Below are 461,373 nucleotides of genomic sequence, written 5' to 3'. Positions count from 1 at the left end.
TATTTGGAAGAGCATAACGTTTTCCTTTTTCACCAGCTGCGAGCAAGAATGCACCCATAGAAGCAGCCATACCGATACAAATGGTAGATACCGGTGCTTTAATGAATTGCATTGTATCGTAAATTGCCATACCTGCTGTAATAGATCCGCCTGGGCTATTGATGTACAGATGAATCTCCTTCTCAGAATCTTGAGATTCTAGGAACAACAGCTGTGATACGATAGAGTTTGCAACGTTATCATCAATTGCGCTACCAAGCATGATAATACGATCTTTCAACAGACGAGAATAAATGTCATACGCGCGCTCACCGCGGTTTGTTTGTTCAATAACTGTAGGAATTAAATTCATGGATAGGCCTCCTTTGTAATAGCGTGTTTCAAGTAATGCAGCGGAGTAATCCGCTCTTCTTGTTTCTATAATACAATTATGGTCAGTAAAGGTCAAATAAAACCATTTGTATTTACTTTTTTCTTGACCTATGGCTATATATTCGATGAGAATGACGTGTTCCCTTCACAGCATAACCGCTTCTTATGAAATTAAACGTGTTGATTTTCACACCTTGTATGGTATAATGTCTATATGACTATGTGCGCTCGTAGCTCAGGGGATAGAGCGGTGGTTTCCGGTACCACGTCATGCGGGGGTTCGATTCCCTCCGAGCGCGTCGATGAAAGCCTGTGTGCGAATGCACGCAGGCTTTTTATATAGAAACAAAATAGAAGGCTGTGTTAAAGCCCAATGTTGATCATTTGCACTTGTTGATTGGAGTGAAGGTGGTAAGACTCCTGCGGAAAGCGAACCCCCGTAACGGAAATCAACAATGAACTTTAACAGAGCCAGATAGAAAGAAGGAAACGAGACTGGTTTGTCATGGTCTTACGGGGCATGTGCGCTAATCCAAACTATACATCGCTTGACTAAAAATATATGAGTCTGTCATCTTATATCTGAAACTCGATTTTTCTTGTCGTATTCTCCCATTCTGCTTAATAAAAATGAAATAACGAATACTGGGTGGGTTTTACCATTCAATTTACGCATCAATGTATTGTACAATAGAGGCTAAGGGGGAGATTGGATTGAAGGCAAGTTTGGTACAGGAACAGTCACTTCGTTTGGCGATGACACAAGAATTGCGCCAGGCTATTGCGATGCTGCAGTATAATGCACAAGAGTTAACAGAGTTTTTGTATGAGCAGTCGCTGGAAAATCCGTTAATTGAGCTAAAGATCCGAGAGGGTGGGCGCAAAACAGAAAACCAGATGGAGATTTACGGTTCGCATAGTGAAACATTGCAGCAGCATTTGCTGGAGCAGCTTCGCATTCATAAAGCGGCCAATATGCGCGCATTGCGCTTTATAGTAGATAATATAGATGAAAATGGATATTTGCGAGAAAGTGATGAAGAGCTAGCGGCACTTCTCAATATACCGATTGATGAAGTACGGGCTTGTGTGCATGTCTTGCAAGATTTAGAGCCGGCGGGGGTTGGGGCACGCACTTTACAAGAATGTTTACTTCTTCAGTTAAAGCGCTTACAAAAAAGATGTGGTCTAGCTGAACAGATGATTGCCTATCATTTTAACGCGTTTGCCAAAAAAGATTGGAAGCAATTGACACAGGCACTGAAATGTCACGGTGAAGAATTACAGCAGGCAATGCGTGTCATTGTTTCATTACAACCGAAGCCGGGTCTTGCGTTTTCATCTGAAAAGCCGTTGTACGTTGTACCTGATTTAGCCGTTCACCGTAAAAATGGTGAACTTATCATTACCGTAGAACAAACGCATTTGCCTAAGATTGAGATTCATCCAACCTATAGTGCGATGTTGACAACAGAAGCAGAACGTGATGTGGCATCCTACTTAGCACAAAAGCAGCAGCATGTGCAGTGGCTCTTAAAAAGTTTAGAGCAGCGGAAGATTACTTTGCTTCGTGTAATGGAGGTTATTGTAGCAAGACAATCTGCTTTTTTTATGCGCGGTCCGTTATTTGTACAGCCGCTGGCATTAAAGGAGGTCGCTACAGAGCTTGGATTGCATGAATCAACCGTTAGCCGCGCTACAAGAAACAAATTTGTACAGACGCCGTATGGTCTATTTGAGATGAAGTATTTCTTTAGCAATGCTGTATCAGAGGAAGATGTATCTGCGCTACGCGTCAAGGAACTGCTAAAAAGCATGATTGAAAAGGAAGACAAACGCAAACCATTGTCCGATCAAAAGATTGTACAATGGTTAGAGAAGGAGCATGGAATCGCAGTATCGAGACGAACGGTTGCTAAGTACCGGGAGCAGCTCAAGATTCCTGCCTCTTCTCTCCGCAAGACAATGTAAAGGCTGGGTGGCTAAAATGAACGTGTTACTATATGGAAAAAAAGATTGCTGTCTATGTGAGGATGCAAAAGCTATTTTGCATGAATTACAGCAAGAGCATGATTTCACATGGAAAGAAATTGACATTTATAATGATAATGTGCTGTTAGAAAGGTACCAAATTATGATTCCTGTCATAGAAATAGAGGGAGAAGAGGTGCAAGCGGGTATTATTCAAAAAGATGTCATAAGTAAGCGCTTAACAAAAAGTTCTTGACTTGAATAAAAAAATATATCCTGTTACAATACTACATGTAGCAGGAAATTTTTTTTACAACACGCGGGACATAATGTGTCTCTATGGGACGTATATTGACCCACAAGAAAGTGAATGATAGTGAGGGAAGAATGATGCGTTCATGGATTGATTATGCAAAACGATTATTGCCCGATCTGCTACCTGTTATGCAAACACGCATGCAAATTCTGCAATACATACGACTTACGCAGCCGATTGGCCGCCGGAATTTGTCTGCTAGTTTAAACATGACAGAACGTGTGTTGCGAAGTGAAGTACAGGTTTTAAAAGAAGAGCACTTGATTCATGTAGCTTCCGCCGGTATGACGCTAACAGAAAGTGGTATGGAGGTTGTCACAGCATTAGAAGAATTTATGCGAGAAATTTCCGGATTAAAGGTTTTAGAAGCACAGCTTAAGGAAACATTAAATCTGGAGGAAGTTTTCGTAGTAGCAGGTGACAGCGATGCTTCTCCTTGGGTAAAGCAAGAGCTGGGCCGTGCCAGCGTAGCGTGCATAAAGAAGCGGCTGGGCGCGAATAATATCGTTGCCGTAACCGGAGGTACAACGCTCGCGGCTGTAGCGGACATGATGAAATCGGACTTTAAAAATCTGGATATACTGTTTGTCCCGGCACGAGGTGGCATTGGTGAAAGCGTCGAAAATGAAGCGAACACCATTTGTGCCAAAATGGCTAAAAACACAAACAGCAGCTACCGTCTTCTATACGTTCCGGATCAAATTAGCAGCGAAGTGTATGCATCCATTATGACAGAGCCATCTGTGAAATCTGTGCTGGAACTTATTCAAGCTTCCAACATCGTGATTCATGGTATCGGTGATGCACTTAAAATGGCGCAAAGACGTAAAACCGCTGAAACAGACTGGAATAAAATTGTAGAAGGACACGCGGTAGGAGAAGCATTCGGGTATTACTTTGATGAACATGGTAAGGTGGTACACAAGGTACTCACAGCAGGCATGCAACTTGCAGATTTACGCCATATTCCGCATGTGGTGGCTGTAGCAGGCGGCGCTTCAAAGGCAAAGGCTATTCGCGCAGTCGTTAGACAAGGACACACATCACTATTGGTGACGGATGAAGGCGCAGCAAAAGCGTTACTAAGGGGAAACCCTTAACATAAAATTTGATCCATATTTGAGGAGGACTTTCAAATGGCAATTAAAATTGGTATCAATGGTTTTGGACGTATTGGACGTAATGTATTTCGTGCAGCTCTTAACAACAGCAATGTAGAAGTTGTAGCAATTAACGATTTAACAGATGCAGCTACTTTAGCGCACCTATTGAAATATGACTCTGTACACGGCACTTTGAATGCAGAAGTATCTGTTAATGGCAGCAACCTTGTTGTAAACGGCAAAGAAATCGCAGTATCAGCAGAGCGTAACCCTGCTGAGCTTGCTTGGGGCAAATTAGGCGTAGACATCGTAGTAGAATCTACTGGTTTCTTCACAAAGCGTCAAGACGCTGCAAAACACTTAGAAGCAGGCGCGAAAAAAGTTATTATCTCTGCACCAGCTACTGACGAAGATATCACAATCGTTATGGGTGTTAACGAAGACAAATACGATGCTGCGAAGCACGATGTAATCTCTAACGCTTCTTGTACAACAAACTGCTTGGCTCCATTTGCAAAAGTTCTTCATGAGAACTTCGAAATCCGTCGCGGTATGATGACAACAATTCACTCTTATACAAACGACCAACAAATTCTTGACTTGCCGCACAAAGACCTTCGTCGTGCACGTGCAGCAGCTGAGAACATGATCCCAACTTCAACTGGTGCAGCGAAAGCAGTATCTCTAGTATTGCCTGAGCTAAAAGGTAAGTTGAACGGTGGCGCGGTTCGCGTTCCGACTTCTAACGTATCTCTAGTTGACCTAGTTGTTGAGCTTGGTAAAGAAGTAACAGTAGAAGAAGTAAACGCAGCACTAAAAGCAGCTGCTGAAGGCGAGCTAAAAGGTATTCTTGCATACAGCGAAGAGCCACTAGTATCTCGTGACTACAACGGCTCTACTGCATCTTCTACAATCGATGCATTGTCCACAATGACTATGGAAGGTAACATGATTAAAGTTCTTTCTTGGTACGATAACGAAACTGGTTACTCTAACCGCGTTGTTGACCTTGTTGACTACATCGCTTCCAAAGGTCTTTAATTTAAGAACGGGGAGAGAGGGCATGTTCCCCCTCTCCTCCTCTTATGTATGCTTGCAATAGGCAAGGTTTTCCCTTGGGGGAAAGATGTGGTAATATGAAATTGGTTTTGTCAATCCAACCAAATCGGAGGTCAATCGAATGAACAAGAAATCAATTCGTGACGTGGATGTAAAAGGCAAACGCGTATTTTGCCGCGTTGACTTTAACGTACCAATGAAGGACGGGCAAATTACGGACGAAACACGTATCCGCGCGGCTCTTCCTACAATTCAGTACTTAATGGAGAAAGGCGCGAAAGTGATTCTTGCTAGCCACTTTGGTCGTCCAAAGGGTCAAGTTGTAGAAGAAATGCGTCTTACACCAGTAGCAAAGCGCCTTGGCGAATTGCTCGGTAAAAACGTTGCAAAAACAGACGAAGCTTACGGACCAGAAGTACAAGCTGCTATTGCTGAAATGAATGAAGGCGATGTATTGGTTCTTGAAAACGTTCGTTTCTATCCGGGCGAAGAAAAGAACGATCCAGCACTTGCAAAAGAATTTGCAGCACTTGCTGACTTGTATGTCAATGACGCATTTGGCGCGGCGCACCGTGCACATGCTTCTACTGCTGGTATCGCGGAATATATCCCGGCAGTATCCGGTCTATTGATGGAAAAAGAAATTGAGGTATTGGGTAAGGCATTATCCAATCCAGAGCGTCCGTTCACAGCTATTATTGGCGGTGCAAAAGTAAAAGATAAAATCGGCGTAATCCGTAACTTGCTGGACAAGGTTGACAACCTAATTATTGGTGGAGGTCTTGCTTATACATTTGTGAAAGCACAAGGCTATGAAATCGGTAAATCTTTATGCGAAGACGATAAACTTGATCTTGCCAAAGAGTTTATGCAAATGGCAAAAGAAAAAGGTGTTAACTTCTACATGCCAGTAGATGTTGTTGTTGGTGATGACTTCTCTGAAAATGCAAACACACAAGAAGTAGGTGTTGATGCAATCCCTAGCGACTGGGAAGGGATGGACATCGGGCCAAAAACACGCGAAATTTATGCGGATGTCATTCGCAACTCCAAGCTTGTTATTTGGAACGGACCGATGGGTGTATTTGAAATGGACAAGTTCGCAAATGGAACAAAAGCAGTAGCAGAAGCTCTTGCGGAATCTACGGATACATATTCCGTTATCGGCGGCGGCGACTCTGCGGCAGCGGTTGAAAAATTCGGTTTAGCTGACAAGATGAGCCACATTTCTACAGGCGGCGGCGCATCTCTTGAGTTTATGGAAGGCAAGGAACTTCCGGGCGTTGTACGTCTAAACGACAAGTAATTTAAAGGACGGTGTACCGAATGCGTAAACCTATTATCGCAGGAAACTGGAAAATGCATAAAACGCTATCCGAGGCGGTTAGCTTTGTTGAAGAAGTAAAAGGAAACATTCCTAGCTCGCAAGCAGTGGACTCTGTTGTGTGCTCTCCGGCACTATTTTTAGAGCGACTTGTAGCGGCTACGGAAGGCTCTGACCTAAAGGTTGGCGCACAAAACATGCACTTTGAAAACAGCGGTGCGTTCACTGGGGAAATTAGCCCAGCTGCACTGAGCGATTTGAAAGTAAGCTATGTTGTACTTGGTCACTCTGAGCGCCGTGAAATGTTTGCGGAAACAGATGAGACAGTAAACAAAAAAACATTGGCGGCATTTGCAAACGGCTTGACCCCGATTGTATGCTGCGGTGAGACCCTGGAAGAGCGCGAAAGCGGCAAAACGTTTGATCTTGTAGCGGAACAAGTGACAAAAGCGTTAAATGGCTTAACAGCAGAACAAGCAAAAGCAACAGTGATTGCCTACGAGCCAATCTGGGCAATCGGTACAGGTAAATCTTCATCTGCAAGCGATGCAAACGAAGTATGCGCACACATCCGTAAAGTTGTAGCGGAACAATTTTCAGCAGATGTGGCAGAAGCAGTTCGTATTCAATACGGCGGCAGCGTAAAACCTGAAAACATTAAAGAATATATGGCACAGCCTGATATCGACGGCGCATTAGTGGGCGGCGCAAGCTTGGAGCCAAACTCTTTCTTGCAGCTTTTGGAGGCTGTAAAGTAATGAGCAAAAAACCAACAGCTTTGATTATTCTAGATGGCTTTGCTTTACGTGAAGAAACTTACGGCAATTCAATCGCACAAGCGAACAAGCCAAACTTTGATCGCTACTGGAACCAATTCCCGCATACGACGTTAAAGGCGAGCGGCGAAGCGGTTGGTCTTCCGGAAGGTCAGATGGGGAACTCAGAGGTAGGTCACTTAAATATTGGTGCCGGCCGCATTGTATACCAAAGCTTAACGCGCGTAAACGTTGCGATTCGTGAAGGTGAGTTCAATCAAAACGAAACATTTTTAAAAGCAATTCAACATGTGAAACAAGCGGGGACTGCACTTCACTTATTCGGATTATTATCTGATGGTGGTGTACACAGCCATATTGACCACATGTTTGCCTTGCTTCGCTTAGCGGCGCAGGAAGGTCTGGAAAAGGTATATGTACATGCCTTCCTCGATGGCCGTGATGTAGGTCCGCAAACAGCGAAAAAGTATTTAGATGCGACTTATAAAGTGATGGAAGAAACGGGTACAGGACAGCTTGCTACTGTTTCTGGACGCTATTATTCCATGGACCGCGATAAGCGCTGGGATCGTGTTGAAAAATGCTACCGCGCTATGGTGTACGGTGAAGGACCAACTTACAAAGATGCCTACGAGTGCGTAAACGATTCATACGAAAACGGAATCTTCGATGAGTTCGTCTTACCATCTGTTATGTTAAAAGAAGACGGTACGCCGGTTGGAACGATTAACGATGATGATGCAATCATCTTCTATAACTTCCGTCCAGATCGTGCAATTCAAATTTCACGTGTTTTCACAAATGAAGATTTTCGTGAATTTGATCGCGGTGAAAAAGTACCGCGCATTCCTGAATTCGTCTGCATGACGCAGTTCAGTGAAACGGTTGGAGGCTACGTTGCCTTTAAACCAACAAACCTTGACAACACGTTGGGAGAAGTTGTGTCTCAAGCAGGCCTAAAGCAACTTCGCATTGCGGAAACGGAAAAGTATCCGCACGTAACGTTCTTCTTCAGCGGTGGACGCGAAGCGGAATTCCCAGGTGAAGAGCGCATCCTAATTAACTCTCCAAAGGTTGCGACATATGATTTGCAGCCTGAAATGAGCATTTATGAAGTAACAGATGCCCTATTGAAGGAAATTGAAGCAGACAAGCATGACATGATTATTTTAAACTTTGCAAACTGTGACATGGTAGGTCACTCCGGTATGATGGAGCCGACCATCAAAGCTGTAGAAGCGACAGATGAGTGCCTAGGAAAAGTTGTGGACGCTATTCTTGCCAAAGGCGGACAAGCTATCATTACGGCAGACCACGGTAACGCGGATGAAGAGTTAACGCCGGATGGTCAACCAATGACAGCTCACACAACAAATCCAGTGCCATGCATCGTAACAAAGCAAGATGTAACACTTCGTGAAGATGGTATTCTTGGTGATCTTGCCCCAACAATGCTTTCATTACTTGGAATTGAACAACCGAAAGAAATGACAGGAAAAACATTAATTCAAGGATAAAAGGAGAGATTTTATATGCCAGCTATTTTAGACGTTTATGCTCGTGAAGTATTAGACTCCCGTGGTAACCCAACGGTAGAAGTAGAAGTATACACAGAGTCCGGTGCATTCGGACGCGCAATCGTACCAAGTGGTGCATCCACTGGTGAGCACGAAGCAGTTGAGCTTCGCGACGGCGACAAAGGTCGTTACCTTGGTAAAGGTGTACAAAAAGCGGTTGATAACGTAAACGAAATCATCGCTGAAGCAATCGTAGGTATGGACGTAACAGATCAAGCAGGTATCGACGCTGTGATGATCGACCTTGATGGTACAGAAAACAAAGGTAAATTGGGTGCAAACGCAATCCTTGGCGTATCCATGGCAGTAGCACACGCTGCAGCTGACTACGTGGGTCTTCCATTGTACCGCTACCTTGGCGGCTTCAACGCGAAGCAATTGCCAACACCAATGATGAACATCATCAACGGCGGTTCTCACGCAGACAACAACGTAGACTTCCAAGAATTCATGATTCTTCCTGTAGGTGCGCCTACATTCAAAGAAGCAATCCGCATGGGTGCTGAAGTATTCCACGCATTGAAATCTGTATTAAGTGCAAAAGGCTTAAACACAGCTGTAGGTGACGAAGGTGGTTTCGCACCAAACCTTGGTTCTAACCGTGAAGCACTAGAAGTAATCATGGAAGCAATTAAAAAAGCTGGCTACGAAGCTGGTAAAGACATCCTTCTAGGTATGGACGTTGCTTCTTCTGAGTTCTACAACAAAGAAACTGGTAAATATGACCTTGCAGGCGAAGGCCGCACAGGTTTAACTTCTAAGGAAATGGTTGATTTCTACGAAGAGCTGGTAAATGAGTTCCCAATTCTGTCTATTGAAGACGGTTTGGACGAGAACGACTGGGAAGGCCACAAGCTTTTAACAGAGCGCATCGGCGACCGTGTTCAATTGGTGGGCGACGACTTGTTCGTAACAAACACGAAGAAGCTTGCTGAAGGTATCGAAAAAGGTATCTCTAACTCCATCCTAATCAAAGTAAACCAAATCGGTACTTTGACTGAAACATTTGAAGCAATCGAAATGGCAAAACGCGCTGGTTACACTGCAGTTGTTTCTCACCGCTCTGGTGAAACAGAAGATGCAACAATCGCTGACATCGCAGTTGCAACAAACGCAGGCCAAATCAAAACAGGTTCTATGAGCCGTACAGACCGCATTGCGAAGTACAACCAACTTCTTCGCATCGAAGATGAGCTAGGCGATCTAGCTGTTTACGCTGGTCTAAAATCTTTCTACAACTTGAAGAAGTAATGACGAAGACCTCCTGCCAAGTTTGGCGGGAGGTTTTTTAATCCTACTTGTTCAACAGGGGTCTTTATGATACAGTTAAACTAACTCAAAGTGTGTATAGGAGGTTCATCACGTGAATACATTTCTATCGGTCTTATTGATTATTGTATCTGTAGTGTTGGTTATCCTTGTTCTGTTGCAGTCCAGTAAAAGCGCTGGTCTTTCCGGCGCAATCTCGGGCGGAGCGGAGCAATTGTTCGGAAAGCAAAAAGCGCGCGGTCTTGAAGCAGTTTTAGAAAAAATGACAGTGGTATTCGCTGTACTCTTTTTCGTGTTAGCAATGGCCGTAACTTACGTGAACCTAGCTTAAAACAAACAAAAGATTCATCTGATCAGATGAATCTTTTTTGTGCCCGAAAGCTTTGGGAGCTCCATAAAGCCTTGAAACACATGAATGTTCGTGACTTATGATACACTATAGAGAAACCGCCTAATGGTGGATGCAGAATTACGGAAGGAAAGAGGAGAGATCATGAAAGTAGTTGCACCCAAACCATTTACATTTGAAGCTGGCGAGCGCGCTGTTTTATTACTACACGGATTTACTGGTCATTCCGCTGATGTACGTATGCTTGGCCGCTTTTTAGAGAAAAAAGGCTATACATCGCATGCCCCTATTTATAAAGGTCACGGTGTGCCGCCTGAGCAGCTTGTCCATACAGGGCCAGAGGATTGGTGGAGCGATGTAATGAACGCCTACAATCATTTAAAAGGGCTTGGTTACGAAAAGATTGCTGCGGTTGGTCTATCACTTGGCGGCGTATTTTCGCTCAAGCTGTCATATACAGTTCCTGTTGTCGGTGTTGTGCCAATGTGCGCGCCCATGTACATTAAAAGCGAAGAAACGATGTATGAAGGAATTTTAGCATACGCAAGAGAATATAAGCGCTATGAAGGCAAGTCACCCGAGCAAATTGAGGAAGAGATGAATGCGTTTCGTCAAACGCCAATGAATACACTGCGCGCTCTGCAGGACTTAATCCGTGATGTACGTAATAACATTGACATGATTTACAGCCCAACCTTTGTTGTACAAGCACGCCACGATGAAATGATTAACACGGACAGTGCTAACATCATTTATAACGGCGTAGAATCACATCTAAAGAAAATCAAATGGTATGAAGACTCAACGCATGTCATCACACTAGATAAAGAAAAAGATGCATTGCATGAGGACGTCTACAATTTCTTAGAGCAACTGGATTGGTAATTCAGTTGCGTCTTTTTTATCAAGATTAGGAAACAATAAAATCAGCTAAAAGAGCCGGCTCTGCTTTTCTTATTGTCTAGCTCCGCCGGTTAGGCACTGCCAGCAGAGAACCTCCGCCCATAAAGGCAAAAAGCGCCTTTGTGGTCGGAGAACCTCTTCTTCGGTGCCTAAACGAACCGGCTCCGCTTTTCTTATTGTCTAGCTCCGCCGGTTAGGCACTGCCAGCAGAGAACCTCCGCCCATAAAGGCAAAAAGCGCCTTTGTGGTCGGAGAACCTCTTCTTCGGTGCCTAAACGAACCGGCTCCGCTTTTCTTATTGTCTAGCTCCGCCGGTTAGGCACTGCCAGCAGAGAACCTCCGCCCATAAAGGCAAAAAGCGCCTTTGTGGTCGGAGAACCTCTTCTTCGGTGCCTAAACGAACCGGCTCTGCTTTTCTTATTGTCTAGCTCCGCCGGTTAGGCACTGCCAGCAGAGAACCTCCGCCCATAAAGGCAAAAAGCGCCTTTGTGGTCGGAGAACCTCTTCTTCGGTGCCTAAACGAACCGGCTCTGCTTTTCTTATTGTCCAGCTACAGCGGCTAACTCCTCCAGTCAGAGAACCCCATCCCATTAAGGCAAAAAAGCGCCTTTATGGTATGGGAACCTCTGCCCTATGGAGTTGAACGAGCCGCTTCCGCTTTTCTTATACATACTTACTTTTTAGGTAAAGCTATATGATATGAAGTTTGAGGGAGGAATCTATTTGGAACAAGGTATTCAGCAAAATATGGATAGGCTGCTTGCGTTCATGAAAGAAGAAGCGTATAAGCCTTTAACTGTTCAGGAATTAGAGGATGCATTCGGCATTGCTGAGGCAGCTGAATTTAAGGATTTTGTAAAAGCGTTAATTTTAATGGAAGAAAAGGGGTTAGTTGTGCGAACGCGCAATAACCGCTACGGTTTGCCGGAAAAGATGAACTTGCTGCGTGGCAAATTAACAGGTCATGCGCGCGGCTTTGCGTTTGTCTCGCCAGAAGAAGCGGGTATGGATGATATTTTTATCCCGCCAAATGAACTGAATGGCGCCATGCACGGTGATATTGTGTTGGTTCGGGTCAGCTCTGAGTCGAGCGGCAGCCGCCGTGAGGGCTCTGTTGTTCGCATCGTTGAGCGCGGCACAAAAGAGATTGTCGGTACATATACCGAATCAAAAAACTTTGGCTTTGTGATTCCAGACGACAAGCGCTTTGTTGGTGATATTTTTATTCCGAAAAATGCGGCTCAAGGTGCGGTCGAAGGGCATAAGGTTGTTGTGAAAATTACTGCCTACCCAGAAAATCGTATGAGTGCGGAGGGTGAGGTTATTCAAATCCTCGGTCATAAAAACGACCCGGGTGTGGATATTTTGTCTGTCATTCACAAGCACGGCTTGCCGCAAATGTTTCCTGCGGATGTGCTTGAGCAAGCGAACAATGTACCAGATGAAATTGATGAAGCAGATCTTAAAGATCGTCGTGATTTACGCGATCAAGTAATCGTTACAATTGACGGTGCAGATGCAAAGGACTTGGATGATGCTGTTACAGTTACAAAGCTTGCGAATGGTAATTATAAGCTAGGTGTTCATATTGCTGATGTGAGTCACTATGTAAAAGAAGGGTCACCAATTGACCGTGAAGCGGCAGAGCGTGCAACGAGTATTTATCTTGTAGATCGCGTTATTCCAATGATCCCGCATCGCTTGTCAAACGGTATTTGTTCCTTGAACCCAAAAGTAAATCGCCTTACATTATCATGTGAAATGGAAATTAACCGAAATGGTGAAGTGGTAAAGCACGAAATTTTCCAGAGCGTGATTAAAACGACAGAGCGCATGACGTATACGGATGTAAACAGTATTTTAGAGGATGAAGACGAAGCGCTAATTGAGCGCTACGAGCCGCTTGTCCCTATGTTCAAAGATATGGCGGAGCTCGCGTCAATTTTGCGCGAAAAGCGAATGAAGCGCGGCGCTATTGATTTTGATTTTAAAGAAGCAAAGGTTCTTGTGGATGAAGACGGACACCCACAAGATGTGATTTTACGAGATCGTTCTACCGCTGAAAAGTTAATTGAGGAGTTCATGCTAGCAGCAAATGAAACGGTGGCAGAGCATTTCCATTGGCTTAACGTACCATTTATGTACCGTGTGCATGAAGACCCGAAGGAAGATAAGCTAGAGCGCTTCTTTCAGTTCATCACAAATTTTGGTTACGTGGTAAAAGGAAAAGCAAATGATATTCATCCGCGTGCCCTGCAGCAGGTGCTTGAGATGGTACAGGGGCAGCCGGAGGAAATGGTAATCTCAACTGTCATGCTTCGCTCTATGAAGCAGGCGCGCTATGATGAAAAGAGTCTTGGTCATTTTGGGTTATCAACAGAGTTTTACACACATTTCACATCACCAATTCGTCGTTATCCAGATACCATTGTGCATCGCTTAATCCGCACATATTTAATTGAAGGCAAAATGGATGCAGAGACGCAGGCGGAATGGAAGGATAAATTGCCCGAGATCGCTGAGCATTCTTCCAACATGGAGCGCCGTGCAGTAGAAGCTGAGCGCGAAACAGATGAGTTGAAAAAAGCGGAGTATATGCTAGATAAAATCGGCGAGGAATATGATGGTATTATTAGCTCTGTAACTAACTTCGGTTTGTTTGTAGAATTGCCGAATACAATTGAAGGACTTGTTCATGTAAGCTATCTAACAGACGATTATTATCGATACGATGAAAAGCACTTTGCGATGATTGGAGAGCGTACAGGGAACGTCTTCCGCATCGGTGATGAAATTGCAATTCGTGTTGTAAATGTTAATAAAGATGAGCGTGCCATTGATTTTGAAATCGTTGGCATGAAGGGCGGCGCTAAACGTGACCGTAAGCCGCGCGCGATGGTCATTGAAGGCGGTGGTGGACGTCGCAAGCGTAAAGAAGGCGAAACGACGCATAATCGCCGCGGCAAAGCACCGCGCAAAGATGGGAAAAAGAAGCGGGCGTTTTTTGAAAACGCGCCGGTGTCTAAGCGAAAAAAGAAAAAGAAACGATAAGGGTGCGCATATGCGCACCTTTTTTAGCTAATACAAAAGTAATAACAATAACGCCAGCTTTGTTAGAATAAGATATAGGAAAAAGGTTGACGATTTCACATCTCTAACTTCTCATGTAGCCCTTTAATAAAAGTAGAAAGCAAGCGGCGCAAACTTTCATCACGGTCAAGAGACAAGCCGAAGCCTCTCTTTTGTTCTAAAGAAGAAAAGCCGTGTACAATACTGCGGAACCCTCTCACAAGGTGAAGAGCATCTTCTTCCTCTAACTGATATTCTTCGAGAACACGCAGCAGTAGACGAACTAAAGCGTCGCCGGCAGCCTGTATTTCCTCGTCATGTGCGGCGGCAGGCAAGGTAGCTTCATATAAACCAGGATGCTGACGCACAAACGTGACATACGATAAACCGATAGACAGCAAGGCTTTGTCGCCGGCTTTTCCGATAGAAGCTTGTGTTAGTACTTCTGTAAGCTGACGAATACCGTAAAGGGCCATTTCTTTTCGTAAGCCTGCGAGACCATCTACGTGATTGTACAGAGATGGTGTTTTGATACTAAGGCGCTGTGCAACGGCCGCCAGCGTTACAGTATCTATTCCTTGTTCATCAGCAAGCGCCGCTGCTGTTTCGACAACGAGTGCTTTATTGACTTTCATGTTGTAATCGCTCCTAATTTGATATTTGCCTCAGCAATCGCTTGTTTCATATGCGTGACAGGCGCTTCTAACATCTTACCATGTCCTGTTGCCAGTAAGGAAGGGGATAAGCCAAGTAGCTTTTCTGCACTGGCAATGGCAGTGCTTTTATCCCATGTGCCAAAAGCCGGAAACGGAAATAATATATTGATTTTACCTGCTACGGCCAAGCCGGCGCGTGTTTGGAACGCATCACCTGCAATAAGAGCGTTGGTACGGGTGTCTAAAAAGGCCATTGAACCAGGTGTATGTCCAGGCGCGGCGACAGCTGTGAGCGAACCGATTGTATCCCCGTCATGAAGAAGGACATCAGGGCGTGTTTGCAACGTTTTTGGCACCCCTCCTTTAATTGGTGTTTGTGGTTCGTTTGACCGCAGTGACAAATCATGCGCCATGATGCTGGCATCTCGTTCTGAAATAAATACCTTGGCGTTTGGTAAGGCACGCTTTAGGGAATCAAGTGAACCTACATGATCTTCATGGGCATGCGTCAATACAATGCGTGTAATCGGCTTGCCGATATTTTGTGCGGTTTCTAAAATTCCCTTATGGCTATAGGGCAGTGCTGCATCAATTAATGTTAATTCATGTTCTTCCTCTACAAGATAGCAATTCACAGGAAACAGACGAGGTAAAAATGCTAATTGAAATACATAACCGTTCTGTGTGATACGCATAGATAATCGACTCCTTTACTAATGTTAATAATATTATAACTAATGTTATTAGTTTTGTGTATGAAATATGTGTAAAGATTGTGAAGATGTGATGTTTTTGATAAAATAATGTGATACAAAGGAGTGACAAGCACAATGCCAAAAGGACATGGAAAGGTCGTTGCACAAAATAAAAAAGCGTATCATGACTATTTCATTGAAGAAACGTATGAAGCTGGTATGGTCTTGCAAGGAACGGAAATTAAGTCAATTCGCGCCGGACGTGTAAATCTAAAGGATGCATATGCGCGCATTCAAAACGGTGAGATTTGGATTTTCGGGATGCATGTCAGCCCATATGAGCAAGGGAATCGTTATAATCACGATCCGCTGCGCACACGCAAGCTGCTGTTGCATCGCAAGGAGATCTTGAAGCTGATTGGTTATACGAAAGAGACGGGATATACAATCGTGCCGCTTCGTATTTACTTGCAGAATGGATTTGCAAAAATGCAAATCGGCGTTGCTAAAGGTAAGAAGAACTACGATAAGCGTGAAGACCTGAAGAAAAAAGAAGCCAAGCGAGATATTGAGCGTGCATTCCGCGAACGTCAAAAAATGTAATACAGTATTTTACAATTGCAAAGTTCGCGACATATGATATAATGGGTTATGTAATCGCCAGTTGCTCTTTGAGAAACAGCTCGATAGCTTACTTCTCGTAATTTTCCTATATGGGGACGTTACGGATTCGACAGGGGTAGTTCGAGCTTAAGTTGCGAGTCGAGGGGATCGGCCTCGTTAAAACGTCACAGCCAATAACTGGCAAAACTAATTACGCACTAGCTGCTTAATTAAAGTAGCTGCTCCTCCCTCCATCGCCCATGTGGTAGGGTAAGGGGCCCAAACTTAGTGGGCTACGCCGGAGTTCGCCGTCTGAGGACGAAGGAAGAGAACAACCAGACTAGCGGCTTGGACGCCTGTCGATAGGCATAAAAGTCCGCGAAACCCGAGTATATCGACTACACTCGTAGAAGCTTAAGTGCCGATATTTCTGGACGTGGGTTCGACTCCCACCGTCTCCACCAATACATACTGTTGGTGGTTTTTTTATGCCTAAAAAAGGAGTGGTCGCCAAATTTTGCTTCAAACTGGACAAATTATTTATAAAAGCCGCCAGATTCCTGCCAAAGAGGTGATGAGATGATTAAAAAAGAGCGTAAGCCGCCGCTCAAATTGCAAAAGCTTGAAGCGCTACTACGAAGATTACCTGCTTCTCATCTAAAATATAAAGAAGTAGAAGTCGAACTTGCCAAAAGTCGTGCTGGATATAAAGGAGAGCTCTCGCTCGACTATCATATCAACTCCTTTGCTTCGCCGCAGCACCTCATTTTTCACGACCTTCGTTTACCCCACAAGCAGTACTTCTTTCAAATGGACACTCTCCTTGTTACTCCTTCTTATCTATTAATTCTGGAAGTCAAAAACATGAGCGGTACACTGTTTTTAGATCAGCAGTTTCACCAGCTCATTCGCAATCAAAATGGTGAAGAGCATGTGTTTGCAGATCCTATTTTACAGGTACGCAGACAAGCCTTTCAGCTGCGGATGTGGCTGGAGGCATATAAGATCCCCACTGTTCCTATGGAGTATTTAGTTGTTATGACAAATAGAAATGCTTTGTTAAAGAGTCATAAATCAGAGCCTTGGTAATTCACAGTGAGGCTCTGCATGAAAAGTTACAGGATTTTGATAGAAGATATAAGCAGCCTGTGCTTTGTAAAAAGAAACTGCGTAAGCTTTCATCTTCTCTTATAAAGGCTGATACCATGCAGCAATTAGATGTTCTCAAACAATTTTCAATTCATTCTAGTGAGCTAATAACAGGCGTACAATGTCCACATTGTGGAAAATTTGCGATGAGGAGAGTGTATGGGACATGGAGATGTGATAAATGTCATGAAAAATCTAAAGAAGGGCACACATTGGCGCTAGTAGATTACGGACTTTTAATAAAACCTTGTATTACTAACCAACAGCTTAGAGAATTTCTTCATATTGCTTCTCCTGATGTGACGAAAAAGCTGTTGACTGCAATGAAGTTATCTTATGTAGGAGAGACAAAGGGGAGAGTGTATGATTTGACCGAATTATTGTGCAAAGTGACCGGAATATTTCAAAAGTAGCCGAAATAATTGCTAAAGTGACCGGAATATCTTTAAAGTGACTGAATTCCCCAAAAAACAGCATAGCTCCCTATGCTGCCTCGTTACGATTTATATAAATCATGTCTGTTTACAGGCTGCGGTGGCTGTTCGAGCCAGCCGCGTTCAACCATGACGTTAAAGCCTTCGCTACTGTAGCTGATAATTTCCGCAATAATTTTTAAATAACGAGCGGCTAAATCCTTGCGCATAGACGTTCCAAGTGCGCTTGCGAGCGAGGAGATACCAGCTGCTGTTGTGGCGGTAACCAGGAACATAATTAAGTGATCAGAAAACGGCGGTGTCGTAGAATTTGTGACCTCCATGCTGAGGGGGATACACCCTAGTTGTTCATCCTCTTTTAGCATTTTGTTGAATACTTCAATTTGCTTTTCCGCTAATGTTTTGCCTTTGATTAAATACTCTTTGATGTTTTTGTCATGTGTAACCTGAATAAGCCCCATCATGAGAAGAACGCCGATGTAATTACGTTCGATTGCAAAAAACAATTCACTTAGCTCAATGACATTCATAGGTTGCTGCTCACCAAACCAAGAATCGAGAAAAGAATGACCTTGCGTCATAAATTGCACGTCCAGCGGATAGATAATTTTTGGTGGGCGGTCATAGATACCTTTTGCTAACATCAGGTGCAGGCACTTTTCATAGATAACGGTTGAAGTGGTTAAAAACTCATGAAACAAGTCAACTAAATCCTTACGCGCCACCTTGGTTAAAAAGGTAGCGTAGCTTGGCAATGACATTTGTCCAACGCGATAAATAAAGCTAAGTGAAAAGAGATCGGTGTATAAAGCAGGTGCCGATAAATCAACATCTTTGTCGCTAAAGCCGCGCGGGACTGGAAACTGCTCCGCTTCAAAAATGCTTTTGATTTTGGCTAAATTACTCTCTTCAAATTGCAAAATCTCTTCAATAAGCGGTCGAATTTCGTTGTCTTGAATATGCTGCAAGAAATGCGTATAAAAGCATGTAGTGGCGCTGTTTTGAATATATGTAGTCCAGAGTGCTGTAATCTCGGGTGTAGTCAATAAAATACGTTCAGACATGGCTGCTCCTCCTTTTTAATAGGTTGTGCAGTAGGTTGCTTTATATGTAGTACTTATGTATAATTAGAAAAATCAAACAAAAGCAATGACGAGGAAAAGTAGCATGATGTTATTCTTTACAGAGAGCTCCGGTAGCTGAAAAGGAGTAAGAATGCACACGTGAACAATGGCCTCCGAGCTCCGTGCTGAACGTATAGACTAGTAGGTGTCGGCGAGATTTGCCCCTCGTTATCAAGGTCACAGTATCGAGCAATAGCTCCGTACATGTTGAGGCCGATTTTTTCGGTGAATTAAGGTGGTACCACGGGATACAAAGCCCCGTCCTTATCTATTTAGATAAGGACGGGGCTTTTTTACTTTAAAGGAGGAATGGGACATGAATATTTTTATCGGCGGCGCTTGGCCGTATGCAAACGGATCGCTTCATCTTGGTCACATTGCTAGTTTATTACCAGGAGACGTGTTAGCACGTTACCATCGTTTAAAAGGAGATAACGTATTGTATGTTTCAGGCAGTGACTGCAATGGTACACCAATTGTGATACGTGCAAAGCGGGAGGGAGTAAGTCCTACAGAAATTGCTGACCGCTATCATGAGGAGTTTCATGCCTGCTTTACAAAGCTGGGATTTACGTTTGACCATTATACACGCACAGACGCAACACATCATCATGAAACGGTTCACAATATTTTTTTACAGCTGCTTGCAAATGGTTATATCTATCAAAAAGAAATACAGCAAACGTACTGCGAAACATGTGCACAGTTTTTGCCCGACCGTTATGTAGAAGGAAATTGTCCGCATTGCGGCCAGCATGCACGTGGTGATCAATGTGACTTTTGCTCTACTATCCTGGATCCAATGGATTTATTAGATAAAACGTGCCAGCTATGCGGCACACAGCCAACTGTACGTGATACAAAGCATTTTTATCTTGCATTGCAGGCTTTTCAGGAGCGGCTAGAAAAATATGTGGAGGACTATAAGCAAAATTGGCGTGATAATGCAGTACAGTTAACGGAACGCTATTTACGAGAGGGATTGCAGGATAGAGCGGCGTCCCGAGATTTGCCTGTGGGTGTGAGCGTTCCTGTAGCTGGATATGAGGAAAAGAAAATCTATGTGTGGATTGAGGCGGTATCAGGTTATTATTCAGCTGGTAGGCATAATCCACAGTTTTGGCAAAGCGATACGAAAACCTATTACGTGCACGGCAAAGACAATATCCCGTTTCATACGATTATTTGGCCCGCTATTTTAATGGGAACGGGGAACTCCGCGCTCCCGCAGTATATCGTGTCTAATGAGTATCTTACGCTTGAGAAAAAGAAAATTTCTACAAGCCGCAATTGGGCCGTATGGGTGCCAGATGTATTAGAGAGATATCACCCGGATTCTCTTCGCTACTTTTTAACGATGAATGCACCAGAAAACCGCGATACCGATTTTTCGTGGCGAGAATTTATCTATAGTCATAATAGTGAATTGCTTGGTGCTTACGGTAACTTTGTAAACCGAACGTTGAAGTTTGCTGAAAAGAACTATGGGTGCGAGCTTCCGGTAGGCCAAGTCGATGCTGCTATCAAAATGAGGATAGAAGCGCTGTATCCGTTAGTAGGAGGCTTAATTGAAGAAACATCCTTTAAGCAGGCTTTGGAGGAAATCTTCTCTCATATTCGGGGTGCCAATAAGTATTTTGACGAGCGTGAGCCTTGGAAGCACGTTGGAAGTGAAGGGTGTGCAAATACAATTGTGACTTGTATGTATCTGATTGCCAATTTTGCGCAGCTGTTGCACCCGTTTTTGCCGTTCTCGAGTCAGACCGTGCAAGGCATGCTTGGATTAGATGAATTAGGCTGGGGCGCTATTGAACCGCCTGCTCACATTCATCATGTACAACCGTTATTTGCACGTATTGATGTCAAACAAATAGAGGAAGAGCTGCAGAGGCTGCATCACTCCTCCATAAAGTCATAAGATGACCAGCAGCGATTCATTTGTATGCCTTTTTCTTCAGCATATAAATCGCCCCATTTGCACATTTCAAACAGAGTTGGTTGAATCTTTTTGCCAAGGTCGGTTGTTGTATATTCAACACGAGGAGGTACCTCTTCGTATACAGTACGCATGACAAGGCCATGGTCTTCCAGCTCGCGCAGCTGCTGGGTCAGCATCTTTTGGGTAATGCCGGGCATGGCGCGTTTTAGTTCATTAAAACGCTTCGTGCCCTCGTTTAAATTCCAGAGAATGAGAACCTTCCATTTACCGCCGATAATGTCGATAACCATATTAATTGCACAGTGGTATTCTTGGTTTAATTGCTTCATGCTCGTTCTCCTTTAGTATCCAAATGGAAACCAGTTACAAAATAGTGCCTACTTGTTTCCTTTTCTTCTAGTATATATTATATACCATGTAAGACAAACTACATGTAAGCTTACATTAAGGAGCTGATATAGATGAAAGCATTGTTACTTCACGAAAAAGGACAATGGAAAGATATGAAAATTGAAGAGGTGAGCGCGCCAACGCCTCAAAAAGGGGAAGTATTGGTTGAGGTGCATGCTGCAGGCTTAAATCCCGTTGATTATAAAACAGGCACAAACGGCAATCCAAACTGGGTATATCCACATATTTTGGGCTTAGATGTTGCAGGTGTAATCGCAGAAGTCGGCGAAGGTGTGACGGAATGGAAGAAAGGCGATCGTGTTGTATATCATGGCGATTGGATTCGCCCGGGCGGTTATGCACAGTATTCCATTACAACAGCACAAACGGTGTCTCGTATTCCAGACAGCGTTTCGTTTGAGGATGCCGCAGCTATTCCAACTGCGGGCTATACGGCTTATCAAGCACTATTCCGCAAACTGCCGCTTAATCGTATTCACACAATTTTGATTCACGGCGGTGCCGGCGGTGTAGGCGGATTTGGCGTACAGCTGGCGAAATTGGCAGGTAAAACAGTTATTTCCACAGCGTCTGCTCATAATCATGAATACGTCAAATCACTGGGCGCGGATTATGTCATTGATTACCGGGAAGAAAACGTAAAAGAAAGAATTATGGAGATTACAAACGGCCGCGGTGTCGATGCGGTTGTCGATGCGGTAAGCAGACAAAGTGCAACAGATTCACTAGACATGCTGGCATTTATGGGACACATCGTATATATCGCCGGTACACCTGATTTTGCACACATCAAGCCATTTACCAAAGTGGTGTCTTACCACGAAATTGCCCTTGCGGCAGCACATCAAGCAGACTTCGAATCTCAAAAGGATTTAGCGGTTATGGGAGATGAGATGCTTGCATTACTGGCGGAAGGTAAAATCTCTTCTTTGCTGGAAGAAGTTATCTCTTTTGAAGAAGTACCAGCAGCCCTTGCTCGTTTGTCTGAACGTCACGTGAAAGGCAAGATTGTAGCAAAAATTAAATAAAATCATAAAACGAGGATAGGTCACGCTATCCTCGTTTTTACTACCTGCTGTTGTGCAGGCACAGCATTGACGACTATCCTGAACAAACTTATAATTGTATGTACAAACAAATATTTAAGGAGAAGGAGCATGAAGCGAAAAATTGCAATGGTAACAGGAGCAAACAGAGGAATTGGTTTTGAAATTGTCAAGCAGCTTGGGCGTTCTGGTATCACCGTTGTTATGACGGCTCGAGATGAGGAAAAGGGAAGAGCTGCGTGTGAACAATTGAAGCAAGAAGATTTGGATATTCACTTTTTCGCTTTAGACGTAACAAACGAAGTCCGTATACAAGAGGTTGCCTCTTACGTACAGCAGCAATTTGGTATCCTTGATATTTTAATTAACAATGCAGGTATTTATATAGATAACAATGATAGCATTTTAGACATAGCCTTAGATACCATGCGGACAACTGTGGAAACCAATGTCTACGGCCCTCTTCGGCTTGCTCAGGTGCTGGTGCCTTTGCTTAAGCAAAGTGAAAGCGGGCGTATTATCAATGTGTCGAGCGGAATGGGAGCACTCTCGGATATAGGAGCGTTTTATCCATCCTATGCGCTTTCGAAAGCAGCTTTAAATATGATAACTATGCAGTTGGGAGATGCCTTAAGAAAAGATGATATATATGTAAATGCCATGTGCCCAGGCTGGGTTCGCACGGATATGGGGGGACGCAGCGCTCCGCGATCTGTTATAGAAGGTGCTGACACTGCAGTATGGCTGGCGACAGCGGATATCAAGCAATCGGGTAAGTTTTTTAGAGATCGCAAAGAAATTTCATGGTAAACATATATGTTGCAGAAGTAGCATAAAACGCAAAGGCTTATGTTCTTCAGTCGGCGCTCTAAGTTAAGGTAACAACGGCAGGGCTCTTGTGAAGTTCTGCTATTGTTTTAGAACATGTAGATAATTCCAGTTGAAAAGCAAACATAGTGAGCTTTATTTGTGATACGATATGTAGGATGAATGCAAATAGCGGGAGTTGATTGAATGGAACAATATTTTTGCGGGTGTTTATATTTTACTGCGAATCACCTGGCAAGATTGATGAATAAAATGGCCGAGGAAGAATTTACACAGCTTGGTCTCTCGCCAACATATGCTTTTTTATTAATGGCTGTCCATGATAAACCTGGTATCACACAAACAGAGCTAAGCAATACATTGCATATCGCACCGTCTACGACAACCAGATTTGTTGAAAAGCTGGAAGTGAAAAAGCTGGTGGAGAGAAAAAATGAAGGCAAATTAACGCTTGTGTATCTGACAGAAAAGGGAGCAGACATACAGGCTGATATTAAGGTGTGCTGGAAGAATCTGTACAACCGATATGCGGACATTTTAGGAGAAGAAACAGCAAAACAGCTAACAAATCAAACGTCTTTAGCTGCTACAGAGTTGGAGAAGCATAAATAAAAGTTTGTATGTACACGCAATATCGATTTTTAAATAAGGGCTGTGTTCATTTTACGCTCTCTGACTGCCGTACTCCCGTAACGGAAATCAAAATAAACTTTATCAGAGTCAAAACAATAGAAGCTAGACCATCGCGGATTTGTAAGCGATGGTCTTTTTTATGGATGTATGGTATAGAGTGCAGAATTCTGATACAAACTACATACTAAAGGGAGGTATGTGTGCAATGAAACATGTTATGATGTTACTCATAAAGTTTGGGATTTCTACAGTGGCGTTCGCAATTGGTTTGGACTTATTTTTTGATGCTACAATTGTAGACATTTTATCATTTAGTGTATTTGTTACGATTGTAACGTACGTATTCGTGGATCGTGAAATTTTACCGCGTCTTGGCAATACAGTGGCATCGATGACGGACTTTTTGCTCGTGTATTTAAGTGTATGGATATTTGGTAGCTATTTATTTGAAGGCTATCTGCAGGTTGCCTGGGGTAGTGGTATTTCTGCTGTGATCATTACGGTGGCTGAAGTGTTTGTCCACCGCTATTTACTAGGTGGCATCTCTGAACGCGTAAAGCGAGAAAGAAGCATGTCATTTAACCGTCGTTTTGCTTATGAGTTTGCAGAGGAAAACGAGATACATAATCCTAAAAAAGAAGAGTAAAACCGTTGCCTATTGGCCGCGGTTTTCGTTTTGAATCCAAAAGCGCTTTACGGCATTGTCATCGTCTTCTATGAACATAGATTCGAAGACGCCGCCATTTTTTAAAATGGTTCGTTCTGATCCGATATTGTCTTCGTCACAACATACAAGCACACGATCAATGCCAAGCTCCTTTGTCTTTTCAAGAGCTAACGCTAGGATACGACTTGCATATCCCTTGCGGCGTTCCGATGGACGAACGCCGTAGCCGATATGTCCTCCGCAGTTTAACAGATGTTCTGTCAGCGCATGACGAATATTTACTGCACCGACAACTTTTTCTTCATCTACCACAATATGTAGAGGCAGGCACCCAGCCAGGCGGCAAGCATTCTGCTAGTTCCCCCTCTCTTAAAAAGCGCAGCATCTCCTCAAAATCGGACGGGTCTTTGCTGATGACCCAAGGCACCATCGTTTCGCCGCTTGCCTTCCATTCTTCGTAAAAAGAAAGGTAGGCAGCTTGTAAATCACGAGTTGGTTTTACTAAACGCATATGTATCCCCCCTATTTCTACTATACGATAAAATCACTATTTTGTATTTTAAGTAAAAAAATTATTATTTTAAGTTTTTTGCTTTTTAGAAAGAAATCCGTATAATAGAACTATCCTATATGCGAGGAGCAAATGTGTATGTTGCAAGCTGACAGATTGGCAGAAATTAAGCGCGTACTGCAGTTGCAGGGAGAAATGAGCTTAGAAGAAATGATGAAGCAATTTGGTGTGTCACGTGATACGGCACGGCGTGATTTAGTAAAACTATCGGAGGATAAGGACATTCTACGCGTTAAGCGCGGGGTGGTTTTACGTTCACCAAGCAGCTATCGTGACAGACCAGCGACGCCAGCAAAAGAAGCAATTGCAAAAACAGCCTGCGCATTGATTCAGGCTCATGATACGCTGATTTTTGATACATCAACAACAATTGAGTTAATTGCGCGTTTTATGGGGAATCGTCCAGTGTCGGTAATTACAAATTCTATTGATGTAATGAATGTGCTGAGTGAATACCAAGATGTAGAGCTATATGTGACGGGTGGCAAATTGCATACCTATCACCGCAACTTCGTAGGCCCTGGTGCGGCGGAGGAAATGCGGAAATACAGCGCGAATAAACTGTTTATTGGCGCCTGTGCGATTACAACAAAAGGATTAACATCTCCTGATGAACAGGAAGCACACGTAAAAAAAAGTATGATACAAGCGTCAAAACAGGTTATCGTCGTGACCGAGTATACAAAGTTTGAAAAAGCATTTTTGCACAATGTATGTAGTCTAAAGGAAATTGATATCATCATTACAGATAAAATGCCAGGAGAAGAAATGCTGCAGCATTTACAAGGCATCCAATTACTTATAGCAAAAGGAGATGGAGAGTATGAAGAACATTAAAACCGCATTGGTAGGATACGGATTCTCAGGTGTCACATTTCACGCCCCGTTTTTACAGGCAATGAAACAATTTGATGTGATAAAAGTAGTATCCAGCAATGAAGAAAAAGTAAAGCAAGATTTTCGGGACGCAGCGGTAGTACCACAACTGGAGGATGCGCTTCGTGACTCTAGTGTAGAATTGGTTGTGATTACGACACCGAATACCCTTCACTATGACATGGCTAAGCAAAGCATACTGGCAGGTAAGCATGTGATTATTGAAAAGCCGATGGTCGTTGAGCCGGCAGAAGCAGAAGAGCTGATTGCGCTTGCCAAGGTGCACGGTGTGATGCTGAGCGTGTATCAAAACAGACGCTGGGATAATGATTTCCTGACGATCAAGCAATTGCTTGCGCAGAATAAACTGGGTGATATCATGACGTATGAAGCGCATTTTGATCGCTTCCGTCCGCAGGTTCGTGACCGCTGGAGAGAGCGTGAGGGCAGAGGAACGGGGATTTTATACGACCTTGGCTCACATTTAATTGACCAAGCGCTGCATTTGTTCGGCATGCCGCAGTTCGTAGTCGCTGACGTGACAGAACAAAGAGAAGGTGCGCAAACGGATGATTATTTCCATATTGTAATGGGGTACGGCAAACGCCGCGTCATCCTACATGTTGGCTCCATTGTACCTGGGCAAGGTCCAAAATTTTTGGTGCACGGTACAAAGGCGAGCTATATTAAATATGGTCTTGATGGACAGGAGGACGCTTTAAAAGCGGGGAAAAATCCGCTTGAACAAGGGTGGGGCGCAGATCGTCCAGAATGGTATGGAAAGCTGCTGACAGAAGAGACAGAAGAAATCATTGAAACTGTACCAGGCTCTTATAGTTCATATTATCAAGGAGTATACGAGCATATTCGCGGCGGTGCACAAAATCCTGTACCAGGTGAAGATGGACTGCGCACGATTCAAGTTATTCGTGCAGCCTTAACAAGCAGTATAGAAAAGCGTTTTGTATATATGGACGGTGAGGCGCGTGGATAAGCAATTATTACAAGAAAAGCTGGGGCAGCTGCAGGTGGAAGAAGCGGAGCTGCAATTCCAGACATTTAACAATGAAACAGCGTTTCAGCTCGGTATGCTGATTGTGCAAGCAGCCAAACAAAATGGACAAAGGATTGCGGTAGATATTACACGAAACGGGCAGAAGCTATTTTATCATGCGATGGATGGCACAAGTCCAGATCAGGAAAGCTGGATTGCCCGTAAGTCAAATGTCGTGAAGCGTCATCATCATAGCTCCTATTATATGCGCGTTTATAATGAACTGAAGGAGCGTTCCTATTTTGACGCATACGCTGCAAGTCCGGCTGAGTACGCAGTGCATGGCGGCTCATTTCCGATTATTTTAAAAAATACTGGTGTTATTGGAACAATTACCGTTTCTGGGGCATCACAAGAGGAAGATCATACGCTAATTACGAATGCGCTTCGCATGCTTCTTATCAAAACTTCTGTGTAGTCACAGGAGTTTTTTGCCGTTTTGCCTAACATTTGTAATGAACTCTTCATACAAAGTTCACGACAATTTCATATGAATGTGATACAGTATCTCTGTCATCGCAAAACAAAAGAAAAGGTGAACAACATGCAAACAATGCAAGAACGAATTACAGAATGGACAAACTTTTTATTTATCTATAAATTTGCTTTAGATGAAATTGATACGAAGTTAACCATACTCAATGAAGAATTTCAATTTGTGCATCAGCACAACCCGATTGAACATATTAAATCGCGTATTAAAAGTCCTGATAGTATTAGGGAGAAGCTCGAGCGCAAGGGGCTTGAGGTGACTGTTGAAAATGCCCGCGAGCATATTCATGATATTGCCGGTATCCGTGTGATGTGCTCCTTTGTATCAGATATTTATAAAATCTTTGAGATTATCAGCAACCAAGATGATTTACGTGTGCTACGCGTAAAGGACTATATTAAAAAACCAAAGGGAAACGGCTACCAAAGTCTGCATCTAATTGTGGAGGTGCCAGTATTCTTATCTAACCGCATGGAGAAAGTGAAGGTCGAAATTCAAATCCGCACAGTGGCGATGGACTTCTGGGCAAGTCTTGAACATAAGATCTATTACAAATTTGATAAAACAGTGCCGAAACACTTAACTGACCAGCTCAAGGAAGCGGCGGAGATGGTAAAATATCTTGATGAAAAAATGAAGCGTTTAAAAGATGAAATGGAGCAATTTAAACAAGAGGAAGATACGAGCGTTGACGACGTGCAGCCATTGCTTCAACTATTATAGGAAAAGTGCCGGAGATGTCCGGCACTTTCTTCATGAACAGGAGGAAACAGCTATGAAAAAAATCATCATCATCGGTTCTCCAGGTGCCGGTAAATCCACACTGGCAAGGCAACTAGGGGAATTCCTCCACATGGATGTATATCACATGGACACTATATTTTGGATGCCAGGCTGGAAAAGTATTTCAAGAGACGAACTGATTGAAAAACAGAAGGAGATTATAGCAACGGAAAGTTGGGTTTTAGACGGCGATTATCATTCAACGTTAGAGCTGCGGCTTGCAGCGGCAGACACCATTGTGTTTCTCAACATGTCTCGTCATCGTTGTTTGTATCAAGTGATAAAACGACGCTTTCAGTATAAGGGGAAATCAAGACCAGACCGTGCTGCAGGCTGCCGCGAACAACTCGAATGGTCATTTTTGAAGCTAGTGTGGCAATATCCGCGTACAAAAGCACCAGGCATTGTAAAACGACTGTCACAGTTGCAGCCCAATCAAACTGCAATTATCCTTCGTTCCCCAAAAGAAGTAGCCGCATTTTTGCATCATATGAAATCATCTTGATATATACCTGTTACAGATTTGACCTCTTTTTTGTTTCCTTGAGACACTCGTTGTTCAAACTCAATATTCGTTGCAGAAACTAAAACGCACGAACGCTTTTCATTCGTTACACTACATACATAGCAGTAAAATCGTGAAAAGTAAAAGAGATGGAAACGGATAAAAAGGAGTTTTTACAATGGATCAACTCGACTTAAAGAAATATGAAAAAAAGATTATTATTCGCAATCTTACATTTAAAGATATCGATAGCATCATCGAATTGCAGGCCTCTTGCTTTCCTGGTATGGAGCCGTGGACGCGCAAGCAGCTCAGAAGTCATTTGGAGCACTTTCAGGAAGGACAATTTTGTGCAGAGTTTGAAGGAAAAATCATTGGCTCGTGTTCTAGCTTGATTGTGAACTTCGATGAGTACGATGACCGTCATACATGGGATGACATTACCGATAACGGATACATTACAAATCATGACCCGGACGGCTACAATATGTACGGCATTGAGGTCATGGTACACCCTGAATACCGTCGTATGAAAATTGGCCATCGTTTATATGAAGCGCGTAAGGACTTGGCACGCCGTTTAAACTTAAAAAGTATCATCATTGGTGGACGCATTCCGAACTATCATAAATATGCGCATGAAATGTCACCGCGGGAGTACGTAGAACAAGTGATGCTGCATAAAATTTATGACCCTGTGTTATCATTTCAGCTGTTAAACGGCTTTACGCTAATGCGTATCAATCCAGGATACTTGCCAGATGATAAGGCTTCTAATCAATATGCAACATTAATGGAATGGAATAACGTCGATTATCATGCCAATACAAAGCGTTTTTACAGAACTTCCTTTCCGGTACGTATTTGTGCCGTACAATATAAAATGAAGCAAATTAATTCCTTTGAAGAGTTTGCGACGCAGGTTGAATATTACACAGATGTAGCTTCTGATGCGAGCTCTGACTTTGTTGTGTTTCCGGAGTTGTTCACAACGCAGCTCATGTCGTTTTTACAGGAGCGTTCACCAAGCCGAGCGGTGCAGCGCATCACGGAATTTACAGAGGATTATATCAACTTATTCACTGATTTGGCGGTGAAATATAATGTTAACATTATCGGCGGTTCTCACTTCGTAGAGGAAGAAGGGCGTGTGTATAACATTGCTTATCTATTCCGCCGTGACGGTACGATTGAAAAGCAATATAAAGTGCATATCACACCGAATGAACGAAAGTGGTGGGGAATTAGCGCGGGTGATTATATTAAAGTATTTGATACAGATTGCGGCAAAATTGCGATTCAAATTTGCTATGACATTGAGTTTCCAGAGATGGCACGCATTGCCACTGAAAATGGTGCTAAAATTATTTTTACGCCATTTTGTACCGAAGACCGTCAAGGTTATTTGCGCGTGAGATATTGCGCGCAGGCACGTGCTGTGGAAAATCAAATCTATACAGTTATCGCTGGAACAGTCGGTAATTTACCGCAAACAGAAAATATGGATATTCAATACGCACAGTCCGCCATTTTTGCACCGTCTGATTTTGAATTTGCGCGCGACGGCATTGTGGGCGAGTGTAACCCAAATATTGAAATGGTTGTTATTGGTGACGTAGACCTCGAAATTTTACGGAGGCAACGTCAGTCCGGCACGGTTCGCCAATTGAAAGACCGCAGGCGTGATGTGTATTCCGTTCAATATAAGCAATAAGAGAAAACAGTCCAATTAACCGGACTGTTTTTTTTGAAAGGAATTTTTTTACATGAGGAGAATAGATAAAAGAGAGAAATAGGAGAGGTGGCAAAATCATGAATAACAATGGATTGTTCATGCAACTGCAAGAGAATGTAAGCAGAAGAGCAAAAAAGGGATATCCCATCCTACTGGCGGGCGCGTTGTTTTTTGGCAGAACTAAAACAAGAAGTACATACAGATACACAACAGATGATGTAAAGCTGCGCTCAGGACGAGTACAGCTTTTTTTATCGAAAATAGGTGGTCTTCAAGGAACGAGAAGGACGAGGCCTAATGAGTAAGTGGTGGTAGTTCAAAACGTTTATCTTTATAAAAAAACAGACATAACTGTAATAAGTGATAGCGTAGTACTTATAGTAAGAGAGAGAAAGGGGACATAAAATGGAGTTTCCGTTGCCGAAGGCGCTTCAGCAGGCAGGAAATTGGTGTGTATTTGATGAGGATTTTCCTTGGAATCTTTATGAGGTGAGAGAAGATGTGTTTGGATTGGTAGGTCAAACTGAAGTAGCGGTTCTCTTTTGTGATACCTGTGAGGCGAATCAGATTTTGCTTCACATGGGGGAAGAGGAAGAGGAGTTTTTGTTTCCACTTTACGGTTATTATCATCAGCGCAGCAAAACCATTTTTATTTTTATGTGGGAAGACTATGAGCGCATGCTGGAAACGATTCTACATGAAATCCGGCATGATATGCAATTTCAGCAAAGTTTAATTCGTCATGTATTTCATGCGGAAAGACATTTGCCATATGAGGAGCGTTGGATTGAAAAAGACGCGCGAGAGTTTGCGAGAGAAAAGATGAGAGCGTACAAGCGAAGGAAGGCATAAGCCTAGGTGCTTATGTTTTTTTATGTAGAAAAGAACGAGTGACGTACTAGTAACAAAAGGATGGGGCGAACAGCTCTTGCATATGTTCAAAAGAGCGCCATGCGAAGTTTAATGAAAAAACAGACTGAAAATTCTATAAATAAGGTTGAAGTAGCCGCCGAAAGATGATTTAATTAAATAAACTGAACAGTCATTTTTAATTAAAAAACAGGTGAATATGAACAAGAAAACGTTTCTACGCTGGAAATGTAGGGGGATATGAAAATGATTACATTGAAACGAATGAGTGATTGTACATGGAATGAAGCGATGCAAGCATGGAATGAAGGATTTCAAGGCTATTTTGCCGATATGACGATGACAATGGAGCGCTTTACAGGCCGTTTTGGGCTGGAGGGATTGTCACCTGCGCTGTCTGTAATTGCATTTGACGGCGATATACCGGTTGGTATGATTGTAAACGGCATAAAAGAGATAAAGGGAGAAAAGGTGGGATGGAACGGTGGTACTGCTGTGGCCCCGGCTTATCGGAAGCAGGGCGTTGGCAAAGTGATGATGGACTTTGTTTTGGATGTGTATGCGGAAAATGGTGTGACGGTCGCTACGTTAGAGGCAATTCGTGAAAATGAAAAAGCAATTGCTTTATATGAACAAAAGGGCTATCGAATGTTTGATAGATTGGTACATTTGAAGCAAAACGGCAAACTGCATCTGCCGGAAGTAAAGAATTTTACTATCCAAACTGTGCACCCTGCACAAATTGTGACGCTCTCCTTTTACGTACAGCACGCCCCGTGGCAAACACAGGCGTTAAACGTACGAGACGCCGAAGCTGCCATTGCATATGAAGGGAATGAAGCAGTCGGTTACGCATTATATAAACATATGTACAACGAACAAGGAGAGCTAACGCATATTTTGTTGTATCAATGTGTAGGCATGGGAGCACAGGAAAGAGAAATTGTAGCCTCACTGCTTCATCATGTTCTACGGTCGGATGTAGAATGTGCAAAAATGGCTATCAATCTACCAGAAGAAAGTACCGCAGCTGCATTGTTACAGGAAGCGGGCTTTATGGTGTACGTTTCACAGGTACAGATGAGAAAAGAAATGTAGGGTGATGAGAGATGGAGGAGATTCGTAGGCTAGAAACAGAGACAGAGCTGCGGCGCTTGCTTGCTATTGCGACTGAGGCATATCCAGGCGCGTACCCGCAAGGAAATACAGAACAGGTTTGGCCATCTTTCAAACGTCAGGTGGAAGAACCGAGTATTACCATGTATGGCTTGTATCGTAATGATCTTATGGTCGGCGGGATGAGACTGCATGACTTTTCGATGAATTGGAACGGTATCGGATTAGATGTCGGTGGTGTTGGTATGGTATGTGTGGATTTTCATGCTTTGTGGCGCTACGGATTGTTGCAGCTTTCTGATGAAGCGTATGTAGGTGAGCTGCAGCAATTGTTTCGTATACAGCAAAAACCGCTGTGCGTGACAGCATTTTAAAAGGAAATGGTACGCAATCTATAGTCATCCAGTTGATTAAAGCAAAAATGGTTTCCTAGTCTGGAAACCATTTTTGTACTTGACTATACGCTGTTACCGATTTGTTTATCACGTTTACGTAAAGAGATGAATGGTTTTTCTTCTAGAAATAATGATTTAGATACGTACCTAAAACAATGAAAGCCCTACCTCTCTTTCATCCTTACGGCTCCTTGTCCGCGCCAGTGTGAATTAAGGTTGCAAAAATCAAGTAAGCTATTTGAAGAATTTTTAAATGTGCATAAAAGAAATGTAGATAACGAAATTAGAGTAGATTGTAGAAATAACAAAAGAGGTTAAAGCTATTAAAAGTAGTTGAAGAAGTTAGATGTCTTAGAAATAATTTTCTATAATAATCGCCTTACTAGAAAAATCTGGATACTTTTTGAGGGGTATATACCTATAACTAGTCTTAACAAAAACTTTTTATTTGAACTTCAGTGATGCCTTTAATTAATTCCAGTTCACTAATCAAAAATTCATATGCATTATCCAACATCTTTTTTTCACTTGCATTAAGTGCCTTTTCTTTCTGCATCCGCATTAAATCACGTACAACCTCAGCACCTTCTTGTATTTCACCAGTTTTAATTTTGTCTGTGTTCAACTTATACCTTTGTTTCCACGGTAGTAGTCGATCTGATTCTCCATGGTGAAAAATGTGTATAATGTGTTTTAATGCAAGTAAATCCGTAACGGGTCGTATACTTGAACTCAACATTTTGCTTGTTGGAATCATCACTTGCATATTACTAATTGACATTTTTATGACATAATACTGTTGTGTTTCCCCTGAAAATTCTTTTTCTTCTATCGCTTCGATTATACCTGCTCCGTGCATTGGATATACAATGTTATCGCCAACCTGAAACATATCATTCACCTCCATATATGGTAACCTTTTTAAGTTTATCACATATGGATTTTTTTATCAAATAATTAAAAATATCATATTTTTAATTTCGTGTCAATGATTTTTGTTTAAAATTAGATGAGATAAAAGTGACATCACATTTGTTGTAAGTCTGGTCATATATTGACTCTGTTAAAGTTCGGTGTTTATTCTCTTTATGGGAATTCGCTTTCCGCGAACAGTCAGGGAGTCTCCTCAGCGCTATGCGCCTGCGGAGTCTCCCTTTGACTCCCTTTTCTCTCAAGAGTCTCACTCCCACCAGCAAGTGCAAAGTAGCCGGGATTCCTATCTAAATGAAGTGCTTGTGATGTATTTAGGCAAGATGTAAAGATTGCTGTAAAATATCGCCGACAATTTGCCGTGCACTTTCTTGCCGGTGAACTTGACTGAGTGCCTGGCGCATCTCTGACAACCTATCGCCATGCTGCAGTAAATGCAGAGCTTCTGTAACAATGCTTTCTTTATCTCGGACGGTAATGGAAGCACCAATTTTGCAAAAGTATAGAGAGTTTTCCTTTTCCTGTCCTGGCACTGGGCGGTACAAAATGGTCGGTAGCTTTGTCGCAATGGTTTCTGACAGTGTAATACCACCGGGTTTGGTAATCATAATGTCGGCGAGCTCATATAATTCGTGCACATCTTCCATGTAGCCAAATAGCTTAAGTTGATTGTGATAACGTAGTTGTAGCTTATGAAGTTGGTTATAGAGCTGCTCGTTTTTGCCGCATACAATTACGAGTTCCATATCGCTTTGTTCCAATAGCTGCGTGGCAATCCACTTGATATTTTTGACAACGCCTTGTGCGCCGGCCATAATGAGCAATCGCTTTGCCTGTGGATTGAGGTTGTACTTATGTAACAATTGTGATTTGCTTTGCTCTGTTTCAAATGCCTTACGGATAGGGATGCCGCTTACATATACTTTGTCACAAGGCACACCGCTTGCCATAATCTTTCCCTTCACATCCTCTGTTGCCGCGTAGTACCGATCAATCTCAGGATGCACCCAGGTGCTGTGCAGGCAGTAATCTGTAATGACGGTATAAATCTTAAAGTTTCGTCCTGAGCGTCTGCGCCATTCTGGCACAGTGCTGACAGGAAATGTGGTAATTATAATATCTGGTTGTTTCTCTTGAATGATGGCCTCTAGCTTTTTTTCTCCGATCCGGCAATATAATTTTCCCGCTTTTGTACTGTAAACACGATCCATGCCATAAAAGAACATTTTATAGAGAGAAGAACCAACGGAAAAGGATTGCTTATATAAAAACTTTGCTGCTTCATTCCAATACGGATATGCTTCCGCATACAAATCATAAATATCAACAGTTCCGATGCCAAACTCCTGAAACGTATGCTTTAACGCATGAGAAACTTGATTATGCCCATTGCCAAAACTTGCAGTAAACAGAAGTACCTTTGGTTGCGTCCTCATATGTCTTCCTCCAGCGCCCAAATTTATCGTTTCAGACCATATTATAAAGAAGAAAACTAAAGGAATTGTAAGAAAAGTCTTAAGTTTTTTTGAAGATTTTGTAACCTATGTTTTGCATCATGTAAATAGATATTGCTAGGCACCTATATAAGTCTACATGATTCTTTCGACAGATAAACAGCGAGAAAATCACAGCGCCAGAACGCCTCTCTACGTATGTTCTTACTTGACACCCGTCTCTTAGGCCCCGACTGCAACCATACATTGCCTGTTCTTCTTTCCCATCCAAAAAAAGAATGTCGGTTTTTCTAGTAGTACTTATATAGCATCTTTGTGAAGCAGCAGTTCAGAATGGGGGACTTTACATGTGGAAGTATACAGCTATTTTAGTAGGCTCTTCCAATACCTCTGAGCTACAAAATGGCAGGATTGTAGATATACATATGAAACAAGTAAGCGTATGGCAAATGAACTTATTTTTACATGGGAGCAGGAAGCGAGTCAGTGAACAAAATGACAATAAGTCACAAAAGTCAGGAACTTTTTCTGACTTTTTATAATGGAAAAATATGACTAAACTCACTACGGAAGGATTTTATATCCGTCTATACTTAACTATAGATGCAAAATGTAAATCAAACGAGAGGGAGTGAACAGGTTGACGAAATGGATTCAATTTTCGTTAAAAAATGCCGGTGTGATTTTTATTGCCATTCTTATGATATTGGCAGGGGGATTGTATTCGGTACAAACAATGAAGAAAGAAGCAATGCCAAATGTTGATATTCCGTATATGCTTGTACAAATTCCATACGTGGGAGCAACGCCTGAGCAAGGTTTGGAAGATGTTGGTAAGCCGCTTGAAGCGGCGCTGTCAGGACTGAACAAAGTAGAAAATTTATATATCGAGTCCCATAGTAACTTTGTAATGGCTATTTTAGAGTTCAATATGAATCAAAAAATGGATGATGCCGAAAAAGATGTAACCACTGCAGTTGCAGCTGTTAAACTGCCAGAAGGAACAGGAAAGCCGGTCATTCTAAAGGACGGTCCTGCGTCTGCACCGGTGCTGATGTTTGCACTGGCTGCGAAAGGAGCCAATCAATCCGACTTAACGCAGTATGTAAACGATCGTGTAAGGCCAGCGCTTGCAACAGTTGAGGGTGTATCTAAGGTTGATATCTCCGGTGAAGCGGAGAAGCAGCTTGCAGTTACATTAGATCAAGATAAAATGAAGGAAAAGGGCGTTACGTATGAGCTTGTAAAACAGGCATTTCTCTCGCATAACTTCTCATTTCCAGCCGGTCAGGTGAATGTAAACGATAAAACATTAAATGTGCAGGCGGACTTCAAATTAAAATCGGTTCGTGATGCGGAAAACATTGAAATACTCACACAGACCTCAAATGGTTTGCAAAAGGTAACATTGTCTGAGGTGGCGACGGTTACCTATAGCGATAAGAAAGAAACAGTGTATACACGCTTAAATGAAGAGGCGGCTGTTTTGCTTGAGTTGAAAGCACAAGCAGGAGAAAATGCGGTAGAGGTTGTTCGTCAAGCGAAGAAAAAGCTGAAAGCTCTCAATTTGCCAAGCGGCTATGAGTTCACAATGCTGTATGATAGCTCGAAGTACGTAGAGCAATCGGTTAATAGTATGCTTCGTGAAGTGTTACTGGGTACGCTGTTTGCAGTCATTGTAACGTTTGTATTCCTACGAAACGTTCGTGCTACGATCGTAGCGGTACTATCCATTCCGCTGTCCATTTTAGCAGCGATGATTACCATGAAATATTTACAGTACACGTTGAACATGATGACACTAGCTGGTATTGCGGTAGCGGTCGGCCGTGTCATTGACGACTCCATTGTGGTAATCGAAAATATTTATCGTCGTACGTTAACAGCAGCAAAGCGTGACGAGCATATGATTTTGACAGCCGCAAAAGAAGTGGGAGGAGCGGTTACATCCTCTACACTAACTACAATGGCTGTATTCGGACCATTGTCTTTTGTACCGGGTATCATCGGTAAATTTTTTGCGCCGTTCGGAATCACTGTCATTGTTGCGCTGGCGTTTTCACTCATCGTTTCTTTAACAGTTGTACCGTTGTTGGCAAAGTTGTTCTTGCTGAACATTCCCCATAAGGAGCCGAAAGAAGGAGTATTAGAACGAATATATAAGAGAGCAATTGCTTGGACTCTGCAGCGCCGCGTGATGACGGTTTTACTGGCAATAGTAGTGTTTATCGGTTCACTTGCCCTTGTACCGCTCATTCCAAAAAACTTTATGCCGGAAGAAAAGGCGATTATGTTTAATTTAACGGCAGATCTACCGGTTGGTACATCTCTTGCTACAGCCAATGAAACAGCACACGACCTAGAGACAATTATTAAGAAAGAGAGTCATGTAGAGAATTACCAAACCATTGTAGAAGGTGAAAAAATTCGTATTTCGGTGAATTTGAAAGAAAGTGTGACAAAGGAACAAAGTACGACATTTGAAGACAATGTACGAAAGGAATTGAAGGAAGTTCCTGATGATGTTGAAGTTGCATGGACGCCGATGGGGATGACAGGCGGCGGTCAGTTTATGTTGATTGTAGAAGGCAGTAACAAGGATGATTTGCAAAAAGCTGGAGAAACAATCGTTGATAAATTACAGCATACAGAAGGGCTCGGTAACGTAAGTACAAACCTATCTGGTGTAAAACCGCAGCTTAGTCTAGAGATTAGTGGGGAAAAGGCTACTGAAAAAGGCTTAAATCCTATTATGATAGCAGGCTTTGTACGCAGTTTAATTTCCGGTGAAAGTGTAACAAATGTTCAAATCGAAGGTAAAACAACCGCTGTAAATCTTGGCTTTAAAAACGAGGGCTTACAATCCATCGATGCCATTGCGGCACAAACAATGACAAACGCGATGGGGCAACCAGTGAAGCTTTCAGAAGTAGCAACGCTATCAGAAAAGCCAGGTCCAACAGCATTATATCGTTTAAATCAACAGGAATACGTACAGGTAACAGCACGTTTTACAACGGATAACGTTTCCGGCGTACAGGAAGCGGTAAACAAAAAGTTAAAGGATATCGAACTGCCAGAAGGTGTGACATATCGCTCCGAGGGGCAAGCAAAAGCCATGAGCGAAGGATTCCAAAATATGGCCATTGCGATGGTGGTTGCAATTGTGCTTGTGTTCCTTGTGATGCTTGTGACATTCGGAAACATGCTGATGCCGATAGCGATTCTATCTTCACTTCCGTTTCTATTTAGCGGCGGCTTGCTCGGATTGTATCTCACCAAGCAATCGCTCGGCATGCCGGCTCTTGTCGGCTTCCTGATGCTAATTGGTATTGTGGTAACAAATGCTATCGTACTCATGGATCGTGTGATGCAAAACGAGAAAAAAGGGATAGAATTGCGCACTTCTCTATTAGAGGCAGGTGCTACACGACTTCGACCAATTTTAATGACGGCTCTTGCAACAATCGGTGCTTTATTGCCGCTTGCGCTGTCAACAGAAGGCGGCCTCATTTCCCGCTCGCTCGCCATTGTCGTTATCTCAGGTCTGCTCACATCTACACTATTGACGCTTGTCATCGTACCAACCACATATCATATCATGACGTCTATCAAACAGCGTTTTTCTAAGAAGCCAACGGCGGTAGAGCGGGGTGAATCAGCATAAAAAAGAGGACCGAGGTCCTCTTTTTTATTATAGGCTCTGTTAAAGTTCGTTGTTGCTTTCCGTTACGGGAGTTCTCTTTCCGCTGGGTCTCTCTTGACTCGCTTTTCTCGCAGGAGCCTCACTCTCGCGAACAAGTGTCCGTTATCAAAATTAGGCTTTAACACAGCCTTATTATAAATGGGGAATATACCTCACCTTGACAAAAACGCACCGATTTGGGGCACAATACCTCAAAAGGAGGTGACTGCCGTGGCGTTTGCGATAAATCCATTTTTGTCAGAGCGTGATCGACAAATCTTTCGGCGCGAGCGGCGATTGTTTTTAATTGCGGTATCGTCTGGGACGCTTCTGAATCCGTTAAATTCGTCCATGATTTCTATGGCGCTGCACGGTATACAGGAGACATTTCATCTAACATTTGCCGCCGCATCATGGGTTATTTCGGCATTTTATCTCGCCAGTGCGATTGGACAGCCCGTGATGGGACGATTAGGAGATGTGTTCGGCAGAAAAGCAGTATTTCTAACGGGGCTTCTTATTGCCTTTATTCCAGCGATTACAGCGCCCATCATTTCATCATTTGCTGCATTGGTTATACTGCGTATTATACAAGCCATTGGCACGAGTGCGATTTATCCTTCAGGCATGGGACTTGTACGTGCACACATTCACTATAAACAAGGATATGCACTTGCTGTCATTTCCATATTTTCTTCCGTCACAGTTGCCCTTGGCCCCACAGTGGGAGGCTTCGTGATAGCACTAGGGGATTGGCCTGCAATTTTCATGATTAACATTCCATTTCTGCTTGTCAGTTTTTTATTGGCTTGGTTTATGTTTCCTAAAGAAACGCATGAACGTCATTCCTTACGAGAAGTTGCTCATTTCTTAGATATACCGGGTATTCTGTTGTTTGCGGCTACGCTCATTACATTACTTATATTTGTTCTTTCCTTAAAAGCAGAGCCGCAGTATGTTATGGGACTTGTTGGTGTAGTTACATTACTTCTATTTATAAGACACGAGTGGAAGACAGAAGCAGCGTTTATTCCGCTTCGTATGTTTTATGAAAATCGATTGCTTACGTATGTAAACTTTACTTTTGTTTTGTTAAACATATACAACTATGTGCTATTGTTTGGTGTACCAGTATATCTTCAGGATCATTTGCATCTCAGCTTATCTATGAGTGGCTTGCTGATGCTATTTATCGCTGGCTCCGGCATTGTGGTCACACCTATTACAGGAAGATGGACGGATAAGGTGGGGGCGGCACCTGCGCTGATGTTGGGGGCAGGTTTTATGCTTACCGGTGCAGTACTACTCGCCTTTGTATTTACAAAATTGCCTGTTTACGGTACCATCCCTGTGTTGCTGTTGCTCGGTATGGGGTATGGCTTTCAAAATATCAGTTTGCAATCTGCTATGCTAAAAGCGGCACCTCCTGAACAAACGGGTGTGGCATCTGGATTATTTCAAACAGCGAGGTACATTGGTGCAATCTTCGCATCAGTCTTGCTCGGGAGTTTATTCGGTCACGAGGTGACAGCGAGTCATATGCGCATGCTGGGTATCATTCTAATTGGTTTAGCGTTCGCCAGTATATGGATGAGCAGAAAGCTTCGTCACCTATAACAAAAGAGCACGCCGCCGCGTGCTCTTTTGTTAAGCTGCTTTTTTCTCTTCTGCTTTTGTAGAAAGACGCGGGAAATTAAAGACAATTGCTAATGCACCGCAAATGGCAATTAGCATTGGATAAAAGCAAAACGGTAAAATACTAAGCGGAGAAATTGATGCAAATGCCGCTGCCGTCAGCATTTGTGCGCCGTACGGTACGAGACCTTGCACACAGCAAGAGAAGATATCCAAAATGCTTGCTGATTTACGTTTATCAATGCTGTATTGATCTGCGATGTTCTTTGCAAGCGGACCAGCAAAAATAATAGAAATCGTATTGTTGGCAGTCGCCAAGTTTGTTGCACTTACAAGGCCGGCAATACTGAATTCTGCCCCTTTTTTCGAGCGAATGTTACGCGTCATGATATTTAGAATAAATTGAATGCCGCCGTTGTATTTAATCAGTTCGACCATACCGCCAATTAGCATTGCAAGAAGCGCCATTTCCATCATGCCATTCATGCCATCCGCAACAGCTTTGAACAGCTTTGCGATGGTATAGCTACCGTCAAGCAATCCAACTACACCAGCAAATACAGTTCCGCCCACCAGTACAGCAAGTACGTTTACGCCAAGCAGTGCTGTAACTAATACACCTACATAAGGAAGAATCTTAATCCAATTAAAGTCCTTAGCCGCTACACTACTTTGATTGCCAGATGTGATAAGAACTAAAATAATAATTGTAACAATCGCTGCTGGCAATACAATGAAGAAATTTGTTTTGAATTTATCTTTCATCTCGGTTTGTTGGGAGCGGACTGCCGCAATTGTTGTATCCGAGATAAAGGAAAGGTTATCACCGAACATCGCACCACCAATAATAGTAGCCATAGAAAGGGCCATTGAGATGTCTGTTTGTGTACTAATACCCACACCAATCGGTGCAAGTGCTGCAATCGTTCCCATGGATGTTCCCATTGCTAACGATAGAAAAACCCCGATAATAAATAAGCCTGCAATTAAAAAGTTTTGCGGTAAAACAGATAAAGCCAGGTTAACTGTGGAATCAACAGCGCCCATCCCTTTTGCTGTTTGAGAGAAGGCACCAGCTAAAATAAAAATAAGCACCATAATCATAATATCTGTATGTCCGGCACCCTTTGCAAACCGTTCTACTTTTGTACCTAGTGTTTCTTTTGTATTCATCATAATGGCGATGGCTGCTGCAATGGTAATGGCAACGAGCACCGGCATTTTATAAAAGTCTCCTGTAATTACGCCTGAACCTACAAATAAAGCTAAAAATACACCAAGCGGCAATAAAGCCAAAGCACTTCCCTTCGGATTTTCCAATCTTTGCACCTCTTTCTAAAATAATAAAAAACCTCTTCTTATCTAGTAAGAAGAGGTTTCATGTATACGAAACACCCCTCTTATCTCTCAAGCAAAATGCTTGCTGGATTTGGCACAGCACTCTATAAGAGTCCGCTGCCGAGGCATCAACGGGCCAGTCCCTCCGCCTCTCTGGATAAGTGGAATATGAATTTTCAACAAAGACTAGATTACTTTATAGCGTTTTGCTGGAAATGTCAATGGAAAAAAAAACAGGTGGTACAGCAACATCCAGTAGGCATGTTCTATTTCGTATTTATAGGTATACATTACATTTTTGTTACAGAAAAAACACGGTTGCAAGAGAGAAGAAAACTAAGGATGAACCCGTTTCTTTTATAGGGTTCATCATAAAAATTTTTATAAAACTACTAGAAAAACTATTGCAGATAAAAAATAGTTATGTTACATTTATGTTACAAAAGTTACAGAGAGAAACTATAAAATTATCAACCATAATATATACATTAAATATAAATGAACGAACCAAAGGAGATAGACAAGATGGAAAACAAAACAGTACAAATGACAAAAGCAGATGTAGTAGGATTCGGCGGTGCGGCAGCAACTTTATCGGCTATTATTCTAATGTTTGCAAGCTTTCTAGGATAAGAGCAAATAGCTTCTATTATAAAATTTATACAGGATACAGGCGCATCTGATAAGGTGTGCTTTTTTAATGCGGAAAATCTGTGAAATGAGGTAGAATAAGATGGAAATGAAAAGGAGGCACACACGATGGCAATTGTTGATATCAGTATTATTCCGATTGGAACAGGTACACCGAGCGTAAGCTCATACGTAGCAGATATACATAAAGTGTTACAGAAGCATGAAGGACGTGTGAAATATACATTAACACCGATGAATACCATTATAGAAGGAGAGCTTCCTGTTTTGCTGGAGGTGATTCAAGACATGCATGAAGTTCCTTTTACGAAAGGAGCGATGCGCGTAGCAACCAATATTCGTATTGATGATCGTCGTGACAAGGAAAGCACGATGGAGAACAAGCTGGCTTCTGTGCGTTCTAAGCTATAATTAGAAAAGGAGAGAAGCGTAGTGAATGAAAATTTTCCAAAGCAATTTGATGCACTATTTGCAAAATATACAGAACTGCTTTTAGGGGAAAGTACACCTGAATTGCAGGAGCAGGTAAAATTGTGGGCATTGTATTCGCAAATTGCAAAATCGATGCCGGCACTGGCGAAGCACTGGAATGAAACGTATCCAGAGGCTAAAGCCGATATGATGCACGTTATTCAAAATATTAAACAGCTAAATGATGCACATCGTATTAAAAAATAAAGTCATAAAAGACCTTGCAGTAGCGAGGTCTTTTTGATATCTTCTAAAATGTATGTATTCTAAATTGTTTTAAAAATTATTTGTGTCAAATAATTTTTAAAAGTGATATAATTTATAGAGAAGAAGCAGAGAAATAATATTTACGTAGGGGTGAAGTACAATGGAACAACTTATGCGTAACTCATTTTTATTTTTATCAAAAAATAAAGCGCTAACAAAATTAGCAAAGCGTTATGGTTTACGTTTTGGTGCTGGCCGCTTTGTGGCCGGAGAAACGATTGGTTTAGCAACAGAAGCAATTAAAGATTTAAATAAAAAAGGTCTCGTTGTTACAATCGATTATTTAGGTGAATTTGTGGACAATGAGCGTGAAGCGAATCAAATGGCGGACGAGTCTATAGAGGCAATCAGAGCAATTGGCCGTGAAGGATTAAACTCACAGCTTTCTTTGAAGATGACATCTATGGGTCTTGATATATCGGAAAATCTGGTAATGAATAATATGCGTCGCATTTTAAATGCTGCAAAGGAAAACGGTGTATTCGTTACGATTGATATGGAAGACTACACTCGCTGCGAGAAGACAATTGAAATTTTTAAATTGCTCCGTGAAGAGTATGACAATGTCGGCACAGTAATTCAAGCGTATTTGTACCGTACGGAAAAAGATATTGATGATTTAAATCGATATAAGCCGAATTTGCGTCTTGTAAAAGGTGCATATAAAGAGCCAGAAACAGTCGCATTTCCGGATAAAGCAGATGTGGATGAAAACTTCAAAAAGATTATCAAGACGCATATGCTAAATGGCAATTATACAGCAGTCGCATCTCATGATGAAGCCATTATTGAATATACGAAAAACTTAGCGAAGGAATACAACATTCCACGTACGCAATTTGAATTCCAAATGCTATACGGCATTCGCCCGGAGCGTCAATTGGAACTTGCAAAAGAAGGCTACACAATGCGTGTATACGTACCATACGGCAATGACTGGTACGGCTACTTCATGCGTCGCCTAGCAGAACGCCCAGCAAACGTAGCGTTCGTACTAAAAGGTATCTTCAAAAAATAAAGAACACAACATCCTGTTGTCAGTAGACAACAGGATTTTTAGATTGTAAATCTATTCGGCCGATAGAAGAGAGAGTTCGGCCGGAATTCAGTCAAGCACATAGGCTGTAATCTTTTTGGCATCTTTATAAGCATTCTCTTTATTGCTTTGCAAAACAACGGTAATAATGCGGCGGCCGTTTTTCTCATCCACAGTTACCAAGGTGTAGCCAGCGCGCTTAGTATGGCCGCTTTTGCTTGCGATGGCGTACGGGTCGTGGTACAGCTCTTTTCGACCATTATTATGTATTTCGGTTTGCTGCGCAGATGTTTGAACGGTTGTTGAAACAGCGTGCATAGCAGACAAAACAGCTGGATAGTGAACAGCTTCTTTTGCAATCACTGCAAGATCATGCGCTGAAGCATGATGATGTTTGCCATCCGCACCGCTGGCATTATGAAAAGTTGCTTGTATCCCAAGCTCTCTTGCACGCTCGTTCATCAGGACAGCGAAGTCTTTTCCTGAACCGGAAATGTGTTCGGCGATAGACTCTGCTACGTAGTCGACACTAATGGTAAGCAACAGCTTGATGGCTTCATCTCGTTTTAACGTTTCACCAACACGTAATGAGATTTTAGCCGAGCCTGCTTCTGTATTACGAGCCTGCTGTGTGATGACGACTTCTTCATCTGGCCTCACTTTCTCCATAACAAGCAATGCCGTCATGAGTTTAGCGAGGCTGGCAGGGGCAACGGGAATATCCGCATCTTTTTCATACAGCACCTCACCTGTGGCAGCATCTAATGCAACCGCATATCTTCCTTTAATAAGCGGCATACTCCTTTGTGAGAGTGCAGAAAGTTTTACAGAGGTTGTGATATAGGTGACGCCAGTAATTAGAAATGTGATTGAGAGTACATGTATCCATCGTTTCAACATAAACAGCTCCTTGCTAGAATAAAAGAGCGCTACTCATGGCTCTTCTTATATCATGCCATGTTTAGCGCGCTCTCTCATCATACATATTCAGCCTTCGCTCATATTTTGTTTGCCGTATTGCTCATTGTTGCCGTGACGACCCTTTTCCGGCAGTTGATTGCTATCAGCACTACCCCTTGCGCTAGCTGCACTCACAGCACCTTTAGAAGGATTTTTCTTTTGCTTACCCATGTTTATCACCTCCGTTTCCTAGCTTTTCCAAATTTAAAGAAGTCATGTAAGTGCAAATAAAAAAGAATCACCTTAGCGATTCTTTTTTGCTCTGTATAAAGTGGTTGTTGATTTCCATTTCTTTCAATCCTCTATACCAACCAACAAGTACAGATTATCAATTAACAAAGCTTATTTTTCAAATGTATAGTTTAAATCCCAAATCACGCCAAACGCGTCCTGTACCTTGGCAAATTTAGCTCCCCAAAATGTATCTTGAAGCTCCATAAATACAATGCCATTTGCGCTGAGACGTTTGTAGAGCGTTTGAATCTCTTCTTCACTTTCCAATTCCAGAGCTAAGGAAATATTGTTACCTTGATGAACAGATTGATTTAAAAACGCATCGGACACCATGAAAAATAAATCATCTTTTTTAAATTGCGCGTGCATGATTTTGTTATCCATCTCTGGAGGTGTCGGAAACTGTGCTTCTCCAAACGTTTGCATGCCGATAATTTCTCCTTCAAATACTTCCTTGTAATACGTCAATGCTTCGCGCGCGTTGCCCCCAAATGTTAAATACGGTGTTGCTTGATGCTTCATCCAAATCTCTCCCATCGTTATGTAGTTGGTTCATATCTATTATAAAAGATGCACATTCAAAAAACAAGAACATTTGTTCTGTTTTAAAAAAGCCACCGACACGGTAGCTTCCGCTGTCTATATGAAAGGCAATGATGCAATATGACAAAATGATAGCAGTGTAAATTTTTATTTTTAAATTTATTGCGAAAATTCATTCAATATCATATATTTAATAGTAGGAAGCTCATTCAGCCGTTGGGAGAAGTTTGCGTAAAAATTGAATGAGCATTCATTCAAGAATTAAGGGGGAGAATGGAATGTTTCAAATTAAAAAAGCAGCCGTTCTCGGATCCGGCGTCATGGGGTCAGGAATTGCTGCACATTTGGCTAACATTGGAATTCCAACACTATTACTAGACATCGTACCGAAAACGCTTACAGCAGAAGAGGAAGCAAAGGGCCTTACGCTAGAAAGCAAAGAAGTCCGCAATCGATTCAGCCACACAGCCGTGCAAAAGCTGTTTAAGCAAAAGCCGGCACCTCTTACTTCTAAAGAAAATGCAGCTTTAATTCAACCCGGTAACTTTGATGACGATTTCTCTCGTCTTGCAGATGTGGATTGGATTATTGAAGTGGTGGTTGAGAATCTTGAAGTTAAAAAACAAGTTTTTGCTCGTATAGATGAAATTCGTAAGTCAGGTACGATTGTTAGTTCCAATACATCTGGTATTTCAGTAGAAAAAATGGCAGAGGGGCGTTCCGAAGATTTCCGCAAGCACTTCCTAGGCACGCATTTCTTCAATCCCCCGCGCTACTTAAAGCTACTTGAGGTCATTCCAACGCAAGACACGTCCACAGAAGTACTAAGCTTCATGAAAACCTTCGGTGAAGATGTACTCGGTAAAGGTGTTGTTGTCGCGAAGGATACACCGAATTTTATTGGCAACCGCATCGGCACATATGGCTTACTTGTCACACTGCAGGAAATGCTAAACGGCGGTTACAGCGTCGGGGAAGTAGATTCTGTGACGGGCCCGCTAATTGGTCGTCCAAAAAGCGCGACATTCCGCACGCTTGATGTGGTAGGACTGGATACATTTGTTCACGTTGCCAACAACGTATATGAAAATGTACAAGAGGAAGAGCGCGAGGTATTTAAAGTACCGGCATTCATGCATGTGATGCTTGAAAACAAATGGCTCGGAAGCAAAACAGGGCAAGGCTTTTTCTTAAAGCAAGGAAAAGAGATTCTAGAATTGAATCCGGAGAACTTGCAATATGAGGCACGTAAAAAACTAAAGGCGCCTTCTGTAGAACTGAGCAAGCAGGAAAAGGGCCTTAATAATAAATTGAAAACGCTTGTGTATGCAAAGGACCGTGCAGGTGCATTACTTTGGAATATTTTAACACCAACTCTTTTATACGCAGCAAAGCTGAACAAGGAAATTGCAGATGATATCGTTGCGATTGACAACGCTATGAAATGGGGCTTTGGCTGGCAATACGGTCCGTTTGAAACATGGGATGCGATCGGTGTTCGCAAGTCTGTTGAAAAGCTGAAGGAACAAGGAAAAGCTGTTCCAATATGGGTACAAGAGATGTTGGACGCAGGCTTTGAAACATTCTATAAGCGCGAAAGCGGCGATGTATTGTATTACGATAACGGTGAATACAAGCTACTCCAGCAAAATAAAAAAGCGATTAGCCTAAAACAATTAAAAGAAAAGAACGGTGTGTTAAAGAAAAATAGCGGCGCAAGCCTTGTAGACTTAGGAGACGGTGTACTTTGTCTAGAGTTCCACTCTCCAAACAACGCAATCGGTATGGATATCACGCAAATGATCAACTATGCGATCGATGAAGTGGAAAAGGGCTATAAAGGTCTTGTTATCGGTAATCAATCCAAAAACTTCTGCGTCGGTGCAAACCTAGCGATGATTTTAATGGAAGCGCAGGATGACAACTATTTCGAGATTGAGTGGGTTGTGAAGCAATTCCAGGATGCAATGATGAAAATTAAATATAGCGCTAAACCAGTCGTTGTGGCTCCTTATGGTATGACACTTGGCGGCGGTGCGGAAATTTGTTTACCGGCTGCAAGCATTCAAGCATCTAGCGAAACGTATCTTGGTCTTGTGGAAGTTGGGGTTGGCTTAATTCCAGGCGGTGGCGGAAACAAAGAGCTGTATATTAAACACCTAAACAAAATGGCAAAAGGTGTGGAGTTCGACCTGCAAAAGGTTGCCAATAAAGTATTTGAGACCGTTGCAATGGCGAAGGTGTCTACTTCCGCACAGGAAGCATTTGAAAACAATTTCCTTGGCGATAAAGATGGCATCAGCATCAATGGCGACCATCTGTTATACGATGCAAAACAAAAGGTCATCGAATTGTTTGAAGCAGGATACAAAGCGCCGATTCGCAAAAAGGTGCCGGTTGTTGGTGAAACAGGATACGCCACGCTTGTTCTTGGTGCACAAGCGATGCATTTGTCCGGCTATATCTCTGAGCACGATTTAACGATTGCGAAAAAACTGGCTTACGTTATTGCTGGAGGTAAAGTACCGTACGGAACAGAGGTAGATGAGCAATATTTACTTGACCTGGAGCGCAAAGCGTTTTTAAGCCTTGTGCAGGAAATGAAGTCACAGGCAAGAATGCAGCACATGCTTGTAAAAGGAAAACCGTTACGTAACTAAGAGGAGGAAAGAACATGAGAGAGGCCGTAATTGTAGCAGGAGCAAGAACACCGGTCGGCAAAGCGAAAAAAGGTTCCTTGGCGACTGTTCGTCCTGACGACTTAGGTGCATTGGTAGTAAAGGAAACATTAAAGCGTGCAAACAACTATGAAGGAAATATAGATGACTTAATTATTGGCTGTGCGATGCCGGAAGCGGAGCAAGGTTTGAATATGGCGCGCAATATTGGAGCGCTGGCAGGATTGTCTCATATGGTGCCTGCTATTACAATTAATCGTTATTGTTCTTCAGGTTTACAAAGTATTGCATACGGAGCAGAGCGCATTATGCTTGGTCACTCTGATGCAGTAATTGCCGGCGGTGCGGAATCTATGAGCCTTGTACCGATGATGGGGCATGTGGTTCGTCCAAACAGCCGCCTTGTTGAAGCTGCGCCTGAATACTATATGGGTATGGGACATACAGCGGAGCAAGTAGCTGTGAAATATGGCATTAGCCGTGAAGAGCAAGATGCTTTTGCGGTGCGCAGTCATCAGCGCGCGGCAGCTGCTTTGCAGGCAGGCCGTTTTGCGGATGAGACAGTACCAGTGGATGTAACGCTGCGCGGCGTGGGTAGTGACAACAAGCCGTATGAAAAATCCTTCACGTTCTCTCAGGATGAAGGTGTGCGTGCTGATACAACGGCGGCAGTGCTTGGTAAATTACGTCCAGCGTTCAATGTGCGCGGTTCTGTAACAGCGGGTAATTCTTCGCAAATGAGCGACGGTGCCGCAGCAGTATTGCTGATGGATCGTGAAAAAGCAGAAAGCGACGGTTTGAAGCCGCTTGCAAGGTTCCGTTCTTTCGCGGTAGCGGGCGTACCGCCAGAAGTAATGGGAATTGGACCGGTAGCGGCGATACCTAAAGCGTTGAAGCTCGCGGGTCTTGAGCTTTCTGATATCGGTTTGTTTGAATTGAACGAAGCGTTTGCCTCTCAATCTCTTCAAGTCATTCGTGAGTTAGGTCTTGATGAGGAGAAGGTAAACGTAAACGGCGGCGCAATTGCACTTGGTCATCCACTTGGCTGTACGGGGGCGAAGCTGACATTATCTCTAGTACACGAAATGAAGCGCAGAAATGAGCAATTTGGTATCGTCACAATGTGTATCGGCGGCGGTATGGGCGCGGCGGGCGTATTCGAATTATTGTAATCATCCGAGCCCTCCTCGGAGGGCTTTCATAAGCATAATGAAAACAGGAGGCATTTCAAATGGAAAAAACAACAATTGGTAGTGCGGTAAAGGGCGGTAGCTTTTTAGTTGATGAAATTACATTCGAGCAAGTGTTCACGCCAGAAGATTACACAGATGAGCATAAGTTAATTGCCAAAACAACAGAAGAATTCGTAGTAAATGAAGTGTTGCCAGAACTTGAGTATCTTGAAAAGCATGAGTTTGATCGCTCTGTACGTTTATTGAAGGAAGCGGGCGAGCTGGGTCTTTTAGGTGCTGACGTTCCAGAAGAATACGGCGGCATCGGTCTTGATAAAATTAGCTCCGCATTAATTGCTGAAAAGTTCTCCCGCGCGGGCGGCTTTGCAATTACGCACGGCGCGCACGTTGGTATTGGTTCACTTCCAATCGTATTGTTCGGTAATGAAGAGCAAAAGCAGCAATATCTTCCTGCTCTTGCAACAGGTGAAAAACTGGCGGCATATGCATTGACTGAGCCAGGCTCTGGTTCTGACGCGTTAGGTGCAAAAACGACAGCTCGTTTGAATGCAGAAGGCACACATTACGTATTAAATGGTGAAAAACAATGGATTACAAACTCGGCATTTGCAGACGTATTTGTTGTATATGCCAAGGTAGACGGCGAACATTTTACAGCGTTTATCGTAGAGCGTGACTTCCCAGGGGTATCTACAAGCCCTGAAGAAAAGAAGATGGGTATCAAATGTTCTTCTACACGTACATTAATTTTAGAAGACGCACTTGTTCCAAAAGAAAACGTACTTGGTGAAATTGGCAAAGGCCACGTAATTGCATTCAATATTTTGAACATTGGTCGTTATAAATTGGGTGTAGGTACAGTTGGATCTTCCAAGCGTGCACTTGAAATCTCTGTACAATATGCAAATCAACGCCAGCAATTTAAGCAGCCGATTGGTCGCTTCCCGTTAATTCAAGAAAAGTTGGCGAATATGGCTGCGAAAATCTATGCAGCAGAGAGCTCTGTATATCGCACAGTAGGTTTGTTTGAGGCTCGTATGAGCACATTAACAGATGAAGAAGTGAAGAATGGTAAAGCAGTAGCTGATTCTATTGCTGAATATGCGATTGAGTGCTCTTTGAATAAAGTATTCGGTTCTGAGGTTCTTGATTACGTGGTGGATGAAGGTGTACAAATTCACGGCGGCTACGGCTTTATGGCAGAGTACGAGATTGAAAGAATGTACCGTGATTCCCGTATTAACCGTATTTTTGAAGGAACAAATGAAATCAATCGTTTGATTGTACCTGGCACATTTCTTCGTAAGGCAATGAAGGGTGAACTTCCGCTGCTTCAAAAAGCGCAGCAATTGCAAGAAGAGCTTATGATGCTTATGCCGGAAGAAGTGGGCGATGAGCCATTGGCACAAGAAAAGTACTTGGTGCGTAATGCGAAGAAAATTGGCTTGATGATTGCCGGCCTTGCAGTACAAAAGTATGGCAAAGCGCTTGATAAAGAGCAAGAAGTACTTGTGAATATTGCTGATATCGTTAATAACCTGTACGCCATGGAATCTGCAGTCCTTCGTACAGAAAAAGCGATTAAAACAACAGGTTTGGAAAAGAGCAACCAAAAGCTGCTTTATACACAGGTATTCTGTCAAGAAGCGTTCAACGAAATTGAAGCGCATGCAAAGGAAACGCTAATTGCAACAGAAAGCGGCGATACACTTCGCATGATGTTATCAGCATTACGTAAATTTACACGTTACACACCAGTAAACGTAATTGCGAAGAAACGTGAAATTGCAGCGAAATTGCTAGCAGAAGAGAAATACGCTCTATAACAACAAAGCCCCCTCAGCCGAGGGGGCTTTTACATTATCGTCCTAGCAATACAAATCCAGATGGCAATGAGCTATTGATTAAAACCTTTGCTTCGTCCGCCCGTTTATCACAGTAAGAGGAGAGGCGGCGCAATTCGGCGTCTACATATGCTGGATGGCACATGATCTCAATGACAGAACCTGTTGTACTCTCAAGCTTGTTGAAATAATCAAGTGTTACGCCGTCGCCGTAAAAATCGGTACGGAGTTCGTCTGACAGCCGATTGATTGCTTTTTCTGGAGAAAAGCCGTTGCGAACCGGTAGACCGTATTTTTGGGATAGGCGCTGAATAACAGGAAAAAGCGGCTCCCAGCAGTGAATATGATGGTGACTATCCAAATGAGATGGTTCTAATCCGTAAGAAAGAAACTTGTGAATTTGTGCCTCCCATTCTTGTTCAGCAGCAATCACATCCACCGTTTCGTCCCCGTAGCGATTAGAAAGGCGAAATGTACCGTCTGCTTTAGTCAATGATGGCGCATCAGAAACAGGCTTTCCGCATGTAAGTGTTAGATGAATGCCAACACGAAGACCAGGATTCGCTTTTGCCAGCTCGGCGGCATGTGAGGCAGCAGGCATGTTGACCAGCATAGTAGTAGAATTGACCAGCCCATAGCGGTAGCAATCTATAATGGCATGGTTTACACCGCGTGTGAGCCCAAAATCATCTGCGTTTACCAATACTTGAATCACTGTGTTTCCTCCCCCTAGTATGTTCGTTCAATTACGAAATTCGCTTTGTCTCCTCTAAAAAACGTTTTAGAGTATTCAATAATAGATTCATCCTCCAAATAAGCAAAGGTCTCAATGTAAAAACAAGGTGCATCGACCGGTATATCAAGTTTTTCAGCGATATCCTCGTCCGCCATGAAGAGTTCCATATGTTCCACGGTACGCTTTATTTTTAAGCCAAACTGTGTATCAAGCAATTTATATAATGATTTTTCGCATTCTGCTTGATTTAGACCCGGCGTTTTATGCCAAGGCAAATAGGCAATTTCATATTGTAAAGGGGTGCCATCGGCGTAACGAACGCGCTCAAGCTTGTTAACAGGATCACCTTCCTTTATATAAAGGTGCTTTTCAAGAACAGAATCTGCCGGTATTACTTCTAAACTAAGAACGTGAATGGATGGACTGCGCCCCTGCAGGGAGACTTGTTGGTTAAAATCGCCGGATGTGGCGGTTAATGTTTGTTTAATTTTATTCTCAGATACAAATGTACCACGTCCCTGCACACGGTATACGTACCCCTCTACCGTCAGCTGCTGCAAGGCGGTACGGACAGTTGTTCTGCTAACATTGAATGTATCACAAAATTCCGCTTCTGTTGGTAATTGTGTATGAGGTGCGTATTCTCCTTTTTTAATTAGGTGAATGATTGCGTCCTTTACTTTTGAATGCAACGCTTTGCCTTCCTCTATATCCTTCAAATGAATCATCTCCTTTAATCCAACCCTTTCCTGAATCACCTTTACGTTTGAAATGAAGTACCGTGTTACAGCGACTACATCTCATTTTCTTCCATATTGTTACATTGTATCATCATTCTTCATTTTACCACAAACAAATTGAAATTTGTAACAACAAATTAAGAATAAAAGAAAGTCAATACGAATTAATTGTTATTACAAATATATATAGACAAACAAAAATTTGTATGATACATTTTGTTTAAGTAATCGCTTACAAAAAGAAAGGGGTCTTGGTATGAAGCTCAAAGTAGTCATCATTGGAGGCGGCTCAAGCTACACACCGGAAATTGTCGAGGGCTTCATTCAGCGTCATCGCACCTTTCCGGTTACGGACTTAGTACTTGTTGATATCCCGGCAGGACAAGAAAAGTTGGAAATTGTAGCTGCATTGGCACAACGTATGATCCATAAAGCCGGCGTTCCTATTCGTTTATCGTGGACACTAGATCGAAGAGAAGCACTTCTAGATGCGGATTTTGTTTCTACGCAAATCCGCGTTGGTGGTCTTGCCGCACGGGAAAAGGATGAACGCATTCCGCTTAGTCACGGTGTAATCGGGCAAGAAACCAATGGTCCTGGTGGCGTGTTTAAAGCGCTTCGTACAATTCCTGTACTTTTGGATATTTGTGCGGATATACAAGACGTTTGTCCGAATGCATGGTTGATTAACTTTACTAATCCAGCGGGAATCGTGACAGAAGCCTTGTTAAAGCATAGTAAACACAAGCGTGTCATTGGTGTATGTAACATTCCATTCAACATGAGAACCGGGGTAGCGGAAATTTTAAGCTGCGATGCACGTGATGTGGAAATTGAATTCATTGGTCTGAACCACTTTGTGTTCGGCAAGCGTGTATTTGTTCGAGGCGAGGACCGAACCAAGGAGGTACTCAACAAATTGCTGGCGAAGGAAATGGATTATTCACCGGCCAATATCGTTTCGCTTGGCTGGACCAAGGAATTTATAGAGTCTCTTGAGATGTTGCCAAATCCATATCACCAATATTATTTCCAAAGAGACGAGGTGCTAGAGAAAGATATAAGAGCCTTCCGTGAAAATGGGACGCGGGCAGAGGTTGTGCAGAAAGTAGAAAAAGAGCTTTTTCATAAATACAAAGCTGTAGAACTGCAAGAGAAGCCGAAGGAGCTAGAACAGAGAGGGGGTGCATATTATAGCGACGCAGCATGTAATCTCATGAACAGCATTTATAACAATACAGGTGATGTGCAAACGGTCAATGTGCAAAATAACGGAGCGATTGCGGATTTACCTGCAGATGCGGTGGTGGAAGTAAATGCAATTATAACTAAACATGGTCCTAAGCCCATCGCGGTCGGAAGGTTGCCGCTCTCGGTTCGAGGTATGATTCAAAACATGAAAGCGTTTGAAGAACTTGTGATTGAAGCGGCTGTTACAGGAGATTACTTAAAGGCCTACAAAGCAATGGTAATGAATCCATTGGTGACAAGTGATAAAAAAGCCAAATTAATGCTGGATGAATTGCTGGAGGCGCATAAGGAGTATTTACCGCAATTTCAGCATAGTCGCGCCTATGTACAAAACAGATAATGCTAGATAAGTAGGGAGGAAAATTCGTGAATATTTTGTTGGTGTGTTCTGCAGGTATGTCAACGAGCTTGCTTGTTACGAAGATGGAGGAGGCTGCTCGTAATAAAGGGATTGCAGCGAAAATTTGGGCTGTTTCAGGTGATGCAGCTAGAGAACATATAGAAGAGGCTGACGTTCTTTTGTTAGGTCCACAAGTACGCTACTTGCTAGGAGCTATGCAAAAACTCGGCGCAGAAAAAGGGGTAGCGGTTGATGTTATCAACACGATGCATTACGGCTTAATGAATGGTGAAGCTGTATTGGAGGCTGCTGTAGCATTGTGCAATTCATAAGAGGAATGGGAGAGCACGCAAAACAGAAGAGGGGGAAAGGGAATGATGGGATTTATTGAAAAATATATTATGCCGGCAGCTGTAAAACTGGGCAACAACCGTCATTTGTTAGCAATTCGTGATGCACTAATTGGGATGATTGCCATTACGATGATTGGTTCCTTTGCCGTATTGTTCAACAACTTAGGCGGCGCAATACCTGGTTATGATAAGTTGATGTTAACTGTTTTCGGTGAAAACTGGAAAACGCTCGGCGGCGATATTTGGTGGGGCACATTCGCGTTTATGACAGTGTTTGCAGTTATCGGAATTTCTTATAAACTGGCGCGTTCTTACGGTGATGATGGCTTTGAAGCCATGCTCATTTCGCTTGCTACTTATTTTGTTCTTGTGCCGCAAATCGCGAAAGTCACATTAACAATTGATGAGAAGCCAGTTTCTGGTGACGCTTGGGGCTTGGTACAATGGTCATACTTAAACTCAACAGCTTTATTTACAGGTATTATAGTTGCTATCATCGCAACAGAGATTTTTGTACGACTAGCAAAAGTGAAATATTTAGTGATTAAATTACCGGACGGTGTTCCTCCAGCAGTATCACGGGCATTCGCTAAGCTGTTACCAGGGATGATGACGATTTTCCTATTTGGTCTGTTCGGTGTACTATTCCGTATCGCAACAAACGGACAATACGTAAACGACTGGTTGAACAAAGTATTGGTTGCACCGCTGACGAATGCAGCTGATTCACTGCCATTTGCGTTGTTGCTTGCCTTTTTGATTCATGGCTTCTGGATGCTTGGTTTACACGGAACCAATATCCTAGGCGGCATTACCACACCATTATTTACGCAGCTAGGTAATAAAAATATTGATTTAGCAGCTCAAGGTGTGAAGGATCTTGATAAATATGCTATCATGGCAGGCCCTTACTTTGATGCATTTGTATTCCTTGGTGGATCAGGAGCGACAATTGGTTTATTGATCGCTTTGTTTATCGCATCTAAAAAACGCAGGCAAATCGTAGCACTTGGAACGCCTCCTGGTTTGTTCCAAATCAATGAACCCGTGATTTTCGGTCTACCAATTGTATTAAACCCTATCTGGCTCATTCCATTTGTAGCGACACCTATGGTATTGACGGTTACATCTTATTTGGCAATTGACTGGGGTCTTGTGCATCCAGTCGTAACAAACATTCCTTGGGTAACACCTCCTATTCTAGGTGGTTACTTAGCAACAGGAGGACATGTGTCGGGAGCGGTAATGGCTGCTATCAATTTAGTAATTTCTGTTGTCATTTACTTACCGTTCGTTATGATGCAAGAGCGCCTTGACGCAAAAAAAGTACAAGAAACGCAAGTGAACGGTACAAACTTTACAGCATAGGAGGATTTGCAGGTGACAGAACTTAATACAACGCAGCAAGCCGCATTTCAACTTATTCTGTATAGCGGCAATGCGAGAAGCTATGCGATGGAAGCAATGCAATTGGCACGCCAGGGTGCATTTACAGAGGCGCGTACCAAGCTTGAAGAAGCGAAAAGAGAGCTCAAAGAAGCGCATCATGCACAAACTTCTTTGATTCAAGCTGAGGCGAGGGGAGAAAAAACAGAGCTTTCTGTGCTATTGATTCACGCACAAGATCATCTCATGAATGCCATTACCGTGAAAGAGCTGACAGAAGAGATTATTTATTTGCATGAGAAAATGGAGAAATAAAAACAGGCCGGTTTCGGCCTGTTTTTGTGCTATTGAATACCAACGGCATCAAAGGCTTGTTTCACAGAAGAGACTTCTGCTGAGCTTGCGCCATACAAATCAGCTGCCGCTTGCACAACAGAAGCGCGCGCTTGGCTGAAGTTTGTAGATGACGTGAAGTATGCGGTGTTGGCGCGATAGAAAATTGCACCCATCTTTTCACGACCAATGCCTGATACCCTCACACTATAATGTGTGCCACCTTCTGCTAGCAGGTAAGCAGCTTTATTGATAATACCGCTATTGATATGGACACCGCCATTATCTTGTGTGCCCGTATAACGCTTAGAGTAGTGATCAGGATCTCCGTACTTCGCCGGGTTGCTCATAGAGCGTAAAGCGTCTCCTTGTGTTTTTGGTGTGTATACATCCTCGCCGATTTCATAATCTGGATTATTGTTATCGTAATACTCTACGAGCGTTCCGAAAATATCAGATAGTGCTTCGTTCAAGGCACCTGACTCGTTTTGATAGATTAGGTTGGATGACTTTTCTGTTACAGCATGCGTCAATTCGTGCGCGATAACATCAAGTGCGCCGGAAAGTGGAATGAACGTTGTCCCATCACCATCGCCATACACCATACGTTGTCCATCCCAAAAAGCATTGTTGTAATTTCTTCCATAATGAACAGTAGAGAGTAAAGCAGCTCCTTTGTTATCATAAGAGTTGCGATTGAAGACACTTTTATAGTAATCATACACTTTACCAGCGTAATAATGCGCATCTACTGCTGCCCGGTCATAGGTGGCATTTAGGATTGCATCGGCGTCGGTCCATAACGTACCTGGGAGGCGTGTTCGGTTTTTGGCATCGTATGTGAATACACCTTGCCCTCTTGTGTTATCTTGCAGATAGTAAGAGGAACCGGACTGTGTCATATTTAAAGTTCTTGTGATGCCAAGCAAGCTGGTTCCTGTTCCTGTTACGTTTGTACCTGTAACGTGGTGAATCTTATTGAATTTGTTTAATATCTTTCCAGTACTTGCGTCTACAAAGTAGTCATAATTACCAGGCTCTGGATGTAAAAAATGCAGGTTAACATGATATGCATATACAGCCTCTTCGCCATTTGTATATATAACAAGTGCTGCTGTCGGTTTGCTTTCGTATTCGGGCTTTAGCCCAAGGTCTTTTTCGGCCGTAGCAATTGCCTTAGTAGGGCTAACTCCTTTGCTTGTTAGTTTTAACGTTTCTTTCTGATGAAGATTACCAGCAACTGTTCCGGCTACCACCGTGAGTACACCTTTGCTGTTTACGTGCGCGACTTGTGTTGAGCCCCAAACGGGCAAGCCGTTAAACATTTGTTGTAGGTAAAGAATTGTTGTATTTGTTTGATCGGTCTCGGAGCGAATGATTTTGAAGGAGTTCTCTGCGGAATCACTGATATTGTAATTAGCTTTTTTCTGGTTGAAGTAATCCATAATAATGCGTTCCGGCTTTTTTGTGGAAGGAGATGAAAGTTGTCCGGATACAAACTCAGGTGAACCAACTGCTTCATTGAACTTTTTAACAGACAATACATTCGGTGCGAGATAGGATGGGGAATTTGCAGCACTGACACCGGAACCTAGCGCACTTAAGGCCAGTCCCATTGTTAAGGTGAAGCACAAATGTTTCTTTTTCATTGAAATGCCCCCTTTAATATGTAATATCTAGCACACACATCGTATAACGAGAGAGAACAAATGAACATAAAAAGAATTCTTGTGTTTTTTACAAATACTGATATATTTGAGGGGGAAGAAAGTGACAAGTAATCAAAGCTTGTATCTTTTTAAAAGAATGTAACGAAAATCATCGAAAAAAAACAAGAATCATAATAATGTGTTTTTTTTATGTTGGTTTTCACAGTTATAGCTATTAGCTGTATGGAAAATATAATTTTTGCAGGATACATGAAGAGTGTGACGAATGTATATAAAGTTTGGATGTAGGATATGAAAAATGTATAGCTCTGTGTTAAAATAGGGCATAAAGAAGAAATGGGTGAAGAGATGACAGTAACATTTTATACATATCCCAAATGCGGAACATGTCAAAAAGCAAAGAAATGGTTGGATGAAAAGGGTGTTGCGTATGAAGTAATTCATCTGGTAGAGAATCCACCAACGAAAGAAACACTTGCGATGCTGTACGCAACAAGCGGCTTAGAGCTGAAGAAGTTTTTCAATACAAGCGGTATGAAATATCGCGAGCTTGGACTAAAGGACCGTTTAAAGGATATGAGCGAAGATGAGATGCTCGCTCTTTTGGCTTCTGACGGTATGCTAATTAAGCGACCGATTGTGTCTAATGGTGAAAAAGTAACTGTTGGCTTTAACGAAGAGCAATTCGAGAAAATGTGGTTATAAGGGAGAAATACCGATTTGGTATTTACATAATAATAACACTCACATGGAGGGGACTTACATGAGCATTCCTAAAGAATTACGCTATTCAGAAGAACACGAGTGGGTTAAAGTTGAAGACGGTAAGGTAATTGTTGGTATTACTGATTTTGCACAACACGAGCTTGGCGATATTGTATTCGTAGAGCTTCCAGAAGTTGGGGCGGAAGTAAAAGTAAACGAGCCGTTCGGCAGCGTTGAATCAGTTAAAACGGTATCTGAGCTGTATGCACCTGTAAGCGGCAAAGTAGTACAGGTAAACGATGCGCTTGGAGATAGTCCTGAGCTTGTAAATGAATCACCGTATGGAGACGCTTGGATGATCGTGCTAGAAGTATCCGACATGAGTGAAGTAGAAAGCTTGATGAATGCAGAGCAATACGAAGAAATGACAAACCAAGGCTAACGCCTACAGGCCCTACCGCATCGCGGTAAGGGCCTTTTTAAACTGACCGGAATAAGCATGAAACTGACCGGAATAAGCATGAAACTGACCGGAATAAGCATGAAACTGACCGGAATAAGCATGAAACTGACCGGAATAAGCATGAAACTGACCGGAATAAGCATGAAACTGACCGGAATAAGCACAACTTGCATAAAGAATGCCTATTTTTCGCACAAAAAGTGGATATTTGTTTTTATATGAAAGCGGGAAAGCTACAGAAAAGTGTCGCATTCCACAACAGACAGGAAACAAGACGAAAGTACAGAATATACTATATACTAAAGTTGTATCATAGTCCAAATGAGTCAGGTGATGCCGAGTGATAGAAGTGGAAAAAGTGATAATTGTGGAAGGGAAATCAGATAAGAAAAAGATTGCGACACTTATTAAAGAGCCTGTAGAAATTGTGTGCACCAACGGCACCATCAGTTTGTCTAAGCTAGATGATATGATTGAACAGTTTTTTGATAAAGAAGTGTACGTCCTTGTCGATGCCGATGAAGCCGGGGAAAAGCTTCGCAAGCAATTTAAACGTGAATTTCCACATGCGGAGCATCTGTATATTGACCGCTCGTATCGTGAGGTGGCGACAGCGCCTGTGCAGCATCTTGCCAGTGTTCTGTTAGGAGCGGACATTGATATTTACACCGAGTATTTGTAAGGATGGATAGCATGATAGAGTGGACGGAACAAGAAGCAATGAAACGGGCAAACGAGCCGAGTAAGACAGTGTTATATGCGCATACGCCGCTTTGCGGAACATGTCAGCTTGCGAAAAAAATGCTGACGGTTGTGGAAGCGGCTTTGCCTAGTTTAGAAATTGGCATGGTAGATCTCAATTATGCGCCAGTTTTGGCGCGTACATACGAAATCGAAAGCGTACCTTGCTTATTGGTGCTACATGAAGGAAAAGTGTACAAGCAAATTTATGCGTTTCGCTCAGTGGATTATTTATATCATGAGCTAAAATGACAGCTCGACATATTTCTTGGGAAATACAAGGGAATTTGTCGAGTGGTTAGACAAGGAACAAGCTGCACGAATAGGGAATAAGTATTAAAAAATCGTGCGGGAGTGATTCGAGTGAAGGAGCGATTGTTGTCATTTATTGAATATGTCAATGCACAGGATTATGTAGGACCTTTGTTACCGATTCAGGAAATTAAGGTGCGTGTTGATATGGGAAACGAAGCTTGTACGTTGCATATTTCTAAGACAGGGCTGCATATTTCAGAAGCATCCGATGTGAGAGATTGTCTCCAATTTGTACATGAAGATGATTTACGATCGCTTACAACGGGTATGCGTCTGCAGATGCTCGTAAGAATGAAAGGAGCAAGGTATCAAGGGGCATATCGTACATTATTACTGCTTGAATCACTCTTTTATCTGTATCGTCCCGCAGCATAAAATCCGGCCGTAGCGCCGGATTTTTCTATATATATTGCTAATAATTAGTAAAAATAAAAAAATCAGAAAAAATAACTATTTTCCTATTGACAATATAATCAGACATTGATAGAATTCAAAACATGTTATGAAACAATATTATTTTCATACAATAAATCGGATGACTATGTCCGATTTCTCTTATCAAGAGAGGTGGAGGGACTGAGCCCTGTGAAGCCCGGCAACCGTCAACAATCGTGTTGAAATGGTGCCAATTCCTGCAAAGCGTATGCTTTGAGAGATGAGAGAAAGGCTTATTGACGAATGCTCAAAACCTTTCTGCTCACGCGCGGAAAGGTTTTTTTCATGTAAACAGGTCACCAAAAGCCAGCTGTAAGCAGGACGTTTCGGGGCAGATTATAGACGTATAAAGAAAATGGGGTGAAGACATGATCGTACTTGAACAGGTACAAAAAATATATCGTGCCAAGCATGGCAATGTAACAGCTGTGCAGGATGCGAGTTTTACGATTAAAAGCGGTGAAATCTTCGGAATTATTGGGTACAGTGGTGCCGGTAAGAGTTCCTTAATTCGTATGCTGAATCAGCTTGAGAAGCCAACAGCAGGACGCATTTCAATTGGCAATCGTGTGATTTCTGCAATTACAGGAAAAGAGTTGCGCGAGGCGCGTCAGGAAATTGGAATGATTTTTCAGCACTTTAACCTATTATGGTCTCGCACCGTTCGTGAAAACATTGCATTTCCATTAGAAATTGCAGGTGTTGCTAAAGAGGAGCGTCAAAAGCGTGTTGATGAACTTATTCGTCTTGTTGGTCTAGAAGGTAGAGAGAATGCCTATCCGTCACAATTGAGCGGCGGACAAAAGCAACGAGTGGGAATTGCACGCGCTCTTGCCAATAACCCAAAAGTATTGCTTTGCGATGAAGCAACTTCGGCACTAGATCCGGAAACAACAGATCAAATTCTGGATTTGCTTTTGGACATTAATAAACGTTTAGGACTAACCATTGTTTTAATCACGCATGAGATGCACGTTATCCAAAAGATTTGCGGTCGCGTCGCAGTGATGGAACAGGGACGTATTGTTGAGATGGGCGAAGTTCTTGAAGTGTTCCGCAATCCACAGCAAGAAATCACCAAGCGCTTTGTCAAGCAAGTAACAGATGTTGCCGATACGACAGAAGCAATTGAGCATCTAACAGAGAAGCATCCTGGCGGCCGGATTGTTCGTCTGAAGTTTACAGGGGAGTCGATCGAGCAGCCATTCTTGTATGAGATGATTCGCAACAATAATTTAGAAGTGAACATTTTGCAAGGGAAAATCTCACAAATGTCAAACGGCTCCTACGGCAATTTAGTTGTACAACTGAATGGTGCGCAGGAGGAGATTGATAAGGCAATTGCCTTCATGAAGGAAAGACGTGTAGATATGGAGGTAATTACAAATGGATAAGTTATTTCCAAATGTAGATTGGGCGGAAATGGCCCTTGCTTCTTGGGAAACGTTATATATGACAATCATAGCGGCTGTGGCAACCTTTATTCTCGGCCTTGTGCTAGGTCTGCTGCTGTTTATGACGGGCAAGGGAAATCTTTGGGAAAACAAGCCGTTAAACACAATTATCGGTGCGTTTATCAACATTTTTCGTTCCATTCCATTTATTATTTTAATTATTTTGCTGCTGCCATTTACTAAGGTGGTTATTGGCACAATTTTGGGTGCCGATGCTGCGCTCCCTGCTTTAATCATCGGATCTGCACCATTTTATGGTCGCATGGTGGAAATCGCACTTCGTGAGATTGATAAAGGTGTGATTGAGGCATCAAGAGCGATGGGAGCAAGCACAAGCACAATTATCTTTAAAGTATTGATTCCAGAATCTATGCCCGCACTTGTATCTGGTATTACCGTTACAACAATTGCGCTTGTTGGCTATACAGCCATGGCCGGTGTAGTAGGAGCAGGAGGACTTGGCAACTTAGCATATTTAGAAGGCTTTCAGCGTTCGAACAATGATGTGACCCTAGTTGCCACGGTGCTGATTTTGGTTATTGTGTTTATTTTGCAATTCATTGGCGATCGTATTACAGCCCGCCTTGACAAGCGATAGAATACTTTGGTGCTCTGCACCGAAGTTTCTTATAAAAACAAAATTCAAAATTTTTAAAAAGGAGATAAAGAGACATGAAAAAAGTACTATTCACAGCTTTTACTGCTGTATTCGCGTTTTCACTTGCTGCTTGCGGAGGAAAAGAAGATAAACTGGTAATCGGCGCATCTAACGTACCGCATGCGGAAATTTTGGAGAAAGCAAAGCCGATTCTTGAAGAAAAGGGTGTTGATCTTGAAATCAAGAAATTCCAAGACTACATTTTGCCAAACAAAGCACTAGCTGATAAAGAGATTGATGCAAACTACTTCCAGCACATTCCTTACTTAGAGCAACAAATGAAGGAAAAAGGCTACAAATTTGAAGTAGCAGGAAAAATTCACATTGAGCCAATCGGTATTTACTCTAAAAAATATAAAAACTTAAAGGATCTACCTGAGAACGCAGAGGTTATTATGAGCAGCTCTGTTGCCGACCATGGTCGTGCATTGTCTCTACTGCAAGAAGAAGGGTTGATTAAAATCAAAGACGGTGTTGATAAAACAAAAGCAACTGTAAAAGACATCGCAGAAAATAAAAAGAACTTAAAGTTTAAAACAGATGTAGAAGCAGGGTTACTTCCAAAAGTGTATGAAAACAAAGAAGGCGACATTGTTCTTATTAACACAAACTATGCAATTGATGCAGGCTTAAACCCACAAAAAGATGCAATCGCGTTAGAAGGCTCTGAGTCTCCTTATGTAAACATCATCGCAGTACGTGAAGGTGACAAAGACAAAAAAGGTATCAAAGAGCTGGTAGAAGTACTACATTCTAAAGAGATTCAAGATTACATTAAGAAAGAATATAAAGGTGCGGTTGTACCTGTAAGCGAATAATCAAAAAGAGGTGGCATTGTCCGCCTCTTTTTGTCTTTATTGCACGTCTGTTGTAGAAAGTGGCGAATTGTTGCCAAGAGTAGCCGAATTCTCGCCGAAAGTGACTGAATTGATAAAGAAGAAGTTTTCTCTGCTTATAAATAACAACAAATGCAAAAGATAGTAGATGTGAAAAAATTGTTACATTTTAAAGCTGTTTGATATATCATTTTATTTGATATAAAATAAGAATGAGAATAAAATGAGAATGATAAGTTTTCAGGAGAAATTCAAATTTATATAGAGAAAACTGGAGGTATAAGAATGGCTGGTTCTACTTTAGTAATCAAGGACTTACATGTATCCATCGACGACAAAGAGATTTTAAAAGGAGTTAACCTGGAAGTAAAGGGCGGCGAAATCCATGCAATCATGGGACCGAACGGAACAGGTAAATCCACATTATCTTCTGCGATCATGGGTCATCCTAAATATGAAGTAACATCTGGAAGCATCACGCTTGATGGTGAAGATGTATTAGAAATGGAAGTAGATGAGCGCGCGCGCGCAGGTCTGTTCCTAGCAATGCAATATCCAAGCGAAATTAGCGGGGTAACAAATGCGGACTTCCTGCGCTCTGCAATGAATGCACGCCGTGAGGAAGGCGATGAAATTTCTTTAATGAAGTTTATCCGCACGCTTGATAAAAACATGGAATACCTAGAAATGAATCCGGAAATGGCACAGCGTTATTTGAACGAAGGCTTCTCCGGCGGTGAGAAGAAGCGTAACGAAATTTTACAAATGATGATGATTCAACCGAAGATTGCTATTCTTGATGAAATTGATTCCGGTTTGGATATCGATGCGTTGAAAGTTGTTTCTAAAGGTGTAAATGAAATGCGCGGCGAAGAGTTCGGCTGCTTAATCATCACACACTACCAACGCCTGCTTAACTATATCACACCTGACTATGTACACGTAATGATGAATGGTCGTGTTGTGAAATCCGGTGGTCCTGAGTTGGCGCAACGCCTAGAAGCGGAAGGATACGATTGGATTAAAAAAGAATTGGGCATCGAAGACGAAGCAGAGCAAGAAGCGTAAGCGAGGGGGATATAAATGACAATCGGTACACTACCATTCGACCAAGATTACATTCGTCAATTGGCCGGCAATGAAGCGGCATGGTTGACAGAATTCCGCTTACAAGCACTTGCGCAAGCTGAGACGCTGCCAATGCCGACTCCTGACAAAACAAAAATTGACAAGTGGGATTTTGTTGGTACAGGTCGCACGGCGACGCAAGAGCCTGTTCGCTCCCTAGAAGAGCTTCCGGAAAGCATTCAAAAGCTGTTAACGGAAGAAACTAAGAATGTTCTTGTACAGCGCAGCGGTACACGCGCATACACAGAGCTTTCACAAGAAGCACAGGACAAAGGTGTTATTTTTACAGACATCATTACAGCTGCAAGCGAGCATGCAGACCTTTTACAAAAGTACTTGATGAAAGATGGCGTAAAAGTTGACGAGCATCGTCTGACTGCACTTCATGCAGCACTTATCAACGGCGGTGCATTTGTATACGTACCGAAAAACGTTGTATTGGAAACGCCTTTGCAAGCAATCTATGTAATGGACGGCGAAGTGAACGCGTACAACCACGTATTGGTGGTAGGAGATGCAAACAGCTCCTTTACCTACGTGGAAAACTATGTAGCGGATGAAAATGCGTCCGGTATTGCTAACATCATAGCAGAAGTTATCCTAGAGCCGGGTGCACAGGTTAAATTTGGTGCGGTTGACTTGCTGGCAAAAGGCATGACAACATATGTGAACCGCCGTGGTTTCATCGGCCGTGACGCACGTGTAGAATGGGCGCTTGGCTTGATGAACGAAGGAAATACAATCTCTGAAAACATTACGAACCTGATTGGTGACGGTTCTTTTGCAGATACAAAAACAGTAACAATCGGACGCGGTGAGCAAACACAAAACTTCACAACAAAGGTTGTTCACTTCGGTAAGCACTCCGAAGGCTTTATCTTAAAGCACGGCGTACAAAAAGACAGCGCAACATCTATTTTTAATGGTGTGGGTAAAATCGAGCACGGCGCTTCTAAATCCAACGCACAGCAAACATCTCGTGTATTGATGCTGAATGAAAAAGCACGCGGTGACGCGAACCCGATTCTTTTAATTGATGAGGATGATGTAATGGCAGGTCACGCTGCTTCTGTTGGACGCGTAGATCCTACACAGCTTTATTACTTGATGAGCCGCGGTATTCCGAAAAGAGAAGCGGAGCGTCTTGTGATTCACGGCTTCTTGGCACCTGTTGTAAATGAACTTCCAATTGAAGGAGTTAAAGCGCAATTAGTAGAGATTATTGAAAGGAAAGTTCGCTAATGGATATTCAAGAAATACGCAAACAGTTTCCGATTTTGCATCAGCAAGTAAACGGCAAACAGCTTGTATATTTGGATAACGCTGCGACATCTCAGAAGCCCATTCAAGTGATTGAGGCTTTAGATCAATACTATAAGGGTTATAACTCCAATGTGCACCGCGGTGTTCATACGCTCGGTACGAAAGCGACCGATGCGTATGAAGGTGCGCGTGAAAAGGTTCGCAAGTTTATTAATGCGAGCTCAATTGAGGAAGTTGTATTTACGCGCGGTACAACAACGGCGCTGAATATGATTGCCAGTAGCTACGGTATGGATAACCTAAAGGAGGGCGATGAAATCGTCATCTCTCATATGGAGCACCATGCCAATATTATTCCTTGGCAGCAAGTCGCAAAGAAAACGGGTGCGACATTAAAATATATTCCTCTTCAGCCAGACGGCACCATTTCTCTAGCTGATGCAGAACAAACGATTACACCAAGCACGAAAATTGTTTCCATTATGTATGTGTCCAACGTACTAGGAACAATCAACCCAATCAAGGAGCTAGCGCAAATCGCTCATAAAAACGGTGCAATTATGGTAGTGGATGGTGCGCAAAGTGCACCGCATATGAAGGTTGATGTACAAGATTTGGACTGCGACTTTTATGTGTTCTCCAGCCATAAAATGTGCGGACCTACGGGTGTTGGTGTAATGTATGGTAAAAAAGACATTCTAGAAAATATGGAGCCAGCTGAGTTTGGCGGTGAAATGATTGATTTTGTGGATTTGTATGAATCTACATGGAAGGAATTGCCGTGGAAGTTTGAAGCGGGTACACCGATTATCGGTGGTGCCATCGGTTTGGGCGCGGCAATTGATTTCCTAGAACAAATTGGCATGGATAACATTGAAAGACATGAGCAAGAGCTCGCGCAGTATGCGATGGAACGGATGTCAACAATTGAGGGCATTACGATTTATGGACCAAAGCATCGCGCTGGTCTTGTGACGTTTAATATTGATGATGTGCATCCACACGATGTGGCGACAGTGCTTGATGTAGAAGGGATTGCAGTTCGTGCGGGTCACCACTGCGCGCAGCCGCTTATGCGCTGGCTGAAGGCTTCGGCAACGGCGCGTGCGAGCTTTTACATTTATAATACCAAAGACGAAGTCGACACATTTGTTGAAGCACTAGTCAAAACAAAGGAGTATTTCACAAATGTCTTCTAATAATCTAGATGCATTATATCGCCAGGTAATCATGGATCATTATAAAAAACCTCGCAATCGCGGCGTTTTAGAAAATGACAGCGTGACAGTAAACTTAAACAATCCGACATGCGGCGACCGCATTCAGCTAACGATGAAGGTGGAAGACGGCGTTGTCCAGGATACAAAGTTTGAAGGAGAAGGCTGTTCCATCTCTATGTCCTCCGCTTCCATGATGACACAGGCTATTAAAGGTAAGAAAATTGAAGAAGCATTAAGGCTTGCCAAAATTTTCTCCGATATGATGCAGGGCAAAGAGTACGATGACAGCGTAGATTTAGGCGATATTGAAGCATTGCAGGGCGTATCCAAGTTTCCAGCGCGCATCAAGTGTGCGACACTGGCGTGGAAAGCGATGGAAAAGGGTTTGAACGAACAGCAGTAATGCTTTAGAAGGAGGGAAAACGAAATGGCGAAACAAATGCCTGATATTGGCGATTATAAATACGGCTTTAAGGACAAGGACGTGTCCATTTTCCGTGCAAAACGCGGTTTGACAAAGGAAATCGTAGAAGAAATCTCCCGCATGAAGGGTGAGCCGCAATGGATGCTTGATTTCCGTTTGAAATCTTTGGATCATTTCTACAAGCTTCCTATGCCGCAGTGGGGCGGAGACTTGTCTGACTTAAACTTTGATGAAATCACATATTACGTAAAGCCTTCGGAGAAGTCTGAGCGTTCTTGGGATGAAGTACCAGATGAAATCAAAGCAACGTTTGATAAGCTTGGTATTCCGGAAGCAGAACAAAAGTACTTGGCAGGTGTATCTGCACAGTATGAATCTGAGGTTGTGTACCACAACATGAAGGAAGACCTAGAAGAGCTAGGCATTGTCTTTAAAGATACAGACAGCGCTTTGAAAGAAAACGAAGATATTTTCCGTGAGCATTTTGGTAAAGTAGTACCGCCAACAGACAACAAATTTGCAGCGCTGAATTCCGCTGTTTGGTCCGGAGGCTCTTTCATCTACGTACCAAAAGGTGTTAAGGTTGATACGCCGCTACAAGCGTACTTCCGTATCAACTCTGAAAACATGGGACAATTCGAGCGTACGCTTATTATCGTTGATGAAGATGCACATGTTCACTACGTAGAGGGCTGTACAGCTCCTGTGTATACAACAAACTCTCTTCACAGTGCGGTTGTTGAAATCATCGTGAAAAAAGGCGGCTACTGCCGTTATACAACAATTCAAAACTGGGCGAATAACGTATACAACCTTGTTACGAAACGTACAGTATGCGAAGCGAATGCGACAATGGAATGGATTGATGGTAACATCGGTTCTAAGTTAACGATGAAATATCCGGCAGTTATTCTAAAAGGGGAAGGCGCACGCGGCTTGACATTATCTATTGCAATTGCAGGTAAAGGTCAGCATCAGGATGCCGGTGCGAAAATGATTCACCTTGCACCAAACACGTCTTCCACAATTGTATCAAAATCAATCGCAAAACAAGGCGGTAAGGTAACATACCGCGGTATCGTTCAATTCGGTCGTAAAGCAGAGGGCTCTCGCTCTAACATTGAATGTGATACGTTGCTGATGGATAACGAATCTACATCTGATACAATTCCATATAATGAAATCATGAATGACAACATCTCTTTAGAACACGAAGCGAAAGTGTCTAAAGTATCTGAAGAGCAATTGTTCTACCTCATGAGCCGCGGTATTTCTGAGCAAGAAGCAACAGAAATGATCGTAATGGGCTTTATCGAGCCATTCACACGTGAATTGCCGATGGAGTACGCGGTTGAAATGAACCGTCTAATCAAGTTTGAGATGGAAGGTTCTATCGGTTAATGAAAAAACGCCTGCGATAGCGGGCGTTTTTTTGTACAATAAAGAAAATGCCTATAATGAAGTGCACCTATTGCGCATAGGCTAGAAATAACACCTACAAGCTGTTGCCGCAATATATGTACAAGCTACCGATGTTGTGCGAGAGGAGCGGATTACTTTGGTAACAATTCATTTGTATCACACAAACGACTTACATAGTCATTTTGAAAATTGGAAGCCCATCGCTGGATTTATGCAGCAGGAGAAGGAACGCCATCGTGCTAGTGGTAGCCCTGTATTTGTATTGGATATTGGCGACCATGTGGATCGCTATCATACGATTTCAGAGGCAACTGCAGGTAGAGGGAACGTTGAACTCCTAAATGAGGCCGGCTATGATTTTGTCACTATTGGCAACAATGAAGGTATTACACTGCCAAAAGAAGAGCTGGAACGTTTGTATACAAAAGCTGAATTTCCAGTGCTGGTCGCCAATTTATTTCATCAAGATGGTACAAGACCGCATTGGGTGCGCCCGTATCACATAGAGGAAACAGCTGGTATCACCATTGCGTTCATTGGCGTAACTATAGCTTATCCAGACTTTTATGCAAAACTGGGGTGGTCCATTACCGACCCGATTGCCGCGCTAGAGCAATGCTTGCAAAAAGTACGAGAAAAAGCTGATATAGTCGTACTTTTGTCGCATTTAGGTCGCAATGAGGATGAATACATTGCCATGCATTATGATGTTGATATCATATTAGGTGCACACACGCATCACTTTTTTGAAAAGGGCATGCTCGTGAATGATACGTTACTCTGCTGTACAGGAAAATGGGGACAATATGTGGGACATGTGCAGCTTGAGATTGATGCAGATTCCAAGAAAATACTGCAAAAGCGTGCTTCTACACTAGCTGTGAATCAGCTAGGCGGCTATCATGCAGACACCTGCTTAGACGCCCTGCAAGAGCAAAGCCGGCTCATTTTGCAAGAAAAAGTTACAGTTTTACCACATAAACTACCAATCGATTGGTTTGCTGAAACAGAATTTACAAACCTGCTTGCATCGTCTTTAAAAAAATGGTGCGATGCAGAAATCGGAATGGTCAACGCAGGTGTTCTGCTAGAGTCTTTACCTGCAGGAACGGTCACCAAAGGAGATATTCACCGCATTTGTCCGCATCCAATTAACCCCTGCCGTTTGCTTATTACAGGAAAGACGCTACGCGACGTAATTATAAAAGCGATTCGTCCGCAAACAGAGCAAATGGAGGTCAAGGGCCTTGGCTTTCGCGGAAAAATTATGGGCAAAATGATTTTTGATGGGGTGCAAATCGTTCAAGATGATATACCTGGTAACAAAAGGCTACTGGAGGAAGTTCTTATTAACAACGAGCCGCTTGACCTACAGCGCATGTATGCGGTAGGAACAATAGATATGTTTACCTTTGGTTATATTTATCCAGAACTGGCCTTAGCGCCGGAAAAACGATATTACATGCCAGAGCTTCTGCGCGATGTGCTAGAAGACACGCTTGTACGTTCCTCTGTAAATTCGTAACCATCGCTTCCTTACCTTCATACAGATAAAAGAGGGGAGGGAAGCAATATGATGCATGTAGAACCTATTGTGATTGAAAACCATACGTTTATCGCTGTAAGTGTGCAGCTGCCGAAAACGAATTTGCTTGCGGTGATGAGTGATAAAGGCTATATTATGTGCGGTGCGCTTGATATTGGGTTGTTAAATGAAAAACTAAAGGACCGCGGGATTATTGCTGGGAGAGCTGTTGGCGTTCGGACGATTGAGCAGCTGCTCAATGCACCGCTTGAGTCTGTTACCCATGAAGCAGAACGATTAGGTATTACAGCTGGCATAATCGGCAAAGATGCACTGCTAAAAATGATTTAGATATTGTCCTCCTTTCTTGCATACATATGAAAGTAAGAAAGGGGGATTTTTTTGCGCAAATTTAAGACAACACGTTTTCGGCGAGGGCCGCTCCCGTTTCGGCACGTTTTGCTCATCTCCGCTGTTATTTTCGTGGTGTTGGCGCTACAGGGCATATGGCTCGTCAACAAAAGCATTGAACCGACACTCATGACATATGCTCAAACACAAACGAAGCGCTTAGCCAATGTTATTATTACAAAAGCAATTAATGAGCAGATGGAAGAGGGAAGCGGCAACGCACCTATGTTTACGACACGAATGGACAATCAAGGCAAGGTATCGACTATTGAGTTTAGTGCCGATGCAGTAAACCGTACGCAAAATGCAATTACAAAAGCAGTGGAGCGATATCTGCATATGGCAGAACGCGGTGAAATAGACAAATTAGGCATTCGTGGGGAGCCAAAAATCAACTTGGCGAAGAGCTTGGAGGATGAAGGAATTCTATTTGCGGTTCCACTCGGACAGGTGACGAAAAATGCACTTTTGGGAAACTTAGGCCCAAAAATACCGGTTACATTTACCACAATTGGTGATGTAAAAACCAGTATTAAGCGTGAAGCTAAAACGTACGGTATTAATAATGCACTTGTTGAGGTTGTGGTAGAGGTAGAAGTCACCATGCAGGTCATCATCCCATTTGAGACAAAGGAAACAGTTGTGAAAACAGACATCCCAATTGCATTAAGTGCCATTCAAGGTGAGGTGCCTGATTATTACAATGGCGGTCAAAATGGAGCTGTACCAGCCTTGCCTCCCGCTAAAAAAGAACGCTAAAGAGTGGGTCTCTTTAGCGTTTTAATTTTGCCCATTCTTGCCGTTCCCAATTGGCAAGATGAATATAAGGATCAAATGCCCACTCGATACGTCCATTATCTTTATACATACCGTAATGCAAATGAGGTGGGAATTTGCCGGAAGTACCCGGTGGTCCGTAGCCTGAGCTACCCACAAAGCCAATTACTTTTCCAGGTTCTACAATTTGTCCTATCTGTACATCCTTTGAGAAGCCCCCAAGATGAGCATAGTAGTGATAGTTATTTTGTAAATCGCGAATACCGATGCGCCAGCCGCCGAGTCGGTTCCATCCCTTTAGCTCAACAATACCATAGCAGGTTGCGCGAACCGGTACACCATAGCCCGCAAAGATATCTGTCCCTTCATGCATACGTCGTCCGCCAAAGCTGCGGCGATCACCGAATGTACTACGATAGCTGTGGTTACTACGAACGGGCATGGGAAATGCATTCCCGATTACATCAAGACGTTTATAATGCTTAAACATCTTTGCATATCCTATAATCATATCAACTGTTTTGGCACGCTTGTAATGCTCCCACAGCATAATTTTGATATGTTCACGGTCATTGCCGAACTGCCCGAGAACAGTGGACATTGTATATAGAATGTCTTTGTCGTTGTTTCGGTCTGCATAGCCATCACCATCACCATCTCGACCCATACCGCCGTACAAGCCTATGGTATATGGATTTTTATCCTCCAGATTTGGATTGATATAGCCACCCCACCATTCCGGTGTGAAATAAATGGAAATTACACCGTTTTCCTTTTTCGGAATATCACGACGTACACTACGAACATTGCGTTCGTACTGATCAATTGCCGCATAATACTCCCATGGAATAAGGGAGAGGGCTTCCATTTGTTTATAAAGTGTCATGCGTTCTTTATAAATTTCTTCAAGTTCAGAAGCACCGGAGACAGCCTGTAAGTTTTGATCAAGCTCGGCTATGCGTTCCTCGCGTTCCCCGTATACTTTTCCGAGCGGAAGAAGCAAACTAACAATTAGAAATGATATGAAATATTTACACACGAAATTGTCTCCTTTCCATGCTACTATGTATAGTGTGGGATTTACGCGCCGTTTCATAATAGTAAATCAATGGTAAAAAACCACATTTGAGCATTTCCTTTTGTTTCATTTCGGGAGATATGATAAAGTGGAGAAAGTGGAACGAGCTTATTTTAAAGTGCGGAGTGATTAACATGACAAAGACAACCGAGCATATACGCAAACCAGAGTGGTTGAAAATTAAGTTGAACACGAACGAAAACTATAATGACTTAAAGCGCATGATGCGCTCTAAAAAGCTGCACACCGTGTGTGAAGAAGCAAAGTGCCCGAACATTCACGAATGCTGGGCGGTTAGACGTACTGCGACATTTATGATTTTAGGGGATATTTGTACGCGTGCCTGCCGCTTCTGTGCGGTTAAAACCGGCTTACCAACGGAACTTGATTTACAAGAGCCAGAGCGCGTTGCAGATTCTGTTGTAGACATGAATCTAAAGCATGTTGTTATTACAGCAGTGGCACGTGACGATTTAAAAGACGGCGGTGCAGGTGTATTCGCTGAAACAGTACGTGCAGTACGACGTAAAAATCCATTCACATCCATTGAAGTTTTGCCATCGGATATGGGAGGGGTATATGAAAATTTAAAAATGTTGATGGATGCACGTCCTGATATTTTAAACCATAACATCGAGACGGTTCGTCGCCTTTCCGACCGTGTTCGCGCAAGAGCGAAGTACGAGCGCTCACTTGAATTCTTGCGCCGTGCAAAAGAAATGCAGCCAGACATTCCTACAAAATCAAGCATTATGATTGGTCTTGGTGAAACGAAAGAAGAAATTATTGAAGCGATGGATGACCTTCGCGCAAATCATGTAGATATCTTAACACTTGGACAATATTTACAGCCTTCTAAAAAGCATCTACCGGTTGTGAAGTATTGGTCTCCAGCCGAATTTGCAGAATTGAAGGAAATTGCATTAAGCAAAGGCTTCAGCCACTGTGAAGCGGGTCCATTGGTACGTTCTTCCTACCATGCAGATGAACAAGTAAAATCGGCACAAGAAAACGTTAAAGCAAACTAAACAAGAGGATGTTCCGTAACGGAACATCCTCTTTATTACTATTTCATCTTGGTGTGCATCATATCGTCCTGTTGGTTGTTGATATGTGGATTCTTTTGCATCTCACGAATTAACATATCCACAGTTCCCGCGTACTCTTTATCCGTTAAACGGCCTGACTTCAAGCCTTCCATTTGAGACATGATTTTTGTATCATCGGAAACGTAGACATGATAGTAGCTAGGCACAACGGAGAGCGCTGTTTTTTTCACTTGATCTGCAACTAGCTTTGGATCTGTCGTATTGGCGCGGTATGAGACAAATATCTCATCATCTGTTACAAGTGTAGCGGCATCCGTGACGTCTGGCAATTTTACTTCCATATCTGTAATGATATTAGCTAAATTTTCACGGTTGACGTAAGCGACGCGGCTTGTATCGTTAGCACCTGTTAGGTTGCTTTTTTGCTGACGAGAATAGCCAAGCTTTGTTGTATTGTAATCCAGCTTTCCATTCATGGAGCGCTGCTCATAAATATCCTTTTTATTGGACAGCAGCACGCTACCGCCTTGGTCTTCTGGAATTGCATTTTGCGGCTTCATTTCAGCAGCATTGTTCATTTGGCAGGCGCTGAGCAATAATAAACCAGTGAGTGCTGGAAACAAGTATTTTCGCAATGATTCCACCTCCTTATCCTTATCATTTGTCAACTGATGTTTTTTCAACTTAGAAATTGTTGGTTGCCTTCGTTTGTGGTAGGATTAGGATAATACTGTGCAGAGAGGACCTTTTGGATATGGAAAAGCATGAGGTGAAACAGACCGTTTTAATAAATAACATGACATATGAACTTATTCAAGATTATCGAGAGGGCTTTAATGAAGAAGCCTTTAAGGCGCGGTATGCGGAAATTTTAAATAAATATGATTACATTGTGGGAGATTGGGGCTATAGTCAGTTGCGCTTGCGCGGTTTTTTTGAAGACCAAAACCAGCGTTCTACGTATGACACCCGGATCAGTACATTGTCCGAATATTTATATGAATTTTGTAACTTCGGCTGTGCCTACTTTGTGCTGAAGAAAGTAAAAAAATAAGCGTGCTGCACAGTTGCGGCACGCTTATTTTCACATGATTTCATATAGAAACTGTCGAAGCTCTTCAGCTGTTTCTTCGTCCATTTTATAGGCGTATTCAAGATAACCTGGCTCGTCTAAATCATCACGGCCAATAATTGCAAACAGGTTGCGCAAAATATCAAGGACAAGTACTTTGCCATAATACCGATCTGAAAACACCAAGGCTAGATCATGTCGTTGATTCTCCCCGACGAAGCTGACAAATCGTGTTTGTGTTGTTACAGTTTCATCGTACAAAAAAAAGCGCTCTGACATATATTTCACTCCTTAACGAAATAGTAGTTAGTATCACTATAACAGAGAACGCTTGTACAGTCGTTAAAAGTATCGATTTTTTTACGAGAAAGCAGTACAATACAAATGAATGTTGTAAGTGCTTTAATTTCCAGATAGAAGGTGAAACGATGTATTTTGTTGATCGCAAAAAAATAGAACAAACCTTGCAATGCCTAGAGCAAGTCACAACGGTATTTTCACAAACTGAATCATATGAAACGCAGCTTCAAAAATATGCATTAGAGCGTATGGCTCACTTGATGATTGATGCGGTGCTCGATGTAGGAAACGCATTAATTGACGGCTTTATTATGCGAGACCCTGGTAGCTATGAAGACATTATTGATATTTTAATGGATGAAAAAGTGGTTAGCACGGAAGAAGGTGGACATCTTAAGGATGTGGTGCGCTTGCGTAAAATGCTGGTGCAAGAATACATTACGATGGATCATGAACATGTGCTTCGAGTACTAAAAGATAAACTATCTATCGTACAGGCATATCCGAAGCATGTGCGCCGTTATTTGGAGCAGGAGCTTGGTCCAGTTTCTGCGTTCAGTAATTCGTAAGCAGCGAGAGGAGAGTCAGCATGAAGCGTTATAAAGCGTATTTAATTGACCTCGACGGTACGATGTATCGAGGTGAAGAAAAAATTGAAGAGGCAAGTGACTTTGTTAAGCAACTGGTCGCGATGAATATTCCGTATTTATTTGTAACGAACAATTCATCCAGGCGTCCCGAGCAGGTGGCGGACAAGCTTCGCAGTCTAGATATTCCTGCAGGTCCTGAGCATGTGTTTACAACGAGCATGGCTGCGGCGAATTATATGTATGCCGAAAATCCCGAGGCTTCAGTATATATGATTGGAGAAGAAGGACTAGAAGCAGCTTTAAAAGAGAAGGAGTTTCGTTTTGAAGATGAAAATCCGGATTATGTCATTATGGGTATTGACCGTGATATTACATATGAAAAGCTTGCGAAGGCTTGTTTAGCAGTGAGAAAAGGCGCAAAGTTTATTTCTACAAATGGTGATATTGCATTACCGACAGAGCGAGGACTTATGCCAGGTAACGGATCGCTTACGTCTGTTGTTGCGGTATCCACACAAGTGAAACCATTGTTTATTGGAAAACCGGAACCAATCATTATGGAGCAGGCACTTAAAGAAATTGGGATTGCGCCTGAGGATACGCTGATGGTCGGCGACAACTACGATACCGACATTTTAGCTGGCATCCGCGCTGGTGTTGATACCTTGCTTGTTCATACAGGTGTTACTACACCAGAGATGCTGACAAGCTATAAAACACAGCCTACTTACGTTGTTCATTCGTTAACGGAATGGATGGATAAAATATAACATCATATTGTACAATATCCACGTTGAAATAGAAGATGATTGATATATCTTCAACACGGATTGAAAATAAGAAAGGAAGAGTGCACAGGCTACTCTTCCTTTCTTATTTTTATATAAGTCCATTCTTCTCTGCACCTGAGCAAGCCGCTTGCGCTTTTCGTGTTCAGCTCCAGCGGCTAGCTCCTACGGTCAGAGAACCTCGCCCCATAAAGGCAAAAAGCGCCTTTTTGTGTCGAGAACCTCTGCCCTATGGAGCTGAGCAAGCCGCTTGCGCTTTTCGTGTTCAGCTCCAGCGGCTAGCTCCTACGGTCAGAGAACCTCGCCCCATAAAGGCAAAAAGCGCCTTTTTGTGTCGAGAACCTCTGCCCTATGGAGCTGAGCAAGCCGCTTGCGCTTTTCTATTGTCTAGCTCCAGCGGCTAGGTGCTGCCACCTAAGAACCGCGGCCACAAAAAGGCCAAGAGCGCCTTTTAGGGCCACGAACCTTAGGTTCTGCACCTGAACAAGCCGCTTGCGCTTTTCTATTCTTGATGTGCGGCTCTATGGGCGAGGCGGCTTGAGGCTGCTGCAGCGATGGCGCCAATAATGTCGTCAAGGAAGGTGTGAACGTAGCCGGTGGATTTGTCATTGAGAAACTGGAGGATGCCTGGTTTCATCTTATCAATGTAACCGAAGTTGGTAAATCCGATGGAGCCATAGACATTGACGATGGATAAAGCGATTACTTCATCAATCCCGTACAGACCTTCATCTCGTTTTACGATGCTTTGTAGAGGCTCGTCAAGCAGTCCTTTTTCGGCAAGCACATCAAGCTGAATACCGGTGACAAGGGCATTTTGAACTTCTCGTTTGGCTAGAACGCGTTCCACGTTGTAACGACATTCTTCCATCTTGAGGTTAGGGTGATATTTCTCCTGCAGGAAAAATACAAGATCTGCGATATCTTCTATTTTTACACCGCGTTGCTGCAACAGTTCTAAAGCTTTTTCTTCGATTTGATTGCCTCTGTTCATTACATCACCTTTTCTTTTTTAATATTGTATACGTTTCATAGCGTTATTATGTGAAATGCTTACAGCGAAAAGGCTGTTAAAGTGAAAAAGCGCTCATATATATAAGCTAGAGAGAAAAATTTCGATAACAAGAGAACGAAATAAGCCGTTGCTGGCATGCTGTAATAGATGGAGGTGCTTGGATGAAGGAACTGCTATATGAGCAGTATGGGATACGACCGAGCGAGCTATCGATGCTTGGCCCTTATCAAAGCTTTTGGGTGCGCAACAAGGTGTATATTCTTATTCCAATCGGAAAGCGAAAAGAAGAAGAATTGATAGAAATGAAGCAGCTTAGCGATTTTATGACTGAGCAGGGAGATGTGTCGGTGGCTACATTTGTTCCTACTGTACAAGGGTACTATGTAAGCGAAATGAAGGAAGTAAACTACTGTTTATTACGAGCTGTGCGCCAAACAGAGCGAAGTATGAATGAAGGACGGGAGCTTGGTATGTTTCATCTTCGGGGACGTCTATATCCTGGTGAAATTAGTGAGCTCAGTCGGATTGGCGAGTGGCGGGAGCTATGGGAGAAACGCCTCGATCAATTGGAGAAATTTTGGTATGGGCGCCTCACGAATCATCCTACTACTTCTTTCGAGAAATTGTTTATTGATTCCTTTCCGTATTATCTAGGACTTGCAGAAAATGCAATTCAATACGTAGTAGATACAGAACTGGATGCAGAGCCGCAAGTCGCGGATGCGGCCACGATTTGCCAACAACGCTTTACCGATCGCCTTTGGCACCAAACAAATCGTGTGAAAGTGCCAATTGATTGGGTATTTGACCATCCGAGCCGGGATTTGGCCGAATGGGTTCGTCATATGTATGAAGAAGGGGAACATGCAGAAGAGAAAATTATGACCTTTCTTGGTGAGTATGAAGCGGTTGCACCTCTCTCTGCGTTCGGATGGCGCTTATTATTTGCCCGTCTTCTATTTCCACTTCAATATTTTGAAACGATAGAAGGCTATTACTTAAGCGGCGGCGGAGACCAACCGTTTTATCAAGATCGTATAGGACGAATTTTAGAGAGAACAAATGAATCAGAGCGTTTTTTGGCAAATTTTTATCAAAGCATTCGTTTGCCCACAGAAACCCTCGGTATACCGAAGCTAGATTGGTTCACGTAAAAAGGAGACCTGCGAGAGGTCTCCTTTTCTATACATTAAAATACTTGTTCTACTTCAACAACGCCTGGAACTTCTTCCAATAGAGCGCGCTCAATACCAGCTTTTAATGTGATAGTAGAACTTGGGCACGTACCGCAAGCACCCATTAGGCGAAGCTTTACAATACCTTCTTCAATATCTACTAATTCCACGTCACCGCCGTCACGAAGTAAGAACGGACGTAATTTATCAAGCACTTCTTCAACCTGTGCAAACATTTCTTGATCTGCCATTGTTATCGACTCCTTTCCTCAGTTTTATTATAATCATTATAAGGAGAAAAATCTATTGTATACTACTGGGGTTTTTTTAGGATATAAAAAGGGGGAACACATGTGGTTAAAATTAGTGTATACGGAGCAAAGGTAATTTGTGCGAGTTGTGTGGGAATGCCATCTTCGACAGAAACATTCGAATGGCTACAAGCAGCAATTGACAGAAAGTATCCTGATCATTCATTTGAGTTTCAGTATGTAGATATTTTTGAAGAGCAAGATAATCAAGAGCAAAGAGAATTTGCAGCGCGTGTGATTGAAGAAGACTTGTTTTATCCAGTTGTACTAGTAAATCAAGAAATTGTAGGAGAAGGAAATCCGCGTTTGAAGGATGTTTATGCAGAGATTGATAAGTACGTAAAGTGACCTTACATTAAGGTCATTTTTTTATGGATCAACAATAACAAATGACAAAAAATGAAATTTGTCATTTGTTATTGCTTGTGTTATATTCATTTCATCATTAATAGGAGGTATACGTAATGAAACTTCGTCAACTTGGTACAAATGGGCCAACTGTTTCGGCTCTTGGTTTAGGATGTATGGGTATGTCTGATTTATATGGAAATGCAGATCGCAAGGAAAGTATTGCAACAATACATGAAGCACTGGAGGGAGGCGTTACGACGTTTGATACGGGAGACTTTTATGGTGTGGGACACAATGAGCTACTGCTTCGAGAAGCACTGCAGGGAACAAAGCGAGACAATGCATTTATCGCGGTCAAATTTGGTGTTATGCGCGCGCCGGGGGGCGGCTGGATTGGCGTAGATGGTCGCCCACAAGCCGTAAAAAACTTTTTGGCTTACACGTTGCAGCGTCTCGGTGTAGATTATATTGATTTGTATCAACCGGCTCGTGTTGATCCTAATGTGCCGATTGAAGAAACAGTAGGGGCTATTGCGGATATGGTGAAAGCAGGATATGTACGTCATATTGGTCTATCGGAAGCGGGCGTAGAAACCATTCGTCGCGCACATGCCGTACATCCAATTAGCGCGCTACAAATTGAGTATTCTTTATTTAGCCGCGGCGTTGAAGCCGAAATTTTACCGGCTTTACGTGAACTGGGTATTTCTCTTTCTGCTTATGGTGTATTGTCGCGCGGGTTGCTGAGTGGCACATGGACAAAAGACCGTACGCTTGGCGCATACGATTTCCGTAATCATGCACCTCGCTTTGCTGGGGAGAATTTAGATCGAAATCTTACTTTAGTAGATGCATTGCGTGAAATAGCTCATGAAAAAGATGCCACAGTGGCCCAAATTGCGATTGCTTGGGTGCTTTCACGCGGAGCAGATATTATGCCATTAATCGGCGCCCGCAAGCGTACACATTTACAGGATGCGCTCGGTGCTCTTAAGCTGGAGCTCACTGCTGCAGATTTACAAAGGATTGAATCTATTGTTCCTGCAGAAGCGGTGGCTGGGGAGCGCTATGCAACAGACCAAATGAAAATGTTGGATAGTGAACGTTAATGGCTCTTACAAAAGAAATGATCTTAGATACAACCGAGCAGGTGCTGCGCCGTTTTGGTTTGGAAAAAGCAACCGTTGTCGATGTGGCAAGAGCGCTTAATGTAAGTCATGGTACGGTATATCGCCATTTTCCAAGCAAATCAGCATTACGCGAAGCGGTTGCGAAAAGATGGCTAGAGAGAATTTCATCGGCAACCGCCGCAGTTTGTGATGAGACAGAAGATCCTAAGGAGCATTTGCACAATTGGTTTGAAAATTTAATTACATTAAAGCGAAACAAAGCATTAGAGGATCCGGAGATGTTTGCGGTGTATCATGCACTTTCAGAAGAGTCCGTGGAAGTGATTCGTGCTCATATAGAGGAACTGATTTTACAGGTAACAGAGATTGTAGAAAAGGGCATGAAAACGGGACAGTTTAAACAAGGACAGGCGCACACTGTCGCCTCAGCTGTTTTTTATGCGACAGCTCGCTTTCATCATCCTGCCTTGGCCAAAGAATGGGTATTACCTGAAATAGAGCAACAATTTCAAGAAGTATGGCAATTGATTTTGACAGGTCTATTAGAATAAAAAAGCTTCGCCGCGTGGCGAAGCTTTTTATCCATTATGGTGTTTATACATCCATAAAATACCTGATTTTAATAGGCGTGGTACACGTCCCATTAACGCTTGGTTTGCAAGTAAGCCAAAGCCGTGCTTTTTGCCTAGTGACCCCAAAACCCCTTTAAGCTTAATCACAGGCATCGTTTCCGGCAATTCTTCTTGTTTCCACCGCTTTTGTAAAATAGTAACAATTTGTTCGGCTTGCCCTTCTGCGAGCTGTGCAGATGGTGCGTGAGGTAGACTTGCACAATCGCCCAGCACGTATACGTTTTCATAATTCGGTATATTATGATGGTTTGTCAGAATCACACGACCGCTGCTATCCTTTTCAACTGGAAGCTGTTGCACGACTAAGCTCGCTTGAATACCTGCTGTCCATACAATGGCATCGCATGGAATCGCTTCCTCATGGTTGTAAAGAAGGTGAGGCTCTACCTTTGTAATGTTAGAGTTACGTATAATAGTAACGTTATGCTTTACAAACCAGTCTTCAACATAAAGGCTTAGCTTTTCAGGGAACATAGAGAGGATGCGTTCACCGCGATCAAATAGCAAAATGTTTAAATCCGGTCTGCTTTCGCGTAGTTCACTCGCAACTTCTACACCGCTAAGACCTGCTCCAACAATACCAACGGTTGCATGAGGTGCAAGACCGTTCAATTGTTGATAAGTTTGTCTTGATTTTTCAATTGATTGCACACTGCATGTGTACTCTTTTGCACCAGGTACATTGTGATATTTGTCTTCACAGCCAAGGCCGATAATGAGATCGTCATAGCTTACAGTTTCCCCATGCTGTAACTCTACTAATCTCGCATCAATATCAATATTGACAATTGTACCGTATTTCACAGAAAGATTGGGATGCTCTGGAAACGGAATACGAATGTGTGTTTCCGAAATAGTTCCCGCTACCAATGCATAATACTCTGTTTTAAAGCAATGATACGGCACTTTGTCGATAAGTGTAACTTGTGTGTCATCCGGAAGGTTAGGAAGAAGACGTTGTAAAATTCTCATTCCACCGTATCCGCCACCGAGAATAACGAGGTGCTTCATGATGGATTACCCCTTTGCTTGTAAAATGATCCGTAATATAATGATATATTAAAAAAATTTTCTAAACTTTACCCACAAAAAATTATATCGAATTTACGAATAAATAACAATGTATATCTGTGGTATTTATGCGGAAAACAAACATATTGACGCTATATGTAAAAACGTTTACAGTTACGATAGAGAGGTGAAAATCGTGATTAAACCGTTAATAGAATTTTGTGTGAGCAATTTAGCGAACGGCTCGCAGCGTGCGATGGCAATACTAGAAAAAGATCCGAATGTCGATGTGATCGAATACGGTTGTCTTGGCTACTGCGGTGTATGCTATGAAGGTCCGTATGCAATGGTCAACGGAGAAGTTGTCACCGGTGAAACGCCTGAGCAATTGGTTGATCATATATATGAATACCTAGAAGAAAATCCAATGTTTTAAGCGCCTTTTTGGCGCTTTTTGTTTTTTATGACTAAAAGTGGCACCGTTAGAAAAATCTAAACAGGACTATAATAACCGAGGTGATGGTATGAACGTACTTTGGGGACTCGAAGGCAGCGCTGTCCTATTTTTTCTAGCATTTATTTTATGTAACGATAAAAAAGCAATCCGGCTTAGGCCGATACTTGGCGGACTTGCAATTCAGTTATTGTTTGGGCTTCTCGTTTTAAAGTGGAGCGTGGGCAGATAAGCGTTGAAAAGTGTGACCCAGGCTGTGCAAAAGGTGATAGATTTCGCCAACGACGGCATCGTATTCTTGTTTGGTGGCTTGGGAGATCCGGGGCAACCGACGGGATTCATTTTCGCATTTCGTGTTTTGCCCATTTTGATTTTTTTATCATCGCTTATCGCGGCTTTATATTATTTGGGAATCATGCAGTGAGTGGTTCGTATCATCGGTGGCGCTTTGGCGAAGCTTCTTGGCACGAGTCAAGCTGAATCTCTATGTGCTACCATTAATATCGTTCTCGGTCAAACGGAAGCGCCTTTGGTAATTCGTCCTTACGTAGCCCGCCTGACAGGCTCGGAATTGTTCGCTGTCATGGTCGAGGGATTGGCGTATGTATCGGCATCCACCATGTTTGGGTATGCTGCGATCGGGGTTCCGCTTGAGTATTTGCTTTCAGCAGCTGTAATGGCCGCGTCGGCAGGGCTTGTCATGGCGAAGCTTTTTTTTCCGGAAACAGAGGAACCGGAAACGCGGCATACTGTGAAAATAGAAAAGGATACCGAAAACACTAATGTAATCGATGCAGCGGCACGAGGCGCGTCCGATGGATTAATGCTCGCGCTGAATGTTGGAGCGATGCTGATTGCATTCATCGCAATCATCGCCTTGGTGAACGGAATTGTGGGATGCATCGGCGGGCTGTTCGGATTTCCGGACTTATCCCTGCAATTAATATTAGGATATATATTCTCGCCGCTCGCTTTTTTAATCGGTGTTCCGTTAAATGAAGCGGTGACCGCAGGAAGCTTTATTGGCCAAAAATTAATTGTGAACGAGCTTGTGGCATACACGGATTTCGTGCGGTGATTGCTGGGACAATGGCTAATCTGGTAAGTGCGGCCATCGCGGGAATGTTCAGTTAAACAAAAAAAAGAAAAGCCAGCGGCTTTTCTTTTTTTATGAGAAACGGGGGATGTTCCTATTGTGCTCAAAGAGTGTCCATTTTATACTTGAAACAATTCATTTTTTTGAGGTGAAAACCGATGAAACAACTTTCTTTTACAAAAATGCATGGATTGGGCAACAATTATATTTATATTAATCTGTTTGAAGAGCAATTGGCAGAAGCAGAACTGCCAGAGCTTGCTCGTAAGGTCTCAGATATTTACAGAGGAATCGGTTCGGATGGAATGATTTTGATTTGCCCATCTGAAAAGGCACCTGTAAAAATGCGTATTTTTAACAGAGACGGATCAGAAGCAAAAAGCTGTGGCAATGGTCTGCGCTGTGTAGCAAAATATGCGTTTGAACATAAACTGGTACAAGAGCCTGTGTTTCAAATTGATACCATCTCGGGTCCGGTGACGGCTGAGGTTACTGTCAAAGATGCGCTAGTAGAATACGTAACAATTAATATGGGACAGCCGCGCTTACGCCGAACGGATCTTCCTATGTATGGTGACGCAGAGACGTTTACATTTGCGGATAAAACCTATGCACTAACGCCTGTGTCAATGGGAAATCCGCATGTTGTATTATTTGTAGATGATATCGAGGCTGCGCCGCTTACAACACTTGGCCCGATTTTAGAAAAACATCAGATGTTTCCAGAAGGGGTAAATGTAGAGTTTGTGAAAGTGCTGAATGAGACATCCATGCATTTTCGTGTATGGGAGCGCGGATCGGGTGTGACGCAGGCATGTGGCACGGGTGCTTGTGCTGCTGTAGTGGCTGCGATTTTAAAGGGACATATGCAAAGAGGTAAAGAAATTACAGTGCATTTAGCGGGCGGTGATTTGTTTATCACCTGGACAGAATCTGGAGAGGTTATGATGAAAGGCCCTGCCGAAGTGATTTGTACCGGTGTCTATCAATACTGAGACTGCGAATTTGAGCAAGTATGTGCAAAGCGTTATAATAAACAGGATAGTATGTGATGTGTACGCGATACGTAATTGATATAGGAAAGGAAGTGTGACAATGATTGTAGTAACAGAGCAAGCGGCATTGCAAATTCAGGATATGATTAAGCAAGCTGACGAAGGTGAGCAATTTGTACGCCTCGCGGTAAAAGGCGGCGGCTGCAGTGGTCTTTCCTACGGTCTTGGCTTTGAACCAGAAGCTAGTGAAAACGATGAGATTTTGACGTTCCATGGTGTAAAGTTTATCATTGATAAACAAGACGCCCCTGTTTTACAAGGTGTAAAGATTGATTACAAGCAATCCATGCTTGGTGGTGGATTTACCATCGATAATCCGAATGCAATCGCAACATGCGGCTGTGGTTCATCCTTCCGCACTGCGACAAATCAAGGAACACCGGAACAGTGTTAGCTTAAAAGCACTTACAGTGAACTAATAGAAGAAAAAGGAAGAGCGGCTGCTCTTCCTTTTTAGTTGAAATTTCTTACTGTCGGTACGCGCAGGGCGACAAACAGTGCAAATAAAACGATGGCGATGGCGCCGCTTTTTAAAATAACGACAATTGGTATGCCAAACGTGAGCAGCATGGAGGTAGCAGCATAGGAAAGTGGGATAAGTCCCATTGAAGAAAGCATCATCAAGCTCATCACGCGTCCCATCATCTCTTCTTTTACTGTAGATTGGATGACAGCCATCAAAGGAAGTGCCGCCATAGCGAGCGCTATACCGAATAGGCCGCCTGCGAGAAGTGCTTGCCACACCACATCGCTTTGTGTAATAAAGAAAAATGCAATGCCCGATAAAAACAGCATGATGATACAAAAAAGGCCGCGGCTGCGCTGAATATTCAACAGACCGACTGTAATGGCGCCAATCGCCATCCCTCCACCTACTGATCCTTCTAAATAGCTGAATAACACCGAATCACCATGAAGTACGTTTTTTACGAAAATTGGAAAACCGACCTGCATGGGACCAATGAGAAACAGATTTAAAAATGCGCTGCAGATGAGCAGAGTCGTTAAAAACGGTGATTGCTTAACGTATAAGATTCCTTCCTTCATAGAAGTAAGCATGGACCCGTTACGCATTTCCTGTTTAGTCCCGCTTTTAATGTGGTGTACAAGAAACGCTGCAGCGACGAGAAGAACAATTGCTAACGCAAATACAGCTTCATAGCTGGTGACCTTCAGTAAAAAACCAGCTAAAACAGGTCCTAAAATAAGTGAAGATTGATTTGTCATTTGTGTAATGGAGTTAGCCTGTGTTAAGCGATGCTTTGCCACGAGCTCCGGTAAAATAGAACCATCTGCTGACCAAAAGAAAGCATCTGCCAGTCCGAAACAGAGCGCAAAGATTGCAAGTGTGTATAAGGTAACGTCACCTGCGACAAGCCAAAGTAATAAAATACTCACGAGCACAATCCGAATCACATTTGATACGAACATAATATTCTTTTTGGGAAACTTATCTGCAGCTGCACCGCCTACAATCATAAATACAAGTCTTGGGACACTCGAGGCAAGCAGTACAAGACCGAGTGAAGCTTGCAAATTTAAGGTGTTGACGATATACCATGTTTGGGAAAATGTGAATAGCGCGAGCGCGAAGCTTGAAAATAAGGTAGCGCTCCATAAGTACAGAAAGTTGCTGTTGCGAAACAACGAGGTACTTTTGCTCGAAGCCGCTATTATGTGAGATTGCCTGATATTTTCCATCATATAATCTCCTTGCTTTAGAATACGGGTTCAATCTATGTACAGTATGACAACTTGTTCCAATTTTGATACCCTTTTCTCATTGTAGACAATGCGGCGCGAGTTGTACAAGGGATTTTTTATACAAAGGCTGTGTTGAATCATCGGCACTTGTTAAGTGGAGGGGACGGGGGAGATTCCCTGGCTACCCGAGGAAAGCAAACAAAATTAACAGAGAACGCTAACACAACCTATACAAAAAAAGAGCCGATTTCGGCTCTTCTTAAAATAGGCTTGTACTGTGCAATGGCTGTACTCTTGCTTTTGGGTCAATGTAAGCCTTCGCGTTATTTACAGCAGTCGGTGCTTCACCGAAGCCGGACGCGATGAGCTTTACTTTTCCGTCATACGTACAAATGTCACCAGCTGCGTAAATGCCCGGGATATTGGTTTCCATTTTGGAGTTTACTACAATGTTGTTTTTCTCAATTGTTAAGCCCCAATCTTTAATTGGTCCCAAAGAAGAAACAAAGCCGTAGTTGACGATTACATCGTCTACATCCAGAACGACCTTTTCTTCTGTTTTTACTTCTTGAATCACAACTTGCTTAATGTTGTCGTCACCGATTAATTCTGCTGGTACGTAAGGTGTTTTAATATCCACGCGTGAATTCATCAGTAGCTCAACGCTATGCTCATGCGCGCGGAATTTATCGCGGCGATGGATAAGTGTAACCTGTTCAGCAATCGGTTCAAGCATAAGCGCCCAGTCTACTGCAGAATCGCCGCCGCCAAATACAACAACGCGTTTGCCGGCAAACTTGTTCATATCGTCTACGAAATAGTGTAAGTTTTTCTTTTCGTATCGTTCTACGTTCTCAAGCTCCAAGCGGCGTGGCTGGAATGCACCGTTTCCAGCTGTAATAATGACTGTTTTGGAATAATGTGTATCTTTATTTGTCACAAGCTTAAATACGCCGTCTGCTTGCTTTTCAATGGTTTGTACAGCCTCTTCTAAGCAAACTGTCGGCTCGAATTTGCTCATTTGTTCTTTTAAATTATTTATCAGCTCTTGTGCGCGAACCTTTGGAAAGCCGGCCACGTCGTAGATGTATTTTTCAGGATATAGCGCGGAAAGCTGACCGCCAAGCTGCGGTAGACTTTCAATGATTTTCACGCTTGCTTGTCTCATCCCTCCGTAGAAGGCTGTGAACAATCCTGTTGGTCCTCCGCCGATAATGGTGATATCGTATACCTTTTGTTCTGTCAAAGCGATCTCCCTCCAAATCAAATTGTAATAGTTCTCAATGTACGTCATACAAGTGAAACTGCTCACAAAAAATCATACCATAATTTCATGAAAAAAACTTAGAAAAAGACTGTATTCCAAGACTTCTACTGTATATATTCAATGAAACAACAAAAAATAAATGCCAAATAGAAAAAGAAAGCACTTTCAATAAATTCGTTACGGATTATGTGAATAACTGCACTTGAAAAATGGCTGGAAAAAGCATAATATAATGTAGGTGTATGTTTCGTTTTTGTGACAAATTTTTTACTTTTTTGTGAATTGTCGACAAAGTTCGACTACTAATTATATTGCATACTTATTTTATAGAGAAGGATTGTGATTAGGGTGAGAAAGCCGAAAATAGTTATTCTTGGTGCCGGGTACGGCGGTATGATTACCACTGTCCGCCTCCAAAAAATGCTGTCTGTAAGCGAAGCGGAAATTACGCTTGTAAACAATAACAGCTATCACTACCAAACAACATGGTTGCATGAGAATGCGGCAGGTACATTGCACCATGATAAAACGCGTCTTGAAATTAAAGATGTAATTGATTCTAGCAAAGTAAACTTCGTACAAGATACAGTTGTAGAAATTAAGTCTGCTGAAAAGCGTGTTATTCTTCATAACGGTGAGCTTGAGTACGATTATCTTGTAGTGGGCCTTGGTTTTGAATCCGAAACATTCGGCATCAAAGGCTTGAAGGAGCATGCGTTTTCTATCGCTAACATTAACGGCGCGCGTCAAATTCGCGACCATATTGAGTATATGTTCTCTCTATATCCAACACAAAAACGCGATGACCTATTAACAGTTGTAGTTGGCGGTGCTGGTTTTACAGGTATTGAATTCTTAGCCGAGCTTGCGAATCGTGTTCCTGAGCTTGTAGCTGAGTATGATGTACCTCGTGAAAAAGTGCGCATTATTTGCGTAGAGGCTGCACCAACAGTATTGCCTGGATTTGATCCTGAGCTTGTTGAATATGCAGTGAAGTTTTTAGAAAAGCGCGGCGTGGAATTCCGCATCGGCACAGCGATTAAAGAAGCTACAGAAGAAGGCATTATCGTAGCACAAGGTGAAGAAGTAGAAGAAATCAAAGCAGCAACAGTTGTATGGGCAGCAGGTGTACGCGGTAACGCACTTGTTGAGCAATCTGGCTTTGAAGCAATGCGCGGTCGTATCAAAGTTGATGAGTACATGCGCGCACCTGGTCATGATGATGTATTTATCGTTGGTGACGCGGCATTAATTTTTAACCCTGAAAATGATCGTCCTTACCCGCCAACTGCGCAAATCGCAATTCAAGAAGGTTACACAATTGCGCAAAACATTGCAGTTATGGTACGCGGCAAAGGTGAAATGAAGAAGTTTACATTCGATAACAAAGGTTCCGTATGTTCACTTGGTCACGATGATGGTATCGGTGTTGTAATGGGCAGAAAGATTGTCGGATGGCAAGCTGCTTTCATGAAAAAAGTAATCGACAACCGTTACTTGTTCCTACTAGGCGGTCCATTATTAGTATTGAAAAAAGGTAAATTAAAGTTCTTTTAAGATAAGATGAGCAAAAGCCGGTGCGCTTTTGCTCTTTTTTTAAATGTAGGCTGTGTTAAAATCTGATGCTGCTAATCGGCACTTGTTGATTGGTGAGAATCCTACGGGAAAAGCACTGCTCCCGAAAGCAAACGCAATCAACAACGAACTTTAACTGTAAGTCAGAACGAAGGAGCGGGGGAACATGAGCAAACGAGGTAAGGTTTGGCTAGGCGTGAGCGGTTTAGTCATAACAGCAGATGGGAAATGGCTTGTGGTGAAAAAGAGCTATGGGGGGTTAAAGGGCGTATGGTCACTTCCGGCTGGTTTTGTTGATGAAGGGGAAACGCTTGATCAAGCGGTGCAGCGTGAAGTTCTAGAGGAAACAGGGATACATACAGAGGTTAAAGGTGTGATTGGGATTCGGTCTGGCGTGATTAGAAATGAAATCAGCGATAACATGATTATTTTTAGTTTAGCGCCACTGCATGAACGCATTGTAATAAAAAGCGATGAGCTAGAGGATGCTCAGTTTCTACACCCATACCAGTTTGCGAATGATGAAACGGCTTCGGTGTTATTACGTTATTTGGTTCAAAGTATTTCCCAACAATCTTTTCCGTTACGAAAAGATGTGGACCCAGGAGCTCATTTCGGATATACAGCCTATCATGTATTTCTTCCTGAAAACAGAAATTGACGACCTTGCGCGCGTTTTGTACACTTAAGACAGCAAGAGGGAAAAAGGGGAGAAATACATGAGTATTCCAGTACTGTTCATTTCAATGATGTTGTTTTTTGTATTATTTTTCGGGATTGGCTTTTTGTTAAATATGATCTTACGTAAAACATGGATTATGGCAATCCTGTATCCGCTTATTTGCGTTGCTATTATTGATAAGGTCAGTACTTTTGATTATATCAATAATCCGTCAGAGGCATTTGCTTCTTTAACAGAACATGCCACATCCCTAGGTCAAGCAGACATGATTATTCTAACAACCGGTTTAGTCGGAGCTATTCTTTCCGGCATCATTATTAAGACACTTCGTCAAAAAGGATATCAAATGTTCTAAACCTCGCTGCCGCGAGGTTTTTTCTATAATCAGCTGTAGAGACTTCTGATAAAAGTTGAATTTGTCCGATAGAGTGTGAACTTGGCCGATAGAAGAAAGAATTCGGCCGATAGGAGAGAGAACTTGGCCGATAGGACTGCTAAGTTGGTCTTAACCTCAGATACAAAAGGATGAAAAAGAGAGAGTTTGTCGCATAAAAATGATTGTCATGGCCAACACTAGTCGTAAAGGAGTGTTGAAATAAGCATGACAATACGAAAAGTTGCGATTCGCTTGTTGATGACGAGTGCATTTCTTTGTGCGCTTGCTGTTACTGTGTTTGCAATTACTGGGTTGCGCGTAGAGAACTTTGTTAAAAAAACAAGTCAATCTGTCGCAAGCGTAAAAGCTGAGGAGATACCATCAACTACGCTAGAAGAATTTGAAGATTGGGATCAAAAATATCCTTCAGTGATGGTAAAGGCAACGGGCTATACAGCAGGTGTAGAATCAACAGGAAAACGGCCGAATCACCCGCAATACGGCATTACTTATTCTGGTGTTCGCGTAAAGCGGGACTTATATTCTACTATTGCTGCAGATCTTAACGTGTTTCCAATTGGAACTGTTTTGTTTATTCCAGATTATGGTTACGGTGTTGTGGCGGACAAAGGTGGAGCTATTAAAGGAAACTCGTTGGACTTATACTATGAAACGGTGCAGGATGTATATAAGCAGTGGGGGAAAAAAGAATTAAAAGTATATGTGGTTAAGATGGGAAATGGGAAGTTAACAGAAGAAGATATGAACCGCCTCAACGAAGATAAGGCGATGCAGGTGTTCCGCCGACAATATCAAAAATAGCTCGGGCAAATTGTCCGAGCTATTTATATTGCACGGAATCTTCGCATTTTTCAACAAATACAGCTATAATAAAAACATATACTTGGAGGTGTTAGGATGTTTCATATACAAGAACAATTAGGTGCACATGAGGTTGCCATCATTGGTATTTTTGAAGGAACAACAGAGCTAGAATTCGGTTTAAATGGACAAGTAAGTACGCTTGTAGCAGAAGGTGATATCTCTGCTAGAAAGAAGTCTGTATCTAAAATACATGCACTTGGGCAAGGGGATGTAAAGCGATACGTATTCGCTGGTCTTGGCAACGCTGATACTTATACAACAGAACTGCTGCGCGAGACAATGGGTAAAGTATTTCAATCTGTAAAGGGTATAAAAGCAGATAATATCGCAATCAATCTGGATTCATTTGTATCCGGTCATATTGATGTATTAGATGTAGCGCATATTGCCGCAGAGTCTTATTATCTGGCAACCTATGAGCTACAAACATATAAAACGAATAAAAAGGAACAAAAACCAACTCCATCCCTTGTGTTCATCACAAAAGCCGATGCCCAAGAAGTGCAAGCTGCTCTTGCTGTCGGTGCTGTGTATGGAAAAGCAACAAATACGGCACGTACGCTTGTAAATATGCCGCCAAATAAGCTAACAGCGAGCGATCTTGCAAATCATGCAATTCAGTTGGCGGAAAAGTATGGTATGGATTATAAAGTGCTGGAAAAAGAAGAAATACAAGAGCTTGGTATGGGCGCGCTTTTGGCTGTTAATCAAGGTTCTGTTAACCCGCCTAAGGTGATTACAATCTCTTATCAAGGTAAGGAAGAATGGACGGATGTAATTGGCCTTATCGGTAAAGGTATTACATATGATACAGGTGGGTACTCCCTAAAGCCGCGTGAAGGCATGGTCGGTATGAAAGGAGATATGGGCGGTGCTGCAGCTGTTTTAGGGGCTATGGAAATCATCGGGGAATTGCGTCCCGAGCAAAATGTCGTAATGGTCATTCCATCTACAGATAATATGATTAGCGGCGATGCGTTTAAGCCGGATGATGTTATTACATCTATGAGCGGTAAAACAATTGAGGTACTGAATACAGATGCGGAAGGACGCTTGGCGCTTGCGGATGGTATCACGTATGCAAAGCAGTTGGGAGCAAATTATTTGATTGATGTAGCTACGTTAACAGGCGGTGTAATTGTTGCGTTAGGTAATCATACGACAGGTGCGATGACAAATGATGAAGGATTTTACGAGCAAGTATTGGAGGCAGCTCTAGAAACCGATGAGCCAATTTGGCAATTACCAATTTTCGAACGTGACAAAGAGCGCGTACGCGGCAGTAAATTTGCCGATTTGAATAACTCCCCAGGACGCGATGGCCATGCAATTATGGCGGGGGCGTTTTTAGGTGAATTTGCGGAAGATACACCATGGGTACATTTGGATATTGCTGGTACATCTGAAACAAAAGCGGCGCATGATCTTGGTCCGGCAGGTGCAACTGGTGTAATGGTACGCACATTAGCAACACTTGTGGAACGCTTTTCATCATAAGTAAAGAAAGAGGGAGAAAAGATGAAACGAGTTAGAAAGGCCATTATCCCTGCAGCGGGTCTGGGAACACGCTTTTTGCCTGCAACTAAAGCAATGCCAAAAGAAATGCTTCCGATTGTTGATAAGCCAACTATTCAGTATATTGTAGAGGAAGCTATTCAATCGGGCATTGAAGATATCATCATTGTAACGGGAAAAGGAAAACGGGCGATTGAAGATCATTTTGACCATGCGTTTGAATTAGAGCAAAACCTATTTGAGAAGGAAAAATATGAGCTTCTGGAAAAGGTACGAGCTTCTTCTAAAATGGTGGATATTCATTATATTCGTCAAAAAGAGCCAAAAGGACTGGGACATGCAGTATGGTGCGCGCGAAAATTCATCGGTGATGAGCCGTTTGCTGTACTGCTTGGCGATGATATTGTGCAAGCTGACAAGCCATGCCTGCGTCAATTAATGGATGAGCACGAGCGGACATTTTCATCTGTAATTGGTGTACAAACAGTTGATGAAAGCGAAACGCATCGTTATGGTATTATCGATCCGATTGAAAGAGATGGCCGTCGTTATCAAGTCCGTCAATTTGTGGAAAAGCCAGCAAAAGGTACGGCACCTTCTAACTTGGCGATTATGGGTCGCTATATTTTGACTCCTGAAATTTTTATGTTTTTAGAGGAACAGGAAATTGGCGCAGGTGGTGAAATTCAGCTAACTGACGCAATCCAAAGGCTAAATGAAATTCAGCGTGTGTTCGCATATGACTTTGACGGAAAGCGTTATGATGTAGGTGAAAAGCTTGGCTTTATTCAAACAACAATCGAAATGGCGCTGCAGCATGACGATTTACGTGAAGATTTACTGCAGGTTATGCAGCGATTGTTAGAAGAGAACATCGTAAAAAGCACGCTGGAATAATTAGTGTATATACAAATACATATAAGAAGAGGAGCAAATCGCTCCTCTTCTTATATGTTCAATCGCATGGAAAGGAGCATTAGATGGATAAAAAACGTCAGCTATATAACTACTTATTTTTAGGTGCTTGCGCAAGTGTATCCAAAATGGTTATATACTTTTTTATCTTAACGATGCAAGAGGATGCAGGTCGTATGTGGATTGCGCAAAGCATGGCATGGACTATCTGTATTCTTATCTTTTATATCACAACTAAGCAGTTTGTGTTTCAAACGAAGCGAGCAGATATACAAAGTGGAGCCAAAGAATTTGGTTTATTTATTGCTGCATCACTCATCAGCATGGCAGTAGCTGTTATCTTTTATAATGGACTTGTTTATCTTGTGAACATTAAGCCATTATGTGCGGTAATTGTGAATATAATTGGATTTGGCACACACTTTTACATAAGTAAGTACTTTGTTTTTGCACCGACAAGTCAAGATAAGCAAATCCAAGAAAAAATTGCTGCAAATTAAAAAAGCACGGAAAAATCCGTGCTTTTATGCTGTACGAGAATAAGCTGTTCCAGAGCTGGTAATCGCACGGTAGATACGAGGGGCGATGACTGCTCCTAAAATGGTAAATGCTAAATCTTTTACCATAAACCACATCATGATTTTCCAAGCTGTTGCGTACTCCATGTCTGCCTCTAACCATACATTTGCAGCAGCGTACATATAGTTCGTGCCAATCACATAAATAAGAGCAATACCAACTAAAGAGGCAATCAAAAAAGTAAAGAAGGTCGGGATTATCTTGCTTTCGACGATTTTTCCAGTTACGTAGGCAACAACAATGTAAGAGAGAATAAAACCGCCAGACATGCCTAAAACAGTATCAATTCCTGCGCTAAATTGAGCAAATACTGGTGCACCTGCAATACCAACTAGCATGTAAACAGTCATAGACAGTGCACCTACTCTGCTACCAAGTAATAATCCGGCTAGGATTGCAAAAAATGGTTGCATTGATAGAGGGATACCAGCTACTTGTAAAAAAGGAGCCCAAGACGTGATGTTTGCGCCAATTGCCATAAGCGCAACAAACATAGCAGCTAAAGTTAAATCAAGTGTACGAAACTTGCGCATTTTATGTTAACCTCCAATGTTGTTTTGGTTAACAATATCGTAACGGGACACGCATCACTTGTCAATCAAAATTTTCTGATACTTGTCTTTCAATTGTTCTTGCAGTAGCGTGTACGGAATGCGGAATTCTGGAATGCCAGAAGAATAAGGAGCGAGTTCATACAATGGGAAATACACAACAAGATTTTCTGCCTCTAAAAAGAATTTTAATTCACTAATCTTATTAATTTTTTCAGTTGCGTCTGGAAAAAAGCTGTCCTTATTTTGTTGAATTTGTTTAACGATTTCTTGCCGAATCATTTGTTCATAGCCTGTTCCTGTAAACATTTCTGTTAGCATAAGCTCTTTTTCTAAGTCAATATCAAACGTATTCGCTCTCCACTCATACATACCGTGCGCGCCGCCGGTATATTGATAATAGCTTGTATACAAGCTCAGTAACGGCTTGCGGTTATAAGTAATTTTATAGTCTGTACTGGCCACATAGGGATGAACACTAAGTGCCCCTTTGTTTTCATCGTAATATTGCTTGGCCTCTTTTTCTAATTTACGCTTGAACATCATCATTTTTGTACTGTAATATTCATTCAGCTTCGTTTGGAACACTTCGTTTTTTAAACCGCTAAAACGAGGAATACGCAGTTGATATTCAAAATACTCATTTTTCCCTTCTTTTTTCTCTTCTTCCGCAAGAAGCGGTGCATGTGAGGGCAACACAGGACGATCCGCATAAGTGTGAATAGGAAATAGAAAAACGAACAGTATCAACCACAAATAACGTAATTTCATATGTAATCTCCTTATATACAAGTTGGTTCATATCGTATGTCAAATTCATATTCTTAAAAAACCATACATGCTCGTAAAATATTCCTGTTTATATACAGTTTGCGAGGAACGCGTTATAATTATGCATAATATGGAAATGTGAATCTGATATTTATAAGGGAGCTGATGATAAATGGCAAAAACATTGATGGAAGCTTTGGGAATGAAGATGAAAGAATGTACACCTGAGCGAGTGGTGATGAGCATGCCAGTGAACGGAAGTACACATCAACCGTTCGGCTTCTTGCACGGGGGAGCGTCTGTAGCGCTGGCGGAGACGGTGGCCAGTGTTGGTACATATGCACTGATTGATTCAGAAACTCAGCTGTGCTTTGGGCTAGAGATTAATGCGAACCATATTCGTTCTAAACGGGACGGCGTCGTAACTGCCATCGGGACGCCTTTGCATAAAGGAAAAACAACCATGGTGTGGGATATTAAAATTGTGGATGAGGAAGAGCGATTGCTTTGTGTGTCGCGTTGCACGGTCGCTGTTACAGATAAACGCTAACCAGAGAAAATCGGCATATACAGAAAATGGTTTACATATTTTTGCTTATATTGTAAGATATATGTATTAATAGTATATACTCCAAAGGGGAGTAGCGTCAGGTATATCCTGAAACAAGGTCGTCATTCCGTGAGTGCTCTCACCGGCTTTGTTGGCATATGACTATGTCTTGCAAGACCTTTGCCACCTTTAGTGGTAGAGGTCTTTTTGTATTTTGGGGAGAGGGGACTAAAGATGAAAAAGACAAAATTAATGATGTTAGGTATTACAACAGCTTTTGGGGGAGCGATGGCAGGATGCGGAGATGAAGATTTACCTCCGAAGCCACAAGATCCTTATTGTTCACAATTTGAGTACGACCACGGTGATGAGGAATGGGAATGTGACGAACGAGGTTCTCGTCATTATGGCTATTACTATATTGGTAACACAGCGTATCCAGATACTGATAGCGGGAAATCATCTGTTAAAGCGAAGAAGGGATTTGGTAGCGGCAGCACATCGACAGGATCATAGTTGCCAAATAACTTAGCAAAGTCGCCAGAACAAGTGCCAAACTTGCTGAATTACGCAACAAAAGGGTGTCGCGTTGACACCCTTTTGCTATTAGAAGTTAATTTTACTTTCCAAGAAGCTCTTTAATTCTTCGATTGGCATACGAACCTGTTCCATTGTGTCGCGGTCGCGCACTGTCACTTGGCGATCTTCGACAGAATCAAAGTCAAATGTGATACAGAACGGTGTACCAATTTCATCTTGGCGGCGGTAACGTTTACCGATAGAACCTGTTTCGTCAAAGTCTACCATGAAGTGCTTAGCCAACTCGCTGTATACCTCCATCGCATCGTCAGACAGCTTTTTAGAAAGCGGTAGAATTGCCGCTTTGAACGGTGCCAATGCCGGATGGAAGCGTAATACCGTACGAGAGTCGTTTTCTAGCTGCTCTTCTTCGTACGCGTCACATAGAAATGCTAGTGTAACACGATCTGCACCAAGAGAAGGCTCGATGCAGTATGGTACATAACGCTCGTTTGTTTGTGGATCTACATAATTGAAATCCTCGTTAGAGTGCTCCATATGACGTTTTAAGTCAAAGTCCGTGCGGTCAGCAATGCCCCAAAGCTCGCCCCAGCCGAACGGGAATTTAAATTCAATATCTGTTGTTGCGTTGCTATAGTGAGACAACTCGTCTTCACCGTGATCACGCAGGCGCATGCTGTCTTCCTTCATGCCAAGCGCAAGCAGCCAGTCGCGGCAATAGTTACGCCAGAATGTAAACCATTCCATATCCTCGCCTGGTTTACAGAAGAACTCAAGCTCCATTTGCTCGAATTCACGCGTACGGAATGTAAAGTTACCCGGTGTAATTTCGTTACGAAAGCTTTTACCGATTTGGCCGATACCAAATGGAAGCTTTTTACGCATAGAGCGCTGTACATTTTTAAAGTTGACGAAAATACCTTGTGCCGTTTCTGGACGCATGTAAATTTCATTTGTGCTGGATTGTGTTACACCTTGATGTGTTTTAAACATTAAGTTAAATTGACGGATTTCTGTAAAGTCATTGCTGCCGCAATCTGGACATGTGATGTTATGTTCTTTAATCAGCGCAGCCATTTGATCAAAGGAAAGGCCGTCTACAATCATTTCAATGCCTTTTGCTTCCAAGGCATTTTCAATTAATTTATCAGCACGATGACGCGCTTTACACGATTTACAGTCAAGCATTGGATCGTTAAAGTTGCCAACGTGACCAGATGCCACCCAAGTTTGCGGGTTCATCAAGATCGCTGCATCAAGACCTACGTTGTACGGAGATTCTTGAATAAACTTTTTCCACCATGCTTTTTTTACGTTGTTTTTCAGCTCAACACCTAGCGGACCGTAATCCCAAGTGTTTGCTAAACCTCCGTAAATTTCAGAACCCGGGAATACAAAGCCACGGTGCTTTGCTAAATTTACGATTTGCTCCATTGAAGCCATATAAAAATCCTCCTCTAAAATAAAATACAAAAAACGCTCATCCCACGGCGTAATGCCTAGGGACGAGCGTTTGCTCGCGGTTCCACCCTAGTTGACATGCGAATGCATGCCCACTTTGAAACTGTATTGCTCGGGACTGCCGTTTCCTTGCTCATATCAGGCTCACACCATCCCTGAATCGCTTTGGTTGCAAGTACTTATAGGTCCGTCATTGCTACTATATAAAAGATGCTAACATTTTAACATGTTCTATCGCAAACGACAAGAGATACTCTAGTATATGCATCTGCTCTAATTGGAAACATGTCTTTCTTTTATACAATCTGTCCTTATGCTTTGTTTTTTATACCAATATGCTTGAGCGCTTCTCGTTTGCTAAGAGGTGCAAGTTCATGATTTTGAATGAACTGCCAAACGGTATCGGCATTGGTCTTGGCATATTCACGAAGCACCCAGCCGATCGCTTTTTGAATGAAAAATTCTTTAGAATGACTGAGCTGCTGGATGAGAGAAAAGAGAAGCTGTGTGTCTGTTTTTTGTTTATATTTCAGCTGAAATAAAAGTGCTGTTCGCTGCAGCCATATATTACCGGACTGCATCCACCGTGCTACATATTCATTAATGTGTTCGGGAGAAATTGTGAAAATGGTTCCGACAAGCCGAGGAGCAATATAGTCAACAGTGTCCCACCAAGACTTTGTTGTAATGATTTCTTCCATGAGCGGTAAAAAAGAAGCGTTTATATGCTTAATGTTCTTTTCTAGCAAATCTAGAGCAACAATTGCGTATTCGCGCTCGGGTAACTGCCATAATCCCCGCACAATTGTAGGTAAATCCTGCGGTGGTGGTGCCCCGTATGCAAGTAAAAAATGTTTTAGCAAAGCTTTCCGTTCCGGGGATTGGATGCCGAGAAAGGGAAATTGATCCTTCATATAACGGCTCATAGCTGCCGCTTTTTCGATATTGCGATGCGGTTCAAAATGTGCCTGTAATGCTACAACAAATGAATCCATGATAGTTCCTCCTTACTATTTTTTACAAGTATAACACGAACTTATGTTCTTTCGGTAAGAAAAAAAGAAAAGCCGTAGCTTTTCTTTTTTCAGAGTGTTGAGAAACCTAAAAGGTTTCTTAATACTCTGTCCCTAGTTTCAATTTTTATGGAAACTATGTCTGAAATGAAGTAAAAATAAACAGGAATTGCCCTTCATCTGACCTGTTTGGTCAGATGAAGGGCAATTTTTTTCATGTTTTGACAAGCTGCGGTGAGAAAAGCCTGCATTTGGACAGACTCCCGCCCTCGAAAACGTGCATACCGGTAGCCATGAAGTTCTTTCGCATCGGCAAAACTGCGCTCAATTGTAGAACAACGTAGCTTGTACAGACGCTTACCGGCACTTGTCTTTTTGTTGGCGCGAGCCAAGTCCTTATAATCCTCCCAAATATGTCGAGTAATGGTACGCGTTTTTTGTTGTTTAGAAAAACACTTGGGACGAAGAGGACAAGCCGCACAATCATCTGGATTCGATTTATATTGTCGATTTCCATCACGGTCTGTCGTCACATAAGATAAGATACAACCCATCGGGCAAGCAAAGCGATTTGACTCTTTTACATAATGAAAAGAACGTTTTGGTACCTCTTTATTTGTTTTTCCGAATCTACGATATCCCATGACCATAAAAATGTTTTGTTTCGCTAAATTTTTACAAATATGACCTGTAAAGTATCCCGCATCTAGTGCCACAGCTTCTACCTGAAATCCAAAGGTTTTTATTTGCGCTTTAAGACGTGCCAAATACGGCCCAGAATCGGATACATTCCCGGCCGTAATATATGTGTCTGTGATGATATTGTATTTTGCATCGACAGTGCGATGATCGAGGTAGTGAAACCCATTTGGTTTTCCGTCTCTCATTAGAAATCCACTGTCAGGGTCTGTTGTACTAGAACGGATATAAGTAGGTTGTTTGGCTTCGCCTTCCTTTCGAGGTTTTAGTTCTTTTTTCCGTTTGTTTGCCGATCCTCAGTTACAGCCTTTTCTAATTCTTCTAGATAGATTTTGGGCTGTTCTTTTTTTAGCTTTTGTACATACTTATTTTTATTTGCATTCGCCTTTACGTGCGTAGAATCTGTCATTAGAGCGCGACCGCCCACCATGCGGTGGGATTGAGCTTGTCTGACAATCTCTTGAAAGATGTCTTCAAAAATGGTTGTGTGAACAAAGCGAGTACGTCGGTTCCAACTAATAGTAGAGTGATCAGGAACAGGATCTGATAAAGAAAAGCCTAAAAACCACCGATACGCTAGATTCATTTTAATTTCTTTCTCTAACTGACGTTCGGAACGGATTCCATAAAAGTAACCGATAAAAATCATCTTGAATAAAGTGATGGGATGAATGGAAGGACGCCCATTATCTTCGCAGTAATACGGGCGAAGCTTTTCCTCAATAAAAGCAAAATCTATTGTGGCTTCTACAGCTCGTAAAAAGTGATCTTGTGGAACAAGCTCTTCGATTGAAGTCGTAACACGCTCATCTCGGTGATTTTTCAGTGCACCCATCATATCAAATCTCTCCTTCTCTCCTTTTTAATCAGTTTGCACAGTGGAAAGAAGTCATAAACATAAAAAACGGCTGTGGAGAACACTTTCTCCACAGCCTGAAAAAAGAAAAGCCGTAGCTTTTCTTTTTTACATCAAATAACGCAAGTAAATATAAGCGTGAGAAATTAAGAGTGACACAATCATGATTGGAAAACCGAGCTTTAAGAAGGTCATGTAGCTAAAACCGTGTCCTTCGCGACTTGCGATCCCTGCTACAATTACGTTCGCTGATGCCCCAATTAATGTACCATTCCCACCTAAACAAGCGCCTAGAGCAAGTGACCACCATAATACGTCGATTTCAGCAGCGGATGGTGATAACCCAAGTCCGATTGCCATGTCATTAATAAGTGGAATCATAGTTGCTACAAATGGAATATTATCAATGGTTGCCGAAGCAATTCCTGACACCCATAAGATGAGCAAAGAGGCAAAACCGATATCGCCGCCTGTAATGTCTAGAACTTGCTGGGCTAGTGTTTTAATCAGACCAATATCAATTAGACCGCCGACCAGCACAAAAAGGCCGGCAAAGAAAAAGATTGTTACCCATTCTACATGTGCAAACACTTCTTCAATTTCATGCTCTTTTACCCCAATAAGCATGAGAATGGTTGCGCCTGTCATCGCAATGACAGCGGCATCAACATGAAGAATGGAGTGAAGGACAAAGCCAAGAATGGTTAAGCCTAAGACTGTTAATGATTTTATCATCAACTTACGATCTTTAATGTAACTGTTTTCATCTAAATCCATTAACACTTTAATTTGCGCTGCATCTGTTTGTAACTGCTTACGATAGATAAAGTAAATCATAAGTGCTGTTACGCCAATGATGACAGCAACAACAGGGGCCAAATTGAACAAAAAGGCATTAAAATCCAGATGCTTATTGGCAGACCCGATCATAATGTTTGGTGGGTCGCCGATAAGTGTTGCGGTACCGCCGATGTTAGAGAAAATAACCTCTGACATTAAATATGGAACCGGATTGACCTTTAAGATGCGTGTGATGGATAAGGTAACTGGCACAACAAGGAGCACCGTTGTTACATTATCTAAAAATGCAGAGCCTAGCGCTGTTAGCAAAGATAAGATAATTAAAATCCGAATGGGATTTCCTTTTGCTTTTTTAGCGGATTTAATGGCAACGTATTGGAAAACACCAGACTTACTGGTGATGTTAACAAGAATCATCATACCAATCAAAAGAGTGATTGTTCCCCATTCAATATGGTGTGTGAATGCTTGATGTAAATCTACGATGCCAAATAAAACCATCAGGGCACCGCCCAGCAAGGCGATTACCGCACGATTCAGTTTTTCTGAGATGATGATGGCATATGCAATTAAAAAGACTGCAATAGCAAAATAGTATTGAAAATTAGAAATTTCCGTAGTTGTTTCGTGCAAAATCTCTGCTCCCTTCCCGGTACTATACCGACTGTTTTTCTAATGTGGCAAAAAGCACACCATTTCATTATAAAAGAGGGGAGGAAACGGTGTAAATGAATATTACTTTTGAGTGTATAAAGTAGTACTTCAACATTTTTTTGAAATTCTGTTCTTGTCAATGTTGTTTTATGAAAATATTTGTTATATTGACACATATACATAAGGTACACACTTATCAAGAAAAAACTCGCAGCATGATATAATGAAGAGAGAGGAGGGATTAAATGGAGGGAACTCGACTATTATTTCTGGATTTCGAGTTTACCATGCCGGAAAGCAAGCGAAAGCCGCATGGATTTTATCCAGAAATTATTGAAGTTGGCGCAGTGTTTGTACAAGAAGATGTGCAGGATACATTTTCGTCATATGTAAGACCCATGCGTTTTCCTCTTTTAACAGAACGCTGTAAAAGTTTTCTGAATGTGTCGCAGGAAGATATTGATGGCGGTATTTCATTTTTAGAATTGATGGTGGCACTGCGCCAATATGAAGGTGCAACGCTTATTACATGGGGAAATATGGATGTACGTGTATTGCAGCAAAACTGTGCAGCCGCAGGCATTGTATGCCCATTTCAAACCCATCGAGACTTGTCATTAGAATACAAGCATTTTTTCGGCGATCGAAATCAGACAGGACTTTGGAAAGCGATTGAATCGTATGGTAAAAAAGGAACAGGCAAACATCACCGGGCGCTAGACGATGCATTAACCACATACAATATTTTTAAGTTGGTAGAAAAGGATAAGCAATATTTAGTAAAGCCGGCACCACCTACAATTGGAGACCGAGTAGACTTTAGCAAGCTACTGAAGCGTGTAAGCACAAACTAAAGGCCAAATTACTTTTATAAGGTAATTTGGCCTTTGGTTTTTTATAACTTGTACTCCTTTTGTAGGACAGCTAAGTTTTCCAGGCAGCGCTTTGCCCAAGGAGAATTTTCTTCTTGTAGCTCGACCATTTGCTGCTCCAGCGCAAGGCGTAATGATTCTTTATAATCAGGGACTTCTCCTTCATATGGTTTGACCATGTGAAGGGGAATATTTGTTTGTTCTCTGTATGCTAAAGCACGACGCTCGTGAAACAGTGGTACATCAACTTGCTTTATACTATGTAAATCACCTTGGGTAGGGTGCTTTACAACTGCAAGCACTTTTACAAGATAGTGCTGCGGACGCACCGCAGTAATTTCCCCAATATATGTACCAGTTTTGTAAAAACCCTTTACTATTGTACCAACTTCCACAAAAACCCCTCCTTTTCTTTCATCCTACAAAAGGAGAAAGGTAAAGGCAAGGCTATCTTTTTGCGTTATAATGGATATATACGTGTCCAAAAGGGGTGTAGACATGCCATTTTTATATTTTCCTGAAGATAAAACCGAGTACATTCCAGCATTTATTATCTGTGTCATCTTCTTAATCGGCGCTATATTAACATGGCGACTGTTTCAAAGGATTTCAAAGCGTGACGCAGAAAAGTTTAAAGAGCTTGAAAAAACATTAATGAATGCGAATCAGAAAGACGGGGGACCTGCATAAGCAGGTTTTTTTTGTGCCGAGAACCTCAGCCCTATGGAGCTGAACGAGCCACTTCCGCTTTTTTTCGATCCAGCTGCGCCTCCTAGGCACTGCCATCTAAGAACCTCAGCCGCAAAAAGGCAAAAAGCGCCTTTTAGGGCTGAGAACCTTAGATTCTGTGCCTGAACAGTCAGCTCCGCTTTTCTGATGTCCAGCTGCAGTGGCTAGCTCCTCCGGTCTGAGAACCTCGTCCCATAAAGACAAAAAGCGCCTTTTTGTGCCGAGAACCTCAGCCCTATGGAGCTGAACGAGCCACTTCCGCTTTTTTTCGTATGTTTCTCTTTTGTAGGGACAATATAAGAGGAGAATATATGTTGGAGGATATGGTATGTGGAAACAGTTTGTTGTAGGTGTGTTTCTTGTAGTGACAGCAGCATGTAGTCAGGGGAATCCGAAGGAGGTAGAGGTTAAGCTTCATAATGCGGCGGGAGATGAGGTAGGGACGGCTACGATGTTAGAGCAACCTGGTGGCGTGAAAATCCAGGTGAAGGCCAAAGGGTTTGAGCCGGGACCGCATGGCTTTCATGTTCATGCGGTAGGAGAGTGTACCCCCCCAACTTTTGCCTCAGCCGGTAACCATTTTAATCCGGATGAAAAAGAGCACGGCTTGCTGAACGCAAAGGGTGCTGAAAACGGTGATCTCCCCAATTTGATGGCGAACGAACAGGGAGAAATTAAGGCTGAAGTTATGGCACCTAATATTTCTTTTAAAGAGGGTAAAAAAACGATGTATCGAAAAAGTGGTACAGCACTTATTATTACAGAAAATGCCGATGATGGTATGACGCAGCCTACAGGAAATTCAGGAAAGCGTCTGGCATGTGGTGTAATTACCAAAAAAGTGAAGGGATACAAAGAGTAAACGTGGGGCTTCCTCACGTTTTTATATATAAGAGGGATATGTTACATGCGAGGCAATACCTAAGATTTGATTAATCACGGATATCTGATGAGCCATTTTTGTACGTCCTTACAAGTAGTGCTTTATGTTAAGAAAGCTACTTGCAATAATATATGATAATATAAAAGAAAATAGAGTAGGGGGCATTTTCATGGACAGCGCATATGTAAAGATGGTCCAGCATGTAAAAGAGTGGGATCCGTTTCGGTTTGGTCCGGATTTTTACGAAACAGAAGCGAGCGATGTGGTGCAAGTCGTGAGTGAATTTGATGATCCAGATTATATTGCTGCAAAGATTCAACATATTTATTTTATGTCATTTGAAGAAGTGCTCGATATTAAAAAATGCAAGGAGCTTGCAAAACAATTGCTTGCGATGAAGGAAACAGACCGCTGTCAATTTTAAAAAGAAGGTGGCCCAAAATGGTTCACCTTCTTTAGTGTAAATAGAACGCTACAAGTAAGTCTATCATATGCTCGCAAATTCCATAATATTTTCGTATACGTCAAACGGTTTTTCTTCAGGCAGGAGGTGTCCTGTCTTTTTGTATGAAATAAACCGCGAGTTTTCCAAGTCCTGATGAAGTCGTCGTCCAACATCAATAGGGACAACGCGATCCTCTTCTCCCCAAATTAACAGAGAGGGTGTTTTTATCTGCTTAAGCTCTAGTGAAGGCAAATCACCTTCCCGATCGCGAATCATCCGCGTAAGTGCTTGAAAAATACGATCGTCATAAAAAGGGGCTGCATATCCTGCCATCATTTCCTCATCAATTAGTGCTGCATCATGTACAACATTCAATAAATTATGCAGTACGCCTTTGCGAACCAACCAGTTTTTTACATACAAATAAAAGAACGGTAAATAGGAAGAGTAAATCAGAGATGGGTTAGCTTTAGTCAAGTAGCTTGAACTGCAAAGGAGAACGGTTTTATCAACTAAATCTTCTCGCAAGCGGCTTACATATAAAGAAATTTGTCCACCCATGGAGTGACCAACAAGAATCACCTTTTTCAGCTGAAGATGCTCAATCAATTGAATGACAAGGTTAGCCAAGTTGCGATATGAATACGTAAAGCGCGTTGACTTTTCGCTTTTACCGAACGGCGGCAAATCAAGTGCAATGACAGTCCCTTTTTGTGCTAATAAGGGAATGAGTCGTCGGTAGCTAAAGGTAGAAGAAAGAAAGCCATGAATCAATACATATGTTGGCTGCTCTGCGCCAGGATTGTAATTGTACAGCTCGTAATGAACGGTAATGTTGTGAATGGAGAAGGTGAAGTGAGAAGGAATGTCTGTTGTTTTCATAGTCATCACTCCGTTGTTTTTAGTTCATATCATCTCCACTTCATAGCCTTCTATCCCCGCCAAAAGCAGGAAAGAGATGCCGAAGCATCTCTTTTAACGTAATTCATTTACGAGATAAGGTGGGGTTTCACCTGATAGCGCCGCAACTAAATTTTCCGCTGCGGTCATAGCCATTTTGCGTCTTGTTTTAAGTGTAGCTGAACCGATATGGGGCAATGTGACTACATTTGCCAAACGTAGCAGTGGGTTATCAGCAGGTGTAGGCTCTTGTTCAAATGTATCAATACCAGCAGCGTAGATTTCTCCGTTTTGCAGCGCTGCAATCAATGCTGCTTCATCAACGGTTTGCCCACGTGAAGCATTAATGAACACAGCCGATGATTTCATTAGCTGAAATTCGCGCGTCCCAATGAGGTGATAGGTAGCTTCTGTTAGGGGTGTCATTAATACAATAAAATCGGATTGTGTTAACACTTCATCTAATGAGCCGTAGCGCGCGTCAAATATACGTTCAGTCTCCGGTTTTCGTGAACGATTGTGGTAAAGAATATTCATATTAAAACCAAATCGTGCCCGTTTCGCAACAGCTTCTCCAATTCGTCCCATGCCAATGATTCCTAGTGTAGCACCGTGTACATCCAGACCGAAATGCTCTTTTCCAATTTCTTTTTGCCAATAACCGGCTTTTACATAGGTATCAAGCTCGCAAATACGGCGGGCTGCGGTTAACATGAGACCGAAAATTAAGTCAGCCACCGTTTCATCCAGAACATAAGGAGTGTTGGTACCAATAATTCCTCGATTCTTCATAGCCGCCAGATCGAAGTTATCGTAGCCGACAGAAATGTTGCTAACAGCACGTAGTCGTGGTGCTGCACGAAGTAGTTCATCGTCAATTTTGGCACCGAAATTCAGCAATCCGTCTTTGTCACCAATACGCTGTAATAGTTCTTCGCGAGAGATTTTTCCTGGTCCTCTCCACTTTTCGTAGGTACAGTGCTGGGCAAGATATTCCTCAACCTTCTTCGGTATCGCCTCTGATATGTAAATATGTGGTTTCATTTTTCCATCCCCTTTCCCTTTTATTTTTACATAAACAATTGGAAAAGTCTCATTCCCGATAAGAAAACAGAAATTTTCAAATTGAAAAAATATATGTATACTGTGAAGTGGTATATGCCAAAAGAGAAAAGGGGTTATTATATGAACGCAAAAGAGTTAGAGCTACTGGAGTGTTTAGAAAAAAATAGTCGTTTACCTATTGATGTATTAGCGAAAATGCTGGACACGAGTGCGGAAGATGTACAGCATATGATGAGAAAATTAGAACAGGAGCAAGTCATTGTAGATTATGTCACACTGGTTGACTGGACAAAGGTAAAGGAGCAGGAAGGACTAACCGCAATGATTGATGTAAAAGTGACACCAAAGCGCGGGGTAGGGTTTGATGAAATTGCCGAAAAAATTTATCGCCATCCGGAAGTCAAATCTGTGTATTTAATGTCAGGTGCGTATGACTTATCTATTGTAATTGAGGGAAAAACGATGTCTGAAGTAGCCTCCTTTGTGGCGCAAAAATTATCAACATTAGACTCTGTTGTATCTACCACCACACATTTTATCTTAAAAAAATATAAGCATGACGGCGTTATTTATAATAATCATGATGATGATAAACGAATTGTGGTGACACCATGAATTTTACACTATCACATACTGCACAAAATTTGCAGCCGTCCGGCATTCGTAAGTTTTTTGATCTGGCATCTGGTATGGAGGGGGTAATTTCTCTTGGTGTGGGCGAACCGGATTTTGTTACGGCATGGCAGGTTCGTGAAGCTTGCATTCGTTCTTTAGAAGAAGGCTATACAGCTTATACAGCCAACGCAGGATTGCCGGTCTTACGCCGTGAAACCGCTAAATACTTACAGCGTCGATTTGATGTAACCTACAATCCTGATACACAAGTGTTAATCACAGTTGGTGCAAGCCAAGCGCTCGATGTCGCACTCCGCACCATTATAAATCCCGGCGACGAGGTTATTATCGTTGAACCAAGTTTTGTATCCTATGCGCCGCTTGTTGTGCTAGCGGGCGGGGTACCTGTTCCAATTTCGACCAAGCCGGAAAATGGGTTTAAGCTGCAATCGGAAGAGTTAGAGGCTGCGATTACAATACGAACAAAAGCAATGATTTTATGCTCGCCAAATAATCCAACAGGAACGGTGTTAAGTAAAGAAGAACAAGAGCGTATTGCCGCTGTTGTAAAAAGGTATAACTTGATTGTTTTATCCGACGAAATTTACGCGGAGCTTGTGTATGACGAGCCTTATACAAGTTTTGCTGCCATTGAAGGAATGTATGAGCACACAATTTTAATTTCAGGTTTTTCTAAAGGCTTCGCAATGACAGGGTGGCGCTTAGGTATTGTAGCTGCACCTGAATTTTTCTTAACACCAATGCTGAAAATTCATCAATATACACTGATGTGTGCTCCGACAATGTCACAATTCGCAGCGGTTGAAGCACTCCGCAGCGGTGAACGTGATGTCAAGGAAATGAAAAAAAGCTACAGACAACGGCGTAATTTCATTACAGGGTCATTCAATGAAATGGGATTATCCTGTCATATACCAGGAGGCGCCTTTTATGCATTTCCATCCATCACGACAACTGGCTTGTCTTCTGAACAATTCGCGGAGCAGTTGCTGCTAGAAGAAAAGGTTGCCGTTGTGCCGGGCTCTGTATTTGGAGAAAGCGGGGAAGGGTTTATTCGTTGTTCTTATGCAACGTCCATGGAGCAGCTGATAGAGGCAATGAACCGTATCGCGCGTTTTGTACAAAAAAAAGACAAAACGCAACGCGCTTTGTCTAAAAAAGGGGGGGAATACTAGAAAGCCATGTGCTAGTATTATATCCATACAATGTCATATTTATACATGCTAAAGAGAATTAATGTATTTTGAATGAAATAGGCGGACGTGGTATAATTTACTAATAGGGAAAATAGGTGCAGTTATAGGAGTGTTACTATGCCACGAAAATATGAGTGTGGAGAAATTGTGACAGGAACGGTGACCGGTATTCAAGCATACGGTGCATTTGTTTCCTTAGATGATACGACACAAGGATTAATTCACATATCGGAAATTACGAACGGATATGTGAAAGATGTAGGCGATTTTTTAAAAGTGGGCGATGTTATTGAAGTTCGCGTTCTGTCAACAGATTATGCAAACGGTAAGATTAGTTTGTCTTTAAAAGCTGCACATGAAGAGCAACCGATGCGAAGGCAAACAACAATGAAGGTGCCAAAACCAGCTTCAGATGGATTTAACACACTGCGAAAGAAATTAAACGAATGGATTGAGCAGTCGCAGCGACAAAACGCGACGAAATAAAAAAGACAGGGAAATGGTCCCTGTCTTTTTTATTTAACGGACGTGTCGTGCTTCCGGATGTGTACCCAATTCTTCCGAAGGCTTAAACAGAAGTCCTAAATTTATTAATCCGGCTAATCCGACAAGACCGTATACGATGCGAGCTAACGCTGCATCTTGTCCGCCAAAGATTGCCGCTACTAAGTCAAATTGGAAAAAACCAATAAGTCCCCAATTCAATGCCCCGATTACTGTTAATACTAAAGCAATTCGCTGCAAAGTACTCATGAAGGTTACCTCCTTGTTGTTCGTTCGAGTATAGGATGAGTTATTTGATTAATTCTTATGCAAATATTTTTTGTAAATGAGATTTTTTTGGTAAGGTAAAGATAAGACATGAAAAGGAGGAAGATATATGCAAAACTTTGCGTTTTATAACCCAACCAAATTGATATTTGGGAAAGGACAATTAGAGAAATTAAAAACAGAGGTACCAAAGTACGGCAAAAACGTATTACTCGTTTATGGCGGGGGTAGTATTAAACGCAACGGTCTATATGAAGAAGTCATGAATGTACTGCAAGAGATAGGGATAACAGTAACAGAATTAAGCGGTGTTGAGCCGAACCCGCGTATTACGACGGTTCGAAAAGGTGTAGAGCTTTGTAAAGAAAAGGGTATTAACTTTATCTTGGCTGTTGGCGGCGGCAGTGTAATTGACTGCGTAAAAGCCATTGCAGCCGGCGCGAAATACGAGGGTGATGCATGGGATTTGGTAACGAAAAAGGCATTCGCGACAGAAGCACTTCCGTTTGGTACGGTATTAACGTTGGCTGCAACAGGTTCCGAGATGAACGCAGGTTCTGTTATTACGAATTGGGAAACCAATGAGAAATATGGCTGGGGCAGTCCTGTTACTTTCCCGACATTTTCAATATTAGATCCAACGTACACGTTTACAGTGCCGCGCAATCAAACTATTTATGGCATTGTAGATATCATGTCTCATGTCATTGAACAATATTTCCACCAAGATACAAACACACCTCTTCAGGATCGTTACTGCGAATCGTTGCTGCAAACTGTAATGGAAGCAGCACCGAAGCTGTTAGATAACCTGGAGAGCTACGAGCATCGCGCAACAATTTTATATGCAGGTACAATGGCATTAAACGGCACTTTATCCATGGGTGTGCGCGGTGACTGGGCTACGCACAATATTGAGCATGCAGTGTCTGCTGTGTATGACATTCCGCACGGCGGCGGTCTGGCCATTTTATTTCCGCACTGGATGGAGCATGTGATGGACGAAAATATCGCACGTTTTAAACAGTTTGCTGAGCGTGTATTCCACATTGATAGCGCAGGTAAGGATGACCGTGAAGTGGCGCTTGCAGGTATTCAGGCACTACGCGCGTTCTGGACTTCCATTGGTGCGCCGGCACGCCTTAGCGATTATGACATAGATGATTCACAATTGGAGTTAATGGCGGAGAAAACGGTTGTATACGGTCCGTTTGGAAACTTTAAAAAGCTGACAAAAGAAGATGTACTGGCGATTTACCGAGCTGCTCTTTAAGGAGCAGCTTTTTTTATGGAGCTAGAAAGTAAGGCTTTATGCTTTTTTGGTCAAACTATCGACACGTGTTTACGCTTACACTTTACTGTACGCTTGATTTAGCGCTTTTGTTTCGTTAAAGTGTAGTAGGAATGATTTATTTTACAATGGAGGGACATGTATGACGCATATTCAATTTGATTACTCAAAAGCGTTGGGATTTATCAGCGAGCATGAGCTTACATACTTACGTGATGCAGTAAAAGTATCACATCACGCAATTCATGAAAAAACAGGGGCAGGTAATGATTTCTTAGGCTGGGTAGATCTACCGACAGCTTATGATCGTGAAGAATTTGTACGCATTCAAAAAAGTGCAGCAAAAATTCAAAGAGATTCCGATATTTTATTGGTAGTCGGCATCGGTGGTTCTTACTTAGGGGCACGCGCGGCAATTGAAATGCTAAACCATTCATTCTACAACATGTTGGCAAAAGAGGATCGTAAAGCACCGCAAATCATCTTTGTTGGTCAAAATATCAGCTCTACTTACATGAGAGATTTAATGGATGTGCTAGAAGGGAAGGATTTTTCCATTAATGTAATCTCTAAATCCGGTACAACAACAGAGCCTGCAATTGCATTCCGTATTTTCCGCAAAATGCTGGAAGAGAAATATGGTAAAGAAGAAGCGAAACACCGTATTTATGCAACGACAGATCGCGCGCGCGGTGCGTTAAAAACATTGGCAGATGAAGAAGGCTACGAAACATTCGTCATTCCGGATGATGTGGGTGGACGTTTCTCTGTATTAACAGCGGTAGGCTTATTACCGATTGCGGCAAGCGGCTTGAACATTGAAGAAATGATGAACGGTGCAGCACAAGCGAGCGAAGACTTCAGTGCATCTGAACTAGAAGACAATGCAGCATATCAATATGCAGCAGTTCGTAATGCTCTTTACAATAAAGGAAAAACAATTGAAATGCTAATCAACTACGAGCCAGCATTGCAATATTTTGCTGAATGGTGGAAGCAATTGTTTGGCGAGAGTGAAGGAAAAGACCAAAAAGGAATTTATCCTTCTTCTGCAAACTTCTCTACAGACTTGCACTCTTTAGGACAATACGTACAAGAAGGACGCCGTGATCTATTTGAAACAGTAATTAACGTAGAAGCACCTCGTCATGCATTAGAATTGCAGGAAGAGCAATCCGATTTGGATGGATTAAACTACTTGGCAGGTCAAACTGTTGACTTTGTGAACAAAAAAGCATTTGAAGGTACCTTGCTAGCGCATACAGACGGCGGCGTACCAAACTTAATCGTGACAGTACCGCGTCTCGATGAGTATACGTTCGGCTATCTTGTATACTTCTTTGAAAAAGCTTGCGCAATGAGCGGCTACCTCCTTGGTGTAAATCCGTTTGATCAGCCGGGTGTAGAAGCATACAAAAAGAATATGTTCGCATTATTAGGGAAGCCAGGCTTTGAGGAATTAAAAGCAGAATTGGAATCTCGCCTAAAATAAGCAAAGCGCAGGAGCAATCCTGCGTTTTTTGTTTGGGAATTTGGGGAAAGATAACGGCAAAGAAATTAGAAAAGAGGGCCGTTTATGATTGCGTTAGAATCAAAACTTGAGGGACAAACCTATCAATTGTATAAGCTAGAGCAAATTTTAAAGCCGCTCGGATATGATATCGGCGGAAATTGGGACTATGAAACAGGCTCGTTTGATTACAAGATAGATGACAAAGAGGGGTATCAATTTTTACGTTTACCTTTCGAAGCAGTAAGCGGACAATTGGATGCAAAAGGAACGATGGTGCGCATTGGTACACCATATCTACTTTCTCATGTGTACCAAGAAAACCTGGATGACAATGTAAACACGTTTACAGCAGGTTTTACATCACTCGATCAGTTTTCTGAGCCGAAGGACCCAGATGGAAAAGTGGACGAAAAGTATGTTGATGTCGGTAAAGCCCTGCTTCGTGAATTAGAAGATGCACTCATTACTTCTTAACGGTAATGAGTGCATCTTTTTCTTGTAGCAAAAAAGTGAATCCTGGGTTAATGAGTTGTTCGGTATTACGCTGAATTCCAATTAGAAGTTTGTCATCTTTCAGCAGAGTAATGGCCAAATCCCCAAAGGTACGCCCTTCTTGACCTGGAAGTGAAGAAAGAATGCAAATCAAATGGGGTGATAGGGTGTTTTCTTTAATTAAATGGGCTTTTTTCATGAAAGTACTGCTAATGAGCTTATTTGCCTCAATAACTTTATCAGCGCCTGCGCGTTTTGCATTCTCTACTTGTGCGGTCGTCAAAATTTCTGCGATGCAGTATAAATGAGCGTTTAAACTTTTTGCTGTTAGTACATGTAAGATAGTTTGTGCATCTGCCTCTTTTTCTTTTTTTTCCTTGTCAGCTGTTACAATAATAGTTGTTGCTTTAGAAATGCCTGCACGCATCAAGGTTTCATCGTGGTGAGGGCAGCCCTTGATAAAAAAGAGGTGCGAATAATCTTTGGGCAACACAGACAATGTTTCATCAACTAATACAATCGGATTCTTTGTTTGTTCCACAATGAGTTTTGTACGTTCATTCCAGCCAATGAGGATAAGGTGATTTTGAAACCCACAAACACCTTGTCCTTTCTGTTTCATATATTGTCGACTAACTAGTTCTGTAGCAAATGAAATCATATAGTATGATCCAAATCCTGTTCCAATCAAAATAAGTAAAATTGCAGTCGTTTTTCCTGCTAAGGTTTTAGGAACAAGGTCTCCGTAGCCCACTGTAAATACAGTAACAATTGCCCACCAGATTCCATCAAAAAAAGTGGGGAAAACAGAGGGTTCAATATAATGAATAATAATACCAAATCCGATAATGGTAGAAATCAATATAGTTGAAATGCGAATAAGTACTGATAAGCGAAAGATATTTAAAACGGATGTATTGTTATCCAAAGGCTTTCCCTCCAAAAATAGGGCTAACCTCTATTGTATCCAAACTTGTTATTGTACAAACTTTTTATACGCTTTCGACCTCTGCTTCTGTTACATTGACGATAGATTGAACAGAAAAGTAAATATCGGCAGTTCGTACATTTTGATGAACAGACAGTTTAGCTTGTAAAAAGTGCGCCCCGTTGTGTAAGGTTTTGAGTTTCATATTCTTCACTTTTATTTCCATACTTTCGATTTGTTCCATGACCTTTGGGATATTTTCAATATTATCAATAACAAGTTTTAATCCTAACTCTCTTTGTCGCAGTTGTTTAGGACCAATTGCTTTCATCACTAGCGGGATAATTTCTACGCTGAGTATAAGAAAAACCATACCTGTGAAGGCTTCTACGTAAAAGCCAGCTCCTACTGTAATGCCGATACCGGCAGCGCCCCAAATCATAGCGGCAGTGGTTAAGCCAGCTACGCTATCATTGCCGCGGCGTAAGATGACGCCGCCGCCTAAAAATCCAATACCAGATACAATTTGCGCTGCAAGTCTAAGTGGGTCTGTACGAATATGATCGGGAGCTGGTAAGGTATAGGATGCTTGAATAGACACAATGGTTAACAAGCAACTAATAATAGAGATGACTAAGCAGGTTTTTAATCCTAAAGGTTTTTGTCGTAATTCCCGTTCCAGACCAATAATGAATCCCAATAAAGCAGATAGTCCAAGTTTGATAAGTGCATCGTGATAATCCACATTCATCTCTCCTGTTCATGCATATCGCGACCATGTAGATGATTAAAATAAGAAGTTGTAGTCCATGTATATGGGAAACCAATAGAAATTTCCCATAAAGATAAAAAATATAAAAAAGGTATTGCATCAAAAAACAAGGCATGATATATTAATCTTCGTCGCCGATGAGCGAACAAAAAATAAAAACAAAAAAGAATTTGACTTTGTTTTTATGAAATGATATTATGATGAAGTCGCCTTGAGCGGCAGATTAGTTCTTTGAAAACTGAACGAAGTACAAAACGTCAACATTTATTTTAGCTAGACAAACACTTTTATGGAGAGTTTGATCCTGGCTCAGGATGAACGCTGGCGGCGTGCCTAATACATGCAAGTCGAGCGGACCTCTTCGGAGGTTAGCGGCGGACGGGTGAGTAACACGTGGGTAACCTGCCTGTAAGACTGGGATAACTTCGGGAAACCGAAGCTAATACCGGATATGTTTTTGAACTGCATGGTTCAAAATGGAAAGATGGCTTCGGCTATCACTTACAGATGGACCCGCGTCGCATTAGCTAGTTGGTGAGGTAACGGCTCACCAAGGCGACGATGCGTAGCCGACCTGAGAGGGTGATCGGCCACACTGGGACTGAGACACGGCCCAGACTCCTACGGGAGGCAGCAGTAGGGAATCTTCGGCAATGGGCGAAAGCCTGACCGAGCAACGCCGCGTGAGTGATGAAGGCTTTCGGGTCGTAAAACTCTGTTGTCAGGGAAGAACAAGTACGAGAGTAACTGCTCGTACCTTGACGGTACCTGATTAGAAAGCCACGGCTAACTACGTGCCAGCAGCCGCGGTAATACGTAGGTGGCGAGCGTTATCCGGAATTATTGGGCGTAAAGCGCGCGCAGGCGGTCTTTTAAGTCTGATGTGAAAGCCCACGGCTCAACCGTGGAGGGTCATTGGAAACTGGGAGACTTGAGTGCAGAAGAGAAGAGCGGAATTCCACGTGTAGCGGTGAAATGCGTAGAGATGTGGAGGAACACCAGTGGCGAAGGCGGCTCTTTGGTCTGTAACTGACGCTGAGGCGCGAAAGCGTGGGGAGCAAACAGGATTAGATACCCTGGTAGTCCACGCCGTAAACGATGAGTGCTAAGTGTTAGAGGGTTTCCGCCCTTTAGTGCTGAAGTTAACGCATTAAGCACTCCGCCTGGGGAGTACGGCCGCAAGGCTGAAACTCAAAGGAATTGACGGGGGCCCGCACAAGCGGTGGAGCATGTGGTTTAATTCGAAGCAACGCGAAGAACCTTACCAGGTCTTGACATCCTCTGACAACCCTAGAGATAGGGCTTTCCCTTCGGGGACAGAGTGACAGGTGGTGCATGGTTGTCGTCAGCTCGTGTCGTGAGATGTTGGGTTAAGTCCCGCAACGAGCGCAACCCTTGATCTTAGTTGCCAGCATTCAGTTGGGCACTCTAAGGTGACTGCCGGTGACAAACCGGAGGAAGGTGGGGATGACGTCAAATCATCATGCCCCTTATGACCTGGGCTACACACGTGCTACAATGGACAATACAAAGGGTTGCGAGACCGCGAGGTGGAGCGAATCCCATAAAATTGTTCTCAGTTCGGATTGCAGGCTGCAACTCGCCTGCATGAAGCCGGAATCGCTAGTAATCGCGGATCAGCATGCCGCGGTGAATACGTTCCCGGGCCTTGTACACACCGCCCGTCACACCACGAGAGTTTGTAACACCCGAAGTCGGTGGGGTAACCGTAAGGAGCCAGCCGCCTAAGGTGGGACAGATGATTGGGGTGAAGTCGTAACAAGGTAGCCGTATCGGAAGGTGCGGCTGGATCACCTCCTTTCTATGGAGACATCAATGAACGCTGTTCATTGTATGAATACGTTTTGACAACTTCGTTCAGTTTTGAGAGAACTATCTCTCAAACATGTACCTTGAAAACTGGATAACAATACAAGTGTAATTCAAAAAGTGTAAACTTTTTAATGGTTAAGTTAGAAAGGGCGCACGGTGGATGCCTTGGCACTAGGAGCCGATGAAGGACGGGACTAACACCGAAATGCTTCGGGAGCTGTAAGTAAGCTATGATCCGGAGATCTCCGAATGAGGAAACTCACCATTCGTAATGGAATGGTATCCTTATCTGAATACATAGGGTAAGGAAGGCAGACCCAGGGAACTGAAACATCTAAGTACCTGGAGGAAGAGAAAGCAAATGCGATTTCCTAAGTAGCGGCGAGCGAAACGGAATTAGCCCAAACCAAGAGGCTTGCCTCTTGGGGTTGTAGGACGCTCTATACGGAGTTACAAAGGAACGAGGTAGACGAAACGGTCTGGAAAGGCCTGTCATAGAAGGTAACAACCCTGTAGTTGAAACTTCGTTCCCTCTTGAGCGGATCCTGAGTACGGCGGAACACGTGAAATTCCGTCGGAATCCGGGAGGACCATCTCCCAAGGCTAAATACTCCCTAGTGACCGATAGTGAACCAGTACCGTGAGGGAAAGGTGAAAAGCACCCCGGAAGGGGAGTGAAAGAGATCCTGAAACCGTGTGCCTACAAGTAGTCAGAGCCCATTTACGGGTGATGGCGTGCCTTTTGTAGAATGAACCGGCGAGTTACGATCCCGTGCAAGGTTAAGTTGATAAGGCGGAGCCGCAGCGAAAGCGAGTCTGAATAGGGCGACATAGTACGTGGTCGTAGACCCGAAACCAGGTGATCTACCCATGTCCAGGGTGAAGTTCAGGTAACACTGAATGGAGGCCCGAACCCACGCACGTTGAAAAGTGCGGGGATGAGGTGTGGGTAGCGGAGAAATTCCAATCGAACCTGGAGATAGCTGGTTCTCCCCGAAATAGCTTTAGGGCTAGCCTCAAGTGTGAGAGTCTTGGAGGTAGAGCACTGATTGGACTAGGGGCCCCCCTCGGGTTACCGAATTCAGTCAAACTCCGAATGCCAATGACTTATTCCTTGGGAGTCAGACTACGAGTGATAAGATCCGTGGTCAAAAGGGAAACAGCCCAGACTGCCAGCTAAGGTCCCAAAATGTATGTTAAGTGGAAAAGGATGTGGAGTTGCTTAGACAACTAGGATGTTGGCTTAGAAGCAGCCACCATTTAAAGAGTGCGTAATAGCTCACTAGTCGAGTGACTCTGCGCCGAAAATGTACCGGGGCTAAACATACTACCGAAGCTGCAGATTGATACCGATGGTATCAGTGGTAGGGGAGCGTTCTAAGGGCTGTGAAGTCAGACCGTAAGGACTGGTGGAGCGCTTAGAAGTGAGAATGCCGGTATGAGTAGCGAAAGATGGGTGAGAATCCCATCCACCGTATGCCTAAGGTTTCCTGAGGAAGGCTCGTCCGCTCAGGGTTAGTCAGGACCTAAGCCGAGGCCGACAGGCGTAGGCGATGGACAACAGGTTGATATTCCTGTACCACCTCTTTACCGTTTGAGCAATGGAGGGACGCAGGAGGATAGGAGATGCGCACCGCTGGTCGCGTGCGTCTAAGCAGTTAGGCTGATGAGTAGGCAAATCCGCTCATCGTAAGCTGGCTGAGCTGTGATGGGGAAGCCCGTATGGGCGAACTCTCTGATTCCACACTGCCAAGAAAAGCTTCTAGCGAGGTAAAAGGTGCCTGTACCGCAAACCGACACAGGTAGGCGAGGAGAGAATCCTAAGGTGTGCGAGAGAACTCTGGTTAAGGAACTCGGCAAAATGACCCCGTAACTTCGGGAGAAGGGGTGCTCTCTAGCGAGAGCCGCAGTGAAAAGGCCCAAGCGACTGTTTAGCAAAAACACAGGTCTCTGCGAAGCCGCAAGGCGAAGTATAGGGGCTGACACCTGCCCGGTGCTGGAAGGTTAAGGGGAGAGGTTAGCGCAAGCGAAGCTTTGAACCGAAGCCCCAGTAAACGGCGGCCGTAACTATAACGGTCCTAAGGTAGCGAAATTCCTTGTCGGGTAAGTTCCGACCCGCACGAAAGGTGTAACGATTTGGGCACTGTCTCAACCAGAGACTCGGTGAAATTATAGTACCTGTGAAGATGCAGGTTACCCGCGACAGGACGGAAAGACCCCGTGGAGCTTTACTGTAGCCTGATATTGAATTTTGGTACAGCTTGTACAGGATAGGTAGGAGCCTATGAACCCGGAGCGCCAGCTTCGGTGGAGGCGTCGGTGGGATACTACCCTGGCTGTATTGAAGTTCTAACCCGCGCCCCTACATCGGGGCGGGAGACAGTGTCAGGTGGGCAGTTTGACTGGGGCGGTCGCCTCCTAAAATGTAACGGAGGCGCCCAAAGGTTCCCTCAGAATGGTTGGAAATCATTCGAAGAGTGTAAAGGCATAAGGGAGCTTGACTGCGAGACCTACAAGTCGAGCAGGGACGAAAGTCGGGCTTAGTGATCCGGTGGTTCCGCATGGAAGGGCCATCGCTCAACGGATAAAAGCTACCCCGGGGATAACAGGCTTATCTCCCCCAAGAGTCCACATCGACGGGGAGGTTTGGCACCTCGATGTCGGCTCATCGCATCCTGGGGCTGTAGTCGGTCCCAAGGGTTGGGCTGTTCGCCCATTAAAGCGGTACGCGAGCTGGGTTCAGAACGTCGTGAGACAGTTCGGTCCCTATCCGTCGCGGGCGCAGGAAATTTGAGAGGAGCTGTCCTTAGTACGAGAGGACCGGGATGGACGCACCGCTGGTGTACCAGTTGTTCTGCCAAGGGCATCGCTGGGTAGCTATGTGCGGACGGGATAAGTGCTGAAAGCATCTAAGCATGAAGCCCCCCTCAAGATGAGATTTCCCATAGCGTCAAGCTAGTAAGATCCCTGAAAGATGATCAGGTTGATAGGTCAGAGGTGGAAGCGCGGCGACGTGTGGAGCTGACTGATACTAATCGATCGAGGGCTTAACCAAAAAGCAGAAGCGAGCGTTTAGCGAGCTGGAGCTAGATTATGCACTTGTTATCCAGTTTTGAAGGAACATGCCTTCAAAAGAGCGTAGCTCTTTAAAAAAACATGTTGACATCTCATGAGAAATCATTATAATAATGATTGTCTCTAAAAAAAGTCTAGTGATGATGGCAAAGAGGTCACACCCGTTCCCATACCGAACACGGAAGTTAAGCTCTTTTGCGCCGAGGGTAGTTGGGACCTTGTCCCTGTGAGAGTAGGACGTCGCTAGGCAATGGAGGATTAGCTCAGCTGGGAGAGCACCTGCCTTACAAGCAGGGGGTCGGCGGTTCGATCCCGTCATCCTCCACCATATGCCGGCTTAGCTCAATTGGCAGAGCAACTGACTTGTAATCAGTAGGTTGGGGGTTCAAGTCCTCTAGCCGGCACCAGATTTATGGCGGTCGTGGCGAAGTGGTTAACGCATCGGATTGTGGCTCCGACATTCGTGGGTTCGATTCCCATCGATCGCCCTTTTAAATATTGCGGGTGTGGCGGAATTGGCAGACGCACCAGACTTAGGATCTGGCGCCTTTGGCGTGGGGGTTCGAGTCCCTTCACCCGCACCAATATATGCGGAAGTAGTTCAGTGGTAGAATACAACCTTGCCAAGGTTGGGGTCGCGGGTTCGAATCCCGTCTTCCGCTTATGCCGGGGTGGCGGAACTGGCAGACGCACAGGACTTAAAATCCTGCGGTAGGTGACTACCGTACCGGTTCGATTCCGGTCCTCGGCACTTAAATATGCGCCCGTAGCTCAATTGGATAGAGCATCTGACTACGGATCAGAAGGTTATGGGTTCGAATCCTTTCGGGCGCGTTATACGGGAAGTGGCTCAGCTTGGTAGAGCACCTGGTTTGGGACCAGGGGGTCGCAGGTTCAAATCCTGTCTTCCCGATTTCATGGGGCCTTAGCTCAGCTGGGAGAGCGCCTGCCTTGCACGCAGGAGGTCAGCGGTTCGATCCCGCTAGGCTCCACTTTTATTATGATGGCGGTGTAGCTCAGCTGGCTAGAGCGTACGGTTCATACCCGTAAGGTCGGGGGTTCGATCCCCTCCGCCGCTACCATAAAAGGACCTTTAGCTCAGCTGGTTAGAGCAGACGGCTCATAACCGTCCGGTCGTAGGTTCGAGTCCTACAAGGTCCACCAAAGCTTCATATCATGGAGGAATACCCAAGTCTGGCTGAAGGGATCGGTCTTGAAAACCGACAGGCGGTGAAAGCCGCGCGGGGGTTCGAATCCCTCTTCCTCCGCCATTATTTTATGAAGCAAATAGAATGAATTATCGTCGCGGGGTGGAGCAGTCCGGTAGCTCGTCGGGCTCATAACCCGAAGGTCGCAGGTTCAAATCCTGTCCCCGCAACCAAGGTCCCGTGGTGTAGCGGTTAACATGCCTGCCTGTCACGCAGGAGATCGCCGGTTCGATCCCGGTCGGGACCGCCATTTTGGCTCGGTAGCTCAGTCGGTAGAGCAGAGGACTGAAAATCCTCGTGTCGGCGGTTCGATTCCGTCCCGAGCCACTTCTTATTTTATAAAGATTTGATGCCGGCTTAGCTCAATTGGCAGAGCAACTGACTTGTAATCAGTAGGTTGGGGGTTCAAGTCCTCTAGCCGGCACCATTTGTTTATAAAGCAACATCATCGTTAGCCATTAGCTCAGTCGGTAGAGCACGATCGAATAAGCTTCGTAGCATAGACTACAGCGTACTCATCGAGCTGCGACTTGAATAAGCTTACTGAGATGAGGACGTCATATACAAAGGTATAACCCTTGTATAAATTCTTTTATTGTTATGAGCCATTAGCTCAGTCGGTAGAGCATCTGACTTTTAATCAGAGGGTCGAAGGTTCGAGTCCTTCATGGCTCACATTTCATGCGGGTGTAGTTTAGTGGTAAAACAAGAGCCTTCCAAGCTCTGGTCGTGAGTTCGATTCTCATCACCCGCTCCAAGGGCCTATAGCTCAGCTGGTTAGAGCGCACGCCTGATAAGCGTGAGGTCGATGGTTCGAGTCCATTTAGGCCCATTTTTAATATAATTGATTATTCCGCAATAGCTCAGCGGTAGAGCAATCGGCTGTTAACCGATAGGTCGTAGGTTCGAATCCTACTTGCGGAGCCATATAGAGAAGTACCCAAGTGGCTCAAGGGGCTCCCCTGCTAAGGGAGTAGATCGCGATAGCGGTGCGAGGGTTCGAATCCCTTCTTCTCTGCCACGGCCCGTTGGTCAAGTGGTTAAGACACCGCCCTTTCACGGCGGTAACACGGGTTCGAATCCCGTACGGGTCATACTGAAAACGTCAGCGAATAGAGTCGCTGGCGTTTTTTGTTTTATATTTTTAGATGGATGAGGAGATTAACCTTTTACAACCCTCATTGTTTATAAAACCTTTCTTTCTATAATCTTATGTGAAAAAGTTCACAAATTAATCATATATGTGAATTGATTCACAAACTTAACGTGCTACAATATAAATGTAAACAGCAATGATGCACATATACTTAATACAAATACGCACCGAACAAAGGAGAGCGAGTGACAATGAGAGAAAACATTAATCGTGTAGTGTTAATTGGTACAGGAGCAGTAGGCTGCAGCTATGCGTATGCGATGTTAAACCAAGGCATTGCCGAAGAATTGGTGTTAGTGGATGTCAACGAAGCAAAAGCTGAAGGGGAAGCGATGGACTTAAAGCACGGTATTCCATTCGCCCCGTCTCCAACAAAAATTTGGGACGGTAGCTATGCAGATTGTAAAGACGCAGACCTTGTCGTTATTACCGCAGGTCTTCCACAAAAACCAGGTGAAACTCGATTAGATCTCGTTGAAAAAAACACAAAAATCTTTAAGCAAATTGTACGCGGCGTCATGGACAGCGGCTTTGACGGCATCTTTTTAGTCGCGACAAACCCTGTTGACATTTTAACATACGTAACCTGGAAGGAATCTGGTCTGCCGAAAGAGCGTGTTATCGGTTCTGGTACAACTTTAGATACAGCGCGCTTCCGCTATATGCTGAGTGAATACTTTGAGGTAGACGCTCGAAACGTGCATGCCTATATTATCGGTGAACATGGCGATACAGAGCTACCGGTATGGAGCCATGCTTCCATTGGTGTACGTAAATTAGAAAAGTTTTTAGAAGACCCAGACTACAGACAGGACGAATTGGATGATATTTTCGTAAATGTGCGCGATGCAGCGTATCATATTATTAATCGTAAAGGCTCCACATACTATGGGATTGGGATGTCTCTCGCTCGCGTAACAAAAGCAATTTTAAATAATGAAAACTGTATTTTGACAGTGTCTGCGTATCTTGAAGGAGAATACGGTCAGCAAAATGTATATATCGGTGTTCCGGCCATCATTAATCGAAGTGGTATTCGAGAGATTATGGAGCTGGAGTTGAATGAGGAAGAACAAGGAAAATTTGAGCATTCTGTGAAGGTATTGAAGGAAACGATGGCACCGGTGTTGTAGGTTTAATGTATAATGGCTTGTTGGAAGGAGAAGGCGATAGCCTTCTTCCTTTATTTTTACCAAAAAGAAACTTTCTTGGTTAAGAAGAATGAATTGACATGCTACAATAACAACAGAAAACTTCCATACATATTTTCCTCAAACCAAACACCCGCTCCTCGAGTGTTTTTTACAAACAATTTTCCTCACAGCTACTTCTTCTTTACAAAATTCACCTATCATTAAAACCAGCACCTTCTTTTCGACAAACATTTTTGCACGAAAAAGTATGTCATGAATGAGCATCAAGGATTACTTATTTTCTGATTAATCAAAATAATATAACACTATTTTAGAATAAAGCGTTTACATTTTAATATTCGTCAAAATTTGATGTTTATTGTCGAAAAGTTATTGTTTCTAGTAAGTTTTTCACGAAAAACCGTATAATTTTTTGTTTTTTAGAAGGATTCTTAATATTTTTGTAGAATGATAATAACGAGTTAGATAATTATGTTTGTTTTGTGAGGTGAGAGTGATGATTGTGACACATCCGACAGAGTATGATTTACATTTGTTTCATGAGGGAAGTTTGTATGCGTCTGAGGAAACGTTTGGCGCACATGTGACGCAAGAGAATGGCATAGCGGGAACACGTTTTACCGTGTGGGCGCCGCATGCGATTTCTGTTTCAGTCGTTGGTGATTTCAATGATTGGAGGGGCGGTGAGTATGCGATGGAGAAGCTAAATAACGAGGGTGTATGGTCGTTGTTTATTCCTGCCGTTGGACATATGACATTGTACAAATATGCGATTGAGACAAGTCGAGGCGATGTAATTTTGAAGGCAGACCCATACGCACGCTATGCGGAGGTTCGGCCCCAAACTGCTTCTATTGTCTATCAAAGTGCACCTTATGCTTGGAATGATCAAAAATGGATCCGCAGCAAGAAAAGAAAGTCCATCTACGAGGAACCTGTAACTATATATGAGCTTCACTTTGGTTCTTGGAAAAAGAAAGAGGACGGCTCGTTCTATACGTACCGGGAAATGGCGGATGAATTAATTCCGTATGTGCTGAGTCATCAATTTACTCACATTGAGATTATGCCGTTAATCGAGCATCCGTACGATCGTTCTTGGGGCTATCAGGGCACCGGCTATTATGCTCCGACAAGCCGCTATGGTAAGCCTGAAGATCTTATGTATTTTATCGACCAATGTCATCAAAATGGTCTTGGTGTCCTGCTTGATTGGGTGCCAGGTCATTACTGCAAGGATGCGCACGGTCTCTATATGTTCGATGGCGAGCCAACGTTTGAATATGCAGATGAACAAGTTAGGGAAAATGCAATATGGGGGACGGCCAACTTTGATTTAGGCAAGCCCGAGGTACAGAGCTTCCTCATTTCCAATGCGCTGTATTGGATGAAGACGTATCACATTGATGGATTCCGTGTGGATGCGGTTGCCAATATGCTGTACTGGAACAAAGAGGGGCAGCATGAGAAAAATGAACATGCGGTTTCATTTTTACAGAAGCTAAATACAGCAGTATTCGCAGCAGATCCACATGTCTTGATGATGGCAGAGGACTCCACGGATTGGCCGCTTGTGACAGCGCCTGTTCATGAGGGAGGACTTGGATTTAATTATAAATGGAATATGGGCTGGATGAACGATATGTTAACATACATGGAATGTGAGCCGGAGTATCGAAAGCACATTCATGATAAGGTAACGTTTTCGTTGTTGTATGCCTACTCGGAAAACTTCATTTTGCCTTTATCGCATGATGAAGTGGTACATGGTAAGAAATCGTTGCTGAATAAGATGCCAGGCGATTATTGGCGCAAGTTTGCGCAGCTACGCCTATTATATGGTTATTTTATCGGGCATCCTGGCAAGAAGCTACTGTTTATGGGCGGTGAGTTTGGCCAGTTTGATGAATGGAAGGATCTTGAGGACTTAGATTGGATGCTGCAGGAGTTTGAGTCACATCGACTTATGCAGGTATACTTTAAGGATTTAATGAGTATTTATAAACGTTCTAAGGCGCTTTGGGAGCTTGATCATGATATGGAGGGCTTCTCATGGATTGATGCGGACAACCGGGAGCAAAGTATCTTCTCGTTCATTCGCAAAGGAAAAAAGGAAGAAGATATGCTTGTGATTGTCTGTAACTTTACGGAGCATGTATACCACGACTATAAAGTCGGAGTGCCGCCGCACGCAAATTATAATGAAATCTTAAATAGTGACAGCGTGGAGTACGGAGGTTCCGGTCAAGTTAATAAAAAGTTAAAAGCTGTATTACGTCCTTATCACAATCAAGAAGCCTATGTCGAGATGACGATTCCGCCGTTTGGGGTGTCCATTTTACGACCGGTGAAAACAAGAAAGGGGAACAAAAGCAATGGTACAAAAAAAGAAGTGCGTAGCAATGTTGTTAGCAGGGGGAAAAGGTAGTCGTTTAAGTGCCCTTACCCAAAATTTAGCAAAGCCCGCTGTTTCCTTTGGCGGTAAATATCGCATCATCGACTTCACATTAAGCAATTGCACCAACTCCGGCATCGAAACAGTTGGTGTGCTTACGCAGTATCAGCCTCTTTTCCTGCATTCTTATATTGGTATCGGCAGCGCTTGGGATCTTGACCGCAACAACGGCGGCATAACCGTGCTCCCTCCATACGCAGAATCCTCCGGCGTAAAGTGGTATAAGGGTACAGCAAGCGCGATTTATCAAAATCTAAATTACTTAAAGCAATATGAACCGGAATATGTTCTGATTTTGTCCGGCGACCATATTTATAAAATGGATTACTCTAAAATGCTCGACTATCATGTGGAAAAGGATGCGGATGTGTCCATCTCTGTTATTGAAGTGCCTTGGGATGAGGCAAGCCGCTTCGGTATCATGAACACGAATGAAGACATGGATATTGTGGAGTTTGAAGAAAAGCCGCAGTTTCCAAAAAGCAATCTTGCTTCCATGGGAATTTATATCTTTAAGTGGAGCGTTCTGAAGGAATTTTTGGAAATGGATGCGAGAAATCCGGAATCCAGCAATGACTTTGGTAAAGATGTCATCCCATTGCTTCTTGAGGAGAACAAAAAGGTTGTGGCGTATCCATTTGCTGGCTACTGGAAGGATGTAGGTACAGTGAAGAGTCTGTGGGAAGCAAATATGGATTTATTAGACGAGGAGTCTACATTAAATCTGTATGACCGCGACTGGCGCATCTACTCTGTAAACCCAAATCATCCGCCGCAATATATTGCACCGACCGCAAATGTAGAGGAGTCTCTGTTAAATGAAGGCTGTGTGGTAGAAGGAGAAGTGAAGCATTCGGTACTATTCCAAGGTGTAACAGTTGGAGAAAACAGCCGGATTATAGATTCCGTTATTATGCCGGGTGCGAGCATTGGTAAGTATGTAACAATTGAACGTGCAATTGTGGCACCGGGTATGGTCATTGAAGATGGCAGTGTAATTAAACCGCTTAAAAATATGGAAGATGTTGTATTAGTAGCTGACAATCAATAATAGAGGGAGACTGAGTGAGATGAAAGAATCAATGTTGGGCATTATTAATGCAACGAAGGAATTTTCTTCTTTAAAAGAATTAACAAATCATCGCTGTTTGGCGGCTCTTCCGTTCGGCGGAAGATATCGCCTCATTGATTTTATGCTGTCTAACATGGTCAATTCTGGCATCAATAGTGTTGCGATTTTCACTGGTCATGAAAATAGATCGTTAATGGACCATTTAGGTTCCGGTAAGCAGTGGGATCTGCATCGTAAGCGCGACGGGTTATTCGTGTTTACCCCGAATGCACAAGGTGAAGGCGATGACTTTGGGTCGTTTCACCACTTTGCGAAAAACATTGATTATTTCTTGCGCAGCAAGCAAAAGTACGTGGTAATCACAATGTCGCATATTGTGGCGTCCATTCAATTCGAGCCAATATTGAACCGCCATTTAGAAGTTGGCGCGGACATTACAGAAGTTCGTCATGCGGGGCGTTCCTTGCAGACGTACATTCTAGCAAAGGACTTATTGCTTTCTTTATTTGAACAATACAAAGACAAAGGCTACTACAGCATTATTGATGTCGTAAAGGATAACTATCAATCTCTTCACATTCATACGTATGAGCATACGGGCTATGTGGCAATGATTAATTCTACAGAGAGTTATTATAAACATAGTTTAGATATTTTAAAGCCTGAGGTGTGGAAGCAGCTGTTTAGTGCAAATGAGCCATTTTACACAAAGGTTAAGGATGAACCGCCGACGCGTTATGTGAAAGGTGCAAAGGTGAGCCATTCGGTTGTCGCCAACGGCAGCATCATTGAAGGAGAAGTAGATAACAGCATTATCTTTCGCTCTGTAAAGGTAGGAAAAGGCGCGGTCATTCGCAACAGCATCATTATGCAGAAAACGCAGATTGGCGAAAACTGCATCATTGATGGTGTGATTCTCGATAAGGATGTAAAAATTGAAGCTGGCACAGTGCTGACAGCGAATGATTCACCTTATGTGGTGGAAAAAGGTACGGTACAAGGAGCGTTGATGAATTCGTGAATATTTTGTTTGCAGTATCTGAGTGCGTCCCGTTTATTAAATCCGGAGGGCTTGCCGATGTGGCGGGCGCACTTCCTAAAGAGTTAAAAAAACTAGGCAATGATGTGCGCGTAATGCTGCCGAATTACAGTTTAATTCCGGCGGCACTTCGCGACAAAAGTAAGCTGAAACAAGTGATTTCTGTACAGCTTGGCTGGCGCAATCAATATTGCGGTATTTTAGAAACCGAACATGAAGGAATTACGTATTATCTCATTGACAATGAATACTATTTTAAAAGAGACTCGCTGTACGGTCACTATGACGATGGCGAGCGCTTTTCCTTTTTCTCAAAAGCAATTTTAGACTGTATTCCGCATCTTGACTTTACACCGGACGTGCTGCATTGTCATGATTGGCATACGGCAATGGCTAGCTTTTTGCTGAAGGAGCAGTATGCGCATCAGCCGATGTATCGTGATATAAAGAGTGTATATACCATTCATAATCTCCAATTTCAAGGGGTATATCCACGTGAAATGGTACACGATATGCTTGGACTAGGGCCGGAGTATATGACGGAGGACCGCCTTGCGTTTTACGACTGCGTCAATTTTATGAAGGGCGGTATTGTATCTGCCGACAAGATTACGACGGTAAGTCCGACATATAAGGAAGAAATACAGTACCCGTTTTTTGGAGAAAAGCTCGACGGTTTGCTTAGATGGCATGAAGATAAGCTTGTCGGGATTGTAAATGGTATTGATGATGTGTTTTATAATCCGGCTACCGACCGTGATATCACGGCAACGTACGATGCGGATTCTATTGAAAGCAAAGCGGAAAACAAAGCTGCCTTGCAGCGCCGATTTGGACTGCCTGAAAAAGAAGACACGCCTATCATTGCAATGGTTACGCGTCTCACACAGCAAAAAGGGATTGACTTAATCCGTCACGTGCTGCATGAGATACTAGAAAGCGATGTACAGTTTATTGTCGTCGGCTCCGGAGACAAGGAGTATGAGGAGTTTTTCTCTTATATGTCTCATTTATATCCGGATAAAGTCAAGGTATACATAGGCTTTAATGAAGCGCTGGCGCATCATGTATATGCAGGGGCAGATTTGTTCTTGATGCCATCGCTATTTGAACCGTGCGGGCTAGGGCAATTGATTGCCTTGCGTTACGGTGCGCTTCCAATTGTCCGAGAGACAGGTGGCTTGAACGACACGGTGCAGTCGTATCAGGAGGAAACAGGTGAAGGAAATGGATTTAGCTTTGCCCATTTCAATGCGCATGACTTATTATATACAATGCGCCGTGCGCTTCATTATTATCAAAAAAAGGATGTATGGCGCACATTGGTAAAACGCGCGATGACACAGGATTATAGCTGGAAGCAATCAGCACTACAATATCAGGAGTTGTATGAGGAATTGACCGACAGGGGTGAGTAACATGTTTTCAAGTAAAGAAAGCTTTAAAGCAGCTTTTCTAGAAAAATTGGAAATGATGTACGGCAAAAGCTTCAAGGATTCCACTGTGCGCGATCAATACAACACGCTCGGACATATGGTGCGCGAATATATTAGCTCTCGTTGGATTGCAACAAATGAGAGAAATCGAACGGAGAATACAAAGCAAACGTATTATTTATCGATTGAATTTTTATTAGGACGTTTATTAGGCAGTAATTTGCTCAATTTAGATTTGCTGCAGGTTTGTAAGGATGGGCTAGAGGAGCTTGGTATCAATCTTGATGAGCTTGAGGAAAGTGAAGCGGATGCTGGGCTTGGTAACGGCGGGTTGGGTCGCTTGGCCGCTTGTTTTTTGGATTCGCTAGCTTCACTAGATTTGCCAGGACACGGCTGCGGTATTCGCTATAAGCATGGCCTGTTCGATCAAAAGATTGTCGATGGTTATCAGGTTGAATTGCCAGAGCAGTGGCTGCGTCATGATAATGTGTGGGAAATTCGCCGTCATGACCAAGCCGTTGAAGTAGGATTTTGGGGACAGGTAGAAGCAGTCAATGTGAATGGTCGTTTAGAATTTCGACATGTGAATGCTGAAACAATTATGGCGGTTCCGTACGATATGCCTGTCGTTGGCTATCAAACCGATACTGTTAATACGCTGCGGTTATGGAATGCCGAGCCAGTTCCATTTCCGCCAAATAATAAAAATGTGCTTGTGTATAAGAGAGAAACAGAGGCGGTTTCTGAATTTTTATATCCGGATGATACGCACGACGAGGGGAAAATTTTGCGTTTGAAACAGCAATATTTTCTTGTGTCTGCGAGCTTGCGCAATATTATCAGGCTGCATAAAGAACGCAACGGAAATTTGCATAATTTACATGAAAAGATTTCCATTCATATTAACGATACGCACCCGGTTTTAGCCATTCCAGAATTGATGCGCATTTTGCTAGATGAAGAAAAAATGGAATGGGAAGAAGCTTGGCATATTACGGTTCACACGATTTCGTACACAAATCATACCACATTGTCAGAAGCGCTTGAAAAGTGGCCAATACATATTTTTCAACCGCTTTTGCCGCGTATTTTTATGATTGTAGATGAAATTAATGAGCGCTTTTGTAAGCAATTGTGGGATGCGTATCCATATGACTGGAAGCGAATCGAAGAGATGGCGATTATCGCGCATGGCCTTGTCAAAATGGCGCATCTGGCGATTGTCGGCAGCCATAGTGTAAATGGTGTAGCGCATATTCACACTGAGATTTTAAAGCAACGTGAAATGCATTTGTTTCATGAATTTTATCCTAATAAATTCAATAACAAAACAAACGGCATCGCACATAGACGCTGGCTTTTTAAAGCAAATCCGCAGCTGACGGATTTAATCTGCCGCACAATCGGCACAGATTGGATGAAGCAGCCGAACGAATTGCGCGCACTGCTTTCTGTAAAAGATGATCCGGCATTTCAAGAGGAGTTTTACCGGGTGAAGCAAGGTAATAAAGAGCGGCTTGCGAGCCGTATTTACCAGCAAACCGGCATCTCAGTTGACACACATTCCTTGTTTGATGTACAGGTCAAACGGTTGCATGCCTACAAGCGTCAGCTGTTAAACGTACTGCATATTATGTACTTGTACAATCGCTTAAAGGAGGATACCAGCTTTGTCATGCAGCCGCGCACTTTTATTTTTGGTGCTAAGGCATCTCCGGGCTATTATTATGCGAAAAAGATTATTAAACTCATTAATGAAATCGCAGCTAAGGTCAATCACGACCCGCAAACAAAAGATGTTCTTCGTGTAATCTTTCTTGAAAACTATCGTGTATCATTGGCGGAAGAAATTTTCCCGGCAGCTGACGTAAGCGAGCAAATTTCAACAGCAAGTAAGGAAGCTTCCGGCACAGGAAATATGAAGTTTATGATGAACGGTGCGATAACGGTTGGGACGATGGACGGTGCCAATGTAGAAATTCGTCAAGAAGTAGGAGATGAAAATATTTTTATTTTTGGTCTTACTGCGGATGAGGTGTTGAACTACTACAAAAACGGTGGTTATCGTTCTACAGATTATTATCATCATGATTGGCGTATTCGTAAAGTCGTGAATCAGCTTGTTAGTGGATTCTTTCTGGATGTAGGTGCGGAATTTGAGGCGATTTATGATTCATTGCTCATTCAGAATGATGAATATTTTGTGCTCCGCGACTTTGCGCCGTACGCCGATATACAGGAGCAGGTTGGCAAAGCGTACAGTGATAAACGACGCTGGCTATCCATGAGCATCAGCAATGTCGCAAGCTCTGGCTTTTTTACGAGTGATCGGACAATTGCGCAATATGCAAAGGATATTTGGCGTATTGAGCCGGCTGGTGTGCTAGGATAAGAAAAGGTGTCACGATTATCGTGGCACCTTTTTACCATGCGGTGACAGCATCTAAGTACGTGGAGATATTGTGATTTTTAACGACAGAACCGAGGTTCGAAGCGAAGGTGAGGCTGTTGGGAACATGTGTATATTCCCATTCCTTTTGCGCAATTTTTTCAAGCTTTACTTTACGCGGCGGTAGAAGAGGAACGACATCAAATAAGTTTACAAAGCGAAAGCTATGGGCGACATGCAATTGATAAAAATTTCGAAAGGCAAGGTCCCCGACCTTCGGAGCGCCGAACGTGTACAACGACACATCAGAAAGAGATGTGTTTAAACGTGCATCGAGAATGTGAAGCGTTGCCAGCGCGCCACCGAGGCTGTGGCCGGTCACCAGGAGTGATTTATTTGGCAGGGTTAATAGCGTATCCATAATGGTATCGCGGCATGTCTCATAAATGGACAGAAAGCCATGATGAACAAGACCACTGTTTGTACCGTATGAGAAGGCACGCTGATTAACAAGGGAATCTGACACCCAGTTCGGATCGGACTGAGTGCCGCGAAACGAGACGATAATCTTGTTTTCAGACTCTAAAATGAACCCAAACCACTCCTTTTGTCCGATGGAATTTGCTTGAAAGCTTTTCACACAGGTAAAGCCCTCTGGAACCTGAAATACACCATTTTGGTCAAATTGCTCATACGCCAGTGCACAGCATGTCGCAGACAGCGCGGCAGCTTCTTTCTTCATGGTAGCTCAGCCCCCTTTTCTTCATAACATACTGTATGAAAAGGGAGAGAGGAATGTGCCTATAGAAAAAGGAAGGAGAATTCTCCTTCCTTTTTCTCAGTCCAGCAGCCTTCCAATACCGCCAAGAACACTTCCTTCGTCTGTTTTTACACCACTGGCGCCGACGATGCGCTGTGCCAAACGGCTCAGTGTCAGCGACTGAATCCAAACAGTTCCTGGTCCTTCCAGCGTTGCGAAGAACAGGCCTTCACCGCCGAACAAAGCTGTTTTTACATTGCCAACAAATTGAATATCATAATGAACGTTTTTGGTCATAGCGACAAGGCAACCTGTGTCGATACGCAATTTTTCGCCTGGCTGCAATTCACGCTGATAGACGGTACCACCTGCGTGGATGAATGCTAGGCCATCACCTTCTAGCTTTTGCATAATGAAACCTTCGCCTCCAAAGAAGCCAGAGCCAAGTTTTTTTGTGAATTCAACACCCACGCCTACACCTTTTGCTGCGCAAAGAAATGCATCTTTTTGACAAATAATTTTCTCATCATATTGTCGTAAGTCTACAGGTATAATTTTTCCAGGATAAGAAGCGGCAAAGGAAACGCGGCGTTTTGTGTGACTTGTGTTTGTAAATACAGTCATAAACAAACTTTCTCCTGTGACCATACGCTTTCCAGCACCAATCAATTTGCCAAATAGCCCTTTTTGCTCGCTGCCGTCGCCAAAGATGGTCTCCATAGAGATGCCATCTTCCATCATCATCATTGCGCCAGCCTCAGCCATTACGCTTTCCTGTGGATCTAATTCAATCTCTACAAATTGCATATCATCACCATGCAATTTGTAGTCAATTTCATGTGCCTTCATTGGGGGCCACCTCACAATTTTATAAAATATGGAATACTTTTTTATTGTACAGAAGATAGGAAAAAGAAGGAATATCTATTTTTTAAATGTTTTGAATAAAACATTTTTAGTTTGACGCTTTCAGATTTTTCATGATATAGTTAAGTAACTAATGAACTGCATAGAGAGTGAACGGAAATAAGGCAGGTCTCTCGTGTTGCACACATGCTCGTCTAGAACCACCCTTTTATCTCCTTCTTCATATGTAGAGTAGTTAGTTTTATTTTTCTCTATTATTAGGAGGTAAGACAATGCAACTTGGTAAAGTAAAATGGTTTAACAGTGAAAAAGGTTATGGATTTATCCAAGCTGAAGACGGTAAAGAAGTATTCGTACACTTCTCTGCAATCCAAGGCGAAGGATTCAAAACTTTAGAAGAAGGTCAAGAAGTGTCTTTCGAAATCGTTGAAGGCAACCGCGGACCTCAAGCTGCTAACGTAGTTAAAAAGTAAGCAGATACAGAGCGTTCCCCCTAGGGGAACGCTCTTTTTTATAGAGATAGGTATACATATACCGTTTTTTGTAAATCCGCCCCATGTAACAAGTTAGACCCTGGCAACTTATTTTTACGGTCTTGGGCTGTATTCGTCTGGTCCGAGCTCGCCGGCAAAGGTTTGTGCTTCGTAGTAATCGAGCATGTCCTCATATTCTTCATGGGATTGTGTCGCATAAACCTGTGGGTTTTTCCCGTACATATCGGTGCCGATGAAGTTTTCAAATTCCTCCACATAGCCGCGCGGTTCATCACCTTCATCGTACATATGATCAAAGTCTTTGGTGTCACGACGCTCCAAATCGGACGGCGTCATGGACGAACCGTACCAAGCAGCGTCTTGCCAAGAATCTTCGGCGTCGTACCCAACTGCGCTGTCCATATCGTATTTACCAAACGGTGGGTCAAGCAACTCTTCCTCAATGGGGCGCGCACCCATCATTAACTTATTGTGCGTATGCTCTATACATGTTGTCGCGGTTGGTATGGCTTCTAATCGCTCTAGCGGAATTTCTTCTCCAGATACTTCACAAATACCGTATTGACCATTTTCTATTTTTTCAAGCGCATGATTCACGTCATTCAACTGTTTGTGCCAAAATTCCATTAAACCCAAGTCTTTTTCGCGCTCAAACAGCTCAGTCGCCATATCGCCAGGATGGTTATCATATAACGAAAGTTCACCAGACGCTTCACGTTCTGATGCGCGCTCATATTCTTCACGGTTGGATAAGGTTTCTTCCAGCTCTTGTTTTTGTTGTAAGAGAAGCTCTTTAAATTTTGCGGTTTGTTGTGGGGTAAGCATGTTGTTCACCTCTCGTTTTGAAGTTTATCTTTTGTAGTATGAGCAAGTTGGGTGAAATTATAAGATAGAAGCGGGGATAAGGGAAAACCGAAAACTGAAAACCAAAAACCAAAAACCAAAAACCAAAAACCAAAAACCTTTTTATTTTGTATGGGAGAGGTGCTCGTGCGGTGCGGAGTAGCGGTTTAAACCAGATAGAGAGCGTTCGGAGCGTGCCCGTGTTCTTATGGATGTAGGTTATAGATGGTAAGAGAGGTTAAGCCGTTGCGCCGCTACGCTTAGAGAGATGAGTGTAATAGCAGTCTAACCTGGGTCGAGAGCGTTCGGAGCGTGCCCGTATTCTTATGGATGTAGGTTATAGATGGTAAGAGAGGTTAAGCAGTTGGGTCGCTCGCTTAGAGGGATGAGTGTAATAGCAGTCTAACCTGGATAGAGAGCGTTCGGAGCGTGCCCGTGTTCTTATGGATGTAGGTTATAGATGGTAAGAGAGGTTAAGCAGTTGGGTCGCTACGCTTAGAGAGATGAGTGAGCGAGTGTAATAGCGGTCTAAGCCGGATAGAGACGGATATGTAAAGAAAGCCCCTGCTGCATTTTGTTTGCGCAGGGACTTCTCTTTTATAGGAAATAATTTAGCAGTAAGCCAATCGCGAATAGGAAGCCAAAGATGGTGTTGGTTTTTGCTGTTGCCACCATAGAAGGCATCATGGTTAATGGTGTGTTGTTTTGCAAAAATCCTTTTACGGCGCCAATCGGTTTTGGGAGGCTGACGAGTACAATGAGCATCCAAATGGAGGAAATGTCTGTCCAAATTAATGCAATGGTCCACGCGTAAGCGATGAAGAACATAGCAGCTAATACACCCACTGCACCGCGTTTTCCAACCAAGATGGCTAATGTTTTGCGGCCATTTTCTTTGTCGCCGTCCAAATCGCGGATGTTATTCGCAAGCAAAATGGCACCAATAAGAAGAGAAGCTGGTACTGATAAGTAGGCGATATCTGCTGACACGTATCCGGTTTGAATAAAGTACGAAATAGCGATAATCACATATCCCATGAAAAATCCAGCTGTCAATTCCCCGAACGGTGTATAGGCAATTGGAACAGGACCACCTGTGTACAGATAGCCGGCTGTCATAGAGATGATACCAATTAAGGCAATCCACCAGCTGGAGTTCATACAGATGTACACACCAAGTAGCATAGCCACGGCAAAGAAGCTGTAGCCGATGTGAAGTACGGTTTTTGGTGCAACACCTTCTCGCACGATGGTACCGCCGATGCCAACGGACCCCTCGTGATCTAGGCCGCGCTTATAATCAAAGTATTCATTGAACATGTTCGTGGCTGCTTGTATGAGAATGCAGGCAAGAAGCATGATAAAGAAAAGGGGAAGATCTATGTTTTTGGCGCCTTCGATTTGCATCGCATAGGCCGTTCCGATAAAGACAGGAACAAAGGCGGCCGTAAGCGTATGTGGTCGAAGCAGGTTCCACCAGACGCGCCAACCGGGCTGTTTTTTAAGGCCGGCAGAAGGAGCGTGCTCTATTTTAACTTCCATTGTAATCCTCCTGTTCACATAACATACACAACTAAGTGTAGGAAATGCGGGGGTTAGTGTCAATGCTTATTTTCTAGAAGTTTTACAGCGATTTTCTCAGAAATGCTAAAGATTGACACAGCTTTCATTTGGGGTGTATCTTAAACTCAAGGGTAATTTTGACTATTTTCGCCTAAGTAAGGGGGAGATACCGATGATTCGAATAGAACAACAAGGCTTGCATCAATCGCTCCTTACGGCTTTGGAAGCTCGCATGGAAACCATTATAAGTGTTGTAAAAAAAGTGGAGTGGATCGATCCGTTGTTTTTTTATGCAGCGGGAAAAAGGCTCGGCTTTACAGAGCGCTTTTATTGGTCGGACACAACACAGCGTGTGACAATTGCGGGGGTAGGTACCGCTTTTACTATAGCTGACTCATCAAAACAGCGCTTTCAAAATATTCGTGCCGTTTGGGATAAATATTTACAAAATATGATTGTCCATCGTTCGAGCTACGAATTTGGAACAGGACCATTATTATTTGGGGGCTTTGCTTTTGATCCATTAAAGCCCCGTACACCGCTTTGGGCAGAGTATGACGACGGTGTAATGTGGATACCGTCACATATGGTCACATTAAAAGATGGAGAAGTGTGGCTAACAACTAATTATGTCGTTCATACTACTGAAAATGTGGTCGATTTGCAAGAAAAAATGGAAGAAATGGAAAGAAAATTATTACAGCAAAGTAAGCACCCTCTTGTGGACACAGGCCTTTCCTTTGTCTGGGAGGAAGAAGTGAAGCCGCAAGAATGGATACAGTCCATTCCGATTGTGCAGGAAGAAATGAACGTCCGAGATGTTAGCAAAGTGGTGCTAGCACGTGAAATGCGGCTACGTGCCAAGAATCACATTGATTCCGCGGCTGTCCTGCAGGCGCTGCGCATCGGACAACCGGACTGTTATATCTTTGCCTTGGATTATAAGGGTTCTTGTTTCCTTGGGGCAACGCCGGAGCGATTGATTCGTAAGGAAGCCGATGTATTTACTTCAATGTGTCTAGCAGGTTCTATTGGCAGAGGGCGAACAGAACAAGAAGATCACGCAAACGAAGAAGCCCTGCTTCAGGATGAAAAAAATCGTACGGAGCACGCGTATGTTGTTGATATGATTCGGGGTGTCATGAATGCATTATGTGATGAGGTGCAGATTCCGTATGAGCCCGGACTTATGAAAACAAAGCATTTAATTCACTTGCATACACCTGTGCAAGGAAAAGGAGACACACATTTGCTTGAAATGGTGGAGCGTTTGCATCCTACACCAGCACTTGGGGGTACACCACGTGATGAGGCGTTGGCGCTGATTCGAGAGCATGAAGAACTTGATCGCGGCTTTTACGGCGCGCCTATTGGTTGGCTTGATTATGAAGGAAATGGGGAATTTGCGGTTGGATTGCGCTCAGGTCTCATTAAGGGTGCGGATGTTTCCTTATTTGCCGGTTGCGGAATTGTAAGTGAATCCGATCCAAGCCTAGAATACGAAGAAACAAAGATGAAGTTTAAACCTATGCTAACAGCATTGGGAGGATACAAGCTATGAGCCATATACATGCAATGTCTTACTATTTAGGGGCGTTTGTTGACGAGCTGGCACGCGGCGGTGTGCAGGATGTTGTCATCAGCCCTGGCTCTCGTTCTACCCCGCTGGCTTTATTGCTCGCGGAGCATACGAGCATTCAAAGCTATTTACATGTGGATGAGCGGTCAGCGGCTTTCTTTGCCTTAGGAATTGCAAAGGCAAAGAAGCGCCCCGTTGCTTTATTATGTACATCTGGTACTGCAGCAGCCAACTATTTTCCAGCTGTAGCCGAATCCTATCATTCTCGTGTGCCGTTGCTTGTGCTAACGGCTGACCGCCCCCATGAACTGCGAGATGTGGGGGCGCCGCAGGCCATGAATCAAATGAATTTATTTGGATCGTTTGCGAAAACGTTCATTGAAATGGCTTTGCCCGAGGAAAAACTTTGCTCTTATGCACGTGCTACGGCTACCCGAGCCATCGCTACTGCCGCACATGCGCCTGCCGGGCCTATACATGTAAACTTTCCTCTTCGTGAACCACTGTTGCCGGATTTAACATTGCCAGACTTGTGGGATAGGGGAAGTCGTTCGTTTGCCTATACACTTGTTAATGAAGGCGTACGTCATGTGGATGAAATTGCATTGTCACAGCTTTACGGAAAATTGCTTGAAGCAGAAAATGGGCTCATTATTGTCGGAGATAACAACAATGATGAGCTTGCGTGGGCTGTAACGCTGCTTGCGGAGAGGTTGCAGTATCCAGTGCTCGCCGATCCCTTATCTGGTCTGCGTAGTGGTTCTCATGATACATCCTATGTATTGGATTGCTATGACACGTTTTTACGTACATCGGCACTACAAAACAAAAAGCCTGATGTGGTCATTCGTTTAGGCGCGATGCCAGTTTCTAAGGCGTTAACACAGTATTTAAAGAAGCATGATGATGCTTGGCAAATCGTTGTTGATCCTGGTGCCGGCTGGCGTGACCCGGCGCTGACAGCATCTCAAATGGTCTATATGGACGAAGTAGCGTTCTGCCGTGCGCTCGCGGGAACAAAAAAAGCAGAGACAGTATGGATACAAACCTGGCGCCATATTAATGCTTTTACGAAACAACATCTGCAAACCGTACAAACGTATGACGAGATGTTTGAAGGTCGTGTAATTACCGACATGATGCAGATATTACCGGAGTATGCCACTCTGTTCGTTAGCAACAGTATGCCAGTGCGTGATGCAGACACATTTGCATTTACCAATGAAAAGAACATTACCATTGCTGCCAACAGAGGAATTAACGGCATAGATGGAATTATTTCGACTGCGCTTGGGATGAGTACGGTACAAAAGCCACTTGTCCTGATCACTGGAGATTTGGCATTCTATCATGATATGAATGGTTTGCTTGCGGCAAAGCTGTATGGTCTTCATGCGATAATTGTTGTTGTGAATAATGATGGCGGCGGCATTTTTTCCTTCTTGCCGCAATACGGAGAGAAAAAGCACTTTGAGGCTTTGTTCGGGACACCTCTTGGTCTTGATTATGCACATGCTGCAGCTATGTACGGTGCTACATTTGAAAGACCGTCTTCATGGGAGGAGTTTGCGGTAGCGATACAAAGTGGACTGGCAAATGAAGGTCTTCATATTGTGGAGATACGAACGGATCGTGAGGAGAACCTGCGCATGCACCGTGCGCTGTGGCACAAGATTTCAGAAGCAATTGAAGCGGAATATGGCCATGAAGGTTGAATTGCACGGGCTCGTCTATGCATATGAAATGTACGGGGAAGGAGAACCTCTTCTCGTCTTGCACGGATTTACTGGATGTAAAGAATCGTGGCGTTCGTTTTCCTGGAAAACAGATTATCGCGTCATTGCCGTAGATTTGCCAGGGCATGGTGAAACAGAGACGCCTTCCCATACAGAACGGTACGCAATGGAACAGGTTGCAGCTGATCTTGCCGAACTTTTAACGATTCTCAATATTGATAAAGTGCATGTGCTCGGATATTCCATGGGAGGGAGGCTAGCAATTGCCTTTGCATGTTTGTATCCAGAACGCGTACGTACACTTGTACTTGAAAATTGTACGGCTGGGCTTGAGACAAAAGCAGAGCGGGAAGTGCGTATGCGAAAGGATGAAGAGCTGGCCAAAACGCTGTTACAAGATGGTGTAGCGACGTTTATTGAAAAGTGGGAACGCATACCGTTATTTGCCTCGCAAGATTTTCTACCAAAAGAGCGCAAGGAGCAACTGCGGCAGCAGCGCTTACGCAACAGCGCCGCTGGTCTTGCGGGCAGTCTTCGCGGAATGGGAACAGGTGCACAGCCTTCCTTTTGGGAAGAGCTAAAACACCTGCGCATGCCAGTGCTGTTACTGAGCGGGGCATATGATGAAAAGTTTTTTCACATCCTATCTCGTATGAAAGAAAGGTTGCCTTATGGGCAATTTGTACAAATTTCTGACGCAGGTCATGCAATTCATGTGGAACAACCAGAAAAGTTTGATACAATAGTAAGGGAGTTTCTACAATCACATAAGGAGGGTATATCATGACAAGAGAATGGATTCAAGTAGGAAACTACGAAGATATTTTATATTCTACATACAATGGCATTGCGAAAATCTCCATCAATCGTCCGGAAGTACATAATGCGTTCCGTCCGAAAACAGTTATGGAGCTGATTGATGCATTTGCCCGCGCGCGTGATGACAAAGATGTTGGTGTTATTATTTTAACAGGTGAAGGCGGTCGTGCATTCTGCTCCGGCGGTGACCAAAAGGTTCGCGGCCATGGCGGCTATGTGGGAGAAGATGAAGTACCTCGCTTAAACGTGCTTGATTTGCAACGTTTAATTCGTGTTATTCCAAAGCCAGTTATTGCAGCGGTAGCAGGCTATGCAATTGGCGGCGGTCACGTATTGCATGTTGTATGTGACTTAACAATTGCAGCGGAAAACGCAGTGTTCGGACAAACAGGTCCGAAGGTAGGAAGCTTTGATGGCGGATACGGCGCAGGTTATCTATCACGTATTATCGGTCATAAAAAAGCACGCGAAATCTGGTATTTATGCCGTCAATACGGCGCACAAGAAGCGCTTGACATGGGCTTAGTTAACACAGTAGTACCACTTGAGCAACTCGAAGACGAGGCTGTGAAATGGGCAGAAGAAATTTTGGAGAAGAGCCCGATGGCAATTCGTTTCTTGAAAGCAGCATTTAATGCGGATACAGACGGACTTGCTGGTATTCAACAATTGGCAGGTGACGCTACGCTTCTATACTATACAACGGATGAGGCGAAAGAAGGTCGCGATGCATTTAAAGAGAAGCGCACACCTGACTTCGGTCAATTCCCGCGTTTCCCTTAATATATGTTTTGACCGGCACTCATGAGGGTGCCGGTTTTGGTGTATATTCAGGTGATGGAAGGAGAAAAAACCAATGAATATCATGCCAAACTGGCTTCGTCAACGCGCTTTTTTAACGCCAAATCGTACTGCTCTCGTATGGGAAGATGATGCTTTATCATTTTTGCAGTTGTATGAGCAGGTTGTAGATATAGCCGCTAAGCTAACAGCACTGGGTGTGAAACACGGAGATCATATTGGAGTATTGATGAAAAATAGCCCCGATATGGTTCGGGTGATTCATGCTCTGGCTGACATCGGTGCTGTGGCAGTATTGCTTAATACGAGATTGGCAACTGAAGAATTGGAGTGGCAGCTACAAGATGCAGATGTGCGGCTTCTAATTGCTGATATGCCGTTCCCTACAAGTATACCTGCATATTCGCTAAAGCAAATGAAACAAGCGCCTTCCAAGTTATATGTGTCCCGAACGGAATTCTCATTGGATGAGACAATGACAATCATTTATACATCCGGTACGACAGGAAACCCTAAAGGGGTGCTTTTAACATATGGGAATCATTGGTGGAGTGCCATAGGTTCTGCTTTGAACTTAGGTTTGCATGAACGGGATTGCTGGCTTGTTTGCTTGCCATTCTTTCACGTAGGCGGTTTGTCGACACTGATGAAAAGTGTGATGTACGGTATGACAGTAGTGCTACAAGAAAATGCACATGCTACGCAGCTTAATGAAGCAATCCGCAGGCATGAGGTGACGATGGTTTCCGTTGTCACAAAAGTGCTGACTGATATGGTACGTGATTTAGGAGATAACATGTACCCAGATACGCTGCGTTGTGTATTGCTTGGCGGCGGACCGGCGCCAAGGCCATTGCTCGAGCAATGCGTGCAAAAGCAAATTCCAGTGTATCAAACGTACGGTATGACAGAAACAAGTTCGCAAATTTGTACGCTCGCAAAGGATTATATGCTTGAAAAAATCGGATCAGCAGGAAAACCGTTATACCCTTGTCAGCTGCGCATTGACGGAGATAGCGAGGGTGAGATTTTAGTTAAAGGCCCCAACGTGGCAGCTGGTTATCATAAACGGGAGCACAGTCTAGAGGACGGATGGCTGCGCACTGGTGACATCGGTTATTTAGATGAGGATGGCTTTTTATATGTGCTCGATCGCCGCAGTGATTTAATTATTTCAGGCGGTGAAAATATTTATCCAGCGCAAATTGAAGAAGTGTTATTGTCTCATCCGGCTGTTTTAGAAGCGGGTGTGGTCGGACAGGCAGACGAGAATTGGGGACAGGTTCCTGTTGCATTTGTAAAGGCTCATGCAGTAACAGAGACTGAATTGCTTCAGTTTTGTGCAACCAAGCTCGCACGCTATAAAGTGCCGCGTCGCATTATATTTCAAGACAGCTTACCGCGCGGTGCCTCCAATAAGCTACTGCGAAGGGAGCTAAAAAAGCTATGCGAATAAAGCACGTATACTTGTATATAACAGAAATGAAGCTGCGCTATCCGTTTGTGACAAGCTATGGTACGTATGAAAAGCGGCAAAGTATTTTGCTAGAAGTACAAGATGACGATGGTCGCACGGGATGGGGAGAGGTGGTAGCCTTCTCAGAACCGTGGTATACGGAAGAAACCATTCAGACGGCATGGCATATCCTAAAGGATTTCCTTATCCCTACGCTTAAAGATAAAGAAATTACACATCCGAATGAGGTGCCAGCACTTTTTGCACATGTTAAACGCAATCATATGGCAAAGGCAGGGCTTGAGGGCGCAGTTTGGGATTTGTATGCGCAGCAGCGCGGTGTATCGCTTGCAAAAGCCCTAGGCGGTACACGCAGTGAGATTGAAGTGGGGGTTGTAATTGGCATCAACCCTCTTTCTCATATGCTAGAACAGATTGCGGCTTATCAGGAGCAGGGTTACGCACGCTTTAAAGTAAAAATAAAGCCAGGTCAGGATTACGATATGTTAGCTGGGATTCGCAATGTCTTTCCAGATATTCCACTTATGGCGGATGCAAACTCTGCATACACCCTGCAGGACATGAAGCTGCTACAGCGATTGGATGATTTTAATCTTATGATGATTGAGCAGCCTCTTGCTGATCATGACTTTTTGGATCATGCGCGTCTGCAAAAGGAACTAAAAACGCCAATATGTCTAGATGAAAGCATTCATTCGCTAGAGGATGCTCGTGTTGCTGTGACACTTGGTAGCTGCCGCATTGTGAATATTAAAGCCGGTCGTGTTGGAGGACTAACGGAATCTGTTCGCATTCATGATTACTGCAAGCAGCACAATATTTCGGTATGGTGCGGAGGCATGATTGAAACAGGTATATCAAGAGCGCAAAATATCGCACTTGCTTCGCTTAATCACTTTACTATTCCGGGAGATATCTCAGCATCAGAGCGGCATTGGGAACGGGATGTGATTATCCCGGCAGTACGCCTGCACCATGGCAAAATTTCAGTTCCAGAGCAAATCGGGCTCGGTTTTCAGGTTGATAGAGAGTATCTTAATTATATAACAATTCAATCACAGCATATGTAAATATGTATAGGGGGAAACGAATCATGCGTATCATGGATGAAATTTTAACGTACAACAAACAGTTCGTAGAAAAGAAAGAGTATGAATCATTTGCGACAAATAAGTTTCCAGACAAGCGCTTGGTTATTATTTCTTGTATGGATACACGTCTTGTAGAATTGCTACCAAAAGCAATGGATATTCGCAATGGTGATGTGAAAATCATTAAGGTAGCAGGTGCGGTTATTGCGCATCCTTTTGGCAGTATCATGAGAAGTGTTTTAGTAGCGATTTATGAACTGGGAGCAGATGAGGTTTGTGTAATCGGTCACTATGATTGCGGCATGGCAAGTTTACAGGCGGCAAGCACGATTGAAAAAATGAAAGAGCGCGGCATCTCTGAAGAAAAGCTGGACACGCTCAAGTATTCTGGGCTAGATCTTGAAAAGTTTTTGCGTGGCTTTTCAAGCGTAGAAGAAAGCGTGAAGCACAGTGTTGATATTATTCGTAACCATCCGCTTATGCTACCAGAACTGCCGGTGCATGGTCTGGTTATTGATCCGAAAACGGGTCGCTTAGATGTAGTTGTGGATGGTTACGAAGACTGATTCTTCTTTTCGGGCACAGGGTCAAAGCCACCAGGGTGAAATGGGTGACATTTTAAAATGCGCATAACCGTCAAATACGTTCCCTTCCATGCGCCGTGCACACGTAGCGCTTCTAAGCCATAATGAGAGCATGTGGGATGAAAGCGGCAGGAAGGTGGTTTGAGCGGCGAAAGAAAGCGCTGATAAAAGATAATAAGAAGCATTAATATTTTTTTCATGAATGATATCCTCGCTCACATATGAATAGTAATAGTGCTTCTATCCTAACATAATTTGGTGTGTAAAATCACGTAACATAATGCTTTACTATTGGAATGGTTCGGTATATCATATTAAATATATCGGAATTACCCCTTATTAAGGGCAAAGGGAGAGATGAACATGCCATCAGTAGAAAGCTTTGAACTTGATCATAATATTGTAAAAGCTCCGTATGTAAGACATTGCGGTGTTCATAAAGTAGGTAGCGACGGTGTTGTAAATAAATATGATATCCGTTTTTGTCAGCCAAACAAGCAAGCCATGAAGCCGGATGTGATTCATACGTTAGAGCATTTGCTGGCGTTTAATTTACGTAAATATGTAGAAAAGCACAGTCATTTTGATATTATTGATATTTCCCCTATGGGTTGCCAAACAGGCTTTTATCTCGTTGTGAGCGGTACGCCAACTGTACGTGAGATCATTGAACTATTAGATGATACAATGAGAGACGCTGTACAAATTACAGAGGTGCCAGCTGCGAATGAAACACAGTGCGGGCAAGCAAAGCTACATGATCTTGAAGGTGCAAAGCGCTTGATGAACTTCTGGTTGTCTCAAGACCATGCAGAGCTTGAAAAAGTATTTGGTTAATCTTTAGGTTGTTGATAAGGGCTATCTTCGGCACGATCTACGGTGTGCTTGTAAGAATAGCCCTTATTTACTGTAAATACAGAAAGCAATAAAACGACAACTACAACAAGTACAGCTACAATTAATATAACCGCCATATGTGTCCCCCTTTACCGCCATCGTATCACAGCGTTTGGTATATTTCTAATCTTCCGGCGCAAAATGAACATAAAGAATGCGTTAAGGGGGATTTATCATGGAAAAGCAAACATACTACATTTCAGTAGGAGAAGGCAGTATTTCAAGAAGTAAAACTGCTAATACGTACAGCTTTGAAATTCAAGCGACAGATGAAGAAATTATTAGACTTCGTCAATTATTTGATAGCGCATATGTAGAAGATATCCGTTCGTTTTGGCGTTCGCATATTCCGTTTTTAGAGTATCATCATGACCATGCGAATGATAAATATGATGCGCGTCTACAGGAAGCATATCGTATGATTTATGAGCTTGGTGATGGTGAGGCAAGGGAGTTAATTGCACAAATGGGGATTATTGACGGTCTGTAAAAGTAGGCAAGCCTTCGCAGAATATGCTACAATTTGGGGTAAGAAACGGTTAGTTGGGAGCAGGTTCATGTACACATTTACAGATTACTATCAAAATAAGGTGGAGTTGTCATTTGATAATCATCCTTTTTCACGCACACCTAAGCATGTTTGGGTAATCTGTCGCTATCAAAACCAATGGCTGTTGACTCATCATCTACGACGTGGTCTTGAATTTCCAGGAGGTAAAGTAGAGGACGGGGAAACACCTGAGGAAGCGGCAGTCCGTGAAGTAAAGGAGGAAACAGGAGGCATTGTTTCTTCTTTACAATATATTGGACAGTATAAAGTGTCAGGTAAGGATAAGATTATTATTAAAAATATTTACTTCGCCGAAATTAGCGATGTGCACGAGCATACGCATCCCGATGAAACAAAAGGGCATGTGCTGCTTGAGAAGCTTCCAGAGAATATAAAAGAAAATCGCAAGTTCAGCTTCATTATGCGCGATGATGTGCTCGTGCACAGCTTGGCACAGGTGCGAAGCTTGCAGGATATCAAATAAAACCAAACCGACGGCGGTTTGGTTTTATTTGTATCTTTTTGAAAGGAAAAAACAGATATAGTCTAAACTTGCTCTATGCGTTAAACGCGTTTTCGTGTGACAAATCGTTCAAACCATTCGACAAATACGTACATCACCGTAGCGCATATACAAGTGAGCAACACACTCATTAGTACCAGAGTAAAGTTAAATACTTGAAAGCCGTAGCTAATCAAATAGCCAAGGCCTTGCTTGGAAACGAGCAGCTCTCCAAAAATAACCCCAACCCATGCCAGCCCAACGTTTACCTTTAATGTTGAGACAATGGCTGGAAGAGAAGCAGGTAAAATAACTTCCTTATAGGTTTGCCATTTCGTTGCTCCGAAGGTTTGCATGACTTTTAGATAATTAGGATCGATTTCTAAAAAGGCGGCATAAATGACCAAGATGGTAATAATCACAGAAATAATAACACCCATTGCAATAGAAGATGTAATATTTGGTCCAAAGATAACGATAATGATGGGGCCGAGCGCTACTTTTGGCATTGCGTTTAGTACAACTAGATAGGGGTCAAGTGTTCTCGCGAGAATAGGCATCCACCACAGCAAGGTGGCGATGATTGTACCGAGCAAGGTACCGAGCACAAATCCAAGAAACGTTTCAAATACGGTAACAGACAGATGAGGAAACAAGCTTCCATCCCTTATTTTTTCAGACAAGAGGCGAAAGATAGCAGAAGGAGAGCTGAATAACAACGGATCAATCCAAAGCCATCTGCTTGCCACTTCCCAAAGACCGAAGAAGCTGATTACAATCACCGCTTGCAGCAATCGTACAGTTCGGCGCGTTCGCTGTTCTTGTTTTTTATGAATTTGATGTAATTGTTCTAAGTTAAGATTGCTCAAGCTGCTCCAGCTCCTTCCATACAGATTGGAACAACGCAGTAAAAGCGGGATGACGACGTGCAGCAAACGGTGATAAGCGCCGGACCTCTTCTGGTACATGTACAACCTTAGCGATGCGCCCAGGCTTTGCTCGCAGCAGTACAATTCGATCGCTCATTGCGATTGCTTCCTCAATATCATGTGTGACGAGGACAGACGTTTTTCGAAACTCCTTTAATAGCGAAAATACAAGCTCCTCAAGCTTTAGCTTTGTTTGATAATCAAGCGCAGAGAACGGTTCATCTAACAGTAAAAGCTTTGGGTTTGCACCCAACGTACGAACAAGTGCGGCACGTTGCCGCATCCCCCCGGACAGCTGTCTGGGATATAAGGATTCGGTCCCCTCAAGCCCTACCTGCGACAAAAGATGAAGTGCATTGTTGCGCCTAGCGGTATCATAAGTGTTTGTGATCCGGAGTCCGGTCATAATATTTTCTTCAATGGTTTTCCACGGAAACAGATAATCTTGCTGCAGCATGTAGCCAATATCACGGCTTGGTGGTTCACCAGCGAGCAATACCTTACCTTGCAGCGGGGTTAAAATACCGGAAATGATAGACAGCAATGTAGTCTTTCCGCAGCCGCTCGGCCCAAGAAACGAAATAAATTCTCCTTCTTGTACGTCCAAATTAATATCAGAGAGCACAAGAGATGCCTCTTGTGCTGAAAAAAAACAATGAGAAACTTCCTGAATGGTTAAAAATCCTGTCCCCATGACTTATTGTCCAATCGCTTTTTCAGCAATTTTTGTGTTGACCAGCTCAGCATGCGGCACTTGCTTTGGCAACTCCCCAGCTTCCTTCATAATGCTTTGCAAGTTATTCCACTCTTCTTCATCTAAAATCGGGTTTGTCGCATAGGAGTTTTGATTTTTATAGCGCTCAATAACCTTTACCATAATATCGGATGGTGTATCCTTAAAGAACGGGGCAGTGACTTCAGCAATCTCTGCCGGAGAGTGGGTGTCAACCCACTGCTGTGCTTTATAAATCGCTTTTGTAAAAGCTTCCGCTGTTTTTGCGTCGTTCTTTAAGAAGCTTTGTTTTGCCATAAACGTTGTGTACGGTACTTTACCTAGTTCAGCACCGAAGGAAGCAACAATGTGTCCTTTGCCTTCTTTCTCAAAGATGCTGGCAGTTGGTTCGAATAGCTGTACGTAATCACCTGTGCCGGATGCGAAGGCATTAGCGATATTAGCAAATTCAATGCTTTGAATCAAATTTAAATCCTTTTGCGGATCAATGCCATGTTTTTTTAATACAAACTCGCCTGCCATCTGCGGCATACCGCCTTTACGCTGCCCTAAAAATGTAGTACCCTCAAGGTCGCGCCAGCTGAAAGAATCAACCTTTTTACGAGATACTAGGAATGTACCGTCTGTTTGCGTAAGCTGTGCAAAGTTGATAACAGGGTCTTTGGCACCTTGACTGTGTACGTAAATTGTTGTCTCAGAACCAACCAATGCGATATCAATCCCGTTTGACAATAGAGCTGTCATTGTTTTGTCACCGCCGGCAGTTGTTTGTAAATCAACATCTAAACCAGCTTCTTTAAAGTAACCTTTTCCAATGGCCACATATAGCGGGGCATAGAATAACGAATGTGTTACTTCACCAACGCGCACTTTCTCCAATTTTTCTGTTTGTGTACAACCTGTAAAAGAGAAAAATGTAATTAAAAAAATAGTTAGTAAAATAAGACTTTTACGCAAGGCTCCCACCTCCCACGATAATTTGGTATACTATATGTGATAATCCTATATAGTGTGAATGCCTAGATTAGGGAAATCAAATGCGCTGAATTGTAGAAAAATGTCGGAATATTTATTTTTATGTATATACCTAAGAGACTAGAAATATGGTAATCTATTTATGGGATTATTTTATAAAATAAAAATCGGAAATTGTGAAAGGCAAACTTGTTGAAAAGCAAGGACGCAAAGTCACGGGTCTAAGGTAGAAATACTATGATGGCTGGGCTGCCGCTAACGGAGGTAGCTAACTATGAAACAGGCACAACCAACTGCGGTACATCAAGAAAACAATTTAGATCAGGAATGGCTGGATTTGATGATAGAGGCTATTGATATGGGAATTTCAGCGGAAGAAGTTCGAAAGTTTTTAAGTAACGTCTCTATGTAGAAATGAAAGCGCAAATAAAACTGGATATCCGATAAGATTGGCGGTCGATATGACTGCCTTTTTAATCCCAAAAAAAACCTTGTACTGATTGGTACAAGGTTTTTTGGTGCTTTTTTAAGCAATTGGCCCGCCATATTTGATAATGCTGTCCGCGATACCATCAAATTTCTTGAAGTTTTCTTTGAATTGATTTGCGAGCTCCAATGCTTTTGCTTTGTAAGCATCTTGATCTGTCCATGTTTTTATTGGTGTTAGCACTTCATCAGGAACACCAGGCACATGAAGTGGGATTTCCAGGCCAAAAATATCGTCTTTCACTGTTTCTGTAAGTTTTAATTCGCCGTTTAAGGCAGCCTGCACCATTGCACGTGTATAGGCGAGGTTCATACGTTTTCCAACGCCATATTCGCCCCCAGTCCAGCCGGTATTAACAAGGAATACCTGTGCATTGTGCTTATCAATTTTTTCACCCAGCATTTCTGCATAGCGAGATGCCTGTAGAGGCAGGAACGGCGATCCGAAGCATGTAGAGAATGTTGCTTGCGGTGATGTAATGCCGCGCTCTGTACCAGCTAGCTTACTTGTGTAGCCGCTTAAGAAATGGTACATCGCTTGCTCTTTTGATAGCTTGCTGATTGGAGGTAACACACCGAATGCATCGGCTGTTAAAAAGATAATCGTATTGGGATGACCAGCAACACTTGGAAGAATAATGTTATCAATCGCTTCCATCGGATAAGCAGCCCGTGTATTTTCTGTTAAAGAGACATCGTTATAGTCTGCAATTCTTGTATTCTCGTTTACTACAACATTTTCTAAAACGGCACCAAATGTAATTGCGTCAAAGATTTGCGGCTCTTTCTCACGAGAAAGACTTACGCATTTTGCATAGCAGCCACCCTCAATATTAAATACCCCATTTTCAGACCAGCCGTGCTCGTCATCACCAATTAATTTGCGGGTTGGGTCTGCAGACAATGTTGTTTTGCCTGTACCAGACAACCCGAAGAATAAAGCTACATCACCTTCTTCTCCCACATTTGCAGAGCAATGCATGGATAGAATGTCTTGTTCTGGTAGCAAGAAGTTCATAATAGAGAAAATAGATTTTTTCATTTCACCGGCATACTCTGTACCACCAATGAGGACAATGCGTTTTTCAAAAGAAATAATGATAAATGTTTCGGAGTTTGTGCCATCTATCGCTGGGTCCGCTTTAAATGTTGGAGCCGATACGATTGTAAACTGTGCCTCATGATTAGCAAGATCTGTTTGCGTTGGACGAATGAACAACTGATGCGCAAATAGATTGTGCCATGCATATTCGTTCACAACTTGAAGCGGTAGGCGATAGCTATGATCAGCTCCTGCAAATCCCTTGAATACAAAAAGCTCTTCTTTTTCTTTTAAATGCTCTAACACTTTTGTATATAAATGATTAAAATGTTCTTCAGAAATTGGGCGATTGACAGAACCCCAATCAATTTTATCTGCAACCGACGCTTCTTTTACAATAAATTTATCTTTAGGGGAACGTCCTGTATATTTACCCGTTGAAACAGAAACTGCTCCTGTCGAGGTCAGCGTGCCTTCGCCGCGCATCAGCACTCTCTCAACCAGCTGTGGAACGCTTAATTGCACGTGTGCATTGCTTCCGTTCAATAGCTCATCTAATTCGATTTGGACATTCACAGTACTCATATACATACCATCCTTTGTTTATTTTATGAAAATTTCTCATATACCCAATAAGAGTATAACACATTCATATAAATAATGTATACTAATTGTTATGAATTGTTTGTGTATTTGTAATGAATAGGCTTTCTTTTTTTTTATGTTTACGTTATTTGTACAGGTAGGCACTACTATAGTGATTATACATGATAAGGAAAGAAAGTTGTAACATTTAAAGAAAGTAAAAAAACAGCATGTGTGCCAAGGATTATACGTTGACAAAACCATAGTATTTCGATAGTATATCTGTTGGACGGATACTCTCTTATCCCGAGCTGGCGGAGGGACAGGCCCTATGAAGCCCAGCAACCTCACATACGTGAAAGGTGCTCAACCTGTGCAAGGCGCTCAAGCCTTGAACGATAAGAGTGAAAGGCAATTAAGAGCAAATTCAACCTTTCCTCAAAAGGGAAGGTTTTTTATTTTGACATATTGGGAATTTTAAAAATGTCGTATGACATCTAGAGAGATGAGTTCCGTACATAAATGAACAGGGAGGTTTACCAATGACAACGAAGCGTCGTTTATTTACGTCTGAGTCCGTAACTGAAGGACATCCAGATAAGATTTCTGATCAGATTTCCGATTCCATCCTAGATGCGATTTTGGAAAACGATCCAAATGCACGTGTAGCTTGTGAAACAACAGTAACAACAGGTTTGGTATTAGTAGCGGGAGAGATTACAACTTCTACGTATGTAGATATCCCAAAAATCGTTCGTGAAACAGTTCGTGAAATCGGCTATACACGTGCGAAATACGGATTTGATGCAGAGACTTGTGCTGTATTAACATCTATTGACGAGCAATCTGCGGACATCGCTATGGGTGTTGACCAAGCATTGGAAGCACGCGAAGGTTCTATGACGGATGCTGAAATTGAAGCAATTGGTGCTGGTGACCAAGGCTTAATGTTCGGTTATGCATGTAACGAAACAGAAGAGTTAATGCCTCTTCCAATCTCTCTTGCGCATAAATTATCTCGCCGCTTGGCAGAAGTACGCAAAAACGATACATTAGAGTACTTGCGTCCAGACGGAAAAACGCAAGTAACAGTTGAGTACGATGAGAACAATCAACCTGTACGCATCGACACAATCGTTATCTCTACACAACATGCACCAGAAGTGACGCACGAGCAAATCGAGCGCGACTTGAAAGAGCATGTAATCAATCCAATCGTTCCTGCTGAATTGATTGATGAAAACACAAAATACTTCATCAACCCAACAGGTCGTTTCGTAATCGGCGGACCACAAGGTGATGCTGGTTTGACTGGACGTAAGATCATTGTTGATACGTACGGTGGTTACGCTCGTCACGGCGGCGGTGCATTCTCTGGTAAAGATCCTACAAAGGTTGACCGCTCTGCGGCATATGCAGCGCGTTACGTTGCGAAAAACATCGTAGCTGCTGGTCTTGCTGACAAAGCGGAAGTACAACTTGCATACGCAATCGGTGTAGCACAGCCAGTATCTATCGCTGTTGACACATTCGGAACAGGCGCTGTATCTGAAGATGTATTGGTTGAACTAGTACGTAAAAACTTCGATCTTCGTCCTGCAGGCATCATTAAAATGCTAGACCTTCGCCGCCCGATCTACAAGAAAACGGCTGCTTACGGTCACTTTGGCCGCAACGACCTTGATTTGACTTGGGAGCGTACTGATAAAGCTGCTACTTTGAAAGAGCAAGCTGGTCTATAAGAAAAAAACCCGCACATATGCGGGTTTTTTTTATTGTTGATAAAATCTTCTTAACCACCTTTTAATCTTTGAGCGTGGCTTCTACAAAAGTATTTTTTACATACCATTGTGTTTGCTTGCAGAAAGTTATTCACGGAATTATCTAATCCATTTTACGACATCGTTCATATCTTGACGTACTTTTGGGCGTGGATCACGAACGCGATAACCGAATGCAGCCATGACTGCTACATCAAAGTTTCCACCCTCTAGAGCACCTGCTTTTTCTAAAATATCGTGCACTTTTTCTTGATCAAACCCCTCAATTGGGCAAGAGTCAATACCAATCTGAGCGGCAGCTGTCATCATATTACCTAGCGCAATGTATACTTGTTTTGCAGCCCAGTCGAACATCGCACGGTCATTCCCAAGAAGCTTAAAGTCTGATTCTAAAAATGTTTTATAAAAACTGCTAATTGTATTGTATGCTTCTTCTGGTAGCTGTTTTACATCTTTTTTTATATGCTCAATGTAATCCGAATTGTATATCATATCTTCTGCTGTGCGTGCTAGTAGTACAACATAGTGACTGGCGGTGGATAACTGCTTTTGCGCTCCCCATGAAACTGGACGTAATCGTTCACGAAGCTCTGGATCTTGGATGACGACAAAGCGCCAAGGCTCAAATCCAAATGAACTTGGAGATAGTCGTGCGGTCTCTAAAATAAATGCAAAATCTTCATCAGAAATTTTCTTCTCTGGATCAAATTCTTTTGTTGCATGTCTAAATTGATATGCCTCTAAAATCTCTTGTTTTTTTGCTTCTTTATTCATATTGATCTCTCCTTTGATGGTTTGTTCTATAAAGTGAAATATTGTTTTTTTGCTCCTGCAAGCTCTATTATAAAAGTAACCAATTAAAATAAAAGTACGCACATTTTTGTGTTATAGTATCATTTTTTATACTAAAGGGGATGTTAATATGACAGCTAAAATTGATATTTCTAATTGGGAATCTCACGGATATGCATGCCCTGTTGAAGCAACGCTCGACATTATCGGTGGTAAATGGAAAAGTGTGATTCTATATCATTTATCAAATCAAACATTGCGCTTTAATGAGCTAAAACGGCTTATTCCTGATATTACGCAGCGGATGTTAACGTTGCAGCTACGGGAATTAGAAAGAGACGGCATTGTTCATCGTGAAGTATATAAGGAAGTCCCGCCGAAAGTAGAATATTGGCTAACAGAATTTGGCCAAACGCTTACACCTATTATTCACCTCATGTTGAAGTGGGGTGTTGAAAATACGGATAAGATTATTCAGCATCGAGAACAAGCTGACGTCTAACAAAAAGGAAGCATTATTGGCTTTCTTTTTTTGTCAAGCAGAGATATTTGCATTCTACTGTCTTTGCTTTTCTTTAATCCAGCTACAGCGGCTAGCTCCTCCGGTCTGAGAACCCCAGCCCTACGGAGCTGAACAAGCCGCTTTCGCTTTTCTTGTCGTTTTATAAGAACCTTTGACGGCATGCAGGAAACAAGGGGGAGTCGGGATAATATGTACAACAAGAAAAAACGAATATAACCATCATCAAATGAATAGAAAGGAGGCGCCATATGATGAACCGAGATATTTTACATCAAATTGTACAAGATATCCCTGACGGCATTATTCATGCTTCGGACAAGGAACTAGAGGAACTGCAAAAAATCTTACAGGAGGCGTTAAAGCTTAGAGAGGGTCATAAAAATTTACAAAAACTCATTCAAGGATTCTCTGGAAAAGGTATGACTGGATGATGACCGCTGATACAATCAGCGGTTTTTCCATGCTCTTTTATGATATGCAAGATAAATCGGTCACTTTTAGCCAGATATCGGTCAGATTTAAAATAAATCGGTCACTTTTGACGAGATACCGGCCAGATACAAAATAAATCGGCTACTTTGAAGTCTAATGACATCTCATTACAATAGTAAAACGTTCATGTGACAAATGTACAAAATTCGCCTGACTTCTGTGACAATCATGGTAATATGGTACTGGCTTATGCATATGTATAAGTCATGATATTACATAAAAGCAGGTGTGGTATGAAGTTTTCATTTCGTAGAGTAATACATCACATGGTGGTATTTTTCATATGTGTATTAACATCGTTTATTATAATGGAGCATTATGTGGATGATGCGGTCAGTAAAATGATCCCTTATGCATCAATTGCAGTATTTCTGCTCATTCGTTTTATAGGAGCGTCTTTGTTATATTTTGTTTATGTATGCGTGTATTCCGTTATACGATACCGCAAAATCCGCCTTTTCAAATGGTTTATAGTATATTTTAGTTTGTTGTATTTGCTGTTGCTTGGATTCATGTTGTTCGCCCGAGAACCAGAGGCAGGAAACGTAAAGGACAATTATATTCCGTTTCATACAATTGATTTATACCTCAATAACAATGTCGCACCGATTTATATTGCAACCAACTTGCTGGGCAATATCATTTTATTCATTCCTGTTGGGGCATTTTTATGCTACATCGTGCGCAACCGTCATGCTGCATCATTTTTATCATTATTTACAACCATCGGAATTGAAATGGCACAAAAATACTATACGATTGGTAGCTTTGATGTGGATGATATCTTGCTGAACTTTATTGGCGCATGGGTAGGGATACTATGTTGTAATGTGAGCTTGAAAAAAAGGCGAAGACCAAAATAGTCTTCGCCTTACTGGGAAGGGTCAATTATTCGTAATACATCAATGCCTTTTTCAGTCAATTTTTTCGTTTTCATATCATGACACAAATTCGTAAGAACAAGCAATTCAGTGCGTAAGTGTAAAATGACGCTGGTGAGAATATAACCAATGGCTAGATTTTCCTGTCGGTATTTCTTCTCGTATACCGTTTCCATTGTTGTCAAATACAATTTCGTTTCAGCAACCTTCTCTTCAAGCTTGGAAATCATCGGCTCAATATCTCCATATTGAGCGAATAACAGTGCTTCATGGATAGCACGCTGCATATTTTCCTGTTTTCCAATTTGTTCTAATAACAATTGATTAAATTCTTTCACGCCATTCTCCGTTACCCCGTACACTGTTTTTTCAGGTCTTGGTGTATCCGAAATAATATCTGTGACCGCTATGAAGCCCTGTTCCTCTAGCCTCTCAAAATTGTAATATAAAGAACCCTTTGTGATTTTCATATAGTATTTCATATGACTTTGCTGCAGGATTTGCTGAATTTCATAAGGGTGTCTATTCTTTTCCATAAGAAGACCGAGCACCACTAGCTTTACATTCATCGGCTATGCCTCAATATTTACATTTTCATCTTTCTTCACGGAAACCCGTGCATTTCCCATCCATACAATCGCAATAGCTGATAGTACAAGTGGGATTAGGGAAAGGGCAAAGATATGTGTAATAGAAGATGACATAGCATCTACAATTTTATCTAAAATGGGAGCCGGAATTTTTGCGCGTGTGGCAGGTTCAAAAATAGACTTTAAATCCCCCATATTGCCTAGCGCATTTGTTCCCCCGTTCATTCCAGCAAAAGCATTCTTTAAATTCTCTGTAAACGTAGTGTTTTGGATGGTTCCAAAGATGGTAACACCTAACGTCATACCGAGCGAACGGAAAAAGGAATTCGTTGATGTTGCAGAACCACGAAAACGCGGATCTATATTATGAACAGATGATGTTGGTAACAGTGAGAAGGAGAAGCCTACACCAAACCCTACCAATATCATATATAAAGTTACCATCATGCGTGTTGTTTCTGGTGTCATCGTACTTAAAAAGATTGTGCCCACCAGGAAGGAGGCAATGGATAATAACATCAGATTGCGATAGGTGGTTTTCGTTTGAAAAATACCCGCAATCGCGCTACCTGCAACAGAACCGAGCATCATTGGCATTAATACAAAGCCTGCGCTTGTCGCAGAACCACCGTAAACAGCCTGCACGAAGATGGGAATAAACACTGTTGAAATGACAAACGTTGCACCATAGAAGAATGCGATGATTTGTGAAGTTGCAAACACGCGTTGTTTAAACATCCAAAATGAAATAATAGGATCTTTCGCCTTTGTTTCAATAACTAAGAAGGAAATAAAGAAAATAACAAACACGCTGAACAAGCCAATAATTTGTGCAGAGCTCCATGCGTATTCTTTTCCGCCAAGCTCTAGCGCAAACATAACGCTGACCACGGCTACAATTAAAGTAATAGCACCTCCCCAATCAATATACTGCTTTGTGGTAGGAGCTGTTTCCTTATAAGCTTTGACGATACAGAATAAAGAGATTAAACCAATTGGAATGTTTACATAGAAAACCCAGTGCCAACTAATATTTTCTGTAATATAGGCACCAAGAAGGGGACCAAATACACTAGACATCCCGAATACGGCTCCTAGCAAGCCAGTCATTTTGCCGCGCTTTTCAACAGGAAAAATATCAAAAACAATTGTAAAGGCGATTGGCATTAATGCCCCGCCACCAATGCCTTGAATAGCACGGAAAATACTGAGCTGCACGATGTTTTGGGCCATTCCGCATAGCACAGAACCAAGTAGAAATACTAATAAGCCAAATATATAAAATCGTTTTCTGCCATACATATCGGATAACTTCCCGAAAATGGGCATACCAGCCATTACAGCGACCATGTACGCTGATGTGACCCACACAAACTTATCAAGTCCGCCTAAATCGGAAACAATTGTTCCAATAGCTGTTGCTACAATTGTATTATCCATAGCTGCCATCAAGATTCCCAGTAGCAAACCTATTATAACAAGGCGAATATTACTTTCTTTTGAAACCATAGTTAAGCTCCTTTCTTTATATGGGATATATAGTTTAATTAAACCATATACATTTATTATAGTCTAATTAAACCATTTGTATAGATAATCTTTCCGCCTTTTTTCGCAAACTAATAAACATCTTTGCCACGTAAAAATCCCCGTTCATTTGAACGGGGAACATTTATGCCAATAGCTCTTCTTGTGGCGCTTGAATGGCATCTTCATAATGCTTCAGAAGGTTTGTAAAGATAGAATCCCAGCTTTGAGAGAGGGCGTATTCTTGCGCATACAGTCTCATTTCCTGTCGTAAATTGGAATCGTCTAGTAGAGTTTCTGTCGCGTTTACAAACAAGTCCGCTTGCTTAGGGGAACATAGCATGCCGTTTTTTCCGTGTGTAATAATATTTTTCACACCACCTGCATCCGCACCGATTACCGGAGTGCCGCAGGCTAACGATTCTAGCACAACATTGCCGAATGTCTCGGTAGGAGATGGAAAGACCATCAGGGAGGAGGCGGCATAGATGGAGGCAAGCTCTTCCCCTTTTAGATAGCCCGTAAAAGTGACATTTTCCGTACAAGCTTCTTGTAAATCGGCTGATGCAGGGCCATCGCCTACGAGTAACCAATGGATAGAGTGTCTTTGTTTTAAATGCAGTTTTCTAATAACATGTGCAAGTGTCTCGATATCTTTTTCCGGGGCAATTCGCCCTACCCAACATATAATATGCTCTGCTTTAATATGATAGCGCTCACGTACGATATTTGCGTCGTAATGTGGATGATATAGGCTACAGTCCACACCGCGACTCCAAATATGAAGGTCGCAAAACCCTTTTCGTTTCAGTTGTTTTAATGTTTCTAAAGAAGGGACAAATGTTTTCTGAAGGGAACTATGAAACCACTTGAGATAGTTCCACAGCATATTTGAGAAAAATTCCATTTTATAATACTGTAAGTAAGCATCAAAATCAGTATGGTATGAGCCAACAAGAGGAATATTTAGTTTTTTCGCGTAATACATACCGCAAAGGCCCATGTTAAAGGGCGTTGCCACATGGATAATATCGGGCTTAAATTGTAATAAATCACGTTTTAAACGCATGGGATTCGGGATGGCAAGCCGGCATTCGGGATACAAGGCTAGAGGAATGCTTTTTAGCTTTTTTACATTTGTCATCACGTGTTCTTCTGCAGGATTTTCTGGTGCGAACACGTAATATTCTATGTTTCGTTGCGCTAAGTAACGGGTAAAGCGCTCAAGCGTTTTAGCAACACCGTTGACCTGCGGTGTAAACGTATCGGTAAAGATGGCAATCTTCATCCGGAAGCCTCCCTTTAAAACGAAATGAGATAAGACGATATCATACCTGTAAGCGTTCCTAGACATAAGCCGACGAGCACATCAGATGGGTAGTGAAGACCAAGATAGATACGAGATATACCAACAGATAAGCCGATGGGTAATAAAAAGATGGAAAGGATCGGCATATATATAATGAAAGGGATGATAACAGAAAAAATGGCAGTTGTATGACCGGAAGGAAAAGAATGATCTTGTAATGGATTTGTATGATATCTTGTTCCGTGCACGCGCAAATACGGTCGTTTTCGAGGATAGAGTTTTTTACAAATTTGCACGGGGAGGTGACTGACGGTAAGAGAAACAGCTGCAATTATGGCCGTGTCCCGTATGCTACCTTGAAAGAAAAGCAGTAAAATAAGAACAGAAGAGATGGTAAGTGTTGCACCGCCAAGATGAGTAATACTGTTAAAGTAGGCATTTAACGCTTTTCGATCGAAATGACGGTTAATCGCTTTTAAAATGTAACATTCTATCTCATATAAGGTATGGATAGACTTGGACATCATGTGCGACACCTCCTATTAGAAATATATTTTCTTTCATGAGTTTATTTTAATAAGAGTTTGTTGAGCCGATGCTAAGAAATTGTAAAGAGAGCCTTTAAAAATGTAAAAACGGCAGAGAAACAGGGATTTTCTCCCCGTCTCACCTACCGTTTTGCAGGTTCTTATAAAACTGCCCTTTTTCTACATATTCACGACGAATACGAGCCATATCAATTCGGTCTTCTTCTGTCAATTCGCGCACGACTTTGGCTGGACGCCCGAATGCCAATGTATTTGGCGGAATCTTCTTGCCTTGAGGCACTAAACTGCCGGCACCGATAAATGCACCTTCACCAATTTCAGCACCATCGAGGACAATGGATCCCATGCCGATGAGCGCCTCCTTTCGAATGGTGCAGCTATGTAGAATAACCTGATGCCCGACTGTAACGTCATCTTCTAAAATTAGCGGATATTTGGGACTTTGATGCAATGTGCATTGATCCTGCACATTTACACGATTTCCGATAATAGTGGGCGACACGTCGCCGCGGATAACAGTATTAAACCAAATGCTGGATTCTTCACCAATTTTCACATCGCCGGTAATGGTCACAAAATCAGCGATAAAAGCGCTCTTGGCAATGTGAGGCTGCTTGTCTTTATACGGATAGATCATAGAGAAACCACCTTTTATGTTGAGATAAATGAAAGCGACAACAATACTTGATGTTAGTGTAGCACATACGAGAGAACGGGGGAATGATTATGTGGAAATGGCGTGCAGAGAAGCCAAAGGCAGTGGTCGTAATGGTACACGGTGCGATGGAGCATCATGGGCGATATGCGGAGCTTGGAGATATGTGGACTGCGAACGGCTATCATGTTGTGATGGGAGACTTGCCCGGGCACGGAACGAGTTCGCGCAACAGAGGACATATTGACAGCTTTCAAGAATATATAGAGGAGGTTCTACTTTGGATAGAAGAAGCACAAGGAGAGGGGCTGCCAGTTTTTCTGCTTGGACACAGCATGGGTGGGTTGATTGTTATTCGGACATTGCAGGAAACTGGTATGCAGGTGGCTGGGGTCATTTTAAGTTCTCCTTGTTTAGGGGTTGTCGCGCAGCCGCCTGCTTATTTACGCGCCGCTTCTCATATCTTAAACCGGGTGATGCCACGTCTGCGTGTTGCTTCTAATCTGACAGTGGAAATGGCAACAAGAAACAAAGAAATCCGTGATCAAATGGAGAACGATTCTTTATATTTACGAAAAGTGTCTGTGCGCTGGTATAGTGAGCTTGTAAAAGGAATCGCTTTGGCTCATACAAAACAGGATCGCTTTCCAAATGTGCCGCTTCTTTTAATGCAAGCATGCGAAGATAAAATTGTTGATAAATCTGCAGTACGTACTTGGTTTGATAAATTAAAAATCAATGAAAAAACGTATAAAGAATGGGATAAGTGTTATCATGAATTATTTAATGAGTATGAGCGAGAAGAGATTTTTGCGATGGCTTACCGTTTTACAGAAGCCCATATTAAGCAGAGGTGATAAAGATGAAAGTACCACAAAATTCTGTGACGTTAATGGCTCGTATTTATAAACGAGTGATGCCTGCTGTGCATGAAGAATTATCATATTGGCGTCAACGTGCCCAGGCTATTCCCAATCCAGAGCTTCGCAAGCAAGCACTCGCCAGTATTGAGCACAAAACCTTCCACTGTGAGGGCGGTGGTATTCTAGCACTGTTAGCCGGTCCGCATCGCCGTGATGTGATTACATTTGTAGTCGCATATCAAACAATTAGCGATTATTTGGATAATTTATGCGATAGGAGCACATCGCTGGATCCGGATGATTTTGCCGCGTTACATGAATCTATGGCGCATGCGTTAACTCCTTCGGCTTCAAAAAGCAATTATTACCGCTATCGTACGGATCAAAATGACGGAGAGTATTTGTATGATTTAGTTGCTACATGTCAACGTATCCTGCAGAAGACGAAGCACTATGACAGAATTGCAACAGATTTGCAGGAGCTTGCTTCTTATTATTGTGATTTACAGGTACATAAGCATGTGGCGGTGCATGAACGGGAGGAGCGGCTTCAGAATTGGTTTGCTTTGTATAAAGAGCAATTACCGGACATGCGGTGGTACGAATTTTCGGCTTGCGCCGGCTCTACGCTTGGTATTTTTTGTCTAGTGGCGTATGCATTTCATGAACACTTGAGTGATGAAGATATCTGTGCAATTAAACAAGGATATTTTCCGTACCTGCAAGGGCTGCATATCTTGCTCGACTACTTTATTGATCAAGAAGAAGACAAGCAGGGCGGAGATCTAAATTTTTGCAGCTATTATGAAAGTCGGGAAGAGATATTGAAGAGACTTAAGCATTTTGTAACGGAAACTGATCGCAGTACGAAGCAACTGCCGCATGCAAAGTTTCATCGCCTCATTGCCCGCGGTCTTCTTGGTGTATATCTTTCCGACCAAAAAGTACATGAGCAAAAGGATATGAAGAGAATGGCAAAGCAAATTGTAAAATATGGCGGTCTTACCTCGTATTTCTTTTACATGAACGGAAAACTGTATCGAAAACGCGCATAAGGTCCAGGATATCCCGGACCTTATCGCTTTTCTATCGCAATAATAAAAGGTGGATGACTGGCCTGGTTAATAAATTCGTAACGCAGCACATGCGCCTTTTTTTGGTCAAGAGACATCGCAAACTGAATCACTTCATCTCGTTCAATTTGCCCTTCCGGATGGCCGTGATAAATGACGAGAACAATGATTCCCTCCGGCGCCATCACCTGTAGCAATTGCCGAATAGCCGCAATTGTAGAATTCGGCTTTGTTACAATATGTTTATCGCCGCCCGGCAAGTAGCCAAGGTTAAAAACAGCACCAGTTACACGACCGTTCGCATCGGCAGGCAATGCATCAAGCAACTGATCATGACTGCTGTGAAATAAAATGGCACGATCCATCAAATTGTGCTCTGATAAGCGCTTTTTTGTTTGCTCTAATGCTTCTTCTTGAATATCAAATGCAAATACTTTTCCGTCGGGTCCTACTATATTTGCTAAAAAACAGGTGTCATGACCGTTTCCCATTGTGGCATCCACTGCATAATCACCTGGGTGCACGGCTTTTTCAAGCAGCAACCGCGCAAACGGTAAAATACGATCCAGCTTCATCCCTTTACCATCCCTTCTACAAACTTACCTTGCCAGCTGTCACGGCGCGCAAACTCCGCATCAATGCTGTTTAATACATTCCATTTGTTCATGCTCCACATAGGACCAATCATTAACTCAGGCGGGCCGTCACCAGTAATGCGATGTACAATCACATCAGGCGGTATCACTTCCAACTGATCCACAACAAGAGCAACATACTCTTCTAGCGATAGAAAGTTAAGCAAACCTTTTTCATATTGCTTTACCATCGGCGTGCCCTTTAACAGGTGTAACAGATGAATTTTAATTCCTTGAATATCTAATTTTGCAACTTCATGTGCTGTTTCCATCATCATGTCATATGTTTCAAGCGGAAGGCCATTGATAATGTGAGAGCACACACGAATGTTGTGTTTGCGGAGTTTATCTACACCTTCTATATATGTTTGGTAGTCATGAGCACGGTTGATTAAAAGTGCGGTGCGTTCATGAACAGTTTGTAACCCGAGTTCTACCCACAAGTATGTTCGTTTGTTTAAATCGGCCAAATATTTCACCACATCGTCAGGTAGGCAATCCGGACGGGTTGCGATGGAAATACCGACAACGCCTTCTTGCGCCAAAACTGGTTCAAAGGTTTGTTTTAATACTTCAACCGGGGCATGGGTATTAGTGAAGGCTTGAAAATACGCCATGTATTTGCCGTTTTTCCATTTTGTATGCATTTTTGTTTTAATGTTATGAAATTGTGTGATAACATCCTCCGTCCGGCTTCCAGCAAAATCCCCAGATCCAGCAGCGCTGCAAAAGGTACAGCCACCAAATGCCACTGTTCCATCGCGGTTTGGACAATCAAACCCTGCATCGAGAGAGACCTTGAACACCTTTGTGCCGAATTGCTTGCGCAGATGATAATTCCATGTATGATAACGTTTATTGTCGTTCGAAAACGGAAATAGATTTTGCATCGGTTTCCTCCCTATTCTGTATGGAAAGCAAAAACATATTCCATTATAGCATTCGCTCATAGAGTTTGCATTGTTGGGGAAAATAAAGTGAAGCAACAATAGTGAGGAGGGTGAAAGATGACAGATCGATACTCATTAGACCAATGTATCCATGAGGCTGAAGAAGCCATGAAATATGGGCACGAGCAGTTAGAGCTTGGTATGAGACAAGAGCATTACAATGACATGGAGTATTCGGACGCGCAGCTTCAGCTTGAACAAGCAGTAATGGCGCTGGAAAAAATGATGGACAATGCCAACGCGGAGCAGCGTGAGCGCATCGACCGGACACTTGCGCAAATGCGTCATTTACAGCATCAAATGATTACAACACCACACTAAGGAGCTGATAAATATGGCAAAGCGTTCTGATATGAATAATCCTGAGCAAAAAACACAAAACGGTCACAACCAGGAATTCTCTAACGAATTAGATCCGGTTGTACAAGCAAAGCAAAAGAATCGTAAAAAAGGACAACCACAAAAATCCAAGCAATAAAGACCTCGCGTAAGCGAGGTTTTTTATTGCTCGGAGAACGGAATCGGCCGATAGGAATGCAGAATTGACCGATAGAGGTGAAGAATCGGCCGATAGAGGTGCAAATTCAGCCAATAAAGAGTGTAAAACGTTGTAATTACATAGGTTTTAAAGGGATTAAAAGCCCGAAATATACTGAAATTCACAATTGTTTTTTAAAGGGCAAATCTGTTGTCAACCTTCTATAAAAGGCATACAATCGTAATGTTGCATTCGGACGATTCTATGAAAAAGGAGGGAGAAGCATGCCTCGAAAAGTATGGCTATTGGTCATTGCTATGATTATTAATGTGACAGGATCTTCTTTTTTATGGCCTTTTAACACTATCTATATTCATAATCATCTTGGTAAATCGTTATCAGTAGCGGGAATGGCCCTGTTGATTAACTCGCTTGCAGGTGTGATTGGGAACCTTGTCGGCGGCATTATGTTTGATAAAATGGGCGGCTACAAATCCATCTTGAGCGGTATTGTAATTACTTTATCAGCGGTGACGGGTCTTGTTTTTTTCCACGATTGGCCGCTTTATGTAGTATGGCTCGGAATGATTGGATTAGGGTCAGGTATGGTGTTTCCATCTATGTATGCGATGGTGGGGGCTGTTTGGCCGGAAGGTGGCCGAAGAGCGTTTAATGCGATGTATATCGGACAAAACGTAGGCGTTGCAGTTGGATCGGCACTAGGCGGCTTAGTTGCTTCCTTCCGTATTGACTATATATTTTTAGCCAATCTAACACTGTATTTTGTATTCTTTATCATTGCTTTGATCGGTTTTAAAGATATGCAAGTCACTGTAGATAAGGTTGAGAAAAAAGTAGAAAAAGGATCCTGGAAGCTGACGTCTTCCTTGCAGGCGTTATTGGTGATGTGCGTTGCGTATGCGATTTGCTGGATTGCTTATGTACAATGGCAGGTTACCATTTCCGCGCATATGCAGGATTTAGATATTAGTTTGCGTTCATACAGCTTATTGTGGACGGTGAACGGAGCGCTAATCGTATTAGCACAACCAGTTGTAACAGCATTTATCCGAAGATTTAACCGTTCTTTAAAACAACAAATTTTAATTGGTACGTCTATTTTTATTGTTTCATTTCTCGTTGTCGGACAGGCAGAACAGTTTAGCATGTTTATGATAGGGATGCTCATTTTAACGATTGGTGAAATGTTCGTATGGCCAGCTGTTCCAACAATTGCCAATGAATTGGCACCTGAAGGGAAAATCGGCTTTTATCAAGGTGTCGTAAATAGTGCGGCAACGGGTGGGCGGATGCTTGGTCCGTGGCTTGGCGGGCTAATTGTCGATTTATACAATATTCAAGTATTGTTTATGGTATTAATGGTAATGCTGTTGGTAGCAATGGCTGCAGCCAGTCTATATGATCATAAGTTAAAAGCAAAGCAAGCAGAAGAAAAAATAGCAGTTTGACGTGGCGAAGAACATGTTTTAGAATAGACTGTAAGCAAATACGCAATGACAGTGACAAGGAGTAGTAACAGGTTGAGCCGGCTCAGAGAGTTGACGTGTGGTGGAAGTCAATCCGGATTTCATTGTGAACTCGCCTTGGAGTTGCAATCGTGAATAATAGTAGTGATTGCCGCTTCGTCCACGTTACGGACTTGAGCGAGTGTCTTTGGGCACTAACTAGGGTGGTACCGCGGGAATTTATAACCTCTCGTCCCTTTTTGGGATGAGGGGTTTTTTGTATTTTTGCGGAGAAATAGATGAATTGGAGGGTATTTTATGAGCTACAATCATAATGAAATTGAGAAGAAATGGCAGGCGTACTGGGAAGAAAATAAAACCTTCCGTACGACTGAAGATACTGACAAACCTAAGTTTTACGCGTTGGATATGTTTCCATATCCATCGGGTGCCGGTCTTCATGTAGGACATCCAGAAGGATATACAGCTACGGACATTCTTTCTCGTATGAAGCGCATGCAGGGCTATAATGTGCTTCACCCGATGGGATGGGACGCATTTGGTCTTCCTGCAGAGCAATACGCACTGGATACAGGAAACGATCCTGCGGAATTCACAGAGAAAAACATCAATACATTCCGCAATCAAATCAAAGCACTTGGATTTTCCTATGACTGGGATCGCGAGGTAAATACGACAGATCCAAATTATTATAAGTGGACACAATGGATTTTCTTGAAATTATACGAAAAAGGCTTAGCTTACGTTGACGAGGTAGCAGTAAACTGGTGTCCGGCACTTGGCACTGTATTGGCGAACGAAGAAGTTATTGATGGCAAGAGCGAGCGTGGCGGTCACCCGGTAGAACGCCGTCCGATGAAGCAGTGGGTATTGAAGATTACAGCGTACGCGGATCGTTTATTGGAAGATTTGGAAGAGCTGGATTGGCCGGAAAGCTTGAAGGAAATGCAACGTAACTGGATTGGCCGTTCTGAAGGCGCTGAAGTCCACTTTCAGGTAGATGGTACCGATGAGAAATATACGGTGTTTACAACACGTCCTGATACATTGTTCGGTGCAACGTATTCTGTATTGGCACCTGAGCATGCGCTGGTTGAAAAAATTACAACACCAGAGCAAAAAGAGGCAGTGCAGGCATATTTAGATCAAGTAAAAACGAAAAGTGATTTAGAGCGTACAGACTTGGCGAAGGATAAAACAGGCGTTTTCACAGGGGCTTATGCCATTAATCCGGTGAACGGCGCAAGAATGCCAATTTGGATCGCCGATTATGTACTTGCAAGCTACGGCACTGGTGCCATTATGGCAGTACCAGCACATGATGAGCGAGATTATGAGTTTGCGAAAAAGTTTAATTTGCCGATTAAAGAGGTTGTTGCAGGGGGAGACGTTACAAAAGAGCCTTATACAGGCGATGGTGAACATATAAATTCCGACTTCTTAAACGGCTTGAACAAGGAAGAAGCTATTACAAACATCATTACTTGGCTAGAAGCAAATAAAATGGGTGAGAAAAAGGTAACGTACCGTCTACGTGACTGGTTGTTTAGCCGTCAGCGTTACTGGGGTGAGCCAATTCCTGTCATTCATTGGGAAGACGGTACGATGACCGCCGTACCAGAAGAGGAGCTTCCATTAGTACTGCCGCAAACGGATGATATTCGTCCTTCTGGTACAGGCGAATCACCACTTGCTAACGTGGCAGAATGGGTGAATGTAGTAGATCCGATAACTGGTAAAAAAGGTCGCCGTGAAACAAATACAATGCCGCAATGGGGCGGAAGCTGCTGGTACTACTTGCGTTATATCGACCCGCACAACAACGAACAGCTTGCTGATCCTGAAAAGTTAAAGCAATGGCTGCCAGTTGATATTTATATCGGCGGCGCTGAGCATGCGGTACTTCACTTATTGTACGCTCGCTTCTGGCATAAGTTTTTGTACGACTTAGGTGTGGTACCGACGAAGGAGCCATTCCAAAAATTATTCAACCAAGGTATGATTTTAGGCTCCAATAACGAAAAAATGAGTAAATCCAAAGGAAACGTTGTAAATCCTGACGATATTGTAGCAAGCCATGGTGCAGATACGCTTCGTCTATATGAAATGTTCATGGGGCCGCTTGAAGCCTCTATCGCTTGGTCTGAAACAGGTCTTGACGGCGCACGTCGCTTCTTAGACCGTGTATGGCGCTTATTTGTACAAGAAAATGGCGAATTAAGTGATAAAATTAAACAAGAATCTAATAAAGCCTTGGATAAGGTATATCATCAAACGGTGAAAAAGGTAACGGAAGATTATGAAGGCATCCGTTTTAATACAGCTATTTCACAAATGATGGTATTTATCAATGATGCATATAAGGCAGAGGTCCTACCGGTTGAATATGTAGAAGGCTTTGTAAAGCTATTGTCTCCAATTGCACCGCACGTTGCGGAAGAGTTATGGAGCAAGCTTGGTCACAGTGAGACTATTACGTATGAAGCATGGCCAACATTTGATGAATCTAAGCTTGTGGAAGACGAGATTGAAATTGTTGTCCAAATCAACGGCAAAGTGAAAGCAAAATTGCTAGTCGCAAAAGACGCAACAAGAGAGCAAATGGAACAATTGGCGCTAGCTGATGCACAAGTGAATGCGCAAATTGAAGGTAAAACAGTACGGAAAATTGTTGCTGTACCTGGTAAGCTTGTTAATATCGTAGCAAACTAAAAATCGGTCTTAGGACCGATTTTTTTCTTTTGCTTGGTGCAAAATAAGATGACGTTACGAAAAGGAGGAATGATGATGAGCAAAGGAAGAAGCAACAACGCAGGGCAAAAACAACCAAACTTTACTGAAGCTTCTGAAGGGAAGCAGCGTCAAGGTCAAAAGAAAAACAAAGAGCAATAAGAAAAAGCGCGACCGAATCTGGTCGCGATCTTTGTTAGTTTGTATTTTCTTTCGCTTTATCCAAAAGCTCTTGCTGCTTCACAATAATTTGCTTTTCAATTTCAATTAACTTCGCAGCATCTTCTTCTGTATCAGATTGCTGCAGCTCTTTTTTCTGACGATATAAATCACGTAGTTCGTGGTGCGCACCAAACTTGTCTTGCTTGCGCATCTTTTGCTTTTCTCCTTTTACCTTTTCCTTCAACGGCTTAATAATGGTACGCATTTCGTTGTGCTGCGCCTTCATCTCATCATGCAAAGATTGTAACTGTGTTTGTAACTGCGCTTTTTTTGCTTCTTCCGTTGTGCTGTCAATCTGTTCACGCAAAGCATGTTTCTTTTCATGCAGGGCCTGCATCTTTTCGTGTAAAGCATTCAATTTTGCCTTTTCTTCTGCTGTTAAATTGGATTGTTCAATCCATTGCTTGCGTTTCGCGTCACGTTGCTCATGCAACTGCTTGTGCAGTGCTTTTTCCTGCGCTTCTAGCTTTTGCAATGTATCTTGTTGCTCTGGTGTAGCGGCAGATACCATTGTTCCTCCGACCACAGCGGTTGTTACCAGTGAAGCCAGTGCCAATTTCCACTTCATATCATCACTCCTAAACTGATCAGATGGTGTTGCTGTAAACAGTTTGCCCTTTTTTTGTGTTTTCTTTGTGAATTTAGTATGTTTTTCCAAAGAAAATATATTAAACATGTGAACGCAAATAAGAACTACCAGGTGCTTTTGGTGGACTCTCACGCAACTACATGCCGTTTATTAAGAAGGCTGTATTAAAGCCTGCTGTTGATGATTGGCACTTGTTGATGGAAGTGAAGGGGTGAGACTCCTGCGGGAAAAGCAAGTCAGAGGGATATCACGCAGGCGCATAGCGCTGACGGAAATTAACAATGAACTTGAACAGAGCCATTAAAAAGAACATTGTTTGCATGTATATATTTTGCTTTCAGTTCGATGCGTTGCTAGAATGATAACAGTATGGAAAGGGGGCTGAAAAAATGCACGAGGTTCAAACAATTACACCGGAAGAAGTGCAAGCAAGGCTGGAGCAAGGAGAAACATTGCATCTAGTTGATGTAAGGGAAGATGACGAAATCGCATTTTATGGTAAGATTCCTGAAGCCACTCACATTAAAATGGGAGATATACCTAATAAATTAGACTATTTTAATAAAGAGGATGCGTACATTTTTATTTGTAAAGCAGGTGTACGAAGCGAGCATGTGTGCATGTATATGCAAGAACAGGGATATAAAGCAATCAATATGATTGGTGGCATGTCGTATTATACGGGTAAGACAGAATAAACGCGGAACAAAATGTTCCGCGTTTTTTTATTAGCCGAGAAAATGATAAAAATTATAGATATTTTGTAGCTCTAGTGCCTAAGCAGGGCGCTTCCGCTTTTTTGCTGTTTGCATACAATAGTAAAAAATGAGAGAAGGACAGAGATGGCATTTATTCGGAACGTGAAGATTATGAACAACAACGGTCATGTGAATATAGGGAACTGCTATAACATATCTTCTTTAACAGTCTCTAAAGCGAGCAACGGTGCAGGTGGGAACAGTACGGCATTTATATTAAACGGTGTTCGAGCCAACGATGAATTCGAGGGCGCATTTATAAACGATAGAGAACCCGCTATCGATGTTGCGGTGGAAGAGGAAACATTTTAATAGAAGGAGAGACAGAAGATGTGTATGATCAAGAAGTTTATCGTGGTGAATAACTACGGTACGATTCAATGCGGTAATAATATCAGTGAAATTACAATGACGGCATCTAAAAGTATAAATGGTGCGACGGGAGTAACAAGTGCGGATTTCATTAATGGGCGCCGTGTACTGCGGACAACAAAAGAAGAAGTCGATACGACCGCAGATTTAAATATGGACGAAGCCATATCTCAATCGACTGTACAAGATGTTAGTACAATGAATCTATAATTTTAATCATAAGTAAACCAAACTGGAAATAAAATGGAGTAGGTAATGACATTCATGAAGGGAGGGGGCATGAATGGGGAAAACTTTAAAAATTGATATTACAGAAAAAGTAACAGCGAAGTTTAAGGAAAAGTATTTGGAATTATATTCAAATAAATTTATGATTGGAAAGCTGTATATGTATACGGCGGAACAAAAGTATGAACTTGAAGATGGGTATATTTATGAAGATGGTCGTTTTTATCGCTTAATTCAAATGCGTCGTGACAATGATCCGTCAGTTTCCGGGTGTGATTCAGGGTGGTGCTAATATGCGTGTAAAAATATTTGATGAAATGCATGAAAAGGATTTGGAAGAACGTGTAAATGCATTTTTAAAGAAGATCGATGATACGCAAATTGTAGATGTGAAGTATCAAGTAGCGATTGCAAACAACAATGATGAAAATCAAATATATTGCTTTTCAGCGATGATTATATACAGAGCCTAACCCAAAAGAGTTAGGCTCTTATTATTAGGCTTTGTTAAAGCTTGTTGTTGATTTCCATGACGGTGGGTGTCTGCGGACAGTCAGGGAGCCGCTCCTCTATCACTCTCATCAACAAGTGCTAATTAGCAACATCAGAATTTAGCTATCATTAATAAGAAGGTGCTAAGGCATGCTGTGCAGCTGTCATGCCTGCAATTCGTCCGGTCACAAGAGCAGATGTGATGTTATAGCCACCTGTATAGCCGTGAATATCGAGAATTTCACCGCAAAAGTACAAGCCTTTCATCAATTTAGAGGACATTTCCTTCGGATGAATTTCTTTAACAGAAACCCCTCCACCAGTAACGAACGCTTTTTCGATCGATTGTGTACCATTTACAGAAAATGTAAAACCCTTCATGTCTTTTACAAGGGCGCGAATAAGCTCATTGCTTACATGAGCAGTGGCTTGTGCACCATCTATTCCATTTTTCTCAAGTAAAAATAGGAAATAGCGTTCTGGTACAATTCCCTTCAGCAAATTCTTGAGAGCTTTTTTAGGTTCATTTTTCATTTGTTTGACAATGTCTTGAAATAACGACTCTTCTTTCCAATCAGGAAGTGCATCAATATGCATGGTTACAGATTGTGCGTGAAATTTTTTCATAGTTTGAACCACATATTGACTGCAGCGAAGTGCAGCAGGACCGGATATGCCGAAGTGTGTAAATAGCATATCCATACGGTGTGTTTTAACCGTCTTCCCCTTTGGATTTAATACGCTTAATGCTACATTGCGAAGTGCAAGTCCCTGTAGTGTTTTCTCCTTAATAAATGATTCAGATGATGTAATAGGAACTTCTGTCGGAAACAATTCTGTAATGGTATGCCCAGCTTTCTCAGCCCATGCATAACCGTCTCCTGTTGAACCTGTATGCGGAACGGATTTACCTCCAACCGCAATAATAACGTGCTGCGTTGGAATCACTTCTCCATTTTGTAAAACTACTGCTGAGGTTTGTCCGTCCGTATATTCAATGGTTTGAACTGGTGTATCTGTACGTGTGTGAACCCCAAGCTCTTGTAAACGGCGCAGCAGTGCATCAACTACAGATTGCGCTTTGTCAGATACCGGAAACATACGTCCATGGTCTTCTTCTTTCAATGCCACACCTAGTCCTTCAAAAAAGCGTATGATATCTTCATTGTTAAAAATAGAAAACGCACTGTATAAAAAGCGACCGTTTCCTGGAATATGTTTTACAATTTCATCAAGAGGAAGTCGATTGGTTACGTTGCACCTTCCTCCCCCGGATATTGCAAGCTTTCTTCCTAATTTATTTCCTTTATCTAATAGAAGAACCTTTGCCTTGCCTTCTGCAGCTCCAATAGCGGCCATCAATCCCGAGGGTCCCCCTCCAATTACAATTACATCATAATGCATACTATCACCCTTGTTTTTGTACTGTACAACAGAATAGCACGAATGCGGCAAAAAAGAAAACGAGTGAGATACAAGTTATTTTTAAAATGATTTATATAGATATTTAAAAATATGATAAAATACGATATAAAATTATATAGCTTACATAATATATCGTTTGGGAGAGAACAGAATGCTAGGGCAATATATCCAGGTAATGGTATATGCAATTTTGCTTGCCATGCTAGTCAATTATTTTCGATTTAAAGGAACTGAAGTGTTTAATAAAAGTTTGCTAGTAACTGCAGTTATTTTTTTAATAGGAATAGAAGGAATTGTGTTTGTATTTATGCATACAAAATGGCTTATGCTCCTATTGATTGCAACAACCGTGCTGATGTTCCGTTTAGTAGGAGGTTTCATAGGTGTAGGAATTGCCTGGCTTAGTTATTGCATGCTTGCAGCAGAATGGAACGTGCTTTTGCTTCTGAATTATCTCTTTTTTATGGGAGCAGTATATACTGTTATGCTCTATATACATAAGCGTACGATAGAACGTCAAGAACTGTTGCATGCACTTATTAACAACTCAAAGCAGTTGAATGTATTTAAAGAAGTCAGTTTTTCCATGCAACGCACGCTTGAATTTCAAAAGTTGCTACAAACGATTTTGACTGCTGTAACAGCCGGACATGGTTTAGGTTTTAATAGGGCAATGATTTTACTAACAAATGAGACGGAAACAAAGCTGACCGGTATCATGGGAATCGGACCGATGAGTGCAGAAGAGGGCTATAAAACGTGGAGTGAAATTGTAAAGAATAGATATAAATTGAACGACTTAATTGAAATTAATGAAGCGGGTACACCATCTGATGTATTACTTAATGACAGAGTGAGGGAATTAGTCATCTCTTTGCAAGATGCAAACTTTTTGTATAAGGTGCTGGAAAGTGGGATTCCCATGCACATAAAGGATCTGGATACAGAGGATCAAACGTTACGGTTATTTGTAAAGCAATTTCATATGAGTGAGCTAGCTGTCTTGCCACTTATTAACCAAGGTCATAAGGTGGGAGTACTTATTATTGATAATCCAGTTAATAAGAAGCCAATTACTATGAATGATATAGACAGTGTTATGACTCTTGCCAATCAGGCTGCTATTGCAATCCGCCATTCTCGTTTATATACAAGAGTGGAGGAAATGGCTCATAAAGACGGATTGACTGGTTTATTTAATCAGCGCACATTTCAAGCTACTTTACAGCGATATATGGATATGGAATTACATTTGGTCTCTCTTATTATTTTAGATGTGGATTACTTTAAACATTTTAACGATACAAATGGCCACATGGCTGGAAATGAGGTGTTAATACAAATTGCAAGTATTATGAAGCATTCTATTCGTGAAAATGATTTAGCTTTTCGTTTCGGTGGAGAAGAATTTATTATATTACTTCCGCACACAACAAATGCACAAGCTACAGAAATTGCCGAAAGGATTCGTATAAATATTGCAGATACAACGTTCATAGGCGGAGACAAGCAACCGCTTGGGCATATTACGGTGAGTTTAGGTGTTGCAACTACTGAGAGTGAAATTGATATGCAAGAGTTGGTGGAAGCGGCTGATCAAGCATTATATAAAGCAAAGCATGCGGGAAGAAATATGGTCATGTCGTGTGAAAGAGGTGGGGTATGCTAATTCAATTTAGTCTGCTGCTTACATGTACATTTATAGGTATTATCCTATTAAGTGGTCGTTTTTTTTACGCTTTGGAGCTAAAACGTTTTACTAACAAACTGTTACGTATGCATTGTCACAGTGTTTTAGATTTGGATTTTTCTTTTGAACAGATGGTTTACTTTGTTTCGTTACCGAGTAATATTCCAGCTATTTGTAACGCAGATAAAGCAGATTTAGTAGTGGAATTCGATTATACATCTTTACTTTTCCCTAGCTTGGCCGGTATCCAAATTCGTGTGAAAACAGAACAGGATAATCGATTGCTAGCTTACCTGCCAATTAAAGATTTTCGTCTTCCTGCGCTGGATCAGCTCTTAGAACGAGGGAAAATTGATAAAGAAGCTTATTTAAAGATTGCTAGGTACAAGCTTATGCATAAGCAAACAATAATGGAGATACTAGAAGAAGTGCATAAACAAATGACTACCAATCGCAGTACGATAAGTAGCTAAAATAGATATATGACAAAGCTTGTTGATTGTACGAGAACTCTTCGACATAAATCAACAAGCTTTTCCTTCTTCATCGTATTTTGTGATACAATACAAAGGTTAGATTCCCGGTGTTTGGAGGATTATATATGTCTGATTCTAAATTTATACGCGGCACACTCATCGTGACGTTGGGAACATTTTTCATTAAATTCCTGGGCATGATTTATGTGTTTCCGTTTTATCAGTTAGTCGGGACAAATGGAGGAACGTTATATACGTACGGTTATGTGCCTTACACCATCTTTTTAAGTATCGCAACTGCCGGCGTACCGCTTGCGGTTTCCAAATTTGTCTCAAAGTATAATGCACTTGGTGATTACGAAACAAGTCGGCGCATGTTTCGCTCTGGTATGAAGTTGATGATTGTGATGGGCGTATTGTCGTTTGTGACGCTGTATACCACAGCACCACTCTTTGCAAAAATCATGCTCAGCAAAGCGGAAGGACCAAACAGCGTGGAAGAGGTTGCGACAATCATCCGTCTCGTCAGCTTTGCGCTTTTAGTTGTACCAGCAGCAAGCTTGATTCGCGGTTTTTTTCAAGGTCATCAATCGATGGGACCCACTACGATTTCACAAATTATCGAACAGATTATCCGCATTGCTGTGTTATTAGGCGGAAGTTATGTTGTAATTAAGGTGTTGGATGGAACAGTTGCCATGGCAATCGGCGTGTCAACCTTCGCTGCTTTTATATCGGCACTTGGTGCGCTTGCTGTTTTAATTTGGTATTGGGTAAAGCGGAAGCATCATCTTGATACTTTGCTTGTTAATCAAACTGTGCAGCCGGCAAATGTGAGTACGCCGCAGCTGTTTAAAGAACTATTTGCATATGCTCTTCCTTATGTTGTTGTTGGGCTTACTATTCCGCTCTATCAACAAATTGACACACTTACCTTCAATAAAGCGATGGCTGCCGCAGGTCAGTCAAAAATTGCTGAATCTGCGTTGGGCATTTTTACAATGTGGACACATAAGCTGATTATGATTCCGGTATCCTTAGCGACAGCGTTTAGCTTAACACTTGTACCTGCGATTACAAAGTCATTTACAGAACAAAATCAAACTGTTTTGCATCGTCAAATTGGGCAAACATTTCAGTTAAATATCTTTTTAACGCTCCCAGCAGTAGTTGGTATTTCCGTTCTGTCTTACCCGTTATATGCTGCTTTTTACGGGGCGGACAAGCTTGGTGGAGAAATTTTGATGTGGTATGCACCTGTTGCCTTATTATTTGCTTTATTCTCGATCACAGGTGCCATCTTACAAGGAATCAATCAGCAAAAGCAAGCTATTATTGGATTGGGAATTGGAATTGTGCTAAAGCTGATAGGAAATTTATTATTGATTCGTTACTTCGGTGCAATTGGAGGAGTACTTGCGACTGGCGTTGGCTTTTTAGCATCGGTATGGTATACAAACATGCAAATTCGTAAGCATGCAAACTTTAGTTTTATACTTGTATACAAGCGTACGTTTCAAGTAGCAATACTAACGCTTGCGATGGCCTTAGCGGCAAAGGGTACTCTTTTGGTATTAGCGCTTGTGTGGAACATTGAAAGTCGTTGGCCGGCAATCGCAACAGTCGGACTCACTGCAATTGTGGGTGCGGCCGTTTATATGACTTTGGCAATTCAAACAGGTGTTATGAAACGGATATTTGGAGAAGAGTTTTTAGCAAAATTAAAAGCGAAATTTGGACGAAAGTTAAAAATTCTTACAAAAGGTGCGTAACAGGGCGTTATTTTAGCAAAGAAGGTGAATAGGTATGCGGATAGATAAGTTATTGGCCAATATGGGATTTGGTAGCCGCAAAGAAGTGAAAAAATTACTAAAAGAGGGCGCTGTAAAAATTGATGGTATGCCTGTAAAAGACGCGAAATTTCATGTGAATGTTACAAAAGATGAGGTAACAGTCTACGGTGAAGTGGTCGAGTATAAAGAGTTTATCTATTTAATGATGAACAAGCCACAGGGTGTAATTTCTGCAACAGAGGATAATATGCATGAAACGGTGATTGACCTGCTTGAAGAAGAGGATTTGGTGTTTGAGCCATTTCCTGTCGGTAGACTAGATAAGGATACAGAAGGTTTTTTACTGTTAACAAATGACGGTCAGCTGGCGCACCAGCTATTGTCGCCTAAAAAGCATGTACCTAAGAAGTACTTTGCCAAAGTAGAAGGACAAGTGACAGAAGAGGATATAGAGGCGTTTCAAAAAGGTGTGATATTAGATGATGGCTATGAAACAAAGCCAGGAGTATTAACCATTTTGCACAGCGGCCCGCTATCTGAAATTGAGCTCGTTATTACAGAAGGAAAGTTTCATCAGGTAAAGCGCATGTTTGAAGCGGTTGGGAAGAAAGTTGTGTATTTAAAACGAACGGAGATGGGGCCGCTTAAATTGGATGAGGAATTAGAATTAGGCCAATACCGTGAATTGACGGAAGAAGAAGTTGCCCTGTTAAAAGGAGAATAAACCCGAGAAACCCCTTTCTGATATCAGAAAGGGGTTATATGTAGAAAACACATCACGACGTGAGCCGCACCTTTTTTCCTGTTGTCGTCCACTTGCCGCGACTTGGACTGCAAACGAGCTCGTTGAATTGAAGCACGTTTAAATCTCGCTGTATGGTCCGGGATGTGATTCCAAATTCTTCGACAAGGTCCTGCGTTGTTACTGTGCCTTTTTCGTTGATGAACATATAAATCGACTTAATCCGTGTAAGCATACGAGAAGTTGTCATTTTCAAAAAACCACTCCTTCAAGAGTTTTTTGTTGACCCAACAGGAAAAGAAGGTCTTTTCACTTCCATTGTACTCTACCAGGCCATTTTCATGCTTTTTTTTTATTATTTTTAACAGAAAATTAACAAGTATAAAATAATTGAAATGGCATAAGCTGCATAAGTACAATCAGGTATATTCTTCTACAAGAAATAACAAAATCCTTCTTTTTGTCGAATTTTTTATGTAAAAACATATTTTTTTAGTAGTTAAGTTTATGAATGTTCGCTATTTCTAAGTTGTTGCAGTTGGCACAGTGAAGAGCGTTTTGATATGATGGAAGAAATTAGCGTATAACAAATAGATATGAAGCAGGTGAAACTATGGAAATCAATTGGATACAAGAAGTAGAGAAAAGAAAGGATGCCCTACTTACAGATACACAAAACTTTCTGCGCATTAAAAGTGTACTAAATATGGAGGAAGCTACAGCGGGGGCGCCGTTCGGAACGGGAGTGGCAGAGGCATTATCCTTCATGCTAAACAAAGGCGAAGCTGATGGATTTGTTGCAAAAAATGTGGACGGCTATGCTGGGCATTTAGAAATGGGGGAAGGACAAGAATTAATCGGTATTTTATGTCATGTTGATGTGGTTCCTGAAGGCGATGGATGGACGAGCGATCCGTATGGAGCTGATATTCGAGATGGTAACATTTACGCGCGAGGTGCCATCGATGATAAGGGACCCACTATAGCGGCTTATTATGCTATGAAAATTGTCAAAGAACTTGAATTGCCTTTGCAAAAACGCGTTCGTATGATTTTAGGTGCAGACGAAGAAAGTGAATGGCGTTGTGTAGATCATTATTTTAAGAAAGAGGAAATGCCGACCATGGGATTTGCACCTGATGCAGATTTCCCAATTATTAATGCGGAAAAAGGAATCAGTGCTGTACATATTACAATGAAGCCACATGTAAGTAAGGGAGGTACTGTATTACAAGAATTCACATCAGGAAGACGTTTAAACATGGTCCCTGATTATGCAAGAGCTGTGTTACTATCTGAACGAGCAGGAGAAATTGCTGAGCAGTTTGCTTCATATGGAAACGCAGCGGTGCAGGGGCAGCAAGTAACGCTGGAAATGAAGGGCATTTCGGCACACGGTTCTACCCCTGAAAAAGGAGAAAATGCAGGTATGCTGTTGGCTGCCTTTTTACAAAAGCAAGAGCTTGATGAAGGTGGTACGGCATTTGTTTCGTTTGCAATGGAGGCATTTCAAGATGATACGAGAGGGAAGCGCCTTGGCGTTGCGTATGCTGATGATATTACTGGGGATTTAACCATCAATGTCGGTACGATGTCATATCAAGCGCAAGAGGGCGGGGCATTTGGACTTAATATTCGTTACCCTGTCACAACGGATGTTGATAAAATGGTAAGCAAGATTGCACTCTATGCCGAGAAAAGAGGCTTTAAAGCAAAGCAAACATCTAATTCTAAACCGCACCACGTAGCTAAAGAGCATATGCTGATCCAAACGTTGCAGCGTGTATATGAAGAACAAACAGGAGAGCGTGCAGAATTGCTTGCAATTGGAGGAGGCACATATGCTAGGTCTTTACAAGCAGGTGTTGCATTCGGTCCACTCTTCCCTGGCAAAGAAGATTTAGCTCATCAAAAAGATGAATATATTGAAATTGAGGATCTAGTAAAAGCAACAGCAATTTATGCACAAGCTATTTATGAATTAGCAAAATAAGATAAATTACAGCTATGGTTGAACCGTCCTTCATAGAAGGGCGGTTCAACCATGAGGGAGAGAATAACATGGAGCTATCTGTACAACGAGAAGCAAGAGCATCTGTTACGTTTCGTATACTTTATTTCTTAATCTTTTTCGGGATTGGCGCGTTATTTCCGCTTCTTGGCGTATATTTAAAAGAGCAAGTAAAGCTCTCAGGCATGCAAATTGGCAATATTATGTCTGTTGGACCGGTCGTGATGATTTTAATACAGCCCATGTGGGGGATATTCTCGGATTATACGCAGAAACCGCGTCATATTTTATTTTTTGCGTTATTGCTTACAGGCATCATGGGATATATTTATACAACTACGCAAAACTATGGGGTACTATTAATCATTGCAGTTTTCTTGGCGTTTGCGCAAAGTGCGATTGTCCCTATTTCAGATAGCATCACGTTAACACACGTACAAAGGCGCGGAGGCGCTTATGGAAGCATTCGGTTATACGGTGCCATTGGCTTTGCGGTAGCGGTTTTGGTTGCAGGTCAAGCTTCTGAATATTTTAGTATGTATGCCATCTTTTATTTATTTGCTGGTGCTTTATTTACTGCTGCATTACTGATTACACAGCTCCCTAGGGATAACGCTGCGACACGCGGTAATATTAGAGAAGGAAGCAAGCACTTGCTTCGGGATAAGCAATTTGCTTTGTTTTTATTATGCACCTTTTTGATATTTGGTCCAATTTATGCAAATAACACATATTTCGGGTTATTCATCACAGATTTAGGGGGTACACTGACAGGAGTAGGCTTTGCTTTTTTATTGGCAGCAGGCAGCGAGGCACCATTTATGAAATGGGCGGAGGGCTGGATTCAAAAATGGGGCGTCACTTATATTCTTTTGTTTTCTGCCTGTATTTCTGCATTGCGCTGGCTGTTTTACTTTTTTGAACCACCGTTGCTTCTTGTTTACGCAACAACCATGTCACAAGGGCTATCGATTGGTTTGTTTATTCCTGCAGCTCTGCAACGTGTGAGACAACTTGCCCCCCTCCCCATGCAATCAACGGCAGTGGCATTGTATGCAACAGCAGGGGGCGGGTTTGGTACTTGGTTTTGTACGTTTACTGGAGGTGTTCTGATGGACCGCTTCGGTGTAGAAAATGTATATATTTTCTTCTTTATGTTAACATGTGCAGGGATTGCCTTGCTGATTGGGCCCTTGCATAAAAAGGTGGGAGTATAGTTAGTGACGAATCATTATTTCATTGCAATTCCGTTGCCTGATTTTGTAAAGGAAGAATTGGCAATGTGGAAAAATAAAGTGGCTAGCACATTAGGGTTTCGAACGTGGGTGCACCAGAATGATTATCATATTACCCTTGCATTTTTAGGAAGTGCTGCACAAGCGCTTCCTTCTTTACAACGACAGCTTAGCAACATTCGAGTACAAAAGTTTGAACTATCATTAAAAGGCTTAAAAACATTTGGTGTCCCGGAACGACCGCGTATTTTATGGGCTGATGTAACATATCCCCCAGAATTGATGAGTTTGCAGGTAGAGATTCATAAAACGTGCGAAATGACGGGCATTGAGCTTGAAAAGCGTCCATATCGTCCGCATATTACGCTAGCTAGACGCTTTTCGGCAGAGAATGCATTTTTTCCTCCCTCATATGTTTGGAAGCCTTTGTCATTTGAAGTTACAAGGGTTGTATTGTATGAAACGCATATGATGCGCATTCCTAAATATGAAGAGTTGTTTGTCTATCATTTATAAAGAAGTCTAAAAACCATCATAACAATCTTTAGTACGTATCAAATGTTATTGCACGTAAAAAAGTCAGTATGATTTTGTTGAAAACGTTTTCTGTTAAGACGAATATACTATTAGGAACAGTTGGAATAAGCCAATGCGAACTAGAGGATGGTGAACAACATGCTGAAAATTGAGCGCGCATTCGAAGCGTATTTGGACGGAAACAATCAAGTAACAATACTGATGCCTACAATGTATAAAGGCCCCGGCCACTTTAAGTTGCAATGCGGCGCACAAGAATGGGATATGACGGTCACAAACCGTATACAAATGTCAGAGTTTATTAAATATGAATGTAGTACACCTCATGCTCCTATATTGGGTGTGATGTATACAGTGCGGAATGAGCAAAATGTAACAACAGATTTGCAGGTAGGAGCTATTATTCGGACGAGCGAATTTGATACGTTATATAGCTATGATGGCAATGATTTGGGAATCACTTATAGCAAGCAGGTAAGTGTTTGTAAAGTATGGGCGCCTACAGCAACAGCAGCAAAATTGCGTTTGTATGAACAAAGCGAGTATACAGATATTCCGATGAAGCGAGAGGAAAACGGAATATGGAAAGCAATCGCTGAGGGAGATCAAGATGGTGTACGCTATACAATATTAGTATGTATTAATCTTGTTTGGCACGAAGCTGTAGACCCATATGCAAAGAGTGTATCTTTAAACGGGGAACACGGTGTTATTGTCGACTTGGAACAAACAAAAGTGGGGAGTCCATCAGTTGTGCCGTTGCAAAGTTACACAGACGCAATTATTTATGAAGTCCATGTTCGAGATTTGACGATGCACCCTAAGAGCGGTGTAATGCATAAAGGAAAGTATATGGGCGTTATGGAAACGGCAACACATCATCAAGACACGGGTCTGACGTATCTTCGTAATTTAGGAATCACCCATATTGAATTATTACCGCTTCATGACTTTTACGGCATTGATGAAGCGACCCCTACGGCCTATAATTGGGGCTACAATCCACTTCATTTTAATGCGCCTGAGGGCAGCTATGCAAGCAATCCCGGTGACCCGTACAGCAGAATTCGAGAGCTGAAGCAAATGATTGCGTCCATCCATGAACAAGGGTTACGAGTTATCTTGGATGTTGTATATAACCACGTGTACGTACGAGAAACTTCATCGTTTGAAAAGCTGGTGCCCGGTTATTATTTCAGACATGACCAAAACGGCATGCCCTCTAACGGTACAGGAGTAGGAAACGATATGGCATCAGAACGCCGTATGGTACGAAAATTTATTATTGATTCTGTTTTATATTGGCTCTCTGAATATAAGGTAGATGGATTTCGGTTTGATTTAATGGGGATTTTGGATTGGGACACTATGAATGCGATAGAACAAGCTGTCCATACAATCAATCCAAATGTGCTCTTGCTCGGGGAAGGATGGGATTTGAACACCCCCTTACCGCAGGAGCAAAAAGCAACGCTTCGCAATGCACGTCGTATGCCGAATATCGCTCAGTTTAATGATGTATTTCGTGATACTATTAAAGGAAGTGCTTTTCATAGCACAGATAGAGGATATGCTTTTGGCGGTTCGTGTAACAGAGAAATCATTCAATATTTGTTAACAGGCAGTGTGGGACTAAAAGCTGGAGATAACGCTTTATTTGCTAGTCCATCTCAAAGTGTAAATTATGTAGAATGTCACGATAATGCTACCATGTGGGATAAATTATGGGCAAGCAATAAAAATGACACAGAGGAAGTTCGGAAAAGAAGGCATATGCTGGCAACCGGAATGGTTATTTTGGCACAAGGAATTCCGTTTATACACGCGGGACAGGAATTCTTTCGTACAAAGCAAGGTATAGAAAACAGCTATAACGCTCCCGATTATATTAATCAATTGGACTGGGCAAGAAAGGATGCACATGCGAAATATATAGCATTTGTAAAAGGTTTAATCGCCATCCGCAGAAGGCATGCTGCTTTTCGCCTTTCTGATGCCGAGGCAGTGCGCCGTCATGTATCGTTTCCGGCCGCACCAGACGGGGTGACTGTTTATCAGTTGTATGATATCGGCTCCTTTGATCAGTGGAGTGAGATATGTGTTATTTTCAATCCAACTGAGATGGAACAACAAGTGCGATTACCAAGTGTAGCTGATTGGCATATATTGGCTGATGGTGAAACAGTAGACATAACAGCATCGTCCGCACTAATTGGAAACACGCTTTGTGTAAGTCCGATTAGTTTGTGGATTATCGCAAAAAGCAAATGATTCTATACTTGACTATAAGAATCGAATAAAGGTAGAATTGACAAAGGTAGCTATTATGGTATTATTGCCGCGATAGCTCTCTTTTTTGTAAAAAAGTCATATAATCGTAAGATTTGTTCTACATGTAAATATAGAGGCATTGCGTACGAACGATGTCTTCAATAAAAACAACAAAAGGAATTGTTAACAGGATGGAATGGTTGGAGCAATTATTAGGAGAAGAGTGGAATATAATTCCTGCTGGTGGCGCCACGGGTGAGGCATACTTCGCAGAGCAAGGGGAGAGGCGGCTGTTTTTAAAACGGAATTCTTCCCCCTTTTTAGCTGTGCTTTCCGCCGAAGGAATTGTCCCGAAATTGCTGTGGACAAAACGGATTGCAAGTGGCGATGTTATTTCTGCACAAGCTTGGCTGAACGGTAATAAGCTAGAGCCAGAAGACATGCGCTCGGAACGAGTGGCATTTTTACTAAAGAAAATTCATACGTCCGATGCGCTTTTGCAAATGATTCAAAAGCTGGGTAAGCAGCCAATTGGGGCAGCGGATATTTTAGGACAAATGCTGGAGACGTTAGATGAAGAAGTCATCCATATCCCAATTATCCAAAAAGCGCTTCACTACTTAGAGGAAGCGCTGCATGAAGTGAGATATGACCAGCCTGTTGTATGTCACTGTGATGTAAACCATAATAATTGGCTGATGTCTGATAGCGATCAATTATATTTGATTGATTGGGACGGTGCAGTTGTTGCGGACCCAGCTCTTGACATTGGCATGCTTCTTCATTGGTACATTCCGCGTGAAGAATGGGAAGCGTGGCTTTTAAATTATGGCATGGCATTAGACGATTCATTGTTAAGAAGAATGAAATGGTATGTTGTTGCACAGTCCATTATTTCTGTGCAATGGTACAAAAGCAAAGGCAAATCCTTCGAAACAGAGTATTGGCTGCGTTATCTAGAAAACTTGTTATGAAAAGCTGTCCATTCCTGAAATCCAGCCGGTAATTTGTTCTTGATGATTGGAAATATGCTGCCCGAGATCACTTGATGATTTACCGGTTTGACTATAATTGTATACATCACCCAGCATCGCTTTTAGTTCATCACCTACAGCGTGATTATTCATTAGCGATTCAACCAATCGTTCGACCTGTTCACATTCGGAAACTGTACCGCAGCAATCGCTTTGGTGATTTGTTAAGATATCCTTTAAGATGCTTACCTGGTGTTCGTGTGTAAGAGGCATCGAATATCACATCCTTTCCTGTATTCACCTTATAGTGTCCGTGAGTTTTGTTTATTTTATTCTTGAGCCGAGTGCTGCGCGAGGTACTTGGTTTTTTGCTGTCATAGAAGGGAGAATCATCATGAGATTAAGACATAAGCCATATGCAATCGATCAATTAAATGAAAATCCAAACATCGTTATTTCTGACCCGCAAGCTCATCGCGGCGCGTGGAAGGATGTATTTGGAAATGAACAACCGATTCATATCGAAATAGGAACAGGCCGCGGCCGTTTTATTTATGGTATGGCAAAGGCAAATCCACATATCAATTACATTGGCATCGAGAAGTTTTCTAGCGTAATTGTGGATGTATTGGACAAGCAATTGGAAGAGGAATTGCCAAACTTAAAGTTGATCAATAAAGATGCTAAAGATTTAACGTTATTCTTTGCCGATGGTGAAGTAGATCGCGTCTACCTGAATTTCTCAGATCCTTGGCCGAAAGTACGTCATGAAAAACGTCGCCTCACTTATCGGTCCTTCTTGCGCAATTATGAGCAGGTTTTGGTAAAAGGTGGAGAAATTCACTTTAAAACTGATAACCAAGGGCTATTTGAGTACTCTCTATGCAGCATCTCGGCATATGGCATGCTGTTAACGTATATCAGCCTTGATTTGCATAACAGCGCGTTTGAAGGCAATGTTATGACAGAGTATGAAGAAAAGTTTTCTCAAAAAGGGAATCGTATTTATCGACTAGAAGCCAAATTCCAAAATGAGTCTGCGCATTGATGCGCAGGCTTTTTTAATGCCTGCTGTACTATCGGCATTACGATGAATGGAACGAGTCGAAAGTGATACTTTGTTATGTATAGTCAACACACTTGTACTGCGTCTCATCATCATTTTTGAGTTTGTGTGGTACACTTGTATAGGAAAGGGGAGATAATATGAATACGTTACAAATCGGGGATATACAAGTAACATGGCTAGTGGGAGGCAATACATATTTGGATGGCGGTGCAATGTTCGGCGTTGTACCAAAAGCATTATGGTCGCGCAAGTATGAGCATAATGAAATGAACCGAATTCATTTACGCACAGACCCATTGCTGCTGCAGGGTGAACAAAATATTCTCATTGATACGGGAATTGGCAACAACAAAATGGATGAAAAGATGAAGCGTAACCAAGGAGTAACAGAAGAATCACAGGTAGAGCGTTCTCTAAAGGAGCTAGGCTTAACACCTGAAGATATTGATATAGTCGTAATGACTCATCTGCATTTTGACCACGCCAGCGGTCTTACCAAATGGTATGATGAGAAATTGGTACCGTCATTTCCAAATGCTAAAATATATGTTTCAGAAATAGAATGGAATGAAATGAGGCGTCCGAATATGCGCTCCAGACATACGTACTGGAAGGAGAATTGGGAGCCTGTGCAGCATCAAGTGGTAACGTTTGAAAAAGAGGTATCTGTGAACGAAGCGATACGTGTCATTCATACAGGCGGTCATAGTGATGGTCATGCAATTGTACTGGTTATGCAGCATGATGACATCATGCTGCATATGGGAGATTTGCTTCCGACGCATGCACATCAAAACCCGCTTTGGGTGATGGCGTACGATGACTATCCAATTACATCTATTCACCAAAAACAGCATTGGCTACAGTGGGGGATACAAAACGGGGCGTGGTTCACATTTTACCACGATGCATACGTACGAGCGGTAAAGTGGGACGAGTCTGGCAATATTGTGCGTAAAATTGAACGAGTATAAGAAACAGGGTGCCCTTAAGGACACCCTGTTTTAAAATTGCTATTATGTTGTGGCCCAAGCTTTTCTCGCGACATAAAAACAGTAGCTTCGTTTTTTAAGACGGATGGACTTCTAAGATCGCACCTGTTTTCGCATCGAGCAGGAATTCGAAGCGCTCTTGTTCTTCGTCTATGTTGATTGTAATGCCGCCCCTATATACTTCATACGTTAAGTCGAATCGTTCCAGCACTTCAGGGACCATATGAATCCAGGAGCCAGTTACTTCTCCTTTGTTTGCAAATGTACGCTTGGCTGCTTTAAGAGCCTTTTCTGCAGTCACATGTTCTGATTTCAATGTATTTGCAAGCGCATATCCAGCTACTAATCCGAGACCTGTACCGATAAGTAAACTTTTCCACTTCATAAATTCTCCACCTCAATTGCGAAAAATTACCTAACACTCTCAGTATAATCGAATTTGCAAGAAAAAAGAAGAAACTAGCGACATTTACAAAATTTCGATACAATAAAAATATGGTGGATACATACAGAGGAGTGTGAAGTATGAACGAACAAACGTTGGAACTGTTTCGTACATTAACGGAACTACCAGGTGCTGCAGGGTTTGAGCATGAGGTACGCCGCTTTATGAAACAAGAATTAGCAAAGTATAGTGACGAAATTATCCAGGATCGTTTAGGAAGCGTTTTCGGTGTGAAAAAAGGTGATGAAAACGGACCGCGTGTCATGGTGGCAGGACATATGGATGAAGTTGGTTTCATGATCACACAAATTACAGATAACGGTATGCTTCGCTTTCAGCCGCTTGGTGGTTGGTGGAGTCAAGTGCTATTAGCGCAGCGTGTGCAAATCATTACGGAAAAAGGACCAGTGACGGGTGTGATTGCGTCTATTCCGCCTCACATTTTAAGTGAAGAGTTGCGAGCAAAACCAATGGATATAAAAAATATGTTGATTGATATTGGTGCAGATTCCCGTGAACAAGCATTGTCGTTTGGTGTGAAACCAGGGCAACAAATTTTACCGATTTGTCCATTTACACCAATGGCTAATCAAAAGAAAATTATGGCAAAAGCTTGGGACAATCGATATGGTTGCGGGCTAGCAATTGAATTGCTGAAAGAGCTCAAGAATGAGATGCTACCAAATATGCTGTATTCCGGTGCAACAGTACAAGAGGAAGTAGGGCTTCGCGGCGCGCAAACTGCTGCTAACATGATTAATCCGGATATTTTCTATGCATTGGATGCAAGTCCTGCTAACGATGCAAGCGGTGATAAAAATGAATTCGGACAGCTTGGTAAAGGTACGTTGCTTCGTATTTTAGATCGCTCTATGGTTACGCACAGAGGTATGCGTGAATTTATTTTAGATACGGCAGAAACGCATAATATTCCGTATCAATACTTTGTATCACAAGGCGGAACAGATGCAGGTCGTGTCCATACGAGTAACTCCGGTGTGCCTTCTGCGGTAATCGGTGTATGTGCACGCTACATTCACACACATGCTTCTATTATGCATGTTGACGATTACGCAGCTGCGAAAGAGCTCATCGTAAAACTCGTGAAAGCAACGGATCGTACAACGTTAGAAACGATTAAAAATAACGCATAACAAGAAAAGGCCCATGTGGCCTTTTCTTGTTATGAGGAGGGAACATAATGAAAATCGCAATTGGATCTTGTAACAAAACAAAGGTACAAGCTGTAAAAAATGCTGTCCAAGAAGAAGTTATGATGGTAGATGCTCCGTCGGGTGTAGCGGCGCAGCCTTTTTCTGATGAAGAAACAATAGAGGGGGCTGTCAATCGTGCACGATATGCACTGACAGAAACAGGCGCTGATTATGCCATTGGTCTTGAAGGCGGTGTTGTAGAAACAAATAGAGGTTTATTCCTATGCAATTGGGGCGCGCTCTATACAAAGCAAGGGGAAACGTATGTTGCCGGGGGCGCCCGTATTCCGTTGCCAGATGAATTTTTAGAGCCACTGCAGGCAGGTGCTGAGCTTAGTGAAGTGATGAATGCTTATACAAAGCGAAAGGATATCCGTACGAATGAAGGAGCAATCGGTATTTTTACTGCGGGGCAGGTGGATCGTGAAGCGATGTTCACGCATGTTGCGAAGCTGTTGGTGGGACAGTATCAGTATAAGGCTGGTATAATACAATAAGAATGAACCAAAGACATTCCTACAGAGGAGGAGTTTTATATGAAAAAAATTGAAACGCTTGAAGAATTACAAACAGTTAAAAATGCAGGGAACACAATTCTTTTATTTTCTGCAGATTGGTGCCCGGACTGTCGCTTTATCGAGCCTTTTATGCCGGAAGTAGAGGAAAAGTACAATGAATATGTGTTTTATTATGTAGACCGCGATCAATTTATCGATGTGTGTATTGAAATGGATGTGTTTGGTATCCCGAGTTTTGTGGCATTCCGTGATGGACAAGAGGTAGGTCGCTATGTAAACAAAGATCGTAAAACACAAGAGCAAATCGAGGCGTTTTTGAGCGGTTTGTAAGAGGAGTCAAGCTTTATGAAAATGACCGGTAAGAAAATGAAAGAAGAGCTTATTCGAAGATTACAGCGCGAAGATTGGGTGTTTCATTATGACAAGGAAAAGGAAACGCTTCGCATTGAAGATAAGCACACACAAAAAGGAATTACAGTTACACTTGGTGGCATTATTGCAAAGTGGGAAATGAAGAAGGAAGAAGCCATTGAAGAAGTGGTCTACTATGTAGAACAAGCATTGCTGGCCATGCACCGCGAAGACACAGAAGCAAAAGTGTTGCCTGTAATTCGTTCCACATCGTTTCCGCTCGAGGCTCAGGAAGGCAATCCATTTGTAACAACGGAGCATACCGCTGAAACCCGTATTTATTATGCTTTAGACTCGGAAAAAACCTACCGTTTAATCGATCAGGCTCTTTTACAAAAGTTGGGCTGGACAATGGAGCAAGTGAGAGAAATGGCTCGGTTTAATGTACGGTCTTTGCCAAAAAAGGTAAAGCAAGATGAGGTTGCAGGAAATATCTTCTACTTTTTCCGTGCCAACGATGGGTACGATGCCAGCCGTATTTTAGATGAATCTTTACTTAGTGATATGAAACAACAAGTAATAGGTGACATGGCTGTAGCGGTTCCACATCAAGACGTACTCATCATTGCTGATGTACGCAATGAAGTTGGTTACGATATATTGGCGCATATGACTATGAAGTTTTTTGCGGAAGGCCGCGTTCCGATTACTTCCCTGTCTTTTATATATGAAGACGAGCTAGAACCAATTTTTATTTTAGGAAAAAATCGTGTTGTACCACCTGTAAAACCTAACGTAGAATAACAATGAGACACCGATGCAAATCTTGTATCGGTGTTTTTTCTCTAGAACATGTAAGGTAGTTGCATTAAGAAATCGGCCGATAGAGAGGTTGAATTGGCCGATAGAAGGTGTAAATCGGCCGATAGAGAGTGCCAATCTGCCGGTAGAAGGGATATATAAAGAGATGTGCAAGTTTTCCTGCACTTTTTGGCGAATGCTGTTACAATAAAGGATGTTATGATTGGAAGAAAGAGTGGTCATGTATGTTAGATTGGATGAAAAAACTTCTAAACAAAGAGGAACAAGTTACAGAGATCGCCGATATGAAAGACCCCGTAACATATGAAAAAAAACAAACGGAAGTAGCAGGGAAGTTTCGTTTTCCTGTCATTCCGGATGAAGCACCTCGCAAGGTGGGACATCGTCAAATTTCTCAGCCGGTATCAGTAAAGGAGCCTGAAGTTAAGGTGTCTCCACAGGTTGCTAAAGTACGAGTGGTACCGACTTCACCACGAATGGTGGTAAAGGAGACTGCACCTGATAACAAACCATTTCAACCAACAGAAGTGATTTCGCCGGTTTTTGGCTATCAGCGGCCGGAAGAAAATATTTTAAAGAAACCGGCAGAGCCGGAATTCAATTTATCAGAGCAACAGGTATCTGTCGTCGATGCGTGGCTGATTAAAAATGGATTCATAGACGAAAAAGAAGTGAATGCTGGACAAGCATACGTGGACGAAGATCGCCGAGAAGTGCAACAGAAACATCCATTTGAAGAACCAACATCTGCGTATGGTTTGAATGAAGATGCGATACTTGAGCAGCAAATCGTTGATTCTTTGTCGCCTGAAGAGCTAGGGCGTAAAGAAAATGTAGAACCTCAAGAAGAAACTATGGAAGGCATTTTAACAGAGGAATCTATTGAAGAACCTACAAAAGCAGAAGAACGTGTTGCAGCAATTGCGGAGTCCTTGCAAGAAGAGTCCGCTTTAAAAGGTGAGGTTGCGGAACTAGCTCATATGCAAACAGAAAGTAGCATCGCTCAGGAGCAGCAAATAGCTGAAAAGCAACTAGATATGCTTGAAGAAGCGAACGCACAACAGCAGCCTGCTTCTTTACAAAATAAAGAAGAGCCAAAACGTGAGAAAAAGCGCTTTGTACCGTACAATGTTTTTATGCTGCAACAGGATAAGCGTAAGCTTGCAGCAAAACAGCAGACACAGCAGTCTGTGCGATTTGTGGAAGAGAAGCTGGAGATAGAAAGAGTTTTCGAGAAAGAGGTACAAGATATAAAGTCTCAATCTGTAGTACCTGAGAATATTGAATCGACACAGGACGAAACATTACCTTTATATGCACTGCCATCTCTTGATTTACTTGAGGCGCCTCCAGAGATACAAGCAAATGATGATATGTGGCTAGACGAACAAGCTAAGTTATTAGATACGACCTTTGACAACTTCCATGTTGGCGCCCGTGTTATTCATGTAACACAAGGACCTGCGGTAACGAGATTTGAAGTACAGCCAGAGCCGGGTGTCAAAGTAAATAAGATTACAAATTTATCTGACGACATTAAGCTCAATCTAGCAGCGCGCGATATTCGAATTGAAGCGCCTATACCGGGCAAAAATGCGGTCGGAATTGAAGTGCCAAATCCAACGAGTAAGCCTGTGTTTTTGCGAGAGGTATTAAGTAGCTCTGTATTTACAGAGCAAACCTCACCGCTGACTGTGGCTCTTGGTCTTGACATTTCAGGTGCGCCTATTGTAACGGATCTTCGTAAAATGCCGCACGGTCTCATTGCTGGTTCTACAGGATCAGGGAAAAGTGTGTGCATTAATGCCATTTTAACAAGTATTTTATACAAAGCGATGCCACATGAAGTCAAGCTGCTTCTCATTGATCCAAAAATGGTAGAGCTTGCGCCTTATAATGCTGTTCCGCACCTGGTTGCTCCGGTTATTACAGATGTAAAAGCAGCGACAGCAGCGTTAAAATGGGCTGTTGATGAGATGGAACGTCGCTATGAGCTATTTGCTCATGCAGGTGTACGCGATTTGACGCGTTATAATGATTTAGCCGCTCAACATGATAAAGGAAAAGCTTTACCATACATTGTAATTGTCATTGATGAGCTTGCGGATTTAATGATGGTGTCTCCTGCTGATGTAGAGGAAGCAATCTGCCGCATCGCACAAAAAGCGCGTGCGTGCGGTATTCATTTACTTGTGGCTACGCAAAGACCGTCTGTGGATGTTATTACAGGGTTGATCAAAGCGAATATCCCAACCCGTATTGCGTTTACCGTATCATCGCAAGTAGACTCAAGAACAATTATTGATATAAGTGGAGCCGAGAAGCTACTTGGACGAGGTGATATGCTCTTTTTAGAGAATGGCACAAGCAAGCCGGTTCGTATACAAGGTGTATATGTATCTGATGAAGAGATTGAGCGTACCGTATATCATGTGAAGCAAGAAATGAAACCCAATTATTTGTTTCAGCAAGAGGATCTGCTCGCTAAGGCAGAACATCATGAAGCAGAAGATGAATTGTTTTTTGAAGCATGTCATTACGTACTGCAACAGGGCGGCGCATCTACATCTTCCTTGCAACGTCGCTTTCGCGTCGGTTATAATCGAGCAGCGCGCTTAATTGAGGAAATGGAGCAGCAAGGCATTATCTCAGAGGCGCGTGGAACGAAGCCGCGCGATGTTCTTGTTACAGAGGAAGAGCTTGTAGCTATGCAAGATTCTATGTAACCTATAGAACATGTAACAATATACTGTCCTTTGTGTGTATGGATGTGCAGGCGAACATGCTCGCCTGTTCCTATGTGATAAATCGACAGGAGATACTTCATACTATAAAGGACAAGAGTACAACAGGGAGTTTTTATGATATGAAAGAGATTGAGTTGAAATTACAGGGGCACATGAGCCGCTTAACAAATCATACATTCAAATTTGATGAGCGCGTGGGAGAAGGCTGGTTTTCTGCAGTGTACTTCTTAAAAACGCGGGATATTATTAAGGAGTTTCGTCCGGGAACAACTGTGACGATGCAGTTTTTTCAAAAAGAGCATGCCGTGCTCTGTGGGACAGATGAAGTATTAGCCCTTTTGGAAACATTTGCTGATCATCCTGAACAATTAGAGGTTCATGCATTGAAAGATGGTGATATGATTGCACCATTTGAGACGGTTTTAACAATTCGCGGTCGTTATGAAGATTTTGGTTATTTAGAAGGTGTGATTGACGGTATTTTAGCGCGTAGAACGTCAGTGGCAACGAATGTATACAATGTCGTACAAGCAGCTCGAAGTGGCGGTAAGCAGAAACCGATTATCTTTATGGGAGACAGAGATGACCATTTTACACAACAAGCTGGTGACGGGTATGCAGCGCATATTGGTGGCACGAGCGCGCAAGCTACGCATGCCATGAATGAATGGTGGGGCAAAAGTGGCATGGGAACTATGCCGCATGCGCTCATTCAAATGTTTAATGGCGATGTTGTACAAGCTGCACAAGCATATCATCAAAAGTTTCCAACAGATGATTTAATTGTGTTGATTGATTACAATAACGATGTGATTACCGACGCTTTAAAAGTGGCACGTGAATTTGGTACAGCTTTAAAAGGCGTACGAGTGGATACATCACGGACTATGATTGATCAGCATTTTATTCGTCATCCGGAATTGCTTGGTACATTTGACCCGCGCGGTGTTAACCCACCTCTTATTTTTGCGTTGCGACAAGCGTTAGATGCAGAAGGTTTTCAGCATGTAAAAATTGTGGTAAGCGGTGGCTTTGATGAAAAGCGTATTCGTGAGTTTGAAGCGCAACATGTACCTGTGGATATGTATGGTGTGGGTGGCAGTTTATTGAAAATCAATATTGGCTTTACAGGTGACAATGTTGAATTAGACGGCGAACCTGCGGCCAAAGCGGGGCGTAAGTATCGTCCGAACCCACGTCTTGAGCGCGTTATGTTAAGGAAAAAGACCAATGAGTAAAAACATGACGGGACGGTTCCTGTCATGTTTTTCTGTCTCGTACGATAATGGGATTTTTGGTATAATGAGTTTGTTGTGACTAAAGATATGGATACATGTGTACGTATGGATTGGGATATTCCCAAATTAGAAAAACCATCATATACTGTCTAACAGATAGACTGCTGGATCAGTTATTGATGTTGGAGGTTCTTTAAAATGACAGTTTACCATTTTGTAGGGATTAAAGGTACGGGTATGAGCGCACTGGCACAAATCCTGCATGACATGAACAACAAAGTGCAAGGTTCGGATGTAGAGAAGTATTTCTTTACGCAAGCGGAATTAGAAAAAAGAAACATTTCTATTTTTCCATTTGACGCTGGGAATATTGAAGAAGGCCAGACCGTGATTGCAGGAAATGCATTTCCGGACACGCATGAAGAGATTGTGGCAGCAAAAGAAATGAATGTGCCAGTTCATCGTTATCATCATTTTTTAGGGGAATTGATGGGGCGTTATACGAGCATAGCTGTTTCCGGAGCTCACGGTAAAACATCAACAACAGGGCTGTTAGCTCATGTGATGAGAGGTGCACATCCTACGTCTTATCTAATTGGTGACGGAACAGGAAGCGGTGCATCAGATAGTAAATATTTTGTATTTGAGTCATGTGAATATCGCAGGCACTTTCTTTCCTATCATCCTGACTACGCAATTATGACAAATATTGATTTTGATCATCCCGATTACTTTAGGGATATTGATGATGTATTTAGCGCATTTCAGGAAATGGCCTTGCAGGTGAAGAAAGGGATTATCGCATGCGGCGATGATGAACAACTACAAAAAATCCAAGCAAAAGTACCAGTTATTTTCTATGGTCTTGGCGAGGACAATGATTTTCAGGCACGTAATATTCAAAAAGATACAGATGGCACGACATTTGATGTATTTGTACGCAATACGTTTTATAGCACGTTTCGTATTACAGGATACGGCAATCACAGTGTGATGAACGCGCTTGCTGTCATTGCATTGTGTCATTATGAAAATATTGATGTTGAAATTGTAAAACAACAACTAACGACATTTACAGGCGTAAAGCGGCGCTTTAGTCAAAAAACATTAGGCGAGCAAATTATTATTGATGATTATGCACATCACCCGACAGAAATCACAGCAACAATTGAAGCAGCACGTCAAAAGTATCCGAATCGTGAAATTGTAGCCATTTTCCAGCCACATACATTTTCACGAACAAAAACATTTTTAGATGAATTTGCGCAAAGTTTAGAAAAAGCGGACCAAGTGTATTTATGTGATATTTTCGGTTCCGCTCGTGAAGACCAAGGAGAATTGTCTATTCGTGACTTACAGCAGCGCATCGACGGTGCAGAGTTAATTACTGTAATGACAACAGAAGTGTTAAAACGCTACACGAATGGTGTTCTCATTTTTATGGGGGCGGGGGATATTCAAAAGTTCCAGCAAGCATATGAAAAAGAAGTAAAGGTAAAATAAAAGATGCGAGCATTGCTCGCATCTTTTATTTTACCTTAAATGGTTGGTTCAAACGTTTTGCAATCTGTTTCTTTGGAATTATCAGCTTGTTTACCAGCATGGCTCACTACGTAGATTTGCGTTGCACCGCAATTGTTGCCTTGTTTCCAATGTACGCAGTTATTGACTTCACATAATACATCCTGTGCCATATGAGAGCCCCCTTTTATGGTAGTGGTATCCATAAGGAATACAGCATTAGTTTCCCCGAAAAGAGGGGTGCTCATACAAGCTCTTATTTTAAATTCTCAGGGTTTAATCCTTTTAATTCGGAGATAACGAATACGCCGTCCTTGCGAATGAGTACATCATCAAAGTAGATTTCACCGCCGCCATAATCTGGACGTTGAATGGATACCAAATCCCAATGAATGTTAGAGTTATTGCCATTATAAGCTTCGTCATAAGCTTGTCCCGGCGTAAAGTGGAAGCTGCCGTCAATTTTTTCGTCAAACAAAATATCACCCATTGGATGTAAAATGTAAGGATTCACACCAATAGCAAATTCGCCGATAAAACGTGCACCTTCGTCTGTATCGAAAATTTTGTTAATTCTCTCTGTATCATTAGCTGTTGCTTCTACAATCTTACCATTGCGGAATGTAAGTTTGACATTTTCAAACGTGTAACCATTGTATGGAGACGGTGTGTTGTAGGTAATAGTACCGTTAACAGAATCCTTTACTGGTGCTGTGAACACTTCACCATCTGGGATATTCATTTCACCTGCACACTTTACCGCAGGAATATCTTTAATAGAGAATGTTAAATCGGTACCTGGTCCTGTGATACGAACCTTGTCCGTTTTGTTCATTAATTCCACAAGGCTATCCATTGCATTGCTCATTTTGCCGTAATCTAAGTTACATACATTGAAATAAAAGTCTTCAAATGCTTCTGTGCTCATTTTTGCAAGCTGTGCCATAGAAGAGTTGGGATAACGCAGTACAACCCAACGTGTTTTTGGAACACGAATATCGCGATGTACCTTTTGTCCTACTGTTTGACCGTGAATTTTCATTTTGTCGCTTGGTACATCAGCAAGTTCGTTAATATTATCACCAGAGCGTAAACCTATATAAGCGTCCATGTTCTTCATCACATTTGCTTCAAAGTCTGCTAATAAAGAAAAGTGCTCTTCAGTTGCACCCATTAATAAAGCGCGATCAACTTGATGATCCTTTAAAGATACGAACGGTTGCCCACCCACTTTATAAGCTTCTTTTACTAAAGCAGTTACAAGTTCGCGTTGCAGACCAAAATTTTCAATGAGAACTTTTTCACCCTTTTGCAACTTAACAGAGTAATTAATTAAATTATGTGCTAATGTTTCAATACGAGAATCTTTCATAGTTATGTATCCTCCTTTTTCATAATATAAGTACAGACAGTTGCACTTATATACTTTTATTGTAACCGACTTTTTTGAATTTGTGTATTTTTGCATCTTTGTATCGTTATGATGGGAAAATGAATGAGATGGTTACATTTCCTTTACGTATTCGGTGAAAAATAGTATGTAGGCACAAATCGTTGTATAATAATAACAAATCACATGTGAGGGAGCTGAAACATATGGATATGATTGTAACAGCAAGTATAGCGCTTGCGGCATTGGCGTTTGCAGTATTAGTCGCTTATTTATGTGTAACACTGATGGCGCTTCGTAAAACGCTAGAAAATTTGGCCAGCACAACAGCTTCATTGGAAAAGCAGCTGCAGGGGATTACCGCAGAAACAGAACAGCTACTACATAAAACGAATGCGCTTGCCGAAGATATTCAGCAGAAATCTCAGTCTTTGAATTCGGTTGTAAAATCAGTAGAAGGCATTGGGGCAACAATCAGTACGATGAACACAAAGCTCCGTGGTATTACAAATACCGTTACAACGCAAGCAGAACAAAATGCGGATAAAGTAGCACAAGCCATGCAGTGGGGAACTGCTGCGATGGAGGTGTATGATCGCCTTCGCAAGCGAAAGCGAAAAGAAGTAGAGCGAGAAATTGAATCTGAAGCGGTTCGCATTCCAGTTCGCTCAAGAGGTGAATAAGATGGAGAGGATTGAAACGCAAGAACAGTTACATATTCTTTTAACGAAACATCATACGCTCATTCTATTTAAGCATAGCCTGACTTGTCCTGTAAGTCAGGCGGCATTTCAAGAATTTCAAGCATACATGGCAGACGCGTATGTACCGGCAGCGTATCTCTACGTGCAAGAAGCAAGAGCGCTATCTAACCATATTGCCGAACAGTTTGCTATACGTCATGAATCCCCTCAAGTTTTATATGTGCAAAATCATGAAGTAACGTGGCATGCCTCTCATTGGAACATTACGCAAGCATCTCTGAAGGAGCATATTCAGTAAAAAAAACCGGGCTTTTGTCCGGTTTTTGCTATTTTGAATTGTAGCGAAAAAAGCGGAGGAATTTTTTCAGCGCTTTTGAGGGAAAATATTGTCTGAATAAGCAATTGTATCGTATGATAAAAGGAGTATGTACATTCATTAACATATGGATGAGCAAGCTTTTTGTTGGCTACTCACTTACTCGTACATATATGAGTGAAGAATATCTTTTTCAAGATGCACAAAACTGGCATGTAATGAGCATACAAACGAGTGAGGATTTTCATGTTGTGCGAGGCATAAACAGCAGTTGAAAAGTCACTTATATAGAAATATAACAAAGGAGCGAACAAGCATGAACGTAACAATATATGATGTGGCACGAGAAGCGAATGTGTCCATGGCTACAGTTTCTCGTGTAGTCAACGGTAATCCCAATGTGAAGCCGACAACACGTAAAAAGGTATCAGAGGCCATTGAGCGATTAGGATATCGCCCAAATGCGGTTGCGCGTGGTTTAGCAAGTAAAAAGACAACAACAGTAGGTGTTATCATCCCTGATATATCCAGTATCTTTTATGCGGAGTTAGCACGCGGTATTGAGGATATCGCAACAATGTACAAGTACAACATTATTTTAAGCAACTCTGATCAAAACAAAGAAAAAGAAATGCACTTATTAAATACGATGCTCGGTAAGCAGGTAGATGGTATCGTATTCATGAGTGAGAAAATTACACAAGAGCATGTGGAGGAATTCTCGAAATCACCTGTTCCAATCGTATTGGCTGCTTCTTTTGATGAAGGCTGCACAACACCTTCTGTTAATATTGACTATGAGCAAGGTGCATTTGATGCAGTGCAATATTTGGCGGAAAAGGGTCATACACATATTGCGTTTGTATCCGGTCAAGCTGAACATGCTGCGGCGGAAAGCAAAAAGCTAAACGGATATCGGAGAGCTTTGGAAGAAGCAGGTCTTCCTTATAGAGAAGAGCTTGTTGTAGAAGGTGAGTTCACATACGATTCTGGACTGGAAGCTTTTGATAAGTTGTGGGAACTAGCTGAAAAGCCCACTGCTATTTTTGTGGCATCTGATGAAATGGCACTTGGTGTCATTCACGGTGCACAAGACCAAGGCGTACACATCCCGAATGACGTAGAGGTAATCGGCTACGATAATACACGTTTGGCAACAATGGTGCGCCCGCAATTAACAACTGTGGTACAACCGATGTATGATATTGGTGCGGTTGCGATGCGCTTGTTAACAAAATATATGAACAAGGAAACAGTAGAGGACCACACAGTTATCCTACCACACCGCATTCAATTCCGTAAGTCGACAAAATAAAAAGCGCACAGAGTCCTGTGCGTTTTTTTTTATTTGTTTTTATTATTGAAGCTGTGTGAAAGCCGGAGGTGGCTCATTGGTACGTGTTAATGGGAGTGAAATGGTAAGACTCTTGCAGGAAAGTAGATCAAAAAGAGACCTCGCAGACCCAACAGCAATGAGGAGGCTAAAGAAAATCAGAAACGAACTTAAACTCTATTAAAACAAATTTTATTGTTTTTTCTAATTATTTTTAAATTAATATAGACAAATAAAATTGTATTATATAGAATTCACAGTAGAATGGACTTGTTACATAGAATAATGGTGCGCGACAATATCTTTATTTCAAAAAGTTTAATTGAAAAATCATTATTTGTGATGAAGATAATTTCAAATAACTGCTGATGAAAGAACTAATTTCATATGCAAGTGGATAAACCGCCCAATCTACATAGACATGTCGAAAAAAGAAATATAAGAGGAGGTAAGTTTTATGCAGTTTATAAGGAACGTATTTACAAAACAGACTATTGGAAAAAAACTCTTATTTCCATTTTTTTTAATTTTTATCATAGCTGGTGTTGCGATAGGGGGCATTTCTTATACTGAGACAAAAGATAGTCTTGAGAAAGAGATTTTAAGAAACGCGAAAGTGAATGTGGATGTGCTGGAAACGGTTATTAGTAAGGATATGGAAAATAAGTTTAATGATTTAAACATTATGACTGCACTACTTGGTAAGTCTACCTATGAAGCAGAGGAAAGTATGTTGGCAATTAAAGTAGACTTTGCTAAATATCTTAAGCTTCATCCAGAAATACAATCAGTATATACGGGAGGGGAAAATGGTACATTTGCCATGATACCGATGCAACAGTTGCCTTCCGGCTATAATCATAAAGAACGTCCGTGGTACAAACAAGCAATGGAAAAAGCAGGAGAGGTTGTTATTACGGATCCATATAAGGATGCTGTTACCGGAGATACGGTTATCACTTTAGCTAAGAAAACGACTGATGGTAGCGGAGTGGTTGCAATAGATTTTAATGTGAAGAGTATTGAAAAATTAGCTACTCAGGTTAAAGTTGGTAAAGAGGGCTATGTATCTATTTTTACGGGAGATAAAAAGGTTATTGTACATCCTACGTTAAAACCAGGCACTGCAGTTGAAGAAGACTTTATGAACACCGTATATAAGAAAAATGAAGGGATATTATCTTATACGTATCAAAACCAAGAGCGTAAAATGACATTCCAAACGAGCGAAAATACGGGGTGGAAAATTATCGGTACCATGTACGATAAGGAGGTTTCGGATGCGGCCAGACCGACACTCTTTAAAATCTTAATAGTAATTGGGGCTTCTATTGTGATTGGCGGCATTGGTATTTATCTGCTAATCATGACAGTTACAAAACCATTAAAACGTTTATTGGCTTCTTCGCAGAAGATTAGTGAAGGTGATCTTACGGAAACAATTGCTGTAAGCTCTCGAGATGAAGTTGGACAGCTTGCAACAAGCTTTAATGAAATGGCACAGTCTTTGCGAAATTTAATCTCACAAATTAATACATCAGCTGGGATGGTAGCTGCATCTTCTGAAGAGCTGACAGCAAGTGTTATCCAGGCTAATGAAACAACGCAACAAATCACGCATGCAATGGAGCAGGTTTCAAGCGGTGTAGAGCATCAAACAAAGAGTGTTGCGGCAGGTGCGGAGTTGCTTCAAGAAGTAACAAACGGCATTCAGTGTGTATCTGAAGGATCGGCAGTTATCTCAGAATCATCTGTATACACAAAGCAAAAAGCACAGAGCGGTGGTACGATGGTGAAAGAGACGGTTACGCAAATGCAATCGATTCACCGTTCCGTTCATGAATCCGATGCCGTAATTGGACTGTTGAACGAGAAATCCAAACAAATCGGAGCAATTCTAGAAGCGATTAAAGGAATTGCGGATCAAACCAATTTACTCGCCTTGAATGCAGCGATAGAAGCAGCAAGAGCAGGAGAGCACGGCAGAGGATTTGCGATTGTTGCTGATGAAGTACGAAAACTGGCAGAACAATCCGCAAGCTCCTCAAATGAAATTGGAAAGCTTATTAATGAGATTCAACAAGATGTTCACTTAACGGTTTCAACAATGAAGCAAGTTAATAATGAGGTGCAATCAGGCTTGCAGATTGCCATGCAAACCGAACAAAGCTTTGAGGAAATTTTAAAGTCTACCGAAACAATTGCCGCGCAGGTGGAGGGCATGGTGATTACGGTGCAGCGTATGACTATGGACGCTACTAACTTAGAAGCAGCTGTGAATGAAATTGCAGCTGCGGCCAACGAGAATGCCGCTGGTACGCAGCGCATCGCTAGCGCTTCGGAAGAGCAATCTGCTTCGATCAAAGAGATGAACGATGCATCAATTGCTTTATCCGAAATGGCGGAAGAGCTGCAGGACATGATTGGCAAGTTTAAACTATAAGGCTGTGTTAAAGTCGGATAACAATTGGTACTTGTTCAGGAGGGAAAGCGAGTTAAAGGGAGACCGCAGGTGTGTAGCGCTGAGACGGCTCTTTGACTGCCCGTGGTAACAGAAATCAAAAGCGAACTTTAACAGAGCCAAAAATAAGAAAAAGCGACGGGCTGCCGTCGCTTTTTCTTATCCACCTAAAAGATGCTATTTTTCATATTGGAGCGTATAATCTCCAATGATTTAAGCATCGTCAAACGATTTTTTTCTTCAATTTCATTTTTTCTTGGAATGGGTGTATACAGCTGCTCTACATCTTCCCAATGCGTACAAATAGGCGTTTTGGCATGAGGCTTCCAAGTTTCAATCCACTCGGGAGGAAGAAGTCCCGATACAGTTTGCTCCTGCATTTCAAGCCAGATCAAGGACCAAGCTCTCGGAACTACTCGCCATATGTCATATCCGCCCCCTCCGACGGCAATCCAGCGACCATGGCAGTACTGATGAGCTACTTCATGTGCAATCTTTGGAATATCTCTATAGATACGCATGGTAGAGCACAAGTGTGTTAATGGATCGTAATAGTGCGCATCAGCACCGTTTTGTGTGAGAATAATATCCGGCTTAAAATACGCAGCTACCTCATGCATCATTGTCCGATATGTTTCCAGGAAAGAGTCATCTTCAGTAAACGCATCAAGCGGTACGTTAAAAGAGTAACCGTAACCGGGACCATGTCCTCTTTCGTTTACGGCTCCTGTGCCTGGAAACAAATAGCGCCCTGTTTCATGCATAGAGAAAGTACAAACATCTGGTGTATCATAGAAGGACCACTGCACACCATCACCGTGATGGGCATCTGTATCGACATATAAAACGCGCAGACCATATTTACGCCTTATGTATTCAATAGCAATGGAGCTGTCATTATAAACGCAAAAGCCGGACGCTTTTCCTTTAAAGCCGTGATGTAATCCACCACCAAGGTTTAAAGCATGCTTTGCTTTGCCTTCTAATACATAGTCAACGGCAGTTAAAGTGCCGCCAACAAGCCAAGCGCTTGCTTCATGCATATCTGGGAAAATAGGCGTATCCTCTGTACCTAATCCATAAGGCAAAGCGCTTTGTTTATCAAGGAGTCCTTTTCCAGCCTTCTTTACAGCTTTAATGTATGCGCTATCATGAATAAGCGCAATTTCCTCATCCGTTGCCATACGCGGAGATACGATTTGTGATTCATGAATGAATCCCCCTTTTTGCAACAAATCGTATACGAGTTTGACACGAAGTTGGTTGAATGGATGCTCATCACTGAAGCGGTAGTCTTGAAAGGCCTCTGAATATATAAATACGCTGTCCATTAGAAAGTTGCGTTCGGCCACAATACATGGTAGCCTTCTCCGCGCAATTGATTAATAATCTTTAGGGGATTCATAGTCTGGATACGAAAGACTAAGATTTTTTGCATTTCATCCTTGGCGGGATATACAAGAACACTGACGATATTTACATTTTCTTTGGCAAATACAGCTACAACTTTACTTAAGATACCGGGTATGTTTTCTACTTGTACTTCAACCTGCGATCCGGGCTGATGGGCCCCTGTTAACTCAACGAGTGTATGCAGAACATTTGTCTCAGTAATGATACCGACAAGGCTGCCAGCTTGTGTGACAGGTAAGCAACCAATTTTATTATCATAAAAAACCGTAGCGATTTCTTCAACAAAATCAAGTGGGTGGCAAGTAATAACCGGCTGTGTCATAATGCGCTGGATCGGTTGTTTTAGCATATCATTACAAATGTGCTCATCAAGAATAGAAGGACAAGCATCTCTTACATCCCGATCGGATATAATGCCAACGACCTCCTGGTTTGCGGTCACAATGGGAATGTGCCGAATGCCTTTAGCGGTAAGTGTACGTAGTGCTGTTTCAATTGTGTCCGCAGGGCTTAATGTGATGACGTGCTTATTCATGATTTCTTCTACAATCATTCGTGCGCCCCCTCAATACATAAACCTATTTTTAAAACGTAGTTTATCAAATGTTTGAATAGAGTCTTGATCAACACGTTTTCCGATTCTAACCATGAGACAGTTTGCAGGATGTGAGCAAATTTCAGGTTCATCTGTGGCCATCCACTCTAGCCCACCTGCATTCATCATTTTTTCCATGATTTTTCGATATTCCCACACATTTAACCCTGTCCCTTTTAAATCCCAGTGCCAATAGTATTCAGTTGTAATGATGATATAATCTTCCATATAGTCGTCCAGCATGGATATCTGGAGCATGTTTTTACCTACAGAGAAGCCTCTGAAAGCAGGCACAACTTCAACAGCACCAAGCTCAATCAAGTTTTCCATGTTCGCTTCTGACCAGCGTTCTAGCGGGTCTGGGTGAAGATATGTAATATAGCCGACAATTAAGTCTTGATGACGTGCTATAATAATGCGGGCTTCTGGGAGCTTGGAGATTTCTAAAACAGCTTTATACTGCTGTGGTGCCGGTCTAAATGCAGTAAGGTCCTCATGAAACTGATAGAGTTCTAAATTACTAGGAGACACAGGGCCTTCAATCATTAAGGTACCTTTTGGTGTTTTTAATGTTTTGGCATGGTATACCTTATTATGAATCAATCGATTTCACCCCCTTGATGCTAGTCGTTTCCTTCATAGTAGCGTATAAATTACGCGATGTGAATCGAAATTTGTCAGTAAAAATTTACATAAAAACGATAAATTATACTGAAAATTAAGAAAAGTATCATTATAATAAATAGTAGAGTTGCTAAAGGAGGGGGAAGTTACAATGAAAGTGGAAGCGCTTCCGGTTATTAAAGGAGCTAATAATCTAGTAAGTTATGATGAAACATGTGCAAATTTTGATTGGAAAGAAACAGAGCAAAACTTTTCCTGGTATACAACGGGTCGTGTAAACATTGCATATGAAGCAATTGATAGACATGCGGCATCACCGCTTAAAAATAAGGTGGCGTTATATTATCAAGATAGCGAACGCCGTGAGAAATATACCTTTAAAGAAATGATGGAAAACTCTAATAAAGCAGGAAATGTGCTGAAAACATATGGTGATGTAGAAAAAGGAGACCGTGTTTTCATCTTTATGCCGCGCTCACCGGAGTTGTACTTTACTTTACTTGGCGCAGTAAAGCTTGGTGCAATTGTAGGACCTTTGTTTGAAGCTTTTATGGAAGGCGCAGTGCGCGATCGCTTAGAGGATAGCGAAGCGAAGGTGCTTGTTACGACACCGGAGTTGCTTTCACGTGTTCCCTTTAACGATTTACCAGCTTTAAAAACCGTTTTTCTTGTTGGTGAAAACGTGGAAGAAGGCGGCAAAACAGTAGCGTTTAATCCATTGTTCAAAGTCGCATCCAAAAAATTAGACATTGAATGGGTAAGTCGTGAAGACGGTCTCATCCTTCATTATACATCCGGCTCTACGGGAAAGCCAAAAGGCATTTTGCATGTTCATAATGCGATGATTCAGCATTATCAGACAGCAAAGTGGGTATTAGATGTTCAAGAAGATGATGTATATTGGTGCACAGCAGATCCAGGCTGGGTAACAGGTACGTCTTATGGTATTTTTGCACCATGGTTAACGGGTACCTCTAACGTTGTACTTGGTGGGCGTTTCAGTCCAGACGCATGGTATGAGGCGCTGCAAGAATATGGTGTTACAATTTGGTATAGTGCACCAACGGCATTTCGTATGTTAATGGGAGCGGGAGATGATGTGCTGAAGAAGTACGATTTATCATCGCTTCGTCATATTATGAGTGTGGGAGAGCCTTTAAATCCAGAAGTGGTTCGCTGGGGTATGAAGGTATTCCATTTACGCATACATGATACGTGGTGGATGACGGAAACAGGCGGACAAGTTATTTGTAACTACCCTTGCATGGAAATTCGTCCAGGTTCTATGGGCAAACCACTTCCTGGTATTCAAGCAGCCATTGTGGATAACGAAGGCAAAGAAGTACCTCCTTATACAATGGGCAATCTAGCTATCAAAAAAGGATGGCCTTCTATGATGCGTATGGTTTGGAATAATCAAGCAAAATATGAGTCTTATTTTATGCCAGGAGACTGGTACGTATCAGGAGATTCTGCTTATATGGATGAAGACGGTTACTTTTGGTTCCAAGGACGAATTGATGATGTGATTATGACGGCAGGAGAGCGTGTAGGGCCGTTTGAAGTAGAGAGCAAACTTGTCGAACACCCTGCGGTTGCAGAAGCAGGCGTTATTGGTATACCGGACCCTGTTCGCGGTGAAATCATCAAGGCGTTTATTGCATTGCGTACCGGTTATGAGCCATCTGATGAATTAATTGAAGATATTCGTCTATTTGTGAAGAAAGGTTTGGCTGCACACGCGGCACCTCGTCAAATCGAATTTCGAGATAAATTACCTAAAACACGAAGTGGTAAAATCATGCGTCGCGTTTTAAAGGCGTGGGAACTCGATTTACCGACAGGAGATCTTTCTACAATGGAAGATTAATATGAAAGAAGCTTGAACCACGTGTTCAAGCTTCTTTTTTGTGCTAAGATAAAAGAGCGTGAAATTTTAAAGGGAAGTTGTACTTAATTATAGAAGAGAGAGAAATGAGCGATACGCAGAAGAGTTTGAGGTCGATGCTAAGTAATGAAACATTTCCTCTCGTTGTAAAAATGATAAGAGAATGATACATAGTGCACGTATAAGTTCTGTTAGAATAGGATAAAGGAGTGAAGGCTATGCGTAATGAAGATAAAGAGTCTCTTGTGGAAACAATGGATAAATACGATAAAATTATGAAGCGAATTTCCATTCATCGAACACCGCCGGCAAGGCGAATGGAATTGAAAATTGAAGGAACCCTGTATACACATTTGGAGCAGGAAGAGTTTTTGAAAGAATTTACAAATTGGCTGGAAAAGGAGCATCATAGCTCTCGCTTCATTGGACAAGTGACAGTCAAGAAGTAAGATGCGTATGGGATTGACAGTGTTGGGGAAATAATGATATAAAAGGTTATATATCAAGTCAATAAATAAGCGTTGAAAGGCTACAGTAGTGGTTGACTCACTGTTATAAGAGAGCCGGTGGTTGGTGTGAATCGGTACAAAGTCAAACATGAATTACATCCTGGAGCATTCTTTTTCGAATGAGCATGTGCTTAAGAGGAAAAGAACGGTTAAAGCCGTTATGGAAATCGAGTGGTGGCATACATGTCACAACTAGGGTGGTACCGCGATTATAAAATCGTCCCTTTTTTAGGGGCGATTTTTTTATTTTAAAGGAGTGAACATGATGGATATCTTACAGGATTTAGAGTTTAGAGGTCTTATTAATCAGCAAACAGACGCAGAAGGACTGCGAGAGTTGCTTGCAAAAGAAAGTGTCAAGTTGTACTGCGGGTTTGACCCGACTGCAGATAGTTTGCATATTGGACATATGCTGCCCATTTTAATTTTGCGTCGTTTCCAATTAGCAGGTCACCAACCAATTGCCTTAGTAGGCGGTGGTACAGGCTTAATTGGGGACCCAAGTGGCAAAAAAGCGGAACGTCAATTGAACGAGCAGGAAACAGTTGCGATGTTTAGTCAGCGCATCAAGGAGCAGCTCTCTTCTTTTCTGGACTTTGAGAAAGCGGGTAATCCAGCAACAATCGCGAACAACTATGATTGGATTGGATCTTTAGATTTGATTACGTTCCTTCGTGATATCGGTAAGAACTTTGGCTTGAATTATATGTTAGCAAAGGATTCAGTTGCTTCTCGATTAGAATCAGGTATTTCCTTTACAGAGTTCAGCTACATGATTTTACAATCATACGACTTCTTGAAGCTGTACCAAACAGAGGGCTGCCGATTGCAGGTGGGCGGCAGTGACCAATGGGGGAATATTACGGCTGGAATGGAATTGATTCGAAAAACAGAAGAAGACGCAAAGGTGTTTGGTCTAACCATTCCGCTAGTTACAAAATCTGATGGTACGAAGTTTGGTAAAACAGAGGGCGGTGCTGTTTGGCTAGACGCAGAAAAAACAACGCCATACGAGTTCTACCAGTTCTGGATTAACACAGATGACCGCGATGTAATCAAATACTTGAAATACTTTACATTCCTGTCGCATGAGGAAATCTTAGAACTTGAAAAACAAACACAAGAAGCACCTGAAAAGCGTGCGGCCCAAAAAGCACTTGGTGAAGAAATGACGAAGCTTGTACACGGCGAAGCAGCATTAGAACAAGCGATTAAAATTTCACAAGCCTTATTTAACGGTGCAGTAGCTGAATTAACCGCTGCTGAAATTGAGCAGGGCTTTAAAGATGTACCTTCTTACACACATTCGGGTGAAGAAATTACGCTTGTTGACTTACTTGTTAACAGCAAAATTTCACCGTCTAAGCGTCAGGCGCGCGAAGATATTACAAGCGGTGCAATTTCTGTAAACGGCGAGCGTGTACAAAGCACGGATGCAGTGGTAAATAGGGAAAATCGCATCGAAGATAAATTTACAATTATTCGACGTGGTAAGAAAAAATACTTTTTGATTAAATACTAATAAAAAAAGCGTAAGTGCCCCTTACGCTTTTTCCTTTATTACTTAGAAAGGAGACATACAAATGGACGTTGTAAAATGGTTTAATACATATGTGATGAGTCCGGATAAGTTGGTGAGTTTTGGGGGTGCGCTGCTAAAGGTAATCTTTATTTTTATTGTGGCGCGAATTGTGATTCATTTTGTGCGTGTTGCAATTGAAAAGATGTTTAGGCTGCGTTCACGCACACCAATGATGCGTCATAGTGAACGAAGAGAAGCAACGCTTACGAAGCTCTGTCAAAATATTGCGGTATATATCATTTACTTTATTGCAGCGCTAACAGCCTTTGAAGCAATGGGAATTGACATTAAAGCATTGCTGGCTGGTGTAAGTATTGTTGGTTTAGCAGTCGGTTTTGGTGCGCAAAACTTAGTAAAGGATATTGTTACAGGCTTCTTTATTATATTTGAGGATCAATTTTCGGTGGGTGACTTAGTAAAAATTAATGATACAGCAGGTACAGTAGAAGAAGTTGGCCTTCGAATTACGAAGCTGAAAGCACCAGATGGCGAAGTGTTTTTCTTTGCAAACAGTGCGATTACGAAGGTTGCGAATTATACGCTTGGCGGAAAAACAGAAATTCCTACTCCGGAATCATCGTCTTAAGAAGAAAAATCAGTATAATATGAAAAGCCTCTCCTGAAGCAGGAGAGGCTTTTCTGTGGAAATGTATATGCCAAAGAGAAATATTGATATACGATGAATCATAATTAGCTGTTAAAAACATTATACTGTCAATGACAGTATAATGTTTCATTTTATATACTGTCATTGACAGTATTCTAGTTACTGTTATTAGGATAAATTCTAACTTTTGAGGAGGCTGTATATGATGAAACATACAGGGAGACATACAGGGGCATTTCTCTTGTTATTTTTAACGGAGGGAGACAGCTATGGGGGCAGGCTATTACAGAAGTGTCAAGAAGAGCTTCCCATTAATCCGATTGATAGTGCTATCTTATATCGAACGCTCAAGCAGTTAGAAAAAGAGGGCGCTGTAAAATCTTATTTAGATATATCTGTTCAAGATAAGCCGATTAGGATGTATAAAATTACGGATGCTGGAAAAATGAAACTAAAAGATTTTCAAGCCGATATTGAAGAGAAAATGAAAAATTTATCATTTTTCTTAAGTAAATATGAGAAATGGCAGACTTCTAATCATGATTAACGGGACCATACTTTATATGGTTGCCGCTATCTTACTTGTTATTTCTTTTATGAAAGATCGAGGTAAAACAAAAGAAGCTGTATTACAGTCTTGGCATATGTTTCGTAACCTCCTGCCGGATATACTGTCCATCATGCTCTTGGTGGGATTATCATTAGCTGTACTGACACCATCTGTGATATCTGCGATTATAGGTGAAGAATCTGGATTTACAGGTATTGTATATGCCACAATAATTGGATCTATTGCGCTAGTCCCAAGTTTTATTGTATTCCCTCTGGGAGCGACTTTGGTTCATAATGGTGCTGGATTGCCTCAAGTTGCTGTATTGATGTCTACGCTGATGTCAGTTGGTATCGCAACTTTGCCAATGGAACAAAAAATATTTGGGAAAAAATTTGCCTATTTTCGTAATGCATCTGCAGTATGTATGTCGCTTATATTTTCATATATTATTTGGATGGTGCTAGTATGAATGCATTGAAAAGATATTATTTCTTTTTCACGTTACTAAGCATTCTAGTAGTTGTAACCTTTATCAACCGTTCTTTAGGATGGAAGGCAATGCAATTAACAGGAAGCAGTATTGTCGATATGTTGTTTTTACTGCCACCCGTATTGATATTTATAGGTCTGCTTGATAAATGGGTAAAGAAAGAAGATTTAATCAAATATATGGGAGAGAAATCAGGTGTTTACGGAAGTGTATTCGCCCTATTATTAGGAATTGTTGCGGCAGGTCCACTCTATGTTGCCTTTCCAATTGCGATATTATTGATAAAAAAAGGTGCAAGCATACGTCATATTGTATTCTTTTTGGGGGTTTGGTCAACTGCTAAACTACCTGTAATCATCTATGAATTTACTGCATTTGGCTTTGTATTTACAGCTATTCATATTGGTTTTGGCTTAGGATTCTTCTATGTGATGGGCCTCATTTTTAACAAATTTTATGATGCTCGGCAAGTATTGAAATACGATGCGGCCAAGGAAGTATCGATGTGAAATTTTAGAACACGCTGCTTGAGAGAAAATATATATGAAAGTAAATATGTAGCGTACCTTAAAAAGCAAAAATAAAAACCCTAGAAACATTGATAAATCAAGGTTTCTAGGGTTTTTGCATACGCTATTTACAAAGCGTATTAATTAACGAGAGTAGAACTCTACGATTAGAGCTTCGTTGATTTCAGCTGGCAATTCAGAACGCTCAGGAAGGCGAGTGAATGTAGCAGAAAGCTTGTCAGCATCGAAAGAAAGGTACTCAGGTACGAAGTTGTTAACTTCTACTGCTTCTTTAACCACTGCAAGGTTAAGAGACTTTTCACGAAGGCTGATTGTTTGACCTGGCTTAACGCGGAAAGATGGGATATCTACGCGGTTGCCGTCAACAGTAACGTGACCGTGGTTTACCAATTGGCGTGCGCCGCGACGAGTGCGAGCAAGACCCATACGGTATACCAAGTTATCAAGACGAGACTCAAGAAGAATCATGAAGTTTTCACCGTGCTTACCAGCCATTTTGCCAGCAAGATCAAATGTACCGCGGAATTGACGCTCGTTCACACCGTACATGTGGCGAAGTTTTTGTTTTTCTTGCAATTGCAAGCCGTATTCAGAAAGTTTTTTACGTTGACCTGGGCCGTGTGGACCTGGCGCGTAAGGGCGTTTTTCTAATTCTTTACCTGTGCCGCTTAGTGAGATACCAAGACGACGAGAAAGCTTCCAAGATGGACCTGTATAACGTGACATGTTACATTCCTCCATGTTTTTATTTTTCGTAAAATAAAAACAGACGTGAGACGTTTGCTGATGCGTATTTTGTTTTCATGCATCCTCGCCCCAGCAGCAAGGAGTTACGCGATGCACCTCTGATGAGGAACAAAATACAAACAAAAGCGCCTTCTCAAAGGCTGCATATTTTACACAAATGCTATTATATCTCGCGGGTAAGTGAGAGTCAAGTATATTTCCTTGCTGTTCATGCTAGGTAACTAATGGAAAAAGAAAAAGCAGCTTGTTTCATCCGCAATCACGTTTGAATTTCTTAGTCATATTACAGAAGGGTTTTTATCTATGTATGTGGAATCTGATGAAGAACAAAAAGAAAACGCTTACATAAATTGAATGGAGGGCTTTTGTATGGAAAGGAGCACAACGATGAAGCGACCACATTTAGAAACATTATTGATTCATCATGGATATGATGCGAAGGAGTACGCGGGTAGTTTGACACCACCATTATTTCAAACGTCAACGTATACGTTTGAAACAGCAAAGCAGGGCGAGCTGAGCTTTCGCGGTGAAAGTAACCAATATATATACTCACGTTTAGGAAATCCCACTGTTCAGCTTTTAGAGGAAAGGATGGCAGTATTGGAAGGAGGAGCGGACGCACTTGCATTTGGGTCAGGTATGGCGGCTGTGTCCACAGTACTTCTTTCATTGCTTCGAACAGGTGATCATATTGTTTGTTCAAAGGGATTATATGGGTGTACGTACGGTTTGTTAGAAATGATGCAGGAGCGTTTTGGCATTACCCATACATTATGTGATATGAAAAGTGAAGCCGATTTATTGCGAGCCTCTAATTTAAATACAAAAGTCGTGTTTGTAGAAACACCTATTAATCCTACTATGCAAATTATCGATCTGCAAATCGTAGCTAGTGCTGCCAAGAAGCAGGGCTGGATAACAGTTGTTGATAATACCTTTTGTTCTCCATACCTGCAAAATCCTCTTTCCTTCGGGTGTGACGTGGTGCTCCATAGCGCTACAAAGTATATTTGTGGTCATGGAGATGTTGTAGCAGGCTTCGCTGTATGTAAAACAGCGGCTCTGGCGGAATGTATGCGGCCGATGCGCAAGGATACGGGCGGTATTATGTCACCATTTGATGCTTGGCTTTTGCTCCGCGGATTAAAGACATTGGCGGTGCGTATGGACCGGCACTCCGTAAATGCGATGAAAGTAGCAACGTTTCTGAAAGAGCACCCTGCGGTAGAGAACGTGTATTATCCATTTTTGACAGATCATCCGGATTACCCTATCGCAACCAAGCAAATGAAGCAGGGAGCAGGTGTTATATCTTTTACTATTCGCGGCGACATGGCGAAAGCACAAGCACTTATGGATCGTTTAGAGCTGATCTCAATCGCGGTAAGTTTAGGAGATGCGGAAACGTTAATTCAACATCCGGCAACGATGACACATGCAGTTGTACCAAAAGCTGTACGTGAACAAATGGGAATTCATGATAATTTATTGCGTTTATCTGTAGGATTAGAGGCCTGTGAAGACATTGTGAAAGATTTAGAAAAAGCGTTAGGATAAAGGGAAGAGGCGCATATGAGCGCCTCTTTCTTTAATTGATATATTTCATTAATACAGATACAAATTTTTCTAGATACAACTGATCTGTTTCATCAAAGCGTGCTTTGCTAGGGCTATCAATATCAAGTACTCCAATTACTTGGTCATCCTTAATCATAGGTACAACAATTTCTGAGTTGGAGGCTGCATCACATGCAATGTGACCTGGGAATTGATGAACATCCGCAACAAGCTGAGTCTGTTTTGTCGCTGCAGCAGTTCCGCATACACCTCTTCCAAACGGAATACGTACGCATGCAGGTAAGCCTTGAAATGGCCCCAGTACCAGCTGCGTTCCCTCTGTGATATAGAAACCGACCCAATTGATATCAGTAAGAAATTGATTTAAAAGCGCAGATGCGTTAGCTAGATTAGCAACGGTATTCGTTTCACCAGCAAGTAGTGCATCGAGTTGTTTAATCACCAGCTCATAATTCTCTTCGCGGCTACCGTTGTAAGTAGATGTTGCAAACATAAATACTGCCTCCTTTTGTAAAATAGTATCGGAAAACCATGGATTAACAATGACTTTGTCGATAGAAACTTAAAGGAATTTGTCTTAAAAGTCAAGAAATTAAGTAAAAAGAGTTATTTTTGATGGGAGAGAAGAACGAGCGATGTGCAGTTATACTTAGGGAGTAGGAATAGTGGTTCTTAGGTGAGGCCTATAAGTAGTGAGAGTCTGTTTTTCCTACGCGCCTCGCTTCATATGTTTGATGAGTTGACTGCATATAGGAAGATATGTATGAAAATAAAATGGAGAACATGATGTATATCCCATGAAGGGGCGTGAAGGAATGACGTGCACAAAGCAGAAGATTATTGAAGCTGCCATATGCTTGTTTAATACAAAGGGATATCATGGTACGTCTGTGCGTGATATTGCTTCTGAAGCAGGCGTAAATGTGGCTAATATTTCTTATTACTTCGCAGGAAAGAAAGGACTATTAGAGCATTTGGTTACTAGCTTTTTAGAAGGATATATTAGCACAATAGCAGAAGCTTTTGAAATGCGTCATATTTTGTCTCCTAAAGAAGTCATGTTTCTTGTTGTACACGATATTTTGCATTATCAATCGTCTCATCGATCGCTGACCCGCTTTGTCTATAGAGAATTGTCGTTAGATAGCATTCTTATTCGAGAGATTATGACCACATATTTGCAACGTGAAAAATATTATCTAAAACATATTATAGAAACAGGGCGTGAGCAAGGTGTATTTGCCCGTATTCCATTTGCTGTATTTATGTCGCAGTTAAAGGGGATGCTCAGTGCACCGTATTTGTACCCACAATATATATCAGAAGTGCTGTATGAACGTCCTTCTGATGAATATTTTACAAAAATGTATGGAAAGGAAGTAGAAAAGTGGCTCAATACGATGCTGGAAGGGAACCACTCTCCTGTTACGCAAGTCCTTCATTTATAAAGGCATAATGATCTAATTTCAGATAAAAAGACTTATCAAACGTGCGAGCATTAGCACGTTTTTTTGATGTGAAACGAATTGTAAAAAAATCTTAAAATTTGAGCCAAAAACAGGGCATTACATGATATTATAGAGACATTGATATTGCTTGTATATAGAGTGAGCAGAACCGCTTGATGTAGAGTGGAAACTGCTGTACGTAATGATAAAATAACTCACCAGTAACTATTTATATACATATATGCCTTCCAGGTTAAATCGGAACGGGAAAAAACGAAAAGAGGAGGCTGCTTGATGGGCTCATTGTTAACTTTTATTATTGTAATCATAAGTATTATACTGATATACCTACTAACTGGTCTTGTGATAAAAAATCGTGCGGATAGAGAACTGCAGGAATTAAAAGCTTGGAAACAGGCATTAAAGGATAAACCGGTTGCAGATGAACTAAAAAAGGTAAAAGACTTGAATATGACCGGACAAACGGAAGAATTGTTCGAGAAGTGGCGCAATGAATGGGATGAGGTGTTAACTGTTTCTATTCCCCAAATTGAAAAAGATTTGCAAGAAGCAGAGAGTTCACTCAGCGGCTTTTTATCGCGTAAATCGAAGGTGTTTATGGAGCAAGCAGGTGGTTTGCTTGTTGAGGCGGAAGAAAAAATCGAAGGTGTTGTAAAAGAGCTTCATAATTTATTGGAAAGTCATACGAAAAACAATGCTGAGATTGAAGTTGTACGTAGTACCTACCGAGAAGTGAAGAAAAGTATGTTAGCATATCGTCATACAGTAAGTTTAGCTGAAAAGAAGCTAGAGGAACTGCTGGATCAGGAGCATCAGAAATTTCAGCACTTTGAAGAAGCTACGGTGAATGGGAATTACTTAGAAGCGCGTGATATTGTGCACAGTTTAGAGCAAGGGGTTGCATACTTACAAACATTGCTACAAGATATACCAGATTTGCAGCTAGATTGCCAAGCTAACCTGCCTGGACAAATTTCGGATTTATTGCTGGGATATCAGGAGATGGAAGAACAGGGTTATATCCTTCATCATTTGCAAATTGATAAAGAAGTACAAGATATGCAGCATCAAATTCAGCTTGCATTAGATGATATTAAAACATTGCGCATACAGGAAGCGAAGGCGCGAACAGAATCGGTAAAAAATAGATTGGATTCGCTGTACGATGTGCTGGAAAATGAAGTTACTGCCAAGCACCATGCAGAAAAAGAACAAAGAGAAATTGGGACGGCTCTTATTCAACTGCGAGAACAATCCAATCGAACAAAAGAAGAAACGCAATTTGTGAAGCAAAGCTATGAGTTAAGTGATGAGGATGTAGAGGCACAAAAATATGTGGAGAAGCAAGTTGCTTTTCTCATGAAACGATTTGATGCCTTACAAGTACGAATTGCAGAACAAGACGTTGCTTTTTCTGTAATTGGAGAAGAGCTAAGCGATGTCAGAAAACAGATTGAAGAGACAAGTCGTCTTCATGCAGAATACACAGATATGCTTGCAACACTTCGCAAAGAAGAACTACAAGCACGTGAAACATTGCAGCAAATGAGAAACGATATTCTAGAAGTAAAGCGCCTTTTACAGAAGTCCAATATACCAGGAGTGCCCCAGGATATGTTAGAGAGCCTAGCTTATGCACAAGTGGCTGTACGAAAAGTGTACGAGCAATTAGAGCACAAGCCCTTAAACATGAGCGAAGTACATAAAGTACTGAAAGAAGCGGAAGGCTTTGTCCTAGGTATGGGCAGTGCGGTAAAGGAATTGATTGAGCAAGCCGCCTTGGTTGAAAAAATGATTCAATATGGCAACCGTTACCGAAGTCAAAGCAGACAGGTAGCTGATCATTTGGCGCATGCTGAAGTGTTGTTCAGACAGTATCAGTACAAGGCCGCTTTAGAACAAGTTTCTGCCACACTAGAGCAGGTTGAACCTGGTGTAACAGGAAAGATTGAGGAGTTTGTTAAGACTGAGTAGACCCCTTAGCAATAAGGGGTTTTGCTATGGGCACGGACAAATATATGTTAACGTATAAAGGTTACGTTAAAAAGCAGTATTGATATTAAGGAAGTCAATGAGACTTCAGCTTGACAGCAGGTAACTGTATTAACCCTTAAGAAATGCTGTGAAAAGCAAGAAGTAAATTGTTGTCCAGTCAGAATAGAAACGCCTTTACTTTCCTGTGTATGAGGTATAACCCAAGGGGAAGCTAAGAAAAAGTCATAAGGAGGATGCAATGATTTATTTTGATAATAGTGCAACAACAAAGCCGCATCCGGAGGTATTACAGTCTTATGTAACGGCTGCGGATAAATATTTTGGGAATCCGTCTTCTATTAACGGTTTAGGGGCTGCGGCAGAGAGATTGCTTTCACAATCTAGAAGTGTGACGGCGAAATTGCTCGGCGTAAGATCAAATGAAATTGTCTTTACGTCTGGAGGAACCGAAGGAAATAATTTGGCAATTAAAGGTACAGCTATTCGTCATCGTTCACGCGGTCGACATGTTATTACAACAGCGATCGAGCATGCTTCAGTGAAAGGAGCCTTTGGTCAGCTAGAAGCGCTTGGTTTTGAAGTAACATACTTGCCCGTAAATCAAGCGGGAAGCATAGATGTGCAAGTGCTTGCGGAGTCTATACGTCCAGACACGATTTTGGTTTCTGTGATGCATGTGAATAATGAAACGGGGGCTATTCAGCCAATTGAAGAGATTGGAAGGCTGTTACAAAACCATCCAAAGGTCATTTTTCATGTGGACAATGTTCAAGGTATTGGAAAAGTGCCGCTTGATTTGAAACGTGCAAACATAGATCTCTGTACCATGTCGGGACATAAGTTTCATGGTGTAAAGGGAACAGGGATTTTATATGTACGAGAAGGAGTTACAATTGATTCCATTCTTTCAGGAGGGCAGCAGGAGCAATATTATCGCCCTGGTACAGAGAATGTCCCAGGTATTGTAGCGATGACTAAAGCACTCCGTATGAGCATAGAAAAACAAGATGTGCATATAAAACAGCTAGAGCAAATTAAAGCATTTGCACTTAATGAATTACGAGCTATGCCACAAGCTGTTATTCATACACCTGCACACGCGGCACCGCACATTATAAACGTTTCCTTTCCGGGGTTAAAGCCAGAGGTGCTCGTGCATGCGCTTGAAGAACATGACATTTATATTTCTACAAAGTCAGCATGTTCCTCTAAGGCAAAGGATATCAGCTATGTGTTACTAGCGATGGGAGTTGCAGAAAGAACAGCACAAAGCGCCGTTCGAATTAGTTTATCCGGTCAAAATACGATGGAAGAGATGCAACAATTTATTACGGTGCTTCGCCGCACTGTGGCAAAACTATATGAAGTAATGAGGGAAACAGTATGAAGTATGATCACATTTTGATTCGCTATGGCGAAATGACAACAAAAGGGAAAAATCGAGCTAAATTTGTAAGCGTGTTAAAAGACAATGTAAAACACCGTCTTAAAAAGTTTTCTGCGCTTGAATTGGAAGTAACAAGAGATCGCATGTATATTAAGCTAAATGGTGAAGATCATGAAGCTGTGATTGAAAAAATCCGTCATATTTTTGGTATTCATACCTTTAGCTTAGCAATGAAAGTAACAACAGATTTGGAAGACATGAAGCGCGGTGCACTGGCAGCTTTTTTACAGGTGAACGAGGGTGTAAAAACCTTTAAAATATCTGTTCATCGTACGTACAAGCAATTTCCAATGGAAACGAATGAATTAAACCGCGAACTGGGCGCCCACATTTTACGAAACACAGAAAACATCACTGTAGATGTTCGTAAGCCAGACGTAAATGTACGTGTAGAAGTACGTGAGGAATTCACGTATATTATGTGTGAGGATTTACAGGGAGCTGGGGGCTTGCCGGTAGGTGTAGGCGGAAAAGCGATGCTACTGCTTTCTGGTGGTATCGATAGTCCTGTTGCAGGATACCTGGTGATGAAGCGCGGTGTGACATTAGAGGCTATTCATTTTCACAGCCCGCCTTTTACGAGCGAACGAGCGAAGCAAAAGGTTATTGATTTGGCACAACGTTTGACAAAGTATTGCAAGCGAATTACGCTTCATATTGTGCCGTTTACAGAGGTGCAAAAAGCAATCCATAAGCAAGTACCTGACAGTTATACAATGACAGTCATGCGCCGTATGATGCTTCGCATTGCAGAACGTGTTGCGGCTGAGCGAGGTGTACTGGCTTTGGCGACAGGGGAAAGTTTGGGACAAGTAGCCAGCCAAACACTCGATAGCATGCATACGATTAACGAAGCGACCAATTACCCGATCTTACGCCCTTTGATTACAACAGATAAAGTGGAGATTATGAAGATTGCGCGTGAGATTGATACTTATGATTTGTCCATTTTGCCGTATGAAGATTGCTGTACCATTTTCACCCCACCAAATCCTTCTACAAAACCAAAGCGTGAAAAAGCAAATCGCTTTGAGCAATTTTATGACTTTGAACCACTCATTCAGGATGCTGTAAAAAACATTGAGAAAATGGTATTGCATGCGGAAGTGGAAGAAAAAGAAGAATTTGAGGAATTGTTCTAGAATAAATTACCATTTTTTTTAAGGATGAAAACATGTGTTTTTTCACACTCTATATTCACAAGGAGGTGAACACACATGACAAGAACAAACAAATTAGTAGCTCCTGGTTCACAAGCAGCTATCGACCAAATGAAATATGAAATCGCTTCTGAGTTCGGGGTAAACCTTGGTCCTGAAGCAACTGCTCGCGCTAACGGTTCTGTAGGCGGCGAAATCACAAAGCGCCTTGTAGCACTGGCTGAGCAACAACTAGGCGGATACCAAAAGTAATTGCATATACATGGATAAAAGAGCGGAGTATACTCCGCTCTTTTTGTGTTGTAGATATTAGGAGATTTCTTTGTTAACTTCCGTTTCAGGCTGCTGAGCGCTACGCACATGCAAAGGGTTCCCTTTAAATAGGATAATTCATACATGCTAATTAATGATAGCAAGCTACAACACAACCCTTGACGAAAACCTACATTATTTTGTCGTAAAATGAATATTTATGTTTTATTTTGTAGAAACCATACAGTATTTGTCAAATGAATATTGTTCAAAATATACTGAAAATTAATTACGATTAAAAGGAGGTATGATACAAAAGGGGGATTTCTATGAACTATGATCAATTAATAGCACCAGAACAGTACAATTTGGTATCGGAATTTGAAAAGTATGCGCAAGATTCACAGAAAGTTGCCCTCCTCTGGAGAAGTGAAGAAGATGAAACAAAGCTTATTACGTATCGGCAATTAATAGATGGCTCAAATAAAATTGGAAACGCTTTTTTAAAAAGTGGTTTGCGAAAAGGTGACAGGGTTCTTGTCATGATGCCGCGTTTAATTGAATCTTATATGGTTTACATAGGTGCAATTAAAGCGGGGTTAGTTGTTATACCAAGTTCTGAAATGCTGCGTCAAAAGGACATTGAATACCGCCTTGCTCATGGAGGAGTAAAAGCGATTGTTAGTCATGCGCCTTATATCTCTCAATTTCAAGGCATTCATGCCATGCAATATTTACAAAAGTTTGTAACTGGAGGGCATGTTGAGAATTGGACAAGTCTTTCAGAAGCGCTCGAGCAGGAAAGCGATGTTTTGGAAGCAGCGGACACCAATCGGGATGATATGGTATTTTTGTCATATACATCAGGTACAACGGGCAATCCAAAAGGCGTTGTTCATACACACGGATGGGCATACGCGCATTTGCGCACAACCGGTCCAAACTGGCTTGGTATTAAAGAGGATGACCTTGTATGGGCTACTGCAAGCCCAGGATGGCAAAAGTGGATTTGGAGCCCATTTTTGGCAACGCTCGGTTCTGGGGCAACGGGGTTTGTGTATCATGGCAAATTTGAACCGAAGCGTTATTTGGATATGCTTAGTGCGTATAATATTAATGTACTGTGCTGCACACCGACGGAATATCGATTGATGGCAAAGGTTGATAATTTACATACGTATGAGTTGCCTCATTTGCGCAGCGCTGTTTCGGCAGGAGAACCGTTGAACCGAGGAGTCATTGATACGTTTCGTCGTCAGTTTAACATCAGTGTACGTGATGGTTATGGACAAACTGAAAATACACTTCTAGTGGGTGTTATGGATGGAATGGAGCTAAGACCTGGCTCTATGGGAAAACCAACACCCGGAAATCGAGTTGCCATTGTAGATGAATATGGAAAGCCGCTAGGGGTAGGTGAAGTAGGGGATATTGCGGTGCATGTTAGCACACCAGCTTTATTTAAGCATTATTATAAGGATCCGGAGCGAACAGCGATGCAGTTTCGGGGGGAGTATTATATTACAGGTGATAAAGCAAAGATGGATGAAGACGGCTATTTTTGGTTTGAAGGTCGCGGCGATGATATTATCATTAGCTCTGGTTATACCATCGGGCCGTTTGAAGTAGAGGATGCGTTAGTTAAACATCCTCTGGTAAAAGAGTGTGCTGTAGTAGCAAGTCCCGATGAAATACGTGGTAATGTCGTAAAGGCTTTTGTTGTATTGCAAGAGGGTATATTGGGAGATGACACTTTAATTGCTGATTTGCAGCAGCATGTAAAAAGCTTAACAGCTCCTTACAAATATCCTCGTAAAGTGGAGTTTGTCAGCGAACTACCGAAAACAGCATCAGGTAAGATTAGACGAATAGAGCTACGGCAGCGTGAGCAGGAGTCCGTGTATAAATGACGGCTACTTTTTCAGGAGACGGAATATTCCGTCTCCTTTATAATGGAATTAGGTTGTATTTTGCTCATGCAGTGTACATAAAGGAGGATATATGGGAGAAATTTGGTATGGTGGACGTATTTATACAATGGAAAAAGAAGGAGAAATCGTAGAAGCAGTGTATGTTGCTAATGGTAAGATTGTAGAAACAGGAACAGTCGAAGCGCTTTCTCGTGCTTATCAAGTCGATACCTATTACGACTTACAAGGACAGGTTATGCTGCCGGGATTAACAGACAGTCATATGCACCTTATCGGACACGGAGAGCGTCTCATGCGCTTGGATCTGAGCTATTGTAAGTCATATGAGGAGATGTTAGGGCTGATAGCTGACAAGGCTGCAAATACACCAAGTGGCGAATGGATTATTGGTGAGGGTTGGAATGAGAATGCTTTTTCGGATTGTAAAATAATTCATAAAAAAGACTTGGATCGTATTACAAGTACACATCCAATTGTATTAAAACGTATGTGCCGACATGTGGTATTGGTGAATTCTTACGTTTTGAGTCAGTTACAATTGCCTAAAGATGATCCAAAAGGCGGAAAAATTGGCCGAGATATAACGGGTGAACCAAATGGTTTACTATATGAACGCGCACAAGAATTGCTAGACGATATTGTTCCAATGCAAAGTGATGCTTATTTACAAAAGGCCTTGGAAACAGCTGTTGCAGATTGTTACAGCAAAGGACTTGTTGGTTGTCATACAGAAGATTTAAATTACTACGGTGGTTTTGCGCAAACACACCGCGCGTTTGTGAATGGGTTAAGTGACAAACCTTTTAAAACACATTTACTTGTACATCATGAAGTAGTGGATGAATTGCCGCACTATGAAAGCACGCGCTACATTGAGTTTGGAGCAATGAAAATTTTTGCAGACGGCTCGTTAGGGGGCCGAACAGCTTTGCTGAGTGAGCCCTATGCAGATGAAGATACCAAAGGCGTTGCGGTGTTTGAAAGAGAAGAACTCGCGCAACTGGTCAAAAAGGCAAGAGAAATGGGATTGACGGTGGCGGTTCATACGATTGGTGATTTATCATTTGAGTATATTGTAGAAGCGATTGAAAAACATCCACCTCACCCAGGACAACGTGACCGAATTATCCATTGTCAGGTATTGCGAGAAGATTTGATTGAAAGAGCTAGATCATTATCAGTTGTGCTGGATTTACAACCTGTATTTGTGACATCTGATTTTCCTTCCGTAATTGAGAAACTGGGTCCTAATCGCCTGCAATATGCGTATGCATGGAAAACGTTATTACAGAAGGGGTTCATGTGCGCTGGTGGCTCGGATGCGCCAATTGAAGATGTAAATCCGTTTTTGGGCATATATGGCGCAGTAACAAGAAAAAGCTTATTTGATGGGATGGTCTACATGCCCGAAGAAAGATTGAGCGTCTTTGAAGCATTGCAGTTATTTACTGTAGGAAGTGCATTAGCCATTTGTAAAGAAAATGAGCGCGGCAAGATTGTTCCAGGATACGATGCAGATTTTACGATTATAGATAGAGACCCATTTACAATTGAAGTGGACGAATTACTTCATATAAAGACGTGTATGACGGTTGTAGATGGAGAAACTGTTTACAAAAAATAACGAGGCATTTGCCTCGTTATTTTTTGTCTGCTTCCGCTTTTCTAGTGTCTAGCTGCAGCGGCTAGCTCCTCTGGTCAGAGAACCCCAGCCCATTAAGGCAAAAAGCGCCTTTTAGGGCTGAGAACCTTAGCTTCTGTGCCTAACTGGTCGGCTCTGCTTTTCTTATAAAAACGTACGTTGTACTTTTTCCCAAAACGAATTGTTTTTCAGTTTAACTGTTTTGATGGGTTTGTCGCTTAATTGAATTTGTACGCGTTCAACATGCTGAATGCTAAGAGCTTCATTATCCATACCCATGACAGGATAACTGCTGTCACCGGGTGCAATACGAAGCGTTAATGTACGATTGCCGCTAAGTATAAAAGGTGAACCAAGCGTACGATAGCTGTTATTATTTAACGATGCTAGCTCACTTACTTGATAACAAGGTAGCATTGGGTCTACGACTGCACCACGCAGTGATTTATTATAAGCTGTGCTTCCTGTCGGTGTGGAAACGACAAGGCCGTCACCGCGGAATGTTTCGAAATATAAATCGTCAATAAACACATCGACCGCAAATGTTTTAATAATACTTGAACGTAAAGAAAATTCGTTCAAACAGTAAAAAGCTGTGTCATCATCGACTGTTACATGAATGGTAGGATACTTTCGTACTTCAATTTCTGTATGTGTAATTTCAGCCAGCGCTTTATCTGCATGATCAATATGAAAATCGCAGTAAAAAGACGTTTCATCTGTTACGGAGACACCTGCATATAAGCAGTCATCACGAAAGCCAGTTTTGCGAAGCGCTTGCAAAAATGTACCGTCTTCTCCAACGCTAATAATAGCATTCGCTTCGTCCGGCTGCGATAAGATTGTAAATCCTTTTTCCTCTAGTATGCTATAAATCGGTTGCATTTTACTAAGTACGGTTTCATCTTTTTCACCATAAAAGAAATATAGTTTGCGACGATCTTCCATGTTAATCCCTCCACTGCTGTCATAAAGTTGTATTCGTATACTATATTTCCATATTAAATGAAAATTTCCTCTTTTCTATTTTAATCATTTCTTTTGTTTTTGGGTCTGTTAAAGTTCGTTGTTGATTTCCGTTACGGGTGTTCGCTTTCCGCGGGCAGTCAGGGAGCCTCCTCAGCGCTATGCGCCTGCACGGTCTCCCTTTGACTTGTTTGTCCCGCGGGAGTCTAACCCCCTTCACTCCAATCAACAAGTGCTCATTATTAACACTAGGTTTTAACACAGCCTTGTTTTTGTTTTATTGCAGCCACGTGTTGGTTTCCGGTTTAAATGATAGTGGCATGAGATGTATAACATCATCTTGTTTTTATAGTGAATTCGTGTTTATTTGCTCTTAAATGCGTCGATAATGGATAGGGAATGAAAGGATGAACGAGTATGCAATGGTTTGTAATCATACCGGCAGTGCTGTTGCTCCTGTTTTTACTTGTTTTGGTCACGAAAATTTCAATTACAATTATGGCTGGCTATACCCCGCAGGAGCAACGGGTGTTTGTAAGAGTTCGTATCTTATTTTTTCGCTATACCATTAATGTTTTAGAGCTGATGGAGAAAAAAAAAGCTACAAGTGAGCAGGAACCAATACAATCCGAGGATGATTCGCCTTCTTTTTCCACTTGGGCAGAACGGCTGCCTGAGTTGATAAAAAGCGCAGGTGACATCCATACTATGATTAAGGGCTTTCTTCGCTCTGTTCGTATTAAGAAGTTTTTATGGCGTTCTTATATTGGAACAGGCGATGCAGCCTATACCGGCGTTATCGCCGGTGGTCTTTGGTCTGTTAAGGGAATGATATTGGGCACCCTCAGCACGTATATGAAGATTGTCAAAGCGCCAGAGCTTGAGGTTGTTCCCGTTTTTCAAGGTGAGATTGCAACATCTCAGCTTGAATGCACCATCACGTTCCGAATTGGAAAGGCGTTACTAACAGCAGTAAAATTATTTCGCTATATACGAAAAAAGAAACCTGTTTTTACAGGCCATGATGCGGATGTAAGGGGGTAATACAATGGCACATCCTATCCAAGGGTTGATGACAACCGCTATGGAAAATTTGAAAACGATGATAGATGTAAACACCATTATTGGGGACCCAATTCAGTCTCCAGATGGGAGCGTCATTTTAACTGTTTCAAAAGTGGGATTCGGATTTGCAGCTGGAGGCAGTGAGTTTGGGAAACGTGAAGGCAATTACCCGTTCGGCGGGGGAAGTGGAGGCGGTGTTTCCATTACGCCTGTTGCATTCCTTCTTGTGAGTGCATCTGGTGTAAAGGTGCTACATCTAGAGAAGCACACGCATCTGCTTGATAAAATTATTGAACTTACACCACAAGCGATTGAGAAAGTACAAGATATGATGAAAAAAGATGAAGAGCCACCTGTTGTAATGTAAATGAAGCTGCGCCAAGCGAATGAATGAGAAATTATCGCTTGGCGTTGTCTTTTGTTTGCAATCGGTGTCGCTTCCCTCTATTATAAAAAATGTACATATTACATAAATTGAGGAGGATGTTGAAATGGCAAACGTTACATTTAAAGGCAATCCAGTAACTTTGATTGGTAATGAAGTGAAGGTAGGAGATAAAGCACCAAGCTTCACAGTACTTGCAAATGATTTATCACCAGTGACACTGGACACATATAAAGGCGCTGTTAAACTAATTAGTGTTGTGCCATCTATTGACACTGGCGTGTGCGATGCACAAACGCGCCGTTTCAACGAAGAAGCTTCTCAAGTAGAGAATGTGAAGGTATTGACAATTAGCGCGGATCTTCCGTTCGCACAAAAACGTTGGTGTGCTTCTAACGGGTTAGAGAATGTAGTAACACTTTCAGACCATCGTGACCTTTCATTTGGAGAAGCATATGGCGTTGTCATGAAAGAACTTCGTTTGTTAGCTCGTGCGGTTTTCGTACTTGATAGTGAAAATAACGTAACATATGTGGAATATGTGGCGGAAGGTACAAGTCATCCAGATTACGAAGCGGCAATCGCGGCGGCAAAAGCAGCAAAGTAAACCAAAAGCATCCTCTATTCTGAGGATGCTTTTTCAATGGAATGTATAACAGATAATAGATGTGATATGATGAGATTTATGTGTAATGAGGAGGTATATACAATGAATGTAGTAGAAACGATTTTTTCTGTACTTGATACGTCATGTTTGGTATTAAAAAAGGAATTAGATATTACGTACCTAGAAGCGCTGGTAGAAGCGGGTGATAATGTATTTGAAGGAACCGTTTTACAATCCAATTTGTCGACGTCTGCAATTGAGAGATTAAACCGGGAATACCAAAAGCTCTTGGAAGAACAATATAAGGGAGAGGAAATGCGTAAAGCCTTTCAGCTTTGTTTGTTAAAAGGAATGAAAGAAGGAGTACAAGCTAATCATGAAATGACGCCGGATGCAGTTGGATTGTTTACTGGCTACTTATTTCACAAGTTCCTAAAAGATAAGCAACATATCACAGTGTTGGATCCTGCGGTTGGTACGGCAAATTTATTGACAACAGTATTCAATGCAGCACCTGAAGGAACAACGATGCAAGGGTATGGCGTTGAAGTAGATGAATTGTTACTTCGGCTTGCGTTTGTAAATGCGAATTTGCAGAGACTGGGCATAGAACTGTTTCATCAAGACGGATTAGGGGCTCTTTATATTGATCCAGTTGATGCTGTTGTCTGCGATTTACCTGTTGGGTATTATCCGAATGAATTACGCGCTGCTGAGTACGAATTATGTGCAGATACGGGTCTTTCCTATACGCATCACCTTTTAATGGAACAAAGCATTAGGCACACAAAAGAAGGCGGATATGTATTCTTCTTGATTCCAAACTTTTTATTTGAAAGTGAACAAGCGGCAAAGCTGCATACCTTTTTGAAGGAGCACGCGTATATACAAGGCTTGCTGCAGCTGCCTGTGTCGATGTTTAAAAACGAGAAAAATGCAAAAAGTATATTTGTTCTGCAGAAAAAAGGAGCCAATGCGAAAGCGCCAAAGCAGGCGATGCTTGCAGAGCTTCCTTCCTTCTCTAAAGTGCAAGCTATGGAGTCCATGGTGAAACAAATTGAGGAATGGTTCCAACAAAATAAGTAAGGTGTATAACAGACACTTTGTTTAATATGATACAGGTTATTGATATATCTTGTGGTAATAACAAAATTGTTAGGTTTTTGTAAATCTGTATTATAATATTTTTTTGTGTGTTTCACTCTTTTTTCTTGAAATATATAGCATACAGTGTTTAAATTAGTAAAGTGAATTATGAAACTTCGACACGGTTTGCGGTCTGCCGCATAGCTAACATGAGTGAAAAAGGAGCGAAAGACGACATGTCAAAGGTTATTGCAATTAACGCCGGAAGTTCTTCTTTGAAATTTCAGCTATTTGAAATGCCGAGCGAAAAAGTATTAACAAAAGGTTTAGTAGAGCGAATTGGTTTGAACGACAGCGTATTTACAATTACAGTGAATGACGAAAAGCAAACAGAAGTATTAGATATCCCAGATCACGCTGTAGCTGTAAAGATGCTTCTTGATAAATTAACAAGCACAGGTATTATTTCTTCACTAGATGAAATCAGCGGCGTAGGTCATCGTGTTGTTCATGGTGGTGAAAAGTTTGCGGACTCTGTATTGATTACAGGTGAAGTATTAGCAGCGATTGAAGACTTAAATGATTTGGCACCTCTTCATAATCCGGCTAATATCGTTGGTATTAAAGCATTCCAAGAAGCTTTACCAAACGTACCAGCAGTAGCCGTATTTGATACCGCGTTCCATCAAACGATGCCGGAAGAATCTTTCCTGTACAGCTTACCGTATGAGTACTATGAAAAGTTTGGTATTCGCAAATACGGTTTCCACGGTACCTCTCATAAATATGTAACAGAGCGTGCTGCACAGCTGTTAGGTCGTCCGATCGAGCAATTACGTCTGTTATCTTGTCATTTGGGTAACGGCGCAAGTATTGCAGCTGTAGAAGGCGGAAAGTCTATTGATACATCGATGGGCTTCACACCACTTGCTGGTGTAACGATGGGAACGCGTTCTGGTAACTTGGACCCGGCTTTGATTCCATACATCATGGAAAAAACAGGTCAAACTGTTGAAGAAGTAGTAAACGTTTTGAACAAAAAGAGTGGTATGCTAGGTATCTCCGGCTTCTCAAGTGATCTACGTGACATTGAGCAAGCAGAAGAAGAAGGAAACGAGCGTGCGAAAGTAGCGATGGATATTTTCGTAAGCCGTATTCATAAATACATTGGCTCTTACGCAGCACGTATGAAAGGTGTAGATGCAATCATCTTCACGGCTGGTATCGGTGAAAACAGTGCGTTAATTCGTGAGCGTGTTCTAGAAGGACTAGAGTTCATGGGTGTATACTGGGATCCAAAACGCAATAAAGTGCGCGGTGAGGAAGCGTTTATCAATTATCCGCACTCTCCTGTAAAAGTAATTGTCATTCCGACAAACGAAGAAGTCATGATTGCGCGCGACGTAACACGTTTAGCGCATGTATAAAAAAAGACGGGGCTATAGCCCCGTCTTTTTTGCTGTAATAAATATCAGTTAAAGTCCTTCTGTAGTTTTGAATGAGGTTATGTAAACAGGAAACATATGGTATGATAAAGGAAAAGTGTGTTTGTAAAGGAGTGTGCTGTATGAATCTTTCCCAACGTGAGCAAAAGATATGGAATGATATCGAAAGTTGGCAATATCAGCTATCTCAACAAGATTCTACTGATTTTCAGAGAGCATATGACAAATGGTTAAAGAGCTCGTTTGCTAAATTGCCTGGAAGTAAAAAAACTGAGTTTTTTGCAAAAGCTGATCAATGGTTATTTCATCTTCATGCTCTTATTCAAAGCTCTCAGTCGCAGTTAGATGCAAGAAATCGCATTCTTTCCAATGCTAGGTTATTTGAGGAAGAGATTGAACATATTGAAGATTTGCGACAGTTAACGATTGATCAACTCATTTATATAACGGAACAGCAAGTGGCGCGCCACAGACTTTATTCTTTTGTTCAGGGAGCTGCTACGGGTGCAGGGGGTATGCTGCTTCTGGCGGCAGATTTACCGCTGATGATTGCTATCAATTTAAAAGCTGTACAGCTTATCGCTACAACATACGGTTATGATGTGAATAAACCATATGAAATGATGCTTGCTTTAAAAGTGTTTCATGCAGCCATTTTGCCGTCTCGTTTACAGCAATATGCATGGCGAGAGCTACTGGAGGAATTAGAGCAGGATGAATATGGTCTTTTCTTTTATGAAGGTGCGGAGGACATTATAGATAGCGGTACAGTACAAGTGGTTCTGACCCAAATCTTGAAGGTGTTCGCAGTTCATGCACTGCGGCGTAAGGTCATGCAAGGGATTCCGATACTAGGGGTTGCGGTAGGATCTACCGTTAATTATCGTATGACACGCAATGTAACAGAGTTCACCCACCGTTTTTATCAAATGCGCTATATGCTAGAAAAACAATCTTAATAAAAAGAATACTTTAAAAGTAAAAGCTTGAGGGAAAATTCACACCCCTCAGGCTTTTTACGTAATACTTCACATAAAACCTCAGTAACTACCCCTTTTTAAGTATGACTTCTTTGGGCAGACAGCTCTTGATTAGCACGATACCATAGCCATAAATCGTTAATCACAGAAGCTGTATCAGCAATTTCACTGTTTAACCGGCAACATACGGAAAAGTTTTCCTCATTATTCAGCGCATGCTGCTTTTGATTGATAATTTGTTCCAGCTCTTTAATACGGTCTGGAATACTGCCTCGTATTTGTTCCCATTTTAGTAAGATGGCTTGTTGTATGTTGCTATCTAATTGTGACCACTCTGTCTCAACATGTGGAATGAGAATTCCAAGTCGTTTATCTTTCCTGAAATATGTATACACTTTCGTTTTCCCCCCGCCGCTTGTATTGTTCTTTATATTGTATAGCAAATACCTGTAAATCTCGACTGAAATGTAGGAACGGAAAAATAATAGTTGCGTGTGTTTTGTAAAGCTGTTAAAGTATATTCATGAATATAAATTAATTTTATTGAATAAATATACTTTAGTGAAGGGGGATATATATGACAAAGCAAAAGGTTGTTTTAGCATATTCAGGGGGATTAGATACATCGGTCGCTATTAAATGGTTACAGCAGCAAGGATATGATGTGGTTGCGGTAGGACTTGATGTAGGTGAAGGAAAAGATGTTGAATTCATTAAACAAAAAGCGTTACAAGTAGGTGCAATCGAATCGTATTCAATCGATGCGAAACAAGAGTTTGCAGAGCAATATGTATTACCGGTTTTACAAAGTCATGCATTGTATGAAGATAAATATCCCCTTGTATCAGCGTTATCACGCCCGTTAATTTCAAAGAAGCTTGTTGAGATTGCTGAAAAAACAGGGGCTTCTGTTGTTGCGCACGGCTGTACGGGAAAAGGAAATGACCAAGTGCGCTTTGAAGTTTCGTTTAAAGCATTAAATCCAGATTTGCAGGTCATTGCACCTGTACGTGAATGGAGCTGGTCGCGTGAAGAAGAAATTGCTTACGCGATGAAGCACAACATTCCTATTCCAATTGATTTAGATAACCCGTATTCGATTGATGCGAATTTATGGGGAAGAGCATGTGAATGCGGAGTGCTAGAAGACCCTTGGGCTGCGCCGCCGGAAGGTGCTTATGATTTAACGACACCAATTGAAGCGACACCAGATATAGCTGATATCGTTGAAATTGCTTTTGTAGAAGGTGTTCCAGTTTCCTTAAATGGCAAAGTGTATGCGCTCCATGAGCTGATTTTAGAGTTGAATACCCTTGCTGGAAAACACGGTGTTGGCCGTATCGACCATGTAGAGAATCGCCTTGTTGGGATTAAATCTCGTGAGGTATATGAATGTCCAGCTGCAGTGACGCTTATCAAAGCGCATAAAGAGTTAGAAGATCTAACTCTAACAAAAGATGTTGCTCACTTTAAGCCGATTATTGCGCATAAGCTGACGGAGCTTATTTACAATGGATTATGGTTCTCTCCGTTAAAAACAGCACTACTGGCCTTTTTGCAAGAAACGCAAAAGCAAGTTACAGGAGAAGTGCGCGTGAAGTTATTTAAGGGGCATGCCATCATAGAAGGAAGAAAATCGTCTCATTCTCTATATAATGAAAAGCTTGCGACATACACACAGGAAGATCAATTCAATCATGGTGCAGCTGTTGGATTTATTGAATTATTTGGTTTGCCGACAAAGGTCTATAGTGAAGTGAACGGCAGAGAAAAGGTGAACGTATGAAGCTATGGGGAGGCCGTTTTACGGCAGAAGCAGAAGGATGGGTAGAGGAATTTGGTGCCTCTATCGCCTTTGATCAAAAGCTAGTCATAGAGGATTTAGAAGGGAGTCTTGCGCACGTCACAATGCTTGGTGCTTGTGGCATTTTAGAAGAGCAAGATGTAGATATAATAAAAAAAGGATTGCACACATTGCTTGAAAAAGCTAAAAAAGAAGAGCTGGTATTTACTGTTGCGAATGAAGATATCCATTTAAATCTTGAGAAAATGCTGATTGATGAAATCGGAGAAGTAGGCGGTAAGCTGCATACGGCACGTAGCCGCAACGATCAAGTTGCGACAGATATGCACTTATATCTTCGCACAGAAGTAAAGAGCATTATTGACAAGGTTAAGGGATTGCAAGAGGCATTAGTGATGCAGGCTGAACAACATGTGGAAACGGTTATGCCAGGTTATACGCATCTGCAGCGTGCGCAGCCTGTTTCTTTTGCACATCATTTACTTGCGTACTATTGGATGCTACAAAGAGATATAGAGCGCTATCAAGATGCGCTAAAGCGCATTAATATCTCACCTTTGGGAGCCGGTGCACTTGCCGGTACTACGTTTCCAATTGATCGTTCCTATACGGCATCCTTACTTCAATTTGACGGGATGTATGAAAACAGCATGGATGCGGTGAGCGATCGTGACTTTATTTTGGAATTTTTAAGCCATTCTTCTATCCTTATGATGCATCTGTCGCGTTTTTGTGAGGAATTAATTTTATGGAGCAGTCAAGAGTTTCAATTTATTGAAATGAGTGATGCGTATGCGACGGGAAGCAGCATTATGCCGCAGAAAAAGAATCCGGATATGGCAGAACTGATTCGCGGTAAAACAGGACGTGTGTACGGAAACCTATTTAGTTTGTTGACAGTAATGAAGGGTTTGCCCCTTGCTTATAACAAGGATTTGCAAGAAGACAAAGAAGGCATGTTCGATACCGTAAAAACCATTGGTACAAGCCTTCTTGTTATGACTGGTATGATTGAAACAATGAAGGTGCATGCAGATAAAATGGGGCAAGCTGTGCAGCAAGACTTTTCAAATGCGACGGAGATTGCCGACTATTTAGCAGCTAAAGGTTTGCCGTTCCGACAGGCGCATGAAGTTGTCGGGCGTCTTGTATTGCAATGTATCCAGCAGGGGATTTACTTATTGGATTTGCCACTTACAGCTTATAAGAAAGCTTGTTCGTTATTTGAAGAGGACTTATACGAAGTGCTATCACCACAAGCTGCCGTACGCCGCCGCAACAGTGCAGGCGGAACAGGATTTGATCAGGTATATGCGGCTTTAGATAAGGCAAAGCAAAAGTTATATAGTTGTTAATAAAAAAGCTACCGGGAAACCGGTAGCTTTTTAAAGTTTACCTTGCTCTTCTTCGCCTCTCACTACCAGTACATCGCAAGTAGCGTAACGAATAATATGTTCAGAAACGCTACCGATTAAAAAGCGTTCAACTGCATTTAAACCAGTTGCTCCGCACACAATAAGGTCAACATTGTACTTAGGTGCAACATCTTTAGAAATTTTAGCTTTGGGGTTCCCGAATTCTAACACGGTTTCTACTTGCAGACCTTCGTCTAAGGCAATTTTTTTATAATCCTCGAGTAAATCCTCTGCAAAGGAATTCGCACGCTCTGCAATTACATGGCTATAAGCCTCCACGGCAGAATATGCTTTAATGTCTACGATATGTGTAATTGTGAGTTTAGCTTGATTGCGCTTTGCAACATGTATGGCTTTTTTAAATGCTTTTTCGGCTTCTTTAGAACCGTCCACTGCTACGAGAATATTGCGGTAAGCTGTCATAATAGAACCCCTCCTATATGCAAAGTAGCTTTCTATACTTTTATTATATATAAAATCAATATATTTCAATCAGTTCAGATGTTACAAAATTCTGACAGATAAAAAGGTGTCTCGCTTGTAATTTTGCTTATAAATTGTTACATATGTGATAGAAGGGTTTCAAAGGAGGAATCGTATGAGACACGCATTGATTACCGCCGGCTCAAAAGGTCTCGGTAAAAGGGTGATGGAGGAGCTTTTACGAAAAGACTATACTGTCACGGTCACGTATCGAAGTGACGATGAAGCGATGGCAAAGTTACGTGATACCTATGAAAATGAGTATACGCAGTTTATTCAAGCTGATGTAACCAAAAAAGAAGATTTATATCGTATTGTTGATGAAACGATGAAAAGATTCGGTAGAATTGATTGCTTAATCAATAATGCAGGGCCCTATATATTTGAGCGCAAAAAATTAGCTGAATATACGGATGAAGAATGGGAATCGCTTATTGGTGGTAACTTAAGTGCTGTATTCTATTTGTTAAAACGTGTTATTCCTATTATGCGTGAACAGCGATTTGGGCGTATTGTTAACTATGGATTTCAAGGAGCTGAAAGTGCTTCAGGATGGATTTATCGTTCTGCATTTGCCGCTGCTAAAGTAGGGTTGGTTTCTTTAACAAAAACGGTTGCTTATGAAGAAGCGGAATATGGTATTACATCTAATATGGTATGTCCAGGAGATATTGCTGGAGGTATGAAAGAAGCGTCGATTGCAGCGGCTCGCATGCAATCTGATTTTAGGACGCCGATTGGTCGATCTGGTACAGGAGAAGATATTGCACGTGCTGTATTGTTTTTCTGCGATGATAATGCCGATATGATTACAGGTACGTGCCTAGAGATTACGGGGGGGATGGACGTTATTCACCGCCATCGATCCTAGAGAAAAACATCTGAAAGCGTGTTATTGTATGTATCAGTGTGTTACAATATAGTACAGACAGAATATTCTTATAATACAGCTTGTGTTTTCAGTTTCGTATACGAGGAGGAATTACGTTGCGTATTGGAGTACCGAAGGAAATTAAAAATAATGAAAACCGCGTCGCTATGACGCCGGCTGGTGTTGTTCATTTAGTGCGAAGCGGCCACGAAGTATATATTGAAAAAGGCGCGGGCATTGGTTCCGGGTTTCCAGACGAGCAGTATATAGAAGCAGGTGCATCGATTGTAGATACAGCTGCCGACGCTTGGTCTATGGAAATGGTAATGAAAGTAAAGGAACCCATTCCGAGCGAATACGGTTATTTCCGTGAAGGTCTTATTTTGTTTACATATTTGCATTTAGCACCGGAACCGGCGTTAACAAAAGCGTTAATTGATAATAAAGTAGTAGGTATTGCTTACGAGACTGTGCAGCTTCCCAATCAATCGTTGCCGCTATTAACCCCAATGAGCGAGGTAGCAGGTCGTATGTCAGCACAAATCGGTGCACAATTTTTGGAAAAGCCTGAGGGCGGTAAAGGAATTCTATTGGGCGGTGTGCCGGGTGTAAAGCGCGGTAAGGTAACCATTATCGGCGGCGGTGTTGCAGGTACAAATGCAGCTAAGGTGGCAGTCGGATTGGGGGCAGATGTTACTATTATCGATTTAAATCCAGATCGTCTACGTCAACTAGATGATATTTTTGGTCATCAGGTTACTACGTTAATTTCTAATCCGTATAATATTGCAGAAGCTGTGAAAGAATCAGATCTTGTAATCGGTGCTGTCTTGATTCCAGGGGCAAAAGCGCCTAAGCTTGTTACACAAGAAATGATTCGATCCATGGAGCCGGGATCTGTTGTGGTCGACATCGCCATTGACCAGGGGGGGATTTTCGAAACAACAGATCGCATTACAACACATGATGAGCCTACTTATGTAAAAGAAGGTGTGGTGCATTATGCAGTTGCGAATATGCCGGGAGCTGTGCCGCGTACATCAACGATTGCTTTGACGAATGTGACAGTACCTTACGCTGTACAGATTGCCAACAAAGGCTACAAGAAGGCATGCCTAGACAACCCTGCATTATTGAAGGGTATTAACACATTAAACGGCTATGTTACATACGAAGCCGTTGCAGAAGCACACGGTTTAGAGTATGCGGATGCTGTATCTGCTTTGACTTTAATACAATAATAAATAACAAGAGGGTGTCATATATATGTGACACCCTCTTGTTATATCAATGGATCCAGGTTTACTTTATAATGTGCAATTCTTTTGGATACTTCGTTAGAATTTCCACACCATCAGTCGTGACATAAATATCATCTTCAATGCGCACGCCTCCAACATTTGGTACATATATACCCGGTTCGATAGTAAACACCATACCAGTACGAAGTGGTGATGTATTTGCATCTGTTAAGGACGGATATTCATGAACGCTAATACCTAGACCGTGTCCAAGTCGATGGGGAAAATAAGCACCATAGCCGGCATTTTCAATATAAGAACGAGCTGCTCTGTCTACTGTATCAATGGCAGCCCCGGGCTTACTGGCTTCAATTGCTTGTAGCTGTGCTGTTAAAACAGTCTCATAAATGTTTCGCTGTTCTTCAGAGATATCTCCAAAAGCGACAGTGCGTGTAATGTCAGAGCAATAGCCGTCGATTACTACACCTAAGTCAAATAATACAAAATCACCGCGTTTAATTTGATTTGTACCTGGCTCTCCATGTGGAAGTGCCGAGTTTGCACCAGCAAGAACCATTGTGTCAAACGACATCTTACTGATGCCTTTTTTCTTCAGTTCATATTCAATTGTTCCTAGAATTTCCATTTCGGACTTACCTTCCGCAATTTGACTCACCCCAAGCTCCACAGCCCAGTCAGCCATATATGCGGCTTGTCGCAAAATAGCCAATTCCTTTTCATCTTTAATCAGGCGGAGCTCATGAAGCTTAGCCTCCGCTGCAACGAAAGCTGCACCGGAAAACAGTGCTAATAATTCTTCATAGCGTTCTACGTTTAAATGCTCCTTCTCAACGGCAATTGTTCTTACCGAAATATCACGTTTTTGCATAGCCTGCTCAATCAATACCCAAGGGTTATCTGTGTCACTAAAGCCAATAATTTCATGCGGCCAGCCTGCGCTTCTTGCTGGTCCTTCTTCCATTTTTGGACAAATTAAAATTGGTTCTTTTTCTGGAAATACAAATACACCGAGTAAGCGCTCGTGCGGCTCGCAATGAAAGCCTGTCAAATAAAATACATTGGAAGTGGATGTAATAAACGCCGCCTCAATATCTTGCTTTTGTAACCAACTCATCAAATTATGTAAACGATGTTCCATGTCTGTCGCCTCCATTTTTCTTTTCTTTAACTTTACCTGTTTACCGGTTTTATGACAAGCAAAGAGGTGAGCTTGTATGATTGGCACAGTGTTACTGTTTTGTGTATCATGAACATGAGCGGTTATAACATTTACCCGAAGGTGAGGAGAAGTTGATGAAAGTTTCGTATCACGGTCATTCAGTAGTGAAGATTGAAGTGAAGGACAAGGTCATTTTAATTGATCCATTTTTGACGGGAAATCCTACAACTGATTTGCGTGCTGCAGATGTGAAAGTAGATGTAATCTTATTAACGCACGGCCATAATGACCATGTAGGAGATACAGTTGCGCTCGCAAAGGAGAATGATGCGCTGGTTATTGCACCATTTGAACTAGCAACACTTTTGGGGTGGAAGGGTGTCAAAGTACATCCGATGCATATCGGAGGAGCGCATACGTTTGATTTTGGTACCGTTAAATTGACACAAGCGTTTCATGGCTCTTCGTATACAGATGAAGAAACAAAGACAATTACATATACAGGGATGCCTGCTGGTATTTTGGTTACTGCGGAAGGAAAAACAGTGTATCATGCGGGGGATACCGCATTGTTCTCTGATATGAAGCTGATTGGCTCTCGTCATAAAATCGATGTAGCATTTTTACCAATAGGAGACAACTTTACGATGGGCCCCGATGATGCGGCACTTGCAGCAGAGTGGCTGCAAGCAAACGTGACTGTACCCATGCATTACAATACGTTTCCAGTTATTGAACAAGATCCGCATGCGTTTGTGCAAAGTTTACCGAAAGATAGAGGGCGTGTACTTACAGTCGGAGAAGCAATCGAATTATAAGAGAGAAAAGGCAGCGAAAAATCCGCTGCCTTTTTGTAACATAGCGGTGTATGGAATTCATTTCAATCTCATCTCTTATGTACCAATGGATTAGAAGCACAAAAAGGGTACCTCTCCAAATTCTTGTACCGACTGAACTGAATTGTCAGGTAATAGATTGAATTCCTACGATTAAAAGTCTTTTGAAAGGATTGCGCCATGATTTTATCTTTCACTTGGAGTATGGGTATATGCTGATTATAGTAAACATTTTCGCATGCTATTCCCCACTGGGACGAAAGACTGGAATAGAAGAGCGTTAACCATCCCGTCAGAATCATCTATTGTTAAAATATGGATTAATATCCTGTTCCGTAATTAAAATACAGGTACCGTACGATATGACGACATTTTTGAAATGCTTTGTACAACAGTATAAGAGATGGTCTGTTAGTGTTGTTCATCTGTGCGGTTGAAGAAGAATATTTCAGTATTGCCTGTTTTAGTCGTTCTAGTTGATATTTATAATTTGGCGAGATCTTTTATTTTGTATCAATGCGTGTGTTCATTTTGATAAAATTTATACATCCATAAACTTAGAATTGCAGGGAGGAACGATATTGAGGGACACCTGATCACAAGATGTACCCTCGCTCGTGGTCCGCGAGACGCAGTTGCGGTACACCTAAACTCAGATGTACCCTCGCTTGTGGTCCGCAAGACGCAGTTGCGGTACACTTAAACTCAGATGTACCCTCGCTCGTGGTCCGCGAGACGCAGTTGCGGTACACCTAAACTCAGATGTACTCTCCCGTGATCCTTTAGCCTAGCGTTATACCCGTATTAAGAATAAAACGCATATTTGTTCAAAGGTTGCAAAGTAAGTGTAAAATAATCCCCATCCTTTCAACAGGTGGCGATTATTTTATGCTTACGAACAATCTCACATCTTTAGGTGTCTAAGCCAAACAGATGGAGGTAAGGAAAGGATGCTAGCAATGTCCTAAGTTCAATCCGTTAACGAGAAACTTATAAAATAAAACCGCTTAGGACCATTAACATATTCAGTCCAATATGCCATATGACAGCAGGATATATACTTTCAGCTTTTACCGTAATCCAGCCATAAAAAAAGCCACCCATGGAGAACAACAAGCAAATCAGCCAAGGGAAACCGAGGGAGTAGTGTTGTAATCCAAATCCAAGACTTGTAATGGCAATTCCCCAGCTTGCTCCAAAATGCGTAGAAAAACGCGTCAACAAAATACCTCTCCAAATAAGCTCTTCAAGGCTGGCATTGATAAGAGCGAAAGCAATCGCTAGCCACCATACTTTATAATGAGAAATGTCTTCGTTTTTCAGAATAAAAGGAAGAAAAATGAATAGATTGATGCACAAAGCGATGCACAAAAAATAGCGGATTTGTACAGGAGGTAAACGCTATGGCTGCAGCGGAACGTATACGATGCGCCTCCATCTTGGTTTACCTATATAATTTGTCAATGTAAGCTTGTATATAAGAGACAATAGCACAAACGGTAATACAACGTATAAAAGATACAAACGTTGCCATACAATGCCCCATTTTTTGCTTGTTATCTAAAGATATGTAGCAGAGAAATCCTATGCTGAATAAAAACACTGTCCAAAATAAAGTACATGGTTGCTTGGTAACATAAGAGTAGATGGTATAAAAACCAAGCACACAGGAAAACAGTAGAAGATTGGTTTGTATACAGATAAGTAGTAAGCTAAAGAAGAGCAGGAATATAACAGGTTGCGGCTTCAACGGGAGTCCTCCTAACATTCTAACCCCCTTATATTCTACTTTTATCATCCTGTTTTCTTTAGGGGAGAGAATGTTGTTGTTAAAAAAATAATACAGTTTCATGAGTTTGGAGTGTAACAGTTTGGGAATTATAGTATACTGGCAGTACAAACAATAACGCGGAAAGAAAGATTGGTGAAGCTACTTGGCTACGAAACATAATCAAATACTAGAACATATCAACAGCTTGCCGGTAGGACACAAGATTTCGGTCCGGCAAATCGCAAAGGATTTGAATGTAAGCGAGGGGACTGCCTACAGAGCGATTAAAGATGCGGAAAATAAAGGCTATGTAAGTACAATTGAACGTGTAGGTACCATTCGCATTGAAAAGAAAAAGAAAGAAAACATTGAAAAGCTCACCTATGCAGAGGTTGTCAACATTGTTGACGGTCAGGTACTCGGAGGCAGAGAGGGTTTACATAAAACGCTGAATAAATTTGTTATCGGTGCCATGAAGCTGGAAGCTATGATGCGATATACAGGAGCGGGAAATCTACTGATTATCGGAAATCGTACACAGGCGCATCAATTGGCCCTTGAAGCTGGCGCGGCAGTTCTAATCACAGGGGGCTTTGATACAGAAGAACATGTAAAGCGCCTTGCAGACGAATTGAAGCTACCGATTATCTCAAGCAGCTACGACACATTTACAGTCGCAACACTAATCAATCGTGCCATTTATGATCAACTTATCAAAAAAGAAATTGTACTAGTAGAGGACATTTTAACGCCGCTTGAGGAAACGATTTTTCTAAAGCCGCAGGATACAGTCGAGGAGTGGCATCGTTATAATGAGCAAACGATGCATGGACGCTATCCGATTGTCGATGATAACATGAAAGTAATTGGTATGATTACATCTAAAGATGTAATCGGGGTGCAAGTTCATACACTGGTCGAAAAGGTAATGACTAAAAGTCCGATTACAGTCAGCGGAAAAATTTCTGTTGCATCTGCGGCACGCATGATGGTATGGGAAGGCATTGAATTGTTGCCGGTTGTTGATGAAGGCAATCGTTTGCAAGGTATTATCAGCAGGCAGGACGTATTGCAAGCACTGCAGATGATTCAGCGCCAGCCGCAGGTTGGAGAGACGATTGAAGATATTGTAACCAATCAATTCTTAAATACAAAAGAAGCAAAAACTGAAAATGTATATCGTTTCTCTGTAACACCGCAAATGACAAACTCAATTGGGACACTGTCATACGGTGTATTTACAACAATTGTTACTGAAGCAACAAACCGGATACTTCGTTCTTATAAAAAGGGAGATCTAATTGTTGAAAATTTGACCATTTATTTTGTTAAACCTATTCAAATTGATACAGTGATTGAAGTCGCGCCGAAGGTCATGGAGATTGGTCGCAAATTTGGAAAGGTCGATGTCGAGGTATATCAAGAGGGTGATGTAGTTGGTAAAGCGTTATTGATGGTACAGCTTATTGATCGTTAATATCATATGAAAAAGCCGCGTTTGCGGCTTTTGTTTTTTCTCATTTGAGCTCTTCAGCTTCCTTAATAGCAAGCGGAAGAAAATGCTTATACTGGCGAAATCCATTGTAAGCGACCAATCCGCCGTAGATAAGAAAAATTGCTCCTACAACGCGGCTTGTTGTTGTGTCCCATACGAAAAACTGATTCAAACCGAAGAATGCGACAAAGAGCCCTAGTGCAATTCCTGATTTTCCTGACAGCCAACGTTTTTCCATTGGGCGCTGTGTGCGAAAATATCTTGTCTTGTAGAATAGATAAAGTACAAATGAAACGATGATTAAAAATACGAAAATAAGCATGCATAATCCCCCATTTGTGGTTAATGGAAATAGAATTGGAAAACAAATCTTCTTTTTGAACGAGAAAGAAAGCTGGATTACGTGCGGCGAAGGGGATGTCTCATAAGATAAGATATACAGAGAATAGGTATACCTAACACGAGACTCTTATAATTCCTAATGGCAATAGCATAGCGCCCATTTTTCTTTCCAATCTAAAAAATAGTCTTTCGTTCATTACTTCTTATTTTAACGAAAATATTCTGATAGATGAAGTCTTTTCGTATATAATGATAGATATAAAAAGGAGGGAAGGAAATGAAAGAGCAAATTTTAGAAAAAATTAGACAGTATGACACCATTATTATTCATCGTCATGTTAGACCAGATCCTGACGCACTTGGCTCGCAATGCGGTCTTGGTGTTATGCTGCAAGATTCGTTTCCGGATAAGCGTGTTTATATGGTGGGTGAGGATGAAGAAACACTATCTTATATGCGTGTGATGGATCAAATAGATGACCGTACATATGAAGAAGCGCTTGTAATTGTATGTGATACGGCAAATCAAGAGCGTGTGTGCGATCAGCGTTATAAAACAGGAGCATATGTAATTAAAATTGATCATCATCCAAATGAAGACCCGTATGGTGATATGCTATGGGTGGAAACATCGGCAAGTTCTTGTAGTGAGATGATTTATGAGCTCTATCTTCATGGTAAGGAGTCAGGACTTCGCATGGGCATAGAGGCAGCTCGCCTTATTTTTGCTGGTATTGTAGGAGATACGGGCCGATTTATTTATCCAAGTACATCAGCGAAAACACTTCGTTATGCATCTGAGTTAACGGAGATGGGTGTTTCGTTTCCGACCCTATACGAAGAAATGTATAAAACAAGCCCTCGTTTGGCTAAATTGAACGGATATATTTTGCAAAACTTTGAGATGAACGAACAAGGTGCCGCATTTGTTAAAATTACACGTGATGTATTACGACAATTTGATGTAAAGCCTTCAGAAGCTTCAGGTGTAGTAAGTATACTAGGAAATATCGACGGGTTGAAAGCATGGGTATTGTTTTTGGAAGAGGAAGATTCCATTCGTGTACGCTTGCGTTCAAAAGGAATTGTAATTAATACGTTAGCTATGAAGTACAACGGCGGTGGGCACCCGCTAGCTTCCGGCGCGACAGTGTATTCATGGGACGAAGCAGACCGTGTAGTAGCTGAACTCACAGCTCTTTGCGAAGGATACTAAAAATAAGCGAGCTTGTGCATCAAGCTCGCCTTATTTTTAAGGAGATGTCCAGTGTTGTATCAAAGTAAATCGTACGGACCTCAAAGCGATATAAGAATTCATCGCGTTTGTATATTTTGTTTTCAATTGCTTTAGACAATAGCTCTTTATGATCAGCAACTGTGGCAACGCTCTTGTTTAATAGATTTTGTAGCTCTCCTTTAATATCGGTTGTGAGGCTGTGAACAGCCAAGCTATCCAAATGTACCTCATCATGATTGATAATCTCAATCTGTATATCTTGTACTGTTAGTGTTTTTCTTATTTCCTCATTACTTCTTTGTTTGTCTTCCATTAGATGGTGATATGCCTTTTCTAACTGATTGATTTCATTTTGGCGCATCAATAAAAGTCGCTGCTGCTTCTCTTGTAGTTCACCGTACACAAATAAAAAAATGCCCCAGCTGATGATGCCGCCGATTGCCATACTTGCAAATGCAACGCGCCATAAGGGGGAGCGATAGAGCGGTGGTATTCTCATACGTGCTCATCCGTTAACCATTTAATGACTGTTAAGCCAGTCTGCATGCCCCCTGCAGCAAATAAAATTAATAAACCTTGGCGAAATACATGTTGAATTTCACCTTGAAATAAGCCGCGTTCTAAACTGTAAAAGGTATCAAAGGTACCGCCAATAGCGGCTATTAGCGCCCAAATCCGCAATGTATCTGCAAAACGTGCAATCATTGTCAAAGGAGGCTGCCCCATCAGAAATGAACCTAGCCCGCCGATTAAAGAACCGCCTAGCATTACACCAAATGCAATAAAATAGCTAGTAACAAGCAGTGATAAAAATGTTTGTTTAACCTCCATACTTCTCCTCCCTTACTTATGTAAGTGTGAATAGCATATGTAAATAACAAAGTGCATGCAAATCACTATAGTTTACTAGGCATATGCTTTTTTTCAGCACTGACCGCAATGATATGTTCGTTCTTCTCTCCTATCTAAACGGACAGTATTTTTTGGCTCTTGAAAGTTCGTTTTTTGATTGACAACATCAGGCTTTAGCATAGCCATTCTATTCATATATATGGCCAAGGGACAAGGAGTATGTTTTGATTTACCCGAAGTCGACTCTTATAATGAAAACAAAGACTAAAAAGTGAGGGCGTACGAGTGAATTTTGTACATTTACAGTGTCAAACCGTATACAGTTTATTAAAAAGTACATGCGCGATTGAACAAGTAGTAAAGCGTGCAAAAGAACTAGGTATGGAGGCGCTGGCCATTACAGATGAAAATGTCATGTACGGCGTTATTCCATTTTATAAAGCTTGTAAGAAAGAGGGTATCAAGCCCATTATTGGTTTAACAGCTTCTGTTTTGGGAGGAAATACTTCATATCCGCTTGTGCTGCTAGCGGAGAATGAAATTGGCTATCGAAATTTAATTAAAATCTCCAGCAGTATTATGACAAAAGCAAAAGAAGGTATTCCCAAGCAATGGTTATCTCGCTATGCCGAAGGAATTATTGCCATTTCTCCAGGACAACAAGGGGAAATTGAACAAAAGCTATTGAACCGTCAAGAACAAGAAGCGCTTGAGACTGTCCAGCAGTATAAATCTATGTTTTCATCTTTTTATCTGAGCATCCAAAATCATGATTTGATACAGGAGCAGTGGTTGCAGGCAAGATTATATCAATTGCATTTGGAAGCAGGCGTTCCATTAGTGGCATTAAACGATGTGCGTTATGTTCATAAGTCAGAGGCTTCGTTGCACGATTGTTTGCTTTGTATTGAGGAAGGTGTACTTGTTACTGACGAAAAGCGCACGCGAATGGAGTCTGAGGAATATTGGCTAAAATCACCAGAGGAAATGGAAAAGCTGTTTCGTGATATGCCAGAAGCCCTTGTAAACACAACGGAAATTGCTGCAAAGTGTGAAGTTGAAATTGAACTTGGTGTGCAGCGCTTACCGAAGTTTCCAGTACCAGTTGCAGAAACAGCAGATCACTATTTACGCAGTCTTTGCGAACAGGCCCTGCTAAAGCGCTGTCCACATGCGGATGCGCGTTATCATGAACGTTTGCATCATGAATTAGAAGTTATTGCACGCATGGGCTTTAGCGATTATTTCTTAATCGTATGGGATTTTATGCAATACGCGCATAAACAAAATATCTTAACGGGACCGGGGCGAGGCTCTGCAGCAGGCTCTCTTGTCTCGTATGTGCTACAGATTACCGATATTGATCCCATTGCGTATGACCTGCTATTTGAGCGTTTTTTAAATCCAGAGCGTATCACATTGCCAGATATTGATATTGACTTCCCGGATATTCGCCGAGATGAAATCATTCGCTACGTGGCAAATAAATACGGAAAACTTCATGTTGCTCAAATTGTTACGTTCGGTACGTTGGCAGCTAAGGCGGCTGTACGTGATATTGCAAGAGCGCACGGGCTGGACCCAAAAGAAATCGATCGCTTTTCAAAAGCCATTCCATCCAAGCCAGGAACGAGTTTGGAGTCTGCTTATCATCAATCAGAAAGATTGCGAGAATACGTCCACAGTACACCTCTATATGAACGTATATTTGAGCTTGCCCGGCAGGCTGAGGGGTTGCCACGTCATACATCTGTGCACGCAGCGGGTGTGATTGTTAGCGATGAACCGCTAACTGAACATGTAGCTATTCAAGAAGGGCATGAAGTGTATATTACGCAGTATCCAGCAGAAGCACTTGAAGGAATTGGTATGTTGAAAATGGATTTTCTTGGGCTCCGTAATCTTACTGTGCTTGAGAATGTAATTCGCTACATAAAGCGTACAGAAAAAAAGGACATTTATCTACAGGAACTACCGCTTGATGATGAAAACACATTTCGTTTACTTGGAGAAGGAGACACGACAGGCGTATTTCAGCTTGAGTCACAAGGCATGCGAAATGTATTAAAGAACTTACGACCAAATGCCTTTGAAGATCTTATAGCTGTCAATGCGTTGTACCGGCCAGGACCTATGGAGCAAATTCCAAATTTTATTGAGGCTAAGCACGGCCGCCATAAGATTCATTATATACATCCCCATTTAGAGCCCATTTTAAAGCGAACATATGGCGTGATTGTATATCAGGAGCAGATTATGCAAATTGCTTCGCAAATTGCGGGATTTTCTCTCGGAGAAGCCGATTTATTGCGGCGTGCTGTCAGTAAAAAGAAACGTGATATTTTAGACGAAGAGCGCCGTCATTTTGTACAGGGCTGCTTACAAAATGGTTATGAGGAACAAGCAGCCAATGAAATATATGATTTGATTGTCCGTTTTGCAGATTATGGGTTCAATCGTAGCCATGCTGCAGCATATAGTATGATTTCTTATCAGCTTGCGTACCTGAAGGCTAACTATCCGCTCGCTTTTATGGCGGCGCTATTGTCAAGTGCAATCGGTAATGAGGAAAAGTTGGCGCAGTATGTGAATGAAGCGAAGCGCAAGGGAATCCCAATTTTACCCCCTTCTATTCAAAGCAGTGGGTATCGATTTGAACCAGAACAAGGAAGTATTAGATACAGTTTGCTTGCAATTCGAAATATAGGGGGCGCCACGGTCAAAGAAATAATAGAAGAGAGACAGAAAGGGAGGTATAGGGATTTATTTGACTTCTGTGTACGGCTACCATCACGCGTTGTGGCACGTCGCAACTTAGAGACGTTTATTTATGCCGGATGCTTTGATGAATTTGCATCTCGCAGTACCTTACTTGCGAGTTTGGATACAGCCCTTGAATATAGGGAACTCGTGAGACCTGCTGAAGAGAGCGTGTTTTTGGACGAGGAATTGATTCCGAAACCAATATATAAAGAGGCGATAGAGCCCAATTTTATGGAAATGCTACAGCGAGAAAAAGAGGTAATCGGCTTTTATATATCAGCGTCTCCTATTACGCCTTACAAGAAGTTAATTGAAGATCTTCGCTTGCCTTCTCTCCAAAAAGCGTCAGAGGAGACGAAGAAATCCTTTCGTGTCATAGCGTTCATTACAAGAAGTAATATCATCCGAACAAAAAATCTGCAGAAGATGGCCTTTTTGACATTAGGTGATGAAACAGAAGTGGAGGCAGTGATGTTCCCGGACACATACTTGCTGTTTGGTCATCAAATTATGGAAAATCAATTGATGCTAATAGAGTGTACGCTCGGTGTGAGGAATGGGAAAAAGCAATGGGTGGTTACAGGGTTGTATAAATTAGACGAACCTGATGCGTATGAACGGCATAGAGAAAGTGTGGTGTATATCAAACTGCCATCTGAAGCTGATAAACGTATGCAACAGGAAGTCATGACCAATGCTTATCACTATCCCGGCTATGCGAAAACTTTAATTTATTATGAAAAAGAACATAAAATGATACAATTATCACGTATGCTTTTTGTTCAGCCAAGTGAAGAATGTTTACAAGCGCTTAAGAAAATCGCGGGTGAAAAAAATGTTGTGTGCAAATAATGATGGATTTTTTTTCGAATATCTCGTATAGTAAAAAGTAGCACTTGTGGTCAGACCACTAAAGAACAATCGAGGCAATAAAAGATATTGAGGAGAGTGGATGGTTTGTCAACACTTCGTGAAGAAGCACTTCACATGCATAGAGTGCATCAAGGAAAACTAGAAACAGTATCAAAAGTAAAAGTAGAAAACGCAAAAGATTTAAGTCTTGCGTATTCTCCGGGTGTAGCGGAGCCGTGTAAAGCGATTTACGATGATAAAACAAAAGTATATGAATATACAATGAAGGGCAATATGGTAGCGGTAGTAACTGACGGTACAGCTGTGCTTGGTCTAGGAAACATTGGCCCGGAAGCATCACTGCCCGTTATGGAAGGAAAAGCAGTATTGTTTAAAAGCTTCGCGGGTGTAGACGCATTTCCTTTAGCACTAAATACAAACGATGTAGATAAAATTGTTGAAACCGTGAAGTTATTGGAGCCAACATTTGGCGGTGTGAACCTAGAGGACATCGCAGCACCAAATTGCTTTATCATTGAAGAGCGTTTGAAGAAAGAAACAAATATACCAATCTTCCATGATGACCAGCACGGTACTGCAATTGTAACAGTAGCGGGTCTGGTGAATGCATTAAAGCTTGTCGGTAAACAAATGAAGAATATTAAAGTTGTCGCAAACGGTGCTGGTGCAGCCGGAATCGCAATTATGAAACTTTTATACCACTATGGTGTACGCGACATTATTATGTGCGATACAAAGGGTGCTATCTATGAAGGACGTACACAAGGCATGAATGCTGTTAAAGATGAGATAGCAAAATATACGAACCGTGATCGTCTACAAGGTACTTTAGAAGATGTAATCAAAGGTGCGGATGTATTTATCGGTGTATCTGTAGAAGGTGCGTTAACGCAAGAAATGATTCGCACAATGAACGAAAATGCAATCATTTTTGCTATGGCAAACCCCAATCCAGAAATTATGCCAGCAGAAGCGAAAGCAGCAGGCGCTGCGGTAGTTGGCACAGGGCGTTCGGATTTCCCGAACCAAGTAAACAATGTATTAGCATTTCCAGGAATCTTCCGTGGTGCGCTTGATACGCACGCAACGCAAATTAACGAAGATATGAAAATAGCTGCTGTACAAGCTATTGCGGAGCTTGTCTCTGATGAAGAGTTGACAGCGGATTATATTATTCCAAGACCGTTCGATCCACGCGTCGCACCACAAGTAGCTGCCTATGTTGCAAAAGCAGCCATGGAAACTGGGGTGGCAAGACGTAAAGTGGATCCAGAAGAAGTAGCCCAAAAAACAAGAGACTTAGCCATAATCGGCAAGTAAGTGAGGAATGTGTATTGACAGCGCAGTCTAAGGTATATCTTGAGATTGTTCAACAAATTCGTATGATTATGGAAGAAGATGGATTGGTGGCCGGTGACCGCCTTCCTTCTGAAAGAGATTTAAGCGTTCGTTTGAATGTTGGCAGGTCATCTGTAAGAGAAGCACTTCGGGCTCTTGAACTTGTTGGACTGATTGAAACGCGACGCGGCGAAGGAACGTTTATTAGAAACTATGAGCACGGGATCGTTCAATTGATTGCGCGCTTTGTGTTGCAGGATGAGAAAACAAAAGGCGATTTGCTTCAAGTAAAGCGCTTAGTTGAACAGGATGCTGTTCGATTGTTGTGTCAAAAAGAAAACGAATGGAGCAATCCAGATTTCGAAAATGAACATGCCTTCTGGAAGGATGCTTTTAAGCGTACGGATAATCACCTGTTATATCGTATTTGGTTTATTGTTAGTGAGTATGCTGCTCATCTAGAAAAGGCGCCTACGCGTGAATTATATATACAATTGTATGAAGCCATCAAAAAGCGTGACGAAGCGGAGGCGCTACGCTTACATGATGCTCTAAATTTGTCGAGACAACTGTGACACGTTATGACAAATATCGTATCTCACTACGAGTAAAGTATAGATAAAAGTTAGCTTGTCACGGGTTATTCCCATGCAGGCGGCGTTCCTAAAGGAGGGGGTTAATATGCTAAGAGATCTATTCTTAAAGAAAAAGAAATACGCGGCTGTTCCTTCAGAACAAATGAGAAAAGACGTGCCAGACGGCGTGATGACCAAATGTCCGAGCTGTAAAAAAATCATGTATACAAAAGAACTTTTAAAAAACTTAAAGGTTTGTATCAACTGTGGACATCATCATCAAATGAATGCGTATGAGCGTTTGGAAAGCTTGCTTGATGAAGGTACGTTTCGCGAATATGACAAAGAGATGATTTCAGTAAATCCTCTTCATTTTCCTGGTTACGAGGAAAAGCTGGAAGGCGACCGAAAGAAAACCAATTTAAACGAAGCTGTTGTTACAGGTGAAGGTACCATTGACGATATGTTAGTTGTTGTAGCTGTTATGGACGCTCGTTTCCGTATGGGAAGTATGGGTTCCGTTGTAGGAGAAAAAATCGCAAGAGCAGTGGAAAAAGCGAGAGAGCTTCATGTTCCTTTCATTATTTTTACTGCTTCAGGCGGAGCTCGCATGCAGGAAGGCATTTTGAGCTTAATGCAAATGGCGAAAACGAGCGTAGCATTAAAACGATATAGCGAAGAAGGCGGCCTTATTATCTCAGTTATGACACACCCAACTACTGGAGGGGTGTCAGCGAGCTTTGCTTCACTCGGTGATTATAATTTTGCGGAGCCAGGTGCACTGATTGGCTTTGCTGGTCGCCGTGTAATTGAGCAAACTGTACGCGAAGAACTACCGGAAGATTTTCAAACTGCAGAATTTTTACTGGATCATGGGCAATTAGATGCAGTTATCAATCGTTTGGAGATGCGGGAGACCTTGCGCAAAGTTGTGGAGCTTCACCAAGGGGAGGAAACGACGATATGGCAGAGCTAGAGTTTGAGAAACCTATATCACAGCTACGGAGCAAAATTCGGGAGTTAAAAGAATATACGAAAAACAGCAGTATGGATTTTAGTGGAGAAATTCGTATATTAGAAGCCAAACTTGAAAACTTGGAAAATGAGATTTACAGCAACATGGGTGTTTGGGATAGAGTCCAAATTGCTCGCCATCCGGAACGACCGACTACATTGGATTATATTGAACGATTGTTCACAAACTTTTTTGAGTGTCATGGCGATCGATTGTATGGCGATGATGCGGCCATCGTTGGTGGTATTGCAAAATATAAAGGGTTGCCGGTGACCGTTATTGGTCATCAGCGCGGTAAAGACACCAAAGAAAATATCCGCCGCAATTTTGGCATGCCTCATCCTGAGGGATACCGTAAAGCATTGCGTTTGATGAAGCAAGCGGAGAAATTTAAGCGACCTATCATTTGTTTTATTGATACGAAAGGTGCGTACCCTGGTAAGGCCGGCGAAGAACGTGGACAAAGTGAAGCGATTGCGCGAAATTTATTTGAAATGGCAGGGTTAACAGTACCTGTTGTTTGCATCGTTATCGGCGAAGGTGGTAGCGGGGGAGCGCTAGGTCTTGGGGTAGGCAATTATGTGTATATGCTCGAAAATTCGACGTACTCCGTTATTTCACCAGAAGGAGCAGCCGCCATTCTGTGGAAGGATGCATCTAAGGCCAAGGAAGCGGCAGAGGCCATGGGGATAACTGCATCAGATTTAAAGCGATTGGATGTCATTGATGAAATTATTCCTGAAGTGCGTGGCGGTGCACATCGCGATATTCCGCAACAAGCGTTGTATATTGATGAAGTGCTAACCAAAGCACTGGGAACATTGTTGAAAATGAAGCCCGAGCAACTCATTGAACAGCGCTATCATAAATACATGAAAATGGGAGAAAGTACCTTTTCAATAACATCTATGGTATAACGTGCGATCCCTTGATCGCACGTTTTTTATCATTATTTTTAATTTGTGCTACAAACGGTTTCATTTATGTAAATAGCCACATATTTTCCATTGTATTTTTCAGTGTTTTCGTGTATTTTAACGTTGTGGCATGAAGTCTTACCTGTTTGTTTAAGAAGAAGCAGAAGATAAATTGCATAAGTGGGAAATGTAGTGATAAAATATGATGAGGAAAAAGTGCTCTTTACATGAATTAGGCTATTAAAGTGTTTTAATTTTGGAAAAACTATAGATAGTTCGTGAAAGGCAAATATTGTATTGAGGTGAGTGCGGATGAAACGGATAGGTGTTTTAACAAGCGGCGGCGATTCACCTGGAATGAATGCTGCTGTTCGAGCTGTTGTTCGAAAAGCAATTTATCACGATTTGGAAGTATATGGTATTTATCATGGTTATTCTGGTTTAATTGCTGGTCAAATTGAGAAGTTAGAACTAGGTTCTGTAGGTGATATTATTCATCGCGGCGGTACAAAACTTTATTCAGCAAGATGTCCTGAGTTTAAGACATTAGAAGGTCAAATGAAAGGTATTGAACAGTTGAAAAAGTTCGGTATTGAAGGTCTTGTTGTAATCGGCGGAGACGGATCGTATCAAGGTGCAAAAAAGCTTACAGAACATGGTTATCCATGTGTAGGAGTACCTGGTACAATCGACAACGATATTCCGGGAACAGATTTTACGATTGGATTCGATACAGCGTTAAATACAGTAATTGATGCAATTGATAAAATTCGCGATACAGCGACTTCTCATGAGCGTACATATGTAATTGAAGTAATGGGCCGTCATGCTGGGGATATTGCATTATGGGCAGGTTTGGCAGGCGGTGCAGAAACAATTTTAGTGCCGGAAGCGGATTATGATATGGAAGATGTGATTGCACGTTTAAAACGCGGTCATGAGCGCGGTAAAAAGCACAGTATCATTATTGTAGCTGAAGGTGTAGGCAGTGCCGTGGACTTCAGTAAGAAACTTGAAGCCGCGACAGACTTAGAAACACGTGTAACAGTATTAGGACACGTACAGCGCGGTGGTTCTCCAAGTGCGACAGACCGTGTATTGGCAAGTCGTTTAGGAGCGAGAGCTGTTGAGCTTTTAATGGAGGGTAAAGGCGGACGTTGCGTGGGTATCCAAAACAATAAGATTGTTGACCATGATATCATTGAAGCGTTGGCACAAAAGCACACAATTGAGATGGATATGTATCAGCTTTCTAAAGAGCTGTCTATTTAATACACATAATGCAAGTAATTTGGGAACGTTTCCAGTAAAGGCGGAGGTATGTTATGCGTAAAACAAAGATTGTATGTACGATAGGACCTGCAAGTGAAAGTATTGAGAAGCTAACACAATTGATGGATGCAGGCATGAACGTAGCGCGTTTAAATTTCTCTCACGGTAGCCATGAAGAGCATGCGGCTCGTATTCAAACTATTCGTGAAGCAGCGAAGCAAGCAGGAAAAACAGTTGCAATTTTGCTTGATACAAAAGGTCCGGAAATTCGCACACACGATTTCGAGAACGGACAAGCAGAATTAAAAACAGGTGCAGAGGTAACGATTTCAACAGAGCAGGTACTAGGAACAGCTGAGAAGTTTTCTGTTACTTACGCGGGCTTATATGATGATGTAGAAACTGGCTCACGCATCTTAATTGATGACGGTCTAATTGAGTTAGAAGTATTAGAAAAAGCAAATGGCGAGATTCGCACAAAAGTATTGAATAGCGGCATTGTAAAAAACAAAAAAGGCGTAAACGTGCCAAACGTAAGCATCAAATTGCCAGGTATTACAGAAAAAGATGTTCAGGATATCGTATTCGGTATTGAACAAGGCGTAGACTTCATTGCGGCATCTTTTGTTCGTAAAGCGTCTGATGTACTTGAAATTCGTGAGCTTTTAGCTGAGCATAAAGCTTCACACATTCAAATCATTCCAAAAATTGAAAACCAAGAAGGAATCGACAATATTGATGCAATTCTCGAAGTATCTGACGGTTTGATGGTAGCTCGCGGGGATATGGGAGTTGAAATTCCACCTGAAGAAGTACCTCTTGTACAAAAGCGTCTAATCAAAAAGTGCAACTTGCTTGGTAAACCGGTTATCACTGCAACACAAATGTTAGATTCCATGCAACGTAATCCACGCCCAACACGTGCTGAAGCAAGTGACGTAGCAAATGCAATTTTTGATGGTACAGATGCAATTATGCTGTCTGGAGAAACAGCAGCTGGATTGTATCCAGTTGAATCTGTAAAAATGATGGCAACAATTGCTTCTCGTGTAGAACGTTCTTTACAGTATCAAGATATTTTCCGTAAGCGTATGAAAGAGGCAAAAGCATCTATTACTGATGCAATTAGTCAATCGGTTGCACATGCAGCAATGACGCTTGATGTGGCAGCGATTGTAGCGCCTACAGAGAGCGGATATACAGCAAAAATGATTTCTAAATATCGTCCGAAATCTCCAATTGTAGCAGTGACGTCGGATGAGCGTGTATGCCGCAAACTTGCACTTGTATGGGGTGTGCAAGCATACTTAGCAAATGAGAAAGCAACATCTACAGATGAAATGCTTGATACGGCAATTCATACAGGCATGGAAGCAGGCATCATTGGCTTTGGTGATACGGTTGTCATTACAGCAGGTGTACCAATCGGTGAAACAGGTACAACGAACTTGATGAAGATTCATGTTGTGGGCGAGCAACTCGTAAAAGGGCAAGGTCTTGGGCGTAAATCTGCAAAGGGAAAAGCAGTTATCGCGAAAAATGCAGATGAGGCGCTTTCGAAAATGACAGAAGGCGATATTCTTGTTGCGACAAGCACTGATAAAGACATGATGCCAGCAATTGAAAAGGCAGCTGCTCTTGTAGTTGAAGAAGGTGGTTTAACAAGTCATGCTGCAGTCGTGGGGGTATCCATCGGTATTCCTGTAATGGTTGGTGTGCAAAATGCAACATCAATTTTAAAGGATGGCCAAGAGATTACAGTTGATGCTGCACGCGGTATCGTATATAACGGTCACGCAGTAGTGTTGTAATATAAAAAGAGAAGGATATCTATCCTTCTCTTTTTCATAGGGGGATGACGATGAAGCTATTGGTCTTATTGTTGATCTTAATACCAGTAACTGAAGTGTTCGTACTGTTGGCATCAGCACAATGGATTGGGGCGATACCTACATTCGCCATTATGATTGCAACGGCGGTGATTGGAGCGTTTTTAGCTAAACGACAGGGTACATCGTTATTGCAGGATATGCGTACACGGATGGAGCGCGGAGAGATACCCGGTGATACCGTATTGGATGGAGTCTGTATCTTAGTAGGCGGTATATTACTAATGACACCTGGATATGTAACCGACATAGCTGGATTTATTTTGTTGCTTCCTGCAACAAGAGTGGTGGTTAAACAGCTTATCATGAAGAGAATGGAAGCGCACATAAGACGAAAGCAAGTGTTTTAACAGATTCTATTAAAGCTTCAAGTTGCGTGTCAGAAGGTGTGCAGAATTAACGAAAAAAGACCTTGTATGCAAGGTCTTTTTTAAATAGATAAACAGCACATGAAGTGTCTAGATGTTGCTCAGTTCTAGCGATAAGTTGTTTGCGTTTCGTTATTGTGTTCTCCCCTTTATGAATACCCACAAATCGTGAAATACACGTGCATCGTACAGCGTTTTTAATACGACGAGCACAACAGGACCAATAATAAGACCAAGTAGTCCATACAGCTTAAAGCCCACGAAAAGTGCAATTAAGGTCGGAAGTGGTTCAAGACCTATATTGGAAGAAAGTACTTTTGGTTCCATGAGCTGTCTTTGAATAATAACAACAACATACAAGATGAGTAAACCAATGGCAAAAGCAGTATCACCTGTAAACCATACATATAAAATCCAAGGCACAAACACCGCACCTGTACCAAGGTAGGGAAGCAGATCGACCATGCCTGTGATTAATGCAATCGTAATGGCGTAAGGGACGCGAAGCAGAAGCAAGCCAACCAATACAATAATAGTAGTCATAGAAATGAGGGTAAATTGAGCGCGAACAAATCCAAATAATGCTTTTCGTAAGTCCTCAAAAATAGTTCGTCCGTATCCTTGCAGTTTTCCAGGGAGAGCGCGTTCTAAACCATGTGCCATCTTGTACCAATCATTGCTGATAAAAAATGTAGCAAGTAAAATAAAAATGAGCACTGTAACAATATTAGGAAGTGCACCTAAAAAGCCTGTTAGTCCAGTGATAATTCCTGTTAAAAGTAACTTTGCCTTATTTGTCAAATCAATTCCTAAGTTCTGGATGTTTTCTGTAATGGTCTGTTGTTGAGATTCACCAAGGCGGTTAAATCTCATGTTTAAATCATTGTACAGCGGCATAATATTGTGGACGAATATATCTTGGATGTATGCTGCAAGGCGAGGAAATTGTTCAGGAAGAATAGCTAACAAGTAATTTAAAGCGGCGATAGTTTCAATGATAAGCAGCGTTACAATACCGACGAGAGCCCCAAAAATGAGCACAAGAGTCAGAAATACTGCTAGGGCGCGTGGAATGTGAAACTTTTTGTTTAGGAAGTTGACAATAGGGCTAATGAGGTACGCGATGATGAATGCGATGATAAAGGGATAAATGAGCCCGGATGAGTAAAACAATAGGTGAATGATAACGTATATTGCGCTTAAGACAGCTAGCAAACGAAGTCCTGCGTACAATGTATTCTTGGTCAAGAGCTCTCCTCCCTATATTTGTATTTACCATATATTGTACAGCCTGGAAAGAGGAAATGAAAGCACATTCCGCACTCTAAAGAAGGGTTTTTACGGACAGAGAAAAGATTAAAACTTTTTTATAGATTTTTTAAATGGAGACTGGAGAATTGAGGAAGTAATTGTTTTTGTGTGAAAGAAAGGAGAAGCCATGATTAGTCAATCAACTTTATTTTTATTCATTTTACTAGCAGTTGGTTATCTTGCTAAAAATCAATCACTTATGATTGCTGTAGGAGTGCTTTTATTGTTGAAGTGGACATTTTTGGGAGATAAGATGTTGCCGTATTTACAGTATAAGGGAATTAATCTGGGGGTTACAATTATTACAATTGCAGTTCTTGTTCCAATTGCAACAGGAGAAATTGGCTTTAAACAACTTCTTGATGCGATGAAATCCTATTATGCTTGGATTGCTCTTGCTTCGGGTATTGCAGTTGCGTTACTGGCAAAAGGAGGCGTCGTTTTACTTGCCAATGATCCACATATTACAGCGGCGCTTGTATTTGGCACCATTTTAGCGGTTGCATTGTTCAATGGTGTTGCTGTGGGCCCGTTAATCGGGGCGGGAATTGCATATGCTGTTATGCATGTAATCCAACTTATAAAATAAGACAATTTTATAGTAATATAAATTTAATCAATTCTTTCCATTCACAAAAGTCTGATAATTAGTTATAATAACTATAGGCAAGTGCACAATATGTATAAGCTTTACTGTTGAAGGAAAAGTAACAACTACATAAAATAATGCCTGCGTATTGTTTTATGTTTTGTTATTTTTCCTCAGGCACTGCCGAAGGGATTGGGGAATCTTTAAATAAGGGAGAGATGATCATGACGGTTATTAAAGGGCTTGAAGGGGTAGTAGCAACAACGTCGTCTGTTAGTTCCATCATTGACGATACTTTAACATACGTAGGCTATGAAATCGATGACTTAGCGGAAAATGCATCATTTGAAGAAGTTGTGTATTTGTTATGGCATCGCCAATTGCCAAATGCTGCTCAACTTACAGAATTAAAAACACAGTTGTCAGAGCATGCTGACGTGCCAGCTGAAATCTTAACATACTTACAAACTACGAATCTAACTACATCACATCCAATGTCTGTATTGCGTACAGCAGTTTCTATGCTAGCTTTGTATGATGAAGATGCTGAGGTAATGGATGAGAGGTCCAATTATTTGAAAGCGGTTAAATTACAGGCGAAGATTTCTACGCTAGTCGCTGCTTACGCACGTATCCGTAAAGGGTTAACACCGGTAGCACCTGACAAAGAGCTTGGATATGCAGCTAATTTCTTATATATGTTGAACGATAGAAAACCAAATGAGATAGAAATTGAAGCATTTGACAAAGCCCTTGTGTTACATGCAGATCATGAATTGAACGCTTCGACATTCACTGCACGTGTATGCGTTGCTACACTATCTGATATATATTCAGGTATTACAGCCGCAATCGGCGCTTTAAAAGGACCGTTGCATGGCGGTGCCAATGAAAATGTAATGAAGATGCTTATGGAAATCGGTGAAGTAGAGCATGTGGATGCTTATATTCAAAATGCATTGAACAATAAAGTTAAGATTATGGGATTTGGCCATCGTGTATATCGAAATGGAGATCCGCGCGCGAAACATTTAAAAGCAATGTCCGAGCAATTAGGTATTATATCTGGTGAAAGAAAGTGGTATGATATGTCTGTGAAGATTGAAGAGATTGTTACATCTTCAAAAGGGCTTCCGCCAAATGTGGATTTCTACTCTGCTTCTATGTACCACTGTTTAGGAATTGAGCACGATTTATTTACGCCAATCTTTGCAGTAAGTCGTACATCTGGCTGGTTGGCTCACATTCTAGAACAATATGAAAACAACCGTTTAATTCGTCCGCGTGCTGATTATACAGGTCCTACGGGTCAAAAGTACGTAGCAATCGAAGACAGAGCATAATTTACGCTTTAAATTCTGATTATTCATCAAAAAGGAAATCATAACAAAAATCTAAATGTACTGGAAACAAAAGAAGTTCTGCAGGGGATTTCAGAACTTCTTTTGTATCATACATATTTTTAAATGGGGGTAATGACATTGACTACAGGACAAAAAATCACAGTAACAGATAGCGTTTTAAACGTACCAAACAATCCAATCATTCCATTTATCGAAGGAGACGGCATTGGTCCTGACATTTGGGCCGCGGCTTCCCGCGTATTAGATGCAGCGGTAGAAAAGGCATATGACGGTGAAAAGAAAATTGTTTGGAAAGAAGTACTTGCTGGTGAAAAGGCATTCAACCAAACAGGAGAATGGCTGCCGCAAGAAACTTTAAACGTAATTGATGAATATTTACTTGCTATTAAAGGACCTTTAACAACACCAGTTGGGGGCGGTATTCGTTCTTTGAACGTAGCGCTTCGCCAAGAGCTAGATTTGTATGTATGCTTGCGCCCTGTTCGTTACTTTGAAGGTGTACCATCTCCTGTAAAACGTCCGCAAGATACGGATATGGTTATTTTCCGTGAAAATACAGAAGACATCTATGCAGGCATCGAATATGAAAAAGGAAGCGAAGCTGCGCAAAAGCTATTAACTTTCTTACAAACTGAAATGGGTGTAAAGAAAATTCGTTTCCCTGAGACATCTGGTCTTGGTATTAAGCCTGTTTCTGAGGAAGGCACAAAGCGTTTGGTTCGTGCGGCAATTCAATATGCAATTACAGAAAATCGCAAATCGGTAACACTCGTTCATAAAGGCAACATTATGAAGTTTACAGAAGGCGCATTTAAAAACTGGGGTTATGAAGTAGCAGAGCAAGAGTTTGGCGATAAAGTGTTCACATGGGCAGAATATGATCGCATTGTTGAGAAGCAAGGCAAGGATGCTGCGAACAAAGCACAAGCTGAGGCGGAAGCTGCAGGCAAAATTATCGTAAAGGATTCTATAGCTGATATCTTCTTACAACAAATTTTGACGCGTCCTCGTGAGTTTGATGTTGTGGCTACAATGAATCTAAACGGTGACTACATCTCTGATGCGTTAGCAGCGCAAGTAGGTGGCATCGGTATCGCGCCTGGAGCGAATATTAACTATGTAACGGGACACGCTATCTTTGAAGCAACACACGGTACAGCTCCGAAATACGCAGGTCTTGACAAGGTGAATCCTTCTTCTGTTATTCTTTCTGGTGTGCTAATGCTTGAGCACATGGGCTGGAATGAAGCGGCGAAGCTAGTAATGGATTCTATGGAGAAAACAATTTCTTCTAAAGTTGTAACATATGACTTTGCACGTTTGATGGAAGGCGCTACAGAAGTGAAGTGCTCTGAGTTCGCGAATGAGCTAATTAAGAATATGGATGCAAAACAGGTAGTAGAAAACGCGTAATCGTACAGGAGGAGAAAGCATGACGATCAAACGTAAAAAAATAACTGTAGTCGGCGCAGGTTTTACAGGAGCGACAACAGCATTTTTAGCTGCACAAAAAGAACTGGGGGATATTGTATTAATTGATATTCCGCAACTTGAAAACCCAACAAAAGGGAAAGCGCTAGACATGTTAGAGGCAAGCCCTGTGCAAGGATTTGATGCGAATATTATTGGTACATCAGATTACGCAGACACAGCAGATTCCGATGTTGTCATCATCACAGCTGGGATTGCCCGCAAGCCCGGAATGAGCCGCGATGATTTGGTGGCAACAAATGCGAATATCATGAAAAGTGTTACAAAAGAAATCGTCAAATATTCTCCAAACAGTGTGATTATCGTGTTAACCAATCCAGTTGACGCAATGACATATACAGTATTTCAGGAGTCAGGCTTTCCAAAAGCACGTGTAATTGGGCAGTCTGGGGTACTTGATACGGCTCGTTTCCGTACGTTCGTAGCACAAGAATTACAGCTATCTGTGAAAGATGTGACTGGGTTTGTGCTAGGTGGGCATGGCGACGATATGGTGCCGCTTGTACGCTATTCGTATGCAGGTGGTATTCCGCTTGAAACATTGCTCTCAAAAGACCGCTTAGATGCCATTGTTGAGCGTACACGTAAAGGTGGCGGTGAGATTGTGAACCTGCTGGGTAACGGCAGTGCTTACTATGCGCCAGCAGCGTCGCTAGTAGAGATGACAGAAGCTATTTTAAAAGATCAACGTCGTGTGCTTCCGGCAATTGCGTACTTAGAAGGTGAGTATGGCTATAAGGACTTATATCTTGGTGTGCCAGTTGTGCTTGGCAAAAACGGGATTGAGAAAATTGTAGAACTTGAATTGCTTGAAGAAGAAAAAGTAGCGTTGGATCGTTCTGTTGAATCTGTACGCAATGTTATGAAGGTATTAGTATAATATAGGGTTTTTGTACAATTTGATGTTGTAATAAGCAAATCCTTTTAATAAAGTTCAATATAACGAAAAAGATTCGGATATATCCGAATCTTTTTCCCTTATTACGGGATTATTTTCTTGCAATAATTTGAAAGCGTTATCAAAATTTGGGGGTGGATGGAAATGTTAAGGAAGAAATGCAAGCTGGGCCGGAAAATTGATGAGATTTCGATTGGAGAGACGTTAACTGTTACGGAAAAAATCGAAGATAAAGATTTATTACTATACTTAGGGTTAACAGACGATGCAAACCCATTATATATTCAACATGATTATGCTTCGCAAACTCCTTATAAGAAACCTATAGTGCCAAGTGTTATGCTCACAGGTATGGTACTAACTGCCATGACCAAATATTTGCCAGGACCAGGTAGTCATATTTTGAGACAAGAATTAGAGTTTATTCAACCGGTGCATCATTATGAAACATTAACCTTCCAATTCGAAGTAATCGCTGTTTATGTACAAGACCATACGATTGAAGTGCGGGTCCATGGTCAAAATACGAATAAAGAATTGGTAATACGAGGATTACTAACAGTTGCACCACCTCATCACCACAACGTAATGTGGGAAAGTGCTTTAGAAAATTTTTAATGTAGAAAACCTCGCCTGCAAAGCGAGGTTTTCTACACTTACTCAACAATTGCATGCAATTTAAATTGAGCATCCTGGTATTTTCTAGTATCATAAAATGGACAAGTGAAACAAAAGCTATATGGATGAAGCACGGTTTTACTTTATAACCTGGAGGAATACAATGAGCAATCGCATTTTAGTAGTAGATGACGAAGAATCCATTTTAACATTAATTGAGTTCAATCTGCAGCAAGCCGGATTTGAGGTCGTAACTGCCATGGATGGCGAAGCAGCGTTAAAAGTTGCTTTAGCAGAGCGACCAGATTTAATTATTCTGGATTTAATGCTTCCTAAAATGGATGGAATGGAAGTTTGCAAAGAGCTGCGCTTGCAACGCGTTATGACTCCAATTTTGATGCTTACTGCAAAAGGTGATGAGTTCGATAAGGTTTTGGGGTTAGAGCTTGGTGCAGACGATTATATGACAAAGCCATTCAGTCCACGAGAAGTTACGGCGCGTGTAAAAGCAATTTTGCGAAGAACAAAGCTTCATGAAGGAACGGGCGTTGATAATAAAGAAGAGGGAAGAATTGTAATTGGAGAATTAAAGGTTTTGCCTGAGTACTTTGAAGCTTACTTTGGCGAGGAAAAGCTGGAATTAACACCTAAGGAATTCGAACTATTAATTTATTTGGCCAAGCATAAAGGTCGCGTATTAACAAGAGACCAACTGTTAAGTGCCGTTTGGAATTATGACTTTGCAGGCGATACACGTATTGTAGACGTTCACATCAGTCATTTGCGCGATAAAATTGAAACAAACACAAAAAAACCAGTATACATTAAAACAATTCGTGGGTTAGGTTATAAGCTGGAGGACCCGAAAATCAATGAATAAGTTTCGCTCCAGACTGCTTTTTGCATTAATCTCTTTAATTGTTACAGTATTAATTGGTCTAGGAATTCTACTAGGGCAACTCTTTAAAGGTTTCTATTTAGATAATTTCAATAAACGGATGGAAAAAGAGTTACAATATGTAGCTTCTGTGATGGAGTGGGAAGGAATACGTTACTCTTTGTTTTATCCGGAAACGCTGAAGCGTATTGAAGATAAGCTACGGGTCAACCTGAGTTTGCTAGATGAAAATGGCGATGTTTTGTATGATTCGAAAAATCGCATCGAATTACAAAACATACAAGCAATCAAAGGGATTATTAATAAACTAGATAAGACGCCCGATGTCGTGGAAGCGAAGAGTGGGGATAAGCAAAGCTATTACTACGGTATTTTGTTGCGAGATAAACATGATGATCGCGCTTATTTAATTTTAAATCTATCTGTGAGCTCGATTGCGGAAGTAGAAAGGAAAATATGGGGACTTCTTATTACAAATTTTCTAATCGCGTTTATTGTCATTATTTTTTTAGGGATTAAAATTACCACGCAATATACGCGTCCCATTGAAAATGTGGCAAAGGTTGCGATTGAATTAGCAAAAGGAAATTATAAAGCCCGTGCCTATGGGAGCAACGTTGATGAAACAGAGATGCTTAGCAAAGCAATCAATGTATTAGCCCGTAATTTGCAAGAAATGACGTCTGCGCAAGAAATGCAGCAAGACAGGCTACATACCTTAATTGAAAATATGGGAAGCGGCATGATTCTAATTGATAGTCGTGGTCATATTAATTTGGTGAACCGTTCTTATAGGGAAATCTTCCGTGTGACAGATGAAGAGTATTTAAACAGCTTATATTATGAAGCTTTTGATCACAAGGAAGTCATCGGATTGGTTGAAGAGATTTTTATGACGGAAGTAAAAGTGCGCAAACAAATGCTTCTTCCCATTGGAATTGAACGCAAACATTTTGAAGTATACGGTGCACCTATTATCGGAACCAACCATGAGTGGAAAGGAATTATTCTTGTATTTCATGACATCACAGAGCTTAAAAAGCTCGAGCAAATGCGGAAAGATTTTCTAGCTAATGTATCGCATGAACTGAGAACACCCATTACTTCTATTAAGGGATTTACAGAGACTTTGCTTGATGGAGCGATGGAGGATCAAAAATTTCGAGAACATTTTCTTTCCATTATCTTGAAAGAAAGTGATCGAATGCAGAGTCTAATTGAAGATTTGTTAGATTTATCAAGAATTGAACAACAAGGTTTTCAGATGAATATGGCAAAAGTTGATGTAAAGCAACTAATTGAAGAGATAGCGGTTATTTTACAAGCAAAGGCTGTAGATAAAGAGATGGATTTACGTGTAATTATTCCTGCGTCTATTACAGTAACGGGAGATGCGCATCGCCTAAAGCAGATCTTTATCAATCTTATCAACAATGCGATTTTATATACACCTTCTGGCGGAACAATAGAGGTGTCCGCAACTGAAGAGAAAAACAGAGTACGTATATGTGTGTCTGATACAGGGATTGGAATTAGTGAAGAGGAAATTCCTCGTATTTTTGAGCGGTTTTATCGCATTGATAAGGCACGTAGCCGTAATACAGGAGGAACAGGTCTAGGTCTGTCTATTGTAAAACATTTGGTGGAAGCACATCACGGAGAGATTACGGTTCAAAGCACACCGGGAAAAGGGACAATGTTTACTATCACCTTAAAAAAATAGGCTCTTTTCTAAGAGATTGTTGTTTTTAGATAGGTTTCTTTGTTTCAGGTTGGTTGGAGCAGGAGGTGCGAGACTCCTACGGGAGCAGCGGGTCTGGTGAGACCCACAGCCTGTAAGCCGAAGAGGCTCACCGCACGCCCCGCGGACAGCGAGCAACCTGGAGCGGAAATCAACCACTCCCCACCACTTGTTACATAGTAACAAAGTTTGTGAAAACAGCCAAAAAATAACAGAATGGAAAACAGTAACCTCACAATAATAAGAGGTTACTGTTTTTTTACAAACGTTTACACTACATTAACACTATATCCATGTGTGATTAACATAACCCTGTTATTCTAATTATTGAAAACCCCTTCATCCAAGGAGTAGTTTTGGACGAGGATAGATCCCTTCTATCCTCGTCACTTCCCTTTTTTTCTTTGTATACATAGTAGCTTGTCTAACATAATAGTAACAGGAGACAGGATGGATTCGGTCTTACCATGTACATGTCTCTTTTAGGGTCTGATTGAAACTACACATTTCCTGTTTTTCTCTCTACATATAAAAGAATCCTTGCTTTCAGTTTACATCTATGTAAAATAGAGCACATAGTTTTTTCTTTATTATTTATAATTAAAACCGTTATTTTCCTTCTATTATCAGGTCATGCTATGATATAGAGGTAGGTAGCGGTTTTTTGTGTAAATAAAAACAGGTGGAATCTATAATAGAAAGGAACGGGGAAGATGAGTCAAAAAAAGGTTGTTTTAATTGACGGCAATAGCATTGCATATCGTGCTTTTTTTGCACTGCCATTACTGAATAATGATAAAGGTATACATACAAATGCAATTTATGGTTTTACGATGATGCTAATGCGTATCTTGGAAGAAGAGAAACCAACGCATATGTTAGTGGCTTTTGATGCGGGTAAAACGACATTTCGTCATACCACATTCGGAGAATACAAAGGCGGTAGACAAAAAACACCACCGGAGCTCTCAGAACAATTTCCGTTTATTCGTGAATTATTGGATGCGTTTCATATTCAGCGTTATGAGCTTGAGAATTATGAGGCAGATGATATTATCGGAACGCTTGCAAAAGAGGCGGAGCGTGAAGGCGCAGAAGTGAAAATCATTTCAGGAGACCGTGATTTATTGCAGCTCGTTTCTGAAACGACTAAGGTCGCGATTACGCGTAAAGGTATCACTGAGGTAGATGAATACACACCACAGGTTTTGTTTGAGAAATATGAGCTTACTCCTTCGCAAATTATTGATATGAAGGGCTTAATGGGAGATGCATCTGACAATATCCCTGGTGTGCCTGGTGTAGGAGAAAAGACGGCGATTAAACTCTTGAAGGAATATAAAACAGTTGAAAAGCTATATGAGCATTTAGACCAAGTGAGCGGGAAAAAGCTGAAAGAAAAACTGGAAGCAAATAAGGAACAAGCATTTATGAGCAAGGAATTGGCAACGATTTATACAGAAGCGCCAATTTCTGTACGCATCGACGATTTGGTTTACAATGGATATGAAACAGAGCATATTGCTCCCTTGTTCCAAAATCTTGGTTTCAACTCGTTGCTGGGAAAGCTAGATATACCAGAAGAACAAACGGAACTAGATGCGCTTTCTTTTGAGCGAGTAGAAGCCTTTAATGACGATGTGTTACGCCCAGGTGCCTTAATTGTAGAAGTGCAGGAGGACAATTACCATGGTGCAGCGATACAGGGATTTGGTATTGCCAATGACACAGGCTGTTATTATGTACCAGCTGAATTAGGTTTGCAATCTGAAGAGTTTATCGCATGGCTCGCTGATGAAACAATTGAAAAGTCCGTATTTGATTTTAAACGAGCATTGGTTGCATTGCTGTGGAAAGGTTTATCGCTACGCGGCGTAAGCTTTGACCTTTTAATAGCGGCATATCTACTTGATCCTGCTGATACAGATAAAGATTTTCGTTCTGTGGCCAAGATGAAGGGTGCACATACTGTTCAATCAGATGAAGAAGTTTATGGAAAAGGTGCGAAGCGCGCTGTACCTGATGAGGATGTTTTGGCTGAACATATTGCTCGTAAAGCAAGCGTATTGTACAACGTACAGCAATCTTTTATCGATGAACTGCGTGCGAATGAGCAATATGAATTATTAACAGAGTTAGAGCTGCCACTTGCCCGCGTGCTTGGTCATATGGAATATACAGGTATTACAGTGGATAAAACTCGTTTAGAAGCAATGGGAGCAGAGCTTTCTACACGACTTCGTGAAATAGAAAAAGATATTCATGAATGTGCAGGTGAAACCTTCAATATTAATTCACCTAAGCAACTCGGTGTGATTTTATTTGAGAAGCTACAGCTTCCACCGGTGAAAAAAACGAAAACAGGTTATTCTACATCAGCTGATGTGCTAGAGAAGTTGGGAGACCAACATGAAATTGTAGAAAAGATTTTATTATATCGTCAGCTCGGTAAGCTATATTCTACTTATATTGAAGGTCTATTGAAGGTGATACGGGATGATACGTCTAAAATTCATACCCGCTTTAATCAAGTGCTAACACAAACAGGACGCCTAAGTTCAACAGAACCTAATCTGCAGAACATTCCCATTCGCCTTGAGGAAGGGCGGAAAATTCGTCAGGCTTTTGTTCCTTCCAAGCCGGGATGGGTCATATTTGCGGCTGACTACTCGCAAATCGAGCTTCGTGTACTTGCGCATATTGCAGGAGATGAAGGATTAATTACGGCGTTTCGCAATGATCTTGATATTCATACAAAGACAGCTATGGATGTATTTGGCGTGGCGCAAGAAGATGTAACTTCCAATATGAGAAGACAGGCAAAAGCTGTGAACTTTGGGATTGTATATGGCATCAGCGATTATGGTTTATCACAAAATCTAGGAATTACACGCAAAGCGGCAGCTGAGTTTATTGAAAAGTATTTGGAAAGCTTCCCAGGTGTAAAAGCGTATATGAGTGACAGCGTACAAGATGCGAAAGACAAAGGGTATGTAACGACTTTATTAAAACGACGTCGTTATATACCGGAATTGACAAGTCGAAATTTCAACCTGCGCAGCTTTGCAGAAAGAACAGCTATGAACACTCCCATTCAAGGAAGTGCAGCTGATATTATTAAAAAAGCAATGGTTGTGATGTTTGATACGCTTAAGCAGGAAAAGATGAACGCCCGCCTGTTACTTCAGGTACACGATGAGCTTATCTTCGAAGTACCAGAAGAAGAGATTGAGAAGATGCAAAGATTAGTCCCGGAAATTATGGAACATGCGGTGCAGCTAGAAGTACCATTAAAGGTAGACTATAATCACGGCGCAACTTGGTATGATGCAAAGTAAGGAGTGGAAGTATGCCTGAACTACCAGAAGTAGAAACTGTCAAACGAACGCTAGAGACACTGATTACAGGCAAAATCATTGAAGAGGTAATTGTTACGTACCCAAAACTCGTAAAAGAACCGGACGATGCAGAAATATTCAGAGGACTTTTGCAAGGTGAATGTATTGTCGGTGTAGGAAGACGAGGCAAGTTTTTACTTATATATACAGAACAATATGCCATCGTGTCGCATTTGCGGATGGAGGGAAAATACCGACTGCATGATGCCGGCGATCCGGTTGATAAGCATACGCATGTACGCTTTTGTTTCACCGATGGCTCAGAGCTTCGTTACAACGATGTGCGTAAGTTCGGCACATTTCATTTATTTCCGAAAGAGGAAGCTACACTTCATCTTCCTCTTTCGGGACTCGGACCGGAACCGCCAGATGTGACTGCAGCGCATTTACAGATGCATTTAGGTAAAACAAATCGCAAAGTAAAAGTTGTTTTGCTGGATCAAACTGTGCTTGTTGGGCTCGGTAATATTTATGTAGATGAGGTATTGTATCGGTCGGGAATCCATCCAGAACGTCCGGGCTCTTCCCTTCAGGAGACCGAGATCGAAAAGATTCGAGAGGAAACGGTAAAAACGCTAAATCAGGCGGTTGAAAAAGGCGGTAGTACCATACGAACGTATATCAATTCACAGGGACAAATCGGTACCTTTCAACAAAGTTTATTTGTATACGGTCGAAAGGGTGAGCCATGCTCCGTGTGCGGTACACCGATTGTGAAGACCGTAGTGGGCGGTCGTGGCACCCATTATTGTCCAATATGTCAAAAATAAGAATGACATCACATTTCGTAAAGAAAGTGTAACAGTATCAGAAAAGCACCAGGATATGTCCTGGTGCTTTTACTACAGTCTCAACTTCAACCCCTCGTGTGTGGCTTGAAAGCCTAATCGCTCATAAAATCTTAATGCATCTGGTCTCTCTTTATCGGTGGTCAGTTGTATCAAATGACAACCGCGTTGTGTAGCGCGTTGAATAGCCCATGTTATTAGTTTAGTACCTATTCCTTGACCTCTTACAGAAGCTGATGTCCTTACGCCCTCAATAGTAGCTCTCCATCCACCCTGATGTGTTATGTAAGGTGTAAATGTAATTTGTTGTACGCCAATCACTTCGTTACCGAGGCAAGCTACCACTAATTCATTATTAGGATCGGAGGTAATGGCTTCAAATGCTTGTAGGTAGCTATCAGGAAGTGGATGCTCATAACGTTCGCGTTTCCTTCCTAAAACATCATCAGCAAGCATAGCAACAATACAATCTAAATCGTTTTTAGTAGCTATCCTAACTTCTATGTTTGTTTCCAATGAAACCACCCCTTGTTAGAGAATGACTTACTTCTTTCATATTAACCGAATGTATGATATGGAGTAAGTAGAAAGTTTTTATAGTGCTTTATAAGTACTGCTTATAAAATATTCCCGTTCGTTTAAAAGTTACTTACAATAACATTGGGCGGGCCCTCTTCATATACATACAAAAGATGTATAGAAAGGAGGGCCTATTTTGTGTATCAATCTGTTGCACTAATGATGTTAGCCTTCGCACTAAGTCTGGATAGTTGTAGCGTCGGTATGACTTACGGACTTAGAAAAGTGCGCATCCCGCTAAAATCCATCATCGTTATTTCTATTTGCTCTGCTGCAGTAATGTTTGTGTCTATGGGAATTGGACAATTTGTTCAAACTATTTTTTCGGCCGAAGTGGCGAAGCAAATTGGTGGTATAGTATTGATTGGAATTGGCGCATGGGTGCTCTATCAGTTTTTCGCAGAGGATAAAAAAGAAGAGGAGTTAGATGAGAAAACATTATGGAATCTAGAGATTCAATCTCTCGGCATCGTAATTCAAATTTTACGAAAGCCAATTGTAGCAGATTTTGATAACTCGGGTACCATTTCGGGTATTGAAGCTGTTATGCTCGGACTTGCGCTGTCGTTAGACTCATTTGGAGCTGGCATCGGTGCGTCATTACTAGGCTACCCACCACTCATTATGGCGGCTTTAGTAGCAATTATGAGCTTCGTGTTCTTGTCTCTTGGTTTAAAGATGGGGCAATGGTTTTCTGCATTACAGTGGATGCAGAAATTGACCTTTCTTCCAGGTGTTTTGCTCATTATTATGGGGATATGGAAAATGTAAAAAGTGCGGAGCATTGGCTTCGCGCTTTTAATATGTATACAGGGACATAGAAAAGAGATTAATAATATCACATAGTTGAGTCAGAAAACGGCAATATTAATGTAAGAGATATTTTTATGGAGGTAGAGAATATGAAAAGAAAAATCATTATTGTTGGCGGAGTTGCAGGAGGGGCATCTGCTGCTGCTCGTTTGCGTCGCCTTAACGAAGAAGATGAAATTATCATGTTTGAGCGAGGGGAATATATATCGTTTGCTAATTGTGGCCTCCCGTATTATATTGGCGGAGTCATTTCGGAAAGAGAAAAATTACTCGTACAAACCGTAGAAAAAATGTCTAAGAGATTTAATCTCGATATTCGCGTGATGACGGAAGTAGTGCGCATTAATCGTGAAGTAAAGTCGGTTACAGTAAGGCGTTTACAAACGGGTGAAGAATACGAGGAATCATATGATTACCTCATTCTTTCTCCTGGGGCTAATCCAATATACCCTCCTATCCCTGGCATTCAGCAAGCGAACAATCTATTCACTTTGCGAAACATCCCAGACACAGACCGCATTAAAGCGTATTTAGATTATAACAAACCAAAGTCTGCCGTAGTAGTTGGTGGAGGTTTTATTGGTGTGGAAATGGTAGAAAACTTACATAAACAAGGGGTACAGGTCACTCTGGTGGAAATGGCGAATCAGATTATGCCGCCGATTGACTTCGAGATGATAGCAGGTGTACATCATCTCCTTCGTGACAAGGGTATTAATCTTATTCTAGAAGATGGTATTGCTTCTTTTGAAAATAATGGAGCGTCTGTACAATTGAAAAGCGGTAAAGTATTGGAAACAGATATGATTATTTTATCCATAGGAGTACAACCGGAAAGTAAGTTGGCGAAGGAAGCGGGCCTATCTTTAGGGATTCGTGGCACTATCCAGGTTGATGAATTCCTTCAAACAGAGGACCCATTTATTTATGGAGTAGGTGACGCTATCCAAGTTAAAGATTACATAAATGGAACGGAGACAATGATTCCGCTTGCTTGGCCTGCAAATAGACAGGGGCGCATAATCGCTGATACGCTCAACGGTCGTAAATCTCCTTATCGAGGTACAATGGGGACTTCTATTGTGAAAGTATTTGAAACTACAGTAGCTGCAACGGGAAATAATGAAAAAACTTTACGGCGTTTAGAAATTCCGTATGAAACAGTACATGTTCAGGCTAACTCGCATGCTGGTTATTATCCAGGAGCGCATCCAATCTTAATTAAGTTGCTATTTTGTAAAGAAAGTGGCAGGCTATACGGAGCGCAATGTGTGGGGCGCGATGGGGTAGATAAACGCATAGATGTACTTGCAACAGCAATTCGTGCAGGGCTAAAAGCGACAGATTTACCTGATTTAGAACTAGCGTATGCACCCCCATATTCTTCAGCAAAAGATCCTGTCAACTTGGCAGGATATGCAGCTATCAATATTATAGAAGGTTTAGTGGAAACGGTGCAGTGGAATGAGATTGATGAACTTGTCGCACAGGGCGGCTATTTAATCGATGTTCGTGAACCACATGAGTTAGAGCAAGGTAAAATAAAGGGCTCTGTTAATATACCATTAGACGAACTGCGCGATCACTTAGGTGAAATACCGAAAGATAAAACCCTCTATGTAACGTGTCAGTTGGGAATGAGAGGATATTTAGCATCGCGTATTTTAACGCAGCATGGCTTTAGGGTTAAAAACTTAGATGGTGGCTATAAACTATACAGTACGGTATTTCCGAATCATTCCCCCAACTAAGTAGAAATACCTACTTTAAATAGAAGTGCTACTTTATAAATGTAGATAAACTATAAAAAGAGTACAGATTTTTATGTGCTCATTTTGTTTGTGAGTCGGCTGTACAAGCGTATTCCTCTTTTCTTAGTTATAATAAAGAAAAGGAGGAGTTACAATGACAGTTATAATCGGTTTGACAGGGGGAATTGCGAGCGGAAAGAGCACTGTAGCCAAAATGTTTAGGGCATACGATATTCCGGTCATTGATGCAGATGAAATTGCGAAAGCGGTGGTAGTGCAAGGAACATCTACATATAAGAAAATTGTACAAGCATTCGGCAAGCAGGTGCTGCAAGAAGACGGAGGCATAGATCGGGCGAAGCTTGGTGCAATTATTTTTAATGATGAAAAGCAACGAAATACATTAAATCAGATTGTGCATCCCGCCGTTCGACAGGAAATGCTCATACAGCGAGATCAATACATAAAAGAGGGAGTAAGTGCAGTCGTTCTGGATATTCCCCTTTTATATGAAAGTAATTTAATGTATTTAGTTGAAAAAGTACTTGTTGTTTGGGTTGATGAGCAGACACAATTACAGCGATTAATGAAACGAAATAACTTTTTGCAAGAAGAAGCACAAGCTCGAGTTCATTCGCAAATGTCTTTGGAAAAGAAGAAGGAAATGGCAGATTATATTATTGATAATACAGGTTCTATTGAGAATACAGAAGCCCAATTAAGATGCATTTTACAAGAATGGGGTTTGTAAAATAATAAATTTTTAAAATTGATGAAATTGTTTAGTGATTTATCCTCTTTTTGTGCTATACTATTAGTGGGGATGGAGAGAAATAGTATAACGCAATCAAGGGGGATTAACTTATATGACTCGAGTGGCAATTAACGGATTTGGACGTATTGGAAGAATGGTGTTTCGTCAGGCGATAAAAGAAAACGAATTCGAAATTGTGGCAATCAACGCGAGCTATCCATCAGAAACCTTGGCTCATCTGATTAAATACGATACAGTTCATGGTAAATTTGAAGGAACTGTCGAAGCGTTTGAAGATTATCTGCTTGTAGACGGAAAAATGATTCGTCTTCTGAATAATCGCAATCCGCAAGAGTTGCCTTGGAATACAATGGGTGTCGATGTTGTAATTGAAGCAACAGGGAAATTCAACTCCAAGGATAAAGCTATGCTACACCTAGAAGCTGGGGCCAAGAAAGTCATTTTAACAGCACCCGGTAAAAATGAAGATATAACCATTGTGATGGGGGTCAATGATGCACAGTTGGATATTACAAAGCATGATGTAATTTCGAACGCATCTTGTACAACAAACTGTTTAGCGCCGGTTGTAAAGGTACTTGACGAAAGATTTGGCATTGACAATGGTTTAATGACGACTGTTCACGCATATACAAACGATCAAAAAAATATAGACAATCCACATAAAGATTTACGCCGTGCAAGAGCATGTGCGCAATCCATTATCCCTACTACAACGGGAGCTGCGAAAGCGCTTTCTAAAGTACTTCCGCACTTGGCAGGTAAGCTGCATGGTATGGCGCTACGTGTTCCAACACCAAATGTTTCCCTTGTAGATCTTGTTGTGGATGTGAAAAGAGATGTTACCTTAGAAGAGGTAAACGAGGCCTTCGCTATTGCAGCACAAGGGTCGATGAAGGGGATTGTTGCATATTGCGATGAGCCGCTTGTATCTGTAGATTTTAATACAAATACGCATTCCGCCATTATTGATAGCTTATCTACAATGGTCATCGGTTCTCGTAAAATTAAAGTATTGGCTTGGTATGACAATGAGTGGGGTTACTCCCGTCGTGTTGTAGAATTGACAGCTCTTGTTTCAAAAGAATTGGTAAAGCAAAACGTACAGCATATTTAATATGCGGCGTCATACACAGCAAACAGCCTGCACGTAAGGTGCAGGCTGTTTGCTTTGCGTTAGAGTTGACAATGTAAAAGAGGTGGATTTTTAAATAAGTTATTATAGAATTCGCTCGTGTAGAGGGGGAATTGCCAGTAGTAAACGTAAATATTTGTTGACATTTCGAAAAAAATAAAAAGACTTGTTGCAAAATGAAAATAAACAAAGTATACTATCTTTCGTAAACAAAACATGCCGATAAAGTAGCTTACTTAAAGGGTTAGGACCTCTTTGGACTAACTTTCCCCCGTGGTAGCCAAACGTATCAATGGCGTGTTCGTTTAAGCTAAACCGAATTCTAAGGGGGAAATAAAATGCACACTATGGACACTATGGGCCGCCATGTTATTGCTGAACTATGGGGCTGCGATTTTGACAAACTGAATGATATGCCTTTTATTGAACAACTATTTGTAGATGCTGCGCTAAAATCAGGAGCGGAAGTTCGTGAGGTTGCGTTTCACAAATTTGCACCGCAGGGCGTGAGTGGGGTTGTTATTATCTCTGAGTCTCACTTAACAATTCACAGCTTCCCTGAGCACGGTTATGCGAGCATCGATGTATATACTTGCGGAGATCGTATCGATCCGAATGTAGCTGCTGACTATATTGCTGAAGGTTTAAATGCAAAAACAAGAGAAAGTATTGAATTGCCACGTGGAACAGGTAGCTTCGAAATTAAGAAGCGTGACGCAAAAGCACTTTAAAAAAATAGATATTTGCTTTAAAATGAAAAGAGGTGTATATACACCTCTTTTCATTTATTTTGGCTGTGTTAAAACCTAATGTTGATAATTGGCACTTGTTAATTGAAGTGAATGGGTTGAGACTTCTGCGGGAAAAGCAAGTCAAAGGGAGATCCGTAGGGGCATAGCGCTGAGGAGGCTTGCTGACTGCTCGTGGAAAGCGCCCTCGTATCGGAAATCAGCAACGAACTTTAACAGAGCCTTTATTTCAAGAAAGTAAGGAGACTTGTATGGGCCTTATCGCAAATGTTAAACAATTTTTCACAACACAAGCAGAAACGGCAGATACGCACCGTGTAGATGAGTTGCGTACTCGCTATTATAAAACGAATACTACAGGTGCTTTAAAAGCAGTTGAAGAGCTGTTAAAGGCTGTGCCGCATTGTAATGTGACGTCTGTACAAATGGAACGAGGCGAAGTCAGTGCAGTACTCAATGGAAAAGTTAAGGCGCATGTTGTTGCTACAATTGTAACAATCCGACCATTTGAAACAGCTGTGGACTTTATGGTATATACGGAAACAGCATTACCAAGTGACTTTGGCTTTAGCAGACGTACGATAAAGGAACTTTATAAACAGCTGGATAAAAAGATTGTTTTTGTTGGGACAAGTTTGGCACAAAAGTTGTAAGACATGAGATAAGGAGTGAGGAATTTGCGTTGTCCGTCTTGTTTTCATAGTGGTACAAGGGTATTAGATTCTCGTCCTGTGGATGACAGCCGTTCTATTCGAAGACGAAGAGAATGTGAGAGCTGTTCACATCGATTTACAACATTTGAGCGAGTGGAAGAAACGCCTCTTATTATTGTTAAAAAAGAAGGCATACGGGAAGAATTTAGCAAGGATAAAATTTTACGCGGATTGATTAGGGCGTGTGAAAAGCGTCCTGTTGCATTGAAGCAATTGGAAGAAGTAACACAATCTATTGAACGAGAGCTGCGCAATTTAGGGACGCCTGAAGTAAAAAGCGAAATTGTGGGCGAGATGGTGATGGAACAGCTTCGTGAAATCGATGAAGTTGCCTATGTACGCTTTGCATCTGTATACAGGCAGTTTAAGGACTTACAAGTATTTATTGATGAGCTTAAGGATATTTTACAAAAAGAGCGGAAGTAGAGGAGCTTGAGGCTTAGGCTGTCGGCTCTTTTTTGTACAATCCGAGAGACGGAAGGAATGTAATTATGGAGCGACAATCATGGATGGAATTATTGCCTGTTGACCGATATAAGGTATGTGCAGCGGGACTGTTGCATGCGTATGACCGGAAAGTTTTAACGATGTTGTATCAGCCGCTCATTGGTGCTCGTGCGTTTAGCCTATACATGACATTATGGTGCGAAGTAGAGCAAGGAGCAAAAGAGGCAGGACATCATATGCTGATGGTGAGTACGGGCATGCAACTTCCAGATATCTATCAGGAGCGCACTAAGCTTGAGGCTTTAGGTTTGTTAAAGGTATATGTAAAACGAGAAGATGATGTGAGACGATTTGTGTATGAATTGTATCCGCCTCTTACACCTCGTCAGTTTTTTGCAGAAATTGTATTAAACATATTTTTATATAACCGCTTAGGAAAAAGTAAGTATAATCAAGTCAAGCAATACTTCAGTGAAGAGGTAGAAGATCTTACTTCCTACAAAGAGGTCACATATGCGTTCAATGACGTTTTTCAACCCATTGCTTCCGGACAAATGGCGCAATTGCAGGAAGAACTTGCTACGCCAGAGGGATATCGTGTGGCAGGAGCCATAGAAGGGAATGCCATTTCTATCAGCAATGATTTCTTTGATTACAAATTATTTGTAGAAGGTCTGTCTCCTCTTATTCCCAAGAAAGCACTTACCGCAAACGTAAAGGATTGTATTATTACGCTAGCCTACATATATGGTATTGATCCGATTTCCATGCAAAATTTAGTGCTAGGGGCAATAACGGAGCAAAATATGGTCGAGCTAGAAACTCTTCGGAAAAATGCGCGTGATTGGTATCAATTTGAGCAAGGAAGCGCTTTGCCAACATTGGTAGAACGAACACAGCCTTTGCAGCAACGCACGATGCATACAAAAGAACCTACAGGTCAAGAAGAATTGCTCATCAAGCATTTGGAAGAGCTTTCTCCACGTCAGCTACTTGTGGAAATTGCAGGGGGCGCACAACCGACTGTCGCTGATTTGAAGGTGATAGAAGAGGTAATGACGAAGCAAAAGCTTTTGCCGGGGGTTGTGAACGTTTTGATTCACTATGTGATGTTGCGGACGGATATGAAGCTCACGAAGTCGTACGTCGAAAGAATTGCTGGACATTGGGCACGCAAGAAGGTGAAAACTGTAAAAGCTGCCATGACTCTTGCGAAAGAGGAACATCGTCAATATCAGCAATGGGCTGAGGGCAAGAAACAAAGTAAGCGCACAACTAGAAAAGAAATGCTTCCTACTTGGATGGAGCAAAAAACAGAGACGTCTCCTCAAACAGTAGATCTAAACGTGGAAGAACAAAGAAAGCAACTTGAAGCAGCATTGCAAAAGTATAAGAAAGAGTAAACAGTATTGGAGGTGAGATACATGGAAAGAATTCAAAACGCATTTGGACAGTTAATTCAGCGAGAGGGATTTAAAGAGAGATACGAAGCGCTAAAGCAGGAGGTTATGTCTCATCCACGTGTGAAAGAGTTTGTAAATACACATGAAGAGGTTACTTCTTCTATGGTTGAGCGCAGTTTGATGAAACTGTATGAATATATTGGGCAAAGCGTTTCGTGTGAAAATTGTCCTAACCTGGATGGTTGTAAAAATATGATTCAAGGCTATCACCCGCATTTGGTTATACAAGGAAAAACGATTGATATCCAGTATGATCGTTGTCCCCGAAAGGTTGCTTATGATGAGCGGAAGAAGCAACAGTCTTTAATTCAAAGTGTGTATATACCAAGAGAGATTTTAGAGGCGAATATGGCGACTGTGGATTTAGGAGATCCGCAACGCTTTCAAGCGATTTTAGCAGCAGAACGTTTTTTAGAAGAATATGAGCCCGGTAAACGTGTACAAGGCATTTATTTTTATGGTGCCTTCGGTGTAGGGAAAACGTATATTTTGGGTGCTATTGCAAACGCTTTGGCAGAACGTCAGATTTCTTCGATGTTAATATATTTACCTGAGTTTTTACGAGAGATGAAAGGGTCCATTCAGGATAATTCCATCAGTGATAAACTAGATGCAGTAAAGCGCGTGCCTGTTTTAATGATTGATGATATAGGTGCAGAAGGGATGTCAAGCTTTGTACGTGATGATATTTTAGGTACAATCTTACAATTCCGCATGTTGGAAAACTTACCAACCTTTTTTACATCTAATTTTGACTTGAAAGGGTTGGAGCATCATTTAACGTACACGCAGCGCGGTGAAGAAGAGAAAATGAAAGCGGCGCGTATTATGGAACGAATTAAATATCTAGCAAAGCCTGTGGAAGTGTTAGGTGGAAATCGTCGTGTGTGAGGAGAGCATATTATTGTTCTCCTTTTGTTTTTTATCACCCCTTGCTTATCATTTTTTCGATAAACCTTCCATATACATAGGATAGGGAGGATAAGGGGGGAGAAATTTGATTGAAATCCGCTTTGAAGAAACAAGTGATGCGAAAATATTGTACGAGCAGATGAAAGCGAAAAGCTTCTACATAGATATGGTTTTGCGGGAACAATCCATAATTGTATCTTTAGCGGCGGACACGCAAGATTTTCTTGTACGTGAACTCGTAGAATTCATTGTCAGAACAAAGGAAATGAAATGGATGGATGAAATTTTAGCGCAATCTTTTTTTTATGGTGATGAAGAGGAGCGAAACCACATTTTACATATTGCGGATGAACTCATGCGAGGAAGCAATGCAGTGTGGTCTCACGAATCAAAGCAGGATTGTTATCAGCTACTTCATGCGTCGCTACAGGATATTATTCAGGCGGATCTTTCTTTTTCATTTGCATCGTATGTACGCTTTCGTCTGCGCGTTTATTTTGCTGAGCTCCATCGTTTCGTGGAGATGGCAATTGATGAGTATAAGCTGGAACAAGAATATCAATCCTTTGTAGAAGCATTGAGACAACAGTTAGGATCGCGTAAATCTCGTTTGTCTTGTTTGCATCTTGTATTTCATGACAGCTTTGTTTTTTATGATGATAAAGGCCACCGTTTAAATCAGGAGCGATTAGTCAAGTATATAGATAGTAATATACTTAAAAACCAAGATTTGTACGTAGATGCAAATGTTATCGCACCTCTTTTGTCTATTGCGCCTAAAACCATTCATTTGTATACAGCGCATGCTGATCACAACATGGTTGTCACCATTCGTAATGTGTTTCAGGAGCGGGTCAAGCTATATACAGTGGGAGAGTTTGAAAAGATGCGACAGAATTTATAAATGGCACCTTGCATTTCTTTTATGTTCGACATATAATTACGTACATAATATAGGAACAAGTACTGATGAGGACATGAACTTCTTTTTACGATTTTCAGAGAGGGAAGACTTTGGCTGAGAGCTTCCTAATACGAAAAAGTTGTTTACCACCTCTGAACTTCAGCAGTGAACGATGCAGTAATTGCTGACGGCAAACACCGTTATGATGTCTTGAGCAAAGGATGCTTTGTATTCTTTGGAACAAGGGTGGAACCACGAATGCAACACTCGTCCCTTTTTTAGGGAGGAGTGTTTTTTGTTGGGCTATTTTCGCAAACGTTGTTGCTATGTAACAAATAGTGGGGAGTGGTTGATTTCTGCTCCAGATTGCTCGCTTTCCGCGGGGCGTGCGGGGAGCCTCCTCGGCTTAGAGCCCGTGGGGTCTCACCTGACCCGCTGCTCCCGCAGGAGTCTCGCACCTTCCGCTCCAACCAACCTGAAACAAAGAAACTTATCTAAAGACAACAAGCTTTTAGAAAAGAGCATTTTGTTTTGAGATTTTACGGTTAAGCAATTGAGGACCTCATAAAGCTTACATTTTAAAGGAGTGAACAATATGTTGAAAATTACTTTCCCAGATGGTGCAGTAAAGGAATTCGCGCTTGGCACAACAACAGAGGACATTGCAGCATCCATCAGTCCTGGTCTAAAGAAAAAAGCAATCGCTGGTAAAATTAACGATACATTTTTAGATTTAAAAACACCGATTGAACAAGACGGCGCGATCTCAATCATTACTTTAGATTCCAAAGAGGGTGCAGATATTATGCGCCATTCTACAGCTCATTTATTGGCGCAAGCTTTAAAGCGTCTTTATCCTGGAGTAAAGCTAGGGATTGGTCCAGTAATTGAAAACGGCTTTTACTATGATGTAGATATGGAAGAATCCATCACAGCAGAAGACCTTCCGAAAATTGAGAAAGAAATGGAACGTATTGTAAAGGAAAACATTGAAATCGTACGCAAAGAGGTAAGTCGTGAAGAAGCGCTTGCACGTTACGAAGAGATTGGTGACGAACTAAAACTAGAGTTAATTAATGAACTGCCTGAAGGGGAAATCATCACGATTTATGAGCAAGGTGAATTCTTCGACCTATGTCGCGGTGTGCATATGCCGTCTACAGGTAAAATCAAAGCGTTCAAATTATTGAGTGTTGCGGGTGCTTATTGGCGTGGTGATAGCGACAACAAAATGCTGCAGCGTATTTACGGTACAGCATTTGCGAAAAAAGAAGAACTCGATGAACATCTCCGCTTGCTGCAAGAAGCAAAAGAGCGTGATCACCGTAAACTTGGTAAAGAATTAAAGCTATTTACAAACTCTCAAAAAGTAGGACAAGGTTTACCGTTATGGTTGCCAAAGGGCTCTACAATCCGCCGCATTATTGAACGTTACATTGTCGATAAAGAAGCAAGCCTTGGCTACGATCATGTATACACACCAGTACTTGGAAGTGTGGATCTCTATAAAACATCTGGCCACTGGGATCATTATCGCGATGGTATGTTCCCACCGATGGAAATGGATAACGAACAACTGGTGCTTCGCCCGATGAACTGTCCGCATCATATGATGGTGTACAAGCATGATATTCACAGCTACCGCGAATTGCCAATTCGCATTGCCGAACTTGGTACAATGCATCGCTATGAAATGTCTGGCGCGCTTTCTGGATTGCAGCGTGTTCGTGGGATGACACTGAACGATGCACACATCTTTGTACGCCCGGATCAAATTAAAGAAGAATTTATCCGCGTGGTGCGTTTGGTGCAGGAAGTATACAAAGATTTTGGTTTGGAAAATTACTCTTTCCGTCTTTCTTACCGCGACCCAGAAGATAAAGAGAAGTACTATGATGATGATGCAATGTGGAACAAAGCGCAAAGTATGCTGAAAGAAGCTATGGATGATATGAAGCTCGAGTATTACGAAGCTGAAGGCGAAGCAGCATTCTATGGTCCAAAGCTTGACGTACAGGTACGTACAGCACTTGGCAAGGATGAGACGTTGTCAACGGTGCAGTTGGACTTCTTATTACCAGAGCGCTTCGACTTGACGTATGTAGGAGAAGATGGCAAACCGCATCGCCCGGTTGTTATTCACCGCGGTGTTGTATCAACAATGGAACGTTTTATTGCATTCCTAATTGAAGAGTATAAAGGTGCATTCCCAACATGGTTAGCGCCGGTGCAGGTACAGGTAATCCCAGTTTCACCGCAAGTTCATTTGGATTATGCGAAAAAAGTCCAAGAAGACTTGCAACGCGCTGGTATTCGCGTAGAAGTAGATACACGCGATGAGAAAATTGGCTATAAAATTCGCGAGGCACAGATGCAAAAAATTCCGTACATGCTGGTTGTCGGTGACAATGAGGTTGCAGAAAACGGCGTGAACGTCCGCAAATATGGTGAGCAAAAGTCCGAGACAATGACATTTGCAGCGTTTGCGGATATCATTTCAAAAGAAGCAAAACGTTAATTGATAAGCCGCAGATTTTCTGCGGCTTATTTTTGTCACTGTAATGTTTTAGAAATGACATATATAAGATTGTGCAATATCATAGCAAGAAACTCGAAAGTACAAGCCTCGTCAAGTGTATCCTTACTCAGCATGAGCACTTTTTAGTTACTCACTGCAACCACATATCATATGTCCTGCTACTTGTATTGACGTAGTTTTAAAAAAACTATTGCCATCTTTCAGGTTGTCTGTTAAAATATTTTTTGTGTCACTTGTATATTATGCTTTCTTGACATCTCATCATGACTTATGATATAGTTTTCAAGGACAAATGAAATACGAACTTGTGAAAGAAGGAGCACCCCGCTTCTCACCCAAATGACGCCGCTTTGGCAGTTATCGGGTTTGATGATTAACGTAACCACAACAGTTACAGTGCGGGTGTATTATGTACATCGGCACTTTTTTATTGTGCTCGGGGGCCCTCACAAACGTATTCCCATTAAACCTTGGAGGTGGCTTATTATTAGCAAGGACATGATGATCAATGAGCAAATTCGCGCTCGCGAAGTTCGTCTCGTTGGACCAAACGGTGATCAGCTTGGAATTAAATCCCGTCAAGAAGCGTTAGAAATAGCCGGTAACGTAAATCTTGATCTTGTAATGGTTGCGCCAACTGCGAAACCGCCTGTATGCCGCATTATGGATTACGGCAAGTTCCGCTTTGAGCAACAGAAAAAAGAAAAAGAAATGCGTAAAAACCAAAAGGTTATTACGATGAAAGAAGTTCGTCTCAGCCCAACAATTGATGAGCACGATTTCAACACAAAACTTCGTAATGCCATTAAGTTTTTGGAAAAAGGCGACAAAGTTAAAGCGTCTATTCGTTTCAAAGGTCGTGCAATCACGCACAAAGAAATTGGACAGCGCGTATTGGATCGCTTCTCTGAAGCTTGTAAAGAAGTAAGTACAGTGGAATCCTCTCCGAAAATGGAAGGAAGAAGCATGTTCTTAGTTTTAGCACCAAAAAACGATAAATAATCAATAGAGGAGGATACCTTCATGCCTAAACAAAAAACACACCGTGGCGCTGCAAAGCGTTTCAAAAGAACAGGATCTGGTAAGCTTAAGCGTTCTCACGCTTACACAAGCCACTTATTCGCTAACAAATCCACAAAAGCTAAGCGTAAACTTCGCAAAGCTGGCGTAGTAAGCACAGGCGACTTCAAACGTATTCGTCAAATGCTTTACAGCATCTAATTTCGGTTCATTATAGATTATCTAGGAGGTAAGGAATATGCCAAGAGTAAAAGGCGGTACAGTTACTCGTAAACGTCGTAAAAAAGTTTTAAAATTAGCTAAAGGTTTCTACGGTTCTAAACATACATTATACAAAGTTGCTAACCAACAAGTAATGAAGTCTCTAATGTACGCGTTCCGTGACCGTCGTCAAAAGAAACGTGACTTCCGTAAATTATGGATCACTCGTATCAACGCAGCTGCACGTATGAACGGTCTTTCTTACAGCCGTTTAATGCACGGTTTAAAGCTTGCTGGTATCGAAGTGAACCGCAAAATGCTTGCAGACCTTGCTATCACTGATGCGAACGCATTCGCTCAATTAGCAACTGCTGCAAAAAACAGCCTAAACAAGTAATAATGAAAGCCTTGGCTCATGCTAAGGCTTTTTATATTATACCTTGTGACAATAAAAGGGTACATTGGTAAGGACAGAGGAATTTTCCTTTGTTTTTTGTTTGTTTTTTTTCGTTTAGCATATACAATACATAAGGTACAGATAAAATGAATCGTGTTTGCAAAGGAACGACGGAGGAGGAACCGTATATGGATTTACTGCATCTCTTTAAACTACAAAAAGAACTAGATGAGCGTATTCTACAGGAGCATAATCTAGAGCCAAAAAAATTATTAAAAGAAAAAATGCTAGCCCTTCTGGTAGAGGTGGGCGAACTTGCAAATGAGACGCGCTGCTTTAAATATTGGAGCAATAAGCCAGCGTCCGAGCGTAGCGTTATCTTGGAAGAGTATGTAGATGGCTTGCATTTTATCTTATCTATTGGTATTGATCTCGGTGTAGATAAAAACTTTTTATTTTATAAATGCTGTCAATCGAATAAAACGGTTGTACAAATTTTCTTAGATGTGTATAGTAAGGTAATTCGTTTTCACGACCAACCTTCTATCACGAATTACATTGAGCTATTTACAAGTTATTTACGTTTGGGACAGGCGCTGGAATTTAATGAGGAAGATATTGAAAGAGCCTATTTAGAAAAAAATGAAGTGAATCACGAACGTCAAACACAAGGATATTAAAGACTATTTGGAATATTGCCCCCTCCTTTTGTATAATAGAAGAGCTACATACAAAAGGAGGGGTATTTTTTGGACGCTACGTTAAAGATGTTAAAAGAGTTAACAGATGCAAAAGGTATCGCCGGCAATGAACGCGAGCCGCGCGAGGTTATGCGCACATACATCGCACCTTACGCTGATGAAGTAACAACAGACAACCTAGGAAGCTTAGTAGCTAAAAAGGTTGGAGATGCAAATGGACCAAAAATCATGGTCGCTGGTCATTTAGACGAAGTCGGGTTTATGATTACATCCATTGATAACAAAGGGTTTCTGCGCTTTCAAACTGTAGGTGGCTGGTGGTCTCAGGTTATGCTCGCACAGCGTGTAACAATTTCCACGCGAAATGGTGATATCACAGGAATCATCGGTTCTAAGCCGCCTCATATCTTGCCAATAGAAGCACGTAAAAAGCCAGTTGATATTAAAGATATGTTTATTGATATCGGTGCTTCCAGCAAAGAAGAAGCAATGGAATGGGGCGTAAGACCAGGAGACCAAGTTGTACCATATTTTGAATTTCAAGTAATGAAAAATGAAAAGATGCTACTTGCGAAGGCTTGGGACAACCGCATCGGTTGTGCAATCGCAATTGATGTCTTAAAGCAATTAAAAGACGAAGCGCATCCGAATATCGTGTACGGTGTAGGTACGGTACAAGAAGAAGTTGGTTTACGAGGCGCAAAAACATCGGCGAACTTTATTCAACCGGATATCGCATTTGCAGTAGATGTCGGCATTGCAGGGGATACACCTGGTATTTCTGAAAAAGAAGCGGCATGCAAAATGGGCAATGGGCCACAAATTATTTTATATGATGCATCTATTGTGTCTCATAAAGGTTTGCGTGACTTTGTGGTAAACGTGGCAGACGAATTAAGCATTCCGTATCAGTACGATTCCATCGCAGGTGGCGGTACAGATGCAGGAGCCATTCATATTTCTATGAACGGTGTGCCAGCTATGTCGATTACAATTGCAACGCGTTACATCCATTCGCATGCAGCAATGCTTCATCGTGATGATTATGAAAATGCTGTAAAACTCATTGTATCGGTCATTAAGCGTTTGGATAAGGAAACAGTACACAATATTACATTCGATTGATGTAAAGATATTTTCTTGAAAAAGAATACTTTTTCATTCTGGTTGGAAAAAGAGGATTCCTTTAATGAGTCCTTCTTTTATATGCTGAAAAAAGATGTACGGCAGTGCCGTACATCTTTTCTTGTTTAGCCCTTTTTTAACCCGTTTTCTAATGTTGATAACATTTCTTGCTTTTCACCAGAATCCGCATGTTGCCAAATCACTTCAAATAATACGCCAAGACCAGGCAACATCTTTTCCTCACCGCTTGAAATTGCATCTACAATTGTTGCTTCTAATTCTTGTTGTGAATTGCCACTTACGTTTGCTAACACAGCACCGCGCAAATTGAAGCTCATTACAAACACCTCTTTTCTTAGGATGAATGTAGTTTTAGATGTTTTGGGTGTAATTATGTATGAAAAATAGGCTATAATGAAAAGGTGTAAAGAGAGGGAAAGCATATGAAAAAAATTGATTCAATTCAAAATCCGCGCGTGAAGCAATGGAAAAAGTTGCAAACGAAAAAAGAACGCGAAAAAACAGGCTTATTTTTAATAGAAGGTTTTCATCTTGTTGAAGAGGCTCTGCAGTCACAAGACATGGTGCGTACGCTTATTATAAGTGAAAACACAGATTTACCACATAAGTGGAACATTGGGGATATTGAGTTATATTTGGTATCAGAAGCAATTATGAAAACATTGAGTGAAACAGAGACGCCACAAGGTGTGTTAGCTGTATGTGAAAAAGTATCTTACGATATACCGCTTGCTAATGGTAAGTTTCTTCTTCTTGACGGTATTCAGGATCCTGGAAATCTCGGTACCATTATTCGTACGGCAGACGCTGCGGGTCTTGATGCGGTTATCTTAGGAGAAGGAACGGCAGATGTTTACAACAGCAAAACACTTCGTTCTACACAAGGATCTATCTTCCATGTGCCCGTTATAAAAGGAAACTTGAAGGGGTGGATCACTGAACTCAAAAAGCAGAATGTACCTGTATATGGTACAGCTTTAGAACATGCGGTGCCCTATCAGGAAATACAGGCGCAGGGAACGTTTGCTTTAATTGTTGGAAATGAAGGTAGTGGTGTACAAAAAGAACTGCTTGGGCTATGTGATCATAATTTGTATATCCCCATTCATGGCCGTGCAGAATCGTTAAACGTTGCAGTAGCAACAGGGGTGTTAACGTACTATTTGCGGGGTTGATAATTGACGAAAAACTTTCTATAATAATTAAAAGCTGAATAACACAAAAACGTTGATAGAGAAGAGTAGTTTGTCGCTCACCAAACAGGGAGAAAATGCCTTAGACTGCAAGCATTTTTATGGTAGAAGCAAATGAATTCACCTCTGGAGTTGGCGCCGGGACTATGATTTACATATAAAGGCGTACCGGTTTAACCGTTATGACAATGAAGCGAACGACAATCTGTCGTTAATTAGGGTGGTACCGCGATCAAACCTCGTCCCTTTCTAGGGAAGAGGTTTTTTGTGTTTTATATTCATTATTTAGGAGGTTATGTTATGGAAGCACGTTTGAAGGAATTGCAAGAAGAAGCGCTTGCTCAAATTGAAGCTGCGAGCGAGTTAAAAGAATTAAACGATGTGCGCGTAGCGTATTTAGGGAAAAAAGGTCCGATTACGGAAGTTTTGCGCGGTATGGGTAAGCTTTCAGCGGAAGAGCGTCCTCGTATGGGTGCCTTGGTTAATGAAGTACGAGAAGTAATCCAATCACGCTTAGAAGAAAAAGTTGCTGAAATTGAAAAAGTTGCAATTGAAGCGCAATTGGCTACAGAGACAATTGACGTAACTTTACCAGGACGCCCTGTCGCGACAGGCGCGCATCACCCACTGACAGCCGTTATTGAGGAAATTGAAGATTTATTTATAGGTATGGGCTACGAAGTGGCGGAAGGTCCTGAGGTAGAGAAGGATTACTACAACTTTGAAGCATTGAATTTGCCAAAAGGGCATCCGGCACGCGATATGCAGGACTCCTTCTATATTACAGAAGAAGTATTGCTTCGCACACACACATCACCAGTACAAGCAAGAACGATGGAGAAAAATGAAGGAAAAGGTCCAATTAAAATTATTTGTCCTGGTAAAGTGTATCGTCGTGATGATGATGATGCAACACACTCTCATCAGTTCATGCAAATTGAAGGACTTGTAATTGATAAAAACATTCGCATGAGCGATTTAAAAGGTACATTACAAGTATTCGCGAAAAAGATGTTCGGCTCTGAGCGTGAAATTCGTTTACGCCCAAGCTTCTTCCCGTTTACAGAGCCATCTGTAGAAATGGATATTTCTTGTATGATGTGCGGCGGAAAAGGCTGTGGCACTTGTAAGGGAACAGGCTGGATTGAAATTTTAGGGGGCGGTATGGTGCATCCGAACGTGTTGCGCATGGCAGGTTATGATCCTACAGAATATCAAGGCTTTGCCTTCGGTATGGGGCCTGAACGTATTGCGATGTTAAAGTATGGTATTGATGATATTCGTCATTTCTATACAAACGATATTAGATTCTTACAACAATTCAAACGAGCTTAAGGAGGGGAACAGCATGTTCGTATCTTATCGATGGTTAGCAGAGTACGTAGATTTAGACGGCATAACAGCGTCTGAACTTGCGGATAAAATCACAAAAAGTGGTATTGAAGTAGAGGGTATAGAGATTTTAAATAAAGGCATCAGCAATGTGGTGGTCGGTTATGTAATGAAGAGAGAAAAGCATCCAGAAGCTGATAAACTCAGCAAGTGCTTAGTGGATGTAGGAGAAGAAGAGCCTGTTCAAATTATTTGTGGCGCTAAAAATGTAGCCCAAGGTCAAAAGGTAGCAGTTGCGAAGGTGGGTGCGAAGCTACCAGGAGGCTTAAAAATCAAAAAAGCAAAGCTGCGCGGCGAAGTTTCTCATGGTATGATTTGCTCTCTGCAAGAACTGGGTGTAAATACAAAGCTTGTACCTAAGGAATATGCAGAAGGTATTTTTGTATTCCCAAGCGATGCTGAGGTGGGAACGGATGCGTTAGAAGCACTAAACTTGAATGATGAAATATTAGAACTTGGTTTAACGCCAAATCGTGCCGACTGCTTAAACATGCTAGGTGTCGCGTATGAGGTTGCAGCGATTTTAGGAAAAGAGGTTAAGCTTCCAAAGGTAGAGCTGCATGAAAGTAACGAAAAAACATCCGATTATATTCGTGTTCAAGTAGATGCACCTGCTGAAAATCCACTATATATTGCGAAAATGGTAAAGAACGTAAAAGTTGGCCCATCTCCGCTTTGGATGCAAACGCGTCTTATGGCTGCTGGCGTTCGTCCAATTAACAACGTTGTGGACATCACCAACTATATTTTAATGGAGTACGGTCAGCCTCTTCATGCATTTGACTACGACAAGCTAGGTTCAAAAGAAATTATTGTTCGTCTTGCAGAAGAAGGTGAAATGATTGAAACGCTGGACGGAACAGAGCGCAAGCTGCAGGCTGATCATCTTGTCATCACAAACGGTCAAAAGGCTGTGGCAGTTGCCGGTGTAATGGGCGGCGCAAACACTGAAGTAGATGAAACAACGACAAATGTATTAATCGAATCTGCTTACTTTACAGGATTGACAGTACGTAAAGCGTCTAAAGACTTAGGGCTTCGTAGTGAATCAAGTGCCCGTTTTGAAAAAGGCATTGATCCTGCACGAACATTTGAAGCAGCGCAGCACGCAGCTGCATTAATGGTGAAATATGCAGGTGGCGAAGCGTTAGAAGGTGTTGTAGAGGTAGATCGTTTAGAGCGATCTGAGAACAATGTGTCTGTTACGGTTGAAAAAATCAACAGTGTACTTGGTACATCGATTTCTGCACAAGAAGTGGCTGCTATTTTCGCAAACTTGAAATTCCCGTTTTCTGAAGTAGAAGGCGCATTCCATGTCAATGTCCCTTCTAGACGTTCGGATATTACAATTGCGGAAGATTTAGTGGAAGAGGTAGGACGCTTATACGGCTATGACCACATTCCTGCAACATTGCCAGTAGCAGAAACAACAGGCGGTAAACTAACGGTAAATCAATTAAAACGTCGCAAAGTACGCCGCTTTTTAGAAGGTGCAGGTTTATACGAAGCAATTACGTACGGCTTAACGAGCGCAGAAAAATCCAAGCAATATGCTATCCAAGCAATTGATAGTGAAGCAATTCGCTTGGCTTTGCCGATGAGTGAAGAGCGCAGTCGTCTACGTTTAAGTTTGGTACCTCACTTGCTTGAAGCAGTAGCATATAATAATGCCAGAAAAGCAGAAAATGTGGCACTATATGAAATGGGCTCTGTATTCCTTCCGGGTACAGAAGAATTGCCAAAAGAAGAACAGCACGTAGCTGGTGTACTTACAGGATTACATGTGCATCATGCATGGCAGGGCGAGAAAAAGACTGTAGACTTTTATGTAGCAAAAGGTATTTTAGACGGTTTGTTTGAGGTATTGGGCGTCGCTTGTACCTATAAGGCGGCGAAGCGTGATGGTATGCATCCAGGAAGAACAGCTATAATCGAAGTAGACGGAGAAGAAATTGGCTATATTGGCCAAATTCATCCAACAGCACAAAAAGAGCTTGATCTCAAGGATACGTATGTCTTTGAAGTATCTTTGACTGCTTTATTTAGTACAGATGTGACTGAGGTGGCTTATGAAAGCATCCCTCGCTTCCCATTCATGACACGTGATATGGCTCTTGTAGTTGATAAGTCCATTGCTGCAGGGGATTTATATCGTACTATTCAAGAAGCTGGCGGTCCTTTATTAAAGGATGTATTACTATTCGACCTATACGAAGGTGAGAAAATGGAAGCAGGTAAAAAATCATTAGCATTCTCACTTCGTTATTTCGATCCTGAACGTACGCTGACGGACGAAGAAGTAACAGAAGCACATGCGAATGTACTGCATGTGTTGGAAGAAACATACAGCGCGCAACTGCGTAAATAATAATCCTCTTGGACCCTGTCACTATACTTGTGATAGGGTCTTTATATGGCTTCAAATAAACAGTTTGGAAATCCTACTTCAGCATGTTTAACTCACTTAGAAACGGTGATAATGGAAGGTAAGTTCATAAAAAAACCGCGTTCTCTTTCTATTTCCATCTGTCGCCAAATCATGTTATGATAGAAGTTAGGATTCCGTATGTTGATTGGAGGACAGTGAGTTGTCACAGCAAAACCAAAACCGTACTAAAATTAATGTGGAAATTTACGGCCAACAATATGCTATAGTTGGCGATGAAAGCACAAGCCATATACGAATGGTCGCTGCAATTGTCGATGACAAAATGCGCGAAATAAACGCCAAAAATCCTTCTCTTGACATAAACAGATTGGCAGTGCTGACTGCAGTGAATGTAGTGCACGATTACATAAAACTCAAAGAAGAAAACGAACGATTGAAAGAGCGCGCAAAAAGGAATGGATAATATATGATTGATTTACTTATCATTGCCTTGCTGTTACTCGGTTTCATCGTTGGATTAAAACGAGGTTTAATTTTGCAAGCAGTAAGGCTTATTGGCTTTATAGCCGCGTATTTTGTGGCCTATATGTATTGTGATGATGTAGCGCCTATACTTCGGGAGGTTATTCCTTACCCTCTAACAACGTCCGCTCCTGTGTGGTTAGAAGAGGGGGGCGTAGAAGAAGTATTTTACCGTGGTATAGCTTTTGTAATTTTATTTTTTGTTACAAAAATCTCTTTGTCTCTAATTGGGCACTTATTGAACATGTTTGCGCAAATTCCCGTTCTTAAGCAAGCCAATGCTTTGGGAGGCGCCGTTTTAGGTGTTGTTGAAATTTATATTGTGTTATTTGTACTAATTTTAATTGGCACCTTATTGCCTATTCAAGAAGTACAAGCCTCAATTGAGCAATCAGCTCTTTGCCAAATCATCGCAGATAATACACCTGTGCTCTCTGATAAAGTAAAAGAATTGTGGGCGTACGGAGATAGAGTGTAGCTTCTCTTTTTACATAAAGGGAAGTTTTTTCTATGATAAAAAAGGGGTGAGCGCAATGTTTACAAATAAAAAAGAAGTCATCGGGCTTCTTGAAACAATAGCTTTATATATGGAATTAAAGGGTGAAAACCCGTTTAAAATTGCAGCGTTCCGCAAAGCTGCTGCTGCACTGGAAAATGATGAGCGCAGTTTGTCAGCAATCGAAGACTTTACAAAGATAAGTGGTATTGGCAAAGGAACTGCCGCTGTAATCGTCGAGTTTATGGAAAGCGGTGCTTCTGCGACTTTGAATGAACTAAAAGAGGAAGTACCAGCAGGACTGGTTCCTCTTTTAAAGCTTCCAGGACTTGGCGGTAAAAAGCTGGCTAAATTATATAAAGAATTAGGTGTAGTAGATATTGCCACCTTAAAAGCTGCGTGTGAAGCACAGAAGGTACAAGAGCTAGCGGGATTCGGAAAGAAAACGGAGGAAAAGATTTTGGAAGCAATAGCGCAGTTCGGCGCAAGACCGGAACGTTTGCCGATTGCGTTTGTGCTGCCTATTGCCGAGGAAATAGAGCGAAAATTGTCAGAGATGCCCGAAATCCAGCGCTTCTCACGTGCTGGTAGTTTACGACGCGTTCGTGAAACAGTGAAAGACTTAGACTTTATCATTGCTACAGAAGCACCAGAGACAGTTCGGGATTATTTGTTGCAGTTGAATCATATTGTAGAGGTAATTGCCAGCGGTGACACTAAGGTGTCTGTTCGGTTGCAATATGAATATGATATTTCGGTCGATTTTCGGTTGGTACAACCAAAAGAATTTATTACGACCTTACATCATTTTACTGGTTCAAAAGATCACAATGTTCGTATGAGACAAATTGCAAAGGCTAAGGATGAAAAAATTAGCGAATATGGTGTGGAAAATTTGCATACTGGAGAAGTACTAACTTTTGAATCGGAAGAAGCCTTTTTTGCGCACTTTGGCTTACCGTTCATTCCGCCTGAGGTGCGTGAAGATGGAAAAGAAATTGAACGTATACAAGATTACAATGACCTAGTAGAACTTGAAGATGTAAAAGGCGATTTGCATATGCACACAACTTGGAGTGATGGTGCGTTTTCTGTTGAAGAAATGGTACAAGCCTGTTTGGCTCGAGGATACCGATATATGGCAATTACCGATCATTCACAATATTTAAAAGTGGCAAATGGTCTTACTAGAGAACGATTGCAAGAGCAAGGAGAAGAAATTCGTCGTATCAACGAGAAGTATCCAGACATTACAATTTTTCGTGGTGTTGAGATGGATATTTTGCCGGATGGAACTTTGGATTTTGATGACGAAGTATTGCAGGAACTGGATTTTGTGATTGGTGCTATTCATTCTTCCTTCTCGCAAGACCGTGAAACAATTATGAAGAGATTACGAGCTGCTGTTGAAAATGCGCATGTTACTATGATTGCGCATCCGACTGGTCGTCTCATCGGAAGACGCGAGGGGTATGATGTAGACACAGAAATGCTTATACAACTAGCAAAAGAAACGGATACTGTATTGGAATTGAATGCAAATCCGCAGCGCTTGGACTTAAGTGCAGAGTTATTATGGAAAGCGCAAGAAGCCGGTGTTAAAATTGCCATTAATACAGATGCGCACACACTTGATATGCTGGAAGACTTAAAAATTGGTGTAGCTGCCGCTAAAAAGGGGTGGATCCGAAAAGACACGGTAATTAATACATGGGATACAGAGAAATTAATGACATTTCTTCGCCGTCATAAGTAGGGAGGAGCATACGAATGCTGCAACGAACGTTACGCGTTTTAGAATATGACAAAGTAAAAGAACAGCTGATGGAGCACGTTGCGTCATCGTTAGGAAGAGAGAAAGTAAGAGAATTATTGCCAAGCACCAATTACGAAGAAGTCGTATGGCTACAGGATGCGACAGACGAGGGAGCAACTGTGCTGCGTTTAAAAGGGCATGCTCCGCTCGGTGGTGTTTCCGATGTAAGGGCACAGGTAAAGCGAGCTGTTATTGGCAGTATGTTGCATCCGAATGAACTTCTCGATATTTCCACAACGTTGTACGGAAGCCGTCAAATGAAGCAATTTATTGAAGACCTAGTGGAGAATGGTGAGGATTTGCCAATCCTGAGCACGTATGCAGATCGATTAATTTCACTGCAAGCACTGGAGAAAAGTATTAACGCTTGCATCGGTGACGGCGGTGAAGTACTTGACAGTGCAAGCGAGAAGCTTCGTGTGATTCGCGGGCAAATTCGAGGTGCGGAAGGGCGTATTCGTGAAAAGCTAGAAAACATAGTGCGTTCTTCAAATGCTTCCAAAATGCTATCCGATGCCATTGTTACCATTCGTAATGAACGCTATGTTATTCCTGTTAAGCAAGAGTATCGGAATGTGTATGGCGGCATTATTCATGATCAGTCCGCTTCTGGCCAAACCTTATTTATTGAGCCGCAGGTAGTAGTAGATTTGAATAATACGCTGCAGGAAGCGCGGGTCAAGGAAAAGCAAGAAATTGAACGCATTTTGCTTATGCTGACATCAGAAGTTGCCAACGAAAGTGAAGTCATTTTAGAAAATGTAGAAGTACTTGCTGAATTGGACTTTTTGTTTGCAAAAGCTGCATATGCGAAGCGACTGAAAGCATCTAAGCCAAAGCTGAATAACGAACGTTACCTTAAGCTGTTTAAGGCACGCCATCCGCTTATTCCTATGGATGTCGTCGTCGCGAACGATGTGGAGCTGGGCAGCGATTTTACTACAATCGTTATTACAGGACCAAACACAGGTGGTAAAACCGTCACACTGAAAACAATTGGGTTAAGTGTATTGATGGCGCAATCTGGTTTGCAAATACCGGCGCTTGACGGGTCGGAGATTTGCGTGTTTCAGCATGTATTTGCTGATATTGGAGATGAACAGTCCATTGAGCAGAGCTTAAGTACCTTTTCCTCTCATATGGTCAATATTGTTGATATTTTAGAACAAGCGGACTTTCAAAGTCTCGTGCTATTTGATGAGCTTGGCGCCGGAACTGACCCGCAAGAGGGAGCAGCTTTAGCAATCTCTATCTTAGACGAGGTGCATAATCGAGGTGCGCGTGTCATTGCAACTACGCACTATCCAGAGTTGAAAGCGTATGGATATGATCGGGAAAAGGTTGTAAATGCGAGTGTAGAATTTGATGTAAATACATTAAGTCCGACATATAAACTATTACTGGGTGTACCTGGTCGAAGCAATGCCTTTGAAATTTCTAAACGCTTGGGACTTGCAGAGCGTGTTATTACTAGAGCGCGCGGATATATCGGAACAGATACCAATAAAGTAGAAAATATGATTGCGAAGCTGGAAGAAAGTAAGCGCAGCGCAGAAGTGGAATGGAAGGAAGCTGAAGAGCTGCGTAAGCAATCAGAAAAACTGCATAAACAACTGCAGCAGCAAATTATTGAATTTAACGAAGAACGTGACAAAATGCTATTGAAAGCACAACAAGAAGCGGAAATGAAAGTTGAAGAGGCGAAAAAAGAAGCCGAGGAAGTTATTCGTGAGCTTCGTCAGTTGCAAAAAGCGCAGCTTGCTAACTTGAAAGAACATGAGCTGATTGAGGCAAAAAGTCGTTTAGATGCTGCTGCACCAACGCTTGTTAAAAAAGAAGTAAAACCAGCTAAAATACCTTCTAAACGTGTTCTTCGGGAAGGTGATGAAGTAAAAGTACTAACATTTGGCCAAAAAGGTCAGCTACTGGAGCGAGTTAACAATTTGGAGTGGAATGTACAAATTGGCATTTTGAAAATGAAAGTAAAAGAGAGTGATATGGAATATATGAGCAGTCCAAAGCAAGTAGAGAAAAAGCCACTTGCGACTGTCAAAGGAAAGGACTATCACGTCAGCCTAGAGCTGGATCTTCGTGGTGAACGTTACGAAGATGCGATGCATCGTGTAGAAAAATATTTAGATGATGCAATGCTTGCGGGATATCCACGTGTTTCCATCATTCACGGGAAAGGCACAGGTGCATTGCGACAAGGAGTGCAGGCTGCTTTGAAAACACACCGTGGTGTAAAAGGATTCCGTTACGGTGATATGGGAGAAGGCGGCCTCGGGGTGACTGTCGTTGAACTGAAATAATCAAAAGGGGAAATTGGGATGTTTATGGACAAATTAGCCAAGGTGCTTATGGTTCTTTGCGGCATCTTTGTAGTATGGGGGATTGTATACTTAGCGCTATAGTGCCAAGTATGAAAAGGACACCTGAAGCAGGTGTCTTTTTTCATTATTTTAATATTTCTTCATTATATAATTTATATTTACAAATTAAGATATATTTGTTAATATAAAATGTGTTCCATACGTTATCTTTCTGTTCTTTATGAGGAACGTTATCATATTAAATAGCGACATAAACCATAATCATTCGGTTATTTTAAATAATTTAGTTCTTTTTTAAGAATATCCATTTGATATATGCGATATTCACTCTGGATGAATGGTTTAAGAGGGGAAATAACTTTTATGAGACTATCCGTTACGTTTAGGCCACAAAAAACTTTGCACTTACCTTTGAATTATCAATATGTGCTACAAGGCTTTTTATATCGTTCTTTGACATCGCCCCACTTTGCTGATTTTTTGCATGAAGTAGGGTTTCAAAAGGGAAATCGAACGTTTAAGTTATTTACATTTAGTCGTTTATCAGGCATGCATCGGATATTAATTAAACAAAAGAAAATAGAGTTTACTGATACTGTTACATGGCACGTAAGCAGTGTGCTTGAGACGCTAATTCAGCAATTGGCGGAATACCTTATGTTTTCAGAAACGATTCAACTGCATGGGCAAGTGTTAACAGTAGAAAAACTTGAAATTCAGCGCACGAAATTTGAAAAGAACACGTGTAAAATTGAAATGCTTTCACCAGTCACTGTTTATAGTACATACGAAAAAGAGGATCGGAAAAAAACACATTACTTTCAACCGTTAGACCCAGTGTTTCCTGTACTCATTGAATCCAATTTTGAAAATAAATATGAAGCTTATCACGGCAAACGTCCGGAGCATCCTTTTCTTATTAAGCCTCTACAAATTTTGGACAAATATAAAGTGGTTACAACTTTTAAAGGACATATTATTACGGGGTGGCTCGGTAAATTTGAGATTCAATCATCGCCGGAGCAGCTTGCGTTTGCATATGATACTGGCATCGGAGGACGAAACTCACAAGGATTCGGTATGTTTGAAGTTATAGATTAAACAGGGGAGTACTTACCTGTTGTGTGATACTTTAATCCAATACGCTATTAAAAAAACAGCATTACCTGAAAAAAGGTAATGTTTTTTCTATTGTAGGATGTGTTACAGTCTGAGGTTGATAGTGGGTAGTTGTTAATCAGAATGAAAGGGTGGTGCTCCCCTTCAGTGTGATTTTTAATAGGGCATAATTATAAGTAATAATACTGTTGAAAATATGAAAATATCATGTTAAATTGAGAGAGTAACATTATCTTATTTTATTTTCTTATTTATTTTTGTTTTTATCTTACCTGTTCAGGATTTTTCTAATATGAGACCAGTTGCAAGTTATAGTTGTATTTCTAGAAATACAACTATAACTTGCATTTAAAAAAGCACATTGTGTGCTTTTTTTTTGTGCGTAAATCTGTTCTTAGGCAAAAGGGAGTACAAGTCATTTATAATATATATTTCACACCTAAATATCTTTTTATTCGGAATGTTATGATAAATTATGTTTTCATATGATATACTATTACCGAGCAAACAGATATAGGGAGGGAAGCATATGGAAAAACCATGGCTTAGTAGCTATCCTAAGGAAATTCCTCATACAATCTCGTATGATTTAAAGCCATTGCATCAGTATTTGCGTGATACTGCTTTGAAGTACCCTAGAAAGAAAGCGCTTCACTTTATGGGGAAGAATTTAACTTTTCAAGAGGTTTTGGAAAAGGCTGAAAGATTCGCAGCGTACCTACAAACGCTTGGTATACAAAAAGGTGATCGTGTTGCAATTATGCTTCCAAATTGTCCGCAAGGTGTCATTGGATATTACGGTGCACTTTTGGCAGGTGCCATTGTGGTGCAAACAAACCCTTTGTATACAGAGCGCGAGCTTGAATATCAATTAAAAGATGCAGGAGCTAAAGTTATCTTATGTTTGGATCTGCTGTATCCAAAAGTGACAAACGTCAAGAGTCATACAGCATTAGAACATATCATCTTTACCAGCATTGCTGATTTTTTACCCTTCCCAAAAAATCTTCTCTATCCTTTCATCCAGAAAAAACAAACAAAAATCGTAGTGAATATTGTAGAAACAGATGATATTCATTTGTGGAAATCCACCATGCAGCCAAGAAAACCCCAGGAGGTGCCATGTAACCCTGAAGAAGATTTAGCCTTATTACAATATACAGGTGGTACAACAGGATTTCCTAAGGGTGTTATGTTAACTCATCAAAACTTAGTCTCCAATACAGTTATGGGGATTTATTGGTTATATAATTGTGTGCCGGGAGAAGAAGTGGTGCTTGGTGCTTTACCATTTTTCCATGTGTACGGTATGACTGCAGTGATGAACATTTCCATTATGCAGGCATATCAAATGATTCTTATTCCTAAATTTGATGTAGAAGCTATGTTAAAGGCGATTAAAAAGCATAGGGTTACATTATTCCCCGGTGCGCCTACAATGTATATTGCACTGTTAAATCATCCTAAATTACAACAATACGATATATCTTCCGTACGTGCTTGTATTAGCGGTTCTGCGGCGTTGCCAGTAGAGGTACAAGAGCAGTTTGAGAAGATAACAGGAGGAAAGCTGGTAGAAGGCTACGGTTTAACAGAATCTTCGCCAGTGACACACAGCAACTTTCTATGGGCAAGGCGAGTATCGGGTAGCATAGGTGTTCCTTGGCCGGATACCGATGCGAAAGTAATATCATTAGAAACCGGCGCACCTCTTTCTGTGCGTGAAATTGGAGAAATTGTTGTAAGAGGACCGCAAATCATGAAAGGATACTGGAATCGTCCGGAGGCCACAGCGGAAACGCTACGCGATGGCTGGCTGCATACAGGTGATGTCGGTTATATGGACGAAGAAGGATTCTTCTATGTGGTAGACAGAAAAAAAGATATGATTGTAGCAAGTGGTTTTAATATTTATCCTCGCGAGGTTGAAGAAGTATTATATGAGCATGAAAAAGTGCGTGAGGTTGTTGTTGCTGGAATTCCAGACCCTTATCGTGGCGAAACGGTAAAAGCTTACGTTGTATTAAAAGAAGGTGTAACGTGCACAATAGAGGAAATTGATCAATATGCCCGTAAATATCTGGCCGCCTACAAAGTGCCAAAAATATATGAATTTCGTGAAGAGCTACCTAAAACGATGATCGGTAAGATTTTAAGAAGGGCTCTAATTGAAGAGGAGGTTCAGAAAAATAAGGATGAGAAACTGGGCTGATAAAGCCCCTTTTTTATTAATATACGATTGACAATATATAAAATTGTCAGTATCATTAAGTTATGAATGATGATTCATTCATGTTTTAAAAGGAGACAGTAAAAGTGAAGAAAAATAAGCCAAAATACAATCAAATTATTGATGCAGCTGTTATTGTAGTTGCAGAAAATGGCTACCATCAGGCGCAAGTTTCTAAGATTGCAAAGCAAGCTGGTGTAGCTGATGGAACCATTTACTTATACTTTAAAAATAAAGAAGATATTTTAATATCTCTTTTTCAAGAAAAAATGGGGCAGTTTATCGATACCATTCGACTAAAAACGGCAGGAATTGAAAGCGCTGTAGAGAAGTTATTAATGTTGGTAGAAACACACTTCACTTTGCTTTCGGAAAATCTTCATTTGGCCATTGTAACACAGCTTGAACTTCGTCAGTCTAATAAGGATTTACGTCTGAAAATCAATGAAGTTCTAAAAGGATATTTACAAGTCATTGATGAAATTTTGCGCATTGGAGTAGAAGGGCAAGAGTTTCGCAAGGATTTAAATATTCGTGTTGCAAGACAAATGGTGTTCGGTTCAATTGATGAAGTGGTGACCAACTGGGTGATGAGTGATCATAAATATAATCTTGTCGCTCTGTCTACAACGGTTCATGAGCTTTTAGTACGAGCTTTTGAAAACCGAAATTAAAGGAGGAACGTATATGGACTTTCTGTCAACGGTTGTTGAAAAGCACGTAGCGGTGGTGAAAATTAATCACCAGCCTGCAAACGCCATGTCTACACAAGTCTTTAAAGAGCTTACGGAAGTATTCAATGAACTAGAAAAAAATGATGCTGTACGAGTGGTTCTTGTACATGGAGAAGGTAGATTCTTTTCTGCCGGCGCAGATATTCGTGAGTTCATTTCAATTCGCGATGCAGAGCAAGCTACTGCGCTAGCGAAGCAGGGACAGGATGTATTTGAGCGTATTGAGCGTTTTTCAAAACCTGTTATCGCTGCAATTCATGGCGCTGCTCTTGGCGGCGGATTAGAATTTGCGATGTCTTGCCATATTCGAATCGTAGCAGAAGATGCAAAAATTGGATTACCAGAATTAAATCTAGGCTTAATTCCAGGATTCGCAGGTACGCAGCGTCTGCCGCGTTATGTAGGCAGGGCAAAGGCGTTAGAAATGATGCTTACAGGTGAACCGATTACGGGCACTGAAGCTGTGAAATGGGGATTAGCAAACAGTGCGTACCCTGCAGAGAATGTGCTGGCCGAAGCCTTGCAATTGGCTGAGAAAATAGCAGCAAAAAGCCCGGCTTCTGTGAGCGCAATACTTGCTTTGCTACAAACGACGAAAACATCTGAGTACTACGAAGGTGTAGTTCAAGAAGCGGGCATGTTTGGTGAAGTGTTTACCACAGAAGATGGTAAAGAGGGTGTAGCAGCTTTTCTTGAAAAACGCAAACCGGTATTCAATGGCAAATAAGGGGCTCTTTTTTTAGTCCGAAAAGACTGAAAAATTAAAATTAATACAATGTTTAAATATTAAGGGGGATATATCATGAATATCTACGTACTGATGAAAAGAACGTTTGATACAGAAGAAAAAATCGTGATCAAAAACGGCGAGATTTACGAGGGAGAGGCAGAATTTATTATCAACCCTTACGACGAATATGCAATTGAAGAAGCAATTCAAGTAAGAGACGCGCAAGGCGGCGAGGTAACAGTTGTTACGGTAGGTGGCGAAGACGCAGAAAAAGAGCTTCGCACAGCACTGGCAATGGGCTGTGACAAAGCGGTTTTAATCAATGTAGAAGATGACGTGGAAAATCGCGATCAATATACAACAGCAAAAGTGCTAGCAGAATTCTTAAAGGATAAAAATGCAGATTTAATTCTAGGGGGTAACGTTGCAATCGACGGCGCATCCGGTCAGGTAGGACCTCGTGTGGCAGAGGCTCTGGGTATTCCGTATGTAACAACAATTACTAAGCTTACAATTGAAGGAACGAAAGTGACAATTGAACGAGATGTAGAGGGCGATACAGAGGTAATTGAATCTTCTCTTCCTATTTTAGTAACTGCACAGCAGGGATTGAATGAGCCGCGTTATCCGTCTTTACCGGGTATTATGAAGGCAAAGAAAAAGCCGCTTGCTGAAGTTGAGCTTGATGATTTAGATCTGGAAGAAGACGATGTTGAAGCGAAAACGAAAACGATTGAAGTATATCTTCCGCCGCAAAAGGATGCAGGTAAAGTATTGCAAGGAGATTTACAAGATCAAGTAAAAGAGCTTGTTGCATTGTTGCACACAGAAGCGAAAGTCATTTAATTAACAGGAGGCGAAACACATGCGCAAAGTATTAGTAATGGGTGAAGTACGCGAAGGTTCTTTAAGAAACGTGTCTTTTGAAGCAGTTGCAGCTGCCAAAACAATTGCTGAGGGCGGCGAAGTAGTAGGACTTTTAGTAGGAGAAGGAATTGCATCTTTGGCACAGAGCCTAATTACATATGGTGCAGACCGTGTTATTACGATTGAAGATGCAAAATTAAAAGCATATACGTCAGACGGTTATGCACAAGCAGTATTGGCTGCGGTGGAAGCAGAGCAACCAGGCGGGATTGTATTTGGTCACACAGCTTTAGGAAAAGATCTTTCGCCAAAATTAGCAGCAAAGCTTGATGCTGGTCTTGTATCTGATGTAACAGCACTTGAAGTAGCTGGTGGTAATGTAGTATTCACACGCCCAATCTATTCAGGTAAAGCGTTTGAGAAAAAGATTATTACAGACGGAATCGTATTTGCGACAATTCGCCCAAATAACATCCAGCCATTGGCACAAGATCTATCCCGTACAGGTGAGGTTACCTCTTTATCTGTGGATATTAAAGATTTGCGGACAATTATCAAGGAAGTAGTTCGTAAAGCTGCAGAAGGCGTTGACTTATCCGAAGCGAAGGTTGTTATTGCTGGTGGTCGCGGTGTGAAAAGTGCAGAAGGATTTAAGCCGCTTCAAGAGTTGGCGAATGTATTGGGTGCTGCAGTAGGTGCTTCACGCGGTGCGTGTGATGCTGAATACTGTGATTACTCTCTGCAAATTGGGCAAACGGGTAAAGTGGTTACACCTGATTTATACATTGCTTGTGGTATTTCCGGGGCCATTCAGCACTTGGCAGGTATGTCCAACTCCAAAGTAATTGTTGCCATCAACAAAGACCCAGAAGCAAATATCTTCAAGGTAGCAGACTACGGTATTGTAGGCGACTTATTTGAAGTTGTACCGCTACTAACAGAAGAATTTAAGAAGCTCAAAGTACATTCTTAATTTGTGCATTACCCCTAATTATATGAAAGCGAGAAGTCCCCTGCTTCTCGCTTTCGCTTCGTATAAGAGGGGGGTTGTGAGGAACAATACATAATATTCGCCACAGCAAGAAGAGAATGTTATACTCTTCTGTAGAATAACCTTAAAGGAGGAACAAACAATGGCAATTGTAAATGCAACTGATCAAACATTCACAGCAGAAACAGAAAACGGTGTAGTACTGGTAGATTTTTGGGCACCATGGTGCGGACCTTGTAAAATGATTGCTCCTGTTCTAGAAGAGCTTGCTGCTGACATGGGCGAAAAAGTGAAAATTGTAAAAGTAGATGTAGATGAAAACCAAGAAACAGCTGGTAAATTCGAGGTAATGAGCATTCCTTCATTATTTGTAATGAAAGATGGCAAAGTAGTTGATAAAACATTGGGCTTCAAACCAAAAGAAGCTTTAGTTGAATTAATATCCAAACACCTGTAATACAAAGCGGCGGCCTATTGGCCGCTGTTTTTTTATGAAATCTGGTTCTTGTTGGGGCTTAGTTATTAAAAGTGACCTACATGCTGAGCGTGCTTTTATGAGTTAGAGCTATTGGTAAGGGAGACAGCAGTATGTTTTTTCTCCCACTGCTTAATTATAGGAGCACGAATTATGTAACCAGTTTCAAAATATCGTTGACAATGAGAATCCTTCTCTTTTATAATGAAAACAGTCAAAATGAAAATCATTATCACTTATGTAACAGGGGGACGTATAATATGTCAGTCAAGTGGAAAGTATTATCTGCAGCGGCGGTAGCATCATTATTATTTGCGGGCTGCGGAAAAGAAGAAGCAGCGCAAAAAGCAGAGCCAAAGCAGGCGGCAAAAACAGAGAAAAAGACAGAAGAGAAAACTGCGCCTTCGTTAACAGAAGCAGAAATGATTCAAGCATATAAAGATGGTGCTGCAGAGCTAGAAAAAGCAAAAGCAGGTCAACCGGTTGATTTTGATAAAGTCACAACATTATATAAAGAAAAATTACAAGGTTTAGTACAAAAGCGTGATGCAGAGTTTGATGAAAAAATTGACCAAACCATTATGGCTGCATTAGAAGCGGGTAAAAATCAGCAGATGGAAGGGATGGTTGTAAAGCAAATATTTGATAAGCTATTGCAAAAAGAGTTCTTCCAAACAATGCGTCATGAATTTAAGGAGATTGATGAGAACTGGGGCAACAAAGAAGAAGTAAATGCAGAGTATAACGAAGCTGTTAATTTCTATAAAGCAATTGAAGGAACAGTTGTAAAGCGTGATACGGCAAATGGTACAAATATGAAAGAAACTATTGATGCAGGCTTTACAGAGATGAAGAATGCAATTGAAAAAGGCGATAAGTTGGCGTTTGCACTTGGTAAACAGCTTGTTGATAAAACGCTGATGAAAACATTCTATCTAGCTGCAGGAGACCTGCAAAACGGTTACGCAACGAAAGCTGCTCAAACAGCGAAACAGGATGAAAAAGAAGCCAAAGTGCAGCAAGCTGAGGGATGGGCATTTTATCAAGCAGTGTATCCATACGTAAAGAAACATGCGAGCGAAGAAGCTGATGTAATTGCAAAGCAGTTTGATTTGCAAACAGATGTAAAAACAATTGATGCAAATGCAGTAAATAAAGCATTTGTACGTGGATTTGCAAAGATTGCTCTTGCCGAGTATAAAGAAAGCAAGGAAAACTTCGATCAAGATAAAGGTGTAATTACAGGATTAGAAGGCGCATTGTTTATCAATGTAATTGAGAAAGATTTGAAAATGTTGCTGGGAGAATCCGAAGCAACAAGTCTTCGTGCTACAGCGCAAGCGTATATTGATGCAGTGAAAGCAAAGGATAAAACTAAGGCTGACCAAGCTATGGCTACACTGGAGCCTGTGTTAAATAAAGTAGTACAGACAGCAAAATAACAAAAAGAAGCAAACCTTGTTTTGGACAAGGTTTCTTCTTTTTGTTACCGTAATGGCGGAGGGATATGTATGAAAATCATGATAACAGGCGGGGCAGGCTTTATTGGAAGTCATCTAGCGATCCGGCTTGCAAAAGAACAGATGAAAGTCATAGCGCTAGATAATTTCCATCCCTATTATTCAAGGAAGCGAAAGCAAGAGCAGCTTTCTCGGGCCTTGCCATACGAAAATGTAGACTTTTATGAGTGTGACATTTTAGATGCTTTATATTTGGAGGCACTTATCGGTAAAGAAAAGCCTGATGTAATTGTTCATTTGGCAGGGCTTCCTGGTGTGCAACTTTCACTTCAAGACCCGCATCAATATGTAGACAGTAATGTAAAGGGTACAATCAATATTTTAAGTGCTGCAGGAAAGCATAAGGTGAAGCAGGTTGTCTTTGCATCTTCATCGTCTGTATACGGTGAAAAAGCAGGTGTACCACTTCGAGAGGATATGGCAGATGGACGATTGTTGTCACCGTATGCTGCATCGAAATACAGCGGAGAAGCAATGTGTTATGCGTATCAACATATGTATGGTTTCCAGCTTAATATTTTGCGCTTTTTTACGGTGTATGGACCGTGGGGCAGGCCTGATATGGCCATCGGCGGCTTTTTGCGTAAGCTTCATAAGGGAGAGCCTTTGCATATATTTGGGACAGGAACGGGACGCGACTACACGTATATTGACGATATTGTAGAAGGAATATACCAAACATTACGTGTAAACAAGAGCGGCACCTTTAATATTGGTTCAAATGCACCTGTATTCATGAAAAATGTATTAATGGAATTGGAGAAATATTTTCCTGAAATGAACGTGATATATGAGCAAGAACGAATGGGTGATGTAACTTCAACATGGGCAGATCTCACAAACGCTCGTCAGCAACTTGGCTACGAGCCACGTATATCTTTTTCAGAAGGGCTGCGGCGAACCGTCGCATGGGCTCGTGAACATGCGCATCTTCTTTAGGGTAATCGGTTTTTTTCTTGTATGTATGTTTTTAGGGATGTCGATCGTGCTATTTGATATGCAGTCTCTTACAAGTAAGCTACATCAATTGCTTAGCGTCGATGCCTTACTTTGGATGACAATCGCCTATGCATTTGCATTTGTCCTGCGAGCTTATGCCTGGCGCCTATACTTACGCAATGCCATCACTGTAGGCGAGGCGTTAGCAGGCCTATGCTACAGCTTGCTTTTTAATCATTTATCCCCTGTGAAGGCGGGAGATGTGGTACGTGTTGCTGCGGTGACAAAAAAGGGCCGTGTTTCCTGGGCGGTAGCATTGCAATCTGTGATTGTACTTCGTACACTTGATTTATTGGTCTTGGTGGCCTTTGCAGGCGTAGGGGCAATCTTTCTATTGAACGAGCGAATCAGTATGACAGCAGGAGTTGTACTATTACTAATGGGAATGACGGCAGGCATAATGCTGTGGCGGCCACCCCGTTTTGTTAGCAGTCATGTCATGAGGATAAAGGAAGTACTGTTTAGCCAAACGGGTGTATTTATACTCTTATTAACAATAGGTAGCTGGGTAGCAGAAGCCGCTATTATATATACACTTGCACCTCTTGCTATTTGGGAAGCAGTTTGGGTGAATAGTATAACAATTGCGGGGCAGGTGTTCCAATTTACACCGGGTGGCATCGGCACATATGAAACTGTGATGACATTTGCACTTAGTATAATAGGTATAGCTGCTCGTGACGGCTATGAGTGGGCTTTGCTGAGCCATGGGTTTAAGTTTATCTTTTCATATGTAACAGGATTAATTGTGCTAGTTGTATTTCCAATACAATTTACAAAGTATTGGCTGCGGAGAGGAGAAAAAAGGTGGAGCAAGTAAAAAAGGCATCAAAATTTGAAAAAACAGCAGCACGCTGTTGGAATTTATTAAATGAAGGAAAGCCGTTTACACCTATATTTGTAATCGGAACATTTATTTTATATACAATGAGTAATTGGACAGCCCTGTTTAGCAGTCTACTGCTCGTTATACCATTATTTGTACTGTATTATCTATATGATTTTCCTTTGTTTTTACGAAATTACCTATGGTTTCCATTGGTTGCATATGTCATCGTGTTCAAAACCGTAAATATACCGCTTTTATTATTTGCGATGGGGCTATACTTTTTCTTCACTATTTTCTTTTGGGGCACCTTTTATTATCACTTACGAATCGGTACATCCTGGCTAAACTTTACGCGCTTCTGGAAGCTAGTGCTGAAAAATAGTGATTCAACAAGCGGAAATGCACAAGAGCAAATGCCGAAATTTTTGTTGCTTTTATCTGTGTGGTATTACTATTTTGAACAATTCGCAAGCGGCAATATAGGAATACAGTGGCAGCCGCTTGTTTTATTCTACGGTGCTGTAATTGTATATACAGTCGTCTTACATCGTTATTTATTTGACTGGAAACCAAAGCCAATTGACACCTATACAAGCAACATAGAGATTGGAGAGGCCCTTAGTGAGAAGGTTGTTGTTATTGTAATTGACGGTATGCGAAAAGACCGCTTTGAGACAGCGAATACACCATACTTAGATTATTTACGTAAAAACGGTACGGAATATACAAATATGGAAACAGTGTATCCAGCACGCACAGTCGTATGCTTTTCTTCTATGTTCACGGGCACTTATTCCTTTGAGCATGGAATTAAATCCAATATGGTTTGGAGCTTGGGTGTGAAAGTGGAAAGTATCTTTGATTCCTTGCGAAAGGTTGGAAAACGCGGTAAGATGCTTGCTGTTGCTCATTTAGTTGATGCGTTCGGCACAGATGTAGAAACCTATACAGCTGTAATGAAGAATGATATCGTAGATGCACAAATTATGAAAAAAGCAAAACAAATTATGGATGAACAAAATCCTGACTTGTTTATTGTGCAGCTTATCTCTACAGATCAAACAGGACATAGTAGAGGGGTACTATACGACGAATATTTGCAAAAGATACACGAAGCAGATCAACATGTAAAGGACTTTATCGAACATTTAGAGCGAACGGGAAAAGCTGAGAATACAACCTTTATTATTTGCGCCGATCATGGACAAGCTGACGGTATTGGCGGACATGGTCATCTTGATGAAGGAGAGCGTATTGTGCCATTCTTTATGTACGGTCGCAATATAAAAGGTGGTATACGAGTCGAGGAACGACATAGTTTGGTGTCTATGGCTCCTACGATTGCATATATGCTAGGTGCTCCGTATCCGTCTCATAGTCGTGGTCCTGTGCTAGTAGAAGGAGTTGTAAGAAGATGAAACAACGCGTCATTATTTTTTTACCGGCGCATAACGAGGAAGCGTCCATCGCCGAGGTGCTTCGCCGCATCCCGAGACATTTTGATGATAAGGTAGTAGTGGAGGTTCTCGTCATTGACGATGGTTCCACTGATCAAACAGTTTCGGTGGCAAAAGCGGCAGGAGCAGATCATATTGTTTCGTTCCCCGTCAATCAGGGACTAGGTGCAGCTGTCCGTGCGGGTTTAGCACATTGCTGTTTATTGGATGCCGCAGTGGGTGTCATGATAGATGCAGATAATGAGTATCCCGCCGAAGAAATTCCAAATATTGTGCTACCAATTTTGCGAGGCGAAGCAGATTATGTGATGGGGTCTCGCTTTTTGGGCACTATTACTGGTATGAAACTACATCGTCGTCTTGGTAATTATTGTTTTACGTTATTGCAGTCAATCTTGCTTGGCAGATGGATTTATGATGGGCAATCCGGCATGCGTGCTTTTTCGAGGGAGGCCATGGAGCATGCAGAAATTATTCATGATTACAATTATGCACAAGTTCTAACATTAAATCTTGTACGAAAAGGTTTTCGGATGAAAGAGGTGCCAATCACCTATAAAGTAAGAACAGCCGGACAGTCGTTTATTAAGTTTGGGAAGTATATGACTTCTGTTTTACCAGGGATTTGGAAGGAGATGCGTAGACCAGTTCCGTATACGTCTTGGGAAGAGCGCATCATAGAAGAAAAGAATGCAAGATGAGATTTCTCATCTTGACTTTTTTAGTGATAATTATTATCATTTTCAGTGGAGGGAGATGTAAGGATGAAAAAAATAATAGTCGGAATGTTGACTTTCTTATCACTATTTTCTATACATACAAGTACATTTGCTTATTCCTACGGCAATCCAAATGAAGAAAAAATTGCTGAAGCTTACAAGGAGATGGCAATTAAGCTTGATGAAAACCCGCCGAATTATAAAGCGGCAAAAGAGATTTATAGTACGGTCCAGGAAGAAATTGATCAGCATATGGGCTCTGCCCCTTCAAAAGCAATCGAAAAGGCTTTTGAAAAAGAAGATAAAGAACTCATTCTTACAGATATGCAAAGTATTCTGGCACTTAATATCGGGCGACGTCTTGAAAATGTTGAGCAAAAGTTTACAGATTACGATACGAGCAAGCGTTTGCTGGCAAAGGGTTTTGCGACATATGAAGCACTTTCCCCTATTGTAGCAGCGAAAGATAAAGCTCTTGATACAAAAATACGTGATGAATTTAATAAAGCATTAGAAGCAATGGGAAATCCCGGACTGTTTGGAGTGGGACAAAAGGAAGCAAATAAAGACGTGTTTGTTGCCAGTAAAAAGATTATCTTAGATGAATTAAAGAAAGAATTTAATATAAAAGACTATAAAATCGGTCATTTTGACGAAAAGTCGGAAAGCACAGAAGCAGCCGAAAAAACAGAATGGACAGATTTGACAAGCTGGAAGAATTGGTTGCCTGTTATTGTAATCGTAGGGCTATTGGTAGCTTTAATCACATATGCTCTCCGCAGAAGAAGATAAAAGCAAGGAGGAAGAATGATGCAGCTTCAAGCGTTTCTCATTACATTTCGCGAAGTACTGGAAGCATTGCTTATCGTGGGGATTATTACCACATACCTTAAAAGAACAGATAATAAAAAGTTTGTGAAATACGTATGGCTTGGTGCCGGTATGGCAGTGTTAGCCAGCTTTCTTGTCGCGCTGTTGTTTCAAGTTGTCTTTACGGGCTTTACAGCGATGGGAAGCGAGATGTATTTGAAGATTGGCATCATTTTTGTTTCCGCGGTATTATTGACACAAATGGTATTTTGGATGGCTGAGCACAGTAAGAATATAAAAGCCAATGTAGAAGGAAAAATGAGTCACTATATCACCACCGGTAACGTAATCGGGATGGTGGTGCACTCTTTTCTAGTTGTACTTCGTGAAGGTGTTGAAACGGTATTCTTTTTTGCCGCTATTACCGGAGGAAACATTGGAGCTGCGTTTCAAGGCTGGGGTGCTGTTTCCGGTTTGCTTGTTGCCAGTGTTGTTGCTTACATGTTCTTTAAAGGAACAATGCGTGTATCACTAAAAACCTTCTTTAAAGTAACTGGTGTTTTTATCGTAATGATTGCGGCGGGACTTTTGGTGCAAGGTGTGTCCATGCTACAGGATATTAAGCTACTTGGCAGTGTGATGCCGCATGTTTATGATATTACCTGGTTTTTACCAGAACATCCGATTGACTATGCGCATTACCTAAGAGATAACGGTGTGGCACCACTTCTATCTGGTGATATTGGCATTTTCTTGAAGGCATTTCTTGGCTATTCGTCTATGCCATCTATAGAAGAAGTGATTGTATATCTTGGTTATTTTGTTGTGATTTACATGCTCGTGACGGGAAAAAAACCTCCGGTTGAAGAGAAAAACACACAAGTAAATCGATCTGTTAGTTAAAGTACAAGGCGCGCCTTGTACTTTTTTCATATGATTCAGGTATGGGAGGGAAAACAGTGATGAAGAAAATATCATGTATGCTGGCCGTTGGGTTGCTAGTAATAACATTTACGCTGCGTTTACTGTATGCGAGCCCGTTTGCGGCGACTTGGGATGAGGTGGATTTTAGCCTTGCTTTAAATCGGTATGACCTAGCGATGATGCAGCCGCACTTTCCTGGTTATCCATTTTTTATTTTTATGGGGATGCTGATTCATACATGGGTGGACAACCCCTCTGAAGCACTGGCAACTGGAAATACAATATTACTCATTACTGCGACTGTACCTATTTATTTAATTTGTAGGCAACGAGTAGCAAAAGAATTGGCGGTATGGATTACGGTTGTGTTACAAACAGGCAGCTATCTTTCAGTGTTAGCCACACAGGCCATGTCGGAGGGGATGGCGCTTGCGATACTTTGGTGGTACATTTGGAGCTTGTACGTTGCAAGGGAAAAAGCGGCACTTTGGTATCAAATTATACCACTGTTTTTGTTTGCGGTATTAATGGGAATACGAGTATCGTACATACCGTTTGGAGCCGGGCTACTTTGGCTCTGGTATACTGATTGGAAAAGAAGAGGTTCTAAGGTTTTGTTCCTTGTTGTGCTAGCAGGTTTGCTGCAGTTTATCTGGATTGGCGCACTCGTTTGGAATACGGGCGGTTTAGACGGATTTATAAAGCTTGCATTTGGTTTTGTGAACGGTCACTTTACGGAGTGGGGAGGGGCTGCTACAGCTACGAATGACTCTATATTGCAACGAGTAACAAGCCTTGTTTGGAAAAATATTGTTTGGACAGGACTATTTGCACACTCTTTTCTAGTAGCAGGCGCATTTATTTTGTTGTTGCTTGTAGTCATATGGAAATGGCAAAGCCTACACTTTAAACAAGAAGCATTAATTTTTCTTCTATTCTCCGCATACTTCATATGGAATTTGCTTGCACAAAATATTGATAAACCAAGGCACTCTTATCCACTTGTTTTATTATTATTGTTGCTTATATTGAGAGCTTCGCCGCGCGTTACAGTTGTTCCGCTCATTGTAATTGCTTTATTGCAAACATTAGTAGGTGGTATGCTAGTTAGGGAACAAGCAACAAGCTTGCCCGCTACCTATCAGCTTGCTCGGTATATACAAGGAGAAGCAACTGTGTATACTTGGGAGGAGACGCGGGTTATGGAATATTTACAAGTGCCGTATACACATAAACGTGTACAACAGTATGCCTACTTTTTACAAGATAAAAAGTATCGTGAACATGATACAATATATGTTACAAACCATCTGCTGAGCGGTTTTAAAACGCAAGGTATTCAGCCGCAGGTGAAGTCAATAAAGAGATTCCGCTCTAATCCGTTATTTGATCCTATCTACAGTGATATTACGCTGTATCAATTGGATGAGAAGTGAATGGCAACACAGTGCACATATGCACTGAAAATAGATTAATCTCCTGAAAATGATGCTGTAAAGGAGGACATTATGAGTCAATTGCGTGAAAAGCTGGCTATTCTACCGGATCGTCCGGGTTGTTATCTCATGAAAGATAAAAATGGCACGGTTATTTATGTTGGGAAAGCGAAGGTATTAAAAAATCGCGTGCGCTCGTATTTTACAGGCACACATGATGGGAAAACATATCGGCTTGTAAATGAAATTGTAGATTTTGAATATATTGTCACTTCTTCTAATCTAGAAGCGCTTATTCTAGAAATGAATTTAATTAAAAAGTACGATCCAAAGTATAATATTATGCTAAAGGACGACAAGGGCTATCCCTTTATTAAAATCACAGGAGAAGAACAGCCACGTTTAATTATCACAAGAAACGTAAAAAAAGATAAAGGTAAATATTTTGGTCCATATCCAAACGCGCAAGCTGCCAATGAAACAAAAAAATTGCTTGATCGCATGTATCCACTCAGAAAGTGTACCAGTATGCCTGACAAAGTTTGCTTATATTATCACATGGGGCAATGCTTAGCTCCTTGTGTAAAAACAGTCACAGATGAACAAAATAAAGAAATTGTTGAACAAATTACACGTTTTTTAAACGGAGGTCACACTGACATTCGTACAGAGCTTGAAAAAAAAATGTTTGAAGCGGCGGATAAACTAGAATTTGAGCGAGCCAAGGAGCTGCGTGATCAAATTGCGCATATGGATGCGCTCATGGAAAAGCAAAAAATGATTATGGCTGATTTAGTAGACCGCGATATATTTGGCTATGCAGTGGATAAAGGATGGATGTGTGTACAAGTCTTTTTTGTAAGACAAGGAAAGTTAATTGAGCGCGATGTCTCCATGTTTCCGATTTATGATGAGCCTGAAGAGGAATTTTTGACATTTATCGGTCAATTCTACGCGCAGGATAATCATTTTAAGCCAAAGGAAATTGCCCTGCCAGATACGATTGACCAAGAAATTGTAGAGAAATTTTTGGAAGTACCTGTAATTCAACCCAAGCGCGGAAAGAAAAAAGAGTTAGTTGATTTAGCAGGACAAAATGCAACGATTGCGCTCCAGGAAAAATTTCATCTGATCGAAAGAGATGAAGAGCGCACAATTAAGGCAGTCGAAAATTTAGGAATAAAAGCTGGTATTCAAACGCCCCATCGCATTGAAGCGTTTGATAACTCCAATATACAAGGAACCAATCCTGTCTCGGCTATGATCGTATTTATTGATGGAAAAGCAGAGAAAAAAGAATATCGAAAGTATAAAATTAAAACGGTACAAGGACCTGACGATTATGAGTCGATGCGTGAAGTGGTAAGACGCCGCTATTCACGTGTACTAAAGGAAGGATTACCGCTTCCGGATTTAATTATCATTGACGGAGGAAAAGGACATCTGGCAGCTGCTTCTGACGTACTGGAGAATGAGCTGGGCTTGTCTATTCCAATCGCAGGTCTTGTAAAAGATGACAAACACCGCACATCACATTTAATCATGGGAGATCCATCGGAGCCAATTCTACTAGAACGAAACAGTCAGGAGTTTTATTTGTTGCAGCGCATCCAAGATGAGGTGCATCGTTTTGCCATTACGTTTCATCGACAATTGCATGGGAAGTCAGCCATTCAATCTGTTTTAGACGATATTCCAGGTATCGGTGAGAAGCGGCGTAAAATGCTGCTCAAACATTTTGGTTCTGTTAAGAAGCTGCGCGAGGCTTCGATTGAACAAATTATAGAAGCGGGTATTCCCCGCGCTGTTGGAGAGCTGATTATTGACCGACTACAGCAAAAAACGCCGTGAATACGGCGTTTTTTTTATTCTTCAATGGTATCCTTTGCATCCCATTGTACAATAAACAGGACTTTATTGGAGCGCTTTTTTTGCTCCTCATAGGCTTCGGTGATTACCTTGCGCTGCTGCTGTAGCTGCTGAGCAATAAAACCTGCTTCCATTTGATAGGTAGTCTCTCGCTTGCTGCGGTAACGCTCGGTCACCAATGGTCCAGTTAATTCCAGTTGCAGTTCACGGCGTTTTTGTTCCACAATGCTTAATGTGCCCCAACCGGCTTTTTCAAAAAAGGCAAGGATATCTTCAACAGTATCGACCGGATATTTTCTTGCTAAATTTTTCCCGGCCCAATATAAGATACGACTTGCTTCTTTTCCCATTAAGTCTGGAAGAAGTTCTTCACGAATTAATTCATATGCAAAGGCATTTACTGGTATTTGGATAAGATCATCAGTAATCATTGATTTTGTCAATACGGTTCCCCTCTTTCTTCTCTGCCCATATTATATAACATTTTTTGCCCGGAAACACAGCTACTTCTTGGTAAGTTTACAAAAACATTACCTGATTGGAAGTAATATTGTCTTCTGTTTACAAATTTTATCGTTAGATTATGTATCCGTTTTCTTGACGCTTTTATGACAATAGGAGTAAAATGAACTTGTCAGAAATTATGCTTAAATATTTTGAATCATTTACTTACTTTTGAAGTCAACAGTAGCTGTTTATAAATTGCTATTGTTGTAAAGTAATAATCTATGATTCTAGTTACACATTCGAGGGGGGAATGGGAGATGAAAGGCCGTGAGTTTGCATTCCGCAAATGGCACTCTTTACTGGGCGTAATTCCAGTAGGTATCTTTTTGATGCAGCACTTAGTGGTTAACCACTTTGCAACAAATGGAGCTGCATCGTTCAACAAGGCCGCGCATTTTATGGAATCGCTGCCGTTTAGAATTGTTTTGGAAACGTTTGTGATTTTTTTACCATTGTTGTATCACGCGGTATACGGGCTTTATATCGCATTTACTGCAAAAAACAATGTCTCCTCTTACGGATACTTCCGTAACTGGATGTTTATGTTGCAGCGCTATACAGGTGTGTTTACTTTAATTTTCGTGTCCTGGCATGTATGGGAAACGCGCGTACAAGCGGCACTTGGACAAAAAGTAAACTTTGACATGATGCAAAATATTCTTGATAATCCATTTATGTTTGCCTTTTATGTGGTAGGTGTTGTTTCAGCAATCTTCCATTTTGCAAACGGATTATGGTCGTTCTTTATCAGCTGGGGCATTACAGTATCACCTCGCTCACAGCGTATCTCTACGTACGTAACAATGATGTTATTCTTAGCACTTTCCTTTGTTGGAATTCGTGCATTGTTGGCATTCGTAGATCCACAGCTAGCAAATATGTAAGGAGTGGGAGAATATGAAAGGGAAACTGATTGTAGTCGGCGGCGGCTTAGCCGGCTTAATGGCAACGATTAAGGCAGCGGAAGCAGGCGTGAAAGTAGATCTGTTTTCATTGGTGCCGGTAAAGCGTTCTCACTCAGTTTGCGCGCAAGGCGGCATCAATGGTGCCGTCAACACAAAGGGTGAAGGAGACTCCCCATGGGAGCATTTTGACGATACAGTATACGGCGGTGATTTCTTAGCAGATCAGCCTCCAGTAAAAGCAATGACAGAAGCGGCACCTGGCATTATCCACTTGATGGATCGCATGGGTGTTATGTTTAACCGTACGCCGGAAGGATTGCTTGATTTCCGTCGCTTTGGTGGTACAAAGCATCATCGTACGGCATTTGCGGGTGCTACAACAGGTCAGCAGTTGTTGTATGCGCTAGATGAACAAGTGCGCCGTCACGAAGTAGCGGGGCTTGTTACGAAATACGAAGGTTGGGAATTCTTACGCGCCGTAGTCGATGATGAAGGTGTATGCCGTGGTATCGTTGCACAAAACTTAACTTCTATGGAAATTAAGAGCTTTGCAGGTGATGCGGTTATTATGGCAACGGGCGGACCTGGAATCATCTTTGGGAAATCAACAAACTCTATCATCAACACAGGTACTGCAGCAGCTGCTGTTTATAAACAAGGTGCGATTTATGCAAACGGTGAGTTCATTCAAATTCACCCAACAGCTATTCCGGGTGATGACAAATTGCGTTTGATGAGTGAATCCGCACGCGGTGAAGGCGGACGTGTTTGGACGTATAAAGATGGTAAGCCGTGGTACTTCTTGGAAGAGAAATATCCGGCATATGGAAACCTTGTTCCTCGTGATATTGCAACGCGTGAAATTTTCCACGTGTGCGTAGACTTGAAGCTTGGTATCAACGGTGAGAACATGGTGTACCTAGATCTTTCTCATAAAGATCCAAAAGAGCTTGATATTAAGCTTGGCGGTATCATTGAAATTTATGAGAAGTTCATGGGTGATGATCCTCGTAAAGTACCAATGAAAATTTTCCCTGCTGTTCATTACTCCATGGGTGGTCTATGGGTAGACTATGATCAAATGACAAATATCCCAGGCTTATTCGCAGCTGGTGAGTGCGATTACTCCATGCACGGTGCGAATCGACTTGGCGCAAACTCGTTGCTATCTGCAATTTATGGCGGTATGGTAGCAGGACCAAAGGCAATTGAATACATGAAGGGCTTAGAAAAATCTGCTGAGGCTGTTTCTTCTTCTGTATTTGAAGGTCATGAGCTGGAGGAAACAGAGCGCTTTAACAACATTATGCTGATGGATGGTACAGAAAATGCGTATGTTATTCACAAAGAGCTTGGTGAGTGGATGACAGATAATGTAACCGTTGTTCGTCACAACAAAAAGTTGCTAGAGACAGATGATAAAATTCAAGAGTTGATGGCACGCTATAAGCGTATCAACATTAACGATACGGCAAAATGGAGTAACCAAGGTGCATCCTTTACACGCCAACTTGATAACATGTTAGAACTAGCACGTGTTATCACTTTGGGCGCTTACAACCGCAATGAGAGCCGCGGTGCGCATTACAAACCTGAGTTCCCTGAACGCGACGATGAAAACTTCATGAAACATACAATGGCGAAGTTTGAAGGCGCGGGCATTGCACCTTCCTTCTCTTACAAAGATGTCGATGTATCACTGATTGCACCGCGTAAACGTGACTATACGACAGATAAAAAGAAAAAGGATGCTGCAACAGAGCAAAAGGGGGATAAGCAACATGTCTGAGAAAACAATCCGCCTCATTATCACAAGACAAGATGCACCGGATTCACAGCCATACGATCAGGAATTTGAGATTCCATATCGTCCGAATATGAACGTAATTTCCGCTTTGATGGAAATTCGTCGTAACCCAGTAGATGCAAAAGGGAACACGACAACACCGATTTCTTGGGATATGAACTGTTTAGAAGAGGTGTGCGGTGCTTGTTCAATGGTGATTAATGGAAAACCACGCCAGTCTTGTACAGCACTTGTTGATAAGCTAGAGCAACCAATTCGCCTACAACCAATGAAAACTTTCCCTGTTGTTCGCGACCTGCAAATCGACCGAAGCAGAATGTTCAATGCACTTAAACGTGTAAAGGCTTGGGTTCCAATTGATGGTACGTACGATTTAGGTCCGGGACCAAGAATGCCGGAGAAAAAGCGTCAATGGGCATATGAATTGTCTAAATGTATGACATGCGGTGTATGCTTGGAGGCGTGTCCAAACGTAAACAGCAAGTCGGACTTCATTGGACCTGCGCCGCTTTCACAAGCTCGCTTATTCAATGCGCATCCAACGGGAGCGATGCATAAAGCAGAACGTCTACATGCTGTAATGGGAGACGGCGGACTTGCAAACTGCGGTAACTCACAAAACTGCGTGCAATCTTGCCCGAAAGAGATTCCACTTACAACATCTATCGCGGCACTAAACCGCGATACAACAATTCAAGCATTTAAAGATTTCTTCGGTAGCGACAATAATTACTGATACACTTATCGCCTCTTCCTTAGGAAGAGGCGATTGTATTAAGGGGGATATGTAGATGCGAAAAATTGATTATATTGAAGATTTTTCAACGTGGGAGAGAGAGTTCGTTTTTTTTATGCCGACGAAGGTGCGCTTTTCAGAAACGGACATGTTTGGGCACTTAAATAATAAAGTACCGTTTACTTACTTTGAAGAAGCGCGTATTGAGTTTTTTAAAGAATTGCGATTCATGCAGGAATGGACGAAAAAAGATGCAGAAGCGATGATTGTAGTTGCGGATTTGCAATGTGATTATTTGAAGCAAGTCTTTTTTGATGAACATCTGAAGGTATATGTAAAAGTGCAAAGCATCGGCACTTCATCCGCTGATCTGCATTATATGGTGAAAAACGATAGAGATGAAGTGTGTCTTGTAGGACGTAGCACTATGGTGCAAGCATCCAAAAAGACAGGAAAAAGTTTACCGTGGCCGGAAGAATGGAAACAGCAAATGAAAAAATAGGGTCTGCATATGCAGTCCCTATTTTTTTATTTAGCAACAACTTGTTTTGTTGCTTCTTCTAAAGTTAAGTTATTGTTTTGCAAATACGAGGCGTAAGGATTACCGATATAACGAATATGCCAGGGTTCATAAGCGTAGCCGGTTATACTTTGCTTACTGACATTGTATCGAATAATAAAACCAAATTCGTGGGCGTGTTCAATAAGCCATTGCCCCTCAGCTGTCATGCCGAATGCTTCATTTAACTGATAGTTTGCAGCTTTTGATGTAATATCCATCGCGAGGCCAGTTTGATGTTCGCTTGCTCCAGGTGGAGCACTGTATGCCTGTGTTTTCTCTTTACCTTGGGTTTTTATATTACGCTGATATAATTTTCGCTGATATTCATAAGAGCGATATCCAGAGACCGCAAGCAGCTGCAGATTCTCTGCTTGTGCCGCTCTACATAATTGTTCTAATGCCTGGGCTGCTTCTTTTCGCATGTAAATATTTTCAGTCGATGCTTCCGGACTTCTTAAGACGTTTGGTAGCACTAAATCTTGTGGTACATAGGAAGGCGGCAATAAACGCTCTTTGTTTACTAAAACTAGAAGAGATTCTTCATTTGTTACAGTGTGTTCTTGTACCGTGTCTTCGTATGGAGGAAACGCTGGAATCATTTCTTTCTTTTTAGTCTGCATCTGTAGGGAGGCAGTTTCAGTGCTAGAAGGTTGGAACATCGGCTCAGTCTTTAAAATGGAAAATATTGCAATATATATACTTATAAGGAGTAGTAGAATCGTAGTGATTTTTTTCATAGAGCCATAAATGTATCCTTTCTAAATAATAGAACCCACCTGTAGTATACGGAAATAAGTGTACATGTGCTAGATAAAAAAAGAGGCATGTGCCTCTTATAGTTCTTCTATATGTACGATGCGAAAACCATTTTCTTCAAGTTCTTTTAGCAGAGGCTGTAATTCCGATGTATCAAATTCTTTGCCTAGTGTAAATACCATGCGTCTTACATATAAAGCATTATTATCTAGTGTAAGCAAGCTTTGAATGCCTGTATATTTTTTCAATACCTTAGCAAGCTTTTGAATGGCTCCGTTATAATCCTGTGTACCGATAGTTACTGAATACACACCAGAATTTACGCCCCACGCGTCTTCTAGTAAAGCAAATACCTTAGAATGCGTTAAAATGCCAAGAAAGTTACCGCTCTCGCCGATAACAGCAAGAAATGGTAAGCGTTTAATAGTAAAGAACACTTTAAAAAATGAGGATTCTTCATATACAAAAGCACTTGTATCTCTCACAACATGGCGTACAGTATCACTAAGGGCTGCAGCGTATTCTAGAATATCAACCTTATATACATTGCCCACATACTTTGTTTTTGTCTCATCCAAAACTGGAATACATCTATAGCCAGTTTCATTCAAAAGCTGCAGTACACTTTCTAATGAATCTTGCTCTCTACAAAACACAACATCTTGCTTTAGTACGTAATTACCCTTCACTCTCATAAAAACCCTCCTGTGTATAAAGCTTGTATTGAAAATATACAATATTGCGAATTTAAAAGAAATATCTTTTGTGAAATAATTGGTTACATCTTTGTTACAATTTTTAGCTGCTGCAGGTGTATACATAATTTTTCTTTAGATAGTTTATAATACCAATACTAACTTTTAAAATTTGGGGGATATATGGTTACAAGAAATTCAAAAATACAGAATAACCTTCAAGCCAACATAAATGAAATAAGTGAAAAGTTAGGTTGGAGTTCTGATCTTATGATAAGAACATTCACACTAAAAGAAATTGGTTTACGTGTGAGTATCATATTTTTTGAAGGCTCTATAGACGCCCACTCTTTAGAAACTCATATTATCGAACCGTTGATGACGTTTGAGATGCCTTTGAAATATGAAGAGCAGGGGCTGTTAAATTTTCTTATCCAGCATGTCATTCAAGTGAAGGCAGTGCGGATGGTAGAAAGTATGGAAGATGCAATTCATGAAATAGTGAATGGAAAAACATTGCTTGTTGTAGATGATATGCCATTATTTATATCCGCGGATATAGTTAAGTGGAATGAAAAAGGTTTAACAAACCCAAAAGCACAAAGGGTGACTAAAGGACCGGATATCGCATTCACGGAAAATCGAACAACAAATATATCTTTATTAAGAAAAGTTATAAAAAATCCCGACTTGCGTATAGAAACAAAGTCCTATGGGAAAAAAACATCTACTGATGTTTCTATTGTCTACTTGGACACGAGTGTTCAGAATGAAATCTTAACAGAAATCAAAAAACGTCTAGATAAGATTGAGTTGGAAGTTGTGCTAGAGTCCAATTATATAGAGGAAGGCTTAACAGAAGAATCTAAATCCATATTTCCACTCATGTTGAATACCGATCGTCCAGATGTGGTGGCTGCAGAAATTTTGGAAGGGAAAATTGGTATTATTGTGGATGGTTCTCCTTTCGTATTAGTGGCTCCAGCCGTATTCATCCAATTTTTTCAAACGCCTGAAGATTATTATATCCAGTTAGAAAACAACAAATGGTTACGTTTATTTAAAATGATTCTCTATGCTGTATCCATAGTTGTTCCGGGTTTATATGTTGCTTTCACCACACATCATCCCAATCTATTACCTATTCAGTTGTTAATTAGCTTCGTTTCACAGCGGGAAGTCGTACCATTTCCAACCGTAGTAGAGATAATTTTATTGGGGGCGATGATTGAAGCGATTTATGAAGCTTCCAATCGGGTACCACAAAATGTCGTTCTTACAATCTCAGTGTTTGGTGCGATTGTTTTGGGACAATCAGCTGTTGAATCCCAACTCATACAGCCAGCTACTTTAGTGGTAATGAGTGCTTCTTACATCATGACCAGTGTCGTTCCGATTTGGGTGATGCGTAATGTAGCGAGATATTTAGTACTTATATTTATTATTGCAGGCGCTACATTTGGATTATACGGCATTTTTTTAGCTACTTTAATTGTATTGTTTCATTTATGTAATCTGCGTTCGTTTGGTGTTCCATATTTGGCGCCTTTTGCTCCTTTTCGAGTAAGAGATCAAAAAGACGGACTACTGAGATCATCAATTGAAGATGTAGCGAACAATTTTCCTGTTTTTTCAAAAGAGGAAACATTACAACAAACCGAAGACGATAACAAGAATTGAGGAGTTTTGAATGGGCAATACATCTAAATTGCGCAGCGTCTTACTTATCGGGGTTATAATAGCTACATTCACTGGAAGAAATATTCAAGAAAACACAGTAAACAGCATAGCTGTTGTTTCAGGTATAGGAGTAGATAAAAGCGAGGGTAAATATATTGTTACATTGCAACTTTATAATCCTGCAGCCAATCGAAAAGATGCCTCAGACGAAGTAGCAGCTTATACATATAAGCAAGAAGGGGAAACCGTCCAGGAAGCTATTCAAAATATGTATAAAATAACGTCCCGCCGCATGTTTTTGCAATCGGCGCAAATTGTGGTGTTTAGTGAACGCCTTGCAAGAGATGGATTAAGTGATGTTTTGAATTACTTGATTCGAGAACCGAATGTATACTCAGATATTAAATTTATGATATGCAAAGATATTTCTCCATATGACCTGTTTCGTATATTCACCCCTGTTTCAAAAGTTTCCAGTTCCCGCTTTAAAGAAGTGCTTGAAAGGGGAATGAGACATATGGGATATAGGGGATTCGCAACATTAGAGGACGCGAAAGAAATTCTTACGGCACGTACAACCCAACTAACTGTCCCGTACATAAGTGTTGTCGGAAATCCGAAGGAAGGCTTTAAAAAAACAAACATCGAACAGAGTACTCCCAGAGTATTGATTTCACTGGAAGGTGTCACTGTATTTCGAGGTGATAGATTATATCGTATGCTTTCATTCGAGGAAAGCATCATGTATCGGATTGTACAAGGTCAACTAAATAGAGCGAGCGTTACTACGGGATGTCCTCATTCCAAGGGTAGAGTATCGTGGAAATTAAGCAGTACAAAATCAGTCATAAGTGTGATTTCAGAACGTCGGCCGTATACTTTTCGTCTAGGGGTTCAAGCTAAAGCAAATATATATGACATTACTTGCAAAGGAAACTTGGCAGACCCAATATATATAAAGAAGTTGGAAAAAAAATCAAGCAAAGATTTACAAGTGAAGTTACAAGACTTAATTAGAAAAAGTCAAACCTACAATACGGATTTCATTGGTTTCAGTGACGCCATGTACCATCAAAATCCTTCTTTATGGAGGCGAACAAGCAAACAATGGAGCAGACTGTATCCAGACGCGAAAATCGAAGGGAAATTTGAAATTAAACTCATTAATACAGGTGACATCATTCGAATTGTAAAATAGGACTATGGATTCTAATAAGGAGAGAAGAATCATGGCACAGGTAAAATTATCATTCTCGCAAATCTTCTCCATCATGTTATTGTTTTTATTAGGGAGCACGATTGTCGTCGGTTTAAATTTTAATCTGCAACAAGATACTTGGATTGGGCTACTAATAACTTCATTTTTAGGCGTTGGAGTTTTATATTTTTATTTTATCATGCTCTCAATTGGTAATTGGGGAAATTTGTACGAGCTGTTGGAAGACGGTTTCGGCAAGATTGTAGGAAAGTCATTACAAATTGTATATACATTATACTTTTGCTATATAGGCGGTCGGGTCTTGAAAGACTTCGCTTTCTTTACCAGCAAGATGTTATTTGAAGATATATCCCCTTGGATTATCTCTTTTAGTTTTATCAGCACCATAGGTTATATACTTTACTTGGGTATTGAGTCTTTTGCTAGAGGAACGCAAATTTTGCTGTTTGTAGTTATAACTCAAATTCTCATGTTGCTGCTGACAGGTTATTTTAGTAACGCTTTCTTAGTAAAAAATTTGGGACCACTATTCCAACACAGTGGTTCCGCAATTGTGAATACTGTTTTTCCTACAGGAATTACATTCCCTTACGGGGAGTTGATTGCTTTGACAATTTTGTTTCCTTTAGCTGATTATAAGAGCAAACTGAAAACATATGGTTGGTTGGTTATTTTAGTTGTAGGCGGTTTATTGATTGCGGCGGCTGAAATGATAGTGGGAATTTTACATCCTAAACTTGCGGAAATATATGTATTCCCGTTCATAAAAGCTTTGGAAGGTCTTGACTTTTTAGGTTTTTTAGAACATTTTGAGCTATTTGCGGTATTAATCAACTTAATAGGTGGATGTATTAAAATTTTTGTTTTTGCATATGCAGCTTTAGTGGGAATTTCTAAAATTAGGATTAAGAATAAAAAAAATCAATTAATCATTTTAGTATGTTGTTTAATCTATGCATGTTCTTTAATTTTATCTGGGAATTTGATCGAACATCTATATATAGGACTGAAAGTGGTTCCTATCTATCTGCATGTTCCACTGCAATTTATTATTCCATTCATATTAACTGTGCTTTTGTTAATAAAGAAGTCTCGAAATAAAGCCCATCATGTTTCTGATATTCAATAATGAATATCTATTTTCTTTATATTGCTTATAGGATGTCCAGATGATAAAATTTGTGAAGTCATTATCGGGTAAGTAACCAGCATATTTTAGATAGCAGAGGAGAGGGTTATGCTTCGAATTCTAGCAGTAACAAAGGACAATGAAGTATTGCGGGATATACCGGTCCTTGACGTCAAAAAAGAGCATATTGCTTGGTATTGGGTAGATTTTTCAAAACCAACTAATGAAGAAATTTTATTGTTATCATCTTATTTTAAATTCCATCCGTTAGCGATAGAAGATTGTTTGCATTTTTTGCAGCGCCCTAAGCTGGAGTATTATAATGACCACAGCTTTTTAGTCATGCATGCCATTCATCAGGACACACTGGACATTCAAGAAGTGGATGTATTTTTAGGTGAAAACTTTATTGTTTCGTTTCACTTAGAAGAAGTTCCGGAGATTACATCTGCTTGGAACCATTTTTGCAGTTCAAAACATACCTGCGAGCAGATGCCTGTTGAGGTGCTTCATAAAATTATAGATAAGCTTGTGGATACATATTTTCCAATTGTGCATGATATCGAAGATCGAATGAGACAAATGGAAGTGGATTATCAAAAAGGAACGATGCCTTCCCTGATTAATGAGACATTCCGTGTGCGAAGTCAATTGTTGCAGCTTCATTATGTAATCGGACCGATGCGAGATTTATTGTACAGGATGCTGGAATCAAAACGGTTTTTATTACAGGATGATAAGAAGGCCTATTTTCAGGATATTTATGACCACTTGTTAAAGCTGAGTCAAATGGTCATGTCAAATCGCGAAATTACCTCTGAGATGCGAGACAATTACATTTCATTAAACTCCTATTATATGAACAGTATTATGAAAAAGCTGACCGTTATCACCACCATCTTTATGCCTCTTACGTTCATTGCGGGTATTTATGGCATGAATTTTGAGCATATGCCTGAGCTGCGATGGAAATATGGCTATTTCATTATACTAGGTATGATGTTAGGCACAGGCGGTATGATGGCAATATGGTTTTTAAAAAAGGGTTGGTTTCGTAATGATTAAAAAACCTTCACGAAATTTTTATATTTCGTGAAGGTTTTTTATATGAAAACATCTATTTTAATATGAAATAACAAGTTATAATGTAATTATGTATATAGATAATTCTATATTTAATTAAAAAAATAAATAGTTACACATTGTAGCAAGTAATATATGGAGGGATGCAGATATGGATTTGGCAACAATAGTGGGGATCCTTCTAGCGATAATTGCCGTTGTATTCGGCATGGTCCTTAAAGGAGCAGATGTACAAGCTCTACTAAATCCGGCGGCACTTATGATTATCTTTGTCGGCACTGCAGGTGCTGTGACGATTGCTTTCCCGGGAAAGCAACTGAAACGTCTGCCAAAGCTTTTTAAGCTGTTATTCACAACCAATAAGAAGCAATTATCGTATCAAGAGTTATTGGAGCTGTTCGTACGCTGGGCAGGCGAAAGTCGAAAGCATGGTATTTTATCATTAGAGCAGCAAGTGAATGAGGTCGATGATGACTTTATTCAAAGAGGCATGAAATTTGTGATTGATGGTATCTCACCAGAAGATTTGAAAAACATGATGGAAGCAGAAATTGAGGCTATTGAAGAGAGACATGCTTCTGGCGCAGGAATGTTTACACAAGCAGGTACATACGCACCAACTCTTGGGGTATTGGGAGCTGTTATCGGTCTTGTTGCCGCACTTGGCAACTTATCTGATATTAATAAGCTAGGCCATGCGATCTCGGGTGCTTTTATTGCGACTATCTTTGGTATTTTCAGTGGTTATGTATTGTGGCATCCATTTGCTAATAAATTAAAGCAAAAGTCAGCAGATGAATTAGAGAAAAAACGTCTTATCTTAGAATGCATGCTGATGTTACAGGCAGGAACTTATCCATTCTTAATCAAAAACCGCATTCTTGTAGCGCTCTCTGAAACAGAGAGAAAGAAATTAGAAGCTGGAGATGGTACAGATGGCGCGCAAAAAGAAAAAGCATGAGGAGCATATTGACGAAACATGGCTGATTCCATATGCGGATATGCTTACTTTGTTGCTTGCTTTATTTATTGTATTGTTTGCAATGAGTAGTCTCGATACAGAAAAATTTAGGCAAATGGCAATTGCGTTTAATAAGGAGTTGAAAGGCGGTACAGGAAACAAGGAGTTTTTAAACGAGGCTCCACCTGCTAAAGATGTCCCACTCAAAGAAGAAAAATCTGTTGAAGAGCTCCAAGCGAAACAGGAGATGGAAGAGCTAAAGCAATTGCAGGAAAAGATTGATGCATATATCACAGCTAATAAATTGTCCCTTTCTTTAAAAACGACCTTGACGGAGCGGGGGTTAATGATCACCATCATGGATAATGCTTTATTTGATTCTGGTAAGGCGTTTGTAAAATTGGAATCTGTTGCAACTGCAAAAGAAATTTCACAGCTTCTTGTTGCAGCGTCTCCGCGAGAAGTAATGGTGTCAGGTCACACGGACAATGTACCGATTACCAATGCCGAGTTTAAATCAAACTGGGATTTAAGTACAGGAAGAGCAGTGAACTTTATGCAGGTTTTACTTGAGAACGCGAACTTACAGCCTGGGAAATTCAGCGCAATTGGATATGGTGAATACCGGCCTGTTGCACCGAATGATTCAGCTGAAAACCGGGCGAAAAATCGTAGGGTAGAAGTATTAATTTTGCCTCTTACGAAACAGCCGTAAGCAAAAATGGTTTACATTTTCCCTGTATTCATGTAGGATATATAATATATTGAGAATATATGTTCTTTTGGAGGAGCCTGCCACTGCAGGCTCCTTTTTGCCTTTTTTAGGTAAAGAATAGCGCGGTTTCTGCAGGGGTAGGCTATATTTACGTAAGAAAGGCGGAGAATTTACATGTTGATTACGCAACTTGCTATCATCTTACTGGCTTCAAAGCTTGCGGGAGATATTAGTGTCAGATTGGGGCAACCTTCTGTACTAGGAAAGCTGTTAATTGGTATCGTTCTTGGCCCATCGGTATTAGGCCTTGTACATGATACAGAAATTCTAGGTGAATTAAGCCAAATTGGCGTTATCTTATTAATGTTTATTGCCGGTTTAGAAACTGATTTAGATGAGTTTAAACGGACAGGGAAAGCATCTGGTATTGTGGGAGCGGCTGGCGTTGCCATTCCCCTTTCACTTGGTTACGGAGCGGGAATTGTTCTTGGCATGTCTAATCTTGAAGCGATTTTTTTAGGCCTTTTGCTTTCGGCAACAAGTGTAAGCATTTCAGTACAGGCGCTGAAGGAAATGGGAAAATTACAGTCTCGAGAAGGATCGGTTATTTTAGGAGCAGCTGTAATTGATGATGTTCTCGTAATTGTTGCATTAGCGTTTGTAATGAGCCTTGCCGGTGGTGATGTAAATTTAACAATGGTTATTCTAAAGAAAGTGCTATTCTTTATTGTGGCTATTGTTGTCGGATGGAAAGTGGTTCCGATTATTTTGCGTAAGTTCGCGCCGTTACGAGTAACAGAATCACTCATATCAGCCGGTTTAATTATTTGTTTTACGTTTTCTTATTTCGCTGAATATACAGGAGTGGCTGCTATTATTGGCGCATATATCGCTGGAGTTGCCATCAGTGTAACAGATTACAAGCACGAAATCTTTGAGAAGGTAGAAACAATTGGGTACTCTATTTTTGTTCCTGTATTCTTCACTTCTATTGGCGTTACTGCAGAGTTTAGTGGAATTGGTGAGAACTGGCTACTTATTATAGGACTGAGTGTACTCGCCATTGTAACGAAACTGGTGGGTTGTGCCTTTGGTGCAAAGACGGCAGGATTCAATTGGAATAGTTCTTTCGGTATCGGAGCTGCCATGGTATCACGAGGCGAAGTAGCACTCATTATTGCAGCTATCGGACTAGAGGCGAATTTACTAAAGCAAGATATGTTTGCAGTCGTTGTAGCTGTTGTATTAGTTACAACCATTGTCACACCACCAATGATGAAAATATTTTTTAACCGTGATAAAGAAACAGCACAAGCATAAAAAAGACACGGCGAAACAGCCGCGTCTTTTTATCTTGCAAGTAACGCTCGTAATGTACATAGCATGGTCTGTGTATATTCTGTAAACCGCGGGTCATGCACGTTTACTCGACCAAAGTTATGGAATAAACATTTCAAGCTCTCTGCTTGAAATGGATGAACATCATGATTATCCATACGCAGATACAGAAGCTGTCCAGGATGCTGCTCATCATGCTCCGCTTCTAGACCAAGTTCACGCAAAATTTTTACTTGAAGCCAAGCACACTCTATTTTCAACTCGTTTTGAATATGGACAATAGTCGGGTTGTCAGACTCTGCAATAAGTGAAAGTGTGTGAGATAAGCGACTGAAGCGCTGTAGATATTCTATTACATAGTCAGTTGTTGATGATAGAAATGAATGATCTGCATCAAGCTGCACTTGTTCGCTTTCTATTGCGGGCACCAATGATATTTTAGGAACCTCGATACCAAGATTAAGTATAGAAGCTTCTAAGTCATCTAACATTTCTTGCAGTGCAGTATGTTCATCAATTGTCACTGGGTACGTATATAAAATGTGCTGTGCCTGCGCCTGTAAATCTGAAAATAATATACCACAATCCTCAAGAGGATTAGCCTGATAAGAAAGAATAGATTTGATTTTCCACTTTAAGTCCCGATATAGCCGATGCCATTCATTCCAAGCATTCTTCTCTGCTTCTGTCATTTCGCGTACAAGCCTAAGACGATATGGATCTCTTGATATAACTTGAAAGCATCCATGTCTTTCTACACCATGTTCCACGGCTTCAGTCATACTATCCTTTTCAATAAAAATATTGGATTCCATAAAAACATTGGCACCACTGTGACCGATAATAAATGATTCGAGCCATTGTTCATGTACAGATTTGATAATATATACACCATAGGTAAAGTAAGATGTTTTGGACGTTATCATGACCGTATTCCTCTCGCATGCCGTAAATTTTACTTGTATGCTTCTATCATATAAGATTTTGAAAAGAAATCCAATTATAGTCTGTGTGAAGTTTTTTATGTTCATGTTAAAGGTGAAATATACAAACGGAAAGATATAACTGTTGTAGGATTGGGAAAACGGGCATACTATCGCAGAGGTGAAAAGATGAAAATTGTGATGATATGCTTTGGTTTGCTGTTAACCGTTACATCTGTGCACGCAGAACAGGCAGTAAAAACGGTTTGTCCAAAGACAGAGACCTTATCGTTGCTAACAGAGCAAGATAAGCAAGAATTACTACAAGAGTTGCCACGCTCTATTATTCCAAAATTGTACGGTAAAAACCCAAAGTATTTAGACTACAAGGCAGAAGTAATTATGCCCATGCAAAATTTACAAGGTGTCGAAAAGTCTTATTATTACATGGCGATTCAGAATTGCGGCCGTAATATCGCTAATCGCTCCTGGTTTGTGCGTATGCGGTTTCCGAAGATGCAAAATGCATATTCGTTTAGCGAAATATTTGTTGCAAAAAAGCAAAATAATGAGTGGATTATTTGGTATCAGTATCACTAAAGTAATTGTAAATAAAGGGTGTTCACTATAAAAAGGAATGGGACAAACCATAGCTATGGTCTGTCCTATTCCTTTTTAGTCAGTTCTTATAGCGCAAATACTGATAGTTTGAAGTAGGAATACTTTTGACTACATTTCCTAAAGCATCTTTATATACTTCATATTCCTGATATGTTTCGATTACATAGCCTTTTACAGTTTCTTTTTTGACCAGCTTGCTTTCTAAGAAAAAATGCATATCTTGTTCCAATTGTTCTGATGGCTTGGCTGTAACAGATTCGACCGTACTTTCACCAAGTAAAACCTCTCCCCAATACACAGCTGAAAAGGTTAGTGCACCGCTAAGCAGCACGAAAAATAAAATGCTTTTTATCCGATGAAACATAATATTCACCTCAAATCTGTTTGTCCTGTTATTTACAACCATATGCTTAGATGCTATGCTTCATTCGTATTGTATGCTTGTAGCGGTTTTTAATATAGTGAAGTGTAGGGAAAATAGGGGAGTGTAAGGGCCAGATTATACAACGAAAGGAGTAGCAGGGCTATAATAGTGCTGCGATAATAGGGAGAACATGTTACTATCATATATCTTAATTATTGTTTTTCTGTTATTTGGATTTATTGCTACGGTGAAAATTGGCGGAAAAGGCGACGAACATTATGACAAGGCAATGCGTGGAAATACAGTTCGATTGACGTTGATTTATGTTGCCCTTGCAGTTGTGTTGTTAGCCGGTCTTGGTATTTACATTGCTATATAAAAACAAAGCGAACCTAAATAGGTTCGCTTTGTTTTTATGCTCTATTACACTTTTTGGACATTCGTCGCTTGTGGTCCACGTTGACCGTGTTCGATTTCGAAAGTCACTTCTTGTCCTTCATCCAGTGACTTATAGCCCTCACCTTGAATTGCGGAGAAATGTACGAACACGTCATCTCCGTCTTCACGTTCGATGAATCCAAAGCCTTTTTCACTGTTAAACCATTTTACTTTACCACGTTCCATTTTACTGCCTCCTAAATATGTAGAAAAATAAAGCTGTAAGACAATCTTACTTGCATAGGATAACCGGAAGAGGTAATTTTTAAACCTATATAAGTATTAAATTTTAACAAATTAATAAAGAAACTTGATTTACAAATGAAAACACCAAACTTCTTATACGCGAAGTTTGGTGTTTATATAGTTAGGGTTATCTAGGCATTAATGTGTTCCCATTTTACTTTTTTAAATGATAAGGTACTGTTGTAATAACTACATTTCGTTTATAAAGTAAAAATGCTCGGATCAGTAAACTAGACTGATTGTGAAGGATATTATGCCAGCCTTTTTTAGGAATGAACTGAGGAATAATAACAGTTACTCGATAGTTTGATTCGCTTGCCTTGTATTGAACCGTATCAATGAATTTTGTGAGTGGTTGGATAATACTTCGATAATAAGAATGAAGAGTAACCAACCGTACATCAGGTTCCCACAGCTTCCACTTTTCTTCGAATTTCTTTTCATCTTCTCGTTCAAAGGAAACGTAAACCGCAATAATTTGGTCAGGTGACAAGGATTTTGCATAATTTAAGGAATTGGCCACTACATGTGTCATACCGGCTACTGGTACAATAATAACGTTTCCTTCAATTGGTATGATAGGCTCACATGTCTTCAAGCTCAGTTGTTCTCCAACTGCATCATAGTGCTTTTTAATTCTGTGAAATATAAAAATGATGATAGGCAAAAAGATTAAGATTGACCAAACCTGTGCAAATTTCGTTAAGAAAAACATGATTGTTACAACAAAACTAATAATAGCTCCTGTTGAGTTGATGATTAATTTAGGCACCCATCCTTTTGGTTTTTCGCGAATCCATTTCAACATCATACCAGTCTGAGACAATGTAAATGGAATAAATACACCTACTGCATACAGCGGGATAAGATGCTCTGTTTGACCTTGAAAGGCAAAAATTAAGATGATAGAAGAAATTCCTAAAATGATAATTCCATTAGAATATCCTAAGCGATCTCCTCGAACAGTAAACATTCTTGGAATAAATTTATCTTTTGCTAAGTTAACTGCTAGGAGCGGAAAAGCCGAATAGCCAGTATTGGCCGCCAAAATTAAAATGAGCGCAGTTGTACCTTGAATAAAGAAGTACATAAAGTTACGACCAAATGTTTCTTCAGCAATTTGTGAAACTACCGTCACTTTTTCACTAGGTGCAATTCCATAATAATAAGCCAGCCACACAATTCCTGAAAATAAGATAGCCAGTAAACAGCCCATCGCTGCTAATGTTTTTGCAGCGTTGTTGGGAGCAGGGTCTTTGAAGTTAGGAATTGCATTAGAAATAGCTTCTACACCTGTTAAAGCAGAACTTCCTGATGCAAATGCTCTTAAAAGCAGGAACAAGCTGATACCGGCTACTGGCGTTCCAACCGGTGTATGTAAGTCAGGAGGAACTGTACCGGTAGCAATCTGATATATACCGGCACCAATCAGGATAAATAGAGCTAACACAAACAAATATACAGGATATGCCAAAATAGAAGCTGATTCCGTAACACCTCGTAAGTTCAAGATCGTTAGGAATATGACGAATATGGTAGCGATAATCACGTTATAAGAATGAAGGCTTGGAAAAGCCGATGTGATAGCATCAGTACCTGCTGAAACACTTACAGCAACGGTCAATATATAGTCTACCAACAATGAACCGCCAGCAATTAATCCTGGGTTTACACCAAGATTTTCTCTGGATACTACATATGCACCGCCCCCGTGCGGGTATGCGAAAATAATTTGTCTATAAGACAAAATGAGGGCTGTCAGAAGAATAAGCACGCCAACTGCAATAGGAATAGAGTACCAAAATGCGACCGTGCCAATCGTAGCCAAAGCAATTAAAATTTGTTCAGGACCGTAAGCAACAGATGACAATGCATCCGAGGAAAGAATCGCAAGTGCTTTTGTTTTGTTAAGTTTTTGCTCGCCTAATGCGTTTGATTTTAAAGGCCTTCCAATTAAAAAACGTTTTAAGGACGAAAACATGAATTTTCACCATCCAGTTACTTTTTCTGTATGTTTCCCAAGGTAGGATGCAAACATTTATCCAGGAGACTTTTATTTTATAAAAAAAGTCTACAAGTCATGAATGAATAGACCTGTAGACATTACTTTTTTGTCGCACAAGCTCCACCTTCCTTCTCATATAACGCTTACGAGGTTAGCTGTCGGATTCGGACCTTTGAGTAGCCCTACCTAATAAGGATTCACCCCTTGGATATTCATCCATAAGAAACGGTTCCCCCGTACCATAAGATTTCAGCGATTTAGAAATACGAAACCGTTGTTTATCATACTCCTATAGTTAAGAAAAGTAAATAAAATTATATAGCAAAAGATAAATAAACTCATTTCAGCATAAACCGGTATGTTTCTATAGATACTATAGGTATTTAGAACAAATTGGAGGTTCCTATGTTAAAAAAAGATCAACCTTTTCTCACCGATGAATTTTTAGACGAGCTTGTCAAAGAAGTAAATCGTTTGTATGGTAATCCCGCTAATGAGCAAGAAGAACTAGATCAGGACATAAATTAGATTTTTATAAATCATTTGTTACACAAGGAATGTTTAACACCCATTAAACAGCAAAAAATAGCACCGGGTTGTGATGATAAAGAGGTTACATCAGAAGATATTGTGAAAGCATATCCGTACGGTTATAACAAGTATGTCATATTGGAAGATAAAGAATTGAAGGCACTAAAAAATGAACACGATATTAAATCCATTAACCGCAACGGGATTTTGATATGATTTTAGAAACACTAAACGCAAGCATCGAATATATTGCACCAAAGAACAATAGAAAGAACGAAAAAAAGGCGACGATGTAATATAGTTCAAAAGGAGATGATACTCATCTCCTTTTTTCAGTTTACCTAATTGAAGTATTAAAGAAGACATAAAGAGTAATTCCGAAAAGAAGTGTCATGTTTATATCCGTTTTTTTCATATAAGCGTTGTGCAGCCAAGTTGTCTGGCGCTGTTTGTAGTTCTAGTGATTTTGCACCACTTTGCAAGGCGTGTATTTTAGCAGCATCGAGCAGCTTTTGAGCAACGCCCTGCCCTCTAGCTTCTTCCTGCACGTATAGATCATTTAAAATCCATGTTCTACGCATGGAAACAGAAGAAAAAGAGGGATAAAGCTGTATAAACCCAAGATAAACTAAGTCTTGCACGGCTACAAAAATTACAGATTCTTGCTTTTGCAATCTTTCTGACAGAAATAGCTTTGCACCTTCTAAATTTGCATCCTGGTCATAAAATTGTCGGTACAAATCGAATAAAGCAGACAGTCCCTCCGCATCCTCCAAAGTTGCTTTATATACATGCATACATATTCTCCTTTCTAAAATATGTTGATATGAGTGAACACTCCTACCTTAAATATAACAGAAAATTCAAAAAATAAAATGTAGCAGTGATAGAGGTAAAGGATTTAGATATGCTTAAGAGTTTGTAAGTATGATATTTACAGAAAAGTCAAGTAATTTACGCCTCCTAAAAAATTATCCCAAGTTTCTAAGTGTATGTAGCTTTCTTTTCATGAAAAATATCCAGTAATCGGTTTTTATCGCATTTTTTGTCGAAGTAGCATTCTAAAAATAACCCAATAGCTACTTTTCTAAACTAATAGTAAGATTAATTATAAGAATCTTTAGAATAATTATACGGAGGTTACAGACTATGGGCGTAAACAAAATGGCAAAGAAAACAGCGATGCTGGCCCTATCAACGGGTTTATTATTATCACCTCTTAGTACAAATCCCTTTACAGCGGTTAAAGCGACAACTTGGAAGGCTGAGGATATTTTATTGTCACTTACACTAGAACAACGACAAGCCTTACATCAATTACAATTAAATAATCAACAAGGCCTGCAAGGCTTTCAAGAGGGCGAGTTACAAACTGAGGAAGAAGTCTCAGTTATTGTTGAGTTTCGTTCAAAGCCAAGTCACGTTGCGGTATTAGAAGCGAAGGCAAAAGGAAAGTCTCTCACTAAAGCTGCTGCACAAGCACAAATAGATAAAGAACATAAGGTTTTTAAAGAAGATCTGGAAAAATACGTAGGGACGAAAGGGAAACAAAAGGTTCCTGTGATTACACAAGCCTATAAAACAGCTTACAACGGTGTTGCTATTACACTTCCTGCTAATCAAGTACAAGAGCTTTTGCAATCCGAAGCTGTAAAGGCTGTATATAAAAATGTTGTATATATGGTAGAACCCGTTCAGCAAGAGCTTCCAAGCGATGTAGAACGCGAAATTACGACATCTGTAGAAAGTCTGCCTTACTTGCAGGTAGACAAGCTTCATAAAGAAGGGATTACAGGTAAGGGAATTAAAGTGGGTGTGTTGGATACAGGGGTTGACTATAATCATCCTGATTTAAAAGATGCTTACAAAGGTGGATACGATTTTGTAGACGATGACAGCGATCCGATGGAGGCGACGTACAAGGACTGGCAAGCATCCCAAAAGCCGGAGTTTAACAATGGCAGCTCTTATTATACGTCTCATGGTACACATGTATCCGGAACAATTGTCGGACAAAACGAGAATAATAGTGAAGTGTCTGTAGAAGGTGTAGCACCTGATGCAGATTTGTATGCATATCGTGTTCTTGGACCGTATGGTAGCGGTTCATCAGAAGATATAATTGCAGGAATTGAAAAAGCAGTAGTAGACGGTATGGATGTTATCAATCTTTCCCTTGGTGCAGCTGTGAATCATCCGTATTATCCAACTAGCACAGCCCTTAACTATGCAGTTCTGAATGGTGTGACAGCAGTCGTATCAGCAGGGAACAGTGGTCCTAACAATTTTACTTTAGGATCACCAGGTACAGCGGCATTGGCTCTAACTGTTGGAGCAAGTGATGTTCCTATTTCTCAATTTACGTTTACAGGACAGGTAGGCGGATGGAAAACAGATATTGTGAGCATGGCAAGAAGCTTCTCTGATACATTTGCCGAATTAGAAGGTGTGTCTCTTGAACTAGTAGATGTGGGACTAGGAAATATAGTAGATTATAAGAATAAAAATGTAAAAGGTAAAATTGCTTTCGTTCAACGCGGTGGATTTGCCCTTAATGATAAAGTGAAGTTCGCCAAGGATAATGGAGCAAAAGCCGTTATTCTATATAACAGTGTTGAGGGACATGTTGGTTACAATTTAGGTGAGTCAACAACTTTTATTCCTGCTTTTTCTATGACAAAGCAAGCTGGAGAAGAGTTAAAAGCAAAGATTGCAAGTGGAAATACGACATTTACCTTTACAAATGCTAAAGAAACTCTTACGCAGGGAGATAAACTAGCTGATTTTAGCTCCAGAGGTCCGGTCAATGGTAACTTTGAAATGAAACCAGAAATCGTGGCACCAGGTGTAAGTGTACTTTCAACGCTTCCTTCTTATATGACAAATCCAGCGGCACAAGAAGATTATAAGTATGCGTATGGCAGATTGAACGGAACATCCATGGCATCTCCTTTTGCAGCTGGTGTAGCAGCTTTGTTATTAGAAAAGAATCCAGAGCTTGCGCCAACGGATGTTAAAACAATCCTTATGAATTCTGCGGATAAACTTAACGGTGATTATAGTGTTTTTGAAGTAGGTGCAGGACGTATCGATCCATATCAGGCACTTCATACACAGGTAAAAGTCCAGGTGCAAGACGAGACTTTAATTCCAAATGGTGATAATTTAGTTACCATTGAGAATCAGACAGGTGGGTTAAGCTTTGATAAACAAGTGATACCAGACGGCTCGCATACAAAAGTCAAGAAGACATTAGAAATCACAAACAATAGTGATAAAAAGAAGTCTTTCCATGTTGAGATGGTAGAGAATGTACAAAAAGGAACAAACAGCTTAAAAGAAAATGGCATAACTGTAGAGTTAGACAATTTGATTAAAGTCGCCCAGAACTCTGTCAAGCAAGTGCATGCGTCTTTGACAATTCCATCCAAAGCCAAAAAAGGGTTCTATGAGGGGTATTTCCTTATCACGAACAGTGAGGATAAAACGGAAAGCTACCGTGTCCCATTTAGTTTCAAGAAATCACAGGAGGGTTTTGATACGTTTGAATTATTATCACGTGCCCTTACGCCATCTTACTACAATCATGCCTTCGATGGTTTCCGTACAACAAGTGTAATGTCAGGATTCAATTTAGGATCATCAGTTGAAACGCTAGATATTGTATTGCAAGATGGAAAGACGAATGAAGATTTAGGTCTTGTTGGTACAATTGACATGAAGTCTGCACAAACAGATACAGACTATTTCTTACCAACATTTAATGGCGCTTATTACAAGTTTACTGGTAACAAAAAACAGCCTGTTTCGGCAGATATGAGTATTGCCGAGCCAGGTCATTACAAGCTTAAATTTATTACTACCTTGCCAAACGGCAAGCAAAAAATTCAGGTTGAAGATGTATTTATCGATATTGAAACACCACAAGTAAAAAGCTCTTTGGATAGTGATTCTCCTTTCCTTGAGTACAAGCCTGGACAAGCAACGTATCCGTTTGAGGTTGAAGTAACGGATAGTAATGTGGCTGAGATGCAAAAGGTAGGTATCGCAATTGACAAATCTTCAAACTTTGCGGTATATACGTATGGTCTTCCAGTGCCGAATGGTCCTATATATATGGATAAAGATGGAAAATGGGTTGATGAAGTAGCGATGAATCCAAATGCAAAGTCACTTTCCTTTAACGTAATTGGATATGACGTAGCAGGAAACCAAGCAAATTGGAAGGAGTACTTCTTTGTAAAAGAAGGAACACCAGTTACGTACGCTAAACATAACGTGGAGCAAGCAAGATCCGGAGATATTTTGTCGGCTGCTCTCGTACTTGATAATCTGCAAGGTGTAAAAGAAGCAACGTGGTCTTTTCCAAATGGTATTCAGCACGTGAGTCTTGTAAGTGCAGATTTAGCGGACAAGTTCAAAGGAAAAGCAAGTATCCAAGTGAACGGCAATCAAATCAAGGTAACATTTAATGAAGCAACTGTGTTTGACAGAGCAGAAATCGTAAATGTCAAAGTGAAAGTGCAAGACCAACTCTTTTATCCAATCGGTTATATTAATCCAACAGCTACAATTGTGGATGCAAATGGGCAGACTGTGAGTCTTTTGAACGGCGGCAAACGATTCCTTCTGAAGCCTAAATTCAATCGTTTACAAGGAAGTCTAATTCCAGAAGGTTTTCTTGTCGAAGGAGAAAATTATCAGGGTAGACGTGATTGGTCCAAAGTTGGGGCAACATTCAAGGTGACGAATGGTCAATATAGTTTGGATGCTTCCAATATTATGGATGGAAGTGGTCGTTTTAACATCGAGCCGCTTCCATTGAACGAGAATCCATATACATTTGAAGTTACTGTACCAGGACACTTCTCAACGAAAAAGAAACAGAAGGTTGGTTTCGAATACAAGGGTGAAATGTACGGGAAATCAGATTCTATCAATATCAGCCTAGTTGCTGGAGATGTGAATCAAGACAATGTTATTGATGTTAAGGATGCAATTGCAGTTCAAGAAGCGTGGAATACAAATAATCGAGCTGCTGATATCAACTTTGATGGTATCGCTAATGCAAAAGACATAAAATTTGTGCAAAAGAACTACTTGAAGCAAAATCCAACAGCTTTAGATGCTCCAGCACCTATTACAGAGTTGAATGGCAAAACCCTTGAATCTATTTTGAAAGAACTAGGTCTATAAAGGATAAAAAACTGCTGAAGCATATTCGGCAGTTTTTTTATTAATTGCAGTTCCTGTACAGATGAGGTTCATTTAACTGAATTTTTAAACTTCTAAAGGAGGTATTGGAAATATTTTGTCGAAAGTAATCAATTGATATATAAAAATGAAGAAAAGGGAGGGTAGAAGTGTTTGTAATATGAAAACAACTAGAGGAGAGATTAGAAGTATAAAATGTGATAGATTTTGATTTTCAAAGGTAAACAAAGAATACCCTAAAAGCTGATGCGAATGGATAAAAGTATAGACTTCAGTAGAGTTAAATAGCCAAAACTAATAATTCTACTAAGGAATATTGCTATGTGCTGTGTACTAGTATTGTTGTTTACTAGGAAATTGAAAAGTAACTTTCAACGGGAGGAATAACATGAAAAAAGTATTTGCCATATTTCTCTTGCTGTTTGCTTTCCTTGTTCCTCAAGAGTTAGTCGTGGTTGCCTCAACACCCTCACAGGTTATTATTATTAATACGGCAACCAATAAGCTTGCCTTTTTCGAGTATGGAAATTTGGTGAGAGAATTCCCTGTAGGAACCGGGAAGCAAAGTACCCCTACACCACAAGGGAAGTTTTCAATTGTTAATAAGATTAAAAATCGTCCGTATTATAAAGGAGGCATTCCCGGGGGCGACCCTCGTAATCCGCTTGGAGACCGATGGTTGGGGATGAACATTTACGGTACTCCTGGTAATACATATGCCATTCATGGAAATAACAATGAGGATTCTATTGGTGGCTGGGTGAGCAGCGGTTGTGTTCGTATGTATAATGCTGATGTTCGTTGGCTGTTTGATCGAGTTAATGTAAATACGACCGTGATTATTAAAGCATCTCAATCTTCTTATCAGGATATTGCAGCTTCATATGGCATTTCTCTTTCATACGGAGCACCTAAAGGAGTTATCGATAGTCCGGTTCCCGGTACGACGCTTCGAGGTGATCATACTGTATCAGGTTGGTTTTTAGATGGCAGTGGTGTAGCCAAGATTGAGGTACTAGTGGATGGCGAAGTGGTAGGGCGTGCAGCTTATGGAGATGCAAGACCTGATGTAAAAAGAGCTTATCCGGAATATAACAATGGTCATGCGGGCTATCACTATACCTTGGATACTACGAAATTTAGCAGTGGAACACATAGAATTACCATAAGAGAAACAGGGGCGAATGGTCAAGTCATTACATTGCCAGACAGAATTGTAACAATTTCATCTGCGCAGGGGTATATGGATAATCCAGCACCGGATGAAACAATGAGCGGAAGCTACAATGTATCAGGTTGGTTTTTAGATGAAAGTGGTGTAGCGAAGATTGAGGTATTAATTGATGGAAAAGTAATAGGGGAAGCAAGCTACGGAGATGCGAGACCAGATGTACAGCGAGCTTACCCAAGGTACAATAACGCAAATGCAGGTTATCAGTATACATTGAACACAACGTTATTGAGTGAAGGAATGCATCGAATTACAGTGAGGGAAACAGGTAAAAATGGTATGGTCATGACTTTACCAGAGAGAAGTATCCAAGTTCTAAATGCTGTAGGATATATAGATAATCCTAGTTCGGAGGAGTTGATAAGCGGTATTTACAATGTATCCGGATGGTTTGTTGAAAAGAGCGGCGTAGCAAAAGTGGAAGTATTAGTGGATGGTAAGGCGGCAGGAGAAGCGATATATGGAGATGCAAGACCCGATGTGAAACGAGCATTGCCATACTTTAATAATGAAAATGCAGGTTATCATTATGCCTTAGATACAGCTAAATTTAGTGAAGGCACACATCGGATTGCCGTAAAAGGTATAGGGAAAAATGGAAAAATGACCATATTGCCGGAAAGAACTGTGACCATTCAAAATGTTCTTGGTTATGTAGATAGTCCGGCGCCAGAACGTACATTAAGCGGTAAAATAGATGTCGCAGGCTGGTTTTTAGATACAAATCATGTAGCGAAAATTGAAGTGCTGGTGGACGACCAAGTAGTGGGTGAAGCAGAATATGGAGAAGCGAGACCGGATGTGAAACGAGCGTTCCCACGCTTCAATAATGGAAATGCAGGCTACCGTTACACGTTAGATACAACGAAGTTCAATGATGGAAGTCATACTATTACCGTGAAAGAAACCGGCAAAAATGGCAAGGTGACAACGTTATCGAAAAGAACTGTGAAAGTTCAAAATGTCCTTGGTTATGTAGATAGTCCGGCACCGAACACTACATTAAGTGGCAAATACAATGTATCAGGCTGGTTTGTTGATAAGAGCGGTGTAGCAAAGGTCGAGGTATTGGTAGATGGAAAAGTGGTGGGAGAAGCAATATATGGAGAAGTGAGACCGGATGTGAAACGAGCATTTCCGGAGTTCCATAATGAAAATGCTGGTTATCGTTATAATTGGGATACAGCTGCTTTTTCCGTAGGGGCTCACACAATTACCGTAAGAGAGACAAACAAAAATGGAAAAGTGACCACATTGCCAGAAAGAAATATTACAATTAAAAATGTTCATTAAGCAAAAAAAGAAAAACTGTGTGATACTTCGGCAGTTTTTCTTTTTTTGATCTAAACGCTGCTACATCAGATTATTCATTAGAACGGATTAATTCCTGCATCTTGTTTGAAACAAGAGGGTAAAAGTTTTGTAAGGCATGTCTGGTGGAGTTACCACCAAAAAAATTCGTACCAGGACACGTTTTTACCTCATGATCTTTTGTGTTGTCTAATACCCGTTCTCCTGTATCATAATCCCACCAATGATGGTAGGTAATACTTTCAACGGAAGGAGTCAACCCAAATTTGATACACAGTAAAGCAGTGATATAGATGATTGTTTCTTTTTGTGCTGTACTCATTACATCATAGTCAACATCGAAATTCCCAACATTTTCAATCGCCAGCCCGCCCGCATTGGCTTGTGCTCCGATTGAGCCTTCCGGATCTATATTGAAAGACCTGGACACTGCGATTTTGCCGTCTGGGAAGGTGGTAATATGCTGCGCAATGTTTTTCCAGCCGTTTCTTTTAATATGATAATTCTCCATTCCTTGCAACAATCTAAAATGATTGCTTCCATTAAAATGCTGGTAAGAGGGAATCCACGTATGATGCTGCTGAATGATACGTACTCTTCTATTAAATCTATGATGCCATAACCAATTCTTAAATTCTTCCTTTGTCATAAGAATGTGCTGTCCTTGCATGGTCATGTTTGCAGGGATAATTTTTAATTTTTGACCGATATACAATTGGTTTGAAGAGAGACCATTTACTGCTTTAATTGTTGTTGGTGAAATATGATACATAGATGAGAGAGATTCCAACGTATCTTCAACAGTAGTGATATGCATGACTGGCACCCATAGCTTCTGACCGGGTACTAGAGAGTCTGATTGTAGGCCATTTATTGCTTTTACTATTTCTACAGAAGTGTGATATTGATGTGCCACCTGTGCTAAAGAATCTCCCTGTTTTACTGTATAAATGTTACGTGGCTCACTTTCTGTTGCATGAGCGGTAGTTGTGTGAAATATAAACAATAACAAACTGAACAATAGAAGCATGTTCTTTTTCATTTCTTTTCTCCTTTATTTAAGGATAAGAGGGCAGATAATCAACCTTTCATTTATAGTGTGGTACATATGATAGTAATATACATTTCATAGGAAAACTATAGTCCGCCACAATTCGATTACAGAGTGCACTACGACAATGAATGTCTCCTCTTTTTTGTATATTCATAATCCATTGCGCACAAACTACGCGCAGAGCCTCATCTGCTAAAAGTCTCAGGTGAAGGGTGAACATATTACAAAAGAACGGAGATGATATGATTGCGGATTTGGGAACAGGTTTATAATCCAGTAGATAATATATGGATTTCTGCTGTGATAGCGGCTATACCTATTTTATTCTTTATCTTGGCTCTAACGATATTAAAGTTAAAAGGATATATTGCGGGATTTTTGAGTATTGTCGTCGCCGGAATTGTCGCCATATCGGTATACAACATGCCGGGATTAAAAGTCATAGCGGCCGCATTTTATGGTATCATGGCAGGTCTATGGCCGGTTGCTTCCATTGTATTAGCAGCGATTTTTTTATACAAGCTTACAAACAAAACAGGTCAGTTTAATGTAATCCGAAACAGCATTGCCTCTATTACAGAAGATCAACGCCTACAAGTCATTTTAGTAGCGTTTTCGTTTGGTGCATTTTTAGAAGGTGCAGCTGGATTCGGTGCTCCTGTCGCTATCACAGCTGCTATTTTAGTGGGGATGGGCTTTACTCCTCTTAAAGCTGCCGGGCTTTGTTTAATTGCTAATATTGCTGGTGGTGCTTTCGGAGCGATGGGGATTCCAGTAACCGTACCTGCGCAGCTCACGGGACTGGACGGGCTGGAAGTTGGAAGATATACAGCGTTAGTTCTCCCAGCCCTCAGTATTTTTATCGCATTTTTGCTTATCTTTATCGTCGATGGCCTCAAAGGACTCCGTCAGACTTTTCCAGCTGTATTGATAGCTGGCGTCTCTTTTGCTGTCACACAATTTATAGTGCTGTACTTTTTAGGAGCAGCGCTTGCTGATGTCTTTGCAGCTATTGTTAGCTTAGTGGCACTTGCTGTGTTTCTGCGCTTTTGGAAGCCTAAAGAGATTTATCGTATTCAAAAAGATGATGTACAACTAACTGAGCAAAAGACTGCATATTCGCTAGGACAAATTGTGTACGCATGGCTCCCGTTTTTATTTCTTACGTTGTTTGTAACAATCTTTAATTTAAGCTTTTTTAAAAAATTATTTCTTCCAGGCGGTGCATTAGAACGGTTGGTCCTTCAGTTTCCTATTTTTGATTTGCATAATGAAGTCATTCGTAAAGCACCCATTGTTGCAGAAGATACACCATATGCAGCTATCTTTAAATTGGATTTGTTATCTTCTACAACGACAGCTATTGTATTGGCGTGTATTTTAACCATCATTGTATTTAAGTGCAGCGGAGGATTAATCACGGAAACAGCTACTGAAACCATTCGTGAGCTCACAGCCCCTATTTTAACAATTTGTAGTGTATTGGCATTTGCGTATATTTGTACATATTCAGGTATGTCATCTACGCTGGGATTGGCATTTGCTTCAACGGGAGATGCATTTCCATTGTTCTCACCGGTTTTAGGGTGGATCGGTGTATTTTTAACAGGATCTGTTGTAAACAGCGGTTCGCTTTTTGCACCTTTACAAGCTGTAACGGCAGCACAAATTGGTTTGGCACCTCAAACAATGGTATCAGTGAATGTAATGGGCGGGACAATGGCTAAAATGATATCTCCGCAGTCCGTGGCAGTTGCTAGTGCGGCAGTGGGTTTGGTAGGAAGAGAATCTGAGCTGTTTAAATTTACAATCAAATACAGTTTAGTGTTACTAGTTGTTATCGGTGTTATTAGTTGGCTTATCTTTTAAAAAATTTCTAGACTCATTTAAAAAGGAGACGAGACTCATGGATAAAAAAATTAATCGCGTCGTTTTGATTGGAACAGGAGCAGTCGGATGTAGTTATGCCTATTCACTGGTAAATCAAGGTGTAGTAGAAGAACTAGTCTTAATTGATGTGAATGAAGCAAAGGCTGAGGGAGAAGCTATGGACCTCAATCATGGTATCCCATTTGCACCGGCGCCTACTAAGGTTTGGAGCGGTACTTATGCGGATTGTGACAGAGCAGATTTAGTGGTTATTACAGCAGGATTAGCACAAAAGCCAGGGGAAACCAGACTTGACCTTGTTGTAAAGAACACAAATATTTTCAAACAAATTATTAAAAATGTAATGGATAACGGCTTCAAAGGAATCTTCCTAGTAGCAACAAATCCAGTTGATATCTTGAGTTATGTGACATGGAAGGAATCAGGTTTACCAAAGGAACAAGTAATCGGTTCAGGTACAACTTTGGATTCGGCACGTTTACGCTTTATGCTAGGTGATTACTTTAAGGTTGATCCTCGCAATGTACATGCAGTTATTGTGGGGGAACACGGTGATACAGAGCTTCCTGTATGGAGTCATGCGACAATTGGCGTTGAGCATTTAGATGAATTTATGGAACGAAGAGGCGATGTCAACAAAGATTGTCTGCAGAAGATTTTTGAGGATGTACGTGATGCAGCATACCATATTATCGAACGCAAAGGTGCAACGTATTATGGCATTGGTATGTCACTGGTACGTATTACAAAAGCCATCTTAAATAATGAAAACAGCGTACTTCCTGTTTCTGTTTATTTGGATGGCGAATATGGTCATCATGATGTGTATGTAGGAGTTCCTGCGATTATCAATCGCAAAGGTGTTCGTGAAATTGTCGAAATCAATTTAAATGAAAAAGAAAAGGAACAATTTGCACATTCTGTAAATGTGTTAAAAGAGACAATGGGACCGATTCTCTAGAATGATTTATAAAAGGTATCCTTAAGGGTTGTATAACCTGTTAGGATACCTTTTGTATGATGAGAACGGTATGTAACTTACATAGTTCAGCTCATTTCAACAAATAATAAAAATATTGGTAAACATATGAAATAATAAGTCCTAACTATTGGTGAAGAGGTTGAGATATGAAAGATTTGCAGCATCGGCAACAAGCGCTCTTAAACGACTTAGAACAAAATATTGAAGAGATTCAATCTTATTTGGGAAATTGTTCAGATTTAATTTTACGCAGATTTGATGTAGGAGAAAATCGGGTGGCTGTGATTCATATTGATGGTATTTCTAATACGGAAATGATTCAACAATTCATTATTGCTCCTATTCAAACTCTTAAAAATACGGAGAGATTAAGCTTCTCGATGCTGTTTCGTTACTTAAACGAAGATACGATAGCTATTTCAGATATAAAGACCGAAACGAATTGGGATAATACGCTGCGGTCGGTTTTAGCAGGAAATACGATTATCCTCCTAGATGGAGTAGCTGAAGCTATGCTAGCAGGAACTCGTAAAGTAGAGGGGCGGTCCATTGCTGAGTCAACTACACAGACTTTGGTTCGCGGTCCAAAAGATAGCTTCACTGAATCACTGCGGACCAATACAGCTCTTATTCGTATGCGCATGACAGACCCGCAATTACGCATTGACGCTTTACAAATCGGTCAGGTAACTCATACAGATTTGGCCATTTTATATATTCAGGATATCGCTAAACCTTCGCTGGTTTCTGCAGTGAAAAAAAGATTAAAAGCTATATCAATAGATGCCATTTTAGAATCAGGCTACTTAGAACCTTTTATACAAGACAAAAAGTTTTCTCTTTTCCCAACGATTCTAAATACAGAAAGACCCGATGTAGTAACGGCTAATTTGTTAGAAGGACGTGTAGCTATTATTATCAATGGCACTCCCTTTGCTTTGATTGCACCGGCGACATTTTTTCAATTTTTCCAGTCGCCAGAAGATTATTATCAGCACTATGACATTAGTTCACTTCTACGTATTCTTCGAATTGGAGCTTTTTTTGCCGCTATGTTAGCACCTGCCATTTATATTGCTCTTACAACACAACATCAGGCGATGCTACCAACGGCGCTTGTAATCAATATTGCTTCCCAACGTGAAGGGGTACCGTTTCCTACCATTGTAGAAGCTTTTATGATGGAAATCGCATTCGAGCTGCTTCGAGAAGCCGGTATTCGCATGCCAAGAGCTGTAGGACAAGCTGGTGCTATTGTAGGAGCATTGATTTTGGGTCAAACTGCAGTACAAGCAGGTGTGGTTTCAGCTGCGACTATCATCGTTGTATCTCTGACAGCCATCGCCAGCTTAACCATTCCATATTACAATATCACAATCACCGCGCGCTTGCTTCGCTTTCTTTCAATGCTTACAGCTGGTTTTTTAGGCTTGTATGGGATTGTTTTATTTCTGCTAGTATTAGGGACATATATATGTACAATCAGCTCATTCGGTGTACCGTATTTAACACCGGTTACGCCGTTTATACTAGATGAGCAAAAAGATACTTTTTTGCGTTTGCCAATTCCTTTTTTAAGGAAGCGCCCTTCAACAGGTCGACGAGGAAATAAAATGCGTATGGGACAATTAAGTGGTGAAGAAGATGAAAGTTAAAACAATTCTCAGCTTAAGCACAATTGCTTTGTGTATGTTCTTGCTTTCTGGCTGTGGCAATTATGCAGAATTAAATAGACTTGCATTAGTAGTTGCGATAGGCATTGATAAGCCTGCGGTAGAAAAGGATACATATCGTGTAACTCTTCAGGTCGTGAAGCCCAAAGCAAGTGCTGCGGGAACAACAGGCGGAGGCGGAGACGGTGTGCCCTTCGTAAATTATACCGGTGAAGGACGTACGCTCATTGAAGCAATGAAAAGTACCTCAGTGAAGCTTTCGCGAAAAGGATTTTACTCGCATACCACCATGATTGTTGTTGATGAAAATACCGCTAGAGACAATATATTGAAGGTGGTTGATTTTATGTCTCGTAATACAGGGATACCACTAAAAACCTCTGTTGTCATCGCGCGTAACACAACGGCAGAACAGATTTTACAATCTCTTACGCCATTGGACACAATAACGGGTGTTTCCTTTTTTTATCAAATCAAAAATGCCCAGGATATTCTTGGCTCGTATTTCAATGCCACTGTTCATGATCTCATGTTATATACACGTCCTGGTGATGATTTAGCAGTAAACGGGATAGAACTTACAAAGAACAAAGAACAAGCAAAAAAGAAAGACAATACAGAAAAAGCAGAGCCTGCTATCCCCATTATGAAAGGTATGGGATTATTTAAAAAAGGAAAGCTTGTACATTGGTTGGATGAAAAGGAGTCAAGATCGCTTGTTATAGCTTTCAATCAATTTAAGGCAGCTCACATTACAGTTCCTTGCGGTGAACACGCATATGCATCTTTGGCTATCAACTTCTCTAAAGTTAAAAAGCAGGTGGTAATGAAGCAAGGTATCCCTCATATAACGGCACGGATAAAATTGAAGGGATTTATTAATGAAGCATCGTGTGCATACGACTTAAGCAAGCCAGAGGCATTAAAAAAAATAGAACATGAAGTAGAAGTAACAATTCGAGACGAATTTATGGATTCTGTACGGGAAAGCCAAGCGCATGAAAGCGGCGTATTTGCTTTTGGTTATGCGTTGCATACACAACACCCGCAACAATGGGAAAAATATAAAAATGAATGGTACGAATTAGAAAAGAAAGCAAAGTTACAGGTAGTCGTTGATGTATCTCTAGAGCATGCAGGTATTCGAGAAGAAGCGAATATGAATTAATATAGGAGGGTATGCAAGATGTCCAAAAATAAGATTGATGGATTACAATTGTTTTGCCTCATCATGTTATTTGAATTAGGAAGCGCCCTTCTATTCGATGTTGGTAAAGATGCTGGTAAACAAGGATGGATGACGGTGCTTCTTGGGACCGTCATTGGTTGTATCCTGTATTTCCTGTATACGTCACTGTATAAGTACTATCCAACTCTTCCTCTCACAAGCTACGCACAAAAAATTATGGGGAAATACATCGGATGGACAATTGGAGTTTTATATGTATTGTATTTCATTTATTTATCGGCGCGTGTTCTACGTGATTTTTCATCTTTGCTTATCATAACAGCATACAATCAAACACCTCTGTTTCTTATCGCACTTTTTATGATTGTAAGCACCACGTATCTCATTATGCACGGGCTAAAGGTGATGGGGCGATTAGCAACTCTTTGTTTTGCTTTTACCATGACAATATTGATTACACTGATCTTGTTAGAAGCATTGACTCATCTCGCACATCTCAATAACCTGCTTCCCATTGTAATGTACGATTGGAAACCCATTATGAAAAGCCTGTTTCCAACAGTTGTAACTGTACCGTTTGGAGAGATGGTAGCTTTTACAATGTTGCTGCCTTTTTTGAAAAAATCCAATCAAGCACGAAAGGTTGGCTGGCTTGCTTTGTTATGCAGCGGCATCTATTTAAGCTTCTCATCCGCTTGGCACGTGATGATTTTAGGGGAAAAAAGTGTACAGCAGCTTCATTTTCCTATCCTATCATCGGTTTCACTTATAGATATTGCCAATTTTGTGACTAGGTTAGGTGCATTTGTTGTTACCATTATTGTGATATTGGGATTCTTTAAGATTTCTGTCTTTTTTTATTGTGCAGTTGTTGGTATATCTGATTTATTAAAAGTGAAAAATCAAAAGCGGGTTGCTGTAGTAATTGGATTACTCATTTTAACCATTTCTTTTACGATGGCTTCAAACTTTCTAGAGCATCTTAAGATAGGATTCGAATTTGTTCCGTATTATTTGCACATTCCTTTTCAAATTATAATCCCCTCGCTTCTTTTATTTGTAGCTCTTATAAAGAAAAGGCTGCAAACTGCGGATTGAATTAGAGTGCATACAAAAAACCGACGCTGTATGTGTCGGCTTTTTTACTACATTCTTTTTATTTTGCGATGTAATCTTCTTCAACCACTGCCACGTTAGTAGGTGTCACATATGCAATTCTTGCTGCGCTTTGTGGGCCGCTATGTTGCACAAAAGCTCGATTTGAAATCTTTTGCTTTTTAGTAATAGTAACATCAAATGTCAGCTTGTGCGATTGCAAAGGTTTTAGAGAACCGAGTTCTACAAAGATGATTTGATTTTCCTCTAATCTTCCTGCATCTTGATCGACAGCGTCTGTTAGAGGTACGCCATCTAGCTTCATACTTCCGGGTACATATTCTGTACCAGCCGGAATGCGGTCTGTTATATTTGCTTTTGCTAAAGCCTGAGAGACCTTAGAGCGAACCATAACGTGGTATCGCAATGTGGTTCCTACCTTAATCTGATCTGTATGTAGAGGCTCCACAGCTTTCGTTGCTTGAAGAAATTTAGATTCAGCTGCAAAAGCTTGACCTGTCCATACAGACAAAGTGGCACATATAATAACAAATAAAGAAGCTATTCGTTTCAATTCAATCTTCCTTTCCATAGTTGATTACTACTAATGTCCGCTTAACCTTTAGAATTATTCTTTCTGTGACCGTATAATAAAGTTCCTTTAAATCCCAAATAGGGTAATCATATTATAGTATTTCATTATGAGTTTTCAGGAACAGTATGGATAAGACATCAGGCAGAAAGGTACTTACCGCCATGAAATATATATATTTGCGTATTCTTTTTGTAAGCCTATTGCTAATGAATGTAAACGTTTCAGCAGAAATGATTAAAAGAAGGGAGGTAGAACCGACTGGGAAAGTGGTCTGGGAGGTGCCAACACAAAATAAGGTCATTGCACTGACGTTCGATGATGGACCAAGTCCTGTTTATACGCCTCAAATTTTGGCGCTTTTACGTCAATACAATGCTCATGCCACATTTTTTACCATCGGTAGTCGCGTCAACCGCTATCCCCACATCACGCAGCAAGTAATTCAGGCTGGTCATGAGATTGGCAATCATACGATGACGCATCCTTATGAAAATCGAAACGGATTTGACCGCTTGCGCACAGAATTTTTGAATGCTCATCATGTACTACAACAATATGAACCAACTCAACCTAAGCTCTTTCGCCCACCTGGAGGCTATATTGACAATGCATTGCTCGCAGAAGCAAATCGCCATGGCTACACAGTTATATTATGGTCTTATCATCAGGATACAAGGGACTGGTCTTCTCCAGGTGTACAAGTAATTGCCAATCATGTCATTTCCCATGCCAGAAACGGAGATATTGTGTTGCTACATGACGGGGGAGGAGATCGCACGCAAACAGTCGAAGCCCTAAAGGTTATTTTGCCTACGCTACAAAAGCAAGGATATCAATTTGTACGGGTGTCGGAATTGTTGCGATATAGATCGGTTCCTTCTAGTAAGTAGCGGTTAGGTGGTAGGAGAGAGACTTTCTATATCGTTCAATCAGTATTCTAATGGTTAAGTATCTCTGGAAATAAACTGCTTTTGTTTACGGGGCAACCAACATGGTTGTCCCGTAAACTTTTATATACGAACCTAAGATGTTGAGTAAAGTACATCAATTTTAAATAATAACATTAACAACAAAATATAATAACTTATGAAGTTCAATATTAAAAAGCAATATATGGGGGGATATAATGGGCTTGGGATATATAAAAGTAGAAGTACGTACCGGCAACGGCACTTTACCTGTGCCAGTGGCAAAAGTTGTTATTAGAGACAGCAGTGGGAAGGTTCTTTATCAGCTCGAAACGGGGGAGAACGGAAATACTGAAGCAGTGCCATTACATGCGCCAGATAAAGTACAGACGTTGCGACACGACAATCCAGGTCCATATTATGCAACATATGATGTTGAAGTTAACAAAGAGAAGTTTATTTCGAGTGCTGTTCGTGGTGTACAGGTATTTGATACGATAGTATCTACACTACCTGTAGACATGTCACCTGTACCAAGAACATTTGAAAAAAGCAATTTGGTAAGGGAAGTGAGTATTTCATCCCACGGGCTTCTCAACCAAGTGAACCGCAAACAAACGGTTCCTTCAATAAAGCCTAAAGTGCTGCGTGATGTAGCCATTCCTGAGTATATTACAGTCCATCTGGCTAGCCCCGATTCACCAGCAAAAAATGTTCGGGTTAAATTCATCGACTATATTAAAAATGTAGCGTCAAGCGAGATTTATCCAACCTGGCCTCCATCCGCTATTGAAGCGAATATATATGCTCAAATCACTTTTACATTAAACAGGGTATACACGGAATGGTATAGATCAAGAGGATACGAGTTCGATATATCCAATTCAACAAGTGTTGATCAAGCATTTGTAGAGGGTAGAGATATATTTGAAAACATAAGTAGTATTGTCGACGGTATATTTAACAACTTTGTTCGAAGAAAGGGACGAAAAGAGCCGTTTTTCACACAATTTTGCAACGGTACAACGTCAATTTGTCCAGGCGGACTTTCACAGTGGGGGACAGTCCCACTTGCAGAAGAAGGCATGACTCCCATTGAAATACTTAAATATTACTATCCTGATGACATTGAATTAGTGGAGGTTACTAATATAATTAGCGTAACCGAGTCATATCCCGGAACACCTTTGCGGGAAGGGAGTCAAGGTTACCCTGTTCAATCTATGCAAAGATATTTGAATAGAATCCGAGCAAACTATCCGCTTATTCCGCAAATATTAAATTCCAACGGAGTGTTTGGGAGTGACACTACTGAAGCGGTAAAAACATTTCAGGGTATTTTCGGTTTACCGCAGGATGGGGTAATTGGTAAAGATACATGGTATAAGATATCCTATTTATACGTAGCAGTAAAGAAGCTTGGAGAACTTCAAAGTGAAGGCGAATGGATTGACATAGGAGAAGCACCACCAAACGTGGTTTTAAAAGAAGGTTCAAAAGGTGCCGATGTTGCTCAACTGCAATTTATCTTAAATACAATCTCAGCGTTTTATCCTACTGTACCTCCTGTAATACGAGATGGAACATTTAGAACCACAACGAAAACATCTGTTACAGACTTTCAAAAAACATTTAACTTAACGCCCGATGGTATTGTTGGTCCTGTTGTTTGGGAGATGCTTTATAAAGTGTATAAAGGAATTGATCAAAATATTCAAATCCCTAGGCCCCCAATAGGAAGTATTCCTCCGTCTGAAACGTATCCGCCATACCCTGGAATACTTCTACGTATAGGCTCTCAAGGGGAAAATGTTTTATTAATGCAACAGTATCTAAGTGTAATTTCTAAGATTTATACAGCTCTACCTAGACCTACAGTAGATGGTATTTTTGGAAATGGCACACAAAGTGCTGTAATTGCTTTTCAAAAGCAATTTGGTCTGACACCTGATGGAATTATAGGATCAGCCACGTGGAATAGAATTGGAGAAGAGTATAATAAGATTACTACTTCTGAAAGCCACAGGAGTATCTAGAAACGACACTAATTAATTTGAAAGATGTGTGAATGAGAAAGTATGATGACCAAACAAGAGAAGAGTGCGTGTGAAAAAGGAGCGATTTTGTCCTTTTTCACATGCAAAGTGACCTTTTGAGACAGTGTTTTAATTTTCTAATCGTACTAACGTAGGTGATGCTTGAAAAGTTACGATTTAGCTTTAATCCAATATGAAGAAATCCTCTTCGCCCTCCCAAAAAAACTGTCGTGATGTATGCACCACGAGTCACATGTGTTCATACAATACAAAGACTAAATGAATACCCAAATCCCAATTTGGCTCAGGGCAGGCAAGGAGGGTTATACAATTGAAGGAAAAAGACTTTGGATCCAAACCGTTACTTACGAAACGTGAGAGGGAAGTATTCGAGCTGCTTGTGCAAGACAAGACGACGAAAGAAATCGCCGGCGAATTGTTCATCAGCGAGAAGACAGTCCGGAACCAAATCAGCAATGAGATGGGTACCCTTTGCGAACTGAATACAAAGATACATACGAAAGGACTCTGACATCAGAGGCCTTTTACTTTGTGCATTGTAAGCCCGAAATACACCTTCACGGTACCGGTGTTTGTCAAGATAGTTGTCGCATTTCCCTGTTGTTCCTTACATACAAAATAGAATCCATTCTATTTTGTATGTAAGGAATAACCAATATTTGAGGGTACGTGCCAACTTCGCCCCCTATTTGTTTGCTTCTTGGATGAGTTCTATATCGAGTGCGCGATCTGACGAGTGAATCATTCTTCCTCTTGGTCCCCCCAGTCGAGTAGGCCTAGGGGATTTCACTCTAAGTCTCTCACGGAACCGTACGTGACACTCTCATGTCATACGGCTCTTATTATCCAGTCATTTTGGTAACATTCCAACCTTCCAGTGCTCAAATAAATTAGGATATTCGGTAGAAATATGTTCAAGAAACGCATATGCTTGTTTGGTCTTGTTTTTGAATTTGAGAAACTTTCTCCTTATCCACCACATTAAGTGTAAGTTTACATGCTGTAATACTTTCGATAATTCTATTCGTCCGTATCTTCCATAATAGTTTAACCAACCTCTAATTGCGGAATTGTACTTATAGGCTAGATTTTGCATTGATTTCTCTGTTTGCTGAGATAGATACCATGCTCTTACGGTTGCTCGGACATGCTTTTTGGCATCCTTACTAATGGTAGGAAGGAAACTTGTGAAAGATTTACCGCTTTTGGCCTTCGCTTTCCTTGGTCTGAAAGTGTACCCTAAGAATGTAAATTGTATATCTTTATGCTTCTCTTTCCTATTACCAATATATATGCGTAAATTTATTTCGAACAAAAGATTCAGTTTTTCGACACACACGAAAAAAAGAGGCGTATTTACGCCCCTCAATATCCAATAAACACAAAAAATGCAAGTACAGCTACTAAAATACTGTAACCTAAATATGGATTTACTTTTTTATCAATAATTCCAAGCTTTGCACAAAGCAAGCGTACAGACCATAACAGTAAAAGGACTATTATTATGCTTAATGGGAGACTGACAGGTGAATCAACACCTAATAAAGCAAATATGCCTTTATTTATAAATCTCCCAATGTATAGTACAATAGCAGCATAAATCAAATCAGCTACTGTAACTTCCCACCATTTTTGTTTCTTGTTATCATTTGACATACTGACACCCCTTTACCTCTCACTTCGCCTGAATCCTGCATCTTCCGCTTCTTCCTCTGTACAAAACCATTTCTCTCCGTATGCTTCATTAATCTCAGTTACATCATAATATGCATCCTCAGGTAAATGATAAATCTTTTCCCCAGTTTTATAACTTACATTCCCTTTGATATTACATACACCCTGTTCACCTTCTGCTGTTGCATCTTTATATGATATTAAGTAAAGAGAGTAGACACAGATATTTTACAATTATGCAGCATTTTTAGAGTACATACGTTCGTATTCAGATGGAGAACGATACCCCAAGGTCGAGTGAATACGTTGGTTATTGTAAAATATTTCTATATACTCAAAGAGCTGTTGTTTCGCTTCCTCACGTGTCGCAAACTTCGTCTGGTAGACGAGCTCTCGCTTGAGAATCCCGTGAAAGGACTTGATGCAGGCATTATCGTAACAGTTGCCCTTACGGCTCATGCTACCTTGCATCTTGTACTGCGCCAGACGCTTCTGGTATTCGAGCGAGGCATATTGGCTTCCCCGGTCACTGTGATGGAGCACCGAATCCTTTGGTTTTTGTCGCATGTAGGCCTGTTCTAGAGCCTTTAGGACGAGATCCTTCGTCATGCGGTCACTCATGTGCCAACCGACAATTTTACGCGAGTATAAGTCCATGAGCGTGGCGAGGTAGAGCCATCCCTCATCCGTCGGGATGTAAGTAATGTCCGCTACCCACTTCTCATTGGGCTTCGTCGCGACAAACGACTGATCCAGCACGTTTTCCTGTACAGGATGGTTGTGCTTACTGTTCGTCGTCGCTTTGTACTTTTTTACGGTGCGAGACTTCAACCCTTCAGCCTTCATAATGCGCGCCACCGTGCGCTGCGAGATACGAACTCCTTCTGCATTCAGCTTCTTTGCCACCTTTGGGCTGCCATAGAGCTGGCGGGAACGAAGGAACACTTCCTTCACTTGTATGGTCCATTCTTTGCGCTGCTTGTCACGCTGACTTTCGTCTCTGTCGCGCCACTTGTAGTATCCACTCCGAGATACGTGTAACACCTTGCACATCTTCTCCAATCGGTACTCGAAGCGGTGTTCATGGATGAACTGGTACTTTACCTATGGTCTCTCGCGAAGAAGTGCATCGCCTTTTTTAGGATGGCGTTCTCTTCCTCCAAATCCTTCATGCGCTTTCTCATTTCCCGCAGTTCGTACTCTTCGGAGGTAAACACCTGAAGGCTCTGGATCTCTGGCTCCTGTGCATATTTCTTCTTCCAGCCATGCAGAGTATCTACGCTGATCTTCAGCTCCCGGGCCACCTGGGCTACACTCTTCCCCTCCGAAACCATGTACTGTACAGTTTGTTTCTTAAAATCTTCGTCATATCGTTTCATATAGACACCTCATTCGCAATTTCTCTCTTATTATAATCTGTGTCTATACTCTAGTCTAACATCATTGGGTATGGTTAGCTATTAATGCAGGGTTTGCAGCTTATGAGGGATATAAAGCCTATAAATCTGGAGCTGGTTGGAAAGGTGTGGCTGGTGCTGCAATTTTGGGCGGGCTTGGTGGAGGTAAATTTAAGATTGCAGGAAAAATAGGCAACTTAAGTAGGCGATTTGTTAATCCATTTAGCTTAGTAGGTAGACAAACAAAAGCTGAGATGTCTCGAAAGACAGTACAGAAGATAGCTAAGGATATGAAAGTTAATGGATACGTAGGGCCACCAATCAAAGTATATAAAATTAATGGTAAAAATGTAATTATTGATGGTCATCATAGAGCAAGTGCTGCAAAATACGCAGGAATAACCAAGGTACCTATAAAGCGAATAACTAGGCGTAACTTAAAGAAAACATGGAAAACAACCCCCAAAAAGTTAAGGGAGCAAGTATATGAGGCGGGAGGATTCTAATGGGTATTGAATCTTATAACTTTATGCTCTTTGTTTCGGGAAATACGTGTAATTTAACAGAAATAGGATGGGAGACAGTAGGGAGTGCATTTATCCCATTTTCTAAAGTCAGAGATACATTACTCAATATAAGGAACATTAACTATACAAATGGTCAAGGGCATAATACTTATGGTTGCTACTTTGAATACTGTGACAATACTAGTATTATTGAGTTTGAGTTGAATGGTGGTGAGTATGAAAAGCTAATCCAAGAAATTTCTGTAAGATTTGCTGTTTGTAACTCTAAATCTAATTTTGCACAAGCTATGCAGATTTTTAAACATCTTTCTATAAAGCTAAATTTAAATACTTTAGACATGCGTGCGGGTGAAGTTATTGATGTTACTGACGATGCTAGTATTAAAAGAAGCTACAACAGTTATACACAAAAGCGAGAAGAATTTTTTGAATTTATGAAAGTTCCAGAACGTAAGTTCGAGAGGCCGTTACACTGTGGCTCTGAAGTTTTTACTTACGTAAGAAGACTATAGATGAAAACCAAGGTAAACATGTAGGTTATGTTTTAGGGTGGGTGATATTAGGTAAAGAAAGCAGACACCGGATGTGTATTGCGACAATTAAGCATCAATAGCACAGGCTATTGGTGTTTGTTATATTCTCTCATCATCATAGAAACAGGCAAAACAACACCGTTCGTGACCTACAAGTATGACGATGATGGTCGCCTTATGGAAAAAACAGTAAATGGTATCACAACTCGTTATCATTATGACGGCGACAGCATCAACGTATTGTATGAAACAAATACAAGCGGTGCGGTACTGCGGCAGTACGTGTACAATGCGAACGGTGTACGTCTCGCGATGAAAACACAAGGCCAAACGTTCTACTATCACTACAACCCACATGGTGATGTCATTGCGATGACAGACAGCACTGGTAAAGTCGTGGCACAATATACGTATGATGCGTGGGGCAATGTGCTGACAAGCAGTGCAGAAGGTTTCGCAGCAGATAGTCCGTTTGGATATGCGGGATACATGTATGATAAAGAAATCGGCATGTACTACCTCATGGCACGGTATTACCATCCGGTGCATGGTGTGTTTATTTCGGTAGACCCAGATCCAGGTGACGCGGATGATCCGATTACGCAGAATGGGTATACGTATGTAAATAACAATCCGGTTATGGGTGTTGACCCAGATGGGCACTTTTTCTGGCTAGCTGTGAATGCAGGATTTGGGGCTTATGATGGATACAGAGCTTACAAATCAGGTGCAGGTTGGAAAACTGTAGCTAAAAGAGCCGCATTAGGTACTGCTGGAGGAGGAAGGTTTAAACTAGGAGCTCGAGTTGGCGGGGCTGTAGCTAAAACTGTAAAAACTCATGGTCATCATGCTTTTCCTAAATATATTGGAGGACACTCTAAACAGAAACTTGTGCAAGTGCCAATTGATGTTCACAAGCAGCTCCATAGAGAAATGAGGAAATTTGCACAGTCAAGTAGAAAGCAAAATACAAATTATTATAAGAATCTGAAGCAGAATAATCCAAAAGCTTATTGCAAAATCCTAAAGAACACTTATAAATTTTATGATCAAAAGTATCCACAGTATTTGAATGCCTTCAGAAAAGGAGTACATTACTCGAATAAACATGGGTATTTTAGGTGAAATGTAAATCACATTATAGGGAGAGGACAAACGAGTGCTAAAAAGACATCCATCTAAAATGATTCTAGAAGGGGAAGAATTATTGATTCCAAAGGTGCAATGTAAATTCCATGCAAATTATATCTCACTTAGTTCAACTTCTCGTAAAATCAATTTTAATATTATATGTCCAATTCCATCTGTAAATTTAGAATCTGAGGAATACTTGGATATTTATCTTAATAAGTTACCGGACTTTTTTAGAGGAGAAAAGGTTTACTATTATGAAGGTTATAGTTTTAGCTCAACAAACTTTTCTTTATTGAATAAGAATTTTACAGTTACTAGAGGAAGTGTAGAGATTGATTATTTATCAATTCGTACTTTCAGTGTCGACTTAGAACTTACATTACAGGACAGCGCGGGTAAGGAGTATGAGTGTAAGCTGTTCTTATACCCTTTAGTAGATAAAGTGACAGCTTATTCAGATTATATATCTTATCCTAATATTGTGGCTCCAAAGGTTATCTATTGTGATACAAAAAAGGAAAAGAATATTTCCAACAGTAAGCCTATAGAAGAACTTTCATTAGATGATTTCACTTCTTCTATAATCTGGGAATGGGATTTGGAGAATGAGCATCTTATTGGACAGGACGAGACGTGGGTTAAACCCTCTTTATTTAAAAATATTTTTGAGATGAATGGTGAAGAGGGTTTTGTAAAAGGGAAGATATGGTTTGATAGAACTCGTTATTACCAGTGTATTTTTAACATAGCTGTTAATACGCAAGCTAACCAGATCATAATTTTTGATGGAGCGGTTTATGTAGAAGAACATTACATCTCTCTGGAAGATTTTATAAAAACTTTTATTAAAAAGCAAGAAAGCATTATAGGATTTGAGTTACAAGAAAGTCTTTACCAAAAGAAATTAAGTGTTAGGGACGTTGGGGCTCCTATAGAGCTTACTTTCTAGTTATGAATCAAAGTGTTTGTTTCGTAATTCATAGATAATTTAAAGATTTATTCATAGTCGAGAAGAATATTCTCGGCTAGTTTTTTTAGTAAATTATATAAACTAAAATTTTAATATCAATGTGCTGCATGAAACAAAAATAGCTGGAACTATTCCTTGTGCTTATATTTGTAAATTTAGCAATATCTATTTGATGATGAAAACGCAAGGCCAAATGTCTACTATCACTACAACCCACATGGTGATGTCATCGCGATGACAGACAGCACAGGCAAAAACGTGGCGCAATATACGTACGATGCATGGGGCAATGTGCTGACAAGCAGTGCAGAAGGCTTAGCGGCAGATAATCCGTTTGGATATGCAGGATATATGTATGATAAAGAAATCGGCATGTATTACCTCATGGCGCGGTATTACCATCCGGTGCATGGTGTGTTTATTTCGGTAGACCCAGATCCGAGTGATGCAGATGACCCAATTACGCAGAATGGGTATACGTATGTAAATAACAATCCGGTTATGGGTGTTGACCCAGATGGACATGTTCCTTGGCTAGTAATTAATGGTGGATTTGCAGTATATGATGGGTATAAAGCTTACAAATCAGGTGCAAATTGGAAAAGGGTTGCTTTTGCAGGAGCCAAAGGTTTTGTTGGTGGAGGAAGATATGGTGCTGCAAAACGTGCTTTAAATTCTGCCAATTATTTAATTCGTCCGGGAAAATATGCAAGACTTTCAATTCCGGCAATTAAGGGAAAATCTCGTAATTTTTCATCTACAACTCGTAGAAAGATAGATGAGATTGGATATAGGTATGGTTGTCATAGTTGTGGAATAAAAAATCCTGGTACAAAATCTGGGAGGTATATACCAGATCACCAACCAGCTAATGCTATAGCTGGAAGAAGGACGCAGAGGCTGTATCCACACTGTCAGAAATGTTCTCAGAAACAAGCTGGACGAGTATCAGCCATTTCTAAAAAAAGAAAATCATTACACAAAAGAAGGTGACGTTATGCAAAATATATTGAAAGTATTAGATGCCAAACAAAAAAGTTATGAATTTCCTTTGATAGACAATGTAAATGCAGATATCTCACAAGTGAAATTATCAGTGTGTTTAAGGAATAATTCGGATTGGTTAATTATTTTTCAATTCGTAGAGGTTGGAAATTTTGGCATAGGAAATAACATCTTTATGTACGGTAATACATTGAAGCATAATCATTGTTCAATTTTAGATGATGCGATTGTACAGCTAAGTGATGGACAATACGACCTTTTTGATGACAATGGTGAATTTATTCCTAGTTTATATAAAGATAAAATCATTCTTAATCATAAGGAATATTATTACGAATTTACACCACAAGATTACGCAAATGCAGGAATAGAAATTAAAGATTCAGAAGCATATCCTGTATATTTCATGCGTATGCTTGCTGCTAAAGATGACTCACGTAAGCTGTTGTGGTACGATATCCCACAATTATTACAAGAAATTAAAGACATTAATGATTGGAAGATATGGTACGAAACAGAAGAGTGGCAACACGTTGTTGATGAAAAAGTAAGTGAGAACGTATTTTTCCAAACGTTAGCCGAAGCTATAGAAAAGAATGATATTAATCTGATTCAGAATAGAACATCAAATACACACTGGAAGAATTGGATTGAATTAGATTTTGAAAATCAATTTTAGATGTACTATGACGTCAATCAAAAGTGATAGGAATTCAATAAATTAGCTAAAGAAAGTTTGATACAGAATAACTATTCGTTAGAGGGTTTTGTTAAATGTATACATGTAGGTTTTAAGAGACATACTAATAAGTCACGAGTATATGATGTGCAATTGTACCAATATAACCGTCATTCAACGCTCATGTTTGCCTACAAAAACATCCATGACGAAGATTTCCGATATTATATCCTGAAACAAAAAGCCGACGTTTTCCATGCGATGAAGAGCTTCTTTAAGAAGGAAGCAGCGGAGGCGAAGAGGTAGAAGGGAACCCCGCATAGGCGGGGTTTTTGTTTTGTGTGAAATAGGAATCTAGTGAAAGTGGATATACATATCAAGTAAAATAGAATCATAAGCATGACCGACAGAGGCGGCAGTGTGTCATGGGCATATCACCCTGGGTCGCATAAGTTGAAAACACAAAGTATCCAGCACGGTGCGTACACAAATACCGCTAACTACGAATACAACGCATTGAACCAAAATACAAAGGTTATTGACCAAGGGACATCGTACTATTTTGATTATGACGAATTTGGCAATGTAGGTCTATCTATCACAGGCAATGGGACGGGTGCAACGTTCCAATACAATCAAGCCCAACAACTCGAAGCACTGAGTATCGCAACTGCCAATGCGACGCCGATTCTCACAGAGCGTTACGAGTATGATGCGAATGGAAACAGGACAAAAATCACCCGCCGCGTCGGCGCAGCAACCACGCAAGAAGAAATACGTTATACGTACGATAACATCAACCAATTGACAAGTGAAACACTTGCAGACGGAACAGTCAAAACATACACCTATGATGGTCTCGGAAATCGTACAAGTGTGAAGGTAGGCAGCACCACCACAACTGCGACATTTAACAGTGGAAACCAGTTAACGAAATACGGTACAGAAACACTTACCTATGATGCGAATGGCAATCGCAAATCTGACGGCAAATATACGTATACCTGGGACGGTGCGGACCAGCTCATCAGTATCACAGAAACAGGCAAAACAACATCATTTGCCACCTACAAGTATGACGACGACGGTCGCCGCATTGAAAAAACAGTAAATGGCATTACAACCCGTTATCATTATGACGGCGACAGCATCAATGTATTATATGAAACAAACACAAGCGGTGCGGTACTGCGGCAGTACGTGTACAATGCGAACGGCGTACGTCTCTCGATGAAAACGCAAGGCCAAACGTTCTACTATCACTACAACCCACACGGTGATGTCATTGCGATGACAGACAGCACAGGCAAAAACGTGGCGCAATATACGTACGATGCATGGGGCAATGTGCTGACAAGCCATGCAGAAGGCTCGGCAGCAGATAATCCATTTGGATATGCGGGATACATGTACGATAAAGAAATCGGCATGTATTACCTCATGGCGCGGTATTATCATCCGGTGCACGGTGTGTTTATTTCGGTAGACCCAGATCCAGGTGATGCGGACGATCCGATTACGCAGAATGGGTATACGTACGTTATTAACAATCCCGTCATGTTTATGGATGCAAAAGGTGATAAGCATAGACCAGCAGATGTTACAGGATCGTATTATATAGGCGGAGGAGCGCGTTTTACTTTTAAGCCTTTTAATAGCAAGAGGCCTAAACTAAAGCTACCTGTTAAGAGAAAAAGTAAGGGTATAGATAAGCCGTTTACAAAATCAAGTTTGAAACTAGGACAACAAATGCATAAATCATATAAAACTGATGAAGTATTACAAGGTGTAAGAGAAAAAGAATTTCGTTTACCAAGCAGAAAAAGAATTGACTTTATTGATTTCGAGAAAAAAATAATATACGAACTAAAACCATATAACCCTAGAGCAATGAGGCAAGGTAATAGGCAGCTAAAAATATATAAGAAAGAGGTTGAAGGGATATTTGGTCCGGGTTGGAAAACAAAATTGGATGTGTATTGAGGTGATTAAAGCGGTGGAAAAGAAAGAATTTAAAAAAATTATTAATGACTGTTTATTATCAAACGGTTTCGTTAAAAAAGGTAAATTTTATTATAAGGATAGTGATGAAGTTATATGTTCTCTAGGTTTACAAAAATCAAATTACTCAAATTGTTACTATGTGAATGTGGGGATTGTAATAAAAGAAATTAACCCTAATCTGGAATTACCAAGAGATGTTGATGGTGATATTAGATGTAGGTTCTACTTTGAAGTTGATGGGAATCAAATTGACTGCTTACCAATAGACAAATTAAGCGAAAGTAATGTTATTGCCTCTTTAGAGAAAAATATTTTGGAATTAGTTGACCCATCATTAGAACCTGAAGGAATTAAAAAACTATTAAACGATAAGCCAGTCCTTTTATATCAAACTAAAATGGTAGTTAAAAAGCACTTAGGTATAGAAGGATAAAAAGGTAGCCATAGGGAAAATTCTCTATGGCTATTCTTGTACCCAGTATTTAGTAAATCTAATATTACATAAAAAACGAGTTATTATTTATATTGTACCTAGGAACAAATTCCTAAATAAATTAGCAATAAAACCCTTTAAAAAACCTTTTCAAGTTCATCATTTTGCAACAAATAAAAGCAAACGTTATACAAAACACTTCCAAGAAATAGCCAATAAATATAATTTGGATTTAGATGCAGGTTGGAACAAAAAAAGGATGATACATCAAGGACGTCACCCTAATGCGTATCATGAATATATGTTAAGAAATATGAAAAAGATTGATAAACATGCTAAAGGAGATAGGGAGGCTTTTTTAAGGAGTTATAGGAGTTTAAGGAAACATGTTCAAAAAAATCCAGACATGTTATACTCAAGATATTGGAAAAATAGGAGATGAAATGATATATGACTCTAATCTTTGATTACTTAGATGAGATGCAAAGTGATATAGTTTCTCTAAATACTGTAGAGTTAGAGCGAAAGTATTTTAATATTTGTGTTCAAATATCTGGAAAAGATATGGCAGAACAGATAAAAAATATTAATACAACACATTATCAAGAGTTATTAGGTGAAGCTTTCACAAAAGCAATTAAAAGTTCACTTGATTCTGAAACTAAAGCCATTTACTTTGAGTATGATATGGATAATAATTGGAAGGGCACATACTACCTTTGTACGGAATACTATCCATTGTCCGAAGAAAATGATGATTGGGCATGTGAGTGGGAGGAAAGTATTGCAGGTCCATGTTTATTAGAATTTAGTAATTTGTATGACAATAAAGGTGGATTTAATAACAGTCTAAATATAGGAGTAACACTCTATCTTATTGCTAGAACAGTAGTAGTTTTTAGAGAAATAGCTACTAAATTTAATATAAATCTTCCATTATGTATAGCCTATCATGATCAAGATCCAATAATGCGAATTTATGAGGAATAGGATTAAAAATCATAAGAATAGATTTTAGTGTAAACTCTAAGGTGGAAAGCTTTGTATATCCATGCGGTTAAAAAATTAATTGTCCTCAAGTACAAAAGCACGTCATTCTTTTTTCTTATCCTACTAAGAAAGGGTGGCGTGCTTTTTTATGTGATATTAAGTAAAAAAAGTAGACACAGTATATTAATCACAGAGCTGTCAAAGAAATTGTTTAATTGCTCTTTTGTTCAGAATTTTTCGCATAGAACATGAAAGGAATGCAGTGTAGTAAAAACAGAATACTGATATGGTCAAAATCCATCTTCAGATGCATTGAATGCTCAGAAGGTGATTAAGCATCCTATACTTTTCAACCAGCTGACATATCCGTCCACCACCCTGCATAAACTAATGGAAGGCCCCTATACATAACAAGAACGAGAAACCCTTCGCCCTCCCAAAAAAACTGCCGTGATGCATGCACCAGGAGTCACATGTGTTCATACAATACAAAGACTAAATGAATACCCAAATCCCAATTTGGCTCAGGGCAGGCAAGGAGGGTTATACAATTGAAGGAAAAAGACTTTGGATCTAAACCGTTACTTACGAAACGTGAGAGGGAAGTATTCGAGCTGCTTGTACAAGACAAGACGACGAAAGAAATCGCCGGCGAATTGTTCATCAGTGAGAAAACAGTCCGGAACCACATCAGCAATGAGATGTGTGCCCTTTGCAAACAAAATCTGAGGATACATAGGATACATACGAAAGGTCTCTGTTATCAGAGATCTTTTTCTTTACCCATTTATGAATTCTGTCCAACTCAATGTAACCTATCCAAAGTTCCCTTTTGGGAGGGAAGATATTAAATCAGATGTCTTTTTAGCCTATAAATAACAATTTTTCAGCACCTAAATTAGAAGTCTAAATAACAAAAAGGGACGGGTAATTTCCGTCCCTTTAATTTGTTATATACTCTAAAAACTCATTTAGTGATGAAAACATTACTTCTGGTTCCCAATCACCCTCACCGTGCATTGCGGTCATTACAGGGTAATTTTTATCTTCAATATCTACAAAAATTGGGTCTCCCGAATCTTCATCGTATCCAATTACAAACCAAGTTTCTTTCCAATCACTTTCATTATTCCCTGTTAAAGAATTACCTTCTTCATCCACACTGTATCCTAATTGTCCTTCTTCAAATTCTTCGCTTGAAAATAGATGAATAGATATAGTTTCAATTTCGGGGTCATCAACTTCCATCTCAATTTCTAGGTTGTCCAACGCTTCTATCTTACTTAAAATAATCTTTAAATCCTCATTTAACACAACATATACCTCCTAATGTGAGTTACTATTTTAGATAGATTATATCATTTATTTTGAAAACTTTGTCAGTAATTCCTAGCCTCTGAGCTGGAGTTAATTCTTCTCCATCAGGTGTTTTATACGGGAAACAAAAATTGTAATAAGTTCTTAAAATGGTTAATGCCATCTGAGCATACTTTGGATTGAAATTAGAGTATATATAACTTTTACCGTCACCGCGAGCCGTTGTTAATGGTCTTTCTAAGATAGATGACCTTCTTCTAATTTGCTGAATAAAGAAGTTACTAGCATTATCACTAACATTTAAAATCATAAAAGCGATTTCTTCTGCATCGAATGAGGATAAATCAGTTGGGCAATGTGCTGACAAGCAGTGCAGAAGGCTTGGCAGCAGATAATCCGTTTGGATATGCGGGATACATGTATGATAAAGAAATCGGCATGTATTACCTCATGGCGCGGTATTATCATCCGGTGCATGGTGTGTTTATTTCGGTAGACCCAGATCCAGGTGATGTGGATGATCCGATTACGCAGAATGGGTATACGTATGCTGATAATAATCCAGTGAAATATATTGATCCAGATGGGCATTCTAAAACAGCTCCTGATGATTACGGAAGAGCGATGGCTCCAGGGGGAGGCGGAGGAGGTGGGAGTAGTAATGCATGGAAGTTTAGGATTTCATTGCCAAGCAAACCGCATACCAATAAAACTCCTGGGCATTGGTTTGCTAGTCTGAGGAGAGCAATTAAAGAAGCTAAAAAAGATGATAGTGTTACAGTATATTTAAACAAGGGTTTACAAAACATCATCCCAGGTCTTAAGCCTAATAGACCAGATATTATGGTGGTAAGGAAAAATGGCAGAGTAGATCAATATGAAGTTCCAAGTAAAACAGATAACGTAGATAAATTGGTTATAAGAATGAAGCAGAATCAGAACCTTCTTGGTAAAAGGGGAGGTAAATTTGAACTTGTACCTATCCAAAAAAGGAAAAAGGTGAGATAAATGAGTGACTTAAATAAGATATCAATTGTTTTATATGGAGAAATACTTGAAAAAGACAGTAAGCATTGGTGGGAGTGGTATGAATGGTGTAAGAATTTTGGTACTAGGTTGGGCTACACTCCTAACTACATCGGGATACGCGGAGAAAGTTTTAAGTCAGGTAAAGTATTAAAACTAAATCGAGTTGAAAAAAGATTTAAAAAATCAATTGAACAAAATGAATATGTAGAAAACCTTGACTTATATGCTTTGCCTGAAGAGTTTTCACAGGCAGTTTTTGACTATCGAACGCATATGTGTATAAATAGGATTTCTGATGAGCATATAATTTTAATTACTTTACCTAGCAAAGAATTCGAAAATATTAATTTAGATACTATTATTAATGATATGAAAAGGTTCATGGATATAACCAAGGGTGAAGTATTTGAAATGTCAGTTTTAAATTGCCCATATTTTTATGCAATGAAGGTTAATAGTCCTTCAGATTATGAGACTTTAAAAATAATAAAGCAATTTTAAACTCCTTTGGTGATACGCTCAAGGATAAAAGATAGCCATAGGGAAACTCCTCTATGGCTATTCTTACACTCATTGTTTAGGAAATCTAATATTTCATAAAGGCTGTTTCTGAAATATTGTTGTTTTTGGATATAAATTTGTAATGTGTTTTTATTCTGTTAAAACTGATATTAAGTAAAAAAAGTAGACACAGTATATTAATCACAGAGCTGTCAAAGAAATTGTTTAATAGCTCTTTTGTTGAGAATTTTTCGCATAGAACATGAAAGGAATGCAGTGTAGTAAAAACAGAATACTGATATGGTCAAAATCCATCTTCAGATGCATTGAATGCTCAGAAGGTGATTAAGCATCCTATACTTTTCAACCAGCTGACATATCCGTCCACCACCCTGCATAAACTAATGGAAGGCCCCTATACATACAAGAACGAGAAACCCTTCGCCCTCCCAAAAAAACTGCCGTGATGTATGCACCACGAGTCACATGTGTTCATACAATACAAAGACTAAATGAATACCCAAATCCCAATTTGGCTCAGGGCAGGCAAGGAGGGTTATACAATTGAAGGAAAAAGACTTTGGATCTAAACCGTTACTTACGAAACGTGAGAGGGAAGTATTCGAGCTGCTTGTACAAGACAAGACGACGAAAGAAATCGCCGGCGAATTGTTCATCAGCGAGAAGACAGTCCGGAATCACATCAGCAATGCCATGCAAAAGCTTGGAGTAAAGGGGCGCTCTCAAGCAGTAGTAGAGCTTCTTCGTATGGGAGAACTTGAACTATAAGAGAAAAGCCGACTTTCACCTTGAAAGTCGGCTTTTTGTCTGTAAACTCTTGCAAATTCAGTAGAAAAGGAGCAAAATAGGATATTGAATTGCGATGTACTCGCAATATGCTGCTAGTACAGACAGAAAATGGGGCGATGTTTTGAATAAGGCAATTGGTGTGTTGGATTCCGGAGTTGGCGGGTTGACAGTTGCAAGAGAGATTATTCGTCAGCTGCCGAAGGAACGAATTATTTATGTGGGTGATACGGCTCGTTGTCCATACGGCCCTCGTCCGCAGGAAGAAGTGCGTACGTTTACATGGGAAATGACAGATTATTTATTGTCTCAAGATATAAAGATGCTGGTAATTGCGTGTAATACAGCGACTTCCGTTGTGTTAAAAGAAATGCAAGAACGTTTACCAATCCCGGTTGTAGGAGTCATTCATCCTGGTGCGCGGACGGCGCTTAAGGTAACACGCAACTATCACGTTGGTGTCATCGGTACGATTGGAACCATTGAAAGCGGCGCATATACAGATGCATTGCGCTCTATCAACAGCCGCGTGGAAGTAGAAGGGTTGGCTTGTCCCCCATTTGTTCCGCTTGTTGAGAATGGTGAGTTTGATAGTCCACGTGCGCAGGCTATTGTTGCTGAAACACTACAACCACTAAAGGAAACGGATATTGATACACTTATTTTGGGTTGTACACACTATCCTATCCTAGGTCATGTAATTCAGCAGGTAATGGGAAAACAGGTTAAGCTCATTAGTTCCGGTGATGAAACAGCACGTGAGGTAAGTACAATCCTGTATCATAATCATTTGCTGAACACAGAAGATGAGGGAGAGCACTTGTTTTTAACTACAGGTTCAACTGAAAAATTTAAAGAAATCGCATCAAACTGGTTCGGCCAACCAATTGAAAATGTAAAACATATCACATTATGATGTGAACAAAATACTATTACAACCGTTCTGCCCAGGGCAGAACGGTTTTTATGTTTTATAAATTTTTTCGGTCAAGCCGGTCTAATTTATTAGGGCAGCCTGTATACATGATAGTACAAACCATCTCAGGAGGGGAATGTTATGCAAAAAACAACGAAGTGGGTTGCTTGTGCCGTCGCGAGTTCTGTGTTATTGACCGGCTGCGGTATGTTTGGGGAACAAAAGAAAGAACAGATTGATCCGCCGAAAAATGTAACATATACAAAGGAAGAACAGGCGAAGCAATCTGGAGAGAAAAAGGTGGAGGCGGCCAAACGCGAGCTCTACCTTGTTGACAAAAATGGCTTCGTGGTACCGCAAGCATTGGCCCTTCCAGATGCGAAGGACAATGCAGTTATTAAGCAGTCTTTAGAATACTTAGTCAAAGACGGTCCAGTTACAAATTTATTGCCTAACGGTTTTCAAGCGGTATTACCAGCGAATACAACTGTCAATGGTGTAGACATTAAAGACGGAACTGCAATTGCGGATTTTTCCGCGGAATTTAAAAAGTATAAAAAAGAAGAAGAACGTCGCATTGTTGAGGCGATTACTTGGACACTGACGCAGTTTAAAGATGTGCAGCGCGTTAAAATTCGGATAGACGGTCAAGACCTGGCGATGATGCCGGTGGACAAAACACCAATTGGAGAAGGCTTGAGCCGTGCTGATGGTATTAATTTCGATGATCGACAAGTTCTTGATGTCATGAATACAAAACCGGTTACTTTATATTTTGTAGCGCAAAACAACAAGCAAACATATTACGTACCAGTTACACGACGTATCGCAAATAATAAAGAAACGGCTACAAAAGAGGGGGAAGTAATCGCGGTAGTAAATGAGCTTGTAAAAGGCCCTTCTTATAAATCCCAGCTTTCTAGCGATTTTAATGCCGGAGTCAAGGTATTAACACCACCAAAGCTTGAAGGTGGTAAGGTGACACTAAACTTTAATCAAAATATATACGGTGATACTAAGAAAAGCATGATTTCAAATCATGTACTGCAGGCGCTTGTGCTGTCTTTGACGGAGCAAAAGGGTGTCGAAGGTGTAGCAATACAGGTGGATGGCAAAGCCAGTATTGTAAAGGAAAATGGAGAAAAGCTAACTGCACCTGTTACAAGACCGCAAAATGTGAACACAGGTAGTTTCTAATGAATATATTTTGCTATACTTAAAAAGAAGAAGGATTCCTTCTTCTTTTTTCCATTCATAATCATTTTTTTGGTCATACTACAGGGTAGGAGGGGTTTATATGAGAGTGGACGGACGTCAAAACAAGGAACTGAGACGTATACATATTCAAACAAATTATCTAAAGCACCCAGAAGGTTCGGTGCTAATTGAGGTAGGCGATACAAAGGTAATCTGTGCTGCGAGCATTGATGACCGAGTCCCTCCATTTATGCGAGGAGAGGGAAAGGGCTGGATTACAGCAGAATATGCAATGCTGCCTCGGGCGACAGAGCAGCGCACGATTCGGGAATCTAGCAAAGGAAAAGTGTCCGGCCGCACGATGGAAATTCAGCGTCTGATTGGGCGTGCACTGCGCGCTGTGGTGGATTTAGAAGCTCTCGGTGAGAAAACGGTCTGGATTGACTGTGATGTTATTCAAGCGGATGGCGGTACGAGAACGGCTTCAATTACTGGAGCGTTCGTTGCTATGGTATTAGCATTTCAAAAACTTGTAGAGAACGGAAAGCTTACGCACATTCCAGTTAAGGATTATTTAGCTGCAACATCTGTTGGTATCATTGACGAGCATGGTGTTGTACTCGACTTAAATTATACGGAAGATTCTGCAGCCAATGTCGATATGAATATTATCATGACAGGAAAAGGGCACTTTGTGGAAGTACAAGGAACAGGTGAGGAAGCAACATTCAGCAAAGAAGAAATGGCGGCTCTTCTAGAGATGGCTGAACACGGTATACATAAGCTCGTAGCCATTCAGCAAGAGGCACTGGGTGAAATTGCTGAACAAATGGATGAAAGGATGAAAGCACAATGAAGAGTGTTGTAATCGCAACAAAAAATATGGGCAAGGTACGCGATTTTGAGCAGTTGTTTTCCCGCTATGGATTACGTGTAAAGTCACTGCATGATTTTCCTCATATTGAAGAAGTGGAAGAAACAGGTGAAACGTTTGAAGCGAATGCGATTTTGAAAGCTGAAGCGTTATGTAAGCAGCTAGGACATACAGTGATTGCGGACGATTCAGGACTCATTGTTGATGCATTGTCAGGGAAGCCGGGTGTACATTCTGCACGCTATGCAGGAGAGCCAAAGGACGACCAAAAAAATATTGAGAAGGTACTAGAGGAACTTACAGATGTACCGAAAGATAAGCGAAAAGCACGCTTTTACTGTGCTCTTGCAGTCGCTTTTACAGATGAAAGCAAAAAGCCTGTGATTGTGAATGGTACTTGTGAAGGCATTATTTTAGAACAGCCGCGCGGCACGAACGGTTTCGGTTATGATCCAATTTTTTATGTGGAAGAGTATAAAGCAGCGATGGCGGAGTTATCATCTCAGCAAAAAAATGAAATTAGCCACCGGGGACGAGCGCTTCGCAAGCTGGAGGAAAAAATTCCAGAGTGGTTTTTAGACGATGAACTGTAAGGTACTTATTGTCAGCGACAGTCACGGGATGACGGGAGAATTAATAGAATTATACAACCGACATGATGCGGATGTATATATTCATTGCGGTGACTCAGAGCTGCCAGCCACACATCCGGCACTTGCGGGCTATTCTGTTGTGAAAGGAAACTGCGATTTTGAATCTGCATACCCTACCAACTATGTAGAAAAAGTGAATGGTGTGTCTATCTTTGTGACGCATGGCCATCTTTATAATGTGAAAATGACACTGCAGAAGATCTGGTATAAAGCGAAGGAAGCAGGAGCGCATGTTGCCTGTTTCGGTCATTCACATCTAATGGGTGCGGAGCTGATTGAAGATGTGTTGTTAATCAATCCCGGCAGCATCTTGCTGCCGCGCGGCCGGAGGGAGCGTACCTATGCGCTCTTGGAGGTGCAAAACAAACAAGCAACCGTCATTTTTTATGAGTTAAGCGGCAAAGAAGTGGCAAAAGAATCATTTGTACTGCAGTAAGAGGGCGAACAGCCCTCTCTTTTATAAGAAAGTAGGCGATGGCCGCAGTAATTTGGCGACTTTTAAAGAGAATCTGTTAACTTTTACAGATAATCTGGCGATATTAAATTTTTGGCTACTTTTTCTAATAAAAATGAAAAAACGTGTTGACTTCAATATGCTATAAGAATATAATAAGGAATGTCGATACGACATCATGTAAAAACACATGCGGGTGTAGTTTAATGGTAGAACTTCAGCCTTCCAAGCTGATAGCGTGGGTTCGATTCCCATCACCCGCTCCATGTCCCAGTAGCTCAGCAGGATAGAGCAACGGCCTTCTAAGCCGTCGGTCGGGAGTTCGAATCTCTCCTGGGACGCTTTATAAAATGCGTAGAGAACGCATTACATCAACCTCTTATATCGTTTAGTGAAACGGTCAGTATAACGGTCATGTAAGAAATTACATCTGTTATTGGCTTTCATGCTAAATGATATGGGAGGTTTTTTGTTTTGACTAAGAGAAAAGGTTTGCTTGATATTAGTGTGGATGTAAAGGGATTATTGCAGGAGTTGCCTAATAGTCGATCTGATGCCTCGAAACCAGAAGCGAAGCTATCTGAGTCGTTTGCTAAAGTGAGTGGGTCAATAAGCGTTATGGAAGCTCTAGACGTTGTTACAAGGCAAATGAGGGTGAGCGGTTACAGAAGCCGTACTATCAGTGACTATATTCTTCATGTAGAGCATTTTCAAAGTGTAACAAAAGTGAAGTATGTAGCAGATATTTCAGCTAACACGATTTACCTTTGGTTAGACAGTATGAAAGTCAGTAATCAAACGAAGTTAACACGTCTAAAGTGTTTGAAAGCTTTTCTTTCCCGCTGTTTTGATAATCGTTGGATTGAGATGAAGTTTTGGAAAACAATTAATATCAAGGTCGACCAAAAGGTGAAAGAAGGGGCTACAGAGCATGAGGTGAATGTCCTGCTGTCTGTATTGGATTTGGGCAATTTCATACAATTAAGGGATGCTGTAGCCGTCCTGTTGATGTTTAAAACGGGTATCCGTATTAATACTTTGGTTCAGCTTGAGGAGCGCCATATAGACTTTAGAAACAATGTGTTGAATTTAGAAGGTAGCATAATGAAGAATCATCAGCAGATTAAATTGCCCTTTGACGATTTATTGAAACGGTTGTTAGAGGTATTGATACAACATAATGCGGTCATTAGACAGGAATACAATAAAAGAAATAACTTGCTTTTTATTACTAAGTACGGTGATGTTATATCAACTTCACCTACACACAACAACATTCAGAAACGGCTAAATAAGTATGCTAAAATGTATGGCTTGAAAAATATTAATCCTCATGCGCTAAGAAGAGGATTTGCTCGATCGTTGCTTGATAAAGGAGCGGGCGTTTCTGTAATTTCTAAAGCGTTGGGTCACAGTGATTTGTCTGTTACAACCAAATACCTGCATTTAGATATTGAGGAAGTAGCAAATAGTTTGCGTACCTATTTATGAAACGAAAATTAAATGGCAAAGGAAACTGCAACCTTGAAGGGGAAACCGCTCTATTAATATTATAGAAGCGGTTTTTATCATTTTTTACGAAGTTTGTCAAGGGTTATATAGCGCGAAATTTGAAAAAATTATAAAAATATGATATAATATACATAGATAGTTAGATAAGCAGTCTCTAACTATAATATGTAAAAGGTACGGAATACGGTGTAATTAAATATATATAAATATCATCTTCAGTTTATAAATTGAATAAATAATGATTAATTTATATATTATATTTAATTACACCTAATAGCATACCTTTTACAAATTGTTATTAGGAAAGAAGGGGGTGATAAATATGAGGAAGTTAAGTCAAAATTATTTCTTTTGTTATTCAAAACAAACAATGAAATTCTTGAGATATGGTAAAGGCATACCTTTTATTACGTATGCGATTCATGGGAGAACGGGCATAGAGTTTTGGTTATTTGAGAGAAATCCGAAATTGGACGAAGCATTACAAGAAATAGGGTAATAAAGGAAAAGTAAATAATTATTAAGGAGTACGCAAAGAGAATGGTTAGAAAGTTAGGCAAGAAAGAATTAAAACAAATGGTGGAGTTTGAAAAAAAGGAGAGCTATTTATTAATGCCAAATAACCTTTTTGAAATATTGTCTAAGGATGAGGAGTTGATGCGCGTAAAAGCCCCACATGTTGCAATAGCTTATACGTATATCTATTTCATTACGTGGCTATATCGCTATGCTAAATATGGGGTTATGGATTTGGATAATGTAACCGAGAGGAAGATAAAGTACATATTAGGGTTATCAGAAACAAATAAAGAAATCAATTATATAATTAAAAAGAATGGAGTATTAGACAGGTTAGGGATTACTAAAACAGTATCGTTTCTAGAAGCGCCTGTAAGATGGTACTTTTATGAAGAAGATACGAGTTGTCCACAATGGGTTTATTTTGAGGAAATGAATCGAAGTTTAAAGGATATAGACAAACATACAAATGTTAAGAAAAGAAAAATAAAAGAGCCTTTATTTGCAACAAGTGAAAGAGAGGTTAATGACAGCATATACAATGGTACTTTTTACAATAAGGAATATACTCACCAAATCCCTTTTGAAGTGTTTATTGAGTGTGTGACCAATCCTAATTTAGGGTGCACTGCTTTTTATATCTATGGATATCTAGCAAGTCGTTGTGCTTTAAATGGGGGTTATATTGAAGTGTCAGTGGAGACTATAAGTAAGAGAACAGGTATCAAGCCTACAACAAGAGATAAAGTGCTAGACGCTCTTAAGAAGTTTGGCTTAATTGGTTGTTCACCAGAGGACTTCGTGATTGAGCGGGGAGAGCATAAAACAGATGCAAATACATATTGGGTACATAGGGATGCGAGTCGTTTTACAACAACTCCAATAAATTATCAAAAACGTAAAGTAATCCATTCTTCAAGGTTACAGGATAATGAAAATTAGAGTTAGATTTTAGGATGTATTTAGAACATGAAGTATTTAATTAGCTTTAAGTTAAGAGGAAACACAAGAACATAAATCCTAAATGAAGGATAACATAACGCTAATTAAGTATTTCATATAAAACGTAAAAATAGAGAGAGTTTATCCTTAATGAATAAACTCTCTCTATTTTTTATGAATAAAAGAAGACTTTTATCAAATATCTTAAGGATTAAAGGAACAAAGCTAGTTCATATGTTCCGCCTTTTGTCTTTACTTACTATTTATATTTAAAGAAATAGTTCAATATGTAAAGTTAAAATAAGTAAAAAATTAGCCAGAAACAATAAGAAAGACTTGTTTTTATTATTAGGAAGTTTTAGAGAAATGCTCTAATAAAAATCCTAAATTCGACAAAAAATAACAAATTAAATTATGATTCTTTGGTAGGATTATAGCAACAAATTATTAAAGGTGAGTAATTATGAATGATATTGATAATGAAGAATTAATTGAACTAGCAGAACCGAAATATAATACAAAGGTTTCTAATCTTCAATTATTAACAGGTAGTTATATACCGCCTATTGACCGACTCAAAATAGTTTCGCCAAGTGAGTTTGAGGAAATAGTAGAAGAATGGTTGTACGGTTATCTTAGTAAAAAATACGAAAAAGTTATACGTGTTGCAGGTGCAGGAGATAAAGGTAGAGATGTTATTGCTTTTGAAAGATATTCTAAGGATGGGGATGAAATCTGGGATAATTATCAATGTAAGCATTATAATGCTCCGCTTACTCCTTCTGAAATGTGGGTTGAGTTTGGCAAGGTTTGCTACTACACGTATAAAGGGGATTATAGCATCCCAAGGAAATATTATTTTGTTTCACCTCATGGGGTAGGGGGGAAACTATTTGATTTTATTATGAACCCAAATACTTTAAAATCAGAACTTATTAAAGAGTGGGATAAAAATTGTCTTAAGAAAATTACAAAAGTTGAGGAAGTACATTTAAAAGGAAATTTTAAAAAATATGTTGAAGGATTTGATTTTTCGATATTTGATGTAATTAATCCCGCTGAGTTAATTGCGCAATATCAACAGACTATTTATTTTCCATTTAGATTTGGTGGTGGGCTTAGAAAATTACCCGATCGTCCAAGTAAGGCTCCTGATGAAATTAAACAAGAAGAACTTCTTTATGTAAAAAAATTATATGATGCTTATGCAAATCATAAAAATAAAAGGATAGATAGCATAAGTGATTTGAAGCAATATAAAGTTTTAATGAATCACTTCAATAGACAAAGAACATATTTTTATCAAGCAGAATCTTTGAAGGTTTTCGAAAGAGATTCAATTCCAGAAGGTGTAAATGCTTTTGAAGAGTTAAAAGACCAAATTTATCATGGAATAATTGATACTGTTTACTCCGAACATAAAGATGGATTTGAGCGCGTTAAAGCTACCACAGAAAGGGCAATGAATATTACTATTAGTTCAGATAATATTTTCAGTGATATTGTTAATGGGAAGGATAAGAGTGGTATATGTCATCACTTGGCAAATGATGAAAAATATATAGAGGAAGAAGAAATAATCTGGGTGATAGATGATGAAGAATAAATTTTATTCTAAGAGAAATATAAATGTATTTAACACACCTATAGAAATAGGATTAAGAGCTTTAATAATATTAAATGAATTATCAGGAGAATCAATTGATCTAAATAGGTTAGTTATCTACGATTATCTCGTAACGCATAGTAGTGACTTTAATGAGGGGATGAATAGTCTACATCCACCAAGTCCACATCGTTCTGGAGAACTTATTATTAAGAGGAAAATTATGCAAGAAGGAATTAATTTAATGTATTCAAAGGAACTCTTGGATATTGAATATACTAAGGATGGTATTTATTACAAGGCTAATCAATTAAGTTCATTCTTTATTGGTTATTTGGATTCTACTTATGCGTTAAATCTAATGAAGTTTTCTAAAATGGTAATTCAGAGATTTAAGTACTATTCAGATAAGGAATTAAGTTTATTTGTAAAAGTAAATATACCGAAATGGGGTAGTGAATTTACTAAAGAATCACTGGTGAGGGGGGATATTTAGTGAGTAAATCTGGGTTTTATATCCACAAACTTATAGTTACTGGAGATAATGTGGAAAATGTATCTATAGAATTTAAAAAGGGATTGAACATTATCTCTGGGCCGTCTGATACAGGGAAGTCGTATATTTTTGAATGTATAAATTATATGTTAGGTTCATCAAATGAGCCTAAGAAGATAAAGGAAAGCGAAGGATATTCTTCTGTCTTACTGGAGATTATATTATATAATGGAGAAATTTACACACTCAAACGGAGTTTTGGACAGGACAATGTTGAAGTTTACCCCGGGTTAAGCCATACTGTATCACAGGGGTCTCTAAATATTTTGGATATTAAGCATAATAAGGATAGAACTGATAATCTATCTGCCTTCTTACTTAATAAATCAGGTTATAAACATCCTAGTTATGTTAGAAAAAATAAAAAGGGTGAAACACGTACTTTAAGCTTTAGAGATTTACCTATATACATAACTATTAGTGAAGATAAAATAATAAAAGTAGATTCACCTGTTTTATCTGGTCAGTTCACTAAATCAAGTGTAGAAAAATCAATTTTTAAACTTATTATATCTGGGTTAGATGATAGCGGAGATAAAAGTGGCCAAGATGAAAATACATCTTCAACAACTAAATTGGTAGGGCAAAAAGAGTTGCTGGATAAATTGATAGAACAGGAAGAGGCAGAACTAGTAGCTTTGGCGCTGACTGACTCGACATCTGAATCAATATTAGAAAACCAGATGAAAGAAATTGAGGTCAAACTTGAGCAAGTAAGTCAAGAAATTGAACAGCAAACTAAGGACAGAAGAATTTTATGGAATAAAATAGAGGAGGATAAGTCGAAAAGCATAGCTGTTCTAGAATTGATAAAGAGGTTTAAGCTTCTTAAAGAACATTATGATAGTGATTTACGCAGATTGAAATTCGTAATAGAGGGAAATTACTACTTTTCTCAATTGAATTTTGCTATATGTCCTTATTGCAGTCAGAGAATAGAAAATGGGAATTGTAATGTTAATAATTGTGGGGCAAACCACCATAATAATGATGATTTAGTTATTTCTGCGGAAGCTGAAATGAATAAAATAAAACTACAATTATTAGATTTAGAGTCAACGATCGAACAATCCGAAGTTGAATATAATGAATTAGTTAACGTAATTAACGAAAATCAGAGAAAATACAATGAAATAAGTGAGAGAATAAATCAAATATTGGAACCACAAGAATTAAATTTGCAGTCATTGCTAAACTCCTATATTCGAGAAAGAGATTCACTGACGAAATACAATCTAATGCTATCAAAAATAGCAGATTTAAATGATAAGAAAACAGCGATAGAGGATAAACTTAAAAAGAAACCAAAAACAATAACAACATCAGAGGATAATGGAGTAGTATTAAGCTCTTATAATGAATTTTGTACCTATATGTCAAGAACGTTGAAAAGGTGGAAGTTTTCTAAGAACCCTAATGTAATCTATATGGATGGTGTTTTTTATGTTGATTCAAAATCAACAAAAGATTATGGGAAAGGGTATCGGGCTATTATTTATAGTGCGTTTGCAATTTCGATGTTGGAGTTTTGTAGAGAGAACAATAAACCTCATCCAGGTTTCATTGTTCTTGACTCTCCTTTAACAACATACAAAGGTAAAAAGTCTGAGGAAGATGTGAATGAAGATATTCAGTCAGCTTTTTTTAATGATGTAGCTTTGTTACATAAAGATATGCAAATCATTATTCTCGAAAATAAAGAACCAAGTAATGATATCAAAGAAAAGATTAATTATGTACAATTCACAAAAGATTCTAATGATGGGAGATATGGTTTTTTCTATGAAATAGAGGGAAATGAGAAATGATAATAAGCTTAACGCTTTTTGTGGGAAAAGATCTAACTCTATAGCGGATAGAAGTATCTATAGCCAGTGAAGAATAATTCTCACTGGTTTTTCACTATGTTAGAGATTAAATCTTACGCTACACCAAACTTTGTAGAGAGAATGAGTGAACTTTTTGGAGTCATTAAATAACGAAGTCAGCCATAAAGAAGTCTCGTCTCTTTAAAGGTGTTCTATTAAATATAATTATGGGGGTAACTTTTGACCAAATATAAGAGTGTGTATATTAGATAAGTAAGTAGCACTAACGCTCCTGCAATCAGAACTAAAAATCATTACCGTATAAGATTAGGAAAAGAATTTTGTTAATAGACAGTGTTTTTACGTATAAAGGATCATTAAAGCAGATTGAAGTACTCTAATTATATTGTTATAATTAGAGATATAAGATAACGGTCTAAGTTCGAAAAGTGACCGTTGTACTGAGAGGAAGAAAAAGCATATGTCCCAGTAGCTCAGCAGGATAGAGCAACGGCCTTCTAAGCCGTCGGTCGGGAGTTCGAATCTCTCCTGGGACGCTACTAAAAATCTCGTTACTATATAGTAACGAGATTTTTTTTTATCGTAAAGACAAAGGAGTTTGTAAGTAGGAGTATGGGGTGATTGATGTGTACCATCATACAAAGAGTCAAGGTAAACTCGCATGCAACTATCGTGAAGTTTCAAAAAAAGTGCGCTTACACACACAAGCGCACTTTTTTTATAGAGCAAGAAGTGCAAGGTTTACTGTATGTTATCCTGCTTATCTATATTTGCAATCTATCTAAAGTTTTACTATGCTAGAAGGCAGATGATTGAAAAGAGAGGGAGACTATAATGTTGGCAGGACAAACAGCTATTATTACGGGTGCTTCGCGCGGAATTGGTAAAGCGGTTGCATACAAACTAGCGGAACAAGGCGTAAAGTTAAGTCTAATTGGCAGCAGTGAAGAAATTTATACAGTTAAAGAAGAGCTCGTACAAAGGGGCTATGAAGTTTTGGCGTTTCAAGTGGATGTATCTAGTGAAGAAGGCGTTCAACAAGTTGTTACAGAAACGCTTAAGGCGTTCGGCTCCATCGATATATTGCTTAATAATGCGGGTATTGGTGTATTTAAAACAGTCGAAGAAACAAATGTGGAGGAATGGAAGCGTCTGTTTGAAGTGAATGTACAAGGTGTATTTGTATGTGCAAAAGCGGTAGTCCCGCATATGAAGGCGCGTAAGGCTGGCACAATTATTACTATCTCCTCAGATGTTGGTCGTTATACAATTCCAAACGGCGCTGCCTATACGGCAACAAAATATGCGGTGCAGGGCTTTAGTGGTTCATTGGCGCAAGAAATGCGTGAATATGGGGTTCGTGTTGGCACAATTAATCCAGGAATGGTAGACACATATTTTGCAGGTGGTACGCAAGGAGTACCAGAAAAGCAAGAGTGGATTAAGGTCGATGATGTTGCATCCGCCGTTGTGTATATGGCAAGTGCACCAAAACATCTTATCATTGATGAAATCGTCCTGCATCCGCTTATTCAAAACTATCCAATTGCATAACTGTGCAGTTGTAAGTGGAAGAGGCCGAAGTAATGAAAAATGAAGAAACGGTTGTATTATTTCCTAATTTAGCAGCTCGTTTAAAAGAGAACGGTTTTCAGGCATTACAGTCTAAAGATTTTAGCAAAGCACTTGCTTATTTTGATCAAATGCGCGCACACGATATGCATGATGAACGCACTGAATTTGGTGCGGTTGTGTGCTTAATGGAGACGGAGGAATGGAAAGAAGCTAGAGCGCGCTGTAAAGAATTGCTTGCCGATCAACATACATTTGATGTGAATGTACTGGATATGTATATGAGCATTCTTGTTCACTTGAATGACTATACAGGAATCTCTCAAATGGCAAAACAAATAAACGAGTACCCCCTACAAGAAGAGCAGAGAAAGAAGCTAGAAAGTTTAGTGTTATTTGCTCAAAAGATGCAGCAAGAACCGCCAAAGAGCATGAACCATGAATTTAAAACAATCTTTGCAGGAACAGATATCGTTGCGCAGTTACAAGCGTTGCAAACCTTAAAACAACAAGGTACGGTATATGCGTTTCCTTTTCTAAAAACATTTTTATCTGATGCGCACAAGCATCCGTACGTCAAAACGGCAGTACTGCATTTACTGAAGGAGCATGAAGTAGAAGAAGAAGTGACAGTGAGTAAGTATGGTTTAAGTGAGCGAGTTGTGCCCTTCCATCTACTTGAAGTTAGTGAAATGCCATTTACGAAGGCGGTTTTACAAGAATTAGATAATCGATTGAGTCAGGAAAATCCTACTTTGCTTGAAGCGATATCTGCCTATTGGCTACAGTTGCAGACACTTGTGTTTCCGCTTTCTTTGCAGCCGAATGACCCGAAATTATGGGCCGTTGCCTTAGAAATGATTGGAAATGATAGGTTTGCCATGCATGAAGCAGATACGGGGTATGAAGAAGAAAACGCTGTGTTTCAGCAACTTTTAGAGGAAGCGCAGCATATGCTGCTCCGTATTGAAACCGAAGGATTTTTACCCCTGTAACGAAAAAGAATGGCATGATTGTTGAAACAGAGAATTTGTATGCTATAATAAAAGGGTTGCAGAAGGTGTAATTTGCCCCGCACAGAGGGAGTCTCTCATCATATTGTATGATTCTCGGATTACATACCGAGTATTTATAGCTTATCACGCATGAACGGGTAATATGCCCCGCTGCGGTGGGGAAATAACCTGCAAAATGCTATATCACAAACTACACCAGTTTGTGAAAGTTTACTTTTATTACATGGAGGGAAAGAATAAATGGCTGTAAAATGGGAAAAGTTAGAAGGTAGCGTAGGTGTCCTAACTGTAGAGGTTGAGGCACAAGAAGTAACGAAGGGTTTGGACGCGGCATTTAAAAAAGTTGTAAACCGCATTAATGAGCCTGGATTCCGTAAAGGAAAAATGCCACGCGTATTGTTCGAAAAGAAATACGGTGTAGAGTCTCTTTACCAAGATGCATTAGACTTCATCTTGCCACGTGCATACACACAAGCAATTGATGAAACAGGCATTTTTCCTGTTGCGCAACCTGAAATTAACATCGAGCAAATGGAAAAAGGCAAAAACCTTATTTTCACTGCTAAGGTAACAGTTAAACCAGAAGTAAAGCTTGGCGAATACAAAGGTCTTGAGCTTGAAAAAATGGAAACAGCTGTAACAGATGAGGACGTAGCAAACGAATTGAAAACTTTGCAAGAGCGCAACGCTGAGCTTGTTGTAAAAGAAGAAGGCGTAGTAGAAAATGGCGATACAGCAATCATTGATTTCGAAGGTTTCGTAAACGGCGAAGCATTCGAAGGTGGCAAAGCTGAGAACTACTCTCTTGAAATCGGATCTGGTTCTTTCATCCCAGGTTTTGAAGAACAGTTGGTTGGTCTAAAAGCTGGCGAGTCTAAAGACGTAGAAGTAACATTCCCTGAAGAGTACCATGCAGAAGAGCTTAAAGGTCAACCTGCAGTATTCAAAGTGACTGTTCACGAAATCAAAGCAAAACAAGTTCCTGCTTTAGACGATGAGTTCGCTAAAGATGTGAACGAAGAAGTAGCAACTCTAGATGAGTTAAAAGCAAAACTTCGCGCAGATCTTGAAGAAAGCAAGAAAAATGAAGCAGAAAATAAACTTCGCAACGATGCAGTAGAAAAAGCTGTAGCAAACGCTGAAGTTGAAATTCCGGAAGCAATGATCGAAACTGAGCTTGATCGTATGGTTCGTGAGTTTGACCAACGCCTACAAGCGCAAGGTATGAGCATGGAGCTTTACTTCCAATTCACTGGACAAGATGAAGCTAAGTTGAAAGAGCAAATGAAAGAAGAAGCAGCACCACGCGTAAAAACAAACCTTGTATTAGAAGCGATCATCGAAGCTGAAGGTATTGAAGCTACAGATGAAGAAGCAAACGAAGAAGTAAACAAAATGGCTGAAATGTACAACATGCCAGTTGATGCTGTAAAGCAAGCTCTTGGTAGCCTAGAAGGCCTAAAAGAAGATCTTAAAATCCGTAAAGCTGTTGAATTCTTAGTAGAAAACAGCAAGTAATATGATAAAACAGGGCGCGATGCTGGATCGTGCCTTGTTTTATAAAACGATTGAATAATTGTGCAGGAAACAAGCTCATGCAAGGAGAATATATGTATTCTAAAAATTAAAAGAATTTAGAATATATACATAAGCGACCATATCATTTGTATTTAATCCAACATAGTGACATAATATGTATTTACATGCGGTAATAATTTCATTTACATAGTGTGTAAGGTTTCTAGCACTTTTAAGGGGTGTGAAAATATGTTCAAGTTTAATGATGAAAAAGGGCAATTGAAATGTTCTTTTTGCGGTAAAACGCAAACGCAGGTCCGTAAGCTTGTGGCGGGTCCTGGAGTTTATATTTGTGACGAGTGTATTGAGCTTTGTACAGAAATCGTGCATGAGGAGCTTGCAAAAGATGATGAAGTAGAATTGAAGGATGTTCCAAAACCGATGGCAATTCGTGAAATTCTTGATGAGTATGTCATCGGGCAAGATAATGCCAAAAAAGCTTTGGCTGTAGCGGTATATAACCACTATAAACGTATTAACTCCAACAGCAAAATTGATGATGTAGAGCTTTCCAAAAGTAATATTGCAATGATTGGTCCGACAGGAAGCGGTAAAACATTGCTTGCGCAAACTTTGGCTCGTATTTTAAATGTACCGTTTGCGATTGCAGATGCAACATCGTTAACAGAAGCTGGTTATGTTGGGGAAGATGTGGAAAACATTCTTCTTAAACTGATTCAAGCTGCTGATTACGATGTAGAAAAAGCGGAAAAGGGTATTATTTATATCGATGAAATCGATAAGGTAGCTCGTAAATCCGAAAACCCTTCCATTACGCGTGATGTTTCAGGCGAAGGTGTACAGCAAGCGCTTTTAAAAATTCTTGAAGGTACAGTAGCAAGCGTTCCACCGCAAGGTGGCCGTAAGCACCCGCATCAAGAGTTTATTCAAATTGACACAACAAATATTTTGTTTATTTGCGGCGGGGCATTTGATGGTATTGAGCAAATCATCAAGCGCCGTCTAGGTAAAAAGGTGATTGGATTCGGAACAGACGGGAAGCGCAACATTGAAGATGATAAAGTGTTATCCCATGTTCTACCGGAAGATTTACTGAAGTTCGGTTTAATCCCTGAGTTCATCGGTCGTTTGCCGGTGATTGCTAACTTAGAGCAATTAGACGAGGAAGCGCTTGTTGAAATTTTGACAAAGCCGAAAAACGCACTTGTGAAACAATATCAAAAGCTGCTTGAGCTTGACGATGTAAAGCTTGAGTTTGAAGAAGGTGCGCTTCTTGAAATCGCGAAAAAGGCGATTGAGCGTAAAACAGGAGCACGTGGTCTTCGCTCTATTATTGAAGGCATGATGCTGGATGTAATGTTTGAGCTTCCTTCTCGTGAGGATATTGAGACATGCATCATCTCAAAAGAGACAGTTGCAGACGGTGCTCCTCCAAAGCTTGTATTGCAAGATGGTACAGTGCTTGAGCAAGGAACCAAAACGTCAGCGTAATCAAAAGAAACAGCAATTCCTAAGGAATTGCTGTTTCTTCTATGTTTAGGGCTCTTTCGACTCGGCGATACTACAAAGTATCAATGAACTGGGAGGGATTTACATGAGCTGGACGAATATTATTTTACTCGTTCAATTGGTGTTCGGCGTAATCGTCGGCTTATATTTTTGGCATTTGCTGCGCAATCAGCGAACGCAGAAAATATCGATTGATAAAGAATCTAAAAAAGAAATGGAACAGCTGCGGAAAATGCGCTCTATCTCCTTAACAGAACCACTAGCCGAAAAAGTTCGCCCTGCTACATTTGCAGATATTGTAGGGCAACAAGATGGCATTAAATCATTACAGGCAGCGCTATGTGGTCCTAATCCGCAACATGTCATTATATATGGTCCGCCGGGAGTTGGAAAAACGGCGGCAGCCCGTCTTGTATTAGAAGAGGCGCGCAAAAATGAGAAATCCCCGTTTCGTCCAGCTGCTGTTTTTATTGAGCTGGATGCCACAACAGCTCGTTTTGATGAACGAGGCATTGCAGATCCACTTATTGGTTCAGTGCATGACCCGATTTATCAAGGAGCCGGTGCCATGGGGCAGGCCGGTATTCCCCAGCCGAAAAAAGGGGCGGTTACGGATGCGCACGGTGGTATTTTGTTTATAGATGAAATCGGTGAACTGCACCCGATTCAAATGAATAAAATGCTCAAGGTACTTGAAGATCGGAAAGTATTTTTAGAGAGCGCCTATTATAGCGAAGAGAATACATTTATTCCCACCTACATCCATGATATTTTTCAAAACGGGCTTCCAGCTGATTTTCGGTTGGTCGGCGCTACAACACGTTCTCCAGAAGAAATTCCGCCTGCCATTCGCTCGCGTTGTCTCGAAGTGTTTTTTCGGGAATTGGATACAGAGGAAATTGAACGAGTGGCTCGCAACGCCGCTCATAAGGTGGAACTTGTAATTGGCGAGAAAGGTGTAGCGTTGATTGGGAAATATGCACGCAATGGCCGTGAAGCTATTAATTTGGTGCAAATTGCAGCAGGTATGGCAATTAATGAAGATAGAACTGACATTCGTGATGAGGATATTGAGTGGGTAATTCATTCTAGTCAGTTAACACCAAAGTATGAGAAGCGCATTTATCCAATCCCTAAAATTGGCCTTGTCAATGGTCTAGCTGTATATGGTCCGAACACCGGTGCTTTACTAGAACTTGAGGTCACAGCAATGCAAGTGGAAGGAAAGGGCGATGTTGTGATTACCGGTATCGTAGAAGAGGAAAGTCTTGGCGGACAAGGAAAGTCCATTCGCCGTAAAAGTATGGCTAAAGGTTCTGTGGATAATGTAATTACAGTATTGCGCTCTTTTAATCTTCTTCCATCTGGATACGATATTCATATCAATTTTCCGGGCGGGGCACCAGTGGATGGTCCCTCCGCAGGAATTGCGATTGCAACAGGTGTCTATTCTGCGGTGCATGGACGATATGTACGAAATGATGTGGCAATGACCGGAGAAATCAGTATTCAGGGAGAAGTAAAGCCGGTAGGCGGCGTGTATGCTAAGATTAAAGCGGCAAAGAAAGCCGGTGCCAAAACAGTCATTATTCCTGCTGAAAATATGCAGCCTATTTTATATTCAATAACAGACATTGACATTGTTCCGGTTCGTCATCTTCAGGATGTACTGAAGCTAGCGATTGCGGAACAAATACAGGAGCACTCTCATTTTGAAGAAGAGTCACAGTCTGGATAAGAAAAACAAAGCTGTCCCGGTTTGGGGCAGCTTTGTTTTTCTAACATGTACATACAGGTTAAAAGTGGTCCTTAATCGAGTATTCTTTTTAAAAACATAACATAATTGGGTAATATAACTCATAGGAACCATTTCAATAATTCACCGTGATTGCATAAATGTTCTTTTGTAATATACAATAGGTGAACAGACTATAAAATGGAGGTGCCATAATCAAATGAACCAGAGCGAAAAAATCGTTCCCCTCCTGCCACTACGAGGTATTCTCGTGTATCCGACAATGGTGTTACATCTTGATGTGGGACGTGAAAAGTCGATACGAGCAATTGAGAATGCGGCACTTGATGAAAATCTTATCTTTTTGGCTACACAAAAAGATGTAAATGTCGATCAACCGACTGCAGAGGATTTATATACAATCGGTACATTAGCAAAGATAAAACAAACGTTAAAGCTGCCAAATGGTACCGTTCGAGTGCTTGTGGAAGGATTACATAGAGCAGAGCTTTTACATCTGCATGATGAAGAAGATGTAGTAAATGTGAACATACAAGTATTGGACGATACAGAAGCGCATGACTTAGAAGAAAAAGCGCTCATGCGTACATTGACGCAAGATTTCGAGCAATACATTAAAGTGTCCAAAAAAATATCCAATGAAACGTTTGCGACAGTTGTGGATATAACAGAACCGGGACGTTTAGCGGACTTAATTGCCTCTCATCTACCGCTTAAAATCAAGGAAAAGCAAGAAGTGCTGGAAATTTTAGATGCAAAAGAGCGTTTGCGTAAAATTATTTCATTTATTCAAGATGAAAAAGAGTTGCTCAACCTGGAGAAAACAATTAGCCAACGTGTAAAAAAATCTATGGAACGTACGCAAAAAGAATATTTTTTACGTGAGCAAATGAAAGCTATTCAAAAAGAACTTGGCGATAAAGAAGGGAAAACCGGTGAAGTTGAAGAGCTGCGTACTAAAATTGAACAATCGGGCATGCCTCAAGAAACAAAAGATGTGGCGCTACGTGAATTGGGCCGCTATGAGAAATTACCTTCTAGCTCAGCAGAGAGCGGTGTTATTCGAAATTATATAGATTGGTTATTAACATTGCCTTGGACGGAAGCAACAGAAGATATTCTCGATGTTGCACATGCAGAAGAGATTTTAAACAAAGACCATTTCGGATTAGAAAAGGTAAAGGAACGCGTATTGGAGTATTTGGCCGTTCAGCAGCTCACACGTTCATTAAAAGGGCCTATTCTTTGTCTTGTGGGACCGCCTGGCGTCGGTAAAACATCATTGGCTCGTTCGATTGCAACATCGCTTGGGAGGAATTTTGTACGGGTTTCACTAGGCGGTGTACGGGATGAATCGGAGGTGCGCGGTCATCGACGTACATACATTGGTGCTATGCCTGGACGGATTATCCAAGGTATGAAAAAGGCCAAAACAATTAATCCCGTATTCTTACTAGATGAAATTGATAAAATGTCTAATGACTTCCGCGGCGATCCGTCTGCGGCATTACTAGAGGTATTAGATCCTGAGCAAAACCGGAATTTTAGTGACCATTATATTGAAGAACCTTACGATTTATCAAAGGTTATGTTCATTGCAACAGCCAACACATTGGCTACGATTCCAGGACCACTTCTTGACCGTATGGAGATTATTAATATTGCAGGCTATACTGAAATTGAAAAAATACATATTGCGCGCGATCACTTAGTACCGAAGCAAATGAAAGAACATGGTCTTGGAAAGTCAAAATTACAGATCCGTGAAGATGGCTTAGTTGCACTCGTTCGTTATTATACAAGAGAAGCAGGCGTTCGTGCCTTAGAAAGACAAGTCGCAACGATATGCCGAAAAGCAGCGCGTATCCTAGTTGCAGAAGCTAAGAAAAAAGTAGTTGTCACTGATAAAAATATTGAAGAGTTTTTAGGCAAGAAAAAGTATCGCTATGGGCAGGCAGAGGCGCAAGATCAAGTCGGTGTGGCAACAGGATTGGCATACACATCCGTTGGTGGTGATACGTTGCCAATTGAAGTGTCTCTATACCCTGGTAAAGGTAAGTTGATTTTAACGGGGAAATTAGGCGATGTGATGAAGGAATCTGCGCAAGCGGCGTTTAGTTACATTCGATCCCGAGCGAGTGAACTGCATATTGATCCAGAGTTTCATGAGAAAAATGATATTCACATTCATGTGCCGGAAGGCGCCGTTCCAAAAGATGGACCTTCAGCTGGTATCACCATGGCAACAGCGCTCATTTCCGCTTTAACAGGCAAGGCTGTAAGTAAAGAAGTGGGTATGACTGGGGAAATTACACTGCGTGGGCGTGTTCTTCCAATTGGCGGTCTAAAAGAAAAGTCTCTAAGTGCACATCGCGCTGGCTTAAAAAAGGTTATTATGCCAGCAGAAAATGAGAAGGATTTAGATGATATTCCGGATAGTGTAAAGGAGAACATTACATTTGTACCGGTTTCTCATCTTGACGAAGTGCTTGCGCACGCTTTAGTAGGAGTGAAGGAATGAAAGTAACAAAATCAGAAATCGTAATCAGCGCTGTGAAGCCGGCGCAATATCCACAAGACGATATGCCGGAAATTGCGCTTGCGGGTCGCTCAAATGTAGGAAAGTCGTCGTTTATTAATAAGATGCTAAATCGAAAAGGACTGGCGCGCATTTCCTCCAAGCCTGGAAAAACACAAACCTTAAATTTTTATATCATTAATGAGATGATGCACTTTGTCGATGTTCCTGGCTATGGATATGCAAAGGTGTCAAAAAAAGAGCGTGAAGCCTGGGGTAAAATGATTGAGACGTATTTTACATCAAGAGAACAATTGAAGGCGGTTGTTCTTATCGTTGATTTACGTCATCCACCGACTGCAGATGATGTCATGATGTACGATTTTTTAAAGCATTATGAAATCCCGGTTATTATCGTTGCGACAAAGGCTGATAAGATTCCAAAAGGAAAATGGGATAAACATCTTAAGGTAGTAAAAGAAAAGCTTGAAATCGAACCGGGAGATCGTCTCGTGTTATTTTCTTCTGAAACAGGTCTTGGAAAAGATGAGGCCTGGTCAGCTATTCATTATTTTACTAACACAAAAAACACGTGAATTTGATTCACGTGTTTTTTTTATGTTAGCTGTGTTACAGCTTAATATTCGCAATAGGCAATTATTAATTAGAGAAGAAGAAAGTTTTATATATGAAAGCGGTTTAAAAATTGATATAATGGGAAAATAAAGGAAGGGTTATTTTAAGGGGAATATAGCTTGCATTGCTTGCTTCGCTATCATTTTTTTGATAACGTACAAGATGGAGTCTATGTTCGAACGAAAAAGTCATATTATATGGGGATGGGGCTTTTTTAGCATATATAGAGATGTTCACATTATTGTCAGATTTAAAACAAGTGAGATGTACTATCATTAACATTATATACATGTAGGATTAAGTACGAGAAATAGGAAAACAAATGTGAATATAACTGTGTATTATAGATACAGTTATTTGTTTGCGCAAAGCACTCAATAGGTATTTGGATAAGAATGAAGGGGGGCACGTAAAGTGCATATTCTAGTAGTGGGTGTTAACTATCGAACTGCCCCTGTAGAGATTCGCGAAAAGCTTTCATTTCAACCGACAGATTTGGAGCAAGCGATGCTGCAGCTGCAGCAACAAAAGAGTATATTAGAAAATATTATTATATCGACATGCAATCGAACGGAAGTCTATGCAGTGGTCGACCAACTGCATACAGGTCGATATTATATTAAAAAGTTTTTATCTGAGTGGTTTCAGCTTCCGATAGATGCGTTTTCTTCTTACTTGTCTATATGGGAGGAAGATGGTGCAATTGAGCACTTGTTCCGAGTTACAAGTGGTTTGGATTCTATGGTGGTTGGTGAAACGCAAATTTTAGGACAAATTCGTACGAGCTTTTTGCAAGCTCAAGGTCAAACGACAGGAACCGTGTTTAATGAGTTGTTTAAGCAGGCTATTACGCTAGCTAAACGTGCCCATTCAGAAACAACAATTGGTGGAAACGCTGTTTCTGTAAGCTATGCAGCTGTTGAACTTGCAAAAAAGATTTTCGGTAACCTACAAGATTGTCATGTTCTCATTTTAGGTGCTGGCAAGATGGGGGAGTTGGCACTGCAAAACCTATACGGAAACGGTGTAGGACAAGTGACCGTGATGAATCGCACGTTTGAAAAAGCGGAAGCGATGGCAAAGAAGTATATGGGGCAAGCCAAATCATTACATGAATTACAATGCGCCTTAGTGGAAGCGGATATTTTAATTAGCTCTACTGGTGCTTCAGAGTATGTCGTAACCAAAGATATGATGATAAAAGTAGAAAAGATGCGCCGTGGTCGTCCAATTTTTATGGTGGATATTGCTGTTCCGCGTGATTTATCACCGGAAATTGCGGAGTTGGAATCAGTCTTTTTATACGATATTGATGATTTGCAAGGCATTGTGGAAGCCAATAAAGAAGAGCGTTTGCGTGAGGCAGAAAAAATAGCTCTTATGATTGAAGAAGAGATTGTCCTATTTAAAGCCTGGATGAACACGCTTGGTGTTGTACCACTTATCTCTCAGCTAAGAGATAAAGCACTGTCCATTCAAAGTGAAACAATGAAAAGCTTAGAACGTAAAATGCCGAATTTAACAGAGCGAGAGCGTAAACTTATCAGCAAGCATACAAAAAGTATCATCAATCAAATGTTGAAAGATCCTATTTTAATGGCAAAGGAATTGGCGGCGGAGCCTGATGCAAAGGAACACTTGGAACTGTTCGCAAAAATATTCAATTTAGATGTAAATCAGCAAGCATCTAAAGTAGAGCAAGTACATGCAGTTCCCGTATTATCCGTACGTCCCTTATAACAGGTATGGAACTGCTTAATAACAGTATCATTTATCATGTAGCAATCATTCTTTATGCATGCAGTGTGAGCTTGTATTGTATTGATTTTTTACAAAGCAATCAAAGGGCCAATCGAACAGCTTTTTGGTTGCTTGCTATTGTATGGTTGCTACAAACGGTATTTATGTGCATTCGCGCTGTCGAAACGCATGCTAATCCGGTTCTCACACTTTTGTCAGGTGTCTATTTTTATGTATGGCTGTTAATAACGCTATCTCTTATCTTAAATCGGTTGCAGCGCATTGATTTTTTGGTGTTTTTTACGAATGTACTGGCGTTTAGCATTAGCGCGCTTTCCATTTTTACACCATTTGGTAAAACACCTCCTGTTCTTGCAAATCGTTTAGTTTCAGAGCTAGTATATGTACATGTTGGGATGGCGTTTCTATCATATGCAACATTTACAGTTTCATTTATTTTTTCGCTCATGTACTTGTTGCAGTATCGACTACTAAAGCAAAAGAAATGGACGGTTCGTTTGCGACGCCTAGGAAATTTACCTAAACTAAATACGTTATCTTATGTTTTAAATATATTTGCAGCACCATTTTTTTTATTTGCAATTTTACTTGGTTGCATATGGGCTTACACAAAGCTTGAAAATTTCCACTGGTATGACCCTAAGGTAATTGGGTCTTTTGTTGTATTTATTGTGTATTGTACTGGTTTATATCTGTATACCTCCGGTAAATTGCAGGGTAAACAAATTGCACATTGGAATGTAGGTGCTTTTTTAACATTACTTATTAACATCTTTTTACTCAGTAGCTTAACTTCATTTCATTTTTGGAATTTATAAGCAAACATCGGTGTGTAAAAAGGAACGATAAAAGAGAAGTAACAAACAGGAGAGGTCACATATGCGTAAAATTATTGTAGGGTCAAGAAAAAGTAAACTAGCTTTAACACAAACAAATTGGGTGATTGAACAGCTAAAACAGCTCGGCGTACCTTTTGAATTTGAAGTCAAAGAAATTGTTACAAAGGGAGACGTTATTCTGGATGTTACTCTGTCGAAAGTGGGCGGAAAGGGTTTGTTCGTAAAGGAAATTGAACAGGCGATGCTGGATAAGGAGATTGATATGGCTGTGCACAGCATGAAGGATATGCCGGCTGTATTACCAGACGGTCTAACAATCGGTTGTGTGCCAAAGCGTGTAGACCCACGCGATGTGTTTATTACGAAACATGGTGAATCTCTTTCAGACTTACCAGCAGGTGCAGTGATTGGAACCAGCAGTTTGCGCCGCAGTTCGCAATTGTTGGCTGAACGTCCTGATTTGCAAATCAAATGGATTCGTGGAAATATTGACACACGTATTCGTAAGCTACAGGAAGAAGACTATGATGCCATTATTCTTGCGGCAGCTGGTTTAAAGCGCATGGGCTGGGCCGACGATGTAATTACAGGTTATTTAGAGGCAGATCAATGCGTGCCTGCTGTTGGTCAAGGGGCTTTATCGATTGAATGTCGCGCGGATGATGAGGAGTTGCTGTCGGCACTTCGTTTATTCAATGATGCAATTACAGAGCGAACAGTTGCTGCTGAACGTGAATTTTTACATCGCTTAGAAGGTGGCTGCCAGGTGCCGATTGCTGGTTATGCAGTAATGCAAGAAGGGGAAATAGAATTGACAGCACTTGTTGGTTCAAAGGATGGATCGGTTTTATTGAAGGAGACTGTACGCGGTGCTGAGCCACTTGAGGTGGGAAAAGAAGCTGCGAATCGCTTAATTGCAAAAGGTGCAAAAGAACTCATTTTAGAAGCGAAGGAACAACAGTGAAACGTCTCGCTGGTAAGAAAGTTCTTTCACTACGGGCAAAGGGACAAATGAGAGAGGTGGAGGACGCTATTATGTCGTTTGGAGGCATACCAATCTCTGTGCCGCTTCTTCATATTGTTCCTAAAGCAACGACTGATCTTTCCCTTGCTACCTACGATTGGGTTATTTTTACGAGCAAAAATGCTGTGCGGTGTTTTTTTTCGTCCTATACATTACCTACTCATGCTCGTATTGCTGTTGTGGGAGAGAAAACAAAGCTTGCCATAGAAGAAATGGGCTATCGTGCTTCTTTTATGCCAAGTGCCTATGTTGGAGAAGTATTTGCTATGGAATTTTCCCAGGTTGTAAAGAACAGCCAGCGTGTATTGTTTCCGAAAGGAGACCGAGCACGAGATGTAATTTCCTCGACATTGCGTTCTCAAGGCATATTTGTACAAGATATAATCGTATATAAAACAGAAATTAATCGGCACATGCGTCCGGCGCTGATACAAGCAGTTTCAGAGGGAGTCGACGCTGTTTTATTTACAAGTCCTTCTACTGTGCAGGGTTTTGTAACTTTGCTTGAGGGCACAGAGTGGAAGAACTGGACAAAAACATGTACGATAGGGTGTATAGGGCCTGTCACGAAGCAGGAGGCACTTCCCTATTTTAAAGCTGTTGTTATGCCTAATACGTATACAATCGATGCATTGCTTCAGTGTATAGTGGAAAAAGAAGAAAAAGGAGTCGGAGAAGTATGAAGCATTTACAATTCAATCGTCATCGAAGATTGCGTCAATCTGCAGGGATGCGCGCACTTGTACGTGAAACCTTTTTACATAAAGAAGATTTTATTTACCCGATTTTTGTGGTGGAAGGGGAAAATAAACGTAACCCTGTCAAATCTATGCCGGGTGTGGAGCAAATCTCATTAGATCTGTTACATGCGGATATACAAGAGGCGGTCGATTTAGGTATCAAGTCCGTTATTGTATTTGGTGTACCGGCAGAAAAGGACGAAGTTGGCTCATCGGCGTATTGCAGTCATGGCATTGTACAACGTGCGATTACTTTGATTAAAGAGAGCTTTCCAGAGCTTGTTGTAATAGCTGACACGTGTTTATGTCAATATACATCCCACGGTCATTGCGGCGTTGTAGAAGATGGTGTTATTCTAAATGATGAATCGCTTGAACTGCTAGCTAAAACAGCTGTAAGTCAGGCACAAGCCGGTGCGGACATTATTGCACCTTCCAATATGATGGACGGTTTCGTGGCGGCCATTCGCCATGCGTTGGATGAAAACGGCTTTACGCATATCCCTATTATGTCTTATGCGGTTAAATATTCTTCTGCCCATTATGGTCCGTTCCGCGATGCGGCACACAGCTCGCCTAAGTTTGGAGATCGTAAAGCATATCAAATGGATCCAGCAAACCGTTTAGAGGCGCTTCGAGAAGCGGAATCTGATGTAGAAGAAGGCGCCGACTTTTTAATGGTAAAGCCAGCTCTTTCCTACCTAGATATTATTCGCGATGTGAAAAATAACTTTAACTTGCCGGTAGTTGCTTATAATGTGAGCGGCGAGTATTCCATGGTAAAGGCTGCTGCACAAAACGGCTGGATTAATGAAAAGGACATCGTATTGGAACAATTGCTGAGCATGAAGCGTGCCGGAGCGGATTTAATTTTAACATACTTCGCAAAAGATGCTGCAAGATGGCTTGAGGAGGAAATGTAATGAGAAGTTTTGAGAAATCAATTCAAGCATTTGAAGAAGCAAAGCAAATGATGCCAGGCGGTGTAAACAGTCCTGTGCGTGCGTTTAAATCTGTGGGGATGAACCCTATTTTTATGGACCATGGCAAAGGCTCAAAGGTGTACGATATTGATGGCAATGAATATATTGATTACGTATTATCTTGGGGACCACTTATTCACGGTCATGCTAACGACAAAGTAGTTGAAGGTCTGAAACAAGTTGCGGAAAAAGGTACAAGCTTTGGTGCACCAACTGAAATTGAGAACGAATTAGCCAAATTGGTGATTGAACGTGTTCCATCAGTAGAGGTTGTACGCATGGTAAACTCCGGTACAGAAGCGACAATGAGCGCACTTCGTTTGGCGCGCGGCTATACAGGGCGTAATAAGATTGTGAAATTTGAGGGCTGTTATCATGGACATGGTGATTCTTTACTAATTAAAGCGGGTTCTGGTGTTGCGACACTTGGTTTGCCTGACAGTCCGGGTGTTCCGGAGGGCGTAGCTCGCAATACCATCACCGTACCATATAATGACTTAGACAGCGTGCGTATTGCATTTGAACAATTCGGTGAAGATATTGCTGCGATAATTGTAGAACCAGTAGCAGGCAATATGGGTGTGGTACCGCCGCTGCCAGGCTTCTTAGAAGGCCTTCGTACGATTACATCCGAATACGGTGCACTACTAATTTTTGATGAGGTAATGACGGGTTTTCGTGTGGGTTATCACTGTGGCCAAGGCTATTTTAATGTTATTCCGGATTTAACATGTCTTGGTAAAGTAATTGGTGGCGGTCTTCCTGTCGGTGCATATGGAGGCAAAGCGGAAATTATGGCGCAGGTTGCGCCAAGCGGACCTATTTATCAAGCAGGTACGTTATCTGGAAACCCATTGGCAATGACAGCCGGATATGAAACGCTTGTCCAACTTTCCCCAGAGTCTTACGAAGAGTTTGAACGTAAAGCAATGAAACTAGAAGAAGGCTTGAAGGCTGCAGCGAAAAAGCACGACATTCCGCATTGTGTAAATCGCGCAGGTTCCATGGTGGGCTTGTTCTTTACAAACGAGCAGGTGGTCAACTATGAAACAGCGAAAACATCCAATCTTGCTTATTTTGCGACATATTACCGTGAAATGATTGAGCAAGGTGTATTTTTACCACCATCTCAATTTGAAGGTTTGTTCCTATCAACCGCACATAGTGACGAAGATATTGAAAAAACAATTGCTGCTGCGGAAATCGCATTTTCTAAACTTAAATAAAAACGAGGGTGTAGTACCCTCGTTTTTTATTTTCATTCATAAATGATCGCCCCCGTACATAATCTGTAATGTCATATACTGTGGTGAGAGGGGGAAACGCAAATGACGTTGGATGAGCAAACATCATTGCGCTTTTCGTTAAAGGAGTCCATATGGTTTAAAAAAGGACAGGAAGTAGCGGAGTTAATTTCCATTTCGTTAGATCCAGACATTTCCGTGCAGGAAAAGGATTATGAGGTAGTTGTAAGAGGAGAGCTGCAATTAACAGGTGAATATGTACCCGAACCGGAAGAAGAAGGCTTTTCTTTACGAGATTTATCACCAGTTCGTACAGTGGATGCAGTGTTTACAAGAGAAGATGGTGTGAATGAAATTTCGCATGCTTTTCCGCTTGAAGTCTCGATTCCTCGTGCTCGTGTAAGAGATGCGGCGGATTTATACGTAACGATTGAATCATTTGACTATGAGTTGCCTGAACGTGGCTGTTTACAGCTTATTGCAGATATTGCAATTGGTGGTCTTTGTAATCGAGATGAGGTAGAGGTGCATCATTATGAGGAATCACAAGAGAATGAATGGGATTCCTATTATGATGAGGATGCACGTGAGGAAGACACAGTATATGAGGCACCTCATTTTGAAGAGCTAACATTAGAGCCATTTCAATTAGAAGCAAAAAAACCTCCAGCTGAAGAAGTGCCTCCTGCCTTTTCGTTTCAGAAATTCAGGGATGAAGAGGAAGAAGAAACATATGAATATTCTCAGCGTGATGAAAATGCACTGTATTTAACAAAATTATTTACAAAAGAGCGTGATGAAGAGTTTACAAAGATGCGGATGTACTTTGTTCAGCAAGGTGACACAACCGAATCCATAGCTGAAAAATATAATATCACTTCTCAACAATTAACACGTGTCAATCAAATTGATGAAGGGTATTTGCAAGAAGGAAAGATTTTATATATCCCAATAGTCAAGCCAAAAGCGAAGTCGTAAAAGAGCAGTGTGAGTGAAGAAAATTTCTTCCTCACCTCTTTTTATTTTTGCGAGAAAGGGTTGTCTCTATGGAACGAACGGTACGAGAACGGTATGAACCGTTGCTGCAATCTTATCGGTTGCATGCAGAGCATATAGAAGAGTATGGCAGTGTGGTTAAGGTGCATACGAACCAGGGGGCATATGCTTTGAAAAAGCTGGAACCTTCGAGGCTGGAGCGAAGTAATTTTATGCAGCATTTGCAGCTCTTGGCGGAGAAAGGCTTCACAAATTTTGCCCCCATTTATCATAACGGAATTGGCGAGTATATTTTATCGGATTCTGAATATCGATACTATTTGATGCCATGGCTTGAAGCGCATGCACAGGGTGAAGAAAACGACGAGTATCATAAAATGTTTCAAACCTTGGCAAGTATGCATCAAAAAACATTGCGTGAAGAAAAGCTGACGGAGGACGTGCTTAATAATCATTATGATACTTTATCAGGAATTTGGGAGAGAGAACGAAATGCCATGGAGGAGTTTGTAGTAAATTGTGAAAGCAGATGGTATATGTCTCCGTTTGAGTTGCAATACTGCACGTATTTTCATCAGGCAATACGCGCCCATGAATTTGCCTCCAAAAAGCTTGAGGAATGGCATGAAGCTATGAAGGAGCAGGAGACCACACGGATTGCGCTTATTCACGGTAATTTGTCAATGAATCATTTTTTATTTGATCATGAACAAAACGGGTATTTTATTAGTTTAGAACGCTCTCAATTTTCCACGCCCGTTCAAGACCTTGTCCAATTTTACTCTCGCTCGTTTCAAACATATCCGATTGCGCGTAATGACAGATACGAATGGTTCCAAGTCTATCAAAAAAACTTTCCCTTCACACCTGAAGAAAAAAAGTTGATGTTGGCCTACTTAGCATATCCTCGTTTATTTACCAAGCAAGTAGCTACCTACGCGGCACAGCCGAGTCGAAATGATCGCAACGAACGTGAATCTGTCACCCAACTGCAACAAGTGCATTGGCTTATCAACAATACTGAATTTTTTGTCTCACAAATTCAAGCAGCAGAGCAACAAGCCCAACAATCACAGCAATAAAACAATACGTTGCTGAGATGCTACTACACATATTACGAGACACTTACATTCTAAAAGAGGGTGTTTCTAGGGAATAAACATAATCATTTTTCTTTCCTATGCATATATTATAAAAAACTTGGCTAACCTTATTGACGATTAAGCTTTTATTTTTTAGACTATAGTGTATATCATATGAAATGCTTAGACAGGGAAGAGTAGAGTGTGTTTGCGTTTTCCAGAGAGAGAAACCATTGGTGGGAGGTTTTTCAAATGACAGCACTTGAAGGTCGCCCTTGAGCAGCTTCTTTGAACTTGAAGTAGGAGAAGCCGGTGTAACCCGTTACGTATTTGAGTGTGCAGGCGTAGTCTGCAAAAAAAGGTGGTACCGCGAATATAACTCCATTCGTCCTTTTATAAGGGATGAGTGGAGTTTTTTTATTTTTAAGGCTGTGTTAAAGCGTGATATTGATAATCAGCACTTGTTGATTGGCGTGGAAGGGCTACAAAAGCGAATTAAAGGCACGTTATGCGTCTAGGAGGCTTCCCCTTGTAGCAGAGATCAACAAAAAACTTTCACAGAGCCATTTTTAAAGGAGGAAATAATATGACGGAAAAAAATTTACCAACAAAATACGACCATTTGTCCGTCGAGGAAGGTCGCTATAAATGGTGGCTGGAGGGCAAATACTTTGAAGCAAAGGGCGAGGCGGAAAAACAGCCTTACACAATTGTGATTCCACCGCCAAACGTAACAGGTAAGCTCCATTTAGGCCATGCGTGGGATACAACATTGCAAGATATTCTTACGCGTGCAAAGCGTATGCAAGGTTATGACGTATTATGGCTACCTGGTATGGATCATGCAGGCATTGCAACACAGGCCAAGGTAGAAGCAAAGCTTCGTGAAGAAGGCGTGAGCCGTTATGACCTAGGTCGCGAGAAGTTTCTAGAAAAAGCTTGGGAATGGAAAGATGAGTATGCTTCTCATATTCGTGCGCAGTGGGAAAAGCTGGGTCTTGGATTAGACTATTCTCGTGAGCGTTTTACGCTTGATGAAGGTCTATCTGATGCTGTAAAACGTGTATTCGTTGAGCTGTACAAAAAAGGTCTCATTTATCGTGGTGAGTATATTATCAACTGGGATCCCGCTACCAAAACAGCATTATCAGATATTGAAGTTATTTACAAAGACGTACAAGGCGCGTTCTATCATATGCGTTATCCTCTTGCGGACGGTTCCGGCTACATTGAAGTTGCTACAACGCGTCCTGAAACTATGCTAGGAGATACAGCAATTGCAGTACATCCAGAAGATGAGCGCTATCAACATTTAATTGGGAAAACAGCAATCCTACCAATCGTTGGCCGTGAAATTCCAATTGTTGGCGATGAGTATGTAGATAAAGAATTTGGTTCTGGCGCTGTTAAAATTACCCCAGCACATGATCCGAACGACTTTGAAATTGGAAACCGTCATAACTTACCGCGTATTCTTGTGATGAATGAAGATGGAACAATGAATGAGAAAGCAGGTAAATACGAGGGAATGGATCGCTTTGCCTGCCGCAAGCAAATCGTAAAGGATTTACAAGAACAAGGTGTACTAATCAAAATTGAGGAGCATATGCACTCTGTAGGCCACAGCGAGCGAAGTGATGCAGTTGTCGAGCCATATTTGTCCACACAATGGTTTGTGAAAATGCAGCCTCTTGCGGATGCAGCCATTGCACTTCAAGAACAAGAAGAAAAGGTTTCCTTTGTTCCAGAGCGTTTTGAGAAAACATATCTGCGCTGGATGGAGAACATTCGCGACTGGTGTATTTCTCGTCAACTTTGGTGGGGACACCGCATTCCGGCTTGGTATCATAAAGAAACCGGAGAAGTGTATGTAGATGAAAAGCCGCCGGCTGATATTGAAAATTGGGAACAGGATAATGATGTATTAGATACGTGGTTCAGCTCAGCGCTGTGGCCGTTCTCAACTCTTGGCTGGCCAGACGCTGATGCTGCTGATTTCAAACGCTACTATTCAACTGATGTACTAGTAACAGGTTATGACATTATCTTCTTCTGGGTATCTCGTATGATTTTCCAAGGTTTGGAGTTCACGGGGCAACGTCCATTTAAGGACGTATTGATTCATGGTCTTGTTCGCGATGCACAAGGGCGTAAAATGAGTAAATCTCTGGGCAATGGTGTAGATCCAATGGATGTTATTGCACAGTACGGTGCGGATTCACTTCGTTATTTCTTATCTACAGGCAGTGCGCCAGGACAAGATTTGCGCTTTAGTATTGAAAAGGTAGAGTCTACCTGGAACTTTATTAATAAAATTTGGAATGCTTCTCGCTTTGTATTGATGAACTTAGGTGAAATGAAGCATGAAGATATCGATTTGACAGGCGAAAAGTCTGTTGCGGATAAATGGATTTTAACTCGCTTGAACGAGACAATCGAAAGCGTGACAAAGAATCTTGACAAATACGAACTTGGTGAAGTTGGTCGTGCACTATATAACTTCATTTGGGACGATTTCTGTGATTGGTACATTGAAATGGCAAAGCTACCTCTTTATGGGGAAGATGAAGCTGCTAAGCATACCACACGCTCAGTACTCGCATATGTGTTGGAAAGCACAATGAAGCTATTACACCCGTTTATGCCTTTCGTAACAGAAGAAATTTGGCAGCACCTTCCACATGAAGGCGAATCCATTACGATTGCAAAGTGGCCGACAGTACGTGAAGATTTAGCTGATAGCAAAGCTGCGGAAGAAATGCATCTTCTTGTGGAGATTATCCGCTCTGTTCGTAACATTCGTGCGGAAGTAAACACACCGCTTAGCAAAAAGATTCAGATGCAAATTAAAGCAAAAGATGGAGCAATTCTTGCGAGCTTGCAAGCTAACAGCGCATACATTGAGCGCTTCTGTAACCCAAGCGATTTAACAATTGCAACGGATATACAGGCGCCGGACAAAGCAATGACAGCTGTTGTGACAGGAGCAGAGTTGTTCTTACCGCTAGAAGGCTTACTGAATTTAGACGAAGAAATCAGCCGTTTGGAGAAAGAGCTGAAAAAGCTAGATAGCGAAGTGGAACGTGTCGAGAAAAAGCTTGGCAACGAAGGTTTTGTAAAAAAAGCGCCAGCTCATGTGATTGAAGAAGAACGTAAGAAGCAACAAGACTACATGGAAAAACGCGAAGCGGTTCGTGCACGCTTAGTGGAAATCAAGAAATAATAGCATAGCCCAACAAGGATATAATAGGTTCAGAAGCTGAACAGCCCTTGTTGGGCTTTTTTATAGGGGGGACTTTTCATGTATACATATAAAGAAGCACTCGACTGGATTCACAGCCGTCTGCAGTTCGGTATTAAACCTGGGCTAGAACGAATGGAATGGATGCTGGCCGAGCTCGGAAACCCGCACCAAAAAATAGCATGTGTTCATATTGCCGGTACAAACGGCAAAGGCTCTACTGTTACTTATATGCGTACAATTCTGCAGGAAGCTGGTTATACAATCGGGACATTTACTTCACCTTACATTGAAACATTTAATGAGCGGATTAGTGTGAATGGTACACCAATTTCTGATAATGATATCACTCATCTGGTACAAACGGTGAAGCCAGTTGTGGACAGGTTGGAGCAAACAAATCTAGGTGTAGCAACCGAGTTTGAAATTATTACAGTAATGGCTTTTTACTACTTTGGACTTGTTCAAGCTTGTGATGTAGTGCTGTTAGAAACAGGACTTGGAGGTCGGTATGATTCAACTAACGTGGTTCATCCGTTGCTTAGTATCATCACAACGATTGGTCACGATCATATGCATATTCTCGGTGAAACACTCACCGCAATTGCAGGAGAAAAGGCCGGCATTATTAAACACAACGTCCCTGTTATTACAGGTGTTTCACAGCCAGAGGCTGTAGAAGTTATTCTGGTGGAAGCATCTAGGCAGAAAGCACCGGTATATCAGTTGCATACCGATTTTACAAGCCGATACATTGCTTCTTCTGAAGGAGGAGAAGTATTTTCGTTTACAACTGAAAAAGACTCATGGGAAAGACTGGTTATTTCTATGAAGGGAGAACATCAAGTACATAACGCTTCCTTAGCATTGCGAGGTGTATTATACTTACGCGATCACCACCGGTTTGATATTACAAATCAGCATATAGAAAAAGGACTGCGTCAAGCGTTTTGGCTGGGGCGTTTTGAAACTATTGCTTCTAAACCGGATGTAATTCTTGACGGTGCTCATAATCCAGAAGGTGTAAATGGTCTGGTAAAGACACTGGAAACACATTATGGTGGTCGACATATAACAGTCTTATTCAGCGCTTTAGGAGATAAGCAGGTCGATGGTATGATTGCAGCGCTTGAAGGCATCGCAAATCAAATGATTTTTACGACCTTTGACTTTCCGCGTGCTGCAAGCCCTGAACTGCTGGCTGTATACAGTAAACAGCCGATTATCTACCATAACTGGAAAGAGGCCATTGAGGCAGTATATGGTCGCTTGACGCAAGAAGATGTATTTGTAATAACAGGTTCTCTCTATTTTATCGCAGAGGTTCGAAAATATTGGCGGTCACGGTAAAGAAGACAATTCGACAGTTCTACAACTCCTTCTAGCCGAATATACATGAGATATAAGGGAAAATGACGAACGCATATCGACAAATCTCATGTTACTTCTTAAGGTAGACATGTTACGCTTTGGATAGAAAGGGGATGGGGTTGTGGACAAGCAGTCTCCGAAAATATCGATTAAAGTCAATGGAACAGAAGCGAATTACATGGAAAAAGGGAGTGCCGCAACCTTGCCGTCTGCGGTCGATAATGTGCTGCCGTTTCGAGGAGAATATGAGGCGCCAATTTCAAAAAAAAGAATTGTACCTCATAAAAAATTACTGTTAACTGTAGGGTCTGCAGTTTTAATTGGGACAGGCTTTGGAGTAACCGTACTGCAAGTGATGGGAAGTGGCCAGGTAGCATCTAAAAAAGCCACTTCAGCCTCGGTTGCAACGTCTGTACCATCTTCTGGCGCTTTGCAAACTTCTGTACAAGAGTTAACACCTGTGCAAGCGCATGTGATGCAAGTTGCGGCCTTTTCTACAAAAGAGCAGGGAAATACAGCAGTCTCAGATTGGAAAAAGCAAGGTGTTCCGGCAGTGTTACGAGAATCCGGTGCTAAATTTTTTGTATTCATATCCGTTGCAGACAGTGACGTAATAGCCAAAGCAATTGGACAAAAGAAAAATATAAAAGGTTTATACAAGCCATGGTCAATTGAAGCAAAAGCTGTACCAAAAACATATGAAAAACAAACTGCGGTCATTGTTAAAGCAAATCAAGCACTAAATGGTCTATTACAGCAATCGTCTCTTTGCTTTACAACCGGAAAGGTAGACGATGCAACGTGGCAGAAACTTGAAAAAGAGATTAGTGCTATGAAAAAGCAAGAAAAAAATATTGAACAGGATGAGCTGAAAAAGCTTACAACGTATACTTCATTGGCGTTTGATACACTAAAAAGCTACCGTGAAAAGCAAGAAGAAGCCAATTTGATTAAGCTGCAGCAACTTTTATTGGACGGTCTGCTTGCATATGAGACCATCGTTACGGCCACGTAAGTGTATATTGATGAAAACTTGTAGGAGAAGAAGAGAGTATTCTTCTCTTTTTTATGTGTTATAGAAGAGAAAAAAGACATTTTTCCAACATTGTGACAAGATAGAAATTCTGATACGATGACGATATCTTCCTTCTAAAACGAAAAGAAAGAAAGGTGATAATCGTGAAACAAGTAATATTGGCATCAGGGTCTCCACGTCGCAACGAGTTGCTTGCCCTTTTAGACATCCCATTTGCGGTTCACGCCAGCCAAGTGGAAGAAATTGTGGATGAAACAAGCTTGCCTGAGGACATTGTTATGTCACTTGCACTCCAAAAGGCTCATGATGTAGCTCGTAATATGAAGGAAGCAATTGTGTTAGGTGCGGACACAGTTGTGGTAATTGACGGACAGGTGCTTGGGAAGCCTGAGAATAGACAAGATGCGGCTGCAACCCTGCGGCGGTTATCCGGCAGGACACATGAGGTGTTCACAGGTGTTGCAATTGTTTCCCGGGAAAAAGCGACAACATTCTACGAACGTACAGAAGTGACGTTTTATGAGCTAACAGAAGAAGATATCACGGCTTATCTGCAAACCGGAGAGCCGTTTGATAAAGCAGGAAGCTATGGAATCCAAGGAAGAGGCGCTGTATTAGTACGAAAAATTGCCGGGGATTACTATTCAGTTGTTGGTTTACCAATTGCTCGCGTAGCAAGAGAGCTACAGAGGTTTTTTATATGAGCGGTATTCGTGACATGGTGCGAGAAGATCAGCCGCGTGAACGAATGCTAACAGAAGGAGCAAGCAGTTTATCTAATACAGAACTGCTTGCTATTTTACTAAGAACAGGTTCAAAAGAGGAAAGTGTTTTGACATTAGCCAATCGAATTTTACATCATTTTGACGGATTAAGATTGCTAAAAGATGCAACAGTAGAAGAGATTACTGAAATTCATGGCATTGGTATAGCAAAAGCAGTTCAACTCATGGCTGCCTTTGAACTTGGACGCAGAATGGTACGACTGGAATATAAGCAGCGTTATAGTATCCGAAATCCAGAAGATTGTGCCAAGTATATGATGGAAGAAATGCGTTTTTTACAGCAGGAGCACTTTGTTTGTTTATATTTAAACACCAAAAATCAAATTATCCATCGACAAACGGTATTTATCGGTAGTTTGAACGCCTCCATCGTACATCCGCGCGAAGTGTTCCGCGAAGCATTGCGCCGTTCGGCGGCTTCTTTAATATGCCTTCATAATCATCCATCCGGCGACCCCTCGCCAAGCCGAGAAGATATTGAGGTTACCAAACGTTTAACCGAATGTGGTAAGATTATGGGTGTGGAGTTGCTCGACCATATCATTATCGGCGAACATAAATTTGTCAGCTTAAAGGAAAAAGGTTATATTTAATACTATTCATTTTTTTCATTTTGTTTTATAATGTGTTTTATGAGTTTTTTATAGGCTTTAGTTAACAATAAGATAAGTGAAATGTTGAAACGTTTTGTTTTTAAAATAAAAGCAAAGTATTTTCGTTTTAGAAAGGAAGATACAGAATATGTTGGGATTTGGCGGTTTTACTCGTGACCTTGGAATAGATTTAGGTACTGCAAATACGCTTGTATATGTGAAAGGAAAAGGTGTTGTGGTGCGTGAGCCATCAGTTGTGGCTATGCAAACAGATACAAAGCAGATTGTAGCGGTTGGTAACGATGCGAAAAAAATGATTGGTCGTACACCAGGAAACGTAGTGGCATTGCGCCCAATGCGCGATGGTGTTATCGCTGACTATGAAACAACAGCTACTATGATGAAATATTATATTAAGCAAGCACAAAAATCGAACGGATTTTTCTCACGTAAGCCATACGTTATGGTATGTGTGCCATCGGGGATTACAGCAGTAGAAAAACGTGCTGTTATCGATGCGACACGTCAAGCGGGTGCACGTGATGCATATCCGATTGAAGAGCCGTTTGCAGCTGCAATTGGTGCGAACCTTCCTGTATGGGAGCCAACAGGCAGCATGGTTGTAGATATTGGCGGTGGTACAACAGAAGTTGCCATTATCTCTCTTGGTGGTATTGTAACAAGTCAATCTATCCGTGTGGCTGGGGATGAAATGGACGAGTCCATTATCCAGTATATTAAGAAAAACTATAATTTAATGATTGGTGAACGTACAGCCGAAGCATTAAAATTAGAAATTGGCTCTGCTGGAAGCCCAGAAGGCATTGAGCCAATGGAAATTCGTGGACGTGATTTAATTACAGGTCTTCCAAAAACAGTTTTAATTCAACCGGAAGAAGTGGCAGAGGCGCTGCGCGACACGGTAGTTGCGATTGTGGAATCTGTAAAAAATACATTGGAAAAAACACCGCCTGAGCTAGCAGCGGATATTATGGATCGCGGTATTGTCTTAACAGGCGGCGGTGCATTGCTTCGCAACTTAGATAAGGTAATCAGTGAAGAAACAAATATGCCTGTATTAGTTGCGGAAAATCCTTTGGATTGCGTAGCAATCGGAACAGGAAAAGCGCTTGATAACATTGACCTATTTAAAACAAAATTAAGCTGATTTAAGAGGGTGTAGGCGTGCCGCAGTTTTTCTTCAATAAACGTTTAATTGTATTACTGGTTAGTATTATTCTACTTGTAACGTTAATTGGGATTTCTTTAAAGGAACGTCAAAAACTCACTTGGCCGGAGCAGTTTATTAAAGATGCCGTCGGTGTCGTAGAACGAGTATTGAATAAGCCCGCACAAGCTGTGGCGGGCTTATTTCAAGATATTGAAGACTTAAAGCGTACATATGAAGAAAATAAGGTACTAAAGGCAAAGCTGGATAAATATGCCGAGCTTTCTTCAAGAGTAGGAGAGTTAACGAAGGAGAATGAAGAATTTCGTGCGATTTTAGGCAAAGAGCAATCTCTTCGTCAATTCGATCCGCTTCATACGACAGTCATTGGACGAAATCCGGATAAGTGGTACGATTTGGTTTCTATTGATAAAGGTGCCCAACAAGGCGTAAAAAAAGATATGGCCGTTATCACTGATAAAGGTTTGATTGGGAAGATAAAAAGTGTTTCACAATTTACAGCTACCGTAGAGCTGCTCAGTTCATTGAATCGAACCAATCGTATTTCAGCGTTTGTGCAAGATGATACAACAATTTTTGGTTTGATTGAAGGATATGACAAAGATAAACAAGCACTTATCTTCACCAAAATTCCATCAGATGCGGTTATTAAAAAAGATCAAATTGTGGTAACATCAGGACTTGGCGGCATTTTTCCAAATGGACTTGTAATTGGGACGGTAATAGATGCAAAACCCGATGAATATGGATTAACGCAAACTGCGTATGTAAAGCCTGCGGCAAATCTCAATGATGTAAACAATGTCATTGTGGCGAGACGTACAATGCTTGCAGCGCAGGAAGAATTGCAATAAAGGGAGGGGTACAATGCAAAAGCTTATTCTTCCTCTCTTTTTGTTGTTGATTTTTATTCTGGAAAGTTTGTTTTCTTCAGTTGTACCGACCGATTTATTTAAAAAAGATACAATCGCCGCACCGCATTTTTTATTTGCAGTACTGGTGTTTATCACAATTTACTATAACTCCGGAAAAGGTATGTATTTTGCGCTTATCTTCGGATTTCTATTCGATATGGTGTATACAGAGCTAATCGGTATATATTTATTTGCATACCCCATTTTAGTTTATATCGTTTTCAATGCAATGCGCATTTTGCAGATAAACGTATTTATCGTGTCTATTCTAGTATTGCTAGGTACAACAGCGCTTGAGTACTATGTGTACGGGTTTTTATCCCTTTTAGGAAGAACTCATTTATCACTAGGGATGTTCACTTTACAGCGCATGTTACCAACATTGTTATTGAATTTGATTTTCCTCATCCTTTTCTGCATCCCGCTTCGAAAATATTTATTAAAACTTCTTGCGGTTACGGAAGAAAAATAAAGAGGATTTTTTGTCTTTATGTCGAATTGAATCGATGGGGTGAGTTTTAGTGAAGCAACAATACGTAACTATTAAAGGAACAAAAGATGGATTGACGTTGCATTTGGATGATGCTTGTTCATTTGAGGAATTGTTACAGGAAATCGATGAAAAACTTTCGACAAGCTACTACGATAGCGATGACCGTTCGCTTATTGAAGTGCAAGTTAGGGTAGGAAATCGTTATGTGACGACCAAGCAGGAGGAAATGCTTCGAACTCTCATCCGCAATAAAAAGAATTTAGTTGTAAATACCATTGAAAGCAATGTGATGACAAAAGAGCAGGCAATGGAATGGAGAAGTGAGACAGAGATTGTGTCTGTAACAAAAATCATCCGCTCTGGTCAATGCTTGGAGGTAAAGGGAGACTTATTATTGATTGGAGATGTGAATCCCGGTGGTACTGTTATTGCAGGTGGGAACATTTTCATTATTGGAGCGCTACGTGGTATTGCTCATGCCGGATCTCGTGGCAATGACGAAGCGATCATTGCAGCTTCGCTTATGAATCCGATGCAACTTAAAATTGGTGATATTGTGAACAGGGCGCCTGATGCAAAAGGGGATGGGCATACCATGGAATGTGCTTATATAAATCAAGACAAGCAAATTGTTGTGGACCGCATTCAACTTCTCACTCATCTCAGACCTAATTTAACAAGGCTAGAAAGGGGAATTGTATAGCTGTGGGAGAGGCAATTGTTATTACATCTGGAAAAGGCGGAGTCGGCAAAACAACTACCTCCGCAAATCTTGGGACAGCTCTGGCTTTATCTGAGAAAAAGGTCTGCTTAATCGACACAGACATCGGTCTGCGCAATCTGGATGTTGTCATGGGACTAGAGAACCGCATCGTATTCGATTTGGTTGATGTAGTGGAGGGACGCTGTCGTTTGCCGCAGGCACTGATTAAAGACAAGCGCTTTGAAGAACTATATTTATTACCTGCTGCGCAAACTAGAGATAAATCAGCGGTCACACCTGAACAAATGAAAGCAATTATTCAAGAACTGCGACAAGACTTTGATTACATATTAATTGATTGTCCGGCGGGGATTGAGCAAGGATTTAAAAATGCTGTTGCCGGAGCCGATAAAGCAATTGTAGTGACAACGCCGGAAGTGTCCTCTATGCGTGATGCAGACCGCATTATTGGTTTATTGGAGCAAGAAGATATCGAGCCACCAAAACTCATTATTAACCGTGTGCGCAGCCACATGTTAAAACAAGAAGAAACATTAAGTGTAGATGATATCGCAAGAACACTTTCTATCGAACTAATTGGTGTTGTAGAAGATGACGACGCTGTTATTAGAGCTACGAATACGGGAGAACCTGTGGCCTTGCATCCAAATGGTAAAGCTTCTTTAGCGTACCGTAATATTGCAAGAAGGCTTCTTGGCGAAGAGATTCCTTTACAAAACTTAGGAACAGAAAAAGGAAATGTACTTTCAAAAGTAAAAAAATTCTTTGGTTTCCGTTAAGCACTTCATCATTTGATGAAGTGCTTTTTTGTATGATGGAATTCCAAAGCTTATGGAGAACGAGCCGCTTGCGCTTTTTTTAATCCAGCTGCGCCTCCTAGGGACTGCCATCTAAGAACCTCAGCCTCAAAAAGGCAAAAAGCGCCTTTTAGGGATGTGAACCTTCGCTTCTGTGCCTAAACAGTCGGCTCCGCTTTTCTGGTCTATCTCGATAGGACAACTCATACATATTAGAGTACAAGTTGTATAGTGACATCGGGATAAGAGTTTGCGAGAGTGCAGACAAGTATGGATATAGACGAAAGAGAGGAGAAGGTGTCTATGAAAAAACGGCGTGTGGATGAAATTCGCAAGCGTATTGCCAAACGTAAGGCAGCACAGCAAAAGCAGGCGTATGAAAAAGATGCAGATGTGTTCTTACTGCCAGATGAAGAGTATACAGCACCCGTTATCTTTGAAGAGGAAGAACGAACAATACACCCGTTGTTTCGAAAAGAAGTATTCTTATTGAAAACCCTTTGTGCCGCCTGTTTGGTTCTTCTTCTGGCGATTGCCTTTAAAAAGCCTTCCGCTGCACTTGAGCCTGTGCGTTCTACAGCGCAAGCTGTGATGCAACAGGAGTTTCAGTTTGCGACCGTTACGAATTGGTATGAAAAGCAATTTGGAAAACCATTAACACTGCTTCCATCTTCTCAAAAAGTAGATAAAGTCAAAAATACGTATGCGGTTCCAGCATCAGGAAAAGTATTACAAAATTTTAAAACAAATGGGCAAGGTGTGTTGTTTCAAACAAATGTGAATGCAAATGTAGATGCAGTAAATGAGGGAGTTGCTATTTTTGTAGGAACGAAGCAGGACTTGGGGAATACCGTTATCATTCAGCATACAGACGGTACAGAATCCTGGTACGGTAATTTAGCGGAGGTTTCTGTAACCTTATACGGGTATGTCAAGAAAGAACAAAAGATAGGTAGAGTACAAAATAGTCCTGACGGTAAAAATGGACAATTTTATTTTGCGTTTAAAAAAGGTAATGCGTTCGTAGATCCAATTGAGGTGATTTCATTTGAATAGATATATGGATGTGTTTACGAAACTATCCATTCACCCTCTGTTCTGGGTACTTATTGCTGTTGGAGTAATGACCGCACACTTTAGAGAAATCTTGATTCTATTCAGCATCGTATTTATTCATGAGCTAGGTCATGCACTTGCAGCTGCTCATTATCGGTGGCGTATTAAACAAATTCAATTGTTGCCGTTTGGCGGTGTTGCAGAACTTGAAGAGCATGGGAATAAGCCCTTAAAAGAAGAACTGGTAGTCATAGCTGCTGGTCCTATACAACATGTGTGGATGATGGGAGCCGCTTATGCATTATATGAGACGGGGATGCTATCTTCTTATCTATATACAACCTTTTTTTGGAGCAATATCAGTTTGTTGTTATTTAATTTATTGCCAATTTGGCCGCTTGATGGAGGCAAGATTATGTTCAATGTGTTGTCCACCAGATGGCCGTTCCTCGCAGCCCACCGCCGCATGTTGCTGATATCCAGTATTTTCTTTTGTTTGATTGCGCTTGGTGGTTTATTTCTTAATACGCTAAATCTTACCATGTGGGTGATGCTATGTTTTCTTGCTACCTCAATTTATCTCGAGTGGAAGCAACAGAAATATGCATTTATGCGTTTTTTACTCGATCGCTATTATGGCGGCAAGCGTACTATTGAGAAGATCGATGTGATTACAGTCAATGAAACGATGCCCTTATATACAATTTTTGAACAATTTCGTCGTGGCTATAAGCATTCAGTAGTGATAAAAGGACGCCGGGAGCAGTATACGCTTGATGAAAATGAATTATTATATGCGTATTTTACTGAAAAAAGGATTAGCTCCTCCATTGGAGAGCTAATCGGCTAGTGTTGACATCGGCACTAGCCTTTTTGTATCTTAAAGTACACCGAGACAAAAGTGAGGCTATTAGATTTGAGAACATTATACGTAAATGCATTAGGAACAGAAAAGCGTGTTGCGGTTGTAGAAAATGACCGCGTTGTAGAAGTATTTATGGATCGACCAGGGGAAGAAGATCTTGTCGGTAATATATACATAGGAAGGGTGACGAAAGTACTGCCTGGAATGGATGCTGCTTTTGTTGATGTAGGATTAGACAAGCAGGGGTATTTGCACAAAAGTGCCATTCCCGGAGGCGAAGAAAAACCAATTCAAGAGCTCGTTTATCAAGGGCAGGCTGTAGTCATTCAAGTTGTAAAGGAAGCTATCGACACAAAAGGTCCAAAACTAACTGCTAAAATAGAAATACCGGGTGTATATGCTGTGTATTTGCCGCATGAAAATATCACCGCGGTGTCCCGTAATATTCAAGAACAAGAGCGCAAGCTAGCGCTGCGGGAATTAGGCAACCGGATGAGTGGCGGATTTATTTTTCGTTCTGCCTGCGAGCATGCGGATTTATTGATAATTAAGGAAGAAATGGAGCAACTGCAAGCGTTATATAAGATCATATGTGCAACAAACGGATTTCCACCTATGTTATTGCATCAAGCCAAGTCTTTTTTAGACAGAATCCTTCATGAGATTCCGCTTCATACCATTTCTCATATCGTAACGGACAGTACCGAAATGCAGCAAATCATTCAGACGCAAACAAAAAGAAATATTACAACTCTTTATCGCGGCAAGGAGTCATTGTTTTCTGCTTATCATATTGAGAGCGAAATTGAAAAAGCATTAAAAAAAATTGTTTGGCTGGACAATGGCGCATACATACTCATTGAGCAAACAGAAACAATGACAGTCATTGATGTAAACACAGGAAAATTCACCGGAAAGGGTAGACAAGAAGATACGAATTTACAGACAAATATATACGCAGCAAAAGAGATTGCAAGGCAACTTCGCCTTCGTGATATTGGCGGTATGATTGCTATGGATTTTATTAATATGAAAGAGAAGCATCATCAAGAGCAGGTAAAACAAGTACTTTGGGAGGAGCTTTTGAAAGATGGTGCAATTACGAAAGTATTTTCCTTCACAGCGCTTGGCGTACTAGAGATGACAAGAAGAAGAAAACGAAAATCGTTACGTGATTACTTACTTGCAGCTTGTGATTGTTGTAAAGAAGGGCTTGTCATGTCTCCAGAAACAGCGGCATATAAGCTCGAAAGAGAGCTGCTGCAATATCGTGGCAGCGATTATGAGGCAGCGTTAGTAGAAGCGGATATGCGCACACAAGAAGTGTTTCAAACGCTTCAAAGCGTACTGGAGGTACATTTTTCGACTCGTATGACGCACGGTTTTACCATTCGTCATCTTGGGACAAAAGAGGAGGTTTTACGACTGAAAAACCAATAACCGTTATTGACATTGCAGTTGGTTCGTGATAACATCTTTTTGTTATGGTTTATAGCACCTAATTGGCTATACGCTGCAACCGCACATAACAGGTTTTAAATGACATGGCTCTGCCTGTCTATGGCGTGTCTTATAAATTATGAGGAGGTGCAATTATGTACGCAATTATCGAAACTGGTGGTAAACAAATCAAGGTTGAAGCAGGTCAAGCGATCTACGTAGAAAAGCTTGATGCACAAGCTGGTGACACAGTTACTTTCGACAAAGTTCTTTTCGTAGGCGGCGAAGATGTTAAAGTTGGTAGCCCGCTTGTAGCAGGTGCAACTGTTACTGCGAAAGTTGAAAAACAAGGTCGCGCTAAAAAGATCATTGTTTTCAAATACAAAGCGAAAAAGAACAACCGTCGTAAGCAAGGTCATCGTCAGCCATACACAAAGCTTGTAGTTGAAGCAATCAACGCGTAAGGTTGAAATGATTAAAGTTACGATACATCGCACATCATTAGGCATTCAATCGTTTGAAATGACGGGACATGCCAACTTTGCAGAGCATGGTAAAGACTTGGTCTGTGCCGGCGCATCAGCAGTTGTGTTTGGTTCCATCAATTCGATTGAAGCACTTTGTCATGTGCAGGCGAACATCAACCTTGGAAAAAACGGTGGTTTTTTAACGTATAGATTGCCTGAATTGGATGATGAAACGTTTCAAAAAACGCAGTTGCTTCTTGAAGGTATGCTAGTTTCGCTACGAACAATCGAAATGGACTATGGCAGGTACATTCGCATAAAAGAAATCATGCAGGAGGTGTAAACTATGTTAAGATTAGATCTTCAGTTTTTCGCATCCAAAAAAGGTGTAGGTAGCACAAAGAACGGTCGTGACTCTATCGCGAAGCGTCTAGGCGCTAAGCGTGCAGATGGTCAATTCGTATCTGGCGGCTCTATCCTTTACCGTCAACGCGGTACGAAAATTTATCCTGGAGTAAACGTTGGCCGCGGTGGTGACGATACTCTATACGCGAAGGTTGACGGCGTTGTACGCTTTGAGCGTCTTGGTCGTGACCGTAAGCAAGTGAGTGTATATCCTGTTGCTCAAGAAGCATAATGAAACTCACGGAAAGCTCTAACCTGAGTGCAGGTTAGAGCTTTTCTATATTAAAGGGGTATTCAGATGAAAACACAATGGACGGTTGTTGACGCTTTGCGGCATTCACGTCATGATTGGCTGAATCGTCTGCAATTGATTAAAGCTCACCTTTCTCTTGGAAACGAAGCACGAGTACAAGAGCTCATTCATGAATTTGTAGGGGAAGCACAACAAGAGTCACGTCTTATGAATGTAAAAATGCCTCTATTTACAGAATTATTATTAACATATACATGGAGTCATCCACCTTGCAATTTAGAATATGAAGTGCTGGGTGATGTACATACACTAACAAAGTATGATGAAGTAATGTATACATGGACACTACATTTTTTTAGCATGCTTCATCGAGTAGTTGATGTGTATGCGGAGAATCACTTATGTATTACAATTGAGCAGGATGATCGGTTTGCTCGTTTCTTTTTTGATTTTCGTGGCAAACTAGAAAATATAGATGAAATAAAAAACTGGGTTATACACAGAAGTAATAATATCGTTTCTTCTCATATTGCTTCAGAAGAGATATCAATTGAAATACAACTAACCAAAGAGGGGTGAAATAATGTTCGTAGATCAGGTCAAGGTATACGTTAAAGGCGGAGACGGCGGAAACGGAATGGTTGCCTTTCGTCGTGAAAAATATGTGCCAAACGGTGGTCCAGCAGGCGGAGATGGCGGAAAAGGTGCTAATGTTATTTTTGTAGTAGAAGAAGGCTTGCGCACATTGATGGATTTCCGTTATCAACGTCATTTTAAAGCGCCGCGCGGAGAGCACGGTATGAGTAAGGGACAGCATGGTAAAAATGCGGAAGATATGATTGTTAAGGTTCCACCAGGTACGGTGGTAACCGATGCGGCTACTGGTCAGGTAATTGCTGATTTGGTAACACATGGACAAGAAGCAATTATTGCACGCGGTGGTCGTGGTGGTCGCGGCAACAGCCGTTTTGCGTCACCGTCAAATCCAGCACCAGAACTTGCCGAAAATGGAGAGCCAGGCCAAGAGCGCGATGTTATCCTAGAGTTAAAGGTGCTTGCGGATGTTGGCTTGGTAGGTTTCCCGAGTGTAGGTAAATCTACTTTGCTATCAGTTGTTTCAGCCGCCCGTCCAAAAATCGCAGCATATCACTTTACAACAATTGTTCCTAATCTTGGTATGGTAGAAACGGAAGACGGTAGAGGATTTGTTATGGCCGACTTACCAGGATTAATTGAAGGTGCGCATGAAGGTGTGGGTCTTGGACATCAATTCCTTCGTCATATTGAGCGTACACGCGTAATTGTTCATGTGATTGATATGTCCGGTATGGAGGGACGTGATCCGTACGAGGATTACATTACTATCAATAATGAGTTAAAAGAATATAATCTCCGTTTAACAGAGCGCCCACAAATTGTGGTAGCGAACAAAATGGATATTCCAGAGGCAGAGGAGAATTTGGAAATTTTTAAGTCCAAAGTAGGACCAGATGTAAAAGTCTTTCCAATTTCTGCGGTTACAAGACAAGGCCTACGCGACCTGTTGTTTACAGTAGCTGACTTGTTGGAGACCACACCTGAATTCCCGCTCCATGAAGTGGAAGAAGGTTCGGCGCGCGTTATGTACAAATTTGAAAAAGATGAGCGTAACTTCTTTATTTCTCGTGAAAGTGATGGTTCCTTCGTTGTATCCGGCGGCGAGATTGAAAAGCTATTTAAGATGACAGACTTCAGCCGTGAGGAATCAGTACGCCGTTTTGCGCGTCAAATGCGCGGTATGGGTATCGATGAAGCACTTCGCGAACGCGGTGCGAAAGATGGCGATATCGTTAAAATTATGGAATATGAATTTGAGTTTATTGATTAAGCTGCCAAATTTGGCAGCTTTTTGTATGTTACTCACAATAAAACCTCCTGTTGCCCAAATTTCCATTATAATGGAATAGGGAGAGGAGGATATGTACGATATTTTAAGTGGCTTTCTGATATTGAAAGAGATTGTTTGCAATGTCAGTCCCTCATGCGTATAGGTATGACACGGAAAGGAATAGAGAGAATCGCGGTTTGGGAAATGGGCACAATCTTTTTGTTTGAATATTCTAAAAGATATAGCGGAAACGTATGTGACATGTTATAAATAAAGGATATATAAAAGAGGTGAGGATATGGGCAATAAAATTGGGTACTTAGGACCGGAGGCAACGTTTACGCATATGGTGGTAAATCATTTCTTTCCAAATGAAATGCGTATGCCCTATGCAACCATTCCCGACTGTATAGACGCGGTAGCAAACGGGGAGATTGATTATGCAGTTGTCCCGCTAGAGAATGCGATTGAGGGCTCGGTTAACATTACGATTGATTACTTAATTCATGAGCAGCCATTGACGATTGTGGGTGAAATTACCGTGCCTGTTCGGCAACACTTACTCGTGCATCCTGACCGAGCAGAAACATGGAAGCAAGTACAGGCTGTATATTCACATCCGCATGCAATTGCGCAATGTCATAAGTTTCTCAACAGTGAACTAAAGGGTGTGCGTACAGAGGACATGACTTCAACAAGTGCGGCCGCAAAATTTGTGCATGAAAACCCAGAGCAGCATATTGCGGCAATCGCCAACGAGGCTGCAGCAGAAAAATACGGATTATCTGTTGTGAGACAAGATATCCACACGCATAAGAACAATCATACAAAATTTATTGTGTTGCATAAGCAGCAGTCATGTTTACCAGCAAAATACGAGCCCCACGGTGAAAAAACAACCTGGATGATCACGATGCCATCCGATTATGCTGGTGCTCTTTACCAGGTTCTAGCGGCTTTTGCGTGGCGCAAGCTAAATCTTTCTAAAATTGAATCGCGTCCTATGAAGACAGGACTTGGGAATTATTTTTTCTTAATTGATGTGGAAGGAAGCTATGCAGAAGTATTACAGAACGGCGCAAAGATGGAGCTAGAAGCATTGGGATGCTCTGTTACCTTATTGGGAACGTATTCGTGCTTTCGATCTTAAAAAGGTGCAGCAATTGCTGCACCTTTTTAAGATTGAATCAGGAAACCGGCGAAAGCGAGTGCCTCACAAGCAGCATCCAGCTTATCCTCCGCATCTGCTTCAATTGTATGCAGATGAATGCCGCCTGTAAGCTGGGATAAGTAGGAGGCATTTGTTTCCGCGATTTTTTTTAAATACTGTCCAATTTCATAACGATTGCTCACCATAATTGGTGCGGTTATATCTCCATATACCGGATGCTCCACTTTTACATCTTTAATAGTAACACCGTGATCTACTAAAAGTGTCAGCTCGTCACTTACTTGGTCCGGCGTATGATTACAAGCAATCACACGCTCATATTTTGGTAGCTTAGAAATAGGTTTCAAGTACACGTATCCTTGTGCCGTAGCCATAATTGGTTCATTTCGCGCTTTTAACAGGGAAATATCTTGCACAATTACTTGACGACTTACATTGGTCTTTTTTGACAGCTCACTTCCCGATAAAGGACGCGTTGCTTCCACCAACCACTGTAAAATAAGTGATCTGCGTTCCTCTCCTAAAATTTTCTTTTTATCTTGATCTGTCATTGCGAAACGACTCCTTTATACTCATCAATCATGGTTTGTAAAATATGCAGTGTGGTCTCTAACTCTTGCTTAGTTGTATGTCTTCCGAATGAAAACCGAATATATTGTTTTGCTTCTTCTGCTGTTCTTCCAATAGCAAGCAGGGTGTTAGAAGGTTCTTGCTTGCCAACTTGACAGGCGCTGCCTACCGAAATCGCGATGCCGTGCCGGTTGCACGCAAGCATCGTATATTGCCCTTCAATACCTTGTATTCTTGCTGCTGCGATGTGAGGCAAGTTGGTAGACGGATGGCCTTCTATATACACTGGATGTGTAATGTTTTTCAAGCCTTGTAGGAAGAAGTCACGTAATTCGTATAATCTGGTGGTCTCCTTTGGTTGAGCCGCTATGGCATCTTGAGCAGCAGTCAAAAAAGCTGCAATACCGGGAACATTCACCGTACCGGGACGAAATCCTCCTTCATGAGAAGTGCCTGTAAAAATGGGCTGCCAGCGAACACGTGGATTCATATAACAAGCCCCTACACCTTTTGGGCCGTATAATTTATGAGCTGAAATAGATAAGCTGTCAATGCACATATCTTGTATATGAATTGGAATTTTGCCAAAGGTTTGCACACAGTCCGTATGAAACAGAATATCATGCTCATGTAAAAAATGACCAATTGCGCGAATATCTTGTATCGTCCCAATTTCGGAATTGCCATGTTGAATACTCGCTAAGATTGTGTCAGGGCGGATTGCCTCTTGCAACGCTTCTAGTTGTACGACCCCATATTCGTCAACAGCCACATATGTGACTTCGAATCCTTTTTTCTCAAGCTCATGAAAGTAATTGCGAATGGATGCGTGCTCAATAGGAGTGGTGATGATGTGCTTACCCTTATGCTGATGTGCGGTAATTAACGAATGTAACGCAAAATAATTTGCTTCTGATCCTCCACTTGTAAAGTAGACACCTTGTTCTTTACCGCCCAATAAGCTTGCTAATGTTTGTCTGCAAATATGAAGTAAAGCAGAAGCATTGGAACCGATATCATGCAGGCTCTGCTCATTTCCAAAATACTGCTTTGATGCCTGTAAGAAGGTTTGCAAAGATGCATCGCTCATCGGTGTTGTGGCTGCATAGTCTAAATAAATCATAGCATATTCCCCTTGCTGGATTAAAGTTTAACAAAAGAACGGTACAAATAAAGGTTCGTGTCTGAAGCAAGAATGTAGCAGGATATGACAGATTGTTACATGTATGCTGGTTGCTCTTTTTTATCTGCAGAACATCATTATATCTATATAGTGTACCATACCTTGTTTATTTCTTTGTATATAAACTTACATTTTTTTCCTAAGTGTGGATTCATAAAAAAGGTCTTGTCATCAGTTTAAATATATGTAAATATAGGTGTCAAGACATTATAAATGTGAAGGCGATGTTAAATTATGATTAATAGGGGGCACTTATATGCCTAACGCAGATGTTATCATTGTAGGAAGCGGACTTGCGGCTCTTTGTACCGCAGAAAAGCTTTGTCAGCAAAAGAATGTGATAATTATCACAAAAAGAAACTTGAAGGATAATAATTCATATATGGCGCAGGGCGGGGTTGCGGCCGCGGTCGCACTGGATGATCATTGGCGTTATCATTATCAAGATACAATGGAAGCCGGTTGTTATCATAATAATCCCGAAGCTGTTTCTTATCTTGTACAGCAAGGTTCCAACGAGGTTCGAAGGTTGCTTCGAGAAGGTATGTTATTTGATGAGGATGAAAGCGGTTTAAGCTTAGGCCGTGAAGGTGCGCATGGAAAAAGGCGCATTTTGCATGCAGGCGGTGATGCGACGGGTAAATATCTACTAGAACATATGCTTGAGAAAGTCAAAAAGCATGTCACTATTATTGAGCACGAAATGGTATTGGATTTGATCATAGAAGAGGGTATATGTAAAGGAATCATGGCAAGGGACGATCAGCATATCACTCATTACTATGCACCTTACACTGTTTTGGCGACTGGAGGAATAGGTGCATTGTATGCATTTAGTTCTAATCAGAGCACCATTACAGGAGATGGTATTGCCATGGCCTATCGAGCTGGTGCAAAGTTGGCAGATTTAGAGTTTGTCCAGTTCCATCCAACCATGCTATATATAGATGGTGCTTGTAAAGGATTGATTTCCGAAGCCGTTCGAGGCGAGGGAGCTGTGCTACGTAACGGTAAAGGAGAGCAATTTATGAAGCGCTATGCGCAAGGAGACTTATCACCGAGAGATATTGTATCGAGAGCCATACATGAACAGATGTTACAAGGTGAAAAAGTATATCTGGATATCAAACCGGTCGCTAGATTTGAAGAGCGGTTTCCTAGTATTTCTGCACTTTGTGCCGAGCATGGAGTGTGTATTGCTGATGGAAAAATTCCTGTTGTACCAGGTGCTCATTTTCATATGGGCGGCATTGCCACAAATTTAGATGGAGAAACGAGTGTTCCGGGCTTATATGCTGTAGGTGAGGTTGCTTGTAATGGGGTTCATGGAGCAAATCGGCTAGCCAGCAATTCCTTACTTGAGGGTATTGTATTCGGCGGACGGCTTGGCGAATATCTTCTTCAAAAACGTGAAGAGACGTTTTCTAGACCTCTTCATAAAGAGGTCTTGTATTGTGACACCCTCCTTCCAAAGCAAGAAGAACTTCAACACATGATGATGACTTATGCAGGAATCGTCCGAACCGAAGAAGGGCTACAGCATGCGCAGCGATGGTTGAAACAATATACTGTGCATGCAGGAAACGCTATTGAGCCCACAAATGAGCAAATGAAAATGAAAAATATGTTACTAGTAGCATGGCTCGTTGTTACGGCAGCTTTAAACAGGAGAAACAGTATTGGCGGTCATTTCAGAAAGGATTTTCCTCATCAAGAGGCATCTGAACTTCACGTCATAATCTAAAAGGGGCATATAAATATGAATACAATTAAGCTAAAACAGGCACTAGAGCAGTTTTTTGTAGAGGATATAGGGGAAAGGGATGTCACAACAGATCTTATCTTTCCTACAGGCTTGCAGGCAAAGGGAACTTTTTTGGTAAAAGATGAAGGCATACTAGCCGGCACGGATATTATCGCTACGGGGTTGAAATTGTTAAGTGATGATGTTGTTGTGGAGTTGCATAAACAAGACCGTGAAACAGTGAGATATGGTGATGTTATTGCGACTGTATATGGGCCAATTCGGACCTTATTGACAGGAGAACGTGTGATTTTAAATCTGCTGCAACGAATGAGCGGTGTTGCTACGATTACACACAAGGCAGTCCAAGCATTAGATAGCAGTCACACTCGTATTTGTGATACACGTAAAACGTTGCCGGGATTACGAATGTTTGACAAGTATGCAGTCACATGCGGAGGGGGCTTTAATCATCGCTTTGGTCTATATGATGGTGTGATGATTAAAGATAATCATATTGCATTTGCCGGTTCCATTACAAAAGCAGTGGAAGTTGTAAAGAAAGAGCTTGGTCATATGGTAAAGGTAGAAGTGGAAACGGAAACGCAGGAGCAGGTGCTTGAAGCAGTTCAAGCTGGTGCAGATATTATTATGTTTGACAATCGTACACCCGAAGAAGTACGCACGCTGTGTGAGCTTGTTCCATCAAGTATCACAACTGAAGCGTCAGGCGGTATTACACTGCAAAACCTGAAGGATTACGGAGATACGGGAGTAGATTATATTTCGCTAGGTATGCTTACACATTCTGTAAAAGCGTTAGATATCAGTTTTAATATTGAGGTATAAAAGGGGATATGATCATGGATATTTTAGAATTGGCACAAGGTGTGCAAGTCACGTTGCCGCAAAGATACAGCGAAATGACGCGAGAAGAAATGGAAGTGCGCGTTCGTGAAATCAAAGAACATTTTGGTGAGAAATTGTTTATACCAGGACATCATTATCAAAAAGACGAAGTTGTTATCTTTTCAGATGCGACTGGTGATTCCTTGCAATTAGCACAAGTTGCTGCGCAAAACAAAAAGGCAAAATATATCGTATTTTGCGGTGTTCATTTTATGGCAGAAACAGCGGATATTTTAACAACAGATGAACAGGTTGTCATCTTACCTGATATGCGTGCAGGTTGTTCTATGGCTGATATGGCTGATATTGAACAAACAGAAAGAGCTTGGCCCAAATTGCAGGAACTGTTTGGCGATACAATGCTTCCATTAACATACGTAAACTCAACAGCTGCTATTAAAGCGTTTTGTGGTCGCAACGGGGGCGCAACAGTTACATCATCTAATGCCAAAGCAATGGTAGAATGGGCGTTTACACAAAAGGAACGCATTTTCTTTTTACCAGATCAACATTTAGGACGCAATACCGCGTACGATTTGGGAATACCACTTGCGCATATGGCGGTTTGGGATCCACAAACAGATACGCTAGAGTATGAAGGAAACCTTGCTGATATTAAGGTGATTTTGTGGAAGGGGCATTGCTCTGTTCATCAAAATTTCACAGTGAAAAACATTGAAAATATACGCAAACAGCATCCTGATATGCGCATCATTGTCCATCCCGAATGCTGCCGAGAAGTTGTAGCAGCCTCAGATGATGCTGGTTCAACAAAATATATTATTGACACCATTGAGAAAGCGCCGTCTGGTAGCAAATGGGCAATTGGCACCGAAATGAACTTAGTCAAACGCATTATCGCACAGCATCCTGATAAGCATATTGTATCATTGAACCCGTATATGTGCCCGTGCTTAACGATGAACCGAATTGATTTACCCCATTTGTTATGGGCATTGGAGTCTTTAGAAAAGGGCGAGGAAGTCAATATCATTAAGGTAGATCAGACAATTGCAGCAGAAGCAACATTGGCGCTTAATCGCATGTTGGCCCGCGCATAATCATTTCTTAAAGGTAGCGAAATGTTCGCTGCCTTTTTTATTTGTTCATTAGAGGTATTTGCTGATTCTCGCAGCAAAGTTTATTCTTTTCAAGAATTTCATCTACTTGTTTCCATCTCTGTAGCATTCTAATAGTACTTTTTATGGTTTTTTGTCCTTTCTCATCTCACATGTACATAAATGTATTTCTCCGCGCATACATTGTGATGAAGTAGCAACTTGCCTGAACATACCGTTTCTATTATAGAGAAGTCGTACAGGAGGGGGAAAACGTGAAAATTCACATCGTGCAAAAAGGAGATACCCTGTGGAAGATTGGGAAAAAATATGGGGTAGACTTAGAAACGTTAAAGCAAGCTAATGCACAGCTGAGTAATCCTGACTTGATTATGCCTGGCATGAAGATTAAAGTGCCATCAACTGGTGCCAAATATGCCGGAGGAGGATCAGCACCTCCAAAAGAGTATATGAAACAGACAACACCAGCTCAGCCACAAAATTTAACAATTTTGGACGAAGATGAACAGCAAGCCCAAACTGGCCCAGCTTCTGAGCAACCAGCCATGCAAATGCCAATGGGCAAGCAAAAGGAAACACAGTTAAAGCCAGTGCAAAAGGAAACGCCGGTGACAGCTCCGCAAAAAGAAAAGCCGGTGACACCGCCTGTACAAAAACCGGAAGCGCCGATTGCTGAGAAGCCAGCACAAAAGCCAGAGGCACCGATTGCTGCTAAACCAGCACAAAAGCCGGAAGCTCCTCTTAAAGATGTAACGAAGTTTTCCGTAAACATTTTACCGCAGCCACCGCAGCCGCCATCTAAGACTTTTAATATGGCAAACGAGTTTAAAGTACCGACAACTAAAACAGAGCCTATCGCAACAAAGCCGGCAAACAAAGACAATATGATAGCACCTGCTGCACAAAAGGATAACGTTGTGGAATCAGCTTTTGAAGCAAAAAAAGATGTTGCGCAAGCTGCAAAAGATAACCAAAATACAGCACCGGCAGCAAATAAAGCAATGCCACTGATGGAAGCACCAAGCTTTACAGCACCGGCAGCAAATAAAGCAATGCCACTGATGGAAGCACCAAGCTTTACAGCGCCAGCAGCTAATACGGCAATGCCAATTATGAATGCGCCAAACTTTACTGCGCCCGTTACAGATAAAGCGATGCCAGTTATGAACGAACCTGTAGCACCGCAGGCTCCAGAGGCTGTAATGGGGCAAATGGATGTGCAACAACCTTATCCGGCTTATAATAATATGCCGCCTGTTGATCCTAGTATGTATATGAACCCAGGTTATCCACAATACGGTTCACCAATGATGCCATACGATATGAATCCATACCCAATGCCGTATGATATGTCGCCAATGCCGTATGCACCGGCATATCCGCCGCAAGGTATGATGCCGTATATGCCGCCTACACCGTACCCACCGCCATATGCACCACAGGGGATGATGCCATATATGCCACCAATGCCTTACGCGCCGCAGTATCCGCCCCAAGGTATGATGCCATACATGCCACCTGCGCCACAATATCCGATGCCATATCCGGAATATGTGCAAGGTATGATGCAGGAGTCATCTTCCTTGATGCAACCAAATCATCATGCACCTTATGAGTCATCATCCCTGTATATGCCAAATGCGGCACCAGGAATGGATAACTATTCACCACAGGCACAAGGAGATTGTGGATGCGACGATCAGCAATCGAGTTATCCGTATGCACCACCACCAATGTCAGGTGGACCATATTATCCATTCAACCCGCAACAGGCACCGTATTACCAGTCCATGCCATATGTACCTTACGCACCGCAACCGATGGCGCCGTATTATCGCCCGGATCAAGCTGCAATGTTTGGCGTGCCGAGTGCGGACGATGATACAGAATAAACAAGGAAAAGGCGATGCGTTTACCGCGCGCCTTTTTTCGTTCTTACGCACATATATGCCAGTTTACCGTATTGTGCAGCTTAAGACGTTTGTGTATATGGTGTATACAGAGGAACATATATATATTGTAAAGGGGTACAAAGAAATATATAAAGTCCACCAACAGTCCTTGTTGTTAAGCGAGCTACAACAGGTTGGCTTTTCTCAAACAACATGCATACGACCCTTTGCGTCCAATGTATTATATATGCCTTTCTCAGACGTATATTGGTTAGTGATGGATTATATTAGTCATACAGAATTATTTACGCTTGCACAAAAAGAAAATCGGTTTGCGGGACTTCAAGTGTTAACGAAATATCATCAATATGCAAAGTTGTTGCCGCAGCATATACGTTCCATGGTACCTAAGCTGGATTGGCTTGTGAAATGGGAGAAGCGTTTGCGAACGTTTTTTCATTCTCGAGATGAAATTTCACGATATGTAGGGTCGGAAATTGTAAGTGATATCCTAGGTTGGGCATATACTGCGCTACGAGCATTATATATGGAAGATATACGTCGTTTACCATCATGCGTTCTCCACGGTGACGTAGTAGCGCATAATTTTATTAAAGCAGAGCAGGTTTACCTAATTGATTTTGATTGTGTAAGCTATGGCCCCTGTATGTATGATTATATCAAGTATTTTCATGCGATAATGCCTGATTTGAGCTGGGATTATGAAGCGATTTGTGAAGAATACACAGAGTATCCTTTTATGAATATAAAAGTATTTTTACTGGGCTTGATATTTCCAGGAGACCTGTTACGAGAGTGGCAGTACTTCATATTATTGCCTGAAGAAACGAAAACATTATTTGAAGAAAAAATCATTACATTCACCATAGAGCATTATGAAAAGCGTACATCATGTTTAAGACAGTTGTTACAACGTGCAAATCAAGTTAAATACTGACAGTTTAAAACCCCTTCTAAAGCGCAAGCTAATACAGAGCCATTTTCATGGCTCGATTTTGCAGAGGGGGTCTTTGTATTGAACAAGAAACTTAAGATTGTGGCAACTTCATTGTTGGCGGTGGGCGTCTTGGCAGCTTGTAATACAGATAAAAAAGACACCGCTATGGAACGATATAAAGAACAAACAGCAGATGATTTTGCATATGAGCGTACGTCTTACTATGGCTTTGGTGATTATCCAAACTCTTATGGATATGGTCCAAGGCCAGCTAGTATCACGGATCGTTATAGCGATTTAAATATGAATCGTGTAGCGTATCGTGAGCCAAAAACAGATCATTACGGCAACGTAAAGTATACAAAGATTAACCAAGACATTCATAAAAACAAAGAGAAAGTGGGATATAATTACTATGGTGACCGCAATTTCCACAGTCACCTTGATAATTCTTATCCTACACGCAACGTTACTATGAATGGATACTATACAAATGGAGACGGCGCAACTTCTGAAAAAATTACCAATCGTGTCAAACGATTAAATGAAGTAGATCGTGTCTCAACTGTTGTATATGGAAATGATGTATTAGTTGCTGTTAAATCTGATGGAACAATGAGTGAAGGTAAGCTCAAAGATAAAATCCGTCAAGTAGCGATGCCATATACAAAAGGAAGGAATTTACAAGTTGCGGTGAACGAAAGTATGTATAACCGCGTAAATAAAATGAACACCAATTTGCGTGATGGAACGATGACAAACGACATGAACAAAGATTTAGAAGATATGTTCCGTTCTGTACGTTCCGATTACAATCGTATGACGCGCTAAGAAAAGCGAAAGAAGGTAAAAAGGGAGAAGCAGGGTGCTTCTCCCTTTTTCGTGTAAAGACATGATACAATAATAAATAAGAAGTGTAGAGGGGATGAATACATATGACAAACGAACAGGAGTTAAAAAGAGAGCTACAGGCTATTCAGAAAAATCATTATGATGTACCGGAAGATGTAGATGCATACCCATATGCGCAATGGATGCTTGATTTCATAGGCTCGACTGATGCTGAATTGCGCGACGAGCTTATTTATAGTACGTTGGCTAAATGGATTAAAAATGGCGTATTTCGTGACAAAGAGCTGCGCGGTTTACTACTTCAAACATTAAGTGAAGATTATCTATTTTATGGAATCGGAGAAAAAGAAACAGATTCTGTATTTAAACGAGCATTTTCTGTACTCATACCCCCGCTGATATTGTCTATTCACGAAAAAAAGCCGTTTCTTTCACAGGAACAATTATATAGTGTAGCTGAACAGGTGTTGGAATATATATACCTTGAAAAAGATGTCCGGGGATATGTAGAAGGCAAAGGATGGGCCCATGCAACGGCCCATGCTGCGGATGCACTTCATGCATTAGCACGTTCATTGCCTGAGCAGTGGTTTGCATTAGAATTACTGAAGGCAGCTCATCATATGATAGCAAAGCAGGATTATGTATATACAGACCTTGAAGATGAACGATTAGCAAGCGCTATATTTGCAGTATATGAACAACAGGTATTATCGGCGGAAGAATGGAGAAATTGGTTATATACACTAGTTGACTTTAAGGCGTATAGACCACAAAATGGAGTGGTTCTTCAAAATATGAAAACATTTGTACGAACATTGTATTTTCGAGCGGAAAAGGAGAAAATGCATGTCTTCAAACAAGAAATCCTAGGCGTACTATGGGAGATAGAGGGCAAATAAGTTCCTAACATATAATTCCTACTTTGCAAATTCTGCTAGATGTAAGGATAATTTCTAGTTTTTAGGGAAGCCTATCTAACAGAAGTTACCATGTGCAAAGAGGTGAAGGCGATGAGCTTCCTAGTGAAGGTAATCTTAACCGCGTTTGTGTGTTGCTCTTTTATAGGCTTATCAATTCCTACTTCGTATGAAGCAAAAATTCCGAACGACATGGTTGGACCGACTAAGAAACCTACTGTAACTATTATCTTACAGCGCACGTATTTGGATGGGGAAGTAAGCGAAGAGATGTTTCGCGTAGATACGGTGAGTCTCGAAGATTCATTGCGCCGCTATAAAAATTGGCAATTAGTAGATCGAGATGACGTACAAATTGTACTGCAAAAGCGTGTAAATGATATATCTCCTTTACTTAAAACAAGCGGTTATTTTGGCGTTTCCAAGGAAGGTATTTTACAGATTTTTAAAGGCATCCCTGATGAAAAAAATGCTATTCACTCGTTTTTTCAGATTGATATGGAGAAGCTGAAAAGCTATCAAAGAGAGAAATTAGAACGTGGTATTCGTGTCAAATCTAAACAGCAGTATGAAGAAGTAATCGACATGATGAAACCCTATTCTGTGAAAAAGGACTAGCCGAGGCTAGTCTCATTCTTTTTTGTACGGCTTCATTGTGGTAGAATGGAATACATGATTAAAAAGGGAGAGAGCTTAGGTTGTTTGAATATATCACAGGTAGTGTTGAGTTTGTAGGACCAGAATATATTGTTTTGGACCATAATGGAATTGGTTATCAGTTATTAACACCTAACCCTTATATGTTCCGTAAAAGCGAACAACAAATTCGCGTGTATACATATCAATATGTAAGAGAAGATGTTCTTGCGCTATATGGATTTCAATCGAGGGAAGAGCGTGCACTATTTATGAAATTAATTAGTGTGTCTGGGATTGGGCCGAAGGGAGCGCTTGCTATTTTAGCGGCGGGACAAACGAAACAAGTTGTACAGGCTGTCGAGCAAGAAGATGAGAAGTTTTTGGTTAAATTTCCTGGGGTGGGGAAAAAGACAGCGCGACAAATGATTTTAGATTTAAAAGGCAAGCTGAATGACCTTGTGCCGGATGCTTTGCCTGATTTATTTTCTGCGCCGGATGCATTTGAAAAGTCTGGGAGTGTATCCGTAGAATTGGATGAAGCACTTGAGGCCTTAAAGGCTCTTGGTTATGCAGAAAGAGAAGTTGCTCGTGTTGTACCTGAGCTTATTAAAGAAGCCTTATCTACCGACCAATACATTAAAAAGGCGTTGCAGCTTCTATTAAACGGTAAGAGGTGAGTAGCATGGATGAACGTCTTGTTTCGGGAGAAACGATATACGAGGACGTGGATTTTGAGTATTCACTCCGTCCGCAAACATTGCGGCAGTACATCGGTCAGGAGAAAGTAAAACATAATCTCGAGATTTTTATAGAAGCAGCTAAGCTTAGAGAAGAAACTCTAGATCATGTGCTTTTATATGGACCACCAGGGCTTGGAAAAACTACATTAGCAGCGATTATTGCCAATGAAATGGGAGTGAATCTTCGAACTACCTCCGGTCCTGCCATTGAGCGTGCGGGGGACTTGGCAGCCGTGCTCACAGCTTTGCAGCCTGGGGATGTGCTGTTTATTGATGAAATTCATCGTTTGCCGCGGTCAGTAGAGGAAGTGCTGTATCCGGCAATGGAAGATTTTTGTTTAGATATTGTAATTGGGAAAGGACCTACTGCTAAGTCGGTTCGATTGGATTTGCCACCTTTTACGCTTGTTGGTGCCACTACGCGAGCTGGTGCACTTTCGGCACCGCTGCGCGATCGCTTTGGTGTGCTGTCGCGTTTGGAATATTACGAAACTGATCAGCTTTCAGATATTGTGACGAGGACGGCCGACGTATTTGCAGTTGAAATCGATCCTAATGCAGCAGTTGAAATCGCGAGACGTGCACGCGGAACACCTCGTATTGCAAACCGCTTGTTGCGACGCGTTCGCGACTTTGCGCAGGTACGCGGAAATGGAACAATCACAATTGATATTACGCGTACAGCACTTGAGTTGCTTCAGGTCGACCGTCTTGGTCTCGATCATATTGATCATAAGCTCATGCTCGGGATCATTGAAAAATTCCGAGGCGGCCCCGTTGGCCTAGAAACCGTCGCGGCGACCATCGGGGAAGAAGCCCATACAATTGAAGATGTATACGAACCGTATTTATTGCAAATAGGCTTTTTGCAACGTACACCACGCGGCCGTATTGCAACGCCGCTTGCGTATCAACATTTCAGAATAGTGGCGCCGCAATAATGGACATGTCAAAGCTGTTTCTAACAGTAGGTATTGTCTTTATTGTCATAGGCTTATTGTGGCGTTTTATTGGTAAGATTCCAGGTGATATTTTCATTAAAAAAGGTAATGTAACCTTTTACTTTCCAATTGTAACTTCAATTGTTCTCAGTGTTGTGATATCTCTCATTTTGTATATATTAAGCAAGTTTCGATAGAATTAAGTTGACTAAACAGCAGTTAAATTTACATGAGAAATGAAACAGGTGAAATTATGAACATTAATGACTTTGATTTTCATTTGCCAGAGGAGTTAATTGCACAAACTCCCCTTGAAAACCGAGAAAGTTCCAGATTGATGGTGTTAAACCGTGAAACGGGAGAAATTTCTCATAAGTATTTTTACGATATTACCTCTTATTTTAAAGCGGGGGATACACTCGTTTTAAATGAAACGAAGGTGATGCCTGCACGTTTGCATGGGATAAAAGATGATACGGGTGCTCATATTGAAGTGCTACTTTTAAAGCAAGAAGAGAATGATTGCTGGGAAACGCTTGTAAAACCGGCAAAACGGGTGAAGGAAGGAACTGTTCTTTCCTTTGGTGAAGGCAAGCTCCGTGCAGAGTGCATTGGTATAAGTGAACAAGGCGGACGCAAGCTGAAGTTTTTCTACGAGGGTATTTTTTATGAAATTTTGGACGAGCTCGGTGAAATGCCACTGCCTCCGTATATTAAAGAGACATTAGATGATCGTAATCGATATCAAACCGTATTTGCTCGTGAAGTTGGTTCTGCTGCCGCACCAACTGCTGGTTTGCACTTTACAAATGCTATTTTAGACGAGCTTCGTGCAAAGGGTGTACATATTGCTTTTATTACTTTGCATGTAGGCCTTGGTACATTCAGACCGGTTTCAGTCGATAATATTGAAGAGCATGATATGCACGCGGAATATTATTACATGTCTGAAGAGACGGCTGCTTTATTGAATCGCACAAGAGAAAAAGGCGGTCGCATCATCACAGTTGGAACTACATCAACACGTACACTTGAAACTATTGCAGCGCAAGATGGTACATTTCAAGCTGCATCAGGCTGGACGAGTATCTTTATCTATCCTGGGTATACCTTTAAAGCCATTGACGGTATGATTACGAATTTCCACTTGCCAAAGTCTACGTTAATTATGCTTGTTAGTGCTTTAGCTGGAAGAGAACATGTACTTCATGCCTACAATGAAGCAGTTCGTGAAAAATATCGCTTCTTCAGCTTTGGAGATGCAATGCTGATTTTATAAGCAGCGTAAGAAAGGAGTTTCTCTTATGGCAATCACATATGAATTAATTAAAACTTGTAAGCAAACAGGTGCGCGCCTTGGTCGCGTTCATACGCCGCATGGTTCCTTTGAAACACCGGTATTTATGCCGGTTGGGACTTTAGCAACGGTAAAAACGATGGCACCAGAAGAACTAAAAGCGATGGATGCAGGAATCATTTTAAGTAACACGTATCACCTATGGCTTCGTCCAGGTCATGAAATTGTTCGTGAAGCAGGTGGTCTTCATAAATTTATGAATTGGGATCGCGCAATCTTAACAGATTCGGGTGGTTTCCAGGTATTCAGTTTGAGTGAATTTCGTCGCATTGAAGAAGAAGGCGTTCACTTCCGTAACCATTTAAATGGTGATAAGTTGTTTCTTTCTCCTGAAAAGGCAATGGAGATTCAAAATGCGCTTGGTTCTGACATTATGATGGCATTTGATGAGTGTCCCCCATATCCGGCCGAGTACGACTATATGAAGCGTTCCGTTGAGCGGACGAGCCGCTGGGCAGAGCGTTGCTTAAAGGCGCATCAACGACCGCAGGATCAAGGGCTGTTTGGAATTGTACAAGGCGGTGAATACGAGGATTTACGTCGTCAAAGCGCGCAGGATTTGGTATCTATGGATTTCCCAGGCTATGCAGTTGGTGGATTATCAGTGGGAGAACCGAAGGACGTAATGAATCGCGTGCTGGATTTCACAACACCTTGGTTACCTACGAATAAGCCGCGTTATTTAATGGGAGTAGGCTCACCTGATTCTTTGATTGACGGTGCAATTCGTGGTATTGATATGTTCGATTGTGTATTGCCCACACGTATCGCAAGAAATGGTACATGTATGACAAGCGAGGGACGTGTAGTCATCAAAAATGCGAAGTATGCAAGAGATTTTGGACCGCTAGATCCAAAGTGTGATTGCTATACATGTAAAAACTATTCACGTGCTTACATTCGCCACTTGTTAAAATGTGACGAAACATTCGGAATTCGCTTAACATCTTATCATAACCTGCATTTTCTGTTAAAATTAATGGAGCAGGTTCGTCAGGCCATTCGTGAAGATCGTCTCGGTGATTTCCGTGAGGAGTTTTTTGAGCAATATGGCTTTAACAAACCGAACGCCAAGAATTTCTAAATAGATAAGGAGGTATACTCATGAATGCTTTAGTGACACAAGTGTTACCATTGGTTCTTATGTTTGCAGTATTTTACTTTTTGCTGATTCGTCCGCAACAAAAACGCCAAAAAGCAGTTGCTACTATGCAAAGCGGGCTGCAAAAAGGTGATCGTATTATTACAATTGGTGGCTTGCACGGTGTAATTGACTCTGTTTCGGATACAACAGTTGTAATTAAAACAGGTGATGGCTCTCATTTAACATTTGAGCGCAACGCTGTTCGTGAAGTAACGGCTAAGAAAGAAGCAGCAACAAACTAAAAAGACTTGGCATATGCCAAGTCTTTTTAGTTTTTATTGGCAGTATTCACACCGAAGATACCGCCAATTGTACTCGCTGCAATAAGTCCTAGATGGTATACCATGCTTTCCTTTGAGAGGCCTTGGGAATAGCCTAAATAGTTAATGAGAAATACAAGTAAAGAAAAGAAAATACCTGTTGCGCCGCCTGCGAGCCATCCCTTCATTTTTGCTTTCATGCCCGACACAAAGCCGGAAGCAAGCATAGAAATGATGGCGAGTATAAAAATGATAACAACGAGAGAAGAATCACTTATATTCGTGAGCTTTGCAAGCAATGCAATCCCGAAGCTCGCGATAGCCGCAAGCACAAGGACTGTACTAAGACCAAACAGAAGAGCAGTGGACAGTTTTTTCGTTCCGGACATTTTATCCCCTCCTTAATACAAGCATATTTCTGTAATGTACAAGTTAGACTAGAGAAGTAGAAATAAACTTCCGTGTTTGCGTATGATTTGCTACGCAGTTGGATCGTAAAGCGAAGGACATCTGCTCCTTATCTCCATTTTTACTTACCAAGTAAGGTGATAGTTTTATGTGAAAACGGGCATTATAGTACAGGTATATTTGTATTTACGGAGGGATCTCGGTGGACTTATTAGAGATTGCTATACGTACAGTCGTATTGTATGGTGTAATTATTATTATTTTTCGTTTAATGGGCAAACGGGAAATCGGCGAACTCAATGTCCTCGATTTGGTTGTTTTTTTAATGTTGAGCGAACTGGCCGTCGTTGCAATTGAAACACCAGATAAGCCAATCGTGCATCAGCTTACACCAATGATTCTCCTTATGGTGCTACAAATTGCGTTAGCTTTTCTATCTCTTAAAAGTCAAAAAGCACGCAAACTGTTGGATGGAGAACCGTCTATTTTAATTCGCGGCGGAAAAGTGGATGAAGTACAAATGCGAAAACAGCGTTATAATTTTGATGATTTACTTATGCAGCTACGAGAAAAGGATATTGGCGACATCCGAGATGTGGAGTATGCCATTTTGGAACCTTCTGGAAAATTGTCGGTGTTTGAGAAACAACCACAAGGTGAAGCGAATGCAAAAGCTGTATTCGCACTGCCGCTGATTATTGATGGTACAATCCAAGATGAACATCTAGAGGAAATAGGGAAAACAAACTTATGGTTACGTCAACAGCTTCGCGAGCAGGGGTATAAGGATATTTCACAAATTTCGTATTGTACGGTACAAAACGATGAATTGTTTGTAGATCTAAAAGACGAATAACACAGCCGTGACGGCTGTGTTATTTTCGCATGAGTTTATGTAGCAAAGGAATACGAGCAAGCTCTTCTTTACGAATCAATCCAAGTGCAAGCAGTAAAACCATATACAAAAGCGTGATAGCTGTAATAGAAAATAGCGTTTGCCACCCAAGTGAAGAAAACATCGGATGTGTCTCTAATACGCGTCCTGCTACTCCGGCAATCAGGATTGCCGCGCCTCCCAACAGATAGTCACGAGCATAGATCGTAAATGTGATTTTCTTCAAGACAGTCGCATAATGCAGCAAGGTTACAGTCACAAGACCAGCAGCAATCGCAAGTGCCACGCCCATAATTTGAAATTCACTTCTTGAAGCGAGCAAGAAGATACCTGCAATTTTTACTGCCGATCCGACTATGCTGTTTAACATGGCTGCTTTTGCTAAGTCTAACGCCTGCAACATGGAGGTGAGAGGACCTTGAAAGTAATAAAAAATAAAACAAGGTGCCAGTAGTTTTATGAATGGTGCAGCATGATCTGTTCCATACATCAGCGTCAAAATAGGAGAGGCAAAAATATATAAGATTACAACCGACCACCCTCCTGATATAAACGAGAGGCGAAGAGCTTGTTGTAGACGATATTCAACGAGATGTGGCTGTTTTTTTGCAACAGCTTCACTCACAGAAGGAACAAGTGATGTTGATAAAGCGTAGGTGATAAAAGATGGTAGAAACAATAGTGGCAATGCATACCCGGTCAATTCCCCATACTGCCTAGTAGCTACTGCGGCTGTCACACCAGCAATAGCTAAGCTTTGTGTGACAGCGATGGGCTCTAAAAAATAAGAAAGAGAACCGATAATTCGACTACCTGTTGTCGGTAAGGCGATACCCATTAGGGAATGCAAGGTGTCTTTTCCTGCTTTCACGGTCGTAAAAAAGCGATGGCGTATTGAAAATGTTTTTTGTTTCTGAAAGATAATCAGCATATATAAAAGTGAAACAAGTTCTCCTGCTGCTGCCGATACCATGGCGCCAGCAGCAGCGTACTCAATGCCGAACGGTAGGAAGATTTTAATGCAAAAGGCGATGAGTGCAATACGAACGACTTGTTCGATTACTTGTGCGTAAGCACTCGGTTTCATATTTTGTTTTCCTTGGAAATAGCCGCGTAACACTGATGATACAGCAATGACTGGAACGACTGGCAAGATCGCAATGAGCGGATATAATGTGCGAGCATCTGTTAATAGCTTTTGAGATAGCATAGGTGCAGTGAACAGTAAGCCGATGGTAAAAATAAAACTAAGTGATAAAGTAATGCTTAAAGAAACCACAATTATCTTTTTGACACGTACCTTGTCGTGTAAGGCCTCAGCTTCTGCGACCAACTTTGCAATCGCAACAGGAAGCCCGATTTGTGTAACAGTAATGGCCAAAATAAAAGTCGGTACAGCCATCATGTATAAGCCAACACCTTCTTCACCAAGAATTCTCGCCATTACGATTCGATTAATAAAGCCGAGCACCCTTGTAATTAAACCAGCGGCTATTAAAATTAGTGTGCCGCGTAAAAAGCTCTGCTTTGTCATTTCGTTCCCACCTTCTCAAAAGCCATAGAATGATTTACAATAATCTATATGCACATACATAAGGCAAGCATGACAAGTATATGTACAAGCATTTTTTTCTAAGGTTTTTTCAAAACCTTTCAAAAATTCTCGTGCAAATATGTATAGCGCTCAAAAAATGAAGGAGGATTCTGAATGGTTGTGAAGGAACATCCTGTGAATGCGTATCGAGAACAGCTTCAGGTTGTGCTTGAAAGCAAGGCGGATGAGTTTAAGTTATTAGGCTATGATCAAGTAACAGCGCAAGAAATATGGGATTGCTTAATGAGCAAGAAGTGGAAGCAACCGGAAGAAGTAAAGCTGTATCAACTCGTCAACGATGTGTTGGCGCTCTCATCAAGCGACTATATGACATATTTGACAATGGAGGCCTATAAAGCACCACTCAGGTCTTTTGAAGAATACGAGAACAACTGATGATGTACAATTACAGCTCGTAATAACAAAAGGAGGAAGTCAATACTCATGACAAAGCGGAGCAGCAGAATTGTCGCGTTTTTTTTAATCGTCCTAATGGTGGGCGCATTGATTGGTGCGACAGCAAAGAATATTACACAAAACATTAATCTCGGACTCGATTTGCGCGGCGGCTTTGAAGTTTTATATAAAGTCAAGCCGGCTAAAGAAGGGGACAAAATTACACGTGATGTGCTTGTCAGCACGGTCCATGCCCTTGAAAATCGTGTCAACGTCCTAGGCGTTAGTGAACCGAACATTCAAATTGAAGGAACAGACCGTATTCGCGTCCAACTAGCAGGCGTTAAAGATCAAAATAAGGCACGTGAAGTATTATCTACACAAGCAAAATTAACGTTTCGTGATGTAAATGATAATTTGCTTATGGACGGTTCGGATTTAAAAGAAAATGGCGCAAAGCAAACATTCGATCAGCAAAATCGTCCAAGTGTGGGACTAACACTAAAAAGTGCAGAGAAGTTTCGTAGTGTAACAGAAAAAGTATTGGCAATGAAGCCGGATAACCTCATGGTCATTTGGCTTGATTTTGAAGAAGGAAAAGATTCTTATAAAGCGGAAATAGGAAAGCCCAAACCAAAATATCTATCCGCAGCAAGTGTAGACCAAGTCTTTAATCAAACGGAAGTGTCCATTGTAGGTAACTTTACGCCAGAAGAAGCGAAGGACTTGGCGAAGCTGTTAAATGCTGGTGCACTTCCGGTTGAGCTAGAAGAAATGTATTCTACATCTGTTGGGGCGAAGTTTGGGGAAACAGCGCTACAAAAAACAATCCTAGCAGGTATCATTGGTATTGCGCTTATCTTCTTGTTTATGATTGTGTATTATCGACTACCGGGGATTGTCGCAGTTATTAATTTGTTGATGTATATTTACGTGACCTTGCTTATCTTCGATTGGATGAATGCGGTATTAACATTGCCGGGCATTGCAGCACTTGTATTGGGGGTTGGTATCGCTGTAGATGCGAATATCATCACAGATGAGCGCTTTAAGGATGAACTAAAAATTGGTAAATCTGTCATGGCTGCATATCGTGCCGGAAATCGCCATTCCTTCTTAACGGTACTTGATGCACATATCACAACGATGCTAGCGGCAATTGTGTTGTTTATTTTTGGAACAAGCGCCGTAAAGGGCTTTGCTACAAGCTTAATGGTCAGCTTAATCGTAGGGTTTATCACAAACGTAGGCGGGACGAGATTGTTACTCGGACTCCTTGTAAACAGCCGTTACTTTGATAAAAAAATTGGCTATTTCGGCGTTAAGACAAAAGATATTATTCCAATTTCAAAAGGTGTGGAGCATGCACCGACGAAGTTTGATAAGGTTGACTTTGTAAAAGTGGGCAAATCGTTTTTAACGTTCTCTATTATATTTACTGTAATCGGTATAATTGTATTGTCTATTTTTAAGTTGAATCTAGGTATCGACTTCTCCAGCGGCTCGCGTATTGATGTGAAGGGCAATGCTGTAATGAATGTGTCTGAGCTGAAAGCAGATTTGAAAGCTCTGGATATTGTTGCGCAGGACATCGTGTTAACAGGTACAAACAATGACAGCGCAGCAGTTCGTTTGAAAGATGTGTTAACGAAAGACGAGATTGCGAGAGTGAAGAGTGAGCTAGGTACTAAATATGGTAATGAGCCAAGTGTAAGTACCGTGTCTCCTACTATTGGGAAAGAAATAGCACGAAATGCACTTATTGCTGTATTGATTGCATCTGTAGGGATTGTCCTGTATGTGAGCCTACGCTTCCGCTTTACATATGCGGTAGCTGCTGTTATCGCATTGTTACATGATGCGTTCTTTATCATCACCGCATTTAGTGTGTTGCGTTTAGAGGTGGACTTACCATTTATTGCAGCTGTATTGACGATTGTCGGCTATTCTATTAATGACTCCATTGTTACATTTGATCGTAACCGTGAGTTGTATAAAAAGCGTAAGATTCGCACAGCACAGGATTTAGAGGATATTGTAAACCTAAGTGTGCGTCAAACATTGGCACGCTCTGTGAACACTGTATTAACTGTATTACTACCGGTTATTGCCCTGCTAATTTTTGGGAGTGATTCATTGCGAGGCTTCTCAATCGCCTTGTTTATCGGATTAATCGTAGGAACCTATTCTTCTGTGTTTGTCGCTTCACAAATTTGGCTACTTTTAGAAAAGAGTCGTTTGAAGAAGGGCAAAGGTAAGAAAGAGGAAGAAGAAACAAAACCGGAACTACAAGTGTAAAAAGGATGCTCCGCTATGGAGCGTCCTTTTCTGCTTAAGAACAAGCGTTTTTTCATAATATATAAAGAGGATTGTAGCCTAAAGCTGTTCAGAAGAGAAAGGAAGTTGAATATGGAAGACCAAGACCGTTTAAAGCAAGCGCAAATTGGTGCCATTGTAGGGATTGTTGGGAATGTGATTTTAGCGGCAGTCAAAGCGATTGTAGGATTTTTGGGAAATAGTACAGCTTTAATTGCTGATGCAGTTCATTCTGCTTCTGATGTTGTTGGGTCTTTGGCAGTGTTATTCGGTATTCGCGCCGCAAACCGACCGCCGGATGAAGACCATCCGTACGGGCATGGCAAAGCAGAGCCTATTTCCGCCATTATTGTGGCCGTTTTACTTGCAATTGTCGGCTTTGAGATTGCCATGTCATCTATTGAAGCGTTTAAAGGAGAGGTGGAAATTCCTAAGTTTATCGCACTATTGACGGTTATTTTTTCTATCTTTATTAAAGAGGCGATGTTTCGCTATAAATATAACTTAGGAAAGCGGATCAATAGTGCTGCTATTATCGCAAATGCGTATGAACATCGTTCGGACGTATTTTCTTCTATGGCAGCACTAGTCGGTATTGGTGCAGCGATGCTAGGTGGCCGGTTTGGTATACCATGGCTTGCTTACGCCGACCCCGTTGCCGGATTGTTTGTATCGTTGCTTGTAATTAAAATGGCCTGGTCAATTGGAAAGGAAGCTATTCATAGCACACTAGATCATGTATTGCACGAAGAAGATACTGCTTCTATGCGTGAGATTGTTTCTGGTGTGGAGGGGGTAATAAAGGTTGGGGCTTTATACGCAAGGGAGCATGGACATTATGTTATTGTAGACATTAAAGTTTCTGTTGATCCTCATATTACTGTAGAAGAGGGACATCGTATCGGCAAACGAGTAAAAGAAGCATTAATGAAACAGGGGAATGTACAAAATGTGTTTGTGCACATTAATCCGTATTCGCCTGAAGAATAATAGAAAAGTCTTGACCAATTTAGTATAATGAATTGGTTAAGGGGTGATTTCGTTGTTACAAGCGAAAACGCGGTGGCGACAAAAGACCGGTAACGAGGAACTTATCGAGAGTCTTTCGCATTCTCTCGGTTTAACACCTTTTGTTACGGCATTGTTGGTCCACAGAGGATTACAAACAGAAACTGCAATTACAAATTTTTTGTATACAGAAAAGCAGGATTTTCATGATCCTTTTTTACTACAGGACATGAAAAAGGTAACAGACAGAATATACAGAGCTATTAAAGAGCAAGAACCTGTTTTGATATTTGGTGACTATGATGCAGATGGTGTAAGCAGTACCACGGTTTTATATGAAGCCTTGCAAGAGCTTGGCGCACAGGTCGAGTTTTATATTCCCAATCGCTTTACAGAAGGGTATGGACCGAACGAAGGTGCCTTTCGCTGGGCAAAAGAAGCAGGTTTTTCTCTCATCATCACGGTAGATACCGGAATTTCGGCAGTCAAAGAGGCAAATTTGGCGAAAGAACTTGGAATAGATCTTATCATTACAGATCACCATGAACCGCCACCACAGCTTCCGGATGCATATGCCATTATCCATCCAAAGCTCGATGATTATCCATTTAAAGAGCTAGCTGGTGTGGGTGTGGCGTTTAAGGTAGCGCATGCGTTGTTAGGACGTGTGCCGGAGCATTTACTCGAAATTGCGGTGATTGGTACAATTGCTGACCTTGTGCCCCTGCACGGCGAAAATCGTTTGCTTGCAAAGCGCGGGATTGAAAAGCTACGTCAAACAAAAAGACCGGGGCTTCTTGCGCTTTTACAAGTAGCAAATAGCAACCCAAAAGAAGCAAATGAAGAAACGATTGGTTTTACAATTGGTCCGCGTATTAACGCCGTTGGACGCCTAGAAGACGCTGCGCCTGCGGTTCATTTGCTTTTGACAGAAGATATAGAAGAAGCAAAAGGCTTAGCAGAAGAAATTGACGCATTAAATAAGCAAAGACAAGAGATTGTCAAGCAAATTGCACAGGAAGCAATACAAGAGGTAGAAGAGCTGTATCCACCTGAGCAAAATAAGGTGTTGGTGATTGCTCGTGAGGGCTGGAATGCCGGGGTTGTCGGCATTGTAGCGTCTAAGCTTGTAGAGCGCTTTTATCGACCAACCATTATACTGAGTATTGATCATGACAAAGGAATTGCCAAAGGATCGGCTCGAAGTATAGAAGGCTTTGATTTATTTGCAAATCTTTCTGATTGTCGTGATATCCTTCCGCATTTTGGAGGTCATCCGATGGCTGCAGGCATGACGTTGCAGTTAGAGGATGTTGATGAATTGCGAGTTCGCCTTAATAAGTTGGCAGACATACAACTGATGCCGGAAGATTTACTGCCAGTTACTGAAATTGATGTAACGTGTCAGCCGCGTGATATCACGCTGTCTTCGATTGCAGAAATGTCTATGCTGGCACCATTCGGAGTTGGAAACCCAAAACCAAGATTGCATATAGAAGATGCGTCATTAGAAAGTATCAGACAAATTGGTGCAGACGGTTCGCATTTAAAGCTTACAATGCGGGATGAAGAAGTGAGGCTTGACGGTGTTGGTTTTGGATTTGGGCAGGCTGCAGAGGAAATATCGCCGATTTCAAAAGTATCAATTGTTGGAGAGGCGTCTATAAATGAATGGAATAACGTAAAAAAGCCGCAAATTATGATTGCTGATATTGCAGTAACAGATTGGCAGTTATTTGACTGGCGCAGCATGAGAAATGTAGAAAAGCATATAGCCATGCTGCCTAAGAATCAAGTAAAAATTGTTTATTTTCGTTCGGAAACGCTTGAAAAGTTTTCGGTGGGCGAATATAGAGATCATCTGATTCCGGCTGCTAAAGCACGGTCACATATGGAAGGAAACTATATCATTTTATTGGATATGCCTCCTACAACTAAGCATTTACAGCAAATGTTTATAAACGCTTTTCCTGCACGTATTTATGCGGTTTTTTATCAAGAAATGCAGCATACTTTCAGTACAATTCCAACAAGAGAACATTTTAAATGGTATTATTCTTTTCTTCGTCAGCAAGCCCCTTTTTCAATTGTAAAGCATGGTGCACAGTTGTGTGCGCATAAAGGTTGGTCAAAAGATACAGTAAATTTTATGACAATGGTGTTTTTTGAATTAGAATTTGTTAAAATAAAAGATGGTGTGATTTTTATTGCTCATCAAACACAAAAACGAGATTTAACAGAATCGGCAACGTATCGCGAAAAAGTAAATCAATTACAACTTGAAAAAGAATTGGTATATTCCACGTATCAACAATTAAAAATGTGGTTTCAACATATGAAAGACGGTTCTGCACATGAGGAGGCACTTAGGTAATGGACTTGAAACAATATATTGCGATTGTACCGGATTATCCGAAGGAAGGGATTGTCTTTAAAGACATCACCCCTTTAATGAATGACGGTGCAGCTTACAAAGCGGCAACAGACCGCATTGTAGAATTTGCCAAAGAAAAGAAAATCGACCTTGTGGTTGGACCGGAGGCACGTGGATTTATTATTGGCTGCCCGGTTTCTTATGCGTTGGGTGTAGGTTTTGCGCCTGTACGTAAAGAAGGCAAATTGCCACGTGAAGTGATTAAAGTAGATTACGGCAAAGAATATGGTAAGGACGTTTTAACCATTCACAAAGATGCAATTCGTCCAGGACAGCGCGTCTTAATTACGGATGATTTGCTTGCAACTGGGGGTACAATTGAAGCAACAATCAAACTTGTTGAAGAGCTTGGAGGCATTGTTGCTGGTATTGCATTCTTAGTTGAATTGTCTTACTTGGATGGTCGCAAAGCAATCGGTGCTTACGACGTATTAACATTAATGAAATACTAACATTTATTGAGTACTCGATAAGAGTGCTCTTTTTATATAGGTTGTGTTAATGCCTAATGTTGATAATTGGCACTTGTTGATGGGAGTGAAGGGGATGAGATGGGAGATTTGGCAAGTATATAGCGCTGAGGAGGCTCCCTGCCCCCGTGAAAAGCGAACCCTCTTAACGGAAATCAACAACGAACTTTACAAAGCTTTTATATAAGCACAAGTAGAAAATTGTAAGTAGGGAGAGAAGAGAGAATTGGAATAGGTGCTGTTGCGCTCCAAGCATCATTTGTATGTATATAACCGGATACACAAAAGGTTTTGGCAATACAATTTCTTTCCTTTTCACAATTATGCATAATTGCGTTATAATGGTGAAATACAGTTATAAGCAATAGGATTAATTATGATAAAAAGGTGATTCCATGGCGAATGAACAAGTGCTTACAGCAGAACAGGTGCTGGAAAAAGCAAGAACGTACTTAACAGATAAAGACGCGGAGATTGTGGAACGTGCCTATGAATTTGCGTATGAGGCACATCGTGAACAATATAGAAAATCAGGTGAACCATATATTATTCATCCCATTCAAGTTGCAGGGATCCTTGTCGATTTAAAAATGGATCCAGCCACAGTATCGGCTGGCTTCCTTCATGACGTTGTTGAGGACACCGACGTAACGTTGGAAGATATGGAACGAGCATTTAATCAAGAGATTGCCATGCTGGTAGATGGTGTGACGAAGCTAGGAAAAATTAAATATAAATCTCATGAAGAACAACAGGCAGAAAATCACCGTAAAATGTTTGTTGCGATGGCAAAAGACATCCGCGTTATTCTAATTAAGTTAGCCGACCGTTTGCATAATATGAGAACGCTCAAACATTTGCCCCTTGAAAAGCAACAGCGAATTGCCACGGAAACTTTGGAGATTTTTGCGCCACTTGCGCATCGTCTTGGAATTAATACGATCAAATGGGAGCTTGAAGATACGTCATTACGCTATCTTAATCCCCAGCAGTATTATCGTATTGTTAACTTAATGAAGCGAAAGCGAGCGGAACGTGAAGAGTACCTAGAAACAGTAATGAAAGATATTCGTGAAAAATTAGATGATGTGTCTATTCATTCAGATATGTCAGGTCGACCTAAGCATATTTATAGCATTTATCGAAAAATGGTTATGCAAAATAAACAATTTAATGAAATTTATGATCTTCTTGCAGTTCGCGTGGTAGTGAATAGCATAAAAGATTGCTATGCTGTTCTCGGTATTATTCATACATGCTGGAAGCCAATGCCTGGTCGCTTCAAAGATTATATTGCAATGCCAAAAGCAAACTTGTATCAGTCTTTGCACACAACGGTTATTGGTCCTAAGGGCGATCCTCTTGAGGTGCAAATTCGTACGAAAGAGATGCACCGCATTGCCGAATATGGGATTGCCGCACATTGGGCTTATAAAGAGGGGGCCGAGGTAGCACCAGAAAATGCACCTTTAGAAAAAAAGCTGGCGTGGTTCCGGCAAATTGTAGAATGGCAAAAGGATGCTTCCAATGCGGAAGAATTTATGGAATCGTTAAAAATCGACTTGTTTTCAGACATGGTGTTTGTCTTTACACCAAAAGGTGATGTGATTGAGCTGCCGTTAGGCTCTGTTCCAATTGACTTTGCATATCGCATTCACTCTGAAATCGGCAGTAAAACAATTGGGGCTAAAATTAACGGGAAAATGGTACCGCTCGATTATAAGCTGAAGACAGGCGATATTGTTGAAATCTTAACATCTAAGCATTCGTATGGACCGAGTCAAGATTGGGTGAAGCTTGCCCAGACTTCTCATGCCAAAAATAAAATTCGCCAATTCTTTAAAAAACAGCGTCGTGAAGAGAATATCGAAAAAGGGAAAGAGCTTATTGAAAAAGAATTGCGCAACTTAGATTACGATTTAAAAGAGATATTAAGCGCAGATAATTTAAAGCGCGTAGCTGATAAATTTAATTTTCCGAATGATGAGGAAATGTATGCTGCGGTCGGATATAACGGTATTACGGCTGCACAAATTGTGACGAGATTAACAGATAAGTTTCGTAAAAAGCGTGAAGAAGAACAGCTACTAGAAGAAACAATGACGGAAGTTCGCAAGCCGATGAAAATTCGTAGGCGTGATTCTGGTATTAAAGTGAGCGGTGTAGACAACTTGCTAATTCGTGTTTCTAAATGCTGTAATCCTGTACCTGGTGATGATATCGTCGGATATATTACCAAAGGAAGAGGCGTTTCTATTCATCGTTCTGATTGTGTAAACATTCATACGGAAGAAGCGAAAGAGCGCTTATTGGATGTAGAATGGGAGAATGATCCGCAGAAGGAATTGGAGTATAATGTAGACATTGAGATATCTGGTTATGATCGCCGCGGCTTACTTAATGAAGTACTACAGGCGGTGAATGAGACGAAAACATATATTTCAGCCGTTTCTGGAAGAAGTGATCGCAATAAAATGGCGACTATCCATATGTCTATTTCTATTCAAAATGTCCATCATCTGCAGAAGGTGGTAGAACGAATCAAGCGTGTGCATGATATTTATGCCGTGCGCCGATTAATGCATTAAAAGGAGATTAAGATGAGAGTTGTTGTACAGCGTTCCAAAGAAGCATCTGTAAAAGTAGATGGAAATGTGGTAGGGAGCATTCCGTTTGGTTTGACACTGCTGGTCGGGATAACACATGAAGACCAAGAAAAAGATGCGACTTATGTGGCAGAAAAAATTGCAAACTTGCGCATCTTTGAGGACGAAAGCGGCAAGATGAATACATCTGTGAAAGACAAGGGCGGGGCTATTTTATCTATTTCTCAATTTACCCTGTACGGAGATTGTAGAAAGGGAAGACGACCGAACTTTATGGAAGCCGCAAGGCCGGAGCATGCTAAGCGTCTGTATGATGTCTTTAATGAGGAACTTAAAAAGCAAGGGCTTCATGTGGAAACAGGGGAGTTTGGTGCCATGATGAATGTACAACTCATCAATGATGGCCCTGTGACACTTATTGTGGAAAGTAACTAAAGGACGAGCAAACGCTCGTCCTTTAGTTTTTGGCTGTGTTAAAGTCTGATGTTGCTAATTGGCATTTGTTGATGGGAGTGAAGGGGGTGAGACTTCTGCGGGAAAAGCGAGCCCCCGTAACGGAAATCCACAGCGAACTTTAACAGAACCTAGTTTTTTGCTATTCGTTTAGTTATACAAACGCTCCATTCTGGTAACACTATCAACAGATTGCTACAGAATGTGAGGAATGAACCTGATGAGAATGAACAACAAAATGAATCATGCAACAAACAGTGTAAACCAGCTCTTTAATGTGAGCTTTCATGATTTTTTAGCAAAAGAAAGTGATATGACATCCATGGAGCTGGCATCTGAGTTTGGAATTTCTCTGCATGATGTAAAAAAGCTAAAGAAACATATGGACCGGTCTTGACAAGAAACGTGAAGAAACGTATATTAGTAAACAAATTCATATTTCTAACAAAATATTGAACTGATGATGGAGCACAGTACACAAGAAGCACATGAAAAGAGAGGAAACGCCTTGGGCTGAAAGCGTTTCTGCATGATGACTTGTCGAATGAACACTCCGGAGGTTTCTCTCTGAACATAAGTAGGAGAAGAACGCGTTCAGGCGTTACTGAAAAAAGTGGAAGCGTAATGCTTCAATTAGGGTGGCACCACGGGTATTAAACTCTCGTCCCTACTGTTACAGTAGGAACGGGAGTTTTTTGTGTATACAGAAAAGTAGTTGTACTTTAGTGTCTAGTTTCATCTAGAGCCGTCTACGCTTTTCTTGTCTAGCTGCGCCGGCAAGCTCCGCCGGTCGGAGAACCTCGTCCCAGAAAGGCCAAAAGCGCCTTTATGAGCCGAGAACCTCAGCCCTATGGAGCTGAGCAAGCCGTCTACGCTTTTCTGAATAAAAGGAGGAAGTTTTATGTCTATTCAAATTCCAAGGGGAACGCAGGATATACGTCCCGGTACGGTTGAGCTGTGGCAGTATATTGAGGAGCAGGCACGTGATATTTGCCGCCGTTATAACTATAAAGAAATTCGCACGCCGATTTTCGAACATACGGATTTGTTTTTACGCGGTGTTGGTGATACAACGGATATTGTTCAAAAGGAAATGTATACTTTTACAGATCGCGGTGAACGCAGTCTAACACTTCGTCCGGAAGGAACAGCGGCTGTGGTTCGTTCTTACGTTGAAAATAAAATGTACGGTGATGCAACCCAACCAACAAAGCTATTTTACATTGGACCGATGTTCCGTTATGAAAGACCGCAATCTGGTCGCTTTCGTCAGTTCGTGCAATTCGGTATTGAAGCGCTTGGTAGTAATGACCCAGCTATTGATGCAGAAGTAATGGCACTGGCAATGGATTTTTATAAAGGCCTAGGATTGAAGCATGTGAAGCTAGTATTAAACAGTCTTGGAGATAAAGAGAGTCGTCAAGCACATCGAGAAGCGCTCGTAAATCATTTTGCACCACGCATTGATGAGTTTTGCGGCGATTGTCAATCACGTTTACATAAAAATCCGCTTCGTATTTTGGATTGTAAGAAAGACCGCAATCATGAATTAATGGGTACAGCACCATCTATTACAGCGTATCTCAATGAAAACTCACAGGCTTATTACGAGAAGTTACAAGAGTTGCTGACCATGATGGATATTCCGTTTGAAAAGGATTCAAATCTTGTACGTGGCTTGGACTACTATCAGCACACTGTATTTGAAATCATGAGTGAGGCAGATGGATTTGGTGCCATCACAACGCTAAGCGGCGGTGGCCGTTATAATGGTCTTGTCGAAGAGATTGGGGGGCCTGAAACACCGGGTATTGGCTTTGCGATGAGTATTGAGCGTTTGCTGATGGCACTTGAAGCAGAGAAAGTTACCTTACCCGTTTCCTTTGAAATGGATTGCTTTGTGGTAGCTTTAGGTGAAAAAGCGAAAGATGCAGCAGCAAAGCTTGTACATGATTTGCGCAAGGCAGGCTTGAAGGCAGAGAAAGATTACCTAGATCGAAAAATTAAAGCCCAGTTTAAAGCAGCAGACCGTTCAGAAGCAAAATATGTAGCGGTATTAGGGGAAAATGAGCTAGAGCAAGGTATTATCAATGTAAAAGATATGAGCACCGGTGATCAAACAGAGATTGCCTTAGATACATTCGTTACGTATATAGCAGAGAAAGTACAATAAGGGGGAAGAGAATATGGCTGAGAGAACGCATTATTGCGGGGAAGTAACATTGCAAGAAGCAGGAAGTACAGTACAGCTAAAGGGCTGGGTGCAAAAGCGCCGTGACCTGGGCGGACTTATTTTTATCGACTTGCGCGACCGTACAGGGATTGTACAGGTTGTATTTACACCGGAAACATCAGCAGAAGCATTAAAGCTGGCGGAAGGAATTCGTAATGAATATGTGTTGCACGTAGAAGGTACAGTTGTTGAGCGAGCAGAAGGGCAAATCAACAAAAACTTAGCAACAGGGTACATTGAAGTACAAGCTACAGATATTCGTATTTTAAATACAGCCAAAACACCGCCTTTTACAATTGCAGATAAAACAGATGTGTCTGAAGATGTGCGCTTAAAATATCGTTATTTAGATTTGCGTCGCCCAGCTATGCTGGAGACGTTTAAGCTTCGTCATAAAGTAACGAAAGCAATGCGTGACTTCTTGGACAGAGAACAGTTTATTGAAGTAGAAACACCAATTTTAACAAAAAGTACACCGGAAGGAGCGCGTGACTACTTGGTGCCAAGCCGCGTACATCCAGGTGAATTTTACGCATTGCCGCAATCGCCGCAAATTTTTAAACAGTTGTTGATGGTTGGCGGCTTCGAGCGTTATTATCAGGTAGCTCGTTGTTTCCGTGACGAAGACTTGCGTGCAGACCGTCAGCCGGAATTTACACAAATCGATATTGAAACATCCTTCTTGACCCAGGAAGAAATTATTGAAATGATGGAAAAAATGATGAGCGGTGTTATGCGTGATGCGAAAGGCTTGGAAATAGCATTGCCATTCCCGCGTATGACATACGATGAGGCAATGAGCCGTTATGGTTCTGACAAACCTGATACACGTTTTGGAATGGAGCTAACAAATCTATCTGAATTTGCGGTGGACTGTGGATTCAAGGTATTCACAAGTGCGGTAGAAGCCGGTGGTCAAGTAAAAGCGATCAATGCTAAAGGTGCTGCTGATAAGTATTCCCGTAAAGATATTGATGCGTTAACTGAGTTTGTGAAAATTTACGGCGCCAAAGGTCTTGCTTGGCTGAAAGTAGAGGCTGATGGACTAAAAGGTCCAATTGCGAAGTTTTTCGGTGAAGAAGACAGTGCAACAATCATTCGTTTGTTAGAAGCAGAAATTGGCGACTTTCTTCTATTCGTTGCTGATAAGAAAAGTGTAGTAGCGGATAGCTTAGGGGCACTTCGTTTAAAACTTGGTAAAGAGCTGGCTCTTATTGACGAAAGCAAGTACAATTTCTTATGGGTAACAGATTGGCCGCTTCTTGAGTATGACGAGGAACAAGGTCGTTATTTCGCAGCGCATCACCCATTCACGATGCCATTCCGTGAAGATTTGCCGCTTCTTGATACAGATCCAAGTCAAGTGCGTGCACAAGCATATGACCTTGTATTAAATGGGTATGAGCTGGGCGGCGGTTCTTTACGGATTTATGAGCGTGATGTACAAGAGAAGATGTTCCGTGTTCTTGGTTTCTCACAAGAAGAAGCACAGGAGCAATTCGGCTTCTTGCTTGAAGCATTTGACTACGGTACACCACCACATGGCGGAATTGCATTGGGATTGGACCGCTTAGTGATGTTGCTTGCAGGGCGTACAAACCTTCGTGATACGATTGCATTCCCGAAAACAGCAAGCGCAAGCTGCTTGTTGACGGATGCACCAGGTGAAGTCGCAATAGCGCAGCTTGATGAATTGCATCTGCAGTTAAAAATCACAAAAGAATAAATGCAAATAACAACCATGTGGACATACTATGTTCACATGGTTTTTTTGTTAAAATATAATTTTTTCTATACAAATAGTAGGAAAAGAAGGTAGAATACAAATTGGACTAATTTGCAGTAGGAGAGTGAAAAACATGCTACATCAATTTTCACGTAATGAATTGGCCTTCGGTAAGGAAGGTCTTGAAATATTGAAAAATAGCACAGTTGGTGTCCTTGGCATTGGCGGTGTTGGTTCTTTCTCCGCAGAATCATTAGCTCGCTCTGGTGTAGGGCGTTTGGTACTCGTGGACAAGGATGTTGTGGATATTACAAATGTAAATCGCCAGGTGCATGCGCTTATTTCAACAGTAGGACAGTCTAAAGTTGAATTAATGAAACAGCGTATTCTAGATATTAATCCGGACTGTGAAGTGATTGCGCTTCAAATGTTTTATACAGAAGAAACATATGAGCAATTCTTTTCTTATGGTCTTGATTTTGTTATTGATGCATCAGATACTATCTCTTACAAAATTCATTTAATTAAGGAATGTCTGCGCCGTAAAATCCCGATTATTTCAAGTATGGGTGCTGCGAATAAGATGGATCCGACACGCTTTAAGATTGCAGACATTTCTAAAACGCATACTGATCCAATTGCAAAAGTTGTACGTACGCGACTTCGTAAAGAAGGAATTAAAAAGGGTGTTAAGGTTGTGTTTTCTGATGAAAGTCCAATTGTAATTCGTGAGGAAATTCGTAAAGAAATCGTACCCGATGAAAACGCAAAGATTCGCAAGGCAAAGCTACCACCTTCCTCTAATGCTTTCGTTCCATCTGTTGCTGGACTCATTATGACAAGCTATGTTGTCCGTCAACTACTGAAGAATATAAAAGTGAATCGAGTAGGGCAGGATTGATAAAAAACCTTCCATTCGGAAGGTTTTTTATCATATATACGAGTAGCTAACATACTAGCAATGGAAAAGTAGAAACGACTTACTTTATGCACCTAGGGTCAGGCATGAGACTCTCTTAGGCCTAATTAGACTGCACATTGCTCATTCTTCTCTCCCGCCTAAAAAATATCTTTAACTCACTGTGAAATGATCTCCAAGTTCCCGTTTTTATCCATCTTAAAAATGGGTGCAATTCGTTCTTCCTTTTCATCAAATAATACCATTTTACGAGCACGATCCATAATCCGAACGAGATTTTGATAGTCTTCTTGGATTGTTCCTTGTTCACTTTGCAGCTGATCTAGCTTTCTTTGTAAATCCTGTTGTTTGTTTCGCAAAGCTTCATTTTCACGGCGAAGTACATCGTTTGTTGTTTGCAAGCTAATAATTTCTTTTGTATCTGGCTGAAATTGCTGCAAAAAGTGGATTACATCCTGCATACAAAGAGAAGAGACATGTGGTTCTTCTGAAAATTCAGCTTCAATGGCTTCTTCTTTTAAACGAGGTGTAATTAGCTTCTTTTGCGGCCGCTGTAGCTGTGCTCGTTTTGCTTCTTTGCGCTGTTTTTTGGCAAGCTGCACCGCTTCTTCATAACGGCTACGTACTTCGGCATTCCAACGAAAACCACAGGCCGCTGATGTTCGATTTAGTATATCTCCTACTTCATCAAATGCTTTTAGTTGTGTACTGCCGCTTCGAATGTGCCGCAATACTGTTTCTGCAAGAAGTAAATCATTTTCTGGGGTCCAAGCATCCTGACGCACTTTCATAGCAAGCCTCCCAATGGGTTTTTGCTTATTGTCTCTCATGTGCATCATTTTATACTATTTTTTTGAGTTTTGCAGATTGTGATAAACAGCTGCGAGGGCCTGCTCGAATTTCCCGGTTTGTTTTGGTGTATAGTACTCTTTATTTTTAATTCGATCCGGTAAATATTGCTGCGGTACCCAGCCATTTTCATAATCATGGGGATATAAGTAGCCGATACCGCGCCCTAATGCTTGTGCACCTTTATAATGTGCATCCTTTAAATGTTTTGGCACATCACCTGTACGCATTGTACGTAAATCATGAAGTGCTGCATCAATGGCTTGATAAGCCGAGTTAGATTTAGGCGAGAGACAAAGCTCTATAACCGCATTGGCGAGTGGAATACGTGCTTCAGGAAAGCCAACGCGTTCTGCTGCTTCGATTGCGGCAAGGGTACGAGGACCGGCTTGCGGGCTTGCCAGGCCAATATCTTCATAGGCAATCACAAGAAGCCGTCTTGCAATGCTAGTTAAATCACCGGCTTCAATGAGACGTGCCAAATAATGAACGGCGGCATTTACATCACTGCCACGAATACTTTTTTGAAAAGCAGACAATACATCATAATGAGAGTCACCGTCTTTGTCGTGGACAAAGCTCTTTTTTTGCAAGCATTCTTCCGCAACCTCAAGTGTAATCGTTCTAACGCCATCTACAGGTAACGTAGATAATACCGCGAGCTCAAGCGCATTATAAGCAGAACGTAGATCGCCGCCGGACGCTCTTGCGAAATGCTGCATTGCTTCTTTGGTTACTTCTGTTTCCACAAAACCCAGTCCTTTTTCTGAATTCGAGAGAGCACGGGTTAGACCAATTAAAATATCGGCTTCTGTTAATGCGTGCAGTTCAAAAATTTGGCAACGACTCCGGATTGCGGAGTTGATAGAGTGAAAGGGATTACTTGTAGTAGCGCCAATCATTGTAATTAACCCGCTTTCTAAATGCGGAAGTAAAAAATCTTGTTTACTCTTATCAAGGCGATGTACTTCGTCCAAAATTAAAATAAGGTGACGGGACATTTTTGCCTCTTCAACGACAATTTCCATATCCTTTTTATTATGTGTAACAGCATTTAATAGTCGAAACGGTGTGCCAGTGCTACCAGCAATAGCACGGGCAATAGAGGTTTTCCCCGTGCCCGGCGGTCCGTATAAAATCATGGATTGCAGGTGCTTAGCCTCCACCATACGGCGGAGAAGCTTGCCTTCTCCAACGAGGTGAGACTGACCAATTATTTCTTCAATTGTTGTTGGTCTCATGCGATGTGCAAGTGGTTGTTTCATACAATCTCTCCTGTGTGTGTGTTGTATGTTTATCCTATCACGTTCTCACTTCAAGATGAAATTTCTTCACATGTGAATTTATGATATAATCTTATAGGCTTACTCAGGTAAGAATGGAAAGAGGTGCTTGGATGAAAATTTCAACAAAAGGTCGCTACGGCTTAACAATTATGATTGATTTGGCAAAGAAGTATGGGGAAGGTCCCATTTCGTTAAAATCTATCGCACAGGCACATGAATTGTCTGAGCATTACTTAGAGCAATTGATTTCACCATTGCGAAACGCACGTCTTGTAAAAAGTACACGCGGGGCTTATGGCGGATATGTACTGGCTGATACCCCTTCTAATATTACGGCTGGAGATGTAATTCGCGTATTGGAAGGACCAATTAGTGTAGTTGAGGGGATTGAAGAAGAACGCCCTGCACAAAGACAGCTTTGGACGCGTATTCGCGATGCGGTACAAGAAGTCTTAGATAGCACGACGCTTGAAGATTTAGTAAAGTATGATGAAGAGCACGGACATGGATATATGTTTTACATTTAAGAAAGGAGCTGTATGAATGGAGCGTATATACTTAGACCATGCAGCTACATCTCCTACGCATCCACAGGTTGTGGAACACATGATTCCGTACATGACGGAGATGTTTGGTAATCCTTCGAGTATCCACTTTTATGGCAGACAAGCGCGACATGCGGTTGATGAAGCGAGACGGGCTTGTGCAAGCAGTATCGGTGCAACGCCGAATGAAATTATTTTCACAAGCGGTGGTACAGAAGCTGATAATTTAGCGCTATTAGGTGTTGCTCGTGCTAATAAAACGCGAGGAAATCATATTATTACAACAGCAATTGAACACCATGCTATTTTAAATACGTGTAAAATGCTTGAGCATGAGGGGTTTGAGATAACGTATTTGCCTGTTGATGAAACTGGACGTGTGAATGTACAAGACGTACAAGAGGCATTGACAGAAAAAACAATTTTAGTCTCAATTATGTACGGTAATAATGAGGTAGGTACCGTACAGCCTATAGAGGAAATCGGCGCTTTGCTGCGGGAACACGACGCGTATTTTCATACGGATGCTGTACAAGCGTATGGTATAGTGGAGATTGATGTAAAGAAGTTAGGAATTGATCTACTGTCCGTTTCTTCTCATAAAATTAACGGCCCTAAAGGTGTAGGCTTTTTGTATGCTGCTAAACATGTTGTGTTTGCTCCTCTATTAATAGGAGGCGAGCAAGAGCGTAAAAGAAGGGCCGGCACAGAAAATGTGCCTGGCATTGTTGGGTTTCATCAAGCGATTTTGCTTGCAGAAGCAGCACGTGAGCAAAAAAATCAACAATACCGATTATTTAAGGATATAATGATATCTGTCTTCGTAAATGAAGGCATCCAATTTGAGGTCAACGGAGGAGAAAACAGCTTGTCACACGTATTCAATGTGAGCTTTACAGGCATGCATATTGAGTCGTTTCTTGTAAATATGGATTTAGCGGGAATTTCTGTATCGAGCGGTTCAGCCTGTACAGCTGGTTCCATTGATCCATCACATGTTCTTGTGGCGATGTTTGGAAAATCCTCTGATAAAATACGTTCATCCGTACGATTTAGCTTTGGTCTTGGCAATACAAAAGAGCAAGTAGAAAAAGCCGCGTACGAAACTGTGAAGATCGTGAAGCGATTGACACAAAATTAATAAACTGGAGGTGAAGAAGATGAACAAACAACCTCATGAAACACGTGTTGTAATCGGTATGTCAGGCGGCGTCGATTCTTCGGTGGCGGCGCTTTTACTTAAGCAACAAGGCTATGAAGTAATTGGTGTGTTTATGAAAAACTGGGATGATACTGATGAAAATGGATTCTGCACAGCAACAGAAGATTATAACGATGTAATCCAAGTATGTAATCAAATCGGCATCCCTTATTATGCGGTAAACTTTGAGAAGCAGTATTGGGATAAGGTATTTACGTACTTCTTGGATGAATATAAAGCCGGACGTACGCCAAATCCAGATGTAATGTGTAATAAAGAAATTAAGTTTAAAGCGTTTTTGGATCACGCTATGGCACTTGGTGCTGATTACGTAGCCACAGGTCATTATGCGCGTGTAGTTTATGAAGACGGCATATATAAAATGCTACGAGGCGTTGACGATAACAAAGATCAAACGTATTTCTTAAACCAATTAAATCAAGAGCAATTGTCGAAAACAATGTTTCCTCTTGGACACTTAACAAAACCGCAAATCCGTGAAATAGCCAAGGAAGCAAATCTTGCAACGGCAACGAAAAAGGATAGTACGGGCATTTGCTTTATTGGTGAGCGTAACTTCAAAGAATTTCTAAGCAACTATTTACCTGCACAACCAGGTATGATGCAAACGTTGTCCGGTAAGGTAAAAGGCAAGCATGACGGTCTTATGTATTATACAATCGGACAGCGCCATGGTCTGGGGATCGGAGGCGATGGAGATCCGTGGTTTGTTGTCGGTAAAAACCTAAAAGATAATATTTTATATGTAGAGCAAGGCTTTCATAATGAACTGCTGTACGGTGATGAAGTGATTGCAACCGATGTAAGCTGGGTAAATGAGCCAAAGGCATCGGAATTTACATGTACGGCAAAGTTCCGCTATCGTCAAGCTGATAACAAGGTGACGGTACAAGTGATGGAAGGTGGAAATGTACGCATTCTTTGTGATGAGCCGATTCGTGCACTTACACCAGGACAAGCTGTTGTGTTTTACGATGGTGAAGTATGCTTGGGCGGGGGAACGATTGATGAAGTGTTCCGCGCCGGGAATAAGCTTTCCTACTTGGCGTGATTTAGAAACCTCGGACTTTTCATGAGCCGAGGTTTCTTTTATGATGAATATAGAGTCTAATGAAGAGGTGATAAGTATGACAAAGCTAGAACAAGGCATTGCGAGGATGCAGGAAGGAAAATGGGAGGAAGCGGCCCAGCTATTAACAGAAGCAATTCAAGAAGAGCCGAACAATCCGCTCGGTTATGTGAATTTTGCAAATTTGCTGGATGTTCTTGGAGAAGCAGAACGGGCAGTATCCTTTTATAAAAAAGCACTGGAGCTAGATGATACGTTAGCAACAGCGTATTACGGCTTAGGCACAATTTGTTATGAACGGGAGCAATTTGAAGATGCCAAGGTGATGTTTGAAAAGGCGATGCAGTGTGGTTTACAATCTGGAGATGTTTATTTTATGCTCGGATTTACTTATGTGGAGCTCAGTAAGGATTTAATGGCACTGCCGCATTTGCAAAGAGCGATGGAGTTGAATGACAGCGATGCGGAGGCTGCATTTCAGTATGGGCTTTGTTTAGCGCGTTTAGAGCACGTGAAAGAAGCAAAAGCGGTGTTTGAAAAGGTACTGGAATTAGATCCGACACATACAGATGCACTATATAATCTTGGTGTTGCATACGCATTTGAAGAAAACAATGAAAAAGCGCTGCAGTTATTTAAACAGGCTGTTAAGTTGCAACCGGATCATTTTCTTGCGGGCAACGGCATTCGCTTGCTTGAGCAGAACTAACCGCAAAGGGGCGTGAAGTATGCAGGACACAATGGATTTGTTTAAAGAGGAACACAAATACATAAAAGGCCAAGTCCTTCATACGATTTTTCATAACGAAGACAATTTGTATTCTGTTGTGCGCATGAAGGTGCTAGAGACGAACGAAGCATTTGAAGAGAAAGACGTTCTGATTACTGGTTATTTTCCGCGCATGCACGAGGAAGAAATATTTACACTAAACGGGGTGTTTAAAGATCATCATCGTTATGGCATGCAGTATCATGTAGAGATGTTTAAAAAAGAGCTGCCGCAAACAAAGAATGGAATTGTCCAATATTTATCTAGTGATTTATTTAAAGGAATCGGTAAAAAAACGGCTGAACGCATTGTAGAAAAACTCGGCTCACAAGCAATTTCTAAAATATTGGACGATGCATCGGTGTTAGATGGTATTGTGAAGAAGGATAAAGCACAGGAGCTGTATCAAACAATTCTTGAGCATCAAGGGCTTGAGAAAGTCATGAGCTTTTTGGGCGGCTATGGCTTTGGCACCAAGCTAACCATTAAAATTTATCAGAAGTATAAAGAGCAAACGTTAGAAATCATCCGTAGCAATCCATATCAGCTGATTGAGGATGTTGAAGGTATTGGTTTTGGGCGTGCGGATGAGATCGGAAAAGCCTTTGGTATATCAGGTAACCATCCGGATCGGATTCGAGCGGGTTGCTTGTTTACTTTAGAAAACGTATCCTTGCAGGAAGGACATGTCTACATTACAACAGAGCAACTAATCAGACGAACAATAGAACTGTTAAATCATCATGAACGTACTGTTTCAGAGGCTGATATTACGCAATGTCTGGAATTTTTACAAGGAGAAGACAAGCTCATTATTGAGCAAGATCGCTCATATCTGTCATCGTTATACTATGCAGAGCAAGGACTTGTTACTTCATTATTTCGTCTTATGGGAAAGGGAGAACTGGAATCTTTTTCAGAAGCCGATTTTCTTATGACCCTTGGCTCTATTGAGGATAAGCTTGGTGTGCAATATGCCTCCCGGCAAAGGGAAGGGGTACAAACAGCACTTACGCATCCCGTGATGATTTTAACAGGTGGACCAGGTACAGGAAAAACAACGGTAATCAATGGTATTGTTGAAATGTATGCCGCTATGAACGGATTGTCTTTAGACGCAAAGGACTACAACGAAAAAAATCCGTTTCCTATTTTACTTACAGCTCCAACAGGCCGCGCGGCAAAGCGCATGAGTGAAGCTACGGGTTTGCCTGCAGGTACAATTCATCGTTTGCTTGGATGGACGCCGGAAGGATCCTTTCAGCGCAATGAGCATGAACCAGTAGCTGGAAAGTTACTTATTATTGATGAGTTTTCCATGGTCGATATATGGCTTGCGAATCAGCTGTTTAAATCATTACCTTCTGATATGCAGGTCATTATTGTAGGGGATGAAGATCAATTGCCTTCTGTAGGACCTGGTCAAGTGTTAAAGGATTTGTTAGCAGCAGAAATTATTCCAACAGTACGTCTCACGGAGATATACAGACAAGCGGAAGGGTCATCCGTGATTCAGCTTGCACATACAATTAAAGGTGGTAAAGTACCGGAAGATATTGCTGTACAAAAAAGCGACCGTTCTTTTATTATGTGTAGCAGCGGCCAAATTGTTGATGTGGTTAAGAAAGTGTGTGAAAACGCACAAACAAAAGGCTTTACAGCAAAAGACATACAAGTACTGGCGCCAATGTACCGAGGTCCGGCAGGTATTAATATGCTAAATCAAGCGCTTCAGGAAGTATTTAATCCAGCTCGTGAACAACGAAGAGAGCTTACCTTTGGTGATGTTATATATCGTGTGGGCGATAAAGTGTTGCAGCTTGTTAATCAACCGGAAAGCCAAGTATTTAATGGTGATATGGGTGAAATTGTATCTATTTTTTATGCAAAGGAAAATGTAGAGCAGCAGGATATGCTTGTCGTTTCTTTTGACGGCATTGAAGTTACGTATACAAAGCCGGATTTTAATCAAATTACGCATGCGTATTGCTGTTCTATTCATAAAGCACAGGGTAGTGAATTTCCTATTGTCATTTTACCTGTTGTAAAAAGCTATTATCGTATGCTACGGCGTAATCTTCTTTATACGGCAATTACGCGCAGTAAGAAGTTTTTAATTTTGTGCGGTGAGTCGGATGCTTTTCAGTCAGGTATTAGCCGTACGGACGATGCGACGCGGCAAACGACGCTTTGCGAGAGGTTAAAGGAACGGACCGTATTGAAGGAAGAAAATGACGTGGAAGAACTTTCTCCTTATGATTTTTTATAAAACAGCATAAGTTATAAAAGAGAGGCAAGGAAGTTTTTTGTCTCTGTTTAAATTCCTGCGGTTTGGACGATACTGGCGTAATAGAAAAAGGTACGGGAGTGATTACGCCTTGTTGATATGTCCGAACTGTAAAGGAAAAGATATCGGTAAAATTGGGGTGAACCAATTTTATTGCTGGACTTGTTACATTGAGCTGTCTGTGGCAAAGGGGAAAATTTTTACACATCAAGTTGAAGAGGATGGTTCATTAAGCTCGCTTGATGATTTGTTTGATGATGACGAAAGAACAATCAGCATGTAAGGAGTGACACGCATGAACATGAAATCTTCACTGTTGGCATTTGGTTTGGGTGCTGCTGCTTATCATTACGCGCGCAAAAATAACATGCTTTCTTATAAAAGCATGAAAAAAGCGAAAAAAATGATGAAATCTTATTTGTAAAAACAGTACGGTTTACCGTACTGTTTTTTATTGTATTGGTTTTGTTAAAGTTCGTTGTTAGTTTCCGTTACGGGTGTTCGCTTCTTCAGAGAGTTTCCTCGGCAGAGAGTTTCCTCGGCGCTATGCGTTTGCGAGGTCGCCTTTTGACTTGCTTTTCCAGCAGGATTATCACCTCCAATCAACAAGGGTCGATCATTAACTTCTGACTGTAACACAGCTATTGTATTTGATGACTTTGCATAAAGAGTCCATATGTTTCTCACACTAGAGAAACGGAGGGATGTGCGGTGAAAAATATTAAGCTAATTTGGATTTACCGTTTGGCCCTGCTTTTACTGTTGTTTTTATGTTTGCTTGTATTTTGGAAGCTAAGGCCAATGTGGTTTCCTCTTTTGCAATTAATGAAATTGGTGATAATTCCGTTTTTAACAGCTTATTTTATTGCTTACTTATTGCATCCACTTGTGGAGAAGCTACATCAAAGAGGAATGCCGCGTGTTCTCGCTATTTTACTCATATATATCTTATTTTTTGGAGGGGTAGGTTATGGGGTATATAAAGGTGTTCCTGCAGCAATCTCTCAATTAAAGGACATGAACCGTAATTTCCCGCAATTTATTAATATGTACGAAAGCTGGACCAAGCAGGTAGAAACAAGAACAGCCAATTTTCCGGAATTTGTGACGGACAAGCTAAGAGAGGCGTTTCTTGGTGTTGAAGCTAAGCTACAATCTTTTTTGGATCGGATGATGAGTACGGCACAGGGAATATTGGATTCTCTGTTAATCATTGTACTCATTCCATTCATCGTATTCTACTTGCTTAAAGACTATGATCGCATGTATCACTTTTTTTGGCGATGTGTCCCGGGGAAGTGGTGTGCAGAGGGGAGAAAGCTTGTAGATGATATTGATAAATCACTGGGAAACTATATTCGTGGTCAACTATTTGTGTGTGCCGTATTGGCTGGAGTTGCTGCATTTGCATTTTGGATTATTGGCTTAAAATATCCATTGTTACTTGGAATTCTCATAGGTGTTACGGATATTATTCCGTACTTTGGTCCTATTTTAGGAGCAATTCCAACTCTGATCGTTGCCGCAACCGTATCGGTCAACATGGTAATCAAAGCTGGGGTAGCGCTCGCTATCTTGCAGTTCTTAGAAAGTAATATATTATCACCGTATATCGTGGGCAAATCCCTTCGGATGCATCCGGTTGTAATTATGTTCGCTTTATTAGTAGGCGGTGAGATTGCCGGATTGCCGGGGCTGCTGCTTGCGGTGCCAGTACTTGCAGTATTACGTACTATCATTATTCATTCCAAAAGACTGCTCGCAAGACGTTGACAAGGCTATGAATTGTAGGCTATAATTCGCTTGAATACATAAATCCATGACGGATCGAGTACGTCACAGCCCATTTTCCAGAGAGAGGTCCCGTAGGCTGAAAGGACTTTCAGATGAAGAGTGACGGAACGCTAATCCTGAGAGCAGCTAACACCTGCCGTCTTGCCACGTTACGGCAACTTGAGGTGATGGACTCCGGTCCATAATCAGGGTGGTAACGCGAGTATACTCTCGTCCCTGCTATGGGGGCGGGAGTTTTTTATTTGTCCAAAAAATAAGGAGGAAGTATACATGAAGAAGTTAAAAGCAGCAGAAATTCGCCAAATGTTTTTAGATTTTTTCCAAGAAAAAGGACATGCTGTAGAGCCGAGCGCGTCTCTTGTTCCGCATGAAGATCCGTCGCTACTATGGATCAACAGCGGTGTAGCAACATTGAAAAAGTACTTTGACGGTCGTGTAATTCCAGCAAATCCACGTATCACAAATGCACAAAAATCCATTCGTACAAACGACATCGAAAACGTTGGAAAAACAGCACGTCACCATACATTCTTTGAAATGATGGGGAACTTCTCCATTGGCGATTATTTTAAAGAAGAGGCAATTACATGGGCTTGGGAGTTTTTAACAAGCGAAAAATGGATTGGTTTTGATAAAGAAAAGCTTTCTGTTACGATTCACCCAGAAGACGATGAAGCGTTCCAAATTTGGAATGAAAAGATGGGTGTTCCGAAAGAGCGTATTATTCGCTTAGAAGAAAACTTCTGGGATATTGGCGAAGGTCCAAGTGGCCCGAATACAGAGATCTTCTATGATCGCGGTGAAGCCTATGGTAACGACCCGTCTGATCCAGAGTTATATCCAGGCGGTGAAAACGAGCGTTATCTTGAGGTGTGGAACTTGGTATTCTCCCAATTCAACCATAATCCAGACGGTACGTATACGCCGCTTCCAAAGAAAAACATCGATACAGGCATGGGTCTTGAGCGTATGGCTTCTGTGGTACAAGACGTACCGACAAACTTCGATACAGATTTGTTTATGCCAATCATCGGCGCAACAGAATCTATCTCGGGTGAGAAATACCGCGGCGGCGATGTAGAGAAGGACACAGCATTCAAAGTAATTGCTGACCATATTCGTACGGTAACATTCGCAGTGGGGGACGGAGCACTGCCTTCTAATGAAGGTCGCGGGTATGTACTGCGTCGCTTATTGCGCCGTGCAGTACGATATGCGAAGAAATTGAATATTAATCGTCCTTTCATGTATGAGCTAGTACCGGTTGTTGGTGAGATTATGCAAGACTTCTATCCAGAAGTGAAAGAGAAGACAGAATTTATTCAACGCGTTGTGAAAAACGAAGAGGAGCGCTTCCACGAAACACTTCACGAAGGAGAAGCGATTTTAGCGCAAGTGATTGAAAAGGCAAAAGCAGCAGGTAGCACGGTTCTTTCTGGTGCAGATGCATTCCGATTGTATGACACATACGGCTTTCCAATTGAATTAACGGATGAATATGCAGAAGAAGCAGGCATGACAGTAGATCACAGCGGCTTTGAAGCAGAGATGGAACAGCAGCGTGAACGCGCGAGAGCAGCCCGTCAAGATGTAGATTCCATGCAAGTACAAGGTGGTGTTCTTGGAGAAATCAAAGTGGAAAGTCAATTTGTAGGTTACAATGAATTGCAGGCGACAAGCACAATTGTAGCGTTGCTACAAAACGGCGAGTACGCACAAGTTGTAAATGCGGGTGAAGAGGCACAACTTATTTTGGATGTCACTCCGTTTTATGCAGAGAGCGGCGGTCAAATTGCAGATGAAGGTCAATTAATTGCTGAGGGTGTCAAGGTTGCAGTGAAAGATGTACAAAAAGCACCGAACGGGCAAAACCTGCACAAAGTGGTTGTACTAGAAGGTACATTGCAAGAAGGTGCAACACTAACGGCTGTAGTTGATGCTTCAAATCGCGCAAGTGTAATTAAAAATCATACAGCGACGCATATTTTACATCAGGCGTTAAAAGATGTTTTAGGCACACATGTTAATCAAGCAGGCTCTCTTGTGACATCTGAGCGTTTACGCTTTGACTTCTCTCACTTTGGTCAAGTGACAGCAGAAGAGCTCGAAAAAATTGAACGTATTGTAAATGAAAAGATTTGGGATAGTATTCCGGTTGTTATTTCTCAAAAGCCAATTGAAGAAGCAAAAGCGATGGGCGCAATGGCGCTGTTTGGTGAAAAGTACGGTGATGTGGTTCGCGTTGTACAAGTTGGAGACTACAGCCTAGAGCTTTGCGGTGGTTGCCATGTTGAAAATACATCGTCAATCGGTATCTTTAAACTGGTATCAGAATCCGGTATTGGTGCAGGTACACGTCGTATTGAGGCAGTAACAGGCAAGGCTGCTTATGAAATGATGAACAGTCAAGTGTCGCTTCTGAAAGAAACAGCAAGCAAGCTGAAAACGAACACAAAGGATATTTTAACAAGGGTAGACGGCTTGTTTGCGGAAGTGAAGCAACTGCAAAAAGAAAACGAATCTTTGGCAGCGAAGCTAAGCAATATTGAAGCAGGTAACTTAACAGATCAAGTACAAGTAGTTGATGGCGTAAGCGTTCTTGCAAGTAAGGTGAACGTCGCGGACGTAAACAACTTGCGTACGATGATGGACGATTTGAAACATAAAATTGGTTCCGGCGTTATTTTACTTGCCGCTGTTAATGAAGGAAAAGTAAACTTGCTTGCAGGTGTTACAAAAGATCTTACAGGTAAATTCCATGCAGGAAATCTGGTGAAAGGCGCAGCTTCTATTTGCGGCGGCGGCGGCGGCGGTCGTCCGGACATGGCGCAAGCGGGCGGAAAAGACCCTAATAAAGTAGATGAAGCGATTTCATATGCAACGGAGTATGTTAAATCTATTTTAAATTAAGACTGGTTTGGTGTACAATGATAGGGAGAGTAATCTCCCTATCCCTATTTAAAGCGAGGTGCTTACTATGGACCAGTTCGATAAAACGATGAAGTTTACGTTTCAAGAAGAAAAGCAAAGTGTCCAAGTGAATGAAGTATTATTTACGGTGTATGATGCACTTCAAGAAAAAGGCTATAATCCCATCAATCAAATTGTGGGTTATTTATTGAGCGGCGACCCTGCGTACATACCTCGTCATAAAGACGCACGTAACAATATCCGTAAGCTTGAGCGCGATGAGTTAATTGAAGAGTTGGTAAAGTCGTATTTAAAGCATCATCGTGAGGACTAAACATGCGCATACTTGGTTTAGATGTCGGCACGAAAACGGTCGGCGTTGCGCTTAGCGATGAAATGGGCTGGACGGCTCAAGGTATCGAAACGATTAAAATCAATGAAGAGCGTAATCAATTTGGATTTAATCGTATTGAGGAGTTAGTAAAACAGTACAATGTGGATAAGATAGTGGTAGGGTTGCCGAAAAATATGAACGGCACAATCGGTCCACGCGGCGAAGCTTGCCAAAAGTTCGCTGAGGATCTGCGCGCATTATTCGGTCTTGAAGTCATCATGTGGGACGAGCGTCTGTCTACTATGGCAGCGGAGCGGTTCTTAATTTCTGCGGATGTAAGTCGGAAAAAGCGCAAACAAGTAATTGATAAAATGGCAGCAGTTGTCATCTTACAAGGTTACTTAGACAGCAAACAATAGGAGTGAAGAACAATGACAGACAAGCACGATATCGTGGATGAGAACCAAATTACAATTGTAGACGAAAATGGAAATGAGCATTTATGTGATATCATTACAACATTTGAATCCGATCGCTTCGGTAACAAAATGTATGTAGTGTACTCACCAATCGGTGAATATGATGAAGATGGAGATCCAATTTACGATGCTGCTATCGTAGAGCCAGATGAGGATGATGAAGAAGGTGGAAGATTGGCTCCAATTGAAAACGAAGAAGAGTGGGAAATGGTGCAAGAGCTATTTAACACATTGATGGATGAAGAAGAGTTATAAGAGGAACGGACTGTGAGAACAGTCCGTTTTTTATATTCCGTGAAAATACGCAGTCTACAATCTATAATGCTTGAGGTTAGATTTTCTCGGCTAAAATGGTATAAAAGACAGCTTCATCATCCTTTGGTGTAGAATAATATCGAAAACGGTCGATTAATTGTAGTATAATAAGACCAATGAAAAGGAGGGCATGGCATTTGATAAGTTGGAACGAGCAAGCAAAAAAGAAAAAGCGAAGAAGAATCGCTGCCATAATCATTCTGTTGCTTTTTGCAGTGACAATTGGCGGCTATGGATACATTGCATCTGCCCTAAAGCCGGTGGCTGATACCGCAGAGAAAAAAGAAATCGAAATTCCATCGGGTACTTCAACAGCGGGAATTGGTGAATTACTTGAGAAAAATGGAATTATTAAAAATGGTACCGTGTTTCAATATTATGTAAAGGCGAATTTCCAAAACGGCTTAAAGGCAGGAAATTATTTATTGAGTCCTTCCATGAGTGTAAAAGAGATTGCTACTATTATTACAAGCGGAAGCGTATATAATCCTGCGCGATATAAGATAACCATTCCGGAAGGCTCTCAACTAAAGGATATTGTTAAAATAATTGCCAACGAATTTAAGTTTAACGAAGATGACGTGCTGAGACAGTTAAATGATGGAAACGTTCTAGCGGAGCTACAAAAAACCTATCCGCAGCTTATAACCAATAAGCTACAAAATCCGGCTATCACGTATAAATTAGAAGGATATTTGTACCCGGCAACATATTCGTACTATAAAAAAGAGAATACGTTACAAGAAATTGTAGAACCAATGCTGGAAAAAACAAATCAGTACGTAACAGCAAACAAGCCGGCAATTGAAAAGTTAGGCTTTGATGTACATCAGTTTTTAACAATGAGCTCGTTAATTGAAGAAGAAGCAACTGCGATGACGGACCGCCGTAAAATCGCAAGTGTCTTTTATAATCGCTTGAAGGCAAACATGCCTTTGCAAACTGACCCAACAGTGCTATATGCGCTCGGAAAGCATAAGGATCGCGTTTTATACAGTGATTTAAAGATAGCTTCACCCTATAACACATACGTTGTAACAGGCTTACCCGTAGGTCCTATTGCGAATGCTGGAGAGCCTTCTATGAAAGCCGCTCTTGATCCGGAACAAACGGATTATTATTATTTCTTGGCAGCTTTAAATGGAGAGGTGTTTTTCGCAAAAACATTAGAGGAACACAATGCATTAAAGGAAAAACACATTACATCACAGCGTTGATACAAAGAGATGCGAAATAAAAAGTTCGCATCTCTCATTTATATATGGTAAAATATATCGGGTTAAAAACCATGATATAATCTTTGCATATCGTACATTTGCCTGTATAATTCAGATTGCCCGGATTGATTGCCGGGCTTCTTTATAGTGTACAAACGCAATGCTTGATGAAAGGAGCTTCTTCATATGGACAAAGTACAAGAATATCTGCTTTCGCTAGTCAAGCAGGACGACGCGTTGCTTCAAGAGATGGAACAATTTGCAGCAGAGCACGGCGTTCCAATTATGGACAAGTTGGGCATGGAATTTATGTTGCAGTTGCTTCGACTCATTCAGCCCAAAGCAATTTTAGAGGTTGGTGCGGCGATTGGTTATTCAGCCATTTGTATGGTAAAGGCAACGGATGCGCGCGTAGTTACCATTGAGCGCGACGAAGAACGGTACAATAAAGCTGTATTTTATAT

The 461,373-nt window shown here is 41.2% G+C and carries 441 protein-coding genes, 26 tRNA genes, 3 rRNA genes, 1 other RNA gene, 11 pseudogenes, 5 riboswitches and 10 other annotated features (2 of these 497 cut by a window edge); of the genes and pseudogenes, 385 read left to right on the top strand and 97 right to left on the bottom strand.

The features are described from left to right. Nucleotides 1-352, bottom strand: the 5' portion of a protein-coding gene (gene clpP, locus MUG87_RS10800) for an ATP-dependent Clp endopeptidase proteolytic subunit ClpP (protein ID WP_124564492.1). Its footprint begins 233 nt before the window's first position; 352 of the gene's 585 nt are visible here — the first part of the coding sequence; it begins with the start codon at nt 350-352; the stop codon falls past the left edge of the window. A 244-nt stretch (nt 353-596) separates the two neighbouring features. On the opposite strand from clpP, the gene MUG87_RS10795 reads away from it, so the two are divergent. The 12 genes from MUG87_RS10795 (at nt 597) to rnr (ending at nt 14,070) form a co-directional block, all read left to right on the top strand. Then, a tRNA-Arg gene (locus tag MUG87_RS10795) sits at nt 597-671 on the top strand. Between the two features lie 415 nt (nt 672-1,086). Continuing rightward, a complete protein-coding gene (gene rpoN / locus MUG87_RS10790; protein ID WP_247081947.1) occupies nt 1,087-2,343 on the top strand; it encodes an RNA polymerase factor sigma-54 in 1,257 nt (418 codons plus the stop codon). A 16-nt stretch (nt 2,344-2,359) separates the two neighbouring features. After that, entirely contained in the window at nt 2,360-2,599 is a 240-nt protein-coding gene (locus MUG87_RS10785; protein ID WP_247081945.1) for a glutaredoxin family protein, read from the top strand. A gap of 134 nt (nt 2,600-2,733) precedes the next feature. Further along, the gene (locus MUG87_RS10780; RefSeq protein ID WP_247087650.1) at nt 2,734-3,759 is read left to right on the top strand and encodes a sugar-binding transcriptional regulator; all 1,026 of its coding nucleotides are present in this window, start codon (nt 2,734-2,736) and stop codon (nt 3,757-3,759) included. A gap of 36 nt (nt 3,760-3,795) precedes the next feature. Next, nucleotides 3,796-4,803 carry a type I glyceraldehyde-3-phosphate dehydrogenase gene (gap, locus tag MUG87_RS10775; protein ID WP_247081943.1) on the top strand — a complete coding sequence of 336 codons (1,008 nt, stop codon included), beginning with the start codon at nt 3,796-3,798 and terminating at the stop codon, nt 4,801-4,803. Between the two features lie 139 nt (nt 4,804-4,942). Continuing rightward, a complete protein-coding gene (gene pgk, locus MUG87_RS10770; RefSeq protein ID WP_247081941.1) occupies nt 4,943-6,127 on the top strand; it encodes a phosphoglycerate kinase in 1,185 nt (394 codons plus the stop codon). A gap of 20 nt (nt 6,128-6,147) precedes the next feature. Continuing rightward, nucleotides 6,148-6,903, top strand: coding sequence for a triose-phosphate isomerase (tpiA, locus tag MUG87_RS10765; RefSeq protein ID WP_247081939.1), 756 nt, complete (start codon nt 6,148-6,150; stop codon nt 6,901-6,903). Then, nucleotides 6,903-8,438: a 2,3-bisphosphoglycerate-independent phosphoglycerate mutase gene (gpmI, locus tag MUG87_RS10760; RefSeq protein WP_247081937.1), complete on the top strand. Its 1,536-nt coding sequence runs from the start codon at nt 6,903-6,905 to the stop codon at nt 8,436-8,438. The genes tpiA and gpmI overlap by 1 nt, the downstream gene beginning before the upstream one ends. A 15-nt stretch (nt 8,439-8,453) precedes the next feature. After that, nucleotides 8,454-9,749 (top strand): phosphopyruvate hydratase, encoded by a 1,296-nt coding sequence (gene eno, locus MUG87_RS10755; RefSeq protein ID WP_247081935.1) that lies wholly within the window; start codon nt 8,454-8,456, stop codon nt 9,747-9,749. Nucleotides 9,750-9,861: 112 nt separating this feature from the next. Beyond that, a complete protein-coding gene (secG, locus tag MUG87_RS10750) occupies nt 9,862-10,098 on the top strand; it encodes a preprotein translocase subunit SecG (RefSeq protein ID WP_247081933.1) in 237 nt (78 codons plus the stop codon). A 159-nt stretch (nt 10,099-10,257) separates the two neighbouring features. Then, a complete protein-coding gene (locus MUG87_RS10745) occupies nt 10,258-11,001 on the top strand; it encodes an alpha/beta hydrolase (RefSeq protein WP_290429023.1) in 744 nt (247 codons plus the stop codon). Between the two features lie 741 nt (nt 11,002-11,742). Continuing rightward, entirely contained in the window at nt 11,743-14,070 is a 2,328-nt protein-coding gene (gene rnr / locus MUG87_RS10740) for a ribonuclease R (RefSeq protein WP_247081930.1), read from the top strand. Between the two features lie 95 nt (nt 14,071-14,165). Here the strand turns inward: rnr and MUG87_RS10735 are convergent, their stop codons facing one another. Together MUG87_RS10735 and MUG87_RS10730 are read right to left on the bottom strand one after the other, a co-directional pair. Beyond that, the gene (locus tag MUG87_RS10735; RefSeq protein ID WP_247081928.1) at nt 14,166-14,723 is read right to left on the bottom strand and encodes a TetR/AcrR family transcriptional regulator; all 558 of its coding nucleotides are present in this window, start codon (nt 14,721-14,723) and stop codon (nt 14,166-14,168) included. Continuing rightward, entirely contained in the window at nt 14,720-15,439 is a 720-nt protein-coding gene (locus MUG87_RS10730) for an MBL fold metallo-hydrolase (RefSeq protein WP_247081926.1), read from the bottom strand. Before MUG87_RS10730 ends, MUG87_RS10735 begins: the two co-directional genes overlap by 4 nt. Nucleotides 15,440-15,574: 135 nt before the next feature. On the opposite strand from MUG87_RS10730, the gene smpB reads away from it, so the two are divergent. The 4 genes from smpB (at nt 15,575) to MUG87_RS10710 (ending at nt 17,604) form a co-directional block, all read left to right on the top strand. Continuing rightward, on the top strand, nt 15,575-16,042 hold the full coding sequence (gene smpB, locus MUG87_RS10725; RefSeq protein WP_247081924.1) for an SsrA-binding protein SmpB: 468 nt from the start codon (nt 15,575-15,577) through the stop codon (nt 16,040-16,042). Between the two features lie 112 nt (nt 16,043-16,154). Then, nucleotides 16,155-16,506, top strand: a transfer-messenger RNA (tmRNA) gene (gene ssrA, locus MUG87_RS10720). 115 nt (nt 16,507-16,621) lie between these two features. After that, nucleotides 16,622-17,131 carry a nuclease-related domain-containing protein gene (locus tag MUG87_RS10715; protein ID WP_247081922.1) on the top strand — a complete coding sequence of 170 codons (510 nt, stop codon included), beginning with the start codon at nt 16,622-16,624 and terminating at the stop codon, nt 17,129-17,131. Nucleotides 17,132-17,247: 116 nt separating this feature from the next. Further along, nucleotides 17,248-17,604, top strand: a complete 357-nt coding sequence (locus tag MUG87_RS10710) for an eL43 family ribosomal protein (RefSeq protein WP_247081920.1) — start codon at nt 17,248-17,250, stop codon at nt 17,602-17,604. 83 nt (nt 17,605-17,687) lie between these two features. Here MUG87_RS10710 and MUG87_RS10705 read toward each other — a convergent pair whose 3' ends face one another. Beyond that, a complete protein-coding gene (locus tag MUG87_RS10705; RefSeq protein ID WP_247081910.1) occupies nt 17,688-18,689 on the bottom strand; it encodes a DUF3231 family protein in 1,002 nt (333 codons plus the stop codon). Nucleotides 18,690-18,765: 76 nt separating this feature from the next. After that, nucleotides 18,766-19,018: a binding site (T-box leader), on the top strand. 47 nt (nt 19,019-19,065) lie between these two features. On the opposite strand from MUG87_RS10705, the gene metG reads away from it, so the two are divergent. Continuing rightward, nucleotides 19,066-20,667 (top strand): methionine--tRNA ligase, encoded by a 1,602-nt coding sequence (gene metG / locus MUG87_RS10700; RefSeq protein WP_247081908.1) that lies wholly within the window; start codon nt 19,066-19,068, stop codon nt 20,665-20,667. Here metG and MUG87_RS10695 read toward each other — a convergent pair. Continuing rightward, the gene (locus MUG87_RS10695) at nt 20,646-21,017 is read right to left on the bottom strand and encodes a winged helix-turn-helix transcriptional regulator (RefSeq protein WP_247081906.1); all 372 of its coding nucleotides are present in this window, start codon (nt 21,015-21,017) and stop codon (nt 20,646-20,648) included. The two genes, metG and MUG87_RS10695, sit on opposite strands and share 22 nt — an antisense overlap. A 132-nt stretch (nt 21,018-21,149) precedes the next feature. Between MUG87_RS10695 and MUG87_RS10690 the strand changes: the two genes are divergently transcribed. The 4 genes from MUG87_RS10690 to MUG87_RS10675 all read left to right on the top strand — a co-directional run bounded on the left by MUG87_RS10690 (nt 21,150) and on the right by MUG87_RS10675 (nt 24,252). After that, complete coding sequence (locus tag MUG87_RS10690) at nt 21,150-22,127, top strand: zinc-binding dehydrogenase (protein ID WP_247081904.1); 978 nt, start codon at nt 21,150-21,152, stop codon at nt 22,125-22,127. A gap of 129 nt (nt 22,128-22,256) precedes the next feature. After that, entirely contained in the window at nt 22,257-22,955 is a 699-nt protein-coding gene (locus MUG87_RS10685) for an SDR family oxidoreductase (protein WP_247081902.1), read from the top strand. A gap of 204 nt (nt 22,956-23,159) precedes the next feature. Then, a complete protein-coding gene (locus MUG87_RS10680) occupies nt 23,160-23,585 on the top strand; it encodes a MarR family winged helix-turn-helix transcriptional regulator (RefSeq protein ID WP_247081900.1) in 426 nt (141 codons plus the stop codon). A gap of 226 nt (nt 23,586-23,811) precedes the next feature. Continuing rightward, nucleotides 23,812-24,252, top strand: a complete 441-nt coding sequence (locus tag MUG87_RS10675) for a YndM family protein (RefSeq protein WP_247081898.1) — start codon at nt 23,812-23,814, stop codon at nt 24,250-24,252. Nucleotides 24,253-24,261: 9 nt separating this feature from the next. Here MUG87_RS10675 and MUG87_RS10670 read toward each other — a convergent pair. Then, nucleotides 24,262-24,790: pseudogene (locus tag MUG87_RS10670) on the bottom strand (GNAT family N-acetyltransferase). A gap of 132 nt (nt 24,791-24,922) precedes the next feature. On the opposite strand from MUG87_RS10670, the gene MUG87_RS10665 reads away from it, so the two are divergent. The 10 genes from MUG87_RS10665 (at nt 24,923) to MUG87_RS10620 (ending at nt 32,650) form a co-directional block, all read left to right on the top strand. Then, nucleotides 24,923-25,681, top strand: coding sequence for a DeoR/GlpR family DNA-binding transcription regulator (locus MUG87_RS10665; protein ID WP_247081897.1), 759 nt, complete (start codon nt 24,923-24,925; stop codon nt 25,679-25,681). After that, a complete protein-coding gene (locus MUG87_RS10660; protein WP_247081895.1) occupies nt 25,668-26,714 on the top strand; it encodes an oxidoreductase in 1,047 nt (348 codons plus the stop codon). The genes MUG87_RS10665 and MUG87_RS10660 overlap by 14 nt, the downstream gene beginning before the upstream one ends. Beyond that, a complete protein-coding gene (locus MUG87_RS10655; protein WP_247081893.1) occupies nt 26,707-27,192 on the top strand; it encodes a heme-degrading domain-containing protein in 486 nt (161 codons plus the stop codon). Before MUG87_RS10660 ends, MUG87_RS10655 begins: the two co-directional genes overlap by 8 nt. A 126-nt stretch (nt 27,193-27,318) precedes the next feature. After that, nucleotides 27,319-27,990: a GTP pyrophosphokinase gene (locus MUG87_RS10650; RefSeq protein ID WP_247081891.1), complete on the top strand. Its 672-nt coding sequence runs from the start codon at nt 27,319-27,321 to the stop codon at nt 27,988-27,990. 52 nt (nt 27,991-28,042) lie between these two features. Beyond that, nucleotides 28,043-28,555: a DNA topology modulation protein gene (locus MUG87_RS10645; RefSeq protein ID WP_247081889.1), complete on the top strand. Its 513-nt coding sequence runs from the start codon at nt 28,043-28,045 to the stop codon at nt 28,553-28,555. A 178-nt stretch (nt 28,556-28,733) separates the two neighbouring features. Next, nucleotides 28,734-30,269 carry a bifunctional GNAT family N-acetyltransferase/carbon-nitrogen hydrolase family protein gene (locus MUG87_RS10640; RefSeq protein WP_247081887.1) on the top strand — a complete coding sequence of 512 codons (1,536 nt, stop codon included), beginning with the start codon at nt 28,734-28,736 and terminating at the stop codon, nt 30,267-30,269. A gap of 98 nt (nt 30,270-30,367) precedes the next feature. Further along, nucleotides 30,368-30,595 (top strand): hypothetical protein, encoded by a 228-nt coding sequence (locus MUG87_RS10635; protein WP_247081885.1) that lies wholly within the window; start codon nt 30,368-30,370, stop codon nt 30,593-30,595. A 100-nt stretch (nt 30,596-30,695) separates the two neighbouring features. Beyond that, the gene (locus tag MUG87_RS10630; RefSeq protein ID WP_247081883.1) at nt 30,696-31,142 is read left to right on the top strand and encodes a DUF3920 family protein; all 447 of its coding nucleotides are present in this window, start codon (nt 30,696-30,698) and stop codon (nt 31,140-31,142) included. A 264-nt stretch (nt 31,143-31,406) separates the two neighbouring features. After that, nucleotides 31,407-32,258, top strand: coding sequence for a GNAT family N-acetyltransferase (locus tag MUG87_RS10625; protein WP_247081881.1), 852 nt, complete (start codon nt 31,407-31,409; stop codon nt 32,256-32,258). An 11-nt stretch (nt 32,259-32,269) separates the two neighbouring features. Continuing rightward, the gene (locus MUG87_RS10620) at nt 32,270-32,650 is read left to right on the top strand and encodes a GNAT family N-acetyltransferase (RefSeq protein ID WP_247081879.1); all 381 of its coding nucleotides are present in this window, start codon (nt 32,270-32,272) and stop codon (nt 32,648-32,650) included. A gap of 451 nt (nt 32,651-33,101) precedes the next feature. Here the strand turns inward: MUG87_RS10620 and MUG87_RS10615 are convergent, their stop codons facing one another. Both MUG87_RS10615 and MUG87_RS10610 read right to left on the bottom strand, forming a co-directional pair. Next, entirely contained in the window at nt 33,102-33,563 is a 462-nt protein-coding gene (locus MUG87_RS10615) for a CarD family transcriptional regulator (protein WP_247081877.1), read from the bottom strand. 352 nt (nt 33,564-33,915) lie between these two features. After that, a complete protein-coding gene (locus MUG87_RS10610; RefSeq protein ID WP_247081869.1) occupies nt 33,916-35,037 on the bottom strand; it encodes an MGDG synthase family glycosyltransferase in 1,122 nt (373 codons plus the stop codon). A gap of 365 nt (nt 35,038-35,402) precedes the next feature. On the opposite strand from MUG87_RS10610, the gene MUG87_RS10605 reads away from it, so the two are divergent. The 3 genes from MUG87_RS10605 to MUG87_RS10595 all read left to right on the top strand — a co-directional run bounded on the left by MUG87_RS10605 (nt 35,403) and on the right by MUG87_RS10595 (nt 40,357). Next, nucleotides 35,403-35,597 carry a hypothetical protein gene (locus MUG87_RS10605; RefSeq protein WP_247081867.1) on the top strand — a complete coding sequence of 65 codons (195 nt, stop codon included), beginning with the start codon at nt 35,403-35,405 and terminating at the stop codon, nt 35,595-35,597. A gap of 98 nt (nt 35,598-35,695) precedes the next feature. Continuing rightward, nucleotides 35,696-38,722: an efflux RND transporter permease subunit gene (locus tag MUG87_RS10600; protein ID WP_247081860.1), complete on the top strand. Its 3,027-nt coding sequence runs from the start codon at nt 35,696-35,698 to the stop codon at nt 38,720-38,722. A 249-nt stretch (nt 38,723-38,971) separates the two neighbouring features. After that, entirely contained in the window at nt 38,972-40,357 is a 1,386-nt protein-coding gene (locus MUG87_RS10595) for an MFS transporter (protein WP_247081858.1), read from the top strand. 30 nt (nt 40,358-40,387) lie between these two features. Here MUG87_RS10595 and MUG87_RS10590 read toward each other — a convergent pair whose 3' ends face one another. Then, complete coding sequence (locus tag MUG87_RS10590) at nt 40,388-41,695, bottom strand: Na+/H+ antiporter NhaC family protein (RefSeq protein ID WP_247081856.1); 1,308 nt, start codon at nt 41,693-41,695, stop codon at nt 40,388-40,390. A gap of 77 nt (nt 41,696-41,772) precedes the next feature. Then, a riboswitch (SAM riboswitch) is annotated at nt 41,773-41,877 on the bottom strand. 361 nt (nt 41,878-42,238) lie between these two features. On the opposite strand from MUG87_RS10590, the gene MUG87_RS10585 reads away from it, so the two are divergent. The 4 genes from MUG87_RS10585 to MUG87_RS10570 all read left to right on the top strand — a co-directional run bounded on the left by MUG87_RS10585 (nt 42,239) and on the right by MUG87_RS10570 (nt 44,120). Continuing rightward, complete coding sequence (locus MUG87_RS10585) at nt 42,239-42,346, top strand: DUF3948 domain-containing protein (protein WP_247081854.1); 108 nt, start codon at nt 42,239-42,241, stop codon at nt 42,344-42,346. Nucleotides 42,347-42,472: 126 nt separating this feature from the next. Beyond that, nucleotides 42,473-42,775 (top strand): MTH1187 family thiamine-binding protein, encoded by a 303-nt coding sequence (locus MUG87_RS10580; protein WP_247081852.1) that lies wholly within the window; start codon nt 42,473-42,475, stop codon nt 42,773-42,775. Between the two features lie 21 nt (nt 42,776-42,796). Beyond that, a complete protein-coding gene (locus tag MUG87_RS10575) occupies nt 42,797-43,042 on the top strand; it encodes a YusU family protein (protein WP_247081850.1) in 246 nt (81 codons plus the stop codon). 160 nt (nt 43,043-43,202) lie between these two features. Further along, nucleotides 43,203-44,120, top strand: coding sequence for a proline dehydrogenase family protein (locus MUG87_RS10570; RefSeq protein ID WP_247081848.1), 918 nt, complete (start codon nt 43,203-43,205; stop codon nt 44,118-44,120). Between the two features lie 87 nt (nt 44,121-44,207). On the opposite strand, the gene MUG87_RS10565 is transcribed toward MUG87_RS10570, so the two are convergent. The 3 genes from MUG87_RS10565 to MUG87_RS10555 form a co-directional block, all read right to left on the bottom strand. Further along, entirely contained in the window at nt 44,208-45,038 is an 831-nt protein-coding gene (locus MUG87_RS10565) for a D-alanyl-D-alanine carboxypeptidase family protein (RefSeq protein ID WP_247081846.1), read from the bottom strand. Nucleotides 45,039-45,125: 87 nt separating this feature from the next. Continuing rightward, nucleotides 45,126-45,269 (bottom strand): YuzL family protein, encoded by a 144-nt coding sequence (locus tag MUG87_RS10560; RefSeq protein ID WP_247081844.1) that lies wholly within the window; start codon nt 45,267-45,269, stop codon nt 45,126-45,128. 171 nt (nt 45,270-45,440) lie between these two features. After that, nucleotides 45,441-45,854: a VOC family protein gene (locus MUG87_RS10555; RefSeq protein WP_247081842.1), complete on the bottom strand. Its 414-nt coding sequence runs from the start codon at nt 45,852-45,854 to the stop codon at nt 45,441-45,443. A 299-nt stretch (nt 45,855-46,153) separates the two neighbouring features. Here MUG87_RS10555 and MUG87_RS10550 point away from each other — a divergent pair, with 299 nt between their 5' ends. The 3 genes from MUG87_RS10550 to MUG87_RS10540 are packed head-to-tail and all read left to right on the top strand — an operon-like array spanning nt 46,154 to nt 51,572. Continuing rightward, nucleotides 46,154-48,535 carry a 3-hydroxyacyl-CoA dehydrogenase/enoyl-CoA hydratase family protein gene (locus tag MUG87_RS10550; RefSeq protein ID WP_247081840.1) on the top strand — a complete coding sequence of 794 codons (2,382 nt, stop codon included), beginning with the start codon at nt 46,154-46,156 and terminating at the stop codon, nt 48,533-48,535. A 14-nt stretch (nt 48,536-48,549) separates the two neighbouring features. Then, a complete protein-coding gene (locus tag MUG87_RS10545; RefSeq protein WP_124564453.1) occupies nt 48,550-49,725 on the top strand; it encodes an acetyl-CoA C-acetyltransferase in 1,176 nt (391 codons plus the stop codon). Between the two features lie 59 nt (nt 49,726-49,784). After that, complete coding sequence (locus MUG87_RS10540) at nt 49,785-51,572, top strand: acyl-CoA dehydrogenase family protein (protein ID WP_247081838.1); 1,788 nt, start codon at nt 49,785-49,787, stop codon at nt 51,570-51,572. 34 nt (nt 51,573-51,606) lie between these two features. On the opposite strand, the gene chbG is transcribed toward MUG87_RS10540, so the two are convergent. Together chbG and MUG87_RS10530 are read right to left on the bottom strand one after the other, a co-directional pair. Continuing rightward, nucleotides 51,607-52,305, bottom strand: a complete 699-nt coding sequence (gene chbG / locus MUG87_RS10535; protein WP_247081836.1) for a chitin disaccharide deacetylase — start codon at nt 52,303-52,305, stop codon at nt 51,607-51,609. Between the two features lie 14 nt (nt 52,306-52,319). Continuing rightward, nucleotides 52,320-53,054 carry a GntR family transcriptional regulator gene (locus MUG87_RS10530; protein WP_247081834.1) on the bottom strand — a complete coding sequence of 245 codons (735 nt, stop codon included), beginning with the start codon at nt 53,052-53,054 and terminating at the stop codon, nt 52,320-52,322. A gap of 268 nt (nt 53,055-53,322) precedes the next feature. Here MUG87_RS10530 and MUG87_RS10525 point away from each other — a divergent pair, with 268 nt between their 5' ends. Genes MUG87_RS10525 through MUG87_RS10510 form a run of 4 tightly spaced genes read left to right on the top strand, consistent with a single transcriptional unit; the run spans nt 53,323 to nt 56,711 of the window. Then, nucleotides 53,323-54,657 (top strand): 6-phospho-beta-glucosidase, encoded by a 1,335-nt coding sequence (locus MUG87_RS10525; RefSeq protein ID WP_247081832.1) that lies wholly within the window; start codon nt 53,323-53,325, stop codon nt 54,655-54,657. 26 nt (nt 54,658-54,683) lie between these two features. Further along, entirely contained in the window at nt 54,684-54,989 is a 306-nt protein-coding gene (locus tag MUG87_RS10520) for a PTS sugar transporter subunit IIB (protein ID WP_247081824.1), read from the top strand. Between the two features lie 42 nt (nt 54,990-55,031). Next, nucleotides 55,032-56,378 carry a PTS sugar transporter subunit IIC gene (locus MUG87_RS10515; RefSeq protein ID WP_247081822.1) on the top strand — a complete coding sequence of 449 codons (1,347 nt, stop codon included), beginning with the start codon at nt 55,032-55,034 and terminating at the stop codon, nt 56,376-56,378. Nucleotides 56,379-56,390: 12 nt separating this feature from the next. Next, on the top strand, nt 56,391-56,711 hold the full coding sequence (locus tag MUG87_RS10510) for a PTS lactose/cellobiose transporter subunit IIA (RefSeq protein WP_247081820.1): 321 nt from the start codon (nt 56,391-56,393) through the stop codon (nt 56,709-56,711). A 29-nt stretch (nt 56,712-56,740) separates the two neighbouring features. Here the strand turns inward: MUG87_RS10510 and MUG87_RS10505 are convergent, their stop codons facing one another. Then, nucleotides 56,741-58,378 carry a M4 family metallopeptidase gene (locus MUG87_RS10505; protein WP_247081812.1) on the bottom strand — a complete coding sequence of 546 codons (1,638 nt, stop codon included), beginning with the start codon at nt 58,376-58,378 and terminating at the stop codon, nt 56,741-56,743. Nucleotides 58,379-58,747: 369 nt separating this feature from the next. On the opposite strand from MUG87_RS10505, the gene MUG87_RS10500 reads away from it, so the two are divergent. From MUG87_RS10500 to yunB, 16 genes are all read left to right on the top strand, one after another. Further along, nucleotides 58,748-59,104, top strand: coding sequence for an arsenate reductase family protein (locus tag MUG87_RS10500; protein ID WP_247081810.1), 357 nt, complete (start codon nt 58,748-58,750; stop codon nt 59,102-59,104). Nucleotides 59,105-59,162: 58 nt separating this feature from the next. Next, nucleotides 59,163-59,546, top strand: a complete 384-nt coding sequence (gcvH, locus tag MUG87_RS10495) for a glycine cleavage system protein GcvH (protein ID WP_247081809.1) — start codon at nt 59,163-59,165, stop codon at nt 59,544-59,546. Between the two features lie 361 nt (nt 59,547-59,907). Next, a complete protein-coding gene (locus tag MUG87_RS10490; protein WP_124564449.1) occupies nt 59,908-60,249 on the top strand; it encodes a toprim domain-containing protein in 342 nt (113 codons plus the stop codon). A gap of 11 nt (nt 60,250-60,260) precedes the next feature. After that, nucleotides 60,261-60,560, top strand: a complete 300-nt coding sequence (locus MUG87_RS10485) for a thioredoxin family protein (protein WP_247081807.1) — start codon at nt 60,261-60,263, stop codon at nt 60,558-60,560. A 111-nt stretch (nt 60,561-60,671) separates the two neighbouring features. Next, complete coding sequence (locus MUG87_RS10480; RefSeq protein ID WP_247081805.1) at nt 60,672-60,998, top strand: hypothetical protein; 327 nt, start codon at nt 60,672-60,674, stop codon at nt 60,996-60,998. Nucleotides 60,999-61,175: 177 nt separating this feature from the next. After that, nucleotides 61,176-61,285, top strand: a riboswitch (SAM riboswitch). Between the two features lie 141 nt (nt 61,286-61,426). Continuing rightward, nucleotides 61,427-62,452 carry a methionine ABC transporter ATP-binding protein gene (locus tag MUG87_RS10475; RefSeq protein WP_247081796.1) on the top strand — a complete coding sequence of 342 codons (1,026 nt, stop codon included), beginning with the start codon at nt 61,427-61,429 and terminating at the stop codon, nt 62,450-62,452. Next, a complete protein-coding gene (locus tag MUG87_RS10470; RefSeq protein ID WP_247081794.1) occupies nt 62,445-63,110 on the top strand; it encodes a methionine ABC transporter permease in 666 nt (221 codons plus the stop codon). The genes MUG87_RS10475 and MUG87_RS10470 overlap by 8 nt, the downstream gene beginning before the upstream one ends. A gap of 74 nt (nt 63,111-63,184) precedes the next feature. Continuing rightward, entirely contained in the window at nt 63,185-63,988 is an 804-nt protein-coding gene (gene metQ / locus MUG87_RS10465) for a methionine ABC transporter substrate-binding lipoprotein MetQ (protein WP_247081792.1), read from the top strand. A 303-nt stretch (nt 63,989-64,291) separates the two neighbouring features. Continuing rightward, on the top strand, nt 64,292-65,074 hold the full coding sequence (sufC, locus tag MUG87_RS10460; protein WP_124564442.1) for a Fe-S cluster assembly ATPase SufC: 783 nt from the start codon (nt 64,292-64,294) through the stop codon (nt 65,072-65,074). A gap of 15 nt (nt 65,075-65,089) precedes the next feature. Further along, nucleotides 65,090-66,376, top strand: coding sequence for a Fe-S cluster assembly protein SufD (gene sufD / locus MUG87_RS10455; RefSeq protein ID WP_247081790.1), 1,287 nt, complete (start codon nt 65,090-65,092; stop codon nt 66,374-66,376). Continuing rightward, the gene (locus MUG87_RS10450; RefSeq protein ID WP_247081788.1) at nt 66,376-67,596 is read left to right on the top strand and encodes a cysteine desulfurase; all 1,221 of its coding nucleotides are present in this window, start codon (nt 66,376-66,378) and stop codon (nt 67,594-67,596) included. Before sufD ends, MUG87_RS10450 begins: the two co-directional genes overlap by 1 nt. After that, complete coding sequence (gene sufU / locus MUG87_RS10445) at nt 67,586-68,020, top strand: Fe-S cluster assembly sulfur transfer protein SufU (protein WP_247081786.1); 435 nt, start codon at nt 67,586-67,588, stop codon at nt 68,018-68,020. Before MUG87_RS10450 ends, sufU begins: the two co-directional genes overlap by 11 nt. Nucleotides 68,021-68,044: 24 nt before the next feature. After that, nucleotides 68,045-69,442, top strand: coding sequence for a Fe-S cluster assembly protein SufB (sufB, locus tag MUG87_RS10440; protein ID WP_247081784.1), 1,398 nt, complete (start codon nt 68,045-68,047; stop codon nt 69,440-69,442). Nucleotides 69,443-69,599: 157 nt separating this feature from the next. Next, a complete protein-coding gene (locus MUG87_RS10435; protein WP_281503645.1) occupies nt 69,600-70,988 on the top strand; it encodes a bifunctional metallophosphatase/5'-nucleotidase in 1,389 nt (462 codons plus the stop codon). 48 nt (nt 70,989-71,036) lie between these two features. Further along, a complete protein-coding gene (locus tag MUG87_RS10430) occupies nt 71,037-71,339 on the top strand; it encodes a YunC family protein (RefSeq protein WP_247081782.1) in 303 nt (100 codons plus the stop codon). 51 nt (nt 71,340-71,390) lie between these two features. Beyond that, nucleotides 71,391-72,158 carry a sporulation protein YunB gene (gene yunB / locus MUG87_RS10425; protein ID WP_247081780.1) on the top strand — a complete coding sequence of 256 codons (768 nt, stop codon included), beginning with the start codon at nt 71,391-71,393 and terminating at the stop codon, nt 72,156-72,158. A gap of 13 nt (nt 72,159-72,171) precedes the next feature. On the opposite strand, the pseudogene MUG87_RS10420 reads toward yunB, so the two are convergent. After that, nucleotides 72,172-73,083: pseudogene (locus tag MUG87_RS10420) on the bottom strand (M23 family metallopeptidase); the annotation flags it as partial. 239 nt (nt 73,084-73,322) lie between these two features. Here MUG87_RS10420 and lipA point away from each other — a divergent pair. Beyond that, nucleotides 73,323-74,282 carry a lipoyl synthase gene (lipA, locus tag MUG87_RS10415; protein WP_281503700.1) on the top strand — a complete coding sequence of 320 codons (960 nt, stop codon included), beginning with the start codon at nt 73,323-73,325 and terminating at the stop codon, nt 74,280-74,282. Between the two features lie 38 nt (nt 74,283-74,320). Here the strand turns inward: lipA and MUG87_RS10410 are convergent, their stop codons facing one another. After that, nucleotides 74,321-74,938: a YhcN/YlaJ family sporulation lipoprotein gene (locus MUG87_RS10410; protein ID WP_247081776.1), complete on the bottom strand. Its 618-nt coding sequence runs from the start codon at nt 74,936-74,938 to the stop codon at nt 74,321-74,323. A 119-nt stretch (nt 74,939-75,057) separates the two neighbouring features. Between MUG87_RS10410 and MUG87_RS10405 the strand changes: the two genes are divergently transcribed. Continuing rightward, nucleotides 75,058-75,357 carry a YutD family protein gene (locus MUG87_RS10405; protein ID WP_247081774.1) on the top strand — a complete coding sequence of 100 codons (300 nt, stop codon included), beginning with the start codon at nt 75,058-75,060 and terminating at the stop codon, nt 75,355-75,357. Between the two features lie 30 nt (nt 75,358-75,387). Here MUG87_RS10405 and MUG87_RS10400 read toward each other — a convergent pair whose 3' ends face one another. Further along, the gene (locus MUG87_RS10400) at nt 75,388-75,654 is read right to left on the bottom strand and encodes a DUF3055 domain-containing protein (protein WP_124564432.1); all 267 of its coding nucleotides are present in this window, start codon (nt 75,652-75,654) and stop codon (nt 75,388-75,390) included. Between the two features lie 149 nt (nt 75,655-75,803). On the opposite strand from MUG87_RS10400, the gene MUG87_RS10395 reads away from it, so the two are divergent. Both MUG87_RS10395 and MUG87_RS10390 read left to right on the top strand, forming a co-directional pair. Beyond that, nucleotides 75,804-76,244 carry a DUF86 domain-containing protein gene (locus MUG87_RS10395; protein WP_247081772.1) on the top strand — a complete coding sequence of 147 codons (441 nt, stop codon included), beginning with the start codon at nt 75,804-75,806 and terminating at the stop codon, nt 76,242-76,244. A gap of 20 nt (nt 76,245-76,264) precedes the next feature. Continuing rightward, nucleotides 76,265-77,035: a TIGR01457 family HAD-type hydrolase gene (locus MUG87_RS10390; protein WP_247081770.1), complete on the top strand. Its 771-nt coding sequence runs from the start codon at nt 76,265-76,267 to the stop codon at nt 77,033-77,035. Between the two features lie 520 nt (nt 77,036-77,555). On the opposite strand, the gene MUG87_RS10385 is transcribed toward MUG87_RS10390, so the two are convergent. Then, nucleotides 77,556-78,047 carry a phosphatidylglycerophosphatase A family protein gene (locus MUG87_RS10385; RefSeq protein WP_247081769.1) on the bottom strand — a complete coding sequence of 164 codons (492 nt, stop codon included), beginning with the start codon at nt 78,045-78,047 and terminating at the stop codon, nt 77,556-77,558. Between the two features lie 182 nt (nt 78,048-78,229). Between MUG87_RS10385 and yutH the strand changes: the two genes are divergently transcribed. Continuing rightward, the gene (gene yutH, locus MUG87_RS10380) at nt 78,230-79,222 is read left to right on the top strand and encodes a spore coat putative kinase YutH (RefSeq protein ID WP_247081767.1); all 993 of its coding nucleotides are present in this window, start codon (nt 78,230-78,232) and stop codon (nt 79,220-79,222) included. A gap of 35 nt (nt 79,223-79,257) precedes the next feature. Here yutH and MUG87_RS10375 read toward each other — a convergent pair whose 3' ends face one another. Then, nucleotides 79,258-79,494 carry a NifU family protein gene (locus tag MUG87_RS10375; protein ID WP_124565839.1) on the bottom strand — a complete coding sequence of 79 codons (237 nt, stop codon included), beginning with the start codon at nt 79,492-79,494 and terminating at the stop codon, nt 79,258-79,260. A gap of 102 nt (nt 79,495-79,596) precedes the next feature. On the opposite strand from MUG87_RS10375, the gene MUG87_RS10370 reads away from it, so the two are divergent. The 3 genes from MUG87_RS10370 (at nt 79,597) to MUG87_RS10360 (ending at nt 81,586) form a co-directional block, all read left to right on the top strand. Next, the gene (locus MUG87_RS10370) at nt 79,597-79,902 is read left to right on the top strand and encodes a YuzD family protein (protein ID WP_247081765.1); all 306 of its coding nucleotides are present in this window, start codon (nt 79,597-79,599) and stop codon (nt 79,900-79,902) included. 116 nt (nt 79,903-80,018) lie between these two features. After that, entirely contained in the window at nt 80,019-81,014 is a 996-nt protein-coding gene (locus MUG87_RS10365) for an aldo/keto reductase (RefSeq protein WP_247081763.1), read from the top strand. Further along, entirely contained in the window at nt 81,014-81,586 is a 573-nt protein-coding gene (locus MUG87_RS10360; RefSeq protein ID WP_247081761.1) for a TetR family transcriptional regulator, read from the top strand. The genes MUG87_RS10365 and MUG87_RS10360 overlap by 1 nt, the downstream gene beginning before the upstream one ends. A 27-nt stretch (nt 81,587-81,613) precedes the next feature. On the opposite strand, the gene MUG87_RS10355 is transcribed toward MUG87_RS10360, so the two are convergent. Then, on the bottom strand, nt 81,614-82,678 hold the full coding sequence (locus MUG87_RS10355; RefSeq protein ID WP_247081759.1) for an NAD(P)/FAD-dependent oxidoreductase: 1,065 nt from the start codon (nt 82,676-82,678) through the stop codon (nt 81,614-81,616). A 196-nt stretch (nt 82,679-82,874) separates the two neighbouring features. Between MUG87_RS10355 and MUG87_RS10350 the strand changes: the two genes are divergently transcribed. The 4 genes and pseudogenes from MUG87_RS10350 (at nt 82,875) to MUG87_RS10335 (ending at nt 85,677) form a co-directional block, all read left to right on the top strand. Then, entirely contained in the window at nt 82,875-83,114 is a 240-nt protein-coding gene (locus tag MUG87_RS10350) for a YuzB family protein (RefSeq protein WP_124565842.1), read from the top strand. Nucleotides 83,115-83,202: 88 nt separating this feature from the next. Beyond that, nucleotides 83,203-84,266 (top strand): annotated as a pseudogene (locus MUG87_RS10345) (NupC/NupG family nucleoside CNT transporter). A 120-nt stretch (nt 84,267-84,386) separates the two neighbouring features. Continuing rightward, nucleotides 84,387-85,223, top strand: coding sequence for a diaminopimelate epimerase (gene dapF, locus MUG87_RS10340; protein ID WP_247081758.1), 837 nt, complete (start codon nt 84,387-84,389; stop codon nt 85,221-85,223). Nucleotides 85,224-85,323: 100 nt separating this feature from the next. Beyond that, the gene (locus tag MUG87_RS10335; RefSeq protein ID WP_247081756.1) at nt 85,324-85,677 is read left to right on the top strand and encodes a HesB/IscA family protein; all 354 of its coding nucleotides are present in this window, start codon (nt 85,324-85,326) and stop codon (nt 85,675-85,677) included. Between the two features lie 59 nt (nt 85,678-85,736). On the opposite strand, the gene MUG87_RS10330 is transcribed toward MUG87_RS10335, so the two are convergent. Beyond that, entirely contained in the window at nt 85,737-86,984 is a 1,248-nt protein-coding gene (locus MUG87_RS10330; RefSeq protein WP_247087644.1) for an MFS transporter, read from the bottom strand. A 262-nt stretch (nt 86,985-87,246) separates the two neighbouring features. Further along, nucleotides 87,247-88,281 carry a ferredoxin--NADP reductase 2 gene (yumC, locus tag MUG87_RS10325; RefSeq protein WP_247081753.1) on the bottom strand — a complete coding sequence of 345 codons (1,035 nt, stop codon included), beginning with the start codon at nt 88,279-88,281 and terminating at the stop codon, nt 87,247-87,249. A 321-nt stretch (nt 88,282-88,602) separates the two neighbouring features. Here yumC and MUG87_RS10320 point away from each other — a divergent pair, with 321 nt between their 5' ends. The 7 genes from MUG87_RS10320 (at nt 88,603) to MUG87_RS10290 (ending at nt 94,702) form a co-directional block, all read left to right on the top strand. After that, nucleotides 88,603-89,811, top strand: a complete 1,209-nt coding sequence (locus tag MUG87_RS10320; RefSeq protein ID WP_247081751.1) for an NAD(P)/FAD-dependent oxidoreductase — start codon at nt 88,603-88,605, stop codon at nt 89,809-89,811. A 184-nt stretch (nt 89,812-89,995) separates the two neighbouring features. After that, nucleotides 89,996-90,490, top strand: coding sequence for an NUDIX hydrolase (locus MUG87_RS10315; RefSeq protein ID WP_247081749.1), 495 nt, complete (start codon nt 89,996-89,998; stop codon nt 90,488-90,490). 58 nt (nt 90,491-90,548) lie between these two features. Beyond that, entirely contained in the window at nt 90,549-90,866 is a 318-nt protein-coding gene (locus MUG87_RS10310) for a YuiB family protein (protein WP_247081747.1), read from the top strand. Nucleotides 90,867-91,112: 246 nt separating this feature from the next. Next, nucleotides 91,113-91,709 carry a 3D domain-containing protein gene (locus MUG87_RS10305; RefSeq protein ID WP_247081745.1) on the top strand — a complete coding sequence of 199 codons (597 nt, stop codon included), beginning with the start codon at nt 91,113-91,115 and terminating at the stop codon, nt 91,707-91,709. Between the two features lie 96 nt (nt 91,710-91,805). After that, a complete protein-coding gene (locus tag MUG87_RS10300; protein ID WP_247081743.1) occupies nt 91,806-93,269 on the top strand; it encodes a leucyl aminopeptidase in 1,464 nt (487 codons plus the stop codon). Nucleotides 93,270-93,290: 21 nt separating this feature from the next. Then, on the top strand, nt 93,291-94,184 hold the full coding sequence (galU, locus tag MUG87_RS10295; RefSeq protein ID WP_247081741.1) for a UTP--glucose-1-phosphate uridylyltransferase GalU: 894 nt from the start codon (nt 93,291-93,293) through the stop codon (nt 94,182-94,184). 83 nt (nt 94,185-94,267) lie between these two features. Continuing rightward, nucleotides 94,268-94,702, top strand: coding sequence for a GtrA family protein (locus tag MUG87_RS10290; protein WP_247081739.1), 435 nt, complete (start codon nt 94,268-94,270; stop codon nt 94,700-94,702). A 24-nt stretch (nt 94,703-94,726) separates the two neighbouring features. Here the strand turns inward: MUG87_RS10290 and MUG87_RS10285 are convergent, their stop codons facing one another. Both MUG87_RS10285 and MUG87_RS10280 read right to left on the bottom strand, forming a co-directional pair. Continuing rightward, complete coding sequence (locus MUG87_RS10285) at nt 94,727-95,314, bottom strand: biotin transporter BioY (protein WP_247081737.1); 588 nt, start codon at nt 95,312-95,314, stop codon at nt 94,727-94,729. A gap of 54 nt (nt 95,315-95,368) precedes the next feature. Continuing rightward, entirely contained in the window at nt 95,369-96,103 is a 735-nt protein-coding gene (locus MUG87_RS10280; protein ID WP_368042538.1) for a DUF3298 and DUF4163 domain-containing protein, read from the bottom strand. A gap of 172 nt (nt 96,104-96,275) precedes the next feature. Here MUG87_RS10280 and MUG87_RS10275 point away from each other — a divergent pair, with 172 nt between their 5' ends. Beyond that, nucleotides 96,276-96,653 carry a hotdog fold thioesterase gene (locus tag MUG87_RS10275; protein ID WP_247081735.1) on the top strand — a complete coding sequence of 126 codons (378 nt, stop codon included), beginning with the start codon at nt 96,276-96,278 and terminating at the stop codon, nt 96,651-96,653. Between the two features lie 234 nt (nt 96,654-96,887). After that, the gene (locus MUG87_RS10270; RefSeq protein ID WP_247081733.1) at nt 96,888-97,169 is read left to right on the top strand and encodes a hypothetical protein; all 282 of its coding nucleotides are present in this window, start codon (nt 96,888-96,890) and stop codon (nt 97,167-97,169) included. A gap of 90 nt (nt 97,170-97,259) precedes the next feature. Here the strand turns inward: MUG87_RS10270 and MUG87_RS10265 are convergent, their stop codons facing one another. The 4 genes from MUG87_RS10265 to MUG87_RS10250 all read right to left on the bottom strand — a co-directional run bounded on the left by MUG87_RS10265 (nt 97,260) and on the right by MUG87_RS10250 (nt 102,656). Then, nucleotides 97,260-98,636, bottom strand: coding sequence for a glycine--tRNA ligase (locus tag MUG87_RS10265; RefSeq protein ID WP_247081731.1), 1,377 nt, complete (start codon nt 98,634-98,636; stop codon nt 97,260-97,262). A 329-nt stretch (nt 98,637-98,965) separates the two neighbouring features. Next, nucleotides 98,966-99,649, bottom strand: coding sequence for a DNA alkylation repair protein (locus MUG87_RS10260; RefSeq protein WP_247081729.1), 684 nt, complete (start codon nt 99,647-99,649; stop codon nt 98,966-98,968). Between the two features lie 194 nt (nt 99,650-99,843). Beyond that, nucleotides 99,844-101,204, bottom strand: a protein-coding gene (locus tag MUG87_RS10255; RefSeq protein ID WP_247081727.1) for an IS1182 family transposase whose coding sequence is annotated in 2 segments (ribosomal slippage) — nt 99,844-100,643 and nt 100,643-101,204 — 1,362 coding nt in all. Because the reading frame shifts where the segments join, the coding sequence is not laid out codon by codon here. Nucleotides 101,205-101,330: 126 nt separating this feature from the next. Next, a complete protein-coding gene (locus MUG87_RS10250) occupies nt 101,331-102,656 on the bottom strand; it encodes an ArsB/NhaD family transporter (protein WP_247081724.1) in 1,326 nt (441 codons plus the stop codon). Between the two features lie 266 nt (nt 102,657-102,922). On the opposite strand from MUG87_RS10250, the gene kapD reads away from it, so the two are divergent. Then, a complete protein-coding gene (kapD, locus tag MUG87_RS10245; RefSeq protein WP_247081722.1) occupies nt 102,923-103,531 on the top strand; it encodes a 3'-5' exonuclease KapD in 609 nt (202 codons plus the stop codon). 41 nt (nt 103,532-103,572) lie between these two features. On the opposite strand, the gene MUG87_RS10240 is transcribed toward kapD, so the two are convergent. Next, complete coding sequence (locus tag MUG87_RS10240) at nt 103,573-103,944, bottom strand: kinase-associated lipoprotein KapB (protein WP_247081720.1); 372 nt, start codon at nt 103,942-103,944, stop codon at nt 103,573-103,575. A 103-nt stretch (nt 103,945-104,047) separates the two neighbouring features. Here MUG87_RS10240 and MUG87_RS10235 point away from each other — a divergent pair, with 103 nt between their 5' ends. The 3 genes from MUG87_RS10235 to MUG87_RS10225 all read left to right on the top strand — a co-directional run bounded on the left by MUG87_RS10235 (nt 104,048) and on the right by MUG87_RS10225 (nt 105,585). Then, entirely contained in the window at nt 104,048-104,239 is a 192-nt protein-coding gene (locus tag MUG87_RS10235; protein WP_247081718.1) for a hypothetical protein, read from the top strand. 367 nt (nt 104,240-104,606) lie between these two features. Further along, nucleotides 104,607-105,140, top strand: coding sequence for a superoxide dismutase family protein (locus MUG87_RS10230; RefSeq protein ID WP_247081716.1), 534 nt, complete (start codon nt 104,607-104,609; stop codon nt 105,138-105,140). Nucleotides 105,141-105,330: 190 nt separating this feature from the next. Continuing rightward, nucleotides 105,331-105,585 carry a DUF1871 family protein gene (locus tag MUG87_RS10225; protein WP_247081714.1) on the top strand — a complete coding sequence of 85 codons (255 nt, stop codon included), beginning with the start codon at nt 105,331-105,333 and terminating at the stop codon, nt 105,583-105,585. Between the two features lie 63 nt (nt 105,586-105,648). Here MUG87_RS10225 and MUG87_RS10220 read toward each other — a convergent pair whose 3' ends face one another. Then, entirely contained in the window at nt 105,649-106,488 is an 840-nt protein-coding gene (locus MUG87_RS10220) for an alpha/beta hydrolase (RefSeq protein ID WP_247081712.1), read from the bottom strand. 93 nt (nt 106,489-106,581) lie between these two features. Next, nucleotides 106,582-107,550: a 2-hydroxyacid dehydrogenase gene (locus MUG87_RS10215; RefSeq protein WP_247081710.1), complete on the bottom strand. Its 969-nt coding sequence runs from the start codon at nt 107,548-107,550 to the stop codon at nt 106,582-106,584. A gap of 141 nt (nt 107,551-107,691) precedes the next feature. Between MUG87_RS10215 and MUG87_RS10210 the strand changes: the two genes are divergently transcribed. The 3 genes from MUG87_RS10210 to yugI all read left to right on the top strand — a co-directional run bounded on the left by MUG87_RS10210 (nt 107,692) and on the right by yugI (nt 109,889). Then, nucleotides 107,692-108,186 carry an Lrp/AsnC family transcriptional regulator gene (locus tag MUG87_RS10210; protein ID WP_247081708.1) on the top strand — a complete coding sequence of 165 codons (495 nt, stop codon included), beginning with the start codon at nt 107,692-107,694 and terminating at the stop codon, nt 108,184-108,186. Continuing rightward, nucleotides 108,183-109,382, top strand: a complete 1,200-nt coding sequence (locus MUG87_RS10205; protein WP_247081706.1) for an aminotransferase — start codon at nt 108,183-108,185, stop codon at nt 109,380-109,382. The genes MUG87_RS10210 and MUG87_RS10205 overlap by 4 nt, the downstream gene beginning before the upstream one ends. Before the next feature lie 138 nt (nt 109,383-109,520). Then, on the top strand, nt 109,521-109,889 hold the full coding sequence (yugI, locus tag MUG87_RS10200) for a S1 domain-containing post-transcriptional regulator GSP13 (RefSeq protein WP_247081704.1): 369 nt from the start codon (nt 109,521-109,523) through the stop codon (nt 109,887-109,889). Between the two features lie 33 nt (nt 109,890-109,922). Here yugI and MUG87_RS10195 read toward each other — a convergent pair whose 3' ends face one another. Further along, entirely contained in the window at nt 109,923-110,156 is a 234-nt protein-coding gene (locus MUG87_RS10195; protein WP_247081694.1) for a DUF378 domain-containing protein, read from the bottom strand. A gap of 127 nt (nt 110,157-110,283) precedes the next feature. Between MUG87_RS10195 and MUG87_RS10190 the strand changes: the two genes are divergently transcribed. The 3 genes from MUG87_RS10190 to MUG87_RS10180 all read left to right on the top strand — a co-directional run bounded on the left by MUG87_RS10190 (nt 110,284) and on the right by MUG87_RS10180 (nt 113,452). Next, nucleotides 110,284-111,447, top strand: coding sequence for an iron-containing alcohol dehydrogenase (locus MUG87_RS10190; protein WP_247081692.1), 1,164 nt, complete (start codon nt 110,284-110,286; stop codon nt 111,445-111,447). Nucleotides 111,448-111,607: 160 nt separating this feature from the next. Next, nucleotides 111,608-112,957 carry a glucose-6-phosphate isomerase gene (locus tag MUG87_RS10185; RefSeq protein WP_247081690.1) on the top strand — a complete coding sequence of 450 codons (1,350 nt, stop codon included), beginning with the start codon at nt 111,608-111,610 and terminating at the stop codon, nt 112,955-112,957. 84 nt (nt 112,958-113,041) lie between these two features. Beyond that, nucleotides 113,042-113,452 (top strand): YugN-like family protein, encoded by a 411-nt coding sequence (locus MUG87_RS10180; protein ID WP_247081688.1) that lies wholly within the window; start codon nt 113,042-113,044, stop codon nt 113,450-113,452. Here MUG87_RS10180 and MUG87_RS10175 read toward each other — a convergent pair. Together MUG87_RS10175 and MUG87_RS10170 are read right to left on the bottom strand one after the other, a co-directional pair. Then, nucleotides 113,442-114,398: an ion channel gene (locus tag MUG87_RS10175; protein WP_247081686.1), complete on the bottom strand. Its 957-nt coding sequence runs from the start codon at nt 114,396-114,398 to the stop codon at nt 113,442-113,444. The genes MUG87_RS10180 and MUG87_RS10175 overlap by 11 nt on opposite strands. A 64-nt stretch (nt 114,399-114,462) precedes the next feature. Continuing rightward, entirely contained in the window at nt 114,463-115,143 is a 681-nt protein-coding gene (locus MUG87_RS10170) for an MgtC/SapB family protein (protein WP_247081684.1), read from the bottom strand. A gap of 313 nt (nt 115,144-115,456) precedes the next feature. On the opposite strand from MUG87_RS10170, the gene MUG87_RS10165 reads away from it, so the two are divergent. The 31 genes from MUG87_RS10165 to MUG87_RS10015 all read left to right on the top strand — a co-directional run bounded on the left by MUG87_RS10165 (nt 115,457) and on the right by MUG87_RS10015 (nt 131,990). After that, nucleotides 115,457-116,992: ribosomal RNA gene (locus MUG87_RS10165) — 16S ribosomal RNA — on the top strand. A gap of 144 nt (nt 116,993-117,136) precedes the next feature. After that, nucleotides 117,137-120,058: ribosomal RNA gene (locus MUG87_RS10160) — 23S ribosomal RNA — on the top strand. 153 nt (nt 120,059-120,211) lie between these two features. Then, nucleotides 120,212-120,327, top strand: a 5S ribosomal RNA gene (gene rrf / locus MUG87_RS10155). Together the 16S, 23S and 5S rRNA genes with 22 tRNA genes alongside form the textbook arrangement of a ribosomal RNA operon. A gap of 3 nt (nt 120,328-120,330) precedes the next feature. After that, a tRNA-Val gene (locus MUG87_RS10150) sits at nt 120,331-120,406 on the top strand. A gap of 3 nt (nt 120,407-120,409) precedes the next feature. Further along, nucleotides 120,410-120,485, top strand: a tRNA-Thr gene (locus tag MUG87_RS10145). 8 nt (nt 120,486-120,493) lie between these two features. Next, nucleotides 120,494-120,566: transfer RNA gene (locus tag MUG87_RS10140), tRNA-His, on the top strand. A gap of 12 nt (nt 120,567-120,578) precedes the next feature. Continuing rightward, nucleotides 120,579-120,662, top strand: a tRNA-Leu gene (locus MUG87_RS10135). 6 nt (nt 120,663-120,668) lie between these two features. Further along, nucleotides 120,669-120,740: transfer RNA gene (locus MUG87_RS10130), tRNA-Gly, on the top strand. A gap of 3 nt (nt 120,741-120,743) precedes the next feature. Further along, nucleotides 120,744-120,829: transfer RNA gene (locus MUG87_RS10125), tRNA-Leu, on the top strand. 9 nt (nt 120,830-120,838) lie between these two features. Further along, a tRNA-Arg gene (locus MUG87_RS10120) sits at nt 120,839-120,912 on the top strand. A 5-nt stretch (nt 120,913-120,917) separates the two neighbouring features. Continuing rightward, nucleotides 120,918-120,991 (top strand) — tRNA-Pro (locus MUG87_RS10115). Nucleotides 120,992-120,997: 6 nt separating this feature from the next. Next, a tRNA-Ala gene (locus tag MUG87_RS10110) sits at nt 120,998-121,070 on the top strand. Between the two features lie 13 nt (nt 121,071-121,083). After that, a tRNA-Met gene (locus tag MUG87_RS10105) sits at nt 121,084-121,160 on the top strand. Nucleotides 121,161-121,165: 5 nt separating this feature from the next. Next, a tRNA-Ile gene (locus MUG87_RS10100) sits at nt 121,166-121,242 on the top strand. 14 nt (nt 121,243-121,256) lie between these two features. Continuing rightward, a tRNA-Ser gene (locus tag MUG87_RS10095) sits at nt 121,257-121,349 on the top strand. A gap of 33 nt (nt 121,350-121,382) precedes the next feature. Further along, nucleotides 121,383-121,459 (top strand) — tRNA-Met (locus MUG87_RS10090). Nucleotide 121,460: 1 nt separating this feature from the next. Continuing rightward, a tRNA-Asp gene (locus MUG87_RS10085) sits at nt 121,461-121,536 on the top strand. 4 nt (nt 121,537-121,540) lie between these two features. Continuing rightward, nucleotides 121,541-121,613 (top strand) — tRNA-Phe (locus tag MUG87_RS10080). Between the two features lie 24 nt (nt 121,614-121,637). After that, a tRNA-Thr gene (locus MUG87_RS10075) sits at nt 121,638-121,713 on the top strand. Between the two features lie 175 nt (nt 121,714-121,888). Then, nucleotides 121,889-121,961, top strand: a tRNA-Lys gene (locus MUG87_RS10070). 8 nt (nt 121,962-121,969) lie between these two features. Beyond that, nucleotides 121,970-122,043, top strand: a tRNA-Gly gene (locus MUG87_RS10065). A gap of 1 nt (nt 122,044) precedes the next feature. Beyond that, nucleotides 122,045-122,118, top strand: a tRNA-Ile gene (locus MUG87_RS10060). Between the two features lie 20 nt (nt 122,119-122,138). Further along, nucleotides 122,139-122,213 (top strand) — tRNA-Asn (locus MUG87_RS10055). Nucleotides 122,214-122,216: 3 nt separating this feature from the next. Further along, a tRNA-Ser gene (locus MUG87_RS10050) sits at nt 122,217-122,307 on the top strand. 1 nt (nt 122,308) lies between these two features. Further along, nucleotides 122,309-122,380 (top strand) — tRNA-Glu (locus tag MUG87_RS10045). A 253-nt stretch (nt 122,381-122,633) separates the two neighbouring features. Then, complete coding sequence (locus tag MUG87_RS10040) at nt 122,634-123,575, top strand: L-lactate dehydrogenase (RefSeq protein WP_247087406.1); 942 nt, start codon at nt 122,634-122,636, stop codon at nt 123,573-123,575. A gap of 517 nt (nt 123,576-124,092) precedes the next feature. Beyond that, nucleotides 124,093-126,024: a 1,4-alpha-glucan branching enzyme gene (glgB, locus tag MUG87_RS10035; RefSeq protein ID WP_247087404.1), complete on the top strand. Its 1,932-nt coding sequence runs from the start codon at nt 124,093-124,095 to the stop codon at nt 126,022-126,024. Then, nucleotides 125,999-127,102, top strand: coding sequence for a glucose-1-phosphate adenylyltransferase (locus tag MUG87_RS10030; protein WP_281503699.1), 1,104 nt, complete (start codon nt 125,999-126,001; stop codon nt 127,100-127,102). The genes glgB and MUG87_RS10030 overlap by 26 nt, the downstream gene beginning before the upstream one ends. 19 nt (nt 127,103-127,121) lie before the next feature. Continuing rightward, complete coding sequence (locus MUG87_RS10025; protein WP_247087400.1) at nt 127,122-128,144, top strand: GlgC family sugar phosphate nucleotidyltransferase; 1,023 nt, start codon at nt 127,122-127,124, stop codon at nt 128,142-128,144. Continuing rightward, complete coding sequence (gene glgA / locus MUG87_RS10020) at nt 128,141-129,580, top strand: glycogen synthase GlgA (RefSeq protein ID WP_247087398.1); 1,440 nt, start codon at nt 128,141-128,143, stop codon at nt 129,578-129,580. Before MUG87_RS10025 ends, glgA begins: the two co-directional genes overlap by 4 nt. A gap of 1 nt (nt 129,581) precedes the next feature. After that, the gene (locus MUG87_RS10015; protein ID WP_247087396.1) at nt 129,582-131,990 is read left to right on the top strand and encodes a glycogen/starch/alpha-glucan phosphorylase; all 2,409 of its coding nucleotides are present in this window, start codon (nt 129,582-129,584) and stop codon (nt 131,988-131,990) included. Nucleotides 131,991-132,021: 31 nt separating this feature from the next. On the opposite strand, the gene MUG87_RS10010 is transcribed toward MUG87_RS10015, so the two are convergent. After that, nucleotides 132,022-132,729: a lipase family protein gene (locus tag MUG87_RS10010; RefSeq protein WP_247087394.1), complete on the bottom strand. Its 708-nt coding sequence runs from the start codon at nt 132,727-132,729 to the stop codon at nt 132,022-132,024. A 96-nt stretch (nt 132,730-132,825) separates the two neighbouring features. Continuing rightward, complete coding sequence (locus tag MUG87_RS10005) at nt 132,826-133,596, bottom strand: TIGR00266 family protein (RefSeq protein ID WP_247087392.1); 771 nt, start codon at nt 133,594-133,596, stop codon at nt 132,826-132,828. A 290-nt stretch (nt 133,597-133,886) separates the two neighbouring features. Between MUG87_RS10005 and MUG87_RS10000 the strand changes: the two genes are divergently transcribed. Next, nucleotides 133,887-134,087: a cold-shock protein gene (locus tag MUG87_RS10000; protein WP_124564416.1), complete on the top strand. Its 201-nt coding sequence runs from the start codon at nt 133,887-133,889 to the stop codon at nt 134,085-134,087. Between the two features lie 114 nt (nt 134,088-134,201). Here MUG87_RS10000 and MUG87_RS09995 read toward each other — a convergent pair whose 3' ends face one another. Both MUG87_RS09995 and MUG87_RS09990 read right to left on the bottom strand, forming a co-directional pair. Then, nucleotides 134,202-134,933 (bottom strand): TraR/DksA C4-type zinc finger protein, encoded by a 732-nt coding sequence (locus MUG87_RS09995; RefSeq protein ID WP_247087390.1) that lies wholly within the window; start codon nt 134,931-134,933, stop codon nt 134,202-134,204. 615 nt (nt 134,934-135,548) lie between these two features. Beyond that, nucleotides 135,549-136,493 (bottom strand): 1,4-dihydroxy-2-naphthoate polyprenyltransferase, encoded by a 945-nt coding sequence (locus MUG87_RS09990; protein ID WP_247087388.1) that lies wholly within the window; start codon nt 136,491-136,493, stop codon nt 135,549-135,551. 193 nt (nt 136,494-136,686) lie between these two features. Between MUG87_RS09990 and MUG87_RS09985 the strand changes: the two genes are divergently transcribed. The 7 genes from MUG87_RS09985 to MUG87_RS09955 all read left to right on the top strand — a co-directional run bounded on the left by MUG87_RS09985 (nt 136,687) and on the right by MUG87_RS09955 (nt 144,583). Beyond that, nucleotides 136,687-138,075, top strand: coding sequence for an isochorismate synthase (locus tag MUG87_RS09985; RefSeq protein WP_247087386.1), 1,389 nt, complete (start codon nt 136,687-136,689; stop codon nt 138,073-138,075). Further along, entirely contained in the window at nt 138,072-139,808 is a 1,737-nt protein-coding gene (gene menD, locus MUG87_RS09980) for a 2-succinyl-5-enolpyruvyl-6-hydroxy-3-cyclohexene-1-carboxylic-acid synthase (RefSeq protein ID WP_247087384.1), read from the top strand. Before MUG87_RS09985 ends, menD begins: the two co-directional genes overlap by 4 nt. After that, nucleotides 139,798-140,616 carry a 2-succinyl-6-hydroxy-2,4-cyclohexadiene-1-carboxylate synthase gene (gene menH / locus MUG87_RS09975; RefSeq protein WP_247087382.1) on the top strand — a complete coding sequence of 273 codons (819 nt, stop codon included), beginning with the start codon at nt 139,798-139,800 and terminating at the stop codon, nt 140,614-140,616. Before menD ends, menH begins: the two co-directional genes overlap by 11 nt. Then, nucleotides 140,613-141,431 carry a 1,4-dihydroxy-2-naphthoyl-CoA synthase gene (gene menB, locus MUG87_RS09970; protein ID WP_247087380.1) on the top strand — a complete coding sequence of 273 codons (819 nt, stop codon included), beginning with the start codon at nt 140,613-140,615 and terminating at the stop codon, nt 141,429-141,431. The genes menH and menB overlap by 4 nt, the downstream gene beginning before the upstream one ends. Nucleotides 141,432-141,504: 73 nt before the next feature. Continuing rightward, nucleotides 141,505-142,905, top strand: coding sequence for an o-succinylbenzoate--CoA ligase (locus MUG87_RS09965; protein WP_247087378.1), 1,401 nt, complete (start codon nt 141,505-141,507; stop codon nt 142,903-142,905). After that, on the top strand, nt 142,896-143,996 hold the full coding sequence (gene menC / locus MUG87_RS09960; protein ID WP_247087376.1) for an o-succinylbenzoate synthase: 1,101 nt from the start codon (nt 142,896-142,898) through the stop codon (nt 143,994-143,996). The genes MUG87_RS09965 and menC overlap by 10 nt, the downstream gene beginning before the upstream one ends. Nucleotides 143,997-144,019: 23 nt before the next feature. Beyond that, on the top strand, nt 144,020-144,583 hold the full coding sequence (locus tag MUG87_RS09955; protein ID WP_247087374.1) for a beta-class carbonic anhydrase: 564 nt from the start codon (nt 144,020-144,022) through the stop codon (nt 144,581-144,583). On the opposite strand, the gene yidD is transcribed toward MUG87_RS09955, so the two are convergent. Then, nucleotides 144,571-144,801, bottom strand: a complete 231-nt coding sequence (gene yidD, locus MUG87_RS09950; protein ID WP_247087372.1) for a membrane protein insertion efficiency factor YidD — start codon at nt 144,799-144,801, stop codon at nt 144,571-144,573. The two genes, MUG87_RS09955 and yidD, sit on opposite strands and share 13 nt — an antisense overlap. Nucleotides 144,802-144,964: 163 nt before the next feature. Here yidD and MUG87_RS09945 point away from each other — a divergent pair, with 163 nt between their 5' ends. After that, on the top strand, nt 144,965-145,438 hold the full coding sequence (locus MUG87_RS09945; RefSeq protein WP_124564405.1) for an S-ribosylhomocysteine lyase: 474 nt from the start codon (nt 144,965-144,967) through the stop codon (nt 145,436-145,438). Here MUG87_RS09945 and ytzI read toward each other — a convergent pair. Continuing rightward, nucleotides 145,435-145,575, bottom strand: a complete 141-nt coding sequence (gene ytzI / locus MUG87_RS09940) for a YtzI protein (RefSeq protein ID WP_247087370.1) — start codon at nt 145,573-145,575, stop codon at nt 145,435-145,437. The genes MUG87_RS09945 and ytzI overlap by 4 nt on opposite strands. Nucleotides 145,576-145,670: 95 nt before the next feature. On the opposite strand from ytzI, the gene MUG87_RS09935 reads away from it, so the two are divergent. Continuing rightward, nucleotides 145,671-145,988, top strand: a complete 318-nt coding sequence (locus tag MUG87_RS09935; protein ID WP_247087639.1) for a hydrolase — start codon at nt 145,671-145,673, stop codon at nt 145,986-145,988. Between the two features lie 67 nt (nt 145,989-146,055). Next, the gene (gene ytkD, locus MUG87_RS09930) at nt 146,056-146,532 is read left to right on the top strand and encodes an RNA deprotection pyrophosphohydrolase (protein WP_247087368.1); all 477 of its coding nucleotides are present in this window, start codon (nt 146,056-146,058) and stop codon (nt 146,530-146,532) included. Between the two features lie 80 nt (nt 146,533-146,612). Here ytkD and MUG87_RS09925 read toward each other — a convergent pair whose 3' ends face one another. The 3 genes from MUG87_RS09925 to MUG87_RS09915 are packed head-to-tail and all read right to left on the bottom strand — an operon-like array spanning nt 146,613 to nt 149,154. Next, entirely contained in the window at nt 146,613-147,419 is an 807-nt protein-coding gene (locus MUG87_RS09925; RefSeq protein WP_247087366.1) for an ABC transporter permease, read from the bottom strand. Then, nucleotides 147,406-148,173 carry an ABC transporter ATP-binding protein gene (locus tag MUG87_RS09920; protein WP_247087364.1) on the bottom strand — a complete coding sequence of 256 codons (768 nt, stop codon included), beginning with the start codon at nt 148,171-148,173 and terminating at the stop codon, nt 147,406-147,408. Before MUG87_RS09920 ends, MUG87_RS09925 begins: the two co-directional genes overlap by 14 nt. Before the next feature lie 3 nt (nt 148,174-148,176). Further along, nucleotides 148,177-149,154 (bottom strand): ABC transporter substrate-binding protein, encoded by a 978-nt coding sequence (locus MUG87_RS09915; protein ID WP_247087637.1) that lies wholly within the window; start codon nt 149,152-149,154, stop codon nt 148,177-148,179. A 205-nt stretch (nt 149,155-149,359) separates the two neighbouring features. Further along, nucleotides 149,360-149,444, top strand: a riboswitch (cyclic di-GMP riboswitch). 17 nt (nt 149,445-149,461) lie between these two features. Between MUG87_RS09915 and MUG87_RS09910 the strand changes: the two genes are divergently transcribed. Continuing rightward, nucleotides 149,462-149,599 (top strand): anti-repressor SinI family protein, encoded by a 138-nt coding sequence (locus MUG87_RS09910; protein ID WP_247087362.1) that lies wholly within the window; start codon nt 149,462-149,464, stop codon nt 149,597-149,599. A 114-nt stretch (nt 149,600-149,713) separates the two neighbouring features. Here MUG87_RS09910 and pckA read toward each other — a convergent pair whose 3' ends face one another. Further along, entirely contained in the window at nt 149,714-151,300 is a 1,587-nt protein-coding gene (gene pckA, locus MUG87_RS09905; protein ID WP_247087360.1) for a phosphoenolpyruvate carboxykinase (ATP), read from the bottom strand. A 298-nt stretch (nt 151,301-151,598) separates the two neighbouring features. Continuing rightward, a riboswitch (SAM riboswitch) is annotated at nt 151,599-151,705 on the top strand. 137 nt (nt 151,706-151,842) lie between these two features. Between pckA and metK the strand changes: the two genes are divergently transcribed. Beyond that, a complete protein-coding gene (gene metK, locus MUG87_RS09900) occupies nt 151,843-153,042 on the top strand; it encodes a methionine adenosyltransferase (RefSeq protein WP_124564396.1) in 1,200 nt (399 codons plus the stop codon). Nucleotides 153,043-153,180: 138 nt separating this feature from the next. Here the strand turns inward: metK and MUG87_RS09895 are convergent, their stop codons facing one another. Further along, complete coding sequence (locus MUG87_RS09895; protein ID WP_247087358.1) at nt 153,181-153,855, bottom strand: NAD(P)H-dependent oxidoreductase; 675 nt, start codon at nt 153,853-153,855, stop codon at nt 153,181-153,183. A gap of 148 nt (nt 153,856-154,003) precedes the next feature. Between MUG87_RS09895 and MUG87_RS09890 the strand changes: the two genes are divergently transcribed. From MUG87_RS09890 to MUG87_RS09880, 3 genes are all read left to right on the top strand, one after another. Next, nucleotides 154,004-154,375 (top strand): winged helix-turn-helix transcriptional regulator, encoded by a 372-nt coding sequence (locus tag MUG87_RS09890; protein ID WP_247087356.1) that lies wholly within the window; start codon nt 154,004-154,006, stop codon nt 154,373-154,375. Nucleotides 154,376-154,644: 269 nt separating this feature from the next. Beyond that, nucleotides 154,645-154,827 (top strand): hypothetical protein, encoded by a 183-nt coding sequence (locus tag MUG87_RS09885; protein ID WP_247087354.1) that lies wholly within the window; start codon nt 154,645-154,647, stop codon nt 154,825-154,827. Nucleotides 154,828-155,121: 294 nt separating this feature from the next. Continuing rightward, nucleotides 155,122-155,751, top strand: coding sequence for a VanZ family protein (locus tag MUG87_RS09880; protein ID WP_247087352.1), 630 nt, complete (start codon nt 155,122-155,124; stop codon nt 155,749-155,751). Nucleotides 155,752-155,759: 8 nt separating this feature from the next. Here the strand turns inward: MUG87_RS09880 and MUG87_RS09875 are convergent, their stop codons facing one another. The 5 genes from MUG87_RS09875 to MUG87_RS09855 form a co-directional block, all read right to left on the bottom strand. After that, nucleotides 155,760-156,338, bottom strand: a complete 579-nt coding sequence (locus MUG87_RS09875; RefSeq protein WP_247087350.1) for a PadR family transcriptional regulator — start codon at nt 156,336-156,338, stop codon at nt 155,760-155,762. Nucleotides 156,339-156,341: 3 nt separating this feature from the next. After that, complete coding sequence (locus MUG87_RS09870; protein WP_247087348.1) at nt 156,342-157,868, bottom strand: MDR family MFS transporter; 1,527 nt, start codon at nt 157,866-157,868, stop codon at nt 156,342-156,344. Nucleotides 157,869-158,031: 163 nt separating this feature from the next. Further along, nucleotides 158,032-159,174 (bottom strand): glycosyltransferase family 4 protein, encoded by a 1,143-nt coding sequence (locus MUG87_RS09865; RefSeq protein ID WP_247087346.1) that lies wholly within the window; start codon nt 159,172-159,174, stop codon nt 158,032-158,034. 14 nt (nt 159,175-159,188) lie between these two features. Then, on the bottom strand, nt 159,189-159,722 hold the full coding sequence (locus MUG87_RS09860) for a phosphatase PAP2 family protein (RefSeq protein ID WP_247087344.1): 534 nt from the start codon (nt 159,720-159,722) through the stop codon (nt 159,189-159,191). Nucleotides 159,723-159,861: 139 nt separating this feature from the next. Then, nucleotides 159,862-160,380, bottom strand: a complete 519-nt coding sequence (locus MUG87_RS09855) for a gamma carbonic anhydrase (protein WP_247087332.1) — start codon at nt 160,378-160,380, stop codon at nt 159,862-159,864. Between the two features lie 89 nt (nt 160,381-160,469). Between MUG87_RS09855 and MUG87_RS09850 the strand changes: the two genes are divergently transcribed. Together MUG87_RS09850 and MUG87_RS09845 are read left to right on the top strand one after the other, a co-directional pair. Continuing rightward, nucleotides 160,470-161,255: an alpha/beta hydrolase gene (locus tag MUG87_RS09850; protein WP_247087330.1), complete on the top strand. Its 786-nt coding sequence runs from the start codon at nt 160,470-160,472 to the stop codon at nt 161,253-161,255. A gap of 5 nt (nt 161,256-161,260) precedes the next feature. Then, the gene (locus MUG87_RS09845) at nt 161,261-162,316 is read left to right on the top strand and encodes a tetraprenyl-beta-curcumene synthase family protein (protein WP_247087328.1); all 1,056 of its coding nucleotides are present in this window, start codon (nt 161,261-161,263) and stop codon (nt 162,314-162,316) included. Nucleotides 162,317-162,336: 20 nt separating this feature from the next. Here the strand turns inward: MUG87_RS09845 and MUG87_RS09840 are convergent, their stop codons facing one another. Continuing rightward, nucleotides 162,337-162,909 carry a tRNA 5-(aminomethyl)-2-thiouridylate-methyltransferase MnmM gene (locus MUG87_RS09840; RefSeq protein WP_247087326.1) on the bottom strand — a complete coding sequence of 191 codons (573 nt, stop codon included), beginning with the start codon at nt 162,907-162,909 and terminating at the stop codon, nt 162,337-162,339. Further along, on the bottom strand, nt 162,906-163,859 hold the full coding sequence (locus MUG87_RS09835; RefSeq protein WP_247087324.1) for a tRNA modification radical SAM protein MnmL/YtqA: 954 nt from the start codon (nt 163,857-163,859) through the stop codon (nt 162,906-162,908). The genes MUG87_RS09840 and MUG87_RS09835 overlap by 4 nt, the downstream gene beginning before the upstream one ends. A gap of 117 nt (nt 163,860-163,976) precedes the next feature. On the opposite strand from MUG87_RS09835, the gene MUG87_RS09830 reads away from it, so the two are divergent. The 4 genes from MUG87_RS09830 (at nt 163,977) to leuS (ending at nt 168,596) form a co-directional block, all read left to right on the top strand. Further along, entirely contained in the window at nt 163,977-164,240 is a 264-nt protein-coding gene (locus MUG87_RS09830; protein WP_247087322.1) for a YtzC family protein, read from the top strand. Nucleotides 164,241-164,253: 13 nt separating this feature from the next. After that, the gene (locus tag MUG87_RS09825) at nt 164,254-164,397 is read left to right on the top strand and encodes a glycogen biosynthesis protein GlgD (protein ID WP_124564381.1); all 144 of its coding nucleotides are present in this window, start codon (nt 164,254-164,256) and stop codon (nt 164,395-164,397) included. A 284-nt stretch (nt 164,398-164,681) separates the two neighbouring features. Further along, nucleotides 164,682-165,866, top strand: coding sequence for an MDR family MFS transporter (locus tag MUG87_RS09820; RefSeq protein WP_247087320.1), 1,185 nt, complete (start codon nt 164,682-164,684; stop codon nt 165,864-165,866). Nucleotides 165,867-165,908: 42 nt separating this feature from the next. Next, nucleotides 165,909-166,124: a binding site (T-box leader), on the top strand. A gap of 57 nt (nt 166,125-166,181) precedes the next feature. After that, nucleotides 166,182-168,596: a leucine--tRNA ligase gene (leuS, locus tag MUG87_RS09815; RefSeq protein WP_247087319.1), complete on the top strand. Its 2,415-nt coding sequence runs from the start codon at nt 166,182-166,184 to the stop codon at nt 168,594-168,596. Between the two features lie 214 nt (nt 168,597-168,810). Here the strand turns inward: leuS and MUG87_RS09810 are convergent, their stop codons facing one another. Beyond that, a complete protein-coding gene (locus MUG87_RS09810) occupies nt 168,811-169,404 on the bottom strand; it encodes a hypothetical protein (protein ID WP_247087317.1) in 594 nt (197 codons plus the stop codon). A gap of 410 nt (nt 169,405-169,814) precedes the next feature. Here MUG87_RS09810 and MUG87_RS09805 point away from each other — a divergent pair, with 410 nt between their 5' ends. The 5 genes from MUG87_RS09805 (at nt 169,815) to MUG87_RS09785 (ending at nt 171,256) form a co-directional block, all read left to right on the top strand. After that, on the top strand, nt 169,815-170,123 hold the full coding sequence (locus MUG87_RS09805) for a rhodanese-like domain-containing protein (RefSeq protein WP_247087315.1): 309 nt from the start codon (nt 169,815-169,817) through the stop codon (nt 170,121-170,123). 144 nt (nt 170,124-170,267) lie between these two features. Further along, a complete protein-coding gene (locus tag MUG87_RS09800) occupies nt 170,268-170,495 on the top strand; it encodes a spore germination protein (RefSeq protein WP_247087313.1) in 228 nt (75 codons plus the stop codon). Nucleotides 170,496-170,513: 18 nt separating this feature from the next. Next, on the top strand, nt 170,514-170,765 hold the full coding sequence (locus tag MUG87_RS09795; protein ID WP_247087311.1) for a hypothetical protein: 252 nt from the start codon (nt 170,514-170,516) through the stop codon (nt 170,763-170,765). Nucleotides 170,766-170,838: 73 nt separating this feature from the next. Continuing rightward, a complete protein-coding gene (locus MUG87_RS09790) occupies nt 170,839-171,075 on the top strand; it encodes a DUF2553 family protein (RefSeq protein ID WP_247087309.1) in 237 nt (78 codons plus the stop codon). A gap of 1 nt (nt 171,076) precedes the next feature. After that, on the top strand, nt 171,077-171,256 hold the full coding sequence (locus MUG87_RS09785) for a sporulation protein Cse60 (protein WP_124564374.1): 180 nt from the start codon (nt 171,077-171,079) through the stop codon (nt 171,254-171,256). A 148-nt stretch (nt 171,257-171,404) separates the two neighbouring features. Here the strand turns inward: MUG87_RS09785 and MUG87_RS09780 are convergent, their stop codons facing one another. After that, on the bottom strand, nt 171,405-172,679 hold the full coding sequence (locus MUG87_RS09780) for a BaiN/RdsA family NAD(P)/FAD-dependent oxidoreductase (protein WP_247087307.1): 1,275 nt from the start codon (nt 172,677-172,679) through the stop codon (nt 171,405-171,407). A gap of 172 nt (nt 172,680-172,851) precedes the next feature. Here MUG87_RS09780 and MUG87_RS09775 point away from each other — a divergent pair, with 172 nt between their 5' ends. The 4 genes from MUG87_RS09775 to MUG87_RS09760 all read left to right on the top strand — a co-directional run bounded on the left by MUG87_RS09775 (nt 172,852) and on the right by MUG87_RS09760 (nt 177,383). Continuing rightward, complete coding sequence (locus MUG87_RS09775) at nt 172,852-174,369, top strand: GGDEF domain-containing protein (RefSeq protein WP_247087305.1); 1,518 nt, start codon at nt 172,852-172,854, stop codon at nt 174,367-174,369. Beyond that, nucleotides 174,363-174,863, top strand: coding sequence for a hypothetical protein (locus MUG87_RS09770; RefSeq protein WP_247087303.1), 501 nt, complete (start codon nt 174,363-174,365; stop codon nt 174,861-174,863). Before MUG87_RS09775 ends, MUG87_RS09770 begins: the two co-directional genes overlap by 7 nt. 128 nt (nt 174,864-174,991) lie before the next feature. Further along, nucleotides 174,992-176,638, top strand: a complete 1,647-nt coding sequence (locus MUG87_RS09765; protein ID WP_247087301.1) for a putative polysaccharide biosynthesis protein — start codon at nt 174,992-174,994, stop codon at nt 176,636-176,638. Between the two features lie 34 nt (nt 176,639-176,672). After that, nucleotides 176,673-177,383: a pseudouridine synthase gene (locus MUG87_RS09760; RefSeq protein ID WP_247087299.1), complete on the top strand. Its 711-nt coding sequence runs from the start codon at nt 176,673-176,675 to the stop codon at nt 177,381-177,383. Nucleotides 177,384-177,435: 52 nt separating this feature from the next. Here the strand turns inward: MUG87_RS09760 and MUG87_RS09755 are convergent, their stop codons facing one another. Then, nucleotides 177,436-177,657: a DeoR family transcriptional regulator gene (locus MUG87_RS09755; RefSeq protein WP_124564370.1), complete on the bottom strand. Its 222-nt coding sequence runs from the start codon at nt 177,655-177,657 to the stop codon at nt 177,436-177,438. A 357-nt stretch (nt 177,658-178,014) separates the two neighbouring features. Here MUG87_RS09755 and pepV point away from each other — a divergent pair, with 357 nt between their 5' ends. From pepV to MUG87_RS09730, 5 genes are all read left to right on the top strand, one after another. Beyond that, entirely contained in the window at nt 178,015-179,394 is a 1,380-nt protein-coding gene (pepV, locus tag MUG87_RS09750; protein ID WP_247087297.1) for a dipeptidase PepV, read from the top strand. 68 nt (nt 179,395-179,462) lie between these two features. Further along, complete coding sequence (locus tag MUG87_RS09745) at nt 179,463-180,629, top strand: MFS transporter (RefSeq protein WP_247087295.1); 1,167 nt, start codon at nt 179,463-179,465, stop codon at nt 180,627-180,629. A gap of 3 nt (nt 180,630-180,632) precedes the next feature. Then, nucleotides 180,633-181,163: an RNA 2',3'-cyclic phosphodiesterase gene (thpR, locus tag MUG87_RS09740; RefSeq protein ID WP_247087293.1), complete on the top strand. Its 531-nt coding sequence runs from the start codon at nt 180,633-180,635 to the stop codon at nt 181,161-181,163. Nucleotides 181,164-181,322: 159 nt separating this feature from the next. Then, nucleotides 181,323-183,455: a type I pullulanase gene (pulA, locus tag MUG87_RS09735; RefSeq protein WP_247087291.1), complete on the top strand. Its 2,133-nt coding sequence runs from the start codon at nt 181,323-181,325 to the stop codon at nt 183,453-183,455. Between the two features lie 191 nt (nt 183,456-183,646). Continuing rightward, a complete protein-coding gene (locus MUG87_RS09730) occupies nt 183,647-184,429 on the top strand; it encodes a phosphotransferase family protein (RefSeq protein WP_247087289.1) in 783 nt (260 codons plus the stop codon). On the opposite strand, the gene MUG87_RS09725 is transcribed toward MUG87_RS09730, so the two are convergent. After that, the gene (locus MUG87_RS09725) at nt 184,424-184,702 is read right to left on the bottom strand and encodes a YtzH-like family protein (protein WP_247087287.1); all 279 of its coding nucleotides are present in this window, start codon (nt 184,700-184,702) and stop codon (nt 184,424-184,426) included. The genes MUG87_RS09730 and MUG87_RS09725 overlap by 6 nt on opposite strands. A 121-nt stretch (nt 184,703-184,823) precedes the next feature. Here MUG87_RS09725 and trmB point away from each other — a divergent pair, with 121 nt between their 5' ends. Beyond that, nucleotides 184,824-185,477, top strand: coding sequence for a tRNA (guanosine(46)-N7)-methyltransferase TrmB (gene trmB, locus MUG87_RS09720; RefSeq protein ID WP_247087285.1), 654 nt, complete (start codon nt 184,824-184,826; stop codon nt 185,475-185,477). 158 nt (nt 185,478-185,635) lie between these two features. Continuing rightward, nucleotides 185,636-186,472 (top strand): YtnP family quorum-quenching lactonase, encoded by an 837-nt coding sequence (locus tag MUG87_RS09715; RefSeq protein WP_247087283.1) that lies wholly within the window; start codon nt 185,636-185,638, stop codon nt 186,470-186,472. 94 nt (nt 186,473-186,566) lie between these two features. Here MUG87_RS09715 and MUG87_RS09710 read toward each other — a convergent pair whose 3' ends face one another. Next, entirely contained in the window at nt 186,567-186,875 is a 309-nt protein-coding gene (locus tag MUG87_RS09710; RefSeq protein ID WP_247087281.1) for a PepSY domain-containing protein, read from the bottom strand. A 140-nt stretch (nt 186,876-187,015) separates the two neighbouring features. Here MUG87_RS09710 and MUG87_RS09705 point away from each other — a divergent pair, with 140 nt between their 5' ends. From MUG87_RS09705 to murC, 7 genes are all read left to right on the top strand, one after another. Continuing rightward, the gene (locus tag MUG87_RS09705) at nt 187,016-188,089 is read left to right on the top strand and encodes a M42 family metallopeptidase (RefSeq protein ID WP_247087279.1); all 1,074 of its coding nucleotides are present in this window, start codon (nt 187,016-187,018) and stop codon (nt 188,087-188,089) included. A gap of 47 nt (nt 188,090-188,136) precedes the next feature. Next, nucleotides 188,137-188,646, top strand: a complete 510-nt coding sequence (locus MUG87_RS09700) for a DUF84 family protein (protein WP_247087277.1) — start codon at nt 188,137-188,139, stop codon at nt 188,644-188,646. A 39-nt stretch (nt 188,647-188,685) separates the two neighbouring features. After that, nucleotides 188,686-188,997 carry a thioredoxin family protein gene (locus tag MUG87_RS09695; RefSeq protein WP_247087275.1) on the top strand — a complete coding sequence of 104 codons (312 nt, stop codon included), beginning with the start codon at nt 188,686-188,688 and terminating at the stop codon, nt 188,995-188,997. Between the two features lie 15 nt (nt 188,998-189,012). Continuing rightward, on the top strand, nt 189,013-189,822 hold the full coding sequence (locus tag MUG87_RS09690; protein WP_247087273.1) for a DUF1444 domain-containing protein: 810 nt from the start codon (nt 189,013-189,015) through the stop codon (nt 189,820-189,822). A 242-nt stretch (nt 189,823-190,064) separates the two neighbouring features. After that, nucleotides 190,065-192,566, top strand: a complete 2,502-nt coding sequence (locus MUG87_RS09685) for a DNA translocase FtsK (protein ID WP_247087271.1) — start codon at nt 190,065-190,067, stop codon at nt 192,564-192,566. Nucleotides 192,567-192,706: 140 nt separating this feature from the next. Next, a complete protein-coding gene (locus tag MUG87_RS09680; protein ID WP_247087269.1) occupies nt 192,707-193,825 on the top strand; it encodes a nicotinate phosphoribosyltransferase in 1,119 nt (372 codons plus the stop codon). Nucleotides 193,826-194,023: 198 nt separating this feature from the next. Beyond that, the gene (gene murC / locus MUG87_RS09675; protein ID WP_247087267.1) at nt 194,024-195,328 is read left to right on the top strand and encodes a UDP-N-acetylmuramate--L-alanine ligase; all 1,305 of its coding nucleotides are present in this window, start codon (nt 194,024-194,026) and stop codon (nt 195,326-195,328) included. A 35-nt stretch (nt 195,329-195,363) separates the two neighbouring features. Here the strand turns inward: murC and MUG87_RS09670 are convergent, their stop codons facing one another. Next, on the bottom strand, nt 195,364-195,519 hold the full coding sequence (locus MUG87_RS09670; protein WP_247087265.1) for a DUF1540 domain-containing protein: 156 nt from the start codon (nt 195,517-195,519) through the stop codon (nt 195,364-195,366). An 83-nt stretch (nt 195,520-195,602) separates the two neighbouring features. Then, nucleotides 195,603-196,718, bottom strand: coding sequence for an aminopeptidase (locus tag MUG87_RS09665; protein WP_247087263.1), 1,116 nt, complete (start codon nt 196,716-196,718; stop codon nt 195,603-195,605). A gap of 224 nt (nt 196,719-196,942) precedes the next feature. Between MUG87_RS09665 and MUG87_RS09660 the strand changes: the two genes are divergently transcribed. From MUG87_RS09660 to MUG87_RS09645, 4 genes are all read left to right on the top strand, one after another. After that, complete coding sequence (locus MUG87_RS09660; RefSeq protein WP_247087261.1) at nt 196,943-197,419, top strand: DUF948 domain-containing protein; 477 nt, start codon at nt 196,943-196,945, stop codon at nt 197,417-197,419. A 1-nt stretch (nt 197,420) separates the two neighbouring features. After that, nucleotides 197,421-197,738, top strand: coding sequence for a bacillithiol system redox-active protein YtxJ (ytxJ, locus tag MUG87_RS09655; protein WP_247087259.1), 318 nt, complete (start codon nt 197,421-197,423; stop codon nt 197,736-197,738). 334 nt (nt 197,739-198,072) lie between these two features. Next, nucleotides 198,073-199,071, top strand: a complete 999-nt coding sequence (ccpA, locus tag MUG87_RS09650; RefSeq protein ID WP_247087257.1) for a catabolite control protein A — start codon at nt 198,073-198,075, stop codon at nt 199,069-199,071. Between the two features lie 475 nt (nt 199,072-199,546). Continuing rightward, complete coding sequence (locus MUG87_RS09645; protein ID WP_247087255.1) at nt 199,547-201,532, top strand: methyl-accepting chemotaxis protein; 1,986 nt, start codon at nt 199,547-199,549, stop codon at nt 201,530-201,532. A 185-nt stretch (nt 201,533-201,717) separates the two neighbouring features. Here MUG87_RS09645 and MUG87_RS09640 read toward each other — a convergent pair whose 3' ends face one another. The 3 genes from MUG87_RS09640 to MUG87_RS09630 are packed head-to-tail and all read right to left on the bottom strand — an operon-like array spanning nt 201,718 to nt 204,161. Next, the gene (locus MUG87_RS09640; RefSeq protein WP_247087635.1) at nt 201,718-202,881 is read right to left on the bottom strand and encodes an acetoin utilization protein AcuC; all 1,164 of its coding nucleotides are present in this window, start codon (nt 202,879-202,881) and stop codon (nt 201,718-201,720) included. Continuing rightward, complete coding sequence (locus MUG87_RS09635) at nt 202,881-203,516, bottom strand: acetoin utilization AcuB family protein (RefSeq protein ID WP_247087253.1); 636 nt, start codon at nt 203,514-203,516, stop codon at nt 202,881-202,883. The genes MUG87_RS09640 and MUG87_RS09635 overlap by 1 nt, the downstream gene beginning before the upstream one ends. A gap of 12 nt (nt 203,517-203,528) precedes the next feature. Further along, nucleotides 203,529-204,161 carry a GNAT family N-acetyltransferase gene (locus tag MUG87_RS09630; RefSeq protein WP_247087251.1) on the bottom strand — a complete coding sequence of 211 codons (633 nt, stop codon included), beginning with the start codon at nt 204,159-204,161 and terminating at the stop codon, nt 203,529-203,531. Between the two features lie 172 nt (nt 204,162-204,333). On the opposite strand from MUG87_RS09630, the gene acsA reads away from it, so the two are divergent. The 7 genes from acsA (at nt 204,334) to MUG87_RS09595 (ending at nt 210,320) form a co-directional block, all read left to right on the top strand. Next, the gene (acsA, locus tag MUG87_RS09625; RefSeq protein WP_247087249.1) at nt 204,334-206,052 is read left to right on the top strand and encodes an acetate--CoA ligase; all 1,719 of its coding nucleotides are present in this window, start codon (nt 204,334-204,336) and stop codon (nt 206,050-206,052) included. Between the two features lie 236 nt (nt 206,053-206,288). Continuing rightward, nucleotides 206,289-206,519 carry a hypothetical protein gene (locus tag MUG87_RS09620; protein WP_124564344.1) on the top strand — a complete coding sequence of 77 codons (231 nt, stop codon included), beginning with the start codon at nt 206,289-206,291 and terminating at the stop codon, nt 206,517-206,519. A 63-nt stretch (nt 206,520-206,582) separates the two neighbouring features. After that, nucleotides 206,583-206,807: a binding site (T-box leader), on the top strand. Nucleotides 206,808-206,844: 37 nt separating this feature from the next. Then, a complete protein-coding gene (tyrS, locus tag MUG87_RS09615; RefSeq protein WP_247087633.1) occupies nt 206,845-208,101 on the top strand; it encodes a tyrosine--tRNA ligase in 1,257 nt (418 codons plus the stop codon). 61 nt (nt 208,102-208,162) lie between these two features. Continuing rightward, nucleotides 208,163-208,747, top strand: a complete 585-nt coding sequence (locus tag MUG87_RS09610; protein ID WP_247087248.1) for a mechanosensitive ion channel family protein — start codon at nt 208,163-208,165, stop codon at nt 208,745-208,747. A gap of 226 nt (nt 208,748-208,973) precedes the next feature. After that, entirely contained in the window at nt 208,974-209,315 is a 342-nt protein-coding gene (locus MUG87_RS09605; RefSeq protein WP_247087632.1) for a PadR family transcriptional regulator, read from the top strand. Continuing rightward, nucleotides 209,308-209,790 carry a hypothetical protein gene (locus MUG87_RS09600; RefSeq protein WP_247087246.1) on the top strand — a complete coding sequence of 161 codons (483 nt, stop codon included), beginning with the start codon at nt 209,308-209,310 and terminating at the stop codon, nt 209,788-209,790. The genes MUG87_RS09605 and MUG87_RS09600 overlap by 8 nt, the downstream gene beginning before the upstream one ends. Then, on the top strand, nt 209,787-210,320 hold the full coding sequence (locus tag MUG87_RS09595) for a permease (RefSeq protein ID WP_247087244.1): 534 nt from the start codon (nt 209,787-209,789) through the stop codon (nt 210,318-210,320). The genes MUG87_RS09600 and MUG87_RS09595 overlap by 4 nt, the downstream gene beginning before the upstream one ends. A 144-nt stretch (nt 210,321-210,464) precedes the next feature. Here the strand turns inward: MUG87_RS09595 and rpsD are convergent, their stop codons facing one another. Then, nucleotides 210,465-211,067: a 30S ribosomal protein S4 gene (gene rpsD / locus MUG87_RS09590; protein WP_247087242.1), complete on the bottom strand. Its 603-nt coding sequence runs from the start codon at nt 211,065-211,067 to the stop codon at nt 210,465-210,467. A 408-nt stretch (nt 211,068-211,475) separates the two neighbouring features. Between rpsD and megL the strand changes: the two genes are divergently transcribed. Then, nucleotides 211,476-212,648: a methionine gamma-lyase gene (megL, locus tag MUG87_RS09585; RefSeq protein WP_247087630.1), complete on the top strand. Its 1,173-nt coding sequence runs from the start codon at nt 211,476-211,478 to the stop codon at nt 212,646-212,648. Between the two features lie 31 nt (nt 212,649-212,679). Here the strand turns inward: megL and MUG87_RS09580 are convergent, their stop codons facing one another. Continuing rightward, a complete protein-coding gene (locus tag MUG87_RS09580; RefSeq protein ID WP_247087240.1) occupies nt 212,680-213,162 on the bottom strand; it encodes a GAF domain-containing protein in 483 nt (160 codons plus the stop codon). A gap of 322 nt (nt 213,163-213,484) precedes the next feature. Here MUG87_RS09580 and refZ point away from each other — a divergent pair, with 322 nt between their 5' ends. From refZ to MUG87_RS09545, 7 genes are all read left to right on the top strand, one after another. Continuing rightward, on the top strand, nt 213,485-214,117 hold the full coding sequence (gene refZ / locus MUG87_RS09575; protein WP_247087238.1) for a forespore capture DNA-binding protein RefZ: 633 nt from the start codon (nt 213,485-213,487) through the stop codon (nt 214,115-214,117). A 294-nt stretch (nt 214,118-214,411) separates the two neighbouring features. Further along, nucleotides 214,412-216,112 (top strand): septation ring formation regulator EzrA, encoded by a 1,701-nt coding sequence (gene ezrA, locus MUG87_RS09570; RefSeq protein WP_247087235.1) that lies wholly within the window; start codon nt 214,412-214,414, stop codon nt 216,110-216,112. Between the two features lie 259 nt (nt 216,113-216,371). Beyond that, on the top strand, nt 216,372-217,520 hold the full coding sequence (locus tag MUG87_RS09565) for a cysteine desulfurase family protein (protein ID WP_247087233.1): 1,149 nt from the start codon (nt 216,372-216,374) through the stop codon (nt 217,518-217,520). Beyond that, nucleotides 217,517-218,722: a tRNA uracil 4-sulfurtransferase ThiI gene (gene thiI, locus MUG87_RS09560; protein ID WP_247087231.1), complete on the top strand. Its 1,206-nt coding sequence runs from the start codon at nt 217,517-217,519 to the stop codon at nt 218,720-218,722. The genes MUG87_RS09565 and thiI overlap by 4 nt, the downstream gene beginning before the upstream one ends. Before the next feature lie 75 nt (nt 218,723-218,797). Beyond that, nucleotides 218,798-218,992: an alpha/beta-type small acid-soluble spore protein gene (locus tag MUG87_RS09555; protein WP_247087228.1), complete on the top strand. Its 195-nt coding sequence runs from the start codon at nt 218,798-218,800 to the stop codon at nt 218,990-218,992. A 329-nt stretch (nt 218,993-219,321) separates the two neighbouring features. Beyond that, complete coding sequence (locus MUG87_RS09550) at nt 219,322-220,902, top strand: acyl-CoA synthetase MbcS (protein ID WP_247087226.1); 1,581 nt, start codon at nt 219,322-219,324, stop codon at nt 220,900-220,902. A gap of 91 nt (nt 220,903-220,993) precedes the next feature. Continuing rightward, a complete protein-coding gene (locus tag MUG87_RS09545; RefSeq protein WP_247087224.1) occupies nt 220,994-222,547 on the top strand; it encodes an amidohydrolase in 1,554 nt (517 codons plus the stop codon). Between the two features lie 162 nt (nt 222,548-222,709). Here the strand turns inward: MUG87_RS09545 and MUG87_RS09540 are convergent, their stop codons facing one another. After that, the gene (locus MUG87_RS09540) at nt 222,710-223,513 is read right to left on the bottom strand and encodes an NAD kinase (protein ID WP_247087222.1); all 804 of its coding nucleotides are present in this window, start codon (nt 223,511-223,513) and stop codon (nt 222,710-222,712) included. A 435-nt stretch (nt 223,514-223,948) separates the two neighbouring features. Here MUG87_RS09540 and MUG87_RS09535 point away from each other — a divergent pair, with 435 nt between their 5' ends. The 6 genes from MUG87_RS09535 (at nt 223,949) to MUG87_RS09510 (ending at nt 229,078) form a co-directional block, all read left to right on the top strand. After that, the gene (locus MUG87_RS09535; RefSeq protein ID WP_247087220.1) at nt 223,949-224,575 is read left to right on the top strand and encodes a DUF2953 domain-containing protein; all 627 of its coding nucleotides are present in this window, start codon (nt 223,949-223,951) and stop codon (nt 224,573-224,575) included. Between the two features lie 4 nt (nt 224,576-224,579). Then, a complete protein-coding gene (gene ytfJ, locus MUG87_RS09530; RefSeq protein ID WP_247087218.1) occupies nt 224,580-224,963 on the top strand; it encodes a GerW family sporulation protein in 384 nt (127 codons plus the stop codon). 124 nt (nt 224,964-225,087) lie between these two features. Continuing rightward, nucleotides 225,088-225,588 carry a thiol peroxidase gene (gene tpx, locus MUG87_RS09525; RefSeq protein WP_247087216.1) on the top strand — a complete coding sequence of 167 codons (501 nt, stop codon included), beginning with the start codon at nt 225,088-225,090 and terminating at the stop codon, nt 225,586-225,588. 102 nt (nt 225,589-225,690) lie between these two features. Continuing rightward, a complete protein-coding gene (locus MUG87_RS09520; RefSeq protein ID WP_247087214.1) occupies nt 225,691-226,674 on the top strand; it encodes a class I SAM-dependent methyltransferase in 984 nt (327 codons plus the stop codon). 236 nt (nt 226,675-226,910) lie between these two features. After that, nucleotides 226,911-228,101: an acetate kinase gene (locus MUG87_RS09515; protein ID WP_247087213.1), complete on the top strand. Its 1,191-nt coding sequence runs from the start codon at nt 226,911-226,913 to the stop codon at nt 228,099-228,101. A 140-nt stretch (nt 228,102-228,241) separates the two neighbouring features. Beyond that, complete coding sequence (locus MUG87_RS09510) at nt 228,242-229,078, top strand: EcsC family protein (protein WP_247087212.1); 837 nt, start codon at nt 228,242-228,244, stop codon at nt 229,076-229,078. A 98-nt stretch (nt 229,079-229,176) separates the two neighbouring features. Here MUG87_RS09510 and MUG87_RS09505 read toward each other — a convergent pair whose 3' ends face one another. After that, nucleotides 229,177-229,494 carry a radical SAM protein gene (locus MUG87_RS09505; RefSeq protein WP_247087211.1) on the bottom strand — a complete coding sequence of 106 codons (318 nt, stop codon included), beginning with the start codon at nt 229,492-229,494 and terminating at the stop codon, nt 229,177-229,179. A 182-nt stretch (nt 229,495-229,676) separates the two neighbouring features. Here MUG87_RS09505 and MUG87_RS09500 point away from each other — a divergent pair, with 182 nt between their 5' ends. Continuing rightward, the gene (locus MUG87_RS09500) at nt 229,677-230,885 is read left to right on the top strand and encodes an argininosuccinate synthase (protein WP_247087210.1); all 1,209 of its coding nucleotides are present in this window, start codon (nt 229,677-229,679) and stop codon (nt 230,883-230,885) included. Further along, the gene (gene argH / locus MUG87_RS09495; protein ID WP_247087209.1) at nt 230,882-232,258 is read left to right on the top strand and encodes an argininosuccinate lyase; all 1,377 of its coding nucleotides are present in this window, start codon (nt 230,882-230,884) and stop codon (nt 232,256-232,258) included. Before MUG87_RS09500 ends, argH begins: the two co-directional genes overlap by 4 nt. 30 nt (nt 232,259-232,288) lie before the next feature. Here argH and MUG87_RS09490 read toward each other — a convergent pair whose 3' ends face one another. Then, a complete protein-coding gene (locus tag MUG87_RS09490) occupies nt 232,289-232,744 on the bottom strand; it encodes a universal stress protein (protein WP_247087628.1) in 456 nt (151 codons plus the stop codon). 172 nt (nt 232,745-232,916) lie between these two features. Between MUG87_RS09490 and MUG87_RS09485 the strand changes: the two genes are divergently transcribed. Together MUG87_RS09485 and ald are read left to right on the top strand one after the other, a co-directional pair. Continuing rightward, nucleotides 232,917-233,672 (top strand): SDR family oxidoreductase, encoded by a 756-nt coding sequence (locus MUG87_RS09485; RefSeq protein ID WP_247087208.1) that lies wholly within the window; start codon nt 232,917-232,919, stop codon nt 233,670-233,672. 116 nt (nt 233,673-233,788) lie between these two features. Next, nucleotides 233,789-234,913, top strand: coding sequence for an alanine dehydrogenase (ald, locus tag MUG87_RS09480; RefSeq protein WP_247087207.1), 1,125 nt, complete (start codon nt 233,789-233,791; stop codon nt 234,911-234,913). Between the two features lie 61 nt (nt 234,914-234,974). On the opposite strand, the gene MUG87_RS09475 is transcribed toward ald, so the two are convergent. Beyond that, nucleotides 234,975-236,072 (bottom strand): M24 family metallopeptidase, encoded by a 1,098-nt coding sequence (locus tag MUG87_RS09475; RefSeq protein WP_247087206.1) that lies wholly within the window; start codon nt 236,070-236,072, stop codon nt 234,975-234,977. Nucleotides 236,073-236,227: 155 nt separating this feature from the next. Here MUG87_RS09475 and MUG87_RS09470 point away from each other — a divergent pair, with 155 nt between their 5' ends. Beyond that, on the top strand, nt 236,228-236,911 hold the full coding sequence (locus MUG87_RS09470) for a metal-dependent hydrolase (RefSeq protein WP_247087205.1): 684 nt from the start codon (nt 236,228-236,230) through the stop codon (nt 236,909-236,911). A 1,008-nt stretch (nt 236,912-237,919) separates the two neighbouring features. Here MUG87_RS09470 and MUG87_RS09465 read toward each other — a convergent pair. Further along, nucleotides 237,920-238,288 (bottom strand): CPBP family intramembrane glutamic endopeptidase, encoded by a 369-nt coding sequence (locus tag MUG87_RS09465; protein ID WP_247087204.1) that lies wholly within the window; start codon nt 238,286-238,288, stop codon nt 237,920-237,922. Between the two features lie 575 nt (nt 238,289-238,863). On the opposite strand from MUG87_RS09465, the gene MUG87_RS09460 reads away from it, so the two are divergent. Beyond that, entirely contained in the window at nt 238,864-240,177 is a 1,314-nt protein-coding gene (locus MUG87_RS09460; protein ID WP_247087203.1) for a DRTGG domain-containing protein, read from the top strand. 40 nt (nt 240,178-240,217) lie between these two features. Here the strand turns inward: MUG87_RS09460 and MUG87_RS09455 are convergent, their stop codons facing one another. Further along, nucleotides 240,218-240,517 (bottom strand): YtpI family protein, encoded by a 300-nt coding sequence (locus tag MUG87_RS09455; protein WP_247087202.1) that lies wholly within the window; start codon nt 240,515-240,517, stop codon nt 240,218-240,220. Between the two features lie 297 nt (nt 240,518-240,814). On the opposite strand from MUG87_RS09455, the gene MUG87_RS09450 reads away from it, so the two are divergent. Then, the gene (locus MUG87_RS09450; RefSeq protein WP_247087201.1) at nt 240,815-241,753 is read left to right on the top strand and encodes a DHH family phosphoesterase; all 939 of its coding nucleotides are present in this window, start codon (nt 240,815-240,817) and stop codon (nt 241,751-241,753) included. Between the two features lie 19 nt (nt 241,754-241,772). On the opposite strand, the gene ytrI is transcribed toward MUG87_RS09450, so the two are convergent. Together ytrI and MUG87_RS09440 are read right to left on the bottom strand one after the other, a co-directional pair. Continuing rightward, the gene (ytrI, locus tag MUG87_RS09445) at nt 241,773-242,273 is read right to left on the bottom strand and encodes a sporulation membrane protein YtrI (RefSeq protein ID WP_247087200.1); all 501 of its coding nucleotides are present in this window, start codon (nt 242,271-242,273) and stop codon (nt 241,773-241,775) included. Continuing rightward, on the bottom strand, nt 242,270-242,605 hold the full coding sequence (locus tag MUG87_RS09440; protein WP_247087199.1) for a sporulation membrane protein YtrH: 336 nt from the start codon (nt 242,603-242,605) through the stop codon (nt 242,270-242,272). Before MUG87_RS09440 ends, ytrI begins: the two co-directional genes overlap by 4 nt. Before the next feature lie 306 nt (nt 242,606-242,911). Between MUG87_RS09440 and dnaE the strand changes: the two genes are divergently transcribed. The 8 genes from dnaE to MUG87_RS09400 all read left to right on the top strand — a co-directional run bounded on the left by dnaE (nt 242,912) and on the right by MUG87_RS09400 (nt 253,618). After that, nucleotides 242,912-246,241 (top strand): DNA polymerase III subunit alpha, encoded by a 3,330-nt coding sequence (gene dnaE, locus MUG87_RS09435; RefSeq protein ID WP_247087198.1) that lies wholly within the window; start codon nt 242,912-242,914, stop codon nt 246,239-246,241. A gap of 105 nt (nt 246,242-246,346) precedes the next feature. Further along, nucleotides 246,347-247,582 carry an NADP-dependent malic enzyme gene (locus MUG87_RS09430; protein WP_290429021.1) on the top strand — a complete coding sequence of 412 codons (1,236 nt, stop codon included), beginning with the start codon at nt 246,347-246,349 and terminating at the stop codon, nt 247,580-247,582. A 14-nt stretch (nt 247,583-247,596) separates the two neighbouring features. Continuing rightward, a complete protein-coding gene (locus MUG87_RS09425) occupies nt 247,597-248,175 on the top strand; it encodes a FadR/GntR family transcriptional regulator (RefSeq protein ID WP_281503689.1) in 579 nt (192 codons plus the stop codon). A gap of 106 nt (nt 248,176-248,281) precedes the next feature. Beyond that, nucleotides 248,282-249,151 carry an acetyl-CoA carboxylase, carboxyltransferase subunit beta gene (gene accD / locus MUG87_RS09420; protein WP_247087197.1) on the top strand — a complete coding sequence of 290 codons (870 nt, stop codon included), beginning with the start codon at nt 248,282-248,284 and terminating at the stop codon, nt 249,149-249,151. Then, complete coding sequence (accA, locus tag MUG87_RS09415; RefSeq protein WP_247087196.1) at nt 249,139-250,107, top strand: acetyl-CoA carboxylase carboxyl transferase subunit alpha; 969 nt, start codon at nt 249,139-249,141, stop codon at nt 250,105-250,107. The genes accD and accA overlap by 13 nt, the downstream gene beginning before the upstream one ends. A gap of 312 nt (nt 250,108-250,419) precedes the next feature. Further along, nucleotides 250,420-251,379, top strand: coding sequence for a 6-phosphofructokinase (pfkA, locus tag MUG87_RS09410; protein ID WP_247087195.1), 960 nt, complete (start codon nt 250,420-250,422; stop codon nt 251,377-251,379). A 53-nt stretch (nt 251,380-251,432) separates the two neighbouring features. After that, complete coding sequence (gene pyk, locus MUG87_RS09405; RefSeq protein ID WP_247087194.1) at nt 251,433-253,190, top strand: pyruvate kinase; 1,758 nt, start codon at nt 251,433-251,435, stop codon at nt 253,188-253,190. A gap of 50 nt (nt 253,191-253,240) precedes the next feature. Next, nucleotides 253,241-253,618: an FxsA family protein gene (locus MUG87_RS09400; protein ID WP_247087193.1), complete on the top strand. Its 378-nt coding sequence runs from the start codon at nt 253,241-253,243 to the stop codon at nt 253,616-253,618. A gap of 150 nt (nt 253,619-253,768) precedes the next feature. On the opposite strand, the gene ytvI is transcribed toward MUG87_RS09400, so the two are convergent. After that, nucleotides 253,769-254,884, bottom strand: coding sequence for a sporulation integral membrane protein YtvI (ytvI, locus tag MUG87_RS09395; protein ID WP_247087192.1), 1,116 nt, complete (start codon nt 254,882-254,884; stop codon nt 253,769-253,771). 190 nt (nt 254,885-255,074) lie between these two features. Between ytvI and MUG87_RS09390 the strand changes: the two genes are divergently transcribed. The 9 genes from MUG87_RS09390 (at nt 255,075) to mutM (ending at nt 266,714) form a co-directional block, all read left to right on the top strand. Next, a complete protein-coding gene (locus MUG87_RS09390; RefSeq protein WP_247087191.1) occupies nt 255,075-255,536 on the top strand; it encodes a DUF441 domain-containing protein in 462 nt (153 codons plus the stop codon). A gap of 191 nt (nt 255,537-255,727) precedes the next feature. Further along, complete coding sequence (gene citZ, locus MUG87_RS09385; RefSeq protein WP_247087622.1) at nt 255,728-256,879, top strand: citrate synthase; 1,152 nt, start codon at nt 255,728-255,730, stop codon at nt 256,877-256,879. A gap of 138 nt (nt 256,880-257,017) precedes the next feature. Further along, nucleotides 257,018-258,313, top strand: a complete 1,296-nt coding sequence (gene icd, locus MUG87_RS09380) for an NADP-dependent isocitrate dehydrogenase (protein WP_247087190.1) — start codon at nt 257,018-257,020, stop codon at nt 258,311-258,313. 19 nt (nt 258,314-258,332) lie between these two features. Next, nucleotides 258,333-259,271, top strand: a complete 939-nt coding sequence (gene mdh, locus MUG87_RS09375) for a malate dehydrogenase (protein WP_247087189.1) — start codon at nt 258,333-258,335, stop codon at nt 259,269-259,271. A 162-nt stretch (nt 259,272-259,433) separates the two neighbouring features. After that, the gene (locus MUG87_RS09370; protein WP_247087188.1) at nt 259,434-259,907 is read left to right on the top strand and encodes a MaoC family dehydratase; all 474 of its coding nucleotides are present in this window, start codon (nt 259,434-259,436) and stop codon (nt 259,905-259,907) included. 163 nt (nt 259,908-260,070) lie between these two features. Beyond that, on the top strand, nt 260,071-260,787 hold the full coding sequence (locus tag MUG87_RS09365; RefSeq protein WP_247087187.1) for a response regulator transcription factor: 717 nt from the start codon (nt 260,071-260,073) through the stop codon (nt 260,785-260,787). Beyond that, a complete protein-coding gene (gene pnpS / locus MUG87_RS09360; RefSeq protein ID WP_247087186.1) occupies nt 260,780-262,528 on the top strand; it encodes a two-component system histidine kinase PnpS in 1,749 nt (582 codons plus the stop codon). Before MUG87_RS09365 ends, pnpS begins: the two co-directional genes overlap by 8 nt. 731 nt (nt 262,529-263,259) lie before the next feature. Beyond that, nucleotides 263,260-265,884: a DNA polymerase I gene (gene polA / locus MUG87_RS09355; RefSeq protein WP_247087185.1), complete on the top strand. Its 2,625-nt coding sequence runs from the start codon at nt 263,260-263,262 to the stop codon at nt 265,882-265,884. An 11-nt stretch (nt 265,885-265,895) separates the two neighbouring features. Continuing rightward, entirely contained in the window at nt 265,896-266,714 is an 819-nt protein-coding gene (mutM, locus tag MUG87_RS09350) for a DNA-formamidopyrimidine glycosylase (protein WP_247087184.1), read from the top strand. Nucleotides 266,715-266,786: 72 nt separating this feature from the next. On the opposite strand, the gene MUG87_RS09345 is transcribed toward mutM, so the two are convergent. After that, the gene (locus MUG87_RS09345) at nt 266,787-267,248 is read right to left on the bottom strand and encodes a GNAT family N-acetyltransferase (RefSeq protein ID WP_247087183.1); all 462 of its coding nucleotides are present in this window, start codon (nt 267,246-267,248) and stop codon (nt 266,787-266,789) included. Nucleotides 267,249-267,449: 201 nt separating this feature from the next. On the opposite strand from MUG87_RS09345, the gene ytaF reads away from it, so the two are divergent. The 16 genes from ytaF to MUG87_RS09265 all read left to right on the top strand — a co-directional run bounded on the left by ytaF (nt 267,450) and on the right by MUG87_RS09265 (nt 282,956). Next, nucleotides 267,450-268,082 (top strand): sporulation membrane protein YtaF, encoded by a 633-nt coding sequence (gene ytaF, locus MUG87_RS09340; RefSeq protein ID WP_247087182.1) that lies wholly within the window; start codon nt 267,450-267,452, stop codon nt 268,080-268,082. Nucleotides 268,083-268,213: 131 nt separating this feature from the next. Next, entirely contained in the window at nt 268,214-269,875 is a 1,662-nt protein-coding gene (locus tag MUG87_RS09335) for a CoA-disulfide reductase (RefSeq protein WP_247087181.1), read from the top strand. Nucleotides 269,876-270,029: 154 nt separating this feature from the next. Further along, nucleotides 270,030-270,626 (top strand): dephospho-CoA kinase, encoded by a 597-nt coding sequence (gene coaE / locus MUG87_RS09330; protein ID WP_247087180.1) that lies wholly within the window; start codon nt 270,030-270,032, stop codon nt 270,624-270,626. Nucleotides 270,627-270,741: 115 nt separating this feature from the next. Beyond that, nucleotides 270,742-271,767 carry a glyceraldehyde-3-phosphate dehydrogenase gene (locus MUG87_RS09325; RefSeq protein ID WP_247087179.1) on the top strand — a complete coding sequence of 342 codons (1,026 nt, stop codon included), beginning with the start codon at nt 270,742-270,744 and terminating at the stop codon, nt 271,765-271,767. Nucleotides 271,768-272,132: 365 nt separating this feature from the next. After that, entirely contained in the window at nt 272,133-272,516 is a 384-nt protein-coding gene (speD, locus tag MUG87_RS09320) for an adenosylmethionine decarboxylase (protein WP_187695352.1), read from the top strand. Nucleotides 272,517-272,695: 179 nt separating this feature from the next. After that, nucleotides 272,696-273,187 carry a cytosolic protein gene (locus MUG87_RS09315; RefSeq protein ID WP_247087178.1) on the top strand — a complete coding sequence of 164 codons (492 nt, stop codon included), beginning with the start codon at nt 272,696-272,698 and terminating at the stop codon, nt 273,185-273,187. A gap of 24 nt (nt 273,188-273,211) precedes the next feature. Beyond that, on the top strand, nt 273,212-273,673 hold the full coding sequence (gene nrdR / locus MUG87_RS09310) for a transcriptional regulator NrdR (protein ID WP_247087177.1): 462 nt from the start codon (nt 273,212-273,214) through the stop codon (nt 273,671-273,673). Between the two features lie 65 nt (nt 273,674-273,738). Then, entirely contained in the window at nt 273,739-275,097 is a 1,359-nt protein-coding gene (locus tag MUG87_RS09305; protein ID WP_247087176.1) for a replication initiation and membrane attachment family protein, read from the top strand. Nucleotides 275,098-275,118: 21 nt separating this feature from the next. Next, entirely contained in the window at nt 275,119-276,048 is a 930-nt protein-coding gene (gene dnaI, locus MUG87_RS09300; RefSeq protein ID WP_247087175.1) for a primosomal protein DnaI, read from the top strand. A 106-nt stretch (nt 276,049-276,154) separates the two neighbouring features. Then, a complete protein-coding gene (ytxC, locus tag MUG87_RS09295) occupies nt 276,155-276,973 on the top strand; it encodes a putative sporulation protein YtxC (protein WP_247087174.1) in 819 nt (272 codons plus the stop codon). A 53-nt stretch (nt 276,974-277,026) separates the two neighbouring features. After that, nucleotides 277,027-277,251: a binding site (T-box leader), on the top strand. Between the two features lie 308 nt (nt 277,252-277,559). Beyond that, nucleotides 277,560-279,491: a threonine--tRNA ligase gene (thrS, locus tag MUG87_RS09290; protein ID WP_247087173.1), complete on the top strand. Its 1,932-nt coding sequence runs from the start codon at nt 277,560-277,562 to the stop codon at nt 279,489-279,491. A gap of 326 nt (nt 279,492-279,817) precedes the next feature. Further along, nucleotides 279,818-279,947: a sequence feature (ribosomal protein L20 leader region), on the top strand. 63 nt (nt 279,948-280,010) lie between these two features. After that, nucleotides 280,011-280,514 (top strand): translation initiation factor IF-3, encoded by a 504-nt coding sequence (gene infC, locus MUG87_RS09285; protein ID WP_124564284.1) that lies wholly within the window; start codon nt 280,011-280,013, stop codon nt 280,512-280,514. A 21-nt stretch (nt 280,515-280,535) separates the two neighbouring features. Further along, nucleotides 280,536-280,733 (top strand): 50S ribosomal protein L35, encoded by a 198-nt coding sequence (gene rpmI, locus MUG87_RS09280; protein WP_124564283.1) that lies wholly within the window; start codon nt 280,536-280,538, stop codon nt 280,731-280,733. 37 nt (nt 280,734-280,770) lie between these two features. After that, on the top strand, nt 280,771-281,130 hold the full coding sequence (rplT, locus tag MUG87_RS09275; RefSeq protein ID WP_124564282.1) for a 50S ribosomal protein L20: 360 nt from the start codon (nt 280,771-280,773) through the stop codon (nt 281,128-281,130). Between the two features lie 188 nt (nt 281,131-281,318). Further along, nucleotides 281,319-281,810, top strand: coding sequence for a dUTP diphosphatase (locus tag MUG87_RS09270; RefSeq protein WP_247087172.1), 492 nt, complete (start codon nt 281,319-281,321; stop codon nt 281,808-281,810). Nucleotides 281,811-281,897: 87 nt separating this feature from the next. After that, nucleotides 281,898-282,956, top strand: coding sequence for a M42 family metallopeptidase (locus MUG87_RS09265; protein ID WP_247087620.1), 1,059 nt, complete (start codon nt 281,898-281,900; stop codon nt 282,954-282,956). Between the two features lie 125 nt (nt 282,957-283,081). Here MUG87_RS09265 and sspI read toward each other — a convergent pair whose 3' ends face one another. Beyond that, entirely contained in the window at nt 283,082-283,294 is a 213-nt protein-coding gene (gene sspI / locus MUG87_RS09260) for a small acid-soluble spore protein SspI (RefSeq protein ID WP_247087171.1), read from the bottom strand. Nucleotides 283,295-283,399: 105 nt separating this feature from the next. Between sspI and MUG87_RS09255 the strand changes: the two genes are divergently transcribed. From MUG87_RS09255 to uvrC, 23 genes are all read left to right on the top strand, one after another. Beyond that, entirely contained in the window at nt 283,400-284,152 is a 753-nt protein-coding gene (locus tag MUG87_RS09255; protein ID WP_247087170.1) for a TrmH family RNA methyltransferase, read from the top strand. 43 nt (nt 284,153-284,195) lie between these two features. Next, nucleotides 284,196-284,420, top strand: a binding site (T-box leader). Nucleotides 284,421-284,470: 50 nt separating this feature from the next. Continuing rightward, nucleotides 284,471-285,505, top strand: a complete 1,035-nt coding sequence (pheS, locus tag MUG87_RS09250; protein ID WP_247087169.1) for a phenylalanine--tRNA ligase subunit alpha — start codon at nt 284,471-284,473, stop codon at nt 285,503-285,505. A 13-nt stretch (nt 285,506-285,518) separates the two neighbouring features. Continuing rightward, nucleotides 285,519-287,930, top strand: coding sequence for a phenylalanine--tRNA ligase subunit beta (gene pheT, locus MUG87_RS09245; protein ID WP_247087168.1), 2,412 nt, complete (start codon nt 285,519-285,521; stop codon nt 287,928-287,930). Nucleotides 287,931-288,150: 220 nt separating this feature from the next. After that, a complete protein-coding gene (zapA, locus tag MUG87_RS09240) occupies nt 288,151-288,414 on the top strand; it encodes a cell division protein ZapA (RefSeq protein ID WP_124564276.1) in 264 nt (87 codons plus the stop codon). A 3-nt stretch (nt 288,415-288,417) separates the two neighbouring features. Then, nucleotides 288,418-288,951: a CvpA family protein gene (locus MUG87_RS09235; RefSeq protein ID WP_247087167.1), complete on the top strand. Its 534-nt coding sequence runs from the start codon at nt 288,418-288,420 to the stop codon at nt 288,949-288,951. 55 nt (nt 288,952-289,006) lie between these two features. After that, the gene (polX, locus tag MUG87_RS09230) at nt 289,007-290,725 is read left to right on the top strand and encodes a DNA polymerase/3'-5' exonuclease PolX (protein ID WP_247087166.1); all 1,719 of its coding nucleotides are present in this window, start codon (nt 289,007-289,009) and stop codon (nt 290,723-290,725) included. 14 nt (nt 290,726-290,739) lie between these two features. After that, nucleotides 290,740-293,097 (top strand): endonuclease MutS2, encoded by a 2,358-nt coding sequence (locus MUG87_RS09225; protein WP_247087165.1) that lies wholly within the window; start codon nt 290,740-290,742, stop codon nt 293,095-293,097. A 384-nt stretch (nt 293,098-293,481) separates the two neighbouring features. Beyond that, nucleotides 293,482-294,219 carry a CRISPR-associated endoribonuclease Cas6 gene (cas6, locus tag MUG87_RS09220; RefSeq protein WP_247087164.1) on the top strand — a complete coding sequence of 246 codons (738 nt, stop codon included), beginning with the start codon at nt 293,482-293,484 and terminating at the stop codon, nt 294,217-294,219. 547 nt (nt 294,220-294,766) lie between these two features. Further along, the gene (locus MUG87_RS09215; RefSeq protein WP_247087163.1) at nt 294,767-296,449 is read left to right on the top strand and encodes an AMP-binding protein; all 1,683 of its coding nucleotides are present in this window, start codon (nt 294,767-294,769) and stop codon (nt 296,447-296,449) included. A gap of 104 nt (nt 296,450-296,553) precedes the next feature. Beyond that, nucleotides 296,554-297,141 (top strand): fatty acid metabolism transcriptional regulator FadR, encoded by a 588-nt coding sequence (locus MUG87_RS09210; protein WP_247087162.1) that lies wholly within the window; start codon nt 296,554-296,556, stop codon nt 297,139-297,141. A gap of 13 nt (nt 297,142-297,154) precedes the next feature. Continuing rightward, nucleotides 297,155-297,928, top strand: a complete 774-nt coding sequence (locus MUG87_RS09205; RefSeq protein ID WP_247087161.1) for an enoyl-CoA hydratase — start codon at nt 297,155-297,157, stop codon at nt 297,926-297,928. Between the two features lie 75 nt (nt 297,929-298,003). Next, nucleotides 298,004-298,777, top strand: a complete 774-nt coding sequence (locus MUG87_RS09200; RefSeq protein WP_247087160.1) for an electron transfer flavoprotein subunit beta/FixA family protein — start codon at nt 298,004-298,006, stop codon at nt 298,775-298,777. A 19-nt stretch (nt 298,778-298,796) separates the two neighbouring features. Beyond that, the gene (locus tag MUG87_RS09195) at nt 298,797-299,771 is read left to right on the top strand and encodes an electron transfer flavoprotein subunit alpha/FixB family protein (RefSeq protein WP_247087159.1); all 975 of its coding nucleotides are present in this window, start codon (nt 298,797-298,799) and stop codon (nt 299,769-299,771) included. A 160-nt stretch (nt 299,772-299,931) separates the two neighbouring features. Beyond that, entirely contained in the window at nt 299,932-300,246 is a 315-nt protein-coding gene (gene trxA / locus MUG87_RS09190; protein ID WP_247087158.1) for a thioredoxin, read from the top strand. A gap of 278 nt (nt 300,247-300,524) precedes the next feature. Then, on the top strand, nt 300,525-301,706 hold the full coding sequence (locus MUG87_RS09185; protein ID WP_247087157.1) for a hypothetical protein: 1,182 nt from the start codon (nt 300,525-300,527) through the stop codon (nt 301,704-301,706). A gap of 69 nt (nt 301,707-301,775) precedes the next feature. Then, entirely contained in the window at nt 301,776-302,723 is a 948-nt protein-coding gene (locus tag MUG87_RS09180; RefSeq protein WP_247087156.1) for an SDR family NAD(P)-dependent oxidoreductase, read from the top strand. Then, nucleotides 302,707-303,603, top strand: a complete 897-nt coding sequence (locus tag MUG87_RS09175; RefSeq protein WP_281503688.1) for a lysylphosphatidylglycerol synthase transmembrane domain-containing protein — start codon at nt 302,707-302,709, stop codon at nt 303,601-303,603. Before MUG87_RS09180 ends, MUG87_RS09175 begins: the two co-directional genes overlap by 17 nt. Beyond that, nucleotides 303,591-305,030, top strand: coding sequence for an alkaline phosphatase family protein (locus tag MUG87_RS09170; protein ID WP_247087154.1), 1,440 nt, complete (start codon nt 303,591-303,593; stop codon nt 305,028-305,030). Before MUG87_RS09175 ends, MUG87_RS09170 begins: the two co-directional genes overlap by 13 nt. Next, complete coding sequence (locus tag MUG87_RS09165; protein ID WP_247087153.1) at nt 305,027-305,770, top strand: glycosyltransferase family 2 protein; 744 nt, start codon at nt 305,027-305,029, stop codon at nt 305,768-305,770. Before MUG87_RS09170 ends, MUG87_RS09165 begins: the two co-directional genes overlap by 4 nt. A 63-nt stretch (nt 305,771-305,833) precedes the next feature. Further along, a complete protein-coding gene (locus MUG87_RS09160; protein WP_247087152.1) occupies nt 305,834-306,580 on the top strand; it encodes a hypothetical protein in 747 nt (248 codons plus the stop codon). Between the two features lie 18 nt (nt 306,581-306,598). Beyond that, nucleotides 306,599-307,501 (top strand): FTR1 family iron permease, encoded by a 903-nt coding sequence (locus MUG87_RS09155; RefSeq protein WP_247087618.1) that lies wholly within the window; start codon nt 306,599-306,601, stop codon nt 307,499-307,501. Between the two features lie 59 nt (nt 307,502-307,560). Further along, nucleotides 307,561-308,958, top strand: coding sequence for a hypothetical protein (locus MUG87_RS09150; RefSeq protein WP_247087616.1), 1,398 nt, complete (start codon nt 307,561-307,563; stop codon nt 308,956-308,958). Between the two features lie 69 nt (nt 308,959-309,027). After that, a complete protein-coding gene (uvrC, locus tag MUG87_RS09145; protein ID WP_247087614.1) occupies nt 309,028-310,809 on the top strand; it encodes an excinuclease ABC subunit UvrC in 1,782 nt (593 codons plus the stop codon). Nucleotides 310,810-310,823: 14 nt separating this feature from the next. Here the strand turns inward: uvrC and MUG87_RS09140 are convergent, their stop codons facing one another. Further along, nucleotides 310,824-311,270 carry a YslB family protein gene (locus tag MUG87_RS09140; RefSeq protein ID WP_247087151.1) on the bottom strand — a complete coding sequence of 149 codons (447 nt, stop codon included), beginning with the start codon at nt 311,268-311,270 and terminating at the stop codon, nt 310,824-310,826. 321 nt (nt 311,271-311,591) lie between these two features. On the opposite strand from MUG87_RS09140, the gene MUG87_RS09135 reads away from it, so the two are divergent. The 4 genes from MUG87_RS09135 to MUG87_RS09120 are packed head-to-tail and all read left to right on the top strand — an operon-like array spanning nt 311,592 to nt 315,284. Then, entirely contained in the window at nt 311,592-312,218 is a 627-nt protein-coding gene (locus MUG87_RS09135) for a succinate dehydrogenase cytochrome b558 subunit (RefSeq protein ID WP_247087150.1), read from the top strand. Nucleotides 312,219-312,231: 13 nt separating this feature from the next. Next, the gene (gene sdhA / locus MUG87_RS09130) at nt 312,232-314,028 is read left to right on the top strand and encodes a succinate dehydrogenase flavoprotein subunit (RefSeq protein ID WP_247087149.1); all 1,797 of its coding nucleotides are present in this window, start codon (nt 312,232-312,234) and stop codon (nt 314,026-314,028) included. Beyond that, nucleotides 314,021-314,782, top strand: a complete 762-nt coding sequence (gene sdhB / locus MUG87_RS09125; protein WP_247087148.1) for a succinate dehydrogenase iron-sulfur subunit — start codon at nt 314,021-314,023, stop codon at nt 314,780-314,782. Before sdhA ends, sdhB begins: the two co-directional genes overlap by 8 nt. Nucleotides 314,783-314,837: 55 nt before the next feature. Further along, entirely contained in the window at nt 314,838-315,284 is a 447-nt protein-coding gene (locus MUG87_RS09120) for an acyl-CoA thioesterase (RefSeq protein ID WP_247087147.1), read from the top strand. 26 nt (nt 315,285-315,310) lie between these two features. On the opposite strand, the gene MUG87_RS09115 is transcribed toward MUG87_RS09120, so the two are convergent. Further along, nucleotides 315,311-316,003 carry a M15 family metallopeptidase gene (locus tag MUG87_RS09115; protein ID WP_247087146.1) on the bottom strand — a complete coding sequence of 231 codons (693 nt, stop codon included), beginning with the start codon at nt 316,001-316,003 and terminating at the stop codon, nt 315,311-315,313. A 174-nt stretch (nt 316,004-316,177) separates the two neighbouring features. Further along, nucleotides 316,178-316,795, bottom strand: coding sequence for a cyclic di-AMP binding protein CbpA (gene cbpA / locus MUG87_RS09110; RefSeq protein WP_247087145.1), 618 nt, complete (start codon nt 316,793-316,795; stop codon nt 316,178-316,180). A 183-nt stretch (nt 316,796-316,978) separates the two neighbouring features. On the opposite strand from cbpA, the gene MUG87_RS09105 reads away from it, so the two are divergent. The 7 genes from MUG87_RS09105 to MUG87_RS09075 all read left to right on the top strand — a co-directional run bounded on the left by MUG87_RS09105 (nt 316,979) and on the right by MUG87_RS09075 (nt 324,902). Further along, nucleotides 316,979-318,475, top strand: coding sequence for a spore germination protein (locus MUG87_RS09105; protein ID WP_281503687.1), 1,497 nt, complete (start codon nt 316,979-316,981; stop codon nt 318,473-318,475). A gap of 10 nt (nt 318,476-318,485) precedes the next feature. After that, entirely contained in the window at nt 318,486-319,673 is a 1,188-nt protein-coding gene (locus tag MUG87_RS09100) for a Ger(x)C family spore germination protein (RefSeq protein WP_247087143.1), read from the top strand. Nucleotides 319,674-319,704: 31 nt separating this feature from the next. After that, nucleotides 319,705-320,823 (top strand): GerAB/ArcD/ProY family transporter, encoded by a 1,119-nt coding sequence (locus tag MUG87_RS09095; protein ID WP_247087142.1) that lies wholly within the window; start codon nt 319,705-319,707, stop codon nt 320,821-320,823. 108 nt (nt 320,824-320,931) lie between these two features. Then, nucleotides 320,932-321,888 carry a magnesium/cobalt transporter CorA gene (gene corA, locus MUG87_RS09090; RefSeq protein WP_247087141.1) on the top strand — a complete coding sequence of 319 codons (957 nt, stop codon included), beginning with the start codon at nt 320,932-320,934 and terminating at the stop codon, nt 321,886-321,888. 169 nt (nt 321,889-322,057) lie between these two features. After that, nucleotides 322,058-322,867 carry a flagellar motor stator protein MotA gene (gene motA, locus MUG87_RS09085; RefSeq protein ID WP_247087140.1) on the top strand — a complete coding sequence of 270 codons (810 nt, stop codon included), beginning with the start codon at nt 322,058-322,060 and terminating at the stop codon, nt 322,865-322,867. After that, nucleotides 322,833-323,582: a flagellar motor protein MotB gene (motB, locus tag MUG87_RS09080; RefSeq protein WP_247087139.1), complete on the top strand. Its 750-nt coding sequence runs from the start codon at nt 322,833-322,835 to the stop codon at nt 323,580-323,582. Before motA ends, motB begins: the two co-directional genes overlap by 35 nt. 174 nt (nt 323,583-323,756) lie before the next feature. Further along, nucleotides 323,757-324,902 (top strand): cation:proton antiporter, encoded by a 1,146-nt coding sequence (locus tag MUG87_RS09075; RefSeq protein WP_247087138.1) that lies wholly within the window; start codon nt 323,757-323,759, stop codon nt 324,900-324,902. Between the two features lie 29 nt (nt 324,903-324,931). Here MUG87_RS09075 and MUG87_RS09070 read toward each other — a convergent pair whose 3' ends face one another. Next, on the bottom strand, nt 324,932-325,846 hold the full coding sequence (locus MUG87_RS09070) for a hypothetical protein (RefSeq protein WP_247087137.1): 915 nt from the start codon (nt 325,844-325,846) through the stop codon (nt 324,932-324,934). 186 nt (nt 325,847-326,032) lie between these two features. Between MUG87_RS09070 and MUG87_RS09065 the strand changes: the two genes are divergently transcribed. Beyond that, the gene (locus MUG87_RS09065) at nt 326,033-326,443 is read left to right on the top strand and encodes a hypothetical protein (RefSeq protein WP_247087136.1); all 411 of its coding nucleotides are present in this window, start codon (nt 326,033-326,035) and stop codon (nt 326,441-326,443) included. A gap of 79 nt (nt 326,444-326,522) precedes the next feature. Here the strand turns inward: MUG87_RS09065 and MUG87_RS09060 are convergent, their stop codons facing one another. Continuing rightward, entirely contained in the window at nt 326,523-326,828 is a 306-nt protein-coding gene (locus MUG87_RS09060; protein ID WP_247087135.1) for a hypothetical protein, read from the bottom strand. Between the two features lie 190 nt (nt 326,829-327,018). Between MUG87_RS09060 and MUG87_RS09055 the strand changes: the two genes are divergently transcribed. After that, on the top strand, nt 327,019-327,207 hold the full coding sequence (locus MUG87_RS09055; protein ID WP_247087134.1) for a hypothetical protein: 189 nt from the start codon (nt 327,019-327,021) through the stop codon (nt 327,205-327,207). A 44-nt stretch (nt 327,208-327,251) separates the two neighbouring features. Here MUG87_RS09055 and MUG87_RS09050 read toward each other — a convergent pair whose 3' ends face one another. Further along, a complete protein-coding gene (locus MUG87_RS09050; protein WP_247087133.1) occupies nt 327,252-327,452 on the bottom strand; it encodes a cold-shock protein in 201 nt (66 codons plus the stop codon). 214 nt (nt 327,453-327,666) lie between these two features. Then, the gene (locus tag MUG87_RS09045; protein ID WP_247087132.1) at nt 327,667-329,493 is read right to left on the bottom strand and encodes an APC family permease; all 1,827 of its coding nucleotides are present in this window, start codon (nt 329,491-329,493) and stop codon (nt 327,667-327,669) included. A gap of 148 nt (nt 329,494-329,641) precedes the next feature. Further along, nucleotides 329,642-329,782, bottom strand: a riboswitch (cyclic di-AMP (ydaO/yuaA leader). Between the two features lie 140 nt (nt 329,783-329,922). On the opposite strand from MUG87_RS09045, the gene MUG87_RS09040 reads away from it, so the two are divergent. Both MUG87_RS09040 and MUG87_RS09035 read left to right on the top strand, forming a co-directional pair. Continuing rightward, on the top strand, nt 329,923-330,045 hold the full coding sequence (locus tag MUG87_RS09040) for a hypothetical protein (protein ID WP_247087131.1): 123 nt from the start codon (nt 329,923-329,925) through the stop codon (nt 330,043-330,045). A 15-nt stretch (nt 330,046-330,060) separates the two neighbouring features. Beyond that, complete coding sequence (locus tag MUG87_RS09035) at nt 330,061-330,264, top strand: Ku protein (RefSeq protein ID WP_247087130.1); 204 nt, start codon at nt 330,061-330,063, stop codon at nt 330,262-330,264. Between the two features lie 137 nt (nt 330,265-330,401). Here MUG87_RS09035 and MUG87_RS09030 read toward each other — a convergent pair whose 3' ends face one another. After that, nucleotides 330,402-330,845, bottom strand: a complete 444-nt coding sequence (locus MUG87_RS09030) for a GNAT family N-acetyltransferase (RefSeq protein ID WP_247087129.1) — start codon at nt 330,843-330,845, stop codon at nt 330,402-330,404. A gap of 352 nt (nt 330,846-331,197) precedes the next feature. Here MUG87_RS09030 and MUG87_RS09025 point away from each other — a divergent pair, with 352 nt between their 5' ends. Beyond that, a complete protein-coding gene (locus tag MUG87_RS09025) occupies nt 331,198-335,244 on the top strand; it encodes a S8 family serine peptidase (protein ID WP_247087128.1) in 4,047 nt (1,348 codons plus the stop codon). A gap of 406 nt (nt 335,245-335,650) precedes the next feature. Then, nucleotides 335,651-337,786: an Ig-like domain-containing protein gene (locus MUG87_RS09015; RefSeq protein WP_281503686.1), complete on the top strand. Its 2,136-nt coding sequence runs from the start codon at nt 335,651-335,653 to the stop codon at nt 337,784-337,786. 70 nt (nt 337,787-337,856) lie between these two features. Here MUG87_RS09015 and MUG87_RS09010 read toward each other — a convergent pair whose 3' ends face one another. Then, complete coding sequence (locus MUG87_RS09010) at nt 337,857-338,846, bottom strand: LysM peptidoglycan-binding domain-containing protein (RefSeq protein ID WP_247087127.1); 990 nt, start codon at nt 338,844-338,846, stop codon at nt 337,857-337,859. A 258-nt stretch (nt 338,847-339,104) separates the two neighbouring features. Here MUG87_RS09010 and MUG87_RS09005 point away from each other — a divergent pair, with 258 nt between their 5' ends. The 5 genes from MUG87_RS09005 (at nt 339,105) to MUG87_RS08985 (ending at nt 345,690) form a co-directional block, all read left to right on the top strand. Then, nucleotides 339,105-340,727, top strand: a complete 1,623-nt coding sequence (locus MUG87_RS09005) for a lactate permease LctP family transporter (protein WP_247087126.1) — start codon at nt 339,105-339,107, stop codon at nt 340,725-340,727. A gap of 37 nt (nt 340,728-340,764) precedes the next feature. Continuing rightward, nucleotides 340,765-341,709 (top strand): L-lactate dehydrogenase, encoded by a 945-nt coding sequence (locus tag MUG87_RS09000; protein WP_247087125.1) that lies wholly within the window; start codon nt 340,765-340,767, stop codon nt 341,707-341,709. A gap of 167 nt (nt 341,710-341,876) precedes the next feature. Then, entirely contained in the window at nt 341,877-343,385 is a 1,509-nt protein-coding gene (locus MUG87_RS08995) for a spore germination protein (protein WP_247087124.1), read from the top strand. Beyond that, nucleotides 343,375-344,571 (top strand): Ger(x)C family spore germination protein, encoded by a 1,197-nt coding sequence (locus MUG87_RS08990; RefSeq protein ID WP_247087123.1) that lies wholly within the window; start codon nt 343,375-343,377, stop codon nt 344,569-344,571. The genes MUG87_RS08995 and MUG87_RS08990 overlap by 11 nt, the downstream gene beginning before the upstream one ends. An 18-nt stretch (nt 344,572-344,589) precedes the next feature. Then, nucleotides 344,590-345,690, top strand: a complete 1,101-nt coding sequence (locus MUG87_RS08985; RefSeq protein WP_247087122.1) for a GerAB/ArcD/ProY family transporter — start codon at nt 344,590-344,592, stop codon at nt 345,688-345,690. A gap of 58 nt (nt 345,691-345,748) precedes the next feature. On the opposite strand, the gene MUG87_RS08980 is transcribed toward MUG87_RS08985, so the two are convergent. Then, the gene (locus MUG87_RS08980; RefSeq protein WP_247087121.1) at nt 345,749-346,261 is read right to left on the bottom strand and encodes a hypothetical protein; all 513 of its coding nucleotides are present in this window, start codon (nt 346,259-346,261) and stop codon (nt 345,749-345,751) included. Nucleotides 346,262-346,443: 182 nt separating this feature from the next. Here MUG87_RS08980 and MUG87_RS08975 point away from each other — a divergent pair, with 182 nt between their 5' ends. From MUG87_RS08975 to MUG87_RS08965, 3 genes are all read left to right on the top strand, one after another. Continuing rightward, nucleotides 346,444-347,172, top strand: coding sequence for a polysaccharide deacetylase family protein (locus MUG87_RS08975; protein WP_247087120.1), 729 nt, complete (start codon nt 346,444-346,446; stop codon nt 347,170-347,172). A 236-nt stretch (nt 347,173-347,408) separates the two neighbouring features. After that, a complete protein-coding gene (locus MUG87_RS08970; protein WP_247087119.1) occupies nt 347,409-349,226 on the top strand; it encodes a peptidoglycan-binding protein in 1,818 nt (605 codons plus the stop codon). Between the two features lie 331 nt (nt 349,227-349,557). Then, complete coding sequence (locus MUG87_RS08965) at nt 349,558-349,758, top strand: LuxR C-terminal-related transcriptional regulator (RefSeq protein ID WP_247087118.1); 201 nt, start codon at nt 349,558-349,560, stop codon at nt 349,756-349,758. Between the two features lie 339 nt (nt 349,759-350,097). Here MUG87_RS08965 and MUG87_RS19695 read toward each other — a convergent pair whose 3' ends face one another. The 3 genes and pseudogenes from MUG87_RS19695 to MUG87_RS08955 form a co-directional block, all read right to left on the bottom strand. Next, complete coding sequence (locus MUG87_RS19695) at nt 350,098-350,586, bottom strand: group II intron maturase-specific domain-containing protein (protein WP_368042570.1); 489 nt, start codon at nt 350,584-350,586, stop codon at nt 350,098-350,100. A 26-nt stretch (nt 350,587-350,612) separates the two neighbouring features. Then, nucleotides 350,613-350,903, bottom strand: a complete 291-nt coding sequence (locus MUG87_RS08960; protein ID WP_247087117.1) for a hypothetical protein — start codon at nt 350,901-350,903, stop codon at nt 350,613-350,615. A gap of 252 nt (nt 350,904-351,155) precedes the next feature. Continuing rightward, nucleotides 351,156-352,300 (bottom strand): annotated as a pseudogene (locus MUG87_RS08955) (IS3 family transposase). A 146-nt stretch (nt 352,301-352,446) separates the two neighbouring features. Between MUG87_RS08955 and MUG87_RS08950 the strand changes: the two are divergent. The 13 genes and pseudogenes from MUG87_RS08950 to MUG87_RS08895 form a co-directional block, all read left to right on the top strand. Continuing rightward, the gene (locus MUG87_RS08950) at nt 352,447-352,824 is read left to right on the top strand and encodes a ParB/RepB/Spo0J family partition protein (RefSeq protein WP_247087116.1); all 378 of its coding nucleotides are present in this window, start codon (nt 352,447-352,449) and stop codon (nt 352,822-352,824) included. Then, nucleotides 352,824-353,357 carry a hypothetical protein gene (locus tag MUG87_RS08945; RefSeq protein ID WP_247087115.1) on the top strand — a complete coding sequence of 178 codons (534 nt, stop codon included), beginning with the start codon at nt 352,824-352,826 and terminating at the stop codon, nt 353,355-353,357. Before MUG87_RS08950 ends, MUG87_RS08945 begins: the two co-directional genes overlap by 1 nt. Nucleotides 353,358-353,486: 129 nt before the next feature. Next, nucleotides 353,487-354,503, top strand: a pseudogene (locus MUG87_RS08940) (RHS repeat domain-containing protein); the annotation flags it as partial. 34 nt (nt 354,504-354,537) lie between these two features. After that, complete coding sequence (locus tag MUG87_RS08935) at nt 354,538-355,461, top strand: hypothetical protein (RefSeq protein ID WP_247087114.1); 924 nt, start codon at nt 354,538-354,540, stop codon at nt 355,459-355,461. Between the two features lie 112 nt (nt 355,462-355,573). After that, nucleotides 355,574-356,475: pseudogene (locus MUG87_RS08930) on the top strand (RHS repeat domain-containing protein); the annotation flags it as partial. A gap of 4 nt (nt 356,476-356,479) precedes the next feature. Next, nucleotides 356,480-357,166 (top strand): DUF7003 family protein, encoded by a 687-nt coding sequence (locus tag MUG87_RS08925; RefSeq protein WP_247087113.1) that lies wholly within the window; start codon nt 356,480-356,482, stop codon nt 357,164-357,166. Between the two features lie 150 nt (nt 357,167-357,316). Further along, nucleotides 357,317-357,472: pseudogene (locus MUG87_RS08920) on the top strand (sporulation protein YhbH); the annotation flags it as partial. A gap of 78 nt (nt 357,473-357,550) precedes the next feature. Beyond that, nucleotides 357,551-358,735: pseudogene (locus MUG87_RS08915) on the top strand (RHS repeat domain-containing protein); the annotation flags it as partial. Continuing rightward, on the top strand, nt 358,724-359,149 hold the full coding sequence (locus MUG87_RS19690) for a hypothetical protein (protein ID WP_368042569.1): 426 nt from the start codon (nt 358,724-358,726) through the stop codon (nt 359,147-359,149). The pseudogene MUG87_RS08915 and the gene MUG87_RS19690, both read left to right, overlap by 12 nt. Before the next feature lie 13 nt (nt 359,150-359,162). Beyond that, nucleotides 359,163-359,603, top strand: coding sequence for a DUF4304 domain-containing protein (locus MUG87_RS08910; RefSeq protein ID WP_247087111.1), 441 nt, complete (start codon nt 359,163-359,165; stop codon nt 359,601-359,603). A gap of 10 nt (nt 359,604-359,613) precedes the next feature. Further along, nucleotides 359,614-360,045 (top strand): AHH domain-containing protein, encoded by a 432-nt coding sequence (locus MUG87_RS08905; protein WP_368042568.1) that lies wholly within the window; start codon nt 359,614-359,616, stop codon nt 360,043-360,045. A gap of 8 nt (nt 360,046-360,053) precedes the next feature. Then, nucleotides 360,054-360,593: a hypothetical protein gene (locus MUG87_RS08900; protein WP_247087110.1), complete on the top strand. Its 540-nt coding sequence runs from the start codon at nt 360,054-360,056 to the stop codon at nt 360,591-360,593. 551 nt (nt 360,594-361,144) lie between these two features. Then, a pseudogene (locus MUG87_RS08895) lies at nt 361,145-361,297 on the top strand (LuxR C-terminal-related transcriptional regulator); the annotation flags it as partial. A 238-nt stretch (nt 361,298-361,535) separates the two neighbouring features. Here MUG87_RS08895 and MUG87_RS08890 read toward each other — a convergent pair. Together MUG87_RS08890 and MUG87_RS08885 are read right to left on the bottom strand one after the other, a co-directional pair. Beyond that, nucleotides 361,536-361,907, bottom strand: a complete 372-nt coding sequence (locus tag MUG87_RS08890) for a hypothetical protein (protein WP_247087109.1) — start codon at nt 361,905-361,907, stop codon at nt 361,536-361,538. Between the two features lie 25 nt (nt 361,908-361,932). Further along, nucleotides 361,933-362,265, bottom strand: a pseudogene (locus MUG87_RS08885) (insertion element protein); the annotation flags it as partial. A gap of 2 nt (nt 362,266-362,267) precedes the next feature. Here MUG87_RS08885 and MUG87_RS19590 point away from each other — a divergent pair. The 51 genes from MUG87_RS19590 to pheA all read left to right on the top strand — a co-directional run bounded on the left by MUG87_RS19590 (nt 362,268) and on the right by pheA (nt 413,166). Then, nucleotides 362,268-362,918 carry an RHS repeat-associated core domain-containing protein gene (locus MUG87_RS19590; protein ID WP_281503698.1) on the top strand — a complete coding sequence of 217 codons (651 nt, stop codon included), beginning with the start codon at nt 362,268-362,270 and terminating at the stop codon, nt 362,916-362,918. After that, nucleotides 362,919-363,440 carry a hypothetical protein gene (locus MUG87_RS08875; RefSeq protein ID WP_247087108.1) on the top strand — a complete coding sequence of 174 codons (522 nt, stop codon included), beginning with the start codon at nt 362,919-362,921 and terminating at the stop codon, nt 363,438-363,440. A gap of 564 nt (nt 363,441-364,004) precedes the next feature. Then, complete coding sequence (gerE, locus tag MUG87_RS08870) at nt 364,005-364,229, top strand: spore germination transcription factor GerE (protein ID WP_028402973.1); 225 nt, start codon at nt 364,005-364,007, stop codon at nt 364,227-364,229. Nucleotides 364,230-364,323: 94 nt separating this feature from the next. Then, on the top strand, nt 364,324-365,163 hold the full coding sequence (racE, locus tag MUG87_RS08865) for a glutamate racemase (RefSeq protein WP_247087107.1): 840 nt from the start codon (nt 364,324-364,326) through the stop codon (nt 365,161-365,163). Nucleotides 365,164-365,304: 141 nt separating this feature from the next. Next, entirely contained in the window at nt 365,305-366,360 is a 1,056-nt protein-coding gene (locus tag MUG87_RS08860) for a GerMN domain-containing protein (RefSeq protein ID WP_247087106.1), read from the top strand. Between the two features lie 100 nt (nt 366,361-366,460). Continuing rightward, nucleotides 366,461-367,216 (top strand): ribonuclease PH, encoded by a 756-nt coding sequence (gene rph / locus MUG87_RS08855; protein ID WP_247087105.1) that lies wholly within the window; start codon nt 366,461-366,463, stop codon nt 367,214-367,216. Further along, complete coding sequence (locus tag MUG87_RS08850) at nt 367,213-367,827, top strand: XTP/dITP diphosphatase (protein WP_247087104.1); 615 nt, start codon at nt 367,213-367,215, stop codon at nt 367,825-367,827. The genes rph and MUG87_RS08850 overlap by 4 nt, the downstream gene beginning before the upstream one ends. Next, the gene (locus tag MUG87_RS08845) at nt 367,817-368,323 is read left to right on the top strand and encodes a metallophosphoesterase (RefSeq protein WP_247087103.1); all 507 of its coding nucleotides are present in this window, start codon (nt 367,817-367,819) and stop codon (nt 368,321-368,323) included. Before MUG87_RS08850 ends, MUG87_RS08845 begins: the two co-directional genes overlap by 11 nt. Before the next feature lie 210 nt (nt 368,324-368,533). Next, nucleotides 368,534-368,607 (top strand) — tRNA-Gly (locus MUG87_RS08840). A 1-nt stretch (nt 368,608) separates the two neighbouring features. Next, a tRNA-Arg gene (locus MUG87_RS08835) sits at nt 368,609-368,682 on the top strand. A 133-nt stretch (nt 368,683-368,815) separates the two neighbouring features. Beyond that, complete coding sequence (locus tag MUG87_RS08830) at nt 368,816-369,832, top strand: tyrosine-type recombinase/integrase (RefSeq protein WP_247087102.1); 1,017 nt, start codon at nt 368,816-368,818, stop codon at nt 369,830-369,832. Nucleotides 369,833-370,175: 343 nt separating this feature from the next. Further along, complete coding sequence (locus MUG87_RS08825) at nt 370,176-370,352, top strand: hypothetical protein (RefSeq protein WP_247087101.1); 177 nt, start codon at nt 370,176-370,178, stop codon at nt 370,350-370,352. Nucleotides 370,353-370,393: 41 nt separating this feature from the next. Next, on the top strand, nt 370,394-371,314 hold the full coding sequence (locus MUG87_RS08820; RefSeq protein ID WP_247087100.1) for a helix-turn-helix domain-containing protein: 921 nt from the start codon (nt 370,394-370,396) through the stop codon (nt 371,312-371,314). Nucleotides 371,315-371,777: 463 nt separating this feature from the next. Continuing rightward, nucleotides 371,778-372,920: an ABC-three component system protein gene (locus MUG87_RS08815; RefSeq protein ID WP_247087099.1), complete on the top strand. Its 1,143-nt coding sequence runs from the start codon at nt 371,778-371,780 to the stop codon at nt 372,918-372,920. Next, on the top strand, nt 372,907-373,416 hold the full coding sequence (locus MUG87_RS08810; RefSeq protein ID WP_247087098.1) for an ABC-three component system middle component 2: 510 nt from the start codon (nt 372,907-372,909) through the stop codon (nt 373,414-373,416). Before MUG87_RS08815 ends, MUG87_RS08810 begins: the two co-directional genes overlap by 14 nt. Further along, a complete protein-coding gene (locus MUG87_RS08805) occupies nt 373,416-375,284 on the top strand; it encodes an AAA family ATPase (RefSeq protein ID WP_247087097.1) in 1,869 nt (622 codons plus the stop codon). Before MUG87_RS08810 ends, MUG87_RS08805 begins: the two co-directional genes overlap by 1 nt. Nucleotides 375,285-375,767: 483 nt before the next feature. Further along, a tRNA-Arg gene (locus MUG87_RS08800) sits at nt 375,768-375,841 on the top strand. Between the two features lie 298 nt (nt 375,842-376,139). Next, the gene (locus MUG87_RS08795) at nt 376,140-376,859 is read left to right on the top strand and encodes an SDR family oxidoreductase (RefSeq protein ID WP_247087096.1); all 720 of its coding nucleotides are present in this window, start codon (nt 376,140-376,142) and stop codon (nt 376,857-376,859) included. Nucleotides 376,860-376,891: 32 nt separating this feature from the next. After that, nucleotides 376,892-377,872 carry a tetratricopeptide repeat protein gene (locus MUG87_RS08790; protein WP_247087095.1) on the top strand — a complete coding sequence of 327 codons (981 nt, stop codon included), beginning with the start codon at nt 376,892-376,894 and terminating at the stop codon, nt 377,870-377,872. A 261-nt stretch (nt 377,873-378,133) separates the two neighbouring features. Beyond that, on the top strand, nt 378,134-379,411 hold the full coding sequence (gene tig / locus MUG87_RS08785; RefSeq protein WP_247087094.1) for a trigger factor: 1,278 nt from the start codon (nt 378,134-378,136) through the stop codon (nt 379,409-379,411). Nucleotides 379,412-379,660: 249 nt separating this feature from the next. Beyond that, nucleotides 379,661-380,923, top strand: coding sequence for an ATP-dependent protease ATP-binding subunit ClpX (clpX, locus tag MUG87_RS08780; protein ID WP_247087093.1), 1,263 nt, complete (start codon nt 379,661-379,663; stop codon nt 380,921-380,923). A gap of 103 nt (nt 380,924-381,026) precedes the next feature. Continuing rightward, nucleotides 381,027-382,679, top strand: coding sequence for an ATP-dependent protease LonB (gene lonB / locus MUG87_RS08775; RefSeq protein ID WP_247087092.1), 1,653 nt, complete (start codon nt 381,027-381,029; stop codon nt 382,677-382,679). A 217-nt stretch (nt 382,680-382,896) separates the two neighbouring features. Beyond that, nucleotides 382,897-385,218 (top strand): endopeptidase La, encoded by a 2,322-nt coding sequence (gene lon, locus MUG87_RS08770; RefSeq protein ID WP_247087091.1) that lies wholly within the window; start codon nt 382,897-382,899, stop codon nt 385,216-385,218. Continuing rightward, entirely contained in the window at nt 385,215-385,811 is a 597-nt protein-coding gene (gene yihA, locus MUG87_RS08765; RefSeq protein ID WP_247087090.1) for a ribosome biogenesis GTP-binding protein YihA/YsxC, read from the top strand. Before lon ends, yihA begins: the two co-directional genes overlap by 4 nt. 454 nt (nt 385,812-386,265) lie before the next feature. Further along, a complete protein-coding gene (gene hemA / locus MUG87_RS08760) occupies nt 386,266-387,591 on the top strand; it encodes a glutamyl-tRNA reductase (protein WP_247087089.1) in 1,326 nt (441 codons plus the stop codon). Between the two features lie 5 nt (nt 387,592-387,596). Further along, a complete protein-coding gene (gene ccsA, locus MUG87_RS08755; RefSeq protein ID WP_247087088.1) occupies nt 387,597-388,430 on the top strand; it encodes a cytochrome c biogenesis protein in 834 nt (277 codons plus the stop codon). 61 nt (nt 388,431-388,491) lie between these two features. After that, on the top strand, nt 388,492-389,415 hold the full coding sequence (hemC, locus tag MUG87_RS08750) for a hydroxymethylbilane synthase (RefSeq protein WP_247087087.1): 924 nt from the start codon (nt 388,492-388,494) through the stop codon (nt 389,413-389,415). Nucleotides 389,416-389,486: 71 nt separating this feature from the next. After that, nucleotides 389,487-390,158: a uroporphyrinogen-III synthase gene (locus MUG87_RS08745; RefSeq protein ID WP_247087086.1), complete on the top strand. Its 672-nt coding sequence runs from the start codon at nt 389,487-389,489 to the stop codon at nt 390,156-390,158. Beyond that, nucleotides 390,155-391,138, top strand: a complete 984-nt coding sequence (gene hemB, locus MUG87_RS08740; RefSeq protein ID WP_247087085.1) for a porphobilinogen synthase — start codon at nt 390,155-390,157, stop codon at nt 391,136-391,138. Before MUG87_RS08745 ends, hemB begins: the two co-directional genes overlap by 4 nt. Then, nucleotides 391,138-392,424, top strand: coding sequence for a glutamate-1-semialdehyde 2,1-aminomutase (hemL, locus tag MUG87_RS08735; RefSeq protein ID WP_247087084.1), 1,287 nt, complete (start codon nt 391,138-391,140; stop codon nt 392,422-392,424). The genes hemB and hemL overlap by 1 nt, the downstream gene beginning before the upstream one ends. A gap of 102 nt (nt 392,425-392,526) precedes the next feature. Beyond that, on the top strand, nt 392,527-393,420 hold the full coding sequence (spoVID, locus tag MUG87_RS08730; protein WP_247087083.1) for a stage VI sporulation protein D: 894 nt from the start codon (nt 392,527-392,529) through the stop codon (nt 393,418-393,420). Between the two features lie 68 nt (nt 393,421-393,488). Continuing rightward, the gene (ysxE, locus tag MUG87_RS08725; RefSeq protein ID WP_247087082.1) at nt 393,489-394,520 is read left to right on the top strand and encodes a spore coat protein YsxE; all 1,032 of its coding nucleotides are present in this window, start codon (nt 393,489-393,491) and stop codon (nt 394,518-394,520) included. 175 nt (nt 394,521-394,695) lie between these two features. Then, nucleotides 394,696-394,916: a binding site (T-box leader), on the top strand. Nucleotides 394,917-395,106: 190 nt separating this feature from the next. Next, entirely contained in the window at nt 395,107-397,743 is a 2,637-nt protein-coding gene (locus MUG87_RS08720) for a valine--tRNA ligase (protein ID WP_247087081.1), read from the top strand. Between the two features lie 78 nt (nt 397,744-397,821). After that, complete coding sequence (locus tag MUG87_RS08715) at nt 397,822-399,111, top strand: bifunctional folylpolyglutamate synthase/dihydrofolate synthase (RefSeq protein ID WP_247087080.1); 1,290 nt, start codon at nt 397,822-397,824, stop codon at nt 399,109-399,111. Between the two features lie 142 nt (nt 399,112-399,253). Next, entirely contained in the window at nt 399,254-400,147 is an 894-nt protein-coding gene (locus tag MUG87_RS08710) for a hypothetical protein (RefSeq protein ID WP_247087079.1), read from the top strand. Nucleotides 400,148-400,311: 164 nt separating this feature from the next. After that, nucleotides 400,312-400,872, top strand: a complete 561-nt coding sequence (locus MUG87_RS08705; protein ID WP_247087078.1) for a Maf family protein — start codon at nt 400,312-400,314, stop codon at nt 400,870-400,872. Continuing rightward, entirely contained in the window at nt 400,869-401,546 is a 678-nt protein-coding gene (radC, locus tag MUG87_RS08700; RefSeq protein WP_247087077.1) for a RadC family protein, read from the top strand. The genes MUG87_RS08705 and radC overlap by 4 nt, the downstream gene beginning before the upstream one ends. Before the next feature lie 148 nt (nt 401,547-401,694). Next, nucleotides 401,695-402,714, top strand: coding sequence for a cell shape-determining protein MreB (mreB, locus tag MUG87_RS08695; protein WP_124563241.1), 1,020 nt, complete (start codon nt 401,695-401,697; stop codon nt 402,712-402,714). A 17-nt stretch (nt 402,715-402,731) separates the two neighbouring features. Next, nucleotides 402,732-403,589: a rod shape-determining protein MreC gene (gene mreC / locus MUG87_RS08690; protein ID WP_247087076.1), complete on the top strand. Its 858-nt coding sequence runs from the start codon at nt 402,732-402,734 to the stop codon at nt 403,587-403,589. Nucleotides 403,590-403,602: 13 nt separating this feature from the next. Continuing rightward, nucleotides 403,603-404,121 (top strand): rod shape-determining protein MreD, encoded by a 519-nt coding sequence (mreD, locus tag MUG87_RS08685; protein ID WP_247087075.1) that lies wholly within the window; start codon nt 403,603-403,605, stop codon nt 404,119-404,121. A gap of 49 nt (nt 404,122-404,170) precedes the next feature. Continuing rightward, a complete protein-coding gene (gene minC / locus MUG87_RS08680) occupies nt 404,171-404,845 on the top strand; it encodes a septum site-determining protein MinC (protein WP_247087074.1) in 675 nt (224 codons plus the stop codon). A gap of 2 nt (nt 404,846-404,847) precedes the next feature. Beyond that, nucleotides 404,848-405,645, top strand: a complete 798-nt coding sequence (gene minD, locus MUG87_RS08675; RefSeq protein ID WP_124563245.1) for a septum site-determining protein MinD — start codon at nt 404,848-404,850, stop codon at nt 405,643-405,645. A gap of 321 nt (nt 405,646-405,966) precedes the next feature. Continuing rightward, nucleotides 405,967-406,719: a M23 family metallopeptidase gene (locus tag MUG87_RS08670; RefSeq protein WP_247087073.1), complete on the top strand. Its 753-nt coding sequence runs from the start codon at nt 405,967-405,969 to the stop codon at nt 406,717-406,719. Then, on the top strand, nt 406,712-407,569 hold the full coding sequence (locus MUG87_RS08665; protein WP_247087072.1) for a M50 family metallopeptidase: 858 nt from the start codon (nt 406,712-406,714) through the stop codon (nt 407,567-407,569). The genes MUG87_RS08670 and MUG87_RS08665 overlap by 8 nt, the downstream gene beginning before the upstream one ends. 66 nt (nt 407,570-407,635) lie before the next feature. Next, on the top strand, nt 407,636-409,024 hold the full coding sequence (locus MUG87_RS08660; RefSeq protein ID WP_247087071.1) for an Rne/Rng family ribonuclease: 1,389 nt from the start codon (nt 407,636-407,638) through the stop codon (nt 409,022-409,024). 67 nt (nt 409,025-409,091) lie between these two features. Further along, nucleotides 409,092-409,165, top strand: a sequence feature (ribosomal protein L21 leader region). A gap of 14 nt (nt 409,166-409,179) precedes the next feature. Beyond that, nucleotides 409,180-409,488 carry a 50S ribosomal protein L21 gene (rplU, locus tag MUG87_RS08655; protein ID WP_247087070.1) on the top strand — a complete coding sequence of 103 codons (309 nt, stop codon included), beginning with the start codon at nt 409,180-409,182 and terminating at the stop codon, nt 409,486-409,488. Nucleotides 409,489-409,495: 7 nt separating this feature from the next. Continuing rightward, nucleotides 409,496-409,834 (top strand): ribosomal-processing cysteine protease Prp, encoded by a 339-nt coding sequence (locus MUG87_RS08650; RefSeq protein ID WP_247087069.1) that lies wholly within the window; start codon nt 409,496-409,498, stop codon nt 409,832-409,834. Nucleotides 409,835-409,837: 3 nt separating this feature from the next. Continuing rightward, nucleotides 409,838-410,128 carry a 50S ribosomal protein L27 gene (rpmA, locus tag MUG87_RS08645; protein ID WP_124563251.1) on the top strand — a complete coding sequence of 97 codons (291 nt, stop codon included), beginning with the start codon at nt 409,838-409,840 and terminating at the stop codon, nt 410,126-410,128. 66 nt (nt 410,129-410,194) lie between these two features. Beyond that, nucleotides 410,195-410,728 carry a Spo0B C-terminal domain-containing protein gene (locus tag MUG87_RS08640; RefSeq protein ID WP_247087068.1) on the top strand — a complete coding sequence of 178 codons (534 nt, stop codon included), beginning with the start codon at nt 410,195-410,197 and terminating at the stop codon, nt 410,726-410,728. Between the two features lie 4 nt (nt 410,729-410,732). Further along, complete coding sequence (gene obgE, locus MUG87_RS08635; protein WP_247087067.1) at nt 410,733-412,016, top strand: GTPase ObgE; 1,284 nt, start codon at nt 410,733-410,735, stop codon at nt 412,014-412,016. 298 nt (nt 412,017-412,314) lie between these two features. Then, nucleotides 412,315-413,166, top strand: coding sequence for a prephenate dehydratase (gene pheA, locus MUG87_RS08630; protein WP_247087066.1), 852 nt, complete (start codon nt 412,315-412,317; stop codon nt 413,164-413,166). A gap of 26 nt (nt 413,167-413,192) precedes the next feature. On the opposite strand, the gene MUG87_RS08625 is transcribed toward pheA, so the two are convergent. Next, nucleotides 413,193-413,738, bottom strand: coding sequence for a transcription repressor NadR (locus MUG87_RS08625; RefSeq protein WP_247087065.1), 546 nt, complete (start codon nt 413,736-413,738; stop codon nt 413,193-413,195). After that, nucleotides 413,735-414,880, bottom strand: coding sequence for an IscS subfamily cysteine desulfurase (locus MUG87_RS08620; RefSeq protein ID WP_247087064.1), 1,146 nt, complete (start codon nt 414,878-414,880; stop codon nt 413,735-413,737). The genes MUG87_RS08625 and MUG87_RS08620 overlap by 4 nt, the downstream gene beginning before the upstream one ends. A 316-nt stretch (nt 414,881-415,196) precedes the next feature. On the opposite strand from MUG87_RS08620, the gene nadB reads away from it, so the two are divergent. The 14 genes and pseudogenes from nadB (at nt 415,197) to yajC (ending at nt 428,357) form a co-directional block, all read left to right on the top strand. Further along, complete coding sequence (gene nadB / locus MUG87_RS08615; protein ID WP_247087063.1) at nt 415,197-416,684, top strand: L-aspartate oxidase; 1,488 nt, start codon at nt 415,197-415,199, stop codon at nt 416,682-416,684. Nucleotides 416,685-416,699: 15 nt separating this feature from the next. Beyond that, on the top strand, nt 416,700-417,533 hold the full coding sequence (nadC, locus tag MUG87_RS08610) for a carboxylating nicotinate-nucleotide diphosphorylase (RefSeq protein ID WP_247087062.1): 834 nt from the start codon (nt 416,700-416,702) through the stop codon (nt 417,531-417,533). Between the two features lie 14 nt (nt 417,534-417,547). Continuing rightward, entirely contained in the window at nt 417,548-418,654 is a 1,107-nt protein-coding gene (gene nadA, locus MUG87_RS08605; protein ID WP_247087061.1) for a quinolinate synthase NadA, read from the top strand. A 272-nt stretch (nt 418,655-418,926) separates the two neighbouring features. After that, nucleotides 418,927-419,079: pseudogene (safA, locus tag MUG87_RS08600) on the top strand (SafA/ExsA family spore coat assembly protein); the annotation flags it as partial. Nucleotides 419,080-420,550: 1,471 nt separating this feature from the next. Then, nucleotides 420,551-421,522: a phosphotransferase gene (locus tag MUG87_RS08595; protein ID WP_247087060.1), complete on the top strand. Its 972-nt coding sequence runs from the start codon at nt 420,551-420,553 to the stop codon at nt 421,520-421,522. A 78-nt stretch (nt 421,523-421,600) separates the two neighbouring features. Further along, complete coding sequence (locus MUG87_RS08590; protein WP_247087059.1) at nt 421,601-422,353, top strand: YhcN/YlaJ family sporulation lipoprotein; 753 nt, start codon at nt 421,601-421,603, stop codon at nt 422,351-422,353. 104 nt (nt 422,354-422,457) lie between these two features. Then, nucleotides 422,458-423,276: a DUF2785 domain-containing protein gene (locus tag MUG87_RS08585; RefSeq protein WP_247087058.1), complete on the top strand. Its 819-nt coding sequence runs from the start codon at nt 422,458-422,460 to the stop codon at nt 423,274-423,276. Nucleotides 423,277-423,387: 111 nt separating this feature from the next. Continuing rightward, entirely contained in the window at nt 423,388-423,912 is a 525-nt protein-coding gene (locus tag MUG87_RS08580; protein WP_247087057.1) for a BofC C-terminal domain-containing protein, read from the top strand. A gap of 80 nt (nt 423,913-423,992) precedes the next feature. Next, the gene (ruvA, locus tag MUG87_RS08575) at nt 423,993-424,610 is read left to right on the top strand and encodes a Holliday junction branch migration protein RuvA (protein WP_247087056.1); all 618 of its coding nucleotides are present in this window, start codon (nt 423,993-423,995) and stop codon (nt 424,608-424,610) included. A 5-nt stretch (nt 424,611-424,615) separates the two neighbouring features. Next, the gene (gene ruvB, locus MUG87_RS08570) at nt 424,616-425,614 is read left to right on the top strand and encodes a Holliday junction branch migration DNA helicase RuvB (RefSeq protein WP_247087055.1); all 999 of its coding nucleotides are present in this window, start codon (nt 424,616-424,618) and stop codon (nt 425,612-425,614) included. Next, nucleotides 425,611-425,811 carry a DUF2905 domain-containing protein gene (locus MUG87_RS08565; protein WP_247087608.1) on the top strand — a complete coding sequence of 67 codons (201 nt, stop codon included), beginning with the start codon at nt 425,611-425,613 and terminating at the stop codon, nt 425,809-425,811. The genes ruvB and MUG87_RS08565 overlap by 4 nt, the downstream gene beginning before the upstream one ends. Before the next feature lie 56 nt (nt 425,812-425,867). Beyond that, nucleotides 425,868-426,893 carry a tRNA preQ1(34) S-adenosylmethionine ribosyltransferase-isomerase QueA gene (gene queA, locus MUG87_RS08560; RefSeq protein WP_247087606.1) on the top strand — a complete coding sequence of 342 codons (1,026 nt, stop codon included), beginning with the start codon at nt 425,868-425,870 and terminating at the stop codon, nt 426,891-426,893. Between the two features lie 25 nt (nt 426,894-426,918). Continuing rightward, the gene (tgt, locus tag MUG87_RS08555; protein WP_247087054.1) at nt 426,919-428,055 is read left to right on the top strand and encodes a tRNA guanosine(34) transglycosylase Tgt; all 1,137 of its coding nucleotides are present in this window, start codon (nt 426,919-426,921) and stop codon (nt 428,053-428,055) included. 20 nt (nt 428,056-428,075) lie between these two features. Next, a complete protein-coding gene (gene yajC / locus MUG87_RS08550; protein ID WP_247087053.1) occupies nt 428,076-428,357 on the top strand; it encodes a preprotein translocase subunit YajC in 282 nt (93 codons plus the stop codon). A gap of 26 nt (nt 428,358-428,383) precedes the next feature. Here the strand turns inward: yajC and MUG87_RS08545 are convergent, their stop codons facing one another. After that, nucleotides 428,384-428,764, bottom strand: coding sequence for a TIGR04086 family membrane protein (locus MUG87_RS08545; protein WP_247087052.1), 381 nt, complete (start codon nt 428,762-428,764; stop codon nt 428,384-428,386). A 221-nt stretch (nt 428,765-428,985) separates the two neighbouring features. Between MUG87_RS08545 and MUG87_RS08540 the strand changes: the two genes are divergently transcribed. Next, entirely contained in the window at nt 428,986-429,639 is a 654-nt protein-coding gene (locus MUG87_RS08540) for a DUF421 domain-containing protein (RefSeq protein ID WP_247087051.1), read from the top strand. A gap of 19 nt (nt 429,640-429,658) precedes the next feature. On the opposite strand, the gene spoVB is transcribed toward MUG87_RS08540, so the two are convergent. Further along, the gene (gene spoVB / locus MUG87_RS08535; protein WP_247087050.1) at nt 429,659-431,212 is read right to left on the bottom strand and encodes a stage V sporulation protein B; all 1,554 of its coding nucleotides are present in this window, start codon (nt 431,210-431,212) and stop codon (nt 429,659-429,661) included. Between the two features lie 174 nt (nt 431,213-431,386). Here spoVB and MUG87_RS08530 point away from each other — a divergent pair, with 174 nt between their 5' ends. From MUG87_RS08530 to MUG87_RS08480, 11 genes are all read left to right on the top strand, one after another. Beyond that, nucleotides 431,387-431,668, top strand: a complete 282-nt coding sequence (locus tag MUG87_RS08530) for a post-transcriptional regulator (protein WP_247087049.1) — start codon at nt 431,387-431,389, stop codon at nt 431,666-431,668. 48 nt (nt 431,669-431,716) lie between these two features. Continuing rightward, nucleotides 431,717-433,966 (top strand): protein translocase subunit SecDF, encoded by a 2,250-nt coding sequence (gene secDF / locus MUG87_RS08525; protein WP_247087048.1) that lies wholly within the window; start codon nt 431,717-431,719, stop codon nt 433,964-433,966. Between the two features lie 111 nt (nt 433,967-434,077). Beyond that, on the top strand, nt 434,078-434,974 hold the full coding sequence (locus MUG87_RS08520) for a cation diffusion facilitator family transporter (RefSeq protein WP_247087047.1): 897 nt from the start codon (nt 434,078-434,080) through the stop codon (nt 434,972-434,974). Nucleotides 434,975-435,026: 52 nt separating this feature from the next. After that, nucleotides 435,027-437,366 carry a single-stranded-DNA-specific exonuclease RecJ gene (recJ, locus tag MUG87_RS08515; protein WP_247087046.1) on the top strand — a complete coding sequence of 780 codons (2,340 nt, stop codon included), beginning with the start codon at nt 435,027-435,029 and terminating at the stop codon, nt 437,364-437,366. After that, nucleotides 437,366-437,878, top strand: coding sequence for an adenine phosphoribosyltransferase (locus MUG87_RS08510; RefSeq protein ID WP_247087045.1), 513 nt, complete (start codon nt 437,366-437,368; stop codon nt 437,876-437,878). The genes recJ and MUG87_RS08510 overlap by 1 nt, the downstream gene beginning before the upstream one ends. Before the next feature lie 413 nt (nt 437,879-438,291). Then, nucleotides 438,292-440,484: a RelA/SpoT family protein gene (locus tag MUG87_RS08505; RefSeq protein ID WP_247087044.1), complete on the top strand. Its 2,193-nt coding sequence runs from the start codon at nt 438,292-438,294 to the stop codon at nt 440,482-440,484. A gap of 12 nt (nt 440,485-440,496) precedes the next feature. After that, nucleotides 440,497-440,937, top strand: coding sequence for a D-aminoacyl-tRNA deacylase (gene dtd, locus MUG87_RS08500; protein ID WP_247087043.1), 441 nt, complete (start codon nt 440,497-440,499; stop codon nt 440,935-440,937). 238 nt (nt 440,938-441,175) lie between these two features. Further along, entirely contained in the window at nt 441,176-441,352 is a 177-nt protein-coding gene (locus tag MUG87_RS08495) for a hypothetical protein (protein WP_247087042.1), read from the top strand. A 54-nt stretch (nt 441,353-441,406) separates the two neighbouring features. Then, nucleotides 441,407-441,627, top strand: a binding site (T-box leader). A 229-nt stretch (nt 441,628-441,856) separates the two neighbouring features. Then, on the top strand, nt 441,857-443,128 hold the full coding sequence (gene hisS / locus MUG87_RS08490; RefSeq protein WP_247087041.1) for a histidine--tRNA ligase: 1,272 nt from the start codon (nt 441,857-441,859) through the stop codon (nt 443,126-443,128). 13 nt (nt 443,129-443,141) lie between these two features. Continuing rightward, nucleotides 443,142-444,914, top strand: coding sequence for an aspartate--tRNA ligase (gene aspS / locus MUG87_RS08485; protein WP_247087040.1), 1,773 nt, complete (start codon nt 443,142-443,144; stop codon nt 444,912-444,914). A gap of 133 nt (nt 444,915-445,047) precedes the next feature. Beyond that, nucleotides 445,048-445,815, top strand: a complete 768-nt coding sequence (locus MUG87_RS08480; protein WP_247087039.1) for a tRNA threonylcarbamoyladenosine dehydratase — start codon at nt 445,048-445,050, stop codon at nt 445,813-445,815. A gap of 176 nt (nt 445,816-445,991) precedes the next feature. On the opposite strand, the gene MUG87_RS08475 is transcribed toward MUG87_RS08480, so the two are convergent. After that, nucleotides 445,992-446,624, bottom strand: a complete 633-nt coding sequence (locus MUG87_RS08475; RefSeq protein ID WP_247087038.1) for an RsfA family transcriptional regulator — start codon at nt 446,622-446,624, stop codon at nt 445,992-445,994. Nucleotides 446,625-446,678: 54 nt separating this feature from the next. Then, entirely contained in the window at nt 446,679-447,947 is a 1,269-nt protein-coding gene (locus MUG87_RS08470) for a replication-associated recombination protein A (RefSeq protein WP_247087037.1), read from the bottom strand. Nucleotides 447,948-448,078: 131 nt separating this feature from the next. On the opposite strand from MUG87_RS08470, the gene MUG87_RS08465 reads away from it, so the two are divergent. From MUG87_RS08465 to MUG87_RS08400, 14 genes are all read left to right on the top strand, one after another. After that, entirely contained in the window at nt 448,079-448,495 is a 417-nt protein-coding gene (locus tag MUG87_RS08465) for a cysteine metabolism transcriptional regulator CymR (protein WP_247087036.1), read from the top strand. Nucleotides 448,496-448,511: 16 nt separating this feature from the next. After that, the gene (locus MUG87_RS08460; RefSeq protein ID WP_247087035.1) at nt 448,512-449,654 is read left to right on the top strand and encodes a cysteine desulfurase family protein; all 1,143 of its coding nucleotides are present in this window, start codon (nt 448,512-448,514) and stop codon (nt 449,652-449,654) included. A gap of 19 nt (nt 449,655-449,673) precedes the next feature. Then, nucleotides 449,674-450,786: a tRNA 2-thiouridine(34) synthase MnmA gene (gene mnmA / locus MUG87_RS08455; protein ID WP_247087034.1), complete on the top strand. Its 1,113-nt coding sequence runs from the start codon at nt 449,674-449,676 to the stop codon at nt 450,784-450,786. 76 nt (nt 450,787-450,862) lie between these two features. After that, nucleotides 450,863-451,513: a tetratricopeptide repeat protein gene (locus MUG87_RS08450; protein WP_247087033.1), complete on the top strand. Its 651-nt coding sequence runs from the start codon at nt 450,863-450,865 to the stop codon at nt 451,511-451,513. 19 nt (nt 451,514-451,532) lie between these two features. Then, nucleotides 451,533-453,842 (top strand): SF1B family DNA helicase RecD2, encoded by a 2,310-nt coding sequence (locus tag MUG87_RS08445; RefSeq protein WP_247087032.1) that lies wholly within the window; start codon nt 451,533-451,535, stop codon nt 453,840-453,842. 109 nt (nt 453,843-453,951) lie between these two features. Then, a complete protein-coding gene (locus MUG87_RS08440; protein ID WP_247087031.1) occupies nt 453,952-454,143 on the top strand; it encodes a hypothetical protein in 192 nt (63 codons plus the stop codon). Between the two features lie 12 nt (nt 454,144-454,155). Continuing rightward, nucleotides 454,156-454,284: a DUF3918 family protein gene (locus MUG87_RS08435; protein ID WP_247087030.1), complete on the top strand. Its 129-nt coding sequence runs from the start codon at nt 454,156-454,158 to the stop codon at nt 454,282-454,284. A 287-nt stretch (nt 454,285-454,571) separates the two neighbouring features. Further along, nucleotides 454,572-455,633, top strand: coding sequence for an AI-2E family transporter (locus MUG87_RS08430; protein ID WP_247087029.1), 1,062 nt, complete (start codon nt 454,572-454,574; stop codon nt 455,631-455,633). A 37-nt stretch (nt 455,634-455,670) separates the two neighbouring features. Beyond that, nucleotides 455,671-455,875, top strand: a binding site (T-box leader). 49 nt (nt 455,876-455,924) lie between these two features. Next, nucleotides 455,925-458,564 carry an alanine--tRNA ligase gene (gene alaS / locus MUG87_RS08425; protein ID WP_247087028.1) on the top strand — a complete coding sequence of 880 codons (2,640 nt, stop codon included), beginning with the start codon at nt 455,925-455,927 and terminating at the stop codon, nt 458,562-458,564. A 67-nt stretch (nt 458,565-458,631) separates the two neighbouring features. Further along, on the top strand, nt 458,632-458,898 hold the full coding sequence (locus tag MUG87_RS08420) for an IreB family regulatory phosphoprotein (protein ID WP_124563292.1): 267 nt from the start codon (nt 458,632-458,634) through the stop codon (nt 458,896-458,898). A gap of 2 nt (nt 458,899-458,900) precedes the next feature. Beyond that, nucleotides 458,901-459,317, top strand: a complete 417-nt coding sequence (gene ruvX, locus MUG87_RS08415; protein WP_247087027.1) for a Holliday junction resolvase RuvX — start codon at nt 458,901-458,903, stop codon at nt 459,315-459,317. Between the two features lie 33 nt (nt 459,318-459,350). After that, nucleotides 459,351-459,632 (top strand): DUF1292 domain-containing protein, encoded by a 282-nt coding sequence (locus tag MUG87_RS08410; RefSeq protein ID WP_124563540.1) that lies wholly within the window; start codon nt 459,351-459,353, stop codon nt 459,630-459,632. Nucleotides 459,633-459,832: 200 nt separating this feature from the next. After that, nucleotides 459,833-460,909 carry an endolytic transglycosylase MltG gene (gene mltG / locus MUG87_RS08405; RefSeq protein ID WP_247087604.1) on the top strand — a complete coding sequence of 359 codons (1,077 nt, stop codon included), beginning with the start codon at nt 459,833-459,835 and terminating at the stop codon, nt 460,907-460,909. A gap of 186 nt (nt 460,910-461,095) precedes the next feature. Further along, nucleotides 461,096-461,373 carry the beginning of an O-methyltransferase gene (locus MUG87_RS08400; RefSeq protein ID WP_247087026.1) on the top strand. It continues 364 nt past the right edge of the window, so 278 of the gene's 642 nt are visible here — the first part of the coding sequence; it begins with the start codon at nt 461,096-461,098; its stop codon lies off the right edge, out of view.

It is taken from the genome of Ectobacillus sp. JY-23, assembly GCF_023022965.1.
Lineage (GTDB): Bacteria > Bacillota > Bacilli > Bacillales > Bacillaceae_G > Ectobacillus.
Note: the sequence above shows the minus strand (reverse complement) of the source record. Positions and strands in the feature narration are given on the sequence as shown.

What these genes read in the sequence shown, in the direction of transcription:
- MUG87_RS10785 (WP_247081945.1), top strand. Translation starts at nt 2,360, where the DNA reads ATGAACGTGTTACTATATGGAAAAAAAGATTGCTGTCTATGTGAGGAT.
- MUG87_RS10780 (WP_247087650.1), top strand. Translation starts at nt 2,734, where the DNA reads ATGCGTTCATGGATTGATTATGCAAAACGATTATTGCCCGATCTGCTA.
- gap (WP_247081943.1), top strand. Translation starts at nt 3,796, where the DNA reads ATGGCAATTAAAATTGGTATCAATGGTTTTGGACGTATTGGACGTAAT.
- pgk (WP_247081941.1), top strand. Translation starts at nt 4,943, where the DNA reads ATGAACAAGAAATCAATTCGTGACGTGGATGTAAAAGGCAAACGCGTA.
- tpiA (WP_247081939.1), top strand. Translation starts at nt 6,148, where the DNA reads ATGCGTAAACCTATTATCGCAGGAAACTGGAAAATGCATAAAACGCTA.
- gpmI (WP_247081937.1), top strand. Translation starts at nt 6,903, where the DNA reads ATGAGCAAAAAACCAACAGCTTTGATTATTCTAGATGGCTTTGCTTTA.
- eno (WP_247081935.1), top strand. Translation starts at nt 8,454, where the DNA reads ATGCCAGCTATTTTAGACGTTTATGCTCGTGAAGTATTAGACTCCCGT.
- MUG87_RS10735 (WP_247081928.1), bottom strand. Translation starts at nt 14,723, where the DNA reads ATGAAAGTCAATAAAGCACTCGTTGTCGAAACAGCAGCGGCGCTTGCT.
- MUG87_RS10730 (WP_247081926.1), bottom strand. Translation starts at nt 15,439, where the DNA reads ATGCGTATCACACAGAACGGTTATGTATTTCAATTAGCATTTTTACCT.
- smpB (WP_247081924.1), top strand. Translation starts at nt 15,575, where the DNA reads ATGCCAAAAGGACATGGAAAGGTCGTTGCACAAAATAAAAAAGCGTAT.
- MUG87_RS10715 (WP_247081922.1), top strand. Translation starts at nt 16,622, where the DNA reads ATGATTAAAAAAGAGCGTAAGCCGCCGCTCAAATTGCAAAAGCTTGAA.
- MUG87_RS10710 (WP_247081920.1), top strand. Translation starts at nt 17,248, where the DNA reads ATGCAGCAATTAGATGTTCTCAAACAATTTTCAATTCATTCTAGTGAG.
- MUG87_RS10705 (WP_247081910.1), bottom strand. Translation starts at nt 18,689, where the DNA reads ATGTCTGAACGTATTTTATTGACTACACCCGAGATTACAGCACTCTGG.
- metG (WP_247081908.1), top strand. Translation starts at nt 19,066, where the DNA reads ATGAATATTTTTATCGGCGGCGCTTGGCCGTATGCAAACGGATCGCTT.
- MUG87_RS10695 (WP_247081906.1), bottom strand. Translation starts at nt 21,017, where the DNA reads ATGAAGCAATTAAACCAAGAATACCACTGTGCAATTAATATGGTTATC.
- MUG87_RS10690 (WP_247081904.1), top strand. Translation starts at nt 21,150, where the DNA reads ATGAAAGCATTGTTACTTCACGAAAAAGGACAATGGAAAGATATGAAA.
- MUG87_RS10685 (WP_247081902.1), top strand. Translation starts at nt 22,257, where the DNA reads ATGAAGCGAAAAATTGCAATGGTAACAGGAGCAAACAGAGGAATTGGT.
- MUG87_RS10680 (WP_247081900.1), top strand. Translation starts at nt 23,160, where the DNA reads ATGGAACAATATTTTTGCGGGTGTTTATATTTTACTGCGAATCACCTG.
- MUG87_RS10675 (WP_247081898.1), top strand. Translation starts at nt 23,812, where the DNA reads ATGAAACATGTTATGATGTTACTCATAAAGTTTGGGATTTCTACAGTG.
- MUG87_RS10665 (WP_247081897.1), top strand. Translation starts at nt 24,923, where the DNA reads ATGTTGCAAGCTGACAGATTGGCAGAAATTAAGCGCGTACTGCAGTTG.
- MUG87_RS10660 (WP_247081895.1), top strand. Translation starts at nt 25,668, where the DNA reads ATGAAGAACATTAAAACCGCATTGGTAGGATACGGATTCTCAGGTGTC.
- MUG87_RS10650 (WP_247081891.1), top strand. Translation starts at nt 27,319, where the DNA reads ATGCAAACAATGCAAGAACGAATTACAGAATGGACAAACTTTTTATTT.
- MUG87_RS10645 (WP_247081889.1), top strand. Translation starts at nt 28,043, where the DNA reads ATGAAAAAAATCATCATCATCGGTTCTCCAGGTGCCGGTAAATCCACA.
- MUG87_RS10640 (WP_247081887.1), top strand. Translation starts at nt 28,734, where the DNA reads ATGGATCAACTCGACTTAAAGAAATATGAAAAAAAGATTATTATTCGC.
- MUG87_RS10635 (WP_247081885.1), top strand. Translation starts at nt 30,368, where the DNA reads ATGAATAACAATGGATTGTTCATGCAACTGCAAGAGAATGTAAGCAGA.
- MUG87_RS10630 (WP_247081883.1), top strand. Translation starts at nt 30,696, where the DNA reads ATGGAGTTTCCGTTGCCGAAGGCGCTTCAGCAGGCAGGAAATTGGTGT.
- MUG87_RS10625 (WP_247081881.1), top strand. Translation starts at nt 31,407, where the DNA reads ATGATTACATTGAAACGAATGAGTGATTGTACATGGAATGAAGCGATG.
- MUG87_RS10620 (WP_247081879.1), top strand. Translation starts at nt 32,270, where the DNA reads ATGGAGGAGATTCGTAGGCTAGAAACAGAGACAGAGCTGCGGCGCTTG.
- MUG87_RS10615 (WP_247081877.1), bottom strand. Translation starts at nt 33,563, where the DNA reads ATGTTTCAGGTTGGCGATAACATTGTATATCCAATGCACGGAGCAGGT.
- MUG87_RS10610 (WP_247081869.1), bottom strand. Translation starts at nt 35,037, where the DNA reads ATGAGGACGCAACCAAAGGTACTTCTGTTTACTGCAAGTTTTGGCAAT.
- MUG87_RS10605 (WP_247081867.1), top strand. Translation starts at nt 35,403, where the DNA reads ATGTGGAAGTATACAGCTATTTTAGTAGGCTCTTCCAATACCTCTGAG.
- MUG87_RS10585 (WP_247081854.1), top strand. Translation starts at nt 42,239, where the DNA reads ATGGAAAACAAAACAGTACAAATGACAAAAGCAGATGTAGTAGGATTC.
- MUG87_RS10580 (WP_247081852.1), top strand. Translation starts at nt 42,473, where the DNA reads ATGGCAATTGTTGATATCAGTATTATTCCGATTGGAACAGGTACACCG.
- MUG87_RS10570 (WP_247081848.1), top strand. Translation starts at nt 43,203, where the DNA reads ATGGAACAACTTATGCGTAACTCATTTTTATTTTTATCAAAAAATAAA.
- MUG87_RS10565 (WP_247081846.1), bottom strand. Translation starts at nt 45,038, where the DNA reads ATGTTGAAACGATGGATACATGTACTCTCAATCACATTTCTAATTACT.
- MUG87_RS10560 (WP_247081844.1), bottom strand. Translation starts at nt 45,269, where the DNA reads ATGGGTAAGCAAAAGAAAAATCCTTCTAAAGGTGCTGTGAGTGCAGCT.
- MUG87_RS10555 (WP_247081842.1), bottom strand. Translation starts at nt 45,854, where the DNA reads ATGAAGCATCAAGCAACACCGTATTTAACATTTGGGGGCAACGCGCGC.
- MUG87_RS10550 (WP_247081840.1), top strand. Translation starts at nt 46,154, where the DNA reads ATGTTTCAAATTAAAAAAGCAGCCGTTCTCGGATCCGGCGTCATGGGG.
- MUG87_RS10545 (WP_124564453.1), top strand. Translation starts at nt 48,550, where the DNA reads ATGAGAGAGGCCGTAATTGTAGCAGGAGCAAGAACACCGGTCGGCAAA.
- MUG87_RS10540 (WP_247081838.1), top strand. Translation starts at nt 49,785, where the DNA reads ATGGAAAAAACAACAATTGGTAGTGCGGTAAAGGGCGGTAGCTTTTTA.
- MUG87_RS10530 (WP_247081834.1), bottom strand. Translation starts at nt 53,054, where the DNA reads ATGATTCATTTGAAGGATATAGAGGAAGGCAAAGCGTTGCATTCAAAA.
- MUG87_RS10525 (WP_247081832.1), top strand. Translation starts at nt 53,323, where the DNA reads ATGAAGCTCAAAGTAGTCATCATTGGAGGCGGCTCAAGCTACACACCG.
- MUG87_RS10515 (WP_247081822.1), top strand. Translation starts at nt 55,032, where the DNA reads ATGATGGGATTTATTGAAAAATATATTATGCCGGCAGCTGTAAAACTG.
- MUG87_RS10505 (WP_247081812.1), bottom strand. Translation starts at nt 58,378, where the DNA reads ATGAAAAAGAAACATTTGTGCTTCACCTTAACAATGGGACTGGCCTTA.
- MUG87_RS10500 (WP_247081810.1), top strand. Translation starts at nt 58,748, where the DNA reads ATGACAGTAACATTTTATACATATCCCAAATGCGGAACATGTCAAAAA.
- gcvH (WP_247081809.1), top strand. Translation starts at nt 59,163, where the DNA reads ATGAGCATTCCTAAAGAATTACGCTATTCAGAAGAACACGAGTGGGTT.
- MUG87_RS10485 (WP_247081807.1), top strand. Translation starts at nt 60,261, where the DNA reads ATGATAGAGTGGACGGAACAAGAAGCAATGAAACGGGCAAACGAGCCG.
- MUG87_RS10475 (WP_247081796.1), top strand. Translation starts at nt 61,427, where the DNA reads ATGATCGTACTTGAACAGGTACAAAAAATATATCGTGCCAAGCATGGC.
- MUG87_RS10470 (WP_247081794.1), top strand. Translation starts at nt 62,445, where the DNA reads ATGGATAAGTTATTTCCAAATGTAGATTGGGCGGAAATGGCCCTTGCT.
- metQ (WP_247081792.1), top strand. Translation starts at nt 63,185, where the DNA reads ATGAAAAAAGTACTATTCACAGCTTTTACTGCTGTATTCGCGTTTTCA.
- sufC (WP_124564442.1), top strand. Translation starts at nt 64,292, where the DNA reads ATGGCTGGTTCTACTTTAGTAATCAAGGACTTACATGTATCCATCGAC.
- sufD (WP_247081790.1), top strand. Translation starts at nt 65,090, where the DNA reads ATGACAATCGGTACACTACCATTCGACCAAGATTACATTCGTCAATTG.
- MUG87_RS10450 (WP_247081788.1), top strand. Translation starts at nt 66,376, where the DNA reads ATGGATATTCAAGAAATACGCAAACAGTTTCCGATTTTGCATCAGCAA.
- sufU (WP_247081786.1), top strand. Translation starts at nt 67,586, where the DNA reads ATGTCTTCTAATAATCTAGATGCATTATATCGCCAGGTAATCATGGAT.
- sufB (WP_247081784.1), top strand. Translation starts at nt 68,045, where the DNA reads ATGGCGAAACAAATGCCTGATATTGGCGATTATAAATACGGCTTTAAG.
- MUG87_RS10430 (WP_247081782.1), top strand. Translation starts at nt 71,037, where the DNA reads ATGATGCATGTAGAACCTATTGTGATTGAAAACCATACGTTTATCGCT.
- MUG87_RS10405 (WP_247081774.1), top strand. Translation starts at nt 75,058, where the DNA reads ATGGAAAAGCATGAGGTGAAACAGACCGTTTTAATAAATAACATGACA.
- MUG87_RS10400 (WP_124564432.1), bottom strand. Translation starts at nt 75,654, where the DNA reads ATGTCAGAGCGCTTTTTTTTGTACGATGAAACTGTAACAACACAAACA.
- MUG87_RS10395 (WP_247081772.1), top strand. Translation starts at nt 75,804, where the DNA reads ATGTATTTTGTTGATCGCAAAAAAATAGAACAAACCTTGCAATGCCTA.
- MUG87_RS10390 (WP_247081770.1), top strand. Translation starts at nt 76,265, where the DNA reads ATGAAGCGTTATAAAGCGTATTTAATTGACCTCGACGGTACGATGTAT.
- MUG87_RS10385 (WP_247081769.1), bottom strand. Translation starts at nt 78,047, where the DNA reads ATGAACAGAGGCAATCAAATCGAAGAAAAAGCTTTAGAACTGTTGCAG.
- yutH (WP_247081767.1), top strand. Translation starts at nt 78,230, where the DNA reads ATGAAGGAACTGCTATATGAGCAGTATGGGATACGACCGAGCGAGCTA.
- MUG87_RS10375 (WP_124565839.1), bottom strand. Translation starts at nt 79,494, where the DNA reads ATGGCAGATCAAGAAATGTTTGCACAGGTTGAAGAAGTGCTTGATAAA.
- MUG87_RS10365 (WP_247081763.1), top strand. Translation starts at nt 80,019, where the DNA reads ATGAAACTTCGTCAACTTGGTACAAATGGGCCAACTGTTTCGGCTCTT.
- MUG87_RS10360 (WP_247081761.1), top strand. Translation starts at nt 81,014, where the DNA reads ATGGCTCTTACAAAAGAAATGATCTTAGATACAACCGAGCAGGTGCTG.
- MUG87_RS10355 (WP_247081759.1), bottom strand. Translation starts at nt 82,678, where the DNA reads ATGAAGCACCTCGTTATTCTCGGTGGCGGATACGGTGGAATGAGAATT.
- dapF (WP_247081758.1), top strand. Translation starts at nt 84,387, where the DNA reads ATGAAACAACTTTCTTTTACAAAAATGCATGGATTGGGCAACAATTAT.
- MUG87_RS10335 (WP_247081756.1), top strand. Translation starts at nt 85,324, where the DNA reads ATGATTGTAGTAACAGAGCAAGCGGCATTGCAAATTCAGGATATGATT.
- MUG87_RS10330 (WP_247087644.1), bottom strand. Translation starts at nt 86,984, where the DNA reads ATGGAAAATATCAGGCAATCTCACATAATAGCGGCTTCGAGCAAAAGT.
- yumC (WP_247081753.1), bottom strand. Translation starts at nt 88,281, where the DNA reads ATGACGTACATTGAGAACTATTACAATTTGATTTGGAGGGAGATCGCT.
- MUG87_RS10315 (WP_247081749.1), top strand. Translation starts at nt 89,996, where the DNA reads ATGAGCAAACGAGGTAAGGTTTGGCTAGGCGTGAGCGGTTTAGTCATA.
- MUG87_RS10310 (WP_247081747.1), top strand. Translation starts at nt 90,549, where the DNA reads ATGAGTATTCCAGTACTGTTCATTTCAATGATGTTGTTTTTTGTATTA.
- MUG87_RS10305 (WP_247081745.1), top strand. Translation starts at nt 91,113, where the DNA reads ATGACAATACGAAAAGTTGCGATTCGCTTGTTGATGACGAGTGCATTT.
- MUG87_RS10300 (WP_247081743.1), top strand. Translation starts at nt 91,806, where the DNA reads ATGTTTCATATACAAGAACAATTAGGTGCACATGAGGTTGCCATCATT.
- galU (WP_247081741.1), top strand. Translation starts at nt 93,291, where the DNA reads ATGAAACGAGTTAGAAAGGCCATTATCCCTGCAGCGGGTCTGGGAACA.
- MUG87_RS10290 (WP_247081739.1), top strand. Translation starts at nt 94,268, where the DNA reads ATGGATAAAAAACGTCAGCTATATAACTACTTATTTTTAGGTGCTTGC.
- MUG87_RS10285 (WP_247081737.1), bottom strand. Translation starts at nt 95,314, where the DNA reads ATGCGCAAGTTTCGTACACTTGATTTAACTTTAGCTGCTATGTTTGTT.
- MUG87_RS10280 (WP_368042538.1), bottom strand. Translation starts at nt 96,103, where the DNA reads ATGAAATTACGTTATTTGTGGTTGATACTGTTCGTTTTTCTATTTCCT.
- MUG87_RS10275 (WP_247081735.1), top strand. Translation starts at nt 96,276, where the DNA reads ATGGCAAAAACATTGATGGAAGCTTTGGGAATGAAGATGAAAGAATGT.
- MUG87_RS10270 (WP_247081733.1), top strand. Translation starts at nt 96,888, where the DNA reads ATGAAAAAGACAAAATTAATGATGTTAGGTATTACAACAGCTTTTGGG.
- MUG87_RS10265 (WP_247081731.1), bottom strand. Translation starts at nt 98,636, where the DNA reads ATGGCTTCAATGGAGCAAATCGTAAATTTAGCAAAGCACCGTGGCTTT.
- MUG87_RS10260 (WP_247081729.1), bottom strand. Translation starts at nt 99,649, where the DNA reads ATGGATTCATTTGTTGTAGCATTACAGGCACATTTTGAACCGCATCGC.
- kapD (WP_247081722.1), top strand. Translation starts at nt 102,923, where the DNA reads ATGGAGGGAACTCGACTATTATTTCTGGATTTCGAGTTTACCATGCCG.
- MUG87_RS10235 (WP_247081718.1), top strand. Translation starts at nt 104,048, where the DNA reads ATGCCATTTTTATATTTTCCTGAAGATAAAACCGAGTACATTCCAGCA.
- MUG87_RS10230 (WP_247081716.1), top strand. Translation starts at nt 104,607, where the DNA reads ATGTGGAAACAGTTTGTTGTAGGTGTGTTTCTTGTAGTGACAGCAGCA.
- MUG87_RS10225 (WP_247081714.1), top strand. Translation starts at nt 105,331, where the DNA reads ATGGACAGCGCATATGTAAAGATGGTCCAGCATGTAAAAGAGTGGGAT.
- MUG87_RS10220 (WP_247081712.1), bottom strand. Translation starts at nt 106,488, where the DNA reads ATGAAAACAACAGACATTCCTTCTCACTTCACCTTCTCCATTCACAAC.
- MUG87_RS10215 (WP_247081710.1), bottom strand. Translation starts at nt 107,550, where the DNA reads ATGAAACCACATATTTACATATCAGAGGCGATACCGAAGAAGGTTGAG.
- MUG87_RS10210 (WP_247081708.1), top strand. Translation starts at nt 107,692, where the DNA reads ATGAACGCAAAAGAGTTAGAGCTACTGGAGTGTTTAGAAAAAAATAGT.
- MUG87_RS10205 (WP_247081706.1), top strand. Translation starts at nt 108,183, where the DNA reads ATGAATTTTACACTATCACATACTGCACAAAATTTGCAGCCGTCCGGC.
- yugI (WP_247081704.1), top strand. Translation starts at nt 109,521, where the DNA reads ATGCCACGAAAATATGAGTGTGGAGAAATTGTGACAGGAACGGTGACC.
- MUG87_RS10195 (WP_247081694.1), bottom strand. Translation starts at nt 110,156, where the DNA reads ATGAGTACTTTGCAGCGAATTGCTTTAGTATTAACAGTAATCGGGGCA.
- MUG87_RS10190 (WP_247081692.1), top strand. Translation starts at nt 110,284, where the DNA reads ATGCAAAACTTTGCGTTTTATAACCCAACCAAATTGATATTTGGGAAA.
- MUG87_RS10185 (WP_247081690.1), top strand. Translation starts at nt 111,608, where the DNA reads ATGACGCATATTCAATTTGATTACTCAAAAGCGTTGGGATTTATCAGC.
- MUG87_RS10180 (WP_247081688.1), top strand. Translation starts at nt 113,042, where the DNA reads ATGATTGCGTTAGAATCAAAACTTGAGGGACAAACCTATCAATTGTAT.
- MUG87_RS10040 (WP_247087406.1), top strand. Translation starts at nt 122,634, where the DNA reads ATGAGAGAAAACATTAATCGTGTAGTGTTAATTGGTACAGGAGCAGTA.
- glgB (WP_247087404.1), top strand. Translation starts at nt 124,093, where the DNA reads ATGATTGTGACACATCCGACAGAGTATGATTTACATTTGTTTCATGAG.
- MUG87_RS10030 (WP_281503699.1), top strand. Translation starts at nt 125,999, where the DNA reads ATGTTGTTAGCAGGGGGAAAAGGTAGTCGTTTAAGTGCCCTTACCCAA.
- MUG87_RS10025 (WP_247087400.1), top strand. Translation starts at nt 127,122, where the DNA reads ATGAAAGAATCAATGTTGGGCATTATTAATGCAACGAAGGAATTTTCT.
- MUG87_RS10015 (WP_247087396.1), top strand. Translation starts at nt 129,582, where the DNA reads ATGTTTTCAAGTAAAGAAAGCTTTAAAGCAGCTTTTCTAGAAAAATTG.
- MUG87_RS10010 (WP_247087394.1), bottom strand. Translation starts at nt 132,729, where the DNA reads ATGAAGAAAGAAGCTGCCGCGCTGTCTGCGACATGCTGTGCACTGGCG.
- MUG87_RS10005 (WP_247087392.1), bottom strand. Translation starts at nt 133,596, where the DNA reads ATGAAGGCACATGAAATTGACTACAAATTGCATGGTGATGATATGCAA.
- MUG87_RS10000 (WP_124564416.1), top strand. Translation starts at nt 133,887, where the DNA reads ATGCAACTTGGTAAAGTAAAATGGTTTAACAGTGAAAAAGGTTATGGA.
- MUG87_RS09995 (WP_247087390.1), bottom strand. Translation starts at nt 134,933, where the DNA reads ATGCTTACCCCACAACAAACCGCAAAATTTAAAGAGCTTCTCTTACAA.
- MUG87_RS09990 (WP_247087388.1), bottom strand. Translation starts at nt 136,493, where the DNA reads ATGGAAGTTAAAATAGAGCACGCTCCTTCTGCCGGCCTTAAAAAACAG.
- MUG87_RS09985 (WP_247087386.1), top strand. Translation starts at nt 136,687, where the DNA reads ATGATTCGAATAGAACAACAAGGCTTGCATCAATCGCTCCTTACGGCT.
- menD (WP_247087384.1), top strand. Translation starts at nt 138,072, where the DNA reads ATGAGCCATATACATGCAATGTCTTACTATTTAGGGGCGTTTGTTGAC.
- menH (WP_247087382.1), top strand. Translation starts at nt 139,798, where the DNA reads ATGAAGGTTGAATTGCACGGGCTCGTCTATGCATATGAAATGTACGGG.
- menB (WP_247087380.1), top strand. Translation starts at nt 140,613, where the DNA reads ATGACAAGAGAATGGATTCAAGTAGGAAACTACGAAGATATTTTATAT.
- MUG87_RS09965 (WP_247087378.1), top strand. Translation starts at nt 141,505, where the DNA reads ATGAATATCATGCCAAACTGGCTTCGTCAACGCGCTTTTTTAACGCCA.
- menC (WP_247087376.1), top strand. Translation starts at nt 142,896, where the DNA reads ATGCGAATAAAGCACGTATACTTGTATATAACAGAAATGAAGCTGCGC.
- MUG87_RS09955 (WP_247087374.1), top strand. Translation starts at nt 144,020, where the DNA reads ATGCGTATCATGGATGAAATTTTAACGTACAACAAACAGTTCGTAGAA.
- yidD (WP_247087372.1), bottom strand. Translation starts at nt 144,801, where the DNA reads ATGAAAAAAATATTAATGCTTCTTATTATCTTTTATCAGCGCTTTCTT.
- MUG87_RS09945 (WP_124564405.1), top strand. Translation starts at nt 144,965, where the DNA reads ATGCCATCAGTAGAAAGCTTTGAACTTGATCATAATATTGTAAAAGCT.
- ytzI (WP_247087370.1), bottom strand. Translation starts at nt 145,575, where the DNA reads ATGGCGGTTATATTAATTGTAGCTGTACTTGTTGTAGTTGTCGTTTTA.
- ytkD (WP_247087368.1), top strand. Translation starts at nt 146,056, where the DNA reads ATGTACACATTTACAGATTACTATCAAAATAAGGTGGAGTTGTCATTT.
- MUG87_RS09920 (WP_247087364.1), bottom strand. Translation starts at nt 148,173, where the DNA reads ATGGGGACAGGATTTTTAACCATTCAGGAAGTTTCTCATTGTTTTTTT.
- MUG87_RS09910 (WP_247087362.1), top strand. Translation starts at nt 149,462, where the DNA reads ATGAAACAGGCACAACCAACTGCGGTACATCAAGAAAACAATTTAGAT.
- pckA (WP_247087360.1), bottom strand. Translation starts at nt 151,300, where the DNA reads ATGAGTACTGTGAATGTCCAAATCGAATTAGATGAGCTATTGAACGGA.
- metK (WP_124564396.1), top strand. Translation starts at nt 151,843, where the DNA reads ATGACAACGAAGCGTCGTTTATTTACGTCTGAGTCCGTAACTGAAGGA.
- MUG87_RS09895 (WP_247087358.1), bottom strand. Translation starts at nt 153,855, where the DNA reads ATGAATAAAGAAGCAAAAAAACAAGAGATTTTAGAGGCATATCAATTT.
- MUG87_RS09890 (WP_247087356.1), top strand. Translation starts at nt 154,004, where the DNA reads ATGACAGCTAAAATTGATATTTCTAATTGGGAATCTCACGGATATGCA.
- MUG87_RS09885 (WP_247087354.1), top strand. Translation starts at nt 154,645, where the DNA reads ATGATGAACCGAGATATTTTACATCAAATTGTACAAGATATCCCTGAC.
- MUG87_RS09880 (WP_247087352.1), top strand. Translation starts at nt 155,122, where the DNA reads ATGAAGTTTTCATTTCGTAGAGTAATACATCACATGGTGGTATTTTTC.
- MUG87_RS09875 (WP_247087350.1), bottom strand. Translation starts at nt 156,338, where the DNA reads ATGAATGTAAAGCTAGTGGTGCTCGGTCTTCTTATGGAAAAGAATAGA.
- MUG87_RS09870 (WP_247087348.1), bottom strand. Translation starts at nt 157,868, where the DNA reads ATGGTTTCAAAAGAAAGTAATATTCGCCTTGTTATAATAGGTTTGCTA.
- MUG87_RS09865 (WP_247087346.1), bottom strand. Translation starts at nt 159,174, where the DNA reads ATGAAGATTGCCATCTTTACCGATACGTTTACACCGCAGGTCAACGGT.
- MUG87_RS09860 (WP_247087344.1), bottom strand. Translation starts at nt 159,722, where the DNA reads ATGATGTCCAAGTCTATCCATACCTTATATGAGATAGAATGTTACATT.
- MUG87_RS09855 (WP_247087332.1), bottom strand. Translation starts at nt 160,380, where the DNA reads ATGATCTATCCGTATAAAGACAAGCAGCCTCACATTGCCAAGAGCGCT.
- MUG87_RS09850 (WP_247087330.1), top strand. Translation starts at nt 160,470, where the DNA reads ATGTGGAAATGGCGTGCAGAGAAGCCAAAGGCAGTGGTCGTAATGGTA.
- MUG87_RS09845 (WP_247087328.1), top strand. Translation starts at nt 161,261, where the DNA reads ATGAAAGTACCACAAAATTCTGTGACGTTAATGGCTCGTATTTATAAA.
- MUG87_RS09840 (WP_247087326.1), bottom strand. Translation starts at nt 162,909, where the DNA reads ATGAAGCTGGATCGTATTTTACCGTTTGCGCGGTTGCTGCTTGAAAAA.
- MUG87_RS09835 (WP_247087324.1), bottom strand. Translation starts at nt 163,859, where the DNA reads ATGCAAAATCTATTTCCGTTTTCGAACGACAATAAACGTTATCATACA.
- MUG87_RS09830 (WP_247087322.1), top strand. Translation starts at nt 163,977, where the DNA reads ATGACAGATCGATACTCATTAGACCAATGTATCCATGAGGCTGAAGAA.
- MUG87_RS09825 (WP_124564381.1), top strand. Translation starts at nt 164,254, where the DNA reads ATGGCAAAGCGTTCTGATATGAATAATCCTGAGCAAAAAACACAAAAC.
- MUG87_RS09820 (WP_247087320.1), top strand. Translation starts at nt 164,682, where the DNA reads ATGCCTCGAAAAGTATGGCTATTGGTCATTGCTATGATTATTAATGTG.
- leuS (WP_247087319.1), top strand. Translation starts at nt 166,182, where the DNA reads ATGAGCTACAATCATAATGAAATTGAGAAGAAATGGCAGGCGTACTGG.
- MUG87_RS09810 (WP_247087317.1), bottom strand. Translation starts at nt 169,404, where the DNA reads ATGAAGTGGAAATTGGCACTGGCTTCACTGGTAACAACCGCTGTGGTC.
- MUG87_RS09805 (WP_247087315.1), top strand. Translation starts at nt 169,815, where the DNA reads ATGCACGAGGTTCAAACAATTACACCGGAAGAAGTGCAAGCAAGGCTG.
- MUG87_RS09800 (WP_247087313.1), top strand. Translation starts at nt 170,268, where the DNA reads ATGGCATTTATTCGGAACGTGAAGATTATGAACAACAACGGTCATGTG.
- MUG87_RS09795 (WP_247087311.1), top strand. Translation starts at nt 170,514, where the DNA reads ATGTGTATGATCAAGAAGTTTATCGTGGTGAATAACTACGGTACGATT.
- MUG87_RS09790 (WP_247087309.1), top strand. Translation starts at nt 170,839, where the DNA reads ATGGGGAAAACTTTAAAAATTGATATTACAGAAAAAGTAACAGCGAAG.
- MUG87_RS09785 (WP_124564374.1), top strand. Translation starts at nt 171,077, where the DNA reads ATGCGTGTAAAAATATTTGATGAAATGCATGAAAAGGATTTGGAAGAA.
- MUG87_RS09780 (WP_247087307.1), bottom strand. Translation starts at nt 172,679, where the DNA reads ATGCATTATGATGTAATTGTAATTGGAGGGGGACCCTCGGGATTGATG.
- MUG87_RS09775 (WP_247087305.1), top strand. Translation starts at nt 172,852, where the DNA reads ATGCTAGGGCAATATATCCAGGTAATGGTATATGCAATTTTGCTTGCC.
- MUG87_RS09770 (WP_247087303.1), top strand. Translation starts at nt 174,363, where the DNA reads ATGCTAATTCAATTTAGTCTGCTGCTTACATGTACATTTATAGGTATT.
- MUG87_RS09765 (WP_247087301.1), top strand. Translation starts at nt 174,992, where the DNA reads ATGTCTGATTCTAAATTTATACGCGGCACACTCATCGTGACGTTGGGA.
- MUG87_RS09760 (WP_247087299.1), top strand. Translation starts at nt 176,673, where the DNA reads ATGCGGATAGATAAGTTATTGGCCAATATGGGATTTGGTAGCCGCAAA.
- pepV (WP_247087297.1), top strand. Translation starts at nt 178,015, where the DNA reads ATGGAAATCAATTGGATACAAGAAGTAGAGAAAAGAAAGGATGCCCTA.
- MUG87_RS09745 (WP_247087295.1), top strand. Translation starts at nt 179,463, where the DNA reads ATGGAGCTATCTGTACAACGAGAAGCAAGAGCATCTGTTACGTTTCGT.
- pulA (WP_247087291.1), top strand. Translation starts at nt 181,323, where the DNA reads ATGCTGAAAATTGAGCGCGCATTCGAAGCGTATTTGGACGGAAACAAT.
- MUG87_RS09730 (WP_247087289.1), top strand. Translation starts at nt 183,647, where the DNA reads ATGGAATGGTTGGAGCAATTATTAGGAGAAGAGTGGAATATAATTCCT.
- MUG87_RS09725 (WP_247087287.1), bottom strand. Translation starts at nt 184,702, where the DNA reads ATGCCTCTTACACACGAACACCAGGTAAGCATCTTAAAGGATATCTTA.
- trmB (WP_247087285.1), top strand. Translation starts at nt 184,824, where the DNA reads ATGAGATTAAGACATAAGCCATATGCAATCGATCAATTAAATGAAAAT.
- MUG87_RS09715 (WP_247087283.1), top strand. Translation starts at nt 185,636, where the DNA reads ATGAATACGTTACAAATCGGGGATATACAAGTAACATGGCTAGTGGGA.
- MUG87_RS09710 (WP_247087281.1), bottom strand. Translation starts at nt 186,875, where the DNA reads ATGAAGTGGAAAAGTTTACTTATCGGTACAGGTCTCGGATTAGTAGCT.
- MUG87_RS09705 (WP_247087279.1), top strand. Translation starts at nt 187,016, where the DNA reads ATGAACGAACAAACGTTGGAACTGTTTCGTACATTAACGGAACTACCA.
- MUG87_RS09700 (WP_247087277.1), top strand. Translation starts at nt 188,137, where the DNA reads ATGAAAATCGCAATTGGATCTTGTAACAAAACAAAGGTACAAGCTGTA.
- MUG87_RS09695 (WP_247087275.1), top strand. Translation starts at nt 188,686, where the DNA reads ATGAAAAAAATTGAAACGCTTGAAGAATTACAAACAGTTAAAAATGCA.
- MUG87_RS09690 (WP_247087273.1), top strand. Translation starts at nt 189,013, where the DNA reads ATGAAAATGACCGGTAAGAAAATGAAAGAAGAGCTTATTCGAAGATTA.
- MUG87_RS09685 (WP_247087271.1), top strand. Translation starts at nt 190,065, where the DNA reads ATGTTAGATTGGATGAAAAAACTTCTAAACAAAGAGGAACAAGTTACA.
- MUG87_RS09680 (WP_247087269.1), top strand. Translation starts at nt 192,707, where the DNA reads ATGAAAGAGATTGAGTTGAAATTACAGGGGCACATGAGCCGCTTAACA.
- murC (WP_247087267.1), top strand. Translation starts at nt 194,024, where the DNA reads ATGACAGTTTACCATTTTGTAGGGATTAAAGGTACGGGTATGAGCGCA.
- MUG87_RS09670 (WP_247087265.1), bottom strand. Translation starts at nt 195,519, where the DNA reads ATGGCACAGGATGTATTATGTGAAGTCAATAACTGCGTACATTGGAAA.
- MUG87_RS09665 (WP_247087263.1), bottom strand. Translation starts at nt 196,718, where the DNA reads ATGAAAGATTCTCGTATTGAAACATTAGCACATAATTTAATTAATTAC.
- MUG87_RS09660 (WP_247087261.1), top strand. Translation starts at nt 196,943, where the DNA reads ATGGATATGATTGTAACAGCAAGTATAGCGCTTGCGGCATTGGCGTTT.
- ytxJ (WP_247087259.1), top strand. Translation starts at nt 197,421, where the DNA reads ATGGAGAGGATTGAAACGCAAGAACAGTTACATATTCTTTTAACGAAA.
- ccpA (WP_247087257.1), top strand. Translation starts at nt 198,073, where the DNA reads ATGAACGTAACAATATATGATGTGGCACGAGAAGCGAATGTGTCCATG.
- MUG87_RS09645 (WP_247087255.1), top strand. Translation starts at nt 199,547, where the DNA reads ATGCAGTTTATAAGGAACGTATTTACAAAACAGACTATTGGAAAAAAA.
- MUG87_RS09640 (WP_247087635.1), bottom strand. Translation starts at nt 202,881, where the DNA reads ATGGACAGCGTATTTATATATTCAGAGGCCTTTCAAGACTACCGCTTC.
- MUG87_RS09635 (WP_247087253.1), bottom strand. Translation starts at nt 203,516, where the DNA reads ATGATTGTAGAAGAAATCATGAATAAGCACGTCATCACATTAAGCCCT.
- acsA (WP_247087249.1), top strand. Translation starts at nt 204,334, where the DNA reads ATGAAAGTGGAAGCGCTTCCGGTTATTAAAGGAGCTAATAATCTAGTA.
- MUG87_RS09620 (WP_124564344.1), top strand. Translation starts at nt 206,289, where the DNA reads ATGCGTAATGAAGATAAAGAGTCTCTTGTGGAAACAATGGATAAATAC.
- tyrS (WP_247087633.1), top strand. Translation starts at nt 206,845, where the DNA reads ATGGATATCTTACAGGATTTAGAGTTTAGAGGTCTTATTAATCAGCAA.
- MUG87_RS09610 (WP_247087248.1), top strand. Translation starts at nt 208,163, where the DNA reads ATGGACGTTGTAAAATGGTTTAATACATATGTGATGAGTCCGGATAAG.
- MUG87_RS09605 (WP_247087632.1), top strand. Translation starts at nt 208,974, where the DNA reads ATGAAACATACAGGGAGACATACAGGGGCATTTCTCTTGTTATTTTTA.
- MUG87_RS09600 (WP_247087246.1), top strand. Translation starts at nt 209,308, where the DNA reads ATGATTAACGGGACCATACTTTATATGGTTGCCGCTATCTTACTTGTT.
- MUG87_RS09595 (WP_247087244.1), top strand. Translation starts at nt 209,787, where the DNA reads ATGAATGCATTGAAAAGATATTATTTCTTTTTCACGTTACTAAGCATT.
- rpsD (WP_247087242.1), bottom strand. Translation starts at nt 211,067, where the DNA reads ATGTCACGTTATACAGGTCCATCTTGGAAGCTTTCTCGTCGTCTTGGT.
- megL (WP_247087630.1), top strand. Translation starts at nt 211,476, where the DNA reads ATGAAGCGACCACATTTAGAAACATTATTGATTCATCATGGATATGAT.
- MUG87_RS09580 (WP_247087240.1), bottom strand. Translation starts at nt 213,162, where the DNA reads ATGTTTGCAACATCTACTTACAACGGTAGCCGCGAAGAGAATTATGAG.
- refZ (WP_247087238.1), top strand. Translation starts at nt 213,485, where the DNA reads ATGACGTGCACAAAGCAGAAGATTATTGAAGCTGCCATATGCTTGTTT.
- ezrA (WP_247087235.1), top strand. Translation starts at nt 214,412, where the DNA reads ATGGGCTCATTGTTAACTTTTATTATTGTAATCATAAGTATTATACTG.
- MUG87_RS09565 (WP_247087233.1), top strand. Translation starts at nt 216,372, where the DNA reads ATGATTTATTTTGATAATAGTGCAACAACAAAGCCGCATCCGGAGGTA.
- thiI (WP_247087231.1), top strand. Translation starts at nt 217,517, where the DNA reads ATGAAGTATGATCACATTTTGATTCGCTATGGCGAAATGACAACAAAA.
- MUG87_RS09555 (WP_247087228.1), top strand. Translation starts at nt 218,798, where the DNA reads ATGACAAGAACAAACAAATTAGTAGCTCCTGGTTCACAAGCAGCTATC.
- MUG87_RS09550 (WP_247087226.1), top strand. Translation starts at nt 219,322, where the DNA reads ATGAACTATGATCAATTAATAGCACCAGAACAGTACAATTTGGTATCG.
- MUG87_RS09545 (WP_247087224.1), top strand. Translation starts at nt 220,994, where the DNA reads ATGGGAGAAATTTGGTATGGTGGACGTATTTATACAATGGAAAAAGAA.
- MUG87_RS09540 (WP_247087222.1), bottom strand. Translation starts at nt 223,513, where the DNA reads ATGGAAGATCGTCGCAAACTATATTTCTTTTATGGTGAAAAAGATGAA.
- MUG87_RS09535 (WP_247087220.1), top strand. Translation starts at nt 223,949, where the DNA reads ATGCAATGGTTTGTAATCATACCGGCAGTGCTGTTGCTCCTGTTTTTA.
- ytfJ (WP_247087218.1), top strand. Translation starts at nt 224,580, where the DNA reads ATGGCACATCCTATCCAAGGGTTGATGACAACCGCTATGGAAAATTTG.
- tpx (WP_247087216.1), top strand. Translation starts at nt 225,088, where the DNA reads ATGGCAAACGTTACATTTAAAGGCAATCCAGTAACTTTGATTGGTAAT.
- MUG87_RS09520 (WP_247087214.1), top strand. Translation starts at nt 225,691, where the DNA reads ATGAATGTAGTAGAAACGATTTTTTCTGTACTTGATACGTCATGTTTG.
- MUG87_RS09515 (WP_247087213.1), top strand. Translation starts at nt 226,911, where the DNA reads ATGTCAAAGGTTATTGCAATTAACGCCGGAAGTTCTTCTTTGAAATTT.
- MUG87_RS09510 (WP_247087212.1), top strand. Translation starts at nt 228,242, where the DNA reads ATGAATCTTTCCCAACGTGAGCAAAAGATATGGAATGATATCGAAAGT.
- MUG87_RS09500 (WP_247087210.1), top strand. Translation starts at nt 229,677, where the DNA reads ATGACAAAGCAAAAGGTTGTTTTAGCATATTCAGGGGGATTAGATACA.
- argH (WP_247087209.1), top strand. Translation starts at nt 230,882, where the DNA reads ATGAAGCTATGGGGAGGCCGTTTTACGGCAGAAGCAGAAGGATGGGTA.
- MUG87_RS09485 (WP_247087208.1), top strand. Translation starts at nt 232,917, where the DNA reads ATGAGACACGCATTGATTACCGCCGGCTCAAAAGGTCTCGGTAAAAGG.
- MUG87_RS09475 (WP_247087206.1), bottom strand. Translation starts at nt 236,072, where the DNA reads ATGGAACATCGTTTACATAATTTGATGAGTTGGTTACAAAAGCAAGAT.
- MUG87_RS09470 (WP_247087205.1), top strand. Translation starts at nt 236,228, where the DNA reads ATGAAAGTTTCGTATCACGGTCATTCAGTAGTGAAGATTGAAGTGAAG.
- MUG87_RS09455 (WP_247087202.1), bottom strand. Translation starts at nt 240,517, where the DNA reads ATGCTTATTTTCGTATTTTTAATCATCGTTTCATTTGTACTTTATCTA.
- MUG87_RS09450 (WP_247087201.1), top strand. Translation starts at nt 240,815, where the DNA reads ATGAAAGAGCAAATTTTAGAAAAAATTAGACAGTATGACACCATTATT.
- ytrI (WP_247087200.1), bottom strand. Translation starts at nt 242,273, where the DNA reads ATGAGAATACCACCGCTCTATCGCTCCCCCTTATGGCGCGTTGCATTT.
- MUG87_RS09440 (WP_247087199.1), bottom strand. Translation starts at nt 242,605, where the DNA reads ATGGAGGTTAAACAAACATTTTTATCACTGCTTGTTACTAGCTATTTT.
- accD (WP_247087197.1), top strand. Translation starts at nt 248,282, where the DNA reads ATGCTAAGAGATCTATTCTTAAAGAAAAAGAAATACGCGGCTGTTCCT.
- accA (WP_247087196.1), top strand. Translation starts at nt 249,139, where the DNA reads ATGGCAGAGCTAGAGTTTGAGAAACCTATATCACAGCTACGGAGCAAA.
- pfkA (WP_247087195.1), top strand. Translation starts at nt 250,420, where the DNA reads ATGAAACGGATAGGTGTTTTAACAAGCGGCGGCGATTCACCTGGAATG.
- pyk (WP_247087194.1), top strand. Translation starts at nt 251,433, where the DNA reads ATGCGTAAAACAAAGATTGTATGTACGATAGGACCTGCAAGTGAAAGT.
- MUG87_RS09400 (WP_247087193.1), top strand. Translation starts at nt 253,241, where the DNA reads ATGAAGCTATTGGTCTTATTGTTGATCTTAATACCAGTAACTGAAGTG.
- MUG87_RS09390 (WP_247087191.1), top strand. Translation starts at nt 255,075, where the DNA reads ATGATTAGTCAATCAACTTTATTTTTATTCATTTTACTAGCAGTTGGT.
- mdh (WP_247087189.1), top strand. Translation starts at nt 258,333, where the DNA reads ATGACGATCAAACGTAAAAAAATAACTGTAGTCGGCGCAGGTTTTACA.
- MUG87_RS09370 (WP_247087188.1), top strand. Translation starts at nt 259,434, where the DNA reads ATGTTAAGGAAGAAATGCAAGCTGGGCCGGAAAATTGATGAGATTTCG.
- MUG87_RS09365 (WP_247087187.1), top strand. Translation starts at nt 260,071, where the DNA reads ATGAGCAATCGCATTTTAGTAGTAGATGACGAAGAATCCATTTTAACA.
- pnpS (WP_247087186.1), top strand. Translation starts at nt 260,780, where the DNA reads ATGAATAAGTTTCGCTCCAGACTGCTTTTTGCATTAATCTCTTTAATT.
- polA (WP_247087185.1), top strand. Translation starts at nt 263,260, where the DNA reads ATGAGTCAAAAAAAGGTTGTTTTAATTGACGGCAATAGCATTGCATAT.
- mutM (WP_247087184.1), top strand. Translation starts at nt 265,896, where the DNA reads ATGCCTGAACTACCAGAAGTAGAAACTGTCAAACGAACGCTAGAGACA.
- MUG87_RS09335 (WP_247087181.1), top strand. Translation starts at nt 268,214, where the DNA reads ATGAAAAGAAAAATCATTATTGTTGGCGGAGTTGCAGGAGGGGCATCT.
- coaE (WP_247087180.1), top strand. Translation starts at nt 270,030, where the DNA reads ATGACAGTTATAATCGGTTTGACAGGGGGAATTGCGAGCGGAAAGAGC.
- MUG87_RS09325 (WP_247087179.1), top strand. Translation starts at nt 270,742, where the DNA reads ATGACTCGAGTGGCAATTAACGGATTTGGACGTATTGGAAGAATGGTG.
- speD (WP_187695352.1), top strand. Translation starts at nt 272,133, where the DNA reads ATGGACACTATGGGCCGCCATGTTATTGCTGAACTATGGGGCTGCGAT.
- MUG87_RS09305 (WP_247087176.1), top strand. Translation starts at nt 273,739, where the DNA reads ATGGAGCGACAATCATGGATGGAATTATTGCCTGTTGACCGATATAAG.
- dnaI (WP_247087175.1), top strand. Translation starts at nt 275,119, where the DNA reads ATGGAAAGAATTCAAAACGCATTTGGACAGTTAATTCAGCGAGAGGGA.
- infC (WP_124564284.1), top strand. Translation starts at nt 280,011, where the DNA reads ATGATGATCAATGAGCAAATTCGCGCTCGCGAAGTTCGTCTCGTTGGA.
- rpmI (WP_124564283.1), top strand. Translation starts at nt 280,536, where the DNA reads ATGCCTAAACAAAAAACACACCGTGGCGCTGCAAAGCGTTTCAAAAGA.
- rplT (WP_124564282.1), top strand. Translation starts at nt 280,771, where the DNA reads ATGCCAAGAGTAAAAGGCGGTACAGTTACTCGTAAACGTCGTAAAAAA.
- MUG87_RS09270 (WP_247087172.1), top strand. Translation starts at nt 281,319, where the DNA reads ATGGATTTACTGCATCTCTTTAAACTACAAAAAGAACTAGATGAGCGT.
- MUG87_RS09265 (WP_247087620.1), top strand. Translation starts at nt 281,898, where the DNA reads ATGTTAAAAGAGTTAACAGATGCAAAAGGTATCGCCGGCAATGAACGC.
- sspI (WP_247087171.1), bottom strand. Translation starts at nt 283,294, where the DNA reads ATGAGCTTCAATTTGCGCGGTGCTGTGTTAGCAAACGTAAGTGGCAAT.
- MUG87_RS09255 (WP_247087170.1), top strand. Translation starts at nt 283,400, where the DNA reads ATGAAAAAAATTGATTCAATTCAAAATCCGCGCGTGAAGCAATGGAAA.
- pheS (WP_247087169.1), top strand. Translation starts at nt 284,471, where the DNA reads ATGGAAGCACGTTTGAAGGAATTGCAAGAAGAAGCGCTTGCTCAAATT.
- pheT (WP_247087168.1), top strand. Translation starts at nt 285,519, where the DNA reads ATGTTCGTATCTTATCGATGGTTAGCAGAGTACGTAGATTTAGACGGC.
- MUG87_RS09235 (WP_247087167.1), top strand. Translation starts at nt 288,418, where the DNA reads ATGATTGATTTACTTATCATTGCCTTGCTGTTACTCGGTTTCATCGTT.
- polX (WP_247087166.1), top strand. Translation starts at nt 289,007, where the DNA reads ATGTTTACAAATAAAAAAGAAGTCATCGGGCTTCTTGAAACAATAGCT.
- MUG87_RS09225 (WP_247087165.1), top strand. Translation starts at nt 290,740, where the DNA reads ATGCTGCAACGAACGTTACGCGTTTTAGAATATGACAAAGTAAAAGAA.
- cas6 (WP_247087164.1), top strand. Translation starts at nt 293,482, where the DNA reads ATGAGACTATCCGTTACGTTTAGGCCACAAAAAACTTTGCACTTACCT.
- MUG87_RS09215 (WP_247087163.1), top strand. Translation starts at nt 294,767, where the DNA reads ATGGAAAAACCATGGCTTAGTAGCTATCCTAAGGAAATTCCTCATACA.
- MUG87_RS09205 (WP_247087161.1), top strand. Translation starts at nt 297,155, where the DNA reads ATGGACTTTCTGTCAACGGTTGTTGAAAAGCACGTAGCGGTGGTGAAA.
- MUG87_RS09200 (WP_247087160.1), top strand. Translation starts at nt 298,004, where the DNA reads ATGAATATCTACGTACTGATGAAAAGAACGTTTGATACAGAAGAAAAA.
- MUG87_RS09195 (WP_247087159.1), top strand. Translation starts at nt 298,797, where the DNA reads ATGCGCAAAGTATTAGTAATGGGTGAAGTACGCGAAGGTTCTTTAAGA.
- trxA (WP_247087158.1), top strand. Translation starts at nt 299,932, where the DNA reads ATGGCAATTGTAAATGCAACTGATCAAACATTCACAGCAGAAACAGAA.
- MUG87_RS09185 (WP_247087157.1), top strand. Translation starts at nt 300,525, where the DNA reads ATGTCAGTCAAGTGGAAAGTATTATCTGCAGCGGCGGTAGCATCATTA.
- MUG87_RS09180 (WP_247087156.1), top strand. Translation starts at nt 301,776, where the DNA reads ATGAAAATCATGATAACAGGCGGGGCAGGCTTTATTGGAAGTCATCTA.
- MUG87_RS09175 (WP_281503688.1), top strand. Translation starts at nt 302,707, where the DNA reads ATGCGCATCTTCTTTAGGGTAATCGGTTTTTTTCTTGTATGTATGTTT.
- MUG87_RS09165 (WP_247087153.1), top strand. Translation starts at nt 305,027, where the DNA reads ATGAAACAACGCGTCATTATTTTTTTACCGGCGCATAACGAGGAAGCG.
- MUG87_RS09160 (WP_247087152.1), top strand. Translation starts at nt 305,834, where the DNA reads ATGAAAAAAATAATAGTCGGAATGTTGACTTTCTTATCACTATTTTCT.
- MUG87_RS09155 (WP_247087618.1), top strand. Translation starts at nt 306,599, where the DNA reads ATGCAGCTTCAAGCGTTTCTCATTACATTTCGCGAAGTACTGGAAGCA.
- MUG87_RS09150 (WP_247087616.1), top strand. Translation starts at nt 307,561, where the DNA reads ATGAAGAAAATATCATGTATGCTGGCCGTTGGGTTGCTAGTAATAACA.
- MUG87_RS09135 (WP_247087150.1), top strand. Translation starts at nt 311,592, where the DNA reads ATGAAAGGCCGTGAGTTTGCATTCCGCAAATGGCACTCTTTACTGGGC.
- sdhA (WP_247087149.1), top strand. Translation starts at nt 312,232, where the DNA reads ATGAAAGGGAAACTGATTGTAGTCGGCGGCGGCTTAGCCGGCTTAATG.
- sdhB (WP_247087148.1), top strand. Translation starts at nt 314,021, where the DNA reads ATGTCTGAGAAAACAATCCGCCTCATTATCACAAGACAAGATGCACCG.
- MUG87_RS09120 (WP_247087147.1), top strand. Translation starts at nt 314,838, where the DNA reads ATGCGAAAAATTGATTATATTGAAGATTTTTCAACGTGGGAGAGAGAG.
- MUG87_RS09115 (WP_247087146.1), bottom strand. Translation starts at nt 316,003, where the DNA reads ATGTTCCAACCTTCTAGCACTGAAACTGCCTCCCTACAGATGCAGACT.
- cbpA (WP_247087145.1), bottom strand. Translation starts at nt 316,795, where the DNA reads ATGAGAGTGAAGGGTAATTACGTACTAAAGCAAGATGTTGTGTTTTGT.
- MUG87_RS09105 (WP_281503687.1), top strand. Translation starts at nt 316,979, where the DNA reads ATGGTTACAAGAAATTCAAAAATACAGAATAACCTTCAAGCCAACATA.
- MUG87_RS09100 (WP_247087143.1), top strand. Translation starts at nt 318,486, where the DNA reads ATGGGCAATACATCTAAATTGCGCAGCGTCTTACTTATCGGGGTTATA.
- MUG87_RS09095 (WP_247087142.1), top strand. Translation starts at nt 319,705, where the DNA reads ATGGCACAGGTAAAATTATCATTCTCGCAAATCTTCTCCATCATGTTA.
- corA (WP_247087141.1), top strand. Translation starts at nt 320,932, where the DNA reads ATGCTTCGAATTCTAGCAGTAACAAAGGACAATGAAGTATTGCGGGAT.
- motA (WP_247087140.1), top strand. Translation starts at nt 322,058, where the DNA reads ATGGATTTGGCAACAATAGTGGGGATCCTTCTAGCGATAATTGCCGTT.
- motB (WP_247087139.1), top strand. Translation starts at nt 322,833, where the DNA reads ATGGTACAGATGGCGCGCAAAAAGAAAAAGCATGAGGAGCATATTGAC.
- MUG87_RS09075 (WP_247087138.1), top strand. Translation starts at nt 323,757, where the DNA reads ATGTTGATTACGCAACTTGCTATCATCTTACTGGCTTCAAAGCTTGCG.
- MUG87_RS09070 (WP_247087137.1), bottom strand. Translation starts at nt 325,846, where the DNA reads ATGATAACGTCCAAAACATCTTACTTTACCTATGGTGTATATATTATC.
- MUG87_RS09065 (WP_247087136.1), top strand. Translation starts at nt 326,033, where the DNA reads ATGAAAATTGTGATGATATGCTTTGGTTTGCTGTTAACCGTTACATCT.
- MUG87_RS09060 (WP_247087135.1), bottom strand. Translation starts at nt 326,828, where the DNA reads ATGTTTCATCGGATAAAAAGCATTTTATTTTTCGTGCTGCTTAGCGGT.
- MUG87_RS09055 (WP_247087134.1), top strand. Translation starts at nt 327,019, where the DNA reads ATGTTACTATCATATATCTTAATTATTGTTTTTCTGTTATTTGGATTT.
- MUG87_RS09050 (WP_247087133.1), bottom strand. Translation starts at nt 327,452, where the DNA reads ATGGAACGTGGTAAAGTAAAATGGTTTAACAGTGAAAAAGGCTTTGGA.
- MUG87_RS09045 (WP_247087132.1), bottom strand. Translation starts at nt 329,493, where the DNA reads ATGTTTTCGTCCTTAAAACGTTTTTTAATTGGAAGGCCTTTAAAATCA.
- MUG87_RS09040 (WP_247087131.1), top strand. Translation starts at nt 329,923, where the DNA reads ATGTTAAAAAAAGATCAACCTTTTCTCACCGATGAATTTTTAGACGAG.
- MUG87_RS09030 (WP_247087129.1), bottom strand. Translation starts at nt 330,845, where the DNA reads ATGCATGTATATAAAGCAACTTTGGAGGATGCGGAGGGACTGTCTGCT.
- MUG87_RS09025 (WP_247087128.1), top strand. Translation starts at nt 331,198, where the DNA reads ATGGGCGTAAACAAAATGGCAAAGAAAACAGCGATGCTGGCCCTATCA.
- MUG87_RS09015 (WP_281503686.1), top strand. Translation starts at nt 335,651, where the DNA reads ATGAAAAAAGTATTTGCCATATTTCTCTTGCTGTTTGCTTTCCTTGTT.
- MUG87_RS09010 (WP_247087127.1), bottom strand. Translation starts at nt 338,846, where the DNA reads ATGAAAAAGAACATGCTTCTATTGTTCAGTTTGTTATTGTTTATATTT.
- MUG87_RS09000 (WP_247087125.1), top strand. Translation starts at nt 340,765, where the DNA reads ATGGATAAAAAAATTAATCGCGTCGTTTTGATTGGAACAGGAGCAGTC.
- MUG87_RS08995 (WP_247087124.1), top strand. Translation starts at nt 341,877, where the DNA reads ATGAAAGATTTGCAGCATCGGCAACAAGCGCTCTTAAACGACTTAGAA.
- MUG87_RS08990 (WP_247087123.1), top strand. Translation starts at nt 343,375, where the DNA reads ATGAAAGTTAAAACAATTCTCAGCTTAAGCACAATTGCTTTGTGTATG.
- MUG87_RS08985 (WP_247087122.1), top strand. Translation starts at nt 344,590, where the DNA reads ATGTCCAAAAATAAGATTGATGGATTACAATTGTTTTGCCTCATCATG.
- MUG87_RS08975 (WP_247087120.1), top strand. Translation starts at nt 346,444, where the DNA reads ATGAAATATATATATTTGCGTATTCTTTTTGTAAGCCTATTGCTAATG.
- MUG87_RS08970 (WP_247087119.1), top strand. Translation starts at nt 347,409, where the DNA reads ATGGGCTTGGGATATATAAAAGTAGAAGTACGTACCGGCAACGGCACT.
- MUG87_RS08960 (WP_247087117.1), bottom strand. Translation starts at nt 350,903, where the DNA reads ATGTCAAATGATAACAAGAAACAAAAATGGTGGGAAGTTACAGTAGCT.
- MUG87_RS08945 (WP_247087115.1), top strand. Translation starts at nt 352,824, where the DNA reads ATGGGTATTGAATCTTATAACTTTATGCTCTTTGTTTCGGGAAATACG.
- MUG87_RS08925 (WP_247087113.1), top strand. Translation starts at nt 356,480, where the DNA reads ATGCAAAATATATTGAAAGTATTAGATGCCAAACAAAAAAGTTATGAA.
- MUG87_RS19690 (WP_368042569.1), top strand. Translation starts at nt 358,724, where the DNA reads ATGTTTATGGATGCAAAAGGTGATAAGCATAGACCAGCAGATGTTACA.
- MUG87_RS08900 (WP_247087110.1), top strand. Translation starts at nt 360,054, where the DNA reads ATGACTCTAATCTTTGATTACTTAGATGAGATGCAAAGTGATATAGTT.
- MUG87_RS08875 (WP_247087108.1), top strand. Translation starts at nt 362,919, where the DNA reads ATGAGTGACTTAAATAAGATATCAATTGTTTTATATGGAGAAATACTT.
- racE (WP_247087107.1), top strand. Translation starts at nt 364,324, where the DNA reads ATGTACTCGCAATATGCTGCTAGTACAGACAGAAAATGGGGCGATGTT.
- MUG87_RS08860 (WP_247087106.1), top strand. Translation starts at nt 365,305, where the DNA reads ATGCAAAAAACAACGAAGTGGGTTGCTTGTGCCGTCGCGAGTTCTGTG.
- rph (WP_247087105.1), top strand. Translation starts at nt 366,461, where the DNA reads ATGAGAGTGGACGGACGTCAAAACAAGGAACTGAGACGTATACATATT.
- MUG87_RS08850 (WP_247087104.1), top strand. Translation starts at nt 367,213, where the DNA reads ATGAAGAGTGTTGTAATCGCAACAAAAAATATGGGCAAGGTACGCGAT.
- MUG87_RS08845 (WP_247087103.1), top strand. Translation starts at nt 367,817, where the DNA reads ATGAACTGTAAGGTACTTATTGTCAGCGACAGTCACGGGATGACGGGA.
- MUG87_RS08825 (WP_247087101.1), top strand. Translation starts at nt 370,176, where the DNA reads ATGAGGAAGTTAAGTCAAAATTATTTCTTTTGTTATTCAAAACAAACA.
- MUG87_RS08820 (WP_247087100.1), top strand. Translation starts at nt 370,394, where the DNA reads ATGGTTAGAAAGTTAGGCAAGAAAGAATTAAAACAAATGGTGGAGTTT.
- MUG87_RS08815 (WP_247087099.1), top strand. Translation starts at nt 371,778, where the DNA reads ATGAATGATATTGATAATGAAGAATTAATTGAACTAGCAGAACCGAAA.
- MUG87_RS08810 (WP_247087098.1), top strand. Translation starts at nt 372,907, where the DNA reads ATGATGAAGAATAAATTTTATTCTAAGAGAAATATAAATGTATTTAAC.
- MUG87_RS08795 (WP_247087096.1), top strand. Translation starts at nt 376,140, where the DNA reads ATGTTGGCAGGACAAACAGCTATTATTACGGGTGCTTCGCGCGGAATT.
- MUG87_RS08790 (WP_247087095.1), top strand. Translation starts at nt 376,892, where the DNA reads ATGAAAAATGAAGAAACGGTTGTATTATTTCCTAATTTAGCAGCTCGT.
- tig (WP_247087094.1), top strand. Translation starts at nt 378,134, where the DNA reads ATGGCTGTAAAATGGGAAAAGTTAGAAGGTAGCGTAGGTGTCCTAACT.
- clpX (WP_247087093.1), top strand. Translation starts at nt 379,661, where the DNA reads ATGTTCAAGTTTAATGATGAAAAAGGGCAATTGAAATGTTCTTTTTGC.
- lonB (WP_247087092.1), top strand. Translation starts at nt 381,027, where the DNA reads ATGAGCTGGACGAATATTATTTTACTCGTTCAATTGGTGTTCGGCGTA.
- lon (WP_247087091.1), top strand. Translation starts at nt 382,897, where the DNA reads ATGAACCAGAGCGAAAAAATCGTTCCCCTCCTGCCACTACGAGGTATT.
- yihA (WP_247087090.1), top strand. Translation starts at nt 385,215, where the DNA reads ATGAAAGTAACAAAATCAGAAATCGTAATCAGCGCTGTGAAGCCGGCG.
- ccsA (WP_247087088.1), top strand. Translation starts at nt 387,597, where the DNA reads ATGGAACTGCTTAATAACAGTATCATTTATCATGTAGCAATCATTCTT.
- hemC (WP_247087087.1), top strand. Translation starts at nt 388,492, where the DNA reads ATGCGTAAAATTATTGTAGGGTCAAGAAAAAGTAAACTAGCTTTAACA.
- MUG87_RS08745 (WP_247087086.1), top strand. Translation starts at nt 389,487, where the DNA reads ATGTCGTTTGGAGGCATACCAATCTCTGTGCCGCTTCTTCATATTGTT.
- hemB (WP_247087085.1), top strand. Translation starts at nt 390,155, where the DNA reads ATGAAGCATTTACAATTCAATCGTCATCGAAGATTGCGTCAATCTGCA.
- hemL (WP_247087084.1), top strand. Translation starts at nt 391,138, where the DNA reads ATGAGAAGTTTTGAGAAATCAATTCAAGCATTTGAAGAAGCAAAGCAA.
- spoVID (WP_247087083.1), top strand. Translation starts at nt 392,527, where the DNA reads ATGACGTTGGATGAGCAAACATCATTGCGCTTTTCGTTAAAGGAGTCC.
- ysxE (WP_247087082.1), top strand. Translation starts at nt 393,489, where the DNA reads ATGGAACGAACGGTACGAGAACGGTATGAACCGTTGCTGCAATCTTAT.
- MUG87_RS08720 (WP_247087081.1), top strand. Translation starts at nt 395,107, where the DNA reads ATGACGGAAAAAAATTTACCAACAAAATACGACCATTTGTCCGTCGAG.
- MUG87_RS08715 (WP_247087080.1), top strand. Translation starts at nt 397,822, where the DNA reads ATGTATACATATAAAGAAGCACTCGACTGGATTCACAGCCGTCTGCAG.
- radC (WP_247087077.1), top strand. Translation starts at nt 400,869, where the DNA reads ATGAGCGGTATTCGTGACATGGTGCGAGAAGATCAGCCGCGTGAACGA.
- mreB (WP_124563241.1), top strand. Translation starts at nt 401,695, where the DNA reads ATGTTGGGATTTGGCGGTTTTACTCGTGACCTTGGAATAGATTTAGGT.
- mreD (WP_247087075.1), top strand. Translation starts at nt 403,603, where the DNA reads ATGCAAAAGCTTATTCTTCCTCTCTTTTTGTTGTTGATTTTTATTCTG.
- MUG87_RS08670 (WP_247087073.1), top strand. Translation starts at nt 405,967, where the DNA reads ATGAAAAAACGGCGTGTGGATGAAATTCGCAAGCGTATTGCCAAACGT.
- rplU (WP_247087070.1), top strand. Translation starts at nt 409,180, where the DNA reads ATGTACGCAATTATCGAAACTGGTGGTAAACAAATCAAGGTTGAAGCA.
- MUG87_RS08650 (WP_247087069.1), top strand. Translation starts at nt 409,496, where the DNA reads ATGATTAAAGTTACGATACATCGCACATCATTAGGCATTCAATCGTTT.
- rpmA (WP_124563251.1), top strand. Translation starts at nt 409,838, where the DNA reads ATGTTAAGATTAGATCTTCAGTTTTTCGCATCCAAAAAAGGTGTAGGT.
- MUG87_RS08640 (WP_247087068.1), top strand. Translation starts at nt 410,195, where the DNA reads ATGAAAACACAATGGACGGTTGTTGACGCTTTGCGGCATTCACGTCAT.
- obgE (WP_247087067.1), top strand. Translation starts at nt 410,733, where the DNA reads ATGTTCGTAGATCAGGTCAAGGTATACGTTAAAGGCGGAGACGGCGGA.
- pheA (WP_247087066.1), top strand. Translation starts at nt 412,315, where the DNA reads ATGGGCAATAAAATTGGGTACTTAGGACCGGAGGCAACGTTTACGCAT.
- MUG87_RS08625 (WP_247087065.1), bottom strand. Translation starts at nt 413,738, where the DNA reads ATGACAGATCAAGATAAAAAGAAAATTTTAGGAGAGGAACGCAGATCA.
- MUG87_RS08620 (WP_247087064.1), bottom strand. Translation starts at nt 414,880, where the DNA reads ATGATTTATTTAGACTATGCAGCCACAACACCGATGAGCGATGCATCT.
- nadB (WP_247087063.1), top strand. Translation starts at nt 415,197, where the DNA reads ATGCCTAACGCAGATGTTATCATTGTAGGAAGCGGACTTGCGGCTCTT.
- nadC (WP_247087062.1), top strand. Translation starts at nt 416,700, where the DNA reads ATGAATACAATTAAGCTAAAACAGGCACTAGAGCAGTTTTTTGTAGAG.
- nadA (WP_247087061.1), top strand. Translation starts at nt 417,548, where the DNA reads ATGGATATTTTAGAATTGGCACAAGGTGTGCAAGTCACGTTGCCGCAA.
- MUG87_RS08595 (WP_247087060.1), top strand. Translation starts at nt 420,551, where the DNA reads ATGATACAGAATAAACAAGGAAAAGGCGATGCGTTTACCGCGCGCCTT.
- MUG87_RS08585 (WP_247087058.1), top strand. Translation starts at nt 422,458, where the DNA reads ATGACAAACGAACAGGAGTTAAAAAGAGAGCTACAGGCTATTCAGAAA.
- MUG87_RS08580 (WP_247087057.1), top strand. Translation starts at nt 423,388, where the DNA reads ATGAGCTTCCTAGTGAAGGTAATCTTAACCGCGTTTGTGTGTTGCTCT.
- ruvB (WP_247087055.1), top strand. Translation starts at nt 424,616, where the DNA reads ATGGATGAACGTCTTGTTTCGGGAGAAACGATATACGAGGACGTGGAT.
- queA (WP_247087606.1), top strand. Translation starts at nt 425,868, where the DNA reads ATGAACATTAATGACTTTGATTTTCATTTGCCAGAGGAGTTAATTGCA.
- tgt (WP_247087054.1), top strand. Translation starts at nt 426,919, where the DNA reads ATGGCAATCACATATGAATTAATTAAAACTTGTAAGCAAACAGGTGCG.
- yajC (WP_247087053.1), top strand. Translation starts at nt 428,076, where the DNA reads ATGAATGCTTTAGTGACACAAGTGTTACCATTGGTTCTTATGTTTGCA.
- MUG87_RS08545 (WP_247087052.1), bottom strand. Translation starts at nt 428,764, where the DNA reads ATGTCCGGAACGAAAAAACTGTCCACTGCTCTTCTGTTTGGTCTTAGT.
- spoVB (WP_247087050.1), bottom strand. Translation starts at nt 431,212, where the DNA reads ATGACAAAGCAGAGCTTTTTACGCGGCACACTAATTTTAATAGCCGCT.
- MUG87_RS08530 (WP_247087049.1), top strand. Translation starts at nt 431,387, where the DNA reads ATGGTTGTGAAGGAACATCCTGTGAATGCGTATCGAGAACAGCTTCAG.
- secDF (WP_247087048.1), top strand. Translation starts at nt 431,717, where the DNA reads ATGACAAAGCGGAGCAGCAGAATTGTCGCGTTTTTTTTAATCGTCCTA.
- MUG87_RS08520 (WP_247087047.1), top strand. Translation starts at nt 434,078, where the DNA reads ATGGAAGACCAAGACCGTTTAAAGCAAGCGCAAATTGGTGCCATTGTA.
- MUG87_RS08510 (WP_247087045.1), top strand. Translation starts at nt 437,366, where the DNA reads ATGGACTTGAAACAATATATTGCGATTGTACCGGATTATCCGAAGGAA.
- MUG87_RS08505 (WP_247087044.1), top strand. Translation starts at nt 438,292, where the DNA reads ATGGCGAATGAACAAGTGCTTACAGCAGAACAGGTGCTGGAAAAAGCA.
- dtd (WP_247087043.1), top strand. Translation starts at nt 440,497, where the DNA reads ATGAGAGTTGTTGTACAGCGTTCCAAAGAAGCATCTGTAAAAGTAGAT.
- MUG87_RS08495 (WP_247087042.1), top strand. Translation starts at nt 441,176, where the DNA reads ATGAGAATGAACAACAAAATGAATCATGCAACAAACAGTGTAAACCAG.
- hisS (WP_247087041.1), top strand. Translation starts at nt 441,857, where the DNA reads ATGTCTATTCAAATTCCAAGGGGAACGCAGGATATACGTCCCGGTACG.
- aspS (WP_247087040.1), top strand. Translation starts at nt 443,142, where the DNA reads ATGGCTGAGAGAACGCATTATTGCGGGGAAGTAACATTGCAAGAAGCA.
- MUG87_RS08480 (WP_247087039.1), top strand. Translation starts at nt 445,048, where the DNA reads ATGCTACATCAATTTTCACGTAATGAATTGGCCTTCGGTAAGGAAGGT.
- MUG87_RS08475 (WP_247087038.1), bottom strand. Translation starts at nt 446,624, where the DNA reads ATGAAAGTGCGTCAGGATGCTTGGACCCCAGAAAATGATTTACTTCTT.
- MUG87_RS08470 (WP_247087037.1), bottom strand. Translation starts at nt 447,947, where the DNA reads ATGAAACAACCACTTGCACATCGCATGAGACCAACAACAATTGAAGAA.
- MUG87_RS08465 (WP_247087036.1), top strand. Translation starts at nt 448,079, where the DNA reads ATGAAAATTTCAACAAAAGGTCGCTACGGCTTAACAATTATGATTGAT.
- MUG87_RS08460 (WP_247087035.1), top strand. Translation starts at nt 448,512, where the DNA reads ATGGAGCGTATATACTTAGACCATGCAGCTACATCTCCTACGCATCCA.
- mnmA (WP_247087034.1), top strand. Translation starts at nt 449,674, where the DNA reads ATGAACAAACAACCTCATGAAACACGTGTTGTAATCGGTATGTCAGGC.
- MUG87_RS08450 (WP_247087033.1), top strand. Translation starts at nt 450,863, where the DNA reads ATGACAAAGCTAGAACAAGGCATTGCGAGGATGCAGGAAGGAAAATGG.
- MUG87_RS08445 (WP_247087032.1), top strand. Translation starts at nt 451,533, where the DNA reads ATGCAGGACACAATGGATTTGTTTAAAGAGGAACACAAATACATAAAA.
- MUG87_RS08435 (WP_247087030.1), top strand. Translation starts at nt 454,156, where the DNA reads ATGAACATGAAATCTTCACTGTTGGCATTTGGTTTGGGTGCTGCTGCT.
- alaS (WP_247087028.1), top strand. Translation starts at nt 455,925, where the DNA reads ATGAAGAAGTTAAAAGCAGCAGAAATTCGCCAAATGTTTTTAGATTTT.
- MUG87_RS08420 (WP_124563292.1), top strand. Translation starts at nt 458,632, where the DNA reads ATGGACCAGTTCGATAAAACGATGAAGTTTACGTTTCAAGAAGAAAAG.
- ruvX (WP_247087027.1), top strand. Translation starts at nt 458,901, where the DNA reads ATGCGCATACTTGGTTTAGATGTCGGCACGAAAACGGTCGGCGTTGCG.